The organism is Robertkochia aurantiaca (assembly GCF_020166495.1).
In the GTDB taxonomy this organism is placed as follows: domain Bacteria; phylum Bacteroidota; class Bacteroidia; order Flavobacteriales; family Flavobacteriaceae; genus Robertkochia; species Robertkochia aurantiaca.
This window is the reverse complement of sequence record NZ_JAINZS010000002.1, coordinates 1-461373: the sequence shown is the minus strand read 5'-3', so window position 1 is coordinate 461373 and position 461373 is coordinate 1. Positions and strand designations below refer to the sequence as shown.

Annotated in this window: 400 protein-coding genes, 6 tRNA genes, 2 other RNA genes, 2 pseudogenes and 1 riboswitch (1 of these 411 only partly in view); of the genes and pseudogenes, 202 read left to right on the top strand and 208 right to left on the bottom strand. The window is 43.7% G+C overall.

From position 1 onward, the window contains the following. Together rpoC and K7R10_RS04545 are read left to right on the top strand one after the other, a co-directional pair. A protein-coding gene (gene rpoC, locus K7R10_RS04550; RefSeq protein WP_224483497.1) for a DNA-directed RNA polymerase subunit beta' crosses the window boundary here: on the top strand, positions 1-541 show its 3' end. 3758 nt of this gene lie to the left of the window's left edge; the window shows 541 of its 4299 coding nt (coding positions 3759-4299); its start codon lies beyond the left edge, outside the window; it ends in the stop codon at positions 539-541. Positions 542-676: 135 nt separating this feature from the next. Beyond that, complete coding sequence (locus K7R10_RS04545; RefSeq protein WP_224483496.1) at positions 677-991, top strand: DUF3467 domain-containing protein; 315 nt, start codon at positions 677-679, stop codon at positions 989-991. Positions 992-1279: 288 nt separating this feature from the next. Here the strand turns inward: K7R10_RS04545 and K7R10_RS04540 are convergent, their stop codons facing one another. Both K7R10_RS04540 and K7R10_RS04535 read right to left on the bottom strand, forming a co-directional pair. Further along, positions 1280-1753, bottom strand: coding sequence for a cupin domain-containing protein (locus K7R10_RS04540; RefSeq protein ID WP_224483495.1), 474 nt, complete (start codon positions 1751-1753; stop codon positions 1280-1282). A gap of 506 nt (positions 1754-2259) precedes the next feature. Continuing rightward, entirely contained in the window at positions 2260-2754 is a 495-nt protein-coding gene (locus K7R10_RS04535) for a metallophosphoesterase family protein (RefSeq protein WP_224483494.1), read from the bottom strand. 82 nt (positions 2755-2836) lie between these two features. Between K7R10_RS04535 and truA the strand changes: the two genes are divergently transcribed. Together truA and K7R10_RS04525 are read left to right on the top strand one after the other, a co-directional pair. Then, a complete protein-coding gene (gene truA, locus K7R10_RS04530) occupies positions 2837-3586 on the top strand; it encodes a tRNA pseudouridine(38-40) synthase TruA (RefSeq protein WP_224483493.1) in 750 nt (249 codons plus the stop codon). Continuing rightward, positions 3583-5358 carry an ABC transporter ATP-binding protein gene (locus K7R10_RS04525; RefSeq protein ID WP_224483492.1) on the top strand — a complete coding sequence of 592 codons (1776 nt, stop codon included), beginning with the start codon at positions 3583-3585 and terminating at the stop codon, positions 5356-5358. The genes truA and K7R10_RS04525 overlap by 4 nt, the downstream gene beginning before the upstream one ends. 70 nt (positions 5359-5428) lie before the next feature. Here the strand turns inward: K7R10_RS04525 and cdaA are convergent, their stop codons facing one another. Together cdaA and folP are read right to left on the bottom strand one after the other, a co-directional pair. Continuing rightward, the gene (cdaA, locus tag K7R10_RS04520; RefSeq protein WP_224483491.1) at positions 5429-6217 is read right to left on the bottom strand and encodes a diadenylate cyclase CdaA; all 789 of its coding nucleotides are present in this window, start codon (positions 6215-6217) and stop codon (positions 5429-5431) included. A 305-nt stretch (positions 6218-6522) separates the two neighbouring features. Then, a complete protein-coding gene (folP, locus tag K7R10_RS04515; RefSeq protein ID WP_224483490.1) occupies positions 6523-7350 on the bottom strand; it encodes a dihydropteroate synthase in 828 nt (275 codons plus the stop codon). Positions 7351-7440: 90 nt separating this feature from the next. On the opposite strand from folP, the gene K7R10_RS04510 reads away from it, so the two are divergent. From K7R10_RS04510 to K7R10_RS04490, 5 genes are all read left to right on the top strand, one after another. Next, positions 7441-7986: a DUF1599 domain-containing protein gene (locus K7R10_RS04510; protein ID WP_224483489.1), complete on the top strand. Its 546-nt coding sequence runs from the start codon at positions 7441-7443 to the stop codon at positions 7984-7986. Between the two features lie 26 nt (positions 7987-8012). After that, positions 8013-9101 carry a BT_3928 family protein gene (locus K7R10_RS04505; protein WP_224483488.1) on the top strand — a complete coding sequence of 363 codons (1089 nt, stop codon included), beginning with the start codon at positions 8013-8015 and terminating at the stop codon, positions 9099-9101. A gap of 128 nt (positions 9102-9229) precedes the next feature. Continuing rightward, on the top strand, positions 9230-9979 hold the full coding sequence (tpiA, locus tag K7R10_RS04500) for a triose-phosphate isomerase (protein ID WP_224483642.1): 750 nt from the start codon (positions 9230-9232) through the stop codon (positions 9977-9979). Positions 9980-9989: 10 nt separating this feature from the next. Continuing rightward, entirely contained in the window at positions 9990-10823 is an 834-nt protein-coding gene (prmA, locus tag K7R10_RS04495; protein ID WP_224483487.1) for a 50S ribosomal protein L11 methyltransferase, read from the top strand. A gap of 18 nt (positions 10824-10841) precedes the next feature. Next, a complete protein-coding gene (locus K7R10_RS04490) occupies positions 10842-11117 on the top strand; it encodes an ATP-dependent Clp protease adaptor ClpS (RefSeq protein WP_224483486.1) in 276 nt (91 codons plus the stop codon). Positions 11118-11124: 7 nt separating this feature from the next. Here K7R10_RS04490 and K7R10_RS04485 read toward each other — a convergent pair whose 3' ends face one another. The 5 genes and pseudogenes from K7R10_RS04485 to K7R10_RS04465 all read right to left on the bottom strand — a co-directional run bounded on the left by K7R10_RS04485 (position 11125) and on the right by K7R10_RS04465 (position 14605). Then, positions 11125-11325: a YgaP family membrane protein gene (locus tag K7R10_RS04485; protein ID WP_224483485.1), complete on the bottom strand. Its 201-nt coding sequence runs from the start codon at positions 11323-11325 to the stop codon at positions 11125-11127. Positions 11326-11356: 31 nt separating this feature from the next. After that, positions 11357-12769 carry an MBL fold metallo-hydrolase gene (locus tag K7R10_RS04480; RefSeq protein WP_224483641.1) on the bottom strand — a complete coding sequence of 471 codons (1413 nt, stop codon included), beginning with the start codon at positions 12767-12769 and terminating at the stop codon, positions 11357-11359. Between the two features lie 105 nt (positions 12770-12874). Next, positions 12875-13594: pseudogene (locus tag K7R10_RS04475) on the bottom strand (sulfite exporter TauE/SafE family protein); the annotation flags it as partial. 35 nt (positions 13595-13629) lie between these two features. Beyond that, positions 13630-14043, bottom strand: a complete 414-nt coding sequence (locus K7R10_RS04470; RefSeq protein ID WP_224483484.1) for a DUF6691 family protein — start codon at positions 14041-14043, stop codon at positions 13630-13632. Position 14044: 1 nt separating this feature from the next. Next, positions 14045-14605 (bottom strand): YeeE/YedE family protein, encoded by a 561-nt coding sequence (locus K7R10_RS04465; protein ID WP_224483483.1) that lies wholly within the window; start codon positions 14603-14605, stop codon positions 14045-14047. Between the two features lie 203 nt (positions 14606-14808). Here K7R10_RS04465 and K7R10_RS04460 point away from each other — a divergent pair. Next, positions 14809-14882: transfer RNA gene (locus K7R10_RS04460), tRNA-Arg, on the top strand. A gap of 233 nt (positions 14883-15115) precedes the next feature. On the opposite strand, the gene K7R10_RS04455 is transcribed toward K7R10_RS04460, so the two are convergent. The 4 genes from K7R10_RS04455 to K7R10_RS04440 all read right to left on the bottom strand — a co-directional run bounded on the left by K7R10_RS04455 (position 15116) and on the right by K7R10_RS04440 (position 18915). Continuing rightward, the gene (locus K7R10_RS04455) at positions 15116-16066 is read right to left on the bottom strand and encodes a DUF6371 domain-containing protein (RefSeq protein WP_224483482.1); all 951 of its coding nucleotides are present in this window, start codon (positions 16064-16066) and stop codon (positions 15116-15118) included. Positions 16067-16082: 16 nt separating this feature from the next. Continuing rightward, on the bottom strand, positions 16083-17738 hold the full coding sequence (locus K7R10_RS04450; RefSeq protein WP_224483481.1) for a DNA primase family protein: 1656 nt from the start codon (positions 17736-17738) through the stop codon (positions 16083-16085). After that, positions 17698-17958 carry a helix-turn-helix domain-containing protein gene (locus K7R10_RS15325; protein ID WP_224483480.1) on the bottom strand — a complete coding sequence of 87 codons (261 nt, stop codon included), beginning with the start codon at positions 17956-17958 and terminating at the stop codon, positions 17698-17700. Before K7R10_RS15325 ends, K7R10_RS04450 begins: the two co-directional genes overlap by 41 nt. Positions 17959-18042: 84 nt before the next feature. After that, on the bottom strand, positions 18043-18915 hold the full coding sequence (locus K7R10_RS04440; protein WP_224483479.1) for a hypothetical protein: 873 nt from the start codon (positions 18913-18915) through the stop codon (positions 18043-18045). A 1336-nt stretch (positions 18916-20251) separates the two neighbouring features. On the opposite strand from K7R10_RS04440, the gene K7R10_RS04435 reads away from it, so the two are divergent. The 10 genes from K7R10_RS04435 (at position 20252) to K7R10_RS04390 (ending at position 31052) form a co-directional block, all read left to right on the top strand. Further along, positions 20252-20749, top strand: coding sequence for a hypothetical protein (locus tag K7R10_RS04435; RefSeq protein ID WP_224483478.1), 498 nt, complete (start codon positions 20252-20254; stop codon positions 20747-20749). After that, on the top strand, positions 20746-21843 hold the full coding sequence (locus K7R10_RS04430; RefSeq protein ID WP_224483477.1) for a DGQHR domain-containing protein: 1098 nt from the start codon (positions 20746-20748) through the stop codon (positions 21841-21843). The genes K7R10_RS04435 and K7R10_RS04430 overlap by 4 nt, the downstream gene beginning before the upstream one ends. Before the next feature lie 161 nt (positions 21844-22004). Beyond that, entirely contained in the window at positions 22005-22895 is an 891-nt protein-coding gene (locus K7R10_RS04425; protein ID WP_224483476.1) for a putative phage abortive infection protein, read from the top strand. Between the two features lie 285 nt (positions 22896-23180). Next, on the top strand, positions 23181-24086 hold the full coding sequence (locus tag K7R10_RS04420; RefSeq protein ID WP_224483475.1) for a DNA-methyltransferase: 906 nt from the start codon (positions 23181-23183) through the stop codon (positions 24084-24086). Beyond that, positions 24083-24538 (top strand): BglII/BstYI family type II restriction endonuclease, encoded by a 456-nt coding sequence (locus K7R10_RS04415; RefSeq protein WP_224483474.1) that lies wholly within the window; start codon positions 24083-24085, stop codon positions 24536-24538. Before K7R10_RS04420 ends, K7R10_RS04415 begins: the two co-directional genes overlap by 4 nt. A gap of 5 nt (positions 24539-24543) precedes the next feature. Continuing rightward, positions 24544-25827, top strand: coding sequence for a hypothetical protein (locus tag K7R10_RS04410; RefSeq protein WP_224483473.1), 1284 nt, complete (start codon positions 24544-24546; stop codon positions 25825-25827). Further along, positions 25820-27583 carry a DEAD/DEAH box helicase gene (locus K7R10_RS04405; RefSeq protein WP_224483472.1) on the top strand — a complete coding sequence of 588 codons (1764 nt, stop codon included), beginning with the start codon at positions 25820-25822 and terminating at the stop codon, positions 27581-27583. Before K7R10_RS04410 ends, K7R10_RS04405 begins: the two co-directional genes overlap by 8 nt. Next, the gene (locus K7R10_RS04400) at positions 27583-28407 is read left to right on the top strand and encodes a protein NO VEIN domain-containing protein (RefSeq protein WP_224483471.1); all 825 of its coding nucleotides are present in this window, start codon (positions 27583-27585) and stop codon (positions 28405-28407) included. Before K7R10_RS04405 ends, K7R10_RS04400 begins: the two co-directional genes overlap by 1 nt. Positions 28408-28810: 403 nt before the next feature. Beyond that, positions 28811-30010: a DUF5675 family protein gene (locus tag K7R10_RS04395; RefSeq protein WP_224483470.1), complete on the top strand. Its 1200-nt coding sequence runs from the start codon at positions 28811-28813 to the stop codon at positions 30008-30010. Continuing rightward, complete coding sequence (locus K7R10_RS04390; RefSeq protein ID WP_224483469.1) at positions 29997-31052, top strand: tetratricopeptide repeat protein; 1056 nt, start codon at positions 29997-29999, stop codon at positions 31050-31052. Before K7R10_RS04395 ends, K7R10_RS04390 begins: the two co-directional genes overlap by 14 nt. Before the next feature lie 125 nt (positions 31053-31177). On the opposite strand, the gene K7R10_RS04385 is transcribed toward K7R10_RS04390, so the two are convergent. Further along, entirely contained in the window at positions 31178-32533 is a 1356-nt protein-coding gene (locus K7R10_RS04385; RefSeq protein ID WP_224483468.1) for a tyrosine-type recombinase/integrase, read from the bottom strand. 64 nt (positions 32534-32597) lie between these two features. On the opposite strand from K7R10_RS04385, the gene K7R10_RS04380 reads away from it, so the two are divergent. Next, positions 32598-32671 (top strand) — tRNA-Arg (locus K7R10_RS04380). 657 nt (positions 32672-33328) lie between these two features. Here K7R10_RS04380 and K7R10_RS04375 read toward each other — a convergent pair. After that, positions 33329-34174 carry an EcsC family protein gene (locus tag K7R10_RS04375; RefSeq protein ID WP_224483467.1) on the bottom strand — a complete coding sequence of 282 codons (846 nt, stop codon included), beginning with the start codon at positions 34172-34174 and terminating at the stop codon, positions 33329-33331. A 553-nt stretch (positions 34175-34727) separates the two neighbouring features. Between K7R10_RS04375 and K7R10_RS04370 the strand changes: the two genes are divergently transcribed. Then, entirely contained in the window at positions 34728-35228 is a 501-nt protein-coding gene (locus K7R10_RS04370) for a lactoylglutathione lyase family protein (RefSeq protein WP_224483466.1), read from the top strand. Between the two features lie 97 nt (positions 35229-35325). On the opposite strand, the gene bla is transcribed toward K7R10_RS04370, so the two are convergent. Beyond that, entirely contained in the window at positions 35326-36252 is a 927-nt protein-coding gene (bla, locus tag K7R10_RS04365; RefSeq protein ID WP_224483465.1) for a class A beta-lactamase, subclass A2, read from the bottom strand. A 532-nt stretch (positions 36253-36784) separates the two neighbouring features. On the opposite strand from bla, the gene K7R10_RS04360 reads away from it, so the two are divergent. After that, positions 36785-39799 carry an aminotransferase class III-fold pyridoxal phosphate-dependent enzyme gene (locus K7R10_RS04360; protein ID WP_224483464.1) on the top strand — a complete coding sequence of 1005 codons (3015 nt, stop codon included), beginning with the start codon at positions 36785-36787 and terminating at the stop codon, positions 39797-39799. Between the two features lie 114 nt (positions 39800-39913). Here K7R10_RS04360 and K7R10_RS04355 read toward each other — a convergent pair whose 3' ends face one another. After that, the gene (locus K7R10_RS04355; protein WP_224483463.1) at positions 39914-41254 is read right to left on the bottom strand and encodes an APC family permease; all 1341 of its coding nucleotides are present in this window, start codon (positions 41252-41254) and stop codon (positions 39914-39916) included. A 307-nt stretch (positions 41255-41561) separates the two neighbouring features. On the opposite strand from K7R10_RS04355, the gene K7R10_RS04350 reads away from it, so the two are divergent. Continuing rightward, positions 41562-42236: a lipoprotein gene (locus tag K7R10_RS04350; protein ID WP_224483462.1), complete on the top strand. Its 675-nt coding sequence runs from the start codon at positions 41562-41564 to the stop codon at positions 42234-42236. 105 nt (positions 42237-42341) lie between these two features. Here K7R10_RS04350 and K7R10_RS04345 read toward each other — a convergent pair whose 3' ends face one another. The 3 genes from K7R10_RS04345 to K7R10_RS04335 all read right to left on the bottom strand — a co-directional run bounded on the left by K7R10_RS04345 (position 42342) and on the right by K7R10_RS04335 (position 44680). Beyond that, entirely contained in the window at positions 42342-42860 is a 519-nt protein-coding gene (locus K7R10_RS04345) for a DUF4494 domain-containing protein (RefSeq protein ID WP_224483461.1), read from the bottom strand. Between the two features lie 102 nt (positions 42861-42962). Then, positions 42963-43730, bottom strand: a complete 768-nt coding sequence (locus K7R10_RS04340) for a response regulator transcription factor (protein WP_224483460.1) — start codon at positions 43728-43730, stop codon at positions 42963-42965. Between the two features lie 218 nt (positions 43731-43948). Further along, positions 43949-44680 (bottom strand): sulfite exporter TauE/SafE family protein, encoded by a 732-nt coding sequence (locus tag K7R10_RS04335; RefSeq protein WP_224483459.1) that lies wholly within the window; start codon positions 44678-44680, stop codon positions 43949-43951. Between the two features lie 168 nt (positions 44681-44848). Between K7R10_RS04335 and K7R10_RS04330 the strand changes: the two genes are divergently transcribed. Beyond that, positions 44849-45820: a hypothetical protein gene (locus K7R10_RS04330; RefSeq protein ID WP_224483458.1), complete on the top strand. Its 972-nt coding sequence runs from the start codon at positions 44849-44851 to the stop codon at positions 45818-45820. Positions 45821-45846: 26 nt separating this feature from the next. On the opposite strand, the gene K7R10_RS04325 is transcribed toward K7R10_RS04330, so the two are convergent. Further along, positions 45847-46116 (bottom strand): hypothetical protein, encoded by a 270-nt coding sequence (locus K7R10_RS04325; RefSeq protein WP_224483457.1) that lies wholly within the window; start codon positions 46114-46116, stop codon positions 45847-45849. A gap of 237 nt (positions 46117-46353) precedes the next feature. On the opposite strand from K7R10_RS04325, the gene K7R10_RS04320 reads away from it, so the two are divergent. Both K7R10_RS04320 and K7R10_RS04315 read left to right on the top strand, forming a co-directional pair. Next, positions 46354-47001, top strand: a complete 648-nt coding sequence (locus tag K7R10_RS04320; protein WP_224483456.1) for a flavin reductase family protein — start codon at positions 46354-46356, stop codon at positions 46999-47001. A 20-nt stretch (positions 47002-47021) separates the two neighbouring features. After that, positions 47022-47390, top strand: coding sequence for a DoxX family protein (locus K7R10_RS04315; RefSeq protein ID WP_224483455.1), 369 nt, complete (start codon positions 47022-47024; stop codon positions 47388-47390). Between the two features lie 4 nt (positions 47391-47394). Here the strand turns inward: K7R10_RS04315 and K7R10_RS04310 are convergent, their stop codons facing one another. Together K7R10_RS04310 and K7R10_RS04305 are read right to left on the bottom strand one after the other, a co-directional pair. Next, positions 47395-48459 (bottom strand): NAD-dependent epimerase/dehydratase family protein, encoded by a 1065-nt coding sequence (locus tag K7R10_RS04310; protein WP_224483454.1) that lies wholly within the window; start codon positions 48457-48459, stop codon positions 47395-47397. 68 nt (positions 48460-48527) lie between these two features. Next, positions 48528-49316 carry a PhzF family phenazine biosynthesis protein gene (locus K7R10_RS04305; RefSeq protein ID WP_224483453.1) on the bottom strand — a complete coding sequence of 263 codons (789 nt, stop codon included), beginning with the start codon at positions 49314-49316 and terminating at the stop codon, positions 48528-48530. Positions 49317-49629: 313 nt separating this feature from the next. Here K7R10_RS04305 and K7R10_RS04300 point away from each other — a divergent pair, with 313 nt between their 5' ends. Further along, entirely contained in the window at positions 49630-50316 is a 687-nt protein-coding gene (locus K7R10_RS04300; protein WP_224483452.1) for a hypothetical protein, read from the top strand. Between the two features lie 24 nt (positions 50317-50340). On the opposite strand, the gene K7R10_RS04295 is transcribed toward K7R10_RS04300, so the two are convergent. The 9 genes from K7R10_RS04295 to K7R10_RS04255 form a co-directional block, all read right to left on the bottom strand. Next, on the bottom strand, positions 50341-51363 hold the full coding sequence (locus K7R10_RS04295; protein ID WP_224483451.1) for a hypothetical protein: 1023 nt from the start codon (positions 51361-51363) through the stop codon (positions 50341-50343). Then, entirely contained in the window at positions 51360-52535 is a 1176-nt protein-coding gene (locus K7R10_RS04290; protein ID WP_224483450.1) for a M20 family metallopeptidase, read from the bottom strand. Before K7R10_RS04290 ends, K7R10_RS04295 begins: the two co-directional genes overlap by 4 nt. After that, entirely contained in the window at positions 52532-53134 is a 603-nt protein-coding gene (locus K7R10_RS04285; RefSeq protein WP_224483449.1) for a flavin reductase, read from the bottom strand. Before K7R10_RS04285 ends, K7R10_RS04290 begins: the two co-directional genes overlap by 4 nt. A gap of 610 nt (positions 53135-53744) precedes the next feature. Beyond that, the gene (locus K7R10_RS04280; RefSeq protein WP_224483448.1) at positions 53745-54389 is read right to left on the bottom strand and encodes an SdpI family protein; all 645 of its coding nucleotides are present in this window, start codon (positions 54387-54389) and stop codon (positions 53745-53747) included. Then, complete coding sequence (locus K7R10_RS04275) at positions 54386-54646, bottom strand: autorepressor SdpR family transcription factor (protein ID WP_224483447.1); 261 nt, start codon at positions 54644-54646, stop codon at positions 54386-54388. The genes K7R10_RS04280 and K7R10_RS04275 overlap by 4 nt, the downstream gene beginning before the upstream one ends. 318 nt (positions 54647-54964) lie before the next feature. Then, positions 54965-55756: a patatin-like phospholipase family protein gene (locus tag K7R10_RS04270; RefSeq protein ID WP_224483446.1), complete on the bottom strand. Its 792-nt coding sequence runs from the start codon at positions 55754-55756 to the stop codon at positions 54965-54967. 134 nt (positions 55757-55890) lie between these two features. Continuing rightward, positions 55891-56718: an SDR family oxidoreductase gene (locus tag K7R10_RS04265; protein ID WP_224483445.1), complete on the bottom strand. Its 828-nt coding sequence runs from the start codon at positions 56716-56718 to the stop codon at positions 55891-55893. A gap of 177 nt (positions 56719-56895) precedes the next feature. Next, positions 56896-57765, bottom strand: a complete 870-nt coding sequence (locus K7R10_RS04260; protein WP_224483444.1) for a phospholipase A — start codon at positions 57763-57765, stop codon at positions 56896-56898. Between the two features lie 84 nt (positions 57766-57849). Then, positions 57850-58008 (bottom strand): hypothetical protein, encoded by a 159-nt coding sequence (locus tag K7R10_RS04255; protein WP_224483443.1) that lies wholly within the window; start codon positions 58006-58008, stop codon positions 57850-57852. 310 nt (positions 58009-58318) lie between these two features. On the opposite strand from K7R10_RS04255, the gene K7R10_RS04250 reads away from it, so the two are divergent. The 3 genes from K7R10_RS04250 to K7R10_RS04240 are packed head-to-tail and all read left to right on the top strand — an operon-like array spanning position 58319 to position 62677. Then, complete coding sequence (locus K7R10_RS04250; protein WP_224483442.1) at positions 58319-59572, top strand: efflux RND transporter periplasmic adaptor subunit; 1254 nt, start codon at positions 58319-58321, stop codon at positions 59570-59572. A gap of 12 nt (positions 59573-59584) precedes the next feature. Then, positions 59585-60262 (top strand): ABC transporter ATP-binding protein, encoded by a 678-nt coding sequence (locus K7R10_RS04245; RefSeq protein ID WP_224483640.1) that lies wholly within the window; start codon positions 59585-59587, stop codon positions 60260-60262. Between the two features lie 12 nt (positions 60263-60274). After that, positions 60275-62677, top strand: a complete 2403-nt coding sequence (locus tag K7R10_RS04240) for an ABC transporter permease (RefSeq protein WP_224483441.1) — start codon at positions 60275-60277, stop codon at positions 62675-62677. 135 nt (positions 62678-62812) lie between these two features. Here the strand turns inward: K7R10_RS04240 and K7R10_RS04235 are convergent, their stop codons facing one another. The 3 genes from K7R10_RS04235 to K7R10_RS04225 all read right to left on the bottom strand — a co-directional run bounded on the left by K7R10_RS04235 (position 62813) and on the right by K7R10_RS04225 (position 64578). Continuing rightward, entirely contained in the window at positions 62813-63580 is a 768-nt protein-coding gene (locus K7R10_RS04235; protein WP_224483440.1) for an exodeoxyribonuclease III, read from the bottom strand. Positions 63581-63736: 156 nt separating this feature from the next. Further along, positions 63737-64189, bottom strand: a complete 453-nt coding sequence (locus tag K7R10_RS04230; RefSeq protein WP_224483439.1) for a ferritin-like domain-containing protein — start codon at positions 64187-64189, stop codon at positions 63737-63739. 65 nt (positions 64190-64254) lie between these two features. Then, positions 64255-64578 carry a four-helix bundle copper-binding protein gene (locus tag K7R10_RS04225; RefSeq protein WP_224483438.1) on the bottom strand — a complete coding sequence of 108 codons (324 nt, stop codon included), beginning with the start codon at positions 64576-64578 and terminating at the stop codon, positions 64255-64257. Positions 64579-64727: 149 nt separating this feature from the next. On the opposite strand from K7R10_RS04225, the gene K7R10_RS04220 reads away from it, so the two are divergent. Continuing rightward, positions 64728-65276: a DUF421 domain-containing protein gene (locus K7R10_RS04220; protein WP_224483437.1), complete on the top strand. Its 549-nt coding sequence runs from the start codon at positions 64728-64730 to the stop codon at positions 65274-65276. A 158-nt stretch (positions 65277-65434) separates the two neighbouring features. Then, positions 65435-65587, top strand: a complete 153-nt coding sequence (locus K7R10_RS04215) for a YqaE/Pmp3 family membrane protein (RefSeq protein WP_224483436.1) — start codon at positions 65435-65437, stop codon at positions 65585-65587. Positions 65588-65741: 154 nt separating this feature from the next. Here K7R10_RS04215 and K7R10_RS04210 read toward each other — a convergent pair whose 3' ends face one another. From K7R10_RS04210 to K7R10_RS04195, 4 genes are read right to left on the bottom strand one after another with little or no spacing between them, the layout of a single operon-like run. Then, entirely contained in the window at positions 65742-66413 is a 672-nt protein-coding gene (locus K7R10_RS04210; RefSeq protein WP_224483435.1) for a haloacid dehalogenase type II, read from the bottom strand. An 11-nt stretch (positions 66414-66424) separates the two neighbouring features. After that, a complete protein-coding gene (locus K7R10_RS04205; RefSeq protein ID WP_224483434.1) occupies positions 66425-67213 on the bottom strand; it encodes an SDR family NAD(P)-dependent oxidoreductase in 789 nt (262 codons plus the stop codon). Positions 67214-67221: 8 nt separating this feature from the next. After that, positions 67222-67656, bottom strand: coding sequence for a hemerythrin domain-containing protein (locus K7R10_RS04200; RefSeq protein ID WP_224483433.1), 435 nt, complete (start codon positions 67654-67656; stop codon positions 67222-67224). An 11-nt stretch (positions 67657-67667) separates the two neighbouring features. Then, positions 67668-69146 (bottom strand): NAD(P)/FAD-dependent oxidoreductase, encoded by a 1479-nt coding sequence (locus tag K7R10_RS04195; RefSeq protein ID WP_224483432.1) that lies wholly within the window; start codon positions 69144-69146, stop codon positions 67668-67670. A gap of 115 nt (positions 69147-69261) precedes the next feature. Here K7R10_RS04195 and K7R10_RS04190 point away from each other — a divergent pair, with 115 nt between their 5' ends. The 5 genes from K7R10_RS04190 (at position 69262) to K7R10_RS04170 (ending at position 73952) form a co-directional block, all read left to right on the top strand. Further along, the gene (locus K7R10_RS04190; RefSeq protein ID WP_224483431.1) at positions 69262-70089 is read left to right on the top strand and encodes a helix-turn-helix domain-containing protein; all 828 of its coding nucleotides are present in this window, start codon (positions 69262-69264) and stop codon (positions 70087-70089) included. Positions 70090-70253: 164 nt separating this feature from the next. Beyond that, complete coding sequence (locus K7R10_RS04185; RefSeq protein ID WP_224483430.1) at positions 70254-71054, top strand: glycoside hydrolase family 16 protein; 801 nt, start codon at positions 70254-70256, stop codon at positions 71052-71054. A gap of 76 nt (positions 71055-71130) precedes the next feature. Beyond that, the gene (locus K7R10_RS04180) at positions 71131-72447 is read left to right on the top strand and encodes a serine hydrolase domain-containing protein (protein WP_224483429.1); all 1317 of its coding nucleotides are present in this window, start codon (positions 71131-71133) and stop codon (positions 72445-72447) included. Between the two features lie 122 nt (positions 72448-72569). Then, the gene (locus K7R10_RS04175) at positions 72570-73253 is read left to right on the top strand and encodes a DUF6624 domain-containing protein (RefSeq protein ID WP_224483428.1); all 684 of its coding nucleotides are present in this window, start codon (positions 72570-72572) and stop codon (positions 73251-73253) included. A gap of 399 nt (positions 73254-73652) precedes the next feature. Continuing rightward, on the top strand, positions 73653-73952 hold the full coding sequence (locus tag K7R10_RS04170) for an HPF/RaiA family ribosome-associated protein (protein WP_224483427.1): 300 nt from the start codon (positions 73653-73655) through the stop codon (positions 73950-73952). A gap of 61 nt (positions 73953-74013) precedes the next feature. On the opposite strand, the gene K7R10_RS04165 is transcribed toward K7R10_RS04170, so the two are convergent. Then, entirely contained in the window at positions 74014-74790 is a 777-nt protein-coding gene (locus tag K7R10_RS04165) for an MBL fold metallo-hydrolase (RefSeq protein WP_224483426.1), read from the bottom strand. A 362-nt stretch (positions 74791-75152) separates the two neighbouring features. Here K7R10_RS04165 and K7R10_RS04160 point away from each other — a divergent pair, with 362 nt between their 5' ends. Both K7R10_RS04160 and K7R10_RS04155 read left to right on the top strand, forming a co-directional pair. Beyond that, positions 75153-76184, top strand: a complete 1032-nt coding sequence (locus tag K7R10_RS04160; protein ID WP_224483425.1) for a c-type cytochrome — start codon at positions 75153-75155, stop codon at positions 76182-76184. Continuing rightward, on the top strand, positions 76181-77527 hold the full coding sequence (locus tag K7R10_RS04155; RefSeq protein ID WP_224483424.1) for a hypothetical protein: 1347 nt from the start codon (positions 76181-76183) through the stop codon (positions 77525-77527). The genes K7R10_RS04160 and K7R10_RS04155 overlap by 4 nt, the downstream gene beginning before the upstream one ends. Before the next feature lie 53 nt (positions 77528-77580). Here K7R10_RS04155 and cydB read toward each other — a convergent pair whose 3' ends face one another. The 4 genes from cydB to K7R10_RS04135 all read right to left on the bottom strand — a co-directional run bounded on the left by cydB (position 77581) and on the right by K7R10_RS04135 (position 82176). Next, the gene (gene cydB / locus K7R10_RS04150; protein WP_224483423.1) at positions 77581-78630 is read right to left on the bottom strand and encodes a cytochrome d ubiquinol oxidase subunit II; all 1050 of its coding nucleotides are present in this window, start codon (positions 78628-78630) and stop codon (positions 77581-77583) included. After that, positions 78627-80003: a cytochrome ubiquinol oxidase subunit I gene (locus tag K7R10_RS04145; RefSeq protein ID WP_224483639.1), complete on the bottom strand. Its 1377-nt coding sequence runs from the start codon at positions 80001-80003 to the stop codon at positions 78627-78629. The genes cydB and K7R10_RS04145 overlap by 4 nt, the downstream gene beginning before the upstream one ends. A 224-nt stretch (positions 80004-80227) precedes the next feature. After that, entirely contained in the window at positions 80228-81568 is a 1341-nt protein-coding gene (locus K7R10_RS04140; RefSeq protein ID WP_224483422.1) for an MBL fold metallo-hydrolase, read from the bottom strand. An 80-nt stretch (positions 81569-81648) separates the two neighbouring features. Then, positions 81649-82176, bottom strand: a complete 528-nt coding sequence (locus K7R10_RS04135) for a hypothetical protein (RefSeq protein WP_224483421.1) — start codon at positions 82174-82176, stop codon at positions 81649-81651. 162 nt (positions 82177-82338) lie between these two features. Between K7R10_RS04135 and K7R10_RS04130 the strand changes: the two genes are divergently transcribed. Next, a complete protein-coding gene (locus tag K7R10_RS04130; protein ID WP_224483420.1) occupies positions 82339-82596 on the top strand; it encodes a hypothetical protein in 258 nt (85 codons plus the stop codon). Between the two features lie 4 nt (positions 82597-82600). Here K7R10_RS04130 and K7R10_RS04125 read toward each other — a convergent pair whose 3' ends face one another. The 4 genes from K7R10_RS04125 to K7R10_RS04110 all read right to left on the bottom strand — a co-directional run bounded on the left by K7R10_RS04125 (position 82601) and on the right by K7R10_RS04110 (position 88177). After that, a complete protein-coding gene (locus tag K7R10_RS04125) occupies positions 82601-84043 on the bottom strand; it encodes a flavin-containing monooxygenase (RefSeq protein WP_224483419.1) in 1443 nt (480 codons plus the stop codon). Positions 84044-84171: 128 nt separating this feature from the next. Further along, a complete protein-coding gene (locus tag K7R10_RS04120) occupies positions 84172-84603 on the bottom strand; it encodes a hypothetical protein (RefSeq protein WP_224483418.1) in 432 nt (143 codons plus the stop codon). Positions 84604-84734: 131 nt separating this feature from the next. Next, positions 84735-86546: a sodium:solute symporter family protein gene (locus K7R10_RS04115; protein WP_224483417.1), complete on the bottom strand. Its 1812-nt coding sequence runs from the start codon at positions 86544-86546 to the stop codon at positions 84735-84737. 119 nt (positions 86547-86665) lie between these two features. Continuing rightward, positions 86666-88177, bottom strand: a complete 1512-nt coding sequence (locus K7R10_RS04110) for a helicase HerA-like domain-containing protein (protein WP_224483416.1) — start codon at positions 88175-88177, stop codon at positions 86666-86668. Between the two features lie 56 nt (positions 88178-88233). On the opposite strand from K7R10_RS04110, the gene K7R10_RS04105 reads away from it, so the two are divergent. Then, positions 88234-88674 carry a RidA family protein gene (locus K7R10_RS04105; RefSeq protein ID WP_224483415.1) on the top strand — a complete coding sequence of 147 codons (441 nt, stop codon included), beginning with the start codon at positions 88234-88236 and terminating at the stop codon, positions 88672-88674. A 60-nt stretch (positions 88675-88734) separates the two neighbouring features. Next, the gene (locus K7R10_RS04100; protein ID WP_224483414.1) at positions 88735-89367 is read left to right on the top strand and encodes a 7-carboxy-7-deazaguanine synthase QueE; all 633 of its coding nucleotides are present in this window, start codon (positions 88735-88737) and stop codon (positions 89365-89367) included. A 702-nt stretch (positions 89368-90069) separates the two neighbouring features. On the opposite strand, the gene K7R10_RS04095 is transcribed toward K7R10_RS04100, so the two are convergent. After that, positions 90070-90480: a helix-turn-helix domain-containing protein gene (locus K7R10_RS04095; protein WP_224483413.1), complete on the bottom strand. Its 411-nt coding sequence runs from the start codon at positions 90478-90480 to the stop codon at positions 90070-90072. A 212-nt stretch (positions 90481-90692) separates the two neighbouring features. On the opposite strand from K7R10_RS04095, the gene K7R10_RS04090 reads away from it, so the two are divergent. Then, positions 90693-91397: a CPBP family intramembrane glutamic endopeptidase gene (locus K7R10_RS04090; RefSeq protein ID WP_224483412.1), complete on the top strand. Its 705-nt coding sequence runs from the start codon at positions 90693-90695 to the stop codon at positions 91395-91397. 258 nt (positions 91398-91655) lie between these two features. On the opposite strand, the gene K7R10_RS04085 is transcribed toward K7R10_RS04090, so the two are convergent. After that, on the bottom strand, positions 91656-92357 hold the full coding sequence (locus K7R10_RS04085) for a class I SAM-dependent methyltransferase (RefSeq protein WP_224483411.1): 702 nt from the start codon (positions 92355-92357) through the stop codon (positions 91656-91658). A 24-nt stretch (positions 92358-92381) separates the two neighbouring features. Here K7R10_RS04085 and K7R10_RS04080 point away from each other — a divergent pair, with 24 nt between their 5' ends. Together K7R10_RS04080 and K7R10_RS04075 are read left to right on the top strand one after the other, a co-directional pair. Then, positions 92382-92876, top strand: a complete 495-nt coding sequence (locus K7R10_RS04080; protein WP_224483410.1) for a YkgJ family cysteine cluster protein — start codon at positions 92382-92384, stop codon at positions 92874-92876. Positions 92877-92900: 24 nt separating this feature from the next. Continuing rightward, positions 92901-93770, top strand: a complete 870-nt coding sequence (locus K7R10_RS04075; protein ID WP_224483409.1) for a sterol desaturase family protein — start codon at positions 92901-92903, stop codon at positions 93768-93770. Here the strand turns inward: K7R10_RS04075 and K7R10_RS04070 are convergent. Beyond that, entirely contained in the window at positions 93736-94971 is a 1236-nt protein-coding gene (locus K7R10_RS04070) for an exo-beta-N-acetylmuramidase NamZ family protein (protein ID WP_224483408.1), read from the bottom strand. The genes K7R10_RS04075 and K7R10_RS04070 overlap by 35 nt on opposite strands. Before the next feature lie 3 nt (positions 94972-94974). Between K7R10_RS04070 and K7R10_RS04065 the strand changes: the two genes are divergently transcribed. The 4 genes from K7R10_RS04065 to K7R10_RS15270 all read left to right on the top strand — a co-directional run bounded on the left by K7R10_RS04065 (position 94975) and on the right by K7R10_RS15270 (position 99061). Continuing rightward, entirely contained in the window at positions 94975-96210 is a 1236-nt protein-coding gene (locus tag K7R10_RS04065; protein ID WP_224483407.1) for an ABC transporter permease, read from the top strand. Positions 96211-96286: 76 nt separating this feature from the next. Then, positions 96287-97645, top strand: a complete 1359-nt coding sequence (locus tag K7R10_RS04060; RefSeq protein ID WP_224483406.1) for a pyridoxal-phosphate dependent enzyme — start codon at positions 96287-96289, stop codon at positions 97643-97645. Between the two features lie 80 nt (positions 97646-97725). Then, positions 97726-98811, top strand: a complete 1086-nt coding sequence (locus K7R10_RS04055; protein ID WP_224483405.1) for a Gfo/Idh/MocA family protein — start codon at positions 97726-97728, stop codon at positions 98809-98811. A gap of 115 nt (positions 98812-98926) precedes the next feature. Beyond that, positions 98927-99061 (top strand): hypothetical protein, encoded by a 135-nt coding sequence (locus K7R10_RS15270; RefSeq protein WP_255610451.1) that lies wholly within the window; start codon positions 98927-98929, stop codon positions 99059-99061. Between the two features lie 508 nt (positions 99062-99569). Here the strand turns inward: K7R10_RS15270 and K7R10_RS04050 are convergent. The 4 genes from K7R10_RS04050 to K7R10_RS04035 all read right to left on the bottom strand — a co-directional run bounded on the left by K7R10_RS04050 (position 99570) and on the right by K7R10_RS04035 (position 105907). After that, positions 99570-100706, bottom strand: a complete 1137-nt coding sequence (locus K7R10_RS04050) for an efflux RND transporter periplasmic adaptor subunit (protein WP_224483404.1) — start codon at positions 100704-100706, stop codon at positions 99570-99572. Further along, complete coding sequence (locus tag K7R10_RS04045) at positions 100703-105037, bottom strand: CusA/CzcA family heavy metal efflux RND transporter (protein WP_224483403.1); 4335 nt, start codon at positions 105035-105037, stop codon at positions 100703-100705. Before K7R10_RS04045 ends, K7R10_RS04050 begins: the two co-directional genes overlap by 4 nt. 58 nt (positions 105038-105095) lie before the next feature. Then, positions 105096-105485, bottom strand: coding sequence for a hypothetical protein (locus K7R10_RS04040; RefSeq protein ID WP_224483402.1), 390 nt, complete (start codon positions 105483-105485; stop codon positions 105096-105098). Positions 105486-105616: 131 nt separating this feature from the next. Continuing rightward, positions 105617-105907 (bottom strand): hypothetical protein, encoded by a 291-nt coding sequence (locus tag K7R10_RS04035; protein ID WP_224483401.1) that lies wholly within the window; start codon positions 105905-105907, stop codon positions 105617-105619. A gap of 139 nt (positions 105908-106046) precedes the next feature. On the opposite strand from K7R10_RS04035, the gene K7R10_RS04030 reads away from it, so the two are divergent. Then, positions 106047-106685 (top strand): transglutaminase-like domain-containing protein, encoded by a 639-nt coding sequence (locus tag K7R10_RS04030; RefSeq protein WP_224483400.1) that lies wholly within the window; start codon positions 106047-106049, stop codon positions 106683-106685. 54 nt (positions 106686-106739) lie between these two features. Here K7R10_RS04030 and K7R10_RS04025 read toward each other — a convergent pair whose 3' ends face one another. The 6 genes from K7R10_RS04025 to K7R10_RS04000 form a co-directional block, all read right to left on the bottom strand. Next, complete coding sequence (locus K7R10_RS04025) at positions 106740-107192, bottom strand: YybH family protein (RefSeq protein ID WP_224483399.1); 453 nt, start codon at positions 107190-107192, stop codon at positions 106740-106742. A 69-nt stretch (positions 107193-107261) separates the two neighbouring features. After that, positions 107262-108209, bottom strand: a complete 948-nt coding sequence (locus K7R10_RS04020) for a calcium:cation antiporter (RefSeq protein ID WP_224483398.1) — start codon at positions 108207-108209, stop codon at positions 107262-107264. A 334-nt stretch (positions 108210-108543) separates the two neighbouring features. After that, positions 108544-109140 (bottom strand): hypothetical protein, encoded by a 597-nt coding sequence (locus K7R10_RS04015; protein ID WP_224483397.1) that lies wholly within the window; start codon positions 109138-109140, stop codon positions 108544-108546. 497 nt (positions 109141-109637) lie between these two features. Beyond that, positions 109638-110090 carry a YybH family protein gene (locus tag K7R10_RS04010; RefSeq protein ID WP_224483396.1) on the bottom strand — a complete coding sequence of 151 codons (453 nt, stop codon included), beginning with the start codon at positions 110088-110090 and terminating at the stop codon, positions 109638-109640. A gap of 115 nt (positions 110091-110205) precedes the next feature. Further along, positions 110206-110739 carry a hypothetical protein gene (locus K7R10_RS04005; protein ID WP_224483395.1) on the bottom strand — a complete coding sequence of 178 codons (534 nt, stop codon included), beginning with the start codon at positions 110737-110739 and terminating at the stop codon, positions 110206-110208. 222 nt (positions 110740-110961) lie between these two features. After that, positions 110962-112020 carry a calcium:cation antiporter gene (locus K7R10_RS04000; RefSeq protein ID WP_224483394.1) on the bottom strand — a complete coding sequence of 353 codons (1059 nt, stop codon included), beginning with the start codon at positions 112018-112020 and terminating at the stop codon, positions 110962-110964. Between the two features lie 368 nt (positions 112021-112388). On the opposite strand from K7R10_RS04000, the gene cls (K7R10_RS03995) reads away from it, so the two are divergent. Together cls (K7R10_RS03995) and K7R10_RS03990 are read left to right on the top strand one after the other, a co-directional pair. Beyond that, entirely contained in the window at positions 112389-113843 is a 1455-nt protein-coding gene (gene cls / locus K7R10_RS03995; RefSeq protein ID WP_224483393.1) for a cardiolipin synthase, read from the top strand. A 39-nt stretch (positions 113844-113882) separates the two neighbouring features. Next, positions 113883-114278 carry a hypothetical protein gene (locus K7R10_RS03990; protein ID WP_224483392.1) on the top strand — a complete coding sequence of 132 codons (396 nt, stop codon included), beginning with the start codon at positions 113883-113885 and terminating at the stop codon, positions 114276-114278. A 252-nt stretch (positions 114279-114530) separates the two neighbouring features. Here the strand turns inward: K7R10_RS03990 and K7R10_RS03985 are convergent, their stop codons facing one another. The 4 genes from K7R10_RS03985 to K7R10_RS03970 form a co-directional block, all read right to left on the bottom strand. After that, positions 114531-115214 carry a DUF6624 domain-containing protein gene (locus K7R10_RS03985; RefSeq protein ID WP_224483391.1) on the bottom strand — a complete coding sequence of 228 codons (684 nt, stop codon included), beginning with the start codon at positions 115212-115214 and terminating at the stop codon, positions 114531-114533. 11 nt (positions 115215-115225) lie between these two features. After that, positions 115226-115429 carry a helix-turn-helix domain-containing protein gene (locus K7R10_RS03980; RefSeq protein ID WP_224483390.1) on the bottom strand — a complete coding sequence of 68 codons (204 nt, stop codon included), beginning with the start codon at positions 115427-115429 and terminating at the stop codon, positions 115226-115228. A gap of 10 nt (positions 115430-115439) precedes the next feature. Further along, entirely contained in the window at positions 115440-115964 is a 525-nt protein-coding gene (locus tag K7R10_RS03975) for a DUF2975 domain-containing protein (protein WP_224483389.1), read from the bottom strand. 870 nt (positions 115965-116834) lie between these two features. After that, positions 116835-117677 (bottom strand): GIY-YIG nuclease family protein, encoded by an 843-nt coding sequence (locus tag K7R10_RS03970; protein ID WP_224483388.1) that lies wholly within the window; start codon positions 117675-117677, stop codon positions 116835-116837. Between the two features lie 304 nt (positions 117678-117981). Here K7R10_RS03970 and K7R10_RS03965 point away from each other — a divergent pair, with 304 nt between their 5' ends. Both K7R10_RS03965 and K7R10_RS03960 read left to right on the top strand, forming a co-directional pair. Continuing rightward, entirely contained in the window at positions 117982-118599 is a 618-nt protein-coding gene (locus tag K7R10_RS03965; protein ID WP_224483387.1) for a hypothetical protein, read from the top strand. A 101-nt stretch (positions 118600-118700) separates the two neighbouring features. Then, the gene (locus K7R10_RS03960; RefSeq protein WP_224483386.1) at positions 118701-119243 is read left to right on the top strand and encodes a hypothetical protein; all 543 of its coding nucleotides are present in this window, start codon (positions 118701-118703) and stop codon (positions 119241-119243) included. Positions 119244-119727: 484 nt separating this feature from the next. Here K7R10_RS03960 and K7R10_RS03955 read toward each other — a convergent pair whose 3' ends face one another. Then, on the bottom strand, positions 119728-121623 hold the full coding sequence (locus K7R10_RS03955; protein WP_224483385.1) for a DUF3604 domain-containing protein: 1896 nt from the start codon (positions 121621-121623) through the stop codon (positions 119728-119730). A 257-nt stretch (positions 121624-121880) separates the two neighbouring features. On the opposite strand from K7R10_RS03955, the gene K7R10_RS03950 reads away from it, so the two are divergent. Both K7R10_RS03950 and K7R10_RS03945 read left to right on the top strand, forming a co-directional pair. Then, positions 121881-122474 carry a Crp/Fnr family transcriptional regulator gene (locus K7R10_RS03950; RefSeq protein ID WP_224483384.1) on the top strand — a complete coding sequence of 198 codons (594 nt, stop codon included), beginning with the start codon at positions 121881-121883 and terminating at the stop codon, positions 122472-122474. A 67-nt stretch (positions 122475-122541) separates the two neighbouring features. Beyond that, positions 122542-123420: a pirin family protein gene (locus K7R10_RS03945; RefSeq protein WP_224483383.1), complete on the top strand. Its 879-nt coding sequence runs from the start codon at positions 122542-122544 to the stop codon at positions 123418-123420. Positions 123421-124212: 792 nt separating this feature from the next. Here K7R10_RS03945 and ssrA read toward each other — a convergent pair. Beyond that, positions 124213-124615: a transfer-messenger RNA gene (ssrA, locus tag K7R10_RS03940) on the bottom strand. A 179-nt stretch (positions 124616-124794) separates the two neighbouring features. Between ssrA and K7R10_RS03935 the strand changes: the two genes are divergently transcribed. Next, complete coding sequence (locus K7R10_RS03935) at positions 124795-126003, top strand: NAD(P)-dependent oxidoreductase (RefSeq protein ID WP_224483382.1); 1209 nt, start codon at positions 124795-124797, stop codon at positions 126001-126003. Here K7R10_RS03935 and K7R10_RS03930 read toward each other — a convergent pair. After that, on the bottom strand, positions 126000-126923 hold the full coding sequence (locus tag K7R10_RS03930; RefSeq protein ID WP_224483381.1) for a LysR family transcriptional regulator: 924 nt from the start codon (positions 126921-126923) through the stop codon (positions 126000-126002). The two genes, K7R10_RS03935 and K7R10_RS03930, sit on opposite strands and share 4 nt — an antisense overlap. Before the next feature lie 96 nt (positions 126924-127019). Here K7R10_RS03930 and K7R10_RS03925 point away from each other — a divergent pair, with 96 nt between their 5' ends. After that, positions 127020-127337, top strand: coding sequence for a hypothetical protein (locus tag K7R10_RS03925; RefSeq protein WP_224483380.1), 318 nt, complete (start codon positions 127020-127022; stop codon positions 127335-127337). Positions 127338-127698: 361 nt separating this feature from the next. On the opposite strand, the gene K7R10_RS03920 is transcribed toward K7R10_RS03925, so the two are convergent. The 6 genes from K7R10_RS03920 to K7R10_RS03895 all read right to left on the bottom strand — a co-directional run bounded on the left by K7R10_RS03920 (position 127699) and on the right by K7R10_RS03895 (position 132070). After that, positions 127699-128286, bottom strand: a complete 588-nt coding sequence (locus K7R10_RS03920; RefSeq protein ID WP_224483379.1) for an HdeD family acid-resistance protein — start codon at positions 128284-128286, stop codon at positions 127699-127701. 54 nt (positions 128287-128340) lie between these two features. Next, the gene (locus tag K7R10_RS03915) at positions 128341-128958 is read right to left on the bottom strand and encodes a hypothetical protein (RefSeq protein ID WP_224483378.1); all 618 of its coding nucleotides are present in this window, start codon (positions 128956-128958) and stop codon (positions 128341-128343) included. A 12-nt stretch (positions 128959-128970) separates the two neighbouring features. Then, the gene (locus tag K7R10_RS03910) at positions 128971-129978 is read right to left on the bottom strand and encodes a DUF481 domain-containing protein (protein WP_224483377.1); all 1008 of its coding nucleotides are present in this window, start codon (positions 129976-129978) and stop codon (positions 128971-128973) included. A gap of 60 nt (positions 129979-130038) precedes the next feature. Then, the gene (locus K7R10_RS03905; protein WP_224483376.1) at positions 130039-130683 is read right to left on the bottom strand and encodes a hypothetical protein; all 645 of its coding nucleotides are present in this window, start codon (positions 130681-130683) and stop codon (positions 130039-130041) included. A gap of 164 nt (positions 130684-130847) precedes the next feature. After that, positions 130848-131651 carry an META domain-containing protein gene (locus K7R10_RS03900; RefSeq protein ID WP_224483375.1) on the bottom strand — a complete coding sequence of 268 codons (804 nt, stop codon included), beginning with the start codon at positions 131649-131651 and terminating at the stop codon, positions 130848-130850. After that, complete coding sequence (locus tag K7R10_RS03895) at positions 131651-132070, bottom strand: META domain-containing protein (RefSeq protein ID WP_224483374.1); 420 nt, start codon at positions 132068-132070, stop codon at positions 131651-131653. Before K7R10_RS03895 ends, K7R10_RS03900 begins: the two co-directional genes overlap by 1 nt. A 99-nt stretch (positions 132071-132169) precedes the next feature. Between K7R10_RS03895 and K7R10_RS03890 the strand changes: the two genes are divergently transcribed. Then, complete coding sequence (locus tag K7R10_RS03890; RefSeq protein WP_224483373.1) at positions 132170-132517, top strand: DUF1801 domain-containing protein; 348 nt, start codon at positions 132170-132172, stop codon at positions 132515-132517. Positions 132518-132533: 16 nt separating this feature from the next. On the opposite strand, the gene kdsA is transcribed toward K7R10_RS03890, so the two are convergent. Beyond that, a complete protein-coding gene (gene kdsA / locus K7R10_RS03885) occupies positions 132534-133352 on the bottom strand; it encodes a 3-deoxy-8-phosphooctulonate synthase (protein WP_224483372.1) in 819 nt (272 codons plus the stop codon). Positions 133353-133509: 157 nt separating this feature from the next. Here kdsA and typA point away from each other — a divergent pair, with 157 nt between their 5' ends. Then, positions 133510-135315: a translational GTPase TypA gene (gene typA, locus K7R10_RS03880; RefSeq protein WP_224483371.1), complete on the top strand. Its 1806-nt coding sequence runs from the start codon at positions 133510-133512 to the stop codon at positions 135313-135315. A 191-nt stretch (positions 135316-135506) separates the two neighbouring features. On the opposite strand, the gene K7R10_RS03875 is transcribed toward typA, so the two are convergent. The 4 genes from K7R10_RS03875 to K7R10_RS03860 form a co-directional block, all read right to left on the bottom strand. Further along, positions 135507-136295 carry an SDR family oxidoreductase gene (locus tag K7R10_RS03875; protein WP_224483370.1) on the bottom strand — a complete coding sequence of 263 codons (789 nt, stop codon included), beginning with the start codon at positions 136293-136295 and terminating at the stop codon, positions 135507-135509. A gap of 2 nt (positions 136296-136297) precedes the next feature. Then, positions 136298-136615 (bottom strand): cupin domain-containing protein, encoded by a 318-nt coding sequence (locus K7R10_RS03870; RefSeq protein WP_224483369.1) that lies wholly within the window; start codon positions 136613-136615, stop codon positions 136298-136300. 275 nt (positions 136616-136890) lie between these two features. Next, positions 136891-137637 (bottom strand): polyphosphate--glucose phosphotransferase, encoded by a 747-nt coding sequence (gene ppgK / locus K7R10_RS03865; protein ID WP_224483368.1) that lies wholly within the window; start codon positions 137635-137637, stop codon positions 136891-136893. Between the two features lie 97 nt (positions 137638-137734). Continuing rightward, the gene (locus tag K7R10_RS03860; RefSeq protein ID WP_224483367.1) at positions 137735-138418 is read right to left on the bottom strand and encodes a cell division ATP-binding protein FtsE; all 684 of its coding nucleotides are present in this window, start codon (positions 138416-138418) and stop codon (positions 137735-137737) included. Between the two features lie 190 nt (positions 138419-138608). Here K7R10_RS03860 and K7R10_RS03855 point away from each other — a divergent pair, with 190 nt between their 5' ends. After that, positions 138609-141635 carry a tetratricopeptide repeat protein gene (locus K7R10_RS03855; protein WP_224483366.1) on the top strand — a complete coding sequence of 1009 codons (3027 nt, stop codon included), beginning with the start codon at positions 138609-138611 and terminating at the stop codon, positions 141633-141635. Positions 141636-141643: 8 nt separating this feature from the next. Continuing rightward, on the top strand, positions 141644-143434 hold the full coding sequence (locus tag K7R10_RS03850; protein ID WP_224483365.1) for a TonB-dependent receptor: 1791 nt from the start codon (positions 141644-141646) through the stop codon (positions 143432-143434). 3 nt (positions 143435-143437) lie between these two features. On the opposite strand, the gene K7R10_RS03845 is transcribed toward K7R10_RS03850, so the two are convergent. Beyond that, the gene (locus K7R10_RS03845; protein WP_224483364.1) at positions 143438-145618 is read right to left on the bottom strand and encodes an FUSC family protein; all 2181 of its coding nucleotides are present in this window, start codon (positions 145616-145618) and stop codon (positions 143438-143440) included. A gap of 95 nt (positions 145619-145713) precedes the next feature. Here K7R10_RS03845 and K7R10_RS03840 point away from each other — a divergent pair, with 95 nt between their 5' ends. After that, positions 145714-147336 (top strand): amidohydrolase, encoded by a 1623-nt coding sequence (locus K7R10_RS03840; RefSeq protein WP_224483363.1) that lies wholly within the window; start codon positions 145714-145716, stop codon positions 147334-147336. 441 nt (positions 147337-147777) lie between these two features. Here K7R10_RS03840 and K7R10_RS03835 read toward each other — a convergent pair whose 3' ends face one another. After that, positions 147778-148326 carry a DUF2911 domain-containing protein gene (locus K7R10_RS03835; RefSeq protein ID WP_224483362.1) on the bottom strand — a complete coding sequence of 183 codons (549 nt, stop codon included), beginning with the start codon at positions 148324-148326 and terminating at the stop codon, positions 147778-147780. A 257-nt stretch (positions 148327-148583) separates the two neighbouring features. On the opposite strand from K7R10_RS03835, the gene asnB reads away from it, so the two are divergent. The 3 genes from asnB to K7R10_RS03820 all read left to right on the top strand — a co-directional run bounded on the left by asnB (position 148584) and on the right by K7R10_RS03820 (position 153460). Then, positions 148584-150254, top strand: a complete 1671-nt coding sequence (gene asnB, locus K7R10_RS03830) for an asparagine synthase B (RefSeq protein ID WP_224483361.1) — start codon at positions 148584-148586, stop codon at positions 150252-150254. 168 nt (positions 150255-150422) lie between these two features. Next, a complete protein-coding gene (gyrB, locus tag K7R10_RS03825; protein WP_224483360.1) occupies positions 150423-152363 on the top strand; it encodes a DNA topoisomerase (ATP-hydrolyzing) subunit B in 1941 nt (646 codons plus the stop codon). An 83-nt stretch (positions 152364-152446) separates the two neighbouring features. Beyond that, a complete protein-coding gene (locus K7R10_RS03820) occupies positions 152447-153460 on the top strand; it encodes a DUF6588 family protein (RefSeq protein ID WP_224483359.1) in 1014 nt (337 codons plus the stop codon). Positions 153461-153478: 18 nt separating this feature from the next. Here the strand turns inward: K7R10_RS03820 and K7R10_RS03815 are convergent, their stop codons facing one another. After that, entirely contained in the window at positions 153479-154897 is a 1419-nt protein-coding gene (locus tag K7R10_RS03815; protein WP_224483358.1) for a phosphatase PAP2 family protein, read from the bottom strand. 93 nt (positions 154898-154990) lie between these two features. After that, the gene (locus tag K7R10_RS03810) at positions 154991-156379 is read right to left on the bottom strand and encodes a DUF1214 domain-containing protein (protein ID WP_224483357.1); all 1389 of its coding nucleotides are present in this window, start codon (positions 156377-156379) and stop codon (positions 154991-154993) included. Between the two features lie 509 nt (positions 156380-156888). Here K7R10_RS03810 and mdh point away from each other — a divergent pair. Together mdh and secDF are read left to right on the top strand one after the other, a co-directional pair. After that, complete coding sequence (mdh, locus tag K7R10_RS03805; protein WP_224483356.1) at positions 156889-157815, top strand: malate dehydrogenase; 927 nt, start codon at positions 156889-156891, stop codon at positions 157813-157815. A 159-nt stretch (positions 157816-157974) separates the two neighbouring features. After that, the gene (gene secDF, locus K7R10_RS03800) at positions 157975-160959 is read left to right on the top strand and encodes a protein translocase subunit SecDF (RefSeq protein ID WP_224483355.1); all 2985 of its coding nucleotides are present in this window, start codon (positions 157975-157977) and stop codon (positions 160957-160959) included. 705 nt (positions 160960-161664) lie between these two features. Here secDF and K7R10_RS03795 read toward each other — a convergent pair. From K7R10_RS03795 to K7R10_RS03765, 7 genes are all read right to left on the bottom strand, one after another. Further along, a complete protein-coding gene (locus K7R10_RS03795) occupies positions 161665-162156 on the bottom strand; it encodes a DUF192 domain-containing protein (RefSeq protein ID WP_224483354.1) in 492 nt (163 codons plus the stop codon). Then, entirely contained in the window at positions 162149-162979 is an 831-nt protein-coding gene (lgt, locus tag K7R10_RS03790) for a prolipoprotein diacylglyceryl transferase (protein ID WP_224483353.1), read from the bottom strand. The genes K7R10_RS03795 and lgt overlap by 8 nt, the downstream gene beginning before the upstream one ends. Positions 162980-163107: 128 nt before the next feature. Beyond that, positions 163108-163845, bottom strand: a complete 738-nt coding sequence (locus K7R10_RS03785; protein ID WP_224483352.1) for a DUF4369 domain-containing protein — start codon at positions 163843-163845, stop codon at positions 163108-163110. A 47-nt stretch (positions 163846-163892) separates the two neighbouring features. Beyond that, positions 163893-165158, bottom strand: coding sequence for a DUF819 family protein (locus tag K7R10_RS03780; RefSeq protein ID WP_224483351.1), 1266 nt, complete (start codon positions 165156-165158; stop codon positions 163893-163895). A gap of 110 nt (positions 165159-165268) precedes the next feature. After that, positions 165269-167131 (bottom strand): M61 family metallopeptidase, encoded by a 1863-nt coding sequence (locus K7R10_RS03775; protein ID WP_224483350.1) that lies wholly within the window; start codon positions 167129-167131, stop codon positions 165269-165271. A gap of 25 nt (positions 167132-167156) precedes the next feature. Further along, entirely contained in the window at positions 167157-167981 is an 825-nt protein-coding gene (locus K7R10_RS03770) for an HAD family hydrolase (RefSeq protein ID WP_224483349.1), read from the bottom strand. 2 nt (positions 167982-167983) lie between these two features. After that, positions 167984-169261 (bottom strand): serine hydrolase domain-containing protein, encoded by a 1278-nt coding sequence (locus K7R10_RS03765; RefSeq protein ID WP_224483348.1) that lies wholly within the window; start codon positions 169259-169261, stop codon positions 167984-167986. A gap of 174 nt (positions 169262-169435) precedes the next feature. Here K7R10_RS03765 and K7R10_RS03760 point away from each other — a divergent pair, with 174 nt between their 5' ends. Next, positions 169436-170227, top strand: a complete 792-nt coding sequence (locus tag K7R10_RS03760; protein WP_224483347.1) for a S1/P1 nuclease — start codon at positions 169436-169438, stop codon at positions 170225-170227. Here the strand turns inward: K7R10_RS03760 and K7R10_RS03755 are convergent. Then, complete coding sequence (locus K7R10_RS03755) at positions 170224-170514, bottom strand: TIGR03643 family protein (protein ID WP_224483346.1); 291 nt, start codon at positions 170512-170514, stop codon at positions 170224-170226. The two genes, K7R10_RS03760 and K7R10_RS03755, sit on opposite strands and share 4 nt — an antisense overlap. 20 nt (positions 170515-170534) lie before the next feature. Beyond that, positions 170535-171404, bottom strand: a complete 870-nt coding sequence (locus K7R10_RS03750) for an AraC family transcriptional regulator (protein ID WP_224483345.1) — start codon at positions 171402-171404, stop codon at positions 170535-170537. A gap of 193 nt (positions 171405-171597) precedes the next feature. On the opposite strand from K7R10_RS03750, the gene K7R10_RS03745 reads away from it, so the two are divergent. Continuing rightward, on the top strand, positions 171598-172029 hold the full coding sequence (locus K7R10_RS03745; protein ID WP_224483344.1) for a hypothetical protein: 432 nt from the start codon (positions 171598-171600) through the stop codon (positions 172027-172029). A gap of 2547 nt (positions 172030-174576) precedes the next feature. Here K7R10_RS03745 and K7R10_RS03740 read toward each other — a convergent pair. Both K7R10_RS03740 and K7R10_RS03735 read right to left on the bottom strand, forming a co-directional pair. After that, on the bottom strand, positions 174577-175179 hold the full coding sequence (locus K7R10_RS03740; protein WP_224483343.1) for an alpha-ketoglutarate-dependent dioxygenase AlkB family protein: 603 nt from the start codon (positions 175177-175179) through the stop codon (positions 174577-174579). Beyond that, positions 175166-176053, bottom strand: a complete 888-nt coding sequence (locus tag K7R10_RS03735; RefSeq protein WP_224483638.1) for an AraC family transcriptional regulator — start codon at positions 176051-176053, stop codon at positions 175166-175168. Before K7R10_RS03735 ends, K7R10_RS03740 begins: the two co-directional genes overlap by 14 nt. A 220-nt stretch (positions 176054-176273) precedes the next feature. On the opposite strand from K7R10_RS03735, the gene K7R10_RS03730 reads away from it, so the two are divergent. Beyond that, positions 176274-176669 carry a T9SS type A sorting domain-containing protein gene (locus K7R10_RS03730; RefSeq protein WP_224483342.1) on the top strand — a complete coding sequence of 132 codons (396 nt, stop codon included), beginning with the start codon at positions 176274-176276 and terminating at the stop codon, positions 176667-176669. 54 nt (positions 176670-176723) lie between these two features. On the opposite strand, the gene K7R10_RS03725 is transcribed toward K7R10_RS03730, so the two are convergent. The 4 genes from K7R10_RS03725 to htpG all read right to left on the bottom strand — a co-directional run bounded on the left by K7R10_RS03725 (position 176724) and on the right by htpG (position 180392). Then, positions 176724-177083 (bottom strand): DoxX family protein, encoded by a 360-nt coding sequence (locus tag K7R10_RS03725; RefSeq protein ID WP_224483341.1) that lies wholly within the window; start codon positions 177081-177083, stop codon positions 176724-176726. Between the two features lie 34 nt (positions 177084-177117). Further along, positions 177118-177519, bottom strand: coding sequence for a hypothetical protein (locus K7R10_RS03720; protein ID WP_224483340.1), 402 nt, complete (start codon positions 177517-177519; stop codon positions 177118-177120). A gap of 64 nt (positions 177520-177583) precedes the next feature. Then, positions 177584-178405 (bottom strand): heat-shock protein Hsp90, encoded by an 822-nt coding sequence (locus K7R10_RS03715; RefSeq protein WP_224483339.1) that lies wholly within the window; start codon positions 178403-178405, stop codon positions 177584-177586. 106 nt (positions 178406-178511) lie between these two features. Continuing rightward, positions 178512-180392, bottom strand: coding sequence for a molecular chaperone HtpG (gene htpG / locus K7R10_RS03710; RefSeq protein WP_224483338.1), 1881 nt, complete (start codon positions 180390-180392; stop codon positions 178512-178514). Between the two features lie 362 nt (positions 180393-180754). On the opposite strand from htpG, the gene K7R10_RS03705 reads away from it, so the two are divergent. Together K7R10_RS03705 and K7R10_RS03700 are read left to right on the top strand one after the other, a co-directional pair. Continuing rightward, a complete protein-coding gene (locus K7R10_RS03705; RefSeq protein ID WP_224483337.1) occupies positions 180755-181417 on the top strand; it encodes a TetR family transcriptional regulator C-terminal domain-containing protein in 663 nt (220 codons plus the stop codon). Between the two features lie 18 nt (positions 181418-181435). Further along, a complete protein-coding gene (locus K7R10_RS03700; RefSeq protein WP_224483336.1) occupies positions 181436-182746 on the top strand; it encodes an ABC1 kinase family protein in 1311 nt (436 codons plus the stop codon). Between the two features lie 70 nt (positions 182747-182816). Here the strand turns inward: K7R10_RS03700 and K7R10_RS03695 are convergent, their stop codons facing one another. After that, on the bottom strand, positions 182817-185267 hold the full coding sequence (locus tag K7R10_RS03695; protein ID WP_224483335.1) for a S9 family peptidase: 2451 nt from the start codon (positions 185265-185267) through the stop codon (positions 182817-182819). Positions 185268-185472: 205 nt separating this feature from the next. Here K7R10_RS03695 and K7R10_RS03690 point away from each other — a divergent pair, with 205 nt between their 5' ends. The 4 genes from K7R10_RS03690 to K7R10_RS03675 all read left to right on the top strand — a co-directional run bounded on the left by K7R10_RS03690 (position 185473) and on the right by K7R10_RS03675 (position 188882). After that, positions 185473-186483, top strand: a complete 1011-nt coding sequence (locus tag K7R10_RS03690) for a 3-oxoacyl-ACP synthase III family protein (protein WP_224483334.1) — start codon at positions 185473-185475, stop codon at positions 186481-186483. A gap of 113 nt (positions 186484-186596) precedes the next feature. Continuing rightward, positions 186597-187520, top strand: a complete 924-nt coding sequence (locus K7R10_RS03685) for a phosphatase domain-containing protein (RefSeq protein WP_224483333.1) — start codon at positions 186597-186599, stop codon at positions 187518-187520. Between the two features lie 10 nt (positions 187521-187530). Beyond that, complete coding sequence (locus K7R10_RS03680) at positions 187531-188421, top strand: diacylglycerol/lipid kinase family protein (protein ID WP_224483332.1); 891 nt, start codon at positions 187531-187533, stop codon at positions 188419-188421. Between the two features lie 56 nt (positions 188422-188477). Beyond that, positions 188478-188882: a hypothetical protein gene (locus K7R10_RS03675; RefSeq protein ID WP_224483331.1), complete on the top strand. Its 405-nt coding sequence runs from the start codon at positions 188478-188480 to the stop codon at positions 188880-188882. Between the two features lie 222 nt (positions 188883-189104). Here the strand turns inward: K7R10_RS03675 and K7R10_RS03670 are convergent, their stop codons facing one another. The 4 genes from K7R10_RS03670 to K7R10_RS03655 all read right to left on the bottom strand — a co-directional run bounded on the left by K7R10_RS03670 (position 189105) and on the right by K7R10_RS03655 (position 196316). Further along, complete coding sequence (locus tag K7R10_RS03670; RefSeq protein WP_224483330.1) at positions 189105-190130, bottom strand: HAD family hydrolase; 1026 nt, start codon at positions 190128-190130, stop codon at positions 189105-189107. A 67-nt stretch (positions 190131-190197) separates the two neighbouring features. Further along, positions 190198-191751: an arylsulfatase gene (locus tag K7R10_RS03665; RefSeq protein ID WP_224483329.1), complete on the bottom strand. Its 1554-nt coding sequence runs from the start codon at positions 191749-191751 to the stop codon at positions 190198-190200. A gap of 183 nt (positions 191752-191934) precedes the next feature. Then, the gene (locus K7R10_RS03660) at positions 191935-193518 is read right to left on the bottom strand and encodes an arylsulfatase (protein ID WP_224483328.1); all 1584 of its coding nucleotides are present in this window, start codon (positions 193516-193518) and stop codon (positions 191935-191937) included. A gap of 314 nt (positions 193519-193832) precedes the next feature. Beyond that, positions 193833-196316 (bottom strand): TonB-dependent receptor, encoded by a 2484-nt coding sequence (locus K7R10_RS03655; RefSeq protein ID WP_224483327.1) that lies wholly within the window; start codon positions 196314-196316, stop codon positions 193833-193835. A gap of 178 nt (positions 196317-196494) precedes the next feature. Between K7R10_RS03655 and K7R10_RS03650 the strand changes: the two genes are divergently transcribed. Next, a complete protein-coding gene (locus K7R10_RS03650; protein ID WP_224483326.1) occupies positions 196495-196854 on the top strand; it encodes a CoA-binding protein in 360 nt (119 codons plus the stop codon). On the opposite strand, the gene K7R10_RS03645 is transcribed toward K7R10_RS03650, so the two are convergent. Next, positions 196829-198313 (bottom strand): sodium:solute symporter, encoded by a 1485-nt coding sequence (locus K7R10_RS03645; protein ID WP_224483325.1) that lies wholly within the window; start codon positions 198311-198313, stop codon positions 196829-196831. The two genes, K7R10_RS03650 and K7R10_RS03645, sit on opposite strands and share 26 nt — an antisense overlap. An 82-nt stretch (positions 198314-198395) precedes the next feature. Between K7R10_RS03645 and recR the strand changes: the two genes are divergently transcribed. From recR to ftsY, 10 genes are all read left to right on the top strand, one after another. After that, positions 198396-199016, top strand: coding sequence for a recombination mediator RecR (gene recR, locus K7R10_RS03640; RefSeq protein ID WP_224483324.1), 621 nt, complete (start codon positions 198396-198398; stop codon positions 199014-199016). A gap of 99 nt (positions 199017-199115) precedes the next feature. Then, complete coding sequence (locus K7R10_RS03635; RefSeq protein ID WP_224483323.1) at positions 199116-200465, top strand: dihydrolipoamide acetyltransferase family protein; 1350 nt, start codon at positions 199116-199118, stop codon at positions 200463-200465. 108 nt (positions 200466-200573) lie between these two features. Then, entirely contained in the window at positions 200574-201347 is a 774-nt protein-coding gene (locus K7R10_RS03630; protein ID WP_224483322.1) for a 3'-5' exonuclease, read from the top strand. A gap of 10 nt (positions 201348-201357) precedes the next feature. After that, entirely contained in the window at positions 201358-201969 is a 612-nt protein-coding gene (locus K7R10_RS03625; RefSeq protein WP_224483321.1) for a fumarylacetoacetate hydrolase family protein, read from the top strand. A 4-nt stretch (positions 201970-201973) separates the two neighbouring features. After that, a complete protein-coding gene (locus tag K7R10_RS03620) occupies positions 201974-202312 on the top strand; it encodes an Hpt domain-containing protein (RefSeq protein ID WP_224483320.1) in 339 nt (112 codons plus the stop codon). Further along, the gene (locus tag K7R10_RS03615) at positions 202312-203559 is read left to right on the top strand and encodes a competence/damage-inducible protein A (protein ID WP_224483319.1); all 1248 of its coding nucleotides are present in this window, start codon (positions 202312-202314) and stop codon (positions 203557-203559) included. Before K7R10_RS03620 ends, K7R10_RS03615 begins: the two co-directional genes overlap by 1 nt. Before the next feature lie 76 nt (positions 203560-203635). Continuing rightward, positions 203636-203872, top strand: a complete 237-nt coding sequence (gene rpmB / locus K7R10_RS03610) for a 50S ribosomal protein L28 (protein ID WP_224483318.1) — start codon at positions 203636-203638, stop codon at positions 203870-203872. Between the two features lie 20 nt (positions 203873-203892). Continuing rightward, positions 203893-204075 carry a 50S ribosomal protein L33 gene (gene rpmG, locus K7R10_RS03605; RefSeq protein WP_224483317.1) on the top strand — a complete coding sequence of 61 codons (183 nt, stop codon included), beginning with the start codon at positions 203893-203895 and terminating at the stop codon, positions 204073-204075. A gap of 9 nt (positions 204076-204084) precedes the next feature. Beyond that, the gene (locus tag K7R10_RS03600; protein ID WP_224483316.1) at positions 204085-204237 is read left to right on the top strand and encodes a DUF4295 domain-containing protein; all 153 of its coding nucleotides are present in this window, start codon (positions 204085-204087) and stop codon (positions 204235-204237) included. A gap of 114 nt (positions 204238-204351) precedes the next feature. Further along, entirely contained in the window at positions 204352-205305 is a 954-nt protein-coding gene (gene ftsY, locus K7R10_RS03595; RefSeq protein WP_224483315.1) for a signal recognition particle-docking protein FtsY, read from the top strand. A 596-nt stretch (positions 205306-205901) separates the two neighbouring features. Here the strand turns inward: ftsY and K7R10_RS03590 are convergent. From K7R10_RS03590 to K7R10_RS03575, 4 genes are all read right to left on the bottom strand, one after another. Beyond that, the gene (locus K7R10_RS03590) at positions 205902-206507 is read right to left on the bottom strand and encodes a hypothetical protein (protein WP_224483314.1); all 606 of its coding nucleotides are present in this window, start codon (positions 206505-206507) and stop codon (positions 205902-205904) included. A gap of 1073 nt (positions 206508-207580) precedes the next feature. After that, positions 207581-208285, bottom strand: coding sequence for a porin family protein (locus K7R10_RS03585; RefSeq protein ID WP_224483313.1), 705 nt, complete (start codon positions 208283-208285; stop codon positions 207581-207583). 111 nt (positions 208286-208396) lie between these two features. Next, the gene (locus K7R10_RS03580) at positions 208397-209467 is read right to left on the bottom strand and encodes a hypothetical protein (protein WP_224483312.1); all 1071 of its coding nucleotides are present in this window, start codon (positions 209465-209467) and stop codon (positions 208397-208399) included. A gap of 377 nt (positions 209468-209844) precedes the next feature. Beyond that, on the bottom strand, positions 209845-211707 hold the full coding sequence (locus K7R10_RS03575; protein WP_224483311.1) for a DUF3604 domain-containing protein: 1863 nt from the start codon (positions 211705-211707) through the stop codon (positions 209845-209847). Positions 211708-212434: 727 nt separating this feature from the next. Here K7R10_RS03575 and K7R10_RS03570 point away from each other — a divergent pair. The 3 genes and pseudogenes from K7R10_RS03570 to K7R10_RS03560 all read left to right on the top strand — a co-directional run. Next, positions 212435-212791 carry a transposase gene (locus tag K7R10_RS03570; RefSeq protein WP_224483310.1) on the top strand — a complete coding sequence of 119 codons (357 nt, stop codon included), beginning with the start codon at positions 212435-212437 and terminating at the stop codon, positions 212789-212791. 38 nt (positions 212792-212829) lie between these two features. Then, positions 212830-213441: a DDE-type integrase/transposase/recombinase gene (locus K7R10_RS03565; RefSeq protein ID WP_224483309.1), complete on the top strand. Its 612-nt coding sequence runs from the start codon at positions 212830-212832 to the stop codon at positions 213439-213441. A 12-nt stretch (positions 213442-213453) separates the two neighbouring features. Further along, a pseudogene (locus K7R10_RS03560) lies at positions 213454-213672 on the top strand (integrase core domain-containing protein); the annotation flags it as partial. A 75-nt stretch (positions 213673-213747) separates the two neighbouring features. Here the strand turns inward: K7R10_RS03560 and K7R10_RS03555 are convergent. The 5 genes from K7R10_RS03555 to K7R10_RS03535 are packed head-to-tail and all read right to left on the bottom strand — an operon-like array spanning position 213748 to position 219504. Next, entirely contained in the window at positions 213748-214674 is a 927-nt protein-coding gene (locus K7R10_RS03555; RefSeq protein WP_224483308.1) for a metal ABC transporter substrate-binding protein, read from the bottom strand. Then, on the bottom strand, positions 214671-215849 hold the full coding sequence (locus K7R10_RS03550; protein ID WP_224483307.1) for an ABC transporter permease: 1179 nt from the start codon (positions 215847-215849) through the stop codon (positions 214671-214673). Before K7R10_RS03550 ends, K7R10_RS03555 begins: the two co-directional genes overlap by 4 nt. Next, positions 215842-216570, bottom strand: a complete 729-nt coding sequence (locus K7R10_RS03545) for an ABC transporter ATP-binding protein (RefSeq protein WP_224483306.1) — start codon at positions 216568-216570, stop codon at positions 215842-215844. Before K7R10_RS03545 ends, K7R10_RS03550 begins: the two co-directional genes overlap by 8 nt. After that, positions 216504-218657 (bottom strand): hypothetical protein, encoded by a 2154-nt coding sequence (locus K7R10_RS03540; RefSeq protein WP_224483305.1) that lies wholly within the window; start codon positions 218655-218657, stop codon positions 216504-216506. The genes K7R10_RS03545 and K7R10_RS03540 overlap by 67 nt, the downstream gene beginning before the upstream one ends. After that, positions 218650-219504, bottom strand: coding sequence for a peptidylprolyl isomerase (locus K7R10_RS03535; protein WP_224483304.1), 855 nt, complete (start codon positions 219502-219504; stop codon positions 218650-218652). The genes K7R10_RS03540 and K7R10_RS03535 overlap by 8 nt, the downstream gene beginning before the upstream one ends. Before the next feature lie 815 nt (positions 219505-220319). On the opposite strand from K7R10_RS03535, the gene K7R10_RS03530 reads away from it, so the two are divergent. Further along, positions 220320-221975: an amidase family protein gene (locus K7R10_RS03530; protein ID WP_224483303.1), complete on the top strand. Its 1656-nt coding sequence runs from the start codon at positions 220320-220322 to the stop codon at positions 221973-221975. 1 nt (position 221976) lies between these two features. Continuing rightward, a complete protein-coding gene (locus K7R10_RS03525) occupies positions 221977-222252 on the top strand; it encodes a hypothetical protein (protein WP_224483302.1) in 276 nt (91 codons plus the stop codon). 232 nt (positions 222253-222484) lie between these two features. On the opposite strand, the gene K7R10_RS03520 is transcribed toward K7R10_RS03525, so the two are convergent. The 8 genes from K7R10_RS03520 to K7R10_RS03485 form a co-directional block, all read right to left on the bottom strand. Beyond that, complete coding sequence (locus tag K7R10_RS03520) at positions 222485-224287, bottom strand: acyl-CoA dehydrogenase FadE (RefSeq protein WP_224483301.1); 1803 nt, start codon at positions 224285-224287, stop codon at positions 222485-222487. Between the two features lie 39 nt (positions 224288-224326). Then, positions 224327-225517 (bottom strand): acetyl-CoA C-acyltransferase, encoded by a 1191-nt coding sequence (locus K7R10_RS03515; RefSeq protein WP_224483636.1) that lies wholly within the window; start codon positions 225515-225517, stop codon positions 224327-224329. Between the two features lie 32 nt (positions 225518-225549). Continuing rightward, positions 225550-227955 carry a 3-hydroxyacyl-CoA dehydrogenase/enoyl-CoA hydratase family protein gene (locus K7R10_RS03510; RefSeq protein WP_224483300.1) on the bottom strand — a complete coding sequence of 802 codons (2406 nt, stop codon included), beginning with the start codon at positions 227953-227955 and terminating at the stop codon, positions 225550-225552. A 20-nt stretch (positions 227956-227975) separates the two neighbouring features. After that, a complete protein-coding gene (locus K7R10_RS03505; RefSeq protein WP_224483299.1) occupies positions 227976-228422 on the bottom strand; it encodes a MarR family winged helix-turn-helix transcriptional regulator in 447 nt (148 codons plus the stop codon). 170 nt (positions 228423-228592) lie between these two features. Beyond that, positions 228593-230374: an AMP-dependent synthetase/ligase gene (locus K7R10_RS03500; protein WP_224483298.1), complete on the bottom strand. Its 1782-nt coding sequence runs from the start codon at positions 230372-230374 to the stop codon at positions 228593-228595. Positions 230375-230493: 119 nt separating this feature from the next. Continuing rightward, positions 230494-234159, bottom strand: a complete 3666-nt coding sequence (purL, locus tag K7R10_RS03495) for a phosphoribosylformylglycinamidine synthase (RefSeq protein WP_224483297.1) — start codon at positions 234157-234159, stop codon at positions 230494-230496. A 166-nt stretch (positions 234160-234325) separates the two neighbouring features. Then, positions 234326-235117 (bottom strand): endonuclease I family protein, encoded by a 792-nt coding sequence (locus tag K7R10_RS03490; protein ID WP_224483296.1) that lies wholly within the window; start codon positions 235115-235117, stop codon positions 234326-234328. Continuing rightward, positions 235114-236325 (bottom strand): RsmB/NOP family class I SAM-dependent RNA methyltransferase, encoded by a 1212-nt coding sequence (locus K7R10_RS03485; RefSeq protein ID WP_224483295.1) that lies wholly within the window; start codon positions 236323-236325, stop codon positions 235114-235116. The genes K7R10_RS03490 and K7R10_RS03485 overlap by 4 nt, the downstream gene beginning before the upstream one ends. A 72-nt stretch (positions 236326-236397) precedes the next feature. Between K7R10_RS03485 and K7R10_RS03480 the strand changes: the two genes are divergently transcribed. Then, positions 236398-237435, top strand: a complete 1038-nt coding sequence (locus tag K7R10_RS03480; protein WP_224483294.1) for a WD40/YVTN/BNR-like repeat-containing protein — start codon at positions 236398-236400, stop codon at positions 237433-237435. Between the two features lie 97 nt (positions 237436-237532). Here the strand turns inward: K7R10_RS03480 and K7R10_RS03475 are convergent, their stop codons facing one another. The 4 genes from K7R10_RS03475 to K7R10_RS03460 form a co-directional block, all read right to left on the bottom strand. Further along, the gene (locus K7R10_RS03475; RefSeq protein WP_224483293.1) at positions 237533-239359 is read right to left on the bottom strand and encodes an ABC transporter ATP-binding protein; all 1827 of its coding nucleotides are present in this window, start codon (positions 239357-239359) and stop codon (positions 237533-237535) included. An 86-nt stretch (positions 239360-239445) separates the two neighbouring features. Next, on the bottom strand, positions 239446-241170 hold the full coding sequence (locus K7R10_RS03470; RefSeq protein ID WP_224483292.1) for a phospho-sugar mutase: 1725 nt from the start codon (positions 241168-241170) through the stop codon (positions 239446-239448). Positions 241171-241235: 65 nt separating this feature from the next. Continuing rightward, entirely contained in the window at positions 241236-242183 is a 948-nt protein-coding gene (locus K7R10_RS03465) for a glycosyltransferase family 2 protein (protein WP_224483291.1), read from the bottom strand. A 40-nt stretch (positions 242184-242223) separates the two neighbouring features. Then, positions 242224-242745, bottom strand: a complete 522-nt coding sequence (locus K7R10_RS03460) for a DUF4199 domain-containing protein (RefSeq protein ID WP_224483290.1) — start codon at positions 242743-242745, stop codon at positions 242224-242226. A 163-nt stretch (positions 242746-242908) separates the two neighbouring features. Here K7R10_RS03460 and K7R10_RS03455 point away from each other — a divergent pair, with 163 nt between their 5' ends. From K7R10_RS03455 to mtaB, 4 genes are all read left to right on the top strand, one after another. Then, entirely contained in the window at positions 242909-243160 is a 252-nt protein-coding gene (locus K7R10_RS03455; protein ID WP_224483289.1) for a type B 50S ribosomal protein L31, read from the top strand. 142 nt (positions 243161-243302) lie between these two features. Beyond that, positions 243303-244478, top strand: coding sequence for a GlmU family protein (locus K7R10_RS03450; RefSeq protein ID WP_224483288.1), 1176 nt, complete (start codon positions 243303-243305; stop codon positions 244476-244478). Between the two features lie 138 nt (positions 244479-244616). Further along, positions 244617-245288 carry a lysoplasmalogenase family protein gene (locus K7R10_RS03445; RefSeq protein WP_224483287.1) on the top strand — a complete coding sequence of 224 codons (672 nt, stop codon included), beginning with the start codon at positions 244617-244619 and terminating at the stop codon, positions 245286-245288. A gap of 139 nt (positions 245289-245427) precedes the next feature. Further along, complete coding sequence (mtaB, locus tag K7R10_RS03440) at positions 245428-246771, top strand: tRNA (N(6)-L-threonylcarbamoyladenosine(37)-C(2))-methylthiotransferase MtaB (protein WP_224483635.1); 1344 nt, start codon at positions 245428-245430, stop codon at positions 246769-246771. 31 nt (positions 246772-246802) lie between these two features. Here the strand turns inward: mtaB and K7R10_RS03435 are convergent, their stop codons facing one another. Next, positions 246803-247096, bottom strand: coding sequence for a GNAT family N-acetyltransferase (locus tag K7R10_RS03435; RefSeq protein ID WP_224483286.1), 294 nt, complete (start codon positions 247094-247096; stop codon positions 246803-246805). 188 nt (positions 247097-247284) lie between these two features. Here K7R10_RS03435 and K7R10_RS03430 point away from each other — a divergent pair, with 188 nt between their 5' ends. The 3 genes from K7R10_RS03430 to cls (K7R10_RS03420) are packed head-to-tail and all read left to right on the top strand — an operon-like array spanning position 247285 to position 250417. Next, positions 247285-247950: an alpha/beta fold hydrolase gene (locus K7R10_RS03430; protein WP_224483285.1), complete on the top strand. Its 666-nt coding sequence runs from the start codon at positions 247285-247287 to the stop codon at positions 247948-247950. A 38-nt stretch (positions 247951-247988) separates the two neighbouring features. Then, positions 247989-248945 carry a lytic transglycosylase domain-containing protein gene (locus tag K7R10_RS03425; RefSeq protein ID WP_224483634.1) on the top strand — a complete coding sequence of 319 codons (957 nt, stop codon included), beginning with the start codon at positions 247989-247991 and terminating at the stop codon, positions 248943-248945. A gap of 17 nt (positions 248946-248962) precedes the next feature. Then, on the top strand, positions 248963-250417 hold the full coding sequence (gene cls, locus K7R10_RS03420; RefSeq protein ID WP_224483284.1) for a cardiolipin synthase: 1455 nt from the start codon (positions 248963-248965) through the stop codon (positions 250415-250417). A gap of 59 nt (positions 250418-250476) precedes the next feature. Here the strand turns inward: cls (K7R10_RS03420) and K7R10_RS03415 are convergent, their stop codons facing one another. Then, complete coding sequence (locus K7R10_RS03415) at positions 250477-250992, bottom strand: DUF2892 domain-containing protein (RefSeq protein WP_224483283.1); 516 nt, start codon at positions 250990-250992, stop codon at positions 250477-250479. A 167-nt stretch (positions 250993-251159) separates the two neighbouring features. Between K7R10_RS03415 and rpmH the strand changes: the two genes are divergently transcribed. The 3 genes from rpmH (at position 251160) to K7R10_RS03400 (ending at position 254765) form a co-directional block, all read left to right on the top strand. Next, the gene (gene rpmH, locus K7R10_RS03410) at positions 251160-251318 is read left to right on the top strand and encodes a 50S ribosomal protein L34 (protein WP_224483282.1); all 159 of its coding nucleotides are present in this window, start codon (positions 251160-251162) and stop codon (positions 251316-251318) included. 96 nt (positions 251319-251414) lie between these two features. Beyond that, positions 251415-254267: a carbamoyl-phosphate synthase large subunit gene (gene carB / locus K7R10_RS03405; RefSeq protein WP_224483281.1), complete on the top strand. Its 2853-nt coding sequence runs from the start codon at positions 251415-251417 to the stop codon at positions 254265-254267. Between the two features lie 120 nt (positions 254268-254387). Continuing rightward, a complete protein-coding gene (locus tag K7R10_RS03400; RefSeq protein WP_224483280.1) occupies positions 254388-254765 on the top strand; it encodes a T9SS type A sorting domain-containing protein in 378 nt (125 codons plus the stop codon). Here the strand turns inward: K7R10_RS03400 and K7R10_RS03395 are convergent. The 3 genes from K7R10_RS03395 to K7R10_RS03385 form a co-directional block, all read right to left on the bottom strand. Further along, positions 254755-255450, bottom strand: a complete 696-nt coding sequence (locus K7R10_RS03395) for a DUF3307 domain-containing protein (protein ID WP_224483279.1) — start codon at positions 255448-255450, stop codon at positions 254755-254757. The genes K7R10_RS03400 and K7R10_RS03395 overlap by 11 nt on opposite strands. Positions 255451-255455: 5 nt before the next feature. After that, a complete protein-coding gene (locus tag K7R10_RS03390; protein WP_224483278.1) occupies positions 255456-256079 on the bottom strand; it encodes a transcriptional regulator in 624 nt (207 codons plus the stop codon). An 85-nt stretch (positions 256080-256164) separates the two neighbouring features. Next, positions 256165-257484 carry a DNA recombination protein RmuC gene (locus tag K7R10_RS03385; protein ID WP_224483277.1) on the bottom strand — a complete coding sequence of 440 codons (1320 nt, stop codon included), beginning with the start codon at positions 257482-257484 and terminating at the stop codon, positions 256165-256167. A 173-nt stretch (positions 257485-257657) separates the two neighbouring features. On the opposite strand from K7R10_RS03385, the gene K7R10_RS03380 reads away from it, so the two are divergent. After that, positions 257658-258572: an alpha/beta hydrolase gene (locus K7R10_RS03380; RefSeq protein ID WP_224483276.1), complete on the top strand. Its 915-nt coding sequence runs from the start codon at positions 257658-257660 to the stop codon at positions 258570-258572. 15 nt (positions 258573-258587) lie between these two features. Here the strand turns inward: K7R10_RS03380 and K7R10_RS03375 are convergent, their stop codons facing one another. From K7R10_RS03375 to K7R10_RS03365, 3 genes are read right to left on the bottom strand one after another with little or no spacing between them, the layout of a single operon-like run. Further along, positions 258588-259382 carry an ABC transporter ATP-binding protein gene (locus K7R10_RS03375; RefSeq protein ID WP_224483275.1) on the bottom strand — a complete coding sequence of 265 codons (795 nt, stop codon included), beginning with the start codon at positions 259380-259382 and terminating at the stop codon, positions 258588-258590. After that, positions 259383-260414: a FecCD family ABC transporter permease gene (locus K7R10_RS03370; RefSeq protein ID WP_224483274.1), complete on the bottom strand. Its 1032-nt coding sequence runs from the start codon at positions 260412-260414 to the stop codon at positions 259383-259385. Next, positions 260411-261559, bottom strand: a complete 1149-nt coding sequence (locus K7R10_RS03365) for an ABC transporter substrate-binding protein (RefSeq protein WP_224483273.1) — start codon at positions 261557-261559, stop codon at positions 260411-260413. The genes K7R10_RS03370 and K7R10_RS03365 overlap by 4 nt, the downstream gene beginning before the upstream one ends. A gap of 86 nt (positions 261560-261645) precedes the next feature. Then, positions 261646-261876: riboswitch (cobalamin riboswitch) on the top strand. Positions 261877-261946: 70 nt separating this feature from the next. Here K7R10_RS03365 and K7R10_RS03360 point away from each other — a divergent pair. After that, entirely contained in the window at positions 261947-263836 is a 1890-nt protein-coding gene (locus tag K7R10_RS03360) for a TonB-dependent receptor plug domain-containing protein (RefSeq protein ID WP_224483272.1), read from the top strand. 49 nt (positions 263837-263885) lie between these two features. On the opposite strand, the gene K7R10_RS03355 is transcribed toward K7R10_RS03360, so the two are convergent. Both K7R10_RS03355 and K7R10_RS03350 read right to left on the bottom strand, forming a co-directional pair. Then, positions 263886-265307: a GFO_1087 family putative carboxy terminal peptidase gene (locus K7R10_RS03355; protein ID WP_224483271.1), complete on the bottom strand. Its 1422-nt coding sequence runs from the start codon at positions 265305-265307 to the stop codon at positions 263886-263888. Positions 265308-265349: 42 nt separating this feature from the next. Beyond that, a complete protein-coding gene (locus K7R10_RS03350; protein ID WP_224483270.1) occupies positions 265350-266867 on the bottom strand; it encodes a GFO_1087 family putative carboxy terminal peptidase in 1518 nt (505 codons plus the stop codon). A 151-nt stretch (positions 266868-267018) separates the two neighbouring features. Here K7R10_RS03350 and K7R10_RS03345 point away from each other — a divergent pair, with 151 nt between their 5' ends. From K7R10_RS03345 to K7R10_RS03330, 4 genes are read left to right on the top strand one after another with little or no spacing between them, the layout of a single operon-like run. Next, a complete protein-coding gene (locus K7R10_RS03345) occupies positions 267019-267528 on the top strand; it encodes a GFO_1088 family ECF-type sigma factor (protein ID WP_224483269.1) in 510 nt (169 codons plus the stop codon). After that, on the top strand, positions 267515-267955 hold the full coding sequence (locus K7R10_RS03340) for a PG0215 family putative anti-sigma factor (RefSeq protein WP_224483268.1): 441 nt from the start codon (positions 267515-267517) through the stop codon (positions 267953-267955). Before K7R10_RS03345 ends, K7R10_RS03340 begins: the two co-directional genes overlap by 14 nt. Positions 267956-267964: 9 nt before the next feature. After that, on the top strand, positions 267965-268519 hold the full coding sequence (locus tag K7R10_RS03335) for a GFO_1090 family protein (RefSeq protein ID WP_224483267.1): 555 nt from the start codon (positions 267965-267967) through the stop codon (positions 268517-268519). Positions 268520-268578: 59 nt separating this feature from the next. After that, a complete protein-coding gene (locus tag K7R10_RS03330; protein WP_224483266.1) occupies positions 268579-269124 on the top strand; it encodes a GFO_1091 family lipoprotein in 546 nt (181 codons plus the stop codon). A 55-nt stretch (positions 269125-269179) separates the two neighbouring features. Here the strand turns inward: K7R10_RS03330 and purB are convergent, their stop codons facing one another. Both purB and K7R10_RS03320 read right to left on the bottom strand, forming a co-directional pair. Continuing rightward, positions 269180-270523: an adenylosuccinate lyase gene (gene purB, locus K7R10_RS03325; protein WP_224483265.1), complete on the bottom strand. Its 1344-nt coding sequence runs from the start codon at positions 270521-270523 to the stop codon at positions 269180-269182. Positions 270524-270599: 76 nt separating this feature from the next. Beyond that, positions 270600-271142, bottom strand: coding sequence for a hypothetical protein (locus K7R10_RS03320; RefSeq protein ID WP_224483264.1), 543 nt, complete (start codon positions 271140-271142; stop codon positions 270600-270602). A 50-nt stretch (positions 271143-271192) separates the two neighbouring features. Here K7R10_RS03320 and K7R10_RS03315 point away from each other — a divergent pair, with 50 nt between their 5' ends. Then, positions 271193-271666 carry a heme-binding domain-containing protein gene (locus K7R10_RS03315; protein ID WP_224483263.1) on the top strand — a complete coding sequence of 158 codons (474 nt, stop codon included), beginning with the start codon at positions 271193-271195 and terminating at the stop codon, positions 271664-271666. On the opposite strand, the gene K7R10_RS03310 is transcribed toward K7R10_RS03315, so the two are convergent. After that, positions 271635-272321, bottom strand: a complete 687-nt coding sequence (locus K7R10_RS03310; RefSeq protein WP_224483262.1) for an SIR2 family NAD-dependent protein deacylase — start codon at positions 272319-272321, stop codon at positions 271635-271637. The two genes, K7R10_RS03315 and K7R10_RS03310, sit on opposite strands and share 32 nt — an antisense overlap. Before the next feature lie 99 nt (positions 272322-272420). Between K7R10_RS03310 and K7R10_RS03305 the strand changes: the two genes are divergently transcribed. From K7R10_RS03305 to K7R10_RS03295, 3 genes are read left to right on the top strand one after another with little or no spacing between them, the layout of a single operon-like run. Beyond that, positions 272421-273071: a TrmH family RNA methyltransferase gene (locus K7R10_RS03305; RefSeq protein WP_224483261.1), complete on the top strand. Its 651-nt coding sequence runs from the start codon at positions 272421-272423 to the stop codon at positions 273069-273071. A gap of 59 nt (positions 273072-273130) precedes the next feature. Then, positions 273131-273670, top strand: coding sequence for an SRPBCC family protein (locus K7R10_RS03300; RefSeq protein WP_224483260.1), 540 nt, complete (start codon positions 273131-273133; stop codon positions 273668-273670). Further along, positions 273654-274037 carry a VOC family protein gene (locus K7R10_RS03295; protein WP_224483259.1) on the top strand — a complete coding sequence of 128 codons (384 nt, stop codon included), beginning with the start codon at positions 273654-273656 and terminating at the stop codon, positions 274035-274037. The genes K7R10_RS03300 and K7R10_RS03295 overlap by 17 nt, the downstream gene beginning before the upstream one ends. A 1-nt stretch (position 274038) precedes the next feature. On the opposite strand, the gene K7R10_RS03290 is transcribed toward K7R10_RS03295, so the two are convergent. The 5 genes from K7R10_RS03290 to rlmH all read right to left on the bottom strand — a co-directional run bounded on the left by K7R10_RS03290 (position 274039) and on the right by rlmH (position 279654). After that, positions 274039-275712, bottom strand: a complete 1674-nt coding sequence (locus K7R10_RS03290; RefSeq protein ID WP_224483258.1) for an alpha-amylase family glycosyl hydrolase — start codon at positions 275710-275712, stop codon at positions 274039-274041. A gap of 53 nt (positions 275713-275765) precedes the next feature. Next, the gene (locus K7R10_RS03285) at positions 275766-276524 is read right to left on the bottom strand and encodes a carboxypeptidase-like regulatory domain-containing protein (protein WP_224483257.1); all 759 of its coding nucleotides are present in this window, start codon (positions 276522-276524) and stop codon (positions 275766-275768) included. A 210-nt stretch (positions 276525-276734) separates the two neighbouring features. Next, a complete protein-coding gene (locus K7R10_RS03280; protein ID WP_224483256.1) occupies positions 276735-278459 on the bottom strand; it encodes a DEAD/DEAH box helicase in 1725 nt (574 codons plus the stop codon). Between the two features lie 119 nt (positions 278460-278578). Then, a complete protein-coding gene (locus K7R10_RS03275; RefSeq protein ID WP_224483255.1) occupies positions 278579-279151 on the bottom strand; it encodes a non-canonical purine NTP diphosphatase in 573 nt (190 codons plus the stop codon). Positions 279152-279180: 29 nt separating this feature from the next. After that, positions 279181-279654 (bottom strand): 23S rRNA (pseudouridine(1915)-N(3))-methyltransferase RlmH, encoded by a 474-nt coding sequence (gene rlmH / locus K7R10_RS03270; RefSeq protein ID WP_224483254.1) that lies wholly within the window; start codon positions 279652-279654, stop codon positions 279181-279183. Positions 279655-279793: 139 nt separating this feature from the next. Here rlmH and nadC point away from each other — a divergent pair, with 139 nt between their 5' ends. From nadC to priA, 4 genes are read left to right on the top strand one after another with little or no spacing between them, the layout of a single operon-like run. Then, positions 279794-280651: a carboxylating nicotinate-nucleotide diphosphorylase gene (gene nadC / locus K7R10_RS03265; RefSeq protein WP_224483253.1), complete on the top strand. Its 858-nt coding sequence runs from the start codon at positions 279794-279796 to the stop codon at positions 280649-280651. Between the two features lies 1 nt (position 280652). Beyond that, entirely contained in the window at positions 280653-281579 is a 927-nt protein-coding gene (locus K7R10_RS03260; RefSeq protein WP_224483252.1) for a YihY/virulence factor BrkB family protein, read from the top strand. Between the two features lie 17 nt (positions 281580-281596). Then, the gene (locus tag K7R10_RS03255; protein ID WP_370631294.1) at positions 281597-282028 is read left to right on the top strand and encodes a DUF2147 domain-containing protein; all 432 of its coding nucleotides are present in this window, start codon (positions 281597-281599) and stop codon (positions 282026-282028) included. Positions 282029-282063: 35 nt separating this feature from the next. Next, positions 282064-284529 (top strand): replication restart helicase PriA, encoded by a 2466-nt coding sequence (priA, locus tag K7R10_RS03250; RefSeq protein ID WP_224483251.1) that lies wholly within the window; start codon positions 282064-282066, stop codon positions 284527-284529. Here the strand turns inward: priA and K7R10_RS03245 are convergent, their stop codons facing one another. Beyond that, on the bottom strand, positions 284530-285219 hold the full coding sequence (locus tag K7R10_RS03245; RefSeq protein ID WP_224483250.1) for a LytR/AlgR family response regulator transcription factor: 690 nt from the start codon (positions 285217-285219) through the stop codon (positions 284530-284532). It lies immediately after the preceding gene. Between the two features lie 210 nt (positions 285220-285429). Between K7R10_RS03245 and rpsF the strand changes: the two genes are divergently transcribed. The 7 genes from rpsF to K7R10_RS03210 all read left to right on the top strand — a co-directional run bounded on the left by rpsF (position 285430) and on the right by K7R10_RS03210 (position 291987). After that, positions 285430-285768, top strand: coding sequence for a 30S ribosomal protein S6 (gene rpsF, locus K7R10_RS03240; protein ID WP_224483249.1), 339 nt, complete (start codon positions 285430-285432; stop codon positions 285766-285768). Positions 285769-285771: 3 nt separating this feature from the next. Next, entirely contained in the window at positions 285772-286071 is a 300-nt protein-coding gene (gene rpsR / locus K7R10_RS03235; protein ID WP_224483632.1) for a 30S ribosomal protein S18, read from the top strand. Positions 286072-286086: 15 nt separating this feature from the next. Then, complete coding sequence (gene rplI, locus K7R10_RS03230) at positions 286087-286548, top strand: 50S ribosomal protein L9 (protein ID WP_224483248.1); 462 nt, start codon at positions 286087-286089, stop codon at positions 286546-286548. A 101-nt stretch (positions 286549-286649) separates the two neighbouring features. Then, the gene (locus tag K7R10_RS03225) at positions 286650-289844 is read left to right on the top strand and encodes a TonB-dependent receptor (protein WP_224483247.1); all 3195 of its coding nucleotides are present in this window, start codon (positions 286650-286652) and stop codon (positions 289842-289844) included. Positions 289845-289910: 66 nt separating this feature from the next. Then, complete coding sequence (locus K7R10_RS03220; RefSeq protein ID WP_224483246.1) at positions 289911-290381, top strand: DUF6495 family protein; 471 nt, start codon at positions 289911-289913, stop codon at positions 290379-290381. A gap of 25 nt (positions 290382-290406) precedes the next feature. Beyond that, positions 290407-291780 carry a histidine--tRNA ligase gene (hisS, locus tag K7R10_RS03215; RefSeq protein WP_224483245.1) on the top strand — a complete coding sequence of 458 codons (1374 nt, stop codon included), beginning with the start codon at positions 290407-290409 and terminating at the stop codon, positions 291778-291780. 69 nt (positions 291781-291849) lie between these two features. Next, positions 291850-291987, top strand: coding sequence for a hypothetical protein (locus K7R10_RS03210; RefSeq protein ID WP_224483244.1), 138 nt, complete (start codon positions 291850-291852; stop codon positions 291985-291987). 40 nt (positions 291988-292027) lie between these two features. Here K7R10_RS03210 and K7R10_RS03205 read toward each other — a convergent pair whose 3' ends face one another. The 6 genes from K7R10_RS03205 to K7R10_RS03180 are packed head-to-tail and all read right to left on the bottom strand — an operon-like array spanning position 292028 to position 297398. After that, positions 292028-293188, bottom strand: coding sequence for a metal ABC transporter permease (locus tag K7R10_RS03205; protein WP_224483243.1), 1161 nt, complete (start codon positions 293186-293188; stop codon positions 292028-292030). Continuing rightward, positions 293181-294308, bottom strand: a complete 1128-nt coding sequence (locus K7R10_RS03200) for a metal ABC transporter permease (protein ID WP_224483242.1) — start codon at positions 294306-294308, stop codon at positions 293181-293183. The genes K7R10_RS03205 and K7R10_RS03200 overlap by 8 nt, the downstream gene beginning before the upstream one ends. An 8-nt stretch (positions 294309-294316) precedes the next feature. Continuing rightward, positions 294317-295081: a VIT1/CCC1 transporter family protein gene (locus tag K7R10_RS03195; RefSeq protein WP_224483241.1), complete on the bottom strand. Its 765-nt coding sequence runs from the start codon at positions 295079-295081 to the stop codon at positions 294317-294319. Then, positions 295071-295814: a metal ABC transporter ATP-binding protein gene (locus K7R10_RS03190; protein WP_224483240.1), complete on the bottom strand. Its 744-nt coding sequence runs from the start codon at positions 295812-295814 to the stop codon at positions 295071-295073. The genes K7R10_RS03195 and K7R10_RS03190 overlap by 11 nt, the downstream gene beginning before the upstream one ends. Then, the gene (locus K7R10_RS03185; RefSeq protein WP_224483239.1) at positions 295807-296748 is read right to left on the bottom strand and encodes a metal ABC transporter solute-binding protein, Zn/Mn family; all 942 of its coding nucleotides are present in this window, start codon (positions 296746-296748) and stop codon (positions 295807-295809) included. The genes K7R10_RS03190 and K7R10_RS03185 overlap by 8 nt, the downstream gene beginning before the upstream one ends. Further along, the gene (locus K7R10_RS03180) at positions 296745-297398 is read right to left on the bottom strand and encodes a metal-dependent transcriptional regulator (RefSeq protein ID WP_224483238.1); all 654 of its coding nucleotides are present in this window, start codon (positions 297396-297398) and stop codon (positions 296745-296747) included. The genes K7R10_RS03185 and K7R10_RS03180 overlap by 4 nt, the downstream gene beginning before the upstream one ends. A gap of 96 nt (positions 297399-297494) precedes the next feature. Between K7R10_RS03180 and K7R10_RS03175 the strand changes: the two genes are divergently transcribed. The 3 genes from K7R10_RS03175 (at position 297495) to K7R10_RS03165 (ending at position 302351) form a co-directional block, all read left to right on the top strand. Next, positions 297495-299846: a TonB-dependent receptor gene (locus tag K7R10_RS03175; protein WP_224483237.1), complete on the top strand. Its 2352-nt coding sequence runs from the start codon at positions 297495-297497 to the stop codon at positions 299844-299846. 192 nt (positions 299847-300038) lie between these two features. Then, positions 300039-301691, top strand: coding sequence for a mechanosensitive ion channel family protein (locus K7R10_RS03170; RefSeq protein ID WP_224483236.1), 1653 nt, complete (start codon positions 300039-300041; stop codon positions 301689-301691). A gap of 18 nt (positions 301692-301709) precedes the next feature. After that, a complete protein-coding gene (locus K7R10_RS03165) occupies positions 301710-302351 on the top strand; it encodes a hypothetical protein (protein WP_224483235.1) in 642 nt (213 codons plus the stop codon). A 165-nt stretch (positions 302352-302516) separates the two neighbouring features. Here K7R10_RS03165 and K7R10_RS03160 read toward each other — a convergent pair whose 3' ends face one another. Beyond that, positions 302517-303092, bottom strand: a complete 576-nt coding sequence (locus tag K7R10_RS03160) for a hypothetical protein (protein WP_224483234.1) — start codon at positions 303090-303092, stop codon at positions 302517-302519. A gap of 574 nt (positions 303093-303666) precedes the next feature. Then, positions 303667-303740 (bottom strand) — tRNA-Met (locus K7R10_RS03155). A 150-nt stretch (positions 303741-303890) separates the two neighbouring features. Here K7R10_RS03155 and K7R10_RS03150 point away from each other — a divergent pair. Continuing rightward, positions 303891-304274: an START-like domain-containing protein gene (locus tag K7R10_RS03150; protein WP_224483233.1), complete on the top strand. Its 384-nt coding sequence runs from the start codon at positions 303891-303893 to the stop codon at positions 304272-304274. A gap of 52 nt (positions 304275-304326) precedes the next feature. After that, positions 304327-305172 (top strand): aminotransferase class IV, encoded by an 846-nt coding sequence (locus K7R10_RS03145; RefSeq protein ID WP_224483232.1) that lies wholly within the window; start codon positions 304327-304329, stop codon positions 305170-305172. Positions 305173-305184: 12 nt separating this feature from the next. On the opposite strand, the gene K7R10_RS03140 is transcribed toward K7R10_RS03145, so the two are convergent. The 5 genes from K7R10_RS03140 to K7R10_RS03120 form a co-directional block, all read right to left on the bottom strand. Continuing rightward, positions 305185-305745 carry a YqgE/AlgH family protein gene (locus tag K7R10_RS03140; RefSeq protein ID WP_224483231.1) on the bottom strand — a complete coding sequence of 187 codons (561 nt, stop codon included), beginning with the start codon at positions 305743-305745 and terminating at the stop codon, positions 305185-305187. Positions 305746-305901: 156 nt separating this feature from the next. Continuing rightward, on the bottom strand, positions 305902-306174 hold the full coding sequence (locus tag K7R10_RS03135) for an HU family DNA-binding protein (protein ID WP_224483230.1): 273 nt from the start codon (positions 306172-306174) through the stop codon (positions 305902-305904). 187 nt (positions 306175-306361) lie between these two features. Then, complete coding sequence (gene fmt, locus K7R10_RS03130) at positions 306362-307309, bottom strand: methionyl-tRNA formyltransferase (RefSeq protein WP_224483229.1); 948 nt, start codon at positions 307307-307309, stop codon at positions 306362-306364. Continuing rightward, positions 307306-309207, bottom strand: coding sequence for a RecQ family ATP-dependent DNA helicase (locus tag K7R10_RS15320; RefSeq protein ID WP_224483228.1), 1902 nt, complete (start codon positions 309205-309207; stop codon positions 307306-307308). The genes fmt and K7R10_RS15320 overlap by 4 nt, the downstream gene beginning before the upstream one ends. A 9-nt stretch (positions 309208-309216) precedes the next feature. Further along, positions 309217-309756 (bottom strand): AAA family ATPase, encoded by a 540-nt coding sequence (locus K7R10_RS03120; RefSeq protein ID WP_224483227.1) that lies wholly within the window; start codon positions 309754-309756, stop codon positions 309217-309219. A 92-nt stretch (positions 309757-309848) separates the two neighbouring features. On the opposite strand from K7R10_RS03120, the gene K7R10_RS03115 reads away from it, so the two are divergent. The 3 genes from K7R10_RS03115 (at position 309849) to murA (ending at position 312201) form a co-directional block, all read left to right on the top strand. Continuing rightward, entirely contained in the window at positions 309849-310139 is a 291-nt protein-coding gene (locus tag K7R10_RS03115) for a DUF493 family protein (RefSeq protein WP_224483226.1), read from the top strand. 84 nt (positions 310140-310223) lie between these two features. Then, on the top strand, positions 310224-310856 hold the full coding sequence (locus K7R10_RS03110; protein ID WP_224483225.1) for a DUF4290 domain-containing protein: 633 nt from the start codon (positions 310224-310226) through the stop codon (positions 310854-310856). A gap of 34 nt (positions 310857-310890) precedes the next feature. Continuing rightward, entirely contained in the window at positions 310891-312201 is a 1311-nt protein-coding gene (murA, locus tag K7R10_RS03105) for a UDP-N-acetylglucosamine 1-carboxyvinyltransferase (protein WP_224483224.1), read from the top strand. Between the two features lie 77 nt (positions 312202-312278). Here the strand turns inward: murA and K7R10_RS03100 are convergent, their stop codons facing one another. After that, positions 312279-313709, bottom strand: a complete 1431-nt coding sequence (locus K7R10_RS03100) for an amidohydrolase (protein ID WP_224483223.1) — start codon at positions 313707-313709, stop codon at positions 312279-312281. A 200-nt stretch (positions 313710-313909) separates the two neighbouring features. On the opposite strand from K7R10_RS03100, the gene pyrR reads away from it, so the two are divergent. From pyrR to K7R10_RS03070, 6 genes are all read left to right on the top strand, one after another. Continuing rightward, positions 313910-314449: a bifunctional pyr operon transcriptional regulator/uracil phosphoribosyltransferase PyrR gene (gene pyrR / locus K7R10_RS03095; RefSeq protein WP_224483222.1), complete on the top strand. Its 540-nt coding sequence runs from the start codon at positions 313910-313912 to the stop codon at positions 314447-314449. Between the two features lie 9 nt (positions 314450-314458). Continuing rightward, a complete protein-coding gene (locus K7R10_RS03090; RefSeq protein WP_224483221.1) occupies positions 314459-315388 on the top strand; it encodes an aspartate carbamoyltransferase catalytic subunit in 930 nt (309 codons plus the stop codon). Positions 315389-315391: 3 nt separating this feature from the next. Continuing rightward, on the top strand, positions 315392-315724 hold the full coding sequence (locus K7R10_RS03085; protein WP_224483220.1) for a ribonuclease Z: 333 nt from the start codon (positions 315392-315394) through the stop codon (positions 315722-315724). 18 nt (positions 315725-315742) lie between these two features. After that, a complete protein-coding gene (locus K7R10_RS03080; RefSeq protein WP_224483219.1) occupies positions 315743-316657 on the top strand; it encodes a ribonuclease Z in 915 nt (304 codons plus the stop codon). A gap of 47 nt (positions 316658-316704) precedes the next feature. Continuing rightward, positions 316705-317352 carry a pyridoxamine 5'-phosphate oxidase gene (pdxH, locus tag K7R10_RS03075; protein ID WP_224483218.1) on the top strand — a complete coding sequence of 216 codons (648 nt, stop codon included), beginning with the start codon at positions 316705-316707 and terminating at the stop codon, positions 317350-317352. 207 nt (positions 317353-317559) lie between these two features. After that, positions 317560-317958 (top strand): CAP domain-containing protein, encoded by a 399-nt coding sequence (locus K7R10_RS03070; protein ID WP_224483217.1) that lies wholly within the window; start codon positions 317560-317562, stop codon positions 317956-317958. Between the two features lies 1 nt (position 317959). Here the strand turns inward: K7R10_RS03070 and K7R10_RS03065 are convergent, their stop codons facing one another. The 3 genes from K7R10_RS03065 to K7R10_RS03055 are packed head-to-tail and all read right to left on the bottom strand — an operon-like array spanning position 317960 to position 325610. Further along, positions 317960-319867, bottom strand: coding sequence for an OmpA family protein (locus tag K7R10_RS03065; RefSeq protein ID WP_224483216.1), 1908 nt, complete (start codon positions 319865-319867; stop codon positions 317960-317962). Between the two features lie 10 nt (positions 319868-319877). After that, positions 319878-320813, bottom strand: a complete 936-nt coding sequence (locus K7R10_RS03060; RefSeq protein WP_224483215.1) for a PorP/SprF family type IX secretion system membrane protein — start codon at positions 320811-320813, stop codon at positions 319878-319880. Positions 320814-320822: 9 nt separating this feature from the next. Beyond that, positions 320823-325610 carry an HYR-like domain-containing protein gene (locus tag K7R10_RS03055; protein ID WP_224483214.1) on the bottom strand — a complete coding sequence of 1596 codons (4788 nt, stop codon included), beginning with the start codon at positions 325608-325610 and terminating at the stop codon, positions 320823-320825. A 318-nt stretch (positions 325611-325928) separates the two neighbouring features. Between K7R10_RS03055 and K7R10_RS03050 the strand changes: the two genes are divergently transcribed. Genes K7R10_RS03050 through K7R10_RS03040 form a run of 3 tightly spaced genes read left to right on the top strand, consistent with a single transcriptional unit; the run spans position 325929 to position 329435 of the window. Then, positions 325929-326423 carry a SixA phosphatase family protein gene (locus K7R10_RS03050; RefSeq protein WP_224483213.1) on the top strand — a complete coding sequence of 165 codons (495 nt, stop codon included), beginning with the start codon at positions 325929-325931 and terminating at the stop codon, positions 326421-326423. Next, positions 326424-328535, top strand: a complete 2112-nt coding sequence (ppk1, locus tag K7R10_RS03045; RefSeq protein ID WP_224483212.1) for a polyphosphate kinase 1 — start codon at positions 326424-326426, stop codon at positions 328533-328535. A 3-nt stretch (positions 328536-328538) separates the two neighbouring features. Next, on the top strand, positions 328539-329435 hold the full coding sequence (locus K7R10_RS03040; protein WP_224483211.1) for a Ppx/GppA phosphatase family protein: 897 nt from the start codon (positions 328539-328541) through the stop codon (positions 329433-329435). On the opposite strand, the gene K7R10_RS03035 is transcribed toward K7R10_RS03040, so the two are convergent. Beyond that, entirely contained in the window at positions 329432-330013 is a 582-nt protein-coding gene (locus tag K7R10_RS03035) for a MiaE family protein (RefSeq protein WP_224483210.1), read from the bottom strand. The two genes, K7R10_RS03040 and K7R10_RS03035, sit on opposite strands and share 4 nt — an antisense overlap. A gap of 207 nt (positions 330014-330220) precedes the next feature. Between K7R10_RS03035 and K7R10_RS03030 the strand changes: the two genes are divergently transcribed. Genes K7R10_RS03030 through K7R10_RS03000 form a run of 7 tightly spaced genes read left to right on the top strand, consistent with a single transcriptional unit; the run spans position 330221 to position 336994 of the window. Then, positions 330221-331078 carry an EboA domain-containing protein gene (locus K7R10_RS03030; protein ID WP_224483209.1) on the top strand — a complete coding sequence of 286 codons (858 nt, stop codon included), beginning with the start codon at positions 330221-330223 and terminating at the stop codon, positions 331076-331078. Positions 331079-331080: 2 nt separating this feature from the next. Beyond that, positions 331081-331989, top strand: coding sequence for a TatD family hydrolase (locus K7R10_RS03025; protein WP_224483208.1), 909 nt, complete (start codon positions 331081-331083; stop codon positions 331987-331989). Further along, positions 331990-332880: a UbiA-like protein EboC gene (gene eboC / locus K7R10_RS03020; RefSeq protein ID WP_224483207.1), complete on the top strand. Its 891-nt coding sequence runs from the start codon at positions 331990-331992 to the stop codon at positions 332878-332880. 8 nt (positions 332881-332888) lie between these two features. Further along, positions 332889-334052: a 3-dehydroquinate synthase gene (locus K7R10_RS03015; protein ID WP_224483206.1), complete on the top strand. Its 1164-nt coding sequence runs from the start codon at positions 332889-332891 to the stop codon at positions 334050-334052. Continuing rightward, positions 334053-335279: a metabolite traffic protein EboE gene (eboE, locus tag K7R10_RS03010; protein WP_224483205.1), complete on the top strand. Its 1227-nt coding sequence runs from the start codon at positions 334053-334055 to the stop codon at positions 335277-335279. Continuing rightward, positions 335257-336648 carry an alkaline phosphatase family protein gene (locus K7R10_RS03005; protein WP_224483204.1) on the top strand — a complete coding sequence of 464 codons (1392 nt, stop codon included), beginning with the start codon at positions 335257-335259 and terminating at the stop codon, positions 336646-336648. Before eboE ends, K7R10_RS03005 begins: the two co-directional genes overlap by 23 nt. Next, positions 336632-336994: a transmembrane 220 family protein gene (locus K7R10_RS03000; protein ID WP_224483203.1), complete on the top strand. Its 363-nt coding sequence runs from the start codon at positions 336632-336634 to the stop codon at positions 336992-336994. Before K7R10_RS03005 ends, K7R10_RS03000 begins: the two co-directional genes overlap by 17 nt. Here the strand turns inward: K7R10_RS03000 and K7R10_RS02995 are convergent. Next, positions 336991-338760: a DNA polymerase III subunit gamma/tau gene (locus K7R10_RS02995; protein ID WP_224483202.1), complete on the bottom strand. Its 1770-nt coding sequence runs from the start codon at positions 338758-338760 to the stop codon at positions 336991-336993. The genes K7R10_RS03000 and K7R10_RS02995 overlap by 4 nt on opposite strands. A gap of 100 nt (positions 338761-338860) precedes the next feature. Between K7R10_RS02995 and rnpB the strand changes: the two genes are divergently transcribed. Continuing rightward, positions 338861-339161, top strand: an RNA gene (gene rnpB / locus K7R10_RS02990) — RNase P RNA component class A. 20 nt (positions 339162-339181) lie between these two features. Here the strand turns inward: rnpB and K7R10_RS02985 are convergent. Genes K7R10_RS02985 through K7R10_RS02975 form a run of 3 tightly spaced genes read right to left on the bottom strand, consistent with a single transcriptional unit; the run spans position 339182 to position 341179 of the window. After that, entirely contained in the window at positions 339182-339721 is a 540-nt protein-coding gene (locus K7R10_RS02985; RefSeq protein WP_224483201.1) for an RsmD family RNA methyltransferase, read from the bottom strand. Further along, on the bottom strand, positions 339721-340554 hold the full coding sequence (locus K7R10_RS02980; protein WP_224483200.1) for a DUF3822 family protein: 834 nt from the start codon (positions 340552-340554) through the stop codon (positions 339721-339723). The genes K7R10_RS02985 and K7R10_RS02980 overlap by 1 nt, the downstream gene beginning before the upstream one ends. Beyond that, positions 340532-341179, bottom strand: a complete 648-nt coding sequence (locus K7R10_RS02975) for a hypothetical protein (protein ID WP_224483199.1) — start codon at positions 341177-341179, stop codon at positions 340532-340534. Before K7R10_RS02975 ends, K7R10_RS02980 begins: the two co-directional genes overlap by 23 nt. Positions 341180-341288: 109 nt before the next feature. On the opposite strand from K7R10_RS02975, the gene K7R10_RS02970 reads away from it, so the two are divergent. The 7 genes from K7R10_RS02970 to K7R10_RS02940 all read left to right on the top strand — a co-directional run bounded on the left by K7R10_RS02970 (position 341289) and on the right by K7R10_RS02940 (position 347089). Continuing rightward, entirely contained in the window at positions 341289-342713 is a 1425-nt protein-coding gene (locus tag K7R10_RS02970; RefSeq protein ID WP_224483198.1) for an ATP-dependent DNA helicase, read from the top strand. A gap of 64 nt (positions 342714-342777) precedes the next feature. Then, positions 342778-343347: a DUF4126 domain-containing protein gene (locus K7R10_RS02965; RefSeq protein ID WP_224483197.1), complete on the top strand. Its 570-nt coding sequence runs from the start codon at positions 342778-342780 to the stop codon at positions 343345-343347. A 51-nt stretch (positions 343348-343398) separates the two neighbouring features. Continuing rightward, entirely contained in the window at positions 343399-344127 is a 729-nt protein-coding gene (gene kdsB / locus K7R10_RS02960; RefSeq protein WP_224483196.1) for a 3-deoxy-manno-octulosonate cytidylyltransferase, read from the top strand. After that, positions 344118-344816 carry an HAD family hydrolase gene (locus K7R10_RS02955; RefSeq protein ID WP_224483195.1) on the top strand — a complete coding sequence of 233 codons (699 nt, stop codon included), beginning with the start codon at positions 344118-344120 and terminating at the stop codon, positions 344814-344816. The genes kdsB and K7R10_RS02955 overlap by 10 nt, the downstream gene beginning before the upstream one ends. Further along, entirely contained in the window at positions 344813-345460 is a 648-nt protein-coding gene (locus K7R10_RS02950) for a chloramphenicol acetyltransferase (protein ID WP_224483194.1), read from the top strand. The genes K7R10_RS02955 and K7R10_RS02950 overlap by 4 nt, the downstream gene beginning before the upstream one ends. Continuing rightward, entirely contained in the window at positions 345460-346539 is a 1080-nt protein-coding gene (locus K7R10_RS02945) for an iron-containing alcohol dehydrogenase family protein (RefSeq protein WP_224483193.1), read from the top strand. The genes K7R10_RS02950 and K7R10_RS02945 overlap by 1 nt, the downstream gene beginning before the upstream one ends. Before the next feature lies 1 nt (position 346540). Further along, a complete protein-coding gene (locus tag K7R10_RS02940) occupies positions 346541-347089 on the top strand; it encodes a lysophospholipid acyltransferase family protein (RefSeq protein ID WP_224483192.1) in 549 nt (182 codons plus the stop codon). On the opposite strand, the gene K7R10_RS02935 is transcribed toward K7R10_RS02940, so the two are convergent. The 7 genes from K7R10_RS02935 to thrA form a co-directional block, all read right to left on the bottom strand. After that, on the bottom strand, positions 347086-347808 hold the full coding sequence (locus tag K7R10_RS02935) for a YebC/PmpR family DNA-binding transcriptional regulator (RefSeq protein WP_224483191.1): 723 nt from the start codon (positions 347806-347808) through the stop codon (positions 347086-347088). The two genes, K7R10_RS02940 and K7R10_RS02935, sit on opposite strands and share 4 nt — an antisense overlap. Before the next feature lie 55 nt (positions 347809-347863). Then, entirely contained in the window at positions 347864-348151 is a 288-nt protein-coding gene (locus K7R10_RS02930; RefSeq protein ID WP_224483190.1) for a 4a-hydroxytetrahydrobiopterin dehydratase, read from the bottom strand. Between the two features lie 42 nt (positions 348152-348193). Then, a complete protein-coding gene (locus tag K7R10_RS02925; protein ID WP_224483189.1) occupies positions 348194-349006 on the bottom strand; it encodes a sugar nucleotide-binding protein in 813 nt (270 codons plus the stop codon). A gap of 51 nt (positions 349007-349057) precedes the next feature. After that, the gene (gene gcvT / locus K7R10_RS02920) at positions 349058-350143 is read right to left on the bottom strand and encodes a glycine cleavage system aminomethyltransferase GcvT (RefSeq protein ID WP_224483188.1); all 1086 of its coding nucleotides are present in this window, start codon (positions 350141-350143) and stop codon (positions 349058-349060) included. A gap of 108 nt (positions 350144-350251) precedes the next feature. Next, on the bottom strand, positions 350252-351553 hold the full coding sequence (gene thrC, locus K7R10_RS02915; RefSeq protein WP_224483187.1) for a threonine synthase: 1302 nt from the start codon (positions 351551-351553) through the stop codon (positions 350252-350254). 19 nt (positions 351554-351572) lie between these two features. Next, on the bottom strand, positions 351573-352493 hold the full coding sequence (locus K7R10_RS02910) for a homoserine kinase (RefSeq protein WP_224483186.1): 921 nt from the start codon (positions 352491-352493) through the stop codon (positions 351573-351575). A 3-nt stretch (positions 352494-352496) separates the two neighbouring features. Then, complete coding sequence (gene thrA / locus K7R10_RS02905; protein WP_224483185.1) at positions 352497-354944, bottom strand: bifunctional aspartate kinase/homoserine dehydrogenase I; 2448 nt, start codon at positions 354942-354944, stop codon at positions 352497-352499. 311 nt (positions 354945-355255) lie between these two features. Here thrA and K7R10_RS02900 point away from each other — a divergent pair, with 311 nt between their 5' ends. After that, positions 355256-356767, top strand: coding sequence for an NAD(P)H-hydrate dehydratase (locus tag K7R10_RS02900; RefSeq protein ID WP_224483184.1), 1512 nt, complete (start codon positions 355256-355258; stop codon positions 356765-356767). Positions 356768-356907: 140 nt separating this feature from the next. Continuing rightward, on the top strand, positions 356908-358431 hold the full coding sequence (hutH, locus tag K7R10_RS02895; RefSeq protein WP_224483183.1) for a histidine ammonia-lyase: 1524 nt from the start codon (positions 356908-356910) through the stop codon (positions 358429-358431). Here hutH and K7R10_RS02890 read toward each other — a convergent pair. The 4 genes from K7R10_RS02890 to K7R10_RS02875 all read right to left on the bottom strand — a co-directional run bounded on the left by K7R10_RS02890 (position 358415) and on the right by K7R10_RS02875 (position 363382). Next, the gene (locus K7R10_RS02890; RefSeq protein ID WP_224483182.1) at positions 358415-358810 is read right to left on the bottom strand and encodes a hypothetical protein; all 396 of its coding nucleotides are present in this window, start codon (positions 358808-358810) and stop codon (positions 358415-358417) included. The two genes, hutH and K7R10_RS02890, sit on opposite strands and share 17 nt — an antisense overlap. A 78-nt stretch (positions 358811-358888) precedes the next feature. Next, the gene (locus K7R10_RS02885) at positions 358889-359275 is read right to left on the bottom strand and encodes an STAS/SEC14 domain-containing protein (protein ID WP_224483181.1); all 387 of its coding nucleotides are present in this window, start codon (positions 359273-359275) and stop codon (positions 358889-358891) included. 52 nt (positions 359276-359327) lie between these two features. Next, on the bottom strand, positions 359328-360719 hold the full coding sequence (gene rimK, locus K7R10_RS02880) for a 30S ribosomal protein S6--L-glutamate ligase (RefSeq protein WP_224483180.1): 1392 nt from the start codon (positions 360717-360719) through the stop codon (positions 359328-359330). A 107-nt stretch (positions 360720-360826) separates the two neighbouring features. After that, on the bottom strand, positions 360827-363382 hold the full coding sequence (locus K7R10_RS02875) for an ATP-dependent Clp protease ATP-binding subunit (RefSeq protein ID WP_224483179.1): 2556 nt from the start codon (positions 363380-363382) through the stop codon (positions 360827-360829). Between the two features lie 261 nt (positions 363383-363643). On the opposite strand from K7R10_RS02875, the gene gyrA reads away from it, so the two are divergent. Both gyrA and K7R10_RS02865 read left to right on the top strand, forming a co-directional pair. Next, on the top strand, positions 363644-366169 hold the full coding sequence (gene gyrA, locus K7R10_RS02870) for a DNA gyrase subunit A (protein WP_224483178.1): 2526 nt from the start codon (positions 363644-363646) through the stop codon (positions 366167-366169). Positions 366170-366203: 34 nt separating this feature from the next. Next, positions 366204-367478 (top strand): tetratricopeptide repeat protein, encoded by a 1275-nt coding sequence (locus tag K7R10_RS02865; protein WP_224483177.1) that lies wholly within the window; start codon positions 366204-366206, stop codon positions 367476-367478. Between the two features lie 642 nt (positions 367479-368120). Here the strand turns inward: K7R10_RS02865 and K7R10_RS02860 are convergent. Together K7R10_RS02860 and K7R10_RS02855 are read right to left on the bottom strand one after the other, a co-directional pair. Next, positions 368121-368870: a C40 family peptidase gene (locus K7R10_RS02860; protein WP_224483176.1), complete on the bottom strand. Its 750-nt coding sequence runs from the start codon at positions 368868-368870 to the stop codon at positions 368121-368123. A gap of 25 nt (positions 368871-368895) precedes the next feature. Beyond that, positions 368896-370071: an acetyl-CoA C-acyltransferase gene (locus K7R10_RS02855; protein ID WP_224483175.1), complete on the bottom strand. Its 1176-nt coding sequence runs from the start codon at positions 370069-370071 to the stop codon at positions 368896-368898. Between the two features lie 120 nt (positions 370072-370191). Between K7R10_RS02855 and K7R10_RS02850 the strand changes: the two genes are divergently transcribed. From K7R10_RS02850 to K7R10_RS02835, 4 genes are all read left to right on the top strand, one after another. After that, positions 370192-372240 (top strand): HD family phosphohydrolase, encoded by a 2049-nt coding sequence (locus tag K7R10_RS02850; RefSeq protein WP_224483631.1) that lies wholly within the window; start codon positions 370192-370194, stop codon positions 372238-372240. A 125-nt stretch (positions 372241-372365) separates the two neighbouring features. Then, positions 372366-372449, top strand: a tRNA-Ser gene (locus tag K7R10_RS02845). Positions 372450-372536: 87 nt separating this feature from the next. After that, positions 372537-372611: transfer RNA gene (locus K7R10_RS02840), tRNA-Pro, on the top strand. Between the two features lie 832 nt (positions 372612-373443). After that, on the top strand, positions 373444-374826 hold the full coding sequence (locus K7R10_RS02835) for an NAD-dependent succinate-semialdehyde dehydrogenase (RefSeq protein WP_224483174.1): 1383 nt from the start codon (positions 373444-373446) through the stop codon (positions 374824-374826). Positions 374827-374855: 29 nt separating this feature from the next. Here K7R10_RS02835 and K7R10_RS02830 read toward each other — a convergent pair whose 3' ends face one another. Then, positions 374856-375932, bottom strand: a complete 1077-nt coding sequence (locus K7R10_RS02830) for a DNA topoisomerase IB (RefSeq protein WP_224483173.1) — start codon at positions 375930-375932, stop codon at positions 374856-374858. 280 nt (positions 375933-376212) lie between these two features. Between K7R10_RS02830 and K7R10_RS02825 the strand changes: the two genes are divergently transcribed. After that, complete coding sequence (locus tag K7R10_RS02825) at positions 376213-377082, top strand: pirin family protein (protein ID WP_224483172.1); 870 nt, start codon at positions 376213-376215, stop codon at positions 377080-377082. Positions 377083-377088: 6 nt separating this feature from the next. Next, a complete protein-coding gene (locus K7R10_RS02820; protein ID WP_224483171.1) occupies positions 377089-377658 on the top strand; it encodes a TMEM175 family protein in 570 nt (189 codons plus the stop codon). Here the strand turns inward: K7R10_RS02820 and K7R10_RS02815 are convergent. Together K7R10_RS02815 and K7R10_RS02810 are read right to left on the bottom strand one after the other, a co-directional pair. Next, on the bottom strand, positions 377655-379148 hold the full coding sequence (locus K7R10_RS02815; protein WP_224483170.1) for a serine hydrolase domain-containing protein: 1494 nt from the start codon (positions 379146-379148) through the stop codon (positions 377655-377657). The genes K7R10_RS02820 and K7R10_RS02815 overlap by 4 nt on opposite strands. A gap of 81 nt (positions 379149-379229) precedes the next feature. Then, complete coding sequence (locus K7R10_RS02810) at positions 379230-379922, bottom strand: helix-turn-helix domain-containing protein (protein ID WP_224483169.1); 693 nt, start codon at positions 379920-379922, stop codon at positions 379230-379232. A 639-nt stretch (positions 379923-380561) separates the two neighbouring features. On the opposite strand from K7R10_RS02810, the gene K7R10_RS02805 reads away from it, so the two are divergent. The 3 genes from K7R10_RS02805 to K7R10_RS02795 are packed head-to-tail and all read left to right on the top strand — an operon-like array spanning position 380562 to position 386491. Next, a complete protein-coding gene (locus K7R10_RS02805; RefSeq protein WP_224483168.1) occupies positions 380562-383372 on the top strand; it encodes a TonB-dependent receptor in 2811 nt (936 codons plus the stop codon). Positions 383373-383387: 15 nt separating this feature from the next. Continuing rightward, positions 383388-384716, top strand: coding sequence for a DUF4249 domain-containing protein (locus tag K7R10_RS02800; RefSeq protein ID WP_224483167.1), 1329 nt, complete (start codon positions 383388-383390; stop codon positions 384714-384716). A gap of 17 nt (positions 384717-384733) precedes the next feature. Next, positions 384734-386491: a hypothetical protein gene (locus K7R10_RS02795; protein ID WP_224483166.1), complete on the top strand. Its 1758-nt coding sequence runs from the start codon at positions 384734-384736 to the stop codon at positions 386489-386491. Between the two features lie 83 nt (positions 386492-386574). Here K7R10_RS02795 and K7R10_RS02790 read toward each other — a convergent pair whose 3' ends face one another. From K7R10_RS02790 to K7R10_RS02780, 3 genes are all read right to left on the bottom strand, one after another. Then, positions 386575-387336 (bottom strand): oxygenase MpaB family protein, encoded by a 762-nt coding sequence (locus K7R10_RS02790; protein WP_224483165.1) that lies wholly within the window; start codon positions 387334-387336, stop codon positions 386575-386577. Between the two features lie 143 nt (positions 387337-387479). Continuing rightward, on the bottom strand, positions 387480-389255 hold the full coding sequence (locus K7R10_RS02785) for a serine hydrolase (RefSeq protein WP_224483164.1): 1776 nt from the start codon (positions 389253-389255) through the stop codon (positions 387480-387482). Between the two features lie 176 nt (positions 389256-389431). Continuing rightward, the gene (locus K7R10_RS02780) at positions 389432-390445 is read right to left on the bottom strand and encodes an App1 family protein phosphatidate phosphatase (protein WP_224483163.1); all 1014 of its coding nucleotides are present in this window, start codon (positions 390443-390445) and stop codon (positions 389432-389434) included. A gap of 210 nt (positions 390446-390655) precedes the next feature. Between K7R10_RS02780 and K7R10_RS02775 the strand changes: the two genes are divergently transcribed. Both K7R10_RS02775 and K7R10_RS02770 read left to right on the top strand, forming a co-directional pair. Then, the gene (locus tag K7R10_RS02775) at positions 390656-391120 is read left to right on the top strand and encodes a DUF4251 domain-containing protein (RefSeq protein WP_255610449.1); all 465 of its coding nucleotides are present in this window, start codon (positions 390656-390658) and stop codon (positions 391118-391120) included. Positions 391121-391172: 52 nt separating this feature from the next. Then, positions 391173-391841, top strand: a complete 669-nt coding sequence (locus tag K7R10_RS02770) for a TVP38/TMEM64 family protein (RefSeq protein WP_224483162.1) — start codon at positions 391173-391175, stop codon at positions 391839-391841. Positions 391842-391851: 10 nt separating this feature from the next. Here K7R10_RS02770 and K7R10_RS02765 read toward each other — a convergent pair whose 3' ends face one another. From K7R10_RS02765 to K7R10_RS02755, 3 genes are all read right to left on the bottom strand, one after another. Beyond that, positions 391852-392349 carry a DUF4440 domain-containing protein gene (locus K7R10_RS02765; protein ID WP_224483161.1) on the bottom strand — a complete coding sequence of 166 codons (498 nt, stop codon included), beginning with the start codon at positions 392347-392349 and terminating at the stop codon, positions 391852-391854. A gap of 23 nt (positions 392350-392372) precedes the next feature. Next, positions 392373-394358: a S9 family peptidase gene (locus K7R10_RS02760; RefSeq protein WP_224483160.1), complete on the bottom strand. Its 1986-nt coding sequence runs from the start codon at positions 394356-394358 to the stop codon at positions 392373-392375. A gap of 93 nt (positions 394359-394451) precedes the next feature. After that, positions 394452-395039, bottom strand: a complete 588-nt coding sequence (locus tag K7R10_RS02755) for a hypothetical protein (RefSeq protein WP_224483159.1) — start codon at positions 395037-395039, stop codon at positions 394452-394454. 254 nt (positions 395040-395293) lie between these two features. On the opposite strand from K7R10_RS02755, the gene K7R10_RS02750 reads away from it, so the two are divergent. Together K7R10_RS02750 and K7R10_RS02745 are read left to right on the top strand one after the other, a co-directional pair. Further along, a tRNA-Arg gene (locus K7R10_RS02750) sits at positions 395294-395370 on the top strand. A gap of 690 nt (positions 395371-396060) precedes the next feature. Then, positions 396061-397074, top strand: coding sequence for a phage integrase SAM-like domain-containing protein (locus K7R10_RS02745; RefSeq protein WP_224483158.1), 1014 nt, complete (start codon positions 396061-396063; stop codon positions 397072-397074). A gap of 5 nt (positions 397075-397079) precedes the next feature. Here the strand turns inward: K7R10_RS02745 and K7R10_RS02740 are convergent, their stop codons facing one another. Continuing rightward, positions 397080-397925 (bottom strand): hypothetical protein, encoded by an 846-nt coding sequence (locus K7R10_RS02740; RefSeq protein ID WP_224483157.1) that lies wholly within the window; start codon positions 397923-397925, stop codon positions 397080-397082. 201 nt (positions 397926-398126) lie between these two features. Here K7R10_RS02740 and K7R10_RS02735 point away from each other — a divergent pair, with 201 nt between their 5' ends. Beyond that, on the top strand, positions 398127-398504 hold the full coding sequence (locus tag K7R10_RS02735; protein ID WP_224483156.1) for a hypothetical protein: 378 nt from the start codon (positions 398127-398129) through the stop codon (positions 398502-398504). Positions 398505-398834: 330 nt separating this feature from the next. On the opposite strand, the gene K7R10_RS02730 is transcribed toward K7R10_RS02735, so the two are convergent. Further along, positions 398835-399767 (bottom strand): DUF5996 family protein, encoded by a 933-nt coding sequence (locus tag K7R10_RS02730; RefSeq protein WP_224483155.1) that lies wholly within the window; start codon positions 399765-399767, stop codon positions 398835-398837. A 402-nt stretch (positions 399768-400169) separates the two neighbouring features. On the opposite strand from K7R10_RS02730, the gene K7R10_RS02725 reads away from it, so the two are divergent. The 3 genes from K7R10_RS02725 (at position 400170) to K7R10_RS02715 (ending at position 403482) form a co-directional block, all read left to right on the top strand. After that, a complete protein-coding gene (locus K7R10_RS02725; protein ID WP_224483154.1) occupies positions 400170-401330 on the top strand; it encodes a hypothetical protein in 1161 nt (386 codons plus the stop codon). An 816-nt stretch (positions 401331-402146) separates the two neighbouring features. Next, the gene (locus K7R10_RS02720) at positions 402147-402554 is read left to right on the top strand and encodes a VOC family protein (protein WP_224483153.1); all 408 of its coding nucleotides are present in this window, start codon (positions 402147-402149) and stop codon (positions 402552-402554) included. A gap of 109 nt (positions 402555-402663) precedes the next feature. Beyond that, positions 402664-403482, top strand: coding sequence for an SDR family oxidoreductase (locus K7R10_RS02715; RefSeq protein ID WP_224483152.1), 819 nt, complete (start codon positions 402664-402666; stop codon positions 403480-403482). A gap of 168 nt (positions 403483-403650) precedes the next feature. Here K7R10_RS02715 and K7R10_RS02710 read toward each other — a convergent pair whose 3' ends face one another. After that, entirely contained in the window at positions 403651-404607 is a 957-nt protein-coding gene (locus K7R10_RS02710) for a DUF3179 domain-containing (seleno)protein (RefSeq protein WP_224483151.1), read from the bottom strand. Between the two features lie 315 nt (positions 404608-404922). On the opposite strand from K7R10_RS02710, the gene K7R10_RS02705 reads away from it, so the two are divergent. From K7R10_RS02705 to K7R10_RS02695, 3 genes are all read left to right on the top strand, one after another. After that, a complete protein-coding gene (locus K7R10_RS02705) occupies positions 404923-405777 on the top strand; it encodes a LytR/AlgR family response regulator transcription factor (protein ID WP_224483150.1) in 855 nt (284 codons plus the stop codon). 136 nt (positions 405778-405913) lie between these two features. After that, complete coding sequence (locus K7R10_RS02700; RefSeq protein ID WP_224483149.1) at positions 405914-407089, top strand: acyltransferase family protein; 1176 nt, start codon at positions 405914-405916, stop codon at positions 407087-407089. A gap of 277 nt (positions 407090-407366) precedes the next feature. Continuing rightward, positions 407367-408089 carry a M15 family metallopeptidase gene (locus tag K7R10_RS02695; RefSeq protein ID WP_224483148.1) on the top strand — a complete coding sequence of 241 codons (723 nt, stop codon included), beginning with the start codon at positions 407367-407369 and terminating at the stop codon, positions 408087-408089. A gap of 195 nt (positions 408090-408284) precedes the next feature. Here the strand turns inward: K7R10_RS02695 and K7R10_RS02690 are convergent, their stop codons facing one another. From K7R10_RS02690 to tsaD, 6 genes are read right to left on the bottom strand one after another with little or no spacing between them, the layout of a single operon-like run. After that, the gene (locus K7R10_RS02690) at positions 408285-409469 is read right to left on the bottom strand and encodes a THUMP-like domain-containing protein (RefSeq protein WP_224483147.1); all 1185 of its coding nucleotides are present in this window, start codon (positions 409467-409469) and stop codon (positions 408285-408287) included. Between the two features lie 2 nt (positions 409470-409471). Beyond that, entirely contained in the window at positions 409472-410572 is a 1101-nt protein-coding gene (locus tag K7R10_RS02685) for an AI-2E family transporter (protein WP_224483146.1), read from the bottom strand. Positions 410573-410630: 58 nt separating this feature from the next. Beyond that, positions 410631-411140 carry a TrmH family RNA methyltransferase gene (locus K7R10_RS02680; RefSeq protein ID WP_224483145.1) on the bottom strand — a complete coding sequence of 170 codons (510 nt, stop codon included), beginning with the start codon at positions 411138-411140 and terminating at the stop codon, positions 410631-410633. Between the two features lie 18 nt (positions 411141-411158). Beyond that, positions 411159-411806: a DUF4159 domain-containing protein gene (locus K7R10_RS02675; RefSeq protein WP_224483144.1), complete on the bottom strand. Its 648-nt coding sequence runs from the start codon at positions 411804-411806 to the stop codon at positions 411159-411161. A 3-nt stretch (positions 411807-411809) separates the two neighbouring features. Continuing rightward, a complete protein-coding gene (locus K7R10_RS02670; RefSeq protein ID WP_224483143.1) occupies positions 411810-412514 on the bottom strand; it encodes a 16S rRNA (uracil(1498)-N(3))-methyltransferase in 705 nt (234 codons plus the stop codon). Between the two features lie 9 nt (positions 412515-412523). Continuing rightward, positions 412524-413546, bottom strand: a complete 1023-nt coding sequence (gene tsaD / locus K7R10_RS02665; RefSeq protein ID WP_224483142.1) for a tRNA (adenosine(37)-N6)-threonylcarbamoyltransferase complex transferase subunit TsaD — start codon at positions 413544-413546, stop codon at positions 412524-412526. Positions 413547-413636: 90 nt separating this feature from the next. Here tsaD and K7R10_RS02660 point away from each other — a divergent pair, with 90 nt between their 5' ends. The 4 genes from K7R10_RS02660 (at position 413637) to K7R10_RS02645 (ending at position 421283) form a co-directional block, all read left to right on the top strand. Beyond that, on the top strand, positions 413637-418073 hold the full coding sequence (locus K7R10_RS02660) for a translocation/assembly module TamB domain-containing protein (protein ID WP_224483141.1): 4437 nt from the start codon (positions 413637-413639) through the stop codon (positions 418071-418073). Between the two features lie 269 nt (positions 418074-418342). After that, entirely contained in the window at positions 418343-419329 is a 987-nt protein-coding gene (gene pfkA, locus K7R10_RS02655; protein WP_224483140.1) for a 6-phosphofructokinase, read from the top strand. Between the two features lie 25 nt (positions 419330-419354). Further along, positions 419355-420356: a type I glyceraldehyde-3-phosphate dehydrogenase gene (gene gap / locus K7R10_RS02650; RefSeq protein WP_224483139.1), complete on the top strand. Its 1002-nt coding sequence runs from the start codon at positions 419355-419357 to the stop codon at positions 420354-420356. Positions 420357-420428: 72 nt separating this feature from the next. Further along, the gene (locus K7R10_RS02645) at positions 420429-421283 is read left to right on the top strand and encodes an N-acetylglucosamine kinase (RefSeq protein WP_224483138.1); all 855 of its coding nucleotides are present in this window, start codon (positions 420429-420431) and stop codon (positions 421281-421283) included. A 56-nt stretch (positions 421284-421339) separates the two neighbouring features. Here the strand turns inward: K7R10_RS02645 and K7R10_RS02640 are convergent, their stop codons facing one another. Together K7R10_RS02640 and K7R10_RS02635 are read right to left on the bottom strand one after the other, a co-directional pair. Then, entirely contained in the window at positions 421340-421720 is a 381-nt protein-coding gene (locus K7R10_RS02640; RefSeq protein ID WP_224483137.1) for a RidA family protein, read from the bottom strand. A 37-nt stretch (positions 421721-421757) separates the two neighbouring features. Further along, positions 421758-424439 (bottom strand): putative LPS assembly protein LptD, encoded by a 2682-nt coding sequence (locus K7R10_RS02635; protein ID WP_224483136.1) that lies wholly within the window; start codon positions 424437-424439, stop codon positions 421758-421760. A 133-nt stretch (positions 424440-424572) separates the two neighbouring features. On the opposite strand from K7R10_RS02635, the gene K7R10_RS02630 reads away from it, so the two are divergent. The 13 genes from K7R10_RS02630 to K7R10_RS02570 all read left to right on the top strand — a co-directional run bounded on the left by K7R10_RS02630 (position 424573) and on the right by K7R10_RS02570 (position 440217). After that, on the top strand, positions 424573-425721 hold the full coding sequence (locus K7R10_RS02630; protein ID WP_224483135.1) for an N-acetylmuramoyl-L-alanine amidase: 1149 nt from the start codon (positions 424573-424575) through the stop codon (positions 425719-425721). A 56-nt stretch (positions 425722-425777) separates the two neighbouring features. Next, a complete protein-coding gene (locus tag K7R10_RS02625; RefSeq protein ID WP_224483134.1) occupies positions 425778-426737 on the top strand; it encodes an MlaD family protein in 960 nt (319 codons plus the stop codon). Further along, complete coding sequence (locus K7R10_RS02620; RefSeq protein WP_224483133.1) at positions 426734-428062, top strand: 4Fe-4S dicluster domain-containing protein; 1329 nt, start codon at positions 426734-426736, stop codon at positions 428060-428062. Before K7R10_RS02625 ends, K7R10_RS02620 begins: the two co-directional genes overlap by 4 nt. A 25-nt stretch (positions 428063-428087) precedes the next feature. Next, positions 428088-428534: an LNS2 domain-containing protein gene (locus tag K7R10_RS02615; protein WP_224483132.1), complete on the top strand. Its 447-nt coding sequence runs from the start codon at positions 428088-428090 to the stop codon at positions 428532-428534. 32 nt (positions 428535-428566) lie between these two features. Continuing rightward, the gene (locus K7R10_RS02610; protein ID WP_224483131.1) at positions 428567-429358 is read left to right on the top strand and encodes a (Fe-S)-binding protein; all 792 of its coding nucleotides are present in this window, start codon (positions 428567-428569) and stop codon (positions 429356-429358) included. A gap of 26 nt (positions 429359-429384) precedes the next feature. Next, entirely contained in the window at positions 429385-429870 is a 486-nt protein-coding gene (locus K7R10_RS02605) for an ABC transporter ATPase (RefSeq protein ID WP_224483130.1), read from the top strand. Between the two features lie 103 nt (positions 429871-429973). Beyond that, positions 429974-432892 (top strand): serine hydrolase domain-containing protein, encoded by a 2919-nt coding sequence (locus K7R10_RS02600; protein WP_224483129.1) that lies wholly within the window; start codon positions 429974-429976, stop codon positions 432890-432892. An 82-nt stretch (positions 432893-432974) separates the two neighbouring features. Further along, positions 432975-434102, top strand: a complete 1128-nt coding sequence (gene bshA, locus K7R10_RS02595) for an N-acetyl-alpha-D-glucosaminyl L-malate synthase BshA (protein WP_224483128.1) — start codon at positions 432975-432977, stop codon at positions 434100-434102. A gap of 189 nt (positions 434103-434291) precedes the next feature. Then, positions 434292-435431 (top strand): OmpA family protein, encoded by a 1140-nt coding sequence (locus K7R10_RS02590; RefSeq protein ID WP_224483127.1) that lies wholly within the window; start codon positions 434292-434294, stop codon positions 435429-435431. Positions 435432-435551: 120 nt separating this feature from the next. After that, a complete protein-coding gene (locus K7R10_RS02585) occupies positions 435552-436670 on the top strand; it encodes an OmpA family protein (protein ID WP_224483126.1) in 1119 nt (372 codons plus the stop codon). A 158-nt stretch (positions 436671-436828) separates the two neighbouring features. Continuing rightward, positions 436829-437665, top strand: a complete 837-nt coding sequence (locus K7R10_RS02580) for a glycosyltransferase family 2 protein (protein WP_224483125.1) — start codon at positions 436829-436831, stop codon at positions 437663-437665. A 15-nt stretch (positions 437666-437680) separates the two neighbouring features. Continuing rightward, on the top strand, positions 437681-438928 hold the full coding sequence (locus tag K7R10_RS02575; RefSeq protein ID WP_224483124.1) for a glycosyltransferase family 4 protein: 1248 nt from the start codon (positions 437681-437683) through the stop codon (positions 438926-438928). 191 nt (positions 438929-439119) lie between these two features. Then, entirely contained in the window at positions 439120-440217 is a 1098-nt protein-coding gene (locus K7R10_RS02570; RefSeq protein ID WP_224483123.1) for an OmpA family protein, read from the top strand. Between the two features lie 189 nt (positions 440218-440406). Here the strand turns inward: K7R10_RS02570 and K7R10_RS15305 are convergent, their stop codons facing one another. The 8 genes from K7R10_RS15305 to K7R10_RS02520 form a co-directional block, all read right to left on the bottom strand. Continuing rightward, positions 440407-450645: a malectin domain-containing carbohydrate-binding protein gene (locus tag K7R10_RS15305; RefSeq protein ID WP_304621894.1), complete on the bottom strand. Its 10239-nt coding sequence runs from the start codon at positions 450643-450645 to the stop codon at positions 440407-440409. A gap of 245 nt (positions 450646-450890) precedes the next feature. After that, entirely contained in the window at positions 450891-452303 is a 1413-nt protein-coding gene (locus tag K7R10_RS02550; protein WP_224483122.1) for an AMP-binding protein, read from the bottom strand. 2 nt (positions 452304-452305) lie between these two features. Beyond that, positions 452306-452563, bottom strand: coding sequence for an acyl carrier protein (locus K7R10_RS02545; protein ID WP_224483121.1), 258 nt, complete (start codon positions 452561-452563; stop codon positions 452306-452308). Positions 452564-452576: 13 nt separating this feature from the next. Further along, positions 452577-453212: an acetyltransferase gene (locus tag K7R10_RS02540; RefSeq protein WP_224483120.1), complete on the bottom strand. Its 636-nt coding sequence runs from the start codon at positions 453210-453212 to the stop codon at positions 452577-452579. Between the two features lie 42 nt (positions 453213-453254). Beyond that, on the bottom strand, positions 453255-454289 hold the full coding sequence (locus K7R10_RS02535) for a glycosyltransferase (protein WP_224483119.1): 1035 nt from the start codon (positions 454287-454289) through the stop codon (positions 453255-453257). Positions 454290-454302: 13 nt separating this feature from the next. Further along, on the bottom strand, positions 454303-454911 hold the full coding sequence (locus tag K7R10_RS02530) for a sugar transferase (protein WP_224483118.1): 609 nt from the start codon (positions 454909-454911) through the stop codon (positions 454303-454305). Positions 454912-454992: 81 nt separating this feature from the next. Beyond that, positions 454993-456216: a glycosyltransferase family 4 protein gene (locus tag K7R10_RS02525; protein WP_224483117.1), complete on the bottom strand. Its 1224-nt coding sequence runs from the start codon at positions 456214-456216 to the stop codon at positions 454993-454995. After that, positions 456176-457315, bottom strand: a complete 1140-nt coding sequence (locus K7R10_RS02520; protein ID WP_224483116.1) for a glycosyltransferase family 4 protein — start codon at positions 457313-457315, stop codon at positions 456176-456178. Before K7R10_RS02520 ends, K7R10_RS02525 begins: the two co-directional genes overlap by 41 nt. A gap of 334 nt (positions 457316-457649) precedes the next feature. Here K7R10_RS02520 and K7R10_RS02515 point away from each other — a divergent pair, with 334 nt between their 5' ends. The 3 genes from K7R10_RS02515 to K7R10_RS02505 all read left to right on the top strand — a co-directional run bounded on the left by K7R10_RS02515 (position 457650) and on the right by K7R10_RS02505 (position 461011). Then, positions 457650-458681 carry an ATP-grasp domain-containing protein gene (locus K7R10_RS02515; RefSeq protein ID WP_224483115.1) on the top strand — a complete coding sequence of 344 codons (1032 nt, stop codon included), beginning with the start codon at positions 457650-457652 and terminating at the stop codon, positions 458679-458681. Positions 458682-458850: 169 nt separating this feature from the next. Further along, entirely contained in the window at positions 458851-459834 is a 984-nt protein-coding gene (locus tag K7R10_RS02510) for an O-antigen ligase family protein (RefSeq protein WP_224483114.1), read from the top strand. 19 nt (positions 459835-459853) lie between these two features. Further along, on the top strand, positions 459854-461011 hold the full coding sequence (locus K7R10_RS02505; protein ID WP_224483113.1) for a glycosyltransferase family 4 protein: 1158 nt from the start codon (positions 459854-459856) through the stop codon (positions 461009-461011). Between the two features lie 68 nt (positions 461012-461079). Here K7R10_RS02505 and K7R10_RS02500 read toward each other — a convergent pair. Further along, positions 461080-461373, bottom strand: a 294-nt coding sequence (locus K7R10_RS02500) for a hypothetical protein (protein ID WP_224483112.1), incomplete at its 5' end; no start/stop codon positions are given.

Below are 461373 nucleotides of genomic sequence, written 5' to 3'. Positions count from 1 at the left end.
GCACTTTGAAGTCGTGGTTCGTCAGATGATGCGTAAAGTGAATATTCAGGATTCAGGAGATACAACCTTCCTGGAGCAACAGCTGGTTCACAAAGACGACTTCATCGAAGAGAACGACAGAATCTTTGGTATGAAGGTGGTTGAAGATGCCGGTGACTCTGAGCATCTGAAAGCCGGACAGATCATTTCGCCGCGTGAGCTGAGAGATGAGAACTCTATCCTGAAGCGTGCAGATAAGCAGCTGGTAAGCGCAAGAGATGCGGTACCTGCGGTAGCTACACCAATACTTCAGGGTATTACCAGAGCATCACTGCAAACCAAGTCATTTATCTCTGCGGCTTCCTTCCAGGAAACCACCAAGGTGCTTAACGAAGCTGCTGTAAGCGGTAAGGTTGATCAGCTTGAAGGTCTGAAAGAGAACGTGATCGTAGGTCATAAGATCCCTGCCGGTACCGGTATGCGTGATTATGATAACATCATCGTAGGTTCGAAAGAAGAATACGAAGAGATCATGGCTAGCAAACAGCAAGTGAATTTCTAAGCGATTTAAGCTTTTATATACAACCCCGGGCTACCGCCCGGGGTTTTTTTATGCCTTTTTCCGGCGGCATTCCCGATGCTTGCAACACGCCAAGTTTTCTTTAAAAATGCTACCTTGCAGAATAAAACCCGTATTATGAGTGAACAGGATAACAACAAAAAATCACAGATCAATATAGAACTGGATGAGGCCACCGCCGAAGGCATCTATTCCAACCTTGCCATTATCAATCATTCGGTTTCTGAGTTCGTGGTAGACTTTATCAATATCATGCCCGGCCGCCCTAAGGCAAAGGTTAAAAGCCGTATCATACTCACCCCTCAACATGCCAAGCGGTTTCTGAAAGCTCTGAATGATAACGTGCAACGTTTCGAAAATCAGCATGGGGAGATCAAAGACTATGAGCAGCCTCCGATTCCTATGAATTTCGGCCCTACCGGAGAAGCGTAGGTTGGAGAGTAGAGAATAGAGAATGGAGAATAGAGAGTGGTGGGGTACTGGTAAGTACACCTTATTAGAGAAAGGCCATTGCCGATGGCGTTTCTAAGGGGGAGTGGCATGACAGGTTTAGGAATTCTGATATTCAGGGAGTTTTGTTGACCTGTTTAGTTTTATGGAAAAAATTGAGAACCACCCCGCCCTGCACGCAGGGCACCCCTCCCTGGAAAGGAGGGGATACGTCTTAATTATTTTTTAACTGCATCACCGTATCCCCGTATCCCCGTATACCCGAAAGAATCAAACAAAACGAACCCCATGTTCACCACAAATCTGTGCGATTTTTTCAAAATCAGGCGGGCCTTCCGGTAGTTCACTCAGGGCTCTGAACATGTTTTCAATCCCTGCGGGAAAGATGCTGAGGGTAACCCGGGCCGGCTTATCTCCTGTGACTTTGAATGAATGTGGTGTAAGCGGTGGCAAAAAGATCATTTCTCCCGCACGTAGGATCATCGAAGATTCTGCTGTAGAAAAAGTCACTTCGCCCGATTCTACTTTAAATACTTCTGCTTCATTTTCATGAAAGTGCATCGGGATTTCGGTTCCCGGCAGATTGTTCTGTTCTACCAGGGTGAACTTCCCGTTGGTGTCTTCCCCGGTTAATTTGATGGTCTGATGATCTCCCAGTACATTGAGGCTCATTCCTTCGCCATCTTTCACTACTTTAAAGGGATGAGTTTTCCCGACTTTCTTTGCCTGTGATGCTCGATTCATTTTTAAGTTTTTACGACGAGGTTAAGCGACAAATAGCCGTCTTTGATAAAAGAAATTCCTGTATAGACAGGCTCTTCTGAGCAAGAGAAAGGACTTGTTTTAAATGTACCTAAAAATCAGGGTATTTAATTCTTTTTCCGGAATCAGGATAGATTTTTCGGTTAAGAGCAGGAACTTAAAAGTAAATGATTACACCTTATGAGAAATTTCAAAAACAATCAATAATCACTACCTCACTTATAAAAGTTATGCAGTTATGCAGTTATGCAGTTATGCAGTTATGCAGTTATGCAGTTATGCAGTTATGCAGTTATGAGGGTATGAGGGTATGAGGGTATGAGGGTATGAGGGTATGGAAGTAAAAAAAGCATAATTATTTGACCTTATGACCTTATGACCTTATGACCTTTTGACCATCTGACTACCTGACCATCTGACCATCTGACCACTTGACTATCTCACCATCTGACCATCTGACTACCTGACCATCTGACCACTTGACTATCTCACCTCTTCCCTAATTCGATGACCTCCAGATCTTTGATATCTTCCCCGTCAATGGCAAACCGCAGCATCGTTCTTACCTGGTGAAACCCGTGTTTTCCGGCGGCACCGGGGTTCATGTGTAACAGGTCCAGTTTTTTATCTGAGATGACCTTGAGTATATGCGAATGTCCGCAAATAAAAAGTTTTGGCGGGTTAACCCTGATCTCCTCCCGTATTCTGCGATCATATCGCCCGGGATATCCGCCGATGTGAGTGATCCATACATCTATACCCTCACAGATGAAACGGTTGTTTTCAGGAAACTCCTTGCGTATCTCATGGTTATCGATATTGCCCCAGACCGCCTTCAGAGGCGTTGCTTTCTGCAGGCGATCGGTCACAGACAGATCACCGATATCACCTGCATGCCAGATCTGATCAGCCTGTTCTGCGTATTTCATAATGGCATCATCGATGTGGCCGTGGGTGTCTGATAACAGGAGAATACGGGTCATAAACCTTAGATTTTTTTTAAAACGTTAAGCAAAGAATTATGGGTATCTTTGAGATTTTGAAAACAAAAATAGCACTTTTAGCTTGAGATACTTTGCAGAGCTTTCATACAGAGGAACGGCATACCACGGGTGGCAGGTACAACCGAAAGATGTATCGGTTCAGGAAATCATTGAAAAGGCCTTGTCTACCCTGTTGCGCACAGATATAAGTATTACAGGGGCTGGAAGAACCGATGCCGGGGTACACGCCCGCCAGATGTATGCGCATTTCGACCTGGAAACCCCTCCTGATCTTTCAGATCTCGTTTACCGTTTAAACGCTTTTCTCCCGGCAGACATCGCCATTCATGAAATTTATCGGGTTCATGATGAAGCTCATGCCCGTTTTGATGCGGTGAGTCGTAGTTACGAGTATCATATTATCAGCAGAAAGGATCCGTTTGCTATTGACCAGGCGTGGTATCACAGGCAGGAGACAGACGTAAAAAAAATGAACCAAGCTGCAGCCTTGCTTTTGCAGTACGAGGATTTCGAATGCTTTTCCAGATCTAAAACCGATGTTAAGACTTATATTTGCAAGGTGAGTCGTGCTGAATGGGAAGTGACCGGAAACCGTCTCGTTTTTCACATCAGCGCAGACCGTTTTCTCCGAAATATGGTCAGGGCCGTGGTCGGAACTCTTATGGAGATAGGTACGGGCAGGATGGAAGTTTCAGAATTGCATCGAATCATCGAAAGCAGGGATAGGAGGGAAGCAGGAGCTTCTGTGCCGGCTCATGGGTTATACCTGACAAAGGTGGAATACCCAAAAACTATTTTTCAGCATTCATGACAAAAGATACTACAGGAAATACTTTCGATTACAAGTTGTTCAGAAGGCTGCTCAACTATACAAAACCCTATAAACTAACCTTCATGGGGGTGGCCTTTGCGGCTATATTGCTTTCCCTGTTCGCTACTTTAAGACCCATACTTTTAAAGTATACCGTAGATGACTACGTGATCAAAAAAGATCCGGAAGGGTTGCTTTACTTCGTTTTACTCATGACCGGGGTACTTATTATGGAAGTGCTCTCACAACTGTCATTTATATATTATGCCAATTGGCTTGGTCAATCGGTGATCAAAGATCTGCGAATCAAGCTTTTTGATCGTATGATCAATTTTAGAATGAAGTACTTCGACAGCTCTTCAGTAGGGGTACTGGTTACCCGTGCGGTAAGCGATATCGAACGTATAGCGGCTATTTTTAGTGACGGGCTTTTTATGATCGTGAGTGATCTCCTGAAAATGGTTGTCGTGGCAGGAGTCATGCTGTATTTCAACTGGGAACTGTCGCTGATCGTATTTGCTATCCTGCCGCTGATGCTCTATGCCACCCGGCTTTTTCAAAAGGCAATGAAGAAGGCTTTTATCGAGGTGAGAAAGGAAGTATCTAACCTCAATTCATTTGCGCAGGAAAGGCTGTCGGGTATGAAGATCGTACAGTTGTTCGTAAAGGAGGACACCGAGTTTGAGAAATTCCGCGAGATCAATGAGAAACACAAGAAAGCGTGGATCAGTACAGTATGGTATAATTCTATTTTTATAGCCGTTGTTGAACTGATGTCGGCTGTAACCATCGGACTGGTGGTATGGTATGGCGGTCTTGATGCCGTAACCTCGGGAAATATTGAATTGTTGGGTACGATATTCATGTTTATTCAGTTATCGCAGATGTTGTTCAGGCCACTCAGGCAGATCGCTGATAAATTCAATACCCTGCAAATGGGTATGGTGGCTGCCAAGCGTGTTTTTGGTGTGCTTGATACCCAAAGTACCATGGAGAACAAGGGAACAGTCGAAGCAAGTGATCTGAAAGGAGATCTGGAGTTTCGGGATGTACATTTCAGCTATGTGGAAGATGAAGAAGTGCTTCACGGAATCTCTTTTGAAGCTCATCGCGGACAAACCATTGCTATAGTGGGAGCCACAGGAGCCGGAAAGTCGACCATCATCAATCTGCTGAACAGGTTTTATGATATCAAAAGCGGTGAGATAACCCTCGACGGAGTGGAGATAAGGAACTTTACCCTGGAATCACTTAGGGGGCAGATCGCGATTGTATTACAGGATGTGTTTCTTTTTGCAGACACCATTTATCACAATATTACCCTTAAAGATCCTGAAATTACCCGGGAAGAAGTGGTGCAGGCTGCTAAAGATATCGGATTGCATAAGTTTATCATGAGTCTTCCGGGAGGATATGATTACAATGTAAAGGAAAGGGGAAGTATGCTTTCCAGCGGACAAAGGCAATTGATCGCATTCCTTAGAGCATATGTGTCAAATCCGAGTATTCTGATACTGGATGAGGCTACCTCTTCAGTAGACGGGCATACCGAAATGCTGATCCAGAAGGCAACCGATAAGATCACCGAGGGACGCACTTCTATCGTGATCGCCCACCGCCTGGCCACGGTCAAAAAGGCCGATACCATACTCGTAATGGATTCCGGGAATATCGTCGAGCGCGGCACTCATGATGAACTCCTCAAAAAGACCGATGGCTACTACCGCAAACTGTACGAGGTGCAGTTCATGGCTGAGGAGGAGGTAATGTAAACTTTTTATAAAGCCCGTTGTTAAATAAAATTCCTTACTGAAACTTTCAGTGAAGAGAATACGTGAATGATCATAGGGAAAGATCCCTTTCGATCAGCTTTTTCAGGTCTTCGATATGGTCAAACAGTACGAACTCTCCGTTTTTCACATAGGAGATCTGTCCGGTTTCTTCGCTGACCACCAGGGCAAGGGCATCTGTTTTTTCGGTAATACCAACCGCTGCCCGGTGCCTGAGGCCGAAACGCAGAGGGATGTTTCTTTCGTTACTCACCGGAAGAATCACCCGTGTAGCCACAATATGATTGTCTTCGATAATGGCAGCCCCATCGTGTAAAGGACTGTTCTTGTAAAAGATGCTTTCAATGATCGGCTGGGTGACCTCTATGTTCATCTTGTCCCCCGTGTTTTTTACGAAGTCAAGCGAATTGTTCCTTTCGATCACCAACAGTGCCCCGGTGAATGATTTCCCCATTTTTTCACAAGCTGAAACGATGGCGTCAATATCTGTATTGATGCTGAATTGCTCAGACCTTAGAAATTTGAAATGTCGGGTAAACCCTTTTTTCGTGGTGAGATTTGTGGAGCCTACCAAAAGGAGGAACTTTCGTATCTCCTGCTGAAACACCACGATCAGGGCAAAGAAGCCTACACCGATGAATTTTCCGAAAATGTTGCTGAGTACCCGCATATCAAGGGCCTCTGTGAGAAGATAGATGAGGTAGATAATAACGATACCCAGGAAAATATTGATGGCTACGGTTCCTTTGACCAGTTTGTAAACATAGTATAATAAGAAGGCAACCAGAACAATATCAACGATATCAATGATCTGAAAGTCTACAAAATCGAATAGTTCCAAGGCAGTTTGGTTTTTGTAAAAATATGAAAATATGTGAGACTGGAGCAGTTGTACGGTTATGCAGTGATTCGGTTATACAGTATTGAGTTCTGGGTAATGCTAAGCTTGTCTAAGCGAGCCTGATAAAACTTTCAGCATAGTTTATATAAGAACCTCGATAACCCCTCCTTGGCAAGGAGGCATGCCCTGCAACCAAGGCGGGGTGGTTTTGCATAAAATAAATCACAAGTACAACGGAATACTGCCTGTTTATTCAACTATCCACGTACCCATCTACCTAAATACCCATCTACCCACATACCTGGTTACCTGCCTTTCATCCTGGAGATCAGCTTCACACACTCAACGGCAGGTCTTACATCATGAACCCTTAGAATATGGGCGCCATGCATCAGGGCTATGGTATTAAGGCAGGTGGTGCCGTTAAGAGCTTCTGCAGCGGTCGTTTCCAAGGTTTTGTGTATCATCGATTTTCTGCTGATCCCCGCCAGAACAGGCCTGTCAATTATGTGCAGATCTTTCAGGTGTTTCAACAGGTAGAAATTCTGATCGATCGTCTTGGCAAAACCGAATCCCGGATCGATGATCATATCATTGATCTTTTGATCTCTCGCCGCAGCGATACGTTCTGAAAAGTAGTAGGTCATTTCCCTAAGAAGATCCTTATAATCGGTGAGTTGTTTCATGGTTTGCGGGGTGCCGCGCATGTGCATCATGATGTAAGGCACTTTTAACTGCCCTACGGTCTTAAGCATATCGTCATCCAGCCTTCCTGAGCTGATATCATTCACCATGGCAGCTCCCGCCTCGACATTCGCATGAGCCACTTCAGCTCTGAAGGTATCAATCGAAATGCGAATCCCCGGAAAGTGATCGGTCAGCAACCGGGTGACACTCACGGTTCGCCTGAGTTCTTCTTCGACAGTAACATCGTCGGCTCCAGGTCTGGAGCTGTAACCGCCGATATCGATAAAATCTGCTCCCTCATCCAGCATCTGTTTGGTACGGGAGATGATGGCTTCTTCATTTTTATAGCTTCCACCATCGTAAAAGGAATCGGGAGTAAGATTTAAGATGCCCATTACCCTGGGGGTGTTGAGGTCGATCAGTTCTCCTTTGCAATTTATGGTCATGAGTATTTTTATAAGGATAACAATGTTCGGTGAAGGGGTTTGAACATTTAAAATATTTACGCGAAATTTACGCAAAATACGATCAACTCCATGCAAAATACCTCAGAACAATACGACCGGGTCATCGATAAATGCCGGGATCTTTTTACGAATAAGATGAAGGATTACGGCAGTGCCTGGCGTATTCTAAGGCTGCCTTCCCTGACAGACCAGATATTTATCAAGGCTCAGCGTATCCGGTCATTGCAGGAAAACGAGGTGAGAAAGGTAGAGGAAGATGAGGTGTCTGAATTCATTGGGATCATCAACTATTCGGTAATGGCCCTGGTACAACTCGAAAAAGGAGTAGTGGAACAACCTGATCTCGATACCAAAAAGGCCCTGGAGATCTATGACCGCCTGATAGCCGAGACCAAAGCCCTGATGATGGATAAAAACCATGATTATGGAGAGGCCTGGCGTGAAATGAGGGTGAGTTCCCTGACAGATCTTATTCTTCAGAAGTTGCTTCGGGTTAAACAGATCGAAAACAATAAAGGGAAGACCCTGGTCAGCGAAGGTATTGATGCCAATTACCAGGATATGATCAATTATGCGGTCTTCGCCATGATACACCTGGGGCAGGCCGATCAGTGATCTGAATCTTTTTTAAACCTTACATCATGAAAATTTTAGTTACAGTATTCCGTTTGCTCACGGGAGTCATTTTTATTTTCAGCGGGCTCATAAAGATGAATGACCCGGTAGGGTTTGCCTTTAAGCTGGAAGAATATTTCAGTCCGTCAGTACTCAATCTCGAATTTTTAATGCCTTACGCGCTGGCTCTGGCAGTGATACTGGTGATACTCGAAGTACTGCTTGGGGTTTTACTGTTGCTGGGTACACAGGTGAAGCTCACCGTATGGAGTCTTTTTCTGATGATCCTGTTTTTCACCTTTCTGACCTTTTATTCAGCCTATTATAATAAGGTGACAGATTGCGGATGTTTTGGTGATGCGATCAAACTGACTCCGTGGGAGTCGTTTTTTAAAGATGTGGTACTGCTGATCATGATCGTGGTGCTATTGATAAAAAAAGAACTGATCAGGCCGTGGCTTTCGCCCAGAACAGCAAAATCGGTTCGCTTTCTCACCATTCTGGGATGTGTGCTGTTCACCTACTACGTTATAGCTCACTTACCTTTGATAGACTTCAGGCCTTACCACGTGGGTGCAGATATCAGGGAAGGAATGACCATACCCGAAGATGCTCCCAAACCGGTATATGCCTATCATTGGAAGTTCAGAGTGAACGGGAAAGACACGCTTATAACCACCAAAGGCTCGTATCCCGAAGTTGATGGTGAATACCTCGAAGTAACAACTGAAGAAATACAAGCGGGGTACCAGCCACCTATTCATGATTTCACCATGGAGCGAAACGGAGCCGATCACACAGCTGAATTACTCACTGAACCGAAGTTGCTCATGGTTGTTTCCCGAGTGGTGAGTAAGGCAGATAAGGAAGCCTTTGAAGCTTTGAAACCTGTCATTGAACGCGCCAAACAATCTGGTTATACCGTTATCGGGATGTCTGCCTCATCGCAGCAGGAGATCAGAGAGGCCGGGTTCCTGTCCGACATTCCGTTTTATTTTTGTGACCTTACCACCCTTAAGACCATCGTGAGGTCAAATCCGGGAGTGCTAAAGCTTAGCGAAGGTGTGATTCAGCAAAAAGTACATTATAACGATTTAGAAGAACTGGAATTCTGAGTTCGCAGGATGGTAAAAGCGGGAACGATATTAGGGCTATCGGCTTATTATTAATATTTTTGTGTTGATTCCCTAAGGCTTGTTAATGCATAAGTCGAATTATAAGTATAACCGATAATCCAATCATGATGAGAAACAAAATAGTAGCCGGTAACTGGAAGATGAATAAAGACCTCTCGGCCACCGCAGACCTGATCGCAGACCTGAAAAGAGCTATGCCTGAAACTGAGGCAGAGGTTATGATCGCCCCTCCGTTCACGAACCTTTATAATGCTTTTGAAAGTCTGAGTCAGAGTCCGATAGAGGTGGTGGCTCAGAATATGCACCAGGCAGAGAGCGGGGCATATACCGGAGAAGTTTCGGCTCCTATGTTAAAAAGTGTCGGAATAAATACGGTTATTCTGGGACATTCAGAGCGCAGGGCTTATTTCGGTGAGGATGATAAGTTACTAAGCGCCAAGGTTGATACAGCCCTGAAAAACGATATGCGGGTGATCTTCTGTTTTGGAGAGGAACTGGAAGACCGGAAAAAGGAAAAGGAATTCGAAGTGGTTGCCGGTCAATTGAAGAATGCGCTTTTTCATCTGAAAAAAGAGGATTGGTCTTCGATCGTGCTGGCATATGAGCCGGTTTGGGCGATCGGTACCGGTGAGACGGCCAGCCCTGAACAAGCCCAGGAAATGCACGCTTTTATTCGTAAGACTATCGCCGATGCCTATGATCAGGAGCTTGCAGACTCGATCAGTATTCTCTACGGCGGGAGTGTGAAGCCGAACAATGCTGCTGAGATCTTTTCGCAGCCAGATGTTGACGGAGGTCTGATAGGGGGAGCTTCCCTGAATGCTGATGATTTTATGGCCATTGTCAAAGCCATCTAAGTAAGAAATAATGTCTGAATTATATATTGAAGTAGCCCTGGAGGTTGATCCTGTAGAGGCAGGTCGTGATATTCTAATCGCTGAATTGGGCGAACTTGGCTTTGAAAGCTTTGTGGAAACCGATACAGGGGTGAAGGCTTACATAGTAAAAGAGGCGTTTGACCAGGATGCTCTTGAAAATATGTATCTTTTTTCTAATCCTGCCTTTCGCATTCAATATTCCCTGACTGAAATCGCCCAGGAGAACTGGAACGAAGCCTGGGAAAAAAGTTTTGATCCCATTACGGTAAATGGGTTGTGTACCGTTAGAGCACCCTTCCACAAGAAACCGGAGACTCGTTTTGATATAGTTATTGAGCCAAAAATGAGCTTCGGAACGGGGCATCATGAGACCACTCACATGATGATCGAATTATTACTGGAGGAAGATCTCAGTGGTAAGCGGGTACTCGACATGGGATGTGGTACCGGTATCTTGGCCATACTTGCTGAAATGCGCGGAGCAAAGGAAGTTGATGCCATCGATATCGATAACTGGTGTTACCTGAATTCGATTGAGAATGCTGAACGGAATAATTGTCAGAACATCAGCGTATACGAAGGTGATGCAGCCCTGCTTGACGGAAAGACCTATGACGTGATTATTGCAAATATCAACCGTAATATATTGCTGAGAGATATACCGGTTTATGTTCGGTCACTGAATGAGAATGGCGTTTTATTACTCAGTGGGTTTTATAAGGATGATATCCCCGGGATCAGGGAATTGTGTGAGCGTCATTCGTTAAAATATGTTCAAAACCTGGAAAAGAATCATTGGGTTGCCGTAAAATTTATAAATTAGTAGGGTAATATGTTGATGATGAGTACAAAGGAGAAAATTTCAGAAGAGCTTCTGCTGGAAGAAGATGTATTAAAAGAAAATGAGATTATTTTGTACAACGATGACGTCAATACTTTTGATCACGTGATCGAAAGCCTGATTTATGCCTGTGACCATACTCCGGAACAGGCAGAGCAATGTTCATTGATCGTACATTTTAAAGGTAAGTGCACTGTTAAGACAGGTTCTTACGATGATCTGAAGCCACGGTGCAGCAAGTTGCTGCAGGCCGGTCTGAGTGCCGAGATCGTTTAATCAGACTTCACTTCTTACAGCTGCTGTAACCGATCAGTTTGTAGATCGGGCAGAAACGGAACAGGCTGGTTAGAAGAAGTATGATGGCACCGACCATCAGTACGATACCCATTATTCCACTGATGATGTTGTAGTAATATAAGACCGCAATGATAAAGCTGATCACGACCCGTATCAATTTGTCTTGCTGGCTCATATTCTTTTTCACGATACTGCTATCTTTTTTCTTTTTGACTTTTTCAGATTCGCGACTGTTCTGAAGCACATACCTTGTCTGTACGTTTCAGATTGGTTTCTTTCAGGTCTTTATAACCTCCGGCTATATCGGTAAGTTTATTAAACCCTCTTGCTTTCAGTATTGAAGCAGCGATCACTGACCGGTATCCTCCAGCGCAGTGAATATAATAATGTTCTTTAAGATCGATCTTCTCCATTTCCTCGTTCAGAAAGTCCAGCGGAAAACTGATCGCTTTTTCGAGATGTTCGGCACTGAATTCTCCGGGTTTACGAACATCAAGCACCTTGTGTTCGGCAAGGTATTCCTCTTCGAAATCTTTGGCTGCGATGGATCTGATCGAAGCAGTTTCCCTTCCCGAATCCTTCCAGGCCGTTAGTCCGCCATTCAGGTACCCCAGGGTATTATCATAGCCTACTCTTGATAGTCTTGTGACGGCTTCGGCCGATTTTCCTTCCGGGGCTATAAGCAGTATGGGTTGCTTCAGGTCTTTTATTAATGCACCTACCCACGGGGCAAACGAACCATTAAGCCCGATAAAGATCGAATTAGGAATGTGTTCTTTTACGAAATCCTGCTGAGGTCTTACATCAAGCACCAGGGCACCTTCGTGATTGGCCAGGGCTTCGAATTCTTCAGCATCAAGAGGGATGTTTCCTCTTTGTAAAATAGTATCGAAATCGGTATATCCTTCTTTGTTGAGCTGTGCATTCTTGGCGAAATACTGCGGTGGAGGAAGTATCCCGTCCAGCACTTCCCGGATAAAGGCTGATTTGCTCAGATCAGGACGGAGAGCGTAATTGGTCTTTTTCTGGTTTCCGAGGGTGTCGACCGTCTCCTTGCTCAGGTTTTTTCCGCAGGCAGACCCTGCCCCATGAGCGGGATATACGATGACATCATCTTCCAGTGGCATGATCTTTTCCCGCAATGAGTCGTATAACATTCCGGCCAGGTCTTCCTTGGTAAGATCTTGTTTAATAGCAAGGTCTGGACGCCCTACATCACCGAGGAACAAGGTGTCACCGGTAAAGATGGCATGGTTCTTTCCGTTCTCATCGATAAGCAGGTAGGTGACAGATTCGGGGGTGTGTCCCGGGGTGTGTAAAACCTTGATGGTCACTTTTCCAACTTTAAAGGTTTCTCCGTCATAAGCCTGGTGAATATCGTATCCTGTCTCAGCATTCGGACCGAAGACAATGGTGGCGCCGGTCTTTTTTGCCAGGTCGAGGTGGCCTGAAACAAAGTCAGCGTGGAAATGGGTTTCAAAGATATATTTTATGGTAGCCCCTTCTTTTTCTGCTCTTTCTACATAAGGTTTTGTTTCCCGCAGGGGATCGATTATGGCAGCTTCTCCTTCAGAAACAATAAAATAGGCACCCTGGGCCAGGCAGCCCGTATATATCTGTTCAATATTCATTTCGCTGTTTTTGGCAAATATAGCAATTTCTTCAGGGGATTTCGCGGTCTCCATATCGGCCTGTTGCTGGTTGATTATCTCTTTTCCGAAAATGTAAAAGCTCATTACCAGTATGAAGTAACCGAACCCTTTTTTCAGCTGGGCTGACGAGATCTTATGCGATAATTGCCCGCCTGCCAGTATTCCTCCAATGGTAATGGCTGAAAAGGTCAGCAGGAACGGCCATTCGACTTTCAGGGTTTGCAGGTCTCCGGTAAACCCGATCAGGGAGTTTATGGTAACGATCACCAGGGAGGTTCCCACGGCTTTTTTCATGGGAAGTCTTGCCCAAAGAACGAGGGCGGGGACGTACAGAAACCCGCCTCCGGCACCGATCACTCCGGTTATGGTTCCGATCGCGATACCTTGTATAAAGGTCAGGTAATAGGCTTGTTTTTCGCCTTTTGTATCAGCATCTCTGCGTTTCCTGATCATGGAAATGGCAGCAAAAAGCATGACAAAGGCAAAAAATATCATGATTGTCATCTCTTTGGTCAGGTCGAAGCCTGCAAAGGTCATGATCGTATCGGGTATCCACGGCACCAGGTATCGTCGGGAGGCATACACGGCCAGAAACGAAGGGAAACAAAAGGCGAGTCCGGTCTTGAGGTCAACGACTCCTTTGCGGTATTTTTGAAGCGTTCCCACAAAGGCAGAGGAACCCACTATAAAAAGGGAATAGGCGGTGGCCACCACCGGATTATAACCCAGCAGATATACCAGTAGCGGAACCGTCAAAATGGATCCGCCACCACCTACCAGACCCAGTACGAGTCCGATGATCAATGCTCCGATATATCCGATCAGGTCTTCTGTCGGGATCAATGCGGAAGTTTATCTCTTAGCAATCCATAGGCATAGGTGCCCAGTACGGCTCCCCCGATCACCAAGAGAATAGAGAATACCCCGGTGCCCAACAGTACGAACATGGGTCCGGGACAAGCACCTGCCAGAGCCCACCCAAGTCCGAATAAGGTACCTCCGATAATATAGCGGGGCCAGGTTTTTGCTTTCGGGTTAAACTGAATGATTTTTCCTTCGGAAGAATGCATGCCGGTCTTTTTTATCAGGGCGACAAGTATGACGCCTGTAACCACTGCACTTCCGATGATGCCGTACATATGGAAGGAATCGAAACGGAACATTTCATAGATGCGATACCATGAAACCGCTTCTGATTTCACCATAACGATTCCGAAGAATATACCAACGAGGAGATATTTTAAGTATTTCATATTAGCCAAAGATTAAAGGGAGAATAAAATGAGTCATGATGAGTCCGCCGATAAAGAAGCCGATCACGGCTACCAGGGAAGGCAATTGCAGGTTGCTCAGTCCGGAGATGGCGTGACCTGAAGTACAGCCACCGGCGTAGCGGGCTCCAAAACCGACGAAGAAACCACCCAGCACCAGCACAGCGATGCCTTTAAAGCTCATCACGGCATCGGCGCTGTAGATCTCACCCGGTACCAGGCTGTCACCAATATTATCCCATCCGAATGATTGCAGGGCTGCCACTGTATCGGCCGCCAGGTCGATATCGATGGGTTTTGAAAGGTAGAACACGGCGATAAAGCCGCCGATGATGGCTCCGAGTACCACGACCAGGTTCCATTTTTGTTCTTTCCAGTTATAATCAAAGAATTTTGCTTTTTTGCCTGCTCCGCTCATCGCACACATGGTGCGCAGGTTGGCAGACATCCCGAATTCCCGGCCGAACCATATAAGCAGGAACATTACCAGGGCGATCAGGGGCCCGGTCACATACCAGGGCCAGGGCTGTAGAATAGCTTCCATAGACATGAATAATTTTTTGCAAATATAAAGCTATGAACCCTTGTAGTATGTTACAAAAGTTACATGGCCATTTTGTGCCGAAAGATACAATAAAGAGAAAGGATGACTAAGAGATAAAAAAATATGGATCGGGGCTTGGATGTTTTTTTAGAAAAACATTATATTTGCACCCGCGTTTGCAACAAGACAGACGCATTTATACCGGCCTCGTGGCGCAACTGAATAGCGCATCTGATTACGGCTCAGAAGGTTCCAGGTTTGAATCCTGGCGAGGTCACTAAATTCAGTTCGAACCCCTGTATTTACAGGGGTTTTTTCATTTTAAACCCCATGTTGCTCAGTTATATGCACTGAGCATTTTCTGTCAACACAACTTCAAACCACTCATATTCTCGCGTATACAATTTAGTGATTTTTCGTTGCATTGGTTTTATATGCTATTATTATTGAGCAGAAAGAGCAGTTTTAATTGAAAATAGTTCTGCAGTACAGGGCTGTAATTAAGGTGCATTATTTTGCTTTGTGATTTTCGATGATGATGTCTGCCAGGTCGATTCCTTCTATCTTGTCTTTGGGTGATGTATGTAATTCAATAAAGGAGGATGTACGCACAGATTTACACATGTTGAATAAATGTTCTCGATTTTTCCAATCTTCTGTAGCATCCGCATCCGGGACTAAGATCACACTTCTATTAACTAAACACTGGTTTCTTTCTTGGTTAATATTATTAATACCTCCTGTGGCCAGCCAAAAGATCTCTGGGATCGCTATAGCGGCTATTATAGCAGTTTTCTCGCTTTCCACCAAGCCAACTGTTGCGTTTGAATTACGCTTCAGCAAATGCGTTCCGAAGTAAACCTGCGACAAATTAAAGTCAGGTATGTTCAAAACGGAGTGCATCCAATTTATCCGAGCATATCTATCCTTGACTCTCTTACCCGTAGCTGGGTTGTACAGCATAATTTTACCCGTTCTGATACGATTACTCCCATCGATTTGCCAAAATACCGTACCACCTTTGAAATGGTTTGTATTACCGATTCTATAGTCCTCTAATACCTTTTTGACTCTAGCCTTTACAGTTTTAAAAGTGTCAAGAAGATATTGCGAGAAATAATTTGGATACCGGCGCCGTAAACTATCACTGAAGTATTGACTTGGGATATAGCTTGGCGTAAGGTTCTTGTCGCTTTTTATCTTGATTATTGAATAATTAATGGTCGGAGATGATATGCCTTGAAGATTATAATATTCTGAAGGTGGTCTGTGATAGCCACACCTTTTTTCTTTGTCGCACCGGCCAACGGTCTCATGGATGTACTCTCTTGTATCCACCCTTATATAGCGTGTAAAACTCTTTTTACGCTTACAATTGGGGCAGGAGAATCGATTTCTCCCGCCGCGCTGGTACGGTTCTAATATGTACGGCCTGCTTTTTTTTGACGAAAACCTGCTCATTCTGCTCTTGTTTTGGTTAATCAACAGTTTTATTAGCTACTTCGACGTAAGCATAACGTTTGCCTCCGCTATTCGAATCTGGGACGCATATACCAAGGCCTCTCAGTTGTTGATAGAACATAGTTGCCGAAATGTATTGGTAACCACTATCCATGCAATATGTTTTAAACTCCTTATATAGCTTATTCCGGAGTATTCTTTTTTCGGAAGGTATATATCCCGAATCATCAAGGAATAGTTGTACTGGGTCGCTGTTCCTAACAAAGGTGTTAAGAGCCTGATCTGCTTTGGAGCTTTTTGAGAATTTCTCATTCATTATCAATTCCCTTAATCCTTCGATCGCCCAATTAAGGACGCCGGGTAGCTCTTGTTCAATTATTTTCCGAGCCAGATATATGTCTCTTTCTTCATTGTCAATTTTGATCTCGAAAGGGATTATGATAAACCTCCTAAAAAATGCATCTGTGTTCTCAATGGTCACTGGCAGTAGATTGCAATTGAATATGAATCGAGGGTAATCATAGATGGTCTTGACATCTTTGTATAGCTTCTTGCCCTTTAAGGGTTCGCCGGAAGCTAATTGCTTAAGTCTATCCGGTTTAACCTTTGTGCTGATTTCCGAACTGATATTTACAAGCTTTCCTTCACTCATAGCTAATGAGTTTCCATTATCCATGGTAAGATCCTGTAATGAAAAATTCGTTACATTTTGTCTTCCAAACAGTTCAATGATCACGTCATGGAAAACACTCTTACCATTATGACCTTTACCATAGAGTAAAAGCATCTTTTCAAGCTTGAAGTCAATGTTGCGAGTAAAACAGTACCCAACGTATTCTTTTAATAGCTGTTGTAGGCTTTTATCAGGCAGCACTTTATCGAGATAGCTTTGCCATATTGGAGCCTGAGTCTCCGGGTTGTATTCGAAGGGCAACTGATAAGTCATAAAGTCTTCTTTCCTAAAGTTCCTGATAAACTGGCGATCCTTAGTAATAGAAAAGGTTCCGTTAGTAAGGTTTATCAGAGTAAACTTGCTTTCCTGATCGATTCCTGGAATAAAGGCGGAGGTTGCAAGTTGCTGGAGCATCTCTTTTCTGAAATGATGATGTTTTGCCTCCAGTTGAGGCATGGCCATTCTTTCCGCCGCCTCCCCCATGTAAAAAAGGGCAAGGTCTTCGCTGAGAGCTACCCAGAATTGGGAATTGTAAAGGTATACCTCGCCTTTCCTGACGGTTATACCAAAATTGGATTTTTCAAGTTTGGATATTAAATGGTCAATACAAATGATTATTTTATCCTTTCTTTTTAAGTCATCTGATGAATTATTTACCCCGGCTTCCTTCCTGAAATCGATCGGCTTGAAAAGAGCTAAAGTTTTATTGATTAAAAGTACCGGGTCTTGGGTTACATTTTCTTCTCCCTTTTCCGTTTGGTGCAGGTTCCTGAATTCTTCTGCAATATTGTTATTATACATATTAAAATGATTTGTGTAGGCAAGAAGCCTTGTTAAGAAATGAGCTACGCCCTGTTCAAGCCAGAAATATTCAGTACTTTTACTTGGTGAAAGAATAGTAAAGGCTGCTGAAACTTCTGGTTGAGGTAGCTTTTTTTCGTTTTTAGAGGTGCAGGCGTCAGGATGTTTCTTCCCCTCTAAGAGCGCTTCGGTTCGCACGCATGATATGAAGTATCTGAAGCACTCGTTTTACATCATTTTTCAGATATAATATCCGGCCACTAACCCTCCTGGCTTTTAAGGTTCTTTTTCTGTCCCAAGCCTCTAAAGTGTAATAGCTGACCTGTAATAATTCGGCGACTTCTTTACGGGAAAGAATTTGAGGTAGCCTTCTTAGATTCAAATCCGTTACCGAGTAATGATTACAATTCGTTCTCATGTATAATTATTTTTTAAATTTATATCACGAAACTCGAGCTATTTGAATTCCCAACAAGGGCAGAGATTTCCCAATTTTGGGAACTTAGGCATTTAGAAGGTTTTCCTTTACATCCATGTACTGTTCCATCCGCTTTTTGGAACTTGATTTGTCAAGGGAACGAAATTTACCTTTATTTCCAACAAAGTCCTGCAATTCTTCCTGGGATAGATACCCCATTTCCACTAGTATTTCCATGATGTTAACATGGGGAATACGCAATATTCGATTCTCTTCGCGCATTTGTTGGATAAGAAAGCTCCATTGCACATAGGAATTACCCCTCCCTTTAATGTGATTTGTATAGAATTCTCGAAAAATATCACTATTAGTACTGTCTTGGCCGGTGAAAAGATTCGGATAAGGATTGGTATTTTCAATTGGTTCGATCTGATACAAATCACCTTCAAATCGGATATGGAGTCCTTCAGATTTCAATTCTTTCCGGATATACTTAAGTTTGTTAGTTTGATTTTTCCGGAAAATCTCGCGCAGGCTTTTAGCATCTTTTCTTTCATCTTCGGTGCCGTGTGTTTCTGGTTTGTTTATGATGGAGTGATATGTTTCACCAAAATCTCTGTGACCCCGATGGTCATGAAGATTGTTTAATACGATGTAGTCGTCTCTTAATAATTGCTTCCTGGTGTAAATTGGATCAATTTCTTTAACCTTTTCAAGTCTTTGATTGAACGTCTTGTTGTATACTTCAAGTGAGCATTCATGCCAGAAATAGTCTTCAACTTCGCTACTTCTTAGCATTTCGTTGAGGTGTTTGCGAATCAAGATACTTAGTTCTTTGGTGGAATGTTGGCCGGTTCGATGCGGGGGTGTATGGTACGCATCAAGGAGTTTTTTGATCTCGGCTTTGATTTCATCGCAGCTTATTTGCCCTGAAGTGGAGGAATGATCATCGCTCATATCGGTTCGAATTTATTTGGTTTCTATATGAAGAGTGAGTCAGAAATTTACGTGCGGTATCCTGAAAATGAAACTGGCAGGCCATTTATTATTTTTGTATTTTCATGCAATTGACTTTCATTGAACCGGTATTTAAATAGATACAAACCTTGCCGTGTAATTCAATTTTCAAGTATCACTATAGATTTTAATCTACATGCAAATAGGGGTGGGGTTCTCCCAGGCTGGACGTATTAATACTTGCAAAGGAAAACGGATTTAAAGTACCCTATGGGGGTAAATAACTTGGAATTTACTATTGAATTTTTTGGTAATACATTTTTATTTTGGGAAAGTGATCGAGCAAATAGCGAGCAAAAATTAATTCTTAACCTCCTAAGACCTTTATTTACTTGGCTACCCAAAGTTTCTTTTGAATCCAGTTACGATTCGTAATTGAAATATGATAATTTAATTATTTCAATTCATGAAGAACCTTTCGGTTTAGTTTATGAGGTGTTTTGTATTAGTGATTAAACAGGAGGGAGATTGTCAAAAGTGACAATGATTTTAATTTGGACGATCGAAGCTCTTCCCCGATAGTAAATTTCTATATCTTTTAATTATTACTTAAGGAATTATTGTTGTAGCCCATAGTTCACAAAAGTTAAGTATCTCGATCTCTAGAGGAATGCTGAATAATCAAATTTAAACTGCATGCATGAAAACACTTGGTATTTGAGAATATCATTTCGTAATCAAACATGCAGATTTAATAAAACACCGTTCCTTTCTAATTCATAGTTATTAACTAAGGGTATTTAATAATTGTTCAAATTCATATTTAAAAATCAATTGTAAATTGATATTACGAGTAGCTTTCTTACATTTTACGTAAATTAGTTAATATTGCAAAAAGAGGTAAATATGATGGCCTATGTGAACAACAAGTTGATTAGAGTTTTAAATCCATTTTCTGTCTAAAGAGTACACTTGACCATTAACTCGAAAGACTGTGTAGAAAAAATTATTAAAAAATAACAAAAGACATGTGGCAATTATGTGAGTTTCTAAAATTTTTAAAAGAAAATATAAAAAGTCATCTTTTATAAATGACTTCAAATTTACAATGGAAAACTGAACGAAGTCCATAGTAAAATATGAACTCATTGTGTATAAGCCATAATTGCTTTTTTTAAACTTCATTTAGAATGTATTTAATTAATGATTATCGAATAATATCAAAGAGATTTTCCAAGTACTCCCCTCCACTAGTCCACGATAAAGGTAAATCCCGAAGCCCCGGATCATTCATCTGGCATCTAATCACTATTTGACAAATAACAAATAATAGAACATGGATTGCAAAAAAGCTTGGGAATCAACTAAAACTTTTGTTTTAAATGTTCCTGCAACCTTAAGAAAGACATCTGTTTGGATGATAATATCTTATATTATTCCGATCATAAATGTTTTAATTATTTATGGAATTCGAGGAGATAATTTTTCATTGGACTTAAATATTATAAACATAGTTTTAGTTACAAACGCTTGTTTCATAACTTCTTTAGTCTATTTAATTAACAATAATAGAGAAATTACTAAAGCCCTGAATATTGTAACTTTAATAATAGTTGTTGTCTTATTTTCATTCTCAATTGCTCAAATCGAAAAGCAAACACCCATATTCTCATTGGACATCTACAAATCCGGAGCAATCGCTACTTTTTGTTTGTCAATTTTGTTTGGGCTTATAAGCAAATATGATGAAGTTGAGGCTGAAAGTAAAGCAAGAGCAAATAGAGGAAAAGAAACAAAGGAAACTACGATTGGAGGAAAATCTATCAAATTATGAGAACATTAAAATTAAGCATATTAAAGTTGCATCAATCCATAGGTACGATTTATGTTTCAAAAATAAAGCCTAGCGATTTACTTGCAATGTCTATTGTTGACAGAAGACGTATTGAAGAAGATGAGGAAGTCTTAGGTATACAACGTGAATTGAAGAAAGACAAGGTAATTCAAATTCAAAATTACCTTTCTTCAATTGATGCTACATTTCCCAATTCTATAATTGTTAATACGACACAAAAATTTATAGTTAATGAAAGTGAATCTGAGTTAGAATTGACAATTGACGACAATACATTTACCATAATTGATGGTCAACATAGAGTGGAGGGTTTTAGGGAAATTGACTTGGACAATTTTGAACTTTTAATAGCAATATTTAAAGATTTAAGAATTGATCAGCAAGCGAATATATTTTCGACTATTAATTCCCAACAAACCAAAGTAGACCCTTCATTAAATCTTAATTTAGAATTAAACAGTAAAGTTTATACTCCAAAAAAGATGATGATTGAAATAGCTCAATCATTTAATTATGATAAAGAATCACCTTGGTATAATAACATTAAAATGTTAGGTGCGAAAACAGATGGCATTATCTCATTGTCTGCTTTTGTTAAACCACTATTGGAAATTACTTACCCAGAGAAGGATTATTATTTAATTCGTAATGAATTAATGATAAACGAAAAAGAATTCCCAACTTTTTCTGACTTTGATTATAAGGCAGACAGATATTTGTTTTGGGATTTGTACAAAAGAAAAGACTTGAATTCTACATATAAAATTCTATTTAACTATTTCAAATCTTTAAAAGTGATTCTGGACAAAGATTGGTTGAATAAAAAATCTTTATTGAACAAAACAACTGGTTATACCGCAATGATTAAAATTTTCAAAGATGTTTCAAAAAACGGTTTTGAAAATGCTGATTTATCTTATTTATTCTTTTTTAATATTCTTAGCCCATTGTCTGAGATGAACGGAACGATAACAAGTGAAAATTATGGGGCTTCCGGTTATAAAGCCTCGAATGAATTATATTATGAAATGAAAAAAACTTTGATTAAAAGTGACGTAAAATTCATAGCTTGATACGACAAGCTTTAGAATATTCTTTAGGATTAAAATTGTAAATAAAGGATTCGATTCAAAGCGGCCCCTGAACTTTTGAAAGAGATATAAGCCAGAGCTAAATTAGAATCCAACAAAATACATCATGAATCAGAAGTAATGAAAAAGCTGAACTGTCTAACATGAATATTAAAGAAATAGAAACAAAAAAAGACTTAGGAATTTATTTTATCGGAATTTTAGCTGTACTACTTATTCTCGGATTATGGTTGTATACTTATTATGAGTTGAAAGATATGCCTGCAAATGAACGAGGAACTTTAGGAGATATGTTTGGAACCGTAAATGCATTATTTTCTGGATTGGCATTTGCAGGGATTATTCTCACAATTCTACTACAAAAAAAAGAGTTGGGCTATCAAAGAAAGGAGTTACAAGAAACAAGAGCAGAATTCATCATTCAAAATAAAACTCTTAAAACACAAAGATTTGAGAATACTTTTTTCAATTTATTAGAACTGCATAATCAAATCGTAAACGATATAGATTATGAAAAAAAACTTATTCCTGCAGATCCTTTCACTGACAAAACAAGAACAGTGAAGGGGAGAGATGTTTTTCAGGATAAATTTAATAACTTAAATCGAGAAATTAAAGAAGATATAGATGCTAACAAACTTTATTTGAGATTCTATGAGAAAAGCAAAACTGATTTCGGGCACTATTTTCGAAATCTTTATAGAATTTTTAAAATGATACATGAAACAGAGTTTGTTTCTTCTACCGAATTAAATTTGGATTTAACCATTCCTGAAAACAAAGAGAAGTATGATTTATGTAATTATATCCAAAGGTATCGCTATACATCAATTGTCAGAGCTCAGCTTTCGGATTATGAATTATTGTTGTTGTTCTATAACTGCTTGAGCGATAATGGCAAAGATAAATTCAAGCCCCTAGTTGAAGAATATGCGATTCTAAAGAATATGCCCACGAACGATATAAAACAAAAAAAGTTGCTAGATATTTTCGAGCCTTCGGCATATAAGAATAAAAACGAAGGAAAAATCTGAGCACTATAAATGCTTTTATGCGTTTCTGTTGTTTTAAAACCTTCTAACTGCGAGTTTTAACAGTCAAGAATTAAATGCTCTGTTTTTGAATTAATTGCTAGCCTAAATGAAGATGAAGGCCACCGTAACAAACACCTTTAGAAGAAATAGTGCCTTGATTTTATTATTTCTTAGATTTACGCAAAAAATATAATCATTTGTTTTCTGGAGTTGATCCTATTTTTTTTAAAGCTTATTTTGACTCGAAGGAAAGCAAAAGAATCAGTCTAAAAGTAAATTGAATTTATGGAGGAATACTCATATATACATGGTGACTCAAGCAAGGAATTAAAAAAGCTGGAGAGTGGAAAATTTAAACTGATTATTACATCCCCTCCTTACAATGTTGGAAAAGAATATGAGGTAAGAGAATCAATTCAAGACTATTTAAAAAAGCAAAAAGCAATAATTAAAGAATTAGTCAGAGTATTACATCCAAATGGAAGTATTTGTTGGCAGGTGGGAAATTATGTCCAAGCCAAGGAAGTTTATCCTTTGGATATTTTTTATTATGATATTTTCAAAGAACTAGGATTAAAATTAAAGAATAGAATTATCTGGCATTTTAGGCACGGGCTTCATTCTTCAAAGAGATTTTCGGGTCGCTATGAAACTATACTTTGGTTTACGAAAGGAGATGACTACACTTTCAATTTGGATGACGTTAGAGTACCTTCTAGGTATCCCGCTAAAAAACATTTTAAAGGACCTAAGAAGGGTCAGATTTCCGGGAACCCTAAGGGCAAAAACCCGAGTGATTTATGGGAGGTGGTATTAAGCGATTGGGAAAAAGAAATATGGGATATTCCAAATGTGAAAGCTAATCATGTGGAAAAAACGGACCACCCTTGTCAATACCCCGTTGAGCTAGTGGAAAGGTGTGTTTTATCAATGACTAACCCAGGTGATTGGGTTTTGGATCCGTTTGCGGGTGTGGGGTCGACGATGATTGCAGCATTGAAAAATAATAGGAAAAGTATTGGCATTGAAAAGTATAAGAAATACGTGCGTGAGGGAGAAAAAAGAATATCGGCTTTTGAGAGCGGTGAATTAAAAGTTAGACCACTTAATAAACCGGTATACGATTATAGAAAGTCTAAGCTCTCTAAACAACCGAAAACTACAAATAATAATAAGCCTTCAATAAAATGAGATTAGAAGAATATTGGCATAATTGTTCGGAGGATGACATACCTAGCGAACTCTATAAAGGTATTATTGAATCTTTAATAAAATTGGAATTTCCAATATATAATGGCTGTTCTCGTAATTTGAGAAAAGTTATAAAGGAGGAAATAGTTCAACTAGGGTGGTCTGAAAAAGTGGAATTGGATTCTAATACAAGAATTAATATAACCTCAATGAACAAGGAATACGGGCTCTGTTTGCAAACAGGAAACATGAGTCGATTTTATGCGGATTTGATAAAGCTTGAGTATTTATATAAAAAGGGGAAATTGAAAGGAGCGTTTTATATTTTACCTTCCAAGTATGCGGCGAAGATAATGGGATCCAACATTGCCAATTTTGATCGTTTCACGCATGAATTAGAAGTTTTTAATAAAGTAATAACTACACCAATTATAGTAATCGGATTAAGATAAAATTTATGCAGCTAGGTTACCCACATCCCAAGATTAAAGATTATTTTAAAGATCTATTCGATAATAAAAAGCAAGAAAGTCAAGATAAATCACATGTACCTATAGGTGGTAAGGCAGTTTTATGGGATGTTTACGAGGTACCTATTGATTTACCACGTTATCGTTTAAGTAATACCAGGACTATAGCTTTACAAGAGCAATACGTTTCTGCAAACTCCTTAGATGAAGATTACTTTGAAAAGGATATTTTGTCAGATCAGCTTCAAGAAATACAACACGGTTTGCTTAAAAATTTAATTCAACGGAAGGGGCTTTTGGACTATTTCAAAGAAAGCAAAAACATTCAAACATATCCTTTGGTACTTACTGAAGATGGATTCGTTATTTCCGGGAATAGAAGGTTGTGCACTTTTAGAGAGTTATATTACAATCATGAAGACGGCAACAAGAAATATGGACACTTCAAAAGGGTAAGAGTGGTTATTCTTCCGAAAATGACCGAAGAGGAAATAGAGTATGTTGAAGATTATTTTGAACAACAACCGGACATACAAGATGAATTTACTTGGACAAATAGGGCTTTAGGCTTCGAAAGACGTCTAAGTAAGCATAATTATGAAATTTCTGATCTTGCAAATAAGACTAATGTCAAAAAAAGTCAAATACAAGACTTGCTTAATAAACTTTATGTCGCTCGAGAATACCTAGAGTTTATTGGTAAGCCTAAAGCCTATGATCAAATTGAAAAAGATGAATATGCTTTTAAGGAGATACTTAGGTCTAGAAAAAAATTTACAAATGATCCAGCAAAAAAGGATATTTTCCAAAAATTATCTTTTATCGCATTGAAAAAGCAAGATGAGATTAGCGATAGGATGTATAAAAACATCCCATTAATCCAGCAAGTAATGGATGAGATTCAAGGAGAGATTTATGAGGAATTATCTCATAGTTTGGACTCAAAGGAACTATCTGACAAAGAAGATGACATGTTTTCTTTATTTGATGAAGAAGGAGATAATAATGATGAAATTCTAGAATTAATTGAAAATCAGTCTCATGAAGAAGCGGTGTTTGCAATTGTTCTGGATAAGGTCAACGAGCATAAATCATCAGAGGAAGAAAAGAAGAGAAAACATGCAGTATTGAAAAAGGTTCAGAAGGCACATAAGGAATTGAGGGATGCATATAATATTGCCGGGTCTGAAACTAAGAAGAATGGCATTAGCGATCAATTAGATAATATTGAAAGTGTAATAGCTAAACTAAGACATTGGCTAAATGCTTAAAATTGAATATATAAAAAGCGGACACCTCTGTAAGATCACTAATAAAGAGGAACCGAATTGGCAGCACATTCGTCTTTTTTTTTCTGAATTATCTGAAGATTTCACCTCTAGTGCTAATTATGTATTGTTGCCTTGGCATTCATTTATTTCTAATTTTAAAACGTTGAGTTATATAATTAAGAAATACAAGATAAAACCAGAAATAGAAGAAAATGCATTGGCTCTAATAAAAGATTCAATAAAAAAAAGGAAGGTTTTTAGAAATGTAAATGAAATTGACGGTGTTTCTAAAAATGAAATACAAGAGATTTTGAATAAAAAGGGGTTTCTTAGGGAGCTCAAACCTCATCAGAAAAGAAACGTCTCTGATTTGAGTAGACTGATGTCAGGGGCAACATTTTCCGTACCGGGAGCTGGAAAAACAACGGAAGCTATTTCATTCTATTGGCTTAAACGAGAGAGGCATCACAAATTAATTGTGATAAGCCCCAAAAGTGCTTTTCCAGCCTGGGAAGAGCAGCTGATAGAGTGTTTAGGGAAAGGAACTGTCAAAGTTTGCAGGCTCGTTGGAGGTAAAAGCAACATACAGGCACTCTTGAAGGAACCTTGTGATGTGTTTTTGATAAGCTATCAGCAGTTTATTTTGGTAACTAATATTCTGTCCAGCTTTCTTCACGAGAATGAGTGCTTTATGTTTTTAGATGAAAGCCACCGAATCAAAGGTGGTTACTATTCTCAAACGGGTCAACAGGTGCAGTCTATATCTCACCTGCCTGTAGGGAAGTTAATCATGTCTGGAACGCCAATGCCAAATTCCGAAAGTGATTTAATTCCTCAATTTTCATTTTTATTTCCCGAGAACGGTGACGTAACCATGGATAATGTAACTGACCTAATTCAAACAATATATGTAAGGACAACAAAACCTGAATTGGGTTTGAAAAAACCACAGGTTAAATTAACTCCTATCCCTTTCTCAGAACCGCAAAGAAAACTTTATAATTTAGTAAGAAGCGAAGAATATAGAAAAGCTTTAAAAATAGGAAGAGCAGATAAATCTTTCTTAAGAAAATTAAGCAGAAGTTATATGCGATTACTCCAAATTTCAAGTAATCCCTCACTCTTACTTAGTAAGGATATAGAATTTAGTAAAGAACTGAAAGAAACTATTGAGTTTGGAGATAGTGTCAAAATTGATTACGCAGTTTCTAAGGCTCGAGAACTATCCTCGCAGAATAAAAAGGTTCTAATTTGGTCTGGTTTTGTACAGAATGTCGAGCTAATTGCTAATAGATTAACAGACCTTGGTGCTATGTATATACATGGGGGGGTTGAAGCGGGAAGTGATGAAGATGAATTAACCAGGGAATGGAAAATTAAGGAGTTTCATAATAACGATAATTGTCGCGTCTTAGTAGCGAATCCTGCAGCTTGCTCAGAAGGTATTAGCTTACATAAAGTTTGTCATTATGCAATTTATGTAGATAGAGATTACAATGCGGCAAGATTTTTACAATCCCAAGATAGAATTCATAGACTTGGATTACCTCCAAATACTGAAACAACAATAGAAATTTTGTATAGTCCTGATTCTATTGATGAGAGAATTCATTCAAGATTAAATTTTAAAGTGGCCAGAATGGGAGAGGTTTTAAACGACCCGTCTATCCATATTGAGGCAGAGGTTGTTGATTTAGATGAATCTGGTTTTTCCACTTCAGATGCGAAGGATTTACTAAATCATTTAAGGAGTTAATGTTTTCTGTAAGCACAATCTATTCTGCAAAAGATTTTTTATCGTTGGTTCAACATAACGATTTAACCACTAATCAATTCCTTGAATCTTTTAAAAGGTATAGACACGAATCAGCCGAAATAATACTAAAATTAGTCACTGAATGTGGTTGGATTCATCTTAATTCAAATGGTAGGATTATTTTGTCTGAGAAGGGATTCAATATTGCCCAGAAAAACTATAAATCAGCTCTTCAGGTTCAGCTGGAACAAATGATCAATATATACAAGCCGGATTGGGCCTCTGTCATACCGAGAGGTAGGAATGAAGCTATCAGGTTTCTACCAGCTAATCCAAAACAATGTTTTAAAGAGGCTGGATTGATGGATGACATGTCGGATGAATTAATTAAAATTTGGGATCGTTTGTCTCTGTCTTCCAGGAATTATACCAATCATCAATTACTAGAAATTGGCCGAGAAGGTGAAAAGTTGAGTGTCCAGTATGAAAGACAGAGAACTGGGAAAAAACCTTTCTGGCAGGCGATAGAATCCAATTTAGTTGGTTACGACTTATTATCGTGCGTTGATTCTGATAATGAAACCCCTCTTCTCATAGAAGTGAAATCTTCTACTTCGAAATTAAAGCATGCACTTTTTTATTTGACGAAAAATGAATGGAGGGTGGCGAAACGCAGTGAAAATTATATTTTTCATTTGTGGATTTTGGGGTCTGATATTCAGCATTTTATAGTTCCTTTTAAGAAAATTGAGAAACATGTTCCCAGTAATAATGGAGGAGGAGAGTGGGAATCTGTTAGGATACCTTTTCAAAGCGTGATATAAAATAATTTTCATTCCAAAGAAATAGCTCAAAAAACTCATAGGGCTACTCATTCCTTTCTAGTTTTTTCCCAAAGTGATTTTAATTGATCAGCAAACTCTTTCCCCGTCGACTTTGTAATTCATCATGACTTTTAACTATTCAAATTTCTCTTTTTTGTAATGAATATTTTTTGACAAAATCTTATGTTACTGGTTAAACAAGATTTTATTACCTACACTATAATTATTAGTAGGAATTTTTATTAAAAAATAAATAATTTATCATCTAAACATTTTTTTTATAAATTAGTGATAATCAAATTAGTGATGATCATTAATAAGATCAAAGCCACCTTAATACTCCCCCCCCCTCCTTTATTGTTGAATAATTCTTATTGAAACATAAGTGTTAAATAAATGTCAATTGAGTAAAAATTTATTATTCATTATCCTATTTCTAGTCATTAGCTTTTCTATCAATTCTCAAATTTCTGATTTTGAAATAAAAATAGAAAGATTGACCATTGAACAAGGTTTGATAATTGGTAAGATTTATGTTAATGGTAATTACATAGGAAGATGTTATGAGAATGAAGTGTTGAAAATTGAGGCTGGAGTTTATCCAGGTGTTATGAGATATTTTTCTAGCAATCAATTTGTTTCAGGTCCTTTCGGTACTTTAGGGAATGAAGGAGATTTTCTTGTCGAAGTAAGTAAAGTTGAAAACAGGCATAATTTGTTATTTCATACTGGAAATCAACCTTATCATTCGAGAGGATGTATTTTACTTGGTTCTCCTATAAAGGATTCTTCAGGTATTAAATACTTACCTATTGATCATCCACTTAGAAAATTGAGAAATTTATTCTATGGAATGGATAATCCCAATAGTAGTCCTTTAAAGGAGGTGCGCATAATTCTTGATGAATCAAAATTGGAAAAGTCTCATTTAAAAGTTAATAATTCTCTTCTATTATTAATGGACGTCTCTGGAAGTATGGCTGGTGAGAAATTGTCTGCAGCCAAAAAATCAGCTAAAGAAACCATAAAAAAAGTCTTAGAACACTCTAACACAGAAATCGCAATTTTTGCTTTTGAAGGAAATTGTGAAAACCCAATACATACTGCTTGTGGGTTTACTTCTGATAAAAATTTATTAATAAAAACAATTGATCGTTTACAAGCAGAAGGTGGAACGCCTTTGGCAGGAGCACTTAAAATTGCTAATGAATATCTTGAAGTAAACAAGTCAATAAATTCTAAATCTCAAATGATAATTTTGCTAGCAGATGGAGACGATGATTGTGGAAATGTAAATTCAATTATGGATCAACTCAAAAATAAAGGAATCGTCTTCAGACATGAAACTATTGGACTTGGATTAACTGAAAATCAACAAGCGAGGAATCAATTAAAAGCTATTTCGATGGAAACTGGAGGGGAATATCATGATGCTACATCTCATAAGCAACTGTCTCGAAAATTTCAAGATGCATTGGAAAATATGAAGTTATTAGAAATGTTAGGGAATCTCGGCACACAAAATCGCGAAATAATCATTGATAGTAAAAATAAGGAACCGAATATAAATTGGAATATATTAAAGTCAAATGAGAAAAATTAGTCTTTTAATTATTATATCTACGTTATTGCAATTACAGTGTCTTGCCCAGGATTGTATTGTTGGAAATTGTAAAGAAGGGTATGGAGAAAAGGTTTATAAGGATGGCGATAGATTTGAAGGATATTGGAAAAATGGCCAGAAGCACGGTAAAGGTACTTACTTTTGGAAAGATGGAAGAAAATTAATTGGATTCTGGAAAGATGGATCTAAGGAGGGTTTTGGGAAATTCTACAGCGTTAATGGTAATGTGACTGAAGGGGAATTTAGGAATGATAAGTGGAATGGTTTAGGTACTTATTATGACTCTTCGGGCAATGTCATTTTTGCTGGAGAGTGGTTTAATGGTGAAAGGGTTGTTAAATCATCGAATTTACCAAAAGATATTCAAGCGGATAAATACTTACTTGAAGCAAAGAAATTGATGGAAGATAATAAATTCAAGGAAGCTATTGTTTCTTTTAATCAAATATTAGCTCTAGGCGTTTCTCCACCTATGGATTTTTATTATTACTTAGGAAAGTGCCATTACTCTGCGGGTAATAATGAAAGATCGGTACAAAATCTAAACGAGTACTTATTAAATGTCGGTAAGAATGGCGAATTTTACATTAAATCATTAGAAATATTAAGTGAGGCAGAATCTGGATTAAATCGTACTAAACAAAATATTTCGGATGTTAAGTTTGATGTAAAAAATTGCTCAATCTGTCATGGAGATGGTTATTATAATAAAAAAGTGAACTGTTCTCGATGTAAAGGAGATGGACGGGTTAGAGTTAATTGTAATAATTGTGGTGGCAAGGGAAGAATACCTGGTTATTCAACTTGTATGCAATGTTATGGAAATGGAAAATCTTCGTTTACCAGCTCAAGCGGACAGTACATAATAACTAATTGTCAATTTTGTAACGGAAATGGAAAGAACTGGTCATCTACAGGTAAGGATTGTGGTAGCTGTAATTTGGGAAAAGTTACGAAATCATGTTCTTCGTGTGGTGGAGATGGACTTAAAACTAAAAAAACAATTTGCTATAACCATTAAAACCTTCTTAAAATAACTTTTTTATTTTTCTTGCAATCAGCCCTGATGGAGTGAATTAAAAGTTGTATTTTTAGGTAAGAAGTATTTTGTCGTATTCGAAATGAAAATTATAGAACTTTAAAATATTATTTCCTATTTTCCCAATACGATTTGAGCTGATCTGCAAATTCTTTTCCAGTCGCTTTAATATAGTTTAGCATGACTTTCTCTGATTTCCAGCCTCCCAACTTCATTAATACGATGTTAGGTATTTTTCCGTAATGGTTTGTAGCAAAGGAGCGCCTGGCGATATGGGAAGATATGAGTTCATACTTGGGGAAATGCCCAAACTCTTTCCGTTTGGTTTCAGGGTTAAATTTCCGGCCATACAACTCTTCATTAAAACCAATTTGCTTTGCCAAGGTCTTTAAATGCCGGTTCAGGGTGACTTCTGATATTTTAGGTGGTAATGCTCCGTTTCGTTTTTCTAATACAGACCTTATTTCTATACTGATAGGGAGAGTGACCCTGGTGGAGGTTTTCTGTGTTTGAATACTGATATATTCTTCCTTAAAATTGATCAGGCTGAGGTTCTTTAGAAAGTCTGATACCCGAAGTCCTGTATAACAACCAATAATTAGATGGTCCCTGGCTATATCCAGGTGTGGTTGGTCAGAGAAATCATAGTTAAGAATTTTGGTCAGTTCCTCTTGGTTAAAATAGGGTTCAAGGACTTTTTCTTTTTCCTCATCAATAATACTCACTGTTTTAAAGGATTGGGGGATTTCTATCCCCGATTCTCGTGCCCTGGAAATAAAAAAGTTTAAACGCGTAAGGTTTCTATTCACCGTACCTACGGCGTAGTTTTTCTCTTCAAGAAGGTAAGTCCGAAATTCTTCCGCCAAAGTAATATTTAACTGGGTAAATTTCTTTCGGCCATATGACTTCTCATAATATTGGAACTTTGTAATAAAAGACCGGTAATGGTCTAAGGAGCGTTTCCCAATCTTTTTACGGCTATGCTTTCCGATATAGGAAGATGCTTTGTTGTCCATCCACCATGTCATAAAAGGAGTTAGGTAGTCGTTTTGAGGTTTGGCGCGGCCACTTTGGTATAGTTCAGGTTTGTATAGAATCGAAGCGATTTGATTTTTTAACCAATTACTATCGATAGTCTTTTTTGTTAAAAAATCACGTGTAAAGAGCAAAAGTAGTTCTGACTTTAGTCTTTGGAGTTGACTATTTACCTTAAGGCTTATTTCAGGGTAGGGTAGTGGCTTTAACTTTTGTTTTTTGTTATCCCAGAATTTTGGGTCTACCGGAATTTTGGTGGAACACCACAGGTCGATTTCAGTTCCATGAATAAGTCTTATATGCAGGTTGGTGGTTTTTTTGGGGTTCCGAATAATGAATTTTAACGTTGCCATTTTCACCTTATTTTTGCGTTTTGCTCGATATTTGCTCATATATGTGCTCGATTCCCTAGGCTCTTTACGAATCATAATGAATCGATTTGTACGAAAAAAAAGTTGGTTTGTGTTGGTTTTCGAAGTATTATATCAGAATGGCCTCGTGGCGCAACTGAATAGCGCATCTGATTACGGCTCAGAAGGTTCCAGGTTTGAATCCTGGCGAGGTCACATCAAGCAGAAAACCCATCGCAAAGGCGATGGGTTTTTTTTATGACCTTGTGCGTCAAGTGCTTGCACTTGTAAGCGCAAGGTCATAAAAAAAACAAATGCTCTGCAGATGCAGAGCATGGTTTTCTATTTGCATCAGGGAGTTTATTCAGGATCTGAAATCCTGGTATTTCCTTCTTGCCCCAGCCCTAAAGGGAGGAAGGAAAGAGCTTTGCGTGCGTGTTTGGACTTGGACTTTGCAAGAGTGAGTTTTTTCAGAGTCACCCGGTAATCCTGCCACTCCTTCCGACCACGCCGTGAGCGTGGTCACCTTCCCCTGACCAGGGGAAGGAACCTTATAATGGGGGTGTTAATTCCACAGGCTTGGGTTTTCTATTTGCAGTAGTGAGGTTTCTCAGGATCTGGAATCCTGTGCCTGGTAGAAAAGACAGGTAGAACGCCCCCTTCCGTCTTCAGGCAAAGCCTGAAGCCACCTTCCCCCATCAGGGGAAGGAACCCGATTTCTATTAAACTTCCCGTTGACCTTTTTGGTTTCTCCCAACACTTTCGGGATGTAATAGTGTGTTTATTTAGGATCACGAAGTAATCCTGCTCTAATCTCCTTTACCCCAAACTCAAAGGATAAGAGGAAAAAGGTTTCAGTTTCTAAGTATTAGGTCACTTAGTTAACCCTTTAGAAAAAGCGGCTTTTACTTTTTCGCCTCCGTATTTTCTTTCCATTTTTCTGATGGTAAAATGAGCATCGGCCATTTTTTGAAAATGATTGATAAATAATACATTGATTCCGGCCCCTCCGGCCCCTCCCAAAACCGGTATTGACTGGGCGATAAACTTCTCTAAAGCCACAGTGCTGAATCTGCCTGCGATCATCGCTACAAACTTGTTGATAGCATTCATTCCTAATGTATTGGTATATCCCATAGCAAGGCTGAGGACTGTATTGAGGGCAGATTTGTTCATCTGACCCAAAGCTGCGGCGAGGGCATAACGTGTTGCATAGTAACTGGTTTCTACTCCGTCATCCTCTTCTGAGGTACCTCCGAGGGCAAAGACCTCCATACAGGCCAGTTGCGTTTCCAGTTTATGGAGATCCTCCCCATGGCTTCTTGCAATATCCATTATGGAACGCATCATAAATTTGGTGGAGATTACCAGATCTCCTACAAAAGCTGCTGTACCGATTCCTGTTGTGGATCCCAAAACCCCGCTTAACCCTCCGGAAGCTCCGACAACACCCTTGTATAAAGCGTTCTTTGGTTTAGAAAATTCTTTTCCTTCCTTTATGGTGACCAGATTCGCCTGTATAATTTTTTTAAGGGTTTTTTCGATGGTAGCCTGCAACTTTGTTTGCAGTTTTACAGGTACCTTTTTCCCAAGAGATTCTAAGGGGCTTCCAAAAGAATTAGCGGCCTTCATCATCCAACCGGGGTTTTCCAATATATGCTTCGCCTGAGCGATTTGTTGCAGGTCTTTTTCTGAAATATCAGTGCTGAATTTTGCCATTCGTTTACGTTTTACGCTATCTACATAATACCGCCGTCAAAAGGATGAATCAGTAGATTCCCAATTACTCTAAGTCCGCTTGTCAGATGTCTCCCAACTTAAAATTTAAACAAAAATCGATAGCTTCTTTTGCAAAATCATATTTAAGTTTTGCAAGCAGATGATCCCATGTAGTAGTAGCATTCAGATTTCCGGTTTTGGATGAACTTTGTCTTACCTGATAAACATCTGCCAACTTATTCAAAGAAAACCTTTGTTCTGTATTGACGAAAAGACTTTCCTCTAATTTATGAATATTGAATGCAAAAGCAGTGATATGCGCACGGTAATGATTGGTTAACCAATCTGCAGTTATTACTTAAGGTTCAAACAACTCAGCAGCTTTACTCAGGATCACGGAGTAAATCTATACCCCAGAGGTAAAACTCCGCAGCACGGGGTGTGATGCATTACATAAAATGAATCCCGCTTTAAGAATTACAAATCATTTCTAAATTTAATCCACTCATTTTCAATTAATTAATATTAATTTTAAAAATAAACAGCAATACACATGCAAAGATATCCAAGAAGATTTTCCCACATAGGCCTCAATGTTCCTGATATTGAAAAAGCGGTTCGGTTTTATCACGAAGTGATGGGCTGGTACGTGATTATGCCTCCTACCCTGGTGAAGGAAGAAAAAGAAACCCCCGTGGGGCAAATGTGTATCGATGTATTCGGAGAAGGATGGCAGGAATTTATGATATCTCATCTGTCTACCGTCGATGGAATAGGGATCGAATTGTTTTCGTTTCATCTGAGGGAACAGCAGCCGCCGGATTTTCAACCTATGCGTAACGGACTCTTCCATTTCTGCATACAGGACCCCGATATTGAAGGACTGACCAAAAAGATCGTCGATGCCGGGGGGAAACAGCGTATGCCCATTCGCAGTTACTATCCGGGAGAGAAACCTTATCAAATGGTTTATGTGGAAGATCCCTTTGGAATCGTTTTTGAAATCTATACCCATAGCTATGAATTAACGTACTCTTCGGGTGCCTACAGTTGAGAGGGGGTTTATCGCTTAGGCCATAAAAACCGGGGTTCAAAAACAATTGCCCCTACTTCAGTATAAGGACCATAGTTATATACATTAAAAATCTTTCTCAAGATCCTTCATTCTGTTCTACAGACCCTTTGGTGAAATAATCCCAGGCTGCTTTCGAGATATCAGATATAATTTTCTCGTTGGTCTCAAAATCTTCTGTTGATTCAGTGACAAAAACACTTATGGCAAAGTATTCTCCATTTGGTAAAAAAATAATTCCTATGTTGTTTACCGCTGCAGTGATACCTGTTTCTTTATGCTTTCCAGACCAACCCGTCTTATGAGCTACTACTGTCTCTTTTGGTAATTGCCCTCTTAACCTGTTCTTTCCCGTTTTGGTATCCTTCATTATTTTCCATATGTAATGATGGTTCTCCCCGGAAAGCAAACCGTTTTCGTTTATATAAAAAGTTAAGAGTATGTTGTTGGCTTCTGCTGGTGTTATCCAATTCTGAAATTGTAATTCCCAATTATTCTGCATGGTTTCTTCATTTATCCTGACAGCAAGGTTCTTAAAACCGAGACTTGAAAAATAATTCTCAACAGTCTGTGGTTCTCCCAGAAGTTTTAACAGAACATCACAGCCAACATTGTCACTTAAAGCGACCGTGTACCCTATTATTTCTGATACAGTAAGCATACCTCCTTCTGGATATTTATTTCTTATCGGGCTCCAAAGTCCCGGTAAAAGCTCATTTTTCTTAATTTCAATTTTTTGATTCAAAGAGAGGTTACCTTTATCAATTTCAGATAGAATTGTCAACGCAATTGGAAACTTGAAAACGCTTTGCATCGGAAAGTGTCTTTGACCATGGATACTCAACGTGTCTTTGGCGTCCATACCATTAATGGCAACCCCGACAATTGCATTTTTATTATTTATGATGCTACTGATTTCCTGTCTTAGGGTCTCTATTTCTTGAGAAAATCCCTTCGAAAAGGCTGCTAAAAGGACTAAAAATATGAAGGGTGCTTTTTTAATCATTATGTTCTTTTGCTTACAGATAACGAAGCAATAAAAGTAGTAATATCTGCACGGTGAGAATTATTTAATTTACAGATTGCCTCCCGGTATTTCTATCATTAATGGAATGGCAGACTTTACTTGTCCAGATTATGGTTTGCTACCGCCTAATATCTGCGATTATATCAATTTTTCAGTGGTTATTAATTTGCTCAATTTAACCATTTAGACAAAATAGTATAATTCAAATAAAACTCTGATACTCTATCTGGAGAAGCCTATGGAAAATCCAGGCTACCTTTAAAATAATCAGCAACATATTGACTCCACAGGATGCTTCCCTGAATTAAGTAAAGTTTCTTCTATGTTGAGAATTCGCGTAACACTGTTTCCCTTTACGATAAATTTTGGTCAAAAAGTATACCTCCTTCAAGTCATGCCTCTTTTTTCAGCAAAAATCACATTTATATTTTTCAAAATTCCTGATACCTTTAGAAAAGATTAAATCAGTGAAAGTACAGAAGAAGACCAACTCACATACCTCATTATCTCTATGTATAAGCTACCTGACCTTGAAGAAGTGAAAGCACTTCTTCTTGAAAACTATGGCATCGATGGCGAAATAACCCCGCTCAATGGTGAACTGGATTTCAATTATATGATCACAGTTTCAGAGCACCCTGCCTACCTTTTCAAAATAACTGCTCCTGGAACATCACAGGCATTTCTGGATTTCCAGGTGGCACTTTTAAAGCATCTTAACGGGAAGGAACTTACTACTTCCGCTATCATACCTACCCTTGAACAGGAGTCTGTGGGTTCTTTGACCGATGGCAATTCTCAGCTGCGGTATTTCAGGCTGATGAAATGGATGCCGGGTCGCCTGTGGAGCCAGGTCAATCCTGTTACAGAGACGCTCAGGTTCAGTCTGGGTAAGGCAGCGGGAATATTAACAAGAAACCTGAAAGGGTTCGAACATCCGGAAGCTCACAGAACCCTTGAATGGGATATCGCGCAGGGTCGGTGGACAGAAAAGCATACGCATCTGTTCAGCGGAAAGCAAAAGGAATACATCGCCTATTTTCAAAAGATGTTCAGAGAGCATTCTGAATCATACCAAACGCTGCGAAAAGCTGTGGTACATAATGATATCAACGATAATAATATCGTGGTTACCGAAGATATCCTGAATCCCGAAGTAACAGCATTGATCGATTTAGGAGATGCTGTGCATACCCAAATTATTAACGATCTGGCGGTATGTTGTGTTTATGCCATTACCGAATGTCATGATCCGCTTAGTGCAACCATACCCATCATACGTGGCTATCATCAGGAATTCCCTTTGCTGGAGGAAGAACTGGAGCACCTTTACATGGCCATAGGCATGCGTATGGTGATCTCCCTTGCCAAGTCGGCCATCAATAAGGTAGCTGAACCCGATAACAGCTACCTGACCATCAGTGAAAAGCCTCTGTGGGAGTTACTGCAGAAATGGCGGGAAGTCTCTCCTGAATTTGCACACTATGTTTTCAGGTCGGCCTGTGGGTTTACACCCCATCCGAAAGAAGCGATGTTCAGGAAATGGGTTGCCGGTAAAAAAATAAGCTTGCAACAGCTTTTTCCCGGTTGCGATAAAAACAGGATCCTGCCACTCGATCTGAGTATTGCAGGAAATTGGTTGGGTCTGAAGGAAGATTATGACGATCCGGAATATTTTGATTTTCGCATCCGTCAGCTTCAGCATGAAGACCCTGAGGGTATTATTGCCGGAGGGTATCTCGAACCGAGGCCGATCTATACCACCGATGAATACGTGAAGCAGGGAAACCACGGAAGGGAATACAGAACCATTCATTTAGGTATTGATTTTTGGTTGCCGGCGGGCACTGCTGTACAGGCGGTTTTTGATGGAGAAGTGGTGACGGCATATAATGACGCAGGTGATAAGGAATATGGCGGACTGATCATATTAAAACATCAGGAAGACGGACTTGAATTCTATACCTTATATGGCCATCTTTCTTTAGAAAGCCTTAATTATAAGCAGGTGGGCGACCGCATCAAAAGGGGAGAAACCTTTGCCTGGCTTGGAGGTTATCCCGAAAATGGTAACTGGGCGCCTCACTTACACTTCCAGGTCATGTTATCCATGCTGCATTATACCATCGACTTTCCTGGAGTGACTTATCCCGACCAGAAAAACGTCTGGGGCAGCATGTGTCCGGATCCTAATGCATTCTTCAAACTGGAGGAATTGAACGCTAATGCTTCACCGGGCAAGGAAAATATTTGGTCTTATCGAAGGAAACACCTGGGGAAGGGAATGAGCCTGCAATACACAGAACCTCTTGAAATCGTCAGAGGGAACGGAGTATACCTGATGGATAAGGAAGGCAGGCAATATCTCGATACGGTCAACAATGTGGCTCATTTGGGCCATGAACACCCTGAAGTCGTTCGGGCGGGACAACAACAAATGGCTGTACTGAATACCAATACCCGGTACCTGAATGAACATATAAACAACCTGACTCAGGTATTGCTGGATACGCTTCCAGGCTCCCTCTCGGTTCTTCATTTTGTGAACTCAGGAAGTGAGGCGAATGAACTGGCGCTTAGAATGGCAGAAACGATGACCGGCTCAAAACATATGCTGGTTTCAGAGATAGGATATCACGGTAATACGAACCGGTGTATAGAGGTTTCTTCCTATAAGTTCGATGGTAAAGGAGGAAAAGGCGCTCCCGCTCATACCCATGTGTTTCCGCTTCCTGACATTTTCCGCGGAAAATACAGGGGTGAGCATGCGCCAAAACAATATGTTCATGAAGTAGAAAACCTTTTGAATCAGATGGAGGATAAAGGGATACAACCGGCAGGATTGATCCTCGAGCCCATTATTAGTTGCGGCGGACAGGTGGAACTCCCGGAAGGCTTTCTTGCGGAGGTATACACTATGGTCAGAAAGCGCGGGGGAATCTGTATATCAGATGAGGTGCAGACCGGTTGTGGAAGAACCGGCGAGCATTTCTGGGGGTTCCAGTTGCACGGGGTTGTGCCGGATATCGTAACCATTGGGAAGCCCCTGGGCAACGGGCATCCGGTGGCAGCGGTGGCGTGTACCCCTGAAGTGGCTGAAAAATTCGCCAATGGGATGGAGTATTTTAACACTTTTGGGGGCAATCCGGTTTCCTGCGCGATCGCAGCTAAGGTCATTGAGGTCGTTCAGAGGGATGAACTTCAAAACCATGCACGCAATATGGGAGCGTACCTGAAGTCAGGATTAAAAGCCTTGCAAAAAAAATACCCGGTCATCGGAGACATCAGAGGGCAGGGGTTGTTTTTGGGGGTGGAACTGGTCGATAGCCGGATGAGTCCCCTTGAGGCTCAGGCAACCTATCTGGTCAACAGAATGAAAGATCATAAGATCCTGATGAGTACCGATGGCGCAGATCACAACGTGATCAAGATAAAACCTCCGATGATTTTTAATAAGGAAAATGCTGATGAGGTGCTGTACTATCTCGCTAAGATTTTTAATGAAGATCTTATGAAAATTAAATGAATTACAGGTAACAGCTGAGTTAGCTTTCCGGATACCATTTTTTGACCTTCTTGTAATTGACAGCTTCGGTAAGCTGATAGATGCTTACCTGTTTTTAATCTTGCGAAATTGATTTCAGTGCCCCTTATTCGATGTCTCACTGCTGACTTCAGCTTCACTTTTTACAGGTTCTTTTTCAGGTGGATGTATCTTCTTCCACCAGCTGTGTAAGAAGTAGAAGATCACCCCTGTACCTATAGCAACAGCTACATGGATAAGGTTAGAGGTTTCAGCCCCGATAAGGAGAATGATACACAGGGTAATACCCACAATGGCTGATAACCATGCATATTTGATACGAAATAAAGCCGGAGCAGGCTTTTCCTTTTTTCTCAGTCTGATCACTGCTGCCGAGATCAGGGCGAAGATCAGTAGTTTGCTGATCACGTTAATGGCAAGGGCATAGATAAAGGTACCGCTCAGGGAAACTGCCAGCGTAACGAGCATATAAATTAAAAGGCTATAATTTGGTATACGGGTAACCGGATGAACCTTACTGAAAAATCGGGGAAACTGATCGTTCTCACTTAGGGCGTAGGGCAGGCGGGAGCCGGAAAGAACATTGGCATTCAAAGTTCCGCTTATAGATATTACAGCCCCGATAGTGATCAGAATCCCGGCCCAGGATCCCAGCATATAATCTGCAGCATCAGAGAGCGGACGTTCAGAAGCTGCCAGGCCCGGGTAGGCTCCGATAGAGACGAATTGTATCAGCATATAAAAAACACTTACAGCCAGGGTGGCTGTGATCAACGCGAAGGGGATATCCTTCTGGGGATTTTTCATTTCGCCTGTATTGATCACCCCGCCTTCAAAGCCTGTAAAGGCAAAAACAAGAATCATTAGTACTGTATTGAAAGTCTCCGGTTCCGGTGTCTGTTCCGGAAGGGTAAGCAGGCTGGGATCGATAAAAAAGAAACCGACCAGAATAAATAGGAGCAGGGGAACGATCTTTAACACCCCTAAAAGATTATTCAAATTAGCACTTCCACGTACTCCCCGTGCATTGACCCCGAAGAACACCAAGGTGATCACTATAAGGGTCAGGGGTCTGTAAACCGGGTCATTGAATGCCGGGTCAAAATACCCCAGATAATCTACCATAAGATTCACCAGGGCTGCAAATGAGGCTACCCTTGAAATGATCAGGATCCAGCCGGCGAGATATCCGACAAAATTGCCGTAAGCCGCCTTCAGGTAGAGGTAAGGACCTCCGGTTTTTATAAAACGGCTGCCTACTTCAGAAAAGTTCAGGATCACAATCAGCATCAGCGCTGCACAGGCCAAAAATGCAGGAATACTGTATAAGCCAATCCGGCTATAGATTCGGGAAGGTAATCCGAAGATCCCGGATCCAATGATACAATTAAGAACGAGGATAATAATGTCCCATCGGGTGAGGGCCCTTTTGAGCATAACTGAGGTCTTTTGAGGCTGGTTGGTTAAAAATCTAGTGAAAGGACTAAATGTAAGAAAAATTATAAGAGAAAGCGGGGCAGGATATTTTCTGCCTGGAATAGACGGATCCGTTTTTTTGAATATTTACTCTTTTCAGTTTCGATATTGAGCTGCAGGGGAATAATCAATAGGAGTTATTCTGTTGAATTCACCTTCTGTAGGCAGTTTCTCCTAACGGGAGCAAATTTTTTTCCAGGGTTCAGGGGTAAGATTACTGTTTCAGGATGTTATATAAGAAGAAATATATGAACCAAATCTTATCAACATGAAAAAGTATTTTTTAGCCCTGCTGGGTGTTATCACACTCTCAGCTTGCAGCAACGATGATGCACCTCAGGATGCAACCTTACAAATCACTGCCGGACTTACGGAGACTACGGCTGCCAAATCCCTGGCTTCTAAAGGTCCCGAAAACCTCAAGTTTGATACAGGATATGTATGGCTGATCGAAGTGGTTTTCGATGGAACCTTCTCTTCAGGAGAAGCGATCAGTAAAACAGTAGCAGTTGACTCGAAGATCGATTTTGCAACCGGAGTTGCTTCTCCAGATATGGCTGATATTACTATTCCTGCAGGCGAGTATCAGGATGTAAACCTGGGTCTTGAACTTCGAGACGAAGATGACCAGCCTTCTGTCGTAATGGAGGGAACTTATACACGAGCAGATGCCACTGTGGTGCCTGTTCGTTTTGAATTCAATTCAGGGGAGGTTTTCGAAGCTGAGACCGATCAGACTGTGATCGTTGCAGAAGAGCAGAAAGTAACTTCAAAGATCGTTTTTGATCCGGATGTATGGTTTAGTGTGGTTACCAATGAAATGATGGAGAATGCCTCTGCGAATTCGGAAGGAATCATAGTGATCAGCGGCTCAAGCAACGCCGCGATCTTTGACCTTGTTGCAGATCGTCTTGATGTGAGTACACAGTCAGTTTTCGAATAAGCGGAAAGACTTGTAATCAATCTGTGAATCTAAATATAAAACGCGCCTCTGAAAGGCGCGTTTTTTTGTTGCTGTTATTTCAGCAGGTAAAGTGTTCGATTCGATCTATTCTTCTTCCACAAGGATCTCCTCATCTTCTGAAGTTGCTTCATCCTTAACCTGGAAGCGCTCAGGGATCTCTTCTCCCTCTTCTCCTGAAAAATATGGGAATACGTCCATAATGGGAGATTCGGTGATCGAAGGTACGGTATAGTCACCCATGGTGCCTTTCATAGCAGTTATGGTGTTGTCATAGGCTTCCTTGACATCATTAGCCTGTACCAGTAGATAGATATTTGTTTTTCTTTCTTTCCCGCTTTCCTCATCGATCGCCACCAGGGCGACTTTCGATTTGAACCAGCGATCAGAATTTTCAAAGGGATGCACTTCGGCGAAGTTAGCCACCTTGATATTCATGATCTGAAACTCTTCGCTGGTCAGCGTAGCCATCTCTTCATTGATACGGGCTTCGGCCTCTGTAAACGATACCGCATCAAGGAGATACGTCTCTGAGGTCATTTTCTGCTCTCCGGTTTCGTGTGTTTTTCTGTATTTCACCTTACATTCAAACCAAGTTACGCTCATGTTCATATAGATTTTGGAAGGCCAAAAATATGTTTTCTGATCTTCCGGAGAATGGAAATCAGTCAATAGTTTTTCACAAATTTTGTCGCAACCTGATGCGTATCAGATCAGGCCTTCGCGCATGCACTGTACAAGGAGTTGGGCTGTATTTTTGCTCTGTGTCTTATTCAGAAGATTTTTCCGGTGGGTCTTGACGGTATGGGCGCTGATAAACAGGTTATCGGCGATACTCTGGTTATCGTATCCCATGGCCAGCAGGCGAATAACATCCCTCTCGCGATCAGAGATCTTGTCTTCCAGGAACAGGTTGCCATAGGTTTTATCGAATACCGTTTCATATTCTTTTCTTTCGTTCAGATAGCGAACACTGGCCCTGATTGGAAGTGGATTTCCGTCGCCTATTACGGAAAAGTGACCCAACCCCACCACCGGTTTACCATCGGTATCAGCCTTCAGATTGACCTGATTTTCAAGGATGTTAATGAATGTATCATTGCCTATCCTTAAACGGTAATTAAACTGGAAATCCAGTTTGTTGAGTTCTTCCGCAGAATAGACAGAAGTGCAATAAGCCATGAGTTCCTGCAATATTCCCAGCCAGGTCTGTATTTCGTCAGGGTGGATCAGGGAAAGATAATGAGGAATCCCCTTGTCTATAAAATCCTGTCTTTTGAGACCTGTAGCATATTCGAAATTCTTGCTGATGAAATCATATTTTCCTTCGAGTGTATTGGTGATCATCGTAAAAGTAGAACTGGGAGGAAGCAGTTGGTCAAGTTCGTGCAATTTCTGAATATGGGTCTGAATATCGTCTCCGCTAAAGTCATATCCTGTTTTGAAGATATCTTTATACTGGTTGTAGTTGCTCATGAATCTTTAATTAACAGAAAGTGTATGATTATTGGGGATTAATTAAACTGAGGAATTTCTAAAAGTTAAACATAATTATAGTCAATGTAGGTTAATATGGTGGTTTTTATCGATTAACGGTATTTTATTGTCGGGAATGAGTTGTTTTGTTTACGAATTGGCTCTTTAAATATTCAATAAAGGATGTCGGAATATTCGTTTAATTCACCTCTCGCTTACTAATCGAAGATGACCTGTAGCAAGGTGATACTTCCGATGATAAGTATGAATATAAGCGCAAGCCTCCTGAATTTCTCCTGGGGTATGAAGTGCAGGATCTTCTTTCCGATCCAGGTGCCAAAAAGACCGATCGCAAATAAAAAAGGCACGTATTTCAGATCATGGGCATGTATGTAACCGTTGAGGTAGTAAACCACCGTACGGGAGGCATCGATCATCATATCGATAAAGGCAGAGGTCGCGATAAAAATGCTCTTCTCCAGGTTAAAAGCTGCCATGGTAAGTCCGCGTATGGCACCCCCGGTGCCCAGAAGTCCGGCAGAAAAGCCTGAAAGTGTGCCCCCGACAATGGCATTTCGGGTATTGGGGGCGACCGTCAGTTTTTGAAATATCAGGAACAGCAGACTGAAGGCGATCAGAAAAATACCCAACACTATCTCAAGGATTCGCGTTTCCAGTACTTTAGATAGTGCACCACCCACGATCACAAAGATCACCGAAGGGATACCTATACTTATAAGAAGTTTTTTATTAAGACCCTTTCTGAAGAGAAAGATCTTGCTGAGGTTACTGGAAAGATGAAAAACAGCGGTTAGCCCGAGCACCGAATAAAAGTCAAAATAAAGATTGCCCAGAGGGACAAAGAATACGGAAGACCCGAATCCACCAATAGTACCGATGATCTCAGCGAATAAAGCAAGAAGAAGAAAAATGAAATTGATATCTTTCATTTGAAATTAAGCCCTGTGGTTATTTAAAAATAGTGATTACCTGAAACTATCGATATTAATTTGAACAACCTTTTCCTATAATTTCTAACTTCTTAAGCATAAAGTCTGCATACAATACGTTGACTAAAGTCAGATAATTCGCTAATTTCGATTAAAATTATAATCTGCATGCCCCAGTATGAAAGTATATTACATCTTCCCCTCTTAAAAAAGCTGTCTGTCGGGATGCTGATAGTGGGCTTTCTGATATACCTGAGCGGTTTCCTGTATTTTCAGATTCCCCTGCTCCCGGGGATCTTTGTTCTGCCTCTATTGATGGGAATGGCCTTTGAGCATTACAGGCGCAAGACCCGGTGGGATATGATATTTGTATATATCTTCTGTGGTGGGTTTGTTGGCCTGATATTTAGCTTTATCGGAAATGAGGAAGGTCTGGTCGAAGTTTTGAGACGGTGGCCATGGACCTTTGTTCTTGTTTTTGCCTTGCTGTCAGGAATGATGTCTTTTTACAGGAATAAAGATTACCTGACAGAAGGAATAACGCTGTTGCATTCGCTGGCATTTCTCTATCTTCTTCTGGAAAGCGGACTCTTCTTATCAGAAAGCTCTCTGGTTAAGGTAATATTATTCTTTTGGTTGGTGGCAGCTGTATTTTCCGTCTTCCATGCCCTTACGGAATTTGAACTGGGTAGAAGGGTACGCCTTTTTTTGAGCCTTTGGAGTTCGTTTGTTATGCTGGTTTTTTCGGGGATTTACCTCTACCAGATGTCTCAGGTTAATTACGAGGCTCAGATGGGAGTAGTATCATTGGCTGAGAGTGCCGTGGCCTTTTTTTTACTCGGAAACGCCTCTTTTCAAATGGCTCATAATGCCTTTGTACTATTTGGGTTTCTCCCATGGAGTACCAGTGGATTCAATAAAGCACATCGCAGATCGATGAAAGCACTGGCAGTCTACCATCAGGAGCGTTATAATACCGAGCAGCTGCCTATAAGAACCGGGGTGCTGGTTACCCTGACTGTTTGTTTATTCTTATTGGTGAACTACAGTATCAGGCTTCTGCCTCCAATGGTAGCCATCTGGTTATTGTTTTGGAGCGTTCCTCTGGTGGTCAGGCTTATATATAATAAGATGAGTTAAACGATCTCTCAATTGTCAGATTTTATTTAAATAAAGTATTCCAGGGGTAATTGTCTGTTTTCCTTTGCAACTTCCTGGTCTTTAGAAGCTCCAATAGCCATACCCAAGCTCATTCCTATGGGAATACCGATATAGGCGAAATTCCCAAAAGCAAGCGAAAAAATGATCCCGATCGGAATTCCGAATACTGACATCCCGAGGGCCATCCATTGATTCAGATAATCTTTTTTCCGGTATCTTTTTTTTGCCTCAGTACAGTTAAGAGTTCGATGAACTGGTTGTGATATTTTTGCCATTTTTCACTTTAACCTGAGGGAAGAGCAATATTTAATTTTCGAATGGCCAAGGACGATTATTTATGTCTTAAAATAAATACAATTAAGTTTAACGAATATACAGGGGGAACCTGAAAAAGCAATCCGAAATCACGGAAGGAGAATAAACCTTAACAAATAATTTTGTTTAATAATTTTATACAAACGTTAAACATTGTTATTTTGTCATGTACTAATTGCTTTCAACAGACCAACATCATGAAATGCTATTTTAAGGAAGACATTGAATCATTAGACCGAAAGGAAAGGTTAAAGCTCATCAATGCCGTAAGTGGTGTAAAACCGGGGAATCTGATCGGTACGGCAGATCGCAGTGGAAATACCAATCTGGCGGTCTTCAGTTCGGTGGTGCACCTGGGAAGCGACCCCGCTTTGCTGGGTATGATCGTTAGACCAGTAGAAGAAGTACCCCGGCATACTTACAGAAATATTCTGGAAACAGGATACTACACTATTAACCATATACACCCTTCGTTCGTTGAGAAGGCTCATTACACCTCTGCCAAGTTTGATGATAAAGTTTCTGAGTTTGAGCGTTGTGGACTAGATGCTGAATTCAGAGACGGCTTTGCGGCCCCTTTTGTAAAACAAAGCCAATTCAAAATGGGAATGGGCTTTTTACAGGACATCGAAATTCCTCAAAATAAGACCCACCTGATCATTGGTGAAATACAGCAATTGATTATTCCTGACGATGCTTTTTCCGGACCGGAGATCGATCTGGAAAAGACAGAAGCTGTAGGTATTTCAGGTCTCAACAGTTACTACCGCCTGATCAAACTGGCAGACTTTCCATACGCCAGGGAAAAGGAAGTTCCCCGATTCGGGAAGAAGGATGGAAGTTGAATAATAAAAGATTATAAAGTATGAGTTATTTAGTAATTGCCATTAAGGTGTTCGTATTCATCAGTATTCTGAATGTTTGGTTTTTCCGGTTCGGAAATCCCACCGATTGGCGAGGTGGTAATGCCATCTCCATGCGTGATGAATTCGAGGTGTACGGCTTGTCAGAGTCTGTGATGTATATGGTAGGGTTTCTAAAGGTATTGAGTGCTTCAGCCCTATTGTTATCGATTTGGTTCCCCTTTGCAGCGGTGCCCTCTGCATCGCTTATGGCCTTACTCATGGCGGGTGCTGTGGGCATGCATCTAAAAGTGGGAGACCCTCTTAAAAAATCCTTGCCGGCTTTTAGCTTTCTTGTGTTATCTGTGGTGATCATCGTTTATCACCTGTAGTGCGTTATTTCGCGATCAGTCCGCTGCCGATAAGCGCCTGAAAAGAATCGATCATGGTTTCTTGCAGCGGTCTGTAATGAGCATTCAGCGCCTTTTTACTTTTAGAATTGTCAGCCCTGAAACTGCGGTTTACATTATTGCTAACGAATTGCCTGCTGAGGGCGCTGTTAACCATTGGGCCAATCAAAAGGAGCAGCCATTTTGGAAGCGGCTTTTTAGGCACCGGATAATCCTTTCCGAAGGTGCCATGTATTAAACGTGCCATTTCCAGTAAGGTGGTGTTTGATCCGCTGGCGATATGTCTGCCTTTTACCCCATGCATGGTTCCTGCATTGAAATGTATCACTCCCAGGTCTCTTACATCGACCACCCCCATGCCCAGATTCGGAACGCCAAACTTTAAGGTTCCATCCCCCATCTGTTTCAGGATCTTAAAACTTTCGGAAGTGGTATTCTCAGGGTTTAGGGCAGGGCCCATTACCATGCTGGGGTTCACCACGACCAGTTCCCATCTTGATTGCTGTTCATATATCTCCCAGGCTTTTTTTTCAGCCAGGGTTTTAGAATAGGAATAAGGCTGGTATTCCAGGGAAGCCGTACTATTCCAAATATCTTCGGTAAGCATACCTGTGGGCGCCTTGGCGCATTCTGTGGCATCGGTATAAATAGCTGCACAGCTGCTGGTGACTACCACTCTTTTTACCGAAGGTGTCTGATTGGCCTGCTCAAGTACATTGGCAGTTCCTTTAACGGCAGGATCGATGAGCTCTTTCTGAGCATCGTCGAAATCTGAAGTGAAAGGTGAAGCTGTATGAAATACGAGTTCACAACCTTCCATGGCTTCGGCATAGGAACCTTTATTGAGCAGGTCAGCTTCAAAATAACGTATCTTTCCCGTGCCGTTGGCCGCAAGTTTATCGAGGTGAGCGGTTTTTTCCTTGTTGTCGGGATCCCTGACGGCAGCATGAACAGTATATCCTCTTTGAAGTAATTCCCTGACCAGCCATCCGGCTACATAGCCATTCGCTCCTGTAACCAATACAGGTCTCTCTGTTCCTATTCTACTCATATTTTTTCGGATTGTTATTTAGTGATTTGCTTTTTTGACCTTTTCTTTCTTCTCGCAGGTAAAACCGATCAGGGTAAATGAATAAAACCTTCCATATAGATCTGAGCTTCCCCTGATATCTCTACACGGTCGTCTGCTAAACGACATTGGAGATGCCCTTTTCTTTCAGATAACTGAATGGCTGTGAGTTTTTCTTTCCCCAGTCGTTCTGTCCAGTAAGGCGTAAGGCTCGTATGGGCAGATCCGGTTACAGGGTCTTCATCAACTCCCGACTGCGGTGCGAAAAATCGCGATACGAAATCGCTTTCCTCTCCCGGGGCGGTGATAATAATACCCCTGGCTTCAATGGCCTTGATCTGCATGAGGTCATAAACAATATTCTCAATATCAGCCTGACTTTCGAATACCAGCATATAATCGGTTTTCCCCTTGTAACAGGCCACAGGATCCCGGTCAAAGCAGGAGCGTAGGTCAGGCGGACAATCAAGCTGATGTAATTCATCAGCTGGGAAATTCAGGGTATAAAGTTCTTTATCTCGTTTTACTTCCAGTCTGCCGCTTCTGGGAGAATGAAAAATGATCTTGTCAGAAACGTGATCTTCACTGTTGAAGATCACCCAGGCAGCCGCAAGGGTAGCATGTCCACACAGATCGACTTCAGTGGTAGGAGTAAACCAACGTAACAGATATCTCTCTTCTTCCTTGATATAAAAGGCTGTTTCAGCCAGGTTATTTTCCATCGCTATTTGCTGCATCAGTTGATCTTCGGGCCAGTGTTCAAGCGGACAAACAGCTGCCGGATTTCCTTTGAACAGGCTTGTAGCGAAGGCATCGACCTGATAAATTTTTAGGGTCATTCAGATTATTTTTATGTGGTTTAAGGTACGAATTCTGAATCAGAAACGGGTGTAACAGTCAGTCGATTGCTATCTGTGATATACTGTTGGTCGGGAAATTCTATCCTTTTAATACTCTGATGAATGCATTGTCTTAAAAACCGGGATTTCAGCGAATTAAACATTTTTTACTACTTCTTTCGTATATATTTACTTACAAGACGAGCCTCCGGACGATCAAATATGAAACTTTGAGATTTTCCCGTTATCGTCTGTTTTTATGAATCCCGAAATCTACACCTGAGCTGATCTGTTTATAAAAACAGTTAACGAGATGTCAGAAGGAATTTCGTGTAAGATACCTGATTTTAACAGCGGTAATGTTCCCTGGAGAAACATGCTGCGTACTGATTTTTACGGTATTGTTTCCAACCATGATCTGTTAAGGGCTTCCCGATTTTACGGGAATGCTGTTCCAAAAACGGTCTTATCAGATGAAAAGATCCAACCACCGGACACCTATGACCTCCGACTTCGCCGTATCAATGCCTTCGGACTTTCTGAAGTGACCGATAAAGTAGCTATGGGATTGTTAAAGGCCATGGGATATCACACAGGGAGAAACGGAATTACCGGGGTACGCAGGCGCCGTATTCTTGACCGTATTTATTTCAATGAATTGCCGAAAGAGATAGATGAGGAATTGCGTGCACGATGGAGAGCCCGTACGCCTAAGAATCGCCTAAGGGTCATTGCCGAAACGCTTTCTTATATCTGTATTGGAAGGGAATTCTCCCTGGATCCTGATTCTCTGATGTCGGTCAAGGAGATCAGAGAAGATCTATGTTACCTCAAAAAAATGTATTACTATCCTTTTTATGATTATATGTGGCCTGAGTCGAGTCCGCAGACCGACGGCTTTATATCCCATTCGGTGATCATTCGAAGTTCTCAGGATACGAGAACCGACTCTTTATATTCAGGAATTTCGATGTTGATCAAAAAAATACTTTCGGTATAAAGGGATAACTTTAGTTGTGGAGGTTTATACTTTCATTCCCAGTTTTTGACGAAGAATACTCTTCAACCTGGGTATACTGGAAGGATCCAGCAGGTTAAGAGCGGGCACCCCGCAAAGCTGCTCCACCATCTCCTGTCCGCCGAGGGTGTTGGTTGCGATCCCGGTCACCAGGTCGGGATTCACTTTAAAGGCAGCCTGCAGTCCGTAAACCGCATAGGGGTCTGAAGCACTGAGGATACAACACTTAACCTGGTTCTTGATCGCTTCGTAGGCGATATCTCCGTTATAAGGCTCCAGGGGAGAAGCTCCGATCTCAACCACCGCCACATCAGGTTTTTCAGCTTCCATACGACTAAGCATATAGTCCAGTCTTTCGCGGTAGATCTCAGACGGACAAATGGAGGAGGGGAGACCGGCATCGACAAAATCCAGTACTTTTTCAGCACCCACATCCTTCACAGCGAGAATATCGCGATATCTTCCCGTTCCCGTGATCTTGGCACCCAGAACCTTATAACCGGACCGGCTCAGGAGGGAGGTAACTATTCTTGCGGAAGTGGTTTTACCGGCACTCATTGAGGTTCCTATGAATAATATGGTAGGGATGGTGTAGGGTCTTGACTGGTAGGAACTCATAAAGTCATCCATCCTGACCTTATTGTCGTTTCTCATCACGTGACCCTGATAGCGTACCGCGATCATAGCCGGCATGAACATGGATTTTGAGGTAAGTTTCCCCATTAGTCCGCCGGCAGAAAGCATATGCATACGCCCGTCTTCTCCGACTTCTTTCCAGGTTCCGGTAGCTTCCAGGGTGGCAAACCGAATTCCAAGGGCCCCGATCACCAATTCGTCACCCATTACGCCCCGCATCCTTCCGTTGGGCAATTCCAGTTTAGCATCTGAGCTACCCAAATCGGTGATACGGGCGACAACATAATCGCTGGTTTCCCATTTATCAAGGGGAAGTTTGCGTACCTCAAAAGGTTCTTTTTCCAGGTTTGAAATGCGGGTGAGGGTCGTGAAGATAAAATCTTTTGTTTTCATGACTTCCGGTTTAAAGGTGGTTCCAGTAGTAACAGGGTTAGCAGGGCTGTACGTTTAACCAGATCGCTTTTGTGAATATACTCGTGCGGGGCATGGGCTCCGTCACCGGGAGTACCCAGTCCGTCAAGGGTCGCCGTATACAGGCTAGTAGTATTTCCGTCTGAACCTCCGCCGGCCTTTCCCTGTTTGAGGTCCATACCTAATAAATCGCCTTTCTCCCTGGCGGCTTTCCACAGGCTCTGGTTTCGTTCGGTGGCGGTCATCGGTTGACGGCCGATACCTCCTTCAATAATCAGTTTAGTACCCCGGAAATGAGGTTGGAGGCTTTTGATTTTCCTGGTGATCTCTTCCCCGTCTTTCTTATCGTTGACACGTACATCGATCACAGCCGAGCTTTCGGGCGCCACCACGTTGGCAGAGACACCACCACTGATCATGCCGATATTGACCGTAATTCCTTTTTCGGGATCATTCAGATCGTACAATTGCCGTATCTGATGAGAGAGTTCCACTATGGCATTAGCTCCTGATTCAGGGTCTAAACCGGCATGAGCAGCCTTACCTTCAACGGTAAGGGTAAACCGCCCCACTCCCTTGCGTTGAGTTTTAAGATGTCCTTCAGGACCCAAAGGAGGTTCCAATATGAAGGCTCTGTTAGCAATACGTGCCAAACGTGCGATGGCATGTGTAGACTCATTGCTGCCTGTCTCTTCGTCTGTATTGATCAGGATCACTGGCGTTAGAGAAGCCTGAAGCTTGAGTTCTTTAAGGGTTTTTAAGGCATAAATGATCTGGGTTAGCCCTGCTTTCATGTCGAACACCCCGGGACCACTTACCTTGGTGTCTTTTTCCTCATAAGGCATGTTGTTTAAGGTGTTTTCTTCCCAGACGGTATCTGCATGACCGACCAGAAGCTGTACCGGTCTTGACTTTAATCTGTTTTTTGGTCGGGAATAAAGGTAGCCCCCTGTTTTGCTGCCTGGCTGGTAAAAGGTGTAGAATTCCAGCTTATCCAAATTGCGCTGGAGGTAGGTAAGAATTTGTTTTTGTTTTGCAGGTCGTTTTGAAGGGGTTTCAAAGGTAACCAGGGTTTCAAGGGTATCGAGCATATCTTGCCTTTGGCCCTGAATAAACCTTTCGATCCTGTCTGCCTTATCAACCTGCTCTCTCATCTCTTAAATCCTTTAGGGTATGGAAAATTGTAGGTGTCATTGATTATGGTGAAGCGGCCGGGGGCTATATAGGTCAGCAGCCCGTTTTTCTGTAGCTGTTCCTGTTCGTCGGTATCGGAAGTTTTCAGGTATTCAGAATTGATCCTGGCTGCCTTAACAGTTCCCGTGATCAGGCTGTTTTTACCAAAGCCATCGATGATCTTATACATGGCACATTCCAGTTGAAGATAAGCGTCTTGCAATAGTAAGGCATCGATTTTTTCCGCCCGAACGGTTTGGAGTTCGCTGATGACGGGTTTGATACTCGAAACCCCTTCGCTGCGTGGTGAGGCGGTAAGGGAGGTTTCGGCAACAGCTGAAGGCAGAGGGAAGCTTACTGAGAAACACTTCTCTTTTATCACATTATGATAGGTGCTGTGATCCGGAGTACAGACAAATCCAAAGAAATTATCGAATCCCAGCGGACTAACCATATGTTTGGGAGCCATATCATAACCATTCATTTCCCTGGTTCCTATCACCACCAGGGGGGCAACAATGAAAGTCTGATCCCAGACCGGTATAGACAGATCGAGCGGAGTATCACATTTCGTTTCCATAAAATTGATTTTGATTTAAAAATCAAATTACGGATCAACTATCAGACTATGAATGACATATGTTAGTTTTTGAAAAGAAAATTGTCATGTGAGGTGGTGAGATAGTCAGATGGTCAAGTGGTCAGGTGGTCAAATGGTCAGATAGTCAGGTGGTCAGATAATCAGGTGGTCAAATAATTATGCTTTCTTATGTTAATATACTTACATACCTACATACCTACATACCTACATACCTACATACCTACATACCTACATACCCACGTACCCACGTACCCCCATAACGGTATAACTGCATAACCGTATAACCGTATAACTGGATAGTTTATAAGTGAGATAGTGAGGTAGTAAGTGGTAATCCTTTGTCACACTGAGCTCGTCGAAGTGAGACTTGGATAGTGAAAAATAAAAATGATAGTCAGATGATCAAGTGGTCAGGTGGTCAGGTGGTCAGGTGGTCAAATAATTATTCTTTCTTATGTTAACATACCTACATACCCAAGTACCCATGTACCCATGTACCCCCATACCCCCATACCCTCATCTCTTTTTCAGGAGGTTGAAATGCTCAGGTGTACAGGGAACTTGGGACGAGATCAGGATAGGACATAGTTTATTCCAACTGTCGAAACCTTCTGTAGGAATAGATTACAGGGATCAGGGTAATGACGAGTGTCACGGTGAATAATACATACATCTGAATATGCTGCTCAAAAAGCAGACCGGCGATAATGATGAGCAACCCGCCGGCGAACCAATATTTTCCCGCAAGCTTATGGGTGTCTTTCCAAACCGTTTCGTTTTCGAGAGTCCACGGGGTTTTGATCCCGATAAAATAATTGGGTCGGATGGTTTTGAAATAATTTCCCAGAAACATAAATAAAGCTCCGAGTCCCAGTACCAGGTAATTCATGCTGAACTGCTGATCAGAACCTGCCAGATATATCATAAATATGGCAAGGGCGCTCATGGCAACCGTGAGTATGGTTTTCAGGTTTTGATACTTTCCCTCCATATTTTGCAAGCGCTTTTTGGGGTCTATGTAGGGTGCCGCCAACATCAACAGATAGGTCAACGAAGGAAGGAGAAGAGCAAGCCACCAGAGTTCTGACTTATCTCCATACCGGTCAGCTTCTCCGCTGAGGTTGTAATGTACAGGAACCCTTTGGGGAAGTTCACCCCATACACGCGCCAGGTATAAGGGAGGTAAAGATATCAGAAGAAGAAGTGGCCAGTCTTTTTTCAAAAAATCTTTCATTTGTTTTCTTTTAGGTTCATGATCCATTGTAAAAGGTCTTCCAGGATGGTAGTATTGATACTGTAGACCAGGAATTGTCCGCGTCGCTCTGAACTGATCACCCCGGCCTGTTTCAGAATATCAAGGTGATGGGAGATACTGGGTTTTGATATATCAAAGGCATCGGCGATCTCACCGGCATTCATGTCGCGATCTCGCAGCATCTCCAGAATCGCACGACGGGTTTCGTCGTTCAAAGCTTTGAATAACAGATTCATTAATTAGTTATTTAGATAAATATCTAAATAATATGGAAATTATGCAAGTATGAGTTGAGTGAAGTGGTGAAGTGGTGAAGTGGTGAAGTGGTGAAGTGGTGAAGTGGTGAGGTAGTGAGGTAGTGAGATGGTGAGGTAGTGAGATGGTCAGATGGTCAGGTGGTCAAGTGGTCAAATGGTCAGATGGTCAAATGGTCAAATGGTCAAGTGGTCAAATAATTATGTTTTCTTATGCAAATATCCCTACATCCCTATGTACCCTCATACCCTCATACCCTCATACCCTCATACCTTCATAACTACATAACTGCCCAACCCTTAAACCAAACACTTTTCTTCCAATATCCGGCAGGCATGATCATAACCGATCTGAAAGGCTTTATCGATTCCCTTTTTGTCAAGAACGCCTATCAACCCTAGACCTTCCGGACGAAAAAGCAGATCGGGGATCATCAGTTTATTCATGCTGTTCGCATGTATCATCAACAGGTTCGCCCGCTGGGAAACCTGGAAGGAGTTACCGATTTCTTCCGCAGGAATATCTCTGAAAGAAGAGGTATAACAGCCGATCAACAGTTCATGGTCTTCTCTGAGTAAAGGTTCAACAGGAAAATTATTCATAATTCCTCCGTCTGAATAAAGTCTGCCTTTGATCTTCACCGGACTGAATACCGGCGGTAAAGCGGCAGATGCCAAAAGGCACGGTACCAATTCCCCCGAACTGAAGTAAACCGGTTGTCCCTTCTGCATGTCGGTGGCAGTAACCCATAATTTTCGTTGAAGTGATTCAAATCGGTTTTCGGGCAAAAACTGATTAAAGAAATAGAGATATTTTTCAGTATCAAAAATTCCGGGCTTGTTGATGGTTACGAAATTGTACTTGAAAAGCGGAGTCTCCTTGAAAAAATTGATCATGTCATCAACCGCTACCCGGTTGGCATAAAGGGCGCCGACCAGGGCTCCGGCACTTACACCTGAAATGGCTGTTGGGTTGATGTTATTTTCCTGAAGGGCTTTGATCACCCCTATATGAGCCATTCCTTTCACACCTCCTCCGGAGAGTACCAGGGCTGTTCTCTTTTTACGCAGATCGGCTAATTGTATATTCAAATTTGAGCTTTCTTTTACCCATAAACTTACTGAATTTAACCGGTCATTAACCCTATCTCATGCAATAATTGCAATCTTCTCTCAGATAGATCCTTCGGTATTTTTTATGCACCGGGCTGTATTTCAGCCGGTAATCAGTTTAATTTAATGATTGTGCCCGACTCATATTTTTTATTTCCTGAAACCAGCTCGGTATAGGCCGAACCAGTAGTAGAAAATAAACCCACAGCTTCCAAAGATCCTTCATCGTCTTGAATCTGGGTTGGCTTTTGAATGATGCTTCGTTCAGGTGCAGACCATGGAACAACCGCATAAACCTTAATCCCCGCGTTTTTATTTCGCAATTCACGCGCAAATTCCCGGGTGAGTTCGGTTATTGCATTCTCAATTCCAAAGGTGAGCGGCATACCGGTGCCCGAAGCATGCCAGGAGTCGGCAGCAGTGTTGATAATTACTCCTCCCTTGTCCATATGCTTTTCGGCACAACCCGAAAAGTTCTTATAGGAACGCAATAGTTCTTCAACTTTTATAAACCTGTCAGGCATCTTCTTTACTCCTGTTAAAATATCCTCATTGGGAACAGCACAATTATTTACCAGAATATCCAGTTTGCCAAATACTTCCAGACATTGCTCCACGGCATGTTCACAAAAATACCGATTGCTAACGTTTCCGTTTATGATCAAACAGCATTGACCGGTCTCCTTTACCAATTTCTGCGTTCGCTCGGCTTCGGAATAGGGTCCCATATAGGCCAGTGCAACCGAGGCCCCCTCTCTGGCGTAATGAAGGGCAATGCACTGGGCGAGAGAACTGTCGCCCCCTGTGATCAGGGCTACCTTGTCTTTTAATTTCTTTTCTTTCCCATACCCGGAATCCAGTTTTTCAGGGATCAGGTAGGGCTTTTTCTTACTGCGGGGTATGATCCTGCCTGCTTCAGACAGGTTGCCTGTAGTGTTCATTGTAATTGATTTTTGATTTATTAGGTTGGGTCTAAAGTATTGATTGTTAGTAACGTAACAAATCGTTTAACGAATGTTTAATATCCGCTAAAGATTTATCTTAAACTACTCAGATAAAAGGTCATATTTAATACGAAGCGGGCTGAAGGAAGGTAAGAAGCCGGTGAAGTATTCATATTACCAGTCTATAAAAGAAACCCCAATACCAAAAGTTGTTTGCAGGTGGTTGTAATCGATAAGAGTTTCACCGTATCCGTGAAAGAACTGGGCTTGTCCTCTCAGATTTCCTTGTATGGGAAAGAGGTAATTTAACTGAAGGCTTCCTCTGTTTTCTGAAACATTGAAATTATTGGTGCCTACCAGGTAAAGAGCATGTTGATTCAGGGTGTAAATGGCTGTGAGCTCACCCCTGCCAATAAAATGAGAGATCTCAGGGTTTTCATCATCATCGTCACCCACCCGGACCCAGGGCCTCAGGTAGAGCTGAAGCTTATCATGTTCATAACCCAAATGAAAGATCACGCGATTCCAGCTTCGTGAGCGTGGAATATCTCTTCCGTTTGATTCGTGGTTAAAGGCAACTCCTGCCATTCGGAGCTTCCCTCCGAAGAGATCGACCTTCATCGGGAAGTTAAGCAGGACCTCAGGTTCATAGTTCAACTCCCTGAAAGGTCTCGACAATTCAGGATTATACAGTTGCCAGTGTGCCACCTGGGTGAAGGTCACCCAGAGATCTCCGTATCCCCATAAAAATGATTGCAGTACCTTGGTTTTAAAACTCAGCTGGAATTTGGCTTCCCATTTATTGTAATCCCTGCGTTCATCAACATTATACTCAGGATTTTCGCTTACCGGCATAGTATTAGGGTCACTGGACCACCGGGCTGCTGTGAAATAGGTAGGTTTATAAGAGATCAGTCTGAAGGTGCCTTTTTTGTCTTCTCTGTCCAGCTCCCATCGCTCAGAGAAAGTTTTGGTTATAACACCACTGCTGTCGATGGTATTTTGTGCAACTGCTGTGCATATGCCGGAACATGCGTAAAGCATGAGTGTATAATAAAAAAGAAAAGGGCGTGGCATATGACATTGTATCTGCACGCTAAATTATACATTTTGAACGGAACAGGAATTTTATAAATAAAGTGCCAGCGAGATACTAATCAACACCAGTACCGCGTGATAGATGAACAACAGATTTTCTTCTTTCCGGTTCAACACTGCCTGCTGGTCATGCCAGATGAAGGCCGGCCCCAGGCAAGGAATGAGATAAGACCATTTGATATGTTTCATAACCCTTGGTTTTAGATCCTCCGCGAAAAATTTTCATGCTTGTCGCAAAAGTTGACCTAAAATTATAATGGTAATCTCTTCTGCAATAATGGTAGATTAACAGGTTTGTGTTTTCTATTGATATTAAATCAATTATGAGCTATGTCATGATAGGTTTTTCACCGTTCACCCTTCTGAATGAATAGTGGTAAATGTTCTTTTTTCATCTTTTTAACTAAAAATCAGAAGATTAATGTAACACAGTGTGAAAAGGACCGTCTTTTAAAGAGATAAGCAGATCTTATTTTACGAAAAAATCAACGGTTTAGATATGGATATCCCTTTAGAGCGAAAGTCCTCGAAATTCCCTTTTTGGTTAAAGATAACAGTCTCAGTGCTGGTAGTTGTCCTTATAATTTTTGTCTTAACATCTTCAGGGGGAGACAGAACCCTCACCATAGAAAAAGAACGTTTGACACTTGCGGAAGTAAGCCACGGCAGTTTCCAGGAGAATATTGCAGTAAGCGGACTGGTCATGCCGATCAGTTCCATCTACCTGGACGCCCTGGAAGGGGGAAGGGTGGAGGAAAAATATGTGGAAGACGGGGCAGTACTTAAAAAAGGCGATCCCATTCTCCGACTTTCAAATACAGATCTCGAGCTGAGCCTGATCAATCAGGAAACCGCGGTATATAACCTGCTTACCCAAATGCAGATCTCTCAGAATGCGGCCAGGCAGAATTCCATTTCGCGCTTAAATCAGATGACCGATGTTGAAAACGCTTATATAGAAGCTGAGCGTATCTATAATCTGAATAAAAGCCTCTTTAAAAAGGGTGTGATCGCCAGGCAGGATCTGATACAATCTGAGAATAACTTCAATTATCAAAAGGAACGAAAAGTCCTGACAGAGGCAATCCTGAAGGAAGATTCCCTGGCTAATAAGCATGTGCAACAACAGGAAAAAAGCTCGTATGAGCGTACGAGAAAGGCGCTGGAACTGATGCGTAAAAAGGTGAATGATCTGTTGGTGATCGCTCCTGTTGACGGGCAGCTCACGGCACTTGATGCCGAAATCGGAGAAACAAAGACCAAGGGAGAACGCCTGGGACAGATCGATGTGCTGAGCGGCTATAAGGTAAGGGCAGAGATCGACGAACATTATATCACACGTATTATGCCCGGTCAAACCGGACGTTTTACTTTCAGCGGGATACCCTATGAACTGGTCATCAAAAAAGTTTATGCCCAGGTGACCAACGGACGTTTCCAGGTTGATATGAACTTTGTCGATAGTATTCCGGAGAATATAAAGAGAGGGCAATCATTGCAGGTAAAGCTGGCTCTAAGTGCTGAGAAGGAGGCTCTTCGGTTACCAAAAGGCGCTTTCTACCAGTCTACAGGAGGCAGCTGGATTTTCAAATTGTCTGAAGATGGTAATTCAGCTTACAGAACCACAATAAACCTGGGCTCTCAAAATGGAGAATATTTTGAAGTGCTGAGCGGACTGCAACCCGGCGACAGGGTTATCACCTCGGGATACGACCGCTATAAGAACATAGAAGAACTAACACTCATTCATTAATCAGAAATCATGATCATACAAGTAAAAAACCTGGAAAAGTATTATCGCACAGATGAAGTACAAACCATTGCACTGAACAAATTGTCATTCGAGGTGAAAGAAGGAGAATTCGTTGCCATAATGGGGCCTTCAGGCTGTGGAAAATCAACCTTGCTGAATATCGTAGGGCTGCTCGACGAAGTCGATGCCGGAAGTTTTGTTTTTAAAGGCCAGGAAGTGGCGCATTACAGTGAACGTCAGCGGGCCAGACTTCGCAAGCATAACATAGGATTTGTATTCCAGAGTTTTAACCTGATCGATGAACTTACCGTGTATGAAAACGTAGAGCTGCCTCTCATCTATACGGGGGTAAAACCCTCTCAACGCCGGTTGCAGGTAGAAGCAGTTCTTGAAAAGATGCAGATCACCCATCGCCGAAACCATTTTCCTCAACAATTGTCAGGTGGCCAGCAACAGCGCGTGGCCGTAGCCCGTGCAGTGGTGCATAACCCTAAACTTATCCTGGCAGATGAACCCACGGGGAACCTTGACAGTTCGAACGGTAATGAGGTGATGCAATTGCTTACAGAACTCAATAAAGCGGGTACCACCATAATTATGGTAACCCATAGCGAACACGATGCGCAATACAGTCACAGGGTGATCAGGATGCTCGACGGGCATAAAGTAACCGAAAACATCATGGCATAAGATACCTTCATCATGATCAGAAATTATTTCATTATCGCATGGCGAAACCTTAGCAGAAATAAGGTTTATTCGCTTATCAATATACTCGGACTTGCCATTGGGATGGCAGTAACCATGCTTATCGGGCTATGGATCTATGACGAAATAACCTATAACGACTATTTCACCAAAAGCGAGCGTATCGCTCAGGTATACCAAACACAGACATTTAACGGTAAGAAAGGTACAGGACCGGCTATTCCCAGACCGCTTGAAGCGGCTATGAGAGAGGATTACGGGAATAACTTTAACCATATCGTCATGTCTTCCTGGCAACAAACCTATTATCTCCAGAACGGAGATAAAAACCTAAGAAGAGACGGACATGCATGGCAAAACGGGGCTATCGATATGTTTGGCTTTGAAATAATAAAAGGTGACAGGAACGGGCTGGAAGATCCGAACTCCATCATGTTATCTGAAAATACGGCAGAAGAATTGTTTGGAGATGCCGACCCCATCGGGAAGGTCATTAAAGTGAACAGTGAACACGATATGATGGTGACGGCGATTTTTAGAAACATCCCTGAAAACAACACCTTCGATGAAGTGGAGTTTATGGTTCCCTGGCAGCATTATGCTGATACAAATGAATGGATCGCCAATGCGTTGCAGCATTGGGGAAACAACTCCTTTCAGATGTTTGTTGAAATAAAAGAAGGGAAGACCATGGAAGAGGTCAGCCAACTCATAGGACCGGTAAAATATGAAAAGGCAGAGGGCGAGAAAGAATATGACCCGGTTATGTTTCTGCATCCCATGAAAGACTGGTACCTCAGAGGAGATTTTGAAAATGGTGAGAATATCGGGGGTCGAATTGAAAATCTTTGGTTGTTTGGTACCATAGGTCTTTTTGTTCTCCTGCTGGCCTGTATTAATTTTATGAACCTGAGTACTGCGCGGTCAGAGAAGCGCGCCAAAGAGGTGGGTATCAGGAAAACCCTGGGATCAGAAAGACCACAGCTGGTAAGACAATTCCTTGCTGAATCACTGTTCATCGTTATGCTTTCCTACCTTTTGGCAATGATAATGGTACAACTATCCATTCCTTCCTTTAATGAGTTATCGGGGAAAACAGTAGAAATACCGTGGGGTGAACCAGTATTCTGGATTTGCTGTCTCAGCTTTATTTTGATTACCGCCTTTCTGGCCGGCAGTTACCCGGCCTTATATCTTTCATCGTTCAATCCCGTCACCGTACTGAAAGGAACCTTCAAGGCCGGACGCTACGCCTCTCTTCCGCGGAAAGTGTTAGTGGTAACTCAGTTTTCTATATCTGTAGCCCTGATCATAGGTACCCTGGTGGTCATGAAGCAGATCGATCACAGTAAAAACAGGCCGGTGGGTTACAATAAGGAAGGACTAATACAGATACCCGTATTCAGTAAAGATTTTGAGGGGAAATATGATCTGATGCATGAAGCCTTCTTACGCTCGGGAGGAGCGGTGGCCATGTCAGGGTCTATGAGCCCTGTAACCTCAGTCTGGTCTAACCGCTCCGGATGGACCTGGGAAGGAAAGCAGGAGGGATTCCAGGAAGATTTCGCCTGGGTCGAAGTAACGCATGAATATCCTTCATCCATGGGACTGATCTTTACCGACGGAAGAGATTTTTCACGGGAGTTCGCTTCAGATTCGAATGCGGTTATTTTGAATGAGACAGCCGTTCGGTATATGGGAATTAAAGACCCGGTGGGGAAATTGATACGCGATGAAGATACAGGGGAAGAAGCACAGGAGCCGATGAAGATCATCGGAGTGGTGAAGGATATGGTGATGCAATCGGCTTACAAGCCGGTCAAACAGACCTTGTTTGTTTTCAGCAAAGAGGGCAACATCAATTATTACAACCTTAGACTGAATCCTGAAAAATCGGTAAAAGAAAATCTGGAACTGATCGAACAGACCTTTAAAACCCATTTCCCGGCCTTGCCTTTTCAATTCGAATTCGTAGATGAAAATTATGCATTAAAGTTCAGGGCAGAAGAAAGAATAGCAAGCCTTGCAGCGGTATTTACCGTTCTGGCCATATTTATCAGTTGCCTGGGGCTCTTCGGTCTGGCATCTTTTGTAGCGGAACAACGAACCAAGGAAATAGGGATCCGGAAAGTGCTGGGTGCCAGTGTGAGCAATCTTTGGCTGATGTTATCCAGAGAGTTTCTGCTTTTGGTGATGCTGTCATTGCTCATCGCCATCCCCATTGCTTATTATATCATGCAGAACTGGATCACAAAATTCGATTATCGCACGAATATCAGTTGGTGGATCTTCATTTCTGCCGGCCTGGGTGCAATTTTTCTGACTATTTTCACCATTAGTTTCCAGGCTGTCAGAGCTGCTTCCGGTAATCCGGTAAAAAGCTTAAGGGATGAATAACCGGCAGCAGGCAGAACGGAAAAATTTTTAATATTTCGAGACTGCATATTTATATACCGAGGTCTGTTCCGGGAGGTTTCTTTTCAAGTAAAAGCAAGCCGGGACAGACCTTGTTAAGATAACTGATCAGAAAAATCAATCTTCTATTTCCAGGGAAACCGGGCAATGGTCAGAGCCTTTAATTTCTGAAAGGATCTCGATATTTTTTACTTTATCGATCAGTGATTCACTTACCAGAAAGTAATCAAGCCGCCATCCTATGTTCTTCTTTCTGGCATTAAAACGGTAGCTCCAGTACGTGTATGCCTCGGTATCGGGATTGAAATGACGAAATACATCGATAAATCCGCTTTCCAGCATTCGGGTCATACCATCGATCTCGGTCTGGGTGTATCCGGCCGTCTTGTTGTAGTTGGATTTGTCGTTTTTAAGGTCGATGGCCTGGTGTGCCACATTGAGGTCGCCGCAAACCACCACCGGTTTCTTAGCTTCCAGATCTTTCAAATAGGAAAGAAAATCTTTATCCCATTCTTCCCGGTAATCAAGACGGTTGAGTTCGCTCCCTGAATTTGGGATATAGACATTGACCAGGTAAAAGTTTTCGAACTCTGTACAGATGATCCTGCCCTCCTCATCATGCTCTTGCTTATTCATTCCTTCTGATGTTGACACAGGCTCCTTTTTGCTGAGGGTCGCAGTGCCTGAATATCCTTTTCTTTCGGCAGCACTGAAGCTCGCCTTATAATCTTCCAGCAGTGGCGTTAACGCTTTTTCCGTTTCCGATTCCTGGGCCTTGGTTTCCTGCAGACAAAGCACGTCAGGATCCAGGTCATCTATGATCTCAAAGAAATCTTTTTTTACTACCGCCCGAATTCCGTTTATATTCCAGGTTATAACTTTCATGCCCCTATTTTTTAAGTAAGATAGGCAATTCATCATAAATTAAGAGGCATTATGCTCTGTTGCTATGCCACTGGATTAATCTGCTTTTCCCGGTTCTATGGGGATTAAGAAAAAAAGCCCGGGTTGGGCTTTTAATTCAGGAGGATTAATTCCCGATCAGTGCAGGTCTTCGAGGTGTTCCACTTCGTTCAGGGTTCCTTTAAGATTGATCAATTGTGATGTAATTGTTTGTCGCAGATTCTCGGGAAGTTGATCATGATCGCTCAGTACATCTTCGTACTCTTCCAGACTGGCTTTATCCCCGCGAAGGCATTCTTCTAGCATGGCTTCATCATCATCAGATGAAAGAGCCGCTTTGATATCCATCCAGGTTCGGTGCATACTTCCTTTGGCACTGCCTTCAGTATCCAGGTCGTCGGCTGAAACGTGTTTAGAAGCTTCTTCACGCAATCTTCCTGCAAAATCAGCGCGCTGCGTTGATTGTTTCCTAAAGAAGCTTTTTAACTGGGCATCATCAGCCTGGTCGGCAGCTTTTTGATAACCTTTTTGGGCATCCAGGTTTTTCCGGATGAGATCATTGATAACGGATTTAATTTCGCTTTTTTCCATGATTAATTGATTTTGGTTTTCTATTGGTTAATGCAGCAGGAAAAGGGTGTTCGGCTCTATTTCGATCAGGAGTTCAGGAAAGCATCACAAGCTTTTACACAGGTACGGCAGGCACGTGCACAATCTTTACAGTGGTCATTTTCATGCTGGTCGCATTCGTCGGCACAGGATTTACAGACTTCGCGGCAGTATTCGACCAATCGGTCGGCGTTGGCAGCTGAGACAAGCAGAATATTATGTAATGCCTGACACACTTCAGCACAGATACGGTCCTGTCGTATACAGGAGACCATTTTATCGATTTCTTTTTCGTCCAGACAGGCGTCAGCACAATGATTACATGCCTTGGCACAATCGGATAAAGCGATGAGAAATTCTTTATTTTTCATAAGGGTGTATTAAATTGGTTTTCAGTAACTTACGAATTAAAGTAAAGCCGTGCCACTAATTAACAAACCCTTAATAGACCGGGTGTTAGTGCATGGTGACATTTCCCCTTCTGTAATTTTCAGTTAATAATTTTTAATGGAACAGCAATATGAAAAAATGGTTTGTAAGCACCCCTGAAGATGCCTTGGCAATAGTGTTGACCGCTTTAGGAATATATCTTGCGGTAATTATTTATACCAGGGTTTTTGGTAAAAGAAGTTTTTCCAAGATGTCGAGTTTTGATTTTGCGATGACGGTGGCGGTGGGATCTATGATCGCTACCACGGTTCTCTCTTCCAGTGTTTCGCTGTTTGAGGGCATAGTGGGGTTACTGGCTATTTATAGTTTTCAGCTTACGGCTGCTTTTTTTCGACGTAGTAAACGCTTCCGGAGGATGGTAGACAATCAGCCTCTGCTCCTTATGGATGGGGAGCATATCTTAGAACAGAACCTTAAGCGAGCAAGGGTTACAAAAGGAGATCTTCGCTCAAAGCTCAGAGAAGCCAACGTAATAGAATTATCGGAGGTGAAAGCAGTCATATTTGAAACCACAGGTGATATTGCGGTACTGCACACGAGCAACCCTGAAAAGGAAGTGGCCGACTGGCTGTTAAAAGATGTCATCAAAGATCCGGAAAGTGAGTATAAGGGAATATAAAATGGAGGTTATATATAATCTATTCGGATCAATTTTAAAGGAAGGTTTCAGATGTCTTAAAGTTAGTGATTTAGGGGAGTTTTGGTTGAAATATTTTGTACCTTATAAGAAGGCAGGTTCATACGATCTGTAATTTCTAAATCAATAAATCAGTCATCATGTCATTACTAACCATTATATTAAACATTCTTTTACCACCTCTTGCGGTTTTTATGAACCACGGTGTCGGAGCTACATTTTTGGTAAGCATTGTCCTGACACTGATCGGTTGGATACCCGGAGTGATACACGCGTTTATTGTCAATCAATAAGCGTATCGTTTCGCATTTAACCCTTTTGTTGGGAAGAAAGTCTGAGCATGTGAAATAACAATGAAGTAAACATCTTTCATAGTTTAATGAATCAATTCCGATGCCGTTATTAGACGGGTATAAGCCCATAAAATCAGGGAATTGTCAGATGTTGTTATTTCAGAAGTTGATCTTTGAACTCTTTAAGATCTTTCACCACCCATTGCGGTTTATTCTGTAAAGGATAAAGCGCATTTCCCGGTCTCTTTATAAAGGCAGTCTGCAGCCCTGATTTCTGTGCCCCGTAGATATCCCAGGCATGGGCCGCCACCATCATGCTCTTCTCGGGGTCAGTCTGCATAGCCGAAAGCACATAATGATAGGTGTCAGGGTGGGGTTTGTATTTTTGAACGCTTTCGACGCTGTAGTAGCTGTCAAACAGATTCAGCAGGTCTGCATTCTTAAGTTGCTTTTTAAGCGTTACTTCAGATCCGTTGGTCAGCGCCACCAGTTTATAGCCTTCTTTTCTTAGTGTCTGCAGAGTATCAGCCACATCATCATGAGCAGGCAAAGAGGTGATCATGTTCATGATCTCTTCAGATCTTTTGTCGGTTAATGATTTACCAAAGCGATCGGCTAACATCTTCAGAACAGCTGCTCCCAACTCATCAAAGCTCACATAACTCCCGGTCAGGGATTCGATCATGGCATATTTCAAAAGGTTCAGAAACCAGAGCTCCGAAGCCCTTTCTGTTCCGAGTTCATCTTCGATGGCCTTTTTAAGAGGCTCCATGTCAAGAAGTGTCTCATTTATATCAAATATGATCAATTCAGGTTTTTTACTCATTTTCTGTCAGTTTACATGGCCCGATGGTTCTTCGTACCTGATTTTAGGGCATCGTATTGAGATGCCATCATCTGGTCTACTTTTTCAGGCTCCTGCTGGTTTAATTTTATCTGTTGTTTTTTCTCCTCTCCTCCAAGAATCACATTGATCGCGCCCTCTCTCAGGCCCTCTATGGTATGGTCGGCGACCTTTTCAGGACTATCCATATCAGGGGCATTAGCGGTTTTCATCATATCGGTGTCGGTAGCCGTCGGATAGACGGTCATCACGTGTATATTCCCGCGTATCAACTCTCTTCTGAGCGCATCAGAAAACTGGCGCAGACCGGCCTTAGTGGCAGCGTATACACTGTAAAACGGCATAGCGACGTATCCGAGACCGGAAGAAACGTTGACGATCGCAGCCTCAGAGCTGTTCTGAAGTAAAGGCAAGGCTCTTTTGGTCAATAAAGCGACCGCCGTCAGGTTAATAGTGATCTGGTTCTGTATGTCGTCATCGGTCATTTCCTGTAGCGGAGCGGCACTGACCACTCCCGCATTGTTGATGAGAATATCGATCTTATCCCACTTCTCTCGTACTGTGTTTATGAGTCGGTTCAGGTCGTCGATTTTTGAAACATCTCCCTGCACGGTCAGGATTTCGCAGTCGGGAAAATCATCTCTCAGGGTATTCAGCGGTTCGAGTCTTCTTCCCATGGTAGCAAATTCATTTACTCCCTGGTCATGAAGTTTTTTTATGATCGCTTTTCCGATCCCGGCACTTCCACCTGTGATCAGTACTTTTTTTCCTTTTAATTCCATCGTTTATTTTATCTGTTTTTATTTACATAATCCCGATAAGTATCGGCCAGTTTCTGTTTCTGGTTATCATCAAGGGCTTTGCCGGCCAACTGAAATACTTCGTGTTCTTCTTCGTCAAGATGATGGGTTACCATTTCTTTCAGGTCTTTGGCCGATCGCAACCAGGCAGGAGAGCTCATGTCGGTACTCTCAAGATTCTCCAGGAGTTCATCGATATCGTGATGTTCTGCGATGCTGTGTCTGGCCTTGTCCTGGGTCAGGTCTTTCGATATCATGGGTTTATAGAAATAGCGTTCTTCAGCATCTGCGTGCACCCGTAGCTCCTTTTTGAGTTTTGAGAATACGGCTTTCCGGGTTTCTGTTTCTCCGGAGGTGTCTGTAAGTTGATCGAGAAGCTTACGCTGTATATCGTGGTCTTCTCTGAGTGCTTCGAATATGTTCATATGTAAAGGTTTTACATCTCGTGAATCTCTTTGGCGGCTCTTGCACCCGAGCGCAACGCTCCTTCCATGGTACTGCGCAATATGCTGGTATGTTCTCCGGCAAAATAGATACGACCCTCGGGTTGCTGTAATGCCTTGAGATGCTGACTAACATCGCCCGGTGCCGGAAAACTGGGGCCTCCCAAAGCATACGGGTCTTTCCCCCACGCCTTTATATAGGTCTTTTGCAAGTGATCCTGAGTACCCGGATGCACCTTTTCCATACTTTCCCCCACAGTGTTTATCAGGGTTTCTGCCTTCATTTCAGCCAGGGTCTCGGCCTGTTTTCCGGCAGTATAGCTTTCCAGTATGGCTGGATTTTCAGAAGGACGATCAGCATTGAGATGGGGTATGACCTGCCCTGCCTTAAGATCGGTAAAAGCCATCCCCGAAAGGTTTTTCTGTTGCCAGAAAGGTTGTTCTACCTGGAAGTAGGCCCTGGTAAGGTGCAAGACAGGTACTTCTGAAACGGCTCTTTGTTTTGCTTCAGAAAGGGGAGGGGTGAAGCTGATCTTTTCGGTTACCTTAAGCGGGACGGTACAGATGACGTAATCGGCACTTAAGGTTTCATTGTTTTCGGTGGTAACCATCACTTTTTCTCCTTCTGTGACGACCTCTTTGACAGGTTTTCGATATTGTACGACATCTCCTAATTCTTTTGCCATGGCCCGGGGTAATTGATCATTACCTCCCACAAGAACAAAAGGCATGGCACTCATAAATAATCCGAAATCGCTCACCGCCATGGAGAGAGCAGATGTCTCTGTGGGTACTGCAGCGAACCACTGGGTATTCTTCATCAGTTCAACCGCACCGTCACTCGCTCCCTGCTCTTTGAGATATTCAGCCAGCGATTGCTGATCCATCGAAATCAAAGGCTCTTTATCCCAGTTCGAGGGTTCGCTGATCTCCGGCGGTAAGGTGTCGATAATGTATTTCTGAACTATTCCCATGGGGCCGAGCTGCTGTTCCTCTTCTGTAAGGTCATAGGGCCAGTTTACCTGTTCCCCGGGACTTACAGACATCACCTCGCCATTTAGAATATAGGTGATAGGCTCATCAGGGAACGCCCACGGAGCTCCTTCAAGATTGTATTTTTTGATGTACTCATTGGCCAGGGTATACGATTTTGAATAGCCTACCGCACCTTCATCGACATAAAGCCCGTCTGCGAATTCATCTCTTACAGTCGAAACGCGCCCGCCGGGCCGGTCTCTGGCCTCAAGCAGAGTGACGTTATGACCTGCTTTCCTGAGTTCCATGGCAGCAGACAGACCAGCCAGACCCGCACCAATAACCAGTACGTTCTTTGCCTGGGTGGTACTGTCAAAGATGCGGTCACTCGCACTTAAAGGGTGTAACATGGCCCCGGCGTACAGAGCGCCCACAGAGAGACCAAATTGTTTTAAAAAATCCTTCCTGCTAAGATTGTTGTTTGATTGTTTATTCATAATTGGTGGTTGGTTGATTGCTTGTTTTTCAGCAGGATAAGTTCTGAAGGGTACCTTAAAAGATAGGAAAAAACAATGAAAAAAAACAATACTTTTACAACATGAGGCTTCATAATTGAATTCGATAAAATCCATATCGCTTCCCGAACACCTTACCCCTTATTTCAGGGAATGTTACTTCTGTTCTTTCGAAAGCAGGGATTCACCCTACATCCCTGTTGTAGATGATGGGTGCCATGACCTGGTTATCTTCAGGGAGTTGAATTCCAGCTTCATTTATGGGGAAGATAAGAAGGTGATCCCATTAACCTTCCCGGTTTTTACGATACAGGGAGTGGAACACCCCTTCCGAATACAGATTAATGGTACGTTGCATTTCACCACTCTTAAGGTGCAGCCCTGGTTGAATACCGCCTTTTTTCCGATGGGAAAATCTGCAGGAGTGATCGATATGGGCAGAATGTACCCGGAAGCTGAATCAGCATTGGTCCCAGGACTTCTCAACGAGAAGGAAGAGGCGCAAATAAAGAAACTGGTTGTTGACTTTATGGAGCTTATGGTAGCAAGGATACAACCCGAAACAGATGAATTGATCCGTTCTGTTTGTACCCGAATATATGAAGCAAAAGGAATGATCAGTGTAAACCAGCTTTCAGAAGAATTTGAATACAGCAGGCAGGCTCTGAACAATCGATTTAAGAAAAGAGTGTTCTACGGGTTAAAACATTTTATCATGATCGTTCGGATTATGAGCCTGATCAAAAGGAAAGTGAATCACCCTGAAATAAGTTTTACCCGCCTGGCTCATACTTTTCAATATTTTGATCAGGCACATTTTAACAGGGATTTTAAAAAGGTTACAGGGCTGGAACCTAAAGTATTTTTTGCCGATCTGTCACCATTTTTAGTCCGACATCTGAAAACTCCGCCTGATCCTTGTTAATTTTAGGAGTTTTGCAGAAGATTAACACAATAATTTCCGGGGCCGTAGTATTTTCACCTTCATATGCATAGGGCTCATATGACCCTGCCCTCACAGAATCACTTATGATATCATATTATAAACCTGCTTTAATCTTTTTTTACCTGAAAAGGTCCGTTTTTCTTTTGCTGACAGCTGTTGTTCTCTGCGGATGTTCCACCCCCTACCAACTTGAAAATGATTATATATATCGTCAGGATTGGGGAAGAGGCGATGTAAAGTGGAAACTTGTCTGGGAAGATGAATTTGAAGAGGAAGATCTCGATACCCTCAAGTGGAGTAAAGTTCCTCCTGCAGGAAGTTCCTTTGGGCGTTATATGAGTACTGATGAGGATTGTTTCCGACTGTATGACGGAAAGTTGTTTCTGAGAGGAATCATTAATAAAACAGAGACTAAAGATCAGCGACGTTATCATACCGGGGGGATACAATCAAAGGGTAAATTTGCATTTCAATATGGTCGTGTGGAAGTCAGGGCACGCATCGAAAAGGCAAAAGGGGCATGGCCTGCCATTTGGATGCTCTCTGAATTGAAAAAATATGGTGATTATCCCAATAATGGAGAGATCGATATCATGCAATATGTGAATTTCAAGGATCATATCTGGCAATCGGTTCATTCTCATAATGTGTTACGCTCAGACCGGGCTACAGACGATGAATTCTATGCCAGGGTACCAGCCGATGTGGCCAGGTATAACGTATATGCTCTTGAATGGTATCCCGACAGGCTGGAGTTCTATCTGAATGGAAAGAACACCTTCACCTACAAAAAAAAGGAGGGAGCCCTGCCCTCAGAGTGGCCTTATGATCAGCCCTTTCATTTGCTGATCAACCAGCAGCTCGGCGGATACTGGGCAGGAGCGGTGAATTCAGATCATCTGCCGGCAAACTTTGTAATCGATTGGGTACGGGTGTATCAATAAAGCAAGCTTACCATTTTTACAAGGTTATCATTTCTCCTTTGACAATCTTTGCGACCGGAACAAAAAAGATGAACCTATGAATTTCTGGAAATTATTTTGCATACTCCCCCTTCTTTGTATTATTGAGGTTTCGGCTCAACAGGCACCGGACCCCCATTATTTTGACCGTGCGGCTCTGGCAGAACGGTATATGGCAGCTCTTACCGAATTACAACAGTTCAACGGTGTTTTGTTGCTGAGCTCGGGCGATGAGCTGTTGCTAAATAAGGCCTATACCATAAAGGGTGATATTCCTCCTTCCATGGAGGTCAATACTCATTCACAATTCGATATCCGGTCGGTCTCGAAATTATTTGCGAAAGCAGCTTTACTCGAATTACAGGAAGAAGGAAAAATACAGCTGTCAGATTCTATCGGGCTTTATATTTCGGGGCTTCCCTGGGGAGACAAAATTACCCTGGTGATGTTGATGAATCACAGTTCAGGCCTGGGCAGAGAACTAAGCGGATTTGACGGAGATCTCATCGAGGTGGAACCTGAGGAAATGATGGGATTGATCAGTAAGGAATCTCTGGAATTTGAACCCGGTACAAAATCACAGTATTCCAACCTGGGTTTTCAACTCATATATTACCTGATCGAACAGGTAAGCGGAATGACTTACCCGGTTTTTCTGCGGAAGTACTTTTTTGAACCCTGGGGTATGAAGGCAAGCGGAGCACATTTCTATGACCCGACGGCTTCTCTCGAATCTTATGCTAAGGGACATTATATGAAAAACGACAGCCTGAGGGTCATTGACCAACTGGATCGCGAAGATGCCAGATTGGGCCATTTGTTCTCAACCACTGGAGATCTCCAGTTGTTTTTAGAGGGAATCGAAGATAAGCCTTACGCCGGCAAGATCTCTGAAGATGGGATCATTACTCATGCAGGAGGAAGCAGAGGTAAACGAGCCTGGGTTTATGCAGATCCGGATCATGATTTTAAGATTGTATTTCTGACCAACTTTGACGACATACCTTTTGAAAGATTGACCCGGGACCTCGTGAAAATAATGAAGGAAGAAGGCGTTGATATTCCTCGTCCGGTAAACCGCAATTCTATTGAAGTATCTCCTGAAGTACTCTCCAGGTATGAGGGGACCTTCGACTTTGCGGAGGCTGGCCATCTGAAGCTGACGTTCAAGGTTGAAGAAGGATCTCTTACGGCTTACCAGAACGGAAAAAAGGCCGGTACCCTATTCTCAGAGAGTGAAAGGGTGTTCTTCTGGGACCCTCAGAGTGATGAGTCTTTGGAGTTCGTGCCAGACAGTGAGGGTGAGTTTTATGCCCTGATGGATTTTCAGGGAATACAATGGAAGGGATATCGGCTTCCGGAAAAGGACCAGTGAAGTTACTGCGAATACCATAGGAGCCTTATTGCTTCATTAAATTTGCTTTCGAACTGAAAAGTGAAGTTCTTGCAACGTAGGTTGAATTTCAGGGTCTATACTTTAGAATCAAAACAATTTCTATGACATCAATTTTGTATGCGCTTAAGAATCATTTCATAATCCTTTTAGCTGTTTCCTTCTGTTTGCAGGTGAAAGCCCAGCAAATACAGTATCAGCAGATCGCAGCTGAGTTATTGAAAATGGAAAAGACCGACCAGTTGGCTGCTATTAATGCTCACCCGCCTGCAGCATACAGCCATTTCACTCAGGAGCAATGGGAGGTGTTTAAAGACAGTATTTACAGAACTCATCAGAAAAGAGTCGAGCAGATCTTTGATCAGATAGGATTCCCGGGTTTTAAACAAGTGGGGAAAGAGGGAGAACAGGCTTTCTGGCTTATGGTTCAGCATAGTGACCACGATCCTTTCTTTCAAAAAGAGGTTCTGAAAGCCATGAAAGCCGAAGTGGCCGGTCAGAATGCCGATGCAAAGCATTATGCCTATCTCACAGACCGGGTCATGCTCAACACAGGAGGAAAGCAGGTCTACGGTACACAGGTGAGATATCGAAGGGACCGCTGCCAGGCTTATCCCAAACCTTTGAAAGATAGTATACAGGTAAATCGTCGCCGGGCCGGGATAGGGCTGGAGCCTCTTGAAAGCTATCTCAATATAATGACCGAAATGCACTTTACGATGAACAAAGAATTTTTCTCTGAAAAAGGCATCAAAAAACCCACTTATTACAAGGTTCCGGAAGATTGATAAAACATTGCTACAAGTGTGATCCCTGCAGCTACAGCTTTTTATCATATCTCATTCACGCATGAATGTAACAGATTCCTCTTCAGTTGTAATGTCAACTCTTATCTGAAGTTGAATAACAAGATGCCTCTTTGAAATAATTGATCTTGTTCGGTTACGGCCTTACTGCTGTTGACCAATGCCTGAATAGCTGGTGCATTTTAAACTGTAATGGAAAAATTAATACGGTTTTTTTCTCCTTTCTTTCCAGTTTTTTTGCTCTGATACACCGTATGTTAGGGTGATGAGATAAAAAAGTGGAACACCTCCTGATTACAGACTGATAAATGTCATTCCTTCCCGGTACCCGTCGGGGTATCTTAGCTGTAGAATTATTGAGCAACTCTAAACATCAAGCCTATGACAACTCAAGTACAATTCGTTCATGCCACCACCAACCAGAACGTAAAGGAATTACTGGCAAAAAAATTACAAAAGATCGTTGCCAAATATGACTGGGTAATCAACTCATCTGTGATTTTCAAGGAAGAAAATGACAGCAAGGGTAAGGGGAAGATCTGTGAAGTGGAACTAAGTGTTCCCGGGCCAAGGATATTTGCCTCTGCCAACGAAGACAGTTTCGAAAAGGCTGCCGATGTAACAGTCAGAGAGCTTCAGCGCCAGTTAAAAAAGAGAAAAGCCAGCATGATGAGACACTGATAATTTGATTTAGCGAAACATTTCATTTCTTTCATGATTTTTTCCCTGTGGGCGGTTCCGGTCACAGGGTTTTTTTATAGGTTTTCATTTCGCCGTCTTCCGGTATCCAGACCTTTTCTGTGAGATTTCTTGCGGAAAGCCATTCTCTCAGGTCTGTTCTGGAGGTAGTGCAATGGTTCACTCCTTCCATATGGTTGGCCATCACTTTTCCGGGAGCGGTTTCGATAAAGGAAAGGATATCTTTCTTATCCATAAGCAATGGAGCCAGAAGATCCAGCCTGGCAGTACCCGCGGCTAAAACTGAAATATCGGGTTGGTCATCTGTAAGCACCTGTCGAACCTCGGGAGTTAAAACGGTATCTGAGCTGAGATAAATAGAAGGTTCCCCTGGTAATTCGATCAGGTAGCCCATCACATTTCCCATCAGACGGCTAACAATCCCGTAGCCGTGTAAAGCTGGGATTCCCTTAATTCGTCCCCCCATAAATGATGAGGTTTTATGATATTCGATGAGATGGTCAACATCAAGCCCTTTTTTTCTGAAATGATCTCCATCCTGAACGCTGCAACTTACCGGGATGCGATTCTTTCTTAAATAAGCGATACCAGCATCATCTATATGGTCTGCATGCCGGTGCGTGATCAGGCACCTGGAAACCCCGTCGAGAAATTTTTCAGTCTCTGCGAGAAGATCGCAAACCGGATTGCGTTTCGGATTATTTCTCAATAGCGTAAAGGAAGGGAAAGCACCTGCCTTTGAAAGCATGGGGTCGATCAATAAACGACTCTCCTTCCATTCGAGCACCATACTGGCGTTTCTCAGATGGTATATTCGCATGTTTTTTTTATGAAGATATGAAATAGTCTGTCATTTTTCAGCCCTTGTTTCAGGATGCCAAATAAACCAAATCCGGTCATTTGCAGCTTAACGATTATAATGGCATGTTGTTGAAAATAAATGGTTTAAAAAACAAGCATTTCTATCTTTCTGTTCCAGAAGACGAGGTTATAGTTTTTTGTTGGTTAGGTATTAAAAACCCGGTAGTTAGCTCATAGCTGCCGGGTTTTTTATTTGATGCAAAGGGCAACGTTGATAATTCGTAACTTTAAAGAAGATGTCCCCCACTACCGTCTTATGTAACCTTGATTACTGACAGCTGGTAGTGCTTGCCGTATTTTAGCCTGAAAAATTATCAGGGCATGCAAGAGCCTTTTAATATACCTGACCATATAAACAAACTTCGCCGAACCCTTGTGGTATTCACCGCGGCGGTCATGCTGCTGGCATTATTTATTTTTATCACCTCTAAAAATCCGTCCATTATCGATTTTTCCTCTCCGGAAGAAGGCCCCTGGGAATTAAAAGATCCGGTCACTGCATTTTCTTCAGGGGAAATGCCCGGGGAGGTCAAGTATGGTTATATGATACTTACCGAAACTTCCAAATGGATCGGTCCGGATGCTCATGATACACAGATGCGTTTTTCGGGAAATCATCTCAGTTGTACCAATTGCCATCTGACACAAGGTACCCAGGCCGGGTCAGCATCCTGGGTGGGTGTTCCGGGACGGTTTCCACAGTTCAGGGGTAGAGAGAATAAAGAAGGAACCCTGCAGGAACGTATCAACGGTTGTATGGAACGAAGTATGAACGGAAAGGCTATACCTGAAGGCTCCAGAGAAATGGGCGCGATGATAGCCTATATGGAATGGATCAGTGAAGGCTTGCCACCTGAAATGGAAGCAAATTATAAAGGCTTTACCGATTTGAAAATACCGGAGGTAAAAGTCGATCTCATGGCCGGGAAAGCCGTTTATGACAGAGAATGCGTTATTTGCCACGGTGATGACGGACAAGGGATTCCTTCTGAATCGGGATACCAATATCCGCCCCTGTGGGGTAATGATACCTACAATAACGGGGCTGGAATGCACAGAGTTTTGACCGCCGCCCGATTCATCAAAGCCAACATGCCTTTTGGGATAGCCACAAAAGAAAATCCTAAATTAACAGATGAAGAGGCGTATCATGTAGCCGGCTATATCAATAGTTTTGACCGTCCTGAGAAACCCGGACTGGAAAGAGACTTCCCTGACCTGAAATTAAAACCCGTTTCGACCCCTTATGGTCCCTGGGCAGACGAGTTCAGTGAGGAACAGCATCGATGGGGCCCATTTTTACCGATCATTGAATTTTATAAAAAAGAATACGGAATAACGAAAACCAAATGACCCTGAAAAATCCTGCTTACCTGATACCTGTTTTACTGTTCTCATTTTTTGCCGCGTCTCAAGAAAATCTTGAGGTTTCCAAAGGGAAATTAGGCGGACAATGGAGAACCTTCTATATGGCAACCTTCAACAAAGACAGCCTCAAGGATTTTGAGGCTCTGGCCACCGGGGGATATATCAAATACACCTACGATTTTAATAAAAATCTCAGTGCAGGGGGAGCTTTGTATTCTTCCCTTAACACCAAGATTCAGGACCTGACAAAACCCGACCCTACTACCGGCAGAACCAGCCGCTATGAGGAAGGACTTTTCGATCTTTTGAATCCAAGCCGTGATCTTCTCGTGATCCTGGGTGAAATGTACCTGGACTATCATACAGACTTTCACCGTGTGAAGGTTGGTAGAATGAAGATCAAAAGTCCGTTCCTGAATGGGCAGGACGGGCGTATGATACCCACCCTGGTTCAGGGAGCCTGGTATACCTATTCTCCCGGCAGATCTCAGTTCCAATTTGGGGTACTGAACGAGATCGCGCCGCGCTCCGGAAGCGAATTCTTTTCGATAGGTGAAAGTATTGGAATTTATCCCTCAGGGAGAACTCTTTCGGGTGCACCTTCCATGTATGAAGGAAATACGAATTCTGATTATGTCATTATTGCCTCAGCTTCCATGCCCCTGGGCAAAGGCATAAAGACCACTCTATGGAACTATTATACCGATAATGTTTTTAATACCTTTTATCTGAAACCCGAGTTCGATCTCAGTAAGAACTGGAACCTGCAGTTGGAATGGGTGCATCAGAACCGGGTAGGAGAAGGAGGGAATGATGAGGAAGCGCTGAGGTATTTTACCGCAAACACTTCCGATGTTATTGGAACACGCCTGGCTTATTCATGGAACCGGTCTTCGTTATCACTGGCATGGAACCATATTCTTCCTCATGGGCAATTCCTTTTCCCCAGGGAATGGGGACGTGAATTCATATTCAGTTTTCAAAAGCGGGAACGCAGTGAGGGGTCAGCAGATAATCATTCCCTGGTGCTTTATTATGACCAGCGATCGCGGATAGAGAGGCTGGGACTCGATCTGCAATCGATCATAAGCGTGGGACGGCACTGGAAAGCGCCTGTTACCAATCCGGAGTTGAATAAATATGCTTTCCCTGATTATACCCATATCAATCTTGATCTCCTTTTTGATATTGACGGACTAAAGGGATTGAGTCCGGAGGTACTCATAACCGGAAAAGTTTCACACGGTGATTTTCCCGACAATCCCAATTTCATTTTTAATAAGACCGATCTCCTGCATGTGAATCTGGTGCTGAACTATAATTTTTAAGAAACCCCGGTTTTTTTAATCCTGATACAGGGCTGAAGTCCCTGAACCGGCTATCAATAACTGGTCTCATCAAGCTTGACCTTCCCCTTAAAGGTACGGTAAACGAATATGGTATAACCAAGTACGAGCGGTCCGCCAATGGCTACGATGGTAAGCATGATGCGTAGCGACTTCATGGAAGAGGCGGCGTTATAGATAGTGATGTTATAAGCGGGATCTAAACTCGATATGAGCAGGGTGGGGTAGAGTTCTATCGCTACCAATACAAGACCGAGGCTGATAGTCAGAGACGAGAAAAAGAAAGCCAGGCGATATCGTTTTTTACTGGCTAGTCGGGGCACATTGGCAATGCTCAGAAAGGTAAGAACCGGAACCAGAAATAAGCTGGGATTTTCTTTGAAATCGTCAGAAAGATGCGGAATGTAAAGCAGGGTGTATAAGGTGGTGATACCGAAGCTTACCATGAAAAAGATCATGCCTCTTTTTAATAGGAAGGTCAGTTTTACAAATAGTCTGCCCTCAGTCTTCAGCAGGAGATAAATAGCTCCGTGCATCATAAAAAGCGATAGGGTGGTAATGCCGGTGAGCAATGCATAAGGGTTCAGGAATTCGAAAAAACCGGCACCCTGGTACATATAGTTCTGTCCGATGGCAATGCCTTGCAATACATTACCCAATACCACTCCCAGGAGAAAGGCGAGCATGATGCTTGAGATACTGTAAGCCACGTCCCAGGTTTGCCGCCACCATCGCATAGGTTCCTTGGAACGAAATTCTATGGCTATGGCCCTGAAAATAATGAACAGCAGGAACAACATAAAGGGTACATAAAGGGAAGAGAACAGGGTTGCATACATTATGGGAAAGCCTGCAAAAAGGGCACCACCACCGATCACCAGCCAGACTTCGTTGCCATCCCATACAGGACCCACTGCGTTCAGGGCGACACGCCGGTTGATATCCTTCCTGAAGAACAAATGCCAGGCACCGGCCCCGAAATCAAAGCCATCTAAAATGGCGTAGCCTGAAAAGAGTCCCCCGACCACCAGAAACCACCAGGTCGGGTAGTCCAATCCTAAAAAATATTCGAGGTTCGTATTCATGACAACAGTGATTTTGTGATTTCTCGGGTAAGCGGCCGGTCATTATCATCGCTTTCATCATACGGACCGTGTTTGATCTTTTTTGTAAGCAGATAGAGAAATAAGAGCAACAGGATCGTATAGACGATAAAGAACAGGATCAGGGAAAAAAGGATCTGGTTTTCGGTTACGGCCTGCGAAAAGGCGTCTGAAGTGCGAAGCAGTTTATATACTACCCATGGCTGCCTGCCCATCTCTGCCGCGAACCAACCGACCTGGTTAGCGATCTGCGGGAGTATAACCGCAAACACGAATACCCACAGCAACCATTTTTTCTCAAATAACTTGCCTCTGTACCACTGAAAGCAGGCAAAAAGCGTCAGGATGATCAGCAGCATGCCGATAGTTATCATGATATGATAGAACTGAAATACAGCATTGACCTGCGGTGGTCTTTCATCTTCCGGAAAAGCTTTAAGTCCGGTGACAGGCTTTTCAAAGTCATAGTATAGCAAAAAAGACAGGCCACCGGGAATTCTCAGACCCTTAACTGTTTCAGACTCTTTATCAACCCACCCGAAAAGGTACATATCTGCCGGGGCATTGGGTTCAAAATGCCCTTCCAGCGCGGCGAGTTTTGCGGGCTGATTTACCGCCACCCCGTTGGCCGAAGAGTGGCCGGTGACCAATTGACCTAAAGAGAAGATAGTGGCAACAACCAAAGCGATGCGAAAGGCTTTTTTTGAGATGGTGACATATCTGCCACGCACCAGATAATAGGCATGTACGCTGAGAACGAGGAATGCCCCTGCAAGAAAGGCACCCAGCCAAACATGCGTAAGCCTGTCTATACTGGACGGATTAAATACCATGGCCCAGAAGTCAGTGATTTCAGCCCTTGCATTCAGTCCTTCCCCTACGATATGGTATCCGGCCGGGGTTTGCTGCCAGCTGTTTGCAACAACGATCCATATGGCTGAAAATAAAGATCCAAGAAATACCCCGGTGGTTGCAACCATATGTACCCAGGGTTTTACGCGATTCCACCCGAATAACAGAACTCCTAAAAATCCGCTTTCCAGGGCAAAGGCAAAAATTCCCTCGGCAGCCAGGGCACTGCCAAAAACATCACCTACATACCGCGAGTATACAGCCCAGTTCGTCCCGAATTCAAACTCCATAACTATACCGGTTACCACACCAATACCAAAAGTGAGGGCGAAGATCTTTGTCCAGAACCGGGCCAGGATATGGTAAGCTTCTTTTCCGGTTTTCAGGTATACCCCTTCAAAGATCACCATGAGTAATCCCAGGCCGATACTCAAGGGTGGATAGATATAATGAAAAGCGATGGTGAAGGCAAATTGAATACGTGCCAGAATCTCTGTATCCATATCGGTTTTGCTGTCTGTATGGTTCTTTCTCACATAACGGAATGAAGTCAGGCAAAAGCTGATTTAATTCCGGTTATTTTTCTGAAAGATAAGGAGTTATACGCAGATTTACTTCTTAAATATTCTGTTATTCAGAGATTTTGAAGTGATTTATAGTATGGAGCTTTATTTGCAGAAATAAAAAAAGCCCGCTGATCAACGGGCTTTACAAGGTTTTAAAATATTCATTTAAACTGTTCAACGGCATCGCTGAGATCGTAAACCTGGGTGTCTTTCAAGGCCGACTGTAAGATGCTGCTTCCTGCCGCACTTCTGTAACCTCCGGCGCAGTGAACGACTACAGGTTTTGACTTCGGGATTTCATCCAACGAATCACGCAGCTCGTTCAGCGGTATGTTAATGGCATGATCGAAAAATTTTCCCTGTGAGACTTCACTTTTATTTCTAATATCCAGAACGGTATAAGAAGAAGTGTCTTTTTTAAAGGCTTCCAGATCGACCGGCTGCATTTTCTCAAAAACCTTATCTCCCAGGGTTACCACGGCTTTCACCTGTTTTTCATAACCAATTTTTGCGACCCTGTGAAGTACTTCGTGACGGTCGGTTATTGAATCGATAACCAGATAAAAGGGTTCTTCGGGCCTGACGATCGATCCCAGCCAGGTTTCAACCTTATCCTCTTCTTTTCTGGCCATGATATTGATACTGCCGGGCAGATGTCCTTTTTTATACTTCTCTTCATCACGGGTGTCAACAACCAAAATCTCTTTCTCAAGCGCGTTGACCTTATCCAGATAGGGAACGGTTGCGATACCGGCTTCGAAGCGGTCTGCTCCGTTCTTATTGATATCAACATCAAAACCGAAGTAAGAGGGTATGAACGGCTGGTCTGCAAGAATGGTATCGACGAATTCCTGTTCACTCTGGTCTTTAAATGCCCAGTTACCCTGTCTTTCGTTTCCAAGGGTACTTGAAGCATCACTGCTGAGGTTCTTTCCGCAGAGAGAGCCTGCACCATGAGCAGGATATACCAGTGTTTCATCGGGAAGCTCATTGAACTTGGTACGGATGGTGTTATACATCATTTTTGCCAACTCTTCCCTTTTAGCCTTCATATTTCCTGCTTTCTCCCTAAGGTCAGGTCTTCCTACATCACCTATGAACAAGGTGTCACCTGTGAACATCGCCTTGGTTCCATCTTCATCTGATGCAACGATGGTTATCCCGTCTGGTGAATGCCCCGGTGTATGAAGGCAGGAAAATGTGACTTCGTTCATTTCAAGGGTGTCGCCATCATCAAAAGCCAGATGCTCATAGGCTGCACCAACCATCTTACTGGTATAGATAGTAGCTCCGGTCTCTGTATGTATCTGCTTGTGACTGCTCACAAAATCTGCATGCGGATGTGTTTCAAATACCGCTACAATTCTGGCGTTCTGCTCTTCGGCGAACCGATAATAAGGTTTTGGATCTCTGGCAGGATCTACCAGTGCGATCTTGTCACCGCTTACTATGGCGTAGGAATAATGTGCTAATGGTTTATCTTCAAATTGTTGGATCTTCATAACCTGTGTTTTATTTTTTGGCTAAGATACCATTGAAGATACTCAAATTCAGTAACAAAGGTTACAGGAAGGGCTTGTGCTTAGCTGAACCGGGACAGAAATTCGGCAAATTTCCGGTGAAAAGCGATCAGGATTAATCCGCCGAGAACATCGAAGCCTGTAAGGATGTAAGACAGGTTGGTCCCTGAAGATTTTGAAGTGGCGGAACTGAAAAGTTTTTCCAGCGTTCCGGGTTGTTTCTCGGGTTGAATGGCCAGATAGGTCTGATACAGAAATTCAGGCAATGCTCCCAGGAAAAGCAGAAATCCGGCAACCAGTAATGCGACACTGAATATATCGCGACTCTTTAAAGTGCCGGTACGAAACTCTTTTGTGTCAAAGCCTTTATCAAGTCCCAAAAGATCGATTACGGTGTCTGATTTGCGTACGAGCAGGTAAAAGAGCAGGAACAGGAAGATTAGGGAAAGCAGGACCCAAAGGGTTGCAGATGCCGGTGCTTCGTCATAAATATCACCGATCACTTCGGGAAGAAAGCTGAAAAGCGTGATCAATAAACTATACAGGGCAAACAGCCTGATTATTATTCGGAAAAAGTCTCTGTAGGTCATCAAATAAGGGGTTTTGAGGCGAATATACCACTCTTGAGGTTTTTCTGAAATATTGGACCGCCTTAAAAAACAAAAACATGAATTTTGTAAGAAATTATTTTCTTTTGTGCAATAAATTTTATAGTATTACAACACCTCCCCGTAAAATTTAATGACTTTTTTATGGAAACCTTAAAGGCTTATCGTAAAGATGATGCATATGAGGCCGGTGCCAACAGCACTGAAACCGAAGATCATAGCAGGGAAGAGTTCACAGAAACACAGCGGGAACTTCTTTTGCGCACTACCCGGCAGGCACAGGATATGGATCAACGACTGCAGCGGTTTGAAAGCCTGGTAGGGGTATTGTCAAAATTAACGGTCTTACTGGCTTTGATGCTGATCACCCTGATCACCGTTATGGTCTTTCAATACCTGTAAGGGGTTAACTGTATTCCAAATACTTATCGGTTACCTTACCATATTTTAATGCGAGTGTATCTTTAATATAATTCTGATATACTTTCCAGGGGTGGCTTGAGCCTTGTTTTGGAAGTATGTCCAGCGCTCTTTTCACATAACCGGCCTCAAAATCAAGTAAAGGTTCAGAAGAAAATGCCTTGTCGTCAAATCTTGGGGTACAGGTCTCATAACCATGCTTTTCCATATGATTCAATATCCGGGTTACGTAATGACAGTTCAGGTCGCATTTGAGGGTCCATGAGGCATTGGTATAGCCAACCGCGATGGCAAAATTCGGTACATCGCTGAACATTACCCCTCGATAAACATGAAGGTTTGAAGTATCTGTGACTTGCTTGTCGATACTTAATTGCATCCCGCCAAGAAGTTTGATCTTCAGGCCTGTTGCTGTGACGATCAGGTCGGCCTTAAGGGTTTTACCTCCCTTGGTGATAAGGCCCTCCCTGGTGAATGTATCGATGGTGTCGGTTACGATACGTGCCTTCCCGGATCTCACAGCCTTGAACAGGTCGTTGTCAGGTACCAGGCAGAGTCGCTGATCCCACGGATCATAGCTCGGATCAAAATCCTGATCCTTGTATTTGTCTCCGAGTTGTTCGGCTATTTTGTCTTTGATGAACTTTCTCATCTTCCCTGGCCACTTTCTTGATACCTGGTAAAGAGTAAGGCTTACCAGGATGTTCTTCCATCTGGCGAGGGTATGTGCCACAGAGGCTGGCAGGTTTCTTTTTAAGAAGTTAGCGAGGGCATCTTCCCGGGGAAGATTGAGGATATATGTAGGCGAACGCTGCAGCATGGTGACACCGGAGGCTTTCTTGGCCAGTTCCGGTACCAGCGTCACTGCTGTGGCTCCACTCCCTATCACGATGACCTCTTTGTCGGTATAATCGATCCGGGAATTCCATTGTTGGGGATGAATCACTTCTCCTTCAAATACCGAACTCTGTTCACGAAGAGGGTCGTAACCTTTTTCATAATCATAATACCCGCTGCAGACAAAGAAGAATTTGCAGGTGAGTTCGAGCTTTTCTGTCCCATTTTTTTCAACCTTTATTTTCCAGGTACGTCGCTCAGAATCCCAGTCAGCGGCAATGACCTTATGCCGGTATTTTATCTTTTTATCCAACCCGAATTTCTGAGCGGTTTCTTTGATGTATTTCAGAATGGAAGGGCCGTCTGCTATGGCCTTGGCATCTTTCCATGGATTAAAGGAAAAACCAAGGGTATACATGTCTGAATCAGACCTGATTCCCGGGTACCGGAATAGGTCCCAGGTTCCGCCCATATCTTTTCTGGATTCAAGTATGGTAAATGACCTGTCCTTGCATTTGTCCTGAATATGATAGGCGGCACCGATACCGGAAAGTCCGGCACCGACGATAATGACGTCGTAAGTAGTTTCCATAGGTTGATAAAGGTATGGTAATGGTTTTCTAAAATAAGAAATTTCAGTGGGAAGCCTGTATTATTTCTATGGGTTGGGTAAAGGTTGCTAAAGAAATGAGTGCTTTTACCGACCTATCCCGGCAATGGCTAAAGCCCGGCGAGTCTGAAAGCCTTTTCCAGAAGCTCCTTGTCGTCTTTGATCCAGCCCATCAGTTCCTTGTTGAGGTATGGGTCCATGAATGCAAACTCAAGCAATTTACCTCGAGCATCGGGATTTGCCACAAGATAATCACTCAGGAACCTTCGGGTTTCATCGTTTGTTTTCAGGTAATCGATAGCCTTTTCCTGTAAGGGTGAAACATTATGAACAAGGGCATATTGCAGCCTGGCCTGCATATCTTTATTATTTTCCAGGTAATGAAGTTTGTCTTCGTAATCCATGCGATTACTGTCAATTTTCCCGGGTTCGCCGGTACGTGTCACCGATGAGGCAGAGCCGCAGGCAGATACCAATACAAGCATAAACATGACAAACAGGCTTCCTGCTCTTCGAAGGTATGTGGCGTGAAAAATTGACATACTGAAATTTAATGAAATATGTTGAGAAAAAGAATGTGGCACTGGTGTTTATCGCCCAGCGGTCAAATTCAAAGGATTTAAAATGCCAACAGTTTGTTAAAGCCTGTTATTTCACGAAAGGCTTGTTAATGTCATAATACCTTTACACTGATACGGCTCCACAACCTTTTCAGCATAAAGGCTGAGACCACTGCCGTGAATGTTGCCAACACAGCCTTTAGTGATTCGCCATAGATCCAGTAACCGGTGGCAAACAGACTGCTGTAAATCAGGGCACAGCCCCAGAGCATAGCCAGAATACCGGCAGGAACACTCCACTTTTCATTTAACTGATGCAGCTGTATGTCTTTTAATCTGGCTTTTTCAAGGATCTTTTTCCAGCCGGGTCCGCCGGGTTGGGTCTTTTTGTAAAATCTAAAGAGTGTTTCCGTTTTTTCGGGCGGAGTCAAAAAGGTGACCGACAGCCAGATGATGGTAGTTACCAGAACAATAAGCGGGAATTTTGCCCATGGGGGTAACAGGCCTTCCGGTCCGAAGAGCAGGAGGTCGATGGCCGGAATGTTCAGAAGAATGGATACGATTCCTGAGGAGAACATGGCGGCTATTTCACTCCAGGCATTAATACGCCACCAGAACCATCTCAATATGAATATGAGTCCGGTTCCGGCTCCGAACATCAGGATATAATCGAATAACTGCTTGGCATTGGTAAGGGCGAGAGCCACCAGGGCACTGCAAACCATAAGGGTAATCGTGGATATTCTCCCCACATTGACCAATTGTTTCTCACTTGCTTCAGGATTTACCTGTTGTTTATAGAAATCGTTCACGATATATGAAGAACCCCAGTTGAGATGGGTCGATATGGTCGAAATGTAGGCAGCAGCCAAAGAAGCCATCACCAGGCCTAACAACCCGCCGGGCAGTTTGGTGAGCATGGCTGAATAGGCCAGGTCCTGTCCGAGTTTATCTTCTGCCACATTGGGAAAGGCTTCCTGCAGGCTGGCGATATCAGGGTAGACCACCAGAGAGGCGAGAGCCACCAGTATCCATGGCCATGGTCTCAGCGCATAGTGCATGATGTTAAAGAAAAAGGTAGCACCGATGGCATGATTTTCATTTTTGGCAGCGAGCATCCGTTGGGCGATATAACCTCCTCCGCCTGGTTCAGCTCCGGGATACCAGGAACTCCACCATTGTACGGCTAGGGGGATCACCAGAAGAGCCATTACGGCCTCTGTATCATTCAGGTCGGGTATCAGACTTAGTCTGGTGCTTACGGCTTCATGCTGTAACAGCTTTTCCAGACCACCCACTTCCGGCAGATTCACGCAGTAATAGGCTGCCCCGATAGTGCCGGTCATCGCTATGAAGAACAGCAGAAAATCGGTATAGACCACACCTTTAAAACCTCCGAAGGCACTGAAGATCATGGTGATGGTTCCGGCTACGGCAACTACGGTAATGGGAGAAACCCCCAGCATTACCTGTCCGATCTTTATGGCTGCCAGCGTTACGCCTGCCATTGCCAGTATGTTGAAAAATACCCCGAGATATACCGCTCTGAACCCTCTGAGGAAGGCTGCTGGCTTTCCTCCGTAACGCAGTTCATAGAATTCGATATCGGTGGTCACCTCAGACTTTCGCCATAGTTTGGCATAGATAAATACGGTGAGTAAGCCGGTTATAAGAAAGGCCCACCAAACCCAGTTTCCTGAAACCCCGTTGCTTCTTACAATATCTGTTACCAGGTTAGGGGTGTCGGTCGAAAAGGTGGTTGCGACCATTGATAAACCCAGGAGCCACCAGGGCATACTACGTCCTGAAAGAAAGTATTCTGACGAGCTCTTTCCTGATTTCTTCGAAAAATAAAGACCGACGATGAGAATGACCGCAAAAAGGCCGAATATCAGGAAATAATCCAGGGTGTTCAGGTATACCATGACAGCGTAGGTTGTTTGCGACCGGTATTGTGACCGGTATAAGCAGGTTTATGGCCGGTGAAGATAGTATTTTTTGGGAATTTTCCGGAAGGGCTCAGCGATTGGTTCTTAGTTTCAGCTTACCGCATGGCTTTGTTAAGTATGCCCATGACACCCCTTATAAAGGCAGCGCTGGTAAGTACTTTCAGTACCGGGTTCTGCCGGGTTGATCTTCTGGTGCGACCTGAAAGTTTTTCCCGTTCCTTTTTTGCCTGTTCCATCTGCTCGTCTTCCCGGGCCTCCTCGATCTTGCGGCTCAGTATTTCATAAGCACTTTCACGATCTATATCTTCCTCGTATTTTGAGGTAAGAACCGATGAGCGGTGTACCTGTTCGATCTCCTTTGCTGAAAGAATATCCATTCGGCTCTGTGGTGCCCGCATCATGGTTGCAGAGAGGGGGGTGGGCCTCCCTTTTTCATCGAGGGCTGTTACCAGAGCTTCTCCTATTCCGAGATTAGTCAGGACTTCAGCGGTATCGTAAAAGTCTGAAAGCGGGTAGTTCTGGGCGGTCATTTTTATCTTCTTTCGGTCTTTGGCAGTAAAGGCCCTTAAGGCGTGTTGCACTTTGAGCCCCAGTTGAGAGAGCACGCTCTCGGGGATATCTGTAGGATCCTGGGTGATAAAGAACAGTCCGATTCCTTTAGACCTTATCAGTTTAACCATACTTTCGAGCTGATCGAGCAAAGCCTCAGATGCCTGGTCAAAGATGAGATGGGCCTCATCTATGAAGAGTACCAACTCGGGTTTGTCGGGATCACCCAGCTCAGGAAATGTATTATAAACCTCTGCAAGGAGACTGAGCATGAATGTGGAGAACAATTTGGGACGGTCCTGTATGTCATCAAGCCTGATAATATTGATATAGCCCTCTCCTTCCGGGGTTTTGCGAACGAGATCTTTCACTTCGAACGATCGTTCTCCAAAAAAACGATCAGCACCCTGTTGTTCCAATTCGATGATCTTCCTCAGAATAGCCCCGGTGGAAGCTGTAGATACCCGGCCGTAGGCCTGTTCGAACGCTTCTTTTCCCTCCTCTGTGGCATATCGCAGGATCTTTTTAAAGTCATTGAGGTCCAGCAATGGCATTTTATGGTCATCACAGTATTTGAATATCACGGCCACGATTCCCTGCTGGGTGTCATTCAGGTCCAGAATGCGGGAAAGCAGTATTGGTCCGAATTCCGAAACCGTAGCTCTGAGCCGTACGCCTTCCTGTTCAGACAGGCTCATCAACTCGACCGGGAACGATCGCGATTCCCATGTGAGTCCGATCTTTTCCTGTCTTTCATCGATCTTTGGGTGAGGGTTGCCTGCCGCGGCCAGTCCGCTGAGATCTCCTTTCAGATCCATCAAGAGCACTGGTACTCCCTTTTGCGATAAACCTTCGGCCAGTACCTGCAGCGATTTGGTTTTACCTGTTCCCGTGGCACCTGAGATGAGTCCGTGGCGGTTCATGGTTTCCAGCGGAATACTGATATGATGACCGGTCATTACTTCATTCCCGAATATGGGTGCTCCCACGACCAGGGAGTCGCCCTTGAAATTGTAGCCCTGATCGATCTGATGCAGGAAATCTGACTTTTGATCCATAATGCGTAATTTCTTTAAAAATAAAGTAATTTTAGCTAACTGTAAATCTGAAAATTATGAAATTGAACACACTAGTTCTCCTGTTTTCCTGCTTTTTGTTTTCCGGGATCCATGCCCAGGAAACGCTCATTTTCCACGGTTCCCATGAACCCAAAAAGGCTGATGCCCCCTATAGCGATGTGGTTGAAGCCGGGAATCTTCTGTTTCTGGCCGGACAGATAGGAATGGATCATGATACCAGAACGCTTGTCGATGGGGGGATACAGGCACAGACCCGTCAGGCGATCGAAAACATCAAAGAGGTGCTGGATCAGCATGATATGGGATTAGACCGGGTGGTAAAGGCTACGGTGATCCTTGCTGACATAAATGATTTTGCAGCTTTCAACGAGGTTTATACCGAATATTTTACCAATAAACCCGCCAGAACTACTTTCGCAGCGGCAGGGCTGGCCGCCGGTGCAGCTATTGAGATCGAGGTGATCGCGGTAAAGTGACAGGATTGATTTATCGGTTTCCCGCTAGGGGAGTGCAGGGAACTTACTTATCTTTGCCGCATGAGTGAAAAAGAGATCATGACACTGGTTGATAAGGGCGAAATGCTGCCTTTGATGGAAGAGTTCTATACCATACAGGGAGAAGGCTTTCATAAAGGAACCGCTGCCTATTTTATACGAATAGGCGGTTGTGACGTGGGATGTCACTGGTGTGATGTGAAGGAAAGCTGGAATGCCGCCACCCACCCACCCACCGCGGTCGATCAGATCGTTGATAATGCAGCCCGATATTCAGATACCATCGTGATCACCGGAGGAGAGCCGCTCACCTGGAGTATGGATTATCTTACGGCTAAGCTGAAGGAGAGGGGGCTCAAAATTCATATCGAAACCTCGGGTGCCTATCCGTTAAGCGGACAGTGGGACTGGATCTGCCTTTCACCCAAAAAGATCAAACTTCCCAAAGAGGAGATCTACCAGAAAGCTCACGAACTGAAAGTGATCATCTATAACCAGCACGATTTCAAATTCGCTGAAGAACAAGCGGCCAAGGTTAATAATGACTGCATACTTTATATGCAGCCTGAATGGAGCCGCAGGGATAAAATGATCCCCGAGATCGTCGACTACGTGATGAAAAACCCGAAATGGAAAGTGTCGTTGCAGACACATAAGTATCTGAATATTCCTTAGTGGTCAGGTGGTCAGGTGGTCAGGTGGTCAGGTGGTCAGGTAGTGAGATGGTGAAGTGGTGAAGTGGACACTTTTGATGATGGGGCTGGCTTACGCTGAAAATTTTGTCTAAAAAATGCGGCATCCCTGCGTCTCTGATTTTTTTAAAACTTTCGAGAGTCCCACTTCGACAGTCCCGATACTTCGGGGCAGTGTGACAAGAGCCGCATAACTGCATAACCGTTTAACCGTATCCCTGTGTCCCTGCATCCCTGAAATTGAGTGTTTCGTTAAGTCCACTTCGACAGTCCCGATACTTCGGGGCAGTGTGACAAGAGCCGTATCCCTGCATAACCGTATAACCGCATAACTGTATCCCTGCATCTCTGTATCCCTGAAATTGGGAGTTTCGTTAAGTCCACTTCGACAGTCCCGATACTTCGGGGCAGTGTGACAAAGCTGTATAACTGTATAACCGCATAACTGCATAACCGTTTAACCGCATCCCTGTATCCCTGAAATTGGGAGTTTCGTTAAGTCCACTTCGACAAGCTCAGTGTGACAAGAGCCGTATAACTGCATAACCGTATCTCTGCATCCCTGCATCCCTGCATCCCTGAAATTGAGTGATTCGTTAAGTCCACTTCGACAGTCCCGATACTTCGGGGCAGTATGACAAGAGCCGCATAACTGCATAACCGTATAACCGCATCACCTAAGTATTTACTTTCTCCAGATAAACCATTGTAGCAATGCGATAAAGAAGACCACCGCGGCCCAGAAAAGACTGCCTTCAAAAGCGGTTTCAGGAAAACCCGAAGATTGGATTAAAAAAGCAAATGCCAGCAGCAAAAATATGGGGACCGAAGCAGCTGAAAGAATGATCTTTTTCGCCTGATTTGCCGGTTTTACTTCGGGCTGCTGAGTTTTCTTTCTCAGGTCGTTATCAGAAAAGTTGAGAGTTTCTTGTAAGGCGCGAATGGTGAAAGGACGGGGAAGAACCTCCCCCTTTTCAATTCTTTGGATGGATCTGAGGCTGATACCGGTTTCATTGGAAAGTTCAGTCTGAGTATAGCCGATCTTTTCTCTTCGGTCTTTGATAGTTTCTGCCAGTTTTTCTTTATCGATCTTCATTTGTAGTTGGTTTTGTTGCCTTTTTCATACGTCACTCTTACGACATTTTACCGCCGGACGCCAAAAATAACATTTTAATACCAGGCAGAAAGACAGCTGATTATGCAATGGCCTGAAGGGTGTCACCTAAAATGGCATATTCGTTACACTCCTATACAGCGGTGGTTCCCAGGCAATGATCAAGTACTTTTGTAGACTCAAAACTATTTGATATGCTCTTTATAACGATCATGCTTCTTATTTCATGGGTGGTACTACGCCTTACAGGTAATAACCTTAAGGTTTTAGGATTGATACCAGACCTTCAGACCGGGCTGCAGTTTCTAAAGGGGTTTTTGCTTTTTGCATTTATGGCGGCAGTCTACTTTTCGGGAATTGTTGCACTGTTGCAGGCCGATGTGATTTTAAATGAAAACTATGGTGCAGTCGATTTTCTAAATGGCGCCTGGTGGACCCTGAGATCGGTTCTCATGGAAGAGGTGATGTTTCGTGGAGTACTCCTGTACCTGGGTATAAGATACCTGGGGCCCTATAAGGCCATAATTTTATCAGCGATCGTTTTCGGAATATGGCATTGGTTTTCATATGAGGTGATCGGTGATGTTTCCCGAATGATTTCTGTCTTTGTGCTTACAGGTACAGGCGGATTGCTTTTTGGTTATGCGTATTACAGAACCGGTTCTTTGCTCTTACCTATCGGACTGCATTTTGGCTGGAATCTGGTGACTATTACCATATTTTCTCAAGGTCCGTTGGGAGAGCAGCTTCTGATCACGACGACTGAAAACAGTCTGGGAAGTTTGTGGAGTATTTTGAGCTTTCTTTATCAGAGCCTGTTGGTTCCACTGTTTGGGTTCTTGCTGGTGAAGAATTTCGCAGGGGGTGGTAGGGTCATGGGTCATAAAACGGTCTGGTAGTCAGGTGGTCAGATGGTCAGGTGGTCAGGTAGTGAGATGGTGAAGTGGTGAGATGGTGAGGTGGTGAAATGGATGATTTTAGTGATGGGGGGGCAGCTTATTATGCTGAAAATTTTGTCTAAAAAATGCGGCATCCCTGCGTCCCTGATTTTTTTAAAACTTTCGAGAGTCCCACTTCGACAGTCCCGATACTTCGGGGCAGTGTGACAAAGCTGTATAACCGCATAACCGTATAACTGCATAACTGCCTAACCCTTTTCACCTCATAATCCGGGCGAGATAGTCGTAATGTTCTCCTTCGGTGATGAGTTCGCATGTAAGACCTGCCGAGCTGCAGAGATCTGTCAACCGGCCGAAATCCAGGTATAGCCAGGAGGTTTCCAGTATCTCATCTTTGTATTGCAGGGTGTAGTCCAGTTCTCCGTAATACCGGTCAGAGGGAACCCATTTCCCGCCATCATCATCTTCATCGTACATATAGATGAGATCAGATGAGTCGATCAGTATCTGCCCTCCGGGAGCCAGCAGCCTGCTGAGTTTTTTCAGGCGTTCCCCGGCCTTGTTCATGGAATGCAAAAGTCCGGTGCCGTTCATCAGCATCAGCAAGGTATCGTATGTGCCGGTGTCTTCAAAAACATCTCCCTGCCTTGCATTTTTCACTCCCCTGGCCCTGGCCACGCTAATAGCAGCCTCGCTGGTGTCGATGGCAGTTACTTCCAGACCTCTTTTGTTCTGAAGGTATAAGGCATGGCTTCCGGCGCCGCAGCCTGCATCAAGAACACTTCCGCGACTCAGGTCTAAAGCCTTTTGTTCTATCAGGGGCATTTCATCGTATTCCCTAAATAAGAATTCCATCGGAAACTCATCTTCCTCTGAAATAGATGTGGAGGTTAACAATGGTTCTTCCTGCCTTCCGTGGAAAGCATCAAGCATGGCATGGCCCATTGGATCTGACTTCATAATTTTCTGTTGTATTTTTGCATTATGGAAAAACGATTGGAGCAGCTGCCGCAACTAGCCAAAGATAAATATAATGAGAACAGGAAGTTCTTCCGCAGGCTTAAAAAGAAGCCACCCAGGCAACTGGATTATATCATGCAGGAACTTCATGAGGAAGAGTTCTCACGAACCGATTGTCTGGATTGCGCCAATTGCTGCAAGACCACCGGCCCGCTTTTCACCGATACAGATATTGTGAGGATCTCGAAATTCTTAAAGATGAAACCACAACAGTTCACAGACACCTATCTGCGAATCGATGAGGACAACGATTATGTGCTGCAGCAGGTGCCCTGCGAATTCCTTGGCGCAGACAATAAGTGTCTGATCTATGAGGTACGGCCGAAAGCCTGCCGCGAATACCCGCACACCGACCGCAAAAAGATCTACCAGATCGGGAATCTTACTGTGAAGAATACAGCCATTTGTCCGGCAGCCTTTAATATCGTGGAGGAGATGAAAAAGCGACTTCCGGTATAAAGAGAAAATAGTTATATTTCGCCTATGGAAACGATCATCGAATACTTTGAGACCATTCCCTCATCTCACAGGAGCCTGATCCTGGTATCGGGAATCACCTTCTTCTGGCTGCTTGAATATGCGGTACCCTTGTTTAAGTTCGACTATAAAAAGTTCAGGCATGCCTGGCCGAATATATTTTTCACCCTGACCACCATAGTGATCAACTTTATGCTGGCATTCATTTTGCTGAAGACCAGCGACTGGACCGTGAGAAATGATTTTGGTTTGTTGCAATGGCTTGATCTGCCTTTATGGGCAACCGTTATTCTCGGGGTCATGCTGCTCGATCTGATCGGTGCCTGGCTGGCTCACTGGGTGCAGCACAAGATCAAACCGCTGTGGATGTTCCATTTGATTCACCACACCGATAACCATGTAGATACGACTACAGCAAACCGTCACCATCCCGGGGAAAGCGTCATTCGGTTTATTTTTACCACCCTGGGCGTTTTCGTGCTGGGAGCCCCTGTCGGGATCATTCTTTTATACCAGTCGTTGTCTGTGGTACTCTCACAGTTCAATCACGCGAACATAGTGTTACCCAAGAAGGTCGATACCTTAATCAGTTATCTGATCGTATCACCAGATATGCATAAGGTGCATCATCATTATGTGCTTCCATATACAGATACCAATTACGGTAATATCTTTTCGATTTGGGACCGGCTTTTCGGTACTTTCTCCACCATCAGGAACGAAGAGCTGGTATATGGAGTGGATACTTATCCTGATGTGGATTCAAACTCGAAGATCGCCATCCTTTTGAAATTACCCTTCGGAAGATACCGCGCTCCTGAGGGAGCCAAGTTTGAAGGCACTACTGATACAGCAAATAAGCAGACCGTTTCTTAAGAAATTCTGAAACTCCGGCTTCCCAGCCTTTGCTGATCTCTTCTGCACTCATTCCCGATTCGATCTGTTTTTGCAGTTCTGCTGTTCCGGCATGTTTGGTGAAAGAAGCCGTTCTAAAGAAATTTTCCTTATCTCCTGAATGGTTGTAGGCTCTGATGATCCAGCTCAGATCTACCTCGTTCGGGACAGCAACATTACTCAGGTCTTCTCCGTAACATAATTTCCCTTCATGCTTCGGGTGTTTCGCCCCGAAATTTGGCTCCGGTACATAGTTGAATTCAAAAAATGTGCTGTCAAGCTCCGGAGCGCCGTATCGTTGAAACTGATACTCTGTGCCCCTTCCGGCATTGATGGTCGTACCCTCGAAAAGCCCGAGACTGGGGTATAAGGCTATCGACTGGTCATTAGGCAGATTCGGCGAAGGGCGTATTGGCAGGTGATAGGCCATGTTCCTGTTATAGTTTTTAAGACCGATCACACGCAGCTCAGCCTGTTTGCCATTCTCCAGCCACTTTTCACCATTGATCATCTGCGCGTACTCCCCGATCGTCATCCCATGTACAAGGGGAATAGGATGCATGCCCAGGAAGCTCTGATGCTCAGGTTCGAGAGTGGGCCCGTCGACATAATTTCCGTTCGGATTCGGCCTGTCAAGTACCAGGACCGGGATCTGATGCTCAGAAGCAGCTTCCATCACATAATGGAGGGTGGAAATGTAGGTGTAAAAGCGAACCCCCACATCCTGTATGTCAAAGACGATCAGATCGACTCCTTGCAGTTGTTCTGCCGATGGTTTGCGGTTCTTTCCGTAGAGAGAAACGATGGGAAGTCCGGTTTGAGCATCCTTTCCGTCAGCCACCTTCTCACCGGCATCAGCTCTTCCCCTGAAACCATGTTCGGGAGCAAAAACCTTTTGAACGGCAATATCAAGACTAAGCAGGGAGTCTACCAGGTGCGTATAGGAAGGGGAGGTGTCAGTATGGTCTGCCCTGAAGATCACAGAGGTCTGATTCGCTACCACAGCCACTTTCTTGTCTTTGAGATAGGGGAGGTAGGCCTCGGTGCGGTTGGCACCGGTAATAATCTGTTCAGTGGCAGTTGTTTCAGCAGAAACTTTCTGTTCAACTTTTTGGTTGCTGCAGGTGATTCCTAAGAATAACAACAATAAAAATGTATTTTTGAACTGAAATAAGGAGATCATACGTTGAATTTAGAATATTTTATCGCAAAGAGGCTCATCAAAGGTGAGGAGCATAAAAGTAGTATTTCGGCCCCAATTATAAAAATAGCAATTGCGGCCATTGCTATTGGTATCGTGATGATGATGATCGCCATAGCCACCGGTACCGGATTGCAACTTAAAATACGCGAAAAGATCGCGGCCTTCAACGGTCATATCCAGATATATAATTATGACAACAACACTTCTGAAGTCTCGATAAATCCCATATCTCTTAATCAGGACTTCTATCCGGAGTTCCAATCTGTAGAAGGCATAAGCCATGTACAGGCGGTGGCTTCGAAGGGTGGGATTATCAGAACAGCTGAAACTTTTGAAGGGGTGATTGCAAAAGGTGTGGGTGCAGATTATAACTGGGATGTTTTCAAGGACTACCTGGTCGCCGGCCGGCTGCCTGACTATACTCAGAAACGCAATGAAGAGGCACTTATCTCCCGGTACCTGGCAAACCGTTTAAAGTTCGAAGTGGGAGATGAATTCTGGGCCTTTTTCCTCAAGGAAGATGAAGGTGCTATTCCCAACCAGATCAAATTCACCGTAACCGGTATTTACGATAGTGGATTTCAGGATTTTGATTCGAATTATATGTTCGTCGATCTCAGGCATATTCAACGCATGAATCGTTGGGATGATGATCAGATCGGTTCCTTTGAGGTATTTATTGATGATTTCGATGAACTGGAAGAAAAAGGCCGGGAGATCTATGGAGCAACGCTTTCCACCCTGGACTCGCAAACCATAAAGAACAAGTTCTACACCATTTTTGAATGGCTGTCATTATTCGATTTTAATATTGCCATTATCATCGGGATTATGATCATTGTAGGGGGGATCAACATGATCACCGCCCTGCTGGTGCTAATTTTGGAGCGTACGCAGATGATCGGTATCCTGAAGGCACTCGGAACGAGTAACTGGAGTATTCGAAAGGTGTTTTTATACAATGCCGCCTACCTGATCGGAATTGGTCTTCTCTGGGGTAATCTCATCGGACTGGGTGTGCTTTTTGCTCAGAAGTTTTTCGGGTTTATTCCCCTGGATCCGGAAACCTATTATGTGTCGACCGCACCGGTGCATATCAACCTGACACATATCTTACTGCTCAACGCCGGTACCTTACTGTTGTGCCTGCTGATGCTGCTCATACCTTCATACATCATCACCAGAATATCTCCGGCCCGTTCCATCCGTTTCGAGTAGTCAGTGGTTAAGGCTGAGTACTTTCATAGAAGATTTCATGAATGAAACCGTATCTTTGCAGCCAGATTAAGCTACTATGAAATACGCTGAGAACATATTAGAGACCATAGGGAATACACCCCTTGTTAAATTGAATAAATTAACCCGTGATATAGATGCTTTGGTGCTGGCTAAAGTGGAAACCTTTAACCCGGGGAATTCGGTAAAAGACCGTATGGCAGTAAAAATGGTGGAAGATGCAGAGGCCGACGGAAGGTTGAAGCCGGGCGGAACCATCATAGAGGGAACCAGTGGGAATACCGGTATGGGTTTGGCCCTGGCTGCTATTGTAAAGGGCTATAAACTGATCTGTGTGATCAGTGATAAACAATCAAAGGAAAAGATCGATATTCTAAGGGCTGTTGGAGCTGAAGTAGTGGTGTGCCCTACTAATGTTGAGCCTGATGACCCGAAATCATACTATTCAGTTTCACGACGACTGGCTGAGGAGATACCTAATTCATGGTATGTCAATCAATATGACAACAAATCGAATGCGATTGCACATTATGAGCAAACCGGGCCTGAGATCTGGGAACAGACAGACGGGAAGATCGATCATTTTGTAGTGGGAGTTGGAACCGGAGGAACCATTTCAGGTGTGGGGAAATATCTCAAGGAAAAGAACCCGAACATCAAGATTTGGGGGATAGATACCTACGGTTCAGTATTCAAGAAATATCACGAAACCGGCGAATTCGATCATAACGAGATTTACCCGTATATCACAGAAGGAATCGGGGAGGATATACTACCGGCTAATGTCGACTTCGATGTGATTGACGGTTTTACCAAAGTCACAGATAAAGACGGAGCAATTTACACCCGAAAGCTGGCCAAGGAGGAAGGTATATTCGTAGGGAATTCGGCAGGTTCTGCCATCAAGGGTGTTCTGCAGTTAAAAGAACATTTCAAGCCGGGTCAGACCGTTGTGGTACTATTCCATGATTCAGGCACACGCTATGTTGGGAAGATGTTCAACGACGACTGGATGCGCGATCGCGGTTTCCTGGAGGAAGAGGAAATGAAAACGGCTGCAGACCTGGTGGAAAAGCACGACCTGGAACTGATCACGGCCAGAACGGAAGAACTGGTTTCACATGCCATCGAAAGGATGAAGAAATATAATATTTCACAGATCCCTGTGCTTGACAGCAAAGGATTTGCCGGATCGCTGGATGAATCGGTATTGTTTAAGGCATATATTGAGAATAAAGATGTGGCCGACCTTCCAATCCGGGAGATCATGAGTCCGCCCTTTCCGGTGGTAAGCCGAACGACCTCGGTCGATGAGGTGGCCCGTATGATCAATCGGGAGAACAAGGCAGTACTCATCGATCTGGGAGAGCATAATTACCGTATAATCACCAAACACGATATCATCAGTTCGATCTGATCAGATCCCCTCAAGTTGAGGGGATTTTTTTTGGGTACATGATTTGGTTTTCAGTAACTTACTGTGAAACACAACAGGTTATGAACTCAAGGAGAAATTTTATAAGGCAATCGGGACTGATCGCAGCAAGCAGCCTGCTGCCATTCCCTTCCGGGGCTTTCGTTCCCCAAAGAAAGCTTGGAGTGGCTCTTGCCGGTCTGGGCTATTACAGTACCGATCTGCTGGCACCGGCTTTACAACAAACACAGTATTGCGAATTGCGAGGTATCATTACGGGAAGCCCTGAGAAGATCCCGGTCTGGCAAAAGCGGTACAATATTCCCGATACCAACGTTTATAACTATGAAAACATGTACCGCATCGCTGATAACGGTTCCATTGATGTCGTATATATCGTTTTACCAAATGGTTTACATGCTCAGTATTCACGAATAGCGGCCGATGCAGGGAAACATGTTTGGTGCGAAAAACCAATGGCCATGAATGCCAGGCAATGCCAGGATATCATCGATGCCTGCGAACGCAATAAGGTCAAACTCAGCATCGGCTACAGAATGCAGCATGAACCCAACACTCAAAAGATCATCGAATGGGCAGCTTCAAAACCCTATGGGGAAATTAATGATCTTATAGCCCAGGCAGGTTTTTACAATAGCGCTTCAGACCGTGGTCATTGGAAATTGCATCCCGAGCTGGGAGGTGGTGCCATGTATGATATGGGGGTATACCCTTTGAACGCAGCCCGCTATGCTACCGGTATGGAGCCTGTGGCAGTAACCGCCAGGCATGAAACCACAAGGCCTGAGATATTTGATGAGGTCGATGAAACCACGATTTTTGAACTTGAGTTTCCGGGCGGGGTCACGGCAACGTGTAAGACGTCATTCGGGGAGTCGATCAACCGTCTGGAGGTCAATTGCGAGCAGGGCAATTACTGGTTGCGTCCGATGCAGTCATATACCGGGGTATCCGGAGGGAGTAGCGACGGGAAGATTCTGAAGCCTTTTGGCGGGAACCAACAGGCCAGGCAGATGGATCACGACGCTCTCGCGATTCTGGATGATAAAGCGGTCAGGGTACCGGGAGAGGAAGGCCTGAAAGACCTCAGGGTAGTGGAGGCCATATTCGAGTCGGCCGGGAAAAATGGTGTCAGGGTTAAACTGTGAAATTTTTTCGATGAAAGGATATTGTTCTTGGATTAAACCAAAAAATGTCGTATATTTCTTTAATACTTATGCGTAGCCCCACATCTGTGTTTGTTAACTTCAAAACAATGGAAAAATGGGGCAATCTTTACACAACGAATCTCCTATCCTGATCTACGCTCTGAAAGCTGTAGTCTTCATTTTGATCGCCGTGCTTTCATGGGTGGTGATCTCGTTGTTATTCAGTCTTTTCGGTGTGATAGCATCATAGGGTAGTTCATTCATCGCGATTTTTTCAGCAGAGTAGTTCTCCGCTAAGCGGGCTTTTGTGCTTTCTTGCCTTTGTTCTATAATTTTTTCAATAAGCCTGATTTATAATATCTATCAGCTTTTTTGATGCTTCCGTTTCAGTCTTCTTAAAATTTTCTTAACTTCCCGATTCAAAATTTGTTAATACTTCTAATGTTTAAGGATTTTATTAAGAGTTTTGGACTGCTCAATATTATTATGATCATTGTCGTCCTTTCAACTATTGTCATCGCAGAATACCTCTTTCTGTCCGGTCATAAGTTATACGGAATCTTTGTCGGATTATGGGCACCAACCATTTTAGGGTTTATGAATTATTTTAAGCAAAGCAATTGATGACAGATTTCGTGTTGTTATATTCTGTAGTTGTCGGGATCATCTTCGTGATCTGGCTCGTCTTTGTTATCAGACTTTATTTCAAAAGTTGGAAAGGCAGAAACTGATCTGTTAGCTTTTTTTAACTCTCATCCTTATTCTTCCTGTGTTATCAGGCTAAACCCTCCCTTTACGAGAAGGGTATCTGTTGTTTTCAGGTTCTCACTTTCTTTTATCGCTCTGTACCCTTTGTGATCAGGACCGGTGTTTACCGCGATCCTTTTAAAGATATGCGCCCCATTCGCAGAACCCTGCTTTACCAGTACATATTCGGCATCGCCTGAACTTATCACGGCCTCTTTGGGTAAGGCCGACATCATACTGTTGTTGGTGATGATCTGGGCGTCAACATACATGCCCACGGCCAAGGGTGTCTCTTCAGGGGTTTCCAGGTGCGCATGTACCATTACAGTTCGCTTTTTGGTGTCTATAGTGTTGCCTATCAGGAAGACAGTGGCATCAAGAGTGTCTGTATTCGATTCCGGCAGGGTAAACCGAATCTTCTGTCCGGCACGAAGATCTGCCACATCTTTTTCGAATACCTCCAGCTCGAGGTGAATATGGTCAGTGTTGACGATGCCCATGATGGTTTGTTGCGGGCTAACGAAGCTTCCGATGCTTATGTCAACCTGGCTTATAGTGCCCGAGATGGGCGCATACAGGCTTGTTCTTGACGATAGTTCTCCGTTCTCAATTGCGACCGGATCAAAATTCAGCATCTTAAGCTGACTTTTCAGGCTTTTGTACCTGGCAAGCATCGACTGGAAATTGCTTTCGGTTTCCAGAAAGCGTTTTTGGGAGGTGATCTTTTCATCCATAAGCGTTTTTTGCCGTTCAAACTCTGCTTTCAGGTATTTTAACTGCTCATGAGCCTTCAGGTATTCTTCCTGCATTTCGATGAATTCAGGATTCTCGATTGAAAGGAGAAAATCTCCTTTTTTTACTGTATTTCCCACCAATAACGGGGCAGATACGACATAACCGCTGTGATAGGTGCTGATACGTGCGCGATACTGAGGCGGAACATCAATTCTGCCGGTCGCATGAACCAAATCCGGAAATTCTTTTTGCTGAAGGGTGCCAAGGGCCATATTCGATGTGCTGAACTGTTCCTGACTTATGACAATGGTGCCGGTTTCTCTTTGGTTATTCCCAGATTCGGGCTCTTTTTTCTTCTGGCATCCGCCTAAAAGCAGGATGATCATCAGAAATTTCAGGATGGTTTTATTCATGGTGCCGGTATTAAGAAGTTGATGTTTATAATAGTCTGATTGTACCCCTGCAGGTTTTCGAGAAAGGTGAGCCTGATCTTATTGGCGTTTTCCAGGCTCAGTATATACTGAAAGAAATCGATCTCACCGTTCTTAAAGCTTAATTCTGCCGTTCGTATCAGTTGATCTGCCAGCATGGCTCCCTGCTCATTGTAGTATTTCAGGGCCTCTTCATATCTGACCTTATCATTCATGAGTCTCTGGTAGTATGTTTTCAGGTTTTTACGGTATTCTGCCGCCTGCTCTTCAGTGATGTCTCTTTCGATACGACTGGCCTTAATTTTTGAGGCATTCCCGCTGAAAAGCAGGGGAATTTTTAATCCAAGCTGATATCCGTACAGGCGGTCATTAAGGGTGCTGTTGGTTCCTGAGAAATAGTTCAGGCTTATGTCGGGAAGCAGCTGTTGTTTTTCAAGGCTGTTTCGGGCCTGGCTAAGGGCTACTCTTTCTTCCTGCAGATCAAAGCCGGGATGACTTTGCAGGTCGGGATCCTTTAACATGACAGGCTGCGCAGGCAATCTTTTTACCCTAAATTTATCGGGAACCTGTACCAGGGCGTAGAGCCATTGATAGGTGCTTTCGATTTCCTGCTTCCCTTGCTGAACGATGGTATTGAACTCTTTGCTTTTGGAGGTGGCGGTAATCGATTCGAGATAGGTAGTCTCTCCCAATTCAAATCTTCTTAAAGCTGCCCGTTCAAACTCCCTGTAAAGACTATCTGTTTCGCGGTATATCTCCTGTCGGTTCAGCAGATATTGCAGGGTGTGGAAGGCGCTGTGCAATTCTCTTCTGAATGCTTTTTTTCGAAGCTCGAACCCCAGACTGTCGACCTGACTCTGGTGATCGGTAACCGCTTTTCGGGCAAAATAGATCGTAGGAAACCTGAAATCCTGTTGAACCCCCCATACCTTCAGAGGTTCGTTGTTTCTCGCCAGATTTGCTTCGTCAAAATGGTAATAGAGGGAGGTTTTATCGAATTGGAAGGCGCTGCCTTTCAATGCCTGGCTTCTGGCGCTTATCAGTGAATCTGCAGTGATGCCTGAATTGTTGCTGAGCGCTAATGTTTCAAGTTCATCAAGACTGTATGAAGGTTGCTGCGCATAAGCCAGTGGAAGGGTTAAAAACAGTATGGCCACAGACAGCACGCCCTTTCTTGCCTGTTGTTTTGTAACCGTGCTTTTAAGGGCAAACCTGCTGTAAAGCACAGGTAAGACCAAAAGTGTTAGCAGGGTAGAGGTTACAAGTCCCCCGATTACCACGGTGGCAAGCGGCCGTTGTACTTCGGCTCCGGCACTTTGGGAAACAGCCATAGGTAAAAAGCCGAAGGCTGCCGCCGAGGCGGTTAATAAAACAGCCCGTAAGCGGTCTTTGGTACCTTTTTTTATAAGGTTTTCTGTAGCCTCAGCTTTTTCCTTTAAAAGATCTTTGTAATGCTCAATCAAGACCAGACCGTTAAGAACAGCGATCCCGAAGAGGGCGATGAAACCGATCCCGGCTGAAATGCTGAACGGCATACCTCTGAGGAACAATAGCAGAACCCCGCCTACTGCAGCAAGCGGGATAGCCGTATAAATAAGCAGTACCTCCCTTACCGATTTCAGTGCAAAGTACAGCATAAAGAATATCAGTAACAATGCGACCGGCAGTGCGATCTTCAGTCGGTCACGGGCTGTTTTAAGGTTTTCGAACTGTCCGCCGTAGGTGATGTTATAACCGGGAGGCAGGTCGATATTCTTCTGCACGCGGGTCTGAATTTCATTCACAACCGTCTCAAGGTCACTTCCTCTAACGTTTACTCCCACGACTATTCTGCGCTTGGTCTCGTCTCTAGATATTTTGGCTGCTCCCTTATCGTAGGTGATCTCGGCAACTTCCCTGAGAGGTATCTTACCGCCTGAGGGAAGGTCTATTTGTAGCTGCCTGATATTTTCTATATCCTGTCGCTTGTTTTTTTCCAGCCTTAAAACGAGGTCAAATCTTTTTTCTCCTTCAAAAACACTACCCATGGCTTTTCCGGCAAACCCCATTGCGATCACTTCATTCAGATCTTTAATGTTGAGCCCGTACCTGGCGATTTTATCCCTTTTAAAACGAACTTTCATCTGTGGCAGCCCGACGATCTTTTCGACGGTGATATCGGCAGCTCCTTCGATGTCGTCGATAAGCGTTTTGATCTCGGCGGCTTTACCGCTTAGAACATTGAGGTCTTCACCAAAAATTTTTATGGCAATATCTGCCCTAACCCCGGTTATCAGTTCGTTGAAGCGCATTTCAATGGGCTGGGTGAATTCAATGCCCATACCCGGTATGACCGAGAGGGCGTTCTTAAACCGTTCGGCCAACTGGTCTTTGGTTGTTGCCGAAACCCATTCTTCTTTTGGTTTCAGGGTGATGATCACGTCGCTTTCTTCCATCGACATGGGGTCGGTAGGTACCTCGGCTGCTCCGATGCGGGTCACCACCTGCTCGACCTCAGGGAAACTGTCGATCAGGATCTTTTCGATCCTGGTGGTCGTGGCAATGGTCTTGTCAAGGGAAGTTCCCGTTTTCAGCACCGGTTGAATGACAAAGTCCCCTTCATCCAGCGTAGGAACGAATTCTCCTCCCATCCTGATAAAGATAAAGCCCGCCAGGATCAGAAGGGTAAATGCGGCACCTATTGTAAAGTTCTTGTGTTTAATAGCAAGATTCAAAGCCGGACTGTATAGCCGGTTAACAGAGAGCATGAGTTTTTCAGAAATGGCTGAGATCTTTGATTCCTGTGGTTTGAGTATATATGATGAGATCACCGGCACATACGTCAGGCATAGGATCATGGCGCCGATCAGGGCGAAGCTGAAGGTAAGCGCCATAGGGATAAACATCTTGCCTTCGACTCCTGAAAGCGATAATACGGGTATAAATACCACCAATATAATCAGCTGACCGAAGATAGCTGAGTTCATCATTTTGACGGCTCCCTGTTTCGTGATACGGTCTTTTAGTTCCCTTCGCTTTTGTGATTCGGCACTGATCAGTTCTTCCTTGCGTCTCATCATGGTGAAAGCAATATATTCGACGATGATCACAGCTCCGTCGATAATGATTCCGAAATCGATGGCTCCCAGGCTCATGAGGTTGGCATCGATATCGAAGGCCCACATCATACTCAGGGCAAAAAGCAGGGAAAGCGGAATCACAGAGGCAACCACCAGCCCGGATCGTATATTACCCAGCAGGATCACCACGGTGAAGATCACGATAAGACACCCAAGGATCAGGTTTTCTGCAATTGTTTCGGTGGTTTTGGCGATCAGTTCACTCCGATCGAGAAATGCATTGATATAAACACCCTCGGGTAATGTGGGGGCGATTTCATTTACTCTTTTTTTTACAGCTTCAATGACCTCTTTTGAATTGGCATTCTTAAGCATCATCACCTGTCCGAGTACTTTTTCACCTTCACCATTGGCGGTAATGGCACCATAGCGGGGGGCATGGCCATAACCCACACTTGCCACATCTTCGATAAGTACAGGAACGCCTTCTGTATTTTTTACCACTATTTTTTTTATGTCAGCCAGGTTCTCAACCAGCCCTTCACCCCTGATGAAATAGGTCTGCTCGGTTTTTTCTATATATCCGCCACCCGCGGTGGTATTGTTCTTTTCAAGAGCGGTTGCTACCTCGGCGATGCTCACCTGCATGGCTTTAAGTCGGTCGGTGTCGATGGCCACTTCGTATTGCCTGAGATACCCTCCCCAGCTGTTGATCTCTACCACGCCGGGAATTCCTGAGAGCTGTCTTTTAACGATCCAGTCCTGAATGGTTCGCAGTTCAGTGGGGGAATACAAGTCTTCATAACCGGGTTTGGTGTCGAGTATATACTGGTAGATCTCGCCCAGTCCCGTGGTGATTGGTCCCATTTCAGGAGTGCCGAAACCATCGGGGATATTACCGGCGGCTTTTTTGATCTTTTCTGCGATCAGTTGCCGTGGAAGATAACTTCCCATATCATCTTCGAAAACGATGGTAACAACGGAGATACCAAACTTTGAAACCGAACGTATCTCTTTCACCCCGGGCAGATTGGCCATTTCCAGTTCGACGGGGTAGGTGATAAATTTTTCTACTTCCTGGGTGGAAAGATTTCGGGTGGTGGTGATAACCTGTACCTGATTATTGGTCACATCGGGAACTGCTCCGATCGAAATTCGGGAAACCGAAAAGATTCCCACCGATATCAGTATCAGGGTAAAGAGCAATATAAGAAGCTTGTTCTTTAAGCTAAAAGCAATAATTCTTGTCAGCATGATTCTAAGAAAAAATGACTATGGATCGCCAGATAGGCGTGAGAAATTCTTTATGAGCTTAGCATGCTGCCTTTGGAGGCTGGAAAATGGAGGAGATGTTGATAAGGGAGTAGGAATTCTCGTAGTGAAAATTGTCTCTGATTGCTGCAGGGCTCTTCGTTAGAAGAGGTATCTCAAGTCCTGATTCCCTTACAAATATCCAATTGATATGAGAACAATGTTGGTGTTTTAACGGAAGTTGTTCATGGTCTGAATGTTCCTGCCGGTGATCTTCTTCCAGGGAGCCATAATGCTTGGCGAAAAATTCAAAAAGATCATCGTCATAGGTTTCAGCATGATAGGCGGCATGTTCGATAAGTTCTTCGATCTGCAACAGATCGCCCGAACTTATTCCTGCTCCCTGCAAAAGGAGAATACCAGCGAGCCATATAGAGATACACCTTGACATCCCTATAAAGGTAATAAACTCATAGATAATAAAATAGCCTCCGGGAGCAAAGGCAGGAATTAAGAGGCGAAATTCATCGGCTGGGAAACAGGGCCATCAAGCTATGTCAAGGTTTGACAGGCAGAGATGTTTTATTGCAACCCTTCCCAGCAAATATTATTTTGTTGTGCTTCCACCTTCGGAAAATAGTAATCCCAGGTTTTCTTATCCACTTCGATCTGCTCTTGTTCAGTGGCACCCTCGTTTTCGATGGTGATGGTGTAGGTGCACACATCATTCGTACATTGCGAACTCATATTGGAAAGATAAAAGTCGCAGGAAGAATTTTCGGAATCAGTTAAGAGTTCATCATCTGAAGAACAGGCCATTGCAAATACAGCAAACAGGGCCAGGAATGGCTTGCAGGTTAATAAATTTTTCATGATTAGGGCATTTTGGGGGTATAGATAATGAAAAAAGCGCGAAGGAACAAATTTATTTTAAACTTTGTAAGTTAAAACTGAATAAATGCGGAATTATAGGTAAGAAGCCTATATATTTAGTTGGCCGAACACAATAGAAATGAAACACAAGAAGTATACAGAGGAGACCTGGTTCCTGAACTACAATCATCCGGCTGTCAGAAAACTAACCACCGGTATCGGGTATGACGATGTTAACAAGCAGGTGGAGGAGGTTTATCTAAGGGTGAGAGACGGTTGGCGATATAATCCTTACCGATTGCATTTTAAAAATGAATCGTACAGGGCGGGAGCCCTGGCTGAAAGAAAGGAAGGGCATTGTATCGATAAGGCCATATTATTCGTCGCCGGACTCAGATCTTTGGGTATCCCGGCAAGACTGCACCTGGCTAAGGTCGGAAATCATATAGCGGTTGACCGGCTCATAGAAAAACTCGGAAAAAATGAACTGGCTCCACATGGGATGGCAGATGTTTTCGTTAATGGGAAATGGGTAAAGGCATCTCCTGCTTTCAACAGGGAGCTCTGTGAGAAGTTTGATGTCGACGTGCTGGATTTTGATGGAAGCAAGGATTCTGTCATGCAACAATATAACCGGCAGGGGAAACAGTTCATGACCTACCTGGAAGATTACGGACATTTTGAAGATGTCCCTTACGATTTTATCATTGATACCTTCCGGAGTAATTACCCGGATCTGTATGAGTTATTTAAGCACAGTGACGAGGTGGTGTTATAGCACCCAAAGTTTGAATTTAGCAGGAAAACTTTCCTTCCCCGCGAGGGTATGACTTTAATTATGCAAATGCCAGGTGGTCATGCGTGCTTTCCAGGAGCCGTCATCCTGTTGTTTCCAGATAGCGATCCAGGTGCCTTGAATTCTTTCACTTTCCCCTGATTCCTTGTTGATAAAAGTTTCGTCATAGGTGTTGTAAGTGGTGATGTGATCGCTGGCCATCAGGATGGTGGGTTCGCTGTAATGATTCATGATCACTTCATTCTCTTCATAGGTCTGCATCCAGTTTTTACGAAAGAGTTCTTTCCCCTTTTGTATGGTGCCGTTGGTACCCATTCGAATGACATCATCCTGGTAGTAGGACAGCATTTTTTCAAGATCTCCCGACGCATAGGCTTCGTAAAGTCCACTCCAGGATTGGTATACGGCTTCCCTTACATTTTCCGTTTTATTTTGGGCAATGAGGCAGAACGCAAAAAGCAATACTGCGATTAGAAGTGTCTTTTTCATAAGGATTGGTTTTTGATTTAAAATATAATAGATTTTATTAAGGATATTCGGAGGCTCAGACAAGGGATCTTAAGGATAGAGGATGGTAAAGATATAGGTCACAAAAAGGGAGATCAGAATGACTCCATAGAGAATATTGGTTCTTCTCTTAGACAACGATAACAATACGGTAAAGACAGATAGTCCTAAGAGCAAAGAGTTCAATCCGGTGAGACCTAAAACGATGTGGATCTCAAACATCATGCTGACTATGACAACGGAAGAGATGGTCAATCCGATGGCGGCAAGAGCGGAACCCAAAGATAAATTCAGGCTGGTCTGGATATCGTCTTTTCGGGCGGCTTTGATAGCCGCTATAGCTTCGGGTAGTAAGATCACTGCAGCAATAACCACACCGAGTAATGCCTGCGGAAGTCCTAATTCCAGTATGATCTTTTTAAGAGCAGGAGAAATGGTTTTTGCCAGTAAAACAACGATCACAAGGCTGATCAATAGAAATGATAAACTTATGTAGATAGGCAGAGTCACGTGTGCTTCATCATGTTCTTCTTTTCGCTCTGAAAGGAGGTAATTGCGGTGACGACGAGTCTGTACGTAAATAAAAGTACCATAGATGACCAAACAAACCAGGGCTATAAACATCAAATGCGGGGTATTGTCTGCAGAATCAGGATCTGCCAGAAAGTTAGGAAGAATCAGGGATAATACGAGAATAGCTACCAGACTGACTAGGACGGTATTGACTGATTTTTCGTGAAATGTCTGTTCAAAATGCTTATAGCCCCTTATCAGGATACAGAGTCCGACGATAATGGTAAGCAGGATCATGACGGCTGCAAATACGGTATCTCTGGCGAGGGTGATGGCCTGATCCCCGCCCGCGATCATTAGCGAAACAATCAGGGCTACTTGGATCACGGTCACAGAAATAGCCAGAATAATGGTTCCGAAGGGTTCTCCTACCTTATCAGCGATTAACTCTGAGTGGAAGACCGCCGCCAGAATGGATATGATCAACAGCGAAGCCAAAGTGATCTAACCGTCCAGACCCGAGTTAAACAAGTCGGCAAAATACGCGATGATAGCGATAAGAGGCACGATGAGGTACTATTGAAAAATCTTTTTCATGTTTGGCCGGTTTGACTAAAAAGTACGAAAAATACTGCAGGAGTCCATCCATTCTAACCAGATGAAAACTAAATACTTGAGTCTATAAGTATTTTTAAAGTATTATTTTAATTTCACAACGATTAAGATCACTCGAAGAAGATAATATTGAATTTGGAAATATGTAAAAAAGGCCATTGGTCTCAACCAATGACCTCTTTTATTTAAAATTAATCCTGATACATTATTCACAGTCGTCGCTACCATCTGGCCCTACACCTACTGCACCATCACAGGGATTAATATCAATACCAGGATTTTCGGTATCTGGCGCAGTATAGCAGTTGTTTACGGAGATAGTTGTTTTTCGCCATTCACAATCAGTTTCAGGAATTAATTGGCCGTTATTCGCATTGGTCACACCTGTAATCCAAACTTCTACATCCCCAATACTAGAATTGTAAATGTTAGTAAACATAGAGATGTTGTTAGAAACGCCCTCCCCTGCAGGTATGGTTACACTTCCTGCATCTATTATAGCTCGATCTGCAGGCTTAACTACTGCTATGTTAACTATTCTATCGAAGTTTTCTATTTTCCCGGCATTGGCGTAAGCAGTATATCGGTATCCAGGCACGTTATTTGAAGAGTAACATATTTCACCTTCAACTAAAGCTGCCAAATAATAGCATCCCCTATTTAAAGTTAAGTTGCTGATTGCCTTTGTTTGAATTTGTTTTTCATCTAATTCTAGAATCTCTTCGTTCAACATATCGTCCGAAGAACAAGAAATAAATGTGAAAATGGTAATGATTAGTGTAATTAAATTAAATGATTTCATAAAAGTAATTAATTATTTGTTATAGAATATAATTATAATAATGAAATCCAATTAATCCAAATAAAAGTAGGAATTTATTTATTTAGTTTAGTATATGAGAGCTAAAGATAAGAATATTAGTAAGCTATAAAATATTTCCACGAAATGATTAATTTTTTGTTTGATCACTAATAGATTCATTTTAAAAAGAAAGCCTTAACTATTTAAGCCTCATATGTAAAGTATGTAGACGATGGCAGTCTAAATACTCTAAAAGTAGATCTTTTCCAGATCTACCTTAAAGGTATATTTAATTACATAAAATTAATCTGAGAGGGGCACGAGATAAAGCATATGCTAGTTTTACACCTGTTAATTTAGGGTCACGGTGATATAGGTCTTTTAGCAATTAGTGAATTATTTTCTAAGAAAAATTTATACAAGTCTGATACACACTATTTATTTAGCTGGACTTATAGACAAGGATAGAGCAAAGTGGAAGAACGAAAGGATTTATTTTATTCATGCAAATGCCAGGTGGTCATGCGTGCTTTCCAGGAGCCGTCATCCTGTTGTTTCCAGATAGCGATCCAGGTGCCTTGAATTCTTTCACTTTCCCCTGATTCCTTGTTGATAAAAGTTTCGTCATAGGTGTTGTAAGTGGTGATGTGATCGCTGGCCGGCAATATTGTGGGTTCACTGTACTGGTTCATGATCACCTTGTTTTCCGCATAGGTCTTTTTCCAGTTCTTACGAAAGAGTTCTTTGCCCTTTTGTATGGTGCCGTTGGTACCCATCCGAATAACATCGTCCTGGTAGTAGGTGAGCATTTTTTCAAGATTTTCCGACGCATAGGCTTGATAAAGTCCGCTCCATGCCTGGTATACGGCTTCACGTTTTTTTCCCATTGAGTTCTGGGCAAGAAGTGAGAGAGGAATGAGGAGTACGAATAGAAGTAGTGTTTTTTTCATAATGGTTGGTTTAGTTTCTATAAAATACAAAAATGTCAAAATACGTTTTACCGGTCTTTTTCCTTTTTTTTGAGTAATGCAAAATCAGTCACGGAGGGAGTCACTTTCTTTTAAATCATAGCAATAAAAGGAATGCGGTATATATCACCGCCCCAATCAAAAATGAAGAAAAGCGACTCTTTCGTTCCTCCGGCAGTTCTTCTTTCAGCACATTGAGAATGATCCCCCCAGAGAGAAAAGCGAACAATACTCCTAAGGCTCCCTCAGTGATTTCTGTTGTCAGGCCAACCATCCAGCCAACAAGAACCGAAAAGGTAAGCACCCAGCGACCTTTCTTTTGGTAGGTGTCACGGTGGTAATCCCGTAAGCCATGGTCATTGACCAAAAAATGAAGGGCCATGGCAAAGAAAAATGTGAGCATGCTTATCAATCCTTGTTCCTCGCGATGAACCAACAGATATCCGATCAGGGCATTGTATACTGCAAAAGCGCTTATATGAATCCAAAAGGTTCCCATACCGGTGCTGGTTTCAAACTCCTGAAATTCTGACTCCTTTTCCATCTCTTCCTGGGATCTCCTTACTGCTCGTTCCAACCCATAGAAGAAAGAAAGGCCTGCCAGAGCCATGAGGTAGGAGTGATGTTCCAAATATTCAGTGAACCAATCCTCTTCAGAGATATGCGTTTGTGCTTTTGCCAGTTCAGGCAGGATGTGAACGAATACATAGGCTACCGAAATACCCCCGGCAAATGAAAGCCAACGACTTCGGGGGTACCCGGTCCAGAAATCTCATTTTATAGGCAAACAGATGGACCAATAATAACAACAGAACCAATACGGCTTGAATCGATATCATGGTCTTTTTTATTCTTAAGGATTAAGAAGGGTGAATATGAACGTGGCGAAGAGGCAGATCAGAATGACACCGTAAAGAATGTTGGTTCTTCCCTTTGAGAGGGAAAGCATGACGGTGAACACTGTCAAACCGAGCAGGAGTCCGTTTATACTGTCCAGACCCAGGATAATATCGATGTCAAAAAGCACACTCACGAAGGCTACGGTGGGAATGGTAAGGCCAATGGCTGCCAGGGAGGAACCCAGTGACAGGTTCAGGCTGGTCTGAATATCATCTTTGCGTGCCGCTTTTATGGCTGCGATAGCCTCAGGTAATAAGATCACCGAGGCGATGATAACCCCAAGGAGCGATGCCGGCAATCCAAGGTCAAGAATGATCTTTTCGATAGTCGGCGAGATGGTTTTGGCCAGTAGTACCACGATCACCAGGCTAACCAACAGAAAAAGCAGGCTTATGTAGATAGGCATACTTACGTGTTCCTCTTCATGCTGGTTTTCTCTTTCTGTAATGAAATAATCACGATGGCGTCTTGTCTGAACATATATGAAGGTGGCATAAATGATCAGGCAGATCACGGCCGCGAAAAGCAGCATGGCTGTGTTGTTCTCCGGATCTTCGTTCCCCACGAAGTTGGGTAGTATCAGGGATAACACTAAAATTGCCACCAGGCTCACCAGGGCTGTATTGACAGATTTCTTCTGAAAGACCTGTTCGAAGTGCTTGTAACTTCCTATCAGGATGCACAAACCGATGATCACTGTTAACAGGATCATAACCGCTGCAAATACGGTATCCCGGGCCAGGTATATGGTTTTATCTCCGCCTGCCAGCATAAGGGAAATGATCAGGGCCACTTCAATGACCGTTACTGAAACCGCCAGGATAATGGTTCCGAAAGGTTCGCCCACCTTATGAGCGATCAGTTCTGAGTGAAAAACAGCAGCCAGGATGGAACCGATCAAAAGCAGGGTGACGATAATCTGTCCTGCCAGATGAAGCTGAAATACGTTGAGAAAATAAGCGAGAAAGGCGAGCAGCGGTATTAACAGATACCATTTTAGAATTTTTTTCATCGGGTTGGTTGTCTTTGGTGAATGTCAATTTAATGATCTTCCGGTAAATATTTAAATCATAAGGAATATCTCTCAAAACATATTTTAGCGTAATACGCATTATTCGGTTACAAACCAGACAAAAGAGGGCATATGTCAAAGGTGTGAAAGGCGTAGATGTTCTTTTCTTATCTAATGACAAGTGGCATCGGTTCAAAGAAGGAGTTTACATTAAGACAGAAATTATAATGAAGGTATGTCTAAAATTAAAATCGTAGATTTAATGGTCGACTGAATTTAAGTAAATGGTTGATTATAAGGGTAATGGTGGTTCTTTCTTTGTTCATGATTGATCTTCAATTGCGAGTGGGTCTTTAAACGGTATTAATATGGCGGTAAACTTCTCCTTCCTATATCTGATATATTTCAGTCTTTTATTATTTACTATCTACCGTATTATTTTAGATACACATTCTACCTCCAAGACTCTGGCTTATATCATGTTAGTGGTCTTCGTTCCCCTGGCTGGTATGATAGTCTATTTTTCTTTTGGTATTAATTACCGGCATCACCGCTATAACAAGGGCGCTATAGCTATTCAAAGAGAACTTGACAGGACCTATCAAAAAGAAATCAATGACGAAACAGAAGATTTATTAAGAAAGTACAGAGCCGAAATCGATCACTTTGCCGACCTGGTAGCTTTTCAACACAACGCGATGGGGGAGTTTTTAAATGAAAATTCCTTTCAGCTTTTGGAGAATGGCGAAGAGAAATTTCCAGAAGTAATTAAAAGTCTGAATATGGCTCAGCACTTTATTCATATGGAATATTATGCCTGGGAGGATGATACGCGGGGAAATCAAATAAAAGACATACTGCTGCAAAAAGCAAAGGAAGGGGTAAAGGTGAGAGTTTTGTATGACGATTTTGCAAGTGGGAGTATTCGGAAAAATATCGTACGAAGCTTGCAGAACGGAGGTGTTGAAATTTACCCCAAGATCAAAGTTAAAATTCGACAGTTGGCCAATCGCCTGAATCATCGTGATCACCGTAAGATTATAATTATAGATGGAACCATCGGGTTTTTGGGGGGGATAAATATATCAGACCGCTACGATAACTCAATTGATACCGGGCTGTACTGGCGGGATACACATGTGAAATTTACCGGCCCCCTGGTATATAATCTTCAACGTCACTTCATCGTGAGTTGGAATATGGCACAGAACGAAAAGCTGATCTATAGCAATTTTCTATTTCCAAAGGTTAGAGTTTCGAAGATTTCCGGAAGCCTTGGGGTAGCACAACTCATGGCTGGAGGACCTAACTATCCGCTTTCAACTATAATGCTTACCTATTTTAAGTTGTTCACCCTGGCGCGAGAGAAGCTGTATATTACGAATCCATACTTCATACCTAATGACAGTATACTCGATGCTTTAAAGCAAGCGGCTTTAAGTGGAACTGATGTGCGGATATTGATTCCTGCGAAATCTGATTCCGTTATTGTTGGAGCGGCTTCAAAATTTTATTTCAAGGAGTTGTTACAGGCAGGGGTTCGGGTTTTCCTGTATAAGAAAGGATTTGTTCATGCTAAAACAGTAGTTGCAGATGGTAAGGCCAGTATCGTAGGGACAGCCAATATGGATATACGGAGTTTTGACCTGAATTTCGAAATTCTCTCGGTCATTCACAGTAAGGATTTTGGCAAAAAGATGGAACAAATGTTTTTAAATGATCTGAACGAAAGTGTTGAGATTACTAAAGCAGATTATGAAGATCAGCACTGGAGCAAACCGATTATTTATGCTACGGCCAGACTCATATCTTCGTTCTTGTAGCTTGCTATAAAGGTATTGTAATTGTAAAGTATATAGGAAATGAAAGGAAAGATAGTAATTTCAATACGGCTCAGGTCTGATTGTTTATTTGTCAACGGATTATTGTTATTGCTTGTGTTTCAGTTGTTCCAGTCGTGTGGCAGCAGCGATTCGGTTTTTGAGCTGAGTCCGCAGCAAAGCATGTCGATCACGGGTAAGGGCCCCGGGCAGGATGCTGCCAGGAATCCCTATGGAGACAGTAAAAGTGTAGCAGTAGTTAAAAACATCGGAGAGGCTCCTTTCGTTGTACGCATCCAGGAAAAGGATGCTCTCATTATGGAGGAAGAATTAAAAGGATCGGAAAGAAAAGAATTTTTGCTGGAGAAAGGTTATCAGCTGTATCTCGACAGTCAGGAAATGGCCAAGGCGAAGGTGAACTTCAAAAAGTTCAATTAACAGTTCGGTTTGTTAGGAAATGAACTTAACAATAATACTTTCGAACGATAATATGTAAGCTGTAAAGCTCAAATTTTTTCAGAACCTTTTAACCCTGGAGGTTTCTTAATCACGGGTGATTTTCTATCCTGCCCTGCTATTGCCAATTTAAAATCAAACCATCTCTCTCTCTCTCTCTCCGGGCAGATGGCATGTGGGGAAAAGACATATATTGCATTGTAAATAAAAAGGTTGATCAATTTGATGAGGACTTTACCTGCCTTTCATTTTTAAAGCTTGTTCCAGGGTCAGGGTTTTATCCCATACCATTTCGATATTCATACTGTCTTTCGCTAATTTAAAATAGTCTTCCATGGGAGGTAATAAGACGGAGTCTCTTCTCTTCTGCAGGTTCTGAGCGTCTGCAACCGGCCATACATAATTGACTGCAGAATCATCACCTTCTGAAAAGGTCTGGGTACCGAAAACTTGCATTTTTCCCTCGTACATGAGTTTGCGGTCCAGCATGGTGGCATGGTCATTCTTTTCAATAAGGCCTTTTTGAGCCTTTTCTTCGAGCAGTGAAATGTACTTTGTTATATGTTCAATGTCAGAATGTTGTAAGATGAGAAAAATGGCATTATTGGCATCATTTGATAAGTCGTCTGACCAACCGCAGGTGTCGATCAGGTTCGAAACATATTCCAGGTTCTCAGCGTCGATATCATTCATTTTACTCACGGCACGAATTACTTTAAAGGCACCCTTTTTAGTTTTCCGGTATTCCTGGACCATGGGGATAACCTCTTTTCGAATCGCCTGGTCTTTATCCCTTCTTTCAATGAGTTCTTTTTCGATGAGCTCCCGGTTACAATCTTTCTCCTGAGCTCTGCCATAAAAAGCTGATAGTACAATTGTAAGGTAAACGAGCAGTGTTAATGGTTTCATTTTTTTCATGTTGTTTGTTTTTATTCCTGGTATTCCAATAGATCTCCCGGCTGACAGTCCAGTGCTTCGCAAAGCGCTTCCAGGGTTGAGAAACGTACCGCTTTTGCCTTTCCAGTTTTTAGAATGGAGAGGTTAGCCTCGGTAACACCGATCTTTACAGCTAAATCTTTTGAACGCATCTTTCTTTTAGCCATCATGACGTCAAGGTTTACAATTATTGGCATAGGGAGTTTTTTAGATGGTTAACTGGCTTTCTTCCCATAATCGGTTTCCTTCCTTAAATACCTCTGCCAGGATCCAGCTGAGAAAGGCAAAGAGCAAATACTGAATCTCGAGTGAAAGTGTGATGGTATATCCATTTCCTTCAGTGCTCATATCAAAGAGGGTGATGATGAAACATATCAGCATAAGGAACCCGATTCTTGAAAACTGCCTGATGGTCTCCTGCTTAAAAGCATTGATGGTTTTTACGGATCTGATGATTCGTATCAGTGATTCCAGCGATAGTATGAATAACACGATCAGCAGAATGGCCCGTAGGGAATAGAAGACCATATTGAAGGTATTGCTAAAGATCTCCCGGGCATTACTGAACTCAACATAGAAGAATTTATTTCCCGCATCCTGTAGTTCCGGAGGAATCGCCCCCCCTAAAGCAGGAATAAGTAAAAGGTAAGCAAACAATACTATCAAGGCACCGTAACCGAGTTGCATCAGGCGGGCTAAAACAATAGCAGTTTTGAGGTACTTATTATTCATATTAGATTTTATTTATGCCGTAAAACTATAAATAATTATTGTAAAACAATAATAAAATATTTTAAAACATAAAAATTAGTGATGTGAACAAGTTCTTTTTTGTGAATCCGTTTTATCAGCCTTTACCTCATGTTATTGCCTTCATTGGTGCTTAGATCTATTAATAAGGCGCTTTATTTCTGTAGGGGATAACATACAGTACTGTATTCCTGTCTTGAGCCGGCTGGCAGGAACAGACCTCTGCCAAAGGCTTCACCTTCCGGTTTTGTGTTTTCTTTAGTTCCTTATAAATATTACTACGCAAAGTAAGGAGCAAATGTTCTTGGAATACATAGGTAAGACCCCATCGGATTACGGGCTTCAGTTAGCTCGTATATGGAGTGACGAGAATAAGAGTAGGCAGCTAGTTGAGATGAACATCGTTATAGAGACTGTTGTTAATATTTAAGTTGCTTATTGTCAGCTTAATAAATCGCTTGTTGATATATTGGGGTCTCTTTTCTATTGTTCTTTTGATTTAAGTTTTATATTTGAAACAAATAAAAAAACCGCTTAGTCTAAGCTAAACGGTTTATGTGAATTACTTCTGGCGGCTCAATAAGTATAGAACGACCAGAACATAAAATGTCTCAGACATAAGCTTAAGGTTTAAATTAATATTCAATTGAACCTCGGGCCAATTTTCCGGCATTTAAGGTGTGTTCCCAGCACACCTTTTTTTATGCATCTATACAAACTTACCTCTTATGCTTACTCGCCACAAGGTCAATTGTATCACAATTAACAAAAGCTTTCAACATCGATTGTTGAAATGTGGACTTAGGCCAGATTATATATGGTCTTTTTAAAGGAAATAGGACTTGACATCTGTTAGCTTCTCTTAAGCTCATCTAGTGTTTTGCCTGCTCGATCCTTCCACTTTGTCCAGCCATTAGTGCTTCTGCCCAATACAACTCCCCCGGCTGTACTAGGTGAATTGAAGACATAATCTTGATCGAACCGGAAATTACCGGAGTCTTCTATAAGAACCTCATCTCTGATTAATTTCTCCCGTAGGTTGATGAGGTGATCATGGCAAGAGGGGGTAGTCTCTTTTTTGGCATAGGATCCTTTAAAAACTACGAAACCATCATCGATAAGATCACCCTCTGCTTCAATGCCTCTTCCCTTAAGATACATAAGCTCTTTATCTGCCACCTGTTCCTTGTTGATTTTGTCATACACTGGATACCCAAGAGTAGAGAGTAATATTTTGATAGTCTCAAAGCTGTCATAAAGGTCAGCTTCCATTGATTCAGTCACGAACGGACGAGTAGGTGCTGTTAGGTTTTCTGTAGTGTAACGATTGGAATCTTTTGCTTCTTGAATAGCGGTATGTTCCAGAAACTTAACATGAGACTTTGTAAATGCATTAATCTTAGATACCATGACAACAGCATGATTCCAAAACTCTTTAGTCCGATTATGTTGTCTGAGGCGATCAAGGCTGTCTTCTGCCTCTCCTACGTATACTACTGGTTTCGCCTTTTCCGCAGACTCACCAAATAAGAAGTAAATACCAACATTCCGGAGTTCTTCCCGATTTGCAATGTAGTCTAACTTATTCCTGGGAACCAAGATTGCCTTTACAACCCTATTAGTGATTTCTGCGATTTTGACACTTCTGGGGGATCCGTCTGGAAGAAAGATCTGGATCGTTTGAGGTCTGCTCATAAGTGCGTCAATTTAATCTTGTGATGAAACTAATACTTGAATGTGGGAGGGGTATAAAGAAAGGAAAATATATTGTATCGAACAACTTACCTCATGTAGTCGTCTGTTATGTTTTTTGTAAGGCTTATCTGTATAGGTGCGACTCTGTGTAAACTAGGGTTTCAGATACACACGCAAACAAAAGGTGAGTTAAGGTAGGTTGGAAATATAATAGGTTATACGGAACTAGCGACCTGTAAGTTTAGACTATATCCATATAATTTAAAATCTATATATTGCTCCTTAATTCAACTAAGGGGTATTTATGGTAATTAGATATACTTTGATTCTTTTTGGATTGTTTTTAATCTCCGTTCCTTCTTGTGATAGGCCGGTTAGGAAAGAGTATATTGATTTGGCGACTTTCGATAGTGAAGATACCTATCATAGAGGCTGGCTCACACATCAGGATGAGGATGGTAATCCTCTATTGTTATTTGAGTATTACACTTCAGTCAAAAAAGATACAGTTTGGGGTAAAAGATTCTTCTACCAGGATGCCAAAATTGACACCGTAAATAGCATGTTTTATGAGTTAGATTGGACGTGGGATAAGGATAGTCTGGTGAAAGGTAGAATTAAATTTTATGATCGTCCAGATGGTGATGGTCCAGTTTCAAACCAAAGCTTCAGTTTATTGCTTTTAAGAGCTTGGCGGGATACCATTGAGACCATAAGCTTCAGCGAGGAAGGTAAAAATTGGCTAGAATTTGAATTTAAGAGTAATACAGACGCAATAGTTGGTGGGTTAAGGTATTCCAAAGCTACCAATAACGGACGTGTTGTAGCTGGTGAGATCGAATTAGATTATTTACAAATCAGTATGCCCGTTGCTAACAAGAAAAGAGCTTATAACCCTTTTAACAGGATCATTGATGAATGATCTAATTTAGATTGATAATGATACGTGCTTCAATAATTGTCTTAATTCTTTCCTTGATTTGTGGATGCGAAGAGTCCACAAAAAAATCTATACCAATAGACTTGGATTCTCGAATCAATCATCTTGATTCATATGAAAAATCCTGGCTTAGCTATGCGGGCGAGGAGGATAGTACTATCAGGATGCTTGAGATGTACGTTTCTAGAAGAGGAGATACAGTTTTTGGTAAAGACATGGTTTACAAAGCAGGGGAACTGGATACGCTGAATAGTATTTTTTATGATTTTGAAGGATATTGGTCGAAGCATGACGATAGTCTTCTCAAGGGCAAGATTAAGTTGTATGTTCCTCCCAAAGGTGATGGTGTGGTTACCAGTAAATTTCATTTAACCTTGTACCAGGCATGGCGGGATTCACTCTATTTGCCAACTTTTACAGTAGAGAATACGAATGAAATTGAGTTTGAATTTCACAGTAATAGCAATATAGTTGTCGGTGGGCTCATGTATTACCGGTTCACCGATAATGGTAAGGTTGAAAAAGGTGAGGAGGTATTAGATGTGTCCGTAGTAGAGATGCCAGTGTCTAACAGAGAGCGAGCATACAATGGCTTTATTGCGACCTTTAATGAAATCCCCGAGTAGCAGGTCGTTTTTTCAATTTTAGGCCTGCTATTGGGCGTGCTTCTCTGTCAAGTCACTAGCAAAGACCCCGCTCCGGCGGAGGTCCACCTCCGTGGTAAAAGGCAGTCATATTGCTGTTTTGTTTAGGAGATTACCTTCGTCGCTGTTGCTCCTCGGTGATCTCCACTGCCTCTCATTATTTTTACCTGCCCGAAACCGGCATGCAATTATAAACCCTTGTCTAAAGTATTCTCCTATGTTGAAAGAATTTTATTCTTCCCCTCCCTCGGGGAGGGGATACCGTGGCCGTGCCACGGAGGGGAGGGAGTTGTCAGAACAATATGCATCAGATTTTTTTAGACCTATGGCAAAAAACATCCGGGCTGTAGCAGAGTCTGCCCCTTGGCAAACAGGGGCTACCTCGGTGGGACCTCCTTCGTCTGAAAACAGGCAGGCATGGCCGGTGAATTTCATGTAAATGCAGTCTCTGGCACGAGAGAAATATTTATTCTCCCGGGTTATACCATATGGGGCTGGTATAAGCACGTTCCTGAATGCTGGCAGGAACATCATCGGGTCGTTCAATTCCAAATACCTTAGCGTCTATGGTGGTCCACCTGGGGGTTGGAATTTCTAATACGCGCACATAATAAAAGGCGCTTTGAGAAGGATCGAATTCCGGATCGCTCCAAATGGCTTCTAAATATGGCGCACCTATGGAATTATCGTACGAAGCCTCCTCTATATTTACCGTGTTTCCCACTTTCTCAGAGGCCCTGCCGGTCTTATCGATTTTCCGGTTTCCCGATACGGCAATATCATATATTTTTTCATGTGAATTCCCTTCATCATCCAGCCACCCTTTAATGATCTGAACCCTGTCAAGGTTAGCTCCATCAGGGTCACGTACAGCCTTTACCATAAAAGAGGGAACTTGGGTTGATGATGCCTGTGCAAGATCACCTCCCATAGGCACTCCCCTTGCATAACCAAATGCAGCAAAATCTGACCGGTACAGGTCATCACTATTGAATTCATAGCCGGCAAATACTCTTACACGCAACCTGGTTCCGGTGGTGGCAAATACTTCTTTTCTGGCAAATGCATCCCATATGGCGGTTCTTGTGTTTTCCCGTGCCCATACAGCCGCAAGCCCGGCAGAACTTACCTGACGGGCATATATCTGATGCCCCTCAGGAGCCGGACGTCCGGCGATCACCTCTTCAAACCGAATAGGATCTGCAGACGGTTCAAGACTTACGACTTTCCCGAAATAATTGTCTTCCTCGGTCGAAGCCAATGCTGTATGTGAATCTGTGGAGCCGATCACACCAAACTTAAACGGATTTGCTCCAAGATCTTTTTCATATGCTAAACCGCGTTTCCATGCTTCGCGCACATATTCCCGGGGCAGCATATCTTTAGTTTTCGGCTGCGGACCAAAACTGCCCAGGTCCCAGGTTTCAAAATCAGCAAATTCATCGGTAGGTGACAGACTGGGATGGGCTTCCCCGTCTCCCTTCATTTGCGTGATCTCATAGACGGGTTCACGTTTCATTCTTCTTTCAGCATACTCTTTTGTTATAGGACCTCCGCTGAAAGTTTCCACATCGAACATTAACCCATTGGAGAGGTTCCCGTTATGAGGTATGGCCAGTAACTTGCCTCCTGTTTTATCTTCATAAGACTGCATCCATTTCCACAGGTCTTCGGGGTCGTAGCTGTCGTATTGTGAGAAAGGTATGACCTGTTTCGCCTTGTCTCCTCCGTCTCGGAAAATGATGTTCCGGTGTAGGTTATTTCCGCCCGGATTTGAAGTCCATTCATAACCGATAAATGCGGTGAAGCGACCTGGCTGATTGTATTTTTCTGCAGCCTCGATTATTTTATGCCAGTAAGTTTCCAGAAATTCTGGCTTGTCTTCCAGCGGATTCTCACGTTTTGCCAGCTTAGCGATCCACTCATCATAGGCCGCCGCGGCTCCTTCCATTCCTGATTTAACGAGATCATGTATTTTTTTACCCCAGTCATTGGATAGCAAAAGAGGATCTGAAGCGGCAATGGCCGGAGCCAGGCCCAGATTTTCAGAATGATCGGCTACCACAAGAAAATCAAGGGGTCTGCTTAGTTGTACATCCAGGCCTGTATTTGATTTGATCTGCTGACCCATAGCAAATTTGTAGGCATCTTCAGGGGTCAGCGTTGCGCCGATCATTCCCGCATCTGCCGAGTAACTCGTATGAAGGTGAGTGTCACCATAAAAAACCTGGTTGGGATAATTTTCTTCCGGATAGGGAGAATACTGGATTTTTTTAGTGGTGGGTTTCGGGGTGTCCTGCGCAGTTACCGGGTAAACGCTAATTAGGACAATGGAGGAAAGGAGAAGCTTGATCGTTTTCATTTCTTTGATTTTGATTCAAAGTTCGGCAGTAAGGCTCGGGTGTTTTTAATTGATAATCAAATACTTATGTTTGAAATATAAAAAATTCATTCAGAATGCCGATATATAATTCCTGAGAAGCATAAAAAAGGCGATAACAGGAAACGCGGGTTATTGGGAATGCCGAACTAAATACTGATAGGGGTGTTCGGTATAAACAAGATTTCATATTTTATGATCTTATCAGGTAGGATTATATACAATTAACATGGTTAATAATGAAAGAAAATAAGTTAAAGGAATATCTGACTTCAAATATGAACATTGATGAGTCTGAAATAGCTCACTTCATTGATTCCTGTCAGACCAAAAATGTAGTCAGGGGAGAATTTCTTTTAATGGAAAATCAAAACTGCAACCATACTTTTTTTGTGGAAAAGGGTTTGCTGAGACAGTATTCCATAGACAGGAATGGAAAAGAACATATACTATCCTTCGCACCGGAAAATTGGTTTGTCACAGACAGGGAAACCACTTACTTTGGCAAGCCTTCGGTTTCTTATATTCAGGCGCTGGAGGATAGTCAGGTTGTGTTGATCGATGAAGATTTAATTCAACTATTGTCCGGGAAGCTCCCGACGTTCTCAAACTTTAACAACAGATTGCTTCATAATCATATACGTCATCTGCATGATAGAATCAGGCTGCTGCTAAGCGCTTCTGCGGAGGAAAGGTATTTAGAATTCATCAACATGTATCCCGATATCTTTTTAAGGGTGCCCCAGGCCATGGTAGCTTCATACCTTGGCATTACACCTGAAAGTCTGAGCCGTGTGAGAAAAAAATTAGCAGCTAAAGATACTGAAATGTGACTTCTTACCATACATCAATGTAAAGCCTGATCTTCTCATGTAATTTTGAGGTATAATTATAAAAGACATGAAGATGAGAACTGTAGAATTAATTGCTGGTCCGAAAGAACCCCATTTTGTAGGTGACGGTTTCAGAGTACATAATTTCATACCCAGTGGATTTCGACTGGATATGCAGCGTATGAATCCCTTTATATTATTGGATTACAATTCGACCTTTTATTTTCCACCAAGTGATAAACCAAAAGGGGTTGCAGTACATCCGCATCGAGGTTTTGAAACGGTTACCATTGCATATAAAGGGCGGGTTCAGCATCATGATAGTAGCGGCGGTGGAGGTGTTATTGGTGAAGGAGACATTCAATGGATGACCGCTGCGAGCGGCGTACTGCATAAGGAGTATCATGAGAAGGAATGGAGTAAGCAAGGGGGTGAATTTCAAATGGTACAACTTTGGGTCAACCTTCCGGCAAAATACAAAATGAGCCGCCCGAAATATCAGGCTATTAAAAACGAGCAGATTAATCGATTTGAATTGTCGGGCGAGAAAGGAGCGATTGAGGTGATAGCCGGCGCCTATAAAGGAATTCAGGGTGTGGCCTCGACTTTTAGTCCGATTCACATGTATTACGCAAAATTAAAACGTGGTGGAAAAGCAGACTTTGTATTACCAAAGAACTTTAATACGGTATTATTGGTTTTGGAGGGGCCTATTATCTTAAATAATAGCGAAGAAGCCTTAACAGATCATCTGGTATTAATGGCGAACGATGGTGAAAGTTTTGAAGTAGAGGCTACTGATGATGCTCTTGTTCTGGTATTGAGTGGCGAACCTATTGACGAGCCAATCGCAGCGCAAGGTCCTTTTGTAATGAATACCAGGGAAGAATTGATGCAAGCCTTTGACGATTATAAAAATGGAAAGTTTGGCTTTTTAGAAGAATAGGTCACTATCCGGAAACGCGGTGGTGAGCCTCGCTGACATTATGGTAAAATCAATGATTTAACAGCTGATTAATAATCCAGATACCCCCCCCGCTCCCGCGAAGGTCCACCTCCGTGGTAAAAGGCAGTCATATTACTGTTTTGTTTAGTAGACTACCTTCGTCGCTTTGCTCCCCGGTGATCTCCACTGCCTCCCATTATGTTTACCTGCCCGAAACCGGCAGGAAATTACAAACCCTTGTCTAAAGCATTCTCCTATGTTGAAAGAATTTTATTCTTCCCCTCCCTCTGGGAGGGAATACCGTGGAAGTGCCACGGAGGGGAGGGTGTTGTTGTCTTGGCAGTTTTACTTATAAAGGGTTTATATTCAACTAGAGATTACTCACCACTTTGTGGTTCGTGATCTCCATTGTCTCCCATTGTGTTTACCTGCCCGGAACCGGCATGCAATTACAAACCCTTGTCTAAAGTATTCTCCTATGTTGAAAGAATTTTATTCTTCCCCTCTCTCGGGGAGGGGATACCGTGGCATAGCCACGGAGGGAGGGAGTTATTGTTGTAACTGCTGTTTATTAGAATATCCTATTCTTGTAGCGTTTTCCTTAGGGAGATTACCTTCGTCGCTGTTGCTCCTCGTTGATCTCCACTGCCTCCCATTTTGCAATTACAAACCCCAGCCAAAGGTTTCACCTTTGCCGGTTTTGTGTTTTCTTCAGCTTTCGCTCAAGCGAGCTTGGCTCAGCTTTATAAAACACAAAACCCCGCAGCCATCGGCTGCGGGGTTTGTGAGTGATTGTGGAGTCGGGGAGATTCGAACTCCCGTCCAAACAAGCAACTCAGTTGCTTTCTACATGCTTAGTTTCCGATTGATTGTCGACGTGCAGCTGACCGGAAACAGCCTACTACACGCTTAGCTTCTTTGAGATTTGAACTCATGACGAAGCAACACAAGTTCTATGTTGACTTTTATGGTGCCTCTAAATGGGACGCCATCAACAAGGGCTTCCCAGAGACATCTCGCCTCCCTGTCTTACAGGGACGTGGCCAAAAATCTTACTATGAATTCAGATTAGGCAGCAAGAGCGTAGTTATTCTCGCCATTTAAAAAAGTGTGAAATATGAGATTTAAGAGCTATATCCCAGCGCTCTGCATGCTTACAACTCAATTAGACTCGCTGTCAAAACCAGTCGACCCCATTGATATGTCAAAGAATCAGATGATTTAGTCGAAATAAACTGAATTACCTTACACAGATCATTTCAAAACATTCATCAACTCTGAAAACGGATGACAAATGTAACACAATTTCAAAAACTCTTGTGCATTCCTGTTCATCACATTATTTTAGAGCAAAATTTATACCAAGTATAGCATATGAAGTTTGGAATCATAAAAGAACGCAAGAATCCGCCCGATCGCAGAGTAGTACTACCGCCCAAGGCCTGTAAGACCATAATGAAGAAGTATCCGCAGGCTGAGATACTGGTCGAGCCTTCAGATATTCGTGCTTTCTCTGAAGAGGAATATCAAAAGGCAGGAGCTCGTGTCAGTGAAGAGATGTCTTCCTGTGACGTGCTGTTGGGTGTGAAAGAGGTTCCTGTCGACGCCTTGATTCCAAATAAGAAATATTTCTTCTTTTCCCATACCATTAAAAAGCAGCCTTATAACCGGGAGCTGTTGAGAGCCATACTGGATAAGAATATAGAATTATACGATCATGAGGTCATCACAGGTACTCACGGCAAGCGACTGGTTGCCTTCGGACGCTATGCAGGAATCGTGGGTGCCTATAACGGTATTCGGGCCTTCGGTTTAAAAACCGGAGATTTCGTGCTCCCTAAAGCTGAAGAGCTTCCTGATCAGCAGGCGTTGATCGACGCGCTTAACCGTATTCACCTTGCGCCTATTAAAATCGTACTCACCGGGATGGGCCGGGTAGGAGGAGGAGCTAAAGAAATGCTTGATGCCATGGGGGTCAAACATGTTCCTGCGGCAGAATTTCTGGAGAATACGTATGACCACCCTGTGTATTGCCAGATAGATGCGCTGGATTATAACAGCCGTAAGGACGGTAAGAAGGGAAGTCTAAAGGATTTTTACAAACATCCGGAAGCCTATGAGTCAGACTTCATGAAGTTCGCCCGCACGGCAGATATGTTCATAGCAGGGCATTTCTACGGAGATGGTTCACCATTTCTGTTTACCCGTGAAGATGCCAAAGACCCCGAATTTCGTATCAGGGTGGTGGCAGATATCTCATGCGATATAGACGGCCCGGTGGCCAGTACCATAAGACCTTCGACAATCGCAGATCCGGTATATGGTTATGACCCGAAAAATGAGGAAGAAGTCGACTTTAAAAAAGAGGGTGCCATCGCGGTTATGGCGGTAGATAATCTGCCCTGCGAATTACCGGCTGATGCCAGCCAGGGATTTGGAAAAAGTTTTGTGGAACGGGTGATCCCGGCCTTCTTCAATGATGACAAAGACGGTATTCTTGAGCGTGCCCGCATGACCCGGGACGGGAAACTCACGGAAAGGTATGCCTATCTGCAGGACTACGTAGACGGTGCAGACCGTTAATGAATATAGGCTTCGTACCAGGAGAATTTTTCCTTGATAAGCCGGTCTCTGTTGATCTTGAGGTATTCCAGGTAAGCGGCGGCTGCGGGAGACATCTTTTTATCTTTTAGCCAGATCAGGTTCCAGTGGGTAACCACCGGCAGGTCCTGCATGGGGATAAGTCTCAGGCTTTTCGCACCCATCTCATTCCTGATGCCAATAAGAGGCATGATCGAGTAACCGAGCCCGGCCATGACCGCCTGTTTAACCGCTTCGTTCGAGGTTAGTTCCATTTTTTTGGAAACCGTAATATTATGGGATGCGATATATTCTTCCATGGCCGCACGGGTGGCCGAACCCTTTTCCCGGTAGATCAGCGGCAGGTCTTTCAGATCATCAGGACCTTCGATTTGCTTTTCATCATTCCCGCTGCTGAAAAGGTAGAGTTTGTTTTGCATTAGTTGGATACGGTCTATATTGAGGTTTTCCGGTAATACCGACACCATGGAGAAATCAACCTCGTTTCGCTCCAGACTTTTGACTACCTTGGTTTTATTGGTTACATCCATTATCAGGTCGATACCGGGATGCAATTTGAGAAAGTCAGTGATCAGATAAGGCATTACATATTTAGCAGTCGATGCAATGGTTATACGTAATTCACCGGTAACATAACCTTTATAGGAAAGGGTTTTGTGCTTCATCTGGTGAACCTCTTCGATGATCTTTTGAGCAGATTCAGCCACTTCATGACCAAATTGTGTCACGTAGAGCTTTCTTCCGATAACTTCGGTCAGTGGAATTTCGAACTGGTCCTGCAGGTTTTTTAATTGAATGGAAACCGCGGGCTGAGTGAGGTATAATTCTTCGGCCGCCTTTGTTATGCTGCCGAGCTCCACTACTTTCAGAAAAATACGTAACTGATTCAGCGTATAATCCATGGAGTATTAAATATTTTAATGTTTTACATATTAAATATAAATAAAATTTAATCAAAAACAATTGGCATTTTTGCATGGAACTTAAATCGCAAAACAATGCAAGCAGCAACAGTTACAAAATCAAAAGAAGTAAACGTTGAAAAGAAGGATACCATAAAGCTGATCGAAGGGCACTATACTCCTGGTGAAGCAGCAGAAATCCTGTTTTCTGTACTGAGTGACAAGATCCGGTTCCACAACATCCAGATCTTAAGCATAAAGGAGCGTTTTAACGGAGATACCGCTCATTCTGAAAACAGGGTGAAGGAGCTACGTGCAGCCCAGGAAAAGGTGGAAGAGTTGATCAAAGAGGCCAGGGATAACGGCTATAAGTTCCGTATTAAAAGTGACATCAGCATCAGTCTTTACAAATAAGTCACTGATCTCCCCGTTTGATTGTTTTGTTTTCGGCGTGCGGAGTTTCATAAAAAGCTGACCTTCCTGTTCTCTCATCTTCCGTGGGATTCCGGCTGTCCAGATCGATACCGATCCAGGAGTCCCAGGAAACAGTTCGAAGTTTATCTTTGTACTTTTTTTCAATTGGCTTTAGCGGGAACAGGACAGGTCTTTTTCAGGCTTTAGTCCTTGTACTTTTTTAGAAATTGTTATGAAAATGAAAAAAGAAAACCCGGACCAACTGTAGCTGGCCCGGGTTTTCTTTTTTGAGTTTGAAAGCCTGTTATCAGAACGGCTTTTATACCCTTTTACTCTTTTAGTCAGGAGTATCTTCAGGTTTTCAGGAACCTGATTTCAGGTCATCTCGTAATTCTTCAAATTTTTCTGAGATCTTATGTTTCCCTTTTCTGAATTTCAAACCGAGAGTAATCAGTGCGATTCCTCCCAATAAAAAACCGAAGCCCAGTAACCAAATGAGAGAGGTGATGCCCACATAAGGTTGTGCAGCAATTATTCCGCCTATCAGGACGGCCAGAACTCCATTAAAGATAATCCATCCTTCACCTTCGATTTCTTTACGAAGACGAATGCCCATTACGATTCTGTTGATCCCGGTCAGTATAAACCAGAATGAGATCATGAGTCCGATGAATAAGAGTGTTATACCCGGTGTAAAAAGAAGGATAAGTCCGAATGCAAGACTCAGAACACCTTCAAGAACAAATCTCCAGCGATCTTCCCTGGTTTTCCATTCGCTTATGGCGGTTACAAGGGTAATGATCCCGTCGAGAACGATCAGTGCTGCGATCCATATTACAATGGAGGCAGCGGTGGCTGCTGGCATCGAAAAAGATATTATCGCAAGAATGACCATTAAAATACCTTTGAAAACAAGTGTTTTCCAGCTGTTGGCTAGTGCTTTTAACATAATTGATCGGTTTTTATTTGTAAAATAATTGTTAAATTAATCATTTTAAGTGATTTAACTCAGGTCTTGGCCCTTTATCTGCTTTTCATTCAAAGCCTTTTTTACAGATATGCCTCTGCCGTAATGTCTAATGCCATCTACCATGGTTTTAAAATCAATTTCATAATATTCCAGATCGTTACGGGGGTATATTCGTAATTCCCCGGCATCCATTCTTGGGGAGTCGGGAATGAAAACCGAAACATACTCTTCGTCTTCAGGGGTGGTTATGGCTCCTACCTTGTAATAGATGTCTTCTTTAAACAGTATGGGTTGCCATATCTGGTTTTTTGTATATTTTCGTTCACCCATCAGGCTGTATTTCAGTCTTTGTAAGCCAGGTAACAGATAGAAGAGGTTTTCTTCCACATTTCCGCTCCATTCGCGTAAAAGTCCTTTTTTGAGTAAAAGTCCGGCCAGGTAACAGATGAGAAGCAGTAAGAGGAAGCACATCAGGTCTATGTAAAATACACTCCATCCGCCATTTAAATCAAGCTTGTCTGCAATTAATTTCCCAAGGGGTCTGAATATGGTCAGAGCCTTCACTCCAGCTATGAAGATGAGAAACAAGGGGACGAGAAAAAATACCCCACCTAGAATAATGTTTATAACCGGAGCGAATTTATTTTTCATTATCAATATATTTTAAAGTTCCCATCCAAATGTTGTTTGCAATACATAATCATTCTTCGAGGCGTCGGCGATTGGTTGTGAATCAAAGTTTTGAGTATATCCGATTTTTATGAAGAAGTCGAGGGGCAGATCGTATTTCAGGTCGATTTTGAAATCATATCTCAAACGATCGCTCTGGGTAATGCTTGGGTAAGCAAATAAGCTGGTAAATATGTTTAGATCACCGATATCGAATGCATCTAACTGCAGTCCCAGCACTCCTTCCAGGCTATTTCTTTTTGTGTCTAAGTCATCGTCAAATCGCTCATTGTTCCACGCCAAACCAGATGCCCATAAGAAATAGATACGGTTAGAGTGGATCAAATAACTTCCTGCAACTGCCCGGGTAGCAACACGAAGGTCGAGCTGCTGTTCGGTATTTGAAAGGAAGTCGGCATTCACAGAAATGTACCAGTCATCCTTTAAGAGATAGCTTGCTCCGATATTGGCATCGGTGCGTCGCGTATTCGAAATGCCATCTTGTTGACTGGAAATGGTATTAAAAGAAGAGTTCATTGACCAGTTCTTCCCGGTATAGCTAACGATGCTGCGCATGGTTAGCTGCTTGAGATTATTGGATTTTGTAAAATTAAAACCGATCGATAAGGAGGCATCAAGTCTGGAGATAAAACTGTCTTCAATGGCTTTTAAAAATACAATCTCTTTGAAGGGAAGCGTCATTTCTTCACTGAGGTTTTTGATTGTAACAGTCGCACTATCGGTGTCACGGGTTCTCAGAGAACCGTTGATTCTATTGCCTGTTCTTGTAGTTATCAGGTAAAGCTGAGAACTTCTCAGGCTCAAAACATCCAGCCAGGTAACTTTAAAGTCCTGATCACTGTAATCAGGTTCTATGGTCAGAACTCCATTGATCATACTTTTAACCTGCCCGATGATCCTGTCCTGGTTTTTAAGAATTAATGTATCCTGCTGAGCTTGTATTTTTAGAGGTATAAGAATATGTAGCAGGCAGAGGGCCATGAATAGGTGACCTTTAGCTCTATGTCTGATAGCAATAGCCAATGTAAATTAAACGGGATTTTACTCTTTTAAGATTCCGTCACTGATAAGTTTTTTAACCAGAACCTCAGAATAATCCTGGACAAAACTTTCCAAACTGGACGGGTTATAGGTCTTTGACTGAGCCGACCACAATAAATTTTCAGTTTCGGCATCGTATAGATTGCTCTCTATATAATATATTTTATCGGTCGTGTAGTATCCCGGGTTATAAGTGACTGGGTACATTGCATTATAGTACCCATAGAAATTCCCATAGTACCCATATCGGTAGGGTGCATAGCCGTAGGCATAATTAGTGTTTCCAGGTACATATCGTTGTTCCGATTCCTTGTCCATCAGGGTAATAGAAAAAATAGCATTACTCCCGGTCTCCCGTATAGCTTTCATTACCTGCTCTTTGGAAGGCTGAGTGCTTTCAGAGAATTTACCGGGGAAAACCTCGTGGCTCACATGTACTTCAAAGCCGTTTTTTTCAGCATAATAGGCTAATTCATCCTCTACCAAGGTTCTGGCGGGAACATTTCTGGTCAATGCGACGATAAATACGCTGTTATAAGATTTAGAACTCAGATCTGCATCGTTCTTCCAGGATCCGGTAATGGACGTACTTGGCCCGCAGCCGACAAGAAAAACCATGACCAGAATTGTAAAAAGGTATTTCATAATAATCGTTTTGGATTCATTTATATTCCAACATGTACAGGTCTGTAATCTGGTCAGAAAAGGGGCACAGTTACTCGTGTTTTAAAGCTACGAAATTATATCGTATTTACTGTCAGTATTTTTCGTAAGTATGATTTTCTTGGACGAAATGAGAGTTATGCCATTTAATCGACTTTTTTAAAGGTAAGCAGGGTGGAGTCGGGATTGAATAGGCGGAGCCGGTTATTGCTGATCTCATATGAGGTGGCCTTTCGAAGCCTTTGCAGCAATTCATTTTCCCCTTCTGTGAAGGGGCATGCCATGCGGGTAGTGGTGATGTTTGTGAATCTCAGCAGTTTCCCTTCGCTGAAAATAGTGCCTCGCATCCGGTTGCAGCCCGTAAAACCTACAAAGGAGTTTTCGTTGGCATTGATCTCAAGATTCGGAAGTTCCCTGGCAAAGTAATCGTCGGCAGGCTGATCGGTCCCAAGGGTCTCCAGCACCCAGATGTCGTGGAGTCTCTCATCGGTGTTATAGTTCCCGCATCCCTTAAGGTCGTGAAAATTCTCATCGCCTGTAAGACCGATTCTTACCGTAACCGTGTAGTTGTATGAACGGTCTGCCATCGTATCTTCACAGGGCTTTTGATTTATGGTGACATCGAGCTGAACCTTTTCAGTCTGGGCTCTGTATCTCTTTATATTCGCATCGGCTGCCCTGATCACATTCGGGAGGGGGGTAATAATGCTGTCGTAGCCTTCGATAAGAGAGGTGAAGAGCATACGGTCACCATACAAGTGAAGATTCCAGAATGGTTCGTTACCCTGTGCCCGGAATACCGGGCTTTCATCAGGCAGTTCCTTTAGATTTTCTACGGTGGGTTTCACCCCTGGTAATTTTTGATTTTCGGTTGGCTTTTCTTTTTTTTCCTCTGCACAGGATATCAGTAGCGTTAAGATAAAAAAGCTGAAAATTAATTTGGTATTCATCACTCTGTTTTTTTAAACCGCATGAGAGGCAGCTCGCCTTCATATAGCATCAGCCAGTCATCTTCCTGTTTAAAACGGTCTGTACGTTTTATGGTATACAGGAAATGAGGCTCCGCCGGCCCCTGGCAGGCTATTACCGTCTGTTGCAGGTCCTCAGCCAGCTCCAGTTCATTGCCTGTCTGCCTGAAGCTTACACTGAAATCGTTACAGCTGGTATTTCCATTTAGTTTTGATGTTTTTTGATCAAAACTGATCTCAGGTTTTTCCTTCGGAAACAATCCATCCAGTTCCATATTCAATCCGATGATAAAATTCAGTTCCCACTTTCCTTCCGGAAGCGGGGTTTCAGATGATTGCTGAGCTATGGCACCCGACAGCATAAAAAATGCTATCGCGTAGGTTATGATCTTGGTATTCATGATATAAGGGGCTTTTCTTGAATTGAATTTACTGCAAAATTTTCACATATACGAACGGGGTATAAGGTGATTTCTTATATTGGCTCATCAGTTTTATTTATGAATCCAGCTGAGAATTACATACTGAACCAGCCGGAACCCTATCGTTCCATACTATTGGTGCTGCAGGTGCTCATAGAGCAAAAGGTCGATAAGGATCTGGACCTTCGATTTAAATATGGTATTCCCTTTTATTATTATCGTGATAAACCCTTTTGTTATTTGAACCGTTCGGGTACTTATGTTGATATGGGTTTTAACCGCGGTAGTTTATTGGAAGCGCATCAGCATTTAATGGAGGGTAGGAACCGGAAGATGGTTCGTTCGTTAAGGTATCATTTCCCGGAAGAGATCGATGCTGAAATAGTGGAAGGGGTTTTAACCGAAGCACGAATGCTGTATGATTAAAACCCCTTGGGTAAATTTACAGGGAGTTGACTGCCTGCCTGATAGTTACCAGGTCTTTCAGCAGTTTTTCCATATTGTCAAGGTGTAGCATATTGGCTCCGTCGCTTTTAGCATTCGCCGGGTCAAAATGGGTTTCCATGAATATTCCGTCAACACCGGCAGCCATGCCTGCGCGTGCGATGGTTCCGATCATATCAGGTCGGCCACCCGTAACCCCGCTAGACTGGTTGGGTTGCTGTAACGAATGGGTCACATCAAGCACTACAGGAGCAAATTGTTTCATCGTAGGGATTCCCCTGAAGTCTACTATCATATCCTGGTATCCGAACATGGTTCCACGGTCGGTGACCATCGCCTGTTGGTTGCCCGCATCAAATACCTTCTGAACGGCGTGTTTCATACTTTCAGGACTCATGAACTGCCCTTTTTTCAGGTTTACGACCTTTCCTGTTTCGGCAGCGGCCACAACCAGGTCTGTTTGTCTCACCAAAAAAGCAGGGATCTGCAGCACGTCTACGTATTCTGCTGCCATCGCAGCGTCTGAACTTTCGTGGATATCTGTAATAGTTGGTACCTGGAAGGTTTCCGATACTTTTCTCAAAATTTTCAGGGCCTTCTCGTCTCCGATCCCTGTAAATGAATCGATACGGCTGCGATTGGCCTTTTTAAAGCTTCCCTTGAAAACATAAGGGATCTTCAGGGTGTCGGTTAGTTTAACCATGTGCTCGGCGATACGAAGGGCCATATCTTCCCCTTCGATGGCACACGGACCTGAGAGCAGAAAGAAGTTGTTGCTGTCTGCGTGTTTTATCTGGGCTATTTTATGTAAATCCATTGCCTGTAATTTTAGGTTGCAAAGATACTCTTTTTAAGAAGACAGCAACAGCACGTAAAGGAAGTCCGACTCAGGAGTTTAGCATAATAATTGTGAATATTTAAAGATTTAGGAAATAAATAAAACGTACCTTTGCGCCCTTAATTTTAATAGGGATATGACAGCCATTAGAAATATAGCGATTATAGCGCACGTTGACCACGGTAAAACCACCCTGGTCGACAAGATCCTTCATCATTGTGAACTGTTCCGGGATAACCAGGAAACAGGTGAATTGATACTGGATAATAATGATCTGGAACGCGAACGAGGAATAACCATTCTTTCAAAAAACGTTTCGGTCAATTACAAAGGAACCAAGATCAATATCATCGATACCCCCGGTCACGCCGATTTCGGTGGTGAGGTAGAGCGTGTGCTTAACATGGCAGACGGGGTACTGCTTTTGGTAGATGCTTTTGAAGGTCCTATGCCACAAACCCGTTTTGTATTGCAAAAGGCCATCGATTTGAAACTGAAACCAATCGTGGTGGTGAATAAGGTCGATAAAGATAACTGTACCCCCGATGAGGTTCATGAGTCGGTTTTCGATCTTATGTTCGAACTCGGCGCCGAAGAATGGCAGCTGGACTTCCCGACCGTTTACGGATCTGCCAAGAACAACTGGATGTCTGACGACTGGAAAAATCAGACCAACAGCATCGAACCTTTGCTCGATATGGTTGTGGAACATATTCCCGCACCGGAAGTGAAGACAGGTACCACTCAAATGCTGATCACCTCTCTCGATTATTCTTCCTTTACCGGAAGGATCGCTATCGGAAGGCTTCAACGCGGAGAGCTTAAAGCAGGTATGCCTGTTTCCCTGGTGAAGAGAGATGGCAGTATTGTGAAATCAAGAATTAAGGAACTACATACCTTTGACGGATTAGGACGTAAAAAAGTAGACATGGTGGAGGCAGGAGATATCTGTGCCATCGCCGGACTTGACGGATTTGATATCGGAGATACCATCGCTGATTTCGAAAATCCGGAAGGATTGCCGACCATCGCCATCGATGAGCCTACCATGAGTATGCTCTTTACGATCAACGATTCGCCCTTCTTCGGAAAAGACGGAAAGTTCGTTACTTCAAGACACGTGAAAGAGCGTTTGGAGAAGGAACTGGAAAGAAACCTTGCCCTGAGGGTTCAGCCTACCGACAGTGCTGATAAATTTATGGTCTTTGGTCGTGGTGTACTTCACCTTTCGGTATTGATCGAAACCATGAGACGCGAAGGCTATGAACTGCAGATCGGACAGCCTCAGGTAATCATCAAGGAGATCGATGGGGTTAAATGTGAGCCTGTCGAAGAACTGACCATCGACCTGCCGGAAGATGTAAGTGGAAAAGCGGTTGAAATGGTAACCCAGCGAAAGGGAGAAATGCTGAGCATGGAACCTAAGGGAGAGCGTATGATCATTAAGTTCAACATTCCTTCAAGAGGAATCATCGGACTCAGAAATCAACTGCTTACCGCAACTGCAGGAGAGGCGATCATGAACCACCGCTTCATCGAATTTCAACCATTTAAAGGAGAGATCCCAGGGCGTATCAACGGTTCCCTGATCTCAATGGAAAAAGGAACATCCATTCCTTACTCTATGGATAAATTGCAGGAACGTGGTAAATTTTTCATTCATCCGGGTGAAGAGATATATACCGGGCAGGTGATCGGTGAGAATTCACGTGGCGATGATATGACTGTGAACGTGACCAAGACCAAAAAGCTTACCAACATTCGTTCTGCAGGAGCTGATGATAAAGTAAAACTGGCCCCTCCTATCAAGTTCTCTTTGGAGGAAGCGCTTGAATACATACAAAAGGATGAATATGTTGAGGTAACACCTAAAAACATGAGATTGCGGAAGATCTATTTAGATGAAAACGAACGCAAACGAATGGAAAAACAATTAGGATAACAAAAAAAAGGAAGCCGTGAGGCTTCCTTTTTTTTGTTATGGGGTTATGGGGTTATGGGGTTATGGGGGTATGAGGTTATGAGGGTATGTATATGCAAAATCTGTTATAAGCCTGATAGTAGAAAGATTGCTTCACCCCATTGAGTGTGGTTCGCAAAGACGTACCCTCTGACTACCTGACTACCTCACCATCACAACACACTTCTTAAATATCCACCATCGAGGGGAATGCTGTTCCCGGTGAGATAAGCCGCCTGATCTGACGCTAAAAAGGCGACCAGATAGCCATATTCGATCGGTTTCCCGATTCTTTTTACGGCGTTGCTTTCTGCCATTTCCTTTTCCAGTTCTTCCATGGATTTACCGCTTCGCTCGGCCTTCTTCTCATTGACCGCCTCCAGGCGTTCGGTATCGAAATAACCGGTAAGAATATTGTTTACAGTGATTCCGTCTTTGCCTGTTTCCTGTGATAAAGATTTTGCCCAGGTAATAATACTTGAACGAATGGTGTTAGACAGCACCAATTCAGGCTTAGGCTCTTTAATCGTAACCGAAGTGACATTGATAATGCGTCCCCATTTCTGTTTTTGCATGTGGGGGAGAACCAGGCGGGTAGCTCTGACAACCGAAGAAAACAGCAGGCTAAAGGCCTCTTCGTAGTCTTCTGTAACTTTTTCACTCACGTATCCTGGCGCAGGCCCGGGGGTGTTATTTACCAGAATATCAATAGGGTTGTCTGTCACATATTCAGAGAGTATCATTTCATATCTCTTCTGGTTCTGAAGGTCGATCACAAGGTACTGATGTTTCTGCGATTCCCCCGCGGGTAGTTCGTTCAGCAAGGCTTTCATTTTTTCTTCGTCCCGGGCCATAAGGGTGACGCTGGCCCCGCTTTCTGCCAGCTGTCTGGCGATACCCTCCCCGATACCACGGCTGCTGCCGCCGATCAGGGCTCTTTTATTTTTTAAAGATATATGCATGGCTAACGGTATTCTTCGCGTACAGGTGAAAAGATGTCGGTTATTTTACAGGGTGTCAGGGCTTTTCCTCCGTGAGGCACATGGGGCGGCAGATAAACCACCGTTCCTGCTTCATAAATTCTGGTGTCTCCGTCAACGGTGAGTTCAAATCGTCCCTCGGTCACCTGCATGATCTGTTCGTTATGGTGACTGTGTACAGGGATTTCAGACCCTTCTTCCACTTCCCAGTAAGCGATGGTGGTATGTTCGGTATGTATCAGTCTTCCGTGAAAGCCTTTGATGATCTCTTTGGGTGTAATGTCTTTAAGCTCGATGTCCATTGTTTTTTTTGGTTATGGGGTTATGGGGTTATGGGGTTATGGGGTTATGGGGTTATGGGGTTATGGGGTTATGGGGTTATGGGGGTATGAGGTTATGGGGGTATGAGGTTATGGGGGTATGAGGTTATGAGGTTATGAAGTGATGATCTTTATAATCTAAAATCTACAATCTACATTCTATAATCCTCCTCCTTCTCCTTAATAATTAAACATTAACCATTCATAATTCCATTAACGACTAACGACTAACGACTCCCGACTAACGACTCTTCGTCTCACATAAACTTATGCCTTCTTCCGGCCATAGCTGCACCAATAATACCGGCCTGGTTGCGGCCTTCTGCGGGAACGATCTCTGTTCTGATATCGATCTGCTCCTTGATCTCCTGCCAGTACTTACTGCCTCCGCCTCCGATGATGAACAGGTCAGGGGAGAAGATCAGTTCGGCATATTCAAAAAAGTTATTGAGTCGCTTACCCCATTTTTCGAAACTCATATCTTTTGATTTTCGAACCGAATTAGCCGCGTAATGCTCCACATTTTCATACTTCTTGTAGTACATCTGTCCGATCTCGGTATTCTGGATCAGTTGTCCGTTATAAAATGCTCCCGATCCGATACCGGTACCCAGGGTGATTACCAAAACGAAGCCGGTTCTGTTCTTTCCTGCCCCAAAATGCATTTCGGCCAGGCCAGCAGCATCGGCGTCATTGATCACGGTGATGGGTTGGCCGACGAGTTCAGAGAAATAATTCTCAACATTGATGCCTACCCATTTATCGCTGAGATTGCTGGCAGAGAGGCAAACGCCGTTTTTCATCGAGGTGGGGAAGCCACATCCTATCGGGCCGTTCCACTTAAAGTGGTCGACGATCTGGGTGACTACTTTTCCCATTTTTTTCGGAGAACCTGATTCCGGCGTGGGGATGCGAAAACGCTCAGTTATCATCTCGCCGGTTTTAATATCCACAATTCCGCCTTTCATTCCCGATCCGCCAATATCTATCCCGAGTACTTCCATTGGAGTGTTGCTGCTTTTTTTAGAATAGGTTAAAATTAAGGTTTTGTTTTAAAAGGGCTTCCTGATTAGCTGACTTTCCTTATTGGCCTGATACAGCTCAGACGCTTTTTTGTACCACCTCAAAGACCTTACTGCCATCACACTTAAGTGTCTTTGAAGGGAATTTCAACAAAAGAGCATAGTCATGGGTCGCCATCAGGATGGTTCTTCCTGACTTATTGATCTCCTGTAATACTTTCATGACTTCCACACTGGTCTGAGGGTCCAGGTTACCGGTGGGCTCGTCGGCCAGGATCAGCTCAGGGTCGTTCAGCAACGCCCGGGCGATAGCTACCCTTTGTTGTTCACCACCTGAAAGCTGATGAGGAAATTTGAAACCCTTGGTGCCCATCCCTACTTTTTTAAGGACCTCTGATATTCGGTTGTCGATCAGGTCTTTGTCTTTCCACCCTGTGGCTTTCAGTACAAACAGCAGGTTGTCATGTACCGTTCGGTCAGGTAATAATTTAAAGTCCTGGAACACGATCCCGAGTTTTCGTCTCAGAAAAGGAATGTCTTTTTCTTTTAATGACTTGAGGTCAAAGCCAACGATACTACCCGACCCCTGTTGGAGTGGCAGATCACCGTATAAAGTCTTCATAAAGCTGCTCTTTCCGCTGCCTGTTTTTCCAATCAGGTAAACGAATTCACCTTGTTCAATATCAAGGGTTATCTCGCTCAAAACCAGATTTTCTTTCTGGTAAATGGCTACTTCCCGAAGTTCGAGGATCGTCTCGCTCATTTCAATCTCTTTGTTCTTCCGGTAAAGGTAAGAACTTAATCGAAGTGTCAAAACAGACTTTTTTCAGCTTTCTTCCGTCTGAAATCCGCCTGATTTTATTTTCTTCTCTTTTATCATAATTATAACAGATTTGCTCCGTTATTACTATGTTTGTTCGTGTATTTTTGAATCGTACCTATAATTTGTCCTTATGAACTTGTCACAGCGTTTAGCCTGCTTAACCGGTATGCTCATATCCCTGTCTGCCTTCTCTCAGCAATCTGAAGTATACACTCATGATAATGCCTTGTACAAAGAGGCACTTGAGCTGTATAATCAGGAGCAGTATCAGGCGGCACAGATACTGTTTGAAAAGGTGAAAAAGAACTCTGATGATTTCGATACCCAGGCAGATGCTTCTTATTATATCGCCAATGCGGCCATTCGCACCAATCAACTGGGAGCCGATAAAATGATGGAAGATTTTTTCGAGCAGTATCCCACTTCAACCAGGCGAAGTTCTGCCTATCTGGATGTTGCGAATTACTATTTTGACCAGGGGAAATATGCCTATGCACTCCGCTGGTTCGACAAAGCTGAAGGCAATAGTCTGAGCCTGGGAGAAAGAGACGAATTCAACTTCAAAAAAGGCTATGCGCTTTTTGTTACCGGGAATCACGACAAGGCACGGGTATACCTTGACAAGGTTTCGATCACTAAGAAATACGGGGCTCAGGCCAAGTATTACATCGGGTACATGGCTTACCAGGGAGACGATTATAATGAGGCAAACCTCTACTTTGATGAGATAAGAGGAGAGGAAGAGCTGTCTGAAAACCTGTCTTATTACCAGGCCGATATGAATTTTAAACTGGGTAAGTTTGAAAAGGCCATCGCTCTGGCCAAAGAGCAACTGCCTGCAGCCGACCCCCAGGAACGTTCACAACTCAATAAGATCATCGGTGAAAGTTATTTCAATCTTGGAGAATATGAGGCTGCCATACCTTATCTCAGAGAATATAAAGGACTAAAGGGTAAGTGGAATAATACCGACTATTACCAGTTAGGCTATGCTTATTACAAACAGGGTCAGTATGATGAAGCTATTGATCAGTTCAATAAGATCATCGATGGGAGCAATGCGGTGGCACAGAATGCCTACTATCATCTGGGGGAATGTTATCTTAAAACCGGTGCCAAGCAACAGGCCCTTAATGCCTTCAGAAACGCATCAGGGATGCCTTTTAATGAAACCATTAAACAAGATGCCTATCTCAATTATGCCCGCCTGAGCTATGAACTGGGTAACCCATACGAACCGGTGCCCCAGGTGCTGCAGGGGTATCTTCAGGCTTACCCTGCTACTGAGCATACCGCAGAGATCGAGTCTCTGCTGGTAGATTCATATATCACGTCAAAGAACTACGAGGCTGCCCTGGAATTTTTAGAAAAGAACCAGAGTCTCAGCAGTAAAACCACCTATCAGAAAGTCGCCTTTTACCGCGGACTGGAACTCTTTCAGCAGGGAGATTACCAGCAGGCGGCCTACTATCTGGACCGATCGCTGGAGCAGCAGCGCGTGGGTACATTCACGGCGAGAGCTCTCTACTGGTTGGCTGAATCTAATTATCGCATGGGAAATACGGGGGAGGCAGAAGCTTATTTCAAGCGGTTCAACACCCACCCTGATGCTCCTGAAGTCGATGAGTATAAATGGGTGTATTACAACCTGGGATATACAGCATTTAAGCAAAAGAACTATGATGAGGCAGCCACCTGGTTCGAGCGTTTTACCTCCCGCAGTTCGAATGCGGAAAAGGAATATTTAAAAGATGCCTGGTTGCGGCTGGGAGATGCCCGTTTTGCCCTTAGTAGCTACTGGCCTGCCATGGAGGCCTATAACCAGGCCATAGATATGGGCGGCAAGGGTGCAGATTATGCGGCGTACCAAAAGGCAATCTCTTACGGTTTTGTAGACCGTATGGATAAGAAGATCGAAACCCTGAATTCTTTTACTGCTCAATTTCCGGGTTCAACCCTGAAAGACGACGCCTATTATGAACTGGGTAATACCTTTGTGAACAATAACCGTCCGGATGACGGAATAGCAGCCTATCGGAAGCTTACCCGGGAATACCCGATGAGCTCTTTTGTGCCTAAAGCCATTCTGAAAGAGGGGCTGGTCTATTATAACCGCGGAGAGAATGAAAAGGCTCTGGAGCGTTTTCGTACACTGGTGAGGGATTATAAAAATACCGAAGAGGCCATTCAGGCTGTTGCCACAGCTAAACTTATCTATGTAGATGAGGGGAGGGTGAGCGAATATGCTGCCTGGGTAAAAGGGCTTGATTTTGTTGAAGTGACAGATGCTGAGCTTGACAGTGCCACTTTTGAATCTGCCGAACGCGCCTATTCAGAAAATAACTGGCAGGCTGCTATCAGGAACCTGGAAAAGTACCTCGAAGAATTCCCTCAGGGGATGCACCAGTTAAAAGCCGAATTCTATCTGGCCCAGGCTTATTATAACAACGGGCAGCCGCAACAATCGGTTTCTCATTATCGCCGTGTGATCGAGGCTGGCCGTACCGAGTACAACGAGCAGGCCCTGGCCAGGCTGGCAGAGATAGCGCTGGATGAAGAACGATACACCGAAGCTATTCCGTTGTTGAAAAGATTGGAGACCGAGGCAGATTTTCCGCAGAACATTACCTACGCCCGTTCAAATCTTATGAAGGCTTATTACCGCCTGGATCAGTATGATCAGGCGATCGCCTATGCCCGTAAAGTATTATCAGAGCCTGAGACCGACGATCGTATAAAAAGTGATGCTTATGTGGTGATCGCAAGATCGGCTATTGCAACAGGTGATGAACGAAGCGCACGGGAAGCCTATGCCCGGGTTCGGGAGATCGCAACCGGTTCCCTTGCTGCCGAAGCCCTGTATTACGAAGCTTACTTTAAAAATAAGGACGGTGATTATAAAGCTTCAAACGAAGCGGCTCAGAAACTGGCCCGTGATTATTCGGCATATAAAGAAACCGGAGGAAAAGGATTGGTGCTGATGGCGAAAAACTTCTATGCCCTGAACGATGCTTTCCAGGCCACTTATATACTTGAAAACGTGATAGATAATTTCGGACAGTACCCTGAAATTACAACCGCTGCCAAAGAAGAGCTGCAACGAATCAAGTCGAAGGAATCAATGACCAACTCATCTGTCGACCCGAATCAAAATTAAAACTGACCATGTTCAACGATAAAAAAGAAACCAAATCGATGCCGGTAACTAAAACAGGGGTGTTCAGAACTCTTATTATCAATGGTATTATTCTTTGCAGTGCCGGAAATCTCTGGTCGCAGGAACCCGAACAACAAGAGAAAGAAAAAGACCTGGGAACCGAGGTTGTAAATGTGGTCAAGGCCTATACCCCAACCGTGGGCGATGCTGAAAAACTTTACGTGGCTCCGGTACTGACCGATTCTGTGACCACTACCCGGAAAACCATTCAGTACACTATTAATTCGGTACCTGTAGCATCTACTTTCACCCCCGCCAAGGGAAAGGCTAATGTGATCAAACAAGAGCCGCGGGAACCTTTATTCAATTCTTATACTGCGCTCGGACTTGGGAACTATAATACGGCTCAGGTAGATTTTTACAGCAGTACCCCCCTGAACCGTGATGAGTTTCTCGATGTGATCGTAAATCATCATTCAGCTCAGGGAGATATCGATCAGGTATTCCTGGACACCCGTTTTTTCGATACGGAGCTTGAAGGGCATTACCGCCGCAAGAACCGCTATTCACAATGGGAGGTTGAGGGTGGCTTCGGTCATGAGATCTATAATTGGTACGGGGTGCCTCAGGGTGTTTTCTCTCAGGCTCAGCTCGAATCGATAGATGAGCGGCAAAGTTATTACCATGCCCATTTCGGAGGGAACCTGCAGTTGCCCGAATCTTATTTCGGAGGAGGTGCTGCCGGACTGGATTATTTTTGGGATGGTTATGAATCAACAGAACTCAATGTGATGGCCACTCCTGAATTTATACTTTCATTAGGGGACGAAAACCTGAATGTCGGTACTGAGCTGAATTACCTGAACGGCAGTCAGGTCATCAACTACGGGAATGATGACCCCATTGCTTACAGTAACCTGATAGCAGAGGTGGCGCCCTCCCTGCAAATACTTGAAGATGACCTTACCATCGACCTTGGAGCTGCAGTGGTTTATAATAATGACTTTGAGTCTGGAACGGGCAACTTTTTTATATATCCTCGCGTTTCAGCCTCTTATAACCTGGTTGAAGAATACCTCATTCCTTATGCCGGAGTGAAAGGAGATCTTCAGCAGAACACCTACCGGGAATTTGTTGCCGATAACCCCTTTGTTTCCCCAACGATTAACGTAACCCCGACAGATGCGCAGTATGATGCCTATGTTGGAGTTCGCGGGAAATTGCTGCCGAACCTGAGCTATGATCTCAAAGGGTCTTATATGGCTGCCAATAATCAGCCGTTGTTTCGTAACAATCCGCTCACCGGTCTGACCGTTACCGATGGTGAGGATGGCTATCGTTACGGGAATTCTTTTGGTGTGGTCTATGATGACATACGTACACTTTCCATCGCAGGAGAATTAAATTTTAACCTGAACAACGACCTGAACGTAGGGCTTAACGCTGCGGTTCGGGATTATAATACCGATGAGGAGGCTGAGGCATGGAACCTGCCTTCACTGGAGGGTTCCCTGTTCGCTGAATACAGTTTTGGTAAAAAATGGCATGCCGGGGCAGACTTCTTCTATATAGGAAATCGTAAAGATCGCATGGACACTCCCTTGCTGTTAAATCCTGAGATCGTTACGCTTGATGGTTATTTTGATCTCAATGCAAGACTTTCTTATGATATCAGTAAGCAGTTGGGTGCTTTCGTGAAGCTGAACAATATGACCAATAATGATTACGCCCGTTGGATGAACTTCAGGGTGCAGGGCTTTCAGGTGCTTGCCGGAGCCTCCTATAAGTTCGACCTGTAAAGATTACTTTTTGTAAGTGTTGATGGTTTTTAATAATCGGGAAGATTGCGACAGCAGCCAATCCAGCTGGTTGGTTAGCAGTCTCAGATCTTTTTGATAAGCCAGGGGCTTCTCGCCAGGGAATTCTGTTGTATTACTCATTTTAGCTTTATAGTTCCTGAGATATTCTCGGGCTTCCTTTATTTCCGTTTCTGCGCTTAGAGGTATTGATTCATAATCGGTAAAGGCTGAAGCGCATGCAAGCGCCTCATTCAGGGCATTCATGCCTACATCCATTAATACCGGAGCTGCTACTCCCTTTGACATCTGAAAATATGTTCCCAGGCTTGCGGCAGAGGAGAGGGTGGTTTGGTTAATCGCTACTATTTCGAATAATTCGGTAAGCTTAGTCTGCCTGTTTTCAGGCTCCTGCGTCATGCGCTGAAACCCTGAGTGCAGCCTGGAGATCTCTATAAAGGCTTTTTTTCTTGCCAGCTTGTACCTGGTGTCGGTACCGGTGTTTTCCCGGTAGATGCGATGAACCTCATTCAGATAGTCCAGATTGGCCCTGATGCTGCTTTTAATGAGGTTGTCGATATGGTCTTTTTCCCATATGGGGAACAATAAATAGCTTGCCGTCACGGCCATGGCGATCCCGATAAGGCTATCGATCAAACGAAGTTCCACCACCTTGAAAGGTTCCGGGATCAGCAAAGTGTAAAGAAAAACTATCGAGAGGGTGATATAGGCCGAAGAGATCTTATAATTTTCCTGGGTGAAGGTAAAAGCCAACGCAAATGACAGGTAGGTTAATACGGCTATAACAGCAACGGGAGGCTTTGTCATCAGGACCACACCTGCTGCAAAAAGCCCGATAAGCGTGCCAACTGTACGCTGTCTGGATCTTTGCTTTGTCAGCGCATAACCCGGACGTAGAATTACGATGATGGTGATAAAAACCCAATAGAATTGAGGTACTGAAAAGTAATTGCATAGCAGGTATGCAACCATGATCGTTATCGATAATCGCAATGCATGCCTGAAGATCGGTGAATCAAAAGAGAGTTGACTCCATAGTTCCTGAAACCCGTACGATCGTTCATTAAGGAATTGTTGTGGTTCGATCTTGTTCAGTTTCTTTATATCCGGGTTGAAAGTGCCTTTAATAATGCGCTCCATATTGGCGATCACCTGGCTCAGTTTTTCCAGATAATCAAGCAGGTTGCTAAGGCTCAGCAGGTCGTTCCTGTCTTTCTCATTCAGTGTGACTTTGCTGAGGGATACAATTCGATCACGTGGAGCAGAAAGTGCCCCTGCAATCTCCCGGGCAGAAAGGGAATCGATTTCCAGACTGCTTAGATTTCTCATAGTCTTGCTAAAGACCCCGATCGTTTGGGTGAGTTCCTCTTTCAGTATGGCCAGGTCAGGATGTATTTTCTGGTTTTGCTCGATTCTCAGGGTGTTGGCTACTGAGAGTTCCATCAGGTCGATGAATTCTATCAGTAAAAGCAGTCTCCTTGAAGCCAGAGTGTCTTTACCCGATCGCAATCGTTTGTTGATGATTTGATTGCGCAACACTTCATGCAGATCGAAAATATCGTTTTGCTTCTCCAACAGTTCGTTATATAGCTCACCGTCGAATCCTTTTTCAAGCAGGGTCTTTCTTTGCTCAAGATAATCGGCAGTATAAAGAAAGCATTTGCTGAATTGTTCCCTGATGTATTTTCGGTTGCCAAGATTTCTGAATATCAGGCTAAGCAGGAAATACCAGGCACCTCCCGAAAATATCAGAGCAGCAGCCAGTAGAGGGGGGGTTGAGGTAGCCGCCCCGGCGAAGGCAACGCTCAGGGCTCCCAGACCTGCAAAGGCGATCAGCGAAGCTCTGAACCCGTATACGGAGATCATGGCTGTACTAAAGACCAGAATACCCAAAACGGGTACCACGAATAGGGTATCCCTGGTGAATTGAATGATCAGGTAATTAAAGATTCCGAGGATAAGAGCCGCCAGGATACCCCGGTTAGCGTATTTACCGGTTCCGGGGATGTCGCTCAGTGCGGTGATCAGAACTCCTAAAGCAAAGCTGCTGCCGTAACTGATAGTGTCTGTAAGGTAAGCCACCATGACGGGAACAAAGGCTGCACTGCTGATAAGCAGTCCTCTGCTGAAATTATAGCTTCTTAATACCTCGCCGATTTTTTTCAATTTACGAATGATCAAAGAGGATGGGGCTGTGGAAACCCTTCCTCATTTTTTAAAATTTTAAACCTATTTTTGTTAATCAACTAAACTAATCACTTATGAAAAAGCTGTTTATTGGCCTGTGTGCTGCTGTGCTTACGGTGTCTTGTGCCCAAAAGGAACAGGCCGATCTTGTTGTTGTCAATGCCAATGTATATACGGTTGATTCCCTCTCGGGCAAAGCTACGGCTTTTGCCGTGAAAGACGGTAGATTCCTGGCTGTGGGGGATGAAGAAGCCATTAAGAATTCATTTGAGTCAGATTCGCTTATCGACGCCGGTGGTCGTACCATATTGCCCGGATTGATCGATGCTCATTGTCATTTCTACGGCCTGGGTTTAAACCAGCAGCGGGTTGACCTTGTTGGAACAGGCAGTTACGAAGAAGTCATTGAGCGCGTACAGCGATTTCATGAAGAAAAGGGGAGCGATTTCATACTTGGACGTGGATGGGATCAGAACGACTGGGAAGAAAAGGCTTTTCCCGACAGAGCACCTCTTGATGAGATGTTTCCTGATATCCCTGTCATTTTAGAAAGGGTTGATGGCCATGCCTATCTTGTAAACGGAAAGGTGCTTGAGATGGCGGGAATAGATGCAGAAACCCGAGTAAGTGGAGGGGAGGTCGTGATTGAGAACGGCAGGGTTACCGGAGTCCTGGTAGATAACCCCATGGGCCTGGTGGATGCCATTATTCCTGAATATTCCCTGAATACTAAAATACAGGCTTTGAAAGATGCAGAGCGTATTTGTTTCGATCACGGCCTTACCACTGTGAATGATGCAGGTTTGGATCGTGAGGTGATCGAGCTGATCGACAGTCTGCAGCAAGCCGGGGAACTCAATATTCGTGTTTACGCCATGATCAGTAATACTCCCGACAACCTTGATCATTATCTGGATAAGGGTGTTATAAAAACTCCGGGTCTCAACGTCAGGTCTGTTAAAGTATATGGTGACGGAGCTCTGGGCTCGAGAGGGGCCGCCATGCGTGCACCCTATAGCGATAAAGACGGACATTTCGGGGCGATGGTGACTCCGGTAGATTCGATTTACAACCTGGCCCGGCGTCTGGTACAAACAGATTTCCAGATGAATACCCATGCCATTGGAGATTCGGCGAATATCGTGGTGCTTCGCGCCTACGAAAAAGCTTTGGTAGGAATGAAAGACAGACGATGGAAGATCGAACACGCTCAGATCCTTTCGATGGAAGATTTCGATTATTTCTCCCGTAACATTATTCCAAGTGTCCAGCCTACCCATGCGACCAGTGATATGTACTGGGCCGAAGACCGGGTGGGGGAAGAGCGTATCAAAGGTGCATATGCCTATAAGAAGCTGCTGGAAGAGGCCGGAATACTGGCTTTGGGTACCGACTTCCCGGTAGAACAGGTGAGTCCGTTTCTTACCTTTTATGCAGCTGTGGCACGAAAAGACCTGAAAGGATATCCGGAAAGCGGATTTCAGATGAAGGATGCCTTGAGCAGGGAAGAAACCCTCAAGGGAATGACCATCTGGGCAGCCTATTCAAATTTCGAGGAAGAAGAGAAAGGAAGCATCGAACCCGGTAAAATGGCAGATTTCGTAATTCTTGACCGCGATATCATGGAGGTGCCCGAGGAAGATATCCCGCAAACACAGGTGTTGAATACCTTTGTCGGGGGGAAGGCTGTTAAGTAGGTAAATAGGTAAGTGGGTAAATAGGTAAACAGGTAGGTGGGAAGGAACTGCCACTGCCTCCACAGCTCGTTACTATTTTTCAGCCAGGCTTGTTACAAGATGCTTTTATTTGTTAAGGAGCAAAGGAGCAAAGGAGCAAAGGAGCGAAGTAGTGAAGTGCTATTGCCTTTTCAACTTCGGTTTAAATGGATAATCCCCTTAGACCAGGGAGCCGGCCACCTTCCCCTGAGACGTTTTAGCTCGCAGGGAAATATATCGATAGTAAGAATGCCGTGTTACCCTCTTCTCAGAAAGGGGGTAATTCCCCACATTCCTTCCTAACCTATGCACTAACCCATCACCCCATCACCCCATCACCCCATAACTTCATACCCTCATAACCCCATAACAAAAAAAGCTGCCCTTTCAGGCAGCTTTTTTATTGTTCTGTTGACTATAAAACTATTGAGCAGGTTTGATAGGAACTGCGACCCGAAGCTTATCCCAACCCATGAGCATATTGGCTCCTTCATCGGTGGGTTCAAAAGTGATGGAAAATGCTTCAAGTGAATTTTCTCCCTGTTTGGCCGGTACATCGATACGTGCCACGTCTTTTGCCGGATCGTAATTATACGCTCCCCATATATCGGTGTCAGCATTGATGATGACCGTCCACTGATCCTTCCCGGGTATAGTGAACAGGCTATAGGTTCCGGCAGGGATCTCACTTCCACCCAGCAATACATCTTCGTAGAATTTGATCTCGGTAGCTTCGTTGGCACCGGTTCTCCATACTTTTCCGAAAGTGGCCAGTTCTTCTCCTACCACTCTTCCTTTCAGCATGGGTCGGCCGTAGATCACTTTAACCATTGGAGGGGCATCGCGTTCCACCCGAAATATAGCTATATCTGCAGGACTTTTATCCAGTCCGCTGAATTCCTGAGCATTAGCATTAGAAGTGAAGGCCAGGGCTACCCCTAATACCAGCATAGTGATTGATTGTTTGATCATAATGAGTGTAATTTTTTTATAAATGTTCTATTAAAACTACGAATTATGTACGACAAAGGGATGTTAAACTTTCACTAAACCCTTACAATTTTCCGGGAACTTACATTCTGATGAAATTCAGCAAACAAAAATCTTTAACTGGTTTAAAAATGTTGCTTAATACTTATATTAAGTTATAAATAGTAATTTAATTGTGAATTATGGTTTTAATTAAAAATATTAAACTCCATTTTTGATTTTAAATTAAACAAAGAGTTATGTGTGGAATTGTATGTGCATTCGAATTAAAGCAAGACGCAACCGAAATACGTTCGCAGGTTTTGAATATGTCTAAGAAGATACGTCACAGGGGTCCCGACTGGAGTGGTGTCTTCTCAAGCGGAAAAGCTGTACTGGCGCATGAGCGACTGGCCATTGTTGATCCGGCTTCGGGAAAGCAGCCTATTATAAGTGCTGACCGGCGGTATATTCTGGCAGCGAACGGTGAAATATACAACCACCGTGAACTGCGCTCCAGGCTTTCAGAGTCATATGATTTTCAGACCGGATCTGATTGTGAGGTGATCCTGGCCCTTTTCCGTGAGAAAGGTGCCGCCTTTCTCGATGAACTTAACGGAATTTTCGGCTTTGCCATATACGATAGCCTTACCGATACCTACCTGATCGCCCGTGATCATATGGGTATTATTCCGCTTTATATGGGGTGGGACCCCTTCGGAACATTTTATGTGGCCTCAGAGCTGAAGGCGCTGGAAGGCGTCTGTACTCACATAGAACTTTTTCCTCCGGGACATTACCTGAGCAGTTCTGATGAGAAGCCTGTAAGGTGGTATCAGCGCGATTGGTCTGATTATGAAGCCGTGAAAGAAAATAAGACCGAGATCGAAACCCTGAAAAAAGCTCTGGAAGATGCGGTACATCGCCAACTGATGTCTGATGTGCCTTATGGGGTTTTACTGAGTGGCGGACTGGATTCTTCGATCACTTCGGCTATAGCCAAACGATATGCAGAAAAACGTATCGAATCGGGTGATACCGACGAAGCCTGGTGGCCGAGACTGCATTCGTTTTCAATAGGCCTTGAAGGATCGCCCGATCTGGCGGCTGCTCAAAAGGTAGCCGATCATATCGGTACGGTTCATCATGAGATCAAGTTTACCATACAGGAAGGACTGGATGCGCTCAGGGATGTGATCTACCACCTGGAAACCTATGATGTGACTACAGTGAGAGCTTCCACTCCCATGTACCTGATGGCGCGTGTGATACGCTCTATGGGGATCAAAATGGTGCTTTCGGGTGAAGGAGCTGACGAAGTATTTGGGGGTTACCTGTATTTCCATAAAGCGCCCAGTGCAAAAGATTTTCACGAAGAGACCGTTAGAAAACTGGATAAGCTGCATCAGTATGACTGTCTGCGGGCCAACAAATCCCTGGCAGCATGGGGAGTAGAGGGTAGGGTGCCCTTTCTTGACAAAGAATTTATGGATGTTGCCATGCGCATCAACCCGGAAGATAAAATGATCAACGGAGAGCGTATGGAGAAATGGGTGATCAGGAAGGCTTTTGAGTCGTATTTACCGGAAAGCGTTGCCTGGAGACAAAAAGAACAATTCTCTGACGGGGTCGGATACAGCTGGATCGATACCCTGAAGGAGATGGTGGAAGAAAAGGTCAGCGATGAGCAAATGGCCAACGCCCGTTTTCGTTTTCCCATTCAGACACCATCCTCGAAAGAAGAGTATTATTACCGTACAATCTTTGCCGAACACTTCCCCTCAGATGCTGCTGCGCTGAGCGTTCCCTCAGTGCCTTCCGTGGCCTGCAGCACCCCTGTCGCACTGGAGTGGGATGAGGCGTTCAAAAACATGAACGACCCTTCGGGAAGAGCCGTGGCTAAAGTGCATACCGAGGCCTATGTTAAATAACTTCTGAAGCCTTTACAGATAAGGCGAAGCACGAGATCAGCAACAGTTGTGTTTTTCCACAATTACTGTTGATAACTTGAGGTGTTAAAGGGGGCTTTATGCCCTCTTTTTATTGGTCTTTTCTTATATTTGTCTGTTTGCATACATGATCTATTAACCTAACAATTTATGAGCGAAGATCTTAATAAAAAACAATATTCGGCCGACAGTATTCAGGCACTGGAAGGAATGGAGCACGTACGTATGCGTCCTTCCATGTATATTGGTGATGTAGGAACCAGAGGATTGCACCATCTGGTATATGAGGTGGTCGATAACTCCATCGATGAAGCACTGGCCGGGCATTGTGATACCATTAGGGTAGTCATCAATGAGGATAATTCCATCACGGTCGAAGATAACGGTAGGGGTATACCTGTTGATATTCATAAAAAGGAAGGTATCTCAGCCCTTGAAGTGGTTATGACCAAGATCGGTGCCGGAGGTAAATTCGATAAGGATTCCTATAAGGTGTCAGGAGGATTGCACGGGGTAGGTGTATCCTGTGTGAATGCCCTTTCTGAAAGCCTTAAAGCCACGGTATACCGCGACAACAAGATCTACGAGCAGGAATACAAACGCGGAAAAACGCAGTATCCTGTCAAGGTCGTAGGCGAGACCGATCTGCGTGGTACACTGGTGACTTTCAAGCCTGACCCTGATATCTTTAAACAAACCCTTGAATATAATTACGATACCCTTGCGAGTCGTATGCGTGAACTGGCGTTCCTTAATAAAGGAATTACCATTACCCTGACCGACATGAGACATAAGGATGATGAAGGAAACTTCGTGTTTGAAAAGTTTCATTCTGAGGAAGGATTAAAGGAATTTATCCGTTTCCTCGATGGGAACAGGGAGCCTCTTATTGAAGATGTTATCTCGATGGAAGGAGAGAAGAACGATATCCCGGTCGAAGTGGCGATGGTTTATAATACTTCTTTTAATGAAAACCTTCATTCTTACGTAAACAATATCAATACTCACGAAGGAGGTACGCACCTTTCCGGATTCAGAAGAGGACTCACCACCACCCTGAAGAAATATGCCGATTCATCAGGCATGCTCGACAAACTAAAGTTCGAGATATCAGGAGATGATTTCCGTGAAGGACTAACAGCTATTGTGTCGGTTAAAGTGGCTGAGCCTCAATTCGAAGGACAGACCAAGACCAAGCTGGGTAACCGTGAGGTTACTTCGGCCGTTTCACAGGCTGTTTCTGAAATGCTGGAGATCTATCTTGAAGAACATCCTAACGATGCCAAATCGATCGTTCAAAAAGTGATCCTGGCAGCCCAGGCTCGTCACGCGGCCCGAAAGGCACGTGAAATGGTACAGCGTAAAACGGTGATGAGTGGAGCCGGACTACCCGGTAAACTTTCCGATTGTTCCGAGCAGGATCCGGAAAAATGTGAAGTATTCCTCGTCGAGGGTGACTCGGCAGGTGGTACGGCCAAACAGGGAAGAGACCGGAATTTTCAGGCGATCCTTCCGCTTCGCGGTAAGATCCTGAACGTTGAAAAGGCCATGTCGCATAAGGTATTCGAGAACGAAGAGATCCGAAATATTTTTACGGCACTTGGTGTGACCATCGGTACCGAAGAAGACAGTAAAGCACTAAACCTTGAAAAACTGCGCTATCATAAGATCGTGATCATGTGTGATGCCGACGTCGATGGTTCGCATATTGCTACCCTGATCCTGACCTTCTTCTTCCGCTATATGAAAGAACTGATCGAGAACGGTTATGTCTATATTGCCACCCCACCATTGTATTTGGTGAAAAAGGGGAATAAGAAATCATATGCCTGGAACGACAAGGAGCGTGATGCACTGGTTAAAGAGTACGGTGGAAATGCGGGCGTACAGCGTTATAAGGGTCTCGGTGAGATGAACGCTGAACAGCTTTGGGATACCACTATGAACCCTGAGTTCAGAACTTTGAGGCAGGTGACCATTGATAACGGAAGTGAAGCAGACCGTATTTTCTCTATGCTAATGGGAGATGAGGTGCCGCCGAGAAGGGAGTTTATTGAAAAGAACGCTATCTATGCCAATATCGATGCCTAAGAGCATTTGAAAATATTTTTTTAATATTGCGATAAAACTCACGTATTCCGTGAGTTTTATTTTTATAACCCAATCTTAAAATCATGAAAAAAATGCTACTTGCCCTTGCTGCAGGGCTGTTCTTCAGCAGTATGTATGCTCAAAATGACTTTAATGTGATACTCGCGGCCGGTGTGGAAGATGCCGAGCGATTCGCCGATGATTACATGGCTCCCGGCACCAATGGCCTGATGTACAGTATGAATAATGGCTGGTTTAATTCGGCAGAAGTAAAACCCTTTCTTGGGTTCGAGGTATCTGTTATCGCTAACGGGGCCCTGGTTTCTGATGACAAAAAGTCTTTTGCACTGAATGAGGCAAACTATGAGAACGTACGGTTTGCCCAGGGACCTTCTGTTCAGAACGTCGCCACTGCTTTGGGGGAGAATGTTCCCGATATTGATGTGGTACTTACCTATGACGATCCGATCTTTGGCGGACAGGAAGTGGAGATCACTCTTCCCAACGGTTTAGGTGATGCAGCTTCGCTGATCCCTTCAGCAGTTATTCAGGCAGGGGTAGGTGTGATAAAGGCAACTGAACTTAAGTTTCGCTTTATCCCTAAGATCACATATGATGAGGTAAGTACCGAACTATACGGTTTTGGTCTTCAGCACGAATTTACCGAATGGCTTCCGGCAGATAAGCTCTGGCCTGTAGCCATATCAGGGCTTGTTGGTTATACCCGCCTCAACGGCTCTTATAATTTCACCGAATCTTCTGGTATCGAAGGAGAGAACCAGCGGGTAGAGAACAATACCTCGACATGGGCATTCCAGATGATTGGTTCCACCCGTCTTCCGGTTATCAACTTCTATGGGTCACTGGGGTATCTCACCGGTACTTCAGAATCAGACATACTGGGAACCTATATCGTTACCGATGGTCTGCTGACCACTGAAGAGATCACCGACCCATTTTCTGTTGACAGTGAAGTGAGCGGGGTTCGGGCCACCCTTGGTACGCGTTTAAAACTAGGTGTATTCAGGTTTAATGCTGATTATACCTTTGCTGAATACGATACCTTTTCAGTAGGATTGCATCTCGGGTTCAGGTAAAAGGTTTTTGTCTGCATGTTACCATAACATCACATTAAAACTGATCCCGAAACTTAAGAATTCAAAATCTAACGGGGCTGTCTGTGTTTCATAGACAGCCTCTCCATTTTCTGTAAGTTGCGTTAAAAGGGTAATATCCGCCTTTGGAATCGTTTTGGTGTACTCTGTAAATATGCCTACCCCCATTCTTTTATTGAAGGTTTTGGTGAGCATAAGGCCCCCGATGAATGAAAAATCGTTGCCTTCTTCCACATCGGCGAATAGCAGATCAGTCTGATTCTCGGTATCAACGATAAAACTGGCTTCTGTAGATCGCGCATACCCGAATAGGGCTTTAGCGTTCAACAAAAGGGTGTTGCTGAAGGGATACCCGAAATAAGGGCCCGCGGCAAGGGTGGTCACCCCTATGGCTGTAGATTCCACATTTGTGGCAGCAATGGGAAGAGGGGCGCTCTCCCTGAGCGGAAAACTTGCAAAGGAAAGCGTGGCTCCTGCGCCGAGGTAACGATTGAACATATAAGCTCCGTCAAGGTTTATCTGGAAACCATCGTCGCCAAAAATCAACCTTCCCGGTCCGGTGAGTTCGCTGAGGAGGTTGGCATATCCCAGCTTGGAGCTGAAAAATGAAGGCTTGTCATAATTGGGGTCTCTGGCAGTTACTTCCACCTCATTCACCCCGTAATCATTAAAGATCAGGTCAGATAGATAATATCCCAGTTCTGTTAGTCCAATTCCAAATCCCGCACCGGCCACTGTATCAGAAAACCAGTGTCGATTATTCAGTTGTCTCATTGCTCCTACGGTAACCGCAACTGTGTATCCGGCGATACTTATATATGGGTTTTTATATCCGTATTCCTTGTGCAGCATATGGGCCGCCATAAAAGCCGTTGCGGTGTGACCTGAGGGCCATGAGTTATCAGCTGACTCATCGGGTCTGTCGATGTTTATAATCGATTTCAGCCCTTGGATACCTGCCAGCATGACCACCCCGGTCGTGGCAAAATTCAGCGAGTAACGGCCAACAGAATGGCGCCCTTCGTATCCCAGCAGGTTCATCGTGTAGATAGCTGCGATAGGTGCATATTGAATATAGTCATCGAGAGGATCCTCAAAATTAGGCTGGTATCTGGTTCTTACGTTGTTGAAGTTTTCATTCACAGGTATTAGCAGGGCGCCAGCGGTAATAAGACTTCCTGAGATGATAAGGGAAGACCCGGTGCTTTTTTTGTTCCATTCTTCGTAGCTGACCTGGTCAACCGAAGTTTCGACACCTAGCAGGTTAAGTTTTGGAGTTTGATAATTGGTAGTTTCAACCTCAGAGTTTTTAAGTAAGGAGTAGACGGGGAGTTCTGTAGACCACTTGTTCGTTGAGAAGTCAGGTTCTCTTACCTGGCTGAAAAGCACCTGAGAAATGATGGTGCAAAATAGGATCATTCGAATCAATTTGCCGGTATTTTTTTTATCATTTTTCATCGGTGAAACTTTTATAACAGGGGCAAGATATGCTCCTTACCCCTGTTAGTTTCTTTAATTACTGGCAGTTTTTACTGTTATCTTTTCAGCTTTGGGAGCTTCCCAATGTTCAACTTTATCAAGGTCCGGTTCATAGAGTCTTAGTATAACATCTATGCCGTAATCGCCGCGATTTAACGGCAGCCAATTTTCATCGGGAACCCCTTCAGGTTGTTCAGCTGAGATGTAGACTTCAATTCCTCCTTGATCGTTCAGTTTCATTCCTGCATTTTCGCCCACACTGTACTTTTTGCGGTCATTGGGCAGGAAAAAGCCGTTTGCTGTATCGTACAGGGTCAATGACCAGAAGGCCTTGGCAGGAGGCAGTTCGTCTTTTTTCATACGAATAACGTAGTCGTTCTGAGCATTCATGGGCTTCCCATCCGTTGTGCCTATCATGGGATAAATGGCCTCCTGTGCCGGCTGACCGATCGGGCCTACCACAGACTGCATTAACAGTACTTCAAGGTTGATCTTTCCTTTAGGTTGGAACATTTCTCTCATGCTGCCCATTTGTGCCGCCTTGGCCATCTCTTCTGCTGCCACACGTTCAGCCACCAGTCGAAATCGCTTACCGTCGATTTGGGCCATTCGGGAGGCATCATAAGGTTTACCGGGAATAACTCCCAGGGGCTCGTATATCTCCAGCAGTCTTTGGTCGAGTTCATTGTTTTTATCGAAAGAGGTGTGATTGAAGACAAATTGCATCACCTCCAGGAGGTTGTTCTCAAAAATATCATAGTCTGTCTTTCCCACTTCAGGAGCATCGATATCAGACTCGGGAAGTGGCTCCTTTCCCTGATATTCTGATAGAGTTAAGAGATTAACAGATTTAATTTGATCCATGATGACCTTGAAGCGCTCTGGGTTATTCATATGTGGCATGACCCTGAATATGGCTGTTACAAAATCACCGCTGGCTTCGAAATAATGATCGATGCCCTCGATCTTAGTGCCTTTTTGATAATCAGGGCTTCTTTCTGAGTACAATAAGATCTTTTCGGGTTCTTTAAAATTATTCTGGCGGGTAGACAGGGGGATGTTTACATAATGATCGTACCCCGTTACCATTAGCGATACGTACTTTGAATCAAAGGCAGGCATCTCTATCACAGCAGCCTCCTGCTGAAGGTTGAGAGCACATATAATGTAGAAAGAATCATTGTTGGGTCTGGCAATCAGCTTTAAGGTGTGGTCTTTTAAGGTGGTATCAATAGCTATGGTGTTCCATCCACCGTTTTGTATAGCTGATTTGTTGTTGACATTGTACATGGCAACATACTGATAAGAGTGTTTGACGATTTCTTCGACCTGCTGGTCTGTAATTTGTTGATCCGTTTGAGAATAACCCGGCAGTAGCAGTAACAGACTACATATGCTTACCAAATTCCTTAATGTTTTCATGATCATGCGGTTTTATAGTGAATGAATTTCTTTTTCTGATTGAGACTTCTTTCAACAGGTCTTCCTGACGTAATTATAAAAGACCACATAGCATTATGGGTTAAAACGCGGGCGACGGGGGCGGTAATTTGTCATTACACCCCAAAGAGTAGGGGTTTAGCAGTGATCAGTAGGGAGGCTTTCAAGGAATTAATACAATCAAAATGCTTCGGTACACCTTATAAACTTAAGGTGTTGTCAATTATTCTGTCTAATCCCTTTATGAGTGAATAAAGTTCGTTGTTAAGTATCTGATTATATATGATTTATGTCAGGTTTTGCATGGTCTCGGGCTGTAAAAATTGCCAGTGAAATGAAGACTTGAAGCGGCTTATTTCTTAAAAATCGTCTTGTCGTTGAATCAAGGCTGGAGACGGTACAGATAATCGGGTTGATGAAGCTACTGATTGTGTTAAAATTAGTAGCTTTGTGTTTTCTTACAATTAATCTAAAAAAAACCGATATTTTCTATGAAAGTAACAGTAGTTGGGGCCGGTGCAGTGGGTGCAAGCTGCGCTGAATACATCGCCATAAAAGACTTTGCATCTGAAGTGGTATTGTTAGACATCAAAGAAGGGGTGGCAGAAGGGAAAGCAATGGACCTGATGCAAACCGCCTCTCTGAACGGTTTTGATACCAGGATCACCGGAACCACCAATGATTATTCAAAGACGGCAGGTAGTGATATTGCTGTGATCACCAGTGGAATTCCGAGAAAACCGGGCATGACCCGTGAAGAACTGATCGGGATCAACGCAGGGATCGTTAAAGATGTTTCTTCCAACCTGTTAAAGCATTCTCCTGATGCTATTATCATCGTGGTAAGTAACCCGATGGATACCATGACCTACCTGGTTCATAAGACCACAGATATTCCTAAGAACAGGATTATCGGTATGGGTGGTGCTCTTGACAGTGCCCGTTTTAAATACCGACTTGCTGAAGCTTTGGAAGCGCCTATCTCTGATGTTGACGGGATGGTGATCGGAGGTCACAGCGATACGGGAATGCTTCCGCTGACCCGTTTGGCAACCCGCAACAGCGTGCCTGTTTCCGAATTCATCAGTGAGGAACGTCTTGAGCAGGTAAAAGAAGACACCAAAGTAGGAGGGGCCACCCTTACCAAACTTTTAGGTACCAGCGCATGGTATGCTCCCGGAGCAGCCGTTTCAGGTCTGGTACAAGCCATAGCCTGCGACCAGAAAAAGATTTTCCCTTGTTCAACTATGCTTGACGGGGAATACGGGATGAGCGATATCTGTATCGGAGTTCCGGTTGTTTTGGGGAAAAATGGGATCGAAAAGATCGTTGAGATCGAACTCGATCAGAGTGAAAAAGAGAAGTTGAAAGAAAGCGCCGAAGGCGTATCCAAAACGAACGGACTACTGGAGCTCTAAGCTCATTTTTCAGATTCTGAATGCACGTGAATCCCGCTGTTTTAAAGAAAGCAGCGGGATTTTTGCTGTTTTCTGATCTTGCCCAAAAAATTATTGTCAGTTCATCCCGTAAAACTTATATTTGCCCGTTATTAAAATTGACCTATTAAATAAATAAAGATGCAGAACAAAGGACTTATCAGACTTTTTGCTATTTTATTTGGGATCGTAAGTATCTATCAGCTGTCCTTCACTTTTGTTGCCAACAAGGTGGAGAGCGATGCTGAAAATTTTGCCCTGAACAAAATCACAGAAGTTGAAGAAGACTATGTAGCAAAGCGTGAAGAGGCCGAGGCAAGATATCTTGACTCGATCGGAAACGAAGAGGTGTATAACCTCGGGATCAGCAGCTACACCTATGAAGAGGTAAAAGAAAAGGAACTGAACAAAGGTCTCGACCTGAAAGGGGGGATCAACGTGATCCTTCAGATCTCTGTGAAGGACATCCTTCGCGGACTGGCCAATGACTCCAAAGACCCGGTTTTCAACCAGGCGCTGGCACGTGCTGATGAGGCCGCCAAGAACAGCCAGGAAGATTACCTGGAGCTTTTCTTCCAGGAGTTTGAAGCTGTAAGTAACGGTTCCACCAAACTTGCATCTCCTGATATCTTCGCCAATAAAACCCTGAGCGAAGAGATCAATTTCCAAATGTCTGATGAGCAGGTTCAGCCCATAATCAGAAGAAAGATCGATGAGTCGATCATTTCTGCGTTTGAGGTTCTGCGTAAGCGTATCGATAAGTTTGGAGTTACCCAACCTAATATTCAGCGTCTGGGAACTTCAGGGCGTATCCTGGTTGAACTGCCAGGGGCGAAAGATATCGAGCGTGTTAAGAAACTACTGCAAAGTACAGCCCAACTGGAGTTCTGGGAAACCTACAAGGCCGATCAGCTCACTCCATTTCTGGTAGCTGCCAATAATAAACTGGCTGATATCACTGAGGCTCAAGGTGACCAGGCTGAAGAAGAAGCTCCGGCTTCTGAGATCGATTCGCTGCTTTCTGATGCTGCCCAGGATTCTCTGGAGATTGCCAATCAGAGAAATCCGCTTTTCGAACTGATGGTAAGCGGTGGCTTCCAGGGATCTCCTGTGATTGCCAGCGTTGCTGTTAAAGATACCGCCCAATTCAGAGAATATCTGAACATGCCGGCAGTTCAGCAATTATTGCCTGCCAATCTTCAGTACGTAGAGTTTGCATGGGGTATCCCTGCCAAGAATTCAGATGTGGTAGAGCTTTATGCGCTGAAAGGAAATCGCGATGATGAGCCGGCCATGAACGGTGATGTGATCACCGATGCCGCTCAGAGCTTCGATATGGGAGGTCGTCCTTCTGTATCCATGCAAATGAACACAAGAGGAGCCAAGCTGTGGGAAGACCTCACAGGGAAAGCTTTCCTTGAGCAAGGAAATATCGCCATCGTTCTTGATAATGTGGTTTACTCTGCTCCCGGCGTTTCACAAGGGCCTATCTCAGGAGGTAATTCTGAGATCTCGGGTAATTTCACCCTGGAAGAGGCCGATGACCTTGCTAACGTACTGCGTGCAGGTAAACTTCCTGCTTCAGCAGACATCATACAATCAGAAGTGGTTGGTCCGTCACTCGGACAGGAAGCTATAGACAGTGGAATCATGTCTTTCCTGATCGCTATGGTACTGGTACTGATCTGGATGGTATTCTATTACGGAAAAGCAGGTATCTATGCAGATATCGCCCTGGTGTTCAATATACTTTTGATCTTTGGGGTGCTTTCAGGACTTGGAGCCGTGCTTACCCTGCCCGGAATTGCGGGTATCGTTCTTACGATCGGTATGTCGGTCGATGCGAACGTGCTGATCTTTGAGAGGGTTCGTGAAGAGCTTGAAAAAGGAAAAGGACAAATTCAGTCTATTCAGGATGGTTTCAGCAATGCGCTGTCGTCAATTCTGGATGCTAACATTACTACCGGTCTTACGGCGATTATTCTCCTTTTATTCGGAACCGGTCCTATTCAAGGATTCGCCACTACCTTATTGATAGGTATTGCCACCTCATTGTTCACCGCTATTTTCGTTACCCGATTGCTGATCGAATGGTATGTGAAAAGCGGGAAGCGTTCTCTTGATTTCTCTACAGGAATCACCAAGAACCTGTTTAAGAACCTGAGCATAGACTTCCTTTCAAAACGCAAAATGGCCTACATCATTTCAGGAGCCTTGCTGCTGATCTCACTTGGATCACTGTTTACGAAGGGTCTTGATGGCGGTGTTGATTTCGTGGGAGGTCGTTCGTACACCGTACGTTTTGTAGATCCGGTTAATCCTTCTGAGATCGCTGCTGATCTGAACGAAGCTTTTGGAAGTGCAGAGGTTAAAACTTTCGGAGATGCTAACCAGGTGAAAATCACCACCAAATATAAGGTTGATGTTGAAGGAGCTGAAGTAGACACTGAGATCCAGAATATGCTCTTTACCGAACTGCAGGAGTATCTTCCTGATGGTATCACCTATGAAGAGTTCATCATCGGAAGTGAAGAAGCGAAGGTTGGTATTCTCCAGTCTATAAAGGTTGGTCCTACCATTGCCGATGATATCAAGAAGAATGCGATTTGGGCGATCATCGGATCACTGCTTGTCGTATTCCTTTATATCCTGTTGCGATTCAGAAAGTGGCAGTTCTCACTGGGAGCGGTTGCCGCCGTATTCCACGATATCGTGATCGTACTGGGTATCTTCTCACTGACTTCTAAGATCATGCCGTTTAACATGGAGATCGATCAGGCGTTCATCGCTGCGATCCTTACCGTAATCGGTTACTCGCTGAACGATACCGTGGTTGTGTTTGACCGTATCAGGGAAGTAATTCAGGAAAAAGGCTGGAGAGCAGGAATAAATGTGAACTATGCCCTGAACAGTACCCTGAGCCGTACGCTGAACACCTCACTGACCACTTTGGTGGTACTGCTGAGTATTTTCATCTTCGGAGGTGAATCCCTGCGTGGATTCATGTTCGCTATGATCATCGGTGTTATCGTAGGTACTTATTCATCGCTGTTTATCGCTACACCTGTGATGTTCGATACACTTAAAGAAAAAGGTGAGAAAAAGAAAAAGGCTGTTGAGGCGTAATTTTTCTGATCTTATATGATATAAAAACAGCCCGGGTTTTTCCCGGGCTTTTTTTTGTTATGAGGTTATGAGGTTATGAGGTTATGGGGTTATGGGGTTATGGAGTTAAAGAGTTATGGGGTTATACAGTTATGCAGTCCTGCCTGCCGGCAGGCAGGTATGCAGTGATACGGGGAATTTATGCTAACGGCTAACAGCTAAGAGTGAACGGTTTTTTCTGGGAAAAGAATCGGCATTTCTTCACCTCTTCACCAACTCACCTTTAAAGTCATCCAGAGTCCCGAAGCCTCGGGACGAAGGATCTTACCTTCGTTTTATACTACCGTCAGAAGTAGAAAGGAATGGAGATATTCAGGGATGCAGATAAATTCACTTAAACAGAAATCCCTTCTGCTCCTCCTTCCAGGGGGAGCTGGCCGAAGGCCTGAGGGGGTATTCAATGTTTTATTAGTAGAATCTATTCAGTGAGCTCCTTACCATCGGCAAGACGGGTTGGTTCTAGTCTAAAGGATTGTACTGCTGTTATTCGCTTTTATTTGTCGTCCAGATTACCTGCTTTCCTGTCTGCCTGTCTACCTGTCTACCTGCTTACCTGTCTACCTGCTTACCTGTCTACCTGCTTACCTGTCTACCTGCTTACCTGTCTACCTGTCTACCTGTCTACCTGTCTACCTGCTTACCTGTCTACCTGCTTACCTGTCTGGCCTACCTATCAAACTCAAACCCGATACTATCACCCTTCTGCAGGTTCCAGCGATCGCTCAGGCCGGCATTCACCTCCAAAACATATTGGGAAGGAGCGCCCGAGGGCAGGCTTTTCTCATTGAGTGGTTCTGCATTCCTGATGATGCTTACCAGTTTCTGATCAGCATCGAAATAGATAATATCAAGGGGGAATTCGGTATCCTTCATATAGAAAAAGCGTTCCTGGCTGTCGGGAAAGATAAAGAGCATTCCCTGTTCATTTTTCATGGAGTACCGGTACATAAGCCCGGTAGAACGCTCGTATTCGTCGTCTGAGATCTCGATGGCCAGATCTTTGACGATCAGGCTGTCGTTACGCCAGATGCTCAGTAATCCATCCTGTTCAAAAGGAATTTCCTCAGGAGCAGTCCTTGAGGGATGACTGGTCTTTTCCTTGCAGGATACGGTTAGTAAAGTCAAAATCGCTATTCCGCAGAGAAAGAGCTTATGCATGAGAAACCTTTTTGGTGTTACGGTACATGAAGTAAAATCCGGCAATAATGAAAGGGATACTCAGCCATTGCCCGGTAGTGAACAAGCCCAGGGCCGATTCGAAACCTCCCTGTGAACGCTTGAAGAATTCAGCGATGAAACGCACGGTCCATAACAATACCAGGAAGAGTCCGAAAATGTAACCCAGACGGTCTTTTTTATCTGTTTTCCAGTATACCTGCCATAGCACGATAAAGACTATGATATAGCCGAAAGCTTCATATAACTGAGCGGGATGACGGGGGAAGGTTTCACCCAGTCTTGAAAAGATGACTCCGTAATCGCTGTTGGTGGGTTTTCCAACAATTTCAGAATTGAAGAAATTTCCGAGACGAACAAATATGCCACCAAAGGCTACAGGAATCACGATTCTGTCCAGGATCCACAGTACCGGTTTTTCAACCACCCTGCGGCTGTAGAGATACATGGCGATGATGATACCGATTGCTGCCCCGTGACTGGCGAGTCCCTGGAATCCTGTGAAGCGGAATTCAGGAGAGAATTCAAAGGGAAGGAAGACGCTGAGCGGGTCGCTCAAAAACACTTCGGGTTCGTAAAAAATGAAATGCCCCAGCCGTGCTCCGATCAGGGTCGCCACTACTGTATAGATAAAAAGCGGATCGAGCTTTTCTTCTGAAATGCCTTCATTGTTATATATGCGCTTCATGATATACCATCCGGCTGAAAATGCCACGATGAACATAAGGCTGTAATACCGCAGAGGAAAAGATCCGATGTGAAATAAAACGCCATCTGAATCCCAGGTGATGCTAAGTAGGTGCATAGTTCGTGAATTTGGAGTAAATATAGCTAATTGTTGGGAACCTGAGTAGCCCGATGGTTGGGAGAAGCAGGCTAATAAAAAAACACCATCCGGATGGGATGGTGTCTGTTATGAGGAGTACAAGAGTTTTACTCCTTGTTTTGAGCGGTTACCGCCTTTGATTCTTCTTCTCTGACCTGTTCGGTGAACTCGGTAAATGCTTTTCCGTATTTGGTATTCAGTACCTCAGGGCTAAGAACTGATTTTATACTGTCCAGGTACTTCTGGCTCAGGTTGGGTGTTTCGCTCAGAACCAGATATGGAACCACGGGTGATTCCTGGTTGTTGAACATGAAATTCAGCGTATAGAGTACTGACCTCTTATTATTTCGTGCGATGGCATCGTCAAGTGAGTCCATCACTTCTTCACGCCCGTCTTTAAGAGCATTCAGCCGTTCGGCGACCAGGTCGAGATTTTTTGCCTTAAACTGATCGGCGATCTTTTGATATTCACTGTAGGTGTCCTGGGTTTTCGAGCCTTCGATCTTTGCCTCAGGAGCGAAGTAATCGTGAGAAGTTGTAATGGTGATGTTTCCCGGCTCTCCAAAGAATTCCAGCATATCGTTGGCATCGTTCCCGTCATTCTTATCGAGATACAGATAGAACAGTTCAGGTCCTTCAACCTGTGCTGAAAAACTGAAATTGGCATCTCCTTCTATCTTCAGGCTGTCAAGGGTGACCATGGCTGTATCTTCATATTTCTGGAAATACAACATTCCTTTTTTAAGGCCTTCTATGTTTCCGTTCACGGTCATATTCTGGTTGTCTCCCTTTGAGCAGGAAGCCACGGTGGCCAGGCATACCAGGGCAAAAATCAATCTTTTCATCATTCTCAATTTAGCAGGGCAAATATGCATATTTCTTTGTTATAAAGCTAGAGTTTGGAGGCTATTTCCATAAGGTAGGCACAGAACAGCGCCGCGTAGGTTCCCACGGCGTATCCGAATACTGCCAGCAAAACCCCAACCGTTGCCAGTGAAGGGTGAAAAGCCGCCGCTACCACCGGGGCAGAGGCTGCGCCACCTACATTGGCCTGGCTTCCTACAGCCAGGAAAAAGTAAGGAGCTTTGATGAGTTTGGCTACCAGGATTAACAGCAGGGCATGTATGGTGATCCAAACCAGTCCGATAAGCAATAGTCCCGGGTTTTCGAAAACCTTGGCCAGGTCCATTTTCATACCGATGGTGGCCACCAGCACGTAAATAAAGAGGGAGCCGATCTTACTGGCACCGGCACCTTCATAGTTCTTAGCTTTGGTAAAAGACAAACCTATACCGATGAGGGTGGCGATGGTGATCATCCAGAAAAATTGTGATCCAAACGAGGAGAGTGCATTTTTCTGGTCGCGTATAGCGGCGAAGTTTTCACTGAGAAATGCCGATATCCCATCTGCTCCCCAGTGAGCCAGTCCGACCGCACCAAAGGCAATAGCCAGCATGATGATCAGGTCGCCCAGTGTCGGGTTACGGGTCACTTTATCGGTAAAGGCGATTACTTTTTTCTTGAGGGTTTCTATAGCCGTAGCATCGGCTTTAAGCCAGCTGTCGATCTTCTCGTTCTTTCCGATACCGAGCAGAACGATAGCCATCCAGATATTGGCGACGACGATATCGACCAGGACCATGCCTCCGTATTTATCAGGATTGTATTGAAATATTTCGAGCATTGCTGCCTGGTTGGCCCCGCCTCCGATCCAGCTACCGGCTATGGTTGCCAGACCTCTCCAGATCGCATCGAACCCTACACCGCCCAGAGTTTCAGGTGAAACAATAGATACCAGAATCATGGCCACCGGTCCGCCTATCACGATTCCCAGGGTTCCGGTGAAGAACATGATCAGCGCTTTTGGACCAAGATTAAAAACCGATTTCAGATCGATACTTAAGGTCATCAATACCAGGGATGCTGGTAACAAATATCGGCTCGCCACGAAATACAGGTTGGAGATCTCGTCAGAGATGATCCCAAGGGAGGTGAATACCGCCGGTAGCATATAACACATAAGCAGTACGGGTACTACTTTGTAAAATTTGCTCCAGAACCCTGATTTGAATTGGGAGGTATAAAATACGAATCCCAGGCATGCCATTAGAATGCCCAGTACAATGGTGTCGTTGGTAAAGATTGGAGTTTCCTGCATGGATTAGATTTTGCGGCAAAATACAAAAACCCGAAAAAAATCACTGACCGCTCAGCAAGATTTCCCGGGTTCCTTGTAAGATTTTTTACAGCCTGAGGCTGAAAATTATATTATCCCTTCAGCCAGGCCTCTCGTAAGGCTTTTTGCTCCTGTGTAGCATCAGGGTCTTCCCGGAGGATATCGACCGTGACAGTTGGCTGACTGATCGTACCGCTCACTTCAACGGTTTCACCGTCTCTTAAGACCACCATTTCAATAGGATCACCTTCCTGCCAGCCCATGGAAGCTACTACTAACTGTTGCGCAGAATCAAGGTTGTATTCGGTTCCGTTGATTGATTGAATTACGTCGCCTCCCTGAATTCCAAGTTCAGTAAGTAATGAATTTAAAGGGATGTCGCGGAAGAAGATCTCTTTGCTTTGAGGATTCGCATCTATAAACGGAGTTTGCTGATCCCTGAAAAGCACGGCCGTAGTGATGGTATCTGTACCCATTTGAAGACCTGCCTTAGTGAAGTAGGTGTTGTAATCGATAGGCTCCGTTCCTTCGACATGGGTAGTCAGGAAATCGGCTACCTCAGGATAGGTGAGCGAGGTGATCTTTGGTATCAGTTCATCGTCTGCGAAAGGCTGGTCTTTACCGTAGAATGCCGAAAGCTCTTTCATTAGCCACAGAATGCCTTTCTCTCCTTGGCTTTGTTCCCGTATGATCAGATCGATACACATGCCAATCAGCGCTCCTTTTTCATACACATTGGCATAGTTCTCCTTGTAGGGAGGCATCAGTATGTTTTCACTCATCTCGGTAAACGACATTTCGTCGTTGTAGCGGCGTGAATTTTCAATCTTTCTCAGAATTCGGTCGTAAAATGCCTGGTTATCGATAAGCCCCTGGTTGACCTGAAACAGGTTGGCAAAGTACTCGGTCACTCCTTCATACATCCATAGGTGTTTTGACATCTTTGGATTGTTGTAATCGAAAAAGTGAATCTCTTCAGCATGAATAGACAGCGGTGTCACAATATGAAAGAACTCGTGAGATACCACGTCTGTCATGGTTTCCAGAAGCATGGGTTCCGGCATGGATTCCGGAAGGACTACCGTGGTGGAGGTGTGATGTTCAAGTGCTCCGAAACCGGTTGGAGAGGTTTCTTCCATATCGCTGAAGAACAAGAGTATCTGGTAAGTGTCTGTAGTATTGAGATCACCCAGAAACTTTTTCTGCGCGGCCATCATTTTTTCCATTTCATCACTGATGCTGGCAGCTGAATATGCCTGATTAGGAGAAAATACCGAAAGCGTGACCTGTATGTCATTCACCAGAAAGGTTTCAGTATCCGGCTTTGCATACATGACCGGGTTGTCGGTTACTTCGAAATATCTTTCAGCATAAAAGGTATCGACGCCGGCAGATGCTTTTTCAGGGGTCATTTCGGTCAGGGAGGTAGTCACTTCTAATGACTCAGGGTGTACAAAGGTTATCTCGTAGGGTCTTTGATCCAGTCCTGAAAAATAACCTACAAACATGTGCAGATTCAGGAAGTAATTTTCTCCTGCCTCAATATTCGAGCCCGCAGGGGAGAATACCGGCTCTTCGACCTCACCTTCGGTGTCAAAAGTGTCATTCACGAGATATTCAAGGTAATCAACCTCTGTGGCGTTGGTAAGTTCCCAGGTGTTGGTGTCTGTTTTATTGACAGTTACTTCACTGCCTGAATAATCAAAGGCTTTAAGGTTTTCGACATATTTTCCGTAGTCGTCATTGGAATAGGTTCCCGGAACGGTGCGAGGAATATAATAATTGATGGTCTCCTCGGTAAATCGACCCGGATCTATCCGTACTTTGACCATATCATTTTCTACATTAACGAGGTCGATGTCTGCCTCAACTACGCGGTTTACAGCCAGATCATCGAGTTTAGGTCCGCATGATAACAACAGTGCGCATGCACTGATTAATAAAATTTTCTTCATTTGATTCTGTTGGGTTTGTTGCAATTTAAGGGTTTCCTTTAAAAAATGATGCCAGATAACGACCAACGCCATCTTCCTTATGATGGGTGGTCACAGCATTGGCTACGGCCTTTACTTCGTCGCGTGCATTGGCTACAGCTACTCCATGCCCTACCGCACCAATCATTTCAACGTCGTTGTAGTTGTCTCCAAAGGCCATGATCTGTTGAAGTGAAGTGCCGGGCCGGAGCTGTTCGGCCAGCAGTTTGATTCCGGTTAGCTTAGAGACCGATTTATCGGCGATTTCTATATAGGTGTCTTTAGACCTGTACAGGTGCAGGTCATCGTTAAATCGCTCCTTTAAAAACTTGAAAATGCGGTCGATGGCAGCTGCATCTCCCATACACATGATCTTATGAGCTCCTTTTTTCTCATCTTGCCATTTTGAGAGGGTTTCGCTGTTTGAGAGGACCTCAGGGGTGACCCTGGTATTGTTGATCTCTCTTTCTGCCCATCGGTCCATTTGCGGAACATACCATTCATCGTGATGGTAGAGGCTGATATGTACGGGTTCAGTTTGACGATGATTAAAATCAGTGAGTTCCTGAACGGGTTCCAGGGGTATTTCTTTACTGTGCAGAACCCGGTCTTGGTGAAGCACAAGAGCTCCGTTATATGCGATCAAACCGTATCGTGCCACATTCAGATCCCGGCTGAAGCCAGCCATCTGACGGGGCATTCTGGCCGATACCAGAACAAAAGGAATGCGATCTGTAAGTTCAAGAATCTGTTTCCGGGTAAATTCTGAGATCTCCCTGTTCTCGTCGAGCAGAGTACCGTCTATGTCTGAAAATATAATTCTGTAATCCATAATTATGGGTCTTTCTTTATATATAACCATTCATTCCCGTCTTTTCGTACGATCAGGCCGACAATATTTCCGTTCTCATCGCTTTCAAACCGCAGGCTCTGCAAAATCTTTTTGGTAAAGAATTCATCATTTCCTGAATAAAACAAGGCTCGGCGCTCCTGCAGATCATCAGCGTATAATTGCCCTTCCTCCAGGGTGACGGAGTATTCCAGCTGATAGCCATCATTAACATAGGTGCCTGTGAACTTTTCAAGTTCTTTTGTTCCCCTGGTTTCGGTTTTTGTGGAAATGAATGTACCTTGATTTTCCTTCAATAAATACAGTCCCAGGTCACTGAGGTCATTGCGACCTGAGTTGCACATAATCACCACCACCCGTGCGTGTTTCCTGTCAATAGCCAGGAAAGACCTGAATCCTTCGGTGACGCCCGACTGGTAAAGCACTCCCGGCTCACTTATAAGCCAGCCCAAGGCTGCATCCTGTCTGCCCGGTATACCTACGGCCGGAGCAATGCTTAATGAAACTGCTTTGGTGATCTTACTTGAATCCCTGAGTATGGTTTTGCCCATTTGAAGGAGATCATTGACCGAGGCACTGAGGCCCAGGGCGGGCGTGAAGATCCCGTACAGGTTCTTTTTTACTGCTCCGTGTTCGCTGTAACCTGTGGCCCGTTGCGCCTTTCCTCCATCAATAGAAGCAACCATATCTTGCAGTTCCAGAGGAACCAGGACCTTGTCTTTCAGCAGATTTTTAAAACCCTTTTCATATTCCTGGCTGAGAGCTTCGCCCAGAACGGCAAACCCCAGTTCTGAATACCGAAAGTTCTTTCCGATTGAGAGCGGTTTATAGGAAGCCAGAAACGACAATAATTCTTTTTTACCGAAATTGAGAAAGAGAGAGTCACCGGTTACTTCTCCACGCCATGGGTACCTTGGCAGGCCTGAAGTATGGGTAGCCAGGTGCTTTAAGGTGATCGATTCTCCCTTTGCATTGATGAGTTCGATGCTGTCAGGATAAAAGCTATGAACCGGTTCCTGCAATACCAGTTCCTCCTCCTGAGCCATTACAGCCAGTAAAAGACCGGTCATTACCTGACTTATTCCACCAGCCTGGTACAAGGTGTGTCGGGTGGTTACATTTCGTAAGATGGTGTCGCGAAACCCATAGTTGAAAAAATGGTCACCAAAGGCATCATGCAGGGCAACAGAGATCCCCGGATACATTCCGAATTTGACGCGACGCTTTATTTCTTCTTCGATTTCCTGAGGGATCTGTGCCATTACGGATATCGAGAAGAAGATTAAAAAAAATTGCAAGAGAAGGCGGGAAGGCGACATGAATGTTGTTAACGAAAAAATAATGTCGGTAAAGGTAAAAAAAGTGCAGTCAATTACGTGATTAGCACATTATTTTCTTTCTTTACCACAGAAATATTCCTTATAAACAATACAAAAATGAAGTATATAGTTTTCCTCATGCTGTCGGTATTCAGTTTTAACCAGATCAATGCAGGTTTTTCAGTAAAAAGTGATTCAGATTGGGGCCGTAACGGTCATCGTATTGTCGGGGAAATTGCCTCCCGGCACCTTGACAGAAGGGCGGCCAAAAAGATAGACGCCCTGCTTGATGGTGCCAGCCTGGCCAAGGTTTCCACCTATGCAGATGAGATCAAGTCAGATGATCGTTATAATGAATTTTATCCGTGGCACTATGTGAATTATCCACTCGACGCCGAATATATTAAAGCGGAGGCAGCCAGCGAAGGAGACCTGTACCAGGGTATCGACAGGTGTATCGAAATTCTGAAGAATCCGGCAAGCAGTAAAGAAGATAAGGTGTTTTACCTCAAAATGCTGGTACATTTGGTTGGTGACCTGCATCAGCCTTTGCATCTTGGCCGCTCAGAAGATAAAGGCGGTAATGATATTCAGGTAAGGTGGTTCGGTGACGGAGCCAACCTGCATAGCGTTTGGGATACCCGTATGATCGAACAGTACGGGATGAGCTATTCTGAACTGGCAGATAACCTTCCTGTGCTGGGTGAGAATGAGAAAAAGGTGATCATGCAGGGAGATCATTACCTTTGGGGTTCACAAATGAGAGAACTCACCGCAATGGCTTATAATTCCGCAGAACCCGGAGAAAAACTGGGGTATGAATATATGTATAATCACTTCGGAACCGTACAGGATCAGTTACAGAAGGCCGGGTTGAGACTGGCTGCCATTCTCAACGATATCTTTTAGCGCTTGGAGATCCGGTTTCCTGATATGTGTTTTTGGCGGGAACAGCGAAACCTGTCTGTAGTGCCGGATCTCAGCATACGGTGTTTGGTGGCTCTGCCCTGAACGCGTTTTCTCCATCGTCTGAAGCTCCCGGGCTTCAGATTGCGGCGCATAAAGGTGATTACATCTTTTTCGTCCAGTCCGAACTGCATTTCAATAGCATCGAAAGGTGTGCGGTCTTCCCATGCCATTTCAATGATCCGGTCTGCTTCTCTTTCTGTGAGGGTATGGAATATTTCTTTTTTCATAGCAGTACAAAAATACAAATTCAGATCTCGTAGGGAGAATACTGTTTCCGAAACTCGTTGGGGGTCATCTTGTTTTTCTTTTTAAAAGCCTTCGATAAATGACTCTCATCTGTAAAACCTACCTGGTGTGCTATTTCTGAAATACTGCTGTTGGTGTATTTTAACCTGAATTCGGTAACCATGAGTTTGTAATTGAGAATATACTGTCGGATGGTTTCGCCGGTTTCTTTTTTGAAGAACGAATTGATGTAATTCGGTGACATATGAAACTTATCAGCCAGGTGTTCGATCTTCATCCGTTCGGTATCGTAGATATTCTGACGAATATACGAGAGCACCTCGTCAGCCTTATTGATATATACCGTGGGCTCTACACCTTTTTCCAAAGCGTAGTTCTTGATGATATTTCTGGCGATGATACTGAGTATGGTCGAAATATTGTTGCTGATGATGTTCATGTGAAACTCCTGCTCTTCAATATGCTCTTTACATAGAAGGTCTTTAGTGAGCCAGACGATCTTCAGGTCGTCGGGATCTTTAACGGCTACTCCGGGCAACAGATTAGGGTGGTGTAAAATATGTTCAATATGCCGTAACCAGTAGCTGCGGTCGGGAAGAGAAGATTTTCCTGAAAAGAAAAGTTCGGTAAACCTGATCAGCGTAACAGTGGTAGGGGTTAAAACTTCCCCGAAATGTTCATCTTCAGGAGCCAGCAGAAAAACATCTCTCTTTTTGTAAGGCACTCTGGCATTGTTTATTATATGAAAACCTTCACCTTTTTCTATAAATACCAGTTCGAAGAAGTTCTGTTTGTGTTCAGGTATCTCTTCGCCGGGCTCCAGGTCAATCTTTTTGACGATGTACGTTTCATGTAAATTAAGTCTGAACATGCGTTTTCGTTTTTAGTAACAGGCAGGGTGTCATCTGAAGACCGGGGCTGGAAAGGATTTTGTTCTCTGAATAAGGGCTTTGTGAACAAAATTGATGTCAGGTTCGTCAACGCGGTAAATTAATCATTCTTTTTTACAACTGCCAGTTCCTCCCTCTCATTTATCTTTGCATGAATTGATAGTCAAGAGATTAATGCGTGTTCGCCCCGATAAAATACTGACCTGGTCATGCCTGTTATTTGGCTTGGTGTTATTGGTAAGCGGGTTGTATTCATCACTTAATTATGCCGATTATCACCTGAAGGTGATGCAGGTTTATAAGCAGGCGGAGATTTTTGATTATCAGATGTTCTTTTTTATCATTTCGATGCTGCCATTCGTAAAGGTTTTTACCGGTATTATGGTAATATTGGGTTTACGGGAAAAAACACTGCTGTATCTCAGCTTTGCCTATTTTCTGATCAGCGCCTATATATACCTTGACGGATGGGATACGCCCGAAATGATCATTCACTTTTTTATAGCCCTGGCAGCAGTGTTGCTGGCGCAACAGTTCAGATATCACAAGAGATTATCATATAGAACGCTATTAAATGTGCCTACGACTGGTGAGAAGAAACGTTAGCACCCTAAACTAACGTTTTGATCGCCTGCTATGTTCATTTGATTTTAAGTTGGTTGGTAAAAGGCCGCATTCGTGCGGCCTTTTCTTACTTCAAAGAGACCAATGGTAAAGTATCTTCGACAAAATGCTAATTTTCACAAAATCAGAGGATTGTCTTAACAGTCGGTTTCTGATTATAGTTGAGTATTTATCTCAATTTGTAATCGATTAATTTCTATATAATTGATTAACAGCGCTTTAGAGTGTTAAAATTAATCGAAATATGGCAAAAATATTTGGTCAATTATGCCTGCATAGTATCTTTGTCACCGGATTTGAAAATAAACCGTTGAACGATAAAAAGTTACGGTTCATCTTAAAAGCCAAAGCGTTCATTTACAAGATACAACTTGACCTATTGCTAAAACAGTATTACTGACCCTAACAGAGATGCTGTTAATGATTAAGGATCAGGAAAGAGTGAGGCTCTGAAAGCCTTGCTCTTTTTTTGAGCCTGATTGAAGTTGAAATGCATTTTTATTCGATATATAACTCAAAAATGAGTTTGGCACGATAGTTGAAATATTATGCATGCATAACAAAATGTTCTTAGATATACTGATAATGAAGCAAATAGAGCAAGAGTACAGATGGCTCTGCATAAAAATATAACTGATCCTGTTTGGACAAGTGGATGCTTTCAGCCCCTCATAATTGAAAGCGTTATATGATTTTCGATTGATTTTGATTTTTTAAGTTGGTTGGTTAATAATGCGGGCCGCCTTTCCGGTGGCCCCTTTATAATCCTCTATAGAATCGAACATAAACAGGATACAGATAAAGCATATAGCTTAACCTATGTTAATGACGGCATGGCTTCCCGCCCCTAAAAGTGAAGCCTGCCATAAGATTGATTGATTTTTTAAGTTGGTTGGTTACTAATGTGGGCCGCCTCCCCGGTGGCCCCTTTATACCGCTTTGATCAGATCGGTCATACAGAAAAAATATAAAGCTTAACCTATGTTAAAGAGGGCATGGCTTCCCGCTCCTAAAAGAGAAGCCTGCCAGAAGATTGATTGATTTTTGATTTTTTAAGTTGGTTGGTTACTAATGTGGGCCGCCTCCCCGGTGGCCCCTTTATACCGCTTTAATCAAATCGGTCATACAGAAAAAATATAAAGCTTAACCTATGTTAATGAGGGCATGGCTTCCCGCCCCTAAAAGTGAAGCCTGCCATAAGATTGATTGATTTTTGATTTTTTAAGTTGGTTGGTTACTAATGTGGGCCGCCTTCCCGGTGGCCCCTTTATACCGCTTTGATCAGATCGGTCATACAGAAAAAATATAAAGCTTAACCTATGTTAATGAGGGCATGGCTTCCCGCCCCTAAAAGAGAAGCCTGCCAGAAGATTGATTGATTTTTGATTTTTTAAGTTGGTTGGTTACTAATGCGGGCCGCCTCCCCGGTGGCCCCTTTATACCGCTTTGATCAGATCGGTCATACAGAAAAAATATAAAGCTTAACCTATGTTAATGAGGGCATGGCTTCCCGTCCCTAAAAGAGAAGCCTGCCAGAAGATTGATTGATTTTTGATTTTTTAAGTTGGTTGGTTAATAATGCGGGCCGCCTTTCCGGTGGTCCCTTTATACCACTTCAATCGAATCGATCAGCAAAGGTTTAAGGTAAAATATAATGCTCACCTGGTAATGCAGATACTTTCGCTTCTTAATGAAGCAGTCAGGCTACAGGCTGAGATGACAAAGATTTTTTTGGTTGGTTGGTTATGAACAAAGGCCGTTACTAATAGTGATGGTCTTTGTTTTTTAAACAAAGCGGAGGGTGTCTTCGCGTTTTAACCCGGAGCCCTATAGTACAAACCATTCGCAGATAATTACAGGGTCCGGTGCCCAGTTGATATAACTTCATTCATGTATGAACGGAAATAAGAGAATAAGCCACCACCGGATGATGGTTATTATTAGTGTTCAAAAGGAGTCTCAGGACTCCTTTTTTTTTGTTTGTAATCAGATAAGAGCGGCATCAGGCGACATCATTCCTGTACACTTTTGTTTCTTAATACGTCTCCTTAAAAAATAGTCATATATCTGTTTTACAAAGTGTTAGGTGTGTTTTTAAACAATTCTTCCCTGTTTTTATACAAGTTTCAGGCAGCCCTTTCTCAGTATCTTTGCCTGCGTAGACGTAATCATATTGGGTTTACCTGTTTCAGAAAGGACGAAAGGTCCTGGCAGGAGTTTAGATCCAAATAGATTTGGTTTTTTGATTTTTCATAATTTTGGTTGGTTGCAAGAGGTCGTTCTTAACGGCCTCTTTTCTTTTGGTCCTATATAAAAACGGCAAAAATATGCCGGTTTTTTATTGCTTTGAATACAACAAAAGCAGTACTTTTGCACCGCTTTTTTGAGGTCGTAATTTCATATACGGTTTTTACGACGATACATGTTTAAGCGAATAGCAGATAGCCATGTATCTTCATTATTGCATTGATTTTCATATTTGAGTTAGTTGGTTTGGTGGTCGCATCCTGTAAAATGGATGCGACTTTTTTATTTGATGATGCGGAAGGTCAGGTTTACGCGGGCTTCTTTATTTTTTTTGGTCTTGGGTAATTGATGTTGCCAATATTCCTGGGTCTTTCCCTTCATCAATAACAGGCTGCCATGACCCAGTTGAAGGCGGTATTTTTTTTCTTTATACAGCTTATGCCTGAAATGAAAAATTCTTTCTGCGCCGAGACTAAGGGAGGCTATTACCGGTTCAAGGCCCAGTTCGGGTTCATCATCAGAATGCCAACCCATACTGTCATTTCCATGGCGATACAGGTTGAGTAAGCAGGTCGTAAATTCTTCATTGCAAAAGAGGTCAATTCTATCTTTCAGCTGCTCAAACCCGGCAGGAAAGGGGAGGGGGTGCATCTTTATATTGGAATAGGTATAGGTTTTCTCATTATTTCCGTAGAGCGCAGTAAGCCTCGGCTGAAGCATGGTTTTCCCGAAAAGGGTGATCTCATCCTGTCGCCATTCAGTCTCATGCAGAAAATACCCCAGGTAATGATCAGCCTCTTTTTTTGAAAGGAATTCTGGTATATAGTAAATCTCCGATTGCTGTAACGGTAATCTTTCTGCCGGGATGTTTTTATTGATTTTCACTGTTGCTGATCACCTTTTTAAATTCGTTTCTGTAGGCCGAAGGAGATTTTCCGGTAAAGGCCTTAAATGATTTATTAAAATGAGAAAAGTTGTTAAAACCACTTTCATAGCATATCTCGGTGATGCTCATGGGTTTTTCAGCCAGCAGGGTTGAGGCATGTACTAACCGGTATTCGTTGACGAAGTTTGTAAAGGTCTTCCCGGTCATTTTTTTGAAATACCTGCAAAAGGAAGGAACAGTCATTCCGGCTATATCTGATATTTCATCCAGGCTGATAGATTCTTTGAAATTTGTTCGCACGTGGTTGAAAATAGTGTTGATACGGTCATTATCCTGAATCTCCGCCTGAATATGAAATCCTCCGGCATTCAGAATCTGGTATTCCTCCGATAGCTGCAGTGTATTCAGTATTTCGAGTATACCGATAAAACGTTCGAAGCCGGGCTTCTGCTGTAGTAGTTGTATTTTTTCGCCCACCTTTCTTTTGGTCACCCCGGTAAAAGCCAGTCCGCTCTTAGATCGTTCGAACAGATATCTTATATTTTTCATTTCCGGTCTGTTGATGAGGTCTTCTCCAAGAAAATCAGGTGGCAGCTGTACGACGGTTTCGTTTTTATTACCCGTGTATTTATCTGTGAACCCACAATGCGGTAGATTGGAACCTATCATGATCAGATCTCCATCGGTGAAATAAGATATATGACTACCGATTTGTCGCTTCCCTGAACCACCATTTATGTAAACCAGCTCCACCTCCGGGTGGAAATGCCAGTTTCGGGCATTGTCATTCTTGTTCTTATCATAGGTCATCAATGAAAAAGAACTGCCGAATGAAGGCTGTATAAGCTCTAATGTCGGTTTCTTATTCTGCATATTTCCTTCTGCTGCCATTTCCCGTAAAATTACTCCTTTGAGTTCAATCAAAGATATTGAAATTTACCTTTGACATTTACTATTTTAACCTAAAACGTTGTAGTAGTTTCTGATTATGATAATATAGCACATAAATCAGCAAATAGTCTGGAAGCATCAGGAGACCTCTTCCCTTAGCTTTGTATTGTAATTGAAGTTTAACCATTTAAACTAGAAAAAGATGAAAAGAATTGTAAAAAACAGTATGCTGATCACCGCTCTGTTCGGAGTAGTATCAGCTTTTGCAGGAAATGTAACAGGCAACACGATTTCCGACTCCCTATATAACGCAGAGGCCAAGGTGATGAATGCGGTTTCCAACCCGGGAACTGAAGAGCTTCATCGCCCGTTTTTCAGAGAGGCAGGGGAGACCGTGAGTATCAATATGCTGAGCCTTGATGCGAGTCCGGTAATTGTTGCCGTCTACAGCGAAAGCGGAAAGTTGATCTTTAAAGAAAACCTGAAGGCCGGGCAAAGTCTCGGGAGAATTTATGATTTCTCAGATGCAGCCAAAGGCACCTATACTATAGAGGTGGCTTATAAGGGCAATGTATTCGAAAGAAAAATTCGTATTTAAAGGCGAATAGTTTTAGATAGTTAGTTAGGAAAGGCAGCTTATGGCTGCCTTTTTTTATTTGACATACACCAGGGCCCAATAGATCAGCAGGAACTGTAACAGGAATCGCAATACCCATACCCATCGGGGGGCGAGTTTCAGAAAGCGTTTGTCACGAAGCATATACCAGTGAACAGGTAAAAAGGAGAGCAGCATCAAAACGATCCCATAAAGTGCCATCTCTCTTGTTTCGGGAAAAAACAGCAGGATACCCAGCAGGATCTCAGCAAAACCACTGAGAATGATCAGCCATTTATGGGCGGGAAGCCAGGAAGGTATAATCCCTTTGTAGAATTGTGGTTTTATAAAATGCAGGCAGCCGGCAAGTATATATACAACGGCCATTAATGAGAGGTGCCAGGAAATATCATTCATAGGGTTAGCGAAGTTTGGGGTGTTATTAGCTTGGTTATTTACATTTTATATACTCAGACCGTCTGAATCGTTCGGCCTCCCAGTCATCATTTACGGTAAGGTGCCCTACGTTCTCATAACATTTATCCAGCAGGGGTTTCCAGTGATACTGATCTGTGATATCGGTAAAAAGGTTGTCAGAGACCTTTCGGGGGTGGGCTATCCAAAGAATGGCATCCTCCTTGAGTTTATGCAGTACGGTATCCAGTTGCTTCTCGAGTTCATCGATGGTGGTTACAAAGATCAGGGCAAATTCTACCTTGTTGATCTGAATAACCGACTGATAAATCTCGATATTCACCAGCTCAGCGAGCTCTTCGCTGAATCCCGGTGGTTCGTTCAGGATAAGGATTTCTTCCTGGTTTTCGAATTTCAGTTTCTGGAATAAAGATTTCATTGAATAAAGTTACAAAAAAAGCCGCTACGAATAAGCAGCGGCTCCTTTTCAGGTCTTTTGATTTTCAGGGTGCCGGAACTTCTTTACTGTCACCGGTTTTACTGAAAAAATCCTTACCGGGATCGATAAAGCGTACGTTGGTTATGCGTGCTTCCCCGATCTGTTCCCCTAAACCCTCTTCTTCGCTCCAATTATGAAAGGTCCATCTGGTGGCAACCGGAACCCCCTCGATAGTCTCGTAGCCGGTATATCTTATCGCATGGGCGTTTTCTTCAGCCTTTTGAACATCACGCCCTCCGTAGGTCACAATATAGGCTGCCGCGTAGATCAGGTTGGTGCTTTGGTCTGTGTATACCACATACCAGTCATCAGGAGCATCTCCTGTTCCCTTTTCGAAAGTTAATTTGCCGGCGTTACGCATAGCCCCGTCTAATTCGGTTGTTCCCAGGTCTTGCCATTGCGTGCCCGGATCGTTCAGTTTAAACGGTAAGGCAAAAAAATAAGGCCATGTGAAAACATCAAACCTGGCACCTTCGGTTTCTGCGCCTGACGGACTGATATATACTTTTTCACCATCGAACAGAAGGGTGTCTCCTTTTTGCCTGACCATGAGAATACGGTCAGATTCAGGTGTCATGGTAACCGAGGCATCCATTCGGTCTTCGCCTCTAAAGTCAAGATCTATTTCAAAGGAAAGCGCAGTCTTTTTCATCACCTTGTCACGTTGATGAGCGGTTTCCACGGGTTGAGTGAAAGGAGCGATCACTCTTGGCGGAGTTTCCTCTGCCGTTTCGGTCATCTCCCCCTCATGGGTGGTTTCTTTTTCCGCGGGCTGATCTTTACAGCTGATCAGCAATAAAAGTAAAAGCGGATAAATTGATCTCATAGGGTTGGTTTGTTTTGGCGGTTAGTCGTTTCCTTTGTTTCAAATTACAAAAAAAACCGCTTTCAGTTCGAAAGCGGTTTGTTGTAGGGGAATCATCAATTCTTTCCTATTTGATCATGTCATAGCTTCGCTTCACGAAGTTTGTGAGCTCTTCGCCTTTCAGGAGTCCCTGAGAGAGTCTGGCCAGATCAAGCGATTGTTTGATCAGTCTTTCGCGCTTGGCAGCCGTTTTGGTCTGAAGAATCTGGTTCACCAGGTCATGATTGGTGTTGACTACCAGATTGTACATTTCAGGCATATTACCCATACCAAACATACCGCCTCCGGTAGCGCTCATTTCTTTCATTCGTCGCATAAATTCCGGTTGGGTAATGACAAAGGGAGCTGCTTTGCTGTCTAAGGCCTCCAGCTGAATAGTGAATTTCTCTTTAGGAATATTGGTTTCCAACATTTCTTTCAGACTGTCTTTTTCCTCATCATTGAGCTTAGAGACTTTTTCTTCGTCTTTCTTAATCAGGTTATCCAGTGAATCTGAGTCTACACGGGCGAATGAGATATTCTCTTTGCTGCCTTCCAGCTTTTGCATCAGGTGAGCTACTATCGGAGAATCGAGTAACAGTACCTGGTAGCCTTTTTCTTTGGCCTCGCTTATATAGGTGTGTTGAGCGTCTTTATCACTGGCATAAAGAATGACCAGTTTTCCGTCTTTATCAGTCTGGGCCGGTTTGATCTTTTCCTCCAGTTCGCTGTAAGTATAAAACTCTCCGTCAACTGTGGGGTAAAGAGCGAATTTTTCTGCCTTGTCAAAAAACTTCTCATCAGATAGCATTCCGTATTCGATAACGATTTTGATATCGTTCCATTTCTTTTCGAAATCTTCCCGGTTATCGTTGAACAGGCTCTTGAGTTTATCGGCAACCTTTCTGCTGATGTAACTCGAGATCTTCTTCACATTACTGTCGGCCTGAAGATAGGAACGGGAAACGTTCAAGGGGATATCTGGCGAATCGATTACCCCGCGCAGCATGGTCAGGAATTCAGGCACGATACCTTCAACATTATCAGTTACGAATACCTGGTTCTGGTATAGTTGTATTCTGTCTTTCTGAAGATTGAGGTCGTTGGTAAGTTTAGGGAAATAAAGAATTCCCGTAAGATTAAACGGATAATCAACATTCAGGTGTATGTGAAAGAGGGGCTCTTCGAACTGCATAGGGTACAGTTCCCGGTAGAAGTTCTTATAATCGTCTTCCTCTAATTCTGTCGGAGCCTTGGTCCATGCCGGCTCCGGGTTGTTGATGATATTGTCTACGGTTTTCTTTTCTTCTGAAGCCTCATCACCTTCACCTTTGGTGAATGTTTCTTCACGGGTACCGAACTTAATAGGTATCGGCATGAATTTATTGTACTTGCGCAACAACTCTTCTATACGGCTGTTATCCAGAAATTCTTCAGAATCTTCATTGATATGAAGAATGATCTCGGTACCGCGTTTTTTACGGTCTGCTTCGTTTAGGGTGTACTTCGGTGAGCCGTCACAGGTCCAGTGTGCGGCAGGCTCATCTTTAAATGATTTGGTGATGATCTCTACTTTATCAGCCACCATAAAGGCAGAATAGAATCCGAGTCCGAAATGTCCGATGATCCCGCTGTCTTTAGCCTTGTCTTTATATTTTTCTAGAAACTCTTCGGCACCTGAAAAAGCAACTTCGTTGATGTACTTCTGAACCTCTTCGGCTGTCATTCCGATCCCCTGGTCCAGAATGTGCAATTTCTTATTCTCCTTATCGATCTTTACCTCGATCAAAGGGTTGCCGTATTCCACCCCTTCGGCTTCTCCCAGGTCGGTAAGCGCTTTTAGTTTCAAGGTGGCATCAGTTGCATTGGAGATCAATTCTCTCAGGAAGATCTCATGGTCGCTGTATAAAAATTTCTTTATCAGCGGAAAGATGTTCTCTACAGATACATTAATATTCCCGGTTGTCATAAGTATATATTTTTTGTCTGTTCCCCAAGGTTCAAAAAAAATACCATTCTTGAGATCGTGACAACATGACAGCTGAAAGAGTTTTTAAAAATTTAACATCTTTTTTTGTTTAATTATTTGTTTTAATGTTTAAACATTAGTTATATTTGTATTGTCATTATGGGAAGAAAACTATGAAAAAGAATCACAAATTTAAATAAGAATATTCCTGTAATTGGTTTGTTTATTTATTGGTTAGGTTGTTTGGAAAACGCATCAGTCAGATCTGATGCGTTTTCTGTTTGCGTTAAAGTCTGTGTTAATGGTGTTTAATAATTTTATATAAAAGTTAAACATTATTATATTTGACTAAAATATATAACATGGCACCCACCAAAAAAAAGAATGATAAGATAAAGGCGGAAGACATCATGACCGCTTACATGAACCATGTCCTGGAAACGGAAGACCGCCCCAAATCGGTATATCGTTTTTGTAAGGATAATCAGTTCGAAGAGACTGATTTCTATCAGCATTTCGGTTCGTTTGATAGCCTGAGAAAGCAAATATGGCAGGCATTTTTCGATAATGCCATGCAGGCCGCGCAAAAAGATAAAGATTATGCCGGTTACAGTAACCGCGAAAAGATGCTCACCTTCTTCTTTACTTTTTTCGAAGTATTGAAGCTTAACAGAAGTTACATCTTGTATTCTGTAAATGAAGCTGGTGGCAGTCTGAAGCATCTGGAACAGCTGAAAGGGCTGCGCAGGTCTGTAAAGGACTTCGCCAGAGAACTTATAGAGGAAAGGAACGCAGAGAGGCAGATCAAGTTAACACAACGTTCCCCGGAGATATTTTCAGAGGGGGCATGGGTTCAGTTGATGTTTCTGCTGAGATTCTGGCTGAACGATGATTCTCCCGGATTTGAAAAGACAGATGTGGCCATTGAGAAATCTGTCAACACCATTTTTGACGTTTTTGATAATACCCCGCTCGATAATATTGTGGATCTGGGTAAATTTTTATGGAAAGAAACCTTTGCGTAAGGGAATGAAGAAAATCATATGAAAACATTAGATAAGATCCCGAAAGGGAAAATAGAAAGAGCCGGTAAACTGGTGACAACCGGTGCCAAGGTGGGTGGAAACTACCTGAAGTATTACGCCGGAAAGGTCGTAAACCCCGGTCTGAGCAGGGAGCAGCTGGATCAGGATAATGCAGAAGATATTTATGATGGGTTGAAATCACTGAAAGGGAGCGCCCTGAAGGTGGCTCAAATGCTCAGTATGGAAAAAAACCTGCTTCCGCGAGCCTATGTGGAAAAGTTTTCCCTGGCGCAGTTTTCGGTTCCCCCATTATCTGCGCCTCTGGTTCGTAAAACTTTTAAAAAGTATCAAGGCCAATATCCGGAAGAGCTGTTCGATACATTCAGCAAGGATTCGATCAATGCTGCCAGTATCGGTCAGGTTCATAAGGCTGAGCTCAATGGAAAAGAACTGGCGGTGAAAATTCAATATCCCGGCGTCGCTGAAAGCATCAGCAGTGACCTGGCTTTGGTAAAACCCTTTGCTATAAAGATGTTTAATCTTCAGGGTAAAGATTCAGATAAGTATTTTAAGGAAGTAGAGCATAAACTCGTTGAAGAGACCAACTACCTTCTGGAGCTGCGTCAAAGTCAGGAAATCACAGAAGCCTGTGGTCACATACCCGGTCTCCGTTTTCCTAAATATTACAAGGAGCTCTCAAATGAGCGCATCATTACCATGGACTGGATGCATGGAACTCACCTGAGCGACTATGTCAGGAAGGAATTCAGCAGGGAAACCGGTGACCGCCTGGGACAAACCTTGTGGGACTTTTACATGTTCCAGATTCACGGGCTTAAAAAGGTGCACGCAGACCCCCATCCCGGGAATTTTCTAGTAAGTGAAGAAGGTGAACTCATAGCTATAGATTTTGGATGTATTAAAACAGTGCCTGAAGAGTTTTATACTCCCTATTTTGAATTGGCAAAACGTGAGAATCTCGAAAATGATGAGGTATTCCACAAGAAGTTGTATGAACTCGAGATTCTGACAAAAACCGATTCTGATGAAGAGTTAAAGTTCTTCACGGCACTTTTTAAAGAGATGCTGGGTATTTTCACCCTTCCATTTCACAGTGACCATTTCGATTTTTCAAGCGATGATTTCTGGGGAAGGATCGCCGATCTGAGCGAAAGGTATTCAAAAGATCAGCAGATAAGGAAAATGAATGGTAACAGAGGCTCCAAACATTTCCTGTATATGAATCGTACCTTTTTCGGACTTTACAATCTGCTTTACGACCTGAAAGCACGGGTTGATACAGATAATTATAAAAAATACCTCGACTAGCAGGTAATGACAGTAAACAATAAAAAGGGAAACCATTCGGTTTCCCTTTTTTTAATGGAAAATAACACTGTTAATTCGACCCTGCAGGATTTTGATCGATGGTCTCAGGCTTATTTTTGACGTATTTCTCCAGCCATTGATCCTGTTCCCAAAGCATATGCATGATACTTTCCCTGGCACGATACCCATGACTTTCTTTAGGGAGCATTACCAGTCTTACGGTCGCTCCCAGGCCTTTAAGGGCATTGAAATACCGCTCGCTTTGCATAGGGTAGGTACCCGAGTTGTTGTCGGCCTTCCCGTGAATTAGCAGTAAAGGGGTTTTCATCTTATCGGCATGCATAAACGGAGACATACTGTAATACACCTCCGGCGCTTCCCAGTAATTACGTTGTTCGCTTTGAAAGCCAAAAGGAGTAAGTGTACGGTTATAGGCACCACTTCTGGCTATACCGGCAGCGAACAGATCTGAATGCGACAAAAGGTTAGCTACCATAAAGGCACCATAACTGTGGCCGCCCACAGCTACCCGTTCCCGGTCGATATATCCCATAGCGTCTACCGCATCGATTGCGGCTTTGGCATTGGCGACCAGCTGTGTTCTGAAACTGTCGTTGGGTTCTTCTTCACCTTCACCGATGATGGGAAAGGCCGCATCATCAAGAACTACATATCCACGGGTCACCCAGTAAATGGGAGATCCCCAGTAAGGGTAGGTGAATTCATTCGGGTTCTGTGTATTTTGAGAGGCGCTGTTCTTGTCTTTGTATTCTCTTGGATAGGCCCATAAGATCATCGGCATTTTTTCTTTGCTGCTGAGGTCGTAGCCTGTCGGGAGGTACAGGGTACCGCTTAATTCCAGCCCATCGTCCCTTTTGTAGGTGATCACTTCTTTATGTACGTTCTGTATACTGCTGAACGGGTTTTCAAAAAAGGTCAACTGTTGGGGAGCTCGTCTTTTTCTAACATAACGGAAATAAAAATTAGGGTACTCATTCTTAGATTCTATACGAACCATCAGGCGATCGCTTTCGGGTTCATAGTCCAGCAGGTTTTCCTTTTTGTTTTCCAGGGAAGAACGATAGATCCGTTCCTTTTTCTGGGTTTCCAGGTTTACCTTGTCCAGAAAGGGAAACTGACCTTTGGGCGTATATCCCGCTCCGAGCAGGTAGGCATTTCCTTTTTTATCGATATCGATCACCGGCCTTCCGAAAGCGTTGTTTCTGGTAACGAAACTTCCCGGATCACTGTATCGGTCCTGGTAGTTCCTGTCAACGATGATCTCTGCATCTTCAGAAAGATCAGAGGGATTGAAAACATAGACTTTCGTATTGCGGGTGTCCCACCAATAATCATAAGCCACTGCAAAATCGTCATTTCCCCAGCTGATTCCTGAAAATCTGTTTTTCGTTTTCAGTAAGGGAGTTCCTTCACCCGTAAAAGGTGCTTCAAGCTGGTATACCTCATCTCTCCATTCTACTTCCCTGGCGGGGTCTCCACCGTCGAGGGCTTTTGCGTAGATCAGGGTGGCAGGCTTATCATCACGCCAGCTAAAGTCCCGCATTCCTTCTCTTTCTGCCATGAACCCTTTTGGAAGGTCTTCTACCAGCCCTACCTCAAGTACTTTTGAAACAAGGTCTCCGTTGGTGTTGTAAATCGTCGTGGTGAAGGGAAAACGACGATAGGGAACCAGGTAGGAGAACGGTTTATCGACCGTATTTATCATGAGATATTCCCCGTCTGGTGAGAAACTGATATTGTTATACATATCGGCTTCCTTCCAGAGGGTGGTATTGCCATTCAGTTCGACTTTATATAATTCAGAGAGAGCGAGCTGCTCAAAGTTGAACTCATCGTTTGGATTCTTTAACAGGTCCTGATAGGTACGGTTTTGTGCTGTTTTTCCGTCATTGGTCGAAATGGTGGGGCCTGTGGGTACAGCGTTATCTGTATCGATCAGAGGTTTTCGATCTTCAGGTACCATTTTTACCAGGAGGGCAGAACTGTCACCGAACCAATTGACCACGTCTCCCAGGTTGGCGTTTGCTCTTGCCTCTGTAAGTTTTCGTGCTGTTGCCGTTTCAAGGTCAAGCAGCCAGATCTCAACCCCTGTTGAAGCAGTATGCGTAAAGGCGATCATCTTCTCATCGGGTGACCACCTGAAATTGGCGAGTCTCGGATTTTCCGGGAGTCCTGAAATACTTAGTTCCTCCTTATCAGAGGGTTTTTTCAGACTGATGTTGTTGTAGTAACGGGTTCGACTGCCAATATTGGTCTTCGGATTAATACGAAGCCCGGCAAGGCGCAATTCATCTTCAGAGAGGGTAGCGATATCGCTGTAGGCATCCCTGTAGAGCAGTACCATGTGCTGCTCCCTGTCTTCTGTGACAAGCACGGAGGGAGCAAGCGGAGCATCGGCCAGTTCCAGGATGTTTTCGTGTGGTTTTTGATAGGTCAGTTTTTCCTGTGCCTGCAAGGGCATAAGACATAAAAAACCGATCAGTAAAAACAGTATTCTCATTTGATCATTTTGATTTTTGCGGTTAGTAAAAAATTTTTCAAGCTGTAAAATAGTAAAATTACTACTCAGATGTTATTTTTTGGGCTTTTTAAAGCCCGAAGGGCTTACAGAATTCGCGATTATGTGTAAATTGCGCCGCTCATTTTTAAAATATTCGTAGTTTTAAATAAGAGAATTAACTATTTCGCAACAAACAACTAAAGACATGTATAACTCTAAAATCACCGGCCTGGGGTATTATGTGCCCGAGCATGTGGTGACCAATGATGATCTTTCTAAAATCATGGATACCAGTGATGAGTGGATCACGGAAAGAACGGGTATCAAGGAAAGAAGACACGTAAAGGAAGGTGATGGAAATACCACCACAAGCATGGGTGTCAAGGCGGCGAAGATTGCCATGGAACGTGCCGGGGTAGGTACCAAAGATATCGACTTCGTTATTTTCGCTACTCTGAGTCCGGATTATTATTTTCCCGGTCCCGGTGTGCTGGTTCAAAAGGAGCTGGGCCTGGATACCGTGGGAGCACTTGATGTGAGAAATCAATGTTCAGGCTTTGTCTATGCAGTCTCTGTAGCTGATCAGTTTATCAAAACAGGGATGTATCGAAATGTGCTGGTAATAGGCTCTGAGCTGCATTCTAAAGGGCTTGATATGACCACCCGCGGAAGGGGAGTGTCTGTAATTTTCGGTGACGGAGCCGGTGCAGCCATTCTTTCAAGGGAAGATGATACCTCAAAGGGGATTTTAAGCACACACCTGCATTCTGAAGGAGAGCATGCAGAGGAATTGTCGCTGATCGCTCCCGGAATGGGCAAAAGATGGGTGAATGACATACTGAAAGATAATCATCCTGATGATATATCGTATTACCCTTATATGAACGGACAGTTCGTATTTAAAAATGCCGTGGTTCGGTTCAGCGAAGTGATCATGGAAGGTCTGCAGGCCAACAACCTGTCTCCCGCAGATATCGATATGCTTATACCTCACCAGGCGAATCTGAGAATTTCGCAGTTCATTCAGCAGAAATTCAAGCTCAGTGATGACCAGGTATATAATAATATCATGCGCTACGGAAATACCACAGCCGCCTCCATCCCAATAGCTCTGACCGAAGCCTGGGAAGAGGGCAGGGTCAAGGAAGGTGATACGGTGGTACTTGCCGCTTTTGGAAGTGGATTTACCTGGGGAAGCACCATCATAAGGTGGTAGCATTACCTTACCTGAATAAGATAAAAGGCCTGCGGGATTTCCGGCAGGCCTTTTGTTTTTGCTCTGCTCCAGATTTTGTACCTTCATGTTAGAACAGATACCTGAAGGCAGTTATGGCATATATTTATCAGTTGGGAATTGTTCCCTTTTATAGCAAAACCCTGGTTTACGGAACCGTCCTGAAAGGCTCTCATGACCCTGCAGATAATCCGCACGGAACCGTTGCCAATTTTTTTGCGGTGATAGGCAGCTATTTTCAAAAACCTTATGCCAACCGGAAGGTGCTGGTAAAAACTTCAGAAAAGACCTATGAGATCACCACCGATGAGAAGGGGGGCTTTCATTGTTTACTCGACACCCTGATCACAGAGCCTGTTTCTTTCTCAAACAACGACGGCAGTGATATACCGGTGCCTCAGGAATACCCGGTACTTTTTAACCACGAAAACCCAAAAATTTCTGTGATCTCTGATGTGGATGATACCATTCTGGTCTCATATACCCGCAATATTTATAAAAGGGTTAAGACCATGCTTTTCAGATCACCCCGGCGCAGAAAAAGTATCAGCTTCACCCTTCGTATACTACGGGAGGTAGCGCAACGAGAGGGGAGAGTTTATTATGTTTCAAAGAGTGAAGGAAATCTATTCATCATGATCAGTTCATTTTTTATGAACCACGAAGTGCCCAACGGAGCGCTCTTTCTTACGCCCTATCTGCGTTATTCGCAGTTGCTGAATCCAAACAAGGGAAAATTCTATAAGGAACAGCGCATTTCAGAGATTATCGAAAACTCTCCCGGTCAGCATTTCGTTCTTATGGGTGATGATACCCAACAGGATATTATGGTCTATGAGAAAATATCCAGGAAATTCCCTGAACAGGTTCTCAAAATATATATACGGAAAACCTTGCGGGAATTGTCTCCCTCCAAATCTGAAGAACTTGAAAAGCTGGATGCCTCTCCGGTTCCCGTGCATTATTTCTCAGACACCGATGATCCGGAAGACGAAATAAAAGTATTGGACAATATCTAATGAGCTCACCATGAAATTACTCTTAGTTATCAACCCCGTTTCCGGGGGGATCGATAAAAAGCCCTTCACCGACGAGGCGCAGTTACTGTGTGAACGTTATGGCATCGATTATAAAATCATGTATACCTCAGGTGACAAAGATGCACAATCATTGAGAAAGACACTCGACTCTTTCAGGCCCGACAAAATAGCGGCTGTCGGGGGAGACGGCACCATTAGACTGGTCGCTCTTTGTCTGGAGGGAACTTCGTACCCGTTCGGAATTGTACCCATGGGCTCGTCTAACGGACTCGCCAAGGAGTTTTTCGTAAACAGACAACCTATCGATGCTCTGAAAGATATTATCATGTCTTCTCATTATATGTCGCTCGACCTGATAGCGGTCAATGAAGATTACAAATGTCTACATATCGGGGACCTGGGGTTGAATGCTGAGATCGTAGCGGGATTTGACGAAGATGAGGCCCGGGGACTCTCGGTTTATGCCAAGTATATGTTCCGGGAACTGAGAAATTCAGAACCTTTTCAGATTCACCTTAAAACTGATGAGGGTGAATTTGACGAAGAGGTGGTGATGGTGGTGCTGTGTAATGCCCGTCAATTCGGGATCGGACTTACCATAAATCCTGAAGGGGATCCTTCAGACGGAATTTTTGAAATAGTGCTCGTACGTCCTGCTAAAGTCTCTTCTCTTATCAAGGCAGGATTGTCAGGATTTATGGATTACCTGCGGGAGCAGGGACTCGTAAAGACCATCCGTACCCGACAGGCAGAGATTGAATTGGATACCGGAAGACTGTTGCAACTTGACGGAGAAATTGCGGGAGAGTTCCGATCTCTTGATGTACGTATTAAAGAGGGTGCCGTGAAACTGATCTCGACCAGTGATAAGGAATTTTGATCGGAAGAATCTCCCTGACCGGAGAAATCGATTATATTTATACAAAACTTAGCCTTATGTTGATACGAACTTTTTGTCTTGCGGTTTTCACATTGTTATTTCTGGGTTGTTCAGACGATGATACCGATTCAGCCAACCCATTGCTGGGTGCCTGGCAAATGACCGAACAATTAGTGGATCCAGGTGACGGAAGCGGGGAGTTCAGACCCGTCGATACGGGCCGGCGTCTTCGGTTCTACGAAGACGGCGCTTTGGAATCACTGGGAACACTTTGTTTTATTACCACCAATGACCAGGCTTATGCTTTGGGGAACTATAATCTTGCCCAACGTACCATCCAACCCCTGGGTTGTGAAAATTATGATTCCGGAGCCGTGATCAGTTTTGAACTAGACGGTAATACACTCATACTCAATTATCCTTGTATCGAGCCTTGTGCGCAGAAGTATGTGAGGGAGTAGAGAGTAGGGAATGGAGAGTAGAGAATAGGGAATAGGTGATTTTTTAATTTCCTTCTGGATACCATGGGTTTTATAAACCGTGGTACGCATTACGATTTTCAGTGATGATAGTTTTTTATTTCCCTAACCTGGCATAACCGCATACCTGCCTACCGGCAGGCAGGACCGCATAACCGCATAACTGCATAACTGCATCACTACATAACCGAATAACCATCCAACTTATTCCTCCCACATAAACACCTTATCCCAGTCTTTGGCCATATCAACCACAACCCATCCTTTTTCCCGGGCCATATCAAGACCTTTATCCAGCTTTCCAACTTTAGATTCCCGGTCATAAGCACATTCCCTGATCGAATCGGTGTGGTGTACGTAGAGCTGTAAGCTGGGGACTTTACCGGCACTGTATTGAAGCATTTGCAGGTCTCCGTCTGAGTTACCTGCTGCAAATACAGGTACCTTTCCTATAAAACGATTGATCGCTACCGGCTTACCTTCCTTATCATCAAGAAACTCCATATCGGGAAGCCTCTTAATAACCGGTTTTCCTTCCTGCACTGCGAAAGCTGATTTTATACTGCTGCCGATAACGTGAGAAGGGGGCGTGCCATATACATCTTCTACCCAGGCACGCATAAATTCAATGCCGCCTCCGGAAACGATATATGTTTTAAAATCATGTGCTTTCAGGTAATCGATTAATTCCAGCATGGGTTGGTATACCATTTCTGTGAAAGGGCGATCGGTTTTCGGATGTCTGGCTTTGGCCATCCAGTCATTGACAATATTTCTGAATTCTTCCGCCGTGGTATCTGAATGAGTAGCCATTATGATCTTAAACAACTCTTTATGACCTATTTGAGACAGCGTTTCCATATCGTTTTCTAAAATAGCTTTGAAGGGTTGCTCGTTCTGCCATTCTGGATGTTCATCGGCCAGATCTTTCACCCGGTCAATGGCAAACAGCAGCTGGAAATACACCGGTTTTTCGGCCCATAATGTCCCGTCATTATCGAAAACGGCAATGCGCTGGGATACCGGGATAAACCCTGAGTCGCCTTCAGTGGTGGCCTTCCTGACGAACTCCATGATCTGCTGCTTGGCAGGCCCCTCGTTCCAGGAGGGTAATAATGCGATCTTTTCTGATCCGGGAGATTCAGCGGGATTGGCAGACTGTTTCTCCGGCGACTTGCAACCATATATGTAAAGGATCAATAATATGGACAGGAGTTTTATGAGTTTCATACTTGTTGACAATTAAGTAAAAAGGAACAGCGTTTCGGCTGTTCCTTTATAAATTGAAGAATGTGTATTAATTACTTCCGGCATTACTCAGCTTTTTCTGGATGCTGCTGAGGTTAAATGATCCCGGTTCCTGACTGGGTGGATACTCCTGCATGGTTTGCAGAAACTTTCCGGCCATAGTTTGAATAGGCACGAGTATAAAAGCCCTGTCCAAAAGCCAGTCGTAATAGGTGTTTGAATTGTGTTGTGCTTTTTCGAAGGGATCTCTTCGTACATTGAATAACTGGGGCACCCGAACTTCAACAAAGGGTTCAACCCAAACTCCGAATTTCTCGCCCCGGTTTTCCATGAAGACTACTTTCCAGTCATCATAGCGTGCAGCGACGATCTGCCCGTCATCGTTCACATACCAGAACTCAGAACGGGGAGATTTGTCGGTTTCTCCTTTCAGGTAGGGATTCAGATCGTAACCATCGATATAGTTTCTGTAATTCCGCCCGATAAGGGTGGTACCGTTCATAATCTTCTCTTTCATATTGGGATCACCTCCTATGGCTGCAAAAGTGGGGAGCCAGTCTTCATGTGCCACGATCCCGTTAAGGGTCACTCCTTGCTGATATACACCGGGCCATCTTACGAAGGCAGGTACCCGATAGGCCCCTTCCCAATTGGAATTCTTCTCACTTCTGAAAGGAGTAGTTCCCGCGTCGGGCCAGGTGTTGTAGTGCGGACCGTTATCAGTGGAATAATAAACAACCGTATTATCGGCTATACCCATTTCATCGAGCAGATCCAGCAACTGGCCAACGTGCATGTCGTGTTCGACCATTCCGTCTGAATATTCATCCTGTCCTGAAATCCCGATATGCTCGTCTTTCACATGTGTTCTGAAGTGCATACGGGTACCGTTCCACCAGACAAACCAGGGTTTACCGGCTTCTTCATGTCTTTTGATAAAATCAATGGCGGCTTCCAGGGTTTCTTCATCGATAGTCTCCATTCTTTTCTTAGTGAGGGGGCCGGTATCTTCTATTCGACCGTCGGCGTAAGTATGCAGCACGCCTCTTGGGCCATAGGTCTCCAAAAAGGTTTTTCCGTTAGCAAGCTTCATGTCAGCCGGGTAATCCCTGTTTTCAGGTTCTTCTTCTGCGTTAAGATGATACAGATTGCCAAAAAATTCATCGAAACCATGATTGGTAGGGAGATGCTCATCACGGTCACCCTGGTGGTTCTTACCGAATTGCCCGGTGGCATAACCCAGCCCTTTCATCACAGCCGCAATAGTGACATCGCTTTCCTGCCAGCCTTGTTCTGCGCCCGGAAGACCGACTTTGGTCATGCCCGTACGCACCGGAACGGCTCCGCTGAGAAATGCAGCCCTGCCGGCCGTACAGCTTTGCTGCCCGTAATAGTCGGTGAAACTAACCCCTTCTTTAGCGATACGGTCAATGTTTGGTGTTTTATACCCCATCATCCCACGGTTGTTGTGACTGATGTTCCAGGTGCCGATATCATCGCCCCAGATAACCAGGACGTTGGGTTTGTCGTTATTCTGCGCACGAAGCCCGTAAAGGGCCGTCACCAGCAAAAAGGAACAAATAAGGATTTTTGATTTCAACATGTTCAAGTGAGTTTAGTTAAATGATTTTCTTAAACATCACTTAGCGAAGGGAATAGTCTTAGGGAGAAATTAGTCAGCGGTAAAAATATAGTAATCAGCGTGTTAGGTGTGTCAATTGTCGATTAAAAACAAAAACCCGGGACGATCGGCCCCGGTTTTTTCTTATCATATTCTGAATAAAGCCTATTGCCGGGCTTTGTTTATGAATTCCTCTACTACATTTGACATATCAAAAGATTTACCCCCCTGTACCGGTGGATATTCAGCCAAAGTTTTGAGGTGAGCGGCCATGAGTTCTCCCATAGGCTGAATCAGCCACGATACCTTTTGCATCAGGTGCCCGTAGGCATCAGGGCTGTCATAACTTTCATAGGGATCCATTCTGATATTGAACACCAGGGGAACGGTTCTGGGTATCACATTTGCGTAATAGTCTTCTTTGGTTGAGAAATGAAATTTCCAGGGACCCATTCGTACCGCTGTTAATTTACTTTCGTAATAATAAAAGATGTGATTGCGTTTAGATTCATCTGATTCACCTTTCCAGTAGTCCAGGTTATCCAATCCGTCGATATACTGGTTCGACTCACTCATGATCTTATCAGCAACATTTTCTACGCCCGCAGCAGAAGCCAGGGTTGTGAACAGGTCCATATGACTCTGAATGCCATTCAGTTCCTGACCTGCAGGAATGACCCCGGGCCATCTGACCAGGCAAGGTACCCTAACGCCTCCTTCATAGGTGGTCATTTTTTCACCCCGGAAGGGGGTGGTTCCACCGTGAGGCCAGGATGAATGCTCCGGGCCGTTATCTGTGCTGTAAATAATTATAGTATTTTCAGAGAGACCCATTTCATCCAGCTGATCCAAAACGTAACCGATATCTGAATCATGTTGCAACATTCCGGCTCCATAGTAATCGGCTTCAGTGGTATATTTTTCGACTTTTTCCAGCCACTTATCTTCTATACGGGTGTATAGGTGCATCCTGCTGGTGTTGAGCCAGACAAAGAAAGGTTCACCATCTTCCTTGGCGCGATCCATGAATTCCAGGGCCTTCGGAATAACCTCTGCCCGGTCGAAATTCTTCATTCTTTCCTGGGTTAACGGACCGGTGTCTGTAATGCGCTGTTTTCCCACCACTCCGAATCGTTCATCTTCTGTGTTGTCCATTTCATTTGTAGCGAAAGAATGGATCACTCCGCGGGTACCGAACTTTTTTTCATATTCTTCGAGGGACCCGGAATAGGCTTCTCCGAAATTCTGATAATCCCGCTGTTCTGCTTCTTCCTGGGTATTCAGGTGATAAAGGTTCCCGAAGAATTCATCAAAACCATGGTTGGTGGGAAGGTGTGAGTTTCTGTCGCCCAGGTGATTCTTACCAAAGTGACCTGTGCTGTAACCTTCAGCCTTTAATACTTCTGCCAGGCTGGGAGATTCTTCCTGAAGTCCGAGTGCGTCGCCTGGTTGTCCGACGGTGGTCATACCTGACCTGATCGGGTACTGCCCGGTAATAAAGGCTGCTCTTCCCGCTGTACAGGAGGGCTGGGCATAGTGATCGGTGAAGATGATGCCTTCTTCGGCGATTCGATCGATATTGGGTGTCGTATAGGCCATTACGCCATGTTCGTAAGCGCTGACATTCGTCCAGCCGATATCGTCTCCCCAGATCACAAGGATATTGGGCTTTTTGTTGTTCTGTGCATAAAGTTCCTGGCCAAACGGCATAAGAAAGCACATGATTAGAAGAAAACTGAGTTTTTTCATGTGATAATTAAGTTGGTGATTAACAATTTTTTTATAAACAGAAACAGGAAAGTTGGAGTGAAGATGTAGGGATATTAAACGACTAGAAGTCAATAGTTTAAAAATATGCAAATAATTCCTATTTTAAAAAAAAAGTCATTACACCTAAGTTTCCCTTGTTTATTTCCGGAATTACGGGTGCCCGGTAAGATAAAATGATGGTAAAAAAATAAAATCCCGGAACTTCTTGTCCCGGGATTTCTCTTAATAACCAACCTTAACACTAACCATCAACTATTATATTTCGGCCGGTCATCAAGTTTATCCTGTTATATTTAGAGGATGCCTCCGCCACCATCTTTGGTGCGGTCATCCCGGTTTTTTCTTCGCAAAGCTGCATTTTTACCACTTCCGAAACGGTAAGACAGCCCCAGGAAAACGGTTCGGCTTTCCCAGTTGAATTGTCCTCGCTGGGCGTAGGGTCGATCGGTATCAAAGCCCCACTGTGCAGTATTAAAGATGTCATTGAAATTAAGGCTGAAGGTCCCATCTCCCTCTGCAAAACTGTATCGGGCTCCGGTATTGACGAAGTACATGGCTCGCTGGTCTACCTGCAGGGTTTCATTTGCTCCGCGATAAAGGCCGAAAATGGTAAAGGTAAGTTTCTCGGTAGCCTTAAAATTATTGTTCATGCGCAGGTTCAATATATTGTTATCTACAGTGATCTCATCGGTTACTATATCATCAGCAGTAGGGTCTGCTACCCCCGCTCGCAGCCTTTCGGTCAGTCCGCGTTGGGTTTGCGCAAAATATTCAGCACTGGCATTGATGCTCCACCAGCTGGTAGGCTTCAGGTTGGCCGACATTTCAAATCCATAGGCCTGGGTGTCCTGAAAATTATCCCATGTGAGTATCTGTTTGGTCACATCCTGTCGATCGATAAATACGGCCCGGTTTATTTCGTCTGCTATATTCCTGAAGAATGCGCCAAGGGTAATACTTCCAAGCTTTTCAAATCTGTGGGTATAATTGGTTTCAAAAGAATTGGTGAACTGGGGCAGCAGGCTTTCATTTCCGAAGGAGGAGAGAAGCGGGGTGCTCCATTCCCTTATAGGATTCACCTGTTGTAATCCCGGTCTGTCAACCCTCCTGCTGAAACTTACCTGATATTGGTTCTTTTCTGAAGGTGTATAGGTAATAAATGCTGAGGGATATAATTGGGTGTATTCATCGGTAAAACTTCTCACACTGTTGGTGTCGGCTTTCACTTCTACGGTTTCGAAGCGGGCACCTACCTGGTAGCTCCATTTATCGAAGTTCTGACCCCAGGTGGCATAGGCTGAATATATATCCATCCCGTATACGAAATCGGTGCTGGGAGTGGGTGCCAGTTGTCCCCCGCTGTTGAAGGTTAATCCTGTGGAAGAGTAGTCAACGTCGGTTTCGAATACCCTGGCTTCCAGACCCAGTTCAAGTTTGGTCTTTTCACCGATTGGGTTCACATAGTCAAGATTTACGATGGTCTGGTCCCGCTCGGTATCGACAAAATCCATATAGTCAGGAATGGTGCTGGCCCCTGAAAAATTAAAGTCGGCATCCTGCTCGCTGGTAAAACGGCTGTAATCTGCTTCCAGCTCTATATTGTGACCGTCTTTGGCAAAGTCCAGTTTGTAGTCGAAATTATACTGTTCGTTCAGGTTGTTCTCATCGAACAAGAATCGTTGAGTGATATCTGCGACCATGGGATCAAAACTTACGATATCGGTGATACCACGCCCAAGTCCGTCGAACTGGTTCTGATTGGTGAAGAACGAGATGGTATTCTTTTCATTCAGGTAAAAGTCGACCCCCAGTTTATAGAGGTGTGATTTGTTGTTATTAAGGAATTCGAATAACTGAAACTGGTTCTCATTGAAATCGGGGGTGGCGGGGTCATCCAGTCGTTCGATCTGCCCGTCGTTGTAATACTTTCCGATATTGTTACCATAACTTCCGTAGAAATTGAATTTTCCGTTTCGGTAGTTCAGGTCAACCGATGAGTTGAATTTGGCTTCCACCTCATAGGCAAACCCCAGGTTAATATTTCCGTTAAAACCTATGTTGGCATTTTTGTGCAATACAATATTAATGATCCCGCTCATTCCTTCTGGATTGTATTTGGCTGAGGGGTTCGTGATCAGTTCTATCGATTTTATGGAGGTAGAGGGAATTTGACGTAATAGCTGAGCCACCGGTACATTGGTGAGTTTCCCGTCGACCATGACCCGAACATTGGAGTTTCCTCTCAATGAGATGTCTCCTGATTGCTGGTCAACGTTCACAGACGGGATATTGGTCATTACATCGGCCGCTGTCGCACCCTGGGTGGTCAGGTCCTTTCCGACATTGATCACTTTTCGGTCGATCTTTTGTTCGATGGTAGAGCGTTCAGCGACAACATCGACACCTTCGAGTTCGGTCACATTCTCGATCAGACTGATGGTGCCCAGATCGATCTTTCTTTCTGAACGGGAGATCTCAATTTCTTTACTGAAGGTCTGGTACCCGATAAACTGTACCTCAAAGACATGAATACCTTCTTCGATGTTTTTAATTTCAAAACTACCATCATCAGCGGTGATGCTTCCGGTAAGGGTACTGTTGTCGGCTTTTGACTTGATCACAACCGCAGCATAGGGTACGGGTTCTTTAAGGTTGAAGTCAATAACTTTTCCGGTGACGACGCCGATTTTGGCTAAAGAGAGGTCAGGTGCGGAGTTCTGTGCCTGCAGGTTTATGATAACCGTGCACAGCAGTAAAAACATAACTGTTCGTTTCATTGATTGATGGTTGTTTTTGATTGATGATGATGATTATGATGATGAATGAATGTTGGCTGAAAAAGAAGGTTGTTATTTCATATTCTGTGAATTATTATTAGGTTGTATATCTAAAAGACGACCGATACCTGAACTTGTTACACCTCAAAAGGTGCTTTAACAGAGATTAACATTATTTATGAAGAAGACATTAGTTTTGGGAGCATCATTAAAGCCCCATCGTTACAGCAATATGGCAATCAGACGATTAAGAGATCACCGGCAGCCGGTAGTGGCAGTCGGATTAAAGGAGGGAGAGGTACACGGAGTACCCGTGAAACGAGAATTAAACAACGATTCAGATATTCATACCATCACGCTCTATCTCAATGCCGGGAATCAAAAACCATGGTATGACCAGATCCTGGAAATAAAACCTGATCGGGTAATTTTCAATCCGGGTACCGAAAATCCTGAGTTATACCGCTTGCTTGATGAACACGGTATCGCGTACGAAAATGCCTGTACCCTTGTTATGCTTTCGAGCGGGCAATACTAGCATTGGTTACAGGTTCTCCGTTCGGGTCTATGAGCAGCGCCAGGCCGATCATGGTCAGAACCCCGTTCAGGATGAGAATAAAGAAGCCGAAATCAAAGCCGAAATACAGAACAGACCAGTAGCTGATCGGGTAGGTCAGCACCGGGGCTGCAATGGCAATGATCGGAACCCACTTGTCTTTTACCGGTTTTTTGCTGAAGAGGCCGAAGGTGTATAATCCCAGAAGGGGGCCATAGGTGTAGCCGGCAAAAACGAACAATCGCTCTATCACGCTTTCATTTTTGATAATGTATTTGAAGGCGATAATCACCAGTATGAGTAAAACGGAGATGATTATGTGAATACGCTTTCTTACCTGTATCTGTCGTTGTTTGGTATATCTTTTTTCTATCTGAAGTATATCGACACTAAATGAAGTGGTTAACGAAGTGAGGGCACTGTCGGCGCTGCTGTATGCCGCTGCTATCAACCCGATAAGGAAGAAAACGAATACGGCGAGACCCAGTTTCTCGCTGGCCAGCACGGCAAAAAGATCATCGCGGTGAGCGTCGATCCCGTATTTGCGAGCGTAAAGGGTGAGCATAAGCCCAAGTACAAGAAAAAGGAATTTGACGATAGTCAGCACGATAGTGAACCAGAACATGTTCTTTTGCGCATCTTTCAGACTGCGGCAGGTCAGGTTCTTCTGCATCATATCCTGGTCCAGCCCTGTCATCACGATAGCGATAAAGGCTCCTGAAATAAACTGTTTCCAGAAATAATCCCCGCTCTTCACATCATCAAAAAAGAACATTTTTGAAAGGTCTGAGGAAGCGATGAAATCAACCAGCCCGGTTTGGTCTATATTGAGATCATTATATACCGTTACCAGGGCAATCCCCACTGCCAGCAGCATGAACAAGGTCTGCAGGGTGTCGGTGTATACGATGGTCTTAATCCCGCTTTTAAAGGTATACAACCAAATAAGCGCTATGGTGATGGTTACAGTAACCCAGAAAGGTATTCCCAGGCTGTCAAAGAGGATCACCTGTAATACATTAGCTACCAGAAACAGCCTGAAGCTGGCACCTACCACCCGTGAAATCAGAAAAAAGGAGGCTCCTGTACGGTAACTTCGTTCCCCGAAACGATAACCCAGGTAGGTGTAAATACTGGTAAGGTTCAGCCTGTAATATAAGGGAAGCAACACCAGGCCGATCACGGCATAACCGAGTATATAGCCAAAGACCACCTGCATATAGCTGAACTGGGATGCCTCGACCCACCCGGGTACCGAGATAAAGGTGACACCGCTCAGGGTTGCACCTATCATTCCGAAAGCAACCACATACCAGGGAGATTGCCGGCTGGCCTTGAAAAAGTCATCATTAGACTCTTCCTTGTCAGCGGTCAGATAAGAAATCAATACAAGTATGCCAAAGTAGGCGGCGATTATAGCCAGGATAACGATCGGGTGCATGAGGTTGTTTTTTGAAGGATCGAAAATACAAAACTGATCTTGATTTGCTAATTATGCCGTCTAAAATTGTATTTTCGCGTTGATGGAATTTTCTTCTAAATTACTGGAACAAGCCGTTGACCAGGTCTCTCAATTGCCTGGAATTGGCAAGCGTACAGCCCTGCGACTGGTGTTGCATTTGCTTCGTCAGCCCAGGGAACAAACAGCAGATCTTGTCGAGGCACTGACCAAACTAAGAAATGAGATACAGTATTGTGAGAATTGCCATAATATTTCTGATGTGCCGTTATGTGCCATTTGCAAAAGCCCCAGGAGGGATGCCTCATTGGTATGTGTGGTTGAAGATGTGAGAGATGTGATGGCTATCGAGAATACAGCACAGTTTCAGGGACAGTATCACGTTCTTGGAGGGAAGATATCTCCCATAGACGGGGTTGGTCCGCAGCAATTGAATATCAATAGTCTTGTCGAAAAGGTAAAGCAAGGTACGGTAAAGGAGATCATATTTGCCCTGAGCTCAACCATGGAAGGTGACACCACCAATTTTTATATCTTTAAGCAACTACAGGATATCCCTGTTAAAATGTCGACCATCGCCCGTGGAATCGCGGTGGGAGATGAACTTGAATACGCCGATGAGGTAACCCTGGGGCGTAGTATTATTAACCGGGTTCCCTTCGAGAATTCGTTGCGAAGCGAATAGGTGGTTTAAGGAAAATTTATTAAGGTATTTTTAATAGAACCTCGTTCTTTTAATTATTTTCGCAAAGCAAACAGAAAAAATCAGCTATTCATTATATATATGGCAAAGATTGAACTTAAGCTCCCGCAAATGGGAGAAAGCGTAGCCGAGGCGACGGTTACCGGTTGGTTAAAAGATGTTGGCGATACCATCGAGGCCGATGAGGCTGTGGTGGAGATCGCAACAGATAAAGTAGATAGTGAGGTGCCCAGTGAAGTAGACGGGGTACTGGTCGAAAAGCGATTTGATGTAGATGATGTCGTAAAGGTGGGAGAAGTGATCGCTATTATCGAGACCGATGGAGAAGATGCGGCCGGTGACGCAGCAGAATCGGCACAGGAAGAAGAGGCGGCTCCCGCAGAGGCGGTTGCAGACCTGGAAGCAGGTATACAGGAGGTACAGGAAAGCGTATCAAATGATTTTTCTGATAGTGAAAGATTTTATTCACCTCTGGTTCGCAACATCGCCCGTGAAGAAAATGTGACACTTGATGAGCTCGATTCGATCGAAGGGTCGGGTAAAGACGGAAGGGTTACCAAAGACGATATACTCAACTATCTGGAAGAGCGGGGTGAAAGAAAGCCTGCCGCTGCTTCTGAAAAGCCAGCCACACAAGCTCAGCGAGCTGATAAAGCTCCTAAATCTGAACCGGCACCCCAGCCTAAGATCGAACGAAGTGCGGCCCCTGTTTCGGTAAGCGGGGAAGATGAGATCATAGAGATGTCCCGTATGGGTAAACTCATCGCACATCATATGAGGGAAAGCGTTCAGACTTCTGCTCATGTGCAGAGTTTTATCGAGGTCGATGTTACCGCTATCGTCAAGTGGCGTGAGAAGAACAAGAGGTCCTTCCAGGAGCGCGAAGGAGAGAAACTCACTTTTACACCCATCTTCATGGAAGCTGTAGCCAAAGCTATCAGAGATTTCCCTATGATCAATATTTCTGTCGACGGTGACAGGATCATCAAAAGAAAGAATATAAACCTGGGTATGGCCGCAGCCTTGCCAGACGGAAATCTGATCGTGCCGGTGATCAAGAACGCCGATCAACTGAACCTGGTAGGTATGGCTAAGAAGGTCAACGATCTGGCTCAAAGAGCAAGAAAGAACCAGTTAAAGCCCGATGAGATTCAGGGTGGCACTTATACAGTTACCAACGTAGGTACTTTCGGAAGTGTATTCGGAACACCTATTATCAATCAGCCACAGGTGGGAATTCTAGCTTTGGGAGCCATTAGAAAGGTTCCTGCGGTTATCGAGACCCCGGAGGGCGACCTGATCGGAATACGTCATAAGATGTTCCTTTCTCACAGTTATGACCATCGCGTGGTTAACGGTGCCCTGGGTGGCCAATTCGTGAAGCGGGTGGCTGAATACCTGGAAGACTGGGATATCGATCGCGAAATTTAATACATAATCTATCATAACTTTCAGTATACCCTCTCATTATGAGCGGGTATGCTTATTTTTACAAAACAGCTGTCGGATATATTGAAGGCAGTTAATATTCGCAACATTATGGAGCTTAAACTCAATAAACCGATCTGTTTTTTCGATCTGGAGACCACCGGTACAGATGTGGCCCGTGACAGGATTGTTGAAATATCTGTGCTGAAGGTGTACCCCAACGGCAATAAAGAAAGCCGTACCTGGCTGGTTAATCCCGAAATGCCCATTCCACCGGCTTCTTCAGCTATACATGGCATTACAGATGATAAAGTGGCAAATGAACCTACCTTTAAAGAACTGTCGAAGACCATCTATGCCATGATCAAAGACAGTGATCTGGCGGGATATAACTCAGACCGCTTTGACATTCCCCTGCTGGCCGAAGAATTGTTGCGGGCAGATGTTGATTTTGATCTGGGCAACCGGGTAACCGTTGATGTACAGACCATATTCCATAAAATGGAAAAGCGTACCCTTGAGGCTGCCTATAAATTCTATTGCGATAAGACGCTTAAAGATGCACACAGCGCCGAAGCCGACACCGAAGCGACCTACGAGGTGCTGAAGGCTCAGCTTGACAGGTATGACGAGCTGGAAAATGACATTAAATTCCTGGCCGATTTTACCACCCGGAAGCGCACGGCAGATTTTGCCGGATTTATTATTTACAATGAGCAAAAGGAAGAATGTTTTTCCTTCGGAAAGCATAAAGGTAAACGGGTGGAAGAAGTGCTGGACGAAGAGCCTGGTTATTTTGGCTGGATACTGAATGCCGACTTTCCGCTATATACCAAAAAAGTACTTACCGCCATTAAACTGAGACGTTTAAACACCAAGTTATAATTCCAGGGATATGAAGATAATTTGCATAGGAAGAAATTATACCGAACACATCGAAGAGCTGCAGAACGAGAAGCCGGAAGATCCGGTGATCTTTATGAAACCTGATACGGCGGTGCTTCCCGATCAGCAGGATTTCTACATACCAGAGTTTACTGATAATGTACATTATGAAACCGAAGTGCTTGTCAGAATCTCTAAAATGGGGAAACATATCGATGAAAAATATGCCTGTAATTATTACGAGGAAATCAGTCTCGGCCTGGACCTGACCGCGAGAGATGTGCAGGCCCGGCTAAAGGAAAAGGGATTGCCCTGGGAAAAGGCCAAAGGGTTTGACGGCTCAGCTGCGATCGGTAACTGGGTTCCCAAAACCATTGTTGATGATGTAAACAAGTTGGAGTTCTATTTGAAAAAGAACAACGAGGTGGTGCAAAATGGTGACACTTCGCATATGCTTTGGAAAATAGATGAACTGATATCATACGTATCGAAATATTTTACTCTTAAGAAGGGAGATGTTATCTTTACAGGAACTCCTGCGGGAGTTGGGAAGCTTTCCCCCGGAGATCAGTTGAGAGGTTATATAGGGGAGGAAGAAATGTTTAGTCTGAAAATAAAGTGAGACCATGAATTACGATCTGAGCAAATTAAATGAACTGTCTGGAGGAGATACCGATTTCAATAAATCGATCATAGAGGTTTTTCTCAACGAGACCCCCGAAGATGAGAAAGCGCTTGAAGAGGCGATCAACGCTTCTAACTATGAAATGATTCATAAGAGTGCTCATAAGATCAAGCCCAATGCTGAATTGCTGGGTATAGAAAAGGCTCATAAGAACCTTCTGGATATAGAACTGAATGCTAAAAACGATAAGGATATGGAGTTCATAAGGGCTAAGTATGCTATCGTTAAGGAAGAACTGGCAGGTGCCTATCCGTATTTCAAATCTTATATGGACAGCTGATGCAGGCAGAGATCATTACCATCGGAGATGAGATCCTCATCGGCCAGGTGATCGATACCAACTCGGCCTTTATAGCCAAAGCTCTCAATGATATAGGAGTTTCTGTTTTTCAGATCAGTTCGGTACAGGATGAGCGAACACATATACTCACTGCCCTGAAGGAAGCCCGGGAACGCGCCGATATTATTCTGATCACCGGCGGACTCGGTCCTACAAAAGACGATATCACCAAACATACCCTGGTAGAATTCTTCGACGATGAACTGGTGCAACACCAGGAGACCCTTCAGCATGTGGAACATCTGTTTGAGAAATATATTTCCACACCTATTTCAGATCTCAACCGAAGACAGGCTTTGGTGCCCTCAAAGGCAAAAGTCCTGAAGAACAAATACGGCACCGCACCGGGTATGTGGCTGGAAGAAAACGGGAAGGTTTACGTATCTCTTCCGGGAGTTCCCTATGAAATGAGAGCCCTGGTAAACGATGAGGTACTTCCTTTAATACAGCAGAAGTTTCACAGACCTTATATTCTTCACCGCACCGTTCTTACTTACGGACTGGGTGAAAGTGCCATAGCTGAAAAAATAGAAGCGTGGGAAGACGCACTTCCCAGGCATATCAAACTGGCTTACCTTCCTAATTTAGGCAGGGTACGCTTGCGTCTTACCGCCAGGGGAGAAGATAAGGAAGCCCTGGAAGCAGAGGTGGAGGAACGTATCAAAGAGCTTTATCCGATGATCGGTGATATCATCTATGGCATGGAGGAAGATGGTCATATCGAGGAACTGGTCGGGAAATTGCTGGCCTCGAAAAAACGAACCCTGTCAATTGCTGAAAGCTGCACGGGAGGAAAGATCGCGTCGATGATCTCTTCAGTTCCGGGAGCATCAGCTTATTTCAGGGGTGGTGCTGTCACCTATGCCACCGAAAGCAAGATAAAGGTGTTAGGTATCGATCCTGACATTATCAGGGAGCATGGGGTGGTAAGTGCCGAGGTAGCAGAGCAGATGGCCGTGAGAAGCAGAGAACTCTTCGGTTCAGATTATGCCTTGTCAACCACCGGTAATGCGGGCCCCACAAAAGGTGATGAAGGCGCTGGCATCGGACAGGTCTATATTGGAATGGCCACGCCGGAAGGCAGCCATGCCCTGGAATACCAGTTCGGGAACCATCGTGAAAAGGTCATTAACAAGGCTGCAAATAAAGCCCTTGAGATGCTTCAGAAAGAAATTTTAAAAAAATAAAAGAAGGGTTTGGCAGAGCGATCAAAAATTCGTTAATTTGCACCCTGTTTTGAAATAACATTAAAGTCTAGGAATAATGTCAAGAGTTTGTGAACTTACTGGGAAGAAGGCAATGGTAGGAAACAATGTTTCCCACGCGATGAATAAAACCAAGCGTCGATTCAACGCGAATCTGGTTAAAAAGCGTTTTTACCTGCCTGAGGAAGACCGATGGATCACCCTTAAAGTATCAACTTCAGCCCTGAAGGATATCAATAAAAAAGGAATCACCGCGGTTTTGAAAGAAGCTAAAGCAAAAGGATTTTATAAATAGTATCCTAAAAGATAATAACGATGGCAAAGAAAGGCAATAGAATTCAGGTAATACTTGAATGTACTGAGCATAAAAATTCCGGTAAACCGGGAACTTCCCGATATATTACCACTAAGAATAAGAAAAATACTCCGGATAGACTGGAACTGAAGAAGTTCAACCCTATCCTGAATAAGATGACTGTTCACAAAGAAATCAAATAATAAGGAACCATGGCAAAGAAAACAGTAGCAACATTACAGACCTCTTCCAAGCGTCTAACCAAAGCGATCAAAATGGTTAAGTCGCCTAAGACCGGTGCCTATACCTTTGTGGAGTCAGTGATGCCTCCGGAATCGGTTAACGATTGGTTGAAAGGGAACTAAAGTTCACAACATCGATATAGTTAAAGCTACTTACCTTCCCGGGAGTAGCTTTTTTATTTTTAAGTGAGTTCAGCGTATATTTGGTATCTAATTTAATCTGCACGCAATCAGAAGATGAGCCTATTCAAGAAAATATTTTCCTCCGAGAAAAAGGAGACCCTCGACAAAGGACTTGAGAAGTCAAAGTCGAGCTTTTTTAACAAGCTGGGAAAAGCCGTTGCCGGGAAGTCTAAGGTCGATGACGAAGTACTCGATAACCTGGAAGAAGTTTTAGTGACCAGTGATGTTGGGGTAAATACCACCCTGAAGATCATCGAACGTATTGAAGAGCGGGTGTCTCGTGACAAGTATCTGGGAACCGATGAACTAAACCAGATCTTACGGGAAGAGATCGCAGGCTTGCTCTCTGAAACCCATAAGGGTACCTATACCGAATTTACCGTGCCTGAAGAAACCAAGCCCTATGTGATCATGGTGGTAGGTGTCAACGGAGTAGGGAAGACCACTACTATAGGAAAACTGGCCTATCAGTTTAAAAAACAAGGTAAAAAAGTCGTGCTGGGAGCGGCTGATACCTTCAGGGCCGCAGCCATCGATCAGCTGCAGGTATGGGCAGACCGTGTAGATGTGCCCATAGTGAAGCAAAAGATGGGAAGCGATCCGGCTTCCGTGGCTTTCGATACCTTGAAATCGGCCCAGGTACAGGGAGCCGATGTGGTGATCATCGATACTGCCGGGAGACTGCACAATAAGGTGAACTTAATGAACGAACTTTCAAAAGTGAAGCGGGTGATGCAGAAAGTAGTGGAAGATGCCCCTCATGAAGTACTGTTGGTTCTCGACGGTTCTACCGGTCAAAACGCTTTTGAACAGGCCAAACAATTTACCAAAGCCACCGAAGTAACCTCCCTGGCTGTGACCAAACTCGACGGAACCGCCAAAGGTGGGGTTGTGATCGGGATATCTGATCAGTTCCAGATTCCCGTAAAATACATTGGGGTTGGAGAAGGTATCGAAGACCTGCAGGTATTCAATAAGTTCGAATTTGTCGATTCTTTTTTTAAGTGATTCGGTTATAGAGTTATGAGGGTATGAAGGTATGAAGGTATGAAGGTATGAAGGTATGAAGGTATGAAGGTATGAAGGTATGAGGGTATGCGGTCCTGCCTGCCAGCAGGGATGCAGTGATACGGAGTTTAAGCTCTTGTCATGCTGCTCCGAAGTATCGGAGGTCGAAGCAGACATATGGGATGTGTTATTCGGTGATACAGTGATGCAGGGAGTTTGAGCTAAGGGCTAACAGCGAACGCAAATCTCTTGAGTGTAAACAATCCTCAATAATTTACGGTTATGCGGTTATACGGTTATGATGTGAATTGAAAGCTATCGGCTTCCGATGGCTATTGGGAAAGCTAACAGTGAAGGGTTTTTATTTTAAGGGATGCGATTCAATTGACTTTTATTAGAAATCCTCTCTGCTCCTCCTTTCAGGGGAGCTGGCCGAAGGCCTGAGTGGGTATTCAAAGTTTTATGAGTGGAATCTGTGCAGGGTTATCCAGACTATCGCGAGGCAGGAGTTATGTATAACTAATACCCAATCCCTAATAACAAATAACAAATAACCAATCCCTAATCCTTAATCACCAATCCCTAATCACCCCATCTCACTTAGGAAACAACAAGGTCAGTCCGAATCGCACTCCAAAGTCGGCCGTATTCGCATTGCCATAAGGAAAACGCGGTCCTAAAAATACCTGGGCCATTTGATCTCCCAGGGTAACCACTTTAGATCCCACCAGGTTGATGTTCCCGTTGGTATTACCGTTATCCCAATCCTGGCTGAGTTCGGTATTAAAAGCCACGGCCCATCCCCCAGCAAAATTCTTGGCAATAAAAGGCTGAACGAAGGTAGTGTTGATATCACCTCTGTTGTCATCTCCCGCAAACGACCATATATGATTTACCAACGCCCCAAAGGTCATGCTGCCAGCCTGCTGTAAAGCTACAGCGGTCGGACCTATTCCGAATTTTTCGGCCCCCAGCAACTCATCTGTGGCCGTAGGAACCAGTAACACAGGACCGGCACCCCATATGAGTCCGCCGGCAGTCGGTTCCTTAGGTGAAAAGAATCCGCTGATAACAGCATCCCCTAGTCCGAACTGATTATCGAGGCTAAACACATCGTTCTGTGATATGACAGGCAAGATCACTCTTCCTATAAGATTCCAGTTTTCGCTGATACTGATAGGTAAAACGGGTTGAACATTCAACAGGAGACGACTTCCGTCATAGGGATCAAAACCAAAGTCATAATTGAATTGAAAAGGAACGCTGATCAGGCTTGCTACCGGATTCAGCAGTTGCTTGGCCAGGTCATCAGCTGCATTGGCAGGAGGAGCATCTTCCTGTGCCTGAACAGAGCAGAAGCCGAGACAAATAAGCGATAAGACAAGAAGCTGTTTTTTAAAGTCGAACCTGATTTCATGTTGTGAGTTGATTTATATATAAATATTAGTTAGTTGTGGGGTGTGGAGGTAAGCAGGTAAGCAGGTAAGCAGGTAAATAGGTAAGCAGGTAAGCAGGTAAATGGGTAGATGGGTAGATGGGTAGATGGGTAGATGGGTACATGGGTATACGGGTCAGCAGGTGAAAAGGTGAATAGGAAGTAGGTAATCGGGGAATACGGATAAATTTTCGGATGGTTCATTTGAAAGCCAGGATACCCCCTCCTTTCCAAGGAGGGGTGCCCTGCCGAGAGCAGGGCGGGGTGGTTGTTTAAAATCAAAGTCTCATAACCCTTTAAATATTTTGTTATCTGCCTACCAGTTTACCTGAAACATTATCGCCCTTGCGCCAGCTGGCCACCCTGTCTGCCGATAGGCAGGTTTGCTAAAAAGGTCTGCAAGACCTTTTTTATTCGCTCGGTCCTTCCCTCCTTTCCAATGAGGTGGGCCCGCTGAAAGCAGGGCGGGGTGGTTATCTTCACCCTTAATGAAATCCCGACACTCTATTTAAATAAAAAGATCAACCATTGAAAATTCAGAATTGATCTTCAGGAAATTTTTTATTTTCCGCATCACGCATCACGCATCACGCATCACGCATCACGCATCACGCATCACGCATCACGCATCACGCATCACGCATCACGCATCACGCATCACGCATCACGCATCACGCATCACGCATCAGGCATCCCCGCATCCTGCGATTCGCAACGGCAGTAATTACAAAGGTTAAGCCAAAATGTATCATTTTCTACCTGACCACCTGACCACCTGACCACCTGACCACCTGACCACCTGACCACCTGACCACCTGACCACCTGACTACCTGACTACCTCACTGGCTCTCAGGCTTCATCTTCCCTCTTCCGATCGGGATCTGGACAAAAATGCTCCACTGCATGTTAACCTGGTTCCCGGATTCATTTTTCAGGATATCGGTAAAGCCGCCGTGATACCTGAAGCCCACGGCGGTGAGTTTTTCAGGGCCTAAATAGATTCCGGTGCCGACAACAAAGCCGAAATCCCAGCGGGTGACTTCTTCATCGATACGGTTTATATAGACCAGCTGATCTTTTCCGTCGGAAACCGTGAAAATATCCCGGGCCCTCGTTCTGAAAGACAGTTGCGGACCTGCTTCCAAAAAGCCACCAAAGTCTGCCATGTATTGTATGGTTACGGGAATACTGAGGTAGTTTATTTCCCTTGACACCTGAGCTTCTGAAAAGGATGCATCCAGGTTATCATCACCCAGACCATAGGCAGATAGCTCCGATATCCCCTTTTTGTATTTGGCCAGCATCATTAGATTTCCTTTCCAGTGATCGTCGAATTTTCGGGTGAAGAATAAGCCCATATTAAAGGTTCGGAGAGGCTTTCCTTCTTCAAGTCCTGAATATTGATTCCATGCCTGGTCCAGGTGAATGCCAAAGGCCATCTTTTCAGAGTTTAAATCATCTCCGAAGATCAGGCTCATCAGTATTTGTGATTGTACCGGAAAAATTACCAGCAGAAAGAGTATGACTGAAAGTTGTTTTTTCATTTATCAGTTAAATTTAGGAATCCGTACGCACCTTTTTTAATGATTATTAATGGATTGGTCCTGATACATTAAATCAGAAATCCTGTATTGCAAAACCCGCGGGAATTAGCTTTAGTATTTCTTTTTCAACCCCTGAAAGCGATAGTTCAGATTCAGGAGGAATTGACTTCTTTTTCCGAAAACCCCCAGTTCTGTTCGCAACATCCAGTGTTTATTGAATTGATATTGAGCCCCCACGATCATATTGAAAGGAGCGGCTACTTCTTTATCTAAAAAGTAATCAATACTGGTGTTCTCAAAGTCAATACCTCCAACACCCTGTTCCAGCCGGTTGATGATCTGGTTGGCAATAACCCTTTGAGGCGGAGGCAAGGTCTGAGCCCAGTTGCGCAGGCTCTCGATGGTTTGACCGGAGCCGGCATTGGGAAAAATATCTTTAAACGGGATGCTTCCCCGGGTATCACTCTGAATCGATTGATAGAAGACCCCGGCCCATACAGAAAGACTTCTCTGTGGATTTACAGGGGAGGCTATATTATGACCGATGCGAACACTGGAATTGAAAGCTGGTATGGGTTCGACCACCGCCTCAACATCGGCCCAGTTATAGTTATTATCCCAGGCCAGCCATACCGGACCCACCGCACCTGTAAGGGTAGCTCCCAGGCCAAATGAACCGGCGCCCAGCTCCTGGGAGGTTTGGAAGCCTACAGGCCTTAGAAGATTTACTTCGGTTTGGGTGGTTCCACCTCCAACGATCGCATAGAGGTTGAGAAAAGGCAAAACCCAGAGATCGGGTCTGAAGGTATAAGCGTAAGTAGTGGCAATGGTTGGTCCGAAAACGATAAAATCGCTGAAATCTGCCATTTCCCCACCATTGACTCCCAAAAGTATTCGGTCGATATTGATCTCTTGCCGTTGTGTAAAGAATACAAAGCTGGCTCCCCATGGAAAAGGAATATCATAACCCCGTTCATAAGCTTTGTCACCCAGCACGGGAAAGGTATGCTTGTATTCCATCCGCTGAAGGCTGTCGCGATATTCACGATAGGCTTCATTGTCGAACTTAATGGTTCCCTGGGCGCTGGCAGCAGAAAAGATCAGCCAAAAACCAACTAATAAAAGAAAACTTGCTTCAGAAATGCGATGCCCCATCAGGTAGCGTTTGTGATTCCGGGGCACAGAATCGGTTTTATGTTATAAATATATGAAAATAAGTGTGTTATGGAGGTGTGGGGTTATGGGGGTATGGGGGTATGGAGGTGCAAAATCTATTACCAGTCTAATAGTTGAAAGATTGCTTCACCCATTGAATGTGGTTCGCAAAGACGTTCCATCTGACAACCCGACTTCCTGACTGTCTGACTACTTCACCATTTCACTTAAAAAAGTTATGGGGTTATACAGGTATGAGGGTATGTAGGTAAATAGGTAAATGGGTACGAAGGTAAATGGGTACGTGGGTAAGAAATACTACCTGGCCTTCTGACTCTTTGACCACCTGACCACCTGACTACCTGACTATCTGACCACCTGACCTTTTCACCACGCATCCCACATCACTCCCCATTCGGGACATACCATATCGGGCTGGTCCAGGCACGTTCCTGAATGGTTGCTGGAAGTCCCTCTGGTATGGGTCTCTCCAGTTTAATCGCATCGTATGTCGACCACCTTGGAGTGGGAATTTGAAGAACCCTGACGTAATAAAAGGCATGTTGGGAAGCATCAAAGTCAGGATCGGTCCAAGCTACTGAAAGTTCCGTTTCCCCTATATCATTGGTATACTCTCCAGTTTCCAGATTTACAGAATTCCCTACCTCCGGCAAATCTCCGTTATCATCGAGGCTACGATCGCCAGACCATGCCACATTAAAAATCTTCTCCTGTGGGGAACCGTTTTCGACCCATCCCTTAATGACCTGTATTCTGTCAAGGTTGGCACCGTCGGTTTCTTTCATGGCCTGAATCAAGAGTACAGGGGCTTGTGCGCCTTGTTCTGAAGAAAGGTCACCTCCCATGGGAACTCCATTACTATAGGCTGTTTCCAGCCAATTCTCACTATTTAAGATCTGTTTATCATAATTGAAACCTGCAAAAAATCGAACTTTCATTCTTGGACCTGATGTGGCATAGGTCTCCTTTCTCTTCATGGCTGCAAAAATGGCTTCTCTCGTATTTGATTCAGCCCATATGGCACCTACACCTCCTGAACTGAATTCCCGAACCTGTTTAGCACCTGCTTCACTTACTCCCGGAGGGCCATCTAAACGATGTTTCGGATCATTCTCGAAACCAAACTTACCGGTATAATTATCCTCTTCAATCGAAGCTGCTGAATTATGTGTATCTGAATCTCCGATAAAACCCATTTTAAATGGGTTAGCGTTCTGATCTTTCTGTAGTTCGATCCCTCTCAGAAGAGCGTCTCTTGCATATCCTCCTTTTTTATTTTTTGGTGCCAGTGCTTTGGATTCCAGGGTATAATCCCATAATTCAAAGTTGGCGAACTCATCTTGAGGATTAAGTACAGGATGAACTTCTGAGGTTCCTTTTATCTGCGTGATTTCATATAAAGGTTCGTTCCGCATTCTCGTTTCAGCATACCCTGCATTCAGGCTGCTGCCTCCATAAGATTCCTGCAGCGGAAACATAAGACCATCACTCGCATTTCCATTGTGAGGTATAGCCAGTAATTCATTTCCCTGCTCACGCTGATTGTCCATCCATTCCCAAAGTTTCTCAGGCACATCAGAATCAATGGCCGAAAAGGGTTGAGCAGGGACTTTTTTGGTATCCTCAAAAACGATAATTCGGTGAAGATTTCGCCAATCGGGGTTTGAAGTCCATTCGTATCCTGCAAAAGTGGTAAAATTACCAGGCTCATAATGTCTATCGGCGATTTCACATATTTCAGACCAGATGGTCTTTTGGAACTCAGGATTACCAAGAATGGAATCATTGGAGCCACTTGAAATCATATCCAGGATTTCGGTATAGGCCTCGAACGATTTTGCAGGATCATCTCCTGTGATATCTGCTGCCAGTGGATGTTTACTTACAGGGCTGGTTTCATCTTCCATTAATGGAAGAGAACCCATAAATTCAGAGTGATCTGAAACAACATACCAGTCTAAAGGAGCTTTTATTTTTAGCGGCGTGCCATCACCTCCTCCTGATATCTGTTCCCCTTTTGCCCACCGATATGCCCCATCAGGGTCGGTCGCGGCACCGTTAATATAGGCATCGAAAGACCATTTAGTATGCACGTGAAGGTTTCCGAAATACACGTCTTTTAAAGGATTTGAGGCCACATCAACCGATATGGAATCAACTGACGTTTCAGCGGCGTCTGTATTTTTTTGGTCAGATTTACAAGAAAAGATCAGGGCAGTGATGAGAAGAAATACGAAGGTTCTCATATGATCTTTTTTTTGGTTGATTATAATGTAAATATATGAAAATAAGTTAGTTATATGGTTATGCGGTTGTGCAGGTATGAGGGTATGAGGGTATGGGGGTATGGGGGTATGGGGGTATGGGGGTATGGGGGTATGGGGGTATGGGGGTAAATAGGTAAATGGGTACGTGGGTATATGGGTCAGCAGGTGAAAGGGTGAATACGGAAGTAGGTAAGGAGGTAATTGGGGGGTACGGACAAATTTTCGGATGGTTCATTTGAAAGTCTCGAGAACCCCTCCGCCTTCCAGGCACCTCCCCTTAAAAAGGGGAGGGTAATGCATGTTATCAAATAGATGTTTTACAGACTACCAGATATGATTCTAAACGAATACTTCGTTTCCCTCCTTCCAGAGAGGTGGGCCTGCTGAAAGCTGGGCGGGGTGGTTATGTTCACCCTTGATGAAATCCCAACACTCTATTTAAATAAAAAGATCAACCATTGAAAATTCAGGATTGATCTTCCGGAAATTTTTTATTTTCTGCATCACGCATCACGCATCCTGCGATTCGCAACGGCAGTAATTATAAAGGTTAAGCCAAAATTTATCATTTTCTACCTGACCACCTGACCACCTGACCACCTGACCACCTGACCTTTTCACCACGCATCCCGCTCTATTCTCAATTCTCAATTCTCTACTGACTCCGCCTGATATAGGTTGCCTTTTTTCACAACCTTTTTAAACGATGAAAAAAGTAGCAACTAAGAGAACGTTCGATTTAGATCTGAAACTGGATCTGGTCAAGCAAATCGAGTCTGGAAAAGTAGGCGTAAGCCAAGTATCAAGGATTTATCAGGTAAGCCCTGCGGCCATTTATAAATGGTTGCGGAAATATTCCGATCTTTATAAAAATCAAACCCGAGTTGTGGTGGAAAAGAAGAGTATTTCCAATAAGAACAAAGAGCTACAGCAGCGCATAGCTGAGCTGGAGCGGGCTTTAGGGCAAAAACAAATGCGGATCGATTACCTTGAACAGGTGGTGGACGTGGCCTCTTCTGAACTAGGAGTGGATATTGAAAAAAAGTCCAAACGACGGTCATAACGCGTTTTCGTGAGGACAAGTCATCGCATAGCTACAAGATGAACGATCTGTACGCTATGATAGGGATCACCAAACAGGCATTTTATAAGCGATTAGCCCGATTAAAAGCTCAAGAGGCTACCAAACAGTATATCTTGGCAATGGCTACGGAGCTTCGAAAGGATCACACTAAAATGGGCTGTAGAAAGCTCTACGATGAGATCCGCCCCAAGGGAATGGGTAGAGATCGTGTGGAAGCGTTGTTGCTTAATGAAGGCTTCAGGGTGCCCAGAAAACGCAGTTATCGCCGTACGACCTATGCTGGAGGATATCGGTATGATAATCTGTTGTCGGGAAAGATACTGAACGACAAACATCAGCTCTGGGTAAGTGATATCACTTATATTCCGGTAGGATATAAACAGTTTTATTATCTGACTTTGGTTCAGGATGTGTATTCAAAAGTGATCAAAGGCTGGTCCTTATCAAGTACCATGGAAACCGAAGAAACTGTGCTTCCCAGCTTAAAAGATGCCTTAAAAGGTTTAAGTGAAAAAGAGCGAAAGCAACTTGTTTTTCATTCTGATCGAGGCTCACAATATGGGAGTAAAGAAATGAGAAGACTGTATGACACTTTCAAGATCAATCCCAGCATGGGAGGAAAGGCCTAGGAGAATGCTCATGCAGAATCTTTAAATGGCGTATTAAAGAACGAGTACATCAACTTTGATAACATCAGTATCAGTTTAAATCAGGCACGTTCATTAATGGATAAATGGATCTATCTTTACAATTATGAGCGCCCCCATGGTTCATTAAAAAATATGAAACCCATGGAATTTGAAAAACACCTTAAAAGCCTATCTGTAAGGCAAAGGGAAACATTGGAGATAAAATATTAACCCGAAATAGGGTAACCTTATTCAGGCATGCTCATACTCTCTACTCTCTACTCTCTACTCTCTACTCTATACTCTCTACTCTCTAATACCATAAACTTCCTTCAGGGCCTCCAGGTTTTTTCGCATCCCCTCCATGAAGTTGGTTTGGTCTGCAGCACCTCCCATAGGAGTGATCACCACGCTTTGAATCCCCATTTTCTTTAGCTTTTCCACATTTTCTGCCAGCGGTTCTCCCTCCCAGATTACATATTCAATACGGTGATCTTTTTGAAGATGCCCGATCTCATGCAGCATGTCGTGGTCAAGCGGTGTATCAGGTTCCCAGTGCAGGCTTTTCCCCTGAATGCCATACGCATCTTCAAGGTACTGGTATACCGGGTGAGAGAATACCATTGTCTTATCGTTTTTACCTGCCACAGTATGCTGAAATTCTTTGTGCAGTTGCATCAGGTCACCGGCTAACTTTCGGTAATTCTCCTCGAAGACACTCTTTTTTTCCGGGTGTAGCCTGGTGAGGGCTTCCTTTACCGATTCTGCCTGTTTCGCTGCCAGCTCAAGGTTGAGCCATGTGGTAAAGGCGGTTCCTTCATGTTGGTGCTCACCCTCATCGCCATGACTATGGGTGAAGGTTTTTCCACCCGAAAGCAATCGCTCTGAAAACTCCTGACTGGTATTTACCACAGCCTGCTGTGGGAGGCTTACATTCATTAACCAGGACTCGAACGAAGCTCCGTTGACCAGGATAAGATCGGCCGATTGCATCTGTGCAATGGTGTCGGCTACCGGATTCCACACAGAAGGATCTGATAGTTCTGCAGCCGGGAATCGTAGCTCGATGTTTTCTCCTGCTATTTCTGACGCGAAGAAGTAAATAGGATAATTGCTCACATAAACCACCGGTTTCTCTCCGGAGACAATTGAGGTTGGGTCACTCTTTTTCTCTGATTTGCAGCTTCCCACCAGAAGAAGTGAAAATGCGAGCCATTTAATTAATGTTTTCATTGTATGAAATTTTCTAATAGTCTTAAACCGAAATTATTGATCAAAAGCAGGTAGACTGCTGTTAAGCCAAAGCTGAGGGTGAATACAAGAAGGACTTCCAGGCTCAGAACACTTTTGATCCTTCCCGGGGCAGCTCCTATATCTTTAAGTGTTTTTATCTCTTTTTTTCGCAGTCTCACAGAAAGGGCAAATACCATCAAAGTAATAACCAGGGTTGCAAGTCCTATGGAAATTGCTGCCAGCGTGATGATCTCTTTCACCGAGACCACAGTTTCCAGGAGTCTTTCCATCACCTCAGAAGGAACAATCACCTGAGCGCTCCGGTCTTCTGTTTCAAACCTGCCCCTGAGCATCAGTTCTGATTTCTTATCCAGGGGCAAAGCGATAATGGCACTCACCGGGTAGTCATCGGGGTTCCCGTGAAAGTGAAAGGAATTGATGTTTGCAGGAGTAATTTCGGTATAGGAGAGTACGGCTTTGCTGGCTATTGCCACGCTGTCGTTTTTTGACAACAGCAGGCTGTCGCTTCCCGAAGTGGCCAGGTCATCGTGACCATGTGCTTTTCCTGATATGACCCATGTGGTTTTCAGATCGGTGAATACCGCTTCATCGTCTGCCGTATTGGTGGGTTTTAGGATGCCGGTCACTGTCATTTTTAGAGGGAAACTACCGGCAACGTCAAAGGCACCCGCCGGTGAGGAGATCACCGCATCTCCGATGTTGACCTTAAGTTTGTCGGCGGCTTCAGCACCCAGTACACACTCACCGATAATGGCCATGGGTCTTCCCAGGGCAAATTCGGTATTTCTCATGGTGAAATAGTCATTGCTGGTGCCTACTATGGGTTGTTCCTTTACCCGGTATTCAAGATTCATGGGGATGGGATGAGCAAGGCCCTCCTTTTCAAGTTCCAGTACTTTTGAATAGGGCAGGGCCGGGAGATCCGGTTTTCTGAAATAGAGCGAACTCAGGCAAAGATCGGTGGCACTTCCCTCAGAGCCGATGAGCAGCGGAGTGGATCCGGCCCTGATTCTCATACGCTCAGAGCCTTTACTTGTGAAGTAATTCAAGGCAAAGGGTATAAATATCACCAGGCTGATTGCCAGGACCAGTAAACAGGTCTTTCGCCAGTGGTATTTCAGGTAATTCCATGCTAAATACAAACTATCATTCATCAGAGGCGGTTTGTAATTCGTTCATATACAGTATTTCATCAAAGGAGGGGAAGATTTCCCGGTCGTGTGATACCATGAGCAGGGTGGCATGATTCTCCCGGCAATATTCGATGATCAGTTCGAGAATAATATCACGGTTACGCGCATCGAGATTGGCGGTTGGTTCATCGTATAACAGCAGGTCCGGGTTCGCGATCATCGACCGGCAGATGGCCACCCGTTGCCGCTCTCCCTGAGAAAGTTTCCTGGGGTACCGTCCAGCCTTATCCCTGAGACCGACCTTGTCGAGCAAGAGGAGTGCCCTGTCTTTTGATTCATCGGTTAAGGAAAGAACGGGATTGATGCGAAGGGGTAGCAGAACGTTGTCGATAACGCTCAGATATTCCAGTAATTCGAATTCCTGGAAAACCAGCCCTATTTTCATTAAGCGAAGATCCTGTAATTCTTTTTGGCTGTAACTGGTAAGATCGAGTTTGTCTATAACTATCTTCCCGGAATCTGCCGGCAGGATCCCGGCGAGAATTTTGATAAAGGTGGTTTTGCCGCAACCGCTGGGCCCCGTCAGGATAAGGCGCTTCCCTCTGGATACCTGCAGATCCCTGAGTTTCATCGAAAACGTATCTCCATAAGAGAAACACACCTTTTCACATCGAATCACAGGGTGGATGCCGGAATCACTTCCCGGTCTTCTGAGTTGAGTATGATCTTTGAGATCTTCCATGTATTATCTATGCTTTTCAGTTCGATGGTTCCGGTATATCGGTTTTTGCGGTAATGAATATGCTTCAGGTGTTTTACCCGGGCGGTGACCGTCCATGCAGCGGGATAACTAAATGCTGATTCAGGGGAGTCATCCAGGGTTTCACCCAGCCTTTCAATATTGACATTTTCAACCCTGACTTCTGCGCCTTCTCTTAATCCCATGGTTAACCTGCGGCGACTGTCAAGGTAAATGTTGTCAAGCAATTGCTCATCAACCCTTGACGACAAAGCTTCGAACAACCGTTCCTCATCTTTAATGTTGAAAGCCGAATAAGTGTCAGACAGCACTTGTTGCATGACCTGTCTGAGCTGTTCATGATCCATATTTCCGCTGTCGAACCAGGGGTTCTTGATGCCAGTTGTCAGGGGAAGGAAACAAACGGCTGCAACGATCAGTGACATGGAAGCGGTTGGTTTTGATCGTTTTACTCCCAGGTCTCTGCGGATCCTGTTTGACCGTGGCCACCAGTAAACAGCTGCCAGCAGGCAGGCCAGGGATACTAAAGGCAGATCGATAACCGGGAAGGAAAGCGAAACGGGTATAACACTTCCTGTCATTCCAAGAACTGTTAACAACAACCCTCCCACGAAAATCATGACAATCACCTTTGAGAAAATTCTGAAACCCTTTGTTTTTTCCTCCGGAAGCAATGCCTTAAGTAAAGGAACAGACAGAGAAATGATCAGGATGATAATAAAGCTTATTTCAACAGACCTGGCTACCGGAAAAGACAGTTGCTCTGTTGCATGATTGATGAGAAACATCCCAGAGCCAAGACCGAAAAAGGAAATGAGTATAGTATTTAATAACATTGCCTTCGAACTATTTGTTAAAATAAGAATCAGCAATATTCCCCCTGCAGCCAGAGTAAATTCCGGAAGGTAGGGTACAGACCACCCGGAAATGCCCAGTATAAAACCTGTTACAAAACTTAGTGTTATAAATGATTCGTAATTATTTTTCTCATGAGTTCCTGTCATAGAACTGGCAATGATAATTATCGCTGCTGCCGTCCACATGAACTCAGGAACCGGACTGAAGAGTGAAGGGGTTTTCCAGAAAAGGCTCAGGTGATAGACCAGCACCCCTGTTGTAAGTATCCCCAGGAAAGTCAGGGTTCTCCTTATGAATGCTTCACTGGTATCAGAAAAGAGGCTGATCAGAGTAAGTCCTTGGCTGAAAAGCAGAAAGAGTAATACCAGTCCGCTTATCGCTCCTGTAAGGACAAAAAGGAGTTGTGAGACCAGTTCGAATGAGGTATAGCCGGTGACAGTCAACGCATCTGCCTGGTCTGCACCAAAAAGGGCAGAACAAATGATCATAGCCACGAAGACCCGTTTATTGCGGTACAGGCGATTACTGAATGCCAGGTAGTCGGTGATGAGCAGAAATGATACCATCAGAGCCGCGGTTTCGAATAGCCACCCCGGTGTTCTTAAAAGTTCAGATTGGGTCAAAAGATAGCCTGCGGCAAGTCCGATACCCACCGGAAGGATAAAAACAAACAACCTCTTCCTTTTCGTAATGAAAAGCACCAGAAAGAGCAACACAAAAACGAGTGATGCCACTGTCATTTGTACGCCGCTTATAAAGCCATCGGAAGCCAGGCTGAACAGAGAAGGCGGTTGGGGGATGTTGAAATAGGCCGATGACGGACTCAGAGTGGCCTTATAATTTCTTCCTTCGAGGGTACTGATCTCAACAATGATGTTGATCTGACTACCCAGGAGGCCGCTAATACCAATATTTTCTCCATACAGCCGTTGAGTTGAGCATTGCAGCTTCCATTTCATTTCCTTGACAAATGCATTACCGCTGATTTCAGGTTCACTGATAGCCTGGCAAAAATCAGGGAATACAGGGTAGGCTTTTAATACTTTCCCGTTGATGACGGGTAATACAAAGTAAACTTCGAAGATACCCGGTTCCACCTCCTGCATTTCCAGTCGAGCAGGATAGGTGATATCGGCACTCGAAATGAAGGGTGAAAGCATGCTGAACAGCAGCATGAGGACCTTGATATTTTGTCTGATATACTTATTCATTCAAGAGATCTTTCGAAACACCCTGGTATATGATCTCATATTGTTGCAGGAGTTCGGTGTAGAACTGTTCTTTGGCTGCCTGTTTTTCTTCATATTTCAACATATCGATGATCTCATCTTCAACCTGTTCCAAAGAAAGTAACCGGGCAGGAACTATGGTATCTAAATAGATGAGGTGAGATCCAAAGCCGGAATTAACGGGCCCTGACCATTGATCTTCCGGAAGTTGAAGGAGTTTGTCTGAAAAGCCGGTTCCAAATTCCCTGTCGATCGCCTCAGCTGTTTGCAGGTTCATACGTGGTGGCAGCATAGATGAGTTCCCTTCGGAGGCAGCTTTCTCAGGGGGCAGGTTCTCCAGATTCCATTGTTCTGCCTTTTGATAAAGAAGCAAACTGTCGGAGTCGTTATTTTTAAAATATACCTGGTGAAATTTAATATAGGGAGGTGCCATAAATCGCTCCTTCCGAAGATCATAATATGCCTGTATATCTTCGGCAGTGATCGGTTTTTCTGCGCCCTGTCCTTCCGCCAGCATATCCATCTGAGAGATCAGCGCCCTTCTTACCGTGGCGTTGTTTTCATCCATGTCCTGGTTCAGGGCTTCCCGGTAAACGACTTCATCCCTGACGTAGGCATTCATGATGCCCTGCAGTTCCTTTTTTGAGGGCATGCGCTTCCAGGTTCGTTGCCAGCCGGCGATCATATGTGCCAGGTCTGCATCATCGATCACGATCTTCCGGTCTTTCATCTCAGGTTGCCTGGCTCCGTATATCAGTATGAGAACGATTCCGAGGAGAATACCAAAGAAAAGGATCTGAAAGATGGGCTTTTTAAAATAGTGGATCATACGTCAAGATTGTCTTACACTAAAATATTGAATTTAAGGAAATTGAAATTTTTTTCGGGATATGTGGTGCGCTTTGTCGGAGGAATATCAGGGAAATGGGTAAACGGGTAAATAGGGAAGTCGGTATGGAGTTATGGGGGTATGGGGTGATGGGGGTATGAGGGTATGTAGGTGCAAAATCCATTATCAGTTTAATAGTTGAAAGATTGCTTCACCCCATTGAATGTGGTTCGCAAAGACGTACCATCTGACTACCTGACTACCTGACTTGTCGTATGGTTATGAAGGTATGGAGTTATGGGGGGTATGTAGGTTTAAAATCCATAATCAGTTTAATAGTTGAAAGATTGCTTCACCCCACTGAATGTGGTTTACAAAGTTATACCATCTGACTACCTGACTACCTGACTACCTGACTACCTGACTACCTGACTACCTGACTACCTGACTACCTCACCACTTCACCATCTCACCAGCTAAGTCATTCAGAGCCCGAAGTATCGGGGGTCGAAGTGGGGCTCAAGAGAAGCATGACAAAAATTTCTTGATAATTCATTTGAAAGCCCTGACTACCACTCCGCCTTCCAGGTACCTTCCCTTAAAAAAGGGGAGGGTAACGCATGTTATCAAATAGATGTTTTACAGACTATCAGATATGATTCTAAAAGAACACGACCTTTCCCTCCTTTCCAAGGAGGGGTGCCCTGTTTGCAGGGCGGGTTGGTTTATCAGCAATAACCATGAATACATGCTGATCCTGATGCATACGTTTTCCTTTCCGGCGAAAACTTTTATCTTTAAGAAAAAACCACCCAATGAGAAAATCGATATTTATTCTGCTTATCACATTAGTAACGGTTTCCTGTAAACAGGAGGAAAAAAAGACAGATGTCGCCATAGCCTTTGATGAAAAATCAGTGCTCGAACAACAACAGCAACACGAGAATGAACGCATGCGCTTTAAGGTTCTGAGTCCTAAGGTGGAAAGAGCCTCTGTCTTCATAACTTTTGAAGAAGCTCTGGATAAATTCGGGGAAGACAGCTATGAAAAACTCTATCCGCTTGTCATTGAAAGGAGTATTCCTGAGATACAGGAGTCGGTAGCCAGCGGTGAGATCACCTATCGCGAGATCTGTTTGGTATACCTGTGGCGGATGCGCAAATATGAAGGAGATGCTGAAACATCCTTACATACTGTAATAAGCCTGAATCCTGACATTCTGAAGCAGGCAGCTGAAAAGGACCGTATGCGCGAAGAACGCGGGGAGGTCTCTTATGCTTCGATTTACGGCTTACCGATAATGCTGAAAGATAATATAGGCACTGAAGGAATGCCTACCACTGCCGGTGCCGTGGCACTAAAAGACAACTTTGCAGGAGATGCCTTTATCGTCAGGCAACTCAAGGAAGCGGGAGCGCTTATTCTCGGGAAGGTAAACCTCAGTGAATGGGCCTATTATTTTTGTGAGGGTTGTCCGCTGGGGTACTCAGCCATCGGTGGCCAAACGCTGAATCCTTACGGCCCCATGGTATTTGAAACAGGAGGTTCGAGCTCAGGAAGCGGAGTGGCCGTTGCAGCGAATTATGCGGTTGCAGCTGTAGGTACTGAGACGTCAGGATCGATCTTATCTCCCTCCAGTCAAAATTCGGTGGTCGGACTCAAGCCGACGGTCGGATTACTCAGCCGCAGCGGTATTGTACCGATCTCCTCCACACTCGATACCCCGGGCCCCATGACCCGGAATGTGATAGATGCTGCCATTATGCTTAATGCGATGACCGGTGAAGATATGAACGATGGCTTTAGCTTTACCACTGACGAAGATTACGTTGCGGGATTGAGCGACGTCACCCTAAAAGGGAAACGATTCGGAGCTTTCAATTCGCTGGTGGAATCTGATTCCATCTACGCTGCCACTCTCGATAAGATCAGGGAGGCAGGGGCAGAGGTAATCATGTTCGATCCGCCTGAAGATGTCAATCTGAACGGATTTCTCACGCTGCTCAATATCGATATGAAATACGATCTTCCTAAATACCTGGAATCAACCGCTTCGAATGAGGTTGGCTTAAGAAGTATACAACAGATTGTAGCCTTTAACGAAAAGGATTCATTGATCAGGGCCCCCTATAATCAGGATATTTTCAAAGGTATCCTGGCAGATTCGACCACTACCGAGCAGCTGGAGGTGATCAAGCAGAATTTGAAGGAGAACGGACGTAAGTTTTTTAATGTCCCGATGGAAACCCATGATCTGGATGCTGTGCTATCGATCAATAATTATCATGCTTCCTATGCTGCGGTGGCCCATTACCCGGCTCTTACCGTGCCCATGGGTTACAAAACAAGCGGTGAGCCTGTAAGCCTGACCTTTATAGCCGCGAGCAGGGAGGAAGCGAAATTGTTCAGACTGGCCTATGCTTTTGAACAGCTAACCGGGGTGCGTAAAACCCCTGCAAATTATAAGTGATATGTCTGAACGTAACCTGATCATTATTACCAAGATCATCGGAATTTACTGTTTGTTCTACGCCGGGGTTAAGGCTTATGCGGCTATAAGTACGCGTATGTGGACACCCTCAAACCTGGTGATAGCCGGCCTTCTTGCATTGGTGGCAGGGGTCAGTTTTTATATCATCAGGCAGCAGAAATATTCGTGGTTCTTTGTGATTTTCGGCATCCTTTTCGTTACCCTGCTCAGGGCCTTTGAACGGGACCTGGTGCAGTGGTTGCATGGGATTTTGTAGGGAAGTAGGGTATAGAGAATAGAGAATAGAGAATAGAGAGTCGGGAATGGATATTTATTTACAGGAAAAGGTTCAGTGATAGCTGTTAGCCGATAGCCCCATACCTCCATACCTCCATACCTCCATACCCCCATACCCTCATCCCTATAAAACAAAAAAACCGCCCCGGTTTTACCCGGAGCGGCCTTAACAAACAACTAAATTCTAAAACCTATATCAGATTTAGAGACAATTAAAAACAATATTTATTCTCGGAAGTGAGTTTCTCAGCGATGGTGTTTCGAAGCTCCACCAGGTTTGGCAGATTCACATATTTGGTGAATCGCTTCAGTCCCATGAGCATCATTCGTTGCTCATCACCTTCAGCAAAAGAGCCGATTCCTTCCTTTGCTCGGGTATTGATCTTTTCCACTGCATGGAAGAGATTCAGTTTTGCCATGGCGATCTGCTCTTTCTGAGCTTCCTCTCCAAAACGCTTCACATTTTTCTCTGTTCTCAGTATGGCTGATTCGGCCATATAGATCTCGATAAGAATATCGGCTGCGGCCATAAGCAGCTGCTGATGTTCTTCAAGCTGAGGTCCATACTTCTGAACTCCGGCTCCGGCAACCATCAGGAAAACCTTTTTGAGTTTAGCGAGCATGGCTTTTTCTTCGCTCAGTACTTCAGAGAAGTCCGGAGTTTCCATATCGGGAATTCCCATGAGCTCCTCCTGAACTTTCATGGCTGGTCCGAGCAGGTCTACATGACCTTTCATGGCTTTCTTAACCAGCATTCCTACCGCCAGCATACGGTTGATCTCATTGGTACCTTCATAGATTCTTGAAATACGGGCATCTCTCCATGCAGACTCCATAGGGGTATCGGCTGAAAAGCCCATTCCTCCGAATATCTGAATCCCTTCATCGGTACAATCCTGACAATCTTCAGAAGCCGCCACTTTCAGAATGGAACATTCGATGGCATATTCTTCAACTCCTTTCAATTCTGCTTCCTGGTGAGAAGCACCTTCTTCATGTCGCATGGCGATACGATCTTCGATATCTTTTGCCGCACGGTAAGAAGCAGATTCATCTACATAGCAACCGGTGGCCATTTCAGCCAGTTTTGACTTGATGGCACCAAACTGAGCGATCGGAGTTTTAAACTGAACTCTTTCATTGGCATAACGCACCGACTCTCCGATCACCCTTCTCTGAGCATCAAGACAAGCGGCTGCCAGCTTGATACGACCAACGTTGAGGGCATTCATAGCGATCTTGAATCCGTTACCGCGCTCAGAAAGCATATTCTCTACCGGTACTTTGGTATCATTGAAGAATACCTGTCGGGTGGAAGAGGAGTGAATACCGAGTTTCTTTTCTTCTTCCCCCATGGTGATGCCGTTATCAGGGTCGTTCTCAACGATAAACCCAGTGATGTACTTGTCATCTTCAATACGGGCGAATACGATAAATACATCTGCAAACCCGGCATTGGAAATCCACATCTTCTGTCCGCTGATCAGATAATGCTTCCCGTCTTCTGTCAATACAGCTTTGGTCTTTCCGCTGTTGGCATCAGAACCGGCACCTGGTTCAGTTAGGCAGTAAGCACCAAACCATTCACCGGTGGCCAGTTTGGGTACATATTTTTGCTTTTGTTCTTCGTTACCATAGAGGAGGATCGGTAATGTTCCGATTCCTGTATGAGCACCAAAAGCGGTAGCCAGAGACCCGGTCGCTCCTGAAATATAATCACATACCATCATGGTTGAAACAAACCCCATTCCGAGTCCGCCGTATTCTTCAGGTACTGCAACTCCTAAAAGTCCCAGCTCCCCGATCTTTTCCATGATCTCTTCGGTAAGCTTGTAGTTCTTCTTTTCGAATTCTTCCTTTTTCGGCCATACTTCGCGGTCAACGAATTCCTGCACCGATTCCTTCATCATCTGCTGCTCCTCGGTAAAATCTTCAGGAGTGAACACATCTTCGGCTTTGGTTTCCTTGACCAGGAATTGTCCGCCTCTTGTTATGTCTCGTTTTATAGTTTCCATTTCTTAAAATTTTTGTTTTTTGATTCTCTTACGGGGGTATCAGTTCAGCAGTTCGTAGACGCCGGCAGCTCCCTGTCCGGTTCCCACACACATGGTTACGATACCGTATTTATTATTTCTTCTTCGCATTTCGTCAAAGAGCTGTACAGAAAGTTTGGCTCCTGTACATCCCAGCGGGTGACCCAGGGCGATGGCTCCTCCGTTTACATTGACGATGTCAGGGTTGAGTCCCAGCTCTCTGATCACAGCGAGTGATTGAGATGCAAATGCTTCATTGAGTTCGATCAGGTCGATCTGGTCCAGTTTCATTCCTGCCTGTTCAAGGGCCTTTGGTACAGCCTTTACAGGGCCGATTCCCATAATACGGGGTTCGACACCAACAGCTGCATACGATACCAGTCGTGCTACAGGTTCCAGGTTCAGTTCCTTCACCATTTCTTCGCTCATAACCATCACGAAGGCGGCTCCATCACTCATTTGAGAAGAGTTCCCTGCCGTCACACTTCCTCCCTGGGCGAAAACCGGCTTTAACCTGGCAAGCGCTTCTTTTGAAGTGTCAGCACGCGGGCCTTCATCGGTATCGACCGTATAGTTCTTAGTCGTCTTCTTTCCTTCGTCATTGACATAGGTCTGCTCGATATCAATGGGTACGATCTGGCCATCGAATTTTCCTTCCTTGATAGCCTTCAGGGCCTTCATATGAGAATTATAGGCAAACTCATCCTGGTCTTCTCTTGAGACCTTGAACTGTTCAGCCACTGCTTCAGCAGTAAGCCCCATTCCCCAGTAATAATCTTCGTTTCCTGCTTTAGCCACTTTATAATCGGGTACGGGCTTGTAACCTCCCATAGGAATATAACTCATGCTTTCTGCTCCACCGGCTATGATACAATCTGCCATCCCGTTTTGAATTTTGGCAGTGGCGATTCCGATGGTTTCCAGTCCTGAGGCGCAATAGCGGTTAACCGTTACCCCGGGTACATCTTCGATTTTGAGTCCCATGAGTGAAATGAGTCGTCCCACGTTCAAACCCTGTTCGGCTTCGGGCATGGCATTTCCCACGATCACATCGTCGATACGGGTTTTGTCGAAATCAGGCAATTCCTTCATCATGTATTCGATGGTTTCGGCTGCCAGTTCATCCGGCCGCTTAAAGCGGAAAACACCTTTGGGTGCCTTTCCCACTGCGGTTCGGTAAGCTTTAACGATATATGCTGTTTTGTTTTTCATCATTCTGTTTTTTTGATCTGTTCGTACCTTGATTAATTACGTAACGGTTTACCTTTCTTAAGCATGTGCTGCAGACGTTCGAGTGTCTTTCTTTCGGTACACAAAGAAAGGAAGGCTTCCCGCTCCAGATCGAGCAGGTATTGCTCGCTTACATAATTAGGTTCAGAGAGATCTCCACCTGCCATTACGTATGCCAGCTTATTGGCTATCTTCTTATCGTGTTCAGAGATATAATGTCCGGCTTCCATCGAATCAGTACCTACCAGGAACATTCCCAGGGCCTGTTTTCCGAGGACCTTGATATCTTTACGCATCGGCTTTTGGGTATAACCCGCTTCTGCCATTAATAAGGCGTGTTTTTTAGCTTCGGCTATCTGCCTGTCTTTATTGACCACAACCACGTCTTTTCCTTTTTGGAGTACGCCCAGATCGAAGGCTTCATGTGCTGAGGTAGATACTTTTGCCATACCGATGGTCAGGAAGTATTCCTGCAGTACATTGAGCTCAACATCGTTCTTCCTGAAGGTATCTGAAGCTCTGAGAGTCATTTCTTTGGATCCTCCACCTCCGGGAATCACACCTACTCCGAATTCGACCAGACCCATATAGGTTTCTGCAGCGGCCACCACCTTATCGGCGTGCATCGACAGCTCACAGCCTCCTCCAAGAGTCATTCCATGAGGAGCAGCAATGGTGGGGATGGCAGAATAACGCATGCGCATCATGGTATCCTGGAACATCTTGATCGCCATATTCAATTCGTCATATTCCTGTTCTACGGCCATCATGAAGATCATCCCGATATTGGCACCCACTGAGAAGTTCGATCCCTGGTTACCGACCACCAGTCCCTGATAGTCTTTTTCGGCCAGATCGATAGCCTTATTAAGGGCAGTGATCACATCACCGCCGAGGCTGTTCATTTTTGACTGGAACTCTATGTTGAGAATTCCGTCTCCGAGGTCTTCGATCACAGCACCGCTGTTCTTCCATACCTCTTTGCTCTTGCGAATGTTGTCGAGAATAATAAAGGCGTCCTGTCCTGGTTTTTTCACATGTTTTTTAGAAGGGATGTCGTAATAGTAGGTCGCTCCCTCTTTAACAGTGTAGAACGACTCAACTCCGGCATCGAGCATGTCTTGTACCCAGGCTGCAGGCTCCTTGCCTTCTGCCTTCATCAGTTCGATTCCTTTTTTCACCCCTACGGCATCCCAGATCTCGAACGGACCGGTTTCCCATCCGAATCCGGCTCTCATAGCATCGTCTATACGATATAGCTCATCTGAGATTTCGGGAATTCGGTTCTGGCAATAGGCGAAGAGTGCGGCGAAGTTTTTGCGATAGAACTCTCCTGCTTTATCTTTTCCGTCGACCAGAACAGAGAAACGGTCGTTCACCTTATCGATGGTCTTGGTGAGTTCCAGCGTTGCAAAACTGGCCTTTTTAGTGGGGGTATATTCCATCGAGTCCAGATCCAGTGAAAGAATTTCACTGCTTCCGTCATCTTTTTTTACTTTTTTATAAAACCCCTGGCCGGTTTTACTTCCCAGCCATTTGTTATCCATCATGGTCTGTATGAAATCGGGCAGTTTGAACAGGTCATGGGCCTCATCTTCCGGACAATTCTCATAAAGTCCGTTAGCTACGTGAACCAAAGTATCAAGCCCTACCACGTCTACTGTTCTGAAAGTGGCAGATTTCGGTCTTCCGATCACGGGCCCTGTAAGTTTATCTACCTCCTCTACGGTCAGGCCCATTTCCTTCACCTGGTGGAAAAGGCTCATGATGCCGAAAATACCGATACGGTTTCCGATGAAGGCAGGGGTGTCTTTGGCCAGAACCGATGTCTTACCGAGAAATTTTTCTCCGTATTTCATCAAAAAGTCAGTAACCTCCTGTTTGCAGTCAGGACCCGGCACCACTTCAAAAAGCTTCAGATAACGAGGAGGATTAAAAAAGTGAGTTACTGCAAAATGCTTGCGGAAATCTTCACTTCTGCCTTCATTCATAAATTGAATGGGTATTCCTGACGTATTTGAAGTGATCAGGGTACCCGGCTTACGATGCTCTTCGATCTGAGCAAAAACCTTCTTTTTGATATCCAGTCTTTCGACCACCACCTCGATGATCCAGTCAACATCTTTTATCTTGTGCAGATCATCATCAAGGTTGCCGGTTGAAATACGATTGGCAAAATCTTTATGATAGATAGGAGAGGGTTTTGATTTCAGCGCTGAAGCCAGGTTGTCGTTTACGATCCTGTTCTTAACAGTCTTGTCATCGAGTGTTAAACCCTTTGCTTTTTCCTTATCGTTAAGTTCTCCAGGTGTGATATCCAGTAAGAGGACCTCGGCGCCTATATTGGCAAAATGGCAAGCGATACCGCTTCCCATGATTCCCGATCCTATTACCGCAACCTTTTTAATTCTTCTAGTCATTTTGAATTCAATGTTTGTTGTTATTGCGATTCCTGATTGTATATTTTCTTTTCTGAGATGAGTTCGTGAATGACCATGGCCACATTATAAAACCCTTCCAGGTCCCGTGGGTCAACATGGTTTCTCACAGCTTCATTGAACTTTAAGACCACTTCCCGTGATACAGCTCTTTTTTCCTTTCCAAAGTCTGTGAGGGAAATGATTACTCCCCGACCGTCTTCGGGATTCGGTTTTCGTTCAATAAGTCCCTTCTCTTCCATATTCTTCAGCAAGCGGGACAAACTTGTAGCTTCCATACCCATACGGGGGCCGAGGGTAGTGGAGGCTGACCCCTTTTCAGGATCGATACTTAATAAGGTGAACCCGGTAGACATGGTGCTATCGAATTTTCCGGCTTCCTCGTTATACATCCGGGCTACTGCTTGCCAGGTCGCCCGTAATACATAATCAATGGTCTTATCTTTCATAAATCCCTGTGTGGTTCAGTCAAATATACAAATAATTTACTATGCATGCATAGTAAATGGATTAATTTTTGTAAAGGATTGCTTTGCAGGGTGTTAGAAGTTTAAGGTAATAAAAAAACTCTCCGGAATGGAGAGTTTTACGTTAAAAAAAGGTAATGTTAAGCCGCCGATTAATACGGCTGTTTTTCGTAGATCTTATTGTAGAGATGCTGATATTTCTCTTTGATGACTCTTCGTTTCATTTTCATGGTAGGAGTCAGATGTCCCTCTTCGATGGTCCATACTTCAGGAGTAAGTTCAAAACGTTTAATACGTTCCCATTTTCCGAATCGCTCGTTGAAACGATCTACCTCTTCCTGAATTCGTGCAATGAGTTGTTCGTTCTGAACGATCTCATTTTTATCGTGGCCCATATCGATCTCATGGCGTCGTGCCCATTCTTCAACGAAATCAAAACTCGGTTGTATCAGGGCCGCAGGCATTTTCTCGCCTTCTCCGATCACCATGATCTGCTCTATAAAACGGGACTGTTTCATCTCGTTCTCGATAAGCTGCGGAGCCACGTATTTTCCACCTGAGGTTTTGAAGATTTCTTTCTTTCGATCGGTGATCTTCAGAAAACCGTCATCGTCGAACTCACCGATATCTCCCGTATGGAAATACCCGTCTTTGATGACTTCGTCTGTTCGTTCCTTATCCTTATAATATCCATGCATCACATTAGGTCCCTTGCAAAGGATTTCTCCATCACTGGCGATCTTAACCTCGACCCCGGTGATAACCCGGCCAACGGTTCCGATCTTCCAACCTCTGTTTCTTTCATCGTTCACAGCGATTACCGGGGAAGTTTCGGTAAGACCGTATCCTTCCATAACAGGCATTTGCGCTGCGGCAAAAACACGGGCCAGTCTAGGTTGCAGGGCAGCGCTTCCGCTTACCAGTATTTTCAGGTTTCCACCCAGGGCTTCCTGCCATTTACTAAAGATAAGTTTGCGCGCCAGGGCCAGTTTCATACCGTACCAGGCACCATTGGCATTGTAGGGTTCGAATTCCAGTCCGGTTTCCACCGCCCAGAAGAACAGACGCTTCTTCAATCCTTCAAGGGCAGCGCCTTTTTCGATGATCTTATCGTAGACTTTCTCCAGAAGTCGTGGCACCACGGTCATCACTTCCGGCTTTATCTCCTTAAGGTTATCGCTTATTTTTTCAAGGGATTCTGCGAAATAGATATTGATCCCGCAGTATTGGTAGAGATATACCACCATTCTTTCAAATATGTGGCAGATGGGCAGAAAGCTGAGTGCCGAATCGTCTGAAGATAATGGTACCCGCTCTTCGCTGGCCAGTACATTCGAAACGATGTTGTCATGGCTCAGCATAACACCTTTGGGTCTCCCGGTGGTCCCGGAGGTATAGATGATGGTGGCCAGGTCATCGGGCCCCACCTTTGCCTTGCGTTTCTCAACTTCATCCTGGTTTGAGGCATCTGCCCCCATTTCCAGGAGTTCTTTCCAGTTGTGTTCCCCTTTGATCTCGTCGAAGGTATAGATGCCCTTTAGGCTGGCAACCTTGTCTTTGATCGCATTGACCTTATCAAGCACTTCCTTGTCTGATACAAAACAATAGGTAGATTCTGAGTGATTCAGAATGTACTCATAATCTTCTTCAGATATGGTAGGGTATACAGGTACGTTCTGGGCTCCCAGCTGCAGGATGCCGATATCCATAATATGCCATTCAGTACGGTTGGTAGAAGATATGATGGCGATCTTGTCGTTAGGTTGTACACCCAGACGCAGCAGGGCCCGGCTTATGGTGTTCGCTTTTTCGACATATTCGGCCGAGCTGGTACTGACCCACTCATCTCCATATTTCGTAACTAAGGCATTCTTAAGATTAAATTTTTCCAGTTGGTAATATGGAAAGTCAAATAAACGGGTAACCTTGTTCATTATTTTCGGTTTTTAACAGTTTTGCAAATTATAAAAATTACAACCTTTTTTCAAAGCTAACCATAAAAAAAGGAGTTGTTTATTGACAACTCCTTAATAATTAAGATGATTGGGTTATTTTAGCGTTTCGATTCCAGCCATTTTCTGGCATTTACAAAGGCCTCAAGCCATGGTGAAACCTCGTCCTTACGTCCTTCCGGGTAGTAGCCCCAGTTCCAGGGGAAGGTGGAACGCTCAAGGTGCGGCATCATAACCAGGTGTCTTCCCGTCTCGTCGGTCATCATTGCCGTGTTAAAATCAGAGCCGTTCGGATTGGCCGGATAACCTTCGTAGGCATAGGTTCCCACGATGTTGTACTGGTCTTTTGCCTTCGGAAGATGAAACTTGCCTTCACCATGCGCTGCCCATATTCCCAGGGTGCTTCCCGCGAGACTGCCCAGCATGACCGAATTGTTCTCTTCAATGTGAACCGAAGTGAAGTTACATTCGAATTTATGGGAGTCATTGTGGAGCATTTTTGGCTTTTCGTCATGTTCAGGATTGATCAGTCCCAGTTCTACGAAAAGCTGACAACCATTACAAACACCCAGGGAAAGCGTGTCTTCGCGATCGAAGAATTTCTTCAAACTGCTGTTTGCTTTTTCATTATAAAGAAAAGCTCCTGCCCAGCCTTTCGCACTGCCTAACACATCTGAATTTGAAAATCCGCCTACAGCTGCGATGAACTGAATGTCTTCAAGATTCTCCCTGCCTTCGATCAGGTCTGTCATATGAACGTCTTTGACATCGAAACCTGCCATGTACATGGCATTTGCCATCTCCCGTTCAGAATTACTTCCTTTTTCCCTGATGATAGCGGCTTTTATGCGTGTGCCCTTTACAGGTTCCGGCATTTTACCGTCAAATGATTCGGGAAAGGTGAATTGCAGCGGCTGATTCTTATAATTCACGAATCGCTCTTCTGCTTTTTTCGGTCCGCTTTGCTTACGGTCAAGCAGATAAGAGGTGCGGTACCAGGTATCTCTCAGTTCACTGATGCTGAATGAGAAGTTCGCCTTGTTGTTTAACAATTGAAGACGGTCGCCTGCCACCACTGATCCGATCTTATGATAACGCACTCCTGCATCTTTAAGCAGGGACTCCATTTTCTCATCATCACGGCTTTGTATCACAAGGGCCGGATTCTCATTAAACAGGGCAATCACTGCATCATCTTCTCCAAAGCTGCTCAGGTCGATCTGTGCACCCAGGTCTATACTTGGAAAGAACATTTCCAGCAGGGTGGTGATAAGCCCGCCGCTGGCAACGTCATGACCGGCGGCAATCAGATCTTTTCTGATCAGTTCCTGCACGGCATTGAAGGCTGTTTTAACCTTGTTCGGATCCTGTGAATCGGCCGGTTTATTACCGAGAGCACTGCGTATTTGTGAGAACGAAGAACCACCCAGTTGCAGCTCTTCTGATCCCATGCTGATGTAATACAGGCTTTCACCGTCGCTCTTGGCTACGGGAGTTACTACTCTGGTAATGTCATTACAATTCCCGGCTGCCGAAATGATCACAGTACCGGGGGCGATGACTTCCTTATCCGGATATTTCTGTTTCATGGAGAGGGAATCTTTTCCTGTAGGAATGTTGATTCCCAGGTCGATTGCGAAATCAGAACATGCCTTCACCGCATCGTATAGTCTTGCGTCTTCCCCTTCATTCTTGCAAGGCCACATCCAGTTGGCAGATAAGGAAACGCTTTTGAGGCCGTCTTTTAACGGAGCCCACACTATATTGGTAAGTGCTTCTGTGATGGCCAGGCGGCTTCCGGCTGCCGGATCAAGAAGGGCTGCTATGGGAGCATGTCCTATAGAAGTGGCGATACCTTCCTTGCCCTGGTAATCGAGGGCCATGACTCCACAGTTATTGAGGGGTAATTGCAGTTCTCCCACACATTGCTGTGCGGCTACCCGCCCGGTAACGCAACGGTCGACCTTGTTGGTAAGCCAGTCTTTGCAAGCAACCGCTTCCAGCTGAAGTACCTGTCTGAGGTAGTCTTCGATCTTCTCCTGCTGGTAGGAGGAAGATTTATATGACCGCTCGATGGTACGATCGTTCATGATGGTTTTGGGAGAGCTTCCGAACATATCGCTCATCTCCAGGTCCATCGGTTTGATGTTTTTATTTTTAGATTCGAAGGTGAAATGATGGTCACCTGTAACCTCTCCGACATTGTATAAGGGAGATCGCTCTCTGTCTGCGATGCGTTTCAGTCTTTGCAGTTCTTCCGGGTTGATCACCAGTCCCATTCGTTCCTGGCTTTCGTTTCCGATGATCTCTTTTAACGACAGGGTGGGGTCTCCGACAGGCAATTTGTCTACTTCGATGATTCCACCTGTTTCTTCGACCAGTTCTGACAGACAGTTCAGGTGGCCTCCTGCGCCATGATCATGAATAGAGGTGATGGTGTTATTATCACTTTCTACCATGGCACGGATGGCATTGGCAACTCTTTTCTGCATTTCAGGGTTAGATCGCTGAATGGCGTTCAGTTCTATCCCACTGCTGAACTCACCGGTATCGGCAGAACTCACTGCAGCACCGCCCATTCCGATGCGGTAGTTATCTCCCCCCATAACTACGATGGCATCACCCTTAGACGGGGTTTCCTTCAATGACTGCTCTTCTTTTCCGTAACCGATTCCACCGGCCAGCATGATCACCTTGTCAAAACCGAGTATGCGGGCATCTTCTTCGTGTTCAAAGGTGAGTACTGATCCTGCGATTAATGGCTGACCGAACTTGTTTCCAAAATCAGAGGCTCCGTTAGAGGCTTTGATCAGGATATCCATGGGAGTTTGGTAGAGCCAGTTGCGCTCTTCGACCTGTTTTTCCCAGGGTCGGTTCTCTTCCAGTCGGGAATAAGAGGTCATATATACGGCTGTTCCGGCCAGGGGTAATGATCCTTTTCCGCCGGCAAGCCTGTCTCTGATCTCTCCTCCTGAACCGGTGGCGGCACCGTTGAACGGTTCCACCGTGGTAGGGAAATTATGAGTCTCGGCTTTCAGAGAGATTACACTGTCGAATGGCTTGACCTCATAAAAATCGGGTTGATCCCCGCGTCGCGGAGCAAACTGAGCTACCCGCGGGCCTTTTACAAAAGCAACATTGTCTTTATAGGCCGAAACGATGTCATTGGGATTTTCTTCAGAGGTTTTCCGAATGAGTTTAAACAGGGAAACGGGTTTCTCCTCTCCGTCGATAACAAAGGTGCCGTTAAAGATCTTGTGGCGGCAATGTTCAGAGTTGATCTGAGCGAATCCGTATACCTCGGCATCGGTCAGCTTTCGGCCCAGTCTCGTTGAGAGATCGTGAAGGTAAATGACTTCTTCGTCGCTAAGGGCGAGACCTTCAGCTTCATTATACGCCTTGATGTCGTCTATATGTTCTATGGGGTTGGGGTCGATATCGATAAGAAACAGGTTCTGATCCAGACGAGGATATTTCTGAGAAAGCATAGGGTCAAAATCACGGTCGTCTTCTGATACCGCTATATATTCCTCGATCCGGTTTAGCGTCTCAATGCCCATATTCTGGGTGATCTCAACGGCATTGGTACTCCATGGGGTAACCATGGCAGCCCTGGGCCCAATAAAGGGACCTGCGATCGATTCCTGTTCGATTATTGGCTGATTGCCAAAAAGCCAGGTCAGTTTTTCAATGTTTTCAGAGGATAGTTTCCCGGCGGTTTCTACGGCGTAGATCTTGCTGGTCGGATTACCGAAAAAAGCGATCATATATGTTGTCTTTTACCTGTTTACTCTAAACAGGATTATCATTAAAATAAAGATGCGCAAAGTTAAAATTTTTCCCTGTAATAAAAGCTGCTTGATATCGCCTTTTCAAAGGCGAAGAACCCCGGCTGCTTATATGCCTTGATTTTAATGAAAGACTTTGGATAGTTTACTGAGTCTTTGCGTCTTCCCAACGATTGGCGGCGGCAGGACCCTGCCAGATCAGAGTCGAAAACACAGGGTTATCGATAAAGGGATTCCGGTTGCCCTGAATCTGTTCGATCTCATTGTTTCTCCTGATCTCGAAGGCAGAGACAGGATCTTCTGTGTTCCATTTCAGAAACAGATCAAGGGAACCAACCTCTGAGAAATTTTCGTTGTATCGCAGGTTAAGGTAAAAGATCATCCGGGCGACATCTCCCTTCCATTCATCTCCCGGGTAAAATCCCTTCGCATGATTTTGCCAGGAACCTTTTCCCTGAACATACTTTTTATTTCCCCTTAAGCTATTGATGGCGATCTCACAGACCCTCAGATGATGCAGGTCTCCTTTTGCGGTATTTGTGATAAGGGATTGCGGATATACGTGTTCGGTATTGAACAGCTGTGGTTGGAAAGAGTTCTTTTCTGAAAGATACGCCCGGTTATCGGCTAATTCTCCTGTATATAACAGGATCACTTTGTTTTCCTGGCCCGGAGTCAGAGCTCTGTCTAATTTATAGAGGTATCTGTGACGGTCGTTATATGGAAGTATGTTGCGATGTTTGGCAATAGTTAGCACCGCCAGTTCATCGTAGAAAGATTCTCCTATTGATCGCAGATCCAGGTCTTTGTAATAGTCCTGCAGCTCTTCAGGAGGGTTTAATTCATAGGTGAGGGTTGCGCCCTGGCGGGGTTCATGACGGCAGGAAGCCCATGCAAGAGTAACGAATGCAAGCAATATGCCTACGGCTACCTTCACGCCCTGCTTAGTAAGGCCATATAGAATCCGTCATATCCCGTCTTTGAGGAAAGTATTTTCTTTTCGCGTTCCAGTTTGAAATCTTTTCCTTCTTCAGAATTGAGAAAAGCACTCACTTGTTTTTCATTTTCTGAAGGCAGGATCGAACAGGTGGCATATACCATTTTGCCTCCCGGTTTAAGCATTCGGGAATAAGAGCGCAGGATTTCCTGCTGGGTTTCCTGCAATCTCGTGATAAACTCAGGTTCCAGCTTCCACTTTGCATCCGGATTACGTCGAAGTACCCCAAGGCCGCTACACGGGGCATCTATAAGTACGCGATCCATTTTTTCACGTAACTTTTTGATGACCTTGGTAGACTCGATAAGGCGCGTTTCTATATTGTGAGCTCCGTTTCTCCTTGCTCGTCGTTTAAGTTCATGTAATTTCCCCTGGTATATATCCATGGCGATGACCTGGCCTTTGTTTTCCATCAGGGCTGCCAGGTGAAGGCTTTTACCGCCGGCTCCCGCGCAGGTGTCGGCCACACGCATTCCTGCTTCGACCTCCAGGAAGGGAGCAACGAGCTGTGAAGAGGCTCCCTGAACTTCGAACAATCCGTTTGAAAAAGCATCGGTTCTGAAAACGTTTTCACGCTGCTCCAGTTCAAGAGCGTCGGGATATTTAGACAGGGGTTTGGCACTGATTCCTTCGCTTTCGAGGGTAGCCATGAGTTGCTTCCGGTCGGTTTTAAGGGTATTGGCTCTTAATACAACCGGGGCTTCCTGGTTCAGACTTTTTATTTCAGCCTCCCAGGTCTTTTCACCTAATTCTTTTACCCCGAGCTCATCGAGCCAGTCAGGAATAGATTCACGGTATTTTCTGATCTTTGATAGTTCGTCAAACCTGCCTTTGATGCGTCGCTCAGGAGTTCCTTCGAGTTGATTCCAGTCGGGCAGTCTGATACCTCTGAGTACGGCCCAGACCGCAAATATGCGCCACAGATCATCGTTCGAATAGGGTGCTTTTACCTCTGCGATGGCGGCGTAAAGTCTTTTCCATCGTACGATCTCATAGGTGGTTTCTGCGATAAAAGCCCTGTCACGGGCACCCCATCTCTTGTCTTTTTTAAGCAGTTTTTCTACGACCTTATCGGCGTATTTATTTTGATTGAAAATGGTGTCCAGTCCTTCGATTACGGCGAATACCAGGTTTCGATGCAGTCTCATAGTGTTCTTAATATCCTGCAAAGGTATTGTATTGTTCAGGATTAGGATTATTTTTAGCAGAAATATTCCGTTATGCTCAGATATCTTTTCTGCCTGCTTTTGTTTGCTTCCTGTTTGCCTGATTCCCGATCCCCGAGAAATATCAGTTCGGTACGTATCGAACCGATTACAACCGACAGCATCAATGTCAGGTCGATCACGATCATGGAAGGGAATCTTGGATATGCCGGCGCTGAGAATTTGTACGGGATCTATCTCGCTGACCGTGGAAAGCTGAATGCTTCCCGTTTTTCGTATGACAGTCTTGAACTGGAATTCAGAGCGGTGGCAAGCACCAGTACTGACTTTTTCATGCTCAGCATCGGGAATCCTGCCTTGCTCTTTAAGACCGGTGATAGCGGAAATATGGAGTTGGTGTACAAGGAAGAACACCCTTCGGTTTTTTACGATGCCATGCGTTTCTGGAATGATGAAGAGGGTATTGCCATGGGAGATCCCACGGGTGATTGTATTTCGGTAATCATAACCCGTGACGGGGGGAATACTTGGGTGAAGTTGCCTTGTGAGAACCTTCCGGTTGTGAGAGAGGGAGAGGCGGCCTTTGCGGCCAGTAATACCAATATTGCCATAGCCGGCGATCAGACCTGGATTGCTACCGGAGGCATAAGCTCCCGTATTTATTATTCGCCGGATAAAGGCAGATCATGGGAAGTGTATGATACTCCGGTTATACAGGGAAATCCTACACAGGGTATTTACTCGATCGATTTTTATGACGAAATGAACGGTTTTGCAATGGGAGGTGATTATACAGATCCCGATCAGAATCTGGCTAATAAGGCGCGAACGGTGGACGGCGGAAAAACCTGGGAGCTGGTAGCTGAAGGAGAGGCACCGGGTTATTTATCCTGTGTGCAATACGTTCCTGGCAGGGGAGGGGCTGAATTGGTCGCTACGGGGAAGAACGGGGTTTTCTTTTCAAACGATCATGGTAGTCACTGGAATAAACTTACTGACCAGGGGTTTTACACCCTTCGGTTTGTGAATGATACCATGGCGTACGCTGCCGGAAATAATATTATAGCAAAGCTCTTTTTTAAAGAAAAATAATACGACTTCAAAAAGCAACGGGATCTGCTTTTCCCCTTTGGCGTCCTGAAACTCCAACATTCTTAATTTTTATGTTTACATGACTTTCGTTTGCAGATCAGCTTTCGAACGATTGCATGTCGACCAGTTTTTTGTAGACGCTGTCGCGCTCCATTAATTCAGCATGATTGCCATGCTCTACAATAATACCCTTCTGCATCACTACGATCTTATCGGCATTCTGAATGGTGGAGAGTCGGTGCGCGATCACGATAGATGTACGGTTCTTCATCATATTCTCTAAAGCGTTCTGCACCAGTTTTTCACTTTCTGTATCGAGCGCCGAGGTGGCCTCATCGAGTATCATGATAGGTGGATTCTTCAATACGGCACGGGCAATAGAGATTCGTTGTCTTTGTCCGCCGCTGAGCTTGCCGCCGGCATCACCTATATTGGTGTCAAAACCTTTGGGAAGGTCTGTGATAAACTCATAAGCATTGGCAATACGGGCCGCGTCTTCGATCTCCTGTTGGGTGGCATCAGGCTTACCCAGTCGTATGTTATTGCCTACCGTGTCATTGAACAGTATGGATTCCTGGGTGACAATTCCCATCAGGTTGCGAAGACTTTTCAGGCTGATATCCCTGATGTCGGTCCCGTCGATCTGTATCCCGCCTTTATTTACATCCCAGAAACGGGTGATGAGATTGGCAATGGTGCTCTTACCGCTTCCTGATTGTCCGACCAGCGCTACGGTCTGTCCCTTGGGAACGACCAGGGAAAATTCTTTTAAGATCAATTCCTTTTCGTAGCCGAAACTTACCTTTTCGAGTCGGATTTCTTTATCGAATGAGGTTTTTTGGATCGCATCTTTTTTATCGGTTATCTTGTTTTCTGATTCCAGGATCTCCAGTACTCTTTCAGCTGCTGCATTTCCCTTTTTCACTCCATAAGAGGCCTTACTGATCGATTTGGCAGGGGTAAGAATGTTATAGGCTAGCCCCATATAGGAGATGAAAGAGGCAGCTGCCAGGCTTTGGTCGACCAGAACCATGCGGCCGCCGAACCAAAGCAGGATCCCGATGACCAGGATTCCGAGGAACTCGCTGGTAGGGGAGGCCAGATTCTGCCGGTTTAGTAGGGTATTCGAAAAGTCAAAAAATCTTGTGGTTGATTCCCTGAACCGGTTCACGAACTGCGATTCACCGTTAAACGCCTTGATGACCCTGAGACCGCCAAGGGTCTCTTCGATGATCGAAAGAAAGTGACCTTGTTCTTGTTGTACCCTGTCTGACTGTTTTTTAAGAGATTTCCCGATACCTGATATCAGCATCCCTGAGATGGGAATGAAGATGAATACGAAAAGGGTGAGTTTCGCACTGATGGCGAACATGAAAATTATGGTAAAGATGATCGTCAGGGGTTCCCTTACAATAAGTTCGAGGATAGACAGGAATGAATGTTGTATTTCGAGCACATCACTTGTAATCCGGGCGATCACATCTCCCTTTCTTTTCTCGGAGAAAAAGGAAACAGGCAGATCGGTCACCTTTTTATACATGGCATTTCTGATGTCTTTCAGCACCCCGTTTCTCAAAAAGGTGATAAAATACATAGCCAGGTAATTGAAGAGGTTCTTCATAAGGAAGAGCGCGATAACCAGACCGATGACAATCATCAGGGCTGTCATTTCGTCTTCACCGGCTATGCGGGTGACCTGATAGTTCAGGTAATCACCTGTATATTCTTTAATGGAGCCTATCCCTTCGTAAGTCGGCTTTACGTATACTTTTTCATCGGTGCCGAAAAGAACATTTAACATGGGTATCAGTGCGATGAAAGACAAAGCGCTGAAAAGTGCATAGAGCACATTGAAAAGGATGTTCAGGAATCCATATTTCTTGTATGGCCTTGCAAAGCGCAGTATTTTTTTAAAGTAATTCATAGGTTTTCCCTTAAGGGCGGGCAAATATCGGCAAAATCCCCGAGTTTGCCTCGGGGATCTCTTTTGATATCATGGTTTTCTGCCGGTCATGAAAGATCAAGCTCATCAAGGATCTTTCCGATCTTTGCTTCCAGCTTCTTTTTCTGTTTATCGTATTGGGTCGTTTCTTCAAGCTGACCTCTTACACTGAAGTAAAATTTGATCTTGGGTTCCGTTCCGCTGGGACGGGCAGCCATTTTAGTACCGTTTTCTGTGTAGAAGATCAAAACGTTCGATTTAGGCATGTCGAGCACACCTCTTTTACCCGTTTTAAGGTTTCGGTAGCTGCTGTCGAGGTAATCTTCAATACGCACCACTTTATCTCCGTTAAGCGATTGTGGTGGATTTTCTCTGAAGCTGCGCATCATTTCCCGTATTTCTTCGGCTCCGCTGATGCCTTTTTTAGTAAGTGAGATCAGTTTTTCATGAAATAGTCCGTATTCAGTATAGCATTTTAGTAATTCCTTATAGAAGGAGCTGTTTATCGATTTCGACTGTGCGCCGATCTCACAGGCCAGTAAGGCAGCAGTGACGGCATCTTTATCTCTGACAAAATCGCCTACCATATAACCGAAACTCTCTTCACCTCCTCCTATGAACTCCTGGTGAGGGAAGTCTTTGATCATTTTTGCGATCCATTTAAACCCGGTCAGTCCTTCTTTGTATTCAACCTCATAGGCATCTGCGAGTTCTTTCATCATGGGGGTTGAAACGATGGTCGAGGCAATGAACTGGTTCCCGTTGATCTTATCGGCCTTTTTCCATTCTTCAAGAAGGAAACGGGTCATGATGACCATGGTTTGATTCCCGTTCAGCAACTGCATCTTTCCTTCGGTATCACGAACGGCGATTCCCAGTCTGTCGCTGTCAGGATCAGTTCCGATCACCATATCGGCGCCGAGTTCATCAGCTTTGTCGATCGCCATTTTCAGGGCTTCCGGTTCCTCAGGATTTGGCGACTTTACAGTGGGGAAGTCTCCGTCAGGCTCAGCCTGCTCATCTACTATATGAACATTTTTGAATCCCGCCCTTTTCAGAACCTCAGGTATAGCTGTGATGGAAGTGCCGTGAAGGGAGGTGAATACGATAGAAAAATCATCTTTGCCATCGGCTCCGATCGAGCCATTCTTTACCGATGCCTTGAAAAAGGCTTCGTCTACTTCTTTGTCGATCAATTCGATCTTACCTGCACCGGGCTCGAATTTAATATCGCTGAAATCAAGCCTTTCAATCTCTTCAATGATCTCTCTGTCCTGGGGAGGAACGATCTGGCCGCCATCGGTCCAGTATACCTTATAGCCGTTATATTCAGGGGGGTTATGACTGGCTGTAAGTACCACCCCGCAATGACAATCCAGATGTTTTACGGCAAAGGAAAGCTCCGGGGTCGGGCGTAGCTCTGAAAAGAGAAATACCTTGATCCCATTGGCAGCAAAAACCTCTGCAACCACCTTAGCGAGGGTATCGCTGTTATGACGGCAGTCATAGGCGATGGCAACCTTTAATTCCTGGTTCGGATAAGTTCGTTTGAGGTAATTACTTAACCCCTGGGTATTCTTGCCAAGCGTATACCGGTTGATACGATTGGTACCAACGCCCATGGTTCCCCTCATCCCACCTGTTCCGAACTCCAGATTCTTGTAAAAGCTCTCTTTGAGCTCCTCTTCGTTGGTGTCGATCAGGTTCTTGACTTTTTCACGGGTTTCGGCATCAAATATATCATCAAGCCAGTTGGAGGCTTTTTCCTTGATTTCATCCAGACTGATATTCATAAATACGGTGTTTTTTTCAAATTTAATTAAGAATCAGGAACTTATGGAAAAGTACCGGTAAAGATTCAAAGATTTGTACGGGCAGCTATCTTGTATCGTTCTTCGTTCCTTCTGAAGCGAAGAATCAGTTCACCCAGGAAACCTGCGATGAAAAGCTGCGTTCCGATGATCATTGCCGTTAGGGCGATATAGAACTGAGGCCTTTGGGTGATGAGGCGGCCGAAGGGGTTGATGAATAATTTATCGATCCCCAGGTAGGCGGCAAATGCCAGACCTATGATAAACATGAGTACCCCCAGAGCCCCGAAAAGGTGCATGGGTTGTCGGCCGAACTTTGAAATGAACCAGATAGTGATCAGGTCAAGAAACCCGTTGATGAAGCGCTCCATTCCGAACTTGGTCTTTCCATATTTTCGTTTCTGGTGCTGAACCGGTTTTTCCTCTATACGGCTAAACCCGGCATTTTTGGCCAGTACAGGTATATAGCGATGCATTTCACCGTGCACATCGATGGTCTTTACCACCGCTTTCCTGTAGGCTTTGAGACCACAGTTAAAATCGTGAAGTTTGACTCCGGAGGTTTTACGGGCGGCCCAGTTAAAGAGCTTAGAGGGCATGTTTTTGGCAATTACCGAATCATACCGCTTTTTTTTCCAGCCTGAGACCAGGTCGAGGTTTTCACCCAGCAGCATCTGGTAAAGCTCAGGTATTTCTTCGGGACTGTCCTGAAGGTCGGCATCCATGGTAATGACCACATTTCCCTGAGCGACATTAAAGCCGGCATGCAGGGCCTGAGATTTTCCGAAGTTCTTCATAAATCTGATTCCCTTCACATGGGGGTTCTTGAGGCTGAGTTCCTCTATGGTCAACCATGATTCATCGGTACTGCCATCATCGATAAAGATGATCTCATAAGAAAAACGATTGGATTGCATCACCGATACAATCCAATCGTGTAACTCATTTAATGATTCCTGTTCGTTCAGTAGTGGTATTACTACAGATATATCCATTCAAATGATCAAATATCAAACAAGGATCAAAGATATAAATTTAGTATTCACTTTCTGACTTTTTCATGACCAAAGCCGGGATCAGGGTAAGTATAAACCCGAAGAAAAGGCTGCCGATAAGGGCGAATGCTGCCTGGATCCAGGGTTTTTGAAATTTTTTGGCCATTTCCATCTGTGCCTCGATCTGTTCCTGATTCAATCCCCGGTCTGCCATATCGGCCCTGGCGATTTCCAGCTGTTTTTGCATCATATCGGGATCGATCACATTGGCGAGAATCTGACTGAAGATAATACCGATGATCCCACCGATAAGGCATAATCCCACACCGATTTTCAGGCCTTCTGCAAGAGACATGTATCCTCCGTTAGCTGTTTTGAAGGCACGCAGAGCAGCCAGAATAACACCCAGCTGGATCACTAGGCTCACTACCAGTACAGGTATCCCTCCCTGGTAATGAAGATCCATAAAATAAAGAATAAGAAAGAATACGATACTGATAAGCCCCAGGAGCATTCCGTAGTTCAGGGCGTACTTTGAAGTTTTTGGTTGATTGTTTTCCATATAGTTGATGATTTTATTGGTAGTAGGTAGCAGAAGGCTTAAATTTGTTACAGTAAAAATATAATTTAATTCCAGAATAAATTCGCGGTAATTTATTGGAGTTGTAAAATTAATTCATAAATTTGCACCTCGAAAAAATTCTGAAGCATAAAGACAGACGACGATGAAAAAAGGTATACATCCGGAAAACTATAGATTGGTAGCTTTTAAAGATATGTCAAACAATGATGTATTCATTACTAAATCTACTGCACAAACCAAAGAAACCATTGAGGTTGATGGTGAAGAATATCCTTTGGTAAAATTGGAGATTTCTAGATCGTCACACCCCTATTACACCGGTAAATCGAAACTGGTTGATACAGCCGGTCGTATCGATAAGTTCAAGAACAAGTACGCGAAGTTCAAAAAATAAATCACGACATATATCGTGCAAAACCCCTGTTTTATTCAGGGGTTTTTTTGTTGCTGAAAGCCTCAGCCCAACAGTCTGACTTTTAGTCGATTCGATACTCGCTGTTGTGCTAAATCCCTTATATTTAAAGAAAATTCCAGCGATGAACTATATATTGTTTGATGGTCCCGTTCGCAATGCCCTTTTACCGCTAACCTTCACCAGGCCGGTGGCCGATATCAGGGTGGGTATACTGACCATCCGTGAGAAATGGGAGCGCTATCTTGGTAATACCACCACAACGCTTACTGAAGAATATCTTGCGGAAAAGTTTCCCATGGTCGAGTTGGAGGAGAATGTATTCATCAACGCTTCCTACCTTCCCAATGAAGAGATGGTATTGCTGATCAAAGATCTTCAGCCGGAACAGGCACTTTTTCACGAAGAAGATGTTATTGCATTCTTTGCTACTGAAAGTCAGGAGGAGGTGAATCTCGATGATTACGAGGCTGTTGAATTTGAAGGGGAGGTGATGCGTATTGAGCATACCTGGGATATCTTCAGCAAGAATGCTGCGGCTATCGAAGCAGATTTCGACCTGATTACGGCCGGAAGGAAATCTCAGACCATTTCCACTACTAATAATATCATCGCCGCCGAGAATGTTTTTCTTGAAGAGGGTGTCGAAATGGAATACTGTACCATTAACGCTTCCCAGGGGCCGGTTTATATCGGTAAGGATTCACTGGTGATGGAAGGTACCCTGATCAGGGGTCCCTTTGCTTTGGGAGAGAAAGGTGTGGTAAAGATGGGCGCCAGGATCTATGGTGCCACTACAGCAGGGCCGCACTGTAAGATCGGGGGAGAGATCAATAACGTCGTTCTTTTCGGCTATTCAAACAAAGGGCATGACGGGTTCCTGGGTAATTCTGTACTGGGGGAGTGGTGTAATATAGGTGCCGATACGAACAGCTCGAACATGAAGAACAATTATGCTCCCGTTCGCCTGTGGAGTTATGAAACGGAAGGATTTGCTCATACCGGCCTTCAATTCTGTGGCCTGATAATGGGAGATCATTCGAAATGCGGTATCAATACTATGTTTAATACCGGAACGGTGATAGGGGTAAGTGCTAATATCTTCGGAAGCGGCTTTCCCAGAAACTTCATTCCCAGCTTCTCATGGGGCGGTGCTAATGGTTTCACCACCTTTAAACCTGTAAAGGCCTTTGAAACTGCAGAAGCTATGATGCAACGAAGGGGCATGAATCTTCCTGAAGTCGATAAGAAAATACTGCAGGAGGTGTTTGAGCAAACGGCAGGATGGCGTAAATCCTGAAATAGTAGCTGCGAGGGTTCTTAGTCGGTCTTTTAAGGTTTTAACAGGTATTTCTTAACTATTTATCGAAAAATTCTGACAAGTTTCTTTTTCCAAAAGGCGGGGTGTTATTTTTAAGTTCCTATATACCTGCCATTTATGTTAGGATTGACCATTAAAGAGAGGTGTTTCGGCATCTGCTTTGGGCTGTTATTATGCCTGGATATTGCCCTTACGGCATATCCGTCATCCTTTTTCTATGGCTATGTGACCAAACTGCTGTTATTATCGGTCTTGCTGATATTCTTTCTAAGCCGGGATCATGCATTGCAGCCGCTCGAAAAGGGGCTTCTTATTCTGGGTTTACTTTCTTTTTTCGCCGGAGAGATACTCGTTGTTTACGATGTGAACTGGTCCTTACTGGTTTACGGTCTCCTGTTTATCATAGTTGCCAAGCTTGCGTACAGCCTTGCCTTTCTGAATCGTGCAGCTTTTGATATCGATCATATGCTTCCGTTTTTGGTATTTGCTCTTTTGTATTCCATGGCAGTGCTTTATTTTTTGTATGATCTTCCCGGAGAGGTACATTTATCTGCCTATCTATATCTGGTTCTGGCTTTGCTGATGCTGAATTCGGCTTTCCTCAGGCAAGACCGTGTGAACTCTCTCAGTTTCTGGCTTATTTTTAGCGGAGCGGTTCTGTTTCTAGTTTCAGAAACCATACTGGTCTTTCGTCCGCAGATGTTGCCCTTGTCTTTCGGAGGGGTACTCACCCTGTTTCTTTACGGACTTTCACAATATTGCTTCACCTTAGGGCTTATCAAGCAATGAGTTGAGGCCCAGCTAAGTTTTTGATAATGAGTTTCAAAGGCTTTTGGGTCACTATTTTTTCAAACCGGAATTACTGAGTATATTTGTGCACTTTTTGCGAATCCTTTAAAAAAGGTATCTGCTAATGAATCAGAACGGAATGAAGAATAATAAGAAAGTAGCGTTTTACACACTTGGATGTAAGCTTAATTTTTCAGAAACCTCCACTATAGCCAGGAGTTTCGAAGATGAAGGCTTTGACCGTGTTGAATTCGGTACCCCGGCAGACATCTATGTGATCAACACCTGTTCGGTTACTGAAAATGCCGATAAGCGATTCCGTTCGATCGTGAAGCAGGCTCAGAAATCAAACCCTGAAGCCTTTATAGCCGCAGTGGGTTGCTATGCTCAGCTTAAGCCGGAGGAGCTGGCAGCTACAGATGGAGTCGACCTGGTGCTGGGAGCTACCGAAAAGTTTAAGATTACCGATTACCTGAACGACCTTAGCAAGAATGATTTCGGTGAGGTGCATAGTTGTGAGATACAGGAAGCCGATTTTTATGTGGGAAGTTATTCCATAGGTGACCGCACCCGGGCTTTCCTGAAGGTTCAGGATGGCTGTGATTATAAATGTACCTACTGTACCATCCCGCTTGCCCGTGGTATCTCGCGCAGTGATACTCTTGAAAACGTTTTAAAGAACGCCGCTGAGATCGCAGCCCAGGATATTAAAGAAATCGTTCTGACCGGTGTTAATATCGGTGATTACGGCAAAGGTGAGTTCGGCAATAAGCGACACGAGCATACATTTTTTGAGCTGGTAACGGCTCTTGATCAGGTGGCGGGTATCGAACGCCTTCGGATCTCTTCCATCGAGCCGAATCTGCTTCGAAATGAAACCATCAAATTCGTGGCATCCAGCCGTACCTTTGTTCCGCATTTTCATATTCCGTTACAAAGCGGGAGCAATGATATATTGGCTGCCATGCGCAGAAGGTATAAAAGAGAGCTTTACCAGGACAGGGTGGCAGCCATCAGGGAAGTCATGCCACATGCCTGTATCGGTGTAGATGTGATCGTAGGCTTTCCCGGAGAAACCGACGAGCATTTCCTCGAGACCTATCATTTCCTGAACGAACTCGACATTTCTTACCTGCACGTATTTACTTATTCAGAAAGAGACAATACCCTGGCGGCCGAAATGGAAGGAGTGGTGCCCAAAAAGGTGCGCGCAAAAAGGAGTAAGATGCTGAGAGGGTTATCGGCCAAAAAGCGCAGAGCCTTTTACGAGCAACAGCTGGGTACCCGCAGAACGGTACTTTTCGAAGGGGAGAATAAAAAAGGGTATGTTCACGGATTCACGGAAAATTACGTAAAAGTGAAAGCACCATGGGATCCTGCACTTGTCAATACCCTCAGGGAGGTTGAACTCAGTCGTATCGATGACGACGGACTGGTTCGATTCGAGTTTGTGAATGCAGGCGAAAGTGTTGAAATGACATAAAAAAACCTCACCCGAAGGTGAGGTGGTTTCATCAGATCCGAATCCCTACTGGCAGCAGATCGCGGTATTCTTTATGTCTTCTCAGGAATCCGGCTATTTGCGGACTCGTGGGTACCACACTAAGGTTTTTCTCCTCAATGAGGTTCATTACTGCCGAGATGAAGGCATCTTTAAATTCAGGATCCTCCACTTCTTCAGGAATGACAAGCTTTGTCAGGAATATTTTACGTTCCTGAGAGGCATACTCGATTTTGGCAAGTTTGCCTTCTACTTCAGTTTCAAACTGACGCAAAAATTCGTTGTCATTAATTACTACTTCATTCATTATTACGAGGTTTATATACTTCAGTTTTGTTTCCGCATTGGTCTGTCTGAACCTTTGACAGATCTTTCCGGTGTTTGTCAGATCTGCAGCTCAGGATTTTTTTGGATGATTGGAGTGGAATTATCGTTAAATTGCCAAACAAAGTTACGAAAAATTACCTAAATCATTATGTTACAAGATTCTGCTTTATGGAGGAGGATGTAATTCACGTTTATTTCATGCCCGGAATGGCTGCAAATCAAAAGATCTTCGAGCATATCGAACTGCCTGATCCGCCCTTTAAAATGCACTTTCTCGAGTGGGAGCTACCGGGCAAGAACGAATCGCTTGATGAATATGCCAGGCGCATGAGCAAGCTCATCAAACATGAAAATTCGGTACTTGTGGGTGTTTCCTTCGGGGGTATTCTCATGCAGGAGGTTTCCAGGCTTGTACCTGCGAGGAAGGTGATCGTGATAAGCAGTGTTAAGCAACAGTCGGAACTTCCGAAAAAAATGATCTTTGCCCGGTATACCAAGGCGCATAAACTCCTGCCTACAGGATTAGTCAATAATGTGGAACTGCTGGCCAAATATGCATTTGGGGAAGGTCTGAACAAGAGACTGGCCTTATATGAGAAGTATCTTTCTGTGAGAGATAAGCACTATCTAGACTGGTCTATCGACAAGGTGGTAAACTGGCAGGGGAAGCCATGTCAGACACCAGTGGTTCATATTCAGGGAGATAAGGATGCTGTTTTTCCCTGTTCGAACATTTCAGACTGCATACAGGTAAAAGGAGGAACTCATGCCATGATCATACAAAAATTTCGCTGGTTCAATAAAAATCTTCCCGATCTGATTCTTAACGATTAACAGATCTATTTGTATATTTATCGCAAACATATGTAATGATGAGGGACCTGAAGAATTTAATGTTTATTGCCGGAGTGGTCATCGTGGCCACCGTTTTTATCAATGCCGTACAATCAGATGGTGCCGGATCGAGTTCCGGGCCGAATATCTCCGAAAATACCGGTGTGAGCCGGGGGGGTGGATATCAGATATCAGCCCTGGAAATTCCGGAAGGAATTGATTTCGCAGGAGAGGAAGTTCCTTTAGATGATCCTGATGTGTATGAAAGACTTGATCGTGAATTGCTGGTAAATACCTACTGGCAGTCAAATGCGCTGTTATTGTTCAAGCGCGCCAACAAATATTTTCCCGTGATCGAGCCTATTCTTAAAAAACATAACGTGCCCGACGATTTTAAATATCTGGCCGTGATCGAGAGCGGGCTTACCAATGCCGTTTCTCCGGCAGGAGCCAGAGGTTTCTGGCAAATCCTGTCAGGTACCGGAAGGGAATACGGGCTGGAGGTCAACGACAATGTCGATGAGCGTTACCACCTCGAGAAATCGACCGCAGTTGCCTGTGAATATTTGAAAAAAGCACATGAAAGATTCGGAAGCTGGACGATGGCGGCAGCGGCGTATAACGCAGGACAGTTTGGTATGCACAAACAGCTCGAGCGTCAGAAAGTGGAGAATTATTACGATGTATTGCTGGGAGAAGAAACCGGCAGGTATGTCTTCAGAATACTGGCATTGAAAGAGATCCTTTCCCATCCTGAGAAATACGGTTTTCAGCTGGGTGAAAAAGACCTTTATGAGCCCATTCCGGTGAAGAAGGTGGCGGTAGATACCGCAGTAACCGATTTTGCTGATTTCGCCAAGGAATTCGGGATCACTTATAAAGTTTTGAAAATTCATAACCCATGGCTCAGAGAGGCACACCTGAACAACGCCTCCCGTAAAAAATATTTTATTGAAATTCCGGAGGAAGGGTATTATCCGACTCCCGGAAACTAACCGAGTAACACCAGACTATGTGGCAGCTGATCAAAGATAATCTATGGGGTTTTTTAATAGCCCTGAATTATCTTCTTGTGATCATCGCTGCCTTTACCATAATTCTTAAGAATGTAAATCCTACCCGGACGCTTTCCTATCTGGTCATCCTGGCGGTATTTCCGTTCCTCGGGCTGATCGTTTATTATTTCTTCGGGCAGGAATACCGTAAGTCGAAGATATTTGACAGGAAGAACGTTCTCAATCAGAAGAAGATCAAAAAATGGCGAAGTTCACTCTCTATAGATAAAGAGCAACTCGAGGCCTTCAGAACTGAGAGAATGCAGGACAAGGCCAAAGTGATCGAATTGATTCACAACAGTGATCTCTCTCCTCTTACTGTTCGCAATAAGGTTGAATTGCTGATCAACGGGGAGGAGAAGTTCAAAAGGTTGTTCGAAGATATCAGGAATGCCAAAGAATGTGTGCATCTCGAATATTACATTTTTCGGGATGATGACATAGGAAGCAAATTGATCGATATCTTATGTGAAAAGGCATCTGAAGGGATCAAAGTCAGGATTGATTATGATTACGTAGGCAGCAGTTTTAGCCGGGCAACCAGGAACAGAATGGCTGGGAAAGGAATAGAGTTCTTTCCGTTTATGCCTGTTTACTTCCCGCGCTTTACCAGTAAGCTAAACTACAGGAACCACAGAAAGATAGCCGTAATTGACGGTACGATCGGTTATGTGGGAGGGATTAATATTGGCGATGAATATGTCAATGGGGAAGGGAAACGTTACTGGCGCGACACCCATCTTCGTATCGAAGGAGAAGGGGTGGGAATGTTGCAACTGCACTTTGCCCTTAACTGGGATTTTGTTACAGATGATGAATTGGAGGTCGAAGACAATTGGTTTCCTGATGTAGAAGTAGAGAGTGAGGTAGGAGTACAAATCGCCGCCAGCGGACCTGATACCGATTGGGCGCATATCATGGAAGCTCTTTTCATGGCCATTACCGCGGCCGATGATTATATTTATATATCCACTCCTTATTTTATTCCAAATGATGAGATAGTCACGGCTTTGGTGGCAGCCTCAAAAAGCGGGGTGCAGATCAAGCTGATCATACCCCAGCGAAGCGATTCATATTTTGCCCGGTACGCCAGTTTTTCCTATATAGAAACTATGCTGAGGGCCGGTATAGAAGTTTATCTCTACGAAAAAGGGGTGATCCACTCAAAGGTGATGGTCATTGACGATGTTTTATCCTCCCTGGGAACCACCAATATTGATTATCGCAGTTTTAAGATCAACTTTGAGATCAATGCTTTCATTTATAATGAAGATATCGCTCACAAGGTGAGAAATATGTTTAATAACGATCTTCAGGAAAGCAGAAAGGTCGATCCTGAAGAGTGGTTCGACCGTTCGTTAACTCAGCGAATACAGGAATCGGTATGTCGGTTGTTTGCGCCTATCTTATAAAAAAAAGAAAGAGGCCCCGTGGAACCTCTTTGCGTATTTTTGATGATGATCAGACAAGATCAGATGCGTTTCATCTGCTGCTGCATCATTTTGATCTGTTCCTTAAGCATGTTCTGTTTGTCAAGCTTCTTAGCCTCGTTCAACAGCATGGTAGCCTCTCTTTTACGTCTTTTCTGCATGGCGATTCCTGCAAGACTTAATTTGGCCATGGCAACGTCGTAATCCATGGTCAGCCCCAGCTTAAGAGCTTTTTTGAATCGTTTTTCAGCTTCGCTCAGGTTGGTCTGGGAGGCCATGATCCCGTGCAAATAATGATAATATCCCTGTTGTTTGGTGATCAGGGCAGCTTCGGGGTCTTTGATGCGGTCGAGCCACTTTTTAGTTCCTTCAAAATCTTGCTTACGCATACGCAGAAAAGCCATGATGATCATCTCATTCCTGAAATAAAGAAAAATAAAGATGAGCGACAGCAGGATCAGAAAAATTCCGTTTCCGATCTCCCCTTCAATGAACTGGTAAATGGCAAAGGCGATGATCAGGCCGGCAATAACTAATTTGAGGTTTTTATTGAACATAAGAATTGTTTACTTTTGCGGGGCAAAGGTAATAAAAACAACTGTAAATATTTTTCTTAGCCTGTTTGCTAAAGTAAAAACTCTTTGTATATTTGCCCCGCGATTTTGTGCAGCAAAATGCGAGCCGTTTTACAGAATTTACCAAGTAGATAAAGATATTAGAAAAAATGAAAAGAACGTTTCAACCCTCGAAAAGAAAAAGAAGAAATAAGCACGGTTTCAGAGAAAGAATGGCTACTGCAAACGGTCGAAAAGTACTTGCTAGCAGAAGAGCTAAAGGCAGAAAGAGACTAAGCGTATCTTCAGAGCCAAGACATAAGAAATAATGATATTTTCATAAATATATTAAAGGTGTTACTTTTAACGGTAACACCTTTTTTTTACCCAATAATTACGGTTTATAACTTTTATTAGAGATTGCAATGCCAAAAAGAGAAGATTTAAAATGTATTCTGATTATCGGTTCCGGTCCTATCATCATTGGTCAGGCATGTGAATTCGATTATTCGGGTTCACAGGCGTTGAGATCCCTTCGTGAAGACGGGATCAAAACCATCCTGATCAACAGTAACCCGGCAACCATTATGACCGACCCTTCAATGGCCGATCATGTCTATCTGAAACCGCTTAACACGCGTTCCCTGGTAGAAATATTAAAAGCTCATCCCGAGATCGATGCGGTATTGCCGACCATGGGTGGACAAACAGCACTCAATCTCTGTATCGAAGCTGATGAAAAGGGAATTTGGCAGGATTATAATGTAGATATCATTGGCGTGGATATCGATGCGATCAATATTACAGAAGATCGTGAAAAATTCAGGGAACTCATGAGCCGTATAGGTGTTGGAATGGCACCTCAGGCCACTGCGACTTCCTTCCTGAAAGGAAAGGAGATCGCCCAGGAATTCGGTTTTCCTCTGGTAATACGTGCTTCCTATACTCTGGGAGGAGCCGGAGCATCGATCGTTTATAAAAAAGAGAACTTTGATGAGCTGTTGAGTCGTGGCCTTGAAATATCACCCATACATGAGGTGATGATCGACAAAGCGATGATGGGTTGGAAAGAATACGAACTGGAGCTGCTCAGAGATAAAAATGATAACGTGGTGATCATCTGTACCATCGAGAATATGGATCCGATGGGAATACATACAGGGGATTCGATCACTGTGGCACCTGCCATGACGCTTTCAGACCGTACCTTCCAGCGCATGCGGGATATGGCCATTAAGATGATGCGCAGTATCGGTGACTTTGCCGGTGGGTGTAATGTACAATTCGCGGTAAGTCCTGACGATAAGGAAGAGATCATTGCCATCGAGATTAACCCGAGGGTATCTCGTTCATCTGCACTGGCCTCGAAGGCAACCGGTTATCCTATTGCCAAGATCGCCGCAAAGCTGGCGATCGGTTATACGCTTGATGAACTCGAAAATCAGATCACCAAGTCTACCTCAGCCTTGTTCGAGCCAACACTCGATTATGTGATCGTTAAGATTCCAAGATGGAACTTTGATAAATTCGAAGGTTCAGACCGCGAACTGGGTCTGCAGATGAAGAGTGTGGGAGAAGTGATGGGAATCGGAAGATCTTTCCAGGAAGCATTGCATAAGGCTACCCAGTCACTTGAGATCAAACGTAACGGGATAGGAGCAGACGGAAAGGGTTATACCAATTATGACGTGATTATGGATAAGCTGACCCACCCAAGCTGGGATCGGGTATTTGTGATCTATGACGCCATACAAATGGGTATACCGCTGAGTACCATACATGAGATCACCAAGATCGACATGTGGTTCCTGAAGCAATACGAAGAATTGTATCATATTGAAAAAGAGATATCGACCTATACCATCGAAACCCTGCCACGTGAACTTCTCCTTGAAGCCAAGCAAAAGGGATATGGTGACCGACAGATAGCACATATGCTGGGTTGCTGGGAAAGCGAGGTATATAAGAAGCGGGATGAGATGAATATCAACCGGGTCTACAAACTGGTTGATACCTGTGCAGCCGAATTTGAAGCTGTAACCCCTTATTATTATTCCACCTTTGAAGATGCCATGCAGACCGCAGATGGTAAGAAATTCAGTGCCAATGAGAGTGTGGTGACCGATAAGAAGAAAGTGGTTGTTCTGGGATCAGGACCGAACCGCATCGGCCAGGGTATAGAATTCGATTACTGTTGCGTTCACGGAGTATTGGCTGCAGCTGAATGCGGCTATGAAACCATCATGATCAACTGTAACCCGGAAACCGTTTCAACAGATTTCGACACAGCAGACAAACTGTATTTCGAACCGGTGTTCTGGGAGCATATCTATGACATCATTCGTCATGAAAAGCCTGAAGGAGTGATCGTTCAGTTGGGTGGTCAAACAGCACTGAAACTGGCGGAGAAGCTTGATAAATACGGAATTAAGATCATCGGAACCAGTTTTGAATCTCTGGACCTGGCAGAAGACAGGGGGAGTTTCTCCAGCCTGCTGAAGGATAATAACATCCCATATCCTGAATTCGGTGTCGCACAGACTGCTGATGAGGCTCTTAAACTGGCTGATGAACTGAATTTCCCCATCCTGGTCAGACCATCGTATGTTTTGGGTGGACAGGGAATGAAGATCGTTATCAACAAACAGGAACTGGAAGAGCATGTGGTTGACCTGCTCAGAAAAATACCAAATAACAAACTGTTGCTGGATCATTATCTCGACGGAGCCATCGAAGCCGAGGCAGATGCGATCTGTGACGGCGAAGATGTCTACATTATAGGTATTATGGAGCATATTGAGCCTTGTGGGATACATTCAGGAGATTCAAATGCCACGCTGCCGCCTTTTAACCTGGGAGACCTGGTACTTGAGCAGATCAAAGACCATACACGAAAAATCGCCCTTGCGCTGAATACGGTAGGTCTGATCAATATACAGTTCGCTATCAAAGATGATATGGTCTATATCATTGAAGCAAACCCAAGAGCCTCCCGTACGGTACCGTTCATTTCAAAGGCCTATAAGGAGCCTTACGTGAATTATGCTACCAAGATCATGTTGGGAGAGAAAAAGCTGAAGGACTTCACCTTTAATCCTAAACTGGAAGGTTATGCGATCAAGCAGCCGGTCTTTTCATTCAATAAGTTTCCTAATGTGAATAAGAATCTGGGGCCTGAAATGAAAAGTACAGGTGAGAGTATCTTGTTTATCGATAGTCTGAAAGACGATGAGTTCTATGAATTGTATCACCGCAGAAAGATGTATCTGAGCAAATAAGAATTCATAGAGATAAAAATAAGAAGGGGAGCCACAGGCTCCCTTTTTTTATTGAATTTATGAAGTCATTCTGAGGGTGTTATATTTAAAATAAGTAAATTAATATGAAAATTGCTTCCTATGAAAACATCACTACCCTTTATACTTCTTTTTCTTTGCTGCACTCCTTTCTGGGCTCAGACTCCAAAATTTGATGCGGCAAAATTCTTTGAGGAAGACCGGTCTGTGGCAGTATGGAACAACCTGAGGGTTGAAAAGCTTACGGCCAATGATCTGCTGATACTTCCTTCGGGAAATTACCTCAGGGTGAAAGTGCCCGACAGCAACAGAAAAACAAAGATAGAGATACAGGACCTGCTCGGTATAACCGTACTTGAGAACAAGTACGATCTCGACAGGGACCTTGATATTTCCACCCTCAGAGAAGGTAATTATATCATCAAGGTTTATCTGGACGATCGCATTCTGATGGGAAAATTCAGGATCGTCAGAACCTGAGCACCAGAATGGCTGTTATTATGGCCAGGGTGAAACTGATCAGCGTACCTATTAAAATATATTCAGTCAGCTTCCGGTCTTTCGATTCCGACAGATCACTAAACCTGAAAATGGATTTGGCTGCGATAAGAAACCCGACTCCTTCCCAGTGACCGGTGATGATAAAAATAAATACCAGGAGTCTTTCCAGAATTCCGATATATTTCCCCGCGTTCGAAAGTGATTCATCGGCTCCGATCTCAGTTTTTGGAGTGTAAACCGAGATGAGGGTTCTGATAAGTATAGCTGCGGGCTGGGTAAGGAAGATCAGGGCTGAAAAGATGGCTAAATCTCTGGTCTGCCAATCAGGCCAGCTAACCCCTCCTTTTATAATCAGACTTACCGCCAGTAATACTGCAAGGTGCAATGCCTGATCGATAAAGAACCACAGCCTTCTGCTGTCTTCTTTTTGAAGGTATATCTTCATAACATCTATAAGCAAGTGGGTGAGCCCAATGATAACTGCCCAGTACCAAAGCGATACGTTCCATAGCAATAAAAAGTTCAGTGCGATGTGAATGAGAGTGTGCACGTAAAGCTGGGGAGCAAGGATCTTTCGTTTTTCCTTGGCCAGTACCCATTTTTCTGATTGCAGAACAAAATCTCCCAATAAGTGGGCAATAAGCAGGCGTAAGAATATTTCCATGTTTTTTAGTCGGGGTGTTGTATGTGGTCGATCTTTTTCTTGAACATTGTATCAACGGCCATAACCTCTTCGAGGTAGGCCCTTTTTTGTCTTTCACTAACAGTGTTCTGTTTTATGCCGATCATCTGACCGAGCTCGCTTTGTGATTTCTTTTGATTCTCGAGGCTTAGTTTCACGATCTCTGCAGAATTAACCGTCCAGTTATCAGTGGCGATTCCCAACAGACGGAAGATCAGATTCAGATCTTCGTCTATGTCATTTCTGACCGATTTGATGGCCAGGTTTGTCTTTGACTTTTTCAGGGTCTCAAAACGCTCACCTGAAAAAATGAAGACCTGTCCTGCTGCTTCAGAGATACTGCGGTATTCGTCAGAAAGTTCACCGATACCTATTGCCATACGCACGTCAAGGCCCTTTACCATTTTTACGGTTGCTTTGATACGCATGCATGCTTCAAAAGTGTGATAGACGTCTCTGACTTCAAGCTGAAAGCTGTCTCCCCTGAAAATCTCCCACAGTTTTTCTGATCCGGTTACCGCAGTTAACACCTTTTTGAGAGATGGCAGCCATAGTTCGGGATCAGCGGCTTTCCGCGAATTGATGATGTCTCCTGTGATTACACTAGTCATACCTCTAATATCGTTAAATATAACGATAAAAGCAAATATCGTCTAAAAAAACGATAAATATAAATATCAATTAAATAAGCGATATTTAATCTTCAGCCCTGTCGAGCCACTTATTGTCGATCTGTTTGCTTGCCTTAGCGCCCAGATCTTTCAGGTTCTGTACCTTTTTCAATAAGTTCCCCCGACCGGTTAGTTTCTTCATCGAACTGTCGTAAGTGTTCTTGACCGTGTTTAGCTGGTTCCCCACTTTTTCCAGATCTGAAAGGAGGTCGGTAAACTTGTCATAGAGCTTACCTGCTTCAGAAGCTATAGACAGGGCATTTTTGTGCTGTTTATCGTTCTGCCACATACTGTCTATGGTTCTGAGCGTGGCTAAAAGGGTGGTGGGGGTTACGATCACTATATTCTTTTCGAATGCGGCATTGTACAGCTGGGGTTCTTCCTGAAGTGCCATGGCAAAGGCAGGTTCCAGGGGTATGAATAGCAATACGAAGTCAGGGCTCTCCATTTCATAGAGTTGGTGATAGTTCTTATTGCTTAACTGGTCGACGTGTTTTTTGATCGACTGCAGGTGTTCTTTGAGTTTCTTCTTTTTTTCAAGTTCATCTTCCTCGTTCACATATTGCTCATAAGCCACCAGTGATACTTTTGAGTCGACCACCATCTTTTTGTCGTCTGGAAGGTGAATGATCACATCGGGAAGAACTCTGCGACCTTCATCGGTCAGAAAACTGTTCTGCACCGTATATTCGCTTCCTTTCTCAAGTCCGGATTTCTCCAGCACTCTTTCAAGTACAAGTTCGCCCCAGTTCCCCTGCATCTTGGTGTCTCCTTTAAGCGCTCTGGTCAGGTTAGAGGCTTCCCTGGTGATCTGTTGATTGAGTTCCCTGAGGTTCTTTAGTTGTTCCTGAAGCATGCTGTGCCGTTCGATGCTTTCCTTATTAGTGCTTTCAACCCTTTTCTCGAATAGCTGAATCTTTTCCTGTAGCGGCCCCAGAAGATTTTTAATGTTTTCCTGGTTCTGATCAGTAAACTTCTTAGACTTCTCTTCCAGAATCCGGTTGGCCAGTAACTGGAATTTCTCTGAGAACTGTTTCTGAAGATCTTCCACCTCTTTTTTATGTTCTTCATTGCGTTTCTGAAGATTTTCGAGGTCTGTTTCCTTACGGGAAAGCCTGATGGCAAGGCCTTCTTTGGCACTTTGAAGGTCTGCCCGGTCTTCTTTCAGCTCATTGATCTGATCCTGAAGTGCAGATTGGGTTCTTTCCCACTGTTGTTCTTTTTCCTTCAGAACCTGTTTAATGCTTTGGGTTTTTTGTTTCTGAACAAAGATGCCCAGGTAAATGGCCGCAGCCAGAAGGGCTATATCTCCGACGATCAGAAGAATAATCGAGGTGTCGCTCATTTCGGTAACTTGTTAAAAAGGATTGAGGATTCCGGATAAATATACACAGAGCCATGCTAAAATTTAAAACAGTCAGCGGGAAATTACCCAGAAGTTATCAAGAACGTATTCTGAGGCTTCCTGAAATTTTTATGTATTTTTAAACCTGTTCCCATCGATCAAGTCTGGACATCATGACAAATAATCTAATTCGCTTGTATCTTCCTCTGATTTTCTTCTTTTTTTCTGTCTGTGTTTCCGCTCAGACTTCAACAATAGAAAGCAAAGACAGCCTTATTAATGTGAATACCTACCGATTCGCTGATACGCTTTCTCTTGACCTGTATCGCCCGGTTACCCCGCGCAGTGAAGCTCCGTTGCTACTGCTGGTTCACGGGGGTGGTTTTTATACAGGAAGCAGGGATGGAGAAAGGGAAATGCGATTTGCAAAAACGATGGCTTTATCGGGCTTTCCTGTGGCTTCGATCAGTTACCGTTTGAGCAGAAAGGGGAAGCCTGAAGGCTTTGGTTGTCAGTGTCCGGCCAGGGAAAAGATCGAAACCTTTAAAATGGCAGTTGAGGATGTTTCTTCGGCTATTAGGGTTCTTACAGAGAATAAGTCTGACTGGGGCCTTGGCAACGAGACTTTTGTGCTTGTAGGCAGCAGTGCAGGGGCAGAGGCGATTCTTCAATATGTGCTGATGAAAAATCACCCGGCTTTTAAAGGCATGGCTGACCCTAAAGGGAAGGTTGCCGGTTTGATATCTTTTGCCGGAGCGGTACTCGATACGAGTTATATAGATGAGGCTGATGCAGTTCCTGCCTTGTTGTTTCACGGAACAGACGATAAACTGGTGCCTTTCGGAAGTGCGCCCCATCATTTTTGTGATGACTCGGCTCCCGGTTATCTGCCGCTTTACGGATCGGCTGCCATAGCTGACAGTTACCGAAAACTCGGGAGTACTTTTATTCTGGTGAAGGTGAAGGGTGGAGGACATGAGTGGGCAAACCTCGCCTATGAGCAGACAGACTTGATAACCCGTTTTTTGGAGGAATACGTGATATCTGAGCAGAGGTACCCGGAAGTGATCGGTAAAACAACCCGGTAGCTTTGGTCAGAGCACTTATTTTCTAACCCTGAAAGTGCCTGATTTCTTGTCGAAGTAAATGAGATCAGCCGGGAATAACCTGGAAAAAAGGCCCTTCTCTATCAGGCGGCATGGTTCGTCGTAATAAGTCTCCTTATTGTTCATGATCAACATTTTATCACAAAGCTGTATGGCCAGGTCGATCTCATGGGTAGAGAATATTACTGCCTTCCCGTGCTCATGAGCGATCTTTTTCAGCAATTTGAGTATATAGGTTTTGTGGTAGATGTCAAGATGCGTGGTGGGTTCATCCAAAATGATGGTAGAAGTATCCTGAGCAAGGGCTCTTGCAATAAGCACTTTTTGTAATTGGCCGTCGCTCATTTCATAACAGGCCTTATTCTTCAGGGGCTCCAGGTCAAGTTGCCTGATCACCTGGTTGAGGTGTTCGCGGTCATTCTGGCTTAGATTTCCGATCCAGTCTGTATATGGTTGCCGTCCCAGGGCTATCAGTTCGATGGCTGTAAGATTTTTGGCCATCGGCTGCTCTGTAACCACTACGCTGAGTTCACGGGCCAGTTCAATAGCGCTGTATTGCTTTACGGGTTTGTTATTGAGTGAAATAGTTCCCTTGAGAAAGGGCTGAATTCCTGAGATGCTCCTGAGCAGCGTCGATTTCCCGGCTCCATTAGCTCCGACTACCCCCACCAGTTCTCCTTTCATGATATTCAGGTCTGTCACGCGGCTGACCAGGAAATCTTCCTTGTCTTTGTGGTAACCGATCACCAGATCTTTACTGCTTAAAATGCTATGATATTTCTCCTCCATCATTTAAAAGATCATTTTGCGTTTACGAACCAGCAGCCAGATTACTACCGGTGCCCCTACGATCGAGGTGATAGCATTGATGGGCAGCGCCACCTCAGAAAACGGCCACTGGGCAATACTGTCACATATGAGCATGAGCATTCCGCCAAACAGCATGACAGCCGGCAGCAGTATTTTGTGATTTGAGGTATTGAATAATTGTCTGGTGAGATGAGGAACGGCCAACCCTACAAATGCTATAGGTCCCGCATAGGCTGTCGCAGCACCGGTGAGAATACTGGCAGCAAGGATGATCTGAAATCGGGATCTTTTGACATTGACTCCCATGCTCCGGGCATAATTTTCGCCCAGCAAGAGGGCATTTAGTTGTTTGATGACAATTATGGCAAAGAATGTTCCCAGGAGGGTGAAGATTGAGAAGAACAGTAACTGTGACCATGACAGGTCTCCCAGGCTTCCGTATGACCAGAATATATATTGCTGAAGTTTCTCCATTCTCGTAAAGTATGCGAGTATCCCCACTACCGCCGAGGTCAGGCTGCTGAACATCAGTCCGATGATCAACAGAGCCATGGTGTCACGAACGCGAAAAGCCACCAGGAGTACGGCGGAAAGCACCAGCAGGCTTCCTGCGCTGGCAGCCAGGGCAATTGTGATATCATCGGTTAAGATCGACCCTGCCACACCTGAAAGTAATCCACCGCCCATTATGATCAACGCCACCCCCAGGCTGGCTCCCGAACTTATTCCCAGTACAAACGGGCCGGCCAGCGGATTTCTGAAAAAAGTTTGCATCAATAACCCGCTTATCGAAAGACATGCACCCACCAACACCGCTGTGATGGCCTTGGGGAGACGATAATTCAGTACGATGTAATTCCATGATTCGTTATCTGAACCGCTTCCCAGAAAGATATCGAAAAAAGCTGGTAGGGGTATGTGAACCGATCCCAGAGAAAGATTCACCAAAAAGATCAGTATAAACAGCAGTCCGATGCCGGTGAAAGTGAAACGATATTTGCGAAAGGGCTTCAATCTTCAAGGGGTTTGAAAAAATACGGGCTATGTCCGGGCAGCAATTCGGGATGCAGTATACTTACCAGGTCCTTCAAAACCATATCAGGACGATGAGGTCCCAATTCATAGAAGATAACTCCTCCCGTTTCTCCAGTAGTGAGACTTGAACTGTATACCTTTTGATCGCGAAAGGCCTCAAATCGGGCATAGTGTTCGTTGGCGTCTTTCATCTCTTCATAAGATGTAAATTGTGCTGTTCCGATCCAGTAATCGGCCTCCCGTCCCTTTTCGAGCACACTTTCAAGGCTCAGCGCAAGACTCCCGCTCCCTTCGGCATCTTTCCAGATGTAGTCGGCATTCGCGTCGGCAAATAAGGTGGCTGCCCAGCTGTTCCCTGCAGGGAGATACCAGATATCTTTAAACATGGCGCCGCTGATTACCTGCGGACTTTGTTTTACTGCTGAAGCCAGTTTGGCCACACGTTTGTATTCTCCGGCGACCTGTTTAAAAATACTGTCTGCCTTTTCCTGTTTATCCAGCAACACGCCAAAAACCTTTATCCACTCTGTTTTTCCCAGAGGGTGTTTTTCCACCCAATCACCATTATACATGACCGGGATGCCTATTTTTTCAAGATTGGTATAGGTTCGATTGTTTCCGTCTATGGCAAACCCGATAATTACATCGGGAGACAGGTCTATCACAGCCTCGGTGTTCATAGATTCGTTGGCACCGATGTCGGCTATACGTCCATCTTCTATCATTATTCGGGCCTTTTCTGAAGATATATACCGGGTACCAGGGAAGGCGACCACTTTGTTTAATTCATCAAGTGCCTCCAGGGCCGGAATATGAGTGGTTGAGGTCAGAATAATTTTTGAAAGAGGGAGTCTTAAAACCGCGTCGTAGGCCTTTTGGTTTATGGGTTTGTCGTATGAGCTATCGGCCACCGCATAGGAAAGTGTTTTTTCAGCACCCTGCCAGGGTGTGTATACCCTGATCTCTGTCAATCCCGGAGCTGCCTCAATAATTTCAAAGCCTTCAGCGAACATGTTTGATTTTAAAGCAGCCGTGGGATTTTCCGCCTGGGGGGCGTTTACAGCAGGTTTTTCCTTACATGATATTATGAAAAGGAACAATACAGGGAAGAACTTTCTGATCATGCTTTGATGTGGCTTAGCTACTTTGATTCCGGGCTAAAATTAAGATTATTTCGGCTTTTAAACGAAAACTTATTCTTTTTGATTAATTTCGAGCCCGAAAATAAGGTTTCTGTTCTGCCTTGCCGCAGGATGGAATTAAAAGGGAATCCGGTGCCTGTCTGTTAACAGGACAAAATTCCGGAGCTGTTCCCGCAACTGTAAGTTTAGTCGGTAATACCGATACACACCTGTTTCTGCAATGCCACTGTTGATTTATCAACGGGAAGGTGACAGGTCGTGATACAAGCCAGGAGACCTGCCCGATTTTCACTTGATGTCAAACTTTCGGGATAAAGGTTTGCGTATGGGTACACTCATGCTTTTCTCCCTTTTTAAACAACCTTAATTATGATCGATAAAACACTAAGTGTTTTAGCTTTAGCGCTTACTATGGGCGTAAACCTACAAGCCCAGGATTCTGATCCTGGAAATCAAAAGAACGATACCATTACCAGATTGGAAGAGGTCGTGGTGAGCGATACCCGCTTTCCCATCAAACGCGAGAACTCGGGTAAAACAGTGATTCGGATCTCCAGAAACGAGCTGGAATCTATGGCAGGGCAATCTGTTGCCCAGGTGATCAATACCCAGAGCGGTATCGAGATCAACGGAGTTAGAAGTAATGCCGGACAAAACCTCTCGTATTTCATCAGGGGGGGGAATAACCGGCAGGTGCTGGTAATGATAGACGGGATCCAAATGACTGATCCCTCTCAGATTGCCAATGATTTTGATCTTCGTTTACTCGATGTAAATATGATCGAGAATATGGAGATCATAAAAGGAGCCGCCAGTACGCTCTATGGAAATGCCGCAGCAGCAGCTGTAATCAATATTACCACCCGCAAAGCCGGTAAAGAGGGAATGAGCCTGCAGCTCAATAGTTCTATGGGTACTAACAAGGCTTCAGGAGACAAGGAATACGGGGTGGATGATTTTCGCAATTCGGTTATCTTAACCGGGAGTACCGGAAGGTTAAGGGCTGTGGCCGGTTTCAGCCAGCAGTACACAGATGGCCTTTCTGCGGTTGCCGGGGAGGAGAGTGATGTCTTTAATCGTTACAATTCGAACTTCAGAATTTCATACCGTTTCAGCGATCACTTTAGCCTCAGTGGTACTGGGAGTCACGATCACTTTGAGGCAGGATTTGACCGCAGCGTTCCCCGCGAAGATGCCGATTTCTTATCGGAAAGTACTCAAAACCGACTGATGATCAGTCCCGAATACCGTTACGATCAGGGTTCGGTAAAACTGAACCTGGGTTTTAACGAGATCTCCAGGGAGCTCACCTCCGATTTTCCGGCTGAATACTACGGCAGAAACCTGGTGCTGGATCTATTTCAAAAGCACGAATGGAGCGATTCATTCTATACCATCGCCGGTGTGAATCATATCAATTCGAAAGCGGTATTCAGCGATGATACCTCCTTCTCAATTACCGATCCTTACCTGAACCTGGTATGGCTTTCTTCTTTCGGATTAAATCTTAACTCGGGAGCACGACTGAATAATCACAGCGAATACGGATCTACGCTTACATATAACCTGAATCCTTCTTACAGGATCTCAATGCCGGAAGGCGGCTATTTGAAGTTCCTGAGCTCCTACAGCACCTCTTATATAGCTCCCAGCCTGACCCAGCTTTTTGGACCCTTCGGAGCGAATCCAGATTTACAACCCGAAGAGAACACCACCTTCGAGGCGGGTGCAGAACTCCTGAGGGGAAGCTTCCGTTTTAGCAGTGTTTATTTTCACAGGCTTGAGGAGAATTTTATCAACTATCAGGTTTTTGACTTTGATACCTTTGAAGGAGGTTTTGTCAACGTAGAGGAAGATTTTAATGTGAGAGGGGTGGAAGTGGAAATGAACTGGAATCCGCTCTCTGCTGTACGACTGGACGCGAATTATACCTTCACAGAAAACCCCGACAGGCTGGCGCTGAGAATTCCAAAGCACAAGGCAAATGTTTTTCTCAACTATGCCTTTGCATCAAAAAAGGGAAATATACGCTTAGGGTACCAATTTACCGGAGCACGAACAGATACCGATTTTGAAACCTTTGAAAATGTAACCCTGGAAGCATTTTCCCTGGTAGGCATAGGAGGTTCTTATCGAATCAATGATCACTTAAGTGCCAATGTACAGCTTGAAAACCTTTTCGATGAGGAATATTTCGAATTGGTAGGTTATGAGACCAGAGGCAGAAATATAAGATTGGGTTTTTCACTCAACCTGTAAGATACCGACCATGGGAAAGAGGGGTGTTAAGAGACACTCCTCTTTCTTTTTATAATTCGGAAAGCAGCATACGCTGGTACCAGGCGGTATTTCTTTTACTTTCTCCAAGCAGTTCGAATGACTGATGATCGGTACCGATAAATTTCTGGGAAGCCCCTGTTATTGACATAAGGGTTCTTGCCAATAAAGGTTCATCAGGTTCACCCAGTGTCCCCAGGTTTCTCAGGTCTTCCGATTGAGAAATATCGGGTTGCAACCCATCGGCATAATCACCGAAACCTGCTGCATTTTCGGTTTTGGAAATTATGGGTTGTATCGCCCAGGTGTGATTGGGATTCAGACCCGGGTCATTATAGCGGAACGAGGGCGAATCATATACCGTAACAGAGGCTTCGTTCTTTCCGCGGGTAGGGGTTCCCACCTGAATTACATTGATATAGGGCTTGAGCCCGTTGATCACAAGTTCGCTGGCAGAGGCCGTTCCCGAAGTGGTGATCACATATACGCGATCAAGATTAAGGCTGTTCGCTTCTTCCCCTCCAACTGAGTTCCCGAAACGATATTCGGTCTGACTGTTGCTCAACCGGTCTTCTATCTTGTTATTATAGCGTAACTTGGCAAAGAGTTGCCCGCTGAATTGTCCGGTTACAAGACTGGCAAGACGGGTCGAAGTATTAACCGAGCCACCCGGATTATAGCGCAGATCCAGTATCAGATCACTGATTCCGTCTGCCTTGAATGTGCCGAATGCGGTATTAAGCTCAGCTTCGAAATTCGCAATAAAACCGTTATACATCAGATAGCCGATCTTTTGACCTTCGAGTTCGAGGGTCTTTGCAATGAAAACCGGATTCTCGGAAAGCGGCATTTTGGTAAGACCGATGGTTTCTCCTGTTTTGACAAGGTTATCACCTTCAAAGTTTGCCAGGCTGATGGTATAATCTGCATTATCACCAAACAGTAATGGTAGATAATTGTCGATAGTGAGATCGGTGCCGTCAACTGCGGTAAACAGGTCACCCCTTTTGAGGCTGGTTGCAGCCGCATTTGAACCGGGGATGATGTACCTTACATAGCCAAACACCTGATCGGTGCCCGAACGCCTGACCAGGCCGAATTCCATTCCGTTCGAATCTGAATTTCCCCTGAAACTTTCCTGTAAAGCCTGGTAATCGTCTGTTATAAAGCTAAAGCGGTCTTCGGTGAAAAGCAATCTGTCAAACAACTCACGCGGATCTGCGAAACTCTCCAGAAAAGATTCATATGTGGCCTGGTTTTCAAATCGGTTGTCGGCCAGTTCGGCCACATCCTGTTGCCAGAAGTAATAATAATTCATTCCCTTCCAGATGAAATCTTCAACTTCCAGAGCCGGATCAGGAACTATAATATTGTCATCTTCGTCTGTACAGGCGAAAAGGGTGAAAAAAACAAGGAGGTAGAATAATTTGGGAAGAAAGGTTTTTGGATACATACTATAAAAGAAGGCTGCCCGAAACGAACAGCCTGATAGGTTTTATTCTTTTTTAAAGGTTACTTTTTCCAGGTACATATTGTCTTTCATAGGCCTGGCCATGGAGGAGCTTGAAATGATATCTACCGGTAATGTTATTTCTTTCAAAACACCCGGTTTGGCAGACACCCCTGTAATGAGTTCCAGTGCCCTTGCCAGGAAGGGTTCTGAAGGATCGCCGAGCACCCCAAGATTGCTTACATCTTCAGAGAGTTCATATTCAGGCTGTAGCCCGTTGGTGTAATCGAAGAACCCTGCTGAATTTTCATTTCGTCCGGTTAGTGGCTGTAACCCCCAGGAATTATCCGGATTGATCTGGTCTGCCGTATCGGGATTATAGATCCAGAAATTATCAGGATTATCGACCAGGGTGATCGAAAATTCATTTTTCCCTCTGGTCAGACCTCCGATCTGTTCTACGGTCATATATGGATCGAGTCCGTTTATGACCAGTTCACTGGCAGAAGCCGAACTGCCGGTGGTAAGTACGTAGACGCGATTCAATTCCAGGGTATTCACCGGGGTACCCTGATCGTCTATCACATCGGCAAAATACTCTTCAAGCTGTGCATCTGAAAGCTGCGCCTGAACTTTTTCATTCCAGCGCTGGCGGATAAATAGTTTCTGGGTATCGGTGCTGTGAATCATGCTGGAAAGCAGAACGGCACTGTTTACTGATCCGCCGGGATTATAGCGAAGATCCAGCACCAGGTCAGTCACTCCGGCAGCCAGAAACTCGCCGAAAACATCATTCAGTTCTGCATCAAATGTTCTTGTGAACCGGTTATACATAAGGTATCCGATTTTCATTCCTTCCACATCAAGTACTTTGCTTACATGTATTGGGTTCTCTGTGATGTTTTCTTCCTGGGTGAGGGTCACTTCTTGTCCGTTAAGCTGTATAGCACTTCTTGGAACGCCGGTAATACCCAGGTCGTTTCCGTTCACATCAGCAAGCCCCAGGGTATAAGTGTTGTTTTCACCGAAAAGCAGGTCCTCGAAATTATCAACTGTAAGCTGAGTTCCGTCGACGGTCAGAAACACGTCGCCCCGCTGAATGTCTTTGGTCGCCGCATCACTTCCTTCTATGATATATCTGACATACCCGTATACATCATTATTGTCTACAAAACGTGCGAGCCCGTACTCGAGCCCGTTGGTTTTGGCAACACCCTGCTGGGATTGTACCAGTTCTGTGTAATCATCTGTAATAAAGGTAAACCTGTCTTCGGGAAACCTTAATGCTCTGTTGAAAAGGTCTATAGGATCGATATAATTATTTAGAAATTGATAAAAAGCTTCTTGGTTATCGTTCCTGCTATCTGCCAAGTTCGCTACTTCGCCCTGCCAGAAATACCAAAAGTTCAGGGCGTCCCAGGTAAATTCATTTGCTTCATTTTCAAGTGTAACTTCTTCATCAGGAGTTTGCTCGATTTCGGTATCGATATTGTCGTCCTTACTGCATGCAATAAAGAAGAGGGGGATGAGTAAGATCCCCATAAATTTTCTTAAATCTTTCATGGGTGTTTTGATTCCTATTATCATTTAGTGTTAAATCAGCAAGATAACTTACATATGCAATAAATTAAAATTAATTGTAACAAAATTGATACTGGCTCGTCTTCCTTGTAGAAGAGGGTCTTAAGAGAGACCAAAGAACCAAAGAAATCAAATGAATCAGTCTGAATTTTTAAACACTGTGTTGCCCTTCAAGGATAAGCTCTACCGGTTGGCCAAAAGATTGCTGGTCTCCCGGGAGGAAGCCGAAGACGCCACCCAGGAAATAATTATGAAGCTGTGGACCAACAACGCTAAAATGTCTTCTTATAACAATGTAGAGGCTTTTGCGATGACAATGACAAAAAATTACTGCCTGGACCGTCTGAAATCGAAACAGGCCAATAATTTAAAATTGGTACACAGTAATTATAAGGACGAGAACACCTCTCTTCAGAAAAGTATCGAAGTTAAAGATTCGGTCAGCTGGATGGAGAGGATTATGGAAAACCTGCCGGAGCAACAACGCCTGGTGTTACAACTTCGGGACATCGAACAGTATGAATACGATGAGATCGAAAAAATGCTCGACATGAAGCCAACAGCAATCAGGGTTACCCTGTCGAGAGCCAGAAAGGCAGTAAGAGAAGAACTATTAAAAAAACACAACTATGGAATTAGTTAAACATATAGAAACGCTGCTGGAAAAGTATTTCGAAGCAGCCACCAGTATCAGGGAAGAGGAAGAGTTGAAAGCTTACTTCTCTGGCGATGAGGTAGCCCCCCACCTGGAGGAATACCGCCCTCTGTTCAACTACTTTTCAGTAGCACAGGAGGAGACTTACAGCAAGGAGATTCCGTTGAAGCCTGCAACAAGCAGGGGATATCTTAAATGGATATCGGTGGCAGCAGCTGTTGCCGTTACGATGGGAATCTTTTTCGATCAGCAGTCTTCCCCTTCTCTTGAAGAGCAGTATACGCAGGAGGAAATTCGCTCGGCTCAACTGGCTTTGTCGATGTTCTCCAAGAACTTCAGCAAAGGTACTGACGGGTTGAGTTATCTGACAGAATTTGAAAAGAACACAAATAAATTTTTAACAAACGAGAAATAAATAGAAATCATGAAAAAGTTAATACTAGCTGCCATTGTAGCGATCCTACCGTTAGCCGGTTTCGGCCAGTCGATCTTCGACAAATATGAAAATGATGCCCAGGTCACTTATGTGGCCATGCAGCCCAAGATGTTCCAGATGCTGGGTAAGATGAGCGTCAGTACCGAAGATCCTGAAGCACAGGAGTTCTTTGAACTGGTCAACAACATTACCAGCTTTAAGGTGATGACCACCGAGAATAAGGAGATCGCTGCCGATATGGAAAACTGGGTGGTAAAACATCTGAACAGCTCATCTTTTGAAGAGCTGATGAGGGTGAGAGACGGAGATTCGAACGTTCGGTTCTACGTGAAGGAAGGAAGAGATGAGAATCACGTGAAAGAATTGCTGATGCACGTCACCGATATCGGAAGCCCGGATGTCAAAATGAATGGTAAGATGATCGAATCGGTACTGCTTTCGCTTACCGGAGATATCGACCTGAGAAAGATCGCAAGTCTGACCAATAAGATGGATCTTCCCGGAGGAGATCAGTTAGGAAAAGCCGGTCAGGAGAAAAATTAATTCAAACAGGAGGGGCTGTCAGGCAGCTTCCTCTTGTTCATTTATAAAAAATCAAAACAATGAAACTACTTACAAAAATATCTGTAACCATGATGCTGATCGCCGGAATGATCTCTTGTGACAGCGGGACTTCGCTACAGGAATACTATGTTCAGAGTCAGGAACGTTCCGATTTTCTAAGTCTTGACATCCCGGCCAGTATTCTGAAAATAGAAGAAGTGGAGCTTTCACCAGAGCAACGTGAGGCTTACGAATCGGTTCATAAACTAAATATTCTGGCTTACAAGACCAACCCTGATAACACCGTTGATTTTGAAGCAGAGAAGTCGAAGGTCTACGATATTCTAAGCGGAACAGACTACCAGGAGTTAATGCGCATCAATGCCAATGGCAACAGTGGTGTGGTCAAATACATCGGTAGTGATGATGCGGTTGATGAGGTGATCATATTCGGAAGCAACGACACCCTTGGCTTTGCCTTGGTACGCGTATTAGGTGACGACATGAAACCTGCAAATATGATGAAGCTTATGGAAGTCGTACAAAAGGGGAATATAAATGGTGAAGGACTGGGACAGTTAAAGAACTTCTTTGACAAGAATTAAACCAGCACCGATTAGCATAAAAAAAAAGCGCCGGGTAATCCCGGCGCTTTTTTTATCAGATCCCCGTATAATTGGAAGGGGAGATCTGTTTAAGCTCTCTTCTGATATCTTCATTCACCTCCAGGGTGTCGATGAATTCGGCTATGGTTTCTTTATTGATACGTGAATTGGTACGAGTCAGACCTTTCAGGGCCTCATAAGGATTTGGATATCCCTCCCGTCTCAAAATGGTTTGTATCGCTTCAGCCACTACTGCCCAGTTATTTTCGAGGTCACTCTCAAAACGATCGGCGTTAAGCAATAGCTTCCCAAGGCCTTTAAGAGTTGCCTGGAAACCGATCGAGGCATGAGCAAAAGGAACACCAACGTTTCTGAGCACTGTGCTGTCGGTCAGATCCCTTTGTAAACGAGAGACCGGTAATTTTGCGGCCAGGTGTTCCAGGATCGCGTTGGCGATACCCAGGTTACCCTCTGAATTCTCAAAATCAATAGGATTGACTTTATGTGGCATAGCCGATGAACCTACTTCACCTTTTTTGATCCTTTGCTTGAAGTAGTCCATGGAAATATAGGTCCAGATATCCCTGTCCAGATCGATAAGTATGGTATTGATACGTTTCATAGTATCAAAAAGAGCAGCCATTTGATCGTAATGTTCGATTTGTGTCGTGGGAAATGAATGGTGGAGTCCGAGTTTATTCTCTACGAACGAGGTTCCGAATTCTTTCCAGTCGATCCCGGGATAGGCCACTTTATGTGCGTTGAAATTTCCGGTTGCCCCACCGAATTTAGCTGCATAGGGTATTTGAGTCAGCCATGAAGCCTGGGTTCGCAAACGAACCACGAATACCTCGATCTCTTTTCCCAAGCGGGTGGGAGAGGCCGGTTGTCCGTGAGTACGGGCAAGCATAGGTACCATAGCCCACTCCCTGGAAAGGGTTTCCAGCTTTTCGATCACCTGGTTGAGCTGAGGGATGTATTCCTGTTCCACCGCTTGTTTGATGGATAGGGGAATAGCTGTGTTATTGATATCCTGTGAGGTCAGTCCGAAATGAATGAACTCTTTGTATTGCTGGAGGTTCAGAGCGTCGAACTGTTCTTTGATGAAATACTCAACGGCCTTCACATCGTGATTGGTGGTACGCTCGATCTCTTTGATACTTTGCGCATCTACCGGGGTGAAATTTTCATAGATCGCTCTAAGGCTTTTAAAAAGTGCATGATCGAACTCCCTGAGTTGAGGAAGAGGTGTTTCGCAAAGAGCGATAAAGTATTCGATCTCGACGAGAACCCTGTAGCGGATCAATGCTTCTTCTGAAAAAAAACGGGCCAGATTTTCTACCTTGTTTCGATACCTGCCATCGATGGGTGAGATGGCATTGAGTGGAGATAATTCCATTGTTTTTATTTTGAAAACACAAATTTAAGCCTCTTGTTCAAATACGTCACTACAATTCGTTTTTTTCAGCCTAAAATTACCTGCCTGCCTCACTTTTATCCCATTTTTTCTGTAAGATACGTGCCCTGGCCCTGAAAGCGGGACTTTCTGAGGCATAATCTCTATCGATAATAGCCCGTAATTCATTTTTGATCCAGGCTTCCTTCTCGGAGAGATTGGCTAAGGCAGTCATTGCAAAGACCTTTTCAGCCGGGGTTGCATTGTATATCAGGATATCGAAACAGAATTCGATGAGTATATTTTTCAGATTTTCAGATAGCGGGGGGGAAGAGCTCAAGGTGATCATCTCAGCAATTTTGGCCAGCGAACGTTTGGCCTGCATCGGGGATTTTTCTTTAAATACAGCCTTTAATTGCTCCTCATATTTTATGAGCTGAAGAGGAGCAGTCCTGCCTATCATTTCTAAAATCCACAATGACTTCCTGGCCGTATCAGGCAACAGAGCAAGTTCAAAAAGACGTTTCAGGTTCCTTTCATTATCCAGAATCTCCTTTGCCAGTTTTTCCCTGCTATCTCTGTGGGCTGAAACCCCCAGAACTTTTTTTTCGAGATCAGACATTGCGGTTCGATTATTTTTTACTTTTGAGGTTTAAATTTAATAAAAGCCTTATGCGAATCGTAAAAATTAGTCTCTGGATCTTACTAGGTGTGTTTATAATCATTCAGTTTATCAGACCTGAGAAGAATATTTCAACAGATATCACTCAAAACGATCTGATCGTTTCAACGAAGCCGGCCCCTGAAGTCGAAGCCATTCTCAGATCATCATGCTATGACTGTCATTCAAATAATACCGACTATCCCTGGTACAGCAATATAGCCCCGGTTTCTTTCTGGCTTAATGATCATATAGAGGAAGGAAAGGAACATCTGAACTTTTCGATCTGGGAACAATATGATAACGAGCGAAAAGCTCATAAGATGGAAGAGATCGCTGAAGAGGTTGAAGAAGGAGAGATGCCTCTTGACTCCTATACCTGGATACATGGAGATGCCAGGCTCACCCCTGAACAGGTCGAAACCCTTGTCAATTGGGCGAAAGGTGCCAGAACTAGCTACGAATTAGCCGCTCAACCGCAATAGGTACACCTATTGTAGCCGATTGCCTGATAATATTCAGGTTTGGGAGGTGTGATTCCCTCAGCGAAGGATTGGGATCTATAAAATAAACGGGTGTTCCGGGCTGTCGGTAGTTTACCAGACCGGCAGCCGGGTATACCTGCATGGATGTTCCAACGATGATGATGTCGTCGGCCTTCTGCACTTTTTCTATGGCCGTCTCCATCATGGGTACGGCTTCTCCAAACCACACCACATGTGGCCTGAGCTGGTGATTGTGTTCACAAAGATCACCAGGATTCAAATCTCCTCTCCAGTCATAGACGAGATCATGGTCGAAGGTGCTTCGCGCCTTGAGCAGTTCCCCGTGCAGATGAATGACCTCTGAGCTGCCCGCTCTTTCATGCAGGTCGTCAATATTCTGGGTGATGATCGTTACATCCCTGTGCTTTTCAAGCTTTGCCAGCGCCAGATGAGCCCGGTTGGGTTTGGCTTTTAGGAGTTGTCTTCTGCGTTGATTATAAAAATCGAGAACGAGCTCCATATTATTATCCCACCCCTGGGGCGAGGCCACTTCCATGACATCATAGCCCTCCCAGAGGCCACCGGCATCTCTGAATGTTTTTAACCCGCTTTCGGCACTTACTCCTGCTCCTGATAATACGATTACTTTTCGCATGTTAGTTAATTTATGTTGTCGTTCCCTTTTCAGAACGATATAATTGACTTCGTTTTTATTATTTCTCTGAATATAATTAGTTTTAACTAAAACACCCACATGTCTGAAGAACTGCTTAATTATCTGGAAGGATTCATGACCCCTGAGAGGAGAGCGAAGTTTGAACAGGTACTGAATGATCGTACCTATCATTTCACCGTAGCTATTGAAGATGTCTTTCAGGCACACAACACCAGCGCTGTTATCAGGAGTTGTGATGTGTTCGGTATTCAAAGCGCTCACGTTATCGAAGATCGATTTGGCAGAAAACTGGATAAGAATATAGCGATGGGGGCACAAAAATGGGTCAACGTTAGCCGGTTTGACAATGCCATGGAGTGTATGAAGGATCTTCGTGAGAAGGGATATCGAATTGTAGCCACAACACCTCACAAGACCTCGTGTGACCTTGAAAGCTTTGACATAGCTCCCAGGTCAGCCTTCTTTTTCGGAACAGAAAGGAAGGGTCTCAGTGAAACGGTGCTGAGTCAGGCCGATGACTTTCTGACCATTCCGATGTACGGGTTTACAGAGAGTCTGAACATCTCAGTCTCAGCAGCGATCATTCTTCAGCGGTTGACCCAAAGGTTGCGTTCTTCAAAGGTCGAATGGCAACTTAAGGAGGAGGAAAAACATCAGCTGCGTATAGATTGGGCGAAGAAATCCATAAGAAGCATCGATGATGTTTTAAAACGCTTTACTGAAAATTGATATTCAGGCCTTTGCGCTTTTTTTGTAAATTTATAAGAGCACAATAACACCGATCAATAATGACAACCATACTCTACATTCTAGTGGGTATTGTAGGTTTGATCCTGATTTTGGCCTTTCTGGCTCCCAAGAGCTATCATGTCAACAGGCGAATTCGTATCAACCGGCCTTCAGATACCATTTTTAATTATATCAAGTATTTAAAAAATCAGGATCATTGGTCTCCATGGGGTTCAAAAGATCCTGATATGACTAAAGAGTTTAATGGAGTCGACGGTACCGTGGGAGCTGTGAGCAGCTGGAAAGGCAATAAGGAGGTCGGGGAAGGAGAGCAGGAGATCACCAATATCAGGGAAGGGGAAATGTTAGAAACCCAGCTTAGGTTTTATAAGCCCTTTCGTTCTACCTCAGATGCCTACATCAGGGTACGTCCTTTGGATTCTTCCTCCTCAGAGGTTATCTGGGGGTTTTCGGGAAGTAACAGGTTCCCTATGAGCATAATGATGTTATTCATGAACATGGATAAAGCAGTGGGTAAAGATTTTGAATCAGGACTGAACAGATTAAAAAAGATATTGGAAGATGATACCCGGGAATAGAAATATGGTAGGATGGTTTGAAATTCCGGTAGCGGACATGAACCGTGCCCGCAACTTTTACGAGGAGGTTTTTCAGATAGATATCACCCTTCACGATTTTAACGGATTGCTGATGGGCTGGTTTCCTGACAGGGGAGATAAGCCCGGTTCTCAGGGTACTCTTATAAAGCAGGATTCTTATATTCCCAGCCAGGAAGGGGTGTTGATATATTTTTCTTCTGTAGATCTTGACGATGAACTCAGCCGGGTTGAAAAGGCCGGAGGCAAAATATATCACCCCAAAACAATGATCTCAGAAGAACATGGTTTTATGGGTGTATTTATCGATTCTGAGGGCAACCGAATCGCGTTGCATTCCAGAAAGTGATTTAAAGGCTTTTTTCCAGAAGCAGGATTTCGAAGGGAGTCTCCATACGTACCTCTCCATCTGTTACTTCAGCTGTAATGCCTGAATAGGCATCCTTCACGAGGGTTCCGTCACTGAATACAGAAGACACGTCTATCGTTTTTACAGCCTTTTTGGCCATGAGCACGACTATGACCGCATCTGCATAGGTATCGGTTTCGTAGGTTCTGCTGAAAACGAATGGTTGCTTTTTCAGGGTTGTATGCTTGCCGGCACCGATTGCAGGATGGTTTTTTCTGAATTGACCGAGCTTTTGCCAGTGCTCCAGTAATGCACGGGTTTCTTCTTTTTCGAGATCTTCCCAGTTCATAAATGATCTCAGGTTCGCATCGCCAACAGCCCCCTCTACCTGTAGTGGTCTGGCTAATTCATCGCCATAATATATCTGTGATGCCCCAGGGCTTAACAATAATTTGGTCGCGGTCTCATAGGTTTTCTTTCTTTTTCTGTCAAAAGGAGAGCCATCGTCGTGGGAACTGAGATAATTCAGCACACTTTTATCATAGAGTTCCTTTTGCAGGAGACTGTCGTATTTTGTGAATAGGGTGTCATAGCCACGGGTGGCATCGTGTTTAAAATCAAAGTTGATCAGGCTTTCAAAACCGTGATCATAGAAATCAACCTCCTTGTCGCCATAACTGAACATTCGCCCGGTCGAGATGCCATAATTATAGACTTCGCCAACCATGTAAAATCCCTTATCATCGAGTACTTTATCAGGGTTATTGGTCTTCCATTCCTGGAAGGCGATGGATGCTTCCCTGTAAAGTTCCTGCCAGACATATGCTTCGGTATGTTTGGCGGTATCTACTCTGAATCCGTCAACACCTAATTCACGTACATAATCAGTAAGCCATTTAATGATGTAAAAGCGGGGAGCCATAGGGTAGCCGTTTACAGCAAAAAAGCGGTCCAGCTCTTCGATCTCCTGATCGTAACGCCCTTCTTCCTGCCATTTCTTTAAAAGTGGCATAGGCAGATCGACGGGTCCGTCGCTTTCGGTTTTTATATCGGGAAGGTTATCAACCAATGTACAACTTACCGTACTTTCATAGTCCTGATATGTACAAGTGGGGTCAAGTCGAACCCAGTCTTCATCCCAGGCAGGATCCTTAGCAGTAACCGGTCCCGTGTGGTTGATCACTACATCGAGCAAAACCCTGATACCTCTTTTATGGGCTTCTTCCACCAGTTCGGCCAGTTCTTCCCTGGTGCCGAAATTCGGGTCGAGGGTGGTCCAGTCTTTTGCCCAGTAACCGTGATAAGCATAAGTATTACCGGTTCCTTCATCAACCACGCCATGAATCTGTTCAACCACGGGAGTGAACCAAATGGCATTGACACCGAGTTCAGTGAAATAACCGTCCTTTATTTTTTCGGTGATTCCTTTGATATCACCGCCCTTAAAATCTCTGAGAACTCCTGTTTCTTCAGTTCGGTCGAAATTCACATCGTTCTCCGGATTGCCGTTATTGAATCTGTCTGTAAGTAAAAAATAGATATTTGCTGCTTTCCATTCAAAAGGTGGTTCTTCCAGTGATCCGATCTCTTTTGAAGCCATTTGATCTTGTTTTTTTTCTGATTTACAGCCGAAAAAGACTGTCATGCCGGCCAGCAGCAAAAGTAGATATCTCATGATTAAGCATTATTACGGTCTAAATCTATGAAAAATAGGCAGGGTTGACAAAGTTAATTTTCCCGGTTGAGCACCTTATACTCTTCATAGCAATCGTTGATCGCATCAAGAATTTGCAGATCATTGGCCGTTTGTATGAAGCTGTCGGAATAATTACAGTTTCTGAGTATGTCTTCTATTTCGGTCTTGTCTACCTGCAGCATGGCCATCAAAGTCTCCCTGTCAAATTTTGAGGCAAGTAGTTCCCGTATCTCATCATCTTGTTTCATCTTCCTCAATTTCCTCATTTGCTGAGGTCTTTTTCCGAAAATATTATGAAGCATATCGGCCGGATTGAAGATGGATCCCAGCGCTTTTGCGAAGGCTCCGGGGTTACGGCTTCCGGCTTCATACCCGAGGTTTAAACCGGGAATACGGTATCGCGAAGACCGGTTAATGGGAATGTTCTTGGAGTCGATATCGAGATAACCGGTGAGTTGAAAAGGCCTGACAACGACTTCTTCCAGCGCATATGCCAGCTCGGTCATGCCAATTTCGATGTTCTGGAATTTTAACATGTCGTTGGTTACGCGAACCTGCATGGATTTGAAACCAATGAAACTAAAATACAGGGTGTCATTGGGTTTGGCGCTTATAAGGAACTCACCTTTATCATTAGTAATGGTTCCCACTACCTGATTGAGATTGACAACGTGTACATTGGAAAGGGGGAAGTCATTTTCAGCATTGACCACTTTACCACGCACCTCATCGTTCTGAGCAACAGACATGGTCAGCCAAAAAAGACAACATATAGTAAGTAATTCTCTCATAAAAATACCCTGCTTCAAATATGGGATCTGGGTAAAAATACTGAAACCTGATACAGGTATAAAATAAATATCAGGTATCAACACCAAAAAGCCCCACCCGAAACTCTCAGCAAGGCAAGATTTGGAATGGGGCTAAATGTAGCAAACTATCAGACAACAACGTGTTCTTTGTTGCTTTTTTAAATAATTCTTAACGAATTAAAAGGTGGATTAACGCTGTTTGCGTTTATTCTTATTTTTAGCAGATTGCTTTCCTCTTTTGCCTTTATGGCCGAATTTTTGGTTTCCATCAAAGCGCTCACGGCTCTTACGTCCTTTTTTGCCTTTTTTACCTCCTCCTCCTCTGCCGGTAGGTTCAGAAATTTCTACATTGATGAATCTGCCATCCAGTTTAAATTCTGAGAAAGTGTCAAGTATCTGTTGTTTAACAGAAGGTTCTGAAGAAAAGAACGAAAAACTGTCTTTTACCTCTACCTTGAAAACCTCATCACGTTCTAAGTTGAGTTGTACTCTGAGGAAGTCTTTCAAGGTCTTCCAGTCATAACCATCTCTGGCTCCTACGTTGATGAAGTAACGAACAGATTCGTTTCCGCCAGAAACCCTCTCATCGCCTGAGGCGTTCAGGTTATCTGTGTCTTTGTAGTAAGAAGCGAAGCGACTGAATTCCACAGTTACCAGCTTTCTGATCAGTTCCTCCCTGTCGATCCCTTCAAGCACGTCATTCACTGCCGGAAGGTAAGGCTCGATGTTTTTGTCGATTTTGGTATTTCTGATCTTATCTGATAGGTGGTAAAGTTGAATTTCACAGATCTCTTCCGGTCCCGGAATGTCTTTTCTTTCAAATTCCTTTTTGATGATACGCTCTATGGATCTGATCTTTCTGATCTCACTCTTGGTGATGATCACCATAGAGATCCCTGATTTACCTGCACGACCTGTACGTCCGCTCCTGTGGGTATAGGTTTCAGTTTCGTCTGGTAACTGATAATTGATCACGTGAGTGATATCATCAACGTCGATCCCTCTGGCAGCCACATCGGTTGCTACAAGCATTTGAATCTGCCTGTTCCTGAACGATTTCATGACGATGTCACGCTGGTTTTGGCTGAGGTCTCCATGAAGGGCCCCTGCGTTATATCCGTCTTCGATCAGTTTTTCAGCAATCCGCTGAGTATCTCTCTTGGTGCGGCAGAATATTACCGAAAAGATCTCCGGATTGGCATCGGCCAGACGTTTAAGGGCTTTATATCGGTTATTTCCTGATACCACGTAATATTCGTGGTTTACGTTCACAGAACCCGTATTCTTGCTTCCCACGGTGATTTCATCCGGTTTGCGCATGAATTGTTTGGCAATCTGTGCCACCTCTTTAGGCATGGTGGCAGAAAAGAGCCAGGTATGGCGTTCTGATGGGGTATTGGAAAGAATGTCTTTGATGTCGTCAAGGAATCCCATGTTCAGCATTTCATCTGCTTCATCGAGTATACAGTACCTGATTGACGAAATGTCGATCAGCCTTCTGCTTATCATATCCTTTATACGACCCGGGGTGGCAACCACTATCTGGGCACCTTTACGCAATTTACTGGCCTGATCGGTTATACTGGCTCCGCCATAAACTGCAACGGTATTGATACCAGGCATATGAGCCCCGTAAAGAGCGAGTTCCTGTGTGATTTGCAAGCATAGCTCGCGGGTAGGGGAAAGTATAAGTCCCTGCACGCTCTTTTTGGCAGGGTCTATTTTTTGAAGAAGCGGAAAGCCAAAGGCAGCAGTTTTACCGGTTCCGGTTTGCGCCAGTGCGACCAGGTCTTTGTCTTTCTCCAGAAGAATGGGAATGGCTTTTTCCTGTATCTCTGAAGGTTTTGTGAACCCCATATCTGTTATGGCGGTTAACAACCTGTCTTCCAGCCCTAATTCTTTAAATGTCAACATATATAATTTTAAAAATGGGGGCAAAGGTAGTTTTAATAATTAACAATGCAGGCCGGGAAGTGTAAATATTACAACTTTTTTTGTTGATTATTAATAAATTACAGGTTTTGAGACGACTCTCAGGTCTTCAGGTAATCGATCAATTCGCGTATGGCATTGGCTCTGTGGCTGATCTTGTTCTTTTCCAGTATCGAGAGTTCAGCAAAGGTTTTTGAATAGCCTTCGGGAATAAAGACCGGGTCGTAGCCAAAACCCTGATCCCCTCTGGGTTCTTCGGCTATGGTGCCGTTTACGATTCCCTGAAAAAGGATCTTTTCACGCTCGAGGTTCAGCGCTATAACAGTTTTGAATCGTGCCTTGCGGTTGGTTTCGCCCTTCAGGTCCTTAAGAAGTTTAGCGACATTGGCGTTGTCGTCTTTGGTTGCACCTGCATATCTCGCAGAGTGAACCCCCGGCGCTCCGTTCAGGGCGTCTACCTCAAGTCCGGTATCATCGGCAAAACAGTCAAAATCGTATTTTTTTGAAACATAATTAGCCTTTATTATGGCATTTCCTTCGATGGTGTCTGAAGTTTCAGGGATGTCTTCGTGGCAATCGATCGCATCAAGACCGACCAGTTCAATATGTTTGGGAAGCAGGGCTCTTACTTCTGTGAGTTTATTTGGGTTGTGAGTGGCAAATACCAGTTTCATTGGCTTATGTCTATTAGTTGGTGTAAAATTTACCGGTGATGATAAGGTTCGTTCTTTAAAATAGTAAATGCCCGGTAGAGCTGTTCAGTGAAAAAGAGTCGTACCATCTGGTGAGAGAGCGTCATCTGAGACAGGGAGATCTTTTGATCTGCCCTTGCATATACCGCATCTGAAAACCCATAGGGCCCACCAATCACAAAGGCCAGTTCTCTGGTGCCGGCGTTCATGATTTTCTGCAATTGTTCGGCAAATCCTTCCGAAGTGAAACTCTTGCCTTTTTCATCGAGAAGGATGACCCTGTCAGCTTTTTGAAGACTTGAAATCAGTAACTCCCCTTCTTTCTCTTTTTGCTGAGCTTCGCTCATGTTCTTTGTGTTTTTCAGATCAGGAATCGTTTCAAACTCGAACCTGATATAATGACTCAGGCGCTTCTTATACAGGTCGATCAGTTGAGAAAGTTGTTTGCTGTCAGTTTTTCCGATGGTCACCAGCTTAATCTTCATATGGTAAAGGTAGTAAGTGTCAGTGGTTATTTCTTCTTTTGCAGGAAATTATTTGATACGGAAACCTGTGCAAGCCGTATTTTTTCAGCTCAGGGCACCAACTGGAAAAAGCTTTTTTTAACTTAGCAAAAAAAATCACATGATCTCGGAAGCTCAGTTCCAAAATGAATTGAACCTGATAATCACTAATGCAGTCAGAGAAGATGTGGGGGATGGTGACCATAGTTCGCTGGCCTGCATACCCGAAGATGCCACAGGGAGGGCCAAACTGTTGGTGAAAGACAGAGGGATACTCGCCGGGGTTGAATTTGCTCTTATGGTCTTCGATTATATAGATCCGGCGCTGAAAGTTGATGTACTGAAAAAGGATGGTAGCAAGGTCGTAAACGGAGACGTAGCCTTCGAGGTGGAAGGAAGTTCCCGTAACATTCTGAAAGCTGAAAGACTGGTTCTCAACGCTATGCAGCGAATGAGTGCTATCGCTACAAAGACCCGGCATTATGCCGATATACTTGAAGGAACTCAAACCCAAATACTCGATACCCGCAAGACGACCCCAGGCATAAGAGCACTGGAGAAATGGGCCGTTCGTATCGGGGGCGGGGTGAACCACCGGTTTGCGCTTTATGATATGATCATGCTGAAAGATAACCATATCGATTTTGCAGGAGGCATCACCAGGGCTATCGAGAAGACTCATGATTACCTGAAGCGAACCGACCGATCCCTGAAGATAATCGTAGAAGCCAGAAACCTTGAGGAGGTAAAGACCATATTAAAATCTGAAGGGGTGCACCGTATTCTGCTTGACAATTTCAATTATAAAGATACTCGCGAAGCTGTAAAACTTATAGGAGGTCGTTGTCAAACCGAATCTTCAGGTGGTATTGATGAAACCACCCTTAGAAAATACGCAGAATGCGGGGTTGATTATGTCTCCTCCGGAGCGCTTACCCATTCGGTTTACAATATGGATCTGAGCCTTAAAGCAGTATAGCATGTCGGCAGAGATCGAAGAGAAGCTAGATAAAATACCGGTCATTAATATCCTGGTCGATTTTTTAAAAAAGATACGGTTGCCCGGATTTGAAGGGCTTTCGCTCTATGACCTCATGGAAATGTATCTGATCGGAATTGTCAAGGGCGCGCTTACCTATCGTGCAAGTGCCATTTCGTTTAGTTTTTTTATGGCCTTATTTCCCTTTCTGCTGTTTATTCTGAACCTGATCCCTTATGTGCCGATCGATAATTTTGAGTCAGAATTTCTGCTATATGTAGATGGTCTGTTGCCGCCAAGAACGGTGGAATTCTTCGATAATATCATAAAGGATATCATCAGTAATAAACGCGGGGGACTGCTCTCATCAGTGTTTATACTGTCGATCTTTCTCATGGCGAACGGGATCAATGCTATTTTTGGCGGATTCGAGACCTCGTATCACGTACGTATTACCCGTAATCTCATTCGGCAATATATCGTGGCGCTGGGAGTGGCCCTGCTGATCTCCATATTATTTCTGGTCTCTGTGGGTGTTTTTATCTATTTGCAGTACCTGACAGAATTCTATGCCCAGACCCGGGAGCTGGCCATCAGTGCAGAGGAGATGACAGGGATACAGATCGGGCAGGCACTTTTCTTTATCCTGATCTCTTACATTGTCACCGCTATTCTTTATTATTTCGGTACCCCTGAAGGGAAAGAATCGCGGTTTTTCTCCCCCGGTGCTTTGTTAACCACAATACTGATCATCTTAACGACTTATCTCTTTGGGATTTACATAGAGAACTTCTCCCTGTATAATGAAATTTACGGATCGATAGGTGCGCTGCTCATTTTTATGCTTTATATTTGGTTGAATTCAAACATACTTTTGCTGGGGTTTGAGCTGAATGCTTCCCTGCGAAGTTTGAGAAAAAGTTATTAATCCTTCTAAAAATTACTATGATGAGATACAGTTTTCTTGCCTTTTTCAGTTTTTTAACCGTTACTTTTTCCGCTAATGCTCAAAGTGTTTATGGTAAATGGAAAACCATAGATGACGAGACCGGTAAGGAAAAGTCTATCGTTGAGATCTATGAGAAAGACGGAGAGGTCTATGGAAAGGTAGTGGAAATATTGAATAAAGACCGCGTTGATGCCGTTTGTGACCTTTGTGAAGGAGAAAAGAAAGATGAGCCTATTCTGGGCATGGTGATCCTGGAAGGACTGGAGAAGGATGGTGACGAATATGAAGGAGGAACCATTCTTGATCCAAACAAGGGGAAGGTCTACCGCTGCAAGATTTGGGTTGATGAAGATAACCCCGACAAACTGAACGTGCGTGGCTATATCGCCTTTTTGTACCGTACCCAGGAATGGTTCAGGGTAGAGTAGGCTCAGCGCTCTTCACCATTCAAGCGTAACCAGAAATGAGCTTTTTTGCAGATGTGATACTTCCGATTCCCCTCGAGAAGCAATTCACCTATTTACTTACTCCTGAGCAGGCAGATCTTCTGCAGGAGGGGATGCGCGTAGCAGTACCCTTCGGGAAGTCAAAGGTCTACACTGGTCTCGTTTATAGGGTACACAGGCAGCCACCTCAGGTTTACGATGCCAAACCGATCGACCAGGTGCTTGATGAAACCCCTTTGGTAACAGAGCGGCAACTCAGGCACTGGGAGTGGTTGGCAGACTACTACATGTGCAGCCTTGGCGATGTGTTCAGGGCCGCTTTACCCTCCTCCCTGCTGCTTGAAAGCGAAACATTGGTATGCAAGGCAGGAGATTTTGAAGGAGATGAGAGTGATCTTTCCGATGAGGAATGGCTCGTTCTTGAGGCTCTGCAACATCAGCCTCAGTTGAAGGTTCATGAAGTAGGTGCGGTTATAGACCGCAAGAATGTTCTGCCCGTTCTTAAAAGGCTTATCGAAAAAGGGGTTGTAGAGCTCAAGGAAGAGGTTGTTGAGCAATACAAACCCAAAAAAGTAAGGTATATCAGGCTGATGCCGGATTATGAAAAGGAGGAGGCCCTGCAGACTTTGCTGGATGACCTGTCAAGAGCGCCCAGGCAAAGAGAAGTTCTTTTAACCCTTTATCGATTAGAGGCAGTGGACCAGAAGCCGGTCAGAACAACTGAGCTGGAAAAGGAATCAGGAGCCTCCTCGGCTATTCTTCGAACCATGATTGATAAAGGAATACTTGAAGACTATTACCTTGAGATCGATCGTTTGCAGGGAACAGAGGCAGATGCCGGGGCTCTATTCGAGCTCAATGAATTTCAGCAGCAGGCTTTTGAAGAGATCGAACAGGCATTTCAGTTCAAAGATACAGTCCTGTTGCATGGGGTTACTTCCTCCGGTAAGACCGAGGTGTATTTTAAGCTGATCGACCGGGCATTGGAGCAACAGAAGCAGGTTCTGTTCCTGGTGCCTGAAATTGCATTGACCACCCAGCTCATAAAAAGACTCGAAAGGCGTTTTGGAACCAAAGTAAGTGTTTTTCATTCCCGTTACAGTTCAAACGAAAGGGTAGAGGTATGGCATGCTGTAAAAGACAGGGATGAAAAGGCAAGGATAGTCGTTGGAGCAAGATCTGCCGTTTTACTGCCATTCTCTGATCTCGGTCTTGTGGTCGTTGACGAAGAACATGAAACTTCATACAAACAATTTGAGCCGGCGCCGCGCTATCACGGAAGAGACTCAGCTATTGTTTTGGCTGCCATTCATGGAGCAAAGACATTGCTTGGGTCTGCCACACCCTCGGTGGAGTCTTATTACAATGCCCGAACGGGGAAATACGGTCTGGTGCAAATAACCCGTCGTTTCGGTAATGTGCTTATGCCTGACATGGAAATTTGTGATATAAAAGATGCCCACCGAAGAAAGAAAATGCAGGGGCATTTTTCAGAAAGACTCACAGAGGCGATCAGGGAGTGCCTGGATGAAGGAGAGCAGGTGATTCTGTTTCAGAACCGAAGAGGCTTCGCTCCTATACTTGAGTGCAATACCTGCGGTCATTCTCCGCAGTGCCCGAATTGTGATGTCAGCCTTACCTTCCATAAATATAAGAATCAGTTGCGTTGTCATTATTGCGGTCATCATATGGCCATGCAGTTAAGCTGTCTTGCCTGTGGCAGCAGCGAACTGGATACCAAAGGCTTCGGAACTGAACAGATCGAAGCAGAAGCAAAGGAATTATTTCCCGGGGCTAAGACCGGACGTATGGATTCTGACAGCACCCGTGGGAAGCATGGATATGAAAAGATAATTAGTGCTTTCGAACAGCAGGAATACGATATCCTGGTGGGGACACAAATGATCACCAAGGGGCTGGACTTTCGTAATGTGACCCTGGTAGGGATTCTGCAGGCTGATACCATGCTGAACTTCCCTGATTTCAGGGCACATGAACGCAGCTTTCAGCTTATTCAGCAGGTGGCCGGCCGGGCAGGGAGAACCCGTAAACGGGGAAAGGTGATCATACAGTCATTTAATCCTCATCACCAGATCCTGCAGCAGGCTTCGACCAACAGTTATGAGGAGATGTTTGAAGATCAGATGAACGAAAGAAGGCAGTTTCATTATCCGCCGGTGTATAAAATGATCAAATTCGTCTTTAAAGGAAGGGATTATAACAGGGTAAATGAGGCTGCTGATTGGTATGCCGGGGCATTGAGAAATACATTTTTGAGTTCGGGTGGTTTTGAGGTACTCGGACCTGAATTCCCACCGGTAGCCAGGATCAGGAATCGCTACCATAAGCACGCTATACTGAAGATCGGTCCGGGAGTTTCCCTGAAACAGACCAAGGCGGTGCTAAAAAAAATTGGCAAAAGCTATACAGCCATTGCCAATTTTAGAAGTGTTCGATTAATAAATGATGTCGACAACTACTGATCAGTTGCTCAATGCTTCAGATAACTCTTGTTTCTTGTTTCGGCTCAATGGTATTTTCTTTCCATTTACTTCAACGCTTTTGCTGTTGAACTTTTCTACCTTATCGAGGTTCACTATGTACGATTTATGGATACGTAAAAAGCGATCTGACGGAAGTTCCTTTTCAAAAGACTTCATAGTAGAAAGGATCACAATGTTAGCTTCGTTGGTTACCAGTTTGATGTAATCGCCAAGTGCTTCTACCCAGTTGATCTCATTTAAAAAGACCTTGCGCTTTTTCAGATTGCTCTTCACAAAAATGTGTTCATCATCTTCTTTGGTTGCTACCTTCATGCGGTAGTTTTCCTGTGCGCGTTTCACAGAAGCCTCAAATCGCTCCTGGGTAATGGGTTTGTGCAAATAATCGGTCACATCATAATCAAATGCCTTTAAGGCATATTCTGCGCTACCAGTAATCAAGATTACCTGTGGAGGGTCTGTCAATGACTCTAGAAGATCGAACCCGGATACTACGGGCATCTCTATATCCAAAAATATGATGTCGACCTTGTGATTTTTTAAACCATTCTTAGCCTCGATAGCGTTGCTGTATTCAGCAACTAAATTTAGCATAGGGTGGTTTTTTATCAACCTGGCCACAGACATACGTTGGATACTTGAGTCGTCTACGATAATACAATTCATTCTCATGATACTCAGGTAAGTGGTTGGGTTTATGTCCAATACAATGTTAGTGAAAAATAAAAGCGGATACAAAGAAAATGTTGTGAAATCAAAATATTATGTGGAAAAAGGGGGTATTTCCCTGAATCAGAAAGAATTGTTAAAATGGCACTTTGTAATTAGTAGAATTAGTTTTACTTTTGCAGCCTCATAAATTTAATAATAGTATAAAACATTATGAATCATTACGAAACTGTTTTCATTCTAAATCCCGTTTTATCTGAGACCCAGATAAAGGAAACAGTTAAGAAGTTTGAAGATTTCTTAACCTCTAAAGGGGCAGAATTTGTAGCGAAAGAAGATTGGGGCCTGAAAAAACTGGCTTACCCGATCCAGAACAAAAAGAGCGGATTTTATCACCTGTTCGAATTTAAGGTTGATGGTGAAGCTATCGGTCCTTATGAACTGGAGTTCAGACGTGACGAGCGTGTTATGCGTTACCTGACCGTTAAACTGGACAAGCATGCCATCGAATGGGCTGAGAAAAGAAGAAAAAGACTAAAAGAAAAAGCGTAAAGAATTATGTCATCTATAGAGCAACAAGCAAAAGGTAAGAAAGACGGAGAGATCAGATATCTGACTCCTCTGAATATAGAGACCACTAAGCAGAAGAAATATTGCCGATTCAAAAAGTCGGGCATTAAATATATCGATTACAAGGATCCTGATTTTCTTTTGAAATTTGTGAACGAGCAGGGTAAACTTCTTCCAAGAAGACTTACAGGAACTTCCCTGAAGTACCAGCGTAAGGTTTCTACTGCTGTGAAGAGAGCGCGACACCTGGCACTGATGCCTTATGTAGCAGATTTATTAAAATAAAAGTAAAAGGTACCCATGGAGTTAATTTTAAAGAAAGACGTAGATAATTTAGGGTTTAAAGATGATGTTGTAACTGTAAAGAATGGTTATGGTCGCAACTATCTTATTCCTCATGGCTTCGCTATTCTGGCTACCCCTTCTGCTAAAAAGGTGTTGGCTGAAAACCTGAAGCAAAGAGCTTATAAAGAGAAGAAGATCGTAGAAGATGCCAAGAAAATGGCTGAAAAACTGCGTACTCTTGAGGTGAAAATCACTGCCAAGGCCGGAACAGGAAATAAGCTGTTCGGTTCTGTAACCAGTGCTGACCTGGCAGAAGCCATTGAAAAGGAAAGCAACGGTGAAGTGACTATCGATAAGAAGTATATCAGCATTAAGGGTGGTAACGTTAAAGTTGCCGGTCCTTATGAGGCTATCATCAGATTCCATCGCGAGGTGGTTGAAGAATTCCCGTTTGAGGTTGTAGCCGAAGCTAAATAATTAACATTTATACGTTAATAAAACATTAAAAGCCGCTTTTAAAGCGGCTTTTTTTATGCTACTTTTGCGCCAAATTTCAAACCCTTAACATCCATTTAAGAATGAAACATTTTTACCTTGCAGTGACCTTGCTGCTCGTGTCGGTTTCTGCACTAGCGCAGGTAACCACCTCTAACCTGAAAGGGTTGGTGACAGACTTTCAGGGTGAACCTCTACCGGGTGCCAGCGTTGTGGCTGTACACACCCCTACAGGAACCACCTATGGAGGTGCTACCAACTTTGACGGCAGGTTTAACCTGTTGAACATGCGTGTAGGCGGGCCTTACACGGTAACCATCTCGTATATTGGATTTCAAAGCCAGGAGATCACCGGTATCTACCTGGAACTGGGAAAAACCTATACGCTTGATGTACAACTGTTAGACGACAGCCAGCAACTCGATGAGGTTGTAGTGGTGGCTGACCGTGCCGGTACCTTCGCTTCAGACCGAACCGGAGCTGAGACTTCCGTGGGAAGAAAAGAACTTACCAGGCTGCCGACGATCTCAAGATCTGCACAGGATTTTACAAGACTTGAACCCACAGCCAGTGGAAATTCATTTGCCGGAAGAAACGATCAGTTTAATAACTTTTCGTTAGACGGTGCGATCTTCAATAACCCGTTCGGACTTGATGCCGCCACTCCTGGTGGGCAGACAGACGCTCAGCCGATCTCCCTCGATGCTATCGAACAGATCCAGGTATCGATCGCTCCTTATGATGTGACGCTCTCAGGATTTACAGGTGCTTCAGTGAACGCTGTAACGAAAAGCGGAACCAATGAATTCTATGGTACTGCATACGGGTTCTTCAGAAATGAAGATCTTACAGGAGGAAAAATTGAAGGAGAAGACGTGGTGAAGCCTAAACTGGAGCAAAACCAATATGGTTTCAGTATCGGTGGACCTATTGTCAAGAACAAACTCTTTTTCTTTGCCAATTTCGAGCGCGATGAACGTACCGATATAGGAACTGCCGGTTTTGTACCGAATAATCAGGATGGTAATATCGCCATTAACGAATCAAGAGTAACAGTAGATGACCTGATGGCAGTTCAAAATGCCCTTTCAGGTATTGTGATCGGTCAGGACGACCAGGGGAATGATATTTTTTATAACCCGGGTCGTTATGAAGGTTTCACTTTTGGTGCCGAATCTACCAAAGGTATATTGAAGCTCGACTGGAATATCAATGACAACAACAGACTTGCTGTTATTTATAATTTCCTGAACGCCTCTAAAGAGAAGCCCGCTCACCCTACCGCACTTGGCTTCAGAGGTCCGAATAACAACACCCTGCAATTTGAGAACGCAGGTTATGAGATCAATAATAACATTCAATCAGTTCAGGTCGAGTTGAACTCCACCCTTTCTGATAAAGCGGTTAATAAGCTGCAGGTAGGTTATACACATTTTGATGATTTCCGTAACCCGCTTTCAAGCCCGGCTCCGAGTATCACCATCCAGGAGGACGGTAGTAATTATATCATCGCAGGCCACGAGCCTTTCTCGATCAATAACCGACTGGATCAGAAAGTGTTCCAGCTTACCGATAATATGAACTTCTTTGTGGGAGAGCATACGGTAACCGTAGGTTTCTCGTTCGAGAAATTCCAGTTTGACAACTCATTCAACCTGGGTGCTTACGGTGCCGCGGGAGTTTTCTTCCCGACCGCCTCTTCGGTTGATGATTTCCTGAACCAGGTAAACGACGGAACCATACAGCAACAATTCAACGATGCCATTGGGGTATTCGAAACTTCTGAGGCTAACGGAACCGGTAATCCGGGTGGATGGGCGCTTGCTGAGACCAATGTAGGGCAGCTTGCTTTCTATGCGCAGGATGAATGGAATATCACTGAAGATTTCAAGATCACCGCAGGGGTGCGTTTTGACAAGCCGATGTATTTCGACACCAAAACCAAGATCCAGGAAAATATCGACAGAAAAGGTGGTGCCGGTACCGGTACTTACCAGCCTGATATTGTTTACTTCGATCCTGAGACCGGAGAAGAAACCATGCTGAATTCACTGGAATTACCCAGCAATGACTTCCTGGTATCACCAAGACTTGGTTTTAACTGGGATGTAAAAGGAGATAACTCCTTTAAAGTTAGAGGAGGATCAGGAATCTTTACCGGACGTTTCCCATTCGTATGGTTGGGTAACCAGGTTCAGGGGGTTGATTTCTTCTTCTACCAGATCATGGATCCTGACTTTAAATGGCCACAGGTTTGGCGTAACAGCCTTGGTGCTGACTACCGATTCGAAAACGGATTAGTACTGACCACCGATCTTTCATATACCAAAGATCTCAATGCTGCACACGTGCAAAACTGGGGGCTAGATACTCCTTCAGGAACCCTGCAGGGTGTAGATAACCGCGCCGTTTATGAAACGAGTGATAAGTCTACGATTTTCGGCGGGCCTACCAATGCATATGTCTTCACGAACTCTGATAAAGGTCGTGTATGGAATGCCAGCTTTAAGGCTCAGAAGAATTTCAGCAACGGAATGTTTGCCAGTGTGGCCTACAGCTACCTGAATGCAAAAGACGTAAACTCGATCGAGGCTGAAATCACGGGTGATGCCTTTGCAGGTAACCCTGTGGTAGGTAACGCCAACGTTGATGTTCTTGGGTTCTCTAAATACGGAGATACTCACAGATTCATCGGGGTGTTCTCTAAGCAGTTTAACTACGGAAATGACCATTGGGGAACCACTATTTCATTGTTCTCTGAATATGCTCAGGGTGGACGTTTCAACTATACCTACGGAGGCGATATCAACAACGACGGGTCTAATTTCAACGACCTGCTGTACATCCCTACAGAAGATGAGCTGGCTCAGATGAACTTTGTGAATGATGCCGAAAGAGCAGCTTTCGGTGACTATATCGAGCAGGATGATTACCTGAGAGAGAACAGAGGAAGCTATGCTGAGCGCTATGCAGCTCTGGCTCCCTGGAGAAGCCGCTGGGATATAAAGATCCTTCAGGATTATAACTTCACCGTGGCAGGCGATAAGACCAATACCATTCAGTTGAGTCTTGACATCCTGAATTTCGGGAACCTTCTGAACTCAAACTGGGGTATTGTTCAAATTCCTAACAATCTGCAACCGGTATCTGTTAGTGTGGATGAAACGAATACACCTACCTATTCTTTCAATCCATCGCTTACCAATACCTTTAGTCCGCTTTCTGATGTTATCTCCAGATGGCAGGCACAGGTGGGATTACGCTATATCTTTAATTAATCCACCTTTAAATATAATTATGGAAGGCTATGCATTATGCATGGCCTTTCTTATTTTTGCACACCTATGAAGTACAGAAGACTTACCAAAGAACAATTTGAGGAACTTCACCAGGAATTCATCAACTTCCTGGCTACACAATCTATCACTGCTTCTGAATGGGACGATCTGAAAAAGAACAAACCTGAGGTGGCAGAAGAGGAGCTTGATGTATTCAGCGATCTGATCTGGGAAGGAGTTTTGGCCAAGGTCGAATATCTGGAAAATATTTCAGCGCGAGACATGCACCTGTTCTGGATCAAGGAAAAAGAGATCAGTCTGATCGCTATCAAGGTTCATAATGAGAACATAGACCTGGGAACCGAAGAAGGATTTGCATGGTTTAAGAAACACTTTATGAGCGATGCAGTACAGATCATGACGGCTTCGAAAAAATTTACCGATGACAAACACCGCGATATTTTTGAGCTGATCGAAAAAGGAGCAGTGATCACCAAAGGAGAACTATACAGGTGGTTCGAAGAAATAATTGCCTAGATACCCATTCCAAAACTAAAACTCAATGGCTAAGAGACCGGGAATACCTAAAGGTACCAGAGATTTTTCACCTGAAGAGGTGAGCAAGAGAAATTATATCATCAACATAATCAGGAGTCGTTTTGAATTGTTTGGTTTCATGCCTATTGAAACCCCCAGTTTTGAAAATTCAGAGACCTTGCTTGGTAAATATGGGGATGAAGGTGACAGGCTGATATTCAGAATTCTTAACTCAGGAGATTTTCTTCGGAAGGCAGATGAGGCAGCCTACAGTTCAGGTGACAGCACCGGGTTGGCGGCCTCTATATCTGAAAAAGCCCTGAGATACGACCTGACCGTGCCTTTTGCCCGTTATGTGGTAATGCATCAGAATGAGATCGACTTTCCATTTAAGCGATACCAGATACAGCCTGTCTGGAGGGCAGACCGACCCCAGAAGGGAAGATTCAGAGAATTTTATCAGTGCGATGCTGACGTGGTTGGATCCGATTCCCTTTGGCAGGAAGTTGAATTTATAAGGTTGTATGATGCGGTTTTCTCTGACCTAAACCTGGAAGGAGTGAGCATTCAGATAAACAACCGTAAGGTTCTGGCAGGTATCGCAGAAGTGATCGGAGCTAAAGACCGCCTGATAGACTTTACGGTAGCCCTTGATAAACTCGATAAGATCGGAGCTGAGGGAGTGAAAAAGGAAATGGCCGAAAAAGGTATTTCACAAGAGGCGATCGAAAAGGTTCAGCCGCTCTTCACTCTCACCGGAGATAATGAATCCCGGATGCAGGTCTTGCGCGATTTGCTCAGAGACTCAGCTACAGGTACGCAGGGATTAGATGAACTGGACTTTGTTTTAAAAGCCATCGACAGCTTGCCCCTGAGTAATGCTGCTCTCAAACTCAATGTTACTCTTGCCAGAGGACTGAATTATTATACCGGGGCCATATTCGAGGTATCGGCTCCTGAAGGAGTCAGTATGGGGTCTATCGGAGGTGGCGGACGCTATGATGATCTGACGGGTATTTTCGGTCTGAAAGGGGTTAGTGGGGTAGGGATCTCATTCGGACTCGACCGCATCTATCTCGTTCTGGAAGAATTAGATCTTTTCCCGGCCTCTGTAGCTCAGACAACGAAGGTTCTCTTTCTGAATTTTGGCGATAAAGAAGCCCTTTACGGTATGAAGGCTGTGGCTGCCTTAAGAGCAGAAGGTGTCAAAGCAGAATTATATCCTGATGATGCCAAGATGAAAAAGCAGATGTCATATGCCGATAAAAGAAACATTCCGTTTGTAGTACTTGCCGGGACGAAGGAAATGGAAGATGGGGTGTATACCCTCAAGAATATGAAAACAGGGGAACAGCAACAACTCAATTTGTCTGAACTCTCCAGTCGGCTTAATTTGTAACTCTTTGATTTTTAACGTATTGTAAACATTGACATTGGTGCTTTTTTTGTTTCTTTAAATAAAAAAGATATGGAAAAGCGCAATAAAGACCAGGTTATTTTGGCAGATATGCACGATAACGGGGTATACTTTAACCGCCAGCTTCTATTGAAGAAACAGCAAAAAGAAACCCCGTTGGAGATCAATAAGAAGGAAAATAAGGCCTGAAAAAAAGGGCAGTTAAGTCCCGGTGAACGCCGGGATTTTTTTATCCCCTGAACAGAAAGAATTTCTTTTTCATTTCTTCAATAGCACTGCTTTTACCCGACATGATGAATTCTATGGCCTGCCGGGTAAACTCACTTCCCTTAGGGGTCAGTGATATGACTCCGTCTTCGATCACGATCATATTATTCTTTAAAGCAAGATTAACTACAGACCGTGCTTTGACTCGGTGCCAGTTAATATGTTCATTCAGGTGTTTTATATGTCGCTCACTTGTTTCTTCGTGATTCTGAAGGTGAAGCAGAAAGGTTAACAGGTGAACCTCTTTTTCCTGTCTTTTCTGTTTGTAACTCACAGAAAGCATTCCTCTTCCCGGGGCAAAGAGGTAAGCGAGCAGGAAAAAGGCTCCCAGAACGGTGGTTATAGAGCCCGCAATGGAGGCATCGAGATAGTGTGCAAGCCAGTAGCCCCCGATGGCTCCTGCACATCCGAATAACACGGCTAAAACCAGCATCTTTTTTAGATCGGTAGTCAAAAGGTAGGCCGTTGCTGCCGGAGCGATCATGAGAGCGACTACAAGCACGGCTCCAACCGCATCAAAAGCACCGACAGTGGTTACGGAAGCTACACTCATCAATCCGTAATGTATGATGACAGGGGAGAAACCCAGGGTCGTGGCCAGCTGTTCGTCGAATGTGCTCAGCTTTAGCTCTTTAAAGTACAATAGCAGTAATATTATTGTCAAAAGCAAAATACTACCGATCACCCAAAGGGATTTAGGCCCGTAATCCATCCCGTCAATGAGAATTCGGTCGAAGGGTGCGAAAGCGATCTCTCCGAGAAGCACGGCATCGATATCCAGGTGTACATCATTGGCGTTTTTTGCTATGAGGATGACCCCTATGCTAAACAATACGGGAAAGACCAGGCCGATGGCCGTGTCTTCTTTGACCAGGCCTGTTTTTTGAATGAATTCGACCAGTATCACCGTGATCAGTCCTGAGGCGGCGGCCAGCAGGATTAGCAAGGGAGAATTGAGATCCTGCGTTAGGAAGAACCCGACAACCAGACCGGGTAAGATGGAGTGGCTGATTGCATCACTGATCATAGCCATCTTTCGCAGCACCAGGAAGGTTCCCGGTATAGCACATGCCACGGCAACAAGGGTGGCTATAAGTTGTATTTCTATCTGGGCACTACTCATAGCTGTCTTCGCTTTGATTGTACATATTGACCGCCTGTCTGAAACCTTTGTCAGTAAGCGACCACATATTGTTATATACTCTGATATATTCCTTATCGATAAGTTTTTTGAGAGACTTCCGGGTATATCCTCTGAAATTATTCAGGATTCTCACAGAGTGGGGATGGGAGATATTTTCATGTCCTTTGGCAATATTATACATAAAAGCCAGGGTCTTATTCATCTCCAGGTCATTGCGGTTCTTTCTGTAGCGCAATTCGCGAAATAAGAGTCCTCTGCCGGGGGCAAAAATAAATGATAACAAGACAAAGCAAGCCGCGACCAGAACGATAACCGGACCGGTTGAGAGGTTATCTCCCGAGGCGCTGAAGGCGGTACCGACAATACCTGAGAGGGCTCCGAAAATCCCTGACAGAATGACCATGGCTCCGAGTTTGTGAGTCCATTGCCTGGCTGCTGCGGCAGGAGCGAGAAGCATGGCACTCATCAATATCACACCCACAGTTTGTAACCCCAGTACAATGGCGATAACGATCAGGGAACTGATAAGAAGATCCAGGAATTTCGTATTGAAACCCAGCGAATGGGCGAAATCGGCATCGAAAAGATTCAGTTTGAATTCCTTCCAGAATAACATGACAAGAAAAAGGCTGACCCCTGTAACAAGACTCATCAGCCAGACATCGCTTTCGACCAGGGTGGCTGCCTGTCCGAAAAGATAGGTGTCAAGGCCTGCCTGGTTCGCATCAGGCATTTTTTGAATGAAAGTGAGCAATAGGATACCCGCGCCGAAGAATACAGAAAGAATCAGACCCAGCGCAGTATCAGATTTTAAATGGGTGTTCTTAACGATCCCTCTTATCCAATAGGTGCCGATCAGGCCGCTGATCAGTGCACCTGCCAAAAGTACGTCGGTAGACTTTATACCGGTAAGTAAAAAGGCAAGAGCGATACCGGGCAGAGAGGCATGAGAAATAGCATCACCTAAAAGACTTTGCTTTCTCAGAACGGCAAAACTCCCCAGCATACCGCTTATCGCCCCGAGTATGGCCGTGCCCAGGGTGATCGTACGAAGGGTATAATCGTTAAATACCTGTGTGAAATATTCTGTAAAATCCATGCACGTTGCTACATAATAATTTTTTCAATAAGGTCGCCTACATAAAACGAGACTGCTGCAGCGATGGCTCCCAGCAGCAGGGTTTCGGCTACGCCTCTCAGTTTTCCGGTCTGGTTGACATGAGCCTTAAGCCATCCGATAATGATGAACCCGCCTCCTGTAAGCACCGATGACAACAGGAACAGATTCTTTCCTACCGGTTGAAAGTGATCCCATACATACACAACCAGGGGGATCAATCCGATCAATATAAACGAAAGATAGGTGGTGGCGCCGATCAAAAATGGAGATTTATCTTCCCTGACCAGCCCCAGCTCTTCCTTCATCATCACATCGACCCACCGGTCATGGTCTTTAGTGATCACCTCGGTTACCTGTTCGAGCAAAGCACCATCAAATCCTTTGGCACGATAGATTTCCCGTATTTCTTCTTTTTCTGTTTCCGGCATGTTCTCGACCTCCCAATATTCTATTTGCCGGTGTTTCCTGTAATTGTCTGCCGAAGAACGGGCCGATAAGAATGCTCCCACCGACATGGCGAATCCGTCTGCCAGCAGGTTTGCGAAACCCAGAATGATGATGACCGAACTATCCAGGCTGGCACCTACAGCTCCGGCCACCACTGCAAAGGTGGTCACACAGCCGTCGATACCTCCATACACGAATTCTCCCAGATACTTTTCCAGTCTCCCGAAGGTATGTGAGGTACGGTGAAGTTCACTTTCGTTATGGTCTGCTCCCGCTTTCAATTGGTCACCTGCTTCAGGATTCACTTACCGCAACCTTATAATTAATACCATAGGTTTTGGTGAGATTATCGTCGTTAAAAATGTCTTTTACGGGTCCCGTTGCAATCTTTTTTACATTTAAAAAAGTTACCCAGTCAAAATATTCCGGTACGGTTTGAAGGTCGTGATGAACCACCACTACCGTTTTCCCTGCTTTTCTCAATTCTTTCAGGAGATTGACGATGGCTTTCTCTGTGGTTGCGTCAACCCCCTGAAAAGGTTCGTCCATCAGGTAGATACGCGCATTTTGAACCAATGCCCTTGCCAGAAAGATGCGCTGTTGCTGTCCGCCACTTAGCTGGCTGATCTGTCGTTCTTTAAATTCCAGCATCCCTACCTTTTCGAGCGCTTCAAGTGCTGCCTTTTTTTGCTTTTGACCGGGTCGCTTTATCCACCCCAGTTTTCCGTAGGTTCCCATCATCACCACATCCAGGGCATTGGTCGGAAAATCCCAGTCAACGCTGCCCTTTTGAGGAACATAGGCTACCATTCTCTGATTTCTTTTGTAAGGTTTTCCGAAAACCTCGATACTGCCTGCGATCGGTTTGACGATTTGCAGTATCGATTTGATCAGGGTTGATTTTCCTGCGCCGTTAGGGCCTACTATCGCCATGAGGACCCCTTCGGGTATCTCCAGGTCAATGTCCCAGAGAACGGGCTTATAGTCATAGGCCACGGTGAGATCGTTAATTGCAATAGCGGGTTTCTGATTACTCATATTGGTCTTTTTTCAAGGCTTCAACTATAGTTTGAACATTTGATCTGAACATGCCCAGGTAGGTACCTTCAGGAGTATTCTTGTCTCCCAGGGCGTCTGAGTAGAGCATCCCGCCGATGGCAACTTCATGGCCCTGTCCTCTGACCGCTTCCTGCAGCGCTTCGATGGTTCGAACGGGGACAGAACTTTCTACAAATATAGCCTTGATATCATTCTCTATGATGAAATCTGCCAGTTCCTGTACATCTTTTACCCCGGCCTCGGTAGCAGTTGAAAGTCCCTGCAGGCCGACCACCTCAAAACCGAAGGCCCTTCCGAAGTAATTAAAGGCGTCATGCGCCGTAACGAGAATACGCTCTTCGGGATCCAGTTCTTCAATTTTTTCGCGTAATTCCCGGTCAAGGATGTCAAGTTCTCTAAGATACTCCTCCAGGTTTTTACGAAAAAAGGGCGCAAGCTCCGGTCTTTCTCTTTCTAATTCACGGCTGGTGAAGACAGCTATTTTTTTCCAGTATGAGACATCGAACCATATGTGCGGGTCGTAATTGGAAGCGAAGTATTCAGAGCCTATCAATGAATCCCGGTTCAGGGTATCAGAGACCGCAACCGTGTATTTATTGGTTTGTTCCATTTTTTCAAACACATCGACCAGCTTTCCCTCCAGATGCAAGCCATTGTAAAAGACCATATCTGCATTATACAGCTTTGTCATGTCTCCCTCACTGGCGCGATACAAATGCGGATCGACTCCGGTGCCCATCAACCCTTGCGTGTTGATGGAATCACCTCCTATAACCTCAAGCAGATCTGTAAGCATGGTCGTGGTAGTAACCACCTGAAGTTTTCCTTTGTTACCTGTCCCGTTTTCTGTTTTGCAGGAGGCCATGAGTAGAAGTGCCGAGGTGATGATGATAGCTAAACTGCCTGTTTTCATTTTTTCTGTATGTATATATTGTTAGCGGTAAGAGCTGAGATACTTAGCTTCTTCCCATTGTTGCTGATGACCATCGATTGGTCAAAGGGCTCCTTTGAAAGTATTTCGATTTCGTTGCCAAGGCCTATTTCCAGTTTATCGAGATACTGAAGGAATCTTGAGGCATTGCTTTTTACTCCGACACAGGTTCCCGATTCTCCAGGTTTACAGGCTGAAAGCAGAATTTTCTCCATTCTCTGTACATTCCCTGATTTATCAGGGATTGGGTCACCATGAGGGTCAACTGTAGGCTTACCGAGGAATTCATCAAGTTCATCTACCAATTTTTCAGATTTTACGTGTTCCAGCTGTTCGGCCACATCATGCACCTCATCCCATGTAAAATTCAGGTTTTCTACCAGAAACACTTCCCATAGCCGGTGTTTCCTCACGATGCTGGCAGCATAGAACCTTCCCTGATCAGTAAGTTTGACGCCCTGGTATTTTTTATAATGAACCAGTTTTTTTTCTGCGAGTTTTTTAAGCATATCGGTCACCGACGATGCCTTGGTCTCCATCTTTTCAGCAATGGCATTGGTTGGCACTTCCTTATCAAAATCACGGGCCAGGTGAAAGATGGTCTTCAGATAATTCTCTTCGGAAAGGGTCATCCTCTTTTTTTATTAGGTAAAAATAAGAATTTTAACTCACATAATAATAATTTTAGGTATGTCTAAAAATATATTTAATTTTGCTAAAAAAGTAAGATGAGGTATTTGGTGTGGCTCCTGGTAGGATTGAGAATTATAAGCGTCACTGCTCAGCAGGTTGACTTCAGGGGCAAGGTACGCTCAGGGGGTGAGCCGGTACCTTTCGCTACCCTTATAATATATCAGGAGGGGGCTGAGCGGGTTTCACAAAGTGGTGATGATGGTTCCTTTCAGTTCGAATCTGTTGATCCGGGTACTTACAATCTGACCATTCAGGCCATGGGTTTTCGCACCTTAAGCCGTGAGGTGTCGTTAGCAGATGATACCTATCTGGAATTCGAAATCCAGGAAGACCGGCTTGATCTTGAAGAAGTGGTGGTTACTGCTACCAGAAACCTGGTGAGTCGTAAAGATTCCCCGGTTATTGTCGACATCGTGGGTCAGTCTTTACTCCAGGCAAATAATTCGCTTGCTGTGGCAGATGGGTTGAATTTTACTCCCGGAGTCAGGGTAGAGACCAATTGTCAGAATTGCGGTTTTACTCAGGTGCGACTCAACGGACTCGACGGGGGATATACCCAGGTGCTGATCAACAGCCGTGCAGTTTTCAGTGCACTGAACAGCGTTTACGGACTTGAGCAAATTCCGGCCAGCATAATTGAAAGGGTTGAAGTTGTACGCAGTGGAGGTTCTGCTTTGTATGGTTCCAATGCAATCGCTGGTACGATCAATATTATTACCAAAGACCCTATTCTTAACAGTTGGGAAGTAGACAGCTATCTGGCCTCTGTAAGAGGTGATGCGACAGATCGTTTGCTAAATTTTAATGCCTCTTTGGTGGGAGACGACATGAAAAGCGGGGTGACATTTTACGGGATGCACAGAAATCGCGATGCTTATGATGCAAATGGAGACGGATTTACCGAATTGGTGCGACTTCAGAATACCACCTTTGGGGGAAAAGGGTATTACAAGACCGGTGAACGATCTCGTTTGAATTTTGATGTCACCGTACTTGATGAATACAGAAGAGGGGGTGACCGGCTTGACCTGGCGCCTCACCTGACAGATATTACAGAAGAACTGGATCATAATACTTTTATGGGAGGGCTGTCATTTGAAGGGCAGAGCCGAACCGAGAAGGTAAGATGGTCTGTGTATAGTTCTGCTCAGCATACCGACCGACAAAGCTATTATGGCGGTCTCGGAGGGGGCAGAACCGAACAGGACTCCACTCTGGCACTTAACGCTTACGGTAGAACAAATGATCTTTCCTGGCTTTCAGGAACGCAATTTACTTTTAAGATAGGTGGCCGGGATGTTCTTACCTCCGGTGTGGAATATAATATGACCCGAACTGAAGACCGCATTCCCGGATATGATCGAATTATAGATCAGGAAACCACTGCTCTCGGTTCTTATGTTCAATATGAATGGAAGCCTGTAAAAAGCTTTAGCGCTTTGTTGGGAATGAGATTCGACAGAGTTGCTGTCGACGGGCGTTATGAGGTTGCTGATATTTTCAGGGAGAGTGATATACAGGAGTTCGTGATGAGCCCGAGAATTACCCTGAGTTACGCTATCACTGATTATCTGAAGTTCAGGGGTGGGTATGCCCGTGGTTTCCGAGCTCCTCAGGCATTTAATGAAGACCTTCATATCTCTTCGGTAGGGGGAGAGCCGCAGTTCGTTATTCTTTCAGAAGATCTGAATACAGAGTATTCTGATGCGTTCACCGCCTCTTTCAATTATAATGAAACCTTTGGATACTGGCAGACAGATGCCCTTATTGAAGGCTTTTATACCCGCCTGAAAGACCCTTTCGTGCTGGTAAGCACAGGAGCCACACTTCCTAATGGCTCCATAGTGGAGGAAGTCAGAAATGGTGAAGGATCCAGGGTGTACGGGATGAATTTTGAACTGGGGTTTTCTCCCTCAGACCGGTTTAGTTTTCAGGCGGGGGGTACGCTTCAGCGAGCTGAATATGTAGAACCACAAATTTTGTTTGAACCCTCAACAGGTGAAGGGGTCCCGGTAACAACAGACAAGTTCCTGCGAAATCCTGAATTTTACGGCTTCACCAATATCAGTTATACCCCTTTTGAAAACATAGATGTCGATCTGACCGGTACGTACACAGGAAGCATGGTCGTGCCACGGGTCATTAATGCGGATGGTGCAATTGATCTGCGCAGAAGTTCCGAGTTCTATGATCTTAACGTGAAACTTTCATGGCATAAAGATCTCAGTGAACACTTCCATATAATCGCTTATACAGGGATTAAGAATTTTCTTAACAGCTACCAGGATGATTTTGATTCAGGTCCCAACCGGGATTCAGATTATATCTATGGTCCCGGTATTCCCAGAACATTTTTTGTAGGGTTAAGGTTTGGAAGTTCCCATTAAGGGACGATTTCACCAAGAATGCCATAGCCCATGTAATTTGCGTATTTCAGCCGGCTGTTCATAGCTGTTTTCTGAATTCTTACTATCTTTTGTTATCAAAACAGGCTGTAAAACAGTGTTTTACATGTTTTTTGATGCTCTCCCTTCTCTTGCCTTTTCTGATGCCAGGTTATGAAAAGCGATTATTTTTCTATGGCTACTATGATCAAACTTTCCGGCTGCAAATTCTTTTTGTACCTGATGCTGTTTTCAGGTTTGTTTGAAGTCAGTGCTTCTCAGCAGCTCACGGTTGCAGCTTCTCCTTCGGAATCCGGTCTGCAGACCGCAGATTCAGTAAGTAATTCCGGTTATCCTGTACGATTTTTGTCAGATACGCTTTTTTATATTTACACCACTCTCGATTCGGTCTCTCCTCAGACCCGGGCCAAACAGGTAAGTGATAAACTCTATGTTATATCCCGCTTTGACCGTTTTCGTTCCGATCATTTCAGACTCGATTGCGAAGATCTCTATTGTCAGATATTTTACAAGAATATTCCTGTCACCACCATCACAAAAGATGACGGAAATATGTTATCTAAAAGCTATGGAGCTTTGGCATCAGAGTATTTTGACCGTATTAAGTCGACGGTCAAGCCCAAGAGGGAAGTGGGTTTTGCCCCTTTTATGAAGCGACTGGGGCTGGCTCTCTTATCGCTGCTGGGGTTGGTGGTTCTCATATTTTTCTCCAATCGCGCTTTGAACAAGCTTATCGAATGGTTGCTTGCTAAATACAATTACCGTTTTCCCGATGTTGAATACAGCGGATATCGCTTTTTCACCCGGAAAAAAATCAGAACCCTTATAAGGCTTATTCTCAGAGCACTGAAATATGTGCTGTTGTTTGTTCTGATATACGTTTTTTCCCTCGTGTTGTTCAGCCTTTTTCCGCGTACCAAGCCTTTAGCCGATGCCCTGGTCGAATACATAGTCACACCACTGAAACGCTTTATTATAGCCATTGTCAATTACATTCCGGAACTCATTACGGTGGTTATTGTTTTCTTCCTGGCCAGGGCCCTGGTCCGGTTTTTAAAGTTTCTTTCCCAGGAGGTTGAGAGAGGCAGATTGCAGATTCCCGGTTTTTATACCGAGTGGGCTGCTCCGACCTATCGTTTGCTGGGTATATTGATCTATATTTTTGCTTTTGTTCTGGTATTCCCCTATTTGCCGGGAAGTGATTCTCCGGCCTTCCAGGGGGTGAGTGTTTTTCTAGGGCTTTTGATCTCCCTGGGATCGACCTCGGCGATCAGTAACATTATCGCAGGTCTTGTTATTATTTACATGCGGGCTTTCAAGCCTGGAGACCGGGTGAAGATCGGAGAGATTACCGGAGATGTGGTGGAAAAATCCATGCTAATCACACGACTGAGAACTATCAGAAATGAAGAGGTGACCATTCCGAATTCTGCGATTCTTAATGGCAGTACCATTAATTACAGCAGCAGTGCCACAGAGCTGGGACTTATACTGAATACCACCGTGACTATTGGTTATGATGTGCCCTGGAGGAAGGTTCATGAATTGCTTATAGGTGCTGCTCTTAAGACGGAAAAGATCAGGAAGGAACCTTCCCCTTTTGTTTTGCAGACCAGTCTGAATGATTTTTTTGTGAGTTACCAGGTGAACCTGTATACCGAGCATCCGGAGAATACTGCTGTGATCCACAGCGATCTGCACGCAAATATTCAGGATGCCTTTAACGAAGCGGGGATCGAGATCCTGTCTCCTCACTACAGGGCGAATCGCGATGGCAGTGAGTCGACCCTTCCCGGTAAAGCGACAAAGAAAAAAAACACATCATAATATATTTTTTTCTGATATATGAAGACTTATAGTGTTTACAGTATCCTGTTTCTGTTCTGTTCCTTTTGGTTGCAAGGGCAGGAGGCACGAATCAATATATATGCCGATCATGTATTTGCCGATCAGTTCAGTTCCTATTTCGGATCCGGGAATTTTTTTGACGGAAGGGTTGAAGAGGGTTTTCGATGGGGTGCAGGCCTGGAATATCAATTACCCGGAAATTCGTCATTTGAACTACAGTATCTGAGGGAGGAGACCAAAGCCCCTACGCGATATTCCACCTTTGCGGGAGGCGTGGAGCGAACCGACTTTGAACTGACCTTGAATTATATACTTTTAAACAGTACGCGGTACTTTCCACTGAATCAAAGGGTAGAAGCCTTCTTTGGCGGGGGCTTGGGATTAGGCCTCATTTATGTAGATAACCCGGATACACTCTCCAGTGATCAGTCGACCAAATTTGCCTGGCAGGTGAGAGGAGGAGCGAACCTGTGGTTGAATCCCTATATAGCGATTAAGCTGCAGGCGTCGTTGGTATCAGTGGTTCAGGCTGTTGGTGGCGGACTTTATTTCGGTACGGGCGGGGCCGGTCTCAGTTTCGACAGTTATTCAACGATCTATCAATTTGGTTTAGGCGGTGGACTGGTATTCAGAATATAACCGGGAGAATGGGTCAATATAATTACAGGTCCAGATGTCGATCGGCACCACATTTACCTGCGCTTTTGAGAACTATTTTTAAATATTGCGATAGCAATTAGGCGAATCGTATATTTCTTCGAGTCTGCCGTGTTCGGAAGTCTTAGTACAGGATTTTCAAAACCTTCAGGAGTCAGAATAAATTACCTCTGCATTCTGCACCTCGGGATCCAGTTCACTCATTGAATTCACATAACGATACTGATTGTTGATGACATTATCGGCTTTTTCTCCGACAATGATATGCACCACCTCCAGATCAGGAGCGTTTAGTTCAATATGATCCTGTACCCTCATGGTCTCATCTGAAAGATCTGTTTCGAGTTTTTCCAGGGTAGAGATAACATACAGTCTTCGATTAGTTGCCCGAACTTCTTTTATATCCAGCTTGTGCTCTACACCTGAAACTTCGGCTTCGACCACTATACTGCGTTCCATTTTTTCCTCTCCCGGCATATCAACATCGATCACCGGCACTTCAACCTCTTCTTCTTCAGTCACCACGATTATTTTCGGAACTTCGACCATTTTAGTGGTTGTGGTTACATTTACATCAGCCCAGTTCACATCGTATTCCGGTAATTCCCCCGCTTCGGTATCTACGTCGACATCGACTTCAGGCATTTCTCCTTTTTCTTCAGTTTTCACGTTGCAGCTCAAAGTAAAGGCTGCGAGCAGTATTAAAAGAATTGATTTTTTCATGTCTGTTTATTATTTATAAGGTTGATTATCAATAAATTACCTATTTTAATGCGAATAAAAAAAGATTTAAAAAAAGATTAGTATTTAATCTTGGGATTCGATGTGATGGAGACCATTGTTGTAAGTAATCTTTTATCTTATTCCTACTTTTTATTTACAGGTCTTTGGTGCATTATTTTGTCTTATTTCGGGAATGGGTTTTATAGTATCACGTTAACCGTTGTTGAATTGGAATATCTTCAGATTTTCACGCTCAGTGATAATATGGTCTCTGCTTAAAAAAGCTCATTGGTACCAGAGGGTTGAACTTACTCGAGAAATACCCATATTCATAGTGAGAGCCCAGAAAAGATACCCGACAGAGGATTAACTGACTGTGTGAAGTACATTGATAAGAATAGGAAGAAGAAAACAAGCCTTTGTTGATAAACAGGGCTGATCGTATTTGTTGTCGGACGGCTTAAAAAGAGAGAATATTACAGGGATGAATTCCGGTTTCTAAATATTGAAGGGCATGGAGATAATATTGACTGGAAAAACAAAAAAACCGGAAGATTTTCTTCCGGTTTCAGCGTAGCGAGGACGGGATTTGAACCCGTGGCCTCCGGGTTATGAATCCGACGCTCTAACCAACTGAGCTACCTCGCCAGATTTGATTCGTTTTTTGCTTTTAGCGGCTGCAAATATAACAACAATTATAGCCTTGGCAAACCTATTTGCGAAAAATATTTTTTTTCCAATTGTTAAACTAGTTTGTGAGAAATAATTATATTGCCAGCGAGTATTAATGTCTACTGTATGCAAGAAAAAGTAAAATACGAATTAGAATTTCCCATTCATTCCTCTCCGCAACTTCTTTATCAATATATCTCCACTCCCTCAGGTTTATCAGAATGGTTCGCAGATAATGTAAATTCCAGAGGTGAATTTTTCACCTTTATCTGGGATGGCTCAGAAGAGCGTGCGAGACTCCTGAAGAAGAAAAGCGGGGAACTTGTGAAATTCCGTTGGATGGAAGGCGATGAAGATACTTTTTTCCAGTTGCGCATAGTAGTAGATGAGATTACTAAAGATGTTTCTCTTATGGTTACCGATTTTACCGATGAAGATGAGGTGGATGAGGCGAAGATGTTATGGGAAAATCAGATCTCTGACCTGAAACACGTACTGGGATCGGTTTAGAGATCGCCACAGAACCATTATCTTTGTGCCTTGATTTTTCAAGGCTTTTTTTATGGTAAATTTTAACGGTACGATCATTTCTTCCTCTCAGAGTTTTCTGGATCATGGAAACAGAGGGCTGCGATATGGAGATTCTCTTTTCGAAACCATCAAGGTGGTGAATGGTAAGATCAATTTTTGGGAGCCCCATTATTTGAGGCTGATGGCTTCCATGCGAATCCTGCGTATGGAAATTCCCATGAATTTCACCATGGAATTTCTCTCGTCTGAGATCAGTGATCTTCTCGCCGCTAACGAACTGCAATCTTCTCCGGCCAGAGTACGAATTACCGTTTTCAGGAATGCAGGTGGGTTGTACACCCCGGAAACCGGAGAGATCTCTTATATTATCGAATCTCATCCTCTTGATGATCCATTCTATACCATAGATCAAAATGCCTATGAAATAGAGCTTTTTAAAGATCATTTTACCGGTAGTGGGTTGCTTTCAACTTTGAAGACCAACAATCGCCTGGTAAACATCCTTGCAGGGGTTTATGCCAGAGAGAACGGGTACGACAGTTGTCTTCTGCTTAACGAGAAGAAAGAAGTGGTGGAAGCGATAAGCGGAAACCTGTTTCTGGTTAAGGGAAATACCATCAAGACACCTCCGCTTGAAAGCGGTGCTCTGAACGGGATCATGCGTAAACAGCTTATTGAGGTCATCGGAAAGACCGATGAGTTTCAGTTGGAAGAAAAGCCGGTGTCACCTTTCGAACTGCAAAAGGCAGATGAAATGTTCATCACCAACGTTATTACGGGTATTATTCCGGTATCGAAATATCGGAAGAAAGAGTATGGCAGTGAGGTTTCGAAAAAGTTGATAGGGAGATTGAATGCGCTGTTGCGGCTTTCCTAAGCAGCTAAGGTATCAGTTCAGGCTGGGGTTTTCAGGGGCATTGGACCAGATCAGGTAATCCCCTCCGAATTCGAGCATTTTTTCCTTCCAGAAATGTATGGCTGATTTCTTGATCACATTGCTTTTGTAAATGTTTTCTGAAACGACCCACGAGCTGCTGTCGAGTTCTTTCTCGAGCTGCATATTGTCCCATCCGGAATATCCCAGAAAAAAACGAATATCGTCTTCCTGTATGCTTCCGTTATTTATCAGGTCGATGATTCTCTCAAAATCACCGCCCCAGTAAATGCCATTGGAGATCTCGATACTGTTTTCGATCAGGTCGGGAACCTTGTGGATAAAATAAAGATTATCCTGCTCAACGGGGCCTCCGTTATACACTTTAAACGATTTATTGATATCGGGGACAAGCTCGTTTAATCTGAATTCCAAAGGTTTATTGAGTATGAAACCCACCGATCCGTCTACATTGTGTTCTGCCAACAATACCACAGATCTGTTAAACGCTACATCGCCGATGATGGAAGGTTCGGCAATAAGCAAATGGCCTTTTTTTGGAGTTAAAGAAACCATAAGCCTTTGAATTAATGATTGTTATTTACATAAAGATAAATGATTTTGGTAAATAAGTTTCAAGAACTCGCGCCGAAAGACGAATTTTTATGGATAAATGGAATAAAAAAAAGCGCTCCCGAAGGAACGCTTTCCTAATAAATATACTGAATTGAGTTAGTTTACAGCGTCAGACAGTTCAGCACCTGCTTTGAACTTCACTACGTTCTTAGCTGGAATCTGAATGGTTTTACCGGTTTGAGGATTTCTTCCCTCACGTGCCGATCTTTTCGAAACAGACCATGAACCAAATCCTACCAATGAAACACGACCTCCTTTTTTAAGAGTGTCTTCTACATTTCCAAGAAAAGATTCAAGGGCTTTCTTTGCAGCAGCCTTAGTAATTCCGGCGTCGGCAGCCATAGCATCGATTAATTCCGTTTTGTTCATAATTTAAAGATTTTTAATTAATAGTTTGGTTTAACATTTCTTTAATCGGTTAACAAATTTAGACGGAATTACATACCACGCAAGTAATAGCAAGGGAAATCAGCGTTTTTGTTAATAACTTACAGCGATTGTTAATAACGTAAGCTTTTTTTTACCATATATACGCCAAGGCTTATTATCAAAGGGCTCAGCGCATTTTCGCACTCTTTTCTATTTCTATACCGTTCAAAACATCCTGAACTGACATTTTTCGTTTCCCGGGCATTTGGATCTCATACAGTTCCAGCCAGCCGTCTTTACCGCTTACCTTCATCGTTCTGTTATCGATAAAAACCTGTCCGGGCTTGGTATCTGTTGCACCTTCGGCTATGGATGCCGTAAATATTTTTACCGGGATTTCTTCCCCTTTGTTTACTAAATAAGTCCAGGCAGTAGGATAGGGGCTCATTCCTCTGATAAGGTTATGGATCTCAGCTACCGGTTTGTTCCAGTCTATCCTGGTGCTCTCCCTGTCGATCTTAGGTGCTGTTTTCACTTCGGCTTCCTTGTCCTGTTCCTTGGTTTGAACAGTTCCCTGTCCGATCATCTCCAGCGTATCAGTCACCAGGCCGGCTCCCAGGTCCATGAGGGTATCGTGCAGTTCCCCTGCAGTGGTATTTTGGCCAATCTCGGTTTTTCGTTGATCGATAATAGCTCCTGTATCGATTTTTTCATCTATAAAAAAGGTGGTGACCCCGGTTTGTTTCTCCCCCCTTATAATCGCCCAGTTAATGGGTGCTGCTCCCCGGTATTCAGGTAACAGGGAAGCATGCAGGTTAAAGGTGCCCCTTGGCGGCATACTCCAGACCGCTTCGGGAAGCATTCTGAACGCTACCACTACAAAGACATCAGCCTGCAGCTGTTGCAGTTCGTCCAGGAATACAGGGTCTTTCAGGTTAGTGGGCTGCATTACTTTTAAATCGTGCGCCAGGGCATACTGCTTTACAGCTGAAGGGCGTAATTTTCGACCCCTTCCGGCCGGACGATCAGGGGCGGTGATTACCCCCTTTACCGGATAGCCGGCTTTCAGGATCGCGTCGAGGGAAGCCACAGCGAAATCGGGCGTCCCCATAAAAACTATACTTAGATTCTTCATTTTGTTCGGTAATATTTATTTCCTTCTTTGATATCGATCTTTTCTTCTGCCAATAGCAGTGACAGTTGTTCCAATAATATCGATTCCTCAACCTGTATCAGGGCGGCCAGTTCCCTGGAGGAACGCGGAGTATTCTCCAGGGCCGATAAAATGACGTTCGATATGCCTGTCGTTTTCTTCTGAGCGGATCGTAATTTTTTTACGCAATAGGAGCAATTGCCACAATCTTCTCCGGTTTTTTCTCCGAAATAATGTAAAAGCAAACGAGTTTTACAGTGATCCTCATTTTCGATCCAGTTGATGACCTGATGCAGCTGGTCGGCTTTTATTTCGTTGTGGTTCTTTACAGCCCTGGCTATATTATTAATGGTACGATCATCTTCCCGGGGAAGCAGGAAGGTGATCTCAGTATCGGTCTGCTGTTCTTCGTAAAATATCATGTCATCTTTTTCCAGTCGTCTGAACACAGCGATCACTTTTTCTGCCGACTCTCCTGATTTCGATGCAATGAGCTGTGGGTTAACGGTAATTTCAAGTTCAAACAGGCCTCCATAGGTACGAAGCAGTGTCTGTATGACCTTACCGGTTTCAGGGTGGCGATCCAGGTAATTGAAGAGCGCAGAGTTACTGCACTTGAACTGGATTTTTGTGGTGCGTTGAAAATGTTCACGGATCTGAATCACAGAATGGCGGTCAAGGGTTTTGAGTCCGTTGTAACACAATACCGGGTCGAAACCATATCGTTGACAAAAAATATTGAAGTTAAGAAAGTAGCTTTCAAACTCTCCCTCTCCGTAAGAGATCTGGTAATAGGTGTTTAATTTACGATACAGTTCCTTGAGGAAGTGTACATCAGGCAACGACTCAATAAACTGCCGGTTGGCCTGTGCCTGATCGCTTTCATTGGTGATCACCACAGCAAATGCCGGCTCGCCGTTTCTGCCTGCCCTTCCTGCTTCCTGATAATAACTCTCAAGAGATTCGGGCAGGGCCATATGAATAACCGTTTCCACGTCGGGTTTATCGATTCCCATCCCAAAGGCGTTGGTCGCTACCATGACCCGGGTATTTCCCTTTAACCATCTTTTAAGTGCTGCTTCTTTTTCACCTGTGGGCATTCCCCCGTGAAAGGGTTCTGACCTGATTGCTTTTTCATTGAGCAGGTCACTCAGTCTTTTAGTGGCCTTTCTGCTCCTGACATATACGATGGAGCTTCCTGATTTCTTACCAAGTACCTGTAGCAACCGGTATTGCTTGTCCTGATCTTTCAGAACAAAATAGCCGATATTCTTGCGATGAAAAGAACCTCTGAAAACCTGTGGCTGGTGAAGTGATAGATTGTCACAGATATCGTTCAAGACCTTGTTTGTGGCAGTAGCAGTAAGGGCGATAGCCGGTGCTTTCGGGTGAAATTCTCTGAGGTCTGCACATTGGCGGTATGCCGGCCTGAAGTCATTGCCCCATTGTGAGATGCAATGGGCCTCATCGATAGCGATAAGTGATACTTCCATTTGCTGAATACGATTTCTGACCAATTCCTGTTGCAGCCGCTCAGGCGAGAGATACAAAAACTTGAAATTTCCGTAAATGCAATTATCCAGTATATCATCCAGGTCCTTATGACTGATCCCACTGCTGATTCCTACTGCTTTGATTCCTTTGCTTTTCAGAGTACTTACCTGGTCTTCAATAAGAGCCACCAGGGGTGAAACCACAATGCAAATACCCGTTCTAAGAAGCGCGGGTACCTGATAGCATATCGATTTTCCCCCACCTGTAGGTAGCAGTGACACAGTATCGTTTTGTAGCATGACCGATTCAATGATCTCTTGCTGCAATGGCCGAAAACTTTCGAAACCCCAGTATTTTCTGAGTATGTCTGTCGGGTTATTTATCACACCGTATAATTATAGGTTGTCGAGAATGAACTCGATACGCTGGGAAACCGAATCTTTCGGTACCTCCAGTAAGTTGTAGCCGAAGCGCTTATAGGTCTTTTCAAGGTGGTCGTGAATCAGGCTGGCTTGTTCATAATTTTCGTAGCGTTCACTGTCTGACCGATAGATATCTTCCCAGGGGGGGAGCAAAAAAACAGTATCGTAACGAAATACTTTACAGGGTTCAGAGAACCAATCGGGGTATTCATCTCCTATATAATCCAGGTAAGCCACCACATCAGGAATGCCGCGGTCGAAAAAAACGGGGTCAGCCTGTAACCGGCTGGCTTCGTGGTACTGCATAGTTCTGCCCTCCAGCAATTTTTTACTGAAAAGCAAAGGGTCTTCGAGGAAGAGTTGCTCGATTCCTTCTTCCCGGGCTTTCAGGGTAACCTGTCTTGATATTTCAGGGAGACAGGTATATTCCCTGCCTTTCAGGTCTTCGATCAGTGTCGTTTTGCCTGTGCCCGGCCCTCCTGTGATCACTATCTTCTTGTGTTCCTTCTTCATGACAAATTGTGGGGCAAATTAACTAATACCGGCCAATTAATAAAAATTTCCCGATCGAAGGCTTATCTTTGCCAAAAACAGGGAGTAACGTTATGGGAAACAAGAATGACCAGGAAGCTTTTTACAAGCGATTAAAAGGGGAGCTCGCCAAAAGTACTCAATGGCCATCCCTTTATATGTATAAGTTCATCGTGCCTTCTGATGAACAAAAAATACTGACAATAGAAAAGACCTTTGACAATATGGGAGCGGTGATCGATAAAAAGAGCTCCTCGAATGGCAACTATACCAGCATTTCGGTTAAGGTCACTATGGAAGATCCTGAATCTGTAATAGCGATCTATAAAGAAGTAGGGCAGGTTGAAGGAGTTATTTCTCTCTAAATACGACGGGAACGATATATTTTTAGTATTTTGGACCACAAGCGCTATACGAGCGACTCACCCTATTAATAATTTCAATACGTTTTGGTAGAAAATTTAGAATACAACAGCGAGAGACCCAGGTTGATCATACCTGAGTACGGAAGACATATACAAAAGATGGTAGACCATGTGATCTCCATCGATGACCGTGAAGAGCGGAATAAAATGGCCAAAGCCATAATCGGAGTGATGGGAAATCTCAACCCTCACCTGCGCGACGTGCCTGATTTTCAGCATAAACTATGGGATCAATTATTCATTATTTCTGACTTTGAACTCGATGTTGATTCACCTTTTCCAAAACCGACCCGGGAAATGCTTGAGGAGAGGCCTGAAAAGCTTGATTACCCGCAGAATCATCCCAAATACCGCTTCTATGGTAACAATATTAAGCGTATGATTGACGTTTGTGTGAGCTGGGACGAGGGTGACCTCAAAGATGCCCTGAAGTTCACCATAGCCAATCATATGAAGAAAAGCTACCTGAACTGGAATAAAGACAGTGTGGAAGATGAGGTGATCTTCGACCATTTGTATGAGCTTAGCGGAGGGAAGATCAATCTTGCAAAGTGGGATGAAGACCTCAGGGAAAGCAAGGAGTTGGTTCGCAGCAAAAGCAAAACCCGAACAACCAGTAGTCCGCGCAAGCATAAGGGCAGAAAAAAACGCTATTAAAACGTAATATCATACCAAATTTTACCGCTTATTTATGGGTACTTTCAAAATTGAAGGCGGGCACCAGCTGAAGGGTGAGATCACTCCCCAGGGTGCCAAGAATGAGGCACTGCAGATACTATGTGCTGTTTTGCTTACCGAAGAAAAAGTCACCATTCACAATATTCCGAACATCATCGATGTGAACAAGCTGATCGATCTGCTTGAAAACCTCGGCGTGATTATCAAGAAAATAGGACCGGCTTCCTATACTTTTATGGCCAACGATCTGAATCTGGAATACCTGGAAACCCCTCAGTTTAAGTCTGACGGGAAAGGTCTCAGAGGTTCGATCATGCTGGTAGGACCCTTGCTGGGGAGATTCGGAAAGGGTTATATTCCCAAACCGGGAGGAGACAAGATCGGCAGGAGACGACTGGATACGCATTTTGAAGGGTTTATAAAGCTGGGTGCTAATTTCAGGTACAATCGGGAAGAATATTTCTATGGGGTTGAAGCTGAAAAGCTGAAAGGTACTTTTATGTTGCTCGATGAAGCCTCGGTAACCGGTACAGCTAATATCGTGATGGCCGCTGTGCTGGCGGAAGGAACCACTACCATTTATAATGCTGCCTGCGAACCCTATCTTCAGCAATTGTGTAAAATGCTGAACCGTATGGGAGCCAGGATCAGTGGTATCGGCTCGAATATGCTTACCATAGAAGGGGTTGAAAAGCTTGGAGGAACCGAGCATACCATGCTACCCGATATGATCGAGATCGGATCATGGGTGGGTATGGCTGCCATGACCCGTAGTGAGCTGACCATCAAAAACGCCGGGTGGGATTACCTTGGGCAGATACCTTCGGTTTTTGCCAAGTTGGGTATTACGCTGGAGAAGAGGGGAGACGATATATACATTCCCGAACACAGCGAAGGTTACGAAATACAGAATTATATAGATGGCTCGGTATTGACCATCTCTGATGCTCCCTGGCCGGGTTTCACTCCCGATCTGCTTAGTATCGTTTTGACCATTGCAACACAGGCCCGGGGAAGTGTACTCATTCACCAGAAAATGTTTGAAAGCCGTTTGTTCTTTGTCGATAAGCTGATCGATATGGGGGCCAAGATCATTTTGTGTGATCCGCACCGGGCAACGGTGATCGGTCACGATTTTCAATCAACTCTCAAGGCTACCACCATGACTTCCCCTGATATCAGGGCGGGAGTTTCACTGTTAATAGCTGCTTTGTCTGCAAAAGGCACTTCGACTATTCATAATATCGAACAGATCGATCGTGGATATGAAAACATCGACGGAAGATTGCAGGCAATTGGTGCCTCGATCATCAGAGTAGATTAAGGCGAAGCCTAATCAGATAAAATATTCAATAAAAAAAAGCCCCGGAAGTTTTCGCTTTCCGGGGCTTTTTTATACGATTAATTCCCAACCGGTGGAGGTCCATCGGGGATCATTCCTTTATATTCATGATCTCCTTTTCTTTCCCTGAACTCTGACTTAACTTCTTCAACCAGTTTTTCATCGTTGTAAAGATCGGTTGCTGTCATAGCCAGTATCTTGGCTGCCCTGATCATGCCTTTATGCCCGATCGACATTCCGCCACAGGCAACCACTGCCCACGAATGCCAGGGGGTGTCTTTGGGAGCTACGGTTACGCCCAACCTTACTGTAGGTACGACCCAGCTTACGTCACCTACATCGGTCGAACCGCCTCCGGGGTTTTCTTTGGTATCCTCTAACGGACGAATTTCGCTATCCATCCCTACCTGAGGTTTTTCCGTTGCTTCCTGTATTTTCTTGCCAAAAGCGATTTCTTCTTCTGTGTATTCTATAGGTCCCAGCATTTCGAGGTTCTCCTGCATGGCTGCACCACCGGTTCGGTTGACCAGTACTTCATAGATGCCTGAGACCAGCGAGATCTCATGTTCCACATCAGCCATGATAGCAGCTCCTTCGGCCATTTTTTTCACGTGTTCATAAACAGGAGTGAGACCTTCACGTTTGGTGTCACGAACCCGCACCCAGATCTTGGAATAATCAGGCACCACGTTAACCACCTGTCCGCCATCCTGTATATGGTAATGAATACGTACGGTGGGTTTAATGTGTTCACGGTAATAGTTGATTCCGGTTGTATACAGTTCCAGTGCATCTGAAGCACTTCGTCCGTTCCACGGATCAGCAGCTGCATGGGCAGCCTGCCCCCTGAATTCAACAATGAAATCGACCAGAGCCAGGGAGCTCTGAACATCAGCTTTGGTGGTGGCAGATGGATGCCAATCCAGACAAACGTCGAGGTCATCAAAAAGCCCGGCTCTAATCATCCATAATTTCCCGAAATATTTTTCTTCAGCGGGTGTCCCGTAGAACCTGATGGTGCCTTCGATCTCTCCCTTTTCGATCTGTTCTTTTATAGCAAGAGCAGCGCCAAGGCTTGCCGTACCGAAAAGGTTATGACCACAACCATGTCCGGCTCCCCCTTCTACCAGGGGATCTTTTTCAGGGCTCGCCTTTTGAGAAATTCCGGGTAAAGCATCAAACTCCCCCAGGATCCCTATTACCGGTTTGCCCGAACCGTAGGTGGCAGTGAAGGCAGTAGGAATACCTGCTACCCCACGTTCTACCGTGAAACCGTTGGCTTCTGCATAATCGGCCAGGTAAGCTGATGACTTTTCTTCCTGAAATGCAATTTCTGCTGCACTCCAGATAGAATCGCTTATTTTGATCAATTCTTCCTTATGATTTTCGACGCTGGCGATAACCTGTTTTTTATCTTTTGATAAGCGCTGAGACAGCGCAGGTTGCAGGCCTGTCAGCAGCAGCAAGGAAAGTAAAACGATTTTTTTCATAAAAATTATTTGAATGGTTAATGGGTTGTCCCGGCTTGACTCCGGAGCAGTTAGTTTGCCTAAATGTAAGAAATTTAAATAAACGGGCGTATTGTAATTCAGGCCTCTGCGAATGTGAGGAGGGAGTGGGCTTCTAAAATTGTTGAGTATTCTGCCTAAAAATATGTACTTTTACCAAACATATACTTTCGCTTTTCGATATGAGTCAAAAAGTCCTGCTTTCAGCCAAAGAGATCGACATAATTTTACACAGACTCGCCTGTCAACTTATCGAGAATCACCATGATTTCAGAGAAACCGTACTGATCGGAATACAACCCAGAGGGGTTTTTCTGGCAGAACGTCTTAAGAGATTGCTTGAGAATGATTACGGGATCGAACAGGTGAGACTTGGCTATCTCGACATCACTTTTTTCAGGGATGACTTCAGGCGGGGAGAAAAGACACTTGAAGCCAATAAAACCCGTATCGATTTTCTTGTAGAAGACAAAAAGGTAGTCTTTATAGACGATGTTTTGTATACGGGCAGGAGCATTCGCTCAGCCCTTACTGCCATCCAGTCTTTTGGTCGCCCCAGTGAAATAGAACTCCTTACCCTGATCGACCGCCGTTTCAGCAGGCATCTTCCCATACAGCCCGATTACAGAGGGAGGCAGGTAGATGCCATCAATGAAGAGCGGGTTCTGGTAATGTGGCAGGAAAACGACGGAGAAGATAAAGTATATATGGTAAAACAATAGCCTAACGAAATGAGTGAATTAAGTGTAGATCACTTACTTGGAATTAAGTACCTGAAAGCCGAAGATATCGAACTGATCTTTGAAACCGCCGATCACTTCAAGGAGGTGATTAACCGGCCGATCAAAAAAGTACCTTCGCTTCGAGACATCACTATTGCCAATCTCTTTTTTGAGAACAGTACCCGTACCAAGTTGTCATTTGAACTTGCTGAGAAGCGGCTTTCTGCCGATGTGATCAATTTTTCGGCCTCCCAGTCTTCGGTTAAAAAAGGCGAAACCCTTATCGATACGGTGAATAATATTCTTTCGATGAAGGTTGACATGGTGGTTATGCGGCATCCGAATCCGGGAGCCGGCATCTTTTTGTCTAAGCACGTAAATGCCAGTATTGTCAATGCTGGTGACGGGGCACATGAGCACCCTACACAGGCGTTGCTTGACTCATACTCAATCAGGGAAAAACTGGGAACTGTAGCCGGCAAAAAAGTGGTGATAGTAGGCGATATTCTGCACTCAAGGGTGGCCCTCTCGAATATTTTTGCCCTTCAGCTGCAGGGAGCAGAGGTAAAGGTATGCGGTCCGCAAACCCTTATTCCCAAATACATCACCTCCCTTGGGGTGACTGTGGAACCCAATCTTAAAAAAGCTCTGGAATGGTGTGATGTCGCTAACATGTTGCGCGTGCAGAACGAGCGTATGGACATCAGTTATTTCCCGTCTACCCGTGAATATACCCAACAATATGGTGTGAACCGTGCCCTGCTGGAATCGCTTGACAAAGAGATCGTTATCATGCACCCCGGACCCATTAACAGGGGAGTAGAGATCACAAGTGACGTAGCCGATTCCGGTCAGGCAATAATTCTCAATCAGGTTGAGAATGGTGTGGCCATTCGTATGGCCGTGATTTACTTACTAGCATCAAAAATTAAACAGTAGAACATGATCATTGACAGACAGGAGAACATCGCCCTATTTACCCAGGAAAGCCTTTCATTCAGAACTTTCGTAGAGCGATTCAGAGAGAATTACGACAAACACAAAAAGGATAACATCATTTTAAATCTTCAGGAGATCAGTAATTTAACAGCAAATGACCTGACAGAATTCTTCGAGGTTTCAGAAGACCACCGAAAAGGCAATAAGTCTTTTGTAATCGTTACCAATGCCGTGAATTATGATGATGTACATGATAATATGGTGGTGGTCCCTACTTTAAAAGAAGCATACGATCTGATCGAAATGGAGGATATTGAGCGTGATCTGGACGCCTGATACAGACCTTCTGATCAGATGAATATAAACAAACTGCATATTTTGGGGTGCTACAGTGCCACACCGAGAGCCATGACAAATCCTACGGCTCAGGTGCTGCATATCAATGGCCATATTTTCCTTATAGATTGCGGGGAAGGTACTCAGGTGGCTCTCAGGAAGCAAAAGATCAAATTTGCCAGGATAAAACATATATTTATTTCCCATTTACACGGTGATCATTTTTTTGGTTTGCCCGGACTGATCACCACTTTCAGATTGCTGGGCCGGGAAAGTGCTTTGCATATACATGGGCCGAAGGGAATCAAGGAAGCCATAACGGTAATGTTGAAGGTGGGAAATGCATGGACCAATTTTCCTTTGATATTTCATGAACTGGAGTCGAAGAATTCAGAACTTATTTTTGAAGATGATAAGGTGGAGGTTTTTACCATCCCTTTAAAGCATCGTATTTACACCAATGGATTTTTGTTCAGAGAGAAACCCGGCCTGCGGAAACTCAATATTACAGCGGCCGAGAAGTTTCGTGTAGACCGAAGTTATTTTCGAAAGATCAAACAAGGAAAAGATGTGGTAACCGAAGAGGGAGAGGTGATAGCCAACGAAATGCTTACTTACGATCCGCCCCCTGTAAAATCGTATGCTTTTTGCAGTGATACGGCCTACGATCAGGGCATCGTTCCCTTGATCAGGGAGGTTGATATACTTTATCATGAATCCACCTTTCTCCAGGACCACGAAGACCTGGCGGCAATGACGGGGCATTCCACCGCAAAGCAGGCTGCGAGCATAGCCTTGAAAGCAGGGGTTAAAAAGCTTGTTCTCGGGCATTATTCGACACGTTATAATTCGTTGGAAGCATTCAGGCAGGAAGCCGAAACGATTTTCGAACCGGTGGCACTGGCAGAGGATGGTAAGACTTTTGACTTTTAACAAGCCTGATTTGGGCGATTCTTAGTATTTTCAAGATTAAAAAGGATATGGAAAAAGACCTGGGACATTACAGGCGAAATTACGAGAAAAGCGAACTGACCGAAGATAAGGTTCCTGATAATCCTATACAGTTGTTTCAGACCTGGTTTTACGAAGTGGAAAAATTTGGCGGGGTGGAAGAAGCCAATGCCATGACCATCTCGACTGTAGGTCTGGACGGATTTCCGAAGAATCGTGTGGTTCTTTTGAAGCGATACACAGAAGAAGGTTTTATCTTTTTTACCAATTATGAAAGTGAAAAAGGCAGGGCTATAGATAAAGATCCCAGGGTTTGCCTTTCATTCTTCTGGCCTAACCTGGAAAGACAGGTCATTGTGAAGGGTAAGGCAGAAAAGATAGCAGAAAACCTTTCAGACGGATACTTTGAATCCAGGCCAAGAGGCAGTCAACTGGGGGCCGTGGTTTCAAGGCAGAGTACCGTTATACCTTCCAGGGAGGCGATAGAAGAGAATCTTCGCAAGCTGGAGTTCGAATGGAAAGGGAAGGAGATCGAACGTCCCGATTACTGGGGAGGTTATCTGGTGAGACCTGAATCAATTGAATTCTGGCAAGGCCGTCCAAACAGACTGCATGACCGGCTGAGATATCGGTTAACGAAAGATTTCGATTGGATTATTGAACGACTCTCCCCATGATAACTGTAAGGCATTTCATCTAAATTAACATTTTTTTAACAGTTCTATTCATAGGGCTACGTAAATTAGTAAGGCCAAATCTTATTACATTAACCTATGAATGCCAGAACTTTAGCGGCAACACGCCTCATGTTGCCTATAATGATTCTCTGTCTGTGCTGTTATTCCTGTGCAAATGAGAGCATTACCGAAACAGAAAACCTCTATGTGGCTTCTTTAGAGGATGTGTCTCTTCAAAATGAAGTTTTCGAACTGATAAACGAACACCGAATTTCAATTTCCCTCAACCCGTTGAAAAATCTTGATATCGTTTATGCAAAAGCAGAGGAACACACGAACTATATGATCGCTACCCAGGAAGCCAATCATGATTATTTTTTCGAGAGAGAAGCTTATTTAAAGAGCAATGCCAATGCAGCTCTGGTTGCTGAGAATGTGGCTTTTGCCTACACTACCGCTACAGGCGTGGTAAATGGTTGGTTAAACAGTGAGCAGCATCGTGCAGTGATTGAGGGTGATTTTACCCATGCTTCCATCAGCGCCAGAAAGGACAAGGAGGGTAATTTTTATTTTACCCATATATTCATCAAGCGTTTGGAAGAATAGGTTACTCCATTTTCACAACGATGAACTCGGTTCGGCGATTTTGCTGGTGAAGCGCCTCTTCGCACTGAATGCCGTCTTCACATCCATTGGTAAGTCTTTTTTCACCATATCCCTGCGAGGTAAGAATCCGTTCAGGAGAAAGCCCCTGGCTTACCAGATACTCGACGGTGGAATTAGCCCTGTCTATAGAAAGGCGGTCATTATAAGAGGTTGAGCCCCTTGAATCTGTATGTGCCTCTATTCGCATTACCATGTCGGGATATTCATCGGAAAGCAACCGAACGATCTTATCAAGTTCACGTGCGGCATCAGGTCTGATGTCATATTTATCAAAATCGAAGTAAATGGTGTTTAAGTCAGCCAGTACCCTGATGTCTTTGACAGGGCTCAGTTCGAGATTCACTACCAGCTCGGTAAGCGTCTTGGGCAGTTCTTTGCTTGAGAAATCCCTTGACTTTTCATTGTATTTCTTATGGGTCGCCTTAATGGTGAAATCCATTCCCCGATCTATATTGATCTCATAATAACCCTTCTCATCTGTAATAAGATAAGCCACATCTTCTCCGTTACGGGTTTTAAGGTCGATACGGGCATTGGCGATGGGTCGGTGGTTGACCGAGTCCAGTACATGCCCTTTCAGCATGAGCGGTAATATGCGTTCAAATCTGAAGATATCATCATCTCCCACGGTGCTATGCCTGTTGGTGGCGATATAGCCGTTTACTCCGTTTTCAGACAGGAAGAAGGAGAAATCGTCAGCGGTGCTGTTAATGGGCTCGCCCATATTTAGCACGCCAGTAATTTCACCTGCCTCATTTTTAATAGCGACCTGTATGTCCAGAAGACCATATCCCGGCTGTCCGTCTGATGCGAAAAAAAGGCTGTTCTCCCTGGAGACAAAAGGGAATAATTCATTCCCTATAGTGTTTATTTCGGGTCCGAGATTGACCGGTTTTCCAAAGCTGCCATCAGCCCTTACCTCTGCCTTGTAAATATCGGCAAGGCCATAGCCTCCGGGCATATCTGAAGCGAAATAGAGTGTTTTTCCATCCGGAGAGAGGGCGGGATGAGATACCGAATAGGCGTCGTCATTAAAAGGCAATTCTTCGATATCGGTCCAGGTGTTGCCGGTTTTCTGAGCACGGTATATCTTAAGGTGTACCACCCCCTCTTTATCTTTTCCCCTTTTGTTGTCGAGATAGTTGTTCCTTGAAAAATACATGGTCTTTCCATCCTGACTGATAGCCATGGGGCCTTCGTGGTACACAGAATTGATTCCCTCTACCGGCTTGATGCCGGGATCTGTTGTATTCAGATTGAGAGTATACATGTCTAAAAATCGCTGTTCGTTCCAGCCATGTATATCACCTTCATTGCTTTTTGAATTTCTCGCGGAGACAAAGTATAACTGGTAGTTATGCTCGTAAGCCCCGAAGTCACTGTTTTTTGAATTGTGTTCGAAAGGGTGCAGCTGATATCTGACACGGGTCTCGAAAAAAGCGGAATCAAAAGGTGCTTTTTTGAGTTCACGCACCAGTTTTGCTTCACCGCCCTCCTTCTTATACATTTTGGCCCATTCTTCAGAAGCTTCATATTTGCCAAGACCTCTGAGTACCACCGCATAATTGTAAAAGTAGTCTTTAGAAATGCCTTCCTGCTGAACGGCTTTCTCATAATATGGTTCTGCATGCTCCGGATCTCTGAGCATAAAATAGCAGTCGGCCAGTTTCCTGGTGACATAATCGGCGTTGTAGTTATTAGCCAGCAATTCCCTGTACACTTTTGAAGCCTCAACAAAGGAGAATTCATTGAAAAGTGCATCTGCTTTTTTCTGTTTCCCATATTGGGCAAACGTACAGCTGCTAATCAGCAATATTCCGAAGAAAAGAAGGGTGGTATTTTTCATCATTTTCAATTCTTTAAAAGTACCGGGGCGATTTGAATTTCGGATTTGCCAGTTTCAGGTCAAATAACAGAAAGATCTCATGTGTACCTGAGTTGTAGGGTCTGATATCAGAGATGGGGTAGTCGTATGCATACCCCAGGCGCAACTGCTCTGTGATCTGAAAATCTGCAATACCCCCTATGGAATCATCAAAACGATAAGATGCTCCCAGCCATAGTTTTTCGTAGAAAAGGAAATTCAACGTAGTGTCGTATGAAGGGTCAGCTCCGTTGGTTGCCTTTATCAGAAACGCAGGTTTGAACTTCACATCGGTTCCCATATCGATGACCAGGCCTCCTGTCAGATAGTAGCTCTGTCTTTCAGCAGCGATAAATTCCTGCTCGGCTCCACGTCCTTTATTATAATCTGTATTCAGAATCCTCGGAGATGACAGGCCTATGTACCAGCGGTAAGAGTGCCAGTATACCCCTGCTCCGATATTCGGACTTACCCGATTGGAGATGTCGGTAAAGAACGGGTCATTGACGATAGAGGGGTCGGTGAGAAATTCCTGGTCGAGCCTGAACTGAGTAACACCACCTTTAATCCCGAAAGATAATTTGGAAACATCACCGGTAGGGATGGTATATGAGAAATCAGCATAAACATATGAGAAGTTTTCATATCCCAATTGATCATTTATAACCGACATCCCCAAACCGATACGGTCATTTCTAAGAGGAGAGTGCACAGAAGCGGTGAGTGTCTGCGGACCACCTCCGAAACCGCTCCATTGGCTGCGGTGCAAGCCTACAAAACTCAGAGATTCCCTGCTTCCTGCATAGGCTGGATTAATAGCTATCGTATTGTACATGTATTGGGTGAACTGAGGTAGTTGCTGCCCCCATGACCAAAAGGCCGAGAAAAGCAGTACGATCGTCGCTATATATGTGTAGTTTCTTTTTATCATAACATGGTATTAGTTGGCTGTTCCGAGATAGATATATCCGGTAAAGGGATCCAGGCCGCTTTCAGCCAGTTTCACGATATAATAATAGGTGCCTGCCGGAAGATGTGAGGACCCGCCTATCATACCCGTAGTGGAACCATCCCAATTATTTTTGTAATTCGCCGATTCAAAAACTTTATCTCCCCAGCGATTGAAAACCATAACCGAAATTTTGAAACCACATTGTTCACTGATACCCCTTACCTCGAAGAAGTCGTTATGACCATCGCCGTTGGGAGTGATCGCTTTGGAAATAAAGATGTCTTTCTCAGAGGTACACGGAAGTACCACACAATCGCCCCGAACTGTAACATTCACCGGTACCGTTACACGGCAATTACCGTCAAGGGTTGTATATAGGAACCGGTAGAGTCCGGGATTCAATTCGGTTGGATCAAACTCGGAGCCGTTCAGCATGGCATTTCCGTCTACTGATTCCCAGCTTCCTCCGGAGGCAGGCAGATCATCAACTTCGGAGAACAGATCGACAGGTCCATCCTCAGGACAAATTCTTAAGTCTCTTGTGGGTAGCTCGGGTGTGCTGCCCATAACGAAGATCTCCTGTATGAAAACAGTAGTGTTTCCGCAGTTGTCAGAAGCAGTCCAGATCCTTTCTATATCGTAGTCATTACCCGGAATATCGGTGTGTACGATCTCTTCAAACGCGATAGCTACTTCTGCGCTGCAATTGTCTGTAAAGACCACCTCAGGAACTTCAGGAATTGCATCACAGCTAACCATGATGTTCTGATCTATCTCGCTTTGCAATACGGGTGCTTCCTCGTCTGAGATAGTCACCTGTTGGGTGTGTGTAACTGTATTCCCATTGCAATCTGAAGCGCTCCAGGTTCTGGTTATAATCACCTCTTCACAGGAATTATCATTGTCTGATCGGATTTCATTGAAATTCACCTCTACATTTCCACTGCAATCGTCGAAGGCGGTCAGAACAGGAGCCGCAGGAATTTCACCGCAGCTAATTACGATATCGTCAGGGAGGGACTCCAAAAATACCGGAGCTTCCTCATCTGTGACCTCGATGGTCTGTACATGAGTGGCGGTATTCCCGGTACAGTCGGTGGCCGTCCAGGTTCTGGTGATGGTCGATAACCCTTCGCATTCGCTGCTGGCCTGAGTAGTTTCTTCGAAAGTAACATCAATGCTGCCTGAGCAATTGTCGGTAGCAGTTAAAACCGCAGCTTCAGGAATGCTTCCGCAACTAACAGAGGCGTCTGCCGGCAAATCTTCTGTAAATACCGGAGCTTCCTCATCTGTAACCTCGATGGTCTGTACATGAGTGGCGGTATTCCCGGCGCAGTCGGTGGCCGTCCAGGTTCTGGTGATGGTCGATAACCCTTCACATTCGTTACTGGCCTGAGTAGTTTCTTCGAAAGTAACATCAATGCTGCCTGAGCAATTGTCGGTAGCGGTTAAAACCGCAGCCTCAGGAATGCTTCCGCAACTTACAGAGGCGTCTGCCGGCAAATCTTCTGTAAATACCGGAGCTTCCTCATCTGTAACCTCGATGGTTTGTACATGAGTGGCGGTATTCCCGGCGCAGTCGGTGGCCGTCCAGGTTCTGGTGATGGTGGCGGTTTCGCTGCACGCTGCATCTTCAACGATGGTTTCCTCGAAAGTAACATCAACGCTGCCTGAACAATTGTCGGTAGCCGTTAAAACCGCTGCTTCAGGAATGCTTCCGCAACTTACGGAGGCGTCTGCAGGCAAATCTTCTGTAAATACGGGAGCTTCCTCATCTGTAACCTCGATGGTCTGTACATGAGTGGCGGTATTCCCGGCACAGTCGGTGGCCGTCCATGTTCTGGTGATGGTGGCGGTTTCGCTGCACGCTGCATCTTCAACGATGGTTTCCTCGAAAGTAACATCAATGCTGCCTGAACAATTGTCGGTAGCCGTTAAAACCGCTGCTTCAGGAATGCTTCCGCAACTTACGGAGGCGTCTGCAGGCAAATCTTCTGTAAATACGGGAGCTTCCTCATCTGTAACCTTGATGGTCTGTACATGAGTGACGGTATTCCCGGCACAGTCGGTGGCCGTCCAGGTTCTGGTGATGGTGGCGGTTTCGCTGCACGCTGTATCTTCAACGATGGTTTCCTCGAAAGTAACATCAATGCTGCCTGAGCAATTGTCGGTAGCAGTTAAAACCGCTGCTTCAGGAATGCTTCCGCAACTTACGGAGGCGTCTGCAGGCAAATCTTCTGTAAATACCGGAGCTTCCTCATCTGTGACTTCAATGGTCTGTACATGAGTGGCGGTATTCCCGGCACAGTCGGTGGCCGTCCAGGTTCTGGTGATGGTGGCGGTTTCGCTGCACGCTGCATCTTCATCGATGGTTTCCTCGAAAGTAACATCAACAGTTCCTGAACAATTGTCAGTAGCAGTCAAGACCGCAGCATCAGGGATTTCATCGCAGGTAACGGTGATGTTCTCTGGCAGATCTTCGGCAAATACAGGGGCTTCCTGGTCAATGAAAGTGATCTGCTGGGTGTCTGAAACAATTTTTCCGTTTTCGTCAACCGCATACCAGGTACGGTTTATCTGTTGAACCCCGCATTCGTTTTGTACCCACTCATCTTCATAATAAGTCCCTACGGGTGCATTACACGTAAAATTCACCTCAGGTTCTTCCTCTGGCAGGATGTTGTTATTAAAACAGATGCCTGTAACGGCTCCAGATCCGCTCAATACCACTTTTAGGGTGTAGATATTATTGTTTCCGGTAAGATCTATAGTGACAGCACCATTATCTCCTGCAGGAGGAATAGGCAGGTTACCGACAAGGTCTCCGTTACTGTCATACAATTCCAGATGTCTGTTGTGACTGGGTTCAATGTCCAGGAGTGATACAGAGGCCAGGTTGACCCCGTCAAACTCAGAAAAGTCGAAAGACAGGTATACTCCGTCGAGATTCAGGTCATTCGGGTAATTACTGGCGGGATTCTGAACGATCAGGATGTCATTTCTGGGTCTGAAGTTTGCATAAATGCTTCCTGAAGCTCCTCCTTCTCCAATTCCCGGGCCGTTAAAATCCTGATGAGGCGTGCCCAGATCAGGGTCGGCTGAGGTCGGACTGGATGAAGGGAAGATTCCCGGCATAAAACTATTGTCTTCAGTTCCTGCTGTTACGATGACCTTTTTGTTCAGCAAAGGTATCTGGGTGGGGTCTGCTACATTTTCGAAATCCATGCAAGGCAGGTACTCTCCCGGACAAGACAAGGTGATATCGGCAGGAGCCGTTAGTTCTATAACATTTTCATCACCGGAAACCAGGATGATCTGTTCTTTTTCTGTGGTATTTCCACAGGCGTCACTTACCGTCCAGGTTCTCGTAATGCTTCCTGCACCGCACTTATCTAATTTCTTCTTATCCTGATAACCTACCTCAATATTTCCGCAGTTGTCGGTAATATTTGAGGGTTCGCCTGTTACAGCCAGGTTTTCGGCTTCCTGCTGATTGGTGACTTCAATCTGTCCGGGAACCTCGAAATCGGGAGCCTGATTATCGTTAGTGACAATTGTTTGTGTGGTGATCGCCTGTGAACATTCTCCCGGTGAGCCGTTATCGGTTACCCGCAGGGCCACTGTAAATTCTCCGCATTCCGGGTAGGTGTATGTGGTGGTGCTGCCGGAGGCGTCAACTGTGAAGGTTCCGTCATAATTGAAATCCCATTCATAGGTGTCCAGGTTATTTCCGCCAGAAGCATCGGTCGAATTTGAAGCATCAAAGCTGAACTGCATATCACAATCAGGATCTTTATTTACTTCAAAAGCAGCTTCAGGCTTATTGTATACATCCAGGTTGAGGGTGGTCATACGAGAACAACCAAAACGGTCTGTAACCCTTAGAGCTATGAGCTTGTTTCCTGTCTCGGTAAAGGTTTGATTAACAATAGCTCCCGTAGCCCGAGTGACAAAATTGCTGCCATCATAATCCAGGTCCCATTCGAAACTTTCGATAAAATCTGCATCGTCGGTAATACTTCTTGACAAGTCAGAAGGTTGAGAAGCAGAGCCGTCGAAAGTTACCTCTGTATTGACGCAAAATACGGTGCCGGCCGTAATTACCGGAGTGGGAACTGAATTGATTCCAATATTGGCGGGTAAGTCGAAGAGATCTTTCAGGGCAGAATTCGGTGAACCGCCAGCCTGGGCACTCCCCAAATTTATAGCAAGGGAACTACAACCGGGATTGGTCTCATTACAAACATCAAAGATATCTGACAGAGGCAGTCTTAGTTCGAAAAATTTACCGAGATCTCCGGTGCATGATTCTTTACCGATCTTGGCTTCAAAAGTAAGGCCGGTGCTTTCAAATGAGCTACCGTTCCAACGGTAAATAAGGTTATCGGTGATTTCCTGTTTGTTTCCGTTTGGCTTGATGTCAAAAGCAACGGCTATATCTGCACCGTCTCTGGAAGGATCTCCGGTGGAAGTATTGCAATCGGTGTTAAGGTAGAAAGAAAAGTATGAGTTTCCTTTTTGAACTCGTTCAAAAGCCAGGTAGAGATACTCGGTATTTCTGAAGCTCCAGAAATGCAATACGTCTGCAGACCCCGGAGTGGTATCCGGGTCGCCGTATCCGTCTCCATTTATATCGGTATCAACGTGATGTGGTGTTCCCCATTCAGTGGCACCCCCCGGGGCACAGTTATCTCCGTCGAAACGAATTTCCTGCCCGAACCCCGTCAACTGCCATACTATCATCATTACAAGTGAGCAGCGTAGTTTTCCTATCATATACAAGCGTTTAGGGTAAAAATTACCTTACAAAAGTGGTTGTCAGGCGATTGGGGCTTAGTGCCAGACTATAATAAAACAGAGGGGGTAATAAGCTTGCAACTTGTTCGACTATGAATCTGATGCAAAGCAACTAAATGATGTGATTTCTCACAAAAAAAAATTGTTTAAAAGTATTTTTTATCGTTAATAAACATTTTAACTTTAATGCTCCAATAGCGATAATTACAGGGATTATCACCTCTTCTGTTTGTGCTGTTTTTACCGGGCGCAAATATAAATAGTATCCTTATTTAAATCGTCTTTAAAACGTTAAAAATGAGCGTCAAAAGAATTACTTTGATACGTCATGCGAAATCATCATGGGACTATGAAGTCGATGATAAAGATCGACCTCTGAAAGAGCGGGGGGTAAGCGATGCCCATCTTGTGGCAGCCGCCGTTGCCGGTCGTTTAAAGTTACCTGATGCCGTATTTTCAAGTCCAGCCAACAGAGCCCTCCATACCTGCATGATCTTTATGAGAACACTGCAGGTACCGTTTGAAAAGCTTACTATTACAAAACATCTTTACGATTTTGGAGGGAGGTCAGTAATGGATTTCATAAATTCGCTTGATAATTCTTACGATCACGTGATGATCTTCGGTCATAATCATGCCTTTACGGCTGTGAGCAATGAGTTGGGGTCAGAGTATATTCATAATTTGCCTACTGCGGGACTCGTACATATTATTTTTGAGGAAGACAATTGGCAGTCTGTGAGTAAAGGGGTTTCTGAGATCGTGGAATTTCCAAAAAACCTGAAATCTTAAATGGATAAAGTTAAAAATCAATATATCAACCGGGAGATCAGCTGGCTGAACTTTAATGCAAGGGTATTGCAGGAAGCAGAAGATCATTCGGTCCCCCTTATCGAACGACTGCGTTTTCTGGGTATCTTTTCAAATAATCTCGACGAATTTTTTAAGGTGCGTTATGCAACGGTGAAACGCATTGCTCTTTCGGGTAAAACAGGTAAAAGTGTACTTGGCGGGGCCAAGGCCAAGGATCTGATGGAGGATATCACCCGTATCGTTATCGACCAGCAAACCGAGAGTCTGAAGATATTGGGGTCGATCAAAAAGGAACTTCAAAAGGAAGGGATATTTATTATTGATGAAACAGAGGTCGACAGCGGACAGGGCGCCTACATCAAAGATTTTTTTCTCAATAAGGTAAGTCCGGCACTTGCGACCATCATGCTGAACGACCTTACAGAAATCCCCAACCTTAAAGACAGTGCAGCCTACCTGGCGGTAAAAATGGTCATGAAGCCGGAGCAGGAACTCACCGGAATCAAAAAGCTGATCAAATCCCCTGAAAAGCTCAAACGCTATGCCTTGGTAGAAATTCCGCGTACTATCGACAGATTCGTGGAACTGCCCAGTAATGATGGGAAGAACTATATCATTATGCTCGATGACCTGATTCGCTATTGTCTGGGCAATATTTTCAGCATATTCAATTACGAATCGGTTTCTGCACATATGATCAAGATCACCAGAGATGCTGAACTGGATATAGACAGTGACCTGAGTAAAAGTTTCATCGAAAAGATATCAAGCAGTGTCAAGGGCCGGCAGATCAGTGAGCCGGTACGTTTTGTATACGATAAGACCATCGAAAAAGATACACTTCAGTACCTGATCAATAAACTGGGTATTGATAATAATGACAGCGTTATTCCTGGCGGACGTTACCATAACCGAAGGGATTATATGAAATTTCCCAGCCTGGGACGTACGGATTTGCTTTATGAGCCTTTTCCGCCGCTGGCTGTTAAAAACCTGAATCTTGAAGGAAGCATTTTTGAACGTATCGCAGAGAAAGACTACCTGCAATATGCTCCCTACCATTCGTTCTCGTATGTCATCAAATTCCTGAGAGAAGCCGCCCTTGATCCCAAGGTTCGTTCGATCAAACTGACCGTTTACCGACTGGCTAACAATTCACAGGTCGCAAGCTCCCTGATCAATGCGGTTAAAAACGGGAAAGAGGTCACCGTACAGATAGAACTGCAGGCCCGCTTTGACGAAGAAGCCAATATCGAGTATGCCGAACAATTGCAGGCTGAAGGGGTCAAGCTCATTTTTGGAATACCCGGACTGAAAGTTCATAGCAAGATCTGCCTGGTTGAAAGAGAGGAAGAGGGTAAAATCAAGCGTTATGGTTTTATTAGCACCGGTAACTTTAATGAAACCACTGCGAGGATCTATACCGACTATACCTTATTCACCTCTCATCAGTCAATATTGAAAGATCTTAAAAAGGTTTTCGATTATTTCGAGACCAGTTATAAGATCAACAAATACAAACACCTGATCGTTTCGCCCCATTACACCAAGAGTACGTTTAAAAAGCTGATCAGAAAGGAGATAGAGAATGCCCGGGCGGGGAAGCCTGCTTATATAAAGGTCAAAATGAATGCCATTACGAACTATGGTATGGTCGATGCTCTTTATGAGGCCAGCCGTAACGGAGTGAAAATTCAGATGATCGTAAGAGGTGTATGCTGTCTTATACCCGGCATACAGGGAATGAGTGAAAATATCGAAGCCATAAGCGTGGTTGACCGGTTTCTCGAACATACACGCCTCTTTGTGTTTTGTAATAATGATGATCCCAAGGTTTACATTTCCTCAGCAGACTGGATGACAAGAAATCTCGATTACCGGGTAGAAGTGGGGTGTCCGATATACGATACCGACATCAGGAAGGAGCTCCTGGAAACATTCGAGATTTGCTGGCAGGATAATGTTAAGGCCAGGATCTTTAACGAGAAGCAGGATAATACCTACAGGAAGAATGCCAAAGCGCCTGTGAGATCTCAGTTCGCTACCTATGACTACTATCTGAAAAAGAACAATCAAATTAACGGTGAATAGACGGTGAAGATCAGGAAGTTTGCAGCTATCGATGTGGGGTCAAATGCTATCAGGCTCCTTATAAATAATGTGATCGAATTCAGCGACAGAGAGACCCAATTTAAGAAAAGTGCCCTGGTCAGGGTGCCTGTCAGGCTTGGAGCAGATGCATTTATCGAAAGACGCATATCTGACCATAACCGGGAACGCATGATAGAGACCATGAAGGCCTTTTCGCTTTTGATGGAAGTTCATGGCGTTGAAAAATACCGTGCCTGCGCCACCTCAGCCATGCGTGAGGCAAAAAACGGAAAAAAGCTTGCCGAGCAAATCAGGGAAGAGGCAGGCGTTAATATAGAGATCATCGATGGGAAGAAGGAGGCTGCTATTATCGCCAGTACCGACCTGAGTACCCTTATCGAAGGAGATAAAAACTATCTTTATGTGGATGTAGGAGGCGGAAGTACTGAGTTCACGGTTTTTTCGAAGGGTGATATCGTGGCTTCCCGATCGTACAAGATCGGGACCGTTCGGCTGTTGAATGAGATGGTTCCTCAGGAAACCTGGACAGATATAGAAAAATGGATTCGTAAGGTCTGCGGGGAGTTCAAGCAGATCGATATTATCGGGTCAGGAGGGAATATCAATAAGCTTTTCAAGATGTCAGGCAGAAAGATAGGAACACCCTTGTCATACATTTATCTGAATGCCCAATATCATTTTCTAAAGGAGCTCAGTTATGATGAGCGGATCTCAGAATTAGGGTTGAATCCCGACAGAGCCGATGTGATCATTCCTGCAACCCAGATATACCTGAATGCCTGTAAATGGAGCGGGGCTAAAAAAATTCACGTACCCAAAATCGGGCTTTCAGATGGCATCATTAAATCCCTTTATAACGAAGAACGTGGAGGTGTCTAGCCATGTATGGTCTCCTTTTTGCCCAGGTCTTTCATAATGTCAGCCTCAAAGGTGAGTAATTCCTGCCACTTTTTATCCACCTCTTCCCGGTCGCCATACTTTCTGGCAAAGCCCAGGAACATAGTGTAGTGATTCGCTTCACTTACCATCAGCTTTTTATAGAAATCTGCCAGCTCTTCGTCATCGAGCTCTTCTGATAAAAGCCTGAATCTTTCACAGCTTCTCGCTTCGATCAAGGCGGCGTATAACAAGCGGTGAACAAGTTGGGTTGTACGATTCCCCCCTTTAGGAAAAAAGGTCATAAGCCTGTTTACATATTCGTCTTTTCGATCTCTGCCTAAAACCCAGCCCCTGTCGATGATCTTATCGTGAACCATTTTGAAGTGACTGATCTCTTCTTTGACCAATGCGGTCATTTCCTGAACCAGTTCGGTATATTCGGGAAACTGGACGATCAGTGAAATTGCCGTGCTCGCTGCCTTCTGCTCACAATAGGCATGATCGGTAAGGATCTCTTCGATATTCTTTTCGACGATATTGACCCAACGCGGATCGGTGGGAAGTTTTAATCCAAGCATGTTTCAGAGAATTTTTTACAGCACAAAAATAATAAAAAGCAGCCATACGACTCCTCCCCGGCAGCTTCCTGTAAAACCGACTAGTATATATCGAGAAATTTACGGTTTTGTCGATGTTTAAAGCCATGAGGGGATATTATCGATAATTTTAGTTAAAAGCTAAATCGTTTTGATCCAGACTTTTGGTTAAAATTCATTCTTATGTCAATGAACAAAACACTCCCCAATACCATGACGGCCGATGATCTTCACATATTGCTTGAGAGGAATCTCGAAAACGAAGTTTTAGAATGGTTAGAGGAGCAGATAAATCGGGTGCTTCAATCGGGTTCAGCAAGGCTTTTTTACATGACCTATACACTTATTCCCTCGCAGACAGGTAACGAAGCTGTAAAGTTTGATGCGGATTCGGATATACGGTTCGACTATCTTCAAAAGAATACGATCAGGAAAGATCAACTTGCCCGCCTTTATCTCATGAATAAGATACTGACAAAGGATGCTGAGAGATTCAGGGAGAAGATTGCAAAGCTTATTGAACTGGCAGACACCGGAGAATTACAGACATTTCTGAGATATCTTGCTCTTTTACCGGAAGCAGAAATGTTTCTCACTGCTGCAGTGGAGGCCCTCAGAACCAATATCGCCGTAATCTTTGATGCCATCAGTCAGGAGAATCCTTATCCGGCAGCTTTTTTTAACGACCAGCAGTGGAACCAAATGTATCTCAAGGCAGCTTTCATGCAGCGGCCTTTGGATGGCATTTCAGGTGTTGAACAACGGGCGAATGCCGAACTGGCCCGTATCATCTCAGATTATGCCCATGAGAGATGGGCGGCAGACCGTGATATAGATCCGTCTATATGGCGACCGGTAACCGGCTATATCACCGGAAAACTTCAGGATGATATGAGGCGTCTTTCAGAAAGCGAAAATATAGCAGAGCGCAGGGCGGCAGCTCTTTGCTGCTATTCTGATGATAATGATCAACTTCGCACTCTGGCTATTCCTTTTAAGGAGGAAATCGAAAACGGAAAACTGAACTGGAATAACCTAAAAGAATGATTATGGAAAACAACTTGAAATTTATTGATCCGCATGTACATATGACCTCCCGCACCACAGATGACTATGAAAACATGGCTGCGGCGGGTGTGGTTGCGATAATTGAGCCTTCCTTTTGGTTGGGGCAGCCCAGGACTCAGGTCGGGTCATTTCAGGATTATTACAGCAGTCTGGTTGGCTGGGAGCCCTTCAGAGCGAGCCAGTTTGGTATAAAGCATTACTGTACCATTGGTCTGAATTCTAAGGAAGCTAATAATGAAGCCCTTGCCGAGCAGGTAATCGAGTTGCTTCCTCTCTATCTTTTCAAGGAGAACGTAGTGGCGGTGGGTGAAATCGGATATGACGATCAAACCCCGGCGGAAGATAAATACTTCAGGTTACAACTAGAGATGGCCAAGGAGTTCAATATGGTCGTTCAGGTTCATACCCCCCACCGTGATAAAAAGGCGGGAACCATCAAAAGCATGGAGGTTTGCCTTGAACATGGATTGGATCCTTCTATGGTGGTGATCGATCATAATAATGAGGAAACGGTCAAAGATGTGCTTGATAGGGGTTTTCATGCTGCTTTTACGATCTATCCGAAGACGAAGATGGGAAATGAGCGAATGGTGGAAGTGGTGAAGCGGTTCGGAAGTGAACGCATTATAGTCGACAGCTCAGCAGACTGGGGTGTGAGTGATCCCCTGGCTGTGCCCAAAACAGCTTCACTTATGCTGAAAAAGGGGATTGACCGGGAAGCGGTACATAAGACCTGTTATCAGAATGCGCTTGATGTGTTCGGAAAATCAGGAAAAATGAAGGAAGAGCACTGGGAAAAGCAGGCAGGTATCGATCAGCGGGAATTATATCAGGACAACAGCGTTTTGCGCGGACAACAGCCTCGTGTGGATTCAGAAAAAATAGTTTAAATGGAACAGAACCGTCTTAGGGCATTCATATCACTTACCAGACCTGCTAATCTTCCTACTGCCATGGCCGATATCCTTGCGGGCTTTACTATGGCAGGAGCGGTAGACGCGGCTTCATTCGGAAGCCGATGGTTGTCATTTGACCTGGTTTTATTGCTGATGTCATCCATATGTCTGTATGCCGGGGGAGTGGTGCTTAACGATTATTTTGACAGGGATACGGATGCTATTGAGCGTCCCGAGCGGCCTATCCCCAGCGGAACGGTATCTCCCGGAGAGGCGTTTACACTTGCCATTATACTATTGATAGCCGGAGTGCTGTTGGCATTTGGTGTGAATTATCTCGCAGGTTTTCTTTCTTTTCTGTTGTTTGTGGCCATTTGGGCATATGACAGCAGAACAAAACATTCTTCCTTTTGGGGCCCCCTGAACATGGGGATCTGCAGGGGGTTGAATCTGCTTCTGGGAGCCAGTATCTTTGGCAGCCTGAACTCCTGGTGGCTTGCTTTTATTCCCATAGTCTACATAGGAGCTATTACCCTTATCAGCCAGGGAGAGGTAAAAGGAGGCAATAAAAACAATATCATACTTGCAGGAGTATTTTATACAGTGGTTATTTCGGCCTTGTTGTTTCTCGTTTTTCAGTCGGGTTCATTTGATGCCTTGCCTTATCTGCTCCTTTTTTCAGTTTTTATCATGCTTCCGCTAATTAAAGCTTTTAAAAACAATACCCCCGATAACATAAAAAGAGCTGTAAAGGCAGGGGTCATTTCGCTGATCGTACTTGATGCCTGTATAGCGGCCGGACTCACAGTATGGTGGTTTGGTCTGATCATCCTGGCTTTGCTGCCTCTGTCTCTGGTTCTGTCAAGGCAATTTGCCGTTACTTAAAATTGAATATGAAGAAGTTTTCATCCATACAACAATCGTTTACTGTCTCCTACAGCTACCAGGTACATTTTACCGAGGGTATTTTTGATTATAATAATCCCTTCTTTATGGAGTTGGTGGACAGTGCAAGGAACGAAAGTCCGGTTAAGGTGCTTTTTATTATCGATCAGGGTGTGGAACAATGCCATGCCTATCTGAAAGATGAGATCAGAGCTTACTGTAAGCGTTACGCATCGGTGATTTCGCTTAAGAGTATACTCACTGTTCCCGGAGGTGAGGTGGCTAAAAATGATGCTCAGCTTTTGAACAGGTGTCTGAATGCCATTGATACCAATGGGATCTGCAGGCATTCTTTCGTTGTGGCCATCGGTGGCGGTGCGGTTCTTGACCTTGCCGGATTTGCTGCAGGGACCGCTCACAGAGGGGTAAAACTTATTCGTATACCCACCACTGTTCTGGCGCAGAATGACTCCGGGGTTGGAGTTAAGAATGGAATCAACTGGAATGATAAGAAGAATTTTCTCGGCACTTTTGCCACACCTTATGCCGTGATCAATGACTGGAGTTTTTTGGAGACACTCGATGACCGTGACTGGATTTCAGGAATAGCGGAGGCTGTCAAGGTAGCCTTATTAAAAGATCCTGATTTCTTTAAGTTTATTAAAAACAACAGCCTCTCGCTTTACAATCGGGACCTCGATAAAATGAAGTACCTGATATACCGATGTGCGGCTTTGCATCTGGAGCATATAGCCGGGGGAGACCCTTTCGAGCGCGGGTCCTCACGTCCGCTTGATTTCGGGCACTGGGCTGCACACAAAATGGAATCTATGACCGGTTACCGATTACGGCATGGAGAGGCAGTAGCCAAGGGAATAGCGCTAGACGCCTGCTATGCTTACCTCTCAGGATTATTAAGCAGAAAGGTCCTGCTTGACGTGATCGGTACCCTGGAGCAATGTGGTTTTGATCTGAGCATTCCACCGGAAACCGATAAGTCTGAACTTTTTAAGGGAATAGAGGAGTTTCGCGAACATCTGGGTGGTCGCCTTACCGTTACTCTTATAGAAGATATAGGGAAGCCTGTTGATGTTCATGAAATGGATTTTGAAAGACTTTCTGAGGCCATGGACACCCTCAGGCGTTTTTGCGAACTAAAAGAAGTAAATTAAATGATATTGCAGGACCGTTACCACCTCACTTACTGCACCAATATTCATCCCGGCGAAAGCTGGGACGATACTTTTATGCAGTTACGTACGCATCTTCCTATAATAAAGAAGGGGTGTGCACCTGATGCATCGTTCGGTATCGGTTTGCGGTTATCTAATAAAGCCAGCATTGAACTCGGATTTAAGGAGAAAATAGCTGAATTCAGTAATTGGTTAAGTGATAATGACCTTTATGTTTTTACCCTTAACGGTTTTCCCTATGGTGACTTTCACGGGCAAAGGGTCAAAGATCTGGTACATGCCCCTGACTGGTCAACCTACGAACGTCTTGAATATACCCTCAGACTGGTAGCGCAATTAGCCTATCTCCTTCCTGAAGGAGTGTCTGGAGGAATTTCAACTTCTCCTATAAGTTACAGGCACTGGCATCCTACAGATGAATTAAAGGAAATCACCTTTAAGAAAGCAGCTAAAAACCTGGCCATGGTAGCTGAGCATCTATACAATCTTGAATCTGAAACCGGAAAATATTTGCATTTGGACCTGGAGCCTGAACCTGATGGTTTACTCGAAAACAGCAGGGATGTTATTGATTTTTTCAGGGAATATCTCCTCCCGGTTGCTGCCGAATACCTGCAGCACCGACTCGATAAGTCAATAGACGAAACCGAGGAAATGGTGTTTAAGTATATCACTGTCTGCTATGATGTCTGCCACTTTGCATTAGCATTTGAAGATCCTGAACAGGTAATCAGAAGATTTAAAAGTACAGGGATTCGTATCGGAAAGATACAGCTTTCTTCAGCCTTAAAAATCGTGTTTAACGATGAGAACGATCATCTGAAATTAAAGGAATTGGCTCGTTTCGACGAGCCCACTTACCTGCATCAGGTCACTGAAAAGCGAAAAGGGAAGGTGAGGGTGTATCAGGATATACCTGTTTTACTCGATCGTAATAAAGAGTTCGATGAGTTGCGCGCCCATTTCCATGTGCCCTTATTTATGGAGCGATATGGTAATCTTGAATCAACACAAGATCAAATAATAAAAGTTTTGAAATGCCTGGAACAGAAGGAAATGTTATGTGATCATCTTGAAATCGAAACTTATACCTGGGAGGTGCTTCCCCGGGAGTATCAGCTTCCTCTTGATGAATCGGTTATCAGGGAGATAAACTGGGTAAAAGATAAACTTAAAAGTGCGTATGAAGAAGACGGTAGTTATTGATGTCGTAGGCCTTTGCGATAAGCTCATTGGAGAACATACCCCTTTTATTGAAGCGTTCCGGGGTCGTAACCGCTCCTGTAAAATACGTCCGGTAATACCGGCTGTAACCTGTACGGCCCAGGCAACTTACCTTACAGGCGAGTGGCCATCAACTCATGGGGTTGTAGGGAATGGATGGTTTTTCAAAGATGAACAGGAGGTCAGGTTCTGGCGGCAGTCAAATCGTCTTGTTCAGGCCCCAAAGATCTGGGATGTTATGAAGAAGGAAGATCCCGCTTTTACCTGTGCTAATCTCTTTTGGTGGTACAATATGTATTCGGGTGCTGATTATAGTGTCACGCCCAGACCGAATTACCTGGCTGACGGGAGGAAGATTCCTGATGTTTATTCCCAACCTGCTGAGCTCAGAGATGAATTACAACAGCGATTAGGGACCTTTCCCTTATTCCATTTCTGGGGTCCTAAGACTTCAATAAAATCCAGCAAATGGATCGCCGAAGCCAGCAAGTATACAGAAGAAAAATACGATCCGACCCTCACCCTTATTTATCTGCCTCATCTGGATTACAATTTGCAACGCTTTGGCACTCATGATGCAAAGATTGCGGCTGATCTCGCTGAAATTGATGCGGTGGTTAAAGACCTGGTAACTTTTTACGAATCCCGTGGTGCGGGGATCGTGCTCCTTTCAGAGTATGGTATAAGTGATGCTGATCACCCGGTTCATGTTAACCGTGTTTTGCGGGAGGCAGGCTATCTGGCGATCAGAAGGGAAAGGGGCCTGGAGTTACTTGATGCAGGGGCCTCTGAGGCGTTTGCTGTTGCCGATCATCAGATCTGTCATGTTTATGTGAAGGATCTTAGAAAAATCGATAAGGTAAAGGCTTTGTTAAGCGGGATTCAGGGAGTAGGTAGCATCCTGGATAAAAATGAGCAAAAGGAACTGCATCTCGATCACGAGCGTTCGGGCGACCTGGTTCTGCTGGCTGATGACGGCTCATGGTTCACTTATTATTATTGGCATGAAAATGAGAAAGCTCCTGATTTCGCCAGAACGGTCGATATTCATAAAAAGCCGGGATATGACCCCGTTGAGATGTTCACCGACCCGGAGAAGCCGCTCATGACCCTGAGGGTCTTATGGAAGTTGCTCGCTAAAAAAATGGGATTCAGGGTTCTTATGGATCTGATACCGCTTGATGCCGGTTTGATAAAAGGCTCACACGGAATCGTTCCCGAATCAAATGAAGAGTATCCCGTATTCATTACGAACTCCGACTTTGAACTTCCGGAGGAAACAGACGCAACAGGCGTTTTCGAACTGATTAAACAACACCTAACTACTACATCTGATGAAATTGTTATTTAAAACTCTCGCGCTGATCTTTGCCCTGCTTTTTATATGGTCAGCATTTTTACAGCACAATGATCCTGATCCCTTATTGTGGTACGGTATTTACCTGCTGGCGGCTGTTCTTTCAATACTGTTCGTTTTTGACCGGCTTCCGGTGTGGTTGGTATTCATGGTCGTGCTGTTGTTTTTGATAGCCGGGGTTATGACGTGGCCGGAAACCTTTGAAGGGGTGACCATAGGTCAGGGAGATATTAAGAATATAGAAGAAGGCAGAGAGGCTCTTGGCCTGTTGTTCACGGCTCTCATTCTTGGTATGTTCGGACTAAGGGTTTGGTATATCAGGAAAGGAAGCCGACCTTAAACATCAAGATCGAATTCCTGACGAAGTACATCGATAAGCGGATTTTTTTCCCGCATTTTCTGATATTTTTCCTGGGGAGTGAAAGCGTATTGTTTCGCCACTTCTTCGTTTACCGTAACGAGTAATTGCAGGTGGTAATTATTCAGCTTTTTCTTCAGGTATTCCATCAGGGGGTACTGATCTCTTTCCACTTCCTTTTTCATGGTATCATTAGGCAATTCGATCCACACACGATAATCTGATTTCAGTTTCGGGGTGTCTGATCCCAGGGCGGAACTAAGAATCTTTTTTCCTTGTTCATCGGTGATCTGCACATATGATTTCCACGCTTCAATCAGCTGATCCTCTGAAAACTCATCCCTTGGCAGATTAGCATTGTCGACAGAGGGTTCTCTGCGGTTCATTTCATGCTCTTTCTTTGCCCTGATACTTGAAAGTGACAGTCCTGAAACCTTTTTATGAGCCTGTGTTTTGAGGTTGACCTTTTTATCGGTTTCGGGTTTCGGTTCAGAAGCTGTATCGGGGGTAACGGGAGTGGTTTCCTCTTGTTGCTTCTCAAGACCGGTGTCTTCAGGAGCTTGAATTTCTGCAGGTTCCTGTTGCGACTGCCTGGGAGTAGCATTAGAGGTAGTCTTTGATTTTTCCGGAACTGCTTTCCCCTCAAATCGGGAGGCAGGTATTATATATGGCTCAGACTTTTTTTTTTCTCCATCGGCGGTGATGGAGGCGAGTTGCATCAGGCATAATTCAACCAACAGCCGTTGATTTTTGCTGCTTTTATAATTGAGGTCACACTCATTGGCAAGCTCTATGCCCTTCACCAGGAATGCCATATCGGTGGCGGCACTTTGTTCCCGGTATCGCATCTGGGTTTGTTCGCCCACCTCTAAAAGCTCTATGGTGGCCGGGTTCTTGCAAACCATCAGGTCTCTGAAATGAGAAGCAAGTCCTGCAATAAAATGGTGACCGTCGAAACCCAATGAAAGAATCTTGTTAAATCGCAGCAGTAGTTCAGGAATGTTATTCTCAAGAATGAGATCGGTTACATCGAAAAAGGTTTCGTAGTCTAAAACATTCAGATTCTCGGTAACGGCTTTCCTGGTTAGGTTCTTACCTGAAAAACTAACGACCCGATCAAAGATCGAAAGTGCATCTCTCATGGCGCCATCAGCCTTTTGAGCGATAATGTGCAGGGCATCGTCTTCTGCTTCTATGCCTTGTTGTTCGGCGATGTATGCCAGGTATTCTTTGGCATCCCTTACCGTGATACGTTTGAAGTCAAAGATCTGACAACGGGAAAGGATGGTAGGAATGATCTTGTGTTTCTCGGTGGTGGCAAGGATGAAGATCGCGTGTTTAGGCGGTTCTTCAAGTGTTTTCAGAAACGCATTAAATGCCGATTGAGAGAGCATATGTACCTCATCGATAATGTATACCTTGTATTTCCCTACCTGCGGGGGTATACGTACCTGATCGATCAGGTTTCTGATATCGTCTACCGAATTGTTCGAGGCGGCATCGAGTTCAAAAATGTTGAACGCAAAGTCTTCGTCTTCTCTTTCATTGCCGTCCTGGTTGATCTTCTTTGCCAGAATTCTTGCGCAGGTGGTCTTACCTACACCGCGCGGCCCGCAGAACAACAATGCCTGTGCCAAATGATTGTTGTCAATTGCATTCAGCAGGGTATTGGTGATCGCTTGCTGACCCACAACATCTTTAAAGGTTTTGGGTCGGTATTTTCGGGCTGATACGACAAAGTGTTCCATCTCAACAAAGATAAAAATTGCCTGCTTAAAAAAAATAAATGCATCATTTTTGTTTTTGCCGGCCTTTCTGGTCTTCTTCGAAGCAATATATTACTTTTGTACTGCAGGCTATCTTATCGTTCCGGTTCGCCGGGAAGGAAAGTCCGGACACCGCAGCGCAGCGTAGCGGCTAACGGCCGTCCGCCGAAAGGCGAGGACCAGTGCAACAGAAAGAATGTACAGGTAATGCTGTAGTGAAATCAGGTAAACTCTACGCGGTGCAACGCCATGTATACCGGCTTTTAAGGGTTGCGCGCCCGATGCCGGAGGGTAGGCGGATAGAATCAGACAGCAATGTCTGGTCCAGATAAATGATAAGAACCCTCAGGGGGACAGAATCCGGCTTATTGCCTGCATGTTATCAACAGAAAAGAGGAGGGGGTCAGGGCTTTTCAAAGAAGCTGAATACGCTTCCTCCGTATTTTCTGGCATTATCAAAATAGGGGTATGATTCCAGATTGGTATGTTTGGAATGTTCAATGATCAGCATCCCGTCTTCTTCTAGTTGGTCTTTTTCAAAAACAATTTCCGCGATTCGTGCAAAATCCTTTTCGGGAAAATCATAAGGAGGATCAGCAAATATTATATCTGCCTTTCCGTCATATCGCTCCAGAAATGAAAAGACATCGCTTTTAACAGTATCTACAGGCAGGTCAAGCTGGTCGGCTGTTTTTCTGATGAAAGCCAGGCAGCCCGGGTGTTTATCGACAGCCAGAATACTTTCGCACCCTCTGCTGGCAAATTCAAAACTGATGGAGCCGATACCAGCAAAAAGGTCGATTACCCGAAGTCCGTCCAGATGGTAGTGATTGTTAAGTACGTTGAATAATGCTTCCTTGGCGAAATCTGTGGTCGGTCTTACCGGCAGCTTCGCAGGTGCTATGAGTCGTTTTCCTTTGTATTTTCCAGAGATGATTCGCATCAAAAACTATTCAGTAAAACGAGATTATTATGCCTGTACAACTTCGGGTCGATATACCGGTCCATTTTATAGGGCCACTTCTCAGAACTGAAAACCACGTTGCGAATATATTTATAGGCAAGGCGGTATCTTTCGTCGTTCTTGTCAATCTCGCCCATAAGGTGCAGCGTAGTGGTGTCAGGGTTGAGTTCAAGCTGTTCGAAGGTGAAAAGAATGTAATAAATAAAATCGGCAGGAGCCTGGTACGGGAAACTGTTATAAAGCATGAGCTTATTACCCCTTATCACTGTAATGTTGAATTGTTGCTCTCCCACCTGAACATACATCGCCTCACCTTCGTCTTTTCTGCGCTTTTTGAGCAGACTTTCGATCAGTACAGTGGCAGCGTGCTTATACTCAAAACTTCCGAATTGATCGTAGATATAGTTGTTCACATTGGTGAATGGAATAAACACATTGAACATCTCGAGCTCCTTTAATTCGTCATAATTGATATAATCGTTCTCCAGGATCTTGATGTGGTATTTCAGGTAATCTGCCAGGTTGCTTTCGCTGAAAAGCGGTTTGGGTACAAAGGTGTTCAATTCATTCTCATGAACCACTCTAACGGCCCGAAAGTCAGATTCCCTGATATCGTCATGTTCCATTAATTTCTTAAGCTCTGCCACCAGTGATTCCGGGTGAGCTTTTTCCTTAAAAGGAAATGACTCGAGCACCAGTACCTTATCGTGAGCGGTGTCGAGAATACAAAAAGAAAGTCCATTCAAGCTTACCTGAATGGACAATTCTTTAAATGTTTTATGAGTGGATTTATTTCTTTCCGTTTGTGTCATAATATGGTGGCCAGTTACCGCTGGTACTAACTTCTTGCAAACTACCTACCTTAATCTCAGGTCCGTTTACTTCTTCCACGTCGATTACCTGCTTCTCCAGTTCAACCAGTTCTTCAGGTTGATCGTACAGCACTACAGCTTTATCAACTGAAGCTTCGAATACAGAAGCTTTATAACCGTTCTTGTCGAGAATATCTGCTTCCATCTTGAACTCAGCATCGTTCTGAGCATAAGGAACTTTCGCAAGTTTGGTGTAGTCTGTATTCTTAAAGAGTGAATCTTTTACAGGAATAAACCCAAGGGTGTCGATAACTTTCACCTGGCGTTCCATCTCAATACGATATACTTTATCATACTCCATGAAAGATGAATCGCGTTGCTGGGTGATTGTAAACTGAGCAGTATCAATAAAGGCGATCAGGTTATCAAAATTAGAAGCATACTTCTGGTTGATCACACGATGTGCTTCCTGAGCATCTCTGATATCTTTTAACCGATCAATAACTGCGGAATAACGCTTCTTTTTAACCTTATCAAAACGAATTGGTTCCATTACCGAATTATAAATCTGGTATGCGAAAAAGATGCTTAATAGCCACAGGACGATTTGTAATACTGTCTTCATTTTATTAGTTATAGATTTAACGTGGTTTATCGCAAATCTACAATTTTTTTTCTTTAACAAAAGTTATGGCCAAAAAAACATTCCTATTTTTGAACCCTAACGGAACTTCATGGATGCAGCCTCATTTTACAAACTACTGAAAGAGAATTTTCCGCACAACCCCACCGTTGAGCAGGACCTGGTACTGCAACAACTCGCTGATTTTGTTTTTTCCCTTGAAAAGGATGAAGTATTTCTCTTAAAGGGGTATGCCGGTACGGGTAAGACTACTATAATAGGTGTGCTGGTTACTTATTTATGGAAGACCATGAAAAAATCGGTTCTTCTCGCCCCGACAGGAAGGGCGGCTAAAGTGATCACCAATTATTCAGGACGGGCTGCGTATACCATTCATAAGCATATTTACTTTCCGAAGAAACAGAAGGGTTCCGGAGTTAAATTCGTATTGGCTCCGAATAAACATAAGAACACCCTTTTCATAGTCGATGAGGCCTCTATGATTCCCGATGTGGCATCTGACTCAAAAATGTTTGACAACGGTTCCCTGCTCGATGATCTGATCACCTACGTGTATTCAGGGCATAATTGTAAGTTGTTACTGATTGGTGATACCGCACAGTTACCTCCGGTAGGTCTGGATGTGAGTCCCGCCCTGGAGGCTGATACCCTGGGCTTGCGATATGCAAAAGAGGTTCTGCAGATCGAGTTGGAGGAGGTGATGCGACAGCAGCTTAACTCCGGTATTTTGTACAATGCCACCAATATCAGGGAACAAATACAAAGTGATTTTTTTGAAGAATTCAAATTCAGAACCGATGAATTTGACGATATCGTTCGGCTGCGTGACGGGTATGAGATACAGGATGCCATTCAATCGGCTTTTGATAATGCCGGACTGGAAGAAACAGCGATTATTGTGCGGTCGAATAAAAGAGCAAATCTGTACAACCAGCAGATCAGGGCACGTATCTTATTTCAGGAAAACGAAATTTCCCCGGGGGATTATCTAATGGTTGTCCGGAATAATTATTTCTGGCTCAAATCCAGTTCAGAAGCAGGTTTTGTAGCTAATGGTGATATTATTGAGATCCTGGAGCTTTTCGCCATTAAAGAGCTTTACGGGTTTCGTTTTGCAGAGGTCAAGGTTAGAATGGTCGATTATCCTCGTATGAAGCCTTTTGAAACGGTGCTGCTACTCGATACCATAGCAGCTGAAACGCCTGCGCTTACCTATGAGCAGAATAACCAGCTGTATCAGGAAGTGATGAAAGACTATCAGGAAGAAACTTCAAATTACCGGAAGTTTATGCAAATCAAAAAGAACAAGTACTTCAATGCACTTCAGGTGAAATTCTCCTATGCGATCACCTGTCACAAAAGCCAGGGTGGACAGTGGCAGAATGTTTTTATCGAGCAGCCCTATCTGCCTAACGGGATCGATAAAGATTATATGCGCTGGCTGTATACAGCCGTTACCAGGGCCCGGGAAAAAGTTTACCTTATCGGGTTCAAAGACGATTCTTTCGAGGAATAGACGGTTCTGCTACTGACTCCCTAAAAGTTTATACATTTATAGGAGTACAGCTTAAACAAACCACATGGAAACAGAATCGATTATCAGTATCTTTTTAGGAATAGGGCTCGCCGCCTCTGCAGGCTTCAGGGTTTTTTTACCCCTGTTCGCATTGAGTATGGCTGCTTATTTCAATTTATGGGAACTCAATGATAGCTGGCTTTGGCTGGGGTCTCTTCCTGCAATCATTACCCTGGGAGTAGCTATGTTAGCCGAAATACTCGCTTATTACATTCCCTGGGTAGATAATTTACTGGATACACTTGCCGTACCACTGGCAGCCATAGCCGGAACGGCTGTGATGGTTGCCACGGCCACACAGATGGATCCGCTGGTGGTCTGGTCACTGGCAATAATAGCTGGCGGAGGCACTGCCATGGCTATTAAGGGTGCCTCGGCAGGTACGCGGCTCACTTCGACTGCAACCACCGCCGGTCTGGGAAATCCTGTTGTTTCAAGTGTTGAAACAGCCGGAGCTGCTACTATGAGTCTTGTTTCTATTTTTGCTCCCGTTCTGGCTATCATACTGGTTGTCATCATCCTTGCAGCCATGTTCTGGTCGTTTAAAAAACTCAGAGGCAGAAAGCGAACTTAAAAGGGATGAATACCTTATTTTTGTTCACAATCGATCATTCAATAAAAACCGATGAAAATAATTTCTATGATCCCGGCAAGATACGCAGCGTCCCGTTTTCCGGGAAAACTCATGCAAGACCTGGCCGGGAAGCCCGTGATAGTCAGAACCTATGAGGCAGCGGTCAATACCGGTCTTTTCGACGAGGTCATTGTGGTCACCGATAGTGATATCATCTTCGATACCGTCAGGGATCACGGTGGTAAAGCCATGATGAGCCAGGAAGAACATGACTGCGGTAGTGACCGTATCGCTGAGGCTGTGGCTGATATGGATGTCGATATCGTCGTCAACGTTCAGGGAGATGAACCTTTCACAGACCGGGAAAGCCTCGAAAAGGTGATCGAGGTGTTCAGGGAAGATCCTGACAGGGAGATCGATCTGGCATCTTTGATGACGCCGATCGATGACTGGGAAGAGATCAATGATCCCAATACGGTTAAGGTGATAGTCGACCATCGCAGTTTCGCCTTATATTTTTCCCGTTCGCCTATTCCTTATCCCCGGGCTAAAGAGGTCGGGGCAGTATATTATAAACATAAGGGAATCTATGCATTTCGCAAGGAGGCAATCGTCGATTTCAAAAAGCTGAAGATGCAGCCTCTGGAAGCCACAGAAAAGATCGAGGCCATCAGGTATCTTGAGTACGGTAGAAAAATTAAAATGGTGGTAACTACTTCTGAAGGGATTGAGATCGATACCCCGGAAGATCTGGAAAAGGCGAAGAAGCAATGGAAGTAGATTACAGCAAGATAAAGGTGGTTGGTTTTGATGCTGATGATACCTTGTGGGTGAATGAGACGTATTTCAGGGAATCTGAGCATGAATTTGCCCGGCTGCTTTCAGCATACGAAACCGAAAATAAAATAGACCAGGAGTTGTTTAAAAAAGAGATCGATAACCTGGATATTTACGGGTATGGTATCAAGGGTTTTATGTTGTCGATGATCGAGACTGCGATTGAACTTTCAAACGGCCGGGTAGATAGTAATACCCTGACCAAAATACTCGATATCGGGAAAGATATGATTCGTAAACCGGTAGAGGTTTTAGATGGTGTTGAATCAGTACTGAAGGAATTATCCGGAAAGTACAGGCTCATACTGCTTACCAAGGGCGATTTGCTGGACCAGGAAAGAAAACTCGAAAAATCAGGACTTTCAGAATACTTTCACCATATAGAAGTACTCAGCGATAAGAAAGAAGATAATTATAAAAATCTGCTGGAGCATCTGGAAATTCAATGCGAAGAATTTCTGATGATCGGAAACTCTTTGAAATCAGATGTTCTGCCGATCATTAATATCGGAGCTAAGGCTATACACGTGCCTTTTCACACGACCTGGGCTCATGAGATGGTGCACGATGATGACGACAATGGTGGTTATAAGACCATCGATAATATCAGTGAGGTTTTAAAGTTGCTATGAGTTACCGTGCACTGGATATAAGCAGCTGGAAGAGAAGACCTCATTACGAATTCTTTAAAGAATTTGACGAACCTTTCTTCGGATTAACCTTTGATGTGAGGCTGACCGAAATGTATGAGTGGTGTAAAGAAACTGGTGAATCACTTTTTTTAAATTATATTTACGCGGCTCTTAAAGCGGCTAATGAAATTGAAGAATTTCGATACCGCATGGCAGAAGATGAGATCAGGGTGTATGATCAGATCAGTATTTCCCCCACCATTGCCAGAGACGATGAAACCTTCGGGTTTTCGTATATGGAGTATTATCAGGATCGCCGGCGATTTATGAAAGAGGCAGCAAAAGAAGTGACCCGGGTTCGGGAATCTGATGATTTGTTTCCTTCAGCCGAAAGACCGGATACCATTCATTGCACATCGTTGCCCTGGCTGAAGTTCACCTCCCTTTCTCATGCCAGGAATTATCGTATACAGGATAGTATTCCGAAAATAGCCTTCGGAAAGGTATTCAGAGAGAACGATGATTGGTCGATACCTGTTTCGGTTCACGGGCATCATGCCCTGATGGATGGGATTCATGTATCGAAACTGGCCCAAAAACTAGAAGAAAACTTAACCTCTATAAAAAAATTCAGAGAAGATTAATGAAGTATAAGAATTTTCCTATGGTGCCGCGAGTGGTCTTTGGTCGGGGAAGTTTCGACCAGCTGCATGAGATTTTACTCCCCAGGCGAAAGAACAGTGAAGCCCCCTTCATTTATTTGATTGACGATGTATTTGAAGATAATCAATGGCTGATGTCGAGAGTTCCGGTCATGTTCAGAGACCAGATAATATTTATTCCTACCGAAGAGGAACCTAAAACAGAACAGGTCGATCAGCTGGTCGCTTATATAAGAACCATTCATGAAGCACCATCGGGTGTCATAGGTATCGGAGGTGGTACCGTGATGGATATGGCGAAAGCGGTGGCCATTATGCTCAACAATAAAGGGAAGGCGGAAGATTACCAGGGCTGGGACCTGGTAAAAAGACCTGCGGTCTACCATGTTGGTATACCTACCCTGAGCGGTACAGGTGCTGAAGTGTCAAGAACCACCGTTCTTACAGGGCCTGAGAAGAAGCTCGGTATCAATTCAGATTTCACTCCCTTTGATCAGGTGGTGCTCGATCCTGAGCTCACGAAAGATGTCCCTAAAAACCAGTGGTTTTTTACCGGGATGGATTGTTATATACACTGTATTGAGTCTCTCAATGGTCATTATCTCAATGCATTCAGTGAAAGCTATGGTGAGAAGTCGCTGGACCTTTGTAAACAGGTCTTTCTGGGTGAAGCGCTTAAGGAAGAAGAGGCTCAGGATAAGCTTATGATGGCTTCATGGCATGGGGGGATGAGCATTGCATATTCACAGGTAGGGGTGGCTCACGCTATGAGTTACGGACTGTCTTATCTGTTGGGCACCAAACATGGTCTGGGTAATTGTGTGGTTTTCGATCAGTTGGAAGAATATTATCCCGAGGGTGTGAAGATGTTCAGAAAGATGAAGGAGAAGCACGAAATTGAATTGCCTGCAGGACTTTGCAGTAACCTCACCGATGAAGAATTTAATACGATGATAGAGGTATCTCTGGGCATGGAACCCTTGTGGGATAATGCACTAGGCAGTGACTGGAAGCAAAAAATAGGACCTGAAAAACTGCGGGAACTTTACGAAAAGATGTAATATGCGAAGCCTGTCGAAGTTCATATTCTTTACCATGATGGGATGGAAAATCGAGGGTTCTTTTCCTGACCTGAAAAAGTATGTGATCATAGCTGTTCCTCATACGAGCTGGCATGACTTTTATATCGGGTTGCTCCTGAGGAATATAGCCGGTATTGATATCAATTATGTAGGGAAGAAGGAGTTGTTCAAACCACCCATGGGGTGGTACTTCAGAATGACCGGCGGCGTCCCCGTAGACCGTGCAAAACGTTCGAATATGGTCGATGCCGTGGTCGATATTTTCAATGAAAAAGATGAATTCAGACTTACCCTGGCTCCGGAAGGTACCCGTAAGAAGGTAGATACCTGGAAAACCGGGTTCTACCATATCGCCAAAGGTGCGGGTGTGCCGATAGTAATGGTTGCCTTCGATTTCGGAAAACGCACCATTAAAATATCAGAGCCTTTTCATCCAACAGATGACCAGGAGGCTGATTTTCAATATATGTATTCCTTTTTTAAAGGGGTAAAGGGTAAGGTGGCAGCCAATTCTTTCGATCCTTCTTAATCCTCTCCTGAAGATTTCATGGTGTGATACACGTTTTGAACGTCATCGTCTTCTTCGATTTTCTCCAGAAGTTTTTCTACTTCCTGTTCCTCTTCTTTACTTAGCTCTTTGGTCACCTGAGGGATTCGTTCAAAGCCGGAAGAGAGGATCTCTATGTCGCGGTTCTCGAGTTCGTTCTGAATGGGACCGAAACTTTCAAATGGCGCGTAGATGAGAATACCATCTTCGTCAACGAATACTTCTTCTGCACCAAAATCGATTAATTCCAGCTCCAGCTCTTCCGGGTCGATTCCTTCCGGGTTGATTCTGAAATTGCAGGTATGATCGAACATGAATTCCACTGAACCGCTGGTTCCAAGACTCCCGTTACACTTATTGAAATAACTCCTGATATTGGCTACCGTACGATTGTTGTTATCTGTTGCGGTTTCTATCAGGATGGCAATTCCGTGAGGGGCATATCCCTCAAACAACACTTCCTTGTAATCTTCGGTGTTTTTATCGGTCGCTCTTTTAATTGCCCTCTCGATATTGTCTTTGGGCATATTAGCCGCCTTGGCGTTCTGGATAACAGCTCTGAGCTTGGCATTGGTATCAGGGTCAGGACCGCCCTCTTTAACAGCCATTACGATATCTTTCCCCAGCCTGGTGAAGGTTTTGGCCATACTGGCCCACCTCTTCATTTTTCTTTCCTTACGGAATTCAAAAGCTCTTCCCATAAAAAATTATCCTTTCAGTTTATGGGCAAAAATATCAAAAAATAAAAAATGTGGATTATTCTCCTTTGATTATATCTTCGATGGTCTTCGCCAGTTTGAAGTCTTTTTCCGTGATGCCATCTGCGTCGTGAGTATTGAGTCTGATAGTGAGGTTGTTGTAGACATTGCTCCAGTCTGGGTGATGCTGCTGGGCTTCGGCTTCAAAAGCTATACGAGTCATCATGGAGAAGGCATCTGTAAAATTCTTGAAGTCAAGTGAAGTGACAAGAACACCATCGCTGTAGTCCCAGTAATCAAGACCCTCGAGTCTCTCGTTGATCTGCTTTTCGCTTAATTTTTCCATAGGTTGGTTTTTTCTGTTTTCTTAAATATAAGTAAATAAAGATTAAGCAGGGTGAATTTCTTCCAGGATGTCGTGGTGGGTATATAAAAGGTGTTTGGGTAGTTTGTTGTCTTTAGGAAGTACCGCCAGGAAACGATCAAAATTCGAAGTGTAAACGTTTTTGAACAGCGGATTCGAAAACTCCAGACGTTCGCAGACTTCCCTGATGAATTCGTCGTGGTGAATGAGATCGGTACTGCCCAGGTGGTAAATACCATGACGTTTTCTGTTGATAATATAGTGCAGCTGCCTGCTAACCTGGTCAGCACTGCTAACATTCATTACCAGGTCAGGAAATACCTCATAGGCTACCTTTGACTCCAGAAAGTATTTAAGTTCTTTGATTCTTGGTGAATGTGCCCCGAATACCATAGGAAGTCTCGCTATAACATATTGTTTCTCGGGAAGTTTCATACACATGTTCTCCAGGCGGATCTTTAATTTTCCGAATCGGCTCATCGAGAGCGTTTTATCATATTCGTAAGAAGGGTAATTGCTGAAGGCGTCGAAGACGTTGGCCGATGATAGAAAAATGATCTTGCTTCTGGTGGTTTGACAGTATTCGGTAAGCAAGGCATGGGTCTCTGTCTGCGCTTCAAAGTCTCCTCTAACAGCAGAAATGATGATATGGGGCCGTACCTTGATCAGAACGCTGTAAATATCGTCCTGTTCCATGTCAAAGTGAAAGAAGTGCTGGTTATCGGTATATATTGAACCGGTATGATAGGTGCCATAGGTGTCAAAATAGTGACAGAGCTCCCTGTAGAGAGCTCCTCCTATAAATCCGCTGGCGCCTAAGATCAAAATCCGGTTCAATAAAATACTTTTTCAAGGGTTGTAAATAGAATTAACCGCCGCAGCAGGCGATTATTGTTTGTAGAATGGTAATTTAACGATTTCTGCTGCGATCTCGTTCTTCCTGATCTTTACTTTGATCTGCGTGCCTGCCCCGGCGAATTCGGTTTTCACGTACCCGAGTCCGATTCCCTTACCCAACGATGGAGACATGGTTCCACTGGTAACCTCACCGATCTCATTACCATCGCTGTCGAGCAATGCATAGCCTTTTCTCGGGATGCCTCTTTCGGTCATTTCGAAAGCGATCAGTTTTCGTTCAGGTCCGTTTTCTTTTTCCTTTTTAAGAGCTTCTGAATTGACGAAATCCTTGGTGAATTTCGTGATCCATCCCAGTCCGGCCTCTATCGGTGATGTTGTTTCGTCGATGTCATTTCCATACAGGCAATAACCCATTTCAAGTCGCAAGGTGTCCCTGGCAGCCAGGCCTATAGGCTTGATACCGAAATCCTTCCCCGCTTCGAGAACTTTGTCCCACACCTGTTGTACCTCTGTATTTTTGCAATAGATCTCGAATCCGCCACTTCCGGTATAACCGGTGGCTGAAATGATCACGTGAGGGATGCCGGCAAATTCTCCTACTACGAAATTGTAGAACTTTATCTCTGAAAGATCTACCGGGGTAAGCGATTGCATGGCTTCCACCGCTTTTGGGCCTTGAATGGCGAGCAACGAATAATCTTCGGAAATATCCCGGATCGAAGCTTTGATATCTTTGTTATGTTGCTGGATCCAGTTCCAGTCTTTTTCGATATTTGCCGCGTTAACCACCAACAGGTATTCTTCATCTTTGATCCTGTAAATGATCAGGTCGTCAACGATTCCTCCCTTGTCATTGGGCATGCAGCTGTATTGTGCCCGGCCAACGGTAAGCTTTTCAGCATCATTGCTGCTTATCTTCTGAATCAGATCGAGCGCCCTGGGGCCACTGATGAGAAATTCACCCATGTGACTCACATCAAATACACCCAGTTTCTCCCGAACAGTTTCATGTTCGATGTTAACTCCTTCGTATTGTACGGGCATCTGATAGCCTGCAAAAGGCACCATTTTCGCACCTAATTCGATATGCTTTTGCGTTAGCGCGGTATGCTTCATTTTCCTGCTTTTTAAAAAGTTGGTCAAAATTATTCAAATTATCAGGAGTATTAAAGAATTCGGCACTAATAAAAAAGGCTTCTTTTGCAGAAGCCTTTTTTAAACCCGTCAATCAAGCAGGAATTCTTTCAGATCAGAATAGCTGTGAACTTGCTGATATTTTTTCTCACGATGCATCAGCTGCATGATCTGAGGGGGGATCTCAATGATGATCCCCAGTTCTTTTTCCACAATATCTTTAAACTTTACAGGATGTGCTGTTTCCAGAAAAACACCTCCTTGTTTATTTTGTGATTTCAACCAACGGGTAAGTCCGAGGTACCCTACGGCTCCATGAGGGTCGAGTACGTAACCGTGAGCCTCGTAGACCGATTTCATGGTGGCTTTGGTGGCTGCATCTGAAAAGCTGTAAGACGAGAATATCTGTTCCAGAGATTCCTTGTTCTCTGTAAGGTTCAGAATGCGTATAAAGTTGCTTGGGTTACCCACATCCATGGCGTTCGAGATGGTTTGAGTCGAAGGCTTAGGAGCATAGTCTCCGGTTTCCATAAAACGTGGTACGGTGTCATTGACATTGGTCGCTGCGACGAAATGTTCTGCCGGCAATCCCATCTTCCAGGCGACCATGCCGGCACAGATGTTTCCGAAATTTCCACTGGGAACAGCTATGTGCAGAGGGATATCGTGTTTTTTTGCCTCTTGCCATGCGTAAAAGTAATAGATCATTTGCGGCAACCATCGGGCTACATTGATCGAGTTCGCAGAAGTAAGATTGAGGTGGTTCAAATCTGAATCTACAAAAGCCTTTTTGACCATGTCCTGACAATCATCGAAAACACCATCTACCTCGAGGGCTGTGATATTATGCCCAAGGGTGGTTAATTGACGTTGCTGAATATCGCTGACTTTGCCTTTAGGGTAGAGTATAATGACCTCAACCCCTTCCACATTGAGAAACCCGTTTGCGACTGCACCTCCGGTATCTCCTGAGGTGGCAACAAGCACACGAGTTTTTTCCTCAGGTTTCTTACGGTTGAAATATCCCAGACACCTGGCCATAAATCGGGCCCCTACATCTTTGAAGGCCATGGTAGGCCCGTGAAAGAGTTCGAGCGAGTAAATGTTTTCAGAGACCCTGACCAGGGGGAAATCAAAGTCGACCGTCTCTGAAACTATTTTCTGTAATTCCTCCTGTGGGATGTCTTCTTCCACATATGGGGCCATCAGATGCAAAGCGATTTCTGTTTTGGTCATCGATTCCATCTCTCTCAGCACGCTGTCTGGAAGACGGGGCACAGACAGGGGGTAATAAAGGCCCTTGTCAGGAGCAAGGCTTTGTTTTACAGCTGTTTGAAAACTAACTGTAGGCTTGTCGCTGTTGTTCTTTTGATTCAGGCTGAAATATCGCATAGTGTAATTGAATTCTTGATTAGATAATATGGGTTCCTTTGGCCGAAATGGCTGATACGTGAATTTCAAAAGCCACATCGAGCTTACGGTAAAACACATTCATTAGTTCAGCGACCGCCTGCGCAGTTTTCTTTCCCCGGGACAGGGCAAAAACCGAAGGTCCTGATCCCGATATCCCGCTGCCCAGGGCACCGCCTTCGGAGGCGATCTGTTTCAATTCAGAAAATCCGGGAATAAGCGGACCTCTGAGCGGTTCGATGATCACGTCCTGAAGAGAAGCTGCAATGCGATCGTAGTCATTTTCATAAAGTCCGCTGACCAGTCCCGCCAGGTTACCCCATTGCCGAATAGCATGTGAGAGGGGAACGGTCTTTTTCAGTACTGCCCTGGAATCGGCTGTTTTCAATTCGATCTGCGGGTGAATTACCGTTACATAAAGATCATCAGGTACCGGGAGTGTGATAACATCGAGCGGATCGTAGCTTCTTACAAGGCTGAAGCCCCCCAGTAAAGCAGGTGCCACATTGTCGGCATGTGGCACACCGCTGGCCAGTTCTTCACCTTTCATGGCAAAGGGTATTAATTCGCTGGTGCTGAAGGGAGACCCCAACAGGGAATTGATGCCAAATACCGCTCCTGCAGCACTGGCGGCACTGCTGCCAATACCGCTTCCGGGTTTTATACGCTTTTCGATCTCGATCTCAAATCCCTGTTCAGATCCTGTGCATTCCAATAAGGCCATTGCTGCAATACCTGCTACATTCCGATCCGGCTGTAACGGCAGGTCTTGTCCGCTTATCCGCTTTATCCGGATTCCCGGCTCAGAGCTTTTGCTTATGGTCATAATATCTCCCACCTGTTCCAGACAAAGTCCCAGAACATCAAAACCGCAGGACACATTGGCAATAGTTGCCGGACAAAATATGTTGATTTTCTCCATGATCTAATAGTTTCCTATTCTGATAATGTCGGCAAACAATCCTGAGGCAGTGACATCGGCTCCTGCACCGGCACCCTTAATAAGCAGGGGTTGTTCTTTGTATCTTTCTGTATACAGCAATACGATATTGTCTTTCCCTTCCAGGTTGTAAAAGGGGTGGTCTGAAGGTACCTGCTGAAGGCCTGCTTCTGCCTGCCCGTCTTTCAGTGTGGCGACATATTTCAACCGGCATCTGGCCTGCGTAGCTTCCTCCAGCAGTTGGTCGAAATGCTCTTTATGCTCCTGAAGACATTTAAAAAAAGAAGAATTATCTGTGGTTTTCATGCATGCCCCGGGCAGGAAATCCTTACTTCTGATATCTTCCAACTCCATTGAATAACCACTTTCCCGGGCCAGGATCAGGATCTTTCGCATAACATCAATGCCACTCAGATCAATTTTAGGATCGGGTTCTGTGTATCCTTCTTCCATGGCAATCTCAACGATCTCATGGAAGGGTTTTTTTCCATTAAAATTATTGAACACAAAGTTCAGACTTCCGGAAAGAACCGCCTGTATTTCATTGATACGGTCACCGGAAGCCACCAGGTTCTTTATGGTGTCGATTATAGGCAATCCTGCACCCACGTTTGTTTCGAACAGGAAAGGCGCATTATACCTTTTTGAGAGGTCTTTTAATCTCTTGTAGCGGTCAAAAGAAGAGGATGCAGCTATTTTGTTGCAGGTTACCACTGCAATACTGTTCTTCAGATAGGTTTCGTAAGTGGCTGCCACTTTATCGGTGGCTGTATTATCGACAAAAATGCTGTTTCTGAGATTCATACTCAGCACTTTCTCATGGAAAGCCTCCAGGCTCATAGGAACTCCCTGCTCTAATTTTTCAGTCCAGTTTTCCAGTGAAATTCCTGATTCGCTGAAAAACATCTTTTTGGAATTGGCGATGCCTGTTATTCGAACATTGAGTTTCATTTCTTTTTTCAGGAAACTCTTTTGATTTCTTATCTGCTCCAGGAATCTGCGTCCGACATTACCAACTCCAATAACAAAGAGGTTCAGTTGCTTTACCTGTTCTTCAAAAAACTCTTCGTGCAGGGTGTTCAGAGCCTTTTTAACGTCATTTCTCATTATTACCGCAGAGATATTACGTTCAGAAGCCCCCTGTGCGATGGCTCTTATATTTACATTATTTCTTCCCATACTGCTGAACATACGTCCGCTAAGACCCTGGTGACTCTTCATCTTATCACCTACCAGTGCCAGGATAGCCATATCGCTCTCTACGGTAGCAGGGTTTATTTTTCCAAGAGCGATCTCATAGGCAAATGAGTCATCAAGGCTGTTCTTCGCCTTTTGGGCGTCAGGGCTCGCCACGGCGATACAGATGGAATGTTCAGATGAGGCCTGGGTGATCATAACCACGCTTATACCGGCTCCTGACAGTACCTCAAAGAATCTTTTTGAAATCCCCGGTATGCCGACCATGCCGCTTCCTTCAAGAGATATCAGGGAGATGTTCTCGATGTGGCTGATTCCCCTGACCGGTCTCTCATTACCATTGGCCTGTTGTTTAATAAGGGTACCCTCACTTTCCGGATCGAAGGTATTGCAGATTCTGATAGGGATATTTCTTTTTAATACAGGCTGAATGGTGGGAGGGTAAAGTACTTTAGCTCCGAAGTGAGAGAGTTCCATGGCTTCCTGATAAGAAATAAGCGGGATCGCTCTGGCTTGTTTGACCAGTTTAGGGTTTGCGGTATACATCCCGCTCACGTCTGTCCAGATTTCCAGTTGGGTGGCATTGACGGCCCCGGCCACTATAGCTGCTGTGTAATCAGATCCGCCTCTTCCCAGGGTGGTAGTATGACCTTCGGAAGAAGAAGCTACGAAGCCGGGTATAACCACAACATCATAACCGACAGTTCTGAAATAATTCTCACAAAGTATATTCGTCTTTTCAAAATTTACCCGCGCATTTTCGTGTCTGTCATCGGTGATGATAAGGTCCCGGCTGTCTTTTCGAATGCAGTCAACCCCCGATTCCTTAAAATATTCGGCGATGATGAATGATGACAGAAGTTCCCCATAGCTAACGATCTTGTCGGTTAATTTCGGTGTAAGCTCTCCGATCAGAAAGGCGCCTTCCAGCAGGGTTTCCAGGACATTGAATTCCTTTTTGACAAAGCCGGTTACCGGGCTTTGATTTTTTGCTGGAAACAGCTCCCTGATCACAGAAAAGTGGCGTTCTTCCAGTGCAGACAGTACTGTTCTGAACGATTCGTCCTGAAGTGCAGCCAGGTGAGAGGCTTCGATTAATTGATCGGTTACTCCGCCAAGAGCAGAGACAACCACCACTCTTTTTTCAGAATAGGAAGGAGATGAAATGATCTCCTTGACTTTTTTTATGTTTTCATGGTTGGCGACCGAGGTTCCGCCAAACTTTAGTACCTTCATTGGTAATGTATTGGTGAGGTTAATGAGATAAATAGCATTTTGATACGTTCAATAAACGTATATAGCGGCAGGTGATATATCAATGAAAACCCCTTACGGGGTAATGGTGGTAATGATAATGGTGAAAACAGCAGTTATGACCATAAATATGGCAACTTCCCCCTTCAGGGAAGCGGTATTGACCGGTCTTTTTATCATGCTGCTGTTCATTGTAGAATAACGTTAGGTCAAATGTAAAGGAATTAATGACTTCATCAAACTTAAAGAAGAAAAATAGGGATTTGATAATTTTATGCTTAAAATATTGATGAATGAAGATATTTAGCAGAGAACAAATACGTGAAGCTGATAGATTGACAATCGAAAGGCAGGATATTTCTTCCACCGAATTGATGGAAAGGGCCGGTCGACGAATATTTGAATGGCTCAAAATCCATACGGACCTTGGTGAAAGACCAGTTCATATTATCACGGGAACGGGTAATAACGGGGGAGACGGCCTTGTGGTCGGGCGTTATATGCTGGAGATGGGGCTGGAGCCTCATGTGTGGATCGTTGCATATAGCGATAAAAGATCTGAAGATTTTAAGATCAATCTTGAAAGGTTTAAATCTTCAGGAGGAGGGGTCACTGAGCTCACTCCCGATAAAGCGATACCTGACTGGCCCTCCGGATCTCTTTTTATCGATGCTGTTTTCGGAACCGGATTAAACCGTCCGCCGGCAGATTGGATAGCAAAGCTTTTTAAAAGGATCAATGATACTCAGGGTGTCAAGGTTGCTATCGATATTCCTTCAGGACTATATATGGATCGCGTTCCGGAATCGGGAGAGTTCATCTTTCATGCTGATCATACCTTGAGTTTCCAGGTAGCAAAACTGGTATTTCTTCTTCCCCAAACCGGCGATTTTGCTGGTAAATGGACCGTACTCGATATTGGTCTTGACCGGGATTTTATTGAGAATCAGCCAGTCGTTTATCGGCTTACCGGGCATAATGAAGTTTCCGGAATGATTAAAGAGCGTGATCATTTTAGTCATAAGGGGGATTACGGTCATGTTTTACTGGTGGGTGGTAGTTTGGGAAAAATGGGCGCGGTGGTCATGAGCGGGAAGGCGGCTTTGAGAGCCGGTAGCGGACTGGTGAGTCTTTTTGTGCCTTCTGCGGGTAACTCCATAGTTCAAACCGCCCTTCCGGAAGCCATGGCAATTTTCGATGATCACGCTGAAAAGATCACGAACATCGATTTCAATATGCATCCCACTATAATCGGAATGGGACCGGGGATGGGGACAGATAAAGCTACGCTAGGTGCTTTCAGGAATTTTCTTGAAAATCATTCAAAGCCTATGGTGCTTGATGCTGATGCGTTGAATCTTCTTGCTGAAAACAATTCGATGATAAATCTGCTGCCAAAAGGCTCAGTACTTACGCCACATCCGGGGGAATTGAAGCGCTTGATAGGAGAGTGGAAAGATGATTTTGATAAACTGGCTAAGGTCAAAACCTATTGTCTTACCCATTCGTTGATCTTAGTCGTCAAAGGAGCCTATACCCTGATCACCGACGGACAACGCTCCCGTTTTAACATCATAGGAAATGCCGGGATGGCGACCGGGGGAAGCGGAGATGTTTTAACAGGGGTCATTTGCGCCCTGATCTCGCAGGGGCTTCCTGCTTTCGATGCGGCAACTGCAGGCGTATACCTCCATGGTCTTGCCGGTGACCTGGCAAAGGAAAAACACGGAGAACAAGCGATGATTGCAACAGATATTATCGCATGCCTGGGCGCGGCATATAAAAAATTAAAGTCTCCCTTGTAATTGACTGAGCAGTTCACAGCAACAAGGGTTCTGATATGTTTTTAATATTCAGCTACCGTGTGCATTCTATACATAATTAGTAATTTTGCCATCATTTTTGGTGAGCCCTCACCTGATAACGACCTAAAAAAACAACCAATATGGGTGATAATAAGGAACTGACTTATGAGATCTCCTCAGAAGAGATCGACCTGGAACAGATCAGAGGTATACTGGAAGACAATAAGAAGCTTCGGTTATCTCATAATGCAAGGGAAAAGATCATCGCCTGTCGTAATTATCTGGACCGTAAGATCGAAGAGGTTCCACGCCCCATCTATGGTATCAATACCGGATTTGGTTCGCTTTGTAATATCAAGATCGCCGGCGAACATTTAAGTGCTTTGCAGGAGAACTTAGTTATGTCTCATGCAAGTGGAACCGGTGATCTGGTGCCTGCTCCGATTGTCAAACTGATGTTGCTGCTAAAGATACAGTCCTTGAGTTATGGTTACAGTGGCGTGCAACTTTCAACGGTCGAAAGGCTTATCGAATTATATAACCATAATGTTTTACCGGTGGTATATACCCAGGGCTCCTTGGGTGCTTCCGGGGATCTTGCGCCTCTGGCTCATCTCGCTCTGCCTTTGTTAGGCAGGGGAGAGGTCTATTTTGAAGGCGAAAGGAAAAAAACTACGGAAGCATATCAAAAGCTGGGATGGAAACCGGTATCGTTAAGATCGAAAGAAGGACTTGCCCTTCTTAATGGAACCCAGTTCATGAGCGCCTATGGAGTCTGGTGTATGTTGGAGGCTTACAGAATCTCTTACCAGGCAGATCTTATAGGAGCAATCTCACTTGAAGCATTTAACGGGTTGTCGGAGCCGTTCCATGAATTGATTCACAAGGTAAGACCGCACAGGGGACAAATTTTGACTGCAAAGCGAATTTTATCCTTCCTGGAAGGCAGCGAACTGAATCAGCAGCCTAAGAATCATGTTCAGGACCCTTACTCTTTTCGGTGTATGCCGCAGGTTCACGGTGCAAGCAAGGGGGTTCTGGCTCATGTCAGATCGGTTTTCAGAACCGAGATAAACGGTGTTACCGATAATCCGAATGTATTCGTGGAAGAAGATGAAGTGCTTTCCGGAGGAAATTTCCATGGTCAGCCACTAGCCCTGGCACTCGATTACCTGGCTATGGCTCTGAGTGAATGGTCCAGTATTTCAGAACGTCGTACCTATCAGTTGATAAGTGGTCAGCGCGGTTTGCCTGCCTTTCTAATAAATGACCCCGGATTACACTCGGGATTGATGATCCCGCAGTATACTGCCGCAGGTATCGTTAGCCAGAATAAACAGCTGGCATCTCCTGCGAGTGTAGACAGTATTGTCTCTTCTAACGGGCAGGAAGATCATGTGAGTATGGGTGCCAATGCTGCAACGAAACTTTACAAGGTAGTGGAGAATACAAAGACCGTACTGGCTATCGAGTTGTTTAATGCTGCCCAGGCCCTTCATTTCAGAAGGCCTCTGAGAACCTCAGATAGACTTGAAAATATTTATGAGAAATACGTGAAAGTAGTGCCTTTTGTTGATCATGACCGTATTTTCCATGATGACATCATGCGTAGCAGGCAGTTTTTAGAAGAAATGCCTGTCGACAGTGCTATGCTGAATGATTGACGGCCTTTTTTCCGGCTGTTTTTTCTTTAGCCCATTCCAAGGCTTCATCAAGGGTGTCGTAATACGTGATTTTTTTGTTGATAAACATCTTTTCGATCGAACGGATCATGCCTCTAGCAGGAGAAGAGCTCACTACAGAAAAGCCTACAAGGTTGTCTAATTTATTGATGGTAGACTTATAAAGGATCGGGTTGAAAGAATAAGAGTATAAACGGTTGGAAATATAGCAGTAAGGTTCTCCCTGATAAAATTCGTTAAGCACCTGACAAATAGTGAAAGCCTGTTGTTCTTCAATGATAGAGCCTTCATAAATTTCTGCTATAACTGCATAAGGTCGCAGGATAAGCTTTCCAAAACCAAGTTCAACAATTTGTTCCATAGTGCCTAGTAGGTGTTTCGGGGGCAAATATGAACGTTAATTAATTGTAAACTAAAAAGTTTCGGTAGAAGGATAATTTTAATCGATTATGCTGTTGGCCCAGGTCACTGCATGGTTAAGATCACGAAAGATCTTCATTCTTTTCTTACAAAAATATTTCTCCACCTTATAGCTGTGATGATCTCTTTCCCTGTGAGAAACGATAGCAATTCCCTTCAGGTTTTCAAGATGTTCCAGGTAGCCATATAGTGTGGGGTCCAGTGAATATGAGTTCGTTCTGAAGGAAATATAGCTGAACTTCTTAAATTCAAAATGCATTTCAGCCAGGGCAATCAGCTGATGAAAATTCTCCAAATTGATATCTACCCCCTCATCCAGTATGCCAATGACATGACGGGGGTAGATATGAAACGTGCCTATTTCAAGGCGATGCGTTTTGATCAATTCGGTCTGGGGGACTTTCATTGTCATGAAATAAACATACGGTTAAAAAACAGTAATAACAAGCTGTGACCTTCTAATTTGCTGGTTCAGCGGGTTCTGGAGTCCAGTTAAGCTTCTTTTCCACAGCTTTAATCATAAGCTCTGCGATGTCTTTTTCGGTAGCGGTTTCAATACCTTCAAGACCCGGAGAGGAGTTTACTTCGAGTAAAAGCGGCCCCTTTGAAGATCGAATTATATCTACACCGGCAACCTGCAGCCCCATGGCTTTACTTGCCTTGATCGCAATGCGCTTTTCTTCTGCCGTAAGGCGAACCAAAGATCCGCTGCCTCCAAGGTGTATATTGGCTCTGAATTCTCCCGGAGGAGCTTCCCGCTGCATGGCAGCTACTACTTTCCCGTCGATCACAAAGACCCTCAGATCTTTTCCATTGGCCTCTTTGATAAATTCCTGTACCAGTATGTTGGCATTAAGGCTTTTAAATGCATTGATTACACTCTCTGCTGCTTTTTTCGTTTCAGCCAGAACGACTCCTTTGCCCTGAGTACCTTCAAGCAACTTAATGATAAGGGGTGAACCGCCCACCATTTTGATCAGATCCCCCGTGTCGAGGGGAGAATTGGCGAATCCCGTTGTGGGAATATTGATCCCGTTGCTGAGCAATAACTGGAGGGAATAAAGTTTATCTCTGGATTGAGAGATAGAAGTAGAAGTGTTCAGACAAAAGATGTTCATCGATTCGAAAAGCTTCAGCAAAGAGCAGCCATAGTAGGTCATGCTGGGCCTGATACGAGGTATAACCGCATCGAGGTCATTCAGAATCTTTCCCCCTCTGTAATGGATCTCGGGAGAATCTGCATCGAGCTTCATGTAGCACTGACGAATATTGAAAAATTCCATCTCGTGACCGAGTATTTCTCCGGCTTCGATGATCCTTCGGTTGCTGTACAGGTCCGGATTACTGGCGAGTACCCCGATCTTCAATCCGTTCTTATGTGATATATTTTCTTTATACTTCTTATTCAGTTCTTCCTCATCGAGATCTCCCTGCATAAAACTGTTTTCCGGATCGACCAGCATTCTGCCTTTCATGGCTTCCCTTCCGAATAGCATGCGGTAACCCATCGAATCACGGTTGGTGAGAGATACCTCTATATCCCAGCTTTCACCTCCGATAGAGACATTAGTACGAATGATATAGCGATTTTCCCGGTTACCCGTAGAGCTTTTAATTACCCTTCTGTCGATCACATAAGCCTCACAAGACATCTTCTTTTTTCCATTGTTCTGTATGGGGTACACGTCAAAGGAGACCCATGTTTCATTGTTTCTCTGAAAAGGGATGATGTTTACGGCATGCAATGCCGAAGTTTTTGCTCCACTGTCGACCCTTACTTTGATCGCAGGTATTTTTAACTGAGGTAAAGCTACCCACTCTTCGCTTCCTATGATGATCTTATCTGACATATTCTTATTTTCTCGTGCTAAGTTACTAAGTTTTTTTTCCGTTAGCATATAAAAACAAAGCGCAACCCAGGGGTCGCGCTTAATTTTCTATTTACTTTAAAAAATCATTATGATTCTTCTTCTGACTTTTCTGCTTTTTTGATGTCGATCGAAAGTTCTTCGCCGTCTTTCGGCAGGTCCATCACGATGTTATCACCTTCAGACAGTTTCGAAGTGATGATCTCTTCAGCGAGGGCATCTTCGATATACTTCTGAATCGCCCTTTTGAGCGGTCGGGCACCGTATTGCTTATCAAAGCCTTTCTCTGCGATATAATCCTTCGCCTTGTCGGTAAGTTTCAGGTGGTATCCCAGATCTTCGATTCGGTTGTAGAGTTTCTCCAGTTCGATATCGATAATCTTGTGAATATGCTCCCTTTCGAGTACGTTGAACACAACCACATCGTCTACCCGGTTCAGGAATTCAGGTGCGAATGCCTTTTTCAGGGCACTTTCGATCACGCTTTTGGCATGTTCGTCTGCCTGAGCTTTCTTGGCGGTGGTACCAAAACCAACTCCCTGCCCGAAATCTTTCAGTTTTCTGGCTCCGATATTCGAAGTCATGATGATAATAGTGTTTCTGAAGTCGATCTTCCTTCCCAGTGAGTCGGTCAGATAGCCGTCATCAAGCACCTGCAGCAACATGTTGAATACATCGGGGTGGGCCTTTTCAACCTCATCAAGCAGAATTACCGAATAGGGCTTTCTGCGAACCTTTTCGGTTAACTGTCCGCCTTCTTCATAACCTACGTAACCCGGAGGCGCACCTATCAGTCTGGACACTGCGAATTTCTCCATGTACTCGCTCATGTCTATCCGGATAAGGGCATCTTCAGAGTCGAAAAGTTTCTTAGCCAAAACCTTCGCAAGCTGGGTTTTACCCACACCTGTCTGTCCCAGGAAGATGAATGACCCGATTGGTTTATCAGGGTCTTTCAGTCCGGCACGGTTACGCTGAATGGCTTTCACAACTTTGGCAACAGCTTCGTCCTGTCCGATTACCTTTCCTTTTATCAGTTGAGGTAATTCAGCTAGTTTCGAGCTTTCTGCCTTCGCGATTCGGGTAACGGGAACACCACTCATCATAGAAACGACATCGGCAACATTTTCGTCGTTTACCGTTTCTTTATGCATTTTAGATTCCTCTTCCCAACGCTCCTGAGCTGTGAGCAGTTCTTTTTCAAGCCGCTTCTCATCATCCCGAAGTTTGGCTGCCTCTTCGTATTTTTGTTTTTTAACTACCGTGTTCTTCAGCTCCTTCACTTCTTCAAGCTTTTTCTCCAGCTCGAGTATCTGCTTTGGAACGTCCATATTGGTAATATGAACCCGTGAACCGGCTTCATCAAGGGCATCGATCGCCTTGTCTGGCAGGAAACGATCGGTAAGATACCTGTTAGTAAGTTTCACACAGGCTTCAATCGCTTCAGGGGTGTAAGATACATTGTGGTGATCTTCGTATTTCCCTTTGATATTGTTGAGTATCTCTATCGTTTCTTCCACGGTGGTGGGTTCAACGATCACTTTCTGAAACCTTCTTTCCAGGGCGCCGTCTTTTTCAATATACTGACGGTACTCATCAAGCGTTGTGGCTCCGATACATTGAATTTCTCCGCGGGCCAGGGCGGGTTTGAACATGTTGGAGGCATCCAGGCTTCCGGTGGCTCCTCCTGCTCCCACGATGGTGTGAATCTCATCGATGAAAAGTATGATGTCATCATTCTTTTCAAGTTCGTTCATCACAGCTTTCATTCGCTCTTCGAACTGACCGCGGTATTTGGTTCCTGCTACCAGTGAAGCCAGGTCAAGGGTGACCACGCGTTTGTTATATAAAATTCTGGAAACCTTCTTTTTAACGATTCTCAGAGCCAGTCCTTCAGCTATCGCACTTTTACCCACACCCGGCTCTCCGATGAGAAGCGGGTTGTTCTTTTTACGCCTGCTGAGAATTTGGGAAACCCTTTCGATCTCTTTTTCACGACCGACAACGGGATCCAGTTTGTCTTCCTCTGCCAGTTGTGTGAGGTCGCGCCCAAAATTGTCCAACACCGGGGTTTTGGATTTTTTATTGCTCTTGGTGCTTCCTGATGAACTGCTGAAGGGATTATCTTTCGGATCGTCAGAATCTGCCGATTCGTCAGAAAATGATTCCGCTGTGGGGGAATCTATATAATCGTCTTCACTTGTGATCATCAGTTTGAACTGTTCCTTGACGTTATCGTAGTCTACCTTCAGCTTATTGAGAAGCTTGGTGGTAGGGTCATTTTCATTTCTCAGTATACATAGCAATAAGTGAGCGGTATTGATAGAGTTGCTCTGAAAGAGTTTTGCTTCAAGGAAGGTAGTCTTCAGGGCACGTTCTGCCTGCCGGGTCAGGTGAAGATTTCTCTTGTCATTGCCGGTAATACCCATAGAAGGGTTGGCGGGGCTCAGAATCTCGACCTTTCTTCTCAGGTGGTCCAGATCAATGCTTAACGCGGTTAATATATCTATTGCTTTTCCGTTTCCGTCTCGTAAAAGTCCAAGCATAAGATGTTCCGTCCCAATAAAGTCATGGCCTAATCTCAGGGCCTCTTCTTTACTGTAGGCGATCACATCTTTTACTCTTGGTGAAAAATTGTCATCCATACACTATATCCTTTCTTTCAACTTAAAAATAGTAAATCAATTACTAAGGGACAAAAACTATACCCTATTTAAGGTAGTTTTAGCTAATAGACAAAAAAAAGTGCCAAAATCAAAGAATTCGACAACCGATTTATCAACTAAAAAAGCGGGTGTTTTTGTTAATAAAATCATTAAAAAACTATTAACCATTACCTTTGCAGGGTGCATAAAATGCGTATATTGGCACGATTGTAAACATACCATTAATTTAAAATATTAACTATGGCAGAAGGAGAGAAACTGATCCCTATTAATATTGAAGATGAGATGAAATCGGCGTACATCGATTACTCGATGTCGGTCATCGTGTCACGTGCCTTACCGGATGTAAGAGACGGGCTTAAGCCGGTTCACAGGAGGGTTCTTTTCGGAATGCACGAATTAGGTGTGCGCTCGAATACCGCCTATAAGAAGTCTGCAAGAATAGTAGGAGAGGTTTTGGGTAAGTATCACCCACACGGTGATACCTCTGTTTATGATACGATGGTTCGTATGGCCCAGGAATGGAGCATGCGTTATATGCTGGTCGACGGCCAGGGTAACTTCGGTTCCATCGATGGTGACAGTCCGGCAGCAATGCGTTATACTGAAGCCCGTATGCGGAAGATATCAGAAGACATGCTTGCTGATATCGACAAAGAAACGGTAGATCACCAGCTGAACTTCGACGATACGCTCGAAGAACCGAAAGTATTACCAACCAGAATTCCCAATCTCCTTGTCAACGGAGCCTCTGGTATAGCCGTTGGGATGGCCACCAATATGCCTCCTCACAACCTGTCTGAAGTGGTGCAGGGTACCGTGGCCTATATAGACAACAACGATATCACGATTGACGAGCTGATCGAATACGTCAAAGCACCTGATTTCCCGACAGGGGGAACCATTTATGGTTACGACGGGGTGCGTGAGGCGTTTAAGACCGGTAAGGGGCGTGTGGTCATGAGGGCCAAAGCTCATACCGAAGAGATCAATGGGCGTGAGTGCATCGTTGTGACCGAGATACCTTATCAGGTTAACAAGGCAGATATGATCAAGAAGACTGCTGACCTGGTGAACGATAAAAAGATCGAGGGAATTTCGAATATCCGCGATGAGTCAGACCGGAAAGGAATGCGCGTGGTGTATATCCTGAAACGCGATGCCATCCCGAACATTGTTCTGAATACTCTTTATAAGTATACTGCGCTTCAATCGTCATTCAGCGTAAATAATATCGCACTTGTTAACGGTCGTCCGCAACTGCTTAATCTCAAAGATATGATCCATCATTTCGTGGAACATCGTCATGAAGTGGTGGTGCGTCGTACCGAATATGAACTGAGAAAAGCAGAAGAAAGAGCACACATCCTGGAAGGGCTGATCATTGCATCTGATAATATCGACGAAGTGATCGCACTGATCAGAGGCTCGAACAATGCAGAGGAGGCCAGGGAGAAGCTTATTGAGCGTTTTGAGCTGAGCGAAACTCAGGCTAAGGCCATCGTTGAGATGCGTCTTCGTCAGCTTACCGGACTGGAGCAGGATAAACTGCGTTCGGAGTATGAAGACATCAAGAAGTTCATCGACGACTGTAAAGACATTCTTGCCCGTAAGGAAAGGAGAATGGAGATCATCAAGGAAGAATTGCTTGAGGTCGAACAGAAATACGGTGATGAGCGTCGTTCCAACATCGAGTATGCCGGAGGAGATCTGAGCATCGAAGATATGATTCCTGACGAGCAGGTGGTAATCACCATCTCGCATGCAGGGTATATCAAACGTACGCCTTTGACCGAGTATAAAACTCAGAACAGGGGTGGGGTCGGACAAAAAGGTTCTTCCACCAGGAATGAGGATTTCCTCGAGCACCTATTTATAGGTACCAACCACCAGTATATGCTTTTCTTTACCCAAAAGGGTAAATGTTTCTGGATGCGTGTCTACGAGATACCGGAAGGAAGCAAGACCAGTAAGGGAAGAGCTATTCAGAACCTTATCAATATCGAACAGGATGATAAGGTGAAAGCCTTTATCTGTACAAAAGACCTGAAAGACGAGGAATATATAAACAGTCATTATGTCATAATGGCAACCAAGAAAGGAGTCGTGAAAAAAACTTCTCTCGAGCAATATTCCCGTCCGCGTCAAAATGGTATCAATGCCATTACCATCAGAGAAGGTGATGAACTGCTTGAAGCCAAGCTTACTACGGGTAACAGCCAGATCATTCTGGGTGTTAAATCGGGTAAGGCAATACGCTTCGAAGAGAGCAAGACGCGACCTATGGGAAGAAATGCCTCAGGGGTTCGTGGCATAACTCTTGATGAGAAAGATGATGAAGTTATCGGAATGATCTCCCTTCATGATATGGAAGAAGATATTCTGGTAGTTTCTGAAAACGGCTACGGAAAACGAAGCTCTCTTGATGATTACCGTATCACCAACAGAGGGGGTAAAGGGGTGAAAACCATTTCAGTTACAGAAAAAACTGGTAACTTAGTAGCTATTAAAAATGTTTCAGATAATGATGACCTGATGATCATCACCAAAAGCGGGGTCGCTATCCGCTTATCGGTTGAAGATCTGAGAGTTATGGGAAGAGCAACACAGGGAGTGAAGCTCATCAATCTGAAGAATGACTCGATCGCGGCAGTGGCCAAAGTGATCAAAAATGAGGATGATATCAAAGATGTTAATGATATCGAACTAAACGAAGATGGAACTGTCGAAGAGTCAGGAGAAACAGAGAACAACGAAAACAGTTAATACTAATAGTTAAATATTTAATTTTTACTTAGAAATGAAAAAGCGAGTTTTATTAGCTTCTGCCGTACTACTATCAACCTTTGCAATGGCACAACGTTCTGAGCTTCGCGATGCGGAGCGGGCTCTTGACGATGGTAACGTGCAGGAAGCAATGAGTACACTGGAAAGCTTGTCATCATCTATTGAAAGTGCTGATGAGAAATATATAGCTGAATATTATTTCCTTCGTGGAAAGGCTTTCGCCGATATGGCTAAAAAAGGAATGGAGCCGACCACCAATTATGAAAAATCGATCGAGACCTTCGAAAAGCTGATCGCTTTCGAAGAAGGGTACAAGGATAAATATACTGAAGATGCCCGTGAGATCATGGCCGGAATGTCTGCTGATATCGTTAACTCTGCGGTTGAAGACAATAAAAATCAGGATTTTGATGCAGCGGCGAAAAAGCTTTACATGGCTTACAAGCTCGATGACAACCCTGATTACCTTTATTTTGCAGCATCCAGTGCTGTAAACGCCGGAGATTATGATACAGCTCTCGGATACTACCAGGAGTTAAAAGATATGGGGTATACCGGAGAAACCACTCAATATCTGGCTACCAATAAAGAGACCGGAGAAGTTGAGAACCTTGGCTCTGAGCAGCAGCAAACCATTATGGTGAAGGCCGGAACTCATACCGATCCTAAGACAGAGACTACAGAGTCACGTATGCCGGAGATCGTAAAGAACATCGCTTTGATCTACACCCAGAAAGGAGAAAAAGAGAAGGCTATTCAGGCTATTCAGGAAGCACGTGAGGCGAATCCTGATGACGTGAATCTGCTGCTTACCGAAGCGAATCTTTATATCGAAATGGGTGATAAGGAGAAATTCCGTCAGCTGATGGAAGAAGCGGTACAAAAAGATCCTAACAATCCTGTGTTATACTATAACCTGGGGGTTGTTATGGCTGAGCAAGGTGACAAAGAGAAGGCCATGGAGTATTACAAGAAATCTCTCGAGCTGGATCCTAAGTCTGAGAATACCTATCTGAACATGGCTTCTGTGATCCTTTCTGAAGAGAATGAGATCGTAGAAGAAATGAACAGCCTTGGAAACACAGCTGCTGATAACAAGCGTTATGATGAGCTGAAGCAAAAGCGTGAGGATATCTACCGTGAGGCAGCACCATACCTGGAAGATCTTCTGGAGGTGAATCCGAATAACGTGGATGCAGCCCGTACGCTTATGAATATTTATGCGAATATCGGAGAGTCTGAGAAGTTCAAGGAAATGAAAGAGAAACTGGCTTCTATGGAGCAGTAATTTCCTGAGAAATACTATAAAAGAAAGGCTTCCTGAAAAGGAGGCCTTTTTTTTGGTTAAGGGTTTACGAAGTTATGAAGTTATGATGTTATGAAGGGATGATGTTGTAGCTAGTGGGGGTTAAAATACGTTCAATGAAGTGGTTTTTACTGATAGCCATTTACCGGTAGTTTTATCGACTGAATTGCTTTGTAGGGATAGAGAATAGAGAATAGAGAATAGAGAATGGAGAGTGGTGAATGGAGTGGTATCCAGAAATCAGTATCACTGTTTAGCCGCATACCTGTCTGCCGGCAGGCAGGACCGCATAACCGTATAACTGCATAACCGTATAACCGCATAACTGTATCACAGTATTACCGAGTCAGCGATTAGAGAATAGAGAGTGGAGAATAGAGAATGGAGAATGGAGTGGTTTCCAGAAATCAGCATCACTGTTTAACCGCATACCTGTCTGCCGGCAGGCAGGACCGCATAACTGTATAACGGCATAACGGCATAACTGCATAACCGTATCACAATATTACCGAGTCAGCGATTAGAGAATAGCGATTAGAGAATAGAGAACAGAAGGATATTGCCATTAAAAACGTTCATACCGGTCACCGATAGCCGTTAGCCGTTAGCTCCAGGCTATCTCCATTAAATAACCCTCTTGATCACCCTGAGTTTATGGGTATGGGTACGGGTGTCGGTATTAAAGATGCCCGTGTGATCGATCCGATCTATTCGAACCTTTCCGTAAGAGTGAATGATGTGGTGGTCATGCATGATGAGTCCCACGTGTACGATCTGTCCTTCGTCATCATCGAAAAAGGCGAGGTCACCCGGGTCGCTTTCCTCAATAAAGCTTAAGGCTTCTCCCTGTTGAGACTGTTCAGCAGCTGTTCGCTTTAAAGAATGACCGTTGAGCTTGTAGACCATTTGAGTGAAACCGGAGCTATCGATACCGAAAGGGGTTTTTCCTCCCCAGAGGAAAGGAGAGTTGAGGTACATCAGGGCACTTTCAATGATTTTCTCCTTTTTATGTTTTCCCTTTCTGATGCTTCCGTCATAGAAGCCCTGCAGAAAATCTGCGGCGCTTATCTGGCTTCCCAGAGGAACGGGCAGAAGATTGTTGTTCTGGTCATAGATCACCTCTACAAGGTCACCCGATAATGCTATCGGGTTCCCCTGCAGTTGTGAATATTGTGCTTCTTCGATGAGAAGATATTGATTATTGGCTATCCAACCCTCGAATTTATCGAAAGCCACTCTTATACGGCTCCAGTATTTACGACACTCCAGTACTTTGAAATGCTCACCATAGAGCAACTGAGAGGTCATTTCACTGTGTTCGTTCGGTTCCATTCGAACCGGTACTATGCTGAGGTTACATATACCGTATTGCATTCAGAGGGCTGATTAAGGACTTTTTTTAGTTTCTTTTGATAACCATGGCAGATGCGCCACCACCACCATTACAGATGGCAGCTGCTCCATAAGTGGCATTCTGCTGTTCTAAAACGCTCATCAGGGTAATCAGGATACGAACTCCTGAACAACCAAGGGGGTGGCCTAAAGATACAGCGCCTCCGTTTATGTTCACCTTATCATCAGACAATCCTAATAATTTCATGTTTGCAAGACCAACCACTGCAAAAGCTTCGTTGAATTCGAAGAAATCGATATCATCGATACTTAGACCGGCTTTGTTCAGCGCCTTTGGAAGGGCTTTGGCAGGTGCGGTGGTAAACCATTTAGGTTCCTGGGCAGCATCGGCATATCCTTCGATGGTGGCAAGGGGCTTCAAGCCTAGCTCCTTGGCCTTTTCCTCGCTCATAAGTACGACAGCTCCCGCACCATCATTAATGGTTGATGCATTCGCGGCGGTAACGGTTCCGTCTTTTGAGAAAGCGGGTCTAAGACCGGCTACCTTTTCAAGCTTGACGTTTTTAAATTCTTCGTCTTCTTTCACCACAACCGGTTCTCCCCGACGTTGAGGTACCTTTACAGGAACTACTTCTTTATCGAATTTTCCTTCGCTCCAAGCCTTGGCTGAACGTTTGTATGACTGAATGGCGAAAGCGTCCTGATCTTCACGGGAAAACTCATGCTCAACGGCACAGGCGTCAGCACAAACTCCCATGGCATTCTTATCATAGGCATCCACCAGGCCGTCTTTTTGAAGTCCGTCTTCAAGGGTGGCAGGTCCGAACTTCTTTCCGTTTCGCATATGCACATAATGCGGTATCTGACTCATGTTCTCCATCCCTCCGGCTACGATGATCTCAGCATCGCCCAAAGCGATGGCCTGAGCACCCTGCATGACGGCTTTCATTCCGCTTGCGCAGACCTTATTGACGGTGGTGCAAGGAACAGAATCAGGGATTCCGGCACCCAGGGCGGCCTGTCTGGCAGGAGCCTGGCCTTCACCGGCCTGAACCACGTTCCCCATCAGCACTTCGTTAACTTTTGACGGATCGAGATTTATTTTTTCGAGCGCGCCCTTGATGGCAACAGACCCCAATTCGGGAGCCGGAACCGAAGATAAGGCACCTAAAAAGCTTCCTATCGGAGTACGCGCTGCAGATACAATTACAACCTTATTCATAATATTGAGTTTTGAAGTGCGAATTTAGGTATTTTAAAGTGATATTCATAAGCAGGAAATAAAAGGCCCGCCGGTTGACTTTTTATTTTTTTTTACATTTGATATTCGATATACTCTATGATGAAGCGCTTCCTGGACCACCTATACAAAAATCAATCCCTTATCTATAAGAGCATTTTGTTCGTACTTACAACGATCCTGATCGTTTATTTCTTTCCGAAGGGAGGGAAATTCAAGTACGATTTTCAGAAGGGGAAGCTCTGGCAATACGAAACGCTTTATGCTCCGTTTGATTTCGCGATCTATAAGACAGAGGAAGAGATCGCTGCAGATAAAGATGCCATTGCTAACAACCATCCCGATTATTACCAGTACGATGCCTCGATAGAGCCGGTAGTTCTTGAAGAGTATCAAAGTCGATTTAACACCTTCTTTCCGGAAGATTCATTGCGAGATAGAGTTAGGGAGCGGATACGCGAAACAGGCCGGGAAATGCTTTCTGAGATCTATGAAAGAGGTGTGGTACAAAGCGAGACCGAACACGAGGAAGACGAGGTGATCAACCTGGTTACCGGAAACGAGGAGGAAGCCATTCTTTACAGCCGATTGATCGCATTGGGCGAATTACAGGGTTTCATCAACCAATATCTGGAAGAACGCCAACTCAACGAATACGCAGAAACTTTTTATGCCCTGATCTTTGACATCATCAGGCCCAATGTCTTTTTGGATGATGAGCTTACCCAGAAAACCCTGGAGCAGGAGCTCTCAAAGGTTACAGCCACCAGGGGAAGTGTTGATAAGGGAAAGCGCATTATTGCCAAGGGGGAAGTGGTTGAAGGAGAGAAGTACAGTATGTTGTATTCCCTCAGAAGAGAGTACCAGTCAAAGTTATGGAACGAGAGTAACTACAACTGGCTGGTATTGGGTTATGTAATGCTGGTAGCCCTGGCCCTGATCATGCTGTTGCTTTTCCTGAAAAAATACCGGGCTGAGATATACGATAACAATAACAAGGTAACCTTCATATTTTTCAATATACTGGTCATGATCTTCCTGACCACGGCGGTGGTCAAGATCAATCCCGATTATGTATACGTAGTGCCGTTGTGTACCCTGCCTCTGATCCTGAAGGCATTTTTTGATCCAAGGCTTGGGCTCTTTGCTCACGTGCTTACCGTTTTGTTGCTCGGCTTTATCGTGCCCAACAGTTTTGAATACGTCTTCTTACAGATCGTAGCCGGTATTGTTACCATTCAAACCATTTCAGAACTGCATAAGAGGGCCAATCTGTTTATTTCAGTGGGTCAGATCACCCTTGTCTATATTCTGGCTTATTTCGCCTTTTTTGTGATACATGAAGGGAGTGTGGAAGATATTAAATGGATGACTTTCACGTTGTTTATTCTGAATGGTCTGGCTACCCTCGCAGCGTTTCCCCTGATCTATATATACGAGAAGCTGTTTGCCCTGGTGTCTGATGTATCCCTGCTGGAGCTAACTGATACCAATTCCAAATTGTTAAAAGAGCTCTCTGACAAGGCTCCGGGAACCTTTCACCATTCATTACAGGTAGCTAACCTGGCTGAGGCAGCGGCGAATGAGATCGGTGCGAATTCGATGTTGGTGCGGGTAGGGGCCCTGTATCACGATGTGGGTAAGATGAAGAACCCCATGTATTTTACGGAGAATCAAATCACCAGTGTGAATCCTCACAACGAGCTTTCGGCCAGTGAAAGTGCCTCGATCATTATCAATCACGTGCTCGACGGGATTGAATTGGCTAAAAAGAACAACCTTCCTGACCGTGTTATCGATTTCATAAGAACCCACCATGGTACCACCCTGGTCTATTATTTTTATAAAAAGGCCGAAACAGAGGAGCAGGAGGTAGACCCTGACGATTATCGTTATCCGGGACCGATTCCTTTTTCCAAGGAAACCGCTATACTGATGATGGCAGACTCGGTTGAGGCTGCTTCTAAAAGCTTAAAAAATCCGACGGTAAAAGTCATAGAGTCGTTTGTAGAGAAGATTGTAAGCAAACAGGTAGAGGAGGAGCAGTTCTTAAATGCCGATATCACTTTTAAGGAAATTCAGCAGGTGAAGAAGGTCTTAAAACAGAAACTGACCAATATTTATAACCTCAGGGTTGAATATCCGGAATGACAAAATGCTGATTATGAACCTGTGATAAATACGGGGGTAAAATAATTAATAAAATAGTTGCGTTAAAGCCACTGAACTGCTACATTTGCATCCGCAATTTCGATTGCAGGTTCATTGAAAGAACAGGAGAGGTGCCAGAGTGGTAATGGAGCAGATTGCTAATCTGTAGACGCGCAAGTGTCTCCAGGGTTCGAATCCCTGTCTCTCCGCTGATTTTCTTTAATCATTTGCTTGGCAGAAAGAAATATTTTTCTACTTTTGCCGGCACAAGTTCAGGTAGCAATACAGGGACTACTCGGGGTGTAGCGTAGCCCGGTTATCGCGCCGCGTTTGGGACGCGGAGGTCGCAGGTTCGAATCCTGCCACCCCGACAGAGAAGCCGATCAGGAAACTGATCGGCTTTTTTTATGCCCTGAAGCGTCAAGTGCTTGCACTTGTAAGCGCAAGGGCATAAAAAAGGCATCTCACACAGGGTGTGAGATCGGCTTTTCTGAATCTTCCCCGACTCAGGATCATGTCCCGACTTTGGAGGGACGTAATCCTGAACCCCTCCGCCCTTCGGGACCTCCCCTTAAAAAGGGAAGGCTAATTCATGTTACTTTTAAAACTTTAGAGTTGCTTTTTAATCAAATGTGTTAAGACTGCTCTTTCAGGCAACGCCTGCGGCGTTGCCTGCTGGCCCCCTGCGCTAAAATGGTCCACCGGACCTTTTAATACGCTCGGTCCTGTAAGCGCAAGGGCATAAAAAAGGCATCTCACACAGGGTGTGAGATCGGCTTTTCTGAATCTACCCCATTCAGGATCACCGAGCGAGAGCGAGGTAATCCAAACCCCTCCGCCCTTCGGGCACCTTCCCTTTAAAAGGGGAGAATATTAGATGTATTCTTTATGGTATAGTCGTAAGCAGAAAGCCCATAGGTTATTAAAAATCAATGATACGCCCCCCTTCCCAAGGGGAGCTGTGCGTCGCCTTCAGACGACGGACTGAGGGGTTGTTTCACCGGGTATAAGCAGGCTGTTCCATAACCGAAGTTTTAAAACAGTCATTTTTTCTTCCCCAATTGTTCTGACGTCTCTTTTCCTTTTGACATCGTAGACTGATATATTTGACCTGAAACAGCATAAAGCACTGTATTTTAACTACTTATTATCAAATATCGGTTTGAATAGTTCTTATCTTCTAAGAAAACAAAACGAAAAATTATGTCTGAAGAAAAGTCAATTAAAACCATTAATCCTGCAACGGAAGAGGTTATCAAGGAATATGATATCATCAGCGATGAAGCGATGAACAAAATAATCAAAAACTGTCATGAAGCATTTCTGGAATGGAGAATGAAACCGTTAGAAGACCGGGCCAGGATCATTTCTAAAATAGGTGAAAAACTCGGTGAATATACCGAAGAATTTTCAAAACTTATGACCGAGGAGATGGGCAAATTACTGGAACAGGGGAAACAGGAAATAGAGCTTTGTCAGGCGATTTGTGAGTATACGGCAAAGAACGGTCCTGAGGTTTTACAGGATGAAGAGCGAGAGTTAGCTGAAGGAGGAAAAGGTTATATCACCTACAGTCCTATCGGTGTCATCTATGGTATCCAGCCCTGGAATTTTCCGTGTTATCAGGCAATACGTTATTCGATTGCAAACCTAATGGCCGGAAATGGGGTGTTATTGAAGCATGCTTCGAATGTTACAGGCAGTGCCCTGTTGCTCGAGAAGATTTACAGAGAAGCAGGCCTTCCCGAAAACCTGTTTAAAGTTCTGATTATTTCACATGAACAGAGTGATCAGGTGATTGAGCATGATCTGGTGCGCGGAGTAACCCTTACAGGAAGTGACGAGGCAGGAAGAATTATTGCTGAAAATGCCGGAAAGCATTTGAAAAAAACCGTTTTGGAACTGGGAAGTAATGATGCTTATATCGTACTGAAGGATGCTGATATTGACCTTGCCGTGGAAACCTGTATCAACGGACGGGTATATAATAACGGGGAGACCTGTGTTGCGGCAAAGCGATTTATAGTGGTAGAAGAAGTGTATGATGAATTTCGCGACAAATTTGTTGAGCATATGAAAGCTGTACAATATGGTGATCCCAAATCAGAAGATTCGGATATCGGACCAATGGCAAGAGAAGATCTAAGAGATCAGGTACACGATCAAATCATGGAAAGTGTGAACAAAGGGGCGAAAGTGCTTTGTGGAGGAGAGAAACCTGATGGCAAGGGCTATTTTTATCCGGCAACGATCCTGGAAAATCTCGAACCCGGGCAGCCTGCCTATGACGACGAGATTTTTGGACCCGTTGCTTCTCTTATTAAAGCGAAAGATACAGATGATGCCTTGAATATTGCCAATGCCAGCAGGTATGGTCTTGGAGGAGCCATATTTTCGAAAGACGAGGAGAAAGCACGACGGTTAGCTAAAGAGAGATTTGACACCGGAATGGTCTTTATCAACTCTTTTGGTCTTGCCAAACCCAATATGCCGTTTGGAGGAGTGAAGGATTCCGGTTACGGAAGAGAACACGGCGGCTTCGGAATGCATGAGTTTGTTAATACCAAAGCCATCATGCTCTCATAGGTTTTGAGCCGGTTTCAGATGTTTTGATGTTACTCATCCAGCTTGGGTTCATAATCCTTATACAATTCGATAAGTTTCTCTTCCGTGGGTGATAAATAGGCTTTATCGTCTGCCTTGTCGTTGTGATCAAAATGTTCATAGAACGTATCGTTCAAATACACGTCTATAATTTTTGGATGAACATAATACTGACGGCATACCGCCCGGGTGTTCCCCAGAGCTTCCGCTGCAGCGTCATATGCCTGAAGCAGATTTTTCTTTTTGCGGTCCGGATCATCGGTTGGATCAAGATCCAGCAGATAATTGCAGAAAGTCACAGAGGCCGACCAGGTTCTGAAATCCTTGGCAGTGAAGAGACTGCCGCAAAGAGATTGCAGATAATCATTCACATGGTTGCTTTTTAAGCTTCTTTTCGTACCCTCTTCATCATAAAATTTAAAAAGCGTCCAGCCTGGAATTTCTTCACATTGGTTGATGAGTTCGATTAATCTTTCATCTTCGATATTAATATGAAATTTTTTACCGCTCTTTCCGGTAAATTCAATTTTAACGCTGTTCTGAAAGATGTCGATATGCCTTTTTCGCAGAGTGGTCAACCCGTAGCTTTCGTTCTTTTTTTCATATTGCGTATTACCGATCCTGATATGGGTCTCCTCCATCAGGCGAATAACGAGGGCTACCACCTTTTCCTCAGGCCATCCCTTTTTATTAAGGTCTTTGTCGACCTGCTCTCTGATAAGGGGCAGTTTTTTGCCAAAGGGGTACATTTTATAAAACTTTGTGGCATTTCTTAATATTGTCCATTGCGGGTGATACAGGTATTGTTTGCGAGTTTCAGCGTCAAAGCCCACAGCCTGGAGGTGACCATTGGCAATCGGACTGATTCTTACCTTTTGCCACATGGGAGGAATAGCCAGGTCCTTAATTCTTTGACGCTCTGATTTGTTTTTTATGCGCCTGCCCTGGTTTATATAGGTGAAACCCCGACCATATTTTTTGCGTTTTATAAGCAGTTTGTCTTCATCCAGATAAACCAGATTATATTTTGAAATGATCTGTTCAGGATGGTTTAAAATTTTCTGAATTTCTTCTTCGGTCGTTGCCATATGAGGGGATGAAATTTCACATGAAAAAGAAGATACAACTAATTGAAGGAACCTTAAAGAATAAACGAACCTCATTTAACTAATTGAATATAAGGCAATTGACAGGTTTAATATTTAAAATATCAATCTCCTTTTGCGGTTTGAGCATGTATAATGGATTATGAAAAAGTCTTAGACAAGACAGATAAATCGATTATCTTAGAATAAGAATTTCTCCCTTTGTGTAACCGTGCATGCCTTTTCAACGGGTGGGATGTAAGAGAACCAAAATTTTCATATCATGTCAAACATTCAAATCATAGTACCCGAGAGGGCTGCAGATATCGGTAATTTTCTGGTAGGGAGGTTGTTGCCTTTCCGTAAAAAAAGAATGATCGGTCCGTTCGTTTTTATCGACCATATGGGGCCAGCCAGGCTTGGTAAAGAAGAGAATTTTGATGTACCACCGCATCCGCATATCGGACTTTCAACTCTCACCTTCCTTTTTGAAGGAAGTATTTTACATCGGGACAGCCTCGGTAACGAGGTGGAAATAAATCCCGGCGCGGTAAACTGGATGACTGCAGGAAAAGGGGTGGTGCATTCTGAACGTACCCCAAAGCGACTTCGGGATAAGGAAAAGAGTCTACACGGATTGCAGATCTGGGTAGGGCTTCCAAAAGAAAAGGAGGCCATGGAGCCATCGTTCTGTCATATCGGAAAGGAGGAGATACCTTCGTGGGAGGAAGATGGAGTCTCTTACCGTTTGATCGCCGGAGAGTGTTTCAACCGAAGGTCGCCTGTACCTGTGCACAGCAGACTCTTTATGATCGAAATAAAGAACAGGGAAAAGCGTACCCTGAATCTTAGCAAAGAGCTCTTTGGTGAATCGGGCATCTATATACTCGAAGGCGCTGTCGAGAGTGAAGGGAATACCTATACTCCCAAACAAATTCTTGTAGCCAAAGATCATCAGTTATGCGAATTTGACCTGGCAAACAATAGTACGATCTATATTTTTGGAGGAGAACCTTTTCCTGAAGACAGGCACATACACTGGAATTTTGTAGCATCAGATAAAGCAATCATCGAAAAGGCCCGGAATGACTGGAAAGAGCAAAGGTTTCCTAAAATACCGGGGGAGACCGAATTCGTTCCTCTTCCAAATTAGCGCTATATGAGAACAGGAAGACTTGAGGCGTTCAGCGATGGCGTTCTGGCAATTGTGATCACCATTATGGTGTTGGAATTAAAACCACCTGCTGAAACACAGCTGTGGAATCTCCGGGAAGTTTTTCCGACCTTCCTGAGCTATTTATTGAGTTTTATCTATCTCGGAATTTACTGGAATAACCATCACCACCTGTTTCAGGTCACTCAGAAAGTGAACGGTATTATTCTATGGGCCAATCTGCATTTGCTCTTTTGGTTGTCTCTGATACCCTTTGCCACCCGTTGGGCGGGTCAGAATTTCCGGCAGGCAGACCCTATAGCCCTGTATGGATTTATACTACTAATGGCAGCGATCGCCTACCGGATTCTGGAGGTTCAACTTATCAAATATCACGACGACCAATTTCCTCTGAAGAATATTGCTGATCATGGTAAAAAAGAATACATATCCATTTTCATTTACATAATTTCCATTCCTTTGGCATTCTATGACAACAGAATTGCTATCAGTTGTTTCATATTGGTTGCCATCATGTGGCTCATACCTGATCGGCGTTTGGAAGGAATTTATTAATTGACCCTCTTAAACCTTACAGGCTTGGTAAAAGGGATTTGTACAGTAATACTCTTCACTTTTGAATCGGGCCCATGCTCAACCTCGAACGGGAATGTATCTTTTCCTGTATAATGAAGGGTGTGAGCCTTCAAGCCTGTGTCTCGATCGTAAGATACAGTACCCTTAAAATCGTAGTAGGCGAAGGCTAAAGAATTTTTCTTTTCCATCTTTAACTCTACAATACCGTAGGCAGGATGCTCATACATTCCTTGTATTTGTGCTAATTTGCTTAGCATCCCGGGATCGGATATGGTTTTGTTTGAAACGGAATTATTTTTCTTTGCAGGTGCTGATTTCTTTTCAATGTAATCTTCAAAGTCTGTCAATCGTTCATATTTTTCCCTGACGAAAATATTAGCCGCATATCTCGTTAATAAATTCTGTAAATCTGTCTGTTGATTGCACAGTATGACGATGCCAAATTCTTCCTCGGGCATTAGTACGATTCGGGAACTTTGACCGCCGGTTCGACCATCATGTGCAATCGTTTTGCGATTGGTGTCAATATCCCAGCCAATGCCATAGAAAATGCTTTCACGACTGTTTTTAATAGTGTGAGGGGATGTTATAAAATCCAGAATTTCTGAAGATAAGACCATATCGTTTTCAGTAATTCCCAGGAGTGCTTGAACCCACAGACTCATATCGTCAATGGTTGAGGTGATGCTTCCCGCGGGAGCCACAGCATCGAGACTTGTTTCAGGTATACGGGTAGTTCCATCTCGCTCATAGCTCATAGCTCTGTTCGGATAAGCCTGAAAGTCCTTGAAGCGTGTGAACGATTGAAGCATTCCCAGGGGCTTCAGGATATCTTCTTCCACCATAGTATTCCAGGACCTGCCATCTATTTTCTCTTCGATGATTCCCGCCATGGTATACATAAGATTATTGTAAAGGTATTTTTCCCGAAAAGAGCCATCGAAGCTTAGGTGGGGGAGCATTCCAGGAATATCGTTCATGGTAAAATCAGGACCGTATTGAATATAATAATGTTGTGCCAGTCCGACCCTGTGAGTAAACATATCTAAAATGGTGGCATGCCTTTGAGCGTAAACATCGGCTAAACGAAACCCGGGAAAATGATCAATTATTTTATCATCCCATCGTATTTTCCCTTTCTGAACCAACTGGGCTGCCAATACTCCGGTAAACGCCTTGGTGAGAGAACCAATTTCGAAAAGGGTGGAGGTGGTTACCGGCAGTTGCTTTTCCTGATTTCTGAAACCGTGCCCTTTTTTATAAATAAGTTTTCCTTTATGGAAAATTGCCATGGCGAGCCCGGGGTTGTTTGTTTTTTTTCGAAGGGTATCAGTAAGCTTGATAAAGTAATCCAGTTTTTCCTTTTCATTCTTTAGTTCCGGAACACCGTTTGAATTCTGTCCGAAACAAGTCAGCCCCAGATTGAGCATTAGTAATACGGCAATAAAGTTTTTAAAAATTGTTTCCATATCGATGTTATTATTTGAAAACAAAATTCTAAAAGCCGTTACTAAAAGAAGTACTGCTTTTGTATTTATGCGTGCGCCTTTTTACACGGCGCTATCATTCAATTCTTTACGAAACCGGGTAGGGGTCGTTCCCGTATGTTTTTTAAAGGCTGTATTGAAGGGTGTTTTAGAATTAAACCCAACATCAAAGAAGATTTCCTGGATGGTTGTATTTTGATGCTTCGGATCAGCAAGCATCTGTTTGGCTTTCTCAATGCGGTATTGATTAACCAGGTCAAAAAAGTGTATTCCCATCTCCTGGTTGATCAAAACAGATAATTCTCTGGAACTCATATTTAATTGTAAAGCGAGATCTTTTACGCTCAGTGAAGGATCCAAATAAGGCTCCTCACGCATCATATAGTCCCGAAGATTTTTAAGCGATTTTTCCTTTTCCGAAAGAAGCTCAGGTTTCTTCTCGTCTTGGGTTTCTTTTTTGAGCTCACCAATTGGTCTCAACTCAGAACTAAAACCGCGAAACAGCTCAGGACTTAGAAGCGCTTTTAGGACGAACCAGGTGATAAAGATCGCTCCGGAGATCAAAACCAGGATGCGGAATTGATTCAGAATTTCAATATTATCATCAAATTTCATGATCTCCTTAATAAGAGTTACCAGCCATAAGAGGCTGATCACAAAAACGAATTGAATTAACCACTTGTAGGTGAACAGGTATTTCTGTGATGAGCTGTTTTGAAGAATAATTTTATTAAAACGCCTTAACTTTAGCCACATAGCGATTAAATAGCAGAGGGTTACAACATTTGCAAAGACCCGGATAAATAATATTTCTTTTTGCTGACCATAATTCTGAATGAACTGAAGCCGTGTTTCATGATCGACCAAAAAAAAACCAGGTAATAATACCAGGATTGGAATCAAAAAGGGCAAGGTGTGAATCAAATGTTTTCGTTTCAGTCGAAAATCTGAATAGATCACAGATAAAACATACAGAAATAGCAAAGGGTTTTTAAATGAGGAAAGGCGGATGCGAATCATTTCCCACTCCGGAGGAAGAGAGATAAATTGATCATATATGAATACGCTGAGATCAACCGCCGTAATTATAAGAAACCCCGCCAAAAACCGGTTGCTTTCTTTATTGTCTGAAGGGACCCATATCAGAAACAATGAAAGGATGATACAAATTGAGATGATTAAGGCACTAAGTATGGTGCTGCCGGAGTAGTATAAATCCATAGGGGGTTAAAAATACAATGAAATTATCGAAAAATCAGAGGTATTAAGACGGTGTTGCGGCGCTTTGAATAAGAACCGATCATTAAAAATTGACTAATTTTTTAAAATATTTCCTATAAAAGCCATTTTTTTACTGGATAATGTCCTAATTTTCTGTTCTCTAAACTGATATTCATGCCAACTCGTTTCGGTTCTGGCGTATTCTTGATCTCCCGCGTTAGCTCATCTTTGATCTTTTGCCTTTTTTTCTTCATGGTTTCAAATGCCCAGGAACCTGCCTCACTAACTGTCGATCTCGATGATTCCACCCTCCTTGATGTGATTCTGGAGTTGGAAAAACAATCAGGTTATCATTTTTTTTTCAGTGAAACATGGATAGGCGATAAGAAGAACACGCTAACCCTTTATAATGTGACCCTAACGGAAGCTCTGGACCAGGCCCTGAATGAGACCGATCTCAATTATTATATTTTGGAAAATGAGAAAAGGGTGATTCTTCTTCAGAACGCTGTTATTTACGACGAGTTGCCCAACAATTTTTTTGTTCAAGGCGATACCCTGATTCCGTCTGCACAGCTTGCTGATACCGGGTACAATCGATCACCCCCTGTGCTGTTAGAGAACAGCACCGATTCTTCAACGAGATATTCGTTAGTTCGAATCGGTAAGGCTGAGGTCGGGCAGTTCAGGTCGGTCTTCACCTTGAGTGGAAAGGCTACGAATGTGTCTACAGGTAAACCGGTGCCTGATCTTCTTATAAGGGTTCAGGGATCAAATAAAACGACTTTAACAGATCAAGAAGGGGTTTACGCCCTGGAATTGCCCCCAGGTTATCATGTACTTTTAGTTTCGGCTCTGGGACTGGAAGAAATGGAACGTGAAATTATACTTTATAACGATGGTACCCTTGATCTGAAAATGAAAGAAGGATTAGAAGAACTGGAAGAAGTAGTGGTCGAAGCTAAAACTCTTCGAACTATTGAGAATACCGACACCGGATCAGAAAAAATCGTGCTGGAGGAGTCAAAGAATATTCCACTGGTGCTCGGTGAACGGGATATTCTTCAATTGGCAAAAGCTCTTCCCGGGATTTCTTCTGCCGGAGAAGGTGCTACGGGTCTTAACGTGAGAGGAGGAAAAACCGATCAGAACCTTGTGTTGCTCGATAATGCTGTGATATATAACCCCACTCATTTTTTCGGGATATTCCAGGCTCTGAATCCATTTACCACCGAAAGCGCAGAAATTTATAAAGCAAGTATACCTGTTGAATTCGGAGGCCGGCTATCTTCTGTGTTTGATATCCAAACTTTAAACGGGAATACAAATGAATTTGAAGGGGAAGCTTCGATCGGACCTGTGACCGCGAATCTCGCTCTTCAAATCCCTGTTGTTAAAGAAAAGTCATCTTTGGTGGTAGGAGGCCGGGGTGCCTATGCCGATTGGATATTACGTACGCTGGATGATGAATCGCTCAACAACAGTGAAGCCTCTTTTTACGATGGCATTGTTAAGTACCATCATAAATTGAACGATAACAATGAAATTCAGGCGACTGCATATCTAAGCAAAGATGATTTTAGTATAACACAGGATTCCCTCTATAACTATTCAAACCGACTGGCGACCCTTAAATGGAATCACAGATATAGTGAAAATACCGCTGCTACCCTTTCCCTGACTTACAGTGGGTATCGGTTCGGAATCGATTATGACGGGGAGGGAAATAGTGATTTTGACCTGAACTATGATATCGATGAGACTTCTTTTGTCTATAAGCTCTTTTCTCAGGTGGGAAAATCTCATAGGGTTGACTATGGTATCTCAACGAAATTTTACTCGGTGAATCCGGGAAGTATTGAGCCAGCAGGAGAGGAATCAGAGGTGAGTCCGGTCGTGATCGAGAAGGAACAAGCCATAGAGGGGGCACTCTTTATAGGAGATGAGTTTGATCTGAGTGACAGGCTTCAGCTGTCGGTGGGTCTTCGATATGCTTTTTTCGCCGCTGCAGGGCCTTCGACTCAAAGAACATACCAGGAGGGAAGTCCGACAAACGAAGGCACCGTAGCTGATACCCTGAGTTTTGGTAGCGGGGATCTTTATAAAACGTATGGTGGCCCGGAAGTGCGCTTGTCTGTACGGTACTTACTGGATGAAGATTTTTCGGTAAAGGCCGGTTTTAACAATGCCTTTCAGTTCATACACACCCTTTCGAATAACACTACGGTATCACCTATTGATACATGGAAATTATCTGATCTTAACATCAAACCTCAGACGGGGTATCAGGCCACATTGGGTATCTATAAATTATTTGGTGATCACCGCTATGAATTGAGTCTGGAAGGGTATTACAAACGTATGGATAATGTGCTGGACTTTAAGACGGGTGCTAATCTCTTCCTGAATGAAAATGTGGAAACACAGGTCTTACAGGGAAGGGGGAAAGCATATGGGGTCGAATTTCTCCTGAAGAAAAATACCGGCAGGTTGAACGGCTGGTTCGGTTATACCTATTCCAGGTCTTTTTATCGTTTTGACAGCGAATTCAGTGAAGAACGCATTAATGATGGGGAATACTTTCCTTCCAATTTCGATAAACCTCATGACTTGAGTATTATCGCCAACTACAGGCTTACCAGGCGATTTAGTTTTTCGGGAAATTTTGTTTACCAAACCGGAAGGCCGGTTACTTATCCGGTAGGGACATTTCGGTTTAATAATGCCGATTATGTGGCCTTTAGCGATAGAAACCAGTTTCGGATACCCGATTTTTACAGGCTTGACCTGGGAGTTAATATCGAAGGGAATCACCGAAAAAATAAGTTGGCCCATAGTTTTTGGAGTATTTCAGTGTATAATGTTCTTGGCAGGAACAATCCCTATTCGGTCTTTTTTGTAACTGAGAATGGAGAAATAAAAGCATTACAGAGCTCGATTTTTGCCGTACCCATTCCTTCGATCACCTATAATATCAAGTTTTAATCCATACCAGAAGTCATGAAATTTCATATAAAATTCTCTTTCTGTTCTCTGATTTTCATCCTGATCTGTTTTTCCTGTGTGGAGCCTATAGACGTTTCAGATCAGATCTCGTCTGATTCAGGCCTGGAAGGGACACTTGTTGTTGAAGCTACTATTACTTCCTCAGAAATCAAACAGGTGGTTTTGCTAAGTCGTATGAGGAAAATCGAAGATGACAGTTCTGTAAATAGTCAGAACCAACCTTTGTTCTCTGCTAATAGCCCTATTCGAATCAACAATGGTCTGGGTCCTGTAGCCGAAGAAAATGCGAGGGTGGAAATACTTGACAGCAACGGTAACAATTTTCTCTTTGAGGAAACGACACCGGGAAGGTATGAATCGGAAGACCAATTCGCTGCTATGCCAGGTACGGGTTACACCCTGAATATAATCACCAGTGAAGGATCTGAATATGCTTCAAACCAGGTTCAGACCCCGGTTGCATCTACGATAGATAGTGTGTATGCAGAACGAACATTCAATGACAGAGGGGTGGAGGGAATTGCCATTTATACAGACTCCTCCCTGCCGTCATCGGCTTCTTCTCTGATAAGATATGCCTATGAAGAGACTTATAAGATCATTGCTCCTAACTGGACTCCACTCGAATTTCAAATCATTAGTGAGGGAGATCCCGGCGCCGGTATTCCTCCCCAGGTGACTACGGTTCCCAGACAGCGGGAGGAAAGAGTTTGTTTCCGCACCGAGCCATCGACGGGTATACAGTTAACAGATGTAGGGTCTTTGGAGAACAACCGATTACGCAGGTATGAAATCAGGTTTTTAAGCATGAGCAATCCTGCTATTTCCCATAGATACAGTATCCTGGTAAAACAATATACTTTAACAGATGAGTCGTATGCATTTTATGAAAGTCTCGATAACTTTAGCAGCAGCGAAAATGTTTTCAGTCAGGTCCAGCCTGGATTTTTAGAAGGTAACGTTTTTAGCGTATCCGGTGGTGAAAGGGTGATCGGATTATTGGATGTCACCTCAGAAGTAAGTCAACGACTCTTTTTTAATTATACTGATTTTTTCCCTGATGCTCCGTTGCCGCCCTATTTCGGTAATACGAATTGTGATCGTTTACTGAGTCCGCCGATAGGGGACCCTGCCCTTGACGGACCTACAGAACAGAATTGTCCGCAACCCCTGACAGAGCGAATCAAACTGGGATTGGTCGAATATGTGGATCAAAACCCGGATCCTTCCACCTGCGAGGGACCTTATTTTGTTACACCTACCATTTGTGGAGACTGTAATATATTAGGAAGTAATGTAGTGCCCGATTTTTGGGAAGAATAACCATAAGATTTACCGAAATGAGACATTTTTTTCTGATCATTATCTTGTTCTCTCAATCAGCTCTCTGGTCCCAATATGTGATACAGAACGAAGATGAGTTGACAAATCTTAAGAAATTACCCCTCGAGATCGTTTATATCAGTTATACAGGATCTGTGGTTTTTCCTGGAGAATATTTGAAATATGCATTTTACTGTATCAATGCGGAATCCAGAAGATCAAGTTCGATCAGTAAGGTAGGCTATGTGTCATTAGTGAATTCCCGGGGGGAATTTGTGTTGAAACAGAAGATAAAATTACAAAAGGGATTTGGGCAGGGCGATCTTTTTATAGGTACTGATCTCCCCTCGGGGAACTATAAATTACTGGGGTATACGCAGTGGATGAAAAACATTGGTCTGTCACAGGTTTACCAGGATGATATTACAATTATTAACCCGTACAGGAATGATCATCTCAGGGCTCCTTCAGCTAGAGATTCGCTCAGTCTGGCAGCGTTCCAAAAAAAGCAACCACTGGCAGATTCAGCTACCATCGGGTTGCAGACCGGTCGTCGTCAATACCGAAAGCGGGAGAAAATTGAGCTCACTCTAAAGAACTACAAGGGGAAATTAGGGTATGGGACCTACACCATTAAGGTCAAAAGGAAATCACCCCTGAAAGTTTTCGAACAACTCAGTGCCATGGAATTCGGCGAATCTTACCCAGATAAAAGCAGGCAGATACCACAACAGGTCGGAGACAGTATCTTTCTTCCGGAACAGCGCGGTGAATTGCTTTATGGCACAGCAAAGCAAATGAACGGTGAGCCTGCAGTATTGGTGCCCCTGGTGATTTCAATTCCGGGAGAACAATTCATTCTGAAGTTCTCTACCACTGATTCCCTGGGGAACTTTTATACCTACCTAAGAAAGGATTATAAGGGGAATAGAGTTGTAGTACAGCCACTTGAAGAGGAAAGGAAGCTGGCTATTCAAGTGGGTTCTCCAAAAGCCTTGAATGTAACTAACCTGGATTTTCCTCCATTTTATCTGGACGAATCTATGAGAGAGAATATACTTAAAAGGAGTGTTCATAATCAGGTCGAAAATCAGTTTTTTACGATGAAACCAGATTCAATTCAGGCAGGAGATATATTTGATCCATTTAACGGAGGACTTCCCGAGGTTTTTGAGCTTGATGATTATACCCGTTTTCCAACTTTCGAGGAAACGCTGATTGAAATTTTAAATACAGCCGGTTACAGGCGAAATAAAGAAGGAAATCATTATATCAGAATACTACAGGATTTTGAAACTTATAATGAAGGGTATAACGATTTTCCTGCGATCGTATTGATAGACGGGGTGTTCATAAGAGACCATGAATCGATCAAAGACTTCGATGCCAGAAAGATTAAGTCTGTAAGCCTGGTACGAGACCAATTTCAGATCGCTGATAAACAATTCCAGGGAATAATGGCTATCGAAACATTCGAGGGTGATTACGCAAACGATTTTAATACTCTGTCAGGCGTCAAATCACCCATTAATGCTCCCCAACCTACAAAACAGTATTTTGTTCAGCGATATGAAGATGAAAATAAGGAATATGCCCGTGTACCGGATTATAGAGATTTGCTTCTTTGGCAACCTTTCGTTGAAATAAAAGGCAGCAGTCTCGACTTTTCTTTTTTTACTTCAGACCTTACGGGTGAATTCGAAATCTTTCTGGATGGTTTCACCTCTTATGGGAAACCTGTTAGTTTAAAAAAGAGCTTCATTGTTAAAGACTGAAAATTTGTTTCAAAATTTAATACATCAATTGATAGAAGATAGACTTATTCTAAAGTCCAATCATGATGACTGGCTTTGGGAAATCAATTAGGAATATCCAAAGCTTTGATCCTGTCTACATATTCCTCAGGCAGGATCAGCTTTTTTAACGGCCATTCCCACTTGGTTCCTTTCAGGGATCTGTAAACAGGTAGAAATGGCGAGAGCGTTGAGCGTTTGCTGAATCCAAGCATCTTTCTTACTTGTATGGGAACAACCAATTTCTGAGCTTCCTTTAAGAGTAAATACCGGCCCGGTCCCAGGTGTTTACGGTATTGTTTAAAGAGGTTCCCGGTAAGATAACTGTTCTCCAGGTTATTTATGATATGATTTTCACGCATATCTACCCAGCTATCGTAGTCCCGGGGTAATCCGTTGATCTGCATTCGGCTTCCCACTCTCAAGAAAACCTCAAAGACTTCCTTTTTTTCCGCGAGATCCATGGAGTGACCGAATACCTCGTATGAACGTATCGAATAATCTATCAGCATGAACAGCACATCTCTGTATGCCCAGTCAGGAATCTTTCTTTCACGGGATTTTTCAACCGCGCTGTGGATGGAACTGATCCGGTCGATAGCGCTTTCAGCCTTGTTCTCTGCTGAAAATACGATATCCCTGGCATAGGTTACGGTTGAAAATAGCCTACCCAGCGGATCGGCAGGGAGTCGTCCGGTAAAATACAGCCAGTCTACCGCCTTATTCAAAGCGAATTCAGCAGCAGCCCCGGCGAATATCAGTAAGATGGTATCGCCCTGCCCCCATATTTCTCTAACGACCGAACCTTTTTCAACGAAATAATTCATTATCAGAAATATACATCTTGCCGGGATTTAAAAGAAATGATCTGTGAAGTTTTAGGGGTGTTTTAACTTAAAACATCTACTCCTATCCGTTATTCCTAAGGTTCAGATCTTTAACCTATACCACCGAACCCGGCATATTGAATCTAGGAACCTGTGTTTGGTTCATGATCATAGGGAATATAATTTTCCCACTTCCAGGGCGTGTAGGTGTCTTTGAGTGCGACTTGCAAAACATATTTAAAGATACTTTCAGCGTTATCACTGTTCGACATAATCATAATCCCTTTACCCGTTTCAGGAAATAAAATGGAGTAATGCTGAAAACCATTACCATGACCTTCTTTGAACACTCCTTTTCCAAAAGGTGTTTCCAGATAGCCCCACCCCAAAGCATAACTGAGGTTGATATCGTTATTGGCATCGGTCATCTTATTGGCTCCCGGGCCGAATTGATTTTTGGTTCTGATGCGTATCTGCGGACTAAACAACTCGTTATATGATGATTCAGAAAGAAGCTTCCGGTTTAATACGGCTTGGAGGAATAGCGTGTAGTCTTGGGCTGTGGTTTCAAGCGTTCCGGCACCCCTGGGTTCATTGTCTTTATCTTTTTTATACCTTCGTTCCTCACGGTTGTGCCCAAAGGCAAAATCTTTCTCGAAACGTTTTTCCCACTGATAAGAGGAGTTGGTCATTTTCAGGGGTTTAAAAATCCGATCCTCAGCTAGTTCCTGCAGTCCTTTTCCGGTTATCTTTTCCAGTACTACCTGGAGATATATCAGGCCTTCGCCGCTATATTGATAACGCTCTCCCGGTTGGTTTACCACCCTGAGCTTCTGATCCGGCTCGAACCAACGGTAATTTGGAAAACCGGCTGTATGTGATAAACACATTCTGGCGGTTATTTTTGAGTAAAGGGAATCATTCTTCAGATCTGAATAATCGTCATGCCAGCGTGTTTCAGGTTCATACTGGTATATCTTCTTAGGAAGATAAGACTGCAGGGGCGTATCGAGGTCTATAAAACCTTCTTCCACCAGTTTCATCACCAGGACACTGAAAACCGCCTTACTGAATGAAGCCCCGTAAATATTTGTTGAAGGTGAAAGGGCTTGTTGTAAATCGGCGTTTTTAAATCCGTATGTCTGCGTATGAACAACTTCTGAATTATTGAAAACAGAGATTGCCATCCCGGTTACATTGGCTTTTCCCATGAGTATTTCAATCTCCCGGTTAAGGTCTTTCACCTGAATTTCAGAACCGTCAAGCCTTTCGATCGTTTGGGAGTGAGCCGAGGGAGCGGTACACATCAATAACAGAACGATCAGTACTAAACTGGAATGCCTTTTTGTTTTAGAAGATGCGGTTCGGAAAAAGGGTATGGAAGGTGGATAAAAACAGCGTGTCTTTTTTACCACTGTTATCACGTTGATCAGAATAATACCCAGGTACAGAGGGATGAAACTGATAAAAATTATGAATCCCCATTTTTCTATGGTCAGTAAGGCCACGAATGAAAGCATGTAAAGTAAGGTAGCAGTTATCTGAAAATTCAGGATCTTTCTCCCGTGTTGGTCGTACAGATCATTGTCGTCCCGTTTATGAATCCATAAGAACAGGGGGATCAGGATATTGAAGAGGGGTAGAAACAGCCCGAAAAGTGGGGTACCATGCATGAAAATAAGCCATTTCTTCTGAATATCTTCCTTTTTGGGATCATCAAGGGGTAACAGATCGCCCGGTTCTATTTCCAGTGCGGCTGCGAGTAATTTTATGGTTTGGAGGTGCGGATTCACAGATCCCTTTTCGATTCGCTGTATGGTACGAACGGTGACCTGGGTGCGTTCAGCCAGTTCTTCCTGTGTCAATCCTTTTAACTGCCTTTGATAAAGCAGATTCTTTCCTATAGTTTGATTACTCATGATTTTATCTTTTGTTTGACATGTCAAAACTAGCCGATAAACCGGTACATCGTTACGACATTTGGGTGTCACCTTTATGTCATAACATTCAAAACTAATGCATTTCAGGTTTTTTCTTCTATATAAGGCTTATGAAGGTTCCGGGGTTTGGACGACGGCTCACTCCTTACCGGCGATCAGACTATGAGCCCAAACTCCCTGGCTTTTATCAAGGCCTCATCTGCATCGTTGAAAAGAAAAGCTTTCACATGAGCTGTATTTTCGATCAGTTCTTTTACATAGACTGATTTCTTTGAACCCTTTATGTTACGAATAAATACGGCTTTGATCCGGTCTTCAAAATTTCGGGCTATTTCGAGATAGATATCATGGTCCTGATCGGCGGCATCACCAATGAGAACGAATTCCATATCGGGATAGGTAGTTAGCAGTCTGCTGATGGTTCGGTACTTATTCCGAACGGTGAAATGTTTTTTTCTTACCAGGTGAAGCCCGAAATCTCTTAATAACAATATGCCCTCGGGGAAGTCATGAAAATCCAGAAAGTCGATCAGGTAGTCATACAAGTTCCAGGGGCTGTTAGACAAATAGAAGAATGGATTACTGCTGTTTTGCTCAGGACCTTTTCTCAGTTTTTTATAGAAGCGGTTCATGCCCTCAAGAGGTTTTCTTTTCGAGCTATGTCTTAAAAGTGTATTGATCAGCACCTGGTGTTTGAACCGGGAACTGATTCCGGTTTGAAGAACCGTGTCGTCCATATCGCTTATGATTCCGAAGTTTGATACAGGAAGTGGCTTTAACAGTTTTGTCTCTGTAGTGAACACTTCCTCATTTTTATGGAGCAGTTGGAATCTGGCAGGTATCCATTCTGAGGAGACCTTTTGCAGGCTTTCATTTTCTACTTTCTCGTCTACGTAAATATATCCTTCCTTATCTGAACGATAGGTGAATTCCATATCTAAAATATGTACTCTTACCAGGGCATTCTTAATTTCATCAGATTCAAACCGTTTATACGAATTGTACAGATTTTTCAGCAGGCTGTCATTTTGATGGTGTTTGATACCCTCATCTTCAAGCACCCTTGCCTTTGCATAAATCTGTTGATCAGAAGCAAAACCCTGATAAGGCAATACGATCACCGGTTTCTTTCTTCCTAATATTTTCCTGAAGAGATTCTTTGATGCCATGTTGAAAGCTTAAGAAAGAATAAGTCACCCGGAAAATAAATAGATTTTTTCAAAAGCCTTTAGTTATCAGTAAAATACTGTTTAACTTATATGGAAATAAACAGCGAAAAAACCGGAATCATGAATTGGTACAAGTTTTTAATGATCACTCTATTCTGTATTGTTACTGGTTGCAGCTCTCAGCAAAACGCAGCGGAGAAGACAGTCCAATTGGAAAAGCTACATGAATTGGTTGAATCCATGAATTTTGAAATACGTGCGAATTATGCGGCTCCCTTGCCCTCACAGGGCTTTCAGGCGGCTGTTAATTCAGGCTTGCTTTGGCCGGGTAATACTGCCAGCAGAATCAACATTCAGGGAACCCCCAATTATCTGATCATGAAAGGTGACAGTGTGAAGGCTGATCTGCCGTATTTCGGAGAGAGGCAGATGTCTGCTCCTTATGGAGCCAGAGATATCGGAATCACTTTCGATGGCCCGGCAAGAGACCTTGAAGTGTCATTCGATAAAGATAAAGAACGATACAATATAAGTTTTTCGGCCAGTAAAAAGACAGAGAGTTATAAGATAAACCTGATACTTTTTCCTAATCTGAATGCTTCAGTATGGGTGAACAGTTCTCAAAGGTTCTCTATCGGATATCAGGGCAACGTAAAACAAATAGAATCAGAATAAAGCAAGTTAGCGATATCTCTCAGATGAATCAATTTGATTATATACCTGCTTGATGAAAAGATTTCCTCTTTATATTTCAGGTGGATTATTGTTGTTGAGTGTCATTGCCTGGTTTCTTTCCCCGGAATTTCAGACTTTCGTGAATCAGGGCTGGGATGTTTTGAAGAGCGGGGAACCCTCTCAGATCAAGGATTGGATCACAAGTTTCGGCTGGCTGGCTCCCCTTTTGATCATTATTTTAATGATCGTACAGATGTTTCTTATCGTGATTCCGAGTGTAGGACTCATGGTTGTTTCCATTCTTTCTTACGGGCCTTATTGGGGCTCTGTTCTGGCCATTTTCGCTGTTTTTGCGGCTTCTACAGTTGGATACTTCGCCGGACGTTATGTGGGGCCGTCGATTATGGAAAAATTTCTGGGGGGAAATAAAGAACAAAAGTTGGAAGGATTTCTTAAAGACTATGGTTTCTGGGCAGTTTTTATTACCCGTTTGAATCCTTTATTATCAAATGATACCATCAGTTTTGTGGCGGGTATTCTGGGGATTGACTATTTCACTTTCATTCTGGCCACCGTCGCTGGGACCACCCCGCTGACCATAGCCATAGCTGTGCTCGGGGAAACATCTGACTCCTTTGAAGAGGGGATGCTTTGGGGGTCAGTGGCGATGTTTCTTCTGCTTCTGATTCATTACTTATGGAAACGATTTTTCAGGAATTGATACTTTGCTATTATTGATCAAGAGTGTCTAGCACAGTCGAGGTAGCCAATTCCCGCCATAATTTCCATTCGCCATCATTTCCCTTTTTCAGCAGGGCTATGTAGGTATCTTTCAGACTGATTACATTTCCTTGCTCATCGGTATAAAAAACTTTGCTCGTTCCCATATCGTAGGCAATACTATCGCTCATGACGATCGTTTCGATCGGACTCATAATGATACTGTCATAGCCAAATGTTCCTTTTTCGGCGGCAAGCTCTCTCATTTTTACCCAATCGGCGCTGCCGGGCCCGACAACGTAGAGATCAGGATGAGTGAAATTCTCGATGTCTTCAAATCGGCCTTGATTGATGGCGTTGGTAAATCCTTCGCGGGTGCGTTCAACTCCTTCGAGTATAGCCTTCATGTCCATTTTGTCTTCGACTTCAGTAACTTCAATAACTGGTTTTTCCTCCTGGCAGGCAATGAAGGTGACTGCACAAAAGACTGTAAAGATTATTTTTTTCATATGGTTGGTTTTTAATTACTAATTCAATCTTTTAAGGTGGGCTTCTCAGGAATGGCGTCACCTTCCTTTTTCAGATAGGTGTCAAACCATCTCAGCATGCGCAGGCTGTAGTCATAGCGTGCAGTTGATTTTCTGTTCCCGTGGCCTTCTCCGGGGTAGAGCACCAGTCGCACCGGGGTATCTGTTCTTGTCTTGATATGACGGTAAAGCTCATAAGATTGTCCGGGATCTACACGGGTGTCATCTTTGCCTGCCATGATCAACAACGGTGTTTTACTTTGATCGGCATAGTAAATCGGACTTCGTTCCAGGAAGAACTGATAGTCATCCCAAATGCGCTTCCTGCTATGTACCAGGAACATTTCTTCCGGTATATCACTGGTGCCCCATTTTGAAAGATTGTTGCTGATTCCAACAAACATGACACCGGCAGCAAACCGCTCGGTATGCCGGGTAGCCATCCATGCGGTAGCGTAACCCCCGTATGATCCTCCTGTCACTCCAACTCTGGACCCGTCTATACCGTAATTTTCAATCAGGTGATCTATTCCGTCTATGATATCGTCAAACTCCTTACCTGCCGGATCTCCCTGGCTTGACATGGCATAGGTCAGTCCGCGACCTGTACTGCCACGGTAATTAGGATAGAATACGGCGTATCCTTTCCCTGCAGCCATCTGTCCCGGTACGCTGTAAGCGGTTAGCCAGCCGTTATCGTAATGCGCTTCCGGACCTCCGTGAACCACAGTTATGAGCGGAGCATTGTCGAGCTGGCTGACTGGGTGTATAAGTATCCCTTCGACCCTGGTACCATCGTCTGCAGCATAGGAGATGACTTCCTGTTTTCCCATAGCTTTTTCCTTAAGCCATGGATTCAGGTCGGTCAGGCGTTTTACATTACTGTCTCCCGATTTCAGATAGAGCTCATCCGGGTGTTGCGGGGTATTGGCTATAAGGGCAATGATGCCTCCTTTATTTACACTGAAATGGCTGAGGTCGATATCTTTTTGATGAAATACTGTTTCGAAATCATTTCCTATATCGAATTTCTGAAGTTTGCTATAGACACCTTCACTGCTGATGGTCATCAGGTGTTGGTTGTCCAGCCATGCCACCTGTTCGAATGCGCCCGGATAATCTTTTTTGATGATTCGTGGTTCTCCGTCAGAAAGTGCCGTGATCAGCAGTCTGCCATCAATGGGGTCATTCTTATCGGCTCCTGCGATCATGGCGATATGTTTGCCATCGGGACTCCATTCAAAATCTCCCAGTTTGGCTGTATGATCGATCCTTCTGCTGACCTGATAACTGGATGGATTCACGATGAAGATCTTGGAACTTGTATAAAAGTCATCGACCAGGGGAGAAGGAGCTGCTTTCACGGCCAGATGTGATCCTTCAGGACTCCATTTGACCTGGCTTACGTGATAATCCATATTTACTTTACGGGAGACTGCCTCTTCGAGAGAGACGATATAGGCTGCGGTATTGATCTGTTCTTCTTCATATATCTCAGGTTGGTATGGAAGTTCTGAGCCCTCTTCGTTTTCTTCGGGAGGATTGGCGGTAAAAGCCAGAACAGAGCCATTGGGATGCCAGTAGTAATCTTTAATATCTGTGGTGAATTCAAAGACTTTTTCCGGGTCTCCTCCCGATAATGCGATCTCGTATATGGCTGAGGTTTCCTGGCCTTCCGGTTTAGCTATAAAGCTTACTGTCTGTGAACCGGGTCTGAACTGTACCTGGCTCACACTTAGGTTATTTACCAATGTCACCTGTTGTCCTGAAGCAATACTATGCTTAAAAAGGTGTGTTTCAGGGAGCTCATTGCTTTCCTTTGGATCTGCGGGAACAGTTATAGTGTATAGAATATGCTCTCCATCTTCAGACAACATGGCATTTGTAACTGATCGAAGGTTGCTGATATCTTCAGGAGTCAGTGTCTGTTTTTCCTGAGCCCGGATCATGAGCGAAACAGAAGCGACCGCCAGAAATAACAAAAGTCTCATGGTGATAGATATTTAAATTATACTATCACAAGATATTGAATTTCAGTGAAAAAGCGTTATTCTTCTGCCGGTGGCAATACCTTTGAAGTAAGATCATTGCTGTATAAATCTGAATTGCCTGATCTTTTCCTCCAGGTCTTCCTGCCCGTCATTGGCAAGAATAAGGCCTAATGAACGTTCAGGGCCTTTCAGCACATAGTTGGTCTGGTAAAGGGTGTCGTCTTCCATTTCAATAGCATATTTCAGTTTGATATACTGATGCTGTCCTTTATTGACCGAAGTTTCCAGAATATCGAGTTTGGCACCCATAGACCTCGTTTTTAGGTAGAGATCATCCCGGGTTATGGTGCTAAGCATCTGTGCCGTATTTTTAGTCATCGGAATATTGTGTCCGGCTACCATTTGTATATTGTTCAAGACGTTTGAGGTATCGATAAAAATACGCAATCGTTCATCTGACTGAAGCATGGAACGATATGACTCCAATGCCATGATTTCGTTCATGGATTTCTTTTTCTGAATAAGACCAGACAGAGCTTCGCTGTTGTATTCTTTGAATTGTGAAGGAAGTTCAAGATCTATGCGGGACCCGTCAAGCAAGAGTTCATGTTTACTGGAGGTGTTGCTGTCTGCGCAGGCATAGCATATCAGGCACAGCAGAAGGCAGGATAAGGTTTTCATAAAGCATATGGTTAATGGTTAAGTTAGAGAAAAGAAGTGGTATGGTAAGAAAAATCCAGTTCATATACAGGGATTTGGGGCTACCCTTATTTCAAATGTAGGAAAAATATTTCAAAAATTATCAAAATAGAACGTATGAGCCTTGAGAATTATCTGTGATAAACGTTCCAATCAGCGGGTCGGGATATAAAAATTGAAAAATTAGTTGCATCTTATTTCAGTTTAATTGTATATTCGCAGCCCGAAAGCAAAAGGGTCGCGTAGCTCAGTTGGATAGAGCATCTGCCTTCTAAGCAGACGGTCACAGGTTCGAATCCTGTCGCGATCACCACCGGAAACCCTCAGTAAACCCTGGGGGTTTCGTGGTTTTTATATTAAGGGTCGGTTTAATGTGCTCTATCTAATAGTGGAATAAAAAGTGGAATACTAACCATTTCTTCTCGATCAAAAAGAAAACAAATTTTCATTCAATTTGTTGTTATAATCTTAATCCAAATTTGGCTTTAAACCTTCATTTAAACATCGCTTTTATAAGGCATATCCCTTTGGCTATAAATACTCTAATTTTACCATAATAACCTTAGATAGGACCGTGTTATCGAATTTATTCGCTTTTCAGTTGAAGCGTTTTACCGGGTTTATTTCAAGTAATATATTCGTTCAAGCAATCCAATATTGCATTCGAAAAGTCCAACCTTCTGGAGCTCTTATAATCAATATTCTTTATTAAACTAAAATTAGCAGTGAATTCTTTCTAAGTCTTAGGCTTGCAAGGATATTGCAAATTCATTGCAAATTTTCAAAACTCCAGAGAAGGATGATTAGGGGCAAGGTCATACTTGATAAGAGACGATCAACTAAAAAGGGTTTCCCAGTTAAAATTAGACTATTCTATAAGGGTAAATACACATACATACCATTAAAAATTTATCAGTTCTCAAAGGAGTTAAATCACACTACTGAGATAAGAAAAATTGAATATAAGTTAAGTAGAAGGTTAGATTATTGTAACGAATATGATTTGAACTACGAGGATTCACTTTATATAATAAAGAATGGACCTAATGATCAGTTCGCAGTGAATAAGCTTGAAAAAGATTTGGAAAATTTAAGGTCAAAAAACTCCATAACCTTTTCTGAATTTGCTAATATCCTAATCTATGAAAAGGAAGCTAAAGGTCTATCCTCCCAACATCTCAAGGAGGCTGTAAATCAATTAACAAAATTCCTGTCTGGTAAAAGCCTTTTAATCAATGATATAAACTATGAGCTTTTAAATCAGTTCATACTTTATAAAAAGCTCTCAGGAACAGGTGAGCATGGTATTTCTTATTATTTGCGGTCCATGCGTACGATTTATTTAGAAGCACAAAGAAGGGAGTCGTACGGCATCAAGTCTGGGAACCCTTTCAAGGGTCTCATTAAAAAGGGCAAGAAGAAAGAGATACCCAACATTTCACCTGAAGATCTTCGAAGAATTTTTAACTACGAATCCAATTCGAGTTCTCTTGCTAATAAGCGTAGCATGAAGAGAACCGCTCGAATTTGGTTGTTTCAGTTCGCTATCGGTGGACAGGATTATATTGACATAGCTCATTTAACTTGGGACAATATTTCCAACGATCGAATTAGATTTCAACGCTATAAGAATAAAAATAAACCTGGAGGAGGTCCTATAATAGATAACCGTTTAAATCGATATGCGTTAGATATAATAAAAAAATACGGGGACAGATCTTCAAGACGGATTTTTTCTTTTATACCTATTGACAAGAGGTATAAACATCATCGACAGAATATTAATAGGTCACTTAAAACGATTTCAGCTGCTTTAGAATTTCAATCAGAATTGAAAACCAAATCTCCAAGATATTTATTCAGGACTTATGCTGGAAATTTACTTATAAATACTCTTGTTATAATGCAGATTCAGGGTCATACACCCCAAGGAATCACATTTGGTTATCAAAGAAGATTACCTAATTCAATTATTGATAAGGAATTAGCAAAAATTAATAAGCAAATTTTTATATGATGCTCTCACGGTCTTCTTGCCTTTTTATCCAATAATGCTTTAATATCTTTTGTAAAGACTTGTTTCTTTGAAAGTTGTAAGTCAATTTGTTCTATTAGAAATACTATGCATTTCCTCATTATTTCTGCACTGTTTAAGCATTCTACCTCCTTAGCCCCATGTAGACCTTCGCTGAGTTCATCATAAATGGTTTTTAAAGGATTTATCCCATCTAATCTTAAGGAAGCAGGCAATAAATCCATAACCAAACTAATTTTTTCGGTGGCATTTTTAGAGTGTTTACTTTTTTCCAATGCCTCATGATAAACTTGTTTATCTTCATCATCATCGATCATCTCTTCAATCTTTTCGATTAATTCTACGATAATTTCTTCGATGATTCTTCTATAATATGCATATGCTCCAATCCCATAAGAGTTAGCCTCACATATTAAACCCTTGTTGTAATTGCTATAATGTTTACCCAATGTTTTTTTCAGCTTTTTGTTCGATTCAACCTCCCATTGAGGATACTGACCTGTCTTAAACATAATTTTATTTTCTTCATCGAGGTGAATTGAATAAATCCTTTCGAATTGGTGGCAAGATTGACACTTGAAATACAAGGTGAAATTTAGAATGCTTGATTGAGATGATCCTTTCATGAAAGAAGGGAGCATTTGATCATAATTTGCTTTTAAATTGAAGGTTTCATTAGTTTTACAATGATTACAATATTCGTTGATAGAAACTTGATTCCAAAGAAGCATTTTGGGTATATCTTCTAAAGTGATATCATACTTTTTATATAAAGGGTAATCTTCTAAAAATTCCTTATCGAATATATCTACAAACTTAAATCCACCTCTCATTTTTCTTGTTTTGTGGTATATTATTGTAAATATATTGCAAATAAATTACTTGAAACTTTGTTAGTCTTTAAAATAGAGCAGTGATATTTAACCTTCTAAGCAGACGGTCACAGGTTCGAATCCTGTCGCGATCACTTAAAGCAAAAACCGCATCAGCAATGATGCGGTTTTTTTATTCCCCAGAGTGTCAAAAGCTTGCTTTTGAAAGCGAAGGGGAATAAAAAAAGCGATCACCGCGCCAGCGGTGATGGTTTTTATTTTCAGGAGGGGTTGTTACAGGATCACGCAGTAATCCTGCACTTGCTTTTGAAAGCGAAAGGGAATAAAAAAAGCGATCGCCGCGCCAGCGGGGATGGTTTTTATTTTCAGGAGTGGCTGTTACAGGATCACGAAGTAATCCTGTTCACCCCAGAGCGTCGTTTGCATGGCCTGCCGGCTGGCCCCTACGCTAAAAAAGTCCACCGGACCTTTTTTAATACGCTCGGTCCTGTAAGTGAATGGGGAATAAAAAAAGCGATCACCGCGCCAGCGGTGATGGTTTTTATTTTCAGGAGGGGTTGTTACAGGATCACGCAGTAATCCTGCACTTGCTTTTGAAAGCGAAAGGGAATAAAAAAAGCGATCGCCGCGCCAGCGGGGATGGTTTTTATTTTCAGGAGTGGCTGTTACATGATCACGCAGTAATCCTGTTCACCCCAGAGCGTCGTTTGCCCGCCCCGCCGGCTGGCCCCTACGCTAAAAAGGTCCACCGGACCTTTTTTAATACGCTCGGTCCTGTTAGTGAATGGGGAATAAAAAAGCGATCACCGCGCCAGCGGGGATGGTTTTTATTTTCAGGAGTGGTTGTTACAGGATCACGAAGTAATCGTTAGGTCCTCATTGATGAAGATCTCTGCATGAATGAAGTGTCTACTCCTTTTTCAGTTCATCCAGCTCCGGTACCCGCAATAGCTCTGCATCCCATCCTGCCCTTTTAGCACCGGCCTGATAAGAGCTTTCCAGAAATTCTAACAATAATTGCTTAGGGTTTTCTTTCTGCCTGATATCATCATACATCAGTAAAGCCATGGGGGTTCCGTTGTTCTCTATCCATATTGCTTCTGCAGGCTTTAATGGTTCCTGTTCCAGTCCTTCAGGGGAAGGATAGGTATAAGAATAAAACGCGGGCGCTCTTACATCTTTATCCCCGGCCCAAAAGCCAAAGCTTATAACCTCATGAGAATAAGCATCGAGATCAGCGATGCTGCCTTCAGACATTTGAGGTCCTTTTTCTCCGGAGAACCGGGTTACAGCCAGATCCATATGGTGCCAGTACAGGTGAACCGGACAAGTCTTGCTGTACGAACGGCCGCTGAATTCTTTGAAAACCTGATCTACCTGAATCAATATCTGCCAGAACCGGGTTACATATTCTTTCTGGTAATTGTTATGTTGCGAATCTTTATCAAAAGGAATAGTATCAGCCAGGTCATAAGGTATATTCTTGATTGAAACCATGACGCCTGTATCACTGAGCCCCTTCATGATATTGCTGTAAAAGTTGCCTACACTTAAACCATCTTCAAGGCTGAAACTACTCTGATTTCCATTACTGCTGAATATTTCGACTTGATGTTGTATAAAATTGAGCTGAATCTCAAAAACAAAATCGTTATAGGGGATAGGGCCGGTACAGATCCCTCTGCTGTTGACATAAAGCGTAATATACCACCAGTGATTCTTTCGTGGCATCAGGGCAAGCCTGATCTTACCTACGATCTGTAAATACCGGTGTAGTGTTTCTTTTGTAGGTTCCCATTCGTCTATGGGCAGGGCAGGAAAGGACGCGGAGAAAGGTGCCATATTGTTCCGGATTTATCTGTTCTTAAATATACTGATAAAACAGAACTAACTGATTATTAGTAATTTATATTTGAGATTCCATAAAAGGATAATGAATGGGTTTTATTCCACTTTTCCCAATACTGTCATGGAGGAGTATTTAGTAGGGATGGAATAATTCCTGTTCTGATTTCGTTCAAAGGGTCGCATAAACTGAATATTAATTTTTGAAGATCAAGGGAGATCTTACTATTTAACGTGTAATTAGCCTTTTCAATCGTAGATTTTAATCATTAAAAAGCAGGCTTTTGTATATTTCTGATAATCGCTGTCACAATTGCGACGCCCGATTTTACCGCTATGATTTACAGAATGTTGAGGGTGAGTGCCTTTAGAAAAAATGATTATTTCCTTTTATAAAGTATGATACCTGTTATAAGATTCCGGATTCTGATTTTTCCCGTTTTTTTATCCTTACTGGCCGGATCCTGTTCCCTGGTAAGGATCGAAAGTGAGCAGGAACCTCTTTCTGTCAATGATCTCAACACCCGCCTGCTGATACAGGCTTTTGCCGAAGAAAGCCTAGAGCGCACTGAAACAGCGGCCGACAGCATTATAAAGGAGGCCGAGGGGTTTAATGAGATCCAAAAGCGGGCACTGAGATGGAAAATCCACACTGCTTCTGAGCTTTCGGCTACCAGTTTTCAAACCTTACCACGGGTGGCACTGGTAGATACCTGGTCTTATATGCTCGAGATGCAGCACTATTTTGAACAACCTGAGGCCGATTCGCTTTTTGGTTCCTATACTCAGATTGCCCGTTCAGCTGTTCGAACAAATGCGGAGCGTGTCGAAAATATTGCAGCCAGTGTATTGAATAAAAAGGAATTTTTAAGCTACAAAGATTTTGTTGAATCGTACGCCACAGAGCATAAGTTGAAATTTACAGATGGTTTACAGCATTCGCCCATTCGTGACGCCTATATTTCGTTCAGGAATCTTGAAGATAGCACAGCTGTAAGAACTGTGGGAACCCTGTCTGAAGTTGTGGCCGACGCCACAAACCGCTTCGATTTCGGTGCAGATGTTGCAGGGAAAAGATTGGCCTGGCAGACTTCCCTGTTCTTAAAAGAAGAGGGACTGGACTCTGTTCCGCTGGAGTCACGCCTGGCAGCAGTCGAATACGAACTGGAAAGACTGGCCGATGTAGCTGTTAATTCTCCGGAAATCCTTTCCGAAGCTATTGCAGATTTCCGTCGTTCGGTATATCCTGTTATCGCTGATCTGAATACCGGAATGGACCGAAGTATGGCTACTCTTTCCCACGAAATGGATGCTCTCGACAGAATGATACTCAGAGAAAGAATTGCTCTGGACACCATCATTAAACGGGAACGTATTGCTTTCAGCCGGGAAGCTAAAGTAATCGCTGATAACGGGGTTAAGAATGCCATGGATGAACTTCACGGGATGATAAAGACGCTGCTGTTCTTCCTCGTGATTTTACTGATCATACTACTCGGTTTACCCTTTTACCTCGGATATCTTTTGGGTAAACGTTCCGGAAAAAGAGCACAGCCATAAGGAAGCATTTCGACGGGCTGTACACTTTTTGGAAAATAAGTCTGACTTTCCCGTGAAATTTTATCTTCAATTGAACACAATTGACCGTAATTCTAGTTCATTAATAAAGGCTTTCTACGATTGAAAAGCAGGGATTAATTAAGCATTAAAATTGGTTAAAATATGGAGTGTATTATAATATATGGTTAACTTGTAGATATTCAGTCATTTATCTGTCGTTTTGACTTTACTCTTGTTTGCTTCAAATTTACCGTCTGAGTCTTTTCCTGATCTGAGAGTTGAGCGCATTTGATTTAAAAACAGACACATGAAAAAGAAAACCAAAAAACGAATCAGCAGATTTTTCATTGTTACTTCAGTGCTGCAGGTAATATTTTATTCATATGTATACCGCAAGGAAATTAAACAAGTCTTAAAGCTCAAAACAAAGCAGCATTAGACAAAATCAGCATTTCTGTCAAACAGGGTATTGGTATTATCATCGACCTGCATATACCTTCCTGAACGGTATGATTCCCGGGAGCCTTATAGTAAGGGATGTTTGACCTTATTCCGGATGAAGGAAGCAGGAATCAGAAAAGACAGCAACCTTGAAATAATTGGTTTTAAAAAGGTCCATTTGGATAAAAGATCTGATTCAACCTGATTTGTTACAACAACATATTTTTACAGGCAAAAGCTCCATTGTAAAGTTCTCGGGTTACGATCGTCTGTACATTACATCGAATTTAAAGCTCTGTTTTCAATTTTCTCGATTATATTTATGAACATAAGCAGTTGTACCTCAAATCTTCTGCTGCCCTAAAATCTCTTATCATGAAAACTGTATGGCTTAACCTTCCTTCAAAAAACTTGCAGCTAACCAAAAGATTTTACCGTGAAATCGGTTTCCGTGAAAACCCCATGCATCGTGGTGCCGATCACCTCGGAAGCTTTTTGTTGGGCGATTCAAATTTCGTGGTAATGGTATTTCCTGAAGAAGCCTTTACCCGTTTTACAGGCAATGATGTTACCGACACAGCCTCGGGGAACGAAATGTTGCTGAACCTTGATGCCCAGAGCAGGGAAGAGGTAGACATCATGGCTCAAACCGTAATTGAGGCGGGCGGTGAGGTCTTCGCAGAACCTTCTGAGGTTGATGGTTGGATGTATGTAATGGGATTCACCGATCCCGACGGTCACCGATGGAGCATGCTTTATATGGATCCGCAGAAAATGTCTTGATTTTATAATCCTTGTCAGAAATATTTTCCCGGTTTTTCCTTCTGCCATATGAATACGTATCTTTAACAAAGCTTCTTCTTACCGATTGGCCTGCACCAAATTTTTCTTTATGCAGAAACCCAATAAACGACTCGAAGGACAAACCTGTATCGTCACGGGAGGCAGTTCGGGTATAGGAAAGGCAGTGGCCCTGGCAATTGGCAGAGACGGTGCCAATGTGGTTGTAAACTATCATTCTAACGCAGAAAGCGCCGAAGAGGTAGCTCACCAGATCAGCAAAGACAGCCTATGCGGTGATGCCATTGCGATACAGGCTGATGTGAGCCATGAAGCAGATGTAGTTGAGATGTTCTCAACCACCATAGAAACATTCGGCACGGTCGATATTTGTATTGCTAATTCGGGCATACAAAGGGATGCTGCTTTAACAGACATGAGTTTATCTGACTGGCAGCGGGTCATCGATGTGAATCTTACCGGCCAGTTTTTATGTGCACGCGAAGCCATACGTGAATTTTTACGTCGTGGCATGCGGCCTGATGTTTCAACGTCTTTGGGAAAGATCATACATATGAGTTCGGTACACCAGATCATACCCTGGGCCGGGCATGCAAATTATGCGGCTTCAAAGGGCGGACTGGTCATGTTGATGGAAAGTATTTGCCAGGAATATGCGCCTCACAAAATCAGGGTAAACAGTATCGCTCCTGGAGCAATACAGACTCCTATCAACCGGGAAGCTTGGAACACCCCGGAATCACTGGAAAAACTTCTGAAATTAATTCCATATAAGCGTATAGGGGTTCCCGATGATATCGGCAGTGCAGCCGTATGGCTTGCTTCTGATGAATCTGAATACGTCAACGGTACCACTCTTTATGTAGATGGAGGCATGACTTGTTTTCCGGGTTTTACGGCAAACGGATAAGAACCCCATGATCTGTAAAATCAGCAGATCGGTTGAGGTGATCTCTACCAGAGTGAGAATCTTTGTGAGAATTCATCTTAAACTTCACAAGCTTCCAGGTATTTATCAGGATTGAAATAAACGATCCAGGCTGTATAACAACCTTTTTCATTTACAGTTTAGGTAGAACTAATCCTCTAATTCCCCCTTGTAAACAGCGGTATCCGGGTAAAAGTTGTCCCAGGCCCAATTATAGGCGAGGGTAGCCGGAAGTAAGTTGCCATTTTTATCTTCTGCCCAGGCAGTTATTCCTTCCTTATCTGAGAATATCCTAATCAAGGTGGTATCGATCCGGATCTCTACAGGTGTTGTATGTTCAAATAAGCTATCCAAAGGGAAAAAGATTGCCTTTTCATTCAGATTTATTCCCAGTCCGAGATGGTCAGCTTCATGAGAGGTGGTTCGGGTGGGAATGGTCTTTCCGGGAATCCAGGTGGTATAGAATTGTTTTTGGTTTCGTGTCTTTTGCCCTGAAATCTGCGAACGATTCAAATTCGTGAGAACCTTTGTCCCTGGATATTTCGATCTCCAGAATTTCCAGGTGGCCTGTATTCCCGGTAATGGTTGCAAGGAAGTACCCGTCTTTTCACCTTTCACAGCTTTGCAGGATAATTGATTCCATACCGAACCGCTGTTTCGGTCTACAAAGAGCAGATTGTTGTAGATAAGTCCTCTTCCGAAATCAAACAAAGTGGTTTCTCCGTCTATTTCTGCGGAAAATGCACGCGCACTGCCAGCGAGCGGGCACCAGGTAATTACCACCGGTTGCCTGTCCAGCTGAAGATTAGCAATTTCGAACCCAGTGAGCATATTGATGGGAATAGCCACAGGTTCTGAATTTTGAAGGAGACCTAGAACAAGTTCAGAATCGTCAAGATCGGATTTTTCAACCTCGGTCAGGTTTAAATCTTCCAGGCCTCTGTCTACCGGCATGGCATAATCGAAAACAGGACCTCCGGGACGCGACTGGGCAAAGATCTGAATGGGACCAGGATCAAATTCAGTCTCCTTTGGGCTTGGCAGTTGGGTGTCTTTACAGGCCCAAAGAAAAACAAACAAGACAGGTATTAAAATAGGATATCTCATTACATGGTCATGCTTTTATGCAACAGAGCAATTTAATCAATATAAAACGACGGATAAAAGCAAAGACTGTTTTTCGCTTTCTATCTTGTGCGGTCTTAATTTGAAAGAATAAGTTTCTGATCCATCAGCGCATGGGTTCATAAATAAAGAAGAAATAAAAAAGTCCGAGTACCAGGGCCAGCACAAGGAAAACGATGACGGCAAATTTGATCATTCTTTTCATCGGTTATATTTTTGATCGGGTTGTGCTTAGAATTTATTAAAATTTTGTAAGATAGCGAACGAAAAGCCCGGTTAATTCGGGCTTGTCTTATTATGAATATAAATAATCTTCAGCGGTTTTTAAATACTGATCACCCTTACTATCATCAAGGTAAAGGGCTGCTGCTAATCGGCGCCTGCTTATTTGCAATAGGTTTTCTTTTTGAATATTTCATAGTTCCTTTTCCCCGAAACCCCAGTGAACACCTGTTTGAGTACTGGGTAATTTGCCTGGTTCATGTGACCGTTGCCACTTTGCTATACCTTATATTCTTCTTCCTTGTGAACCATCTTGTGAACACACAAAGATGGAAACGTTATAAGGAATTTTTTTCTGTGGTTGCCGTACTGTTCCTCATAGGTTTTGTGAACTGGCTCATCAGAGATGTTATTTATGATAATCCGTACAACCATTCTTTGGGTATATTATGGGAAGAGGTCTGGCATGCCTTCCTTTCAGGTGGGGTCATATTGTTTCTTGCCCTGAACGTCTATACCCATTTTCTGCAGCGAAAACATGAAAAACAGGCTGCACACATCCATTTTAACAAAACCCTTTCAGCGAGTGACAGATCGGTTAAAATCGAAGTAGATAGCGATCAGCAATTTTATATTGATACCGGTTCATTTCTCTGTGCCCGCAGCGAAGGAAATTATATCGAGGTTTTCAGCAGCACTTCTGCTGAAACGAACCGAACCGTCTACAGGTTCACTATGAACGCTTTGGAGCAAAGGTTAAAATCATACCCCGGGCTCTTCAGGTCCCACAGGAGTTACATGGTGAACATTGATAAGATACAGCAGGTTGAAGGAAATGCCCAGGGATATATGTTACAGGTTGAAAATCTGGATTTTCCTGTTCCCGTTTCAAGGGGGAGAATCGAAGCGTTCAGAAAGCTGGCAGATTAAGATTGCTGTTGATCACCATTTCTTTTCTTTCGTCACAAGGCTTTGTTGCCGGTCACAAAAACTTGTAATTCAGAACTAATTTTCTATCGCATCGGGCAGCCACTCTACATTTGTGTCAACCATTTAAACTTGCGATATGGAAAAAATAAGAAGATACGATCTGGATTGGCTGAGGGTTTTGGTTTTCGCCCTGCTGATATTTTACCACGTGGGGATGTACTTTGTTCCCTGGCAGTGGCACATTAAATATGAAAACCCGGTTGATTGGCTCACTTACCCCATGTACTTTATCAATCAATGGCGATTACCCATTTTATTTGTCATCTCCGGAATGGGAACTGCCTTTGCCCTCGGTTACCGAACCTCGGGACAGTTCATCAGGGAACGATTTTACCGTTTGTTAATCCCCCTGCTATTTGGTATGCTTGTGATCGTACCGCCTCAGGTATTTTTTGAAAGAAAGGTATCGGGAGCTTATGAAGGGAGCTATATTGATTTTCTACTTGGGCCGGCCTTTACCAACAGTGTATATCCGGAAGGAAATATCAGTTGGCATCACCTGTGGTTTCTGCCTTACCTGCTGGTTTTTTCAGTAATCCTGGTTCCGGTTTTTATAAGGATGAGAAATCATAACAGGTGGAAGACTGTATTAGAACATAAATTGTCTGAAAGCCCACTTCATTTACTGTGGTTTCTGTTGCCGTTGTACTTATATGAAATACTTCTGGAACCCATCTTCGGGATTACTCATAACCTGGTCTGGGACTGGTTCAATTTTGTGAACTGTTTGACGTTGTTCTTTTTCGGTTTTGTTCTGATACAGATCAGGGAGGTTTTCTGGGTTACCGCACAAAAGATCCGAAAGCAAATGCTCGTTGCAGCCATCATATCATTTTTGGTTTTACTAACCATACGCATTCTGGGTAAAGATTCTTTACTGATACATCTTACCGAAGGATTTTTTAAAGTGTTCAATATGTGGGCCTGGATTATTGTAATTTTCGGATATGCCTCTCAATACCTGAACAGAAATGTTTCTTGGTTATCATATGCAAATCAGGCTGTTTATCCATTCTATATCCTTCACCAGACCGTAACAGTAATTCTGGGATATTATTTGCTAAAGGTTCATTTGCCCTTTATGATTGAGTTTCTGATCCTGATACTGGGAACTTTTGTTATCAGTTGGTTTGTATTTGAGTTTGTGATAAGGAGAGTTTCCTGGCTGTGGCCATTATTCGGAGTAAAAAGACCGGTAATATATAAGTCGGGGAGGGAAAAACTAAGACAGACATCCTTGCAAAAGGCATAAAAAAACAAAGGGAATATAAAATGTGTTACCATTTTTATTCCCTTTGATACTATATTTTTCAATAGCATTACCTATTGAATACAACGGATATACTCTCAGCCGCTGGGCACTCCGATATAGTTCCGTAAATATACAAAAAAATAACCATAAATTACTGACAAACAGATAATTAACTGTTTTTTAACTTTTTATGAAAGCATTTTGTTTCAGATCTTCTTTTTGATCTTCTTTACTCCGTTTATTCCTTTTTCATATCTTTCAGCAAACCATAACCAAGATGAAAATTTTATATTCAGCCATCACGGCTGCCTCATTAATTCTTTTGATAGCCTGTAAGGAAAAGAAAACTCCTGGATATCAGGAGGCTATTGACAAAAGTACAGAGCCTCAACAAACAGACAGTCTTTCGGTCAAGGCCGAATCAAGCGATCTTCCTGCATTGAATTCAATTGCTGATACCGTTTTTGTAAGACTGGCAGATTACAGTGATGATTTCAGTTATGATCTTAAATATGCAACCAACGATAATTTTTTGGAAAAAGCTGTGTATGACTGTGCCGAATGTTATGTACGTGCTACAACTGCCAAAGCCTTGATAGAGGCGAATAAGGAATTCATGGATCGTGGCTACCGTATCAAGTTTTTCGATTGTTATCGCCCGCATGACGTTCAGAAGAAAATGTGGGAGATCGAACCGAATCCTACATATGTAGCTGACCCTGCAAAAGGATCCATTCATAATAAAGGCGGGGCCGTTGATATTACCCTGGTCGATCTGCAAGGTAACGAGATTCCCATGGGAACAGGCTTTGACTTCTTTGGTCCCGAAGCCCGCCATGCTTATACTGATCTTCCGAAAGAAGTTATTGAAAATCGCCAAATGCTGAAAACGGTTATGGAATCACATGGCTTCAATGCCATTACTTCCGAATGGTGGCATTACAATTACGGGCCAACCCTGAATATGGAGGTTGCGAATTTTACCTGGGATTGCCTTTAAGTTTAAAGGGGCACGACTCAGTGCTTTCCTCTAAAATACAGTTCAGCTAAAAAGAGCTTCAGGGCAGGTAAACCTGATATAATCGAGATTTCCGACAGTATGGGTGAAAGCTTGTTATTGCCTGCTTGTTGAGTCTGATAGAGATCGGTTAATGCATGGGGTCAAAAAGGAAATCCCCGGTTTAGAATTCGCAGATTAAGGATATTTAGAACAAACGATAACGATCTTTTTCCCTTGCAGGTCTGTACAGAAGAAGAGGTATTTTTCCCCTCCTTCCTTTATTCCCGTTTTCTTGCGTATCTGGTTCACGGTATCAGGAAAATTACGAATAGTGATATTTGCCTTTTGCAGTTCAGCGTCTTTTTTGAGAAGCTTCTTATTGTAGGGAAGAATACGTTCAATTAAGAAACTCCTTCCCGGAAACTCTACAGGCTTGGAACTGGTGTATAAATGGGTATGTGAATGCAGTTTGTAGCAATCAAACTTATGTGTAAGCAGGGTAAAACACCCCGACTTCATAACCGCGGCATTGGGTTCGTACAGGTATTTAAGGGGTGCAGAAAAATTTGCTGTACTCTGAGCTTCCTCACTCAGACGAAAAGTTAAGGGGTCTGTTTGCTCGTTATGAATGTTCATTGCGTGCACGAGCGGATCAGTACCCGCATCTTTCTTCAGGATCCACAGCAGTTCCTTGACTTCATTCTTTAGACTGATGATATGAATACTATTCACAAATCTGAATGATTCGATACCGGCCTGCAGATCGAGCAGGGGTGAGGTCTTGACCATGACGGCTTCTCCATGATCGAATAACCCGGGCAGGGTAGCAGCTATATCCGGCAGGCAGTCTTCGAGCATAAAGACCTTCTTTTTCGATCGGTCTCTTCTCGCGGGATCTGCATAGATAAGATCGAAGATTCGGTTATTGATTTTTAAAAACTCCAGTCCGTCACCGGTATGGCATTCTATATTGGTAGCACCCAGTTTTTGAAAATTGTGGCGGGCGATCTTTGAAAGTTCCGTATTGATCTCACAATGAATGACTTTTTTTGCCAGGAGTGAAAAAAAATAACTGTCTATTCCAAATCCTCCAGTGAGATCAATTACCTGTTCATAAGGAAGGAGCTGCGATTTATACCGAGCTGTCTGTTCAGAAGAGGTTTGTTCGACAGAGATTTTTTCGGGATAGATAATACCTTCTGTACGTGCCCATAATGGAAGTTTGTCAAGGGCTTTTTGTTTCGCGGTTATTTGCTGCAGTACCTCGCGGTCTGAGACTCCTTTTAAGCCGATCCCTTTAAGTGCCAGCTGCCCCGGGTCATCATGAAGGTGTTCTTTTATAAACCTCTGTACGTCAGGGTCTGAAATACGGGAATTCATACCTAAAGATCTTTGGTGATCGATCTCACGATCTCGTTTTCAGAAAGGAACTCTTTCAAAATAACCTTGAGGGCTGTATAGGCAGGAATTGCCAGTACCATTCCGGTAACCCCGAATAAGACACCGGCCACGATGATCACCAGGAATATCTCAAGCGGATGTGACTTCACGCTGCTTGAAAATATATAAGGCTGGCTGAAGAAATTATCGATCAGCTGGCCCGCAACAAAACCTATAAAGACATAGATGGCTTTTGGAAATATCACGGTGCTGAAATCTTCACCCAGGTTGCTGGACATGGTAAGTATCACCATAAGAACGCCCCCGATAATAGGCCCGATGTAGGGTATAAGGTTCAGCAAGGCGCATAAAAAGGCAATTACGAATGCGTCTTCTATTCCAAATGTAAGCAGTATGACGGTATACCAGAAGAATAAGATGGTGATCTGGATCAACAACCCGATAAAATAACGGGAGAGGAGGTTCTTGATCTTGTCGATACTGTTGACCACTTTTTGCTTTTCTGAATCTGGTATGAAAAGCAATAGCGTATTCTGGAACAATTTGCTGTCTCTCATAAAGAAAAATGCAATGAATATAACGGTGAAAAAACCGAAACCAAAACTCCCCAGTCCGCTCATAATCGGATTAAGAAGATCAGTAATCATAGAGAAATTAAACCTCGAGACCAGGTCTGACCTTCTAAGAGACTCTTCTACCGATCTTTCGACCTGATAACGGTTGATCTGGAAATAATCGGCCACCTGTTCATAAAGGTCACGAAGATTGAGCTGCAGGTTCTTGATATTGAGAAGGGACAGGTTTTTTCCCTGTTCTATGATGAGCGGAATGAATAAGGAGATCAGTCCTACAAAAACCGCAGACATCAGCACCATGGTAATCACCACAGCCACCGTATTATTAAAGCGCAATTTTCTGCGCAAAAGAAGAATAAGCGGTCTTCCTATCAGTGAAACCACTACCGCGATAAGAATATAGGCAATGATAGACCTTACCTTATAGACGAATAAAAGTATCAGGCTGATCAAAATAAGGATTCCCACGGCCCGAAGTATGCCGTTGGCTATAGTCTTAGCGTTCATATCAATTCAGGTTGGAAGACAAAAGGTAATTCTATTTTATGAGATGATAAAAATTTGTTCATTTTTTCAAGTGCGCGCTGACTTTATAAAGTGCTATGGCAGCGGCATGGGTGACGTTCATACTGCTGTTTCTGCCGTACATTTCTATATGAGAAACCTGATCACAAAGATCGATGACATCAGCACTCAGTCCGAATTTTTCACTTCCGACAATCAGGGCAATTTTATCATGTTTATGTAACGAAATGGTATCCAGCGGCCGGCTTTCCCGGGTGATCTCCAACCCCATGAGATGATAACCGTTTCTTTTGAGCTCCTTAAGTGAGGAGCAGGTATCATCACTGAATGAATGATTTACAGTCTGATGGGTAGCGCGGGAGGTTTTCTGCATTCTTCTGGTGAATACCGGCTGAACTTCGGTAAAGATGATCTCTTTCACCCCGAAAGCATCGGCCAGACGAAATATCGACCCCGTATTTGAGGCGCTGGTCATAGCCTGGCAGACAATGATCAGTTCAAAGGTTTTTTCCGGAAAGTTTATTTCTTCGTGCTCCAATTGTTTTTCCATACCGGGAAGTTCGGGAAGTCAGTGTTTGAAAGCGTAGTCGATGATATTGGCACCCATTTGCAGAGCCTTTTGCCTCACTTCTTCAGGGTCGTTATGAATCTCGGGGTTTTCCCACCCGTCGCCCAGATCACTTTCATAGGTAAACAGGAGTAACAGCCGGTCGTTTTCGAAAATACCAAAAGCCTGGGGTCGTTTGCCGTCGTGCTCATGAATTTTAGGAAGGCCGCCGGGAAATTTAAAATGTTGGGTGAATATGGGATGATCGGCCGGTAACTCGATCAGTTCTTTATCGGGAAATACCTTTTTCAATTCTTTTACGAGATAGGGCTGCATCCCATAGTTGTCGTCTATGTGGAGAAACCCGCCTGCGAGCAAATAGGTTCTTAAATTGATCGCATCATCTTCATCAAAGAATACATTACCATGGCCGGTCATGTGAACATACGGGTACAGGAAAAGGTCTTCACTTCCCGTCTCAACCACTTGAGGCTTCGCATTGATTCTGGTATTTATCTCTGAATTGCAAAAAGCGATGAGATTGGGCAAGGCTGTTGGGTTGGAATACCAGTCACCTCCCCCCTGATATTTGAGAACAGCTATGTCCTGTGCTCTGAGAGCATTTGATACAAGTGTTAGCGATATAATGATAAGAACTCTTTTTAACATGTGTCAGTTATTTATCATTGATACGATGTGGCAGGCAACGATGGCAGCAGTCTCTGTACGCAGTCTGTTGTCAGACAACGAGACCGGGTAATATCCGGCCTGTATGGCGAGTTGTATTTCTTCATCTGAAAAGTCTCCTTCGGGGCCTATAAGGATCAAAACTTCCTTGTCAGGCATTATATGCCGTTTAAGGTCATATCGTTCGTCTTCTTTACAATGAGCGATAAATAACTGGGCCTTTTGCTTTTTATCGATGAAATCACGAAAACCGATAGCCTCATTCAACTGAGGCAGGTAACAGTTCAATGACTGTTTCAAGGCGGTCTGAATGATTCGTTCGAACCGGTCATTCTTTATTTTCTTTCTTTCAGAATGATCACAAATTAGCGGGGTGATCTCATCGATACCGATTTCAGTCGATTTTTCAAGGAACCATTCGTATCTTTCATTCATCTTGGTTGGAGCCACGGCCATATGCAGGCGGTACCTCTTTTTAGGTTGTAAACGGCTGCTGATCAATTCAACCGAACATTTCTTCTGGTCTATGTTGGTCAGTTTGCCTTCAAAAAGATAGCCCTTACCATTGGTTATGTATAAGATGTCACCCTCCTTCTTTCTCAGAACCCGGGCGATATGCTTGCTTTCATCCTTAGAAAAGTCGTAGATTTTACTGTTCTTATCGAGGTCTGGTGCGAAAAATAACTGCATATGCTGAAATTAGATTGAGTAGCGGGCTTTGGCTGCTACACGCTGGTCAGCAAAATCGCCTTCCAGATATTTTAAATACCCTACAATTCCGATCATGGCCGCATTGTCGGTGGTATATTCAAATTTAGGGATATAGGTTTTCCAGCCCAAATTATTTCGGGCATCGGTAAGGCTTTTCCTGATTCCGCTGTTAGCGGAGACTCCTCCACCCACTGCAATTTCACGAATACCGGTTTCTTTGACCGCCTTTTTAAGTTTCTTCATCAGGATCTGTACGATGGTATACTGAACAGAGGCACAGATGTCGTTGAGGTTTTTTTCGATGAATTCTGGATCTTTCCCCGTTTCTCTCTGAACGAAATACAGCACCGCGGTTTTTAATCCGCTGAAACTAAAATCAAGACCTCCAACCTTGGGAATGGGAAATTCAAAGGCCCTGGGATTTCCTTGCTGTGCAAGTTTGTCAAGAACCGGACCTCCGGGATAAGGCAGCCCCAGTATTTTTGCAGATTTATCGAATGCCTCTCCCACAGCGTCGTCCTGGGTTTGTCCGATCACCTCCATTTCGAAAAATCCGTTCACCTTTACGATTTGTGTGTGACCCCCGCTGATTGTCAGTGCTAAAAATGGGAATTGCGGTTTCTTATTGTTATCTTCTTCTATGAAATGGGCGAGAATATGTGCCTGCATGTGATTTACCTCTATCAGGGGTATGTTCAGCCCCATAGCCAGAGATTTGGCAAAAGATGTTCCTACCAGTAATGAGCCCATGAGACCCGGTCCTTTGGTAAAGGCAATGGCTGAAAGTTCGTTTTTTTCGACCCCTGCCTGTTTCAGTGCCTGGTGAATGACGGGTACTATGTTCTGCTGGTGTGCCCTGGAGGCCAGTTCGGGAACAACCCCGCCATAGGCTTCATGTATTTCCTGGGTTGCAACGACATTGCTCAGAACGCGGTCATTGCAAAGTACAGCGGCTGCCGTATCATCACATGAAGATTCTATGGCAAGTATAATCACATCTTTGGTTTTCATCTTATCTTTGGAACGAAAATTGACTGCAAAGTTATAATTTAAAGGCCTATCCGGAAATTAAGAAAAATATTATTTAGGACCTTCCTGGTATTGATCGGGATCTTTTTGATCACCGGGGTATTTCTGTCGCTTCCTCCGGTACAAAACGGCATTGCCAATAAACTTACCACCTGGCTGAACGAGACCTACAATACTAAAATTCAGGTTGAAGATGTTTATATCTCTTTATTTCTTGGAGATGTAAGCCTGAGAAAGGTTTACATTGAAGACTATCAGGGTGACACTTTGATTTATGCCAGCAGGCTTAACACCTCCCTTTTGAATCTGAAGGATATCGCCAGAGGGGATCTGAGCTTCGGCGATATCGAAGGGCATGACCTGTACCTCAACATCACAACATATGAAGGGGAGAATAATTCCAACCTGGATGTCTTTGTCGAAAAACTTGACAGCGGAGAGTCTACCGGAGAACCCTTTGTCATGACCGCCAGTAGTATCGAGATACAATCCGGCCGCTTCCTGATGATCGATAAGAATAAAGAAAATGCCCGGCTATTGGGACTTGAACAGATCACCGCTGCTGCCGATGATTTCAGAATTGAAGGACCTAATGTAAGTCTTGATATCAGAGATCTCGCTTTCGAAACCGCCAGGGGGGTTACCATGGAACACCTTCAGGCCTCCTTTACCTATTCAAAAGAGGCTATGAAGATCGATTCACTGAAGTTGGAAACTCCGGAGTCTGAAGTAAATGGCTATATACATTTTAACTACAATCGTGAAGATTTTGCTGATTTCATCAACAAGGTGAAGATTGACGGGCGTTTTGAGAACAGCACCTTATCATTGAATGAACTCAATAAATTCTATAGTGAATTCGGTACAAGGAGAAAGGTCGATATGTCTGCATCATTCTCAGGGGTACTCAATGATCTGAATCTGGAAGATGTTTCCCTGCGCTCTGAAAACACATCTGTGAAGGGTGATTTTTATTTCAAGAACCTGATCGAGAATAATGACCGCTTCAGGATGGATGCCAGAATACAGAATATTAGTTCCAATTATTCACAGCTGGTCAGTTTAATGCCCAATCTGCTGGGTAATACACTGCCTTCCACCTTTGAGCGATTCGGACAATTCAATCTCGGAGGAAGAATAGACCTCACGACTGAAAAAATCTATTCCAAGGTTGAATTAAAAACTGCCTTGGGTAATGCTTATTCAGATATTACCCTGACCAATATCGATAATATCGACCAGGCCTCCTACAAAGGCTTCCTTTCTCTTAACGATTTTGACCTGGGAGGCTATATAGAAAGTTCAGCTTTGGGAACCACCACACTTGACGTCGATGTTGACGGAAAAGGCTTTAATAAAAATACACTGAACACCGAGGTGATCGGGAAGATCTTCAAGCTGAATTATAATGGCTATGAATATAATGACATCAGGGTTTCGGGAGTGATAAAAGATCAGCTTTTTGACGGGAAACTTACCGCAGGAGATGAGAATTTCGATGTGGATTTCGAGGGGCTTGCTGATCTTTCAGGAGAAAATAATGAATTCAATTTCGTTGCCGATGTGAATCGAATAGAACTGAATACGCTAAATTTATTCAAAAGGGACAGCCTGGCGGTATTTCAGGGTAGAATACAAATGAACGCCCAGGGCAGCAGCATCGATAACTTCAGAGGGGAACTGAACTTTAGCAATACCCAGTATACCAACGAAGATGATACTTTCTATTTTGAAGATTTCTCTATAAGCTCGCGATTTGAGGGGGAGGAAAGGGTGATAGAGGTAAATTCACCCGATATTATCACCGGTTATGTTAGAGGGGTCTTTAAGATCGGAGAGATCGATAAACTGGTGATGAACTCCGTTGGTAGCATTTATACCAATTATGATCCTTATAAAATTACTCCGGGACAAAACCTGGACTTCAATCTGAAGATATATAATAAGATCGTAGAGGTGTTCTTTCCCGAGATCGAATTTGGGAGCAATACCTTCATCAGGGGAAGTATGGAGGCTGATGAAGGCGACTTTAAACTCACCTTCAGATCTCCGCTCATCGATGCCTATGGCAATGTTTTCGAAAACATTAACCTGAATGTTGACAACAAGAATCCGCTATTTAATACATACGTAGAGGTATCTGAGATAAAGAGCAATGTATACGATGTTTCAAATTTCAGTTTGATAAACACTAAGATCAAGGATACCCTTTTCTTCCGCACCGAATTCAAGGGAGGGGAGGAGTACGACGACAGGTATAGCCTTAACTTCTATCACACCTTTACCGAAAAGCGGCAGTCGGTGATCGGATTGAAGCGTTCTGAGCTGAGCTTTAAAGGTCATGAATGGATCATCAATGAGAATAATAACCGACAGAATAAAGTAATCTTTGATAACTCTCTCGATACCATTAATATCGAGCAGGTAGTCATGAATTACAAGAATGAGGAAATCAGGCTCGAAGGTACCCTTATCGATACCACCTATAAAGATATAGACCTGGAATTCGAAAAGGTGGAATTACAAAATATCACTCCGGCCATAGACAGTCTTGACATGCGCGGTACGGTAGACGGTTACCTGAATATCCTGCAACAGAATACGAACTATTACCCCTCTTCTAATGTAAAGATCACCGATTTTGCGGTAAATGATGTGGTACTGGGGAATTTCTTCCTTTCAATCTTTGGAAACGACAACCTGAGAAATTATGGTGTCAACACCAAAATAGTCAGGAATAACAAGGAAGTACTTAACATTTTCGGAGATATAAATTACCGCAACCAGGAATCGAACTTCAGCCTGCAGGGAAAAATGCAGGATATGAACCTTGAGCCTTTCAGTCCGCTGGGCGGAGAGGTATTAGATCAGCTTCGTGGTTATGCGAGTGGTAATTTTGTAGTGAAAGGCCCTATCAATAATCCCGATATCAATGGGTCCCTCAGCCTGCAGGATGCAGGGTTACGTATACCGTATCTCAATCTCGATGTGGCCTTTAATCAGGGAGCAAATATTATTCTGAATTCACAATCAATTGTTTTTAATAATGTCACCCTTACAGATACCGAGTATAAAACACAGGCAAATCTTTTGGGGGTGATCACGCATGACTACTTTACCGACTGGTACCTGGACCTTGATTTCAATACCCTGGGCGACCGTTTTCTGGTATTGAATACAGAGCAGGAAGAAAACTCCCTATATTACGGAACAGGCTTTATAAGCGGGACTTCAAAAATTTACGGACAAACCGATGAACTGATCAATATCGAGGTAACAGCCAGTACTGAAAAAGGAACCGTATTTAAGATTCCGATCAGTGACGAGACCTCTATCGGGGATTTTTCTTATATAAACTTCATCGATAAGACCGATGCCGAAAACGGCAATGGAAAAAGACAACTCGCAGAAGTGCAGGGACTGGAGATGCAATTCGACCTGGATGTAACCCCGGAAGCCGATATCGAGATCGTAGTTGATCAAAAGACAGGCAGCTCCCTGAGGGGAAGCGGTGCAGGGAACCTGCTGATCGAGGTGAACACCAACGGGAAATTCAGAATGTGGGGAGACTTTTTGACCTTCGACGGGCAATATAACTTTAAGTACGGAGGTATTATCGATAAGACCTTCAAAGTGCTTCCCAACGGAAGTATTGTATGGGAAGGAGATCCGCTGGGAGCTAATGTCGATATCTGGGCGCAGTATTCCTTGAACGCAAACCCGTCGGTACTGCTTGACAATGCGCAATATACCCGGAAGATAGAAACCGAGGTAAGGATTCATATGATGGGTGAGCTTATGCAACCCAGGTTCGAATATCAGATCGAATTCCCGACTGCATCTGCTGTTACCAATTCAGAATTACAGTATCGACTGGAAGATGAGACCAAAAGAGAACTCCAGGTTTTTTCACTGCTGTCACAGGGTACCTTCATCAATGAGTTCAGTATCGGAAACCAGGCCCTGACCGGTAACCTGGCACAAACAGCATCGAGCATGTTTAACGATATATTGAATTCAGGAGATGGTAAGTTCGATGTAGGGGTGTCTTATGAGGTAGGTGAGCGCAACCCGGAGCAGGACTTTGTAACCGAAGACCGTCTTGGGGTGACCGTTTCTACTCAGATCAGTGATCGCGTGCTGATCAATGGTAAGATAGGAATGCCGATAGGCGGAGTCTCTGAAAGTGTGGTAGCCGGAAATGTCGAGGTACAGATATTGCTTAATGAAGACGGGACACTGAGGGCAACCATTTTCAACCGGGAGAATGAGATCACCCAGTTCTTTGCCCAGCAACAGGGGTATACCCAGGGCGTAGGTCTTTCTTATGAGGTCGATTTCGATACTTTCAGGGAACTGCTCAGAAAGCTTTTTGGAAAGCAGGAAGAAGAGCAGGAAGGGTTACCGGGGATATCCAAGACCCCTCAGAAACAAAAAAGTTTCGGTAACGGATTGGTAAAGATCAATTCTGAGGAAAAGGGAGGCGCTGAAAATGATAACGATCTTTAGCCTTCAGATCATGCTTTTCTGACAGTTAATTAAGTCATTTGGTGAGAAGTTTTCGCCACAATTAAATCATAGCTTTTTTTGTATCTTATCACTCGTTTTTAAAACGGTAAAATCCCTGTTTTTTCCTTTTCCGTGCCGTTTTTTCTGCCCCTGAAAAATTTTTTTTGAAACGAAAACGATTGAAATTCCGATTGTCATAATTTTCGGGATTTCAATTTGATATAATTGAATTTTCTTTGGTAGCTTTACGAAGCTTAAACAAAAAATAGATGCCAAAAAGCCTTAAAAAAATTGGGGTTATGACCTCGGGAGGAGACGCTCCCGGAATGAATGCTGCCATCAGATCAGTGGTTCGCGCCTGTGCTTTTCATAAGATCACCTGTGTAGGAATTTACAGAGGATACCAGGGGCTGATCGAAGGAGATATGGAAGAATTGAATGCGAGAAGTGTTAAGAATATTATCAACCGTGGTGGTACGTTTCTGAAATCTGCCCGTTCCAAAGATTTCAGAACCAAGGAAGGCCGTAAAAAGGCCTATGATCACCTGGTGAACAATGAAATTGATGCTCTCGTACTGATTGGGGGTGACGGTACGTTTACCGGAGGAATGATCTTTAACCAGGAGTTCGGTTTTCCGGTTATCGGAATACCGGGTACTATCGATAATGATATCTACGGAACGAATTTTACGCTTGGATATGATACGGCTCTCAATACGGTGGTAGATGCCATTGACCGCATCAGGGACACGGCCAGCTCTCATGACAGGCTCTTCTTTATAGAAGTGATGGGGCGTGATGCAGGACACATAGCTCTGAACGCAGGTGTTGGGGCAGGAGCAGAAGAGATCCTTATTCCGGAGGAAAATCTGGGCTTTGACCGGCTGATGGAATCATTGAAAAGAAGCCGTAAGTCAGGGAAAACCTCTTCTATAGTCGTGGTCGCAGAAGGTGATAAGACCGGAGAGAATGTATTCGAACTGGCTCAGAAAGTGGAATCAGAAATGCCCTTTTATGATATAAGGGTAACCGTTCTGGGGCACGTACAGCGAGGGGGTACCCCAACCTGTTTCGACAGGGTGCTTGCCAGTCGAATGGGCGTGAAAGCGGTTGAGACCCTTATGGATGGCCAATCGAATCTCATGGTAGGCATCAAGAATGATAAAATTAATCTGACTCCTTTGGATAAGGCGGTCAAAGGAAAGACGGAGATCAACAAAGAGTTGATACGTGTTTCTGAAATAATGACAACATAAATCTTTAAAATTTAATATTTAGCATATGTCAACAGTTAAAATTGGTATAAACGGATTTGGAAGAATCGGGAGACTTGTATTCAGAAGTGCTCTCAAGCGTTCTAATGTGGAAGTGGTCGCAATTAACGACCTGCTGGATGTAGAGCATCTGGCCTATTTACTTGAATATGACTCTGTTCACGGAAGATATGACGGAACGATCGAAGTTAAAGACGGTCACCTCGTTGTAGATGGTAAAACCGTCAGGATTACTGCAGAGAAAGACCCTTCAAACCTGAAGTGGGATGAGGTCGGAGCAGATGTCGTTGCAGAATGTACCGGTATTTTCACCACCCTTGATACAGCTCAGTCGCATCTTGATGCAGGAGCCAAAAAGGTTGTGATCTCAGCTCCTTCCAAAGATGCTCCTATGTTCGTTATGGGAGTAAATCATAAAGATGTTAAAGCTTCAGATAAGATCGTTTCAAACGCTTCTTGTACCACTAACTGTTTGGCACCACTTGCGAAGGTGCTTAACGATGAATTCGGTATCGAAGAAGGTCTTATGACCACGGTTCATGCAACTACTGCAACCCAGCTTACGGTTGATGGTCCTTCGAGGAAAGATTACAGAGGTGGTCGTTCTGCGCTTGTAAACATTATTCCTGCCTCTACCGGTGCTGCTAAGGCGGTAACCAAGGTGATTCCTTCCCTGGATGGGAAACTCACAGGTATGGCCTTCAGGGTTCCGACTCCTGACGTGTCTGTGGTAGACCTTACCGTTCGGTTGGAAAAAGAGACCTCTTACGAAGAGATCAAAAAGGTGATGAAGAAACATGCAGATGGAGATCTGAAAGGAATTTTGGGTTATACCGAGGAGGCTGTGGTTTCAACTGATTTTGTAGGAGAGACCTGTACCAGTGTATTTGATGCCGGAGCAGGTATTGAACTGAATTCGAAATTCTTTAAGGTGGTATCCTGGTACGATAATGAAATGGGATATTCCAGCAAATTGGTAGACCTGGCAGAACACGTTTCATCGCTCTAAATCTTTAAAAGTAACAATTAAGACAGGAGTTCCTGCTTTCGGGCAGGAATTCGCTGTTAAATGGAAAAGCCTATGATTCTTATTGTAGATAGCGGTGCTACTAAAGCAGACTGGATCGCTCTGGACGAAGAGGGAAACCGAATTTTTATGACCCAGACCCTGGGGTTAAGCCCTGAGGTATTAACCGAAGAGATTATTGTTGAGCGACTCACCAATAACTTCGAATTGTATAAACATCGTAAAGAAGTTACACAGCTGTATTTTTATGGAGCAGGTTGTGGAACTCAGCGTATGCGCGATTTCCTGAAAGGAATATTCAAAGACTATTTTGTTCATGCCAGTATTTCTGTAAAAGAAGATACGTATGCGGCTATTTATGCCACTATAAATGCCGAAGAACCAGCCATAGTATGCATATTGGGTACCGGATCGAATTGCAGTTTCTGGGATGGTACCGAACTCATGCAAAAGGTGGTTTCACTGGGTTATATTCTGATGGATGACTGCAGCGGAAATTATTTCGGAAGGCAGTTATTGCGGGATTATTATTTCCATAAGATTCCGCCTAAGCTGGCTGCGAAATTTGCCAGAGAGTATGATTTAGACGAAGATCACATTAAGAATCATCTGTATAAAATGCCGAACCCTAACACCTTTCTGGCCACTTTTGCCCGGTTCCTTATCCAGAATAAGGATGAAGAATACGCGCAGGCGCTGATCAAAAAGGGCATGCGTTTGTTTATACAGAATTATATTCTTCAGTACCCTCAGGCCCGCGAAGTGCCGGTGCATTTTGTAGGTAGTATTTCTTTTTATCTGCAGGCTGAGCTCAGGGAAATGCTCGAAGAGCAAAACCTTAAGTTAGGTAAGGTATTGAGAAGACCTATTGACGGACTCGTCGATTATCATAAGGAATTGTTTGCCTGATAATCGAAAATAAGAATCTAAAAAAAACCGGCCTGTTTCTAAACAGGCCGGTTTTTTTATTTTACTGCGATCATACTGATCTCTACGTGTACGAATTTGGGAAGGTTGGCGACTTCTACCGTTTCTCTGGCAGGAGCTGTATCTTCATCGAAATAACTTCCGTAAACCTCGTTAACTTTGGTAAAGTCATTCATGTCTTTGAGAAAGATGGATGTTTTAACCACATCCTGAAAGCTGTAACCTGCTTCCTCCAAAACGGCCTGCAGGTTCTTCATTACCTGTTCGGCTTCCCTGGTAACGCCACCGGGAACAACTTCTCCCTTAGCGGGATCGATACCGACCTGCCCCGAAAGGTAAAGCGTGTTTCCACTGAGAATAGCCTGGTTGTAGGGTCCTAACGGAGCCGGGGCTTTCTGGCTTTTAATGACCTTTTTCATATTATATGGGTTAATTGGTTATGTATCTAAACAGGGGCTACAGCCTTCTGTCAGGTTCTCTTCTTTGCTCCCATTTGATATCGCTGAGCATCGAAGATTTGATCCCAATAAAGAAAAACCATGATGCCCGGGTGCTGAAGGGTACCCAGTTGAAGTTCATTACCCAACTCTTCATATCTCTGCGAAACCGCAATTGCGTGTAGGTAAATCCCTTTTGTTTAAAATCGTATCCTGACGAAATACCTACATCCCACTGGGGTGTAAGCTTTACGTTACCGGAGAACATCAGGGAGTTATTGGTGATCTCGCTTTGCCTTCGGTTATTGCTGTAGGTGAGGGAATAGGCTAACCGCAGATCCCACGGGATAGCTGAATTATAGGCGGAGGATTCGGTGGCAGATTCATCTTCCTCTTCATCTAAAAAGGTTCTTCGGTCGCTGAAATCCTGTGATCTTCCGAACAAATCATCGTCACGGCCTCCACTTTGAGTATTGTCTACTTCATCTGCACCTCCCTGAAAGGATTTGCTGTTAAGTGAATAACTCACGTTCATATTAGCATTGGACAGCCTGAATAAGCTACCGCCATTATTTACATTCAGCATGTCTATGCGGTTACCGGCGGCATCAAGGGCGTAAGGGTCGAGGGTTGCATTGAAGTTCACATTCATCTTCTTGTCGAAGAACTGTGTATTACCACTCATGCGAACGGGATTCCAGTTCAGGGAGTCAGCTACAAAATTATAACCGGTGCTGAAGTTCAGGTTATTGAGCAGCATAATCTTTTTAGGCTCAGTCTTGGTGGTATCCTTATCGGTTACCTTTGCTTCGAAAACGTTAGACAGAGAGAGGGATACACTGTTGGATTCATTGAGACCGGGACGGCCGAACAAGCCGTTCTCAAATCGGGTGTATTGTTGAACCACGCCGTTTTGGTCTACGTATTCGTCATAATACTGATCTTCATATGAGGGGGTGTAACCGTAACTTACACTGGGACGAAGTGTATGACGTATGGCTTGTATCTTTTTATCTTCTCCGAAAAGGAATGTACCGTATAAGGTGGTACCTAGACTGGCATTGAGGTTCATGGTACCGAAACGATCAAACCCACTAACGGTATCGATCACGGCACGGTCGAGTACCTGATCGTAATCATCACGCCTGATGGTTTCTATTTGCCAGACTTCATTATAGTTCATACCTACCGTGGTGCTGAAATACTTAAACAACTTGAAGTTGGTGCTGATCGGTATCGAATGTTGAAATCCGACCCTTGCGTCGTCGAACATCTCTTTCCTGAACAAAAGGGTATCAACGGTGTTGATGCGATTTTCTCCACGCCCGTTATACTGAAAGTTGATGTTTTGAATGATACCCCGTTTGGCGCCGGTTCTGCTGGCAAATGGAAATATTCGTTCCATACTTGCCTGCAGGGTGGGCAGGGTAAGGTTGACCGATTGTGTTCGTGTATTCTGGCTGATCGATGACGTAACATTCATGTTGACCATAGGGTAGCCAGAGAAGGTTTTGTTATAAGACACCGACGATTGCAGGGTGTTGTTCAGGAAGTTCGGGGTGTTCAGCTGGTTGACCGATTGCTGATAGTACTGGCTGCTACCAAAGTTCACCGATGCTGCCAGCCTGGAGTTTGGATTCGCTTTGGGATCCTGGTTATGATTCCACTGAATGTTGTAGATGGTGCTTCGGCTGTAATCAGGAAATCCTCGTTGGCTGTTGATCAGGTTCTCATACCGAAACCGTAACCCCCCTCTGAACTTGTAACGCTTGGCGTAATTGCTTTCGACTCTCAGTCCGTAACTTCCATTGGTATAATAATCTCCAAGCAGCGCCAGGTCAAAGTACTCGCTAAGGGCAAAATAATATCCACCGTTCTGAAGCGAGTAACCTCTGAGGTTCGATTGTCCGGGAGTAGGGAGGATGATACCTGAACTGGCATTCGATTGTACCAGGGGGAAATAAGCGAAAGGTACTGCGATAGGTGTGGGTACATCGGCGATGTACATATTGCTGAAACCGGCGATAATCTTTTTCTTGGGGACGAACTTCCCTTTTCGTACCCTTATATAATAATCGGGGTTTTCGGTGTCTTCAGAGGTGGTGAGCCGACCCTCTCTCAGGAAGTAAACCGAGTCATTTTCCTTTTTGACTGTCTCGGCATAAACCTTCATCACTTCGCCTACAGACTGTTCTGATCGGGAATTAAAGATAAGAGCCTTCTTGGTGTCGAAATTAAACCTGATCGAATCAGGTTCCACCACATTGTTCCCTTGTTTAAAATAGGGGATCTGGGTGTAATTTCCGGCCGAATCCTTAATGCGACCGGCATACACCTCATTGGTGGTATAATCGATCACTATGATGCCCGCCTTGAGCTCGTATTCCTGATAATATACTTCTGCTTCGTTATAGAGGTAGATCTTTTTGTCTTTTCGGCTCATGCGCATATAATCCTTGGCAAAGTATTTTATGCGGTCCTGTATCATTCCCTGCTTCAGGGTATCTTGCTGAATGCTGTCTTGTACAGTGGTGTCCTGAACAGCAGTGGTAAGGGGTTGGGCAGTAACGGGAATGGCAAGCGTGTCTTTCTCTGAACGGATGTTAAGCTCCGTTCTTTTAGGCGTTTCCTGCGCCTTAAGTACGAAACCCGTTAACAGCAGACACAGCGCTAAAAGTATGTTAGGTTTATTTGCTTGCAATGCTTTAAATCCTATTTTTGTACAGAGGTTGGGCAGGTTAAAAACGTGCCAAACTTACGTATATTTTTTGGTCTGTTAATTATAGATTTATTTTTTTACCAATAAAATCACACCTTGATTCGTTCCATATAATATGATCACAAACCTCAAGTTTATTCCGGTCTGTTTCGTTTTATTTTTCTTCACAGGCATTTATGCTGTTACAGGAAACAATAACGATGATGATTTTGTGGTGGTTCTCGATGCCGGCCATGGAGGTCATGATCCCGGGAATCTGGGAAATGGGTTTAAGGAAAAGGATATCGCGCTGAGCATTGTGCTCGAGGTGGGAAGAATACTGGAACAAAACCCTGGTATTAAGGTGGTATATACACGAAAGAGTGATGTTTTTGTCGACCTTTTCAAACGAGGTGAGATCGCTAATAAGGCAAAAGCCGATCTTTTCGTTTCTGTACATTGTAATTCCCACAGTTCTTCAGCTCATGGAACAGAGACTTTCGTGCTTGGGCTTCATGCCAATAAGCAGAATTTTGAAGTGGCAAAGAAAGAAAACTCGGTGATCTACCTGGAAGAGGATTATGAGGTGAATTATGCCGGATATGATATCAATTCGCCGGAATCATTTATCGGTCTTACCATTATGCAGGAAGAATTCCTGGATCAGAGTATCGTGCTGGCCAAGGCCATTCAGGATAGTTTTACGTTTGATCTGAACCGAAAGAATCGCGGTGTGAAACAGGCAGGCTTTATAGTGCTTCACCAAACCTTTATGCCAAGTGTGTTGGTTGAAACAGGGTTTCTTACCTATAAGCCGGAGGGATCATACCTGAATTCAGGTCAAGGAAAAAGTCAGATGGCTAACTCGATCGCCAAGGCTATCAAGAAGTATAAGCAGGTGGTTGATGAAAACGTAGGTGCAGACTTCAGTTTTGAGGCTACCGTTCCGCAGGAAGCATCAGAAACATCTGTGGTGACGGTTGCCGGGCAATCGTCAGAGCCAACCGATAACGCTGATGCAGATGTTGTTTTCAAGGTGCAGATAGCTGCCGGGGCTAATCTGATCGATACTGAACCTTCCAATTTTAACGGCTTAAGCCCGGTGAGCAGGGAGCAGTTTGAATCGCTGTACCGCTATTACTACGGGCAGGCCAAAAGTCTGGAAGAAGCCCGGAAATTACAGCAGACTGCAGTTGAAAAAGGTTATCCTTCCTGTTTTATAGTGGCTTTTCGCAATGGGGAAAAAGTGAGTTTGTCTTCAGTGTTCAATTCACAGGCTAATTAGAGTCGTTCTTAAGAAAATATTTCTAATTTTGTTATTCTCATTAAAAAAACCAGCTATTGAAACTTTCCAGAGAACTTAAGACTGCAATCATCGTTCTTGGCGGTATACTCCTTTTTATACTGGGGTATAGCTATCTTAAGTCAAATTCCCTTTTTGACAGCAGCAGAACGTATTATGCAGTATACGATAATGTAAACGGACTCACCACAGGCACCGCTGTTACCATTAACGGGCTGAAGGTGGGGCGTATCAAGGATATCTCATTTCTAGACAACCAGGGTAATCTGTTGGTTACCTTTTCGGTGGAAAGCGATTTCGAATTTTCCAGGGGTAGCGAGGCCGAGATCTATGATACCGGAATTATAGGAGGAAAAAGTCTGCGAATTATTCCCGATGGAGGGCAGGCAGAACTAGCTAAGAGCGGTGATACCCTTAAGGCCAGTATAGAGCCCGGAATTACAGAACTGGTAACCCAACGTCTGACTCCTTTACAGGAAAAGCTTGAGAGCGTGATGATCGATACCGATTCAGTGCTGACCAGTGTGGATAAGGTACTGGACGCTGAAACCAGGCAGAATATTCGTTCCAGCGTGAAAAACCTGAATCAGGTGATATATAATTTCAGGAACACCTCGGCAGACCTTGCTCAGTTGGTATCTGATAATAAAAGCAGTCTTACCACCTCGATAGAAAATGTCAATAATATAACCACCAATCTTTCCAAGGTTAGTGATACTCTCGCGAATGCCGAACTTGGAAGCATGATGGCTAAGCTGAAATCAACAGCAGACAAACTGGATAACATTATTGTAGCCATCGATCAGGGAGAAGGGTCCCTGGGGCAGCTGATAAAAGACGAAGAGCTGTACAACAATTTATCAGGTGCATCAGATGAGCTCAATATGCTGCTTGAAGACATTCGTCTGAATCCTAAGCGATATGTTCATTTTTCGCTTTTCGGGAAAAAGGCGAAACCATACGAAGAACCTGAGGAAGAAGAAAACCAAGACCAATGAGTTGGATACCCCAAATAATTTTTGCTGTAATACTCTTTCTGGGTATTGCTTATTTTACCAGGAATATTAGGAAGATCGTTCGTAATATCAAACTCGGTAAGAAAATAGATCGCACCGATAATCCGGGTGAACGCTGGAAACATATGACGAGGATAGCGCTCGGACAGCAAAAAATGGTGGTCAGGCCTGTCGCCGGTCTTATGCATATCATAGTATATGTGGGCTTCATAATTATCAATATCGAAGTGCTTGAGATCATTATTGACGGGCTTTTTGGTACCCACCGTATCTTCGCACCATTGGGAAGCGTTTATGATTTCCTGATCGGAAGTTTTGAGATACTGGCTCTTTTGGTCATTGTGGCTGTAACCGTTTTCTGGCTGAGGAGGAATACCTTGAAGCTGAGTCGGTTCTGGTATCCTGAAATGAAAGGCTGGCCTAAGAAAGATGCCGATTATATTTTATATTTTGAATTGGTCCTGATGGTATTGTTCCTAACCATGAATGGAGCCGATTACCAGCTGCAACAGATGGGCGCCGACCATTATGTTCAGGCAGGAGCTTTTCCTGTAAGTCAGTTCCTGGCTCCTCTATTTGACGGGTTAACCGAAGGTGCCCTGGTGATCATTGAACGTACTGCCTGGTGGTTACATATCGTAGGGATCCTGATATTTTTGAATTACCTCTACTATTCGAAGCACCTGCATATTTTACTGGCATTTCCCAATACTTGGTTTGCTAACCTGAAGCCTATGGGGCAGTTTAATAATCTTGAGTCTGTAACGAAGGAGGTTAAGCTTATGATGGATCCTGACGCTGATCCTTTTGCGGCACCCGATCCTGCAGAAGATGAAGGAGAACCTGAAAAATTTGGTGCTTCAGATGTTATGGATCTTAATCAGGTGCAGCTGCTCAATGCCTATACGTGTACAGAGTGCGGTAGATGTACCAATGAATGTCCGGCGAGTCAGACCGGGAAGAAATTGTCTCCGCGGAAGATCATGATGGATACCCGTGACAGGCTTGAAGAGGTTGGTAAGAACATCGATAGTAATAACGGGGAATTTGTTGGGGATGGAAAGCAATTGCTGGGTGATTATATCACGGCTGAAGAACTCTGGGCCTGTACTTCATGTAATGCTTGTGTCCAGGCTTGTCCTGTAAGTATTAACCCATTGTCTATTATTATGGATATGCGACGCTATCTGGTGATGGAGCAATCTGCTGCTCCGGCGGAATTGAATAATATGATGAGTAACGTGGAGAATAATGGAGCTCCATGGCCATTCAACCAGATGGACAGACTTAACTGGAAAAACGATTAACCTGTAACCATTTAAACTTTATTACATGAACAAGAACGAGGTAGAAAGATTGCTTAATCAAAAGCTTGAAGAAGGAGAACACGTAAGCCCGGTATTACCTGAAGGAATTAAAAATTACCTGATCGATATCGACGGAACGATCTGTGACGATATACCCAATGAGGAGCCCGAACGTATGGCTACTGCCAAAGTGTATCCCGACGCATTGAAAACTTTGAATAAGTGGTATGATGAAGGGCATATCATATATTTCTTTACATCAAGAACTGAAGAACATCGCAAGACCACGGAAGATTGGCTGGACCGTCATGGATTTAAATATCACGGAATGGTAATGGGGAAACCCAGAGGTGGTAACTATCACTGGATCGATAATCACCTGGTGAAGGCGACCAGATACAATGGCAGATTTACCGACCTGGTAGATAAGGAAGTGACCATACAGGTGTTTGACGACGGAAAACACGACTAAGAATAATCAGCATAAAAGTAAAGAGTAAGCGTATGAGTGAGACGATCACAGTGCCTACCATGGCGGAAATGGCAGCCCAGGGAAAAAGCCCGGAGGTGTTATTCTGGGTAGGGTGTGCAGGAAGTTTTGATGACCGGGCGAAAAAGATTACCAAGGCCTTTGTTAAGATATTAAACAAAGCCGGGGTAGACTTCGCTGTTTTGGGAACCGAAGAAAGCTGCACGGGGGATCCGGCAAAAAGAGCAGGAAATGAATTCCTGTTTCAAATGCAGGCAGTTACGAATATCGAGGTGCTGAACGCCTATGAAATAAAAAAGATCGTAACAGCTTGTCCTCACTGTTTTAATACCATTAAGAATGAGTATCCTCAACTCGGTGGAGAATATGAGGTGGTACATCATACGCAATTACTGACTTCTTTGCTGGAAGAGGGAAGATTACAGATAGAAGGAGGGAAGTTCAAAGGCAAGCGCATTACCTTTCACGACCCCTGTTACCTCGGAAGGGCGAACAATGTTTATGAAGCCCCGCGTGAACTGATCAGAAAACTGGATGCTGAACTGGTCGAGATGAAGAACTGTCGTAAGAAAGGTCTTTGCTGTGGCGCAGGTGGCGCACAGATGTTCAAGGAATCTGAACCAGGTAATCAGGAGGTGAATATCAAAAGAACCGAACAGGCTCTGGAGACCCAACCCGATGTGATCGCTGCAGGATGTCCCTTCTGCAACACCATGATGACAGATGGGGTAAAAAACAAGGAAAAAGAGGGAGCTATAGAGGTTCTCGATGTGGCTGAACTGATCGCCAATGCCGAAGACCTTTAATAATCAGGAATAAAGAAGAAAGATATATGTTGGTTGATTTTGAAAAACTTCCGGAAGATGCCAGGATCTGGATCTACCAGGCGAACAGGACTCTCACAGATGAGGAAACTGAAGCAATAAAGCAAAAACTGGAGAACTTTCTGCAGGCATGGACCGCTCATGGTTCAGGATTGGAAGCAGGATATGAGATTCGGTATAAAAGATTTATTGTGATCGGGCTTGACCAGGATAGACAGGCTGCCACCGGTTGTTCCATAGATGCCTCTGTGCATTTCATACAGGAGTTAGAGAAGGAGTATAATATTGATTTGCTCGATAAGATGAACGTTTCCTACAGGCAAGGTGATTTTATCGCTTACAAGCCTTTGGCAGACTTCAAGAAAATGGCAAAGCAAAAAGCCGTATCCCAAAACACCATTGTTTTTAATAACCTGGTGAACAATAAAGAAGAATATCAGAATTACTGGGAAGTACCAGCCAGAGACAGTTGGCATGTACGCTTTATGAATTAATCTCAGTATTAGAATAATTTTAAGTCAAAGTCGTTGGATTACTCAATAACTTTGACTTTTTTTATGCTGAATTTCCCCAAATAGTTTAATGAACGGCATGAGTATGAAACGATTGACGTTTGCGATATTGCTGGCATTTACCCTGACAACGGGTAATGCTCAGTTCGCAGACCCCCTGAGAACCAAAGATTACAAGGAACAACTTTTCTGGATAGATAGTGTCTACAATTCCCTGAGCACAAGGGAAAAGGTAGCTCAGCTATTTATGGTTCAGGCATATAGCGATAAGGGAAGGGCTCATGAAGAAAAGATAGAAACACTCATAAGAGATTACAATATTGGTGGAATTATCTTTTCTACCGGCGGACCCGTAAGGCAGGCCATGATCACAAATAGGTTTCAGGACCTTGCCAAGACCAAGATGCTTATTGCCCTTGATGCTGAATGGGGGCTGTCAATGCGACTTGATTCAACCTTTGCTTATCCGTACAATATGACCCTGGGAGCTATATCAGATGAAGACCTGATCGAGCAGGTGGGGTTTCGAATTGGGCAACACAATAAGCGACTGGGGGTTCATATCAATTTTTCTCCGGTAGCCGATATTAATACCAATCCTGAAAATCCAATCATCGGGAACCGTTCTTTTGGAGAGGAGCCTCGCAATGTGGGTCTGAAAGCTACTATGATGATGTTGGGAATGCAGGAGGCCGGATTACTTACGAGTGCCAAACATTTTCCGGGTCATGGCGATACTGACAGCGATTCCCATAAAACCCTTCCTACGGTAGGATTTTCTGAAGAACGTATCAACAGTGTCGAGCTGTATCCTTTCCGTGAAATGATTGCAAACGGTCTGAGCGGTGTAATGGTAGCTCACTTAAATGTTCCGGCTCTTGAGCAGGAGGAGGGATTACCATCATCATTGTCATCATCGATCGTGAGTGGTTTGCTCAAAGGACGAATGGGGTTCAACGGATTGATCTATACCGATGCTCTTGGAATGCGCGGAGCAGCAGATTATGCTCCTCCGGGAGAAGTCGATCTGAAGGCTTTCCTGGCCGGTAATGATGTGTTGCTAATGTCTTCAGACCCGGTAAAGGGAATCGAAAGAATCACACGGGCATATGAAGAAGGAGAAGTGACCGAGGCAAGACTGGCTTATTCTGTAAGAAAGATTCTTAAGGCCAAGTACTGGGCCGGATTGCACGAATATAGCCCCGTTCCGCTTGAAAATTTAAGAGAAGATCTGAACCACCATGAGGATCGCCTGTTGATTGAAGAGGTTGCCTCACAAGCTATAACGGTGGTTAAAAATGAGGAGAACAGTATCCCGGTAAGGGATCTCGACACCCGAAATGTTGCCTATGTTCCATTAGGGGATGATACCGGTGTTCCTTTTCTTGAAGCCCTGAAAAAGTATACGAGGGTCGATGAGGTTAAAGGTGATGATCTTGCAGGCACACTGGAACTTTTAGAGCCGTATAATACCGTGATCATAGGGCACCATCGATCTTCTGAGACTCCGTGGAAAGACAATAGCTTCTCAGATCTTGAAAAGAACTGGCTTTACGAAATCGCCCGGGAGAAGAATGTGATCTTAAGTGTTTTTACCAGTCCTTATGCGCTTCTGGATCTGAGCAGTCTGACCAATATAGAGTCAATACTGATTGCTTATCAGAATGAAGCGGTATTTCAGGAAAAGGCGGCTGAGATCATCTTTGGAGCAAGGGAGGCAAAAGGAGTTCTCCCCGTTATGGCCCATGCCGAACTTCCGGAAGATACAGGCATTGAGACCAGAAGTCTTTCAAGGCTTGGGTATTCCCTGCCGGAGGCTGTAGGAATGAATTCCGGCCGACTTGAAGCCATCGATTCAGTTATTAAAAGAGCGATAAGTTCCGGGGTTACACCCGGCGCACAGATCCTGGTGGCCAGAAGAGGGAAGGTTGTATATAATAAAAGCTTCGGAAAGCATTACTATGGTGCAGATGCAGAGCAGGTGGCAGATACCAACCTGTACGATCTGGCTTCTCTGACAAAAATTCTTTCAACCCTGCCGGTTATTATGCAGATGGTGGAAAATGAGCGACTGAGCCTGTATTCCACCTTCGGTGAGCTCTTGCCTGAACTCCGGAACAGCAATAAAGGAGATCTGCGTCTAATCGAGACCCTTTCTCATTATGCTGGTTTTAAGCCATGGATTCCCTTTTATACGTATACCTTAAATGAGGTTACCAAAAAGCCTTCAGACAAGTATTATGCAGCCGAACCGAGAGGCAGGTTTCGCGTAAAAGTTTCAGATGAGATGTATTTACGGTCAGATTACCGGGACAGTATCATTAAGCAGATCAAAGACAGCGAGCTTCTCCCTTTCAGGGCTTACCGTTACAGTGACCTCCCTTATTTTTTGTTACAGCGATACATAGAAAAGGAATATGACCAGTCGCTGGATGAAGTGGCTCAAAAAAGATTCTACAGTTCCCTGGGAATGAATTATACAACCTTCAAACCTTTGGAAAAATTTCGTAAGGGACAGATCATTCCTACAGAGGTAGATGATTATTTCAGGTATCAGACCGTGCAGGGGTATGTTCATGATATGGCGGCTGCCATGCTTGGAGGGGTAGGTGGCCATGCAGGGCTTTTCAGTAACGCCAATGATGTGGCTAAGATCATGCAGATGTATCTTCAAAAGGGGTACTACGGTGGGGTTCGCTATTTCACTGCAGAAACTCTTGATAAGTTTAATACCTGTTATTTCTGCGAGCAGGATGTGCGCAGAGGTGTTGGTTTCGATAAGCCCCAGCTGGGAGACACAGGGCCTACATGTGGCTGTGTTTCCATGACCAGTTTCGGTCATAGTGGTTTTACCGGGACATATGCATGGGCCGACCCTGCTATGGAAATCGTTTACATCTTTCTCTCGAATCGTACCTACCCCAGCTCAGAGAACAGAAAACTCATAACAGAGGGCACCCGTACCGTGATACAGGAGATCATTTATGACGCTGTCATGTATTGATCGATATCGTCATAAAGACTTACCTTTGTAAGGAAATTAGCCCGCTTAAGACGTATTGTATCACCAACCGGAAAAAAATCACATGAAAATAGGAATTGTTTGTTATCCAACTTTTGGCGGAAGCGGGGTAGTAGCCACAGAACTCGGAATGGCTTTGGCCGGCCGGGGTCACGATATTCATTTTGTCACATACAAACAGCCCGTTCGCCTGGCCCTGATCAGTGATAATATCCATTTTCACGAGGTAAATGTTCCCGAATACCCCCTTTTTCACTACCAGCCTTACGAACTGGCTCTTTCCAGTAAACTTGTTGATACGGTGAAGCTTCACGAGATCGAATTGTTGCATGTTCATTATGCCATTCCTCATGCCTATGCGGCTTATATGGCGAAGAAAATGTTGCAGGAAGAGGGTATAGATATACCCATAGTCACAACCCTGCACGGTACCGATATCACCCTGGTGGGCAATCACCCATTCTATAAGCCCGCGGTAACCTTCAGTATAAACAATTCTGATATAGTTACCTCTGTATCTGAAAGTCTGAGACAAGATACCTTTAAGCAGTTCGATGTGCGTAAAGACATACATGTTGTTCCGAATTTTATTGATCTCAGCAAGTATGCACATAGCTTTACCGATTGCCAGCGAGATATGATGGCTCACCGGGAAGAACGCATCATCACCCATATAAGTAATTTCAGGAAAGTGAAGAGAATTCCCGATGTCATCCACATTTTTGAAAGGATTCAGAAGGAGGTTCCTGCCAGGCTGTTGATGATAGGGGAAGGTCCTGAAAAGGAGGAAGCTGAACAGCTTTGTGAAGATCTGGGAATAGCTGATAAAGTGATCTATCTGGGTAACAGTCACGAGGTAGATAAGATCCTTTGTTTCTCAGACTTATTCTTACTGCCATCGGAAACCGAAAGTTTTGGTCTGGCAGCCCTGGAGGCCATGGCAAACGGGGTTCCCGTGATCAGTTCAAATTCGGGAGGATTACCGGAAGTTAATATTCACGGAGAGAGCGGATTTTTAAGTGATCCGGGAAATGTCGACGAGATGGCAGAGAATGCATTAGCCATTATCAGGGATAGTGAGACACTTGAAAGATTTAAAAATCAGGCCAGGGCACAAGCTTCAAAATTCGACATCAGGGCGATCGTTCCTGAATATGAGAAGATCTACAAACTCGCCTTTGTAAATAGCTGATTTACAGAATATAGCATTTTTATCCCCTTTTAAGTCCATATTTCTTTTGGTAATGGACAGAATTTTCGTGTTTTTTATATGGAAATTATTCTATTTTAGCGACGTGAAAACCCTGTGATTTTTGGGTGATTTGTGCTAAATAAGATACAGATTCCCCCCTTGTTACAGTAACCAACCAAATATATTGATATGCTGATCGATCATTTAAGAAAATGGGGCTTCTTAATTGGTATCGTTTCAATTTTTTCTGCTGAAGCTCAATCCGCAGGCGAGTATGTTATTTTCGGAGTAGGGGCGAATGTGATTGACGATTCCGGTAGCCGAACTCAGGAATTATTTAATACCGAAGAGAACTGGAATGTGGCACCTTATCCGTCACGGTTTAGTGCCGGGTACCAGCTAAGTAATGGCTTGAGTATCGAAATGATCGGAAGGGTGAACAATTACAAAGAGGGCAAAGTTATAGACGGAGCTGTTATTGCTGAAGACCGAAGTTATTTTGGGTTGGATGCGAATCTGAGTTACCACCTGAATCGCTTATTTAATGATGCAGGCTGGTTTGATCCGTTTTTATTGACCGGTCTGGGGTATACCTGGCTGGACTCGCAGGCTCAATCAAATTTTGATACCGGACTGGGACTCAATATGTGGCTGGGTGAAAATATCGCGGTGAATTTAAATACAGTTGGAAAATGGTCAATCAATGCCAGCGGTACGAATTATTTACAGCATGCAGTAGGAATCATTTTTAAGCCTGCATTATTTTCTAAATCAAGCCGAACTACTACAATTGAAACTGATGAAGAAGATGATCTGGCTCAGGCTGCTGACCAGGGAAGGCAACTTGAAATTCAGGAGCCTAAAGATCAGCCTGTTGCTCCTAACGACTCAAATACACAGAAAACTGCCGTTACAACAAACGATAATAGCCGCGTAAAGGAAGAAGATCGCTCTGCCTTTTTTGAGCTGGAGGCCGCGTTGAATTCCCTGCCTCGAATTTATTTCGACCTGAACTCTTCCTATATGAATGCAGAAGATATGCGTGTATTAGATCAGCTGGTAACAATCATGAAACAGAACTCAGGTATGATCGTACAGGTTCAGGCCTATGCCGATGAGCGGGGTAATACCGAGTACAACGAAATGCTTTCCAAGAAGAGAGCAGAGCGTGTTGTTGATTATGTGGTTTCAAATGGTATCGAAGCCGAAAGAATTTACGGAGTCGGCAAAGGAGAGTTGGAGTTGAGCACACCTTGTGAGAACGCAGATTGTGAAGAGGCGGTTTACCGTAAAAGCAGGAGAGTTGATTATATTCTTATAAAAATTTGAGAGTGAGATAGATATGTTCACAGATCACGAAATGTTCATATCCTGGCTTACATGATAATAAATAGCAATTATTTTTGAACTTATTTTCTAAACATTTATCTGATTTTTAAACTACTATTTATGAGAAATCTTTACCTAGGATTTTTATTTAGCTTACTTTTTATACCCAGCCAGGATATTATGGCTCAGGAAGAGGGGAATTACTGGATGTTCGGTCTGGGCTATAATTTTGTGGATGATTCTGGATCCCGCTGGTCTGAATTTATCGACTTTGATGATCATTGGGCCACCACCGCCTATCCCAATCGTTTAAGCGCAGGTTATTATCTTCAAAATGGCTTAGGATTTGAATTGATAGGATCGATCAATAAATATAATGAAGGGCTTATAGTTGATGGCGAAGAGATCCTGGAAGAAAGAGACTATCGAGCCATAGATTTAAAAATCAGCTATGATCTTAATCATTTGATAGGTTCAACCGGATGGTTCGATCCGTATGTGGCAACCGGAATAGGAAATACATCCATAGAAGATGTAGCCAGAACCACCTTCAACGCAGGTCTTGGTTTTAATGCCTGGTTTTCTGATTCCTGGGGATTGAACTTCAACACCTTTGGAAAATGGTCCCTTAATTCAGACATTAATTCTAACCATCTTCAGCATAGTGCTGGGGTGGTATTCAGATTCGGGCAGGGGCTTAAAAAGAATAAATCTACTCCCGGAAGCATTCCTGCGGTAGTACAGAATAATCCTTCGCCGGAACCCCAGCAGGAAGAAGTAGTGGAAGATGTTGAGCCGGAACTTCCTGAAGAGCCTGCAGAGGAAGTAGTGCCGGCTGCTCCGGTGAAATCGGAAGAGGAGCTGAGAGCTGAGGAAATGAGAAGAAAACTCAATATGATAGAGACGGTTTATTACCGCTTTGATTCTTCTTATCTCACTGAAGAGGACAAAAAAGTTGTTGAAAACCTTGAAAGTTTTATGGAGGAGTTTCCTGAGGCTAAGCTTGAGATACATGCCCATGCAGACCAGCGTGGAGATACAGCCTATAATAAATGGCTTTCTGAAAAGCGAGCGAACAGAATTGTGGAGTATCTGACCGAGAGAGGTATCAACTCTTCTAGATTAAAGGCTATCGGACACGGAGAGTCTGATCTTATTAACGATTGCGGGGATGCTAATCCATGTTCAAGAGAAGAGCATCGTCAAAACAGGAGAACAGAATATATATTATTTGAATAATTAATAACCTGTTATAGATAAAGTTATCAAAGCACCTTTAATAAAGGTGCTTTTTTTTGCATTCCTTTCCCGTTAATCGATAATTTTACTTCATAACTTGTTGATTTTCCTATATTTATAAAGTATTTTTTCTAAATGCATGTCGATATTATCCAATAATGATAGACTTTTCTATTATAATACCTTCTTACAAGCCCGACAAATATTTATATGATTGTCTTAAATCTGTAATGGCACAAAGTACTTCTTCCCATTCGTATGAAGTATTGTTGATTCTTAATGGGCCGAAAGATCCTTATTTCGAAGAAATTAAAACATTTAAATTAAAGCATCAATTTTTTGCATTACAACTGTTCTATATCCCTGAAGCAAACGTAAGTACAGCTAGAAATTTAGGTTTAAACAAAAGTCGTGGCAGCTATATACTTTTTGTAGATGACGATGATATTTTATCCGAGAACTATCTTCAGGCAATGAATTTTGAAATTTCTGATGATAGTGTTGTTTTTACCAACGTAATGTCTTTAGATAACCTACAACTAAAATCAGGAATAAACCCTTATTTTATTGAATTCAAAAGGAAAATTGGGGTGAGCAACCTATCCTTAATTGACTTCAAAGTTCATAGCGCCACGGTTTGGGCCAAAATTTTTCCAAAAAAAATGCTTTTAGGTATGCATTTCGAACCAAAATATAAAAATGGGCAAGATTCCATTTTTATGGCATTGCTGTCTAAACGAATTAGAAGAATAGTAATTACCGATCCCGGAGCAATATATTATTACAGAAAAAGACCCAACTCAGCTTCGAGGAAAAATAAAGGTATTTATTATGAATTATCTACGACATTTAAATTATTCAAAGGTTATATCGGTATTTATTTATCAGATCCCTTGGAATATGATTTTCTGTTCTTTTTACATCGTGAAGCAGCTTTGGTTAAAAGACTGTTAGCGAAGTTAAAACTAATATCGCCACAGAATTCCCGTTTATAAGGATTTGATTTTATTATGAAAATTGTAATTCTACATCAATATTTTTTAACTGCCGAAACATCAGGAAATACCAGAGCTTATGACCTTTCAAGGCTCCTTATCGAACTGGGGCATCAAGTTACATTAATCACCTCATCTGGTTTTGTTGAACAAAAAACAAATAAAATATGGAGTGAAATACAATTGGATGGTATAACAATAAAAATTTTGAAGACCTTAAAATATGATAATTCCAAGAGTTATTTCTTAAGAGTTCTGGAGTTTTTGTATTTCGCTATTTTAGCGAGTATTCGTCTTGTTTTCATAAAAACTGATCTGGTAATAGTTTCCTCACCGCCTTTAACAATTGGGATTCCTGCCCTTGTAAAAAAATATTGGGATGGTACAGATTACTTTTTTGAAGCAAGAGATGTATGGCCTGAAGCAGCAATAGCGATTGGAGCTTTGAAAAATAAATTGCTAAAAAGAATAGCAATAAAATTAGAGGCAATGGTATATTGTGGTTCTTCACATATCATCCCATTATCTGTGGATATGGAATCATCTATATTAAGAAGATTTGATAAAAATTCACTGAATACAACAGTTATCGAAAATATCGCTCTTGTCGATATGTTTTCGAAGAGAATGAAAGATCATGGGACTGATTTGAAACGGGATTTACAAAAAGAGGGCTCATTTTCTATTGTCTATGCGGGAGCCTTTGGCGACGTAAATGGATTGGAATATGTTATTCGATTAGCTTATGAATTGCGAAAAAGGGATGGTGATATTAATTTTTATTTATATGGTAAAGGAAAGCAAAAAGAACAGATAATAGCACTAGCAAAAAGTTTGAAAGTGTTGGATAAGAATGTTTTTTTTAAGGATCCGGTCTCAAAAGCTGTTTTACCTTGTATTTATTCGCAAGTTGAGATGGGAAGTTCGTTTGTAATTTCAATAAGTGAACTTTGGGCAAACTCCGCGAATAAATTTTTTGATTCCTTGGCTGCCGGCAGACCGGTTTTAATTAATTATGGTGGATGGCAATCTGATTTAATAAAAAGCGCAAATGTAGGTTATGTATTACCTTCAAAAGTCGAGGAATTAAATGAAGTGATATTGGATGATTTCATTCGATACTGCAGTAAAAAAGAATTACATCAGATTCAAAGGGAAAATGCTCTGAAATTGTCTCAAAACTTTTCTTATCAAAATTTTAAGGTAAAATATGGAACAATACTCCAAGATTATTTTCAAAATAAGGTCCTGGCTCCTCATTAATTATACGATAAATTATTTTAAATTATATGCATTATCATTTTACTTGAATTAACAGCAGACTAATTTGACCTAAGTTTTAGTTGAAAACTGACTACAGTAATCTGTCGGCTCATTTATGTTATTTATGGGAAATTTTATGAATACTCCTATTTATGTCTTAATTTACTCACTATCAACTAATTCCTTTAGCTATGAGCCGAGTGTCCCCCTACATCGTTCTCCTATTAATTTATTTTTCGTGCCTTGGATTGAAAGCCCAGGAAAGAAATGATTTTTTCCAGGTCGGTTTGGGGTATAATTTCGTAGATGATTCCGGACCTGGATTAAACGATTATTTCAATTTTGAAGAGATATGGCATGCAGTTCCCTATCCTTCTCGTTTAACTTTCGGATACTATCTGGCAAATGGCTTCGGATTTGAAGCTATAGGAAGCTATAATGAATATGATCCGGGAAAAATCGTTGACGGGAAAGTATTGAATGAAGCTCAAACTTATGTGGCCATAGATGCCAAATTAAGTTACCAGCTGGACCGGCTAACCGGTACTCAGGGATGGTTTGATCCATACCTAATTACCGGAACCGGCTATACCTGGATCGGGGATGCAGACCGTGCGACCTTTAATGCCGGAGCCGGACTGAATATATGGTTCACCCGTAAACTGGGCTTAAACCTGAACTCCATGGGAAAATGGGGATTGTTTACTGATAAGGGAACCAATCATGTGCAACATTCTGTTGGGTTGGTATACCGATTCGTTAAAGATGAATTGGAAGAGGTTGAAAAGGAAGAATTTGTAGCCATACCTCAATCTCAGGAGCCGGTACCCGAGGAGATTCAAAAGGACACCGTTCCGAGACAGGTGATTTCTCCGGATGAAGTAGTGATCGCCGTAAAATCGAAGGAGGAACTCAGAAGGGAACAAATGATGAGGGATTTGCAATCGCTCAGGAGAGTGTATTTTCAATTTGACTCTTCTTACCTGACAAAAGGCGATAAACAGATCGTGCAGGATCTGATCGCTTTCCTGCGTTCTTATCCTGAAGCTAAAATCAAAGTACACGCTCATGCAGATTCAAGAGGGAGTGATAAATATAATACCTGGCTGGCTGATCGCAGAGCGAATCGTATCGTTCAATTCGTAATCGATGCCGGGATAGATCCGGATCGCATAACAGGAGAAGGATTTGGCGAGAATAAGATTCTGAACCACTGTGTCAACGATGTTCCATGTACTGAGGAGGAGCACAGGGAAAACCGCCGAACCGATTATCATTTAATGAACTAATACAGGATAATTCAGCTTTGTGAGATTATATAGTATTCACAAATTTCATTTGAGGGGGTGTACCTTTATTTGATCTTACTTTCATTCTGCGACATGAAATATAAATTGAGTAATTGGTTGAAGAAAGGTCAACCATAACAAAAGAGCCGGATAATATTCCGGCTCTTTTGTTTCATTGAATGATTAAAATTACTGAGATCTTTCTATTACTAACTTGTTATTCGTTATTGTACCGTCTTCACTTTCTGTTACCAGTATATAGGTTCCCTTATTAAGTCCTGATAGCGGTAAGCTATAGAATAAAACGGTATCGGAGCTTCGGGCGTCAAGATAAGAGGCAGGTTCAAAGCTTCTCATTAATCGTCCGGATATATCGAATAAAGATATACTGGTAACAGGATTTTGTTTGTTTTCATGCGTTAGTGTCACCTGGTAACTTGCCGGGTTGGGGTAAAGGGAAACCTGAAGATCATACTCTGGTTCCTCCGGGTCAAAAATACCGCCATCTTCACCCATTAATTCCAGGGCATAAATGTTTACCGAGTTTCCGTGACTGTTCAGAGATAACTTCATTTCTCCATTATTTACCGTTGCAGGTATTCGTAGCATCCCCCCCTGGCCTGAAGAGAACCAATTGGTTATATTAATATTTTCAGAGATAATGTTCCCTTCTATTTCTATATCGCATATCTGGGGATCATTCATGTCATAATTCCCATTATTACCTATGTAAAGATTTACGGTGTAATCGCCGTCTGGAATCCTGAAAGTGAAGATCATTTTATTTTCTCCCGGAGGCATGTACCGGTCAGAGCTATACAGTTCGCTAAATGTGGTTTTATCTATATATGCGGGTATGGAACCATGGCGGAGGTCATAATCCATAGCACTGGTCAATCGGTTGATCCCGCTGCTTATACCGTACTTTTCGTTGGTGTAACTTCCATTTTGTGGTATAGGCTCCCAATCGGGTCCATTATCTGTGGCCGGCAGTAGTTCTGAAGATCCGGCATTTAATCTTAATACCGGAACTTTACCAGCCTCCTCTGTTACCTGAGCTATAAGATCGATGGTAAAAGGTGAATTGTTTCCGTTATGCGTAATTTCGAGTACTGCGTTCTTTTCTCCTGTTAATGGGTTAGGAGTAAAATCCAGTACCAAAGGTTCAGACGAGCCTTCCTCAAGTGCTATGGGAAGAGAAGATTGAAGGGAGAAAGCTTCTTTGTCTTTTCCCGTAATTTCCATGGCTGTAATAACAAGTTCAGTACCGATGTTCTCACCCTGATACATGAGAGTCAACTCTTTACTTACAGCAGGATCACCGATCATGACACTGCCAAAATCAAGAACCTGTGCAGGATCTGTTACCAACCCGGGCAAGGTTTCATCTTCGACCGTGATGGAAATGGTTTCTGTATCTGTTAAGCCTACAATGTCTGTCACTGTTAGGGTAACCTCATATATTCCCACCTGGGTAAAAGTATGTACCGGATCAGCTTCTTCTGAAGTGTTACCATCTCCAAAATCCCATGAATAAGAAGCTATTCCCAGGTCATCAACGGAGGTGCTGCCCGTGAAGGAAACCTCCAGAGGAACCTCACCCGAAAGGGGAGAGGCAGTAATCAGGGCTACCGGAGGGGTGGTTTTTCCGATATTTATACCAAATACTTCAATGGCAGCGATCAGAGGTTGTCCCTTTCCGCCATCTGACGGAAGTGATGAAAGATCGATATTCAGATTATTGTCAGAGACATTTATCGAAAACACCTCTTTAACAGGTTTATCAACTCCGGCTATTTCAAAAATATCGTAGTCATTCAGAACCAATCCATTTTCCAGCCATACGTCGAATTTACGCTTATTCGGTTTTTTGTCGTCGTCATCATTATTCGGGTCATCATCTTCGTTGTCATCTGTTCCATCTCCGTCTTTATCAGAAAATTCATTTTCAATAAAATGTAAGACCAAATTGTAGGTCCCGTTTGGCAGCGGAATTTCGTAGTTCAACTCTTTTGTATCAGAAGTTCTTATGGTCTGATATAGTTCAGGAACACTGTTGCCGACGAATGATTCAATAATTCCGTTTTCGAAATAAATATCCTCATTGAATTCATTACCACTGTAGGTGATTTCCGGTCCGCCTGAATTAATCCTTAGAACGATATTTCCGGCATTTACCGGATACTCAACCACGATGTTCTGGATAGTCGTATCGGTATTACCCTGTTCATCGGTCACGGTAAGTTTTACCTGGTACCCTCCGGGATATTTAAATGTATGGGTAGGATTCATTTCTGTACTGGTTGTGCCGTCGCCAAAATCCCATAAATATTCTGTAATAGCATAGCTGCTAAATGATGCTTCAGCCGAAAAGGAGACTTCAAAAGGTGCTGTCCCGGAATTGCCGTCTGTTGTTATAACAGCTATTATATCATCAACAGGGCTAACCGAGATTAGAAGCGTATCAGAATCTGATTGCCCGAATTCATTTTCGACTGTAAGAACAGCCTCATATTCCCCAGGAGATTCATAAGTATGAATAGGGTTTATTTCGTCGCTGGTCGTTTCGTCACCAAAGTTCCACAGGTAAGTCGTAATTTCATAGCTACTGGTTGAAGCGTTTCCGTCGAACTGTATTTCAAGAGGAGCTTGACCCGTTTCCGGAGTCGCTAAGGCTATAGCTTCAATATCGTTAACAGGTTCAATTTTAATGGCCAAGGTATCAGAATCAGATTGGCCTATTTCGTCTTCAATTGTGAGTATAACGCGATATTCACCAGGGTTTTGAAATGTGAAAGTAGGGTTTGCCTCTTCAGATGTTGATAAGTCATCTCCAAAGTCCCAGAAATAAGAAACAATCCCTAATTCAGAAACACTTTCATTACTGTTGAAGGCCACTTCCAGAGGGGCAATTCCTTCAATTGGATCTGCTGATGCTCTAGCATTTAATTCCGGAGCTGGTTCAACTATGATCTCCTGGACAGCTTCAGCCTGATTTCCTTCTGAATCGGTTACTTTCAAAACCGCTTGGTACGTTCCTTCGTTTTGGTACGTAAAAGTTGTGTCTGCCTTTTCCGAATAATCCCCGGTGCCGAAATCCCAGTTGTATTTTTCAATTGCATTGGTTCCGGATGAGTTACTACCTTTAAACGTAACCATTAGTGGGGCATAACCTTGAACAGGCTCTGCCTCTAAAGAGGCTTCCAGACTGATCATGTCTTTAACCTCCATGATTTCTATCGCATTAACCTGCGGATTCTCTAATTCATGAATAAAGGAGATCGAAAGGATTCCATCACTTACAGAGACAGGCAGACTTAGCATTCCGCCTGAGGCGAAACCGAATGCCTCGACGGGATCAAAATTATCGATTACCGTATTCCCTTCCAGTTGGATATCAAAAACTCTTGTACCCACTGAACTGGTACCCTCAAAGGATGTTCCCATAAAAAGATTCACCTGGTAGTCACCATCTGGGAGTGGTATGTCAAAAGTCATTTCAGGTAATTTCTGCGGATCGTATCGCTCCGTGCCGAAGATGCCATTGAACGTATTTTGATCAATATAATCGGGCAAAGACATATGTCGTGCTTCAAATGTAAGGTTGGTCGTAGTATTGTTTCCGGTATTAACCGAATACGCTTCGGTTTCATATAAACCATTTGTCGGATTACTTAACCAGTCCGGCCCCTGATCGGTAGCCATTAAATCTTCAGCTCCTCCGGCATTGATCCTCAGATAGGATGTTACAGATTCCGGACTATTATTTACAAAAATTGTCAAATTATCCTGATCAGTATTCCCGGCTTCATCTGTTATGGTTAGCACGACTGTAAAAACACCGGCTTGTTCATACTGATGAGTTACATTTGATCCTTCGGCAGAATTACCGTCACCGAAATCCCAAAGGTAAGTGGTGATAGGCGAGTCAGATTCAGATAAAGAAGCATCGAAGTTAATGTCTAAAGGAATGGTGCCTGATTCAGTATTGGAAGTTGCCACAGCTTTTATCTCAGACATTTCTGTAGTTCCCAGTATTTCTACAGCATAAATAACAGGGTTCTCAACCTCTCTTGAAAAATATATATCGAGTTCACCGTCTTTTAGGGTTACTTCAGAAGTGATCGCTCCGGCTACCTTGTGGCCGAATGTGGCAACAGGGTCAAAATTGTTGATGATCTGTTCACCTTCTATCAAGATATCGAATACTCTTGAGTTCACCGTCGAGGTACCTTCGAAACTGTTTCCCAGGTAAAGTCTCACTTTGTAATCTCCGTTTGGAAGAGGAATTTTAAATTCCATTTCTTCTCCTGATGCCGGGTCATATCTCTCAAAGGAAAAGAGCTCTTGAAAGGTGTTAAGGTCAATGTACTCAGGAATAGAAGAATCTCTGGCTTCGAATGCAAAAGTTGCATTGGTGTTTGTTCCTGTGTTCACCTGGTACGCATCGGTTAAATATGCACCATTTACAGGATTAGCCAGCCAGACGGGACCGTCATCTGTGGAAGCAAAATCGTTAGGCCCTGCGGCATTGATTCTGAATACGGGAAAATAGTCATCTCCTGAAATTTCATTGACCGAATTAAGGTCGACGACGATTTCTTTAGAGTTATTATAGGTTATTGTCAGCTTTGCATTATCACCGGCATTAGTCCCGAGATGGTTAATAGTAATGGATCTTTTGCTGTTGGGTTCCAAGAGGAAGTTTTTAGTTGGTGACTCTACGATGTCAAAAAGTTCCGGATTGGCTCCTGAAAGTATAATGTCATTTATAAATACTGCCTGATTACCATTCTGACTTTCGAGATTTAATTCCCCACTACCTTTGGCAATTATTTCAATTTCCAATGGAGTTAATAATGTACTCTCGGTAATAACATCACCCGAAGGGATACCGTAGTTGTAAAACTCCATGAGCTTTTGACTACCTCCTCCTCTTTCAGGTGATCCTCCCGTAATAAAGATTCCGTTTCCTGAAACGATCGATTGCGTTCCATGTCTCCCGGCATTCAAATCGGCTGCCTGGCTCCAGGTTCCGGAGACAGGTTCGAATACCTCGGTAGAAGTTAAAGCGAAATCTTCGGCTTTGACTTCACCTCCGGTAATGTATACTTTATTCTGAAACAGTGCTGCAGCCGCACCTGCCCTAGGGGTAGGGATATTAGAGCCGGCAGGAAGTGTTTTCCAACTATTGGTCGTTATATCGAATACATCGACCTCCGGGATAAGAGGAGCGAAATACCCCCCGTCTCCACCTGAGAGACGACCTGCAATGGCATATATTTCATTTTGATACACTACTGCCTGAAAGTGATCTCTGGCATGGGGCGCATCTTCCAGAACGGTCCATTCCCCGGTAAAGGTATCATAGCTGTCAACCCATGGTACATATCCACCGTTGTGACCGGAAGTATTTCCTCCGATAAGGTAGAATTTACCGTCCTTGAAAGCTACTCCTGCAGATCCGCGGCGTCTTTGTTCCGGGATTTCAGGCCCCTGGAACCATTGATTATTCAGCGGATCAAAGATCCATATATGACTCATGGGTATTTCGTCTGGAAAATTATTGTCCTGAAAACCTCCCATTACCCATATAAGTCCCTCGTGACTCACTGCCTGAACATGATTGAAGTCAAAGGGCAGTGAGTTCGGAAGTGTAGACCAGCTGTCTGTTTTATAATTATAAACATCCATGTCCTTTGGACTTTGGCGACCTCCGAAGAGAAAGAATTTTTCCCCGGCCTGTACAAAGGAATTTTCGCTTCTGGCGGTATAATTGGTGTTTTCACCATATAATGTCCATTGATCATCGAAGGTACCTATAGCCCATAAAAATGTGGTGGAAACCGATTCAGATGATGGTTTTGATACGGTGATTGTAACTTCATGTACGCCATTACCTTCAACGCCCCCGGTGAGTGCGCTCTCTTCTATGATACCAATGATCTGGCCATTGGTGCTTTCAATAGAGATACCATTGGGTTGACCGGAAATATCGTAGGTGAAATTTTCTTCCGGAGAACCTCCTGATGCGGTAACACTTAATTCGGGAATGTTTCCAACCTCATCATATTGGTCAGCTATTTCGGCTACCGTAATATCGCTTTGTTGGTCTCCGTTACCTTTGATGTGAATAGCCGATACCTTAGGCCTGTTAACACCTCCTTCATTAGCTTCAGCTGAAAAATACAGGTCTAGATTTCCATCTTCGACTGTTGTAACGAAAGATTTAATAACAGCGGTGAGGGAGCCTGCATCTTTAACAATATCGAAATCGTTCAGTACGAGGTCATTCTCTATGTAAACATCGAATATTCGCTTTCCGGATGATTCAAAGAAGATTTCGGCGAAATGGAGGTCAACGGTATAATTTCCGTTTGGTACCGGGATCTGATATGCGAATACCGGAGGGTTGGCATTTCTTTCGGTTTCATAGATTGCAGGCAAATCGAGACCGGTTTTCTTATAAGTGGTTCCACCTGAAAAATAATCATCTGCCTCGAATGTAATTCCATCAAAGATTTCCTCGGGCCCACCGGCATTAATTGCCAGACTAAAGTCATTATTCGGAATTGATTCGTTGACTGTTATCGTAGTTGAAGCGCTGTCTGTATTTATACCATCACTAACTGTAAGGAGTACCTGATAAATACCCGGGGACTCATATAAGTGATCTGCAATTGCGGAAGAGGAGGTATTTCCATCTCCAAAATTCCAGTAATATTCGGTAATTCCGTTAACAGCACTGGATCCCGTGGCATCAAACGTAACTTCCAGCGGTGCAATTCCTGAGTTAAGATTACTTTTTATTACTGCTGTAACTCCGGTAAAACTCTCTTGTGTGAGAATTTCTATGGCATTGATATTCGGGTTTTCAGTATCATGATTAAATGATAGGTTCAGCACTCCATCTGTAATGGTGGCCGGAATTGATACAGTTCCCGCTACAGCAAAGCCAAAAGATTCTACCGGATCGAAATTGTCGACCTTAATCTCGTTTTCAATGAGTATATCGAATATCCTGCTCCCAGGGCTGTTTGTTCCTTCAAAACTCGTACCTAAATAAAGTCTTATAACGTAATCGCCGTTTTCCAAAGGAATGGCAAATTCCATTTCCGGAGCGCTGCCCGGGTCATATCTTTCCTGATCAAAAATGGCATCGAAGGTAGCTTCATCTATGTATTCCGGAATACTGTTGTCTCTGGCACCGAAAGCAAAGCTAGAATTATAAACGTTTCCTGTGTTCACAGTGTAGTTCGTTCGGATACCACTTCCGTTAAAATTGTTCTCTGTCCAGTCAGGTCCGGAGTCGCTGCTGTTGACGTTACCACCCCCTGCATTGATTCTAAGGATTGGTTTTAAGACAGCAATGTCTGCAAATTCAACCTTGAGAGGTATGGAAAGGGGGGAGTTGACTCCCGAATGCTGAATTTCTAAAGTAGCGGTGTAGATCCCCAAATTGCTCTTTGGTTCTGCCATGACCGAAATTTGTTTTTTGGCACCCGGGGCAATAGATAGAGGCGAATTGGTGCCAACAATAAAGATGTTTTCAGAATCATTCAGCACATTAATAGCGGTAATTTCTACGGTCTGGTCTTCTGCTCCGCCTTCATTGATGGCCTCGATACTGAGTTCAGCCCCACTACCATCTATAGAAAGTTGTCCGAAATCTAACTCATTGGGGGTAACAGAAAGAGTGTTAGGTTGATCTTCGGTTACATTCAGAAAATCCCAGGTAGCGGTAAAGGGAGATGAAGAACTCCCGGATGTGCTGATTATTCCGACAGCCAGCCCCATATTATCATCCGCATTAAACCAGTCTGGGTTTAGCTTGACGGGAATCCCGACAGATTGAAGGGTTTTTCCGTTGTCAAGGGAGTATGATATATAGGCTATCTGATTTGATGGATTGACGCCGATATATAAGTCAACCCCGGCGGCGCCTGTTAAACCGGGAATATCATAACTGTTTTCCTTTATCTTTCCTTCGTCTTCTGTGTATATTAGAATTCCTGATACTTCATCTGAAGAATTGGTTCCTTCGTTTATGGCAACCATCAAGAAGTTGTCCTGGTCACCATTACCCAGGAAAATACCGTAAGATTGTCCTTGCAAGGGTGCACTACCATCGAAAGGTGTTTCTATTTTTCCATGTAAGGTAAACGGATTAGAGGTATCATCGACATTGACCCCAAACTGAAAGGCATATTCTTGATTGTTAGACTCTCCCATTGCAGTCCCCGAACTGGTTTCATCTACGGTGGCTTTTCCTCCGGCTCCGCCAAAGGACATGTTGTCGGTATCAAATAAATCAAGATACTCCGTTTCAGAATCAAGACTTAGCATAAGTCCGGTAAAACCGAGTCCAAAAAATCCTGTACCGGGGTCATTGTTCCAAAATGGATGATCTACCGGTAATTCGGTCGTCAAACCATTATCCGGATCGATCACGAAAGGATCTTCGCTGTCTATGATGCCGTCATTATCATCATCCTCATCCATTAGATCGGATATAAAATCACCGTCAGCGTCCTTGGGTTTACTCCCGGCAGAACATGGATCGGTTTTATTTAATGACTCGTCTTCATTGGTAAAACCATCGAGATCGTAATCTGCCAGGGGATCGTATTTGGATTCGCCCTCCTTAGGACATTCACCAAAATCTGCGGGTTCAAAAACGGTAATATCGTCTGCTCCGTAAGTGGCTGCCCAAATGGTTCCCGGGAAAATATCGTCATCCCCCTGGGCTATAACATCGAGGGGAATGCTTCCAAAACCCGTTAAGAATTCATTGTCTTTTTCTTCGAGACCATTCCCGCTAGAATTCAATTTATACCAGTTTATATCTCCATTAAAGGAGGCTGCAAGCAATGATCCCTTTAAGGCGCCGCTGAAGTTGGATGCGGTGTATTCGCACATTCCGTTGGTGGAAGACTTTACGAAATCAAGTATTCTGATACCGGGTGCATTCTGATCATCGGTTGTATATTCGGCCTGCCTGGGATCATCAGGAAAATCGGCCATGCTGAAACTGTTCTGAAAATATCCTGATACTCCCGAAATCAGATCAGCCCAATCATAAGAACCTGATTCTACCCATTCATCACCATTGTACTCATATTCAATAACACCTGCCTGTCCGGGGAATGCACGAATTGGCACCGGGTGACCGGCATAATAGGAATTAAAGGAATCTGTTATATTTCCAACGAAATGCAATTGATCACTGTGGGTTTTGCCGTTCGAGTAATTAAATTCATTGGTCACATAATCACCGTCAGAAGCATCGAAGGTGGTGGATGAATCATCTCCCTTAAGATTACCTTTTTCTGTTCTTATTACCGGTGGTCCGCCCCAACCTCCGTTGGGACCGTTATCGTAGGTGTAAATATTACCGTTTTCCGTAACCACCACATCATATGCGTTTCGGTATCCCGGGGAAAAGATCTGTACAGGCCCTGCATTTTCTGAAAATGCCTGGTTCAACCCATTGTTTCCTCCAAAAGGATCTCCAATATCGATGGTTGCGTTATATAGTGGATGACCTGATTCATAAGGAAAGTCAGGATGATCGTTATCGATATCTTCACGTTCCGGATCATTCAGGGTTGGAAGATCATAAATAAACCTGGTGACCCCATCGCGTTGATCTGTATAGGGCCCACCATTCGAATTCTCCATGGTTTCCAGTTGACTGAGATTTATCACCAGTAGAGCACCGGCCAGATAATACTCTGAAGACCCCGCAAAATTATTACTCGGAGCTCCCATATTGGTATTTCCGCCTTGCTGGATAAAAAGAAAAGTCTCCCCGTTTAATTCAAAGAGATCCATTCCATTGGTTGAGTGATTTTCTTCACAACGGGGCAACCCCCTGACCAGGTCTGTTTTCACCCATGAATTACCGTCCCAGCGCAGCCGGGTCAGAATTCCGGAATTCGTGTCAAGGTTGATATCATTTCCGGGCTCGTTCTTACCCCCGATTCTCCAGTCGGATGAGGTGACATAAAGAATTGGATTTTCAGGGGTTCCTGCAGCCAATATGCCTGTGATCTGACGTGTTTTTGTACTGTTTATCTCTCCATCGTCATTGTGATTAGGGGTGTTATTCGCTATCAGGCTTATGGTATTATCATCAACTATGGTGTAGGTACCATTACCCGGTTCTGCATCATCCCTTTCGATGGTATATTCCCAGATCAGACCATTTTGTTGAGAAACATATAATTTACCGTTCGGGGCAAAATCAAGTGAAGTGGGATTATTTACCTTTTCCCCTACAAGGCCTGTGGAGCCCCAGCTTACATTTTGAGAAAAAACCGGAGAAATTACCAGGAAAGAAAAAAGAAAAATAACCGTACAAAACAGTGAGTTGCTTTTACCTTCAGAATATTGTTCATTGCTTTTTAAGAGTAAAGATCGAATCATACACCACGTATTAAATCATTAGTGATTTAAGGTGCTATGAATCAATTTAATAGAGGAGGTAAGTGCTATTGTGTCAAAAGTCAACATTATTTGCCTAACCCTTTGGGTTATATCGATTAAATAGAGCAATTTTCGTTAAAACTACCTTAACCTGAAACAGCTTATTTTTTGCTATTTATATTCGAAATTTAACGCTACAAAAGCCTATGATTTTCTTTGAAAACTTTGTGCTGGAGTACTGACTTTTATGGCTGTGAATCATCAGCATACATAACTGAAAGAGCTTGGTAGTCTGTTTTTCCGTTTTTGGTCAATGGCATCTCTTTGACGAATTGCAGTTTAACAGATGAAGGGTGTATTTTAAATTTCTCAAATAGCGATTGCTTCACGTTTTGGAAAGCCATGGGGTCTCCCACTATGGAAACAAGAATGAATTTGTCCTCAATATTGTCGCATGCCAGAGAGGCCCCCGGACACTCTTCTTTTAAGAAACGTTCCAATTCATCCAGGTTAATTCGGTTGCCGAAAAGTTTTACGAATCTTTTCAGTCTTCCTACGATATAGAAGAATCCCTCTTCATCCTGACGGGCAATATCGCCGGTTCTTAGCACAGGGATGTTTTTATAAGACTTCAGGTCTTCCATACTCGTTGCATAACCTCCAAAAATGTTAGGGCCTTCATATAGCAATTCATGATTCTCGCTATCGATATATAGTTTTCCGTTTTTGACGGGAGTTCCGATTGAATTTATTTTTGCGGGAAGTTGGTCGTAAGGTACATAGGAAATACGTGCAGAGGCTTCCGTCTGTCCGTACATGATATAAAACTCTTTATCTTTTTCTTTGCTGTACGTATAGAATGCTCTTTTCAGGGGTTCGCTTAAATTTCCTCCGGCCTGAGTAAAATACCTTAACGATGGCAGGTCTTTGTTCCGAAAACCTATACGATCTAAAAGTTCATAAACAAAAGGAACCCCGGCTAGCGTACTATAACCATATTTGTTGAATCCCGTCCAAAATTCAGGACTGATAATGTCCGGAACGTTGGTTACCAGAGTGCAACCCTTCAATAGGTTAGAATGTAAAACAGAAAGGCCATAGGAGTAATTTAATGGAAGGTTCAGAGGTACTGTATCTGATCTTTCTATAGGTAGATAGGAAGCGATTGAATCGGCGTTTGCCCAGAGATTTTCACCAGAAAGTTTGACAAACTTCGGGGATCCCGTGGTGCCTGAAGTAGATAGGAGCACCTTTATTCTCGGATCGATTTTACCAGTTGAACCCCGGTCATATATGAAAAAGGATAAACCGATCTCATGGTTTGTAATGGCAAGTTGTTTTGTATTCGGGATCTTATTTCTTTTTGGGTCAAAAATCAGGTTAGGACGATATTTGGACTCCAGATCAGTTTTCAGCGAAGCCTCTAAATCATTTTTAAGCAGTGCCAGGGTTAGCCCTGTATTTAACAAGCTTAAATAAGCGATTACATCATCAAGTGAATTATTGATATATAAAAATGCAAGACCGGATCGAAAAGGCAAAGCATCTGTAATTTCCCCTTCGAGGAGCAATTCTGTAAGCAGGTGTTTCGTACCTGATTCAGCGTTTACCAGAGTGATACTATCTTTTTTATATAATATGTGATGAATGCCTGACAATATTATGAAGGTTTCTTTAGGAGGTTCTTATCGAGAAATAAAAGGATATTGCTGAAACTATTCATTTCAACCATCTGATCGGAAGGAATAGATATTTCAAAGGTTGTTTCTATTTCATTTATCAGTATCATATGACTTATAGAATCCCATTCAGGGATTTCTTTGTAGCCCAGGTGAGGGGTGACCCGGGATTTATCGATCGAAAGCGCTCGTTCAAAGACTGCGATTAACTCTTTTTTGGTATTCTGATCTATGCTCATAGTAATTGTTTTATCAGCTCATTTTTCGTGCAGGTAAACCAAAGTAGGTACCGGATTCATGTATCGATTTCAAAACGGTCGTATTCACACCTATGAATACTTCATCACATATTTCTAATCCCGGAGAGATAGTGGCTTTGGTACCCATATAAACCTTTTTCCCGACTTTTGAACCACCACCGATATCAGATCTTGGCATGAGGGATGAAAATTCTCCGAGTGTTGAATCGTGCCCTACAATGGTTTTTAAATTTATAAGGCAGTAATCTTCCACCAGACAATTACAGCCTATATGTACATCAGGGCAAATAACAACGCCCTTTCCTATTATCGTGTTGAAGCCTATGGTAGTGTCATTTGCAATAAAACTAATGATCTCTGCCCGGGACTGCAATTTTGCAACGATACGCTCGCGTTGCTCTATATTGCCAATTGCCAGAATGACCCGGTCATCCGGCTCAAAAAGGTAATCATCAACATTCCCCACTACCGACAACCTGCTGAATTTGTTATCAAGAGCCCCGGGGTTGTCATCGATATAACCTTCTAAAGAACAGCTCCCGTTTTTAAAATCAGGGTGACTCTCAGCATAAAATTCAATTTGTCTGCCAAGACCGCCTGCTCCAACAATGAATACTTTCTTTTGCATGAAGACGTAGATATTAGTATGAAAATACGGCAAAATTTCTGATCAACTCCTGATCCTGTAGATAGGCTTGTACACCAATCTGAACAGATTCATGAACGGATACATCAGCTGCTTTCTGTTAAAGATATAAGTTAAAATTTTATAAGCGGGTCCTTCAAAGTCCTTTCCACCGAAATAATCCAGCGGATATGCCTGTATATCTTTGAATTTTGACAGTTTTTCCGGGATGGTATCGATGGGAAGATTAGACTTCATCAAACGTACCAGCAGAAAGAACACAAATGACTGTTGTCTTACCTTGATGCGCTGCCAGCACTGAGCAAAAAGTTTATCATTTTTAGGTATATTATCTAATAGTTCATCGAACTCGAAAGTAGCATGTTCTATATCTGATATCAATTTATTATAATGTTCCGGCTTTTTACTGGTCATAGCTGAATTCGGATTGACCATGTATCGGTATACATCGATTTTTATATAACCGAAGCGTTTGGTTTGCATGAACATTTTAGGGGTAAGGATCGAATCCTCCATCCAGCGGCCCTCGATGAATTCAAATCCATTTTCGAGCATAAAGCTTTTACTGATCAAATACCACCATACGGTATTGCGGTAGTTCGTTCGGGCTAAAAATTCAGGACCACTTGAAACTCTTGTTTTCAGATTATTTTTATTCAGGTCTGTTCTGGACTGTTTTAAGTCAGTTTTTTTTGTTTTTTCAAATCCAAACCCTAAGATCTCCAGCATATTGTTTTCGGCTTCATGCAATAAGACCGGATACACATTAGAAGCGATATAGTCATCGGGATCTACAAAATGCAGATATCTACCTTTGGCCTCTTTTAAACCGGCATTTCTTGCAGCACCGGCTCCGCCATTTTTTTTATTCAATAATCTGATCTGTTCAAAGCTGTTCATGTATGACTCGGCGATCGCTACGGTATTGTCGGTCGATCCATCATTTACGATGATTATTTCATAATCATTTGAACTTAATCCCTGATCGATCAGACTATCAAGGCACCTTGACAGGTACTTTTCCTGATTAAAAGTGGGGAGTATTACACTGAGTTTCATATTGTTGAGGGGATTAGGTTTTACTTCCGGTAAATCGTTCCATCGTAACGCTTGGAGAAGCTGATACTCCATCGGCTTTTAATACTTTTAAAACGGTAAGCCACAGGGTTTTTAAATCGGTATATAGTGAACAGTTTTCTACATACCATACATCGTAAGCAAACTTTTCTTCCCAACTTATGGCGTTTCTCCCGTTAACCTGAGCCCATCCTGTTATACCGGGCCTGACTTCATGTCGTCTGGCCTGAAAATCGTCATAAAGCGGCAGGTATTCCGGTAAAAGAGGTCTGGGGCCGACCAGGCTCATATCTCCTTTTATCACGTTGATCAGCTGTGGCAGTTCATCTAAGGATGTTTTACGAATAAAACCGCCAAATGGTGTGATACGGTCTTTATTAGGCAACAGGTTTCCATTAGAGTCTTTTTTATCATTCATGGTCTTGAACTTTATGATCCTGAAAAGCTTTCCATTCAACCCAGGGCGTTTTTGCAAGAAGAAGGGCTTCCCTTCGTTTGCAAATAATAAAATGAACAAAACCAGTATAAAGATGGGAAAGAGTACCAGGAAAGCTAGAATGCTCACTATAAGATCGAAAACCCGCTTTATACTATTTTTGTACACTACCTTGTTTTTGAGTGATTTAAAGGTAGCAGAAGCAGATTTCGGCATTTAAAATTATTGGATGAACTGCGTATAAACTTGTTAAAGCATTTCTTTGACTTTGGCCTGATTTTTTTTATCGACGATCTCTGCAAATTGCCGGCATAGTAAAGACTTATCATATTTTTTTTCAGCCAGATTTCTGGCATTTTCGCCCATTGTATTGCATAGATCAGGATTTTCTGAAAGATAAATAAGTGTCTTTGCCAGATCAGAAGAATCCATGGGATCAACGTAGACTCCACAGTTATTTTCTTTTACCAGTGTACGGGTCCAACCGGGAGAATTCACTATAATAGCTTTCCCGGCAGAAAGCGAGTCGAAAAGCTTATTGGGAGAATTGGTAGCAAGAATTGGTATATTGGAAAAAGTGACAAGGGAAACGTCTGCAAGGTTAACTATCTCAGACAATTCCTCCATGGGAACTTTATCAAAGAACTTAATATTATGGATGTTTTCATCTTTACATTTCTTTTGCATTTCTTCTTTGGAGGCTCCATCCCCCAGGAAAAAGATTTCAATACGATCTTTTTTTAATTCGATAAGCTTTTTTCCTGCCTCGATAATATACGGAATATCATTGGCAATGTTCATAGCCCCAAAATAGATGGCTTTAAAACTGTCATTTCTCAACCCCATATGTTGTTGTAATTTCAAGTCTTTGGGTCTTCGCCAGAATTTGTCAATTTTTGACATGTTAGGGATGGTTGATATTTTGAGTGGATCAACATTCCGATTTAAAATACCCTCCTTCATTCCCGGAGACAGAGCGATGATATGGAGAGAGTTTCTATAAATAACTTTTTCTAACCAAAGTGCAGTTTTTTTCAGAATTGGATTTTTTAAACCACCCATTTGAATAGGTACCTCTGGCCAAAGATCTCTTACTTCAAAAACATAGGGTATGTTTTTAAATTTTTTGAGAACTAAAGCAGGAATACCTACGGTTAATGGTGTTGAAGTAGCTATCACAAGGTCTACATTCTTTATATTTAATGCCTCCGGAGTCGATCTCACTACAAATTGTATAAATGCCTTGTATCGCTCATAAATACTCATTTTACCACTGTCATAAATAACATTCAAATAGATTACTTCAATCCCATCGATGTATTCGATTTCTTTTTTCTGAGTAAGTGGTTTATTTGAGGTTAACATCGTCACCTGATGCCCCTGATCGATAAGTTCCCGGGCAATCCAGTAGGATCTTGTACCTCCTGGATCTTCAGGAGTTTTGAAGAATTGATGAATGTAAAGGATTTTCATTAATGAGGTTTTTATATAAATCGAAATAGGTTTTGGCAATATATTTCCATGAGAAGGGTTCCAAATCTATACCCGGTATATTATAACTGGAATAATTCTCAATGGCTTCTATGAGAGCTTTCTTAATTTGGTCACTGTTTTTGCCGGATATTACAGGACCATAGGGATTTCGGATAAGACCGTCTATTCCTTCATTTTTCATATGCAGAACAACCATACCCTGACTTAATGCCTCTAGATAGACCAACCCGAAAGTTTCACCCCAAGAGGGTAATACAAATATGTCATGAGCCCGGTATAATCCTTTCAATTCATTGCGGTCATTCACCATCCCTAGGTAATTCATGAAATTATATTCATTACAGCGCCTTTTTACTTTTGATGATAAACTTCCCTTTTGCCCGACAAGCGATAACTCGATCTGACATCCTTGATTATTAATATCTACTATTGCGTCGATTAAAGACAGAGCATTCTTTCTTTTGTTGAAGGTGCCTGCATATAAAACCTTTTTGGCACTCAGGCTCCGGTTGAGGTATCGATCACTTAACCAATAGTCTTCGACACCATTGGGAATAATCACTGATTTAGATTCAAATTCTTTCAGATGATTCTGAAGAAATCGTTGTCTGAATGTTTTTTTCTTCAGTACAGGAGTAAGAAAAATGATTGCATCAGCATTTTTAAGAATTTTTAATGCCAGACCGTGCAGGTCAGGACGAAACCTGAAAAAGATATTGATGTCTGTTGATCGCACCGCAACGATATAGGGAATATCTCTAGTGGTTTTTAATTTTAAGGCAATGGCTCCGTCACTAAACAGAGTTGTTGCATGTACGAAGTCGAATTTTTCAATAGAATTTCGGGTTGTGAGATCGCGATATAGCAATTGAATCTTGGCCCTGAAAAACAGTCTTAGAAGTAAAGGGATTCTTATCGATTTTATAAGCTTGAAGGGGTAAAAATTTGCTGTAGGTGGTTGTTTTTTCCGATCAGGATAAAAAACAGTTTGAGAGATATGTAATGCAGAAAGTTGACAATAAAGATTCTGATGTACCTTACTTCCCTGAAAATCATTACATAAATGCAGACATCTCATTTCTTAAAGATTTCGGTATTAATAGAGTGAAATTGTGTATTAATTGATGTTCTAAAAAACTTATATGTTGTAATACCTATTTTAACCGATATTTCGTTCAATAGGTCTAAATTACTCAAGTATCTGAATTTCAGCATCTAAATTCTACTAAATTTAATCCAAATCGTAGAAGGCATGAAGGTTGTTTTGAAACTGGAACTAACATGCAATTTTTATGCGAATAAGGCTTCTTCCAATACCCGCCTGATAATCTGGTAAGGCGTATCTTTTAGCAGGAGATTAAAGTGAATAATCAGTTGGTATTGAAGGTATAAATCATAAATAATTATTGAAAATGATTGCAATACATTTTGATAATAAAGACGATTTTAGCACTTCTTGGGTGGCTTATTGTGAAAAAAACGGGGTCCCTTTCAAGCTGGTCAATTGCTATGAAAATGATATTTTCGAACAACTCGATGGCTGCGATTGCTTGTTATGGCACATTGAAAATTTTGATTACCGGGAGCAAATTTTTGCGAAGTTCCTTATAAAATCATTAGAAGAAAAACAAATAAAGACGTTCCCTAATTACGATACTGTCTGGCATTATGATGATAAAGTGGCACAAAAATATCTTCTTGAATCGGTAAATGCTCCGCTGGCGAAGTCCTACGTATTTTATTCCGAAAAGGAAGCTCGTTCTTGGGCAAAACAAACATCATATCCGAAGGTATTTAAGTTAAGAAAGGGGTCTGGCTCTAAAAATGTTTTGCTTGCCAAAAGCTTTAAGCAAGCCGATAAATTGATTTCAAAAGCATTTAGTAAAGGCTTTCCTACGTTGGATATGAAGGTTATTCTTAAAGAACGAATACGCAAATACAAGAACAAAAAGGAATCATTATTAGGGGTTATGAAGGGGATTGTTCGTTTATTTATAGGAGTTCCTTTTAGAAATATGAGTCCTAATGAAATGGGTTATGCATACTTTCAGGACTTCCTTCCGGGAAATGATCATGATCAAAGAATTATTGTCATTGGAAATCGGGCTATAGGTTTAAAAAGAATGGTGCGGGATAACGATTTTCGGGCCTCAGGTAGTGGAAATTTTTTTTACGACAGGGAATTATTTGACGAAGAGTTTGTGAAGATTGCTTTTGAATTGAATCGTAAGCTTAATTTCCAGTCCATGGCTTACGATTTTGTGTATGATCAGAAGGGTAAGCCAAAAATTGTAGAGATCTCATATTGCTTTAATAAAGTAGTTTATTATGATTGCCCGGGATATTGGGATGAACAACTAAATTGGCATGAAACCAAAGTTATTCCTGAGGAATGGATGGTGGAGGATCTAATCAAGAATTTAAATGCGCACGTTTCTTCGTAAACTTCATATTTTCCTGCTATATCTTCTGGTCTTTTCAGTTACATTTGAAAATTGGGATCCGATGAGCTTTGGCAGTCTTTCCATAACCAAGATTACGAGTGTTTTTTACATTCTATCCTGGGTGCCTTTTTTCAGATCGGATTTTAGTTGGTCGTTTATCAAACCTTTTTTGATTCCTTTAATTCTATTTACGCTCTGGGCTGTTTTTACGACAACCGTAAACAGTTATTTTGCAGATTCTATTAGTGACATTTATGATAGTCGTCTCCTTCAGCTGATTATTTTAATGGCTTTGATAGCCGTACACCTCTATGGCGGGCAGGTAAAAGCTGAATATGTCTTATTAACATTTGTAGCCAGTGTTTTATTAATGTATATACTTTACTTGGCAGGAACGGGAGTCTCGTTTGTAAATGGTCGTATTCTCATATTTGGAGAAAATCCAAATCTCATAGGTGTAAAGGCTGTTATTGCATTTTTAATTGTTTTATCGTTTCTCTTAAATGAACCTTTAAACTGGAAGCTGAAGACAATGGGAGCCCTCTTGTTATTACCCTTCCTAAATCTGGTGATATTGTCTGCTTCAAGGGGTGCTTTGCTTTCCCTTTTTTTAGGAATACTTTTAATGGTTTTTACAATGGATATTGGGTTTTGGAAAAAATTCTTATTAGGAATTTTGGGATTGTTTTTTTCTATCTCATTTTTCAATTTCATTTTGGAAACCAACCCCTATTTTAAGAAGAGATTATTGACCACTATAGAAACGGGTGATATTGGAAGAAACGATCTTTGGGTAGCAGCGGTCAGGATAATTTATGAGAATCTGTACCTGGGTGTTGGTCTACCCGGAGATAAAGCTATGATGTTTAAGTATAGTGGTAGATTCATAGATCCCCATAATGTTTTTTTATGGATATTGATGACTACGGGAATAATCGGTTTTTTGTTTTTTATGATTTTCCTGGCAAGGGTTGGTTTTTCAATCTTTCAATATTTTCGTGAGACTGGAAGAATCGTTTTCATAATTGTATTCTTTATTATTCTTTTAAACATGGCAAAGGCAGGAGGCGGTATAACAAAAATTATCTTTTGGTTTCTTTTTGCTATTTTAATTGGTGCTTCCCATAAACCTCAGCAAACATATAAGACCTAATAAAGCTAAATCTGTTTCAATGAAATTATTGGTTCTATCGAATAATTATCCATCCCCTGATAATCCAAACAGAGGTGTATTTGTATATAATTTGGTTCAGGAGTTTTGTAAACTGGGGTGTCAAGTCACTGTTATAGCACCCAGAAAGCCATTCATTTTAAAAAGCAAGGGGAAAGCTTCCAGTTATGGAAAAGAAAGAGCCGTTGTATTCCGCCCGAATTTTTTATCCGCTTCAGCCAAAAGTGTCTTTGGATTCAACACTTACCGAATAAGCGAATTTTTGCAGGTGAAAGCAATTTCATCCTGCATAAGAAAGAATAAAATAGAATTTGATGTAGCCTATGCTCATTTTCTGAATAATGGATTAATCGGGGTTAAAGCACTTGAAAGAAATGGGAAACCGATATTCGTTGCTCTGGGAGAAAGTAATCTCGACGAAAGGATAAAACTTTACTCTAAGACTTTTCTTCAGAAGAATTTGTCAAAGATTTCAGGATTCATTACAGTTGGACCCCAACTAAGCCGCAGATTGGAAGAGCTAAATGTGCCTCCGAGTAAAATCGAACTCATTCCTAATGCAGTAGATCATAGGATTTTCTATCCTCATGACAAGGAAAAAATGCGTCGAAAATTTGGATTGCCCAAGAATTTAAAACTATTGATATTCGTTGGGAGATTCACCTGGCATAAAGGGCCTGGTAGAATAATTGAGGCAATAGCTCAATTGAATGATGTCGGAATAATTTTAGTAGGGAGTGGGAAGGAAGAATATAAAAGTGATAAGATAGTTTTTCAGAATAGAGTGCCATCTTCCCAGGTGCCCGAATTATTAAGTGCAGCCGATGTATTTGTGCTACCCACGCTTCGGGAAGGTTGTTCAAATGCAATCGTAGAAGCAATGGCTTGTGGACTACCTGTTATTTCTTCAGATATTGAAGAGGTTCGTGTTCAATGTAAACAGTCTTATTCAATTTTGGTTGATCCCTTGAATATAAAAGAATTGGAAAAGGCCATATCTCGTATAATATATGACGATAATTTACTTGATAAAATGTCATCTCAGGCACTTAAAGATTCGGTAAATTATGATCTTCAGAAGAGGGCAAATTCAATATTGAATTTTGTAAAAAAGAGTATTTCTGAATTCAATCATAAGGTTGCTCAGGATTGCAGTTAGTAATGTAACCAATAAAAAAGCCGTGGAAATATTTTCCGCGGCTTTTATATTATTTATTGAGAATGAGATTACGGTTGCTCGGGATAAACAGGGCTTCCGTCAGACAGGATTTTAGCATTCAGCGCAGCAATCCCTATGGCTTGAGTACCATAGACCTTGATGTTTTCATCTTCGATTCCTGTTATATATTCATTCTTAATTTTATTTTGAACCTCTTGATTATATTTCCCCAAGTTCAACCACTCATGGCTTCTGTATTGCTTTTCTAATCCTCCGGTTCCGTCTACATTATACATGAGATCGCTTCCGTTGCTGTTGGGCATAATGATTTTCAGAAAAGTGTTGGCCAGAGCGTTGATATC

What these genes read in the sequence shown, in the direction of transcription:
- K7R10_RS04545 (WP_224483496.1), top strand. Translation starts at nt 677, where the DNA reads ATGAGTGAACAGGATAACAACAAAAAATCACAGATCAATATAGAACTG.
- K7R10_RS04540 (WP_224483495.1), bottom strand. Translation starts at nt 1,753, where the DNA reads ATGAATCGAGCATCACAGGCAAAGAAAGTCGGGAAAACTCATCCCTTT.
- K7R10_RS04535 (WP_224483494.1), bottom strand. Translation starts at nt 2,754, where the DNA reads ATGACCCGTATTCTCCTGTTATCAGACACCCACGGCCACATCGATGAT.
- K7R10_RS04525 (WP_224483492.1), top strand. Translation starts at nt 3,583, where the DNA reads ATGACAAAAGATACTACAGGAAATACTTTCGATTACAAGTTGTTCAGA.
- folP (WP_224483490.1), bottom strand. Translation starts at nt 7,350, where the DNA reads ATGACCATAAATTGCAAAGGAGAACTGATCGACCTCAACACCCCCAGG.
- K7R10_RS04510 (WP_224483489.1), top strand. Translation starts at nt 7,441, where the DNA reads ATGCAAAATACCTCAGAACAATACGACCGGGTCATCGATAAATGCCGG.
- K7R10_RS04505 (WP_224483488.1), top strand. Translation starts at nt 8,013, where the DNA reads ATGAAAATTTTAGTTACAGTATTCCGTTTGCTCACGGGAGTCATTTTT.
- tpiA (WP_224483642.1), top strand. Translation starts at nt 9,230, where the DNA reads ATGAGAAACAAAATAGTAGCCGGTAACTGGAAGATGAATAAAGACCTC.
- prmA (WP_224483487.1), top strand. Translation starts at nt 9,990, where the DNA reads ATGTCTGAATTATATATTGAAGTAGCCCTGGAGGTTGATCCTGTAGAG.
- K7R10_RS04490 (WP_224483486.1), top strand. Translation starts at nt 10,842, where the DNA reads ATGAGTACAAAGGAGAAAATTTCAGAAGAGCTTCTGCTGGAAGAAGAT.
- K7R10_RS04480 (WP_224483641.1), bottom strand. Translation starts at nt 12,769, where the DNA reads ATGAATATTGAACAGATATATACGGGCTGCCTGGCCCAGGGTGCCTAT.
- K7R10_RS04470 (WP_224483484.1), bottom strand. Translation starts at nt 14,043, where the DNA reads ATGAAATACTTAAAATATCTCCTCGTTGGTATATTCTTCGGAATCGTT.
- K7R10_RS04465 (WP_224483483.1), bottom strand. Translation starts at nt 14,605, where the DNA reads ATGGAAGCTATTCTACAGCCCTGGCCCTGGTATGTGACCGGGCCCCTG.
- K7R10_RS04455 (WP_224483482.1), bottom strand. Translation starts at nt 16,066, where the DNA reads ATGAGCAGGTTTTCGTCAAAAAAAAGCAGGCCGTACATATTAGAACCG.
- K7R10_RS15325 (WP_224483480.1), bottom strand. Translation starts at nt 17,958, where the DNA reads ATGAGAACGAATTGTAATCATTACTCGGTAACGGATTTGAATCTAAGA.
- K7R10_RS04440 (WP_224483479.1), bottom strand. Translation starts at nt 18,915, where the DNA reads ATGAGCGATGATCATTCCTCCACTTCAGGGCAAATAAGCTGCGATGAA.
- K7R10_RS04435 (WP_224483478.1), top strand. Translation starts at nt 20,252, where the DNA reads ATGGATTGCAAAAAAGCTTGGGAATCAACTAAAACTTTTGTTTTAAAT.
- K7R10_RS04430 (WP_224483477.1), top strand. Translation starts at nt 20,746, where the DNA reads ATGAGAACATTAAAATTAAGCATATTAAAGTTGCATCAATCCATAGGT.
- K7R10_RS04425 (WP_224483476.1), top strand. Translation starts at nt 22,005, where the DNA reads ATGAATATTAAAGAAATAGAAACAAAAAAAGACTTAGGAATTTATTTT.
- K7R10_RS04420 (WP_224483475.1), top strand. Translation starts at nt 23,181, where the DNA reads ATGGAGGAATACTCATATATACATGGTGACTCAAGCAAGGAATTAAAA.
- K7R10_RS04415 (WP_224483474.1), top strand. Translation starts at nt 24,083, where the DNA reads ATGAGATTAGAAGAATATTGGCATAATTGTTCGGAGGATGACATACCT.
- K7R10_RS04410 (WP_224483473.1), top strand. Translation starts at nt 24,544, where the DNA reads ATGCAGCTAGGTTACCCACATCCCAAGATTAAAGATTATTTTAAAGAT.
- K7R10_RS04405 (WP_224483472.1), top strand. Translation starts at nt 25,820, where the DNA reads ATGCTTAAAATTGAATATATAAAAAGCGGACACCTCTGTAAGATCACT.
- K7R10_RS04400 (WP_224483471.1), top strand. Translation starts at nt 27,583, where the DNA reads ATGTTTTCTGTAAGCACAATCTATTCTGCAAAAGATTTTTTATCGTTG.
- K7R10_RS04390 (WP_224483469.1), top strand. Translation starts at nt 29,997, where the DNA reads ATGAGAAAAATTAGTCTTTTAATTATTATATCTACGTTATTGCAATTA.
- K7R10_RS04385 (WP_224483468.1), bottom strand. Translation starts at nt 32,533, where the DNA reads ATGATTCGTAAAGAGCCTAGGGAATCGAGCACATATATGAGCAAATAT.
- K7R10_RS04375 (WP_224483467.1), bottom strand. Translation starts at nt 34,174, where the DNA reads ATGGCAAAATTCAGCACTGATATTTCAGAAAAAGACCTGCAACAAATC.
- K7R10_RS04370 (WP_224483466.1), top strand. Translation starts at nt 34,728, where the DNA reads ATGCAAAGATATCCAAGAAGATTTTCCCACATAGGCCTCAATGTTCCT.
- bla (WP_224483465.1), bottom strand. Translation starts at nt 36,252, where the DNA reads ATGATTAAAAAAGCACCCTTCATATTTTTAGTCCTTTTAGCAGCCTTT.
- K7R10_RS04360 (WP_224483464.1), top strand. Translation starts at nt 36,785, where the DNA reads ATGTATAAGCTACCTGACCTTGAAGAAGTGAAAGCACTTCTTCTTGAA.
- K7R10_RS04355 (WP_224483463.1), bottom strand. Translation starts at nt 41,254, where the DNA reads ATGCTCAAAAGGGCCCTCACCCGATGGGACATTATTATCCTCGTTCTT.
- K7R10_RS04350 (WP_224483462.1), top strand. Translation starts at nt 41,562, where the DNA reads ATGAAAAAGTATTTTTTAGCCCTGCTGGGTGTTATCACACTCTCAGCT.
- K7R10_RS04345 (WP_224483461.1), bottom strand. Translation starts at nt 42,860, where the DNA reads ATGAGCGTAACTTGGTTTGAATGTAAGGTGAAATACAGAAAAACACAC.
- K7R10_RS04340 (WP_224483460.1), bottom strand. Translation starts at nt 43,730, where the DNA reads ATGAGCAACTACAACCAGTATAAAGATATCTTCAAAACAGGATATGAC.
- K7R10_RS04335 (WP_224483459.1), bottom strand. Translation starts at nt 44,680, where the DNA reads ATGAAAGATATCAATTTCATTTTTCTTCTTCTTGCTTTATTCGCTGAG.
- K7R10_RS04330 (WP_224483458.1), top strand. Translation starts at nt 44,849, where the DNA reads ATGCCCCAGTATGAAAGTATATTACATCTTCCCCTCTTAAAAAAGCTG.
- K7R10_RS04325 (WP_224483457.1), bottom strand. Translation starts at nt 46,116, where the DNA reads ATGGCAAAAATATCACAACCAGTTCATCGAACTCTTAACTGTACTGAG.
- K7R10_RS04320 (WP_224483456.1), top strand. Translation starts at nt 46,354, where the DNA reads ATGAAATGCTATTTTAAGGAAGACATTGAATCATTAGACCGAAAGGAA.
- K7R10_RS04315 (WP_224483455.1), top strand. Translation starts at nt 47,022, where the DNA reads ATGAGTTATTTAGTAATTGCCATTAAGGTGTTCGTATTCATCAGTATT.
- K7R10_RS04310 (WP_224483454.1), bottom strand. Translation starts at nt 48,459, where the DNA reads ATGAGTAGAATAGGAACAGAGAGACCTGTATTGGTTACAGGAGCGAAT.
- K7R10_RS04305 (WP_224483453.1), bottom strand. Translation starts at nt 49,316, where the DNA reads ATGACCCTAAAAATTTATCAGGTCGATGCCTTCGCTACAAGCCTGTTC.
- K7R10_RS04300 (WP_224483452.1), top strand. Translation starts at nt 49,630, where the DNA reads ATGTCAGAAGGAATTTCGTGTAAGATACCTGATTTTAACAGCGGTAAT.
- K7R10_RS04295 (WP_224483451.1), bottom strand. Translation starts at nt 51,363, where the DNA reads ATGAAAACAAAAGATTTTATCTTCACGACCCTCACCCGCATTTCAAAC.
- K7R10_RS04290 (WP_224483450.1), bottom strand. Translation starts at nt 52,535, where the DNA reads ATGAGAGAGCAGGTTGATAAGGCAGACAGGATCGAAAGGTTTATTCAG.
- K7R10_RS04285 (WP_224483449.1), bottom strand. Translation starts at nt 53,134, where the DNA reads ATGGAAACGAAATGTGATACTCCGCTCGATCTGTCTATACCGGTCTGG.
- K7R10_RS04280 (WP_224483448.1), bottom strand. Translation starts at nt 54,389, where the DNA reads ATGAAAGATTTTTTGAAAAAAGACTGGCCACTTCTTCTTCTGATATCT.
- K7R10_RS04275 (WP_224483447.1), bottom strand. Translation starts at nt 54,646, where the DNA reads ATGAATCTGTTATTCAAAGCTTTGAACGACGAAACCCGTCGTGCGATT.
- K7R10_RS04265 (WP_224483445.1), bottom strand. Translation starts at nt 56,718, where the DNA reads ATGAACACTACAGGCAACCTGTCTGAAGCAGGCAGGATCATACCCCGC.
- K7R10_RS04260 (WP_224483444.1), bottom strand. Translation starts at nt 57,765, where the DNA reads ATGCTTTACGCATGTTCCGGCATATGCACAGCAGTTGCACAAAATACC.
- K7R10_RS04255 (WP_224483443.1), bottom strand. Translation starts at nt 58,008, where the DNA reads ATGAAACATATCAAATGGTCTTATCTCATTCCTTGCCTGGGGCCGGCC.
- K7R10_RS04250 (WP_224483442.1), top strand. Translation starts at nt 58,319, where the DNA reads ATGGATATCCCTTTAGAGCGAAAGTCCTCGAAATTCCCTTTTTGGTTA.
- K7R10_RS04240 (WP_224483441.1), top strand. Translation starts at nt 60,275, where the DNA reads ATGATCAGAAATTATTTCATTATCGCATGGCGAAACCTTAGCAGAAAT.
- K7R10_RS04235 (WP_224483440.1), bottom strand. Translation starts at nt 63,580, where the DNA reads ATGAAAGTTATAACCTGGAATATAAACGGAATTCGGGCGGTAGTAAAA.
- K7R10_RS04230 (WP_224483439.1), bottom strand. Translation starts at nt 64,189, where the DNA reads ATGGAAAAAAGCGAAATTAAATCCGTTATCAATGATCTCATCCGGAAA.
- K7R10_RS04225 (WP_224483438.1), bottom strand. Translation starts at nt 64,578, where the DNA reads ATGAAAAATAAAGAATTTCTCATCGCTTTATCCGATTGTGCCAAGGCA.
- K7R10_RS04220 (WP_224483437.1), top strand. Translation starts at nt 64,728, where the DNA reads ATGAAAAAATGGTTTGTAAGCACCCCTGAAGATGCCTTGGCAATAGTG.
- K7R10_RS04215 (WP_224483436.1), top strand. Translation starts at nt 65,435, where the DNA reads ATGTCATTACTAACCATTATATTAAACATTCTTTTACCACCTCTTGCG.
- K7R10_RS04210 (WP_224483435.1), bottom strand. Translation starts at nt 66,413, where the DNA reads ATGAGTAAAAAACCTGAATTGATCATATTTGATATAAATGAGACACTT.
- K7R10_RS04205 (WP_224483434.1), bottom strand. Translation starts at nt 67,213, where the DNA reads ATGGAATTAAAAGGAAAAAAAGTACTGATCACAGGTGGAAGTGCCGGG.
- K7R10_RS04200 (WP_224483433.1), bottom strand. Translation starts at nt 67,656, where the DNA reads ATGAACATATTCGAAGCACTCAGAGAAGACCACGATATACAGCGTAAG.
- K7R10_RS04195 (WP_224483432.1), bottom strand. Translation starts at nt 69,146, where the DNA reads ATGAATAAACAATCAAACAACAATCTTAGCAGGAAGGATTTTTTAAAA.
- K7R10_RS04180 (WP_224483429.1), top strand. Translation starts at nt 71,131, where the DNA reads ATGAATTTCTGGAAATTATTTTGCATACTCCCCCTTCTTTGTATTATT.
- K7R10_RS04175 (WP_224483428.1), top strand. Translation starts at nt 72,570, where the DNA reads ATGACATCAATTTTGTATGCGCTTAAGAATCATTTCATAATCCTTTTA.
- K7R10_RS04170 (WP_224483427.1), top strand. Translation starts at nt 73,653, where the DNA reads ATGACAACTCAAGTACAATTCGTTCATGCCACCACCAACCAGAACGTA.
- K7R10_RS04165 (WP_224483426.1), bottom strand. Translation starts at nt 74,790, where the DNA reads ATGCGAATATACCATCTGAGAAACGCCAGTATGGTGCTCGAATGGAAG.
- K7R10_RS04160 (WP_224483425.1), top strand. Translation starts at nt 75,153, where the DNA reads ATGCAAGAGCCTTTTAATATACCTGACCATATAAACAAACTTCGCCGA.
- K7R10_RS04155 (WP_224483424.1), top strand. Translation starts at nt 76,181, where the DNA reads ATGACCCTGAAAAATCCTGCTTACCTGATACCTGTTTTACTGTTCTCA.
- cydB (WP_224483423.1), bottom strand. Translation starts at nt 78,630, where the DNA reads ATGAATACGAACCTCGAATATTTTTTAGGATTGGACTACCCGACCTGG.
- K7R10_RS04145 (WP_224483639.1), bottom strand. Translation starts at nt 80,003, where the DNA reads ATGGATACAGAGATTCTGGCACGTATTCAATTTGCCTTCACCATCGCT.
- K7R10_RS04140 (WP_224483422.1), bottom strand. Translation starts at nt 81,568, where the DNA reads ATGAAGATCCAACAATTTGAAGATAAACCATTAGCACATTATTCCTAC.
- K7R10_RS04135 (WP_224483421.1), bottom strand. Translation starts at nt 82,176, where the DNA reads ATGACCTACAGAGACTTTTTCCGAATAATAATCAGGCTGTTTGCCCTG.
- K7R10_RS04130 (WP_224483420.1), top strand. Translation starts at nt 82,339, where the DNA reads ATGGAAACCTTAAAGGCTTATCGTAAAGATGATGCATATGAGGCCGGT.
- K7R10_RS04125 (WP_224483419.1), bottom strand. Translation starts at nt 84,043, where the DNA reads ATGGAAACTACTTACGACGTCATTATCGTCGGTGCCGGACTTTCCGGT.
- K7R10_RS04120 (WP_224483418.1), bottom strand. Translation starts at nt 84,603, where the DNA reads ATGTCAATTTTTCACGCCACATACCTTCGAAGAGCAGGAAGCCTGTTT.
- K7R10_RS04115 (WP_224483417.1), bottom strand. Translation starts at nt 86,546, where the DNA reads ATGGTATACCTGAACACCCTGGATTATTTCCTGATATTCGGCCTTTTT.
- K7R10_RS04110 (WP_224483416.1), bottom strand. Translation starts at nt 88,177, where the DNA reads ATGGATCAAAAGTCAGATTTCCTGCATCAGATCGATCAGGGCTACAAT.
- K7R10_RS04105 (WP_224483415.1), top strand. Translation starts at nt 88,234, where the DNA reads ATGAAATTGAACACACTAGTTCTCCTGTTTTCCTGCTTTTTGTTTTCC.
- K7R10_RS04100 (WP_224483414.1), top strand. Translation starts at nt 88,735, where the DNA reads ATGAGTGAAAAAGAGATCATGACACTGGTTGATAAGGGCGAAATGCTG.
- K7R10_RS04095 (WP_224483413.1), bottom strand. Translation starts at nt 90,480, where the DNA reads ATGAAGATCGATAAAGAAAAACTGGCAGAAACTATCAAAGACCGAAGA.
- K7R10_RS04090 (WP_224483412.1), top strand. Translation starts at nt 90,693, where the DNA reads ATGCTCTTTATAACGATCATGCTTCTTATTTCATGGGTGGTACTACGC.
- K7R10_RS04085 (WP_224483411.1), bottom strand. Translation starts at nt 92,357, where the DNA reads ATGAAGTCAGATCCAATGGGCCATGCCATGCTTGATGCTTTCCACGGA.
- K7R10_RS04080 (WP_224483410.1), top strand. Translation starts at nt 92,382, where the DNA reads ATGGAAAAACGATTGGAGCAGCTGCCGCAACTAGCCAAAGATAAATAT.
- K7R10_RS04075 (WP_224483409.1), top strand. Translation starts at nt 92,901, where the DNA reads ATGGAAACGATCATCGAATACTTTGAGACCATTCCCTCATCTCACAGG.
- K7R10_RS04070 (WP_224483408.1), bottom strand. Translation starts at nt 94,971, where the DNA reads ATGATCTCCTTATTTCAGTTCAAAAATACATTTTTATTGTTGTTATTC.
- K7R10_RS04060 (WP_224483406.1), top strand. Translation starts at nt 96,287, where the DNA reads ATGAAATACGCTGAGAACATATTAGAGACCATAGGGAATACACCCCTT.
- K7R10_RS04055 (WP_224483405.1), top strand. Translation starts at nt 97,726, where the DNA reads ATGAACTCAAGGAGAAATTTTATAAGGCAATCGGGACTGATCGCAGCA.
- K7R10_RS15270 (WP_255610451.1), top strand. Translation starts at nt 98,927, where the DNA reads ATGGGGCAATCTTTACACAACGAATCTCCTATCCTGATCTACGCTCTG.
- K7R10_RS04050 (WP_224483404.1), bottom strand. Translation starts at nt 100,706, where the DNA reads ATGAATAAAACCATCCTGAAATTTCTGATGATCATCCTGCTTTTAGGC.
- K7R10_RS04045 (WP_224483403.1), bottom strand. Translation starts at nt 105,037, where the DNA reads ATGCTGACAAGAATTATTGCTTTTAGCTTAAAGAACAAGCTTCTTATA.
- K7R10_RS04040 (WP_224483402.1), bottom strand. Translation starts at nt 105,485, where the DNA reads ATGTCAAGGTGTATCTCTATATGGCTCGCTGGTATTCTCCTTTTGCAG.
- K7R10_RS04035 (WP_224483401.1), bottom strand. Translation starts at nt 105,907, where the DNA reads ATGAAAAATTTATTAACCTGCAAGCCATTCCTGGCCCTGTTTGCTGTA.
- K7R10_RS04030 (WP_224483400.1), top strand. Translation starts at nt 106,047, where the DNA reads ATGAAACACAAGAAGTATACAGAGGAGACCTGGTTCCTGAACTACAAT.
- K7R10_RS04025 (WP_224483399.1), bottom strand. Translation starts at nt 107,192, where the DNA reads ATGAAAAAGACACTTCTAATCGCAGTATTGCTTTTTGCGTTCTGCCTC.
- K7R10_RS04015 (WP_224483397.1), bottom strand. Translation starts at nt 109,140, where the DNA reads ATGAAATCATTTAATTTAATTACACTAATCATTACCATTTTCACATTT.
- K7R10_RS04010 (WP_224483396.1), bottom strand. Translation starts at nt 110,090, where the DNA reads ATGAAAAAAACACTACTTCTATTCGTACTCCTCATTCCTCTCTCACTT.
- K7R10_RS04000 (WP_224483394.1), bottom strand. Translation starts at nt 112,020, where the DNA reads ATGAAAAAAATTCTAAAATGGTATCTGTTAATACCGCTGCTCGCCTTT.
- cls (WP_224483393.1), top strand. Translation starts at nt 112,389, where the DNA reads ATGGCGGTAAACTTCTCCTTCCTATATCTGATATATTTCAGTCTTTTA.
- K7R10_RS03990 (WP_224483392.1), top strand. Translation starts at nt 113,883, where the DNA reads ATGAAAGGAAAGATAGTAATTTCAATACGGCTCAGGTCTGATTGTTTA.
- K7R10_RS03985 (WP_224483391.1), bottom strand. Translation starts at nt 115,214, where the DNA reads ATGAAAAAAATGAAACCATTAACACTGCTCGTTTACCTTACAATTGTA.
- K7R10_RS03980 (WP_224483390.1), bottom strand. Translation starts at nt 115,429, where the DNA reads ATGCCAATAATTGTAAACCTTGACGTCATGATGGCTAAAAGAAAGATG.
- K7R10_RS03975 (WP_224483389.1), bottom strand. Translation starts at nt 115,964, where the DNA reads ATGAATAATAAGTACCTCAAAACTGCTATTGTTTTAGCCCGCCTGATG.
- K7R10_RS03970 (WP_224483388.1), bottom strand. Translation starts at nt 117,677, where the DNA reads ATGAGCAGACCTCAAACGATCCAGATCTTTCTTCCAGACGGATCCCCC.
- K7R10_RS03965 (WP_224483387.1), top strand. Translation starts at nt 117,982, where the DNA reads ATGGTAATTAGATATACTTTGATTCTTTTTGGATTGTTTTTAATCTCC.
- K7R10_RS03955 (WP_224483385.1), bottom strand. Translation starts at nt 121,623, where the DNA reads ATGAAAACGATCAAGCTTCTCCTTTCCTCCATTGTCCTAATTAGCGTT.
- K7R10_RS03950 (WP_224483384.1), top strand. Translation starts at nt 121,881, where the DNA reads ATGAAAGAAAATAAGTTAAAGGAATATCTGACTTCAAATATGAACATT.
- K7R10_RS03945 (WP_224483383.1), top strand. Translation starts at nt 122,542, where the DNA reads ATGAAGATGAGAACTGTAGAATTAATTGCTGGTCCGAAAGAACCCCAT.
- K7R10_RS03935 (WP_224483382.1), top strand. Translation starts at nt 124,795, where the DNA reads ATGAAGTTTGGAATCATAAAAGAACGCAAGAATCCGCCCGATCGCAGA.
- K7R10_RS03930 (WP_224483381.1), bottom strand. Translation starts at nt 126,923, where the DNA reads ATGGATTATACGCTGAATCAGTTACGTATTTTTCTGAAAGTAGTGGAG.
- K7R10_RS03925 (WP_224483380.1), top strand. Translation starts at nt 127,020, where the DNA reads ATGCAAGCAGCAACAGTTACAAAATCAAAAGAAGTAAACGTTGAAAAG.
- K7R10_RS03920 (WP_224483379.1), bottom strand. Translation starts at nt 128,286, where the DNA reads ATGTTAAAAGCACTAGCCAACAGCTGGAAAACACTTGTTTTCAAAGGT.
- K7R10_RS03915 (WP_224483378.1), bottom strand. Translation starts at nt 128,958, where the DNA reads ATGAAAAATAAATTCGCTCCGGTTATAAACATTATTCTAGGTGGGGTA.
- K7R10_RS03910 (WP_224483377.1), bottom strand. Translation starts at nt 129,978, where the DNA reads ATGGCCCTCTGCCTGCTACATATTCTTATACCTCTAAAAATACAAGCT.
- K7R10_RS03905 (WP_224483376.1), bottom strand. Translation starts at nt 130,683, where the DNA reads ATGAAATACCTTTTTACAATTCTGGTCATGGTTTTTCTTGTCGGCTGC.
- K7R10_RS03900 (WP_224483375.1), bottom strand. Translation starts at nt 131,651, where the DNA reads ATGAATACCAAATTAATTTTCAGCTTTTTTATCTTAACGCTACTGATA.
- K7R10_RS03895 (WP_224483374.1), bottom strand. Translation starts at nt 132,070, where the DNA reads ATGAATACCAAGATCATAACCTACGCGATAGCATTTTTTATGCTGTCG.
- K7R10_RS03890 (WP_224483373.1), top strand. Translation starts at nt 132,170, where the DNA reads ATGAATCCAGCTGAGAATTACATACTGAACCAGCCGGAACCCTATCGT.
- kdsA (WP_224483372.1), bottom strand. Translation starts at nt 133,352, where the DNA reads ATGGATTTACATAAAATAGCCCAGATAAAACACGCAGACAGCAACAAC.
- typA (WP_224483371.1), top strand. Translation starts at nt 133,510, where the DNA reads ATGACAGCCATTAGAAATATAGCGATTATAGCGCACGTTGACCACGGT.
- K7R10_RS03875 (WP_224483370.1), bottom strand. Translation starts at nt 136,295, where the DNA reads ATGCATATATCTTTAAAAAATAAAAGAGCCCTGATCGGCGGCAGCAGC.
- K7R10_RS03870 (WP_224483369.1), bottom strand. Translation starts at nt 136,615, where the DNA reads ATGGACATCGAGCTTAAAGACATTACACCCAAAGAGATCATCAAAGGC.
- ppgK (WP_224483368.1), bottom strand. Translation starts at nt 137,637, where the DNA reads ATGGAAGTACTCGGGATAGATATTGGCGGATCGGGAATGAAAGGCGGA.
- K7R10_RS03860 (WP_224483367.1), bottom strand. Translation starts at nt 138,418, where the DNA reads ATGAGCGAGACGATCCTCGAACTTCGGGAAGTAGCCATTTACCAGAAA.
- K7R10_RS03855 (WP_224483366.1), top strand. Translation starts at nt 138,609, where the DNA reads ATGAACTTGTCACAGCGTTTAGCCTGCTTAACCGGTATGCTCATATCC.
- K7R10_RS03850 (WP_224483365.1), top strand. Translation starts at nt 141,644, where the DNA reads ATGTTCAACGATAAAAAAGAAACCAAATCGATGCCGGTAACTAAAACA.
- K7R10_RS03840 (WP_224483363.1), top strand. Translation starts at nt 145,714, where the DNA reads ATGAAAAAGCTGTTTATTGGCCTGTGTGCTGCTGTGCTTACGGTGTCT.
- K7R10_RS03835 (WP_224483362.1), bottom strand. Translation starts at nt 148,326, where the DNA reads ATGATCAAACAATCAATCACTATGCTGGTATTAGGGGTAGCCCTGGCC.
- asnB (WP_224483361.1), top strand. Translation starts at nt 148,584, where the DNA reads ATGTGTGGAATTGTATGTGCATTCGAATTAAAGCAAGACGCAACCGAA.
- gyrB (WP_224483360.1), top strand. Translation starts at nt 150,423, where the DNA reads ATGAGCGAAGATCTTAATAAAAAACAATATTCGGCCGACAGTATTCAG.
- K7R10_RS03820 (WP_224483359.1), top strand. Translation starts at nt 152,447, where the DNA reads ATGAAAAAAATGCTACTTGCCCTTGCTGCAGGGCTGTTCTTCAGCAGT.
- K7R10_RS03815 (WP_224483358.1), bottom strand. Translation starts at nt 154,897, where the DNA reads ATGATCCTATTTTGCACCATCATTTCTCAGGTGCTTTTCAGCCAGGTA.
- K7R10_RS03810 (WP_224483357.1), bottom strand. Translation starts at nt 156,379, where the DNA reads ATGAAAACATTAAGGAATTTGGTAAGCATATGTAGTCTGTTACTGCTA.
- mdh (WP_224483356.1), top strand. Translation starts at nt 156,889, where the DNA reads ATGAAAGTAACAGTAGTTGGGGCCGGTGCAGTGGGTGCAAGCTGCGCT.
- secDF (WP_224483355.1), top strand. Translation starts at nt 157,975, where the DNA reads ATGCAGAACAAAGGACTTATCAGACTTTTTGCTATTTTATTTGGGATC.
- K7R10_RS03795 (WP_224483354.1), bottom strand. Translation starts at nt 162,156, where the DNA reads ATGCATAAGCTCTTTCTCTGCGGAATAGCGATTTTGACTTTACTAACC.
- lgt (WP_224483353.1), bottom strand. Translation starts at nt 162,979, where the DNA reads ATGCACCTACTTAGCATCACCTGGGATTCAGATGGCGTTTTATTTCAC.
- K7R10_RS03785 (WP_224483352.1), bottom strand. Translation starts at nt 163,845, where the DNA reads ATGAAAAGATTGATTTTTGCCCTGGTATGCCTGGCCACCGTGGCTTCC.
- K7R10_RS03780 (WP_224483351.1), bottom strand. Translation starts at nt 165,158, where the DNA reads ATGCAGGAAACTCCAATCTTTACCAACGACACCATTGTACTGGGCATT.
- K7R10_RS03775 (WP_224483350.1), bottom strand. Translation starts at nt 167,131, where the DNA reads ATGAAGAAAATTTTATTAATCAGTGCATGCGCACTGTTGTTATCATGC.
- K7R10_RS03770 (WP_224483349.1), bottom strand. Translation starts at nt 167,981, where the DNA reads ATGGATTACAGAATTATATTTTCAGACATAGACGGTACTCTGCTCGAC.
- K7R10_RS03765 (WP_224483348.1), bottom strand. Translation starts at nt 169,261, where the DNA reads ATGGCACAGATCCCTCAGGAAATCGAAGAAGAAATAAAGCGTCGCGTC.
- K7R10_RS03760 (WP_224483347.1), top strand. Translation starts at nt 169,436, where the DNA reads ATGAAGTATATAGTTTTCCTCATGCTGTCGGTATTCAGTTTTAACCAG.
- K7R10_RS03755 (WP_224483346.1), bottom strand. Translation starts at nt 170,514, where the DNA reads ATGAAAAAAGAAATATTCCATACCCTCACAGAAAGAGAAGCAGACCGG.
- K7R10_RS03750 (WP_224483345.1), bottom strand. Translation starts at nt 171,404, where the DNA reads ATGTTCAGACTTAATTTACATGAAACGTACATCGTCAAAAAGATTGAC.
- K7R10_RS03745 (WP_224483344.1), top strand. Translation starts at nt 171,598, where the DNA reads ATGCGTGTTCGCCCCGATAAAATACTGACCTGGTCATGCCTGTTATTT.
- K7R10_RS03735 (WP_224483638.1), bottom strand. Translation starts at nt 176,053, where the DNA reads ATGCAGAATAAGAAACCGACATTAGAGCTTATACAGCCTTCATTCGGC.
- K7R10_RS03730 (WP_224483342.1), top strand. Translation starts at nt 176,274, where the DNA reads ATGAAAAGAATTGTAAAAAACAGTATGCTGATCACCGCTCTGTTCGGA.
- K7R10_RS03725 (WP_224483341.1), bottom strand. Translation starts at nt 177,083, where the DNA reads ATGAATGATATTTCCTGGCACCTCTCATTAATGGCCGTTGTATATATA.
- K7R10_RS03720 (WP_224483340.1), bottom strand. Translation starts at nt 177,519, where the DNA reads ATGAAATCTTTATTCCAGAAACTGAAATTCGAAAACCAGGAAGAAATC.
- K7R10_RS03715 (WP_224483339.1), bottom strand. Translation starts at nt 178,405, where the DNA reads ATGAGATCAATTTATCCGCTTTTACTTTTATTGCTGATCAGCTGTAAA.
- htpG (WP_224483338.1), bottom strand. Translation starts at nt 180,392, where the DNA reads ATGACAACCGGGAATATTAATGTATCTGTAGAGAACATCTTTCCGCTG.
- K7R10_RS03705 (WP_224483337.1), top strand. Translation starts at nt 180,755, where the DNA reads ATGGCACCCACCAAAAAAAAGAATGATAAGATAAAGGCGGAAGACATC.
- K7R10_RS03700 (WP_224483336.1), top strand. Translation starts at nt 181,436, where the DNA reads ATGAAAACATTAGATAAGATCCCGAAAGGGAAAATAGAAAGAGCCGGT.
- K7R10_RS03695 (WP_224483335.1), bottom strand. Translation starts at nt 185,267, where the DNA reads ATGAGAATACTGTTTTTACTGATCGGTTTTTTATGTCTTATGCCCTTG.
- K7R10_RS03690 (WP_224483334.1), top strand. Translation starts at nt 185,473, where the DNA reads ATGTATAACTCTAAAATCACCGGCCTGGGGTATTATGTGCCCGAGCAT.
- K7R10_RS03685 (WP_224483333.1), top strand. Translation starts at nt 186,597, where the DNA reads ATGGCATATATTTATCAGTTGGGAATTGTTCCCTTTTATAGCAAAACC.
- K7R10_RS03680 (WP_224483332.1), top strand. Translation starts at nt 187,531, where the DNA reads ATGAAATTACTCTTAGTTATCAACCCCGTTTCCGGGGGGATCGATAAA.
- K7R10_RS03675 (WP_224483331.1), top strand. Translation starts at nt 188,478, where the DNA reads ATGTTGATACGAACTTTTTGTCTTGCGGTTTTCACATTGTTATTTCTG.
- K7R10_RS03670 (WP_224483330.1), bottom strand. Translation starts at nt 190,130, where the DNA reads ATGAAACTCATAAAACTCCTGTCCATATTATTGATCCTTTACATATAT.
- K7R10_RS03665 (WP_224483329.1), bottom strand. Translation starts at nt 191,751, where the DNA reads ATGTTGAAATCAAAAATCCTTATTTGTTCCTTTTTGCTGGTGACGGCC.
- K7R10_RS03660 (WP_224483328.1), bottom strand. Translation starts at nt 193,518, where the DNA reads ATGAAAAAACTCAGTTTTCTTCTAATCATGTGCTTTCTTATGCCGTTT.
- K7R10_RS03655 (WP_224483327.1), bottom strand. Translation starts at nt 196,316, where the DNA reads ATGAAACGAACAGTTATGTTTTTACTGCTGTGCACGGTTATCATAAAC.
- K7R10_RS03650 (WP_224483326.1), top strand. Translation starts at nt 196,495, where the DNA reads ATGAAGAAGACATTAGTTTTGGGAGCATCATTAAAGCCCCATCGTTAC.
- K7R10_RS03645 (WP_224483325.1), bottom strand. Translation starts at nt 198,313, where the DNA reads ATGCACCCGATCGTTATCCTGGCTATAATCGCCGCCTACTTTGGCATA.
- recR (WP_224483324.1), top strand. Translation starts at nt 198,396, where the DNA reads ATGGAATTTTCTTCTAAATTACTGGAACAAGCCGTTGACCAGGTCTCT.
- K7R10_RS03635 (WP_224483323.1), top strand. Translation starts at nt 199,116, where the DNA reads ATGGCAAAGATTGAACTTAAGCTCCCGCAAATGGGAGAAAGCGTAGCC.
- K7R10_RS03630 (WP_224483322.1), top strand. Translation starts at nt 200,574, where the DNA reads ATGGAGCTTAAACTCAATAAACCGATCTGTTTTTTCGATCTGGAGACC.
- K7R10_RS03625 (WP_224483321.1), top strand. Translation starts at nt 201,358, where the DNA reads ATGAAGATAATTTGCATAGGAAGAAATTATACCGAACACATCGAAGAG.
- K7R10_RS03620 (WP_224483320.1), top strand. Translation starts at nt 201,974, where the DNA reads ATGAATTACGATCTGAGCAAATTAAATGAACTGTCTGGAGGAGATACC.
- K7R10_RS03615 (WP_224483319.1), top strand. Translation starts at nt 202,312, where the DNA reads ATGCAGGCAGAGATCATTACCATCGGAGATGAGATCCTCATCGGCCAG.
- rpmB (WP_224483318.1), top strand. Translation starts at nt 203,636, where the DNA reads ATGTCAAGAGTTTGTGAACTTACTGGGAAGAAGGCAATGGTAGGAAAC.
- rpmG (WP_224483317.1), top strand. Translation starts at nt 203,893, where the DNA reads ATGGCAAAGAAAGGCAATAGAATTCAGGTAATACTTGAATGTACTGAG.
- K7R10_RS03600 (WP_224483316.1), top strand. Translation starts at nt 204,085, where the DNA reads ATGGCAAAGAAAACAGTAGCAACATTACAGACCTCTTCCAAGCGTCTA.
- ftsY (WP_224483315.1), top strand. Translation starts at nt 204,352, where the DNA reads ATGAGCCTATTCAAGAAAATATTTTCCTCCGAGAAAAAGGAGACCCTC.
- K7R10_RS03585 (WP_224483313.1), bottom strand. Translation starts at nt 208,285, where the DNA reads ATGAAAAAACAACTTTCAGTCATACTCTTTCTGCTGGTAATTTTTCCG.
- K7R10_RS03575 (WP_224483311.1), bottom strand. Translation starts at nt 211,707, where the DNA reads ATGAGAACCTTCGTATTTCTTCTCATCACTGCCCTGATCTTTTCTTGT.
- K7R10_RS03570 (WP_224483310.1), top strand. Translation starts at nt 212,435, where the DNA reads ATGAAAAAAGTAGCAACTAAGAGAACGTTCGATTTAGATCTGAAACTG.
- K7R10_RS03565 (WP_224483309.1), top strand. Translation starts at nt 212,830, where the DNA reads ATGAACGATCTGTACGCTATGATAGGGATCACCAAACAGGCATTTTAT.
- K7R10_RS03555 (WP_224483308.1), bottom strand. Translation starts at nt 214,674, where the DNA reads ATGAAAACATTAATTAAATGGCTCGCATTTTCACTTCTTCTGGTGGGA.
- K7R10_RS03550 (WP_224483307.1), bottom strand. Translation starts at nt 215,849, where the DNA reads ATGAATGATAGTTTGTATTTAGCATGGAATTACCTGAAATACCACTGG.
- K7R10_RS03545 (WP_224483306.1), bottom strand. Translation starts at nt 216,570, where the DNA reads ATGGAAGATCTCAAAGATCATACTCAACTCAGAAGACCGGGAAGTGAT.
- K7R10_RS03540 (WP_224483305.1), bottom strand. Translation starts at nt 218,657, where the DNA reads ATGAATAAGTATATCAGACAAAATATCAAGGTCCTCATGCTGCTGTTC.
- K7R10_RS03535 (WP_224483304.1), bottom strand. Translation starts at nt 219,504, where the DNA reads ATGATCCACTATTTTAAAAAGCCCATCTTTCAGATCCTTTTCTTTGGT.
- K7R10_RS03530 (WP_224483303.1), top strand. Translation starts at nt 220,320, where the DNA reads ATGAGAAAATCGATATTTATTCTGCTTATCACATTAGTAACGGTTTCC.
- K7R10_RS03525 (WP_224483302.1), top strand. Translation starts at nt 221,977, where the DNA reads ATGTCTGAACGTAACCTGATCATTATTACCAAGATCATCGGAATTTAC.
- K7R10_RS03520 (WP_224483301.1), bottom strand. Translation starts at nt 224,287, where the DNA reads ATGGAAACTATAAAACGAGACATAACAAGAGGCGGACAATTCCTGGTC.
- K7R10_RS03515 (WP_224483636.1), bottom strand. Translation starts at nt 225,517, where the DNA reads ATGAAAAACAAAACAGCATATATCGTTAAAGCTTACCGAACCGCAGTG.
- K7R10_RS03510 (WP_224483300.1), bottom strand. Translation starts at nt 227,955, where the DNA reads ATGACTAGAAGAATTAAAAAGGTTGCGGTAATAGGATCGGGAATCATG.
- K7R10_RS03505 (WP_224483299.1), bottom strand. Translation starts at nt 228,422, where the DNA reads ATGAAAGATAAGACCATTGATTATGTATTACGGGCGACCTGGCAAGCA.
- K7R10_RS03500 (WP_224483298.1), bottom strand. Translation starts at nt 230,374, where the DNA reads ATGAACAAGGTTACCCGTTTATTTGACTTTCCATATTACCAACTGGAA.
- purL (WP_224483297.1), bottom strand. Translation starts at nt 234,159, where the DNA reads ATGATCGCTTTTTTCGGTAATCCGACCAGCAAGATCTACGCCGTAGAA.
- K7R10_RS03485 (WP_224483295.1), bottom strand. Translation starts at nt 236,325, where the DNA reads ATGAGACTGCATCGAAACCTGGTATTCGCCGTAATCGAAGGACTGGAC.
- K7R10_RS03480 (WP_224483294.1), top strand. Translation starts at nt 236,398, where the DNA reads ATGCTCAGATATCTTTTCTGCCTGCTTTTGTTTGCTTCCTGTTTGCCT.
- K7R10_RS03475 (WP_224483293.1), bottom strand. Translation starts at nt 239,359, where the DNA reads ATGAATTACTTTAAAAAAATACTGCGCTTTGCAAGGCCATACAAGAAA.
- K7R10_RS03470 (WP_224483292.1), bottom strand. Translation starts at nt 241,170, where the DNA reads ATGAATATCAGTCTGGATGAAATCAAGGAAAAAGCCTCCAACTGGCTT.
- K7R10_RS03465 (WP_224483291.1), bottom strand. Translation starts at nt 242,183, where the DNA reads ATGGATATATCTGTAGTAATACCACTACTGAACGAACAGGAATCATTA.
- K7R10_RS03460 (WP_224483290.1), bottom strand. Translation starts at nt 242,745, where the DNA reads ATGGAAAACAATCAACCAAAAACTTCAAAGTACGCCCTGAACTACGGA.
- K7R10_RS03455 (WP_224483289.1), top strand. Translation starts at nt 242,909, where the DNA reads ATGAAAAAAGGTATACATCCGGAAAACTATAGATTGGTAGCTTTTAAA.
- K7R10_RS03450 (WP_224483288.1), top strand. Translation starts at nt 243,303, where the DNA reads ATGAACTATATATTGTTTGATGGTCCCGTTCGCAATGCCCTTTTACCG.
- K7R10_RS03445 (WP_224483287.1), top strand. Translation starts at nt 244,617, where the DNA reads ATGTTAGGATTGACCATTAAAGAGAGGTGTTTCGGCATCTGCTTTGGG.
- mtaB (WP_224483635.1), top strand. Translation starts at nt 245,428, where the DNA reads ATGAAGAATAATAAGAAAGTAGCGTTTTACACACTTGGATGTAAGCTT.
- K7R10_RS03435 (WP_224483286.1), bottom strand. Translation starts at nt 247,096, where the DNA reads ATGAATGAAGTAGTAATTAATGACAACGAATTTTTGCGTCAGTTTGAA.
- K7R10_RS03430 (WP_224483285.1), top strand. Translation starts at nt 247,285, where the DNA reads ATGGAGGAGGATGTAATTCACGTTTATTTCATGCCCGGAATGGCTGCA.
- K7R10_RS03425 (WP_224483634.1), top strand. Translation starts at nt 247,989, where the DNA reads ATGAGGGACCTGAAGAATTTAATGTTTATTGCCGGAGTGGTCATCGTG.
- cls (WP_224483284.1), top strand. Translation starts at nt 248,963, where the DNA reads ATGTGGCAGCTGATCAAAGATAATCTATGGGGTTTTTTAATAGCCCTG.
- K7R10_RS03415 (WP_224483283.1), bottom strand. Translation starts at nt 250,992, where the DNA reads ATGTTCAATAAAAACCTCAAATTAGTTATTGCCGGCCTGATCATCGCC.
- rpmH (WP_224483282.1), top strand. Translation starts at nt 251,160, where the DNA reads ATGAAAAGAACGTTTCAACCCTCGAAAAGAAAAAGAAGAAATAAGCAC.
- carB (WP_224483281.1), top strand. Translation starts at nt 251,415, where the DNA reads ATGCCAAAAAGAGAAGATTTAAAATGTATTCTGATTATCGGTTCCGGT.
- K7R10_RS03400 (WP_224483280.1), top strand. Translation starts at nt 254,388, where the DNA reads ATGAAAACATCACTACCCTTTATACTTCTTTTTCTTTGCTGCACTCCT.
- K7R10_RS03395 (WP_224483279.1), bottom strand. Translation starts at nt 255,450, where the DNA reads ATGGAAATATTCTTACGCCTGCTTATTGCCCACTTATTGGGAGATTTT.
- K7R10_RS03390 (WP_224483278.1), bottom strand. Translation starts at nt 256,079, where the DNA reads ATGACTAGTGTAATCACAGGAGACATCATCAATTCGCGGAAAGCCGCT.
- K7R10_RS03385 (WP_224483277.1), bottom strand. Translation starts at nt 257,484, where the DNA reads ATGAGCGACACCTCGATTATTCTTCTGATCGTCGGAGATATAGCCCTT.
- K7R10_RS03380 (WP_224483276.1), top strand. Translation starts at nt 257,658, where the DNA reads ATGACAAATAATCTAATTCGCTTGTATCTTCCTCTGATTTTCTTCTTT.
- K7R10_RS03375 (WP_224483275.1), bottom strand. Translation starts at nt 259,382, where the DNA reads ATGATGGAGGAGAAATATCATAGCATTTTAAGCAGTAAAGATCTGGTG.
- K7R10_RS03365 (WP_224483273.1), bottom strand. Translation starts at nt 261,559, where the DNA reads ATGATCAGAAAGTTCTTCCCTGTATTGTTCCTTTTCATAATATCATGT.
- K7R10_RS03360 (WP_224483272.1), top strand. Translation starts at nt 261,947, where the DNA reads ATGATCGATAAAACACTAAGTGTTTTAGCTTTAGCGCTTACTATGGGC.
- K7R10_RS03355 (WP_224483271.1), bottom strand. Translation starts at nt 265,307, where the DNA reads ATGTATCCAAAAACCTTTCTTCCCAAATTATTCTACCTCCTTGTTTTT.
- K7R10_RS03350 (WP_224483270.1), bottom strand. Translation starts at nt 266,867, where the DNA reads ATGAAAGATTTAAGAAAATTTATGGGGATCTTACTCATCCCCCTCTTC.
- K7R10_RS03345 (WP_224483269.1), top strand. Translation starts at nt 267,019, where the DNA reads ATGAATCAGTCTGAATTTTTAAACACTGTGTTGCCCTTCAAGGATAAG.
- K7R10_RS03340 (WP_224483268.1), top strand. Translation starts at nt 267,515, where the DNA reads ATGGAATTAGTTAAACATATAGAAACGCTGCTGGAAAAGTATTTCGAA.
- K7R10_RS03335 (WP_224483267.1), top strand. Translation starts at nt 267,965, where the DNA reads ATGAAAAAGTTAATACTAGCTGCCATTGTAGCGATCCTACCGTTAGCC.
- K7R10_RS03330 (WP_224483266.1), top strand. Translation starts at nt 268,579, where the DNA reads ATGAAACTACTTACAAAAATATCTGTAACCATGATGCTGATCGCCGGA.
- purB (WP_224483265.1), bottom strand. Translation starts at nt 270,523, where the DNA reads ATGGAATTATCTCCACTCAATGCCATCTCACCCATCGATGGCAGGTAT.
- K7R10_RS03320 (WP_224483264.1), bottom strand. Translation starts at nt 271,142, where the DNA reads ATGTCTGATCTCGAAAAAAAAGTTCTGGGGGTTTCAGCCCACAGAGAT.
- K7R10_RS03315 (WP_224483263.1), top strand. Translation starts at nt 271,193, where the DNA reads ATGCGAATCGTAAAAATTAGTCTCTGGATCTTACTAGGTGTGTTTATA.
- K7R10_RS03310 (WP_224483262.1), bottom strand. Translation starts at nt 272,321, where the DNA reads ATGCGAAAAGTAATCGTATTATCAGGAGCAGGAGTAAGTGCCGAAAGC.
- K7R10_RS03305 (WP_224483261.1), top strand. Translation starts at nt 272,421, where the DNA reads ATGTCTGAAGAACTGCTTAATTATCTGGAAGGATTCATGACCCCTGAG.
- K7R10_RS03300 (WP_224483260.1), top strand. Translation starts at nt 273,131, where the DNA reads ATGACAACCATACTCTACATTCTAGTGGGTATTGTAGGTTTGATCCTG.
- K7R10_RS03295 (WP_224483259.1), top strand. Translation starts at nt 273,654, where the DNA reads ATGATACCCGGGAATAGAAATATGGTAGGATGGTTTGAAATTCCGGTA.
- K7R10_RS03290 (WP_224483258.1), bottom strand. Translation starts at nt 275,712, where the DNA reads ATGAGATATCTACTTTTGCTGCTGGCCGGCATGACAGTCTTTTTCGGC.
- K7R10_RS03285 (WP_224483257.1), bottom strand. Translation starts at nt 276,524, where the DNA reads ATGAGAGAATTACTTACTATATGTTGTCTTTTTTGGCTGACCATGTCT.
- K7R10_RS03280 (WP_224483256.1), bottom strand. Translation starts at nt 278,459, where the DNA reads ATGTTGACATTTAAAGAATTAGGGCTGGAAGACAGGTTGTTAACCGCC.
- K7R10_RS03275 (WP_224483255.1), bottom strand. Translation starts at nt 279,151, where the DNA reads ATGAAACTGGTATTTGCCACTCACAACCCAAATAAACTCACAGAAGTA.
- rlmH (WP_224483254.1), bottom strand. Translation starts at nt 279,654, where the DNA reads ATGAAGATTAAGCTGGTGACCATCGGAAAAACTGACAGCAAACAACTT.
- nadC (WP_224483253.1), top strand. Translation starts at nt 279,794, where the DNA reads ATGATCTCGGAAGCTCAGTTCCAAAATGAATTGAACCTGATAATCACT.
- K7R10_RS03260 (WP_224483252.1), top strand. Translation starts at nt 280,653, where the DNA reads ATGTCGGCAGAGATCGAAGAGAAGCTAGATAAAATACCGGTCATTAAT.
- K7R10_RS03255 (WP_370631294.1), top strand. Translation starts at nt 281,597, where the DNA reads ATGATGAGATACAGTTTTCTTGCCTTTTTCAGTTTTTTAACCGTTACT.
- priA (WP_224483251.1), top strand. Translation starts at nt 282,064, where the DNA reads ATGAGCTTTTTTGCAGATGTGATACTTCCGATTCCCCTCGAGAAGCAA.
- K7R10_RS03245 (WP_224483250.1), bottom strand. Translation starts at nt 285,219, where the DNA reads ATGAGAATGAATTGTATTATCGTAGACGACTCAAGTATCCAACGTATG.
- rpsF (WP_224483249.1), top strand. Translation starts at nt 285,430, where the DNA reads ATGAATCATTACGAAACTGTTTTCATTCTAAATCCCGTTTTATCTGAG.
- rplI (WP_224483248.1), top strand. Translation starts at nt 286,087, where the DNA reads ATGGAGTTAATTTTAAAGAAAGACGTAGATAATTTAGGGTTTAAAGAT.
- K7R10_RS03225 (WP_224483247.1), top strand. Translation starts at nt 286,650, where the DNA reads ATGAAACATTTTTACCTTGCAGTGACCTTGCTGCTCGTGTCGGTTTCT.
- K7R10_RS03220 (WP_224483246.1), top strand. Translation starts at nt 289,911, where the DNA reads ATGAAGTACAGAAGACTTACCAAAGAACAATTTGAGGAACTTCACCAG.
- hisS (WP_224483245.1), top strand. Translation starts at nt 290,407, where the DNA reads ATGGCTAAGAGACCGGGAATACCTAAAGGTACCAGAGATTTTTCACCT.
- K7R10_RS03210 (WP_224483244.1), top strand. Translation starts at nt 291,850, where the DNA reads ATGGAAAAGCGCAATAAAGACCAGGTTATTTTGGCAGATATGCACGAT.
- K7R10_RS03205 (WP_224483243.1), bottom strand. Translation starts at nt 293,188, where the DNA reads ATGAGTAGTGCCCAGATAGAAATACAACTTATAGCCACCCTTGTTGCC.
- K7R10_RS03200 (WP_224483242.1), bottom strand. Translation starts at nt 294,308, where the DNA reads ATGGATTTTACAGAATATTTCACACAGGTATTTAACGATTATACCCTT.
- K7R10_RS03190 (WP_224483240.1), bottom strand. Translation starts at nt 295,814, where the DNA reads ATGAGTAATCAGAAACCCGCTATTGCAATTAACGATCTCACCGTGGCC.
- K7R10_RS03185 (WP_224483239.1), bottom strand. Translation starts at nt 296,748, where the DNA reads ATGAAAACAGGCAGTTTAGCTATCATCATCACCTCGGCACTTCTACTC.
- K7R10_RS03180 (WP_224483238.1), bottom strand. Translation starts at nt 297,398, where the DNA reads ATGACCCTTTCCGAAGAGAATTATCTGAAGACCATCTTTCACCTGGCC.
- K7R10_RS03175 (WP_224483237.1), top strand. Translation starts at nt 297,495, where the DNA reads ATGAGGTATTTGGTGTGGCTCCTGGTAGGATTGAGAATTATAAGCGTC.
- K7R10_RS03170 (WP_224483236.1), top strand. Translation starts at nt 300,039, where the DNA reads ATGGCTACTATGATCAAACTTTCCGGCTGCAAATTCTTTTTGTACCTG.
- K7R10_RS03165 (WP_224483235.1), top strand. Translation starts at nt 301,710, where the DNA reads ATGAAGACTTATAGTGTTTACAGTATCCTGTTTCTGTTCTGTTCCTTT.
- K7R10_RS03160 (WP_224483234.1), bottom strand. Translation starts at nt 303,092, where the DNA reads ATGAAAAAATCAATTCTTTTAATACTGCTCGCAGCCTTTACTTTGAGC.
- K7R10_RS03150 (WP_224483233.1), top strand. Translation starts at nt 303,891, where the DNA reads ATGCAAGAAAAAGTAAAATACGAATTAGAATTTCCCATTCATTCCTCT.
- K7R10_RS03145 (WP_224483232.1), top strand. Translation starts at nt 304,327, where the DNA reads ATGGTAAATTTTAACGGTACGATCATTTCTTCCTCTCAGAGTTTTCTG.
- K7R10_RS03140 (WP_224483231.1), bottom strand. Translation starts at nt 305,745, where the DNA reads ATGGTTTCTTTAACTCCAAAAAAAGGCCATTTGCTTATTGCCGAACCT.
- K7R10_RS03135 (WP_224483230.1), bottom strand. Translation starts at nt 306,174, where the DNA reads ATGAACAAAACGGAATTAATCGATGCTATGGCTGCCGACGCCGGAATT.
- fmt (WP_224483229.1), bottom strand. Translation starts at nt 307,309, where the DNA reads ATGAAGAATCTAAGTATAGTTTTTATGGGGACGCCCGATTTCGCTGTG.
- K7R10_RS03120 (WP_224483227.1), bottom strand. Translation starts at nt 309,756, where the DNA reads ATGAAGAAGGAACACAAGAAGATAGTGATCACAGGAGGGCCGGGCACA.
- K7R10_RS03115 (WP_224483226.1), top strand. Translation starts at nt 309,849, where the DNA reads ATGGGAAACAAGAATGACCAGGAAGCTTTTTACAAGCGATTAAAAGGG.
- murA (WP_224483224.1), top strand. Translation starts at nt 310,891, where the DNA reads ATGGGTACTTTCAAAATTGAAGGCGGGCACCAGCTGAAGGGTGAGATC.
- K7R10_RS03100 (WP_224483223.1), bottom strand. Translation starts at nt 313,709, where the DNA reads ATGAAAAAAATCGTTTTACTTTCCTTGCTGCTGCTGACAGGCCTGCAA.
- pyrR (WP_224483222.1), top strand. Translation starts at nt 313,910, where the DNA reads ATGAGTCAAAAAGTCCTGCTTTCAGCCAAAGAGATCGACATAATTTTA.
- K7R10_RS03090 (WP_224483221.1), top strand. Translation starts at nt 314,459, where the DNA reads ATGAGTGAATTAAGTGTAGATCACTTACTTGGAATTAAGTACCTGAAA.
- K7R10_RS03085 (WP_224483220.1), top strand. Translation starts at nt 315,392, where the DNA reads ATGATCATTGACAGACAGGAGAACATCGCCCTATTTACCCAGGAAAGC.
- K7R10_RS03080 (WP_224483219.1), top strand. Translation starts at nt 315,743, where the DNA reads ATGAATATAAACAAACTGCATATTTTGGGGTGCTACAGTGCCACACCG.
- pdxH (WP_224483218.1), top strand. Translation starts at nt 316,705, where the DNA reads ATGGAAAAAGACCTGGGACATTACAGGCGAAATTACGAGAAAAGCGAA.
- K7R10_RS03065 (WP_224483216.1), bottom strand. Translation starts at nt 319,867, where the DNA reads ATGATGAAAAATACCACCCTTCTTTTCTTCGGAATATTGCTGATTAGC.
- K7R10_RS03060 (WP_224483215.1), bottom strand. Translation starts at nt 320,813, where the DNA reads ATGATAAAAAGAAACTACACATATATAGCGACGATCGTACTGCTTTTC.
- K7R10_RS03055 (WP_224483214.1), bottom strand. Translation starts at nt 325,610, where the DNA reads ATGATAGGAAAACTACGCTGCTCACTTGTAATGATGATAGTATGGCAG.
- K7R10_RS03050 (WP_224483213.1), top strand. Translation starts at nt 325,929, where the DNA reads ATGAGCGTCAAAAGAATTACTTTGATACGTCATGCGAAATCATCATGG.
- ppk1 (WP_224483212.1), top strand. Translation starts at nt 326,424, where the DNA reads ATGGATAAAGTTAAAAATCAATATATCAACCGGGAGATCAGCTGGCTG.
- K7R10_RS03035 (WP_224483210.1), bottom strand. Translation starts at nt 330,013, where the DNA reads ATGCTTGGATTAAAACTTCCCACCGATCCGCGTTGGGTCAATATCGTC.
- K7R10_RS03030 (WP_224483209.1), top strand. Translation starts at nt 330,221, where the DNA reads ATGAACAAAACACTCCCCAATACCATGACGGCCGATGATCTTCACATA.
- K7R10_RS03025 (WP_224483208.1), top strand. Translation starts at nt 331,081, where the DNA reads ATGGAAAACAACTTGAAATTTATTGATCCGCATGTACATATGACCTCC.
- eboC (WP_224483207.1), top strand. Translation starts at nt 331,990, where the DNA reads ATGGAACAGAACCGTCTTAGGGCATTCATATCACTTACCAGACCTGCT.
- K7R10_RS03015 (WP_224483206.1), top strand. Translation starts at nt 332,889, where the DNA reads ATGAAGAAGTTTTCATCCATACAACAATCGTTTACTGTCTCCTACAGC.
- eboE (WP_224483205.1), top strand. Translation starts at nt 334,053, where the DNA reads ATGATATTGCAGGACCGTTACCACCTCACTTACTGCACCAATATTCAT.
- K7R10_RS03005 (WP_224483204.1), top strand. Translation starts at nt 335,257, where the DNA reads ATGAAGAAGACGGTAGTTATTGATGTCGTAGGCCTTTGCGATAAGCTC.
- K7R10_RS03000 (WP_224483203.1), top strand. Translation starts at nt 336,632, where the DNA reads ATGAAATTGTTATTTAAAACTCTCGCGCTGATCTTTGCCCTGCTTTTT.
- K7R10_RS02995 (WP_224483202.1), bottom strand. Translation starts at nt 338,760, where the DNA reads ATGGAACACTTTGTCGTATCAGCCCGAAAATACCGACCCAAAACCTTT.
- K7R10_RS02985 (WP_224483201.1), bottom strand. Translation starts at nt 339,721, where the DNA reads ATGCGAATCATCTCTGGAAAATACAAAGGAAAACGACTCATAGCACCT.
- K7R10_RS02980 (WP_224483200.1), bottom strand. Translation starts at nt 340,554, where the DNA reads ATGACACAAACGGAAAGAAATAAATCCACTCATAAAACATTTAAAGAA.
- K7R10_RS02975 (WP_224483199.1), bottom strand. Translation starts at nt 341,179, where the DNA reads ATGAAGACAGTATTACAAATCGTCCTGTGGCTATTAAGCATCTTTTTC.
- K7R10_RS02970 (WP_224483198.1), top strand. Translation starts at nt 341,289, where the DNA reads ATGGATGCAGCCTCATTTTACAAACTACTGAAAGAGAATTTTCCGCAC.
- K7R10_RS02965 (WP_224483197.1), top strand. Translation starts at nt 342,778, where the DNA reads ATGGAAACAGAATCGATTATCAGTATCTTTTTAGGAATAGGGCTCGCC.
- kdsB (WP_224483196.1), top strand. Translation starts at nt 343,399, where the DNA reads ATGAAAATAATTTCTATGATCCCGGCAAGATACGCAGCGTCCCGTTTT.
- K7R10_RS02955 (WP_224483195.1), top strand. Translation starts at nt 344,118, where the DNA reads ATGGAAGTAGATTACAGCAAGATAAAGGTGGTTGGTTTTGATGCTGAT.
- K7R10_RS02950 (WP_224483194.1), top strand. Translation starts at nt 344,813, where the DNA reads ATGAGTTACCGTGCACTGGATATAAGCAGCTGGAAGAGAAGACCTCAT.
- K7R10_RS02945 (WP_224483193.1), top strand. Translation starts at nt 345,460, where the DNA reads ATGAAGTATAAGAATTTTCCTATGGTGCCGCGAGTGGTCTTTGGTCGG.
- K7R10_RS02940 (WP_224483192.1), top strand. Translation starts at nt 346,541, where the DNA reads ATGCGAAGCCTGTCGAAGTTCATATTCTTTACCATGATGGGATGGAAA.
- K7R10_RS02935 (WP_224483191.1), bottom strand. Translation starts at nt 347,808, where the DNA reads ATGGGAAGAGCTTTTGAATTCCGTAAGGAAAGAAAAATGAAGAGGTGG.
- K7R10_RS02930 (WP_224483190.1), bottom strand. Translation starts at nt 348,151, where the DNA reads ATGGAAAAATTAAGCGAAAAGCAGATCAACGAGAGACTCGAGGGTCTT.
- gcvT (WP_224483188.1), bottom strand. Translation starts at nt 350,143, where the DNA reads ATGAAGCATACCGCGCTAACGCAAAAGCATATCGAATTAGGTGCGAAA.
- thrC (WP_224483187.1), bottom strand. Translation starts at nt 351,553, where the DNA reads ATGCGATATTTCAGCCTGAATCAAAAGAACAACAGCGACAAGCCTACA.
- K7R10_RS02910 (WP_224483186.1), bottom strand. Translation starts at nt 352,493, where the DNA reads ATGGAGAAAATCAACATATTTTGTCCGGCAACTATTGCCAATGTGTCC.
- thrA (WP_224483185.1), bottom strand. Translation starts at nt 354,944, where the DNA reads ATGAAGGTACTAAAGTTTGGCGGAACCTCGGTCGCCAACCATGAAAAC.
- K7R10_RS02900 (WP_224483184.1), top strand. Translation starts at nt 355,256, where the DNA reads ATGAAGATATTTAGCAGAGAACAAATACGTGAAGCTGATAGATTGACA.
- hutH (WP_224483183.1), top strand. Translation starts at nt 356,908, where the DNA reads ATGGGTGATAATAAGGAACTGACTTATGAGATCTCCTCAGAAGAGATC.
- K7R10_RS02890 (WP_224483182.1), bottom strand. Translation starts at nt 358,810, where the DNA reads ATGGAACAAATTGTTGAACTTGGTTTTGGAAAGCTTATCCTGCGACCT.
- K7R10_RS02885 (WP_224483181.1), bottom strand. Translation starts at nt 359,275, where the DNA reads ATGAAAGTCCCCCAGACCGAATTGATCAAAACGCATCGCCTTGAAATA.
- rimK (WP_224483180.1), bottom strand. Translation starts at nt 360,719, where the DNA reads ATGTCAGATAAGATCATCATAGGAAGCGAAGAGTGGGTAGCTTTACCT.
- K7R10_RS02875 (WP_224483179.1), bottom strand. Translation starts at nt 363,382, where the DNA reads ATGGATGACAATTTTTCACCAAGAGTAAAAGATGTGATCGCCTACAGT.
- gyrA (WP_224483178.1), top strand. Translation starts at nt 363,644, where the DNA reads ATGGCAGAAGGAGAGAAACTGATCCCTATTAATATTGAAGATGAGATG.
- K7R10_RS02865 (WP_224483177.1), top strand. Translation starts at nt 366,204, where the DNA reads ATGAAAAAGCGAGTTTTATTAGCTTCTGCCGTACTACTATCAACCTTT.
- K7R10_RS02860 (WP_224483176.1), bottom strand. Translation starts at nt 368,870, where the DNA reads ATGCAATACGGTATATGTAACCTCAGCATAGTACCGGTTCGAATGGAA.
- K7R10_RS02855 (WP_224483175.1), bottom strand. Translation starts at nt 370,071, where the DNA reads ATGAATAAGGTTGTAATTGTATCTGCAGCGCGTACTCCGATAGGAAGC.
- K7R10_RS02850 (WP_224483631.1), top strand. Translation starts at nt 370,192, where the DNA reads ATGAAGCGCTTCCTGGACCACCTATACAAAAATCAATCCCTTATCTAT.
- K7R10_RS02835 (WP_224483174.1), top strand. Translation starts at nt 373,444, where the DNA reads ATGTCTGAAGAAAAGTCAATTAAAACCATTAATCCTGCAACGGAAGAG.
- K7R10_RS02830 (WP_224483173.1), bottom strand. Translation starts at nt 375,932, where the DNA reads ATGGCAACGACCGAAGAAGAAATTCAGAAAATTTTAAACCATCCTGAA.
- K7R10_RS02825 (WP_224483172.1), top strand. Translation starts at nt 376,213, where the DNA reads ATGTCAAACATTCAAATCATAGTACCCGAGAGGGCTGCAGATATCGGT.
- K7R10_RS02820 (WP_224483171.1), top strand. Translation starts at nt 377,089, where the DNA reads ATGAGAACAGGAAGACTTGAGGCGTTCAGCGATGGCGTTCTGGCAATT.
- K7R10_RS02815 (WP_224483170.1), bottom strand. Translation starts at nt 379,148, where the DNA reads ATGGAAACAATTTTTAAAAACTTTATTGCCGTATTACTAATGCTCAAT.
- K7R10_RS02810 (WP_224483169.1), bottom strand. Translation starts at nt 379,922, where the DNA reads ATGTGGCTAAAGTTAAGGCGTTTTAATAAAATTATTCTTCAAAACAGC.
- K7R10_RS02805 (WP_224483168.1), top strand. Translation starts at nt 380,562, where the DNA reads ATGCCAACTCGTTTCGGTTCTGGCGTATTCTTGATCTCCCGCGTTAGC.
- K7R10_RS02800 (WP_224483167.1), top strand. Translation starts at nt 383,388, where the DNA reads ATGAAATTTCATATAAAATTCTCTTTCTGTTCTCTGATTTTCATCCTG.
- K7R10_RS02795 (WP_224483166.1), top strand. Translation starts at nt 384,734, where the DNA reads ATGAGACATTTTTTTCTGATCATTATCTTGTTCTCTCAATCAGCTCTC.
- K7R10_RS02790 (WP_224483165.1), bottom strand. Translation starts at nt 387,336, where the DNA reads ATGAATTATTTCGTTGAAAAAGGTTCGGTCGTTAGAGAAATATGGGGG.
- K7R10_RS02785 (WP_224483164.1), bottom strand. Translation starts at nt 389,255, where the DNA reads ATGAGTAATCAAACTATAGGAAAGAATCTGCTTTATCAAAGGCAGTTA.
- K7R10_RS02780 (WP_224483163.1), bottom strand. Translation starts at nt 390,445, where the DNA reads ATGGCATCAAAGAATCTCTTCAGGAAAATATTAGGAAGAAAGAAACCG.
- K7R10_RS02770 (WP_224483162.1), top strand. Translation starts at nt 391,173, where the DNA reads ATGAAAAGATTTCCTCTTTATATTTCAGGTGGATTATTGTTGTTGAGT.
- K7R10_RS02765 (WP_224483161.1), bottom strand. Translation starts at nt 392,349, where the DNA reads ATGAAAAAAATAATCTTTACAGTCTTTTGTGCAGTCACCTTCATTGCC.
- K7R10_RS02760 (WP_224483160.1), bottom strand. Translation starts at nt 394,358, where the DNA reads ATGAGACTTTTGTTATTTCTGGCGGTCGCTTCTGTTTCGCTCATGATC.
- K7R10_RS02755 (WP_224483159.1), bottom strand. Translation starts at nt 395,039, where the DNA reads ATGAAAACCTTATCCTGCCTTCTGCTGTGCCTGATATGCTATGCCTGC.
- K7R10_RS02740 (WP_224483157.1), bottom strand. Translation starts at nt 397,925, where the DNA reads ATGAGAGGTGGATTTAAGTTTGTAGATATATTCGATAAGGAATTTTTA.
- K7R10_RS02730 (WP_224483155.1), bottom strand. Translation starts at nt 399,767, where the DNA reads ATGGCACCTTTCTCCGCGTCCTTTCCTGCCCTGCCCATAGACGAATGG.
- K7R10_RS02725 (WP_224483154.1), top strand. Translation starts at nt 400,170, where the DNA reads ATGATACCTGTTATAAGATTCCGGATTCTGATTTTTCCCGTTTTTTTA.
- K7R10_RS02720 (WP_224483153.1), top strand. Translation starts at nt 402,147, where the DNA reads ATGAAAACTGTATGGCTTAACCTTCCTTCAAAAAACTTGCAGCTAACC.
- K7R10_RS02715 (WP_224483152.1), top strand. Translation starts at nt 402,664, where the DNA reads ATGCAGAAACCCAATAAACGACTCGAAGGACAAACCTGTATCGTCACG.
- K7R10_RS02710 (WP_224483151.1), bottom strand. Translation starts at nt 404,607, where the DNA reads ATGAGATATCCTATTTTAATACCTGTCTTGTTTGTTTTTCTTTGGGCC.
- K7R10_RS02705 (WP_224483150.1), top strand. Translation starts at nt 404,923, where the DNA reads ATGAATATAAATAATCTTCAGCGGTTTTTAAATACTGATCACCCTTAC.
- K7R10_RS02700 (WP_224483149.1), top strand. Translation starts at nt 405,914, where the DNA reads ATGGAAAAAATAAGAAGATACGATCTGGATTGGCTGAGGGTTTTGGTT.
- K7R10_RS02695 (WP_224483148.1), top strand. Translation starts at nt 407,367, where the DNA reads ATGAAAATTTTATATTCAGCCATCACGGCTGCCTCATTAATTCTTTTG.
- K7R10_RS02690 (WP_224483147.1), bottom strand. Translation starts at nt 409,469, where the DNA reads ATGAATTCCCGTATTTCAGACCCTGACGTACAGAGGTTTATAAAAGAA.
- K7R10_RS02685 (WP_224483146.1), bottom strand. Translation starts at nt 410,572, where the DNA reads ATGAACGCTAAGACTATAGCCAACGGCATACTTCGGGCCGTGGGAATC.
- K7R10_RS02680 (WP_224483145.1), bottom strand. Translation starts at nt 411,140, where the DNA reads ATGGAAAAACAATTGGAGCACGAAGAAATAAACTTTCCGGAAAAAACC.
- K7R10_RS02675 (WP_224483144.1), bottom strand. Translation starts at nt 411,806, where the DNA reads ATGTTAAAAAGAGTTCTTATCATTATATCGCTAACACTTGTATCAAAT.
- K7R10_RS02670 (WP_224483143.1), bottom strand. Translation starts at nt 412,514, where the DNA reads ATGCAGTTATTTTTCGCACCAGACCTCGATAAGAACAGTAAAATCTAC.
- tsaD (WP_224483142.1), bottom strand. Translation starts at nt 413,546, where the DNA reads ATGAAAACCAAAGATGTGATTATACTTGCCATAGAATCTTCATGTGAT.
- pfkA (WP_224483140.1), top strand. Translation starts at nt 418,343, where the DNA reads ATGCCAAAAAGCCTTAAAAAAATTGGGGTTATGACCTCGGGAGGAGAC.
- gap (WP_224483139.1), top strand. Translation starts at nt 419,355, where the DNA reads ATGTCAACAGTTAAAATTGGTATAAACGGATTTGGAAGAATCGGGAGA.
- K7R10_RS02645 (WP_224483138.1), top strand. Translation starts at nt 420,429, where the DNA reads ATGATTCTTATTGTAGATAGCGGTGCTACTAAAGCAGACTGGATCGCT.
- K7R10_RS02640 (WP_224483137.1), bottom strand. Translation starts at nt 421,720, where the DNA reads ATGAAAAAGGTCATTAAAAGCCAGAAAGCCCCGGCTCCGTTAGGACCC.
- K7R10_RS02630 (WP_224483135.1), top strand. Translation starts at nt 424,573, where the DNA reads ATGATCACAAACCTCAAGTTTATTCCGGTCTGTTTCGTTTTATTTTTC.
- K7R10_RS02620 (WP_224483133.1), top strand. Translation starts at nt 426,734, where the DNA reads ATGAGTTGGATACCCCAAATAATTTTTGCTGTAATACTCTTTCTGGGT.
- K7R10_RS02615 (WP_224483132.1), top strand. Translation starts at nt 428,088, where the DNA reads ATGAACAAGAACGAGGTAGAAAGATTGCTTAATCAAAAGCTTGAAGAA.
- K7R10_RS02610 (WP_224483131.1), top strand. Translation starts at nt 428,567, where the DNA reads ATGAGTGAGACGATCACAGTGCCTACCATGGCGGAAATGGCAGCCCAG.
- K7R10_RS02605 (WP_224483130.1), top strand. Translation starts at nt 429,385, where the DNA reads ATGTTGGTTGATTTTGAAAAACTTCCGGAAGATGCCAGGATCTGGATC.
- K7R10_RS02600 (WP_224483129.1), top strand. Translation starts at nt 429,974, where the DNA reads ATGAAACGATTGACGTTTGCGATATTGCTGGCATTTACCCTGACAACG.
- bshA (WP_224483128.1), top strand. Translation starts at nt 432,975, where the DNA reads ATGAAAATAGGAATTGTTTGTTATCCAACTTTTGGCGGAAGCGGGGTA.
- K7R10_RS02590 (WP_224483127.1), top strand. Translation starts at nt 434,292, where the DNA reads ATGCTGATCGATCATTTAAGAAAATGGGGCTTCTTAATTGGTATCGTT.
- K7R10_RS02585 (WP_224483126.1), top strand. Translation starts at nt 435,552, where the DNA reads ATGAGAAATCTTTACCTAGGATTTTTATTTAGCTTACTTTTTATACCC.
- K7R10_RS02580 (WP_224483125.1), top strand. Translation starts at nt 436,829, where the DNA reads ATGATAGACTTTTCTATTATAATACCTTCTTACAAGCCCGACAAATAT.
- K7R10_RS02575 (WP_224483124.1), top strand. Translation starts at nt 437,681, where the DNA reads ATGAAAATTGTAATTCTACATCAATATTTTTTAACTGCCGAAACATCA.
- K7R10_RS02570 (WP_224483123.1), top strand. Translation starts at nt 439,120, where the DNA reads ATGAGCCGAGTGTCCCCCTACATCGTTCTCCTATTAATTTATTTTTCG.
- K7R10_RS15305 (WP_304621894.1), bottom strand. Translation starts at nt 450,645, where the DNA reads ATGATTCGATCTTTACTCTTAAAAAGCAATGAACAATATTCTGAAGGT.
- K7R10_RS02545 (WP_224483121.1), bottom strand. Translation starts at nt 452,563, where the DNA reads ATGAGCATAGATCAGAATACCAAAAAAGAGTTAATCGCAGTCTTTGAA.
- K7R10_RS02540 (WP_224483120.1), bottom strand. Translation starts at nt 453,212, where the DNA reads ATGCAAAAGAAAGTATTCATTGTTGGAGCAGGCGGTCTTGGCAGACAA.
- K7R10_RS02535 (WP_224483119.1), bottom strand. Translation starts at nt 454,289, where the DNA reads ATGAAACTCAGTGTAATACTCCCCACTTTTAATCAGGAAAAGTACCTG.
- K7R10_RS02525 (WP_224483117.1), bottom strand. Translation starts at nt 456,216, where the DNA reads ATGAAAATCCTTTACATTCATCAATTCTTCAAAACTCCTGAAGATCCA.
- K7R10_RS02520 (WP_224483116.1), bottom strand. Translation starts at nt 457,315, where the DNA reads ATGAGATGTCTGCATTTATGTAATGATTTTCAGGGAAGTAAGGTACAT.
- K7R10_RS02515 (WP_224483115.1), top strand. Translation starts at nt 457,650, where the DNA reads ATGATTGCAATACATTTTGATAATAAAGACGATTTTAGCACTTCTTGG.
- K7R10_RS02505 (WP_224483113.1), top strand. Translation starts at nt 459,854, where the DNA reads ATGAAATTATTGGTTCTATCGAATAATTATCCATCCCCTGATAATCCA.